We start from the raw sequence: 323220 nt of genomic DNA, 5'->3' as shown, positions 1-323220 counted from the left end.
GTTCAGTAACAGTAGCCTATGCAGATGGAGAAGCTGCTACAGATGCAGTTGGTACGTATACAGATGCGATTCAATTATCAGCAGCAACCGGAGGAACCTTTACAGCAAGTAACTATACGATTAGTTATGTAGATGGTGACTTAACAGTTACAGCGAAGGCGTTAACAATTACCGCTACAGATCAGAATAAAGAATACGGAAGTAGCTTAACAGGGGGTACAGGTTATACTACCTTTACTTCAGTAGGATTAGCCAACAGCGAAACGATTGGTTCAGTGACAGTAGCCTATGCAGATGGAGAAGCTGCTACAGATGCAGTTGGTACTTATACAGATGCGATTCAATTATCAGCAGCGACCGGAGGAACCTTTACAGCAAGTAACTATACGATTAGTTATGTAGATGGTGACTTAACAGTTACGGCTAAAGCATTAACAATTACCGCTACAGATCAGAACAAAGAATACGGAAGTAGCTTAACAGGCGGTACAGGTTATACTACTTTTACTTCAGTAGGATTAGCCAATAGCGAAACGATTGGTTCAGTAACAGTAGCCTATGCAGATGGAGATGCTGCTACAGATGCAGTTGGTACTTATACAGATGCGATTCAATTATCAGCAGCGACAGGAGGAACCTTTACAGCAAGTAACTATACGATTAGTTATGTAGATGGAGACTTAACAGTTACTCAAAAAGTTTTAACAGTAACAGCAGATGATAAATCTCGAGCTGAGGGAGTTGCTAATCCAGTTCTTACAATTACTTATTCAGGTTTTATACTAGGAGATAGTGTTGCAGATTTAGATACGGCTCCAGTAGCGAGTACTACAGCGACAGTTACATCTCCAGTCGGAATGTATCCTATTACAGTATCAGGAGGAGTAGATAATAATTATTCTTTTAACTATGTTTCTGGTACTTTAAATGTTTTAACAGATACAGACGGCGATGGTGATCCAGATGTAACAGATCCAGATGATGATAATGATGGGAATCCAGATGGAACCGATCCAAATCCATTAGTACAAACAGGAGCAGATGATGTATTAACAGTTGTAGAAGGTCAAAGTGCTATGGTTAATGTTTTAACGAATGATGACTTTGGACCAGGAGTAAATACAAGTATCACTCAAACAGGAGGAACTGCTGCAGGAGCCGTAAGTATTGATCCATTAACAGGAGAAGTTACTTATACACCAGCCGCAGGCGAAGAAGGAGGAACTGTAACTATAGAATTACAAGTATGTAATACAGCAGTTACCCCACAAGTTTGTGTAACGGAAACTGTTACTGTAACTGTTCAAGTAGATACAGATGGCGATGGTGATCCAGATGTTACAGATCCAGATGATGATAATGATGGAAATCCAGATGGAACCGATCCAAACCCATCAGTACCAACAGGAGCAGATGATGTATTAACAGTTGTAGAAGGTCAAAGTGCTATGGTTAATGTTTTAACGAATGATGACTTTGGACCAGGAGCAAATACAAGTATCACTCAAACAGGAGGAACTGCTGCAGGAACCGTAAGTATTGATCCATTAACAGGAGAAGTTACTTATACACCAGCCGCAGGTGAAGAAGGAGGAACTGTAACTATAGAGTTACAAGTATGTAATACAGCAGTTACCCCACAAGTATGTGTAACGGAAACAATAACTGTAACAGTTCAAGTAGATACAGACGGTGATGGTGATCCAGATGTTACGGATCCAGATGATGATAATGATGGAAATCCAGATGGAACCGATCCAAACCCATTAGTGCCAACAGGAGCAGATGATGTATTAACAGTTGTAGAAGGTCAAAGCGCTATGGTTAATGTTTTAACGAATGATGACTTTGGACCAGGAGCAAATACAAGTATCACTCAAACAGGAGGAACCGCAGCAGGAACCGTAAGTATTGATCCATTAACAGGAGAAGTTACTTATACACCAGCCGCAGGTGAAGAAGGAGGAACAGTTGCAATTGAATTACAAGTATGTAATATAGCAGTTACCCCACAAGTTTGTGTAACGGAAACAATAACTGTAACAGTTCAAGTAGATACAGACGGCGATGGTGATCCAGATGTAACAGATTCAGATGATGATAATGATGGAAATCCAGATGGAACCGATCCAAATTCATTAGTGCCAACAGGAGCAGATGATGTATTAACAGTTGTAGAAGGTCAAAGCGCTATGGTTAATGTTTTAACGAATGATGATTTTGGACCAGGAGCAAATACAAGTATCACCCAAACAGGAGGAACCGCAGCAGGAACCGTAAGTATTGATCCATTAACAGGGGAAGTTGCTTATACACCAGCCGCAGGCGAAGAAGGAGGTACAGTTACAATTGAATTACAAGTATGTAATACAGCAGTTACCCCACAAGTTTGTGTGACAGAAACAATAACAGTAACAGTTCAAGTAGATACAGATGGCGATGGTGATCCAGATGTTACGGATCCAGATGATGATAATGACGGAAATCCAGATGGAACCGATCCAAATTCATTAGTGCCAACAGGAGCAGATGATGTTTTAGTTGTAGGAGAGGGACAAACAGCTTCAGTTAATGTTTTAGCTAATGATGATTTTGAACCAGGAGCAAATACAAGTATTACTCAAACAGGAGGAACAGCAGCAGGAACCATAAGTATTGATCCGTTAACAGGGGAAGTAACTTATACTCCAGCTCCAGGGGAGCAAGGAGGCACAGTTACAATTGAATTACAAGTATGTAATACAGGAGTAACACCTCAGGTTTGTGTTAGTGAAAGAGTTACAGTAACAGTTCAAACAGATACAGACGGCGATGGCGATCCAGATGTTACGGATCCTGATGATGATAATGATGGAAATCCAGATGGAACCGATCCAAATTCATTAGTGCCAACAGGAGCAGATGATGTATTAACAGTTGTAGAAGGTCAAAGTGCTATGGTTAATGTTTTAGCTAATGATGACTTTGGACCAGGAGCAAATACAAGTATCACTCAAACAGGAGGAACCGCAGCAGGAACCGTAAGTATTGATCCATTAACAGGAGAAGTTACTTATACACCAGCCGCAGGCGAAGAAGGAGGGACTGTAACTATAGAATTACAAGTATGTAATACAGCAGTTACCCCACAAGTTTGTGTAACAGAAACAATAACTGTAACAGTTCAAGTAGATACTGACGGTGATGGTGATCCAGATGTTACCGATCCAGATGATGATGGAGATGGAATTTCTGATACTACTGAAGGTAATGGTGATAGTGATGGTGATGGTACGCCTGATAGCTTAGATACTGATAGTGATAACGATGGTATTCCTGATGCAACAGAAGGAGCAGGTGATACTGATGGAGATGGTACACCTGATTATTTAGATTTGGATTCAGATGGAGATGGAATTTCAGATAATACTGAAGGTACTGGAGATAGTGATGGTGATGGAGTTTCTGATTATCAAGATACAGATGATGATGGTGATGGAGTATTGACTGTTGATGAAGATATTAATAATGATGGTGATCCAACGAATGATGATACCGATGGAGATGGTACACCAGATTATTTAGATACTGATGATGATAATGATGGAATATTAACTATCGATGAGTACATGAACGATTGTGATAATGATAAAGTACCAGATCATATTGATTTAACCGACTGTACAATTATACCAGAAGGTTTCTCACCAAACGGAGATGGAGTAAATGATCTTTTCGTAATTCCATTTTTATCAAACTATAGAAACTTTAGTATGGGAGTTTATAATAGATACGGTAGAAAAGTTTACATATATGATAATAATGGAAGTAGTAATCCACAATGGTGGAATGGTTATTCGAATGCTAGTTTAACATTTGATAGTAGTAAACCGGTTCCAGTGGGCACATATTATTATGTTATTGAATTGAATGATGGAAGTGGTAAGCAATTTACAGGTTGGGTTTACATTAATAGATAATAGAAAAGAAATGAAAAAAGTTATATTAATAATAATAGTAATATTTAGTACCTTTTCTGTTAAAGGTCAACAGGATCCACATTATACACAGTATATGTATAATATGAATATTGTAAATCCAGCTTATGCGGGATCTAAAGATGGTTTGGTTTTAAGTGTTTTAGGTAGGTCGCAATGGGTTGGTATCAAAGATGCACCAAGAACATTTACATTTAATGCACAAGCACCTTTAGGTAAGAATGTAGGAATGGGCCTTTCTGTAATAGCAGATAAAATAGGTCCTTTATCTGAACAAAATGTATATGCAGATTTTTCTTACACAGTGCAGGTGAATGAAACAGCAAAATTGGCTTTCGGTTTAAAGGCTGGTGTTACACTTTTATCTGCACCATTATCATTTTTAAATACCGTTAATTCAGGTGATATTGCTTTTCAAAATAATTTAAATGAAACGAATCCTAATTTTGGGGTAGGGCTTTATTATTATACAGATAGATATTATCTAGGATTGTCAGCTCCGAATTTGTTAAAAACAATTCATTTTGAAAGAGGAAACGGTATCGTTTCTAGGGCATTAGAAGAAACACACTATTTCTTTACAGGAGGATATGTTTTTCAGATGAGTGATGATATAAAATTTAAGCCATCATTTTTAGCGAAAGCAGCAGTAGGAGCTCCAGTTTCTGTAGAATATTCTGCGAATGTATTGTTTTACGATAATATTGAGTTTGGATTGTCGTATAGGTATGACGATTCGTTTTCAGCTATTTTTAGTTTAAATGTTACTGAGAAATTGAGAATGGGATATGCATACGATCATACTTTTACAAATTTAGGAGATTTTAACTCAGGAAGTCACGAGGTGTTAATGACCTTTAGTTTTGGCAAAGAGAAGTCTAAATTTCTAAGGTTTTTTTAAAAGTATTTCAGAAAATAGATTGATTTATAAAAGAGCAGGTAATTTTAAATTACTTGCTCTTTTTTTTATTGAAAGAAAAGTTTGGAGCTATGTATGTGTTTTTATAGAAGAAAATAACAGTTAACTCTAATTAACATTAGTTAACTTAATAAGGTTTAAACTAACTATAAACTTGCATCGAAATTATAATATAACATTATGAAAAAAATAATAAAAATTAGCCTACTGTTTATTGTAGTATTCCTATGTGCATGTAAACCTAGTTCTAAAAAAGAAGAATCAGTAGAGAGCCAGAAGTTTAATTTAGAATCTTATTTGATTAAAGATGAATATGTAAAATTAGAATTAAAAAAAATGTCTTCTGGACATTTACATATTTATGGATTACTTAATGGAGTTAAAGGGAACTTTATTTTAGATACAGGAGCAGGAGCTACTGTTATTGATAAAAAAAATAAAGAAAAGTTTCATATGAAAGCTGTAAAGTCAGAAGATGAAGGTACTGGTGCTGGAGGAACAGGATTACAGATGTTAGCTTCAGAGAAAAATAACTTTAGAATAGGAGGGTTAGAAATGGATGAGTTAGGTTTAACTTTAATGAGTTTAGATCATGTAAATAAAGCATTTGAAAGTATGGGGTTGGAAGAAATTGATGGGGTAATTGGAGCGGATATATTGACAAATAAAAAGGCAATAATAGATTATTCTAATCTTATACTATATTTAAAAAAATAAAAAGAGAGGTTAAAAACCTCTCTTTATAAAATGGTCACCCCATATTTAATATTATTTTTTAATTATTTCCTAAGTTAGCGTATTCTTTTTCAGAGATTTTCCCTGTATGAATGTCAACTAATTCTTCTATTTTAGTTAACATAAACTTGTGTAGTTCTTCATCAATTTTTTCTGGTTTTTTAAGATCACTAGATTTTAATTTACCAGGAATAACATAAGTGTTATAGTAGTAAAAAAAGTTATAATCTAGGCTTGCATTAGATAAATTACCATTATTTCCTAATAACCATCCTAATCTTACAGCAGAACGTCTTTGTGAAGCAGAACCATGAGAAGAACCACTAGCTCCAGCAATAGATTGAGAAAAGTTATATGCAGGAATAACATCAGACCAAGTAGAAGTATAACTTCTTCTTAAGAAATATCCAGCAAAACCATCAGCTTCTAATTCAGTATTAGAAGGTCCAGTTACTGAAGGGTATCCTTGTCTAAATTGTATTTGATGAGCTACCTCATGTGCTGCAATATAAGCTACAGCTGATCTACCGTAGTTTAAAGCTCCTCTTAACATTTCTTCACCCCAAATAATATAATTTGCAGGAGGTCCATAAGATAAAGCATTGAAAGTACCACTTCCAGCTGCAAAATAAAGAGGTACATTAGCTATACCAAAAAGACTTGAAGCGTTGTTGTTTTGTTGTTTTAAAAAATTTGTTTCACTTGTATTAATAAGTGTATTTGACCAATAAGAATTTGGTCCAAATTGAGAAACTGTAGCACAGTTGTGTGCTGTGTTGTGATTACCAAATTCACTTGGTAAAACACCAGTTTCTGGAGAATTAGCACTTAATGCTATGTCTTTAGCTATTTCTTGATTGTCACAACTTTGCAACGAAACTAAAATAGCCAACGTTGTTAATTTAATAAATTTTTTCATTATATTTTGAAGGGTTTGGGGGTTGACCAAGTTGTAAACGAATGTAATCGTGTATTATTGTATTTTTAAAAAAAATATTTAAATAATGTATTTAATTTATTGAATTGGTTAAATTTTTGAATTATCTGTATTTTAAAGCCACTTTGTTGCAGTAAGTTATAAAGTTCAGTATTTGTGCATGTTTGAGGATGGTTTATAATATGAAGAGTGTATTTATTTATAAATAATTTGTTGAGTATGGCTTAAAAAAGAATTTAAAAAAAATAATAAAAAAGTGTAATAAAATTTAAGTTAGCTAATCTAAAGAGTAAATTATAAAAATATTTACAATGAAAAAATTAGCAACTCTACTCTTAGTTGTATTTATTCAGAATAGTCTACTATCACAAAGTACTGAAAAGACATACCCTTTTAGTGTAGACATTATAGGGAAAGGAAAACCAATTATTCTTATACCAGGAATTTCTTGTTCAGGTAAGATTTGGAGACAAACAACAGAATTTCTTCAGAAAAAGTATGAGTGTCATGTTATAACATTGGCGGGCTTTAATAATCAAAAAAGTATAGATTTAAAAAATGGCTTCATACCAGCTGTTAAAAAAGGAGTTATAGCGTATATTAATAATGAGCTATCTGAAAAACCAATTATTATTGGGCATAGTTTAGGAGGATTTATAACATTGTCAATAGCTTCTTCTCAATCAAAAATACTTTCACAAGTTATAATAGTTGATTCCTATCCTTTTACTCCTTCAGTATTTAATTCTAGTATCACAAAAGAAACTATTTTATCGCAAGCAAAACAAATAAAAGAAACAATTCTAAATACTTCAGATAGTTTGTTTTATCAGCAGGAAGTAATGAAGTTAAAGACAATGATTACTGATGATAAAAATATAAAACGAGTATCAGGATGGATAATGAAATCTGATAGGGAAACTATTTCGCAATCAATATTTGAATTAATGACAACAGATTTAAGAAATGAACTTGAAAATATCGAAATACCCATGTTGGTTCTTGGAAGTTGGTATGGTTTAAAAAATTATGGTGTAACAAAAGATTTTGTTAAACAAAGTTTCATAAAACAATATTCTAGAGCAAAGAAATGTGAAATTGTGCTAGCAAATAAAGCGAAACATTTTATTATGTTGGATGAACCCAAATGGTTTCATGATAGAATTAAATCTTTCATTTCTTATGAATAAAACAGATGATGAATTCAAACAGATATATAAAGAATCAAAAGATAAAATTTATCGATTATGTTTAAGTTTTGTTGGAAATAAAGCAGATGCAGATGATTTGTTTCAAGATATTTATATTAAAGTTTGGTATAACTTAAAGAATTTTAGAAAAGAGAGTAATATAAATACTTGGATATATAGAATAGCAATGAACACAGCACTTCTTCAATTGAATAAGAAGACTAAGTCAAATAAAAGATATAGCACTGTTGAATCTGAAAATTTAAAGAAAGAGGTAGAGGAAAATGAAACTAATCATTATAGTGAAGAAGAGTTAAACAAATTACATCAAGCAATTTCTTCATTAAAAAAAGTTGATAGAATAATTACTCACCTTTTATTAGAGGATAATAGTTATAATGAGATAGCAAAAATTACAGGTCTAAGTATTTCTAATGTTGGAGTAAGAATAAATAGAATAAAAACAGCATTAGCTAAAAAAATGAAATAATTATGGAAGAATTAAATAAGTGGAAAGATATGTATCAAAAGTCAGCGTCAAATACTTTGAATGTAGATGAGTTAATTGAGCGTTTAAATGCTGTAGAAAAGGATATAAGAAAAAAAAGAATCTTATTAATAGTATGTTTTTTAGTTTTAATAATTACTTCACTTTTAAGATTGTCAGAATTTGAAAATATTTATTATGTTTTTTCGTACGTTCTTATTGTAATAGGAATGTCAATGAAGTTATTTGTTCTTTATAAAGGAAAATATAATTTAATTAGTGATAAAACTAAATTCAATAATCAAAGTTTTATCAAAAATCATATCAGTAAATTAAAAGAAAAGATAAATTTTGAAAAAAAATATCTTATGGTTTTTCTAATTTTAATGATTGCTGGGGTAAATTTTGCATTGATAGGTATGTATGATAAAGGAACTATTTTTAATTTTGAATTTAATCAAATCAATAGGGTTTTTATTCATTTATCTACAATACTATTATTTTTTGTAGGGTTTTACTTAAATTCAAATAAAATCGATCGTTATAAAAATGATGTTTTAGAATTAATAACTGAATTGGAAGATGCTACTGAAAAATAGAGCTTATGTTTGTGTCACTCTAATTATAACACAGTGAAGTCGGGATGAAAGGATTCGAACCTTCGATCTCACGGCCCCCAGCCGTGCACTTTAACCGGACTAAGCTACATCCCGAGTTGAAAGCAAATATATTATTAAAAAATAAAAAGTTCTAGGGAAGGCCTAGAACTTTTATCAAGAATAAATATTATAAAGAATAATAGTTGATTAAAAAGTATTATTCTATCTATTTTTATAAACGATGTAAATTGTCGTTTATTGTTTCTATTCAATATTACGCAGTTAAGGGTTTACCTTTTAAACGTTTTTCAATTCGCTGTTTTACAACAGTTAATCTTTTCATTGCGTCCATTAAGGCAGTGTCCTTAGTTTGTTTATATACCTCGTTTATTTCTAATATCAAAGCTTTAGCTTCTCTAGAAGCTAATATTCGATCACTAGTAGTGATAAATTTGAACTTTCTGTTTTCAAATTCATCTGCTTTACTTATTAATTCTGAGTTCATAAAATATCTACTAATTTTAATTAAATTATCTTTTTTTAGAATAAGTCTGGTAATTGATTCCGAATAAAAAAGATTTATTTTCTCTATAAATAAATTGGGCGACAAATATATACTAATCTTTCATTTAACCTATAATAAATTCATCAAAATATTTTATTTTTTTATAAATTTTCTTTATAACGTAATTTAGACCAAAATTTCCTAGTTTTTGTTAATCATAGATGTAATCTATTGAGTTAAATATAATAATTTTTATTTGTTATGTCAAGTCTATTTACAGAAAATTAACATAAATACAGGGCTTTTTTGATGATTATTCATTTGTTCATGGTAGATTATTGAGAATAAAGTATTTTTGAAGTCTTAAGATTTTATGCTAAAAATCTTTAATATTTAAACATAACAGGTTCAATGAAAAAAGTAATATTAATAATTTTAGTGGTTGTATTTCAGTCATGTAGTAGTCAGAAGAAGAGAAAAATTACTGGAAAATCTCCTTTTCAGATAGAAATGAATACTGAATTTAAGGATGCTTCTAAATCACCATTAACTAAAAAAGGATTGAGAAACTTTAAGGGGTTGGATTTTTTTCCAATTTCAGAAGAGTATATCGTAAGAGCTAAATTAACTAAGACACCTGATGCTCCAACATTTAATTTTCCTACAACTACTGATAGAGTTGCGGTGTATAAAAAGTATGGTATAGTTTCTTTTAAAATTAATGGAAAAGATTTTAAATTGGCTATATACCGAGATGAACACCCAGAACCAAAATATAAGGATAACTTGTTTTTACCATTTTTAGATAATACCAATGGAAAAACTTCTTATGAAGGTGGGCGTTTTATTGATGTTTTAGTCACGGACGAAAATGAGGATGGTACAATAACTATTGATTTTAATAAGGCATATAATCCTTATTGTGCGTATAGTGATCGATATTCTTGTCCAATTACACCTAGAGATAATTATTTAGATACTGAGGTAAAGGCTGGAGTAATGGCCTATAAAAAACCATAAAAAAAAGCCTGCTTAGCAGGCTTTTTTATTTAATAGGAGGATTTAATCCTTCTATACGATCTTGTTCTATTGCTTGTTGTAATGAATTTAAATAGTTTTTTCTAACCTTTAATTTTGTTTCAGCATGTGCTTTTTTGTTTAAGTTAGAAAACATTTCAGCAATCTTTATAGCTGTCGGCATCAAATGATCTTCAGGTACAATTCTATCCAGGAAACCAGCTGTAACAGCATTTGCAGGAGTGTATATTTCAGAATTACTAATGCTTCTTTCAAAATAGATAGGAGCTAAGCGCGCTTTGGCTATTTCAATACCTGCATGGTGCATTGTCATTCCAATCATAACTTCGTTTAATCCAATTTTAAAATCACCTTCGGTACCTATTCTATAATCAGCAGAAAGAAGTAAAAAAGCTCCTTTTGCAATTGCGTGTCCACTACAAGCGATGATAACTGGAAAAGGAAAAGATAACATTCTAAGTGATAACTTAGAACCTTTAGTTACTAATTCTAAAGCAGTTTCAGGAGAAGCTGTCATGCTTTTTAAGTCATATCCAGCAGAAAAAATACCAGGTTGTCCCGTTAAAATAACAACTTTCTTTTCTTGTTCTGCTTGATTGAATGCAATGTTTAAAGCATCTATAACTTCGTGTGAAATAGCATTCGCTTTTCCGTTTGTAATAGTAATAATTACATAAGCATCTTTCGATGTATACTGAACAGGGGTACTCATATGTTTATATAAATTTAATTAAATAGATTCCAGCAAAAACAGCTGAAAAACCAAGGATGAAACTTGCAATTGTATAAAAAGCAAAAGAGGTAAAATCTCCCGACTTTAAGAAAATATGATTTTCATAAGCAAAGGTTGAAAAAGTAGTGAAACCTCCACAAAAACCAGTAGCTAATAATAAGGTGTGATTTTGAGTTAAAGCTTCATTTTTTGCGGCTAAACCTAAGATGATACCAATAAATAAGCTACCTAAAACGTTTGCTGCAAATGTGCCATAAGGAATACCTGTTGCAGGGCTATTTAAAAGTTTGCCTATAAGGTATCTCAAAACACTCCCAGTTCCGCCACCAATAAAAACTAATAATAGTTGTTTCATATATGTGCGAAAATAATAAAACCTCACAAATTTTGTGAGGTTTTATGAAGATATAGTTTTTGTATTATTCAATTGGATAATAAATATCAGTTTGAATTTCTGTAGGTTTTACAGTACTTGGGTCATTAACATACAGTTCCCAAATTGGCCATTTTTGAGTAAGATTATTCTCTTTTAAATAATTGCCTATTTTGGTATGTGCATCATAATCACCTTCTCCATAATTACCAAATTTAGATATTACTAGGCTATTACCTGCAGGTAACTTTACAACTTTCATTCCTGTAGCTGGTGCTAAGTCTTTGTTTAAAAGTAATCCAATATAAAATTCAGTTTCTCCAGATTTTTCGTCGTATTTACTAAATACAGCCCCAGGAGTGTAATCACCTAATTTTAATCCGCTTTTAGCGGCATGTATTCCTGCTTTAGGTAAATCTTGCATGAATAAACGTGTCATTTCTTCATGGTTAATTTTAATCTTATGAGGAAATCCGATAAAGATTTTTTCAGATACCTCTTTTGTAGAAATTTCACCAATGGTAAACTTAGGAGTTGCTGGAATTGTTTCTAAAAGAACTTTTTCTAAATTATCTAACCCTTTTTCTTCCATAGGTCCAAGCATGTTGTCCCAACCTCCTGTCAATGCAGCAAACATTTTGAAAACAAAAGGAGATTTTTCAGCTTTCATACCCCATGTTACTTTTGTACCCTCCGCTACTTCTTCAAAATTCCAATAAATATCTCCTGGTTCATTATCCATAAAAGATATTTTTTGATCAATAGATTTATTTTCAACTAAAGCAACAGTTTCCATTTTTCCAGGTCCATCTTTACTTGTCCAGCTATCAGAAGCACCAACACCTACTGTTTTTTCACCATAAGTTACTACAATAGTACTGTCTTCATCATGCCAAGGACCCCATTTTTCCCATGTTTTTAAATCGTTTACAGTATTAAAAGCATGTGCAATCGGAGCTTTTATTACTTTGCTTCTACTTACGTCATAACTTCCAGAATAAGTGCTAACGTAAATTAAACCAATAGCAATTACTGCCACTATAAGTAGCAGTATGTATTTTAAGATTTTCATAATTATTATAGTTTGATTTATTGTAAAGTTACTGATTTTTAAATTGTTATTTTAAAACAATGTCGTCAGCATCAGTCCAATTCCACTTTCCTACAATAACTCCATTTTCTACAGTAATAACTCCTGGGTTGGCTCTAATTGCAGTTTTTAAAGCAGTTTCATCACAAAAACCAAAAGTATATGGTAAACCAAATTCTTTTTGTGTAGCTGCTAAGTCTTCAATATAAGAAGCTGTTAAAACATAAATTTCATATCCTTTAGCTTTTGCATCAGCTGCTACTTTTGAAATAGCTGGTAATCCTTCTTTTTCAGTTTTCTCGAAGTTGTAAAGTATAATTAACATTGCTTTATCTTTACCAAGCATTTCTTCTAATTTATCACCTTCATCAGTTTCAATCATAAAATCATGAATAGGAGGAACTTCATCGCTTCCATCTTTATATGCCATTCCTTCAGCAATATTAGTTCCTATTGAGTAAGCTCTAAAATCTATAATTGGTAAGTGTTGTAAAACGTGATATACAATTACTAGTGAAAAGAAAACTGAAGCGTATGTAGCTAAAGCACCTACTTTTTTAGAAATTAAAGGTGTAATGTATCTTAATCCTAAAATTAAAATCACGATAAAAATCATGAATACGACATTTTTATAAAATGTTTCTTTAGGTGTAAGTTTTAAAGCATCTCCAAAACAACCACAGTCAGTTACTTTGTTATAAGTATATGAATACCAGGTTAAGAATAAGAATACTAAGTTAAGGCTAAACAAACTCCAAACCGTAAATTTAGGTTTAAAACCTACTAAAAGCATTATTCCTAAAACTAACTCAGTTACAATTAAAAGAATTGAAAAAGGTAAAGTATAAGGAATTAAAAATTCCATGTTTAATACTCCTTCACTAAAATATTCCTGAAATTTATATTGAGAACCTATAGGATCTACTAGTTTTACAAATCCTGAATAAATAAATAAAAGTCCTACAAGTACTCTTGAAATATGTGTTGAAATCTTTAAAATCATTTTTTAAGGGGTTTAGGTTAACTGTCTAATTCTGAATGGTGAATCAAAGCAAAAATAGCATAATTAATCATATCTTGATAATTTGCGTCTATTCCCTCTGAAACTATAGTTTTTCCTTGGTTATCTTCAATTTGTTTTACACGAAGAAGTTTTTGAAGAATTAAATCTGTTAAGGAAGAAATTCTCATATCTCTCCATGCTTCACCATAGTCATGGTTTTTATTTTCCATTAACTCTTTGGTAATTTTTACATGTTTGTCGTACAAATCAGTAGCTTCTTCAGTATTCATATCAGGTTGTTCAACAACTCCTTTTTCTAGCTGAATTAAAGCCATTATTGAATAATTAATAATTCCAATAAATTCTGATTTTTCACCTTCATCTACTTTACGTTCAGTGTTTTCTTGTAGTTGTCGGATACGTTGAGCTTTGATAAAAATTTGATCGGTTAATGATGGCAGTCTTAATATTCTCCATGCACTACCATAGTCACTCATTTTTTTAATAAACAAACTTCTACATTCTTCAACTACTGAATCGTATTGTTGGGATGTGTTTTGCATCTTTTTTATTTAAAAGTAATCGACCAAAAATAGTAAATATTACAAGCTTTTCGTTTATTTTTACTTGGAAATTTATTATGATGACAATTAATTGTAAAGGAAGTTTAATAGACCTTTCTTCTCCTAAAGTAATGGGGATTTTAAATATTACCCCCGATTCTTTTTTTGATGGTGGTAAATATAAAAATGAGAAAGAGATACTTGTACAGACAGAAAAAATGTTAAATGATGGAGCTACATTTATTGATGTGGGAGCTTATTCATCAAGACCAGGAGCTAAGCATGTTTCTGAAGAAGAAGAGTTACAGAGAATTGTACCAGTTATTGAACTATTAGTAAAAAAGTTTCCAGAAATTATAATTTCTGTAGATTCATTTAGGAGTAGGGTAGTAGAGGAAACTATTAATACTGGAGCAGCAATAATTAATGATATCTCTGGGGGAGTAATGGATGTTAAAATGTTTGAAACGGTAGCGAAATTACAAGTGCCTTATATTATGATGCATATGCAAGGAACTCCTAAAAATATGCAGCAAAACCCTACTTATACTGATATAATTAAAGAAATAACTTCATTTTTTGCAGCTCAAATTTTTAAGCTTCGCGAACTAAAAATAAATGATGTTATAATTGATGTAGGTTTTGGTTTTGGAAAAACACTAGGACATAACTACGAATTGTTACAAAAATTAAGCTTGTTTAAACATTTGAATGTTCCTGTTTTAACAGGAGTTTCTAGAAAGTCGATGTTGTATAAATTATTAGATATAACTCCACAAGAAGCTTTGAATGCGACAACAGTAGCTAATACGATTGCTTTGCTAAATGGTACTAATATTTTAAGGGTTCATGATGTAAAAGAAGCGGTAGAAGCTGTTAAAATAGTGGAGCAATTATCATAAAATGATTACATTTACTAAAACTTCTATAAAATAAATGAGTTTAGATTTTATTGATTTTTCGTTTCTGGATGTACTTGATATTATTTTAGTCGCTGTACTTTTATATTATATATACAAGTTATTAAAAGGAACGGTAGCCATTAATATAGTTATTGGAATTGCTTTAATTTTTTTGATTTGGAAAATTACTCAAGCACTTCATATGGAAATGCTTAGTGGAATATTAGGTTATTTACTTTCAGGAGGAGTTATTGCGCTGATTATAGTGTTTCAACAAGAAATTAGAAAGTTCTTGTTAATGATAGGTACTACTAATTTTTCTACGAAACGTGGGTTTTTAAATCAATTAAAATTTTTACAATCGGAAATCAATTCAGAAATTGATATTGAAACAATTTTAAAAGCGTGTTTTAATTTATCGAAAACTAAAACTGGAGCTTTAATAGTAATTGAAAAAACGAATAATTTAGATTTTCTAATTAATACTGGAGATAAAATGAATGCTCTGGTAAATGAGGCAATACTAGAAAGTATTTTTTATAAAAATAGCCCTTTACATGATGGTGCTACAGTTATTAGAGATAACTACATTATTGCTACTCGTGTTATTTTACCGGTTTCAGATAGTACCAAAATTCCTTCTAGGTTTGGATTAAGACATAGAGCAGCGATAGGTGTTACTGAAAAAACTGATGCAATTTGTTTATTAGTGTCAGAAGAAACAGGTGAAATATCGTATATAAATAATGGAGAGTTTGTATTGTATAAAACTCCAGAAGAATTATTTAAGAAATTACAAAAAGATTTAACTGCATAAAAAAAGCTCGCTTTAGCGAGCTTTTTAGTTTTTATAAAAATCTAAAATTATTTAGCTGGTGCCATTTTAGATTGGATAGCTGTCATTACGCTATTAAATTTCTTAGCAGTTTCAGCATCTAAAGAGCTTACAATTTCTTTTCCTTTAGCAGCTAATTCTACACCTTTTTTAGCTAATTCAGTATTCTTAAGAACATCTCCTTTTGCATCGATATAATCTTTTGCGTAAGCAGCATAACTTTTTACGTATGCATCTACTTTTTCGTTGTCAAAACTAGGGATAGTAACTCCTTCTAAAGCAGACTCAACAGCTTCAGTAGCTTTTTCTACAGCAGCTTCTGCTTCTTCAACAACTTTAGTAGCAGCCTCAGTAGTAGCTTCAGCAGCTTTTTCAGTTGCTTCAACAGCAGCATCTGTAGCAGCTTTAGTTTCTTCTTTTGAGTTTTTACATGAAGTTGCTAATAAAGCTCCAACAACAAATACAGATAAAATTACTTTTTTCATGATTAATTGATTTTTAGTTTAAATTGATTGAGTAACAAATTTATTGTTTTGAGTCTCTTAAACAAATTATTTATGAAATAATTTCTGTGCTAAATTGTTTGTCGTAAAGATTTTTATAGTAACCATTATCCTTTTTAAGCAGTTCTGTATGGCTTCCTTGCTCTACAATTTCACCCTTGTCCATTACAATAATTGTATCCGATTTTTTAATCGTTGCAAGCCTGTGAGCAATCACAATAGAAGTTCTATTTTTAGTTATTTTATCTGTAGCATATTGAATCATTTGTTCAGAATGAGTGTCTACAGAAGAAGTTGCTTCATCTAAAATTAAAATACTAGGCTTACTAACATATGCACGTAAAAAAGCAATTAATTGTCGTTGACCAGAAGAAAGCATTGCTCCTCTTTCTTTAACATTGTATTGATAATTGTTAGGTAAGCTCATTATAAATTCATGAATACCTATTTGTTTGGCTGCTTCTTTAACTTCTTCAAGAGAAATATGTTCATTTTTTAAAGTAATATTATTGTAGATGGTATCTGAAAACAGAAAAACATCTTGTAAAACTACTGCTACTTTTTTACGCAAAGAATTAATCTCGTAATTTTCAACTGGAATAGTATCAATACAAATAGTACCGCTATCAATTTCGTAAAAACGGTTGATAAGGTTTATAATTGTTGATTTTCCTGCTCCAGTAGCTCCTACAATGGCAACAGTATCTCCTTTTTTAACATTAAAGCTAATACCTTTTAATATTTCTTCTCCTTTAATGTAGCTAAAACGAACATCTTTAAAATTAATATTTCCTTCTAAAGAGTCTGCTGTAATATTTCCATCTTTATTAATTGAGCTTTCTGTGTCAATTACTTTAAAAACACGTTCACCTGCTACAATTCCCATTTGTAATTGGTTAAATTTATCGGCAATTTGACGAAGTGGTCTAAATAACATTTGAGCCATTTTGATAAACCCAATAATAGCTCCCACAGATATGGCGCTATTGTCTATTACTTGTAACCCTCCATACCATACAATTAATCCAATAGCAATTGACGATAAAATTTCAGCAATAGGGAAGAAGATAGAGTAGTACCAAACTGTTTTTATATGTGCTTTTTTGTGTTTGTTGTTAATCTCTACGAAGTTTTGGTATTCAATTTTCTCACGATTAAAAAGCTGAACAATTTTCATCCCTGTAACTCTTTCTTGTACAAATCCATTTAGGTTTGCTACTTGATTTCTTACATCTTGAAATGTTGATTTTATTGCTATTTGGAAAAGTTTGGTAGCGTAAATTAAAACAGGTAATGTTACCAATGCTATTATAGTTAGTTTCCAGTTGGTAAATGCCATAACGATAATTACCACTATCATTTTAAGAATATCACTAACAATCATAAAAACTCCTTGAGTAAAGAAGTTTGCGATGGTTTCAATATCAGAAACTACTCTTGTAACTAGTTTACCCACTGATGAATTATCAAAATACCCCATTTTAAAATCGAGTATTTTTCTAAATGTTTTTGTTCTAATATCTTTTATAATATGCTGTCCTACCCAATTTGCATAATAAATAAAACTAAATTGAAATAATACTTGAATAAGTAATACTGCAAACATTGCTATTGTGTAATATAGTAGGGTTGTTTGATTTTTGTTTGCAACAAAATCATCAATAGCAGTCATTAATATAACTGGACTTAATACAGCAAAACCAGCAAGTAATATTGTAGAAGTTGCTGCTATAATAAATCGGGTGCGGTATTTTTTTGCAAAACTCATTAGTCTTACAAAAATTTTAATGTCAAATGCTTTTCCTGTTGATGTACTCACTATATATAATCGTATGCTACTTTTGTTAAAAATAATCCTTTTGCTGGAACAGATGTTCCTGCATTGCTTCTATTTTTACTTTCTATGATTTTTCTAAAATCGTCAATTGTAATTTTTCCTTGTCCTACATCCATTAAAGTTCCAACAATTGCTCTCACCATATTACGTAAAAACCTGTTAGCACTAATATGAAATGTTAATTCATTTCCATTTAAAACCCATTCTGCATTGGTTACATTGCAATTAAAAGTGTAAACTTCTGTTTTTACTTTAGAAAAACACTCAAAGTCTTCATACTCATATAAAATTGCAGCTGCTTGATTCATTAAATCAAGATTCAATTTTTGATTGTATAATTGCCATGAACTATCTAATAAAAAAGGATTTCTACCAAGCCAAATTTTATATTCATAACTTCTGCTACTAGCATCAAAACGTGCATGGGCTTCGTTGTGAACTAATTTAGTATTAAATATAACAATATCATCTGGTAAAATAGAATTTAACCTGAAGGCAAAATTGTCGTCTAGTTTTTTATCAGTGTCAAAATGCGCATACATTTGAGAAGCATGTACGCCAGCATCTGTTCTACCAGCACCAACAATACTTATTTCTTCTCTAAGTACTGTGCTAATAGCCTTGTTTATTTTTTCTTGAACTGTTATTGCGTCTGGTTGTACCTGCCAACCATGATAGCTTTTTCCGTTGTAAGCTAACTCGATAAAATACCTCAAATAAAATGAAATTTTAAAAAGCTAAATTATGAAATTATAAACTTAGTTTTATGGCTTAAAAAAATAAAATGCTCTGATGTTATTTTATATAGTAATTAAGTGTTTTTTTGAAGTTTGTATGTGCTAATATTAGAGATTTGTTAGTTTTGTTGTAATGAAAAAAATCTTATTACTTTCCGACACCCACAGTTTTATTGATGATCAAATTTTGAAGTTTGTAAAACAAGCAGATGAAGTTTGGCATGCAGGTGATATTGGTGATTTAAAAGTTACTGATACTCTAAAGAAATACAAAACTTTAAGAGCGGTGTATGGTAATATTGATGATAAAGATGCAAGAGCTGAATTTCCTTTGGATAATAAATTTGTTGTTGAAGGTGTTTCTGTGTGGATTACTCATATTGGTGGATATCCTAATAAGTATAACATAAGAGTTAGAGAAGAGTTAAAAAGAGAACGTCCAAAGCTTTTTATTTGTGGACATTCTCATATTTTAAAAGTTCAATTTGATGAAAAACTTAAGCTATTACATTTAAACCCAGGAGCTGCGGGGAATCATGGTTTCCATAAAGTAAGAACTATGTTACGTTTTGAAATAGATAAAGGAGCTATTACGAATATGGAAGTAATTGAATTAGCTCACAGAGGATAAACTACCGTATTCTTTTTGTTGCTGTATTGGAACTAGTATAAAAACTTCAGTTCCTTTATCAGGTTCTGAATCAATGGCAAGTTTACCGCTCATCATTTTAATGCGAGCTTCTATTTGATTTAGTCCAATACCATCATTAATAGAAGAAGATGAGGTAGCAAAACCTACCCCATCATCTTTGACAAGAATAGTTAGTTGATTATTCTCTGCTTTTAATATGATTTCTGCACTACTTGCATTACTATGTTTTATAATGTTATTTATTAATTCTTGAATAACATTAAATATTTTGATTTCAAATTCCTGATTATATCTGCTAATGTTATTTGCTTTAACTTCAAATTTTAATTCACTATTTGAATATTTTTTTACAACATCTTTTAAAGCGTACTCTAAACCAAATTTTAATAGAATGGAAGAGATTAGGTTATGTGATAAATCTCTTACCTTCTGAGAGGCTTCTAAAATAATTTCTCGAGTTTTTTCAATTTCTTGAGGAGCATCTCCATTAAATTGTTTTTTAGTAGCACTTAAATGCATGTTTGCAGACGATAGTAATGCACTTACGTTATCATGTAAGGTTTCTGCTATTTGTTTTCGTTCAGTTTCTTTACCGTCTATGGTAGCATTTAATATTTTTATTTGTGCATCTGACTTTAATTTTTCTATACTTTGCTGTTGCAGTAAATCAGATTCAGAAAGTTTTAATTGTAAGTTGCTTTGTCGTAACTTGTAATTATATATCACTACTCCAGAAATAACGATAACTAACAAGCTTAAAGCACCAAAAAGTAAAGTGGTTTTGGCTTGTTGTGCTTCTTCTAATTTTCTTTGCTCTTTAACTAAATTGATTTTTTGTTGTTCTAAATTTTCATTATGATTAGCTTCGATTTTTTTTACAATTTGTCTTATGTCTTTTTCCCTTAAAACATCTTCTATTTCATATGATAACTCTTGAAAATCATAAGCTTTGTAGTCTTTTAGTTTTCTCATAGCCCAAGCTAAATTATAGTATAAATTGGCTTTTAGTTTAGTGGCTTTTTCAGAATTGTCTTTTTTTATTACTTCAATGGCTTCAGTATACGTATTTTTTGCTTTATTAAATTCTTCAGTTAATAATAATATATTTCCTAAATTATTTTGAGATCTAGCTAACTTAATTTTATCATTTCTGTCTTTATGTATTTTAATTGCTTTTAAAGCAAATTTTTTAGCCTTTACATACATAGAATCTATTTGATAAATAGCAGATAAGTTGATGTGAGAGCTAGCTTTATATCTCAGTACTTCGTCATTAATTGGAGGAAGTGATTCAATTTTTGAAAAAAAGTGTAAAGCACTATCTTTAAGAGCTGAAATTTTTTCGTAAGATTCAACTTTATGTTCGTTTTTTTGAGATACTCCAATATCAATTAGCTTTTGATAAGTGGCGTTATTATTTTTATGCTTTAAGTCTTTATAAATTTTTAAATATGTAGCGCCAATTTTTAAATAACTTTTAGCTAGTAAGTTGATGGAAGACTTGTTGTTAAAGTTATCGTTAATACCTTTGTTTTTTTCTATAAGATATTCTAACGAAATTTTAAAATACTTCAAAGATAAATTATAATTAAAAGACTTTCTATATATTTCACCTAATAACTCAGAACTTTTATGCATGAGAGTTAAGTTATTTTCTTCTTTAGCTTTATTATATAATATAAGAGTTTCTTTTAATGCTTCTGGGTATTTTTTTTCTATATATAAATTATTTACATATTGAAATGACGTATCTTTTTTAATAATTTTTTTGTCTTGGTAAAAAAAATTGAAAGTTACATTTATAGCACTTGCTTTTAATGATGATGATATAAGAATAAAAAGAATTATTATTTTATTGGAATACGTCATTTAAAAATAAATTTTGTGTAAGGTATATTAAATATCCCACTCTATTTCAACTTTTGGTTTCTCTGAAACTTGTGCAAAATCAGCAGTTTTTTCAAAGTATTTATGGTTTACAAAATTAACTTTTAGTATGCCTGTACGTGGAATGTTTAATTGTCTAGAAAAATCCTTTTCTTTTGTAGTTCCTTTTGATAAATGAATTTCATAAGTTTCAGAATCGTTATTGTAAATAAACTCTGTAACTACATTGTCATTCACTTTAAAATCAAGCAAAAAAGTATCATCTTCATTTTTAGTAATACTATAAGAGTTTAAAAACTCTGTAACACCACCTTTAGCAAAGGTAATATTTTCATCTTCAATAGAAATTTTTGTTCGATTCCCTTTATTAGATTCTAAAAAACCTATTTTTAGCTGATCATTTTCGATGGTAAAATCATTGCTGTGTTTTTTAGCTGTATTATGATTTGCTTTAGATAGTATGATTTCATTAGATGAGTCTACATTCTTAACTGTAGTCACATCTGTATTGTTAGTGGTATTAAAATCAATAGAGTAAGCACCATTGGCATCTCTTTTTAGGGTGTATGATTTTAATAAATTTTCTTGTGTGTTGATAAGACCTTCATTTTCATTAGAAGAACAAGATCCAAAAATGATACTTAATGCTAGGATAAATGGAGTGAATTTGTTCATGATGTAATGTTTTAAATTGTTATGTTATTTAAGGGGTGAAAAGAAAAAGCGGTGTACTAAATATAGATAGTGTCGGGGGACGCTCTATTTTAGGGGGTATAAAGAAAACAAAATGAAGGGTTTTTCTAATTTGTGTTATTGCAAACACGTACACCGCTATATTTTAATATTTTATATAAAGTAGATAGTTATTAGCGACGCACACCATAAAGTGTATTGTATAGATTGCGGGGGACATTTTCTTTTATTTGGGGGATTAAAGAAAAATAATTGAAGGGTTTCTATACCTATACTATGTTGTTTTTTACAGCGTACATCGCCAAACCTACTACATTTTTAACTTTTAATTTTTTGTATAGATTTCTACGATATGTTTCTACCGTTTTAATACTTACTTTTAAATGTTCAGCTATTTCACTTGAACTTTTTTCTAAAGCTATTTGCTTCAATACCTCAACTTCTCTCTCCGTCAAATCATTATGAGGTGCTTCTTGCTCTTCAGCTTTAGATTCAGACATATATAATTCTAGTAATTTACTTTTAATATCATCACTAAAATATTGAACACCATTATAAACAGTCTTAATTGCATCTATAATATGATCGCTAGCACAGCTTTTGTCTACAAATCCGTTAGCGCCTAGTAGTACCATTTCCTGTACTAGTTTCGGATCGCTTAGGCTTGAAAGTATTATCGTTTTAATTTTTGTATTACGTTGTTTAAACGTTTTTAAAACTTCAATACCATCCATTTCTGGCATATTAATATCTAAAACCAAAACATCTGCATGGTTGTTAGCCGACCAATTGACTACTTGTCTTCCCGTTAAGGAATAGCCTTCAATTTCAATATTGTCTTCGGTATTTAATAAAGCGATAACTCCATCAATTAAGATTTTATGGTCATCAGCTATGTGAACTTTTATCTTGTAATCCATCGTTGTTACATTTACAAATCTATAGTATATAAGCGGTGTGTACAATACTCAATACCCCTAAACGTATCTCAGGGTTTTCCCTATCTGATTAGGGTTAACCCTATTTTCTTTAACATTTCTTTAACGTTTAAGTTTCTAAGGCTCAATGATTGAGTATATAACAAAAATAAAAAACCGAGATTAAGAATCTCGGTTTTTTCGCACTAAATATACTAAGATGTTAGGTTTATCGTAATCTATCTACAGATTTTACAAGATCTTCATCCTTCTTAATGGCTTTATTTGCTAAAACTAACAGCAAAATAACAATGACAGGAAAGAACATCCCAATACCTTTCTCAGAAACTAAAGCTTCTCCAGATAATGTTTGTGATAGATATATCAATATCCCTAATAAAAAAAGGTTTATCAATATGTTTAAGCGCCCTAATACAAATTGTAACTGACGGTTCTTAAATAAGAACAAAGTTACAATAGCTAATATGGCTGAAGTAAAAAATAATACAGGAGTCACATTTTCTATTATAGAAGCTCCAGAAAATAAATCCATTATATATATAGGAGTATTATTCTTTGCATTAGTCCATAAACTAAAAACAGAAGTTAAACCGCCAGAAATAATTGCGGCTACTAATAAATATATAGATTGTATTCTTTGTATCATGTTTTTTATTGGGGTAGCAAATGTAATATTTCTTTTTTTAAAAAGAAATATTACAAGTTAAAATATTTGTATATATTTGTCGTATAAGTAACCGCGCATTAAACTATTATATAGCCCCTATATAATATAGCAATCATTAAAAAACTTAATAAAATTCAATTCTTTTCTATAAATAAAAGAATTATATAACTTAATTATTTTTACGAATGTTCGAAATTTCGGAATTAAAAACTAAAAAATTAACAGACTTACAAGCCATAGCTAAAACTATTGGTTTAACTAAAGTAAGTCAGTTAAAAAAATTAGATTTAGTTTATAGGATTTTAGACGCACAAGCCGAGGCCGGTGCTAATGAAGCAAAGCCAAAAGCTGAAAAGACTAAGAGAAAAAGAATAGCTAAGACTGAAACTGAAACTGCTGATAAAAAGCAGGTTGAGAAGAAAGTTGTAGAAAAAACAGAAGCTAAAACTAAAAAAGAAAAAGTAGAGGTTCCTGCAAAAGCTGTTGAAAAGAAAACTGAAACTAAAAAAGAAAATGTTGCAAAAAAGAGACCTGTTGAAGCTAAAAAACCAGTAGCTGCACAAAAAAAGCAATCTTCTGAAGCTAAACAGCAACCTGTTGAAGACAAAAAACAGCACCAGCATTCAAATGCTAACAGGCAGCAACAAAGAAATAATAGAGGGAATAAGCATAAGAACCAGAACTCTAATAAACCACATCATAAGAGTGGGAATAAATATAGAGACCCTGATTTTGAGTTTGATGGAATTATTGAAAGTGAAGGTGTATTAGAAATGATGCCTGATGGATATGGTTTCTTACGTTCTTCAGATTATAATTACTTATCGTCTCCTGATGATATTTATGTATCTCAATCTCAAATTAAATTATTTGGATTGAAAACTGGAGATACTGTTCTTGGAAATGTACGTCCACCAAAAGAAGGAGAGAAGTACTTTCCTTTAATTAGAGTGTCAAAAATAAACGGATTAAGTCCAAATATAGTTAGAGATCGTGTTTCGTTTGAACACTTAACACCTTTATTCTCTGAAGATAAATTTAATTTAGCAGAAAAAGGTAGTTCTTTATCTACAAGAATAATCGATTTATTTTCTCCTATAGGAAAAGGGCAACGTGGTATGATTGTAGCACAGCCTAAAACTGGTAAAACAATGTTATTAAAGGATGTTGCTAATGCTATCGCGGCAAATCATCCAGAAGTATATCAAATTGTTTTATTAATTGATGAAAGGCCAGAGGAGGTTACTGACATGAAGCGTAATGTTCGTGGAGAGGTAGTGGCTTCTACATTTGATGAGCCTGCAGATAAACATGTACGTGTAGCAAATATAGTTTTAGAAAAGGCGAAGCGTTTAGTGGAATGTGGTCATGATGTTGTTATCTTATTAGACTCGATAACTCGTTTAGCAAGAGCATATAATACTGTTGCTCCTGCATCTGGAAAGATATTATCGGGAGGTATTGATGCTAATGCATTACACAAGCCAAAACGTTTCTTTGGAGCGGCTCGTAATATTGAAAATGGAGGTTCATTAACTATAATAGCTACAGCACTTACTGAAACTGGTTCTAAAATGGATGAGGTAATCTTTGAAGAATTCAAAGGTACTGGTAATATGGAACTACAATTAGATCGTAATATTTCTAACCGTAGAATTTACCCAGCTATTGACTTAATTAAGTCTAGTACACGTCGTGATGATTTATTATTAGATGATAAAACTGTACAGCGTATGTGGGTATTACGTAAATATTTAGCAGATATGAACCCAGTAGAAGCGATGTCGTTTATTAACGAAAGAATTAAATTCTCTAAAAATAACGAAGAGTTCTTAATTTCTATGAACGGATAATTTTTAGATGAAATAGATATTAAAAAAACCTGCTTTTATAGCAGGTTTTTTTATTTTGGATATATGATTTTATTTAATGGAAAGTCGAATTTATTAAGATCTTCAATTTTATCAATTGGTTTGAAAAAGTTAAGCCCAATAGTAAAAATATCTTTTTTACAATCTGATAAAAAGCGATCATAAAACCCTTTACCATAACCAACTCTGAAATTTTGCTTGTCAGAAATTAATAACGGAACAAATACGAGGTCTATTTTTTTAACATCAAATTCAATAGCGTTGATAGGCTCTGGAATTCCATATTTATTAATTTCTAATGTGGTTGAGTTGTTAAAAATATAATGTTGTAAAGTGTTGGTTTTAAAATCACTTTTACTAATAATAATTGTTTTTTTTTGTTTTCTTAAAAATTCAATAATAGGGTAGGAGTTAACTTCTTTTTGTTTTTCTATAGGAAGAAAAATATGGATGTTTTTATAGGTAGAAAAGTCAATTTCGAAAAGTTGAGTGTAAATGTTTTGTTCAAAATTTTCTATTTCTGTTTTAGATAAACTTTTTCTTTTTTGTTTGTAAATCTCTCGAAGTTCTTTCTTTTTCATCTCATTATGAATTATGAAGTTCTTCGCGTAATTTTTTTGTCAAACTTTTTACAACTAAGTCATAAGAATGATCTATAAGTTCAAAAGCAAGTTGATCTGAAACATCGTTGTTTAAATGAACTGTATTCCAATGTTTTTTGTTCATATGCCAACCAGGATTTACACTATCGTATTCTCCTCTAAGTTCTAACGACCATTCTGGGTCGCATTTTAAATTCATTTTAGTGTCTCCTTTTTCCCAACTATCTAAGCCTACTAAAGCAAACATTTTATTCATTACTTTAAATACTAAAGTAACCTCATCAAAAGGAAAATGTTCTGTAACACCTTTTTTATTAATGCAATAATCTCTTAGTTGTTCTATATCCATAATTTATTTCAAAATACGTTCGAGTACTGTTTCAGGTTGTTTCAATTCGGTAAAACCATATTGTGTATATAAACCATGAGCATCTTTAGTTTTTAACATCCAAGTACCACACGATTCTAGCTCTTTTGCTTGCGTTATAGTAGCAATTAATTTTTTTGAATATCCATTACCTCGATGTTCTGGTAAAATGAAAACATCCATCAGATAGGCAAAAACAGTATAATCCGTAGCCACTCTTGCAAAACCAATTTGTTCTCCATTTTTATACACTCCAAAGCAGAGACAGTTTTCAATTGTTTTTTCTACTTGAGCCAAAGTTCTTCCTTTTCCCCAATACGAATTGGTTAAAAAAGAATGAATTACATCAATTTGAAGTAGGTTTTTATCTGTAGAAATAGTTATCATTTTTTGTCCCTTTTATATTAGCAATACTATTTAAGTATACTCCTTTTTAGAAGTAAAGATTTTGTAAGGTATGAAGATAATTGAAACTAATCCAAATAATAGAGAAAAGTACTTAATAATATTTATAAAAATAAAAAACAGTAAGCCATCACTAACGTCACTATTATCCATCATAATTTGATATTCTTTTATAAAACTAGCATTACTAATAAAATAGTAAACCCAAAGAGAAAGGGAAGATAGTATTATGAGTTTAAAATATTTATATAGTTTGTTTAGTGTCAATGTGATACTTATTCTATAAGCTTTTGATTATCTGAAGGTAATTCTAAAGCACTGTAATCTAACTTCCATCCAATAGTTTCAACTAGATTTTCCATAAGAGTAATTGCATCTAAAGCCTCTTTGTTAGCAGTTTGCATTAAGTTACTTTCTGGAATTTTTTGAAGTATATGTTCTTTAGCTTCCTTATTAACTTCTGTTAAATCTTCTGAGCTAAACTTATTTAATAATCCATTTTGAATATCATAAAAACGAAGATTGGGCTCTATAGAAAAAACTTCAGGTTTAGGAAATTCCGATAAAATTAATGTCTTTTTTTTAGTATCTGTTTGTACAACAATTTTTCTAAAGTCAAAACCGATATGAACTTTAGCATTAATTAATATAATTGCTTTTTTCTTACTAGTAAATAAACCAAGGAATTTTTCTTTGGTGTTTTCATGATGATAAATTTCAGCAAATTCTCCTTCAACTGTAATTAGTTTTGATACCTTCTTAATTTTATCTAATAGCACAACAGATTGTTTTTCTGTTAGGTTTCTTTTACTAACCGAAGAAAATTTTTGAAAAATAAAGTATGAGGCTACAGCACCGCCTATCAAGCCTAAAAAAAGTAATTCCATAGCCACGAATTTACAGAAAATCTCTTAATATTCTGTTTTGCTAAAACAAACATTGCTAAGAGGCTTTCTAGGAAAATATAGTTGTTTAATTTTAACTAAACATTTTTTTTATTACCCAAGCTGGACCAATTAATAAAAACTGTAAATCTTTAATAAATGAAGGTTTAGCTCCTTCAACTTTATGTCCGTAAAACTGGCCAATCCAAGCTATTACGAATATAGCTATTGAGGTATATAGTAACGGAACGTATTTTCCTAAGTAGAAATTTCCTACAATACATAGAATAGAAAAAACTAACATTTTTAGAAACATTGAAAAAGATAATCTCAAGTAAAAAATTAATACGAATATCAAAGCTACAGTAGCCCAGTTTTCAACAAGTGGATTGTTTAATTGGAATAAATTACTTAAAAATTGAGAAGGAATACTCATGAATATTCCTACAATGCTAAAAAATATTGCAGGAACACAAATAAAATGTATCGTAATGTTTGTTTCGTTTTGATGGCTAACTGCGTAATCATCAAACCATTGTTGAAGTGTTTTCATATTATCTACGTTTAGTTGAAACAATTAGGGAGTCTCATAACTACGAATTTACACAAAAAAATATATTTTCAGTAAAAGCAAAAAACTCATGCGTATTGTTAAATACGACATGAGCTTTAGAACAACTATTACCCTATCATCTAACTAATTATAGTTGTTTACAAACTAAAAATGAGTTTTTCTAATATTATTACTAATGAAATAGTCTTAAAATGAAGACTACCATTTTTTATGATTGTTTGTATATCTAACTAGTCTTCCTTCTTTTAGCTCTTGTAAAAAATCACAGCTTGTAAGTCTCAACATTAGAGTGTTGTCTTCTAGAGTATAAGTATCATGAATATCTCCTGGTAGATATACATTACATTCTCCAGCGTTTAAAATGTAGTCGTCTTTTTGGACAATATCCATGGTGCCATCGGGATGAAAAACACGATTAAAAAGTCCCATTTTGGATTGACCAATTACCGTTGAGTAAATTACCCAACCACTTCCATGATCATGTGGAGGGCTAAACTCTCCTTTTTTTTCTACATGTCCCATTAATATAAATCCGTGTTCTTCACTTCTATATATTTCTTTAAAAGGAAGTTGTTCTTTTAGTAGTTGATCTACCCAACTTTCTCCAATACAATTTTGAGTTAGTTCTTCTACTAGTTCTTTACTTTTTTTAGTTAAGTCTGAAGTTAGAGGTCCCCATACTTTTGATAATTCTTTTATAAAATGATTTAAAGATTCTTGCTTCATAATTCGATGTTATTTTTCTTGTTAAGTTTTATTGTAGATGCTGTTTTTAAATCAAAAACTTAGCGAATAAACCGTAGTTTTCTTTTTTGATTTTGAATGGTCCAAAGGCATCTAGGTTTGAACCTATTCCTATAGAAATATTATTAAAACTTAGCCCAAGTCTTAAGTTAAGATAGCTTCTGTTATGAGTATCTTGTCTTATGTTATGATTATATAAGAATTGAATTCTGGTATATAAGCTGGTTTTTTTAGATAAACGAGGTTTGTATTCATATAAAAAAAGTGCCTCAAGACTTTTGTCGTCTATTAAATCAATAGATGGAGCTAGGATTAGTAACATTTCTTTACTTACATAAGCATAATTTATACCTAAAATTGGATGAATTCCATCAATAGAATTTGTAGCTATTCCTCCTGAAATACTAAGGTTCTTAGCCACTTCATAGTTTAGTGTGGTAGAACCAACAAACACAACATTTTTATCTTCATAAAACTGTGAATATGTAAGCATATTAAAAACGCTAAACTTTTCCATTTTTTTTAATGGTCTCATAAAGACATTTTGAATACTTAAAATTTCTTTAGAAGCAAATACTTCAAAATCTATTGGAGGATTTATAGGTAAAAACTCTTCTTGTGAAGGCGACTGAGCAGAAATAGTAATTGAGAATCCTATTAAGATGATACTAAAAGTTAACTTGACTTGCTTTAAGTTAATTTTCATTTAATTATAATTTTTAATTGAGATTATTCTTGTGAATGGCTTGGTAAATTTGATGAAGGTTTATAAAGCTCTATTAGCTTTCCATATTTTAACTTTATTCACGTACATAAATAATACAGGAACAATAACAAGTGTTAGGAATGTAGCTACTATTAATCCATAAATAACTGTTTTAGCTAATGGTCCCCAAAAGACAACATTATCTCCACCAACATAAATATTGGCGTCAAATTCAGAAAATAGTGTAAAGAAATTGATGTTGATACCATAAGCTAATGGCATTAGTCCTAATACCGTGGTAATAGCAGTTAATAGCACAGGACGTAATCTTGATTTTCCTCCTTTGACAATCATTTTAATAGTTTCGGTTAAGTCAAGAGTATTCTTATTAGAAATATTAAGTTGCTCCTTTTTTCGATCTATCAAAAGCTGCGTATAGTCTAAGAGAATTACACCATTATTTACCACAATACCTGCCAATGAAATTATACCTAGCATGGTCATTAATATTACAAACGAAGCTCCAGAAATTAGAATTCCACCAAAAACCCCTATAAAGCTTAAGAAAACGGCAATCATGATAATTCCTGGCTTTGTTACTGAATTAAATTGATAGATAAGAATTAAGAAGATAAGTGCCAACCCAGTAAAGAAAGCTCCCATTAAAAAGGCCATTTCTTTTGCTTCTTCTTCAATTTGTCCAGTGTAGTCTATAGAAACACCTTTTGGAAGGTTTATAGACTCCATTTCTTCTCTTATTTTTGTTACTACTTGACCAGCATCTGTAAAACCAGGAGCTAATGATGAGTACATAGTAACAACTCGTTTTGAGTTTTTATGTTTAATAGCACTAAAACCTGAGGTATTTATTTGTGATGCAATGGTAGAGACAGGAACTTCTTTTATTGCTCCAGAGTTTTCATCTCTAAATGTTATATTCTGATTAAATAAAGCTGAGGTATTATATCTGTTGTCTTTATTGAAACGAACATATATATCGTAATCATCTCCGTCTTTCTTGTAAATACCTGCTTTAGCACCAAAGATTGAAGACCTTAATTGCATTCCTAAATTGTCGGCATTAATCCCTAAATCTCCTGCTTTTTTACGATTGATAATAACCTCTTTTATAGGTTTCCCTTTATTAACATCAATTTTTAATTCAGCTATACCAGGAATGCTTTTGGTGTTAATAAAATCCCTCATAGTTTCAGCAGTTTCAATTAATGTTTCGTAATCTTTACCTGAAAGCTCAAGGTTTATAGGGTAACCAGCTGCAGGACCATCAATGTTTTTTTCAACAGAAATGGCAACACCCGGATAAACACCAACAATGGCTTCTTGAATTTCTTTTCGCAAATTTCTTGAGTCTAACCCATTTCTATATTTAAACTCTCTCATTGTTAAGGTAATTTTTCCTTTATGAGGAAGTTCTGTATCTGAAAAACCGTCTACTTGATGATTTCCTGCACCTCGACCTACCTGAGAAACTACAGATTCAACAAGTTGGTTTCTAGATTTATCATTAGGGTCTAAATATTTATCTTGATTTATTATTTGATAAATACGGTTTTCAATTTTTTTAGTAATGGTATTTGTTTTTGTAATGTCTGTTCCTTGAGGATATTCTATGTAAGTTATAATCTGAAAAGGAATATTATCTGGAAAGAATTCAATTTTAGTTTTGCCTTCATCTACTGATGCTCCAAACATCATAAAAATTATGATTAATAAAGCGAATGTTCCAGAGAGCGTAATTGCTGGCATTTTTTTACTTAATACTTTAATAAGCATACGTTCATACCAAGTTTCTATCGTAGTTAAAATTTTAGTTTGAAAGTATATAATCATTTTAGAGAATAAGAAACGATATCCCCATAACATTGCTGTAGAAAAAAGTAGTATTACACCTAAACTTCTTACTTCTTTACCTACAATAAGAATTAGAATCCCTAGAATAACTAATATAATTGAGGTTTTAACCAATTGTTTTAAAGGAATCTTTTTTTCTGTAGTTTTCATAAACTGAGAAACTAACATTGAATTGATAAAAATGGCAACAAAAAGAGACGAACCTAAAACAATAGATAGAGTTACAGGGAAGTAAATCATAAATTCTCCCATTTCTCCAGGCCACATACCTAATGGAACAAAAGCAGCTACTGTTGTTGCTGTAGATATAATAATTGGAAAAGCTATTTCTCCAATACCTTGTTTTGCAGCTTTAAAGCGAGACATTCCTTCTTCTTCCATTAAACGGTATACGTTTTCTACTACTACAATTCCATTATCTACTAGCATACCAAGTCCCATTACCAGTCCAAACAAAATCATAGTATTTAAGGTATAGCCTAATAAGTCTATAATTATAAAAGATAAGAACATAGACATAGGAATAGCTAACCCAACAAATAGCGCGTTTCTAATTCCTAAAAAGAACATTAATACCCCAACAACCAGCATAATACCAAATATGATATTGTTTACTAAATCATCTACTTCAGTCATTGTTTTTTGAGACTGATCATTTGCTAATGTTATTTTAATGTCTTTAGGAAGTACATTTTCTTGAGCATTTTTTACCAGAACTTTGATTTTATCTACAGCAGCAACCATGTTTTGTCCAGAACGCTTTTTTACTTCTAGCATTACTACTTGGCTACCGAATTCTCTGGCAAAAGTTGTTTTGTCTTTATCTTTAAAAGTAACTGTAGCTATATCTTGTAAATAAACGGACCCATTATCTGATTTAACTACAAAATCATTAAGGTCTTTTGGAGATTTTACTTCTCCTATCATTCTAATAGTACGTCTTTGTCCGCTATTAATTAAATTTCCAGCTGAGATTGTTATGTTTCCTCCTTTGATACTATTAATTACATTGTTGAAGCTAATCTTAGCTGCCATCATTTTGTAAATATCTACGGCGACTTCTATTTCTTGGTCTTCAGCACCTCTGATATCTACTTGTTTAATTTCAGGTAAGTTCTCTATTTCATCTTCTAAGTATTCTCCAAAATCTTGTAATTCATTAACAGGATAATCTCCAGCAATATTTATATTTAAAATAGAAGCTTCTTCTGCAATATTTATATTAAAAATATTAGGTTCTACCTTAGCTCCGTTAAAAGTAGGCCAATCTTCACTAGCTGTTTTTCTATCTACTTCGTCTTTTACTTTTTGTTTAGCTCCTTCTATAGTAAGTTTATCGTCAAACTCTACAATGAGCATCCCAAAATCTTCTTGCGCTGTAGATTTTATTTCTATTACATTACTAACGTTTTTAAGTTTTTCTTCTAAAGGGTCAATAATTAACTTTTCAATATCTTCAGCTGTATTTCCTGGGTAAATAGCACTAACGTAAATTTTAGTTTCTTTAATTTCAGGGAAATTTTCACGAGGCATGCTTGAATAGGCAATCAAACCTAAACCTAATATTAGAGCGATAATAACCCAAACAGTGGTTTTGTTTTCTATAGCCCAAGAGGATAACCCAAATTCTTTATATAGTTTATTGTTTTTTTCCATCTTATGAATTAATTTTTTAAGATTTTCACTTCTTGTCCAGCTTTAAGTTTTCTAGCTCCATCAAGTACTACTTGGTCGTTATTTTCTAAACCTTCTATAACTTCTATTAAGTTTTCTTTACTATTTCCAGTAACAATTTGCCTTTTCTCAACAAACTCTTTTCCTGCTTTGTTTTTTACAATAAATACGTTTGGTATATTATTACGGTCTTCAGAAATAATATTCTTAGGAATTAATAAGGCAGATGAGTTATTGTAATCGTTAATCTTTAATTGTGCAGTTAGATTGGGCTTGATTAATCCTTTTTTATTTGCAATAGGAACTTCAATAGAAAATGTTCTGCTTTCAGGATGTATATAATTACTTACTTGACGAATTTTAGAAGTAATGGTTTTTCCTAATGTCGGAATATTAATTTCAACAGGTTTTCCAATAGTTATTTTTTGAATATAACTTTCTGGGATATCAGCCTCTATATACATGTTTTGAAGATTGACAATTCTGAAAACTTCCGAGCTAGCTCCTGGACTAACAATAGTACCTTGCTCTTTTATAATGTCGTCAATTATACCAGAAAAAGGGGCTTTAATTTGAGTTTTAGAGTACCTCTCTTTTAATTGTTGTAAGGCTTTTTCTTTCGACTCATAATTTGTTTTGGCTTGTAAATATTGAATTTCTGATCCAATCTTTTTTTTCCATAAGTTGGTTTGACGTTCAAATGTAGTTTTTGCTAAATCTCTTTGTACTTCAAACTGACTAATTTGCTGTGAAAAACCCCCATCGTTTATGCTAGCTAATAGCTGCCCATTCTTTACATGTTGCCCTTTTTTTACATAAACGTGTTCAAGTAATCCAGCTACTTCAGGATATATTAATACATTTTTTTTTGTTTCTATATTTCCTTGAATTTCTAAATAATGATTGAAATTTTCAGGAGTTATCTTTTTTACTGAAACCAAATCGATTTTTCTAGAAGTGTCTAACTTATTTATTTGAGACTCTATTAATTTTAGCTGTTTGATAATTTCAGATTTTTGCTTCGAAAGTTCAGCTTTTGACTTTTGAAGTTGAGCTAAGTTTTGTGTATTATGATTGGATTTTTTTTCACCTCCACAGGATATTAAAAATGCTGTTACCAATGTTATATATATGTATCGTTGCATAATTTTATTTGTTTACTAATGATTCTAATTCTACTTTTTTACTAATAAGGTTTTGGATAGCTTGTATGTATGCCTGTTGTGTTGCGTATAATTGTGTTTGAGCTTGTCTTAATTCAAAACTTGAAGCAATTCCATTGTTGAATTTTGTTTGATTTTTATCGGCTATTCGTTCAGATAAGTCTAAATTTTGTTTTGTTGTACTTAACTTTTTAATAGCTAAATCAAAAGCCTTTTTTGCTTGAGTAAGTTTTAGAGATAGTTGTTGTTGTGTTTCTTTTAAAGCTGTTTTAGCCTGAAAGACTTCTATTTTTTTTCTTTTAGTACTAGCACTACGTTTAAAAGAGCTAAAAATGGGTATGTTTAAGTTTACCAAAAATAAATTAGAGGTTAACATATCTGTGGTACGAAGTGTAGCATTTAAATTATTACCATATCCAGCAATAGCTGTTTGAAAGGATACATCTAAAGAGGGGAGAGCTTTTGATTTTTCAAGTTTCAATTGTAGTTCTTTTGCTTTTACCTTGTTTTGTGCAATACGAAAGTCAATATTGTTGTTTAAACCAATTTCCGAATTATTCAAAGTGTTAGAGGTATACTCAGACAGTAGGTATTCTAAATTGTCAGTTAACTGAATAGAAGTATTAATGTCTTTGCCTATTAAAACTTTAAGCAAGTCTTTGGCTACTTCTTTTTGATATTCAATACTTATTAAATTATTTTGAAGTTCTCCGAGAGTTATTTCAAGTTGTTCTACATTTTCTTCCTCTACTAAACCATTTAGTAGCATTTCTTTTGTTTCGTATAAGTTTTTTTTCAGATTGTTTATGTTCTGATTAGTAATAGCGATTGCCTTTTTAGCAACTAAAACATTAACAAAGGCTAGTGTTACTTGTTCTTTAATTTTTGTGAGTGACTTTTCTTTTTGGTTTTTAGAAATTTCTAAGAACACTTTAGCCGATTGAAGTGCTACTAAATAAGAACCATCAAATACTTTTTGTTTAATGGTTATGGTACCATTTGCATTGTGTTTAGTGCCAAAGGCAATTGGAACAAAATCTTTATCTGGTTGTTGTGCTACTACTCCTGGAATTAAACTTAATTGTTGTTTTAACCAATAATTATAAGTAGCATTTGCATTTATTTGAGGAAGTCCTTCAGCTGTTGTTTCCCACTTTCTTTTTAATGCTATTTCTATATCTTTTTGAGAAATAATGATATTTCTATTATGCTCTTTTGCATAGTTTATAGCTTCTTTTAAACTAAATTTATCTTGTGCCTTTATTGTGACAGAAAATAAAATAAGAACTATTAGTACTGTTATTATCTTATAAACCTTCATATTTGCTTGTTTCTAATTGTTGGTACAAAATTAGAGAGCATGGAGAGGTTAATTAGTTCACAAAAGTTGGTTCTTTATGTACTTTTTTACAAATGAGACTTGTTGAAGTTTTGTTAATGAAAAAAGCTCATGGGTATAGTTAAATACCACATGAACTTTCAAAAAGGGGCTATCAATAATTAAACCTATTTTTTTCTACCTACAAATCTTAATACTGAGCCTTTAAATTCACTTTTATTACCTTCTAATAAAATATCTGTTTCAACTTTTAATTCGATAATTTCATAATTAGGGAAATCTCTTAAAATACTTTCCTTATCATATAGATAAGGAATCTCTTGTGGTCCTTCTTTGCTAATTTTTGGGTGATCTGTACTAAAAGTTTCAATAATTAAAAGACCTCCTTTTTTAAGATGCTTATCCATTTTTTTATTTATGTCAATGCGCTCTTGTCCAGCAAAATGAATAAATAAGAAAGCTATAGCATCAAAAGATTCTTTAGGATACGAAGCATTTACAATATCTTGTACAGTATATTTAATATTTACATTATTTGCCTTTGCTAATTTTAATGCTTTTTTCTTAGCTTCAGTACTATAATCGTATGCCGTAACATCCCATCCTAGTTTGGCAGCAAAAACTGCATTTCTACCTTCTCCTTCACCAGGAAATAATATTTTACCAGGTTTATGTTGAGGTAATATTTTTGCTAAATATTTGTCAGGTTTTTTACCATATAAGTATTCATCTTTGGCGTATTCTTTATTAAAATATGCTTTTAAAAACTCAGCTTCAGATACTTTTTTTTGTGGAATTAAAAAAGCCTCTATTATGTATTGTTTAGAAAGTAAATTACTGTTGATTTTAAAATCGACAAAACCAGCTTTTTTTAATTCTTGAATAACATCAGATTCTTTAATTCTCATCTCATATGATGGACCATCGGTAATTGATTTATCTTTTTTATAATCAACTATAACTAGTTTGCCATTTGGTTGCATTCCAAACTTCACCTTTTTAAAATAATCAACCCTATTTTCTATATGATGATAAGTGTCTACAATTAATACGATGTCTACTTCTTCCTTTTTTAAATCAGGTGTGTTAAAAGGAATTTTTCTAATTTCCATTGCTTTAGAAGAAACCTTTTTCTCTTTCCTTTTATGGTTTAATATTTCTATAAAATCATTATCAACATCTGCAGCAATTACATTAGCCCCAGCATCTACCATTTTAAAAGAAAAATAGCCAGTACCAGCACCAATATCTAATACTTTTTTATTTTTTAAGTCACCTATTAGCGCTAGAACGTCTTTAGGCTTTTGCCAGCTATCTCTATCTTTTGCATCTAGATGTTTAGCAAGTTCTTTAGCTGGTAAATGTTTGTGTTGTCCATGTTTACCATGTTTTTGAGCATTACAGTTTACACCAGTAAATGTTATTAATACAAGACAAAGAAGATTGGGGATTGTTAATTTACTCTTTGTTTTTTTCATGTTATATTGTTCTTATGTTTTGAGATACAAAGTTTTGTTTTTTGTAAAGTTCTCTTTGTTTCAAAAAGTAAGTTTATTATGTACTTTTTTACAGTTTTAACCTATAGTAAATTCCCGAATTTAATACCTAGGTATATAGTTCTAGGAGCTGAAGGTCCATAGATATATTTTGGCCAACGATTAAGCCCTTCATCAAAGTCATTTTGATAACTATTAAATATGTTTTTTACACCAGTGTATATTTGTAAAGTTGTTTGTTTTAAAGCAATATTTCGACGTAATTTTATACCTAAATCCAAAAATTGTTTAGAGGTTCTAAGCTCTTGTTTTGGAAAGTGTGGAACTAACATTTTTCCTGTATAGTTACCATTAGTTGAAATGGTCCATTTTTGAGATAAGTTCCAATCAAGCATAAAATATCCATAGTGATTTGGGGTTCTGAAAAAACGTTTTTCATTGAATGCTTGAGGTTGTTCATATTTGCTGTTCTGAATTGTAAAACCAGCTTGAAAACTAATAGCTTCAGAAGGCACTATTTGCATTTCAATATTTATTCCTTTTACTTTTGCTTCTTGATTTGAGTTAAATCTAGTTGCGGTAATAACACCATTGTTGTCAGGAGTAGAGTAACTAGTAGCAAAAGGATTGTTTATTTGGGTGTAAAAACCTTCTAAAAGAAAACTAAGGTAGGTGTTGTTTATCTTTTTATTAAAATCTAAAGAAGCTGTATAACTATTACTCGTTTCTTTGTCTAAGTCTGCTCTTACCTTATTTACAATACTGTTAGATCCTGATATTTCTATGTGTAAATCTTCATCACGTAATTCAGGGGAGCGATAGCCTTTTGAGTAGCTTAACCTAGCTTGCAAATATTTTTTTAAATCATATTTTAATGTAAATCTAGGACTAAATACACTTCCTGATTTATTAAAACTATTATGTTCTCTATCTTTTACTTTATAAGAGTCAAAACGAGCGCCAAATGATGCCTTAAACTTGTGCCAGTTGAAGTCGTATTGAGAAAATATAGATATTGTATTAGTTCCTTGGTTTGCTACTACTATATTTGTGTTATTTCCTATTAAGTTAGGGTTTGTTTCTGAATGTAATATTTGATTATCTGTAAGTATAGCTCCATTATTTTCTAGTCCAAATAAGATGCTATTTTTTTCAAAATTTAATTTATACTGTGTACCAAATACATAAGATCGCTCTCTTATATTTTCATAAATTCCATAAGCTGTTCTTAAACCTCTAAAAGCATCAGCTTTTAAAGATTGTCCTAAAAGATAAACTGATAATAAGTTTTTCTCTTTAATATATTGTTCATAATTTATTGAAACAGTAGAAATATTATGGGTTACAGCCGCAGCCATATTAGCTTTATTTACAGGGGTGTTAAAATCTCCACCTCCTCGACGGTCTTCTTTTAGGTTAAAAAAATCAATAGTTAATTTTCCTTGTTCGTTTAATTTATGAAATAGACGAGCTCCTAGAGTAGTACTGTTTAGCATAGGGATTTCTGAAAAACCATCATTGTTAGCATCAAAAGCTTTTCGGTCTCTATGAAACCCAAATAAAGTAATTCCGGTTTTGTAATCATCGGTAACTAAAGAACCGTTAAAATTGGTAGAGTATTCTTCTGAAACTCCTCCAGTATTTTTTACACCTGCTCCTATAAAAGAAGTATTTACACCAATTTCAAAAGAATTAAAATGAGGGTCTTTTAGCATAAGGTTAACGGTTCCTGCTACAGCACCAGTTCCATATATTGTAGAGCCTCCACGTCTTATATCTACTCGGTCTAAAATACTAGTAGGAATCATTTCTAAGCCAAAAACACTAGCAAAACCTTTAAAAATTGGGCGGTTGTTTACTAATATTTGAGAATATTCACCACCTAAGCCATTCATTCTTAATTGAGGCCAACCACTGTTAGCACAATTAGTTTCCATTCTAAGTCCTGGCGAACAGTTTAAGCTTTCACTTATAGTAACCGATTGGGTGGCAGTGAAAAGCTTTGAATCTAAGGTATTCACAATAGTTGAAGTTTTTATCCTTTTAGAAACTTTATTGTTTCCCTCAATGATTACTTCATTTAATTCTTGTTTGCTTTCTTCAAATTCGAAGTTTAAAATATAGGTTTCCCCCGATTTTATTTCTATTGTTTTTTCTTGGGTTTTATAACCCATAGATTGAGCAACTATAGTTTGTTTTCCACTTGGAACATTTATAAGTTGATAATGTCCTGAATTATTTGTGATATCTCCTATAGTGGTGTTTTTTACGCTTACTGTTACATACGGTAAGTGTTTTCCTTTGTTAATTATATGTCCAGAAATTATTGTTTCTGATTGATTAATTTGACCATAGTTTATCTGATAAAATGTGAGTAAAATAAATAAAAAGATTAATGAAAGTTTATTCATTTGTTCTAGAATTAAAAATTGTTCGTTGAATGATGAGAAAGAGAAAGTATCACTATTTGTGAGTTTTTGATTCTCTTATTAAGCTAATGGTATATAAAGTGATAGTTACCAAAATGATTGTACCACCAATTAAACTATCTCGATTAGGAATTTCATTAAAGAATATAAAAGCTAAAACTGGAGCTAAGACATTTTGAAGTTTTAATGTTAAAGATGCTTCTGAAGCTTTAATAAATCTTACAGACTTCATTCCTAATACTCTTCCTAAAGGAGCTGTTAATAACCCCATAGCCGCCATAACTAACCAGGTGTTTGTAGAGAAATTAGATGGTTCGGAAAAAAAGAACATTACTAAAGCCATAAAGAATCCACCTAGACCAACGAGAGCTAATCTATTTACACTTGGATATTTACGTAGAATAGTAAAGATAAGTCCCACACAGAATACAGAAACCAATGCAAGTAAATCTCCTTTCCAGTTTCCTGTACCAAAAGAACCATTAACAACAATGATAACTCCTAAAACAACAAAAAATATTGCTAACCATGTTTTACGATTGGTTTTTTCCTTTAAAATAATCCAACTTAATAAAGAAACTACAGCAGGAGTTGCTCCTTGAATTATGAAAGTATTAGCTACGGAAGTGTTTTTTATACTTAAAACAAATGAAGAGGCACTTCCTAACATTAATAAACTTGAAATTATAAGTGGCCAGCCATCAGATTTGATAACTTGAATAATACTACGTTTTTCTGAAGTTTGGACAACAATAGACATTGAAATAGCTGTAAATAAACCAAATAAGAATATGGTGTTAAAACCACTCACGCCAGAAAATCGAATATAAATAGGGTCGAAGCTCATTAAAATAGCTCCTAAAATAGCAAGTGTAACCCCTTTAGTTTTTGAATTTAATTTTTGAATGTTTGTAGTAGGTATATTTTTCATTTTATTTTTAAGTTTTTATTTTTTTAGATTCTATTGCTTTATTGAAAAGAAAGCTCAATGCTCCTAGAAGTAAAATTCCAATACCTATAAGTGATTCTATAGGTTGTTCTACTAGCAAGTAGATTAAAATCCATAAGCTGATTAGGAGGAATATAATTTGAGGTAAAGGGAATAAAGGACTTTTATAGCCTGATAAATCATTATTTTTTCTAATAAAGAAGAGACTTAGAACTGTTAATGAAACGAATAATTGCAAAATGAAAGCACTGTAGGTTAAAATTTGATCAAAAGACCCTGTAAAAACCATTGTAAGAGAAATAATAGCTTGAAGTATTATTGCTTTATTTGGAATTCCATTTTTATTTGTCTTACTTAAAAATTTCCATAATTGATAATCTTCAGCCATTGCTTTGGTTACTCTAGGCCCAACCCATACCATAGCGCTAATACTAGATACAAGCATAAAAGCAATGAGACCACTCATAACTTTTCCTCCAATACTACCAAAAATATTATCCGCAACAATTTGCCCAATTTCTACCTGTCCAATAAGTAGAGACATAGGAGCTTGTTTTAGAAAAACAATTTGAAGAAGTATATAAAAAATACTTACCAAAAGTGTTCCTCCAATAAGTGCTATGGGGAGATTACGGTTTACATTTTTTATTTCATCTACAATGTAAGCTGCAGCGTTCCATCCAGAAAACGAATAGGAAACGTATACTAAAGAAACAGCAAAAGAAGGAAGTAAGATTTCATTTTGCCATTGATTACTCCAGTCAAATGAAGTAGCCTCTGAGGGAGTGAAAAGCCCAATAGCAATAAATATAAAAATTACCAGAATTTTTATAAAGGTGGTAGTGTTTTGAAATTGACTACTTCTTTTTAAATTGAACATATGAAATAAAGAGACAACTACTATTAGAATAGAAGCAATTAACTTGTCGTTTATACCAAAGTATTTTTCTGTATATGCACCAGCTGCCATAGCAGCGAGTGCAATAGGGGCAGCAAAACCAACAGTTAATGAAGCCCATCCAGAGAGGTAGCCAGCAAATTTATTATATACAACTGATAAAAAATGGTATTCACCGCCTGAGCGAGTTAATTTTGTGCCTAATTCAGCATAAGAGAGTGCTCCACTTATAGCCATAATTGCTCCCAATGACCAAAGAAGTATAATACTCCACGTGTTTTTTGTTGAAACTAATTGGAATCCTAAGCTTGTAAAAACACCTGTTCCAATCATATTAGCTATCACAACTGCCATAGCAGCTCGACTTGATATTTTACTTTTCACAAATTTTGTTTTTAGTGATAAGCAAAATTATTACTAGCTATAAGTGCAGACGATGGACTTTTAGGAGGTAATTAAGTACAAAAGGGTTAAAAAACTATACTATGTTGTTTTGGTTGCGATAAGTATCGGCAGTTAAAGATGTATGTTTTTTAAAAAATCGCATAAAGTAAGAAGTGTCTGTAAACCCAAGTTCATATGCAATTTCCGAAATAGAATTGTTTGTAAATAATAAGAGTCTTTTAGCTTCTGTTAAAGTACGCTCATGTATAAGGTTCATTACTGTTTTATTTAACCCTTTTTTACATAAATTATTAAGATGTCTTGGAGAAATATGCATTAAATCGGCATAATCATTTAATAATCGAAGTTCTTTAAAATGCCTGTCTATTAATGTTTCTAACTTTCTTAATTGATAGGTTAAATAAGCTGGTTTTTCAGATTCTGTAGGAGAATCGTATATTCTAGAAGATCTAATAAGTAATATTTCAAAAAGAGCTCTTAAAATATTGTTTTTATCGTTTGTACTAGCATTATATTCTTCATATAGTTCATCCCAAGCGGCTTGAATTTTAGTGTTTTCTTTATCTATATTTATAATAGGAGAATTGCTTATAGAATGAAAGAAAGGAAAGTCTAAAAGTTTTTGAAAGCTGTCTCCTAAATGATAAAAACCAGAATCAAATGAAATTACATAACCTTCGGTGTCTATACTTGTTTCTATAGAATGTACTTGACCAGGAGAAACAAAAAACATCATATTGGGTTTTATATCATAAGTTTTAAAATCGATAGAATGTTTGCCTATCCCTTTTTTTATAAACATGATATGATAATAATCGTGTCGATGAGGTTCAACAATGATTTGGTTACCATTATTCTCTCCAGTCATTCTATCTATTTCAAATTTAGAAACCTGCTTCGGTGTAAAAGCATTGTCTTCAAAACTTCTAATAGGTAAATCTGTAAATTCCTTTTTTCTCACGGTTACAATGTTTAAACTTCTATAAAATACAATTATTTAATTGAATACTTACTTCTTTTTCCCAATAAATCGAATAACAGCACTATTTCCTATATGATACAGTCCTTCTTGAAGATAGGTGTTTTTATTTTTTAATTCAATGATTTCATAATTGGAAAAATCACGTTTAATTTCTTCAAGAGAATACATTTCCTCTTCACTTGATGGTCCTCCAACTTTTGGGTTTTTTTTATTAATTTCTCGATGTTCTTTACTAAATGCTTCTAGTATAATATAGCCTCCTTTTTTCAAGTAGCTATCGAGTCTTTTATGCATTTCAGCTTTAATTTTAGGTTCAAAATGAACAGAAGTGAGGCAAATCATATCAAATTCATCTTGCTTATATTTTTCTTCAAGAAATGCTTGAACTTTATAATCGATGGAAACATTATTAAGTTGTGCCAACTTATCTGCTTTCTCTTTGCCTTTTAAACTATAGTCAAAAGCAGAAACATTCCATCCTAGAGTAGCTGCATACACTGCATTTCTACCTTCTCCTTCGGCAGGAAACAGTACTTTTCCTGCATTAAATAATGGCAGTTTTTCTTTGATGTAGGCATTAGGTTCTTTACCATATGCCCATTCATTGTGATTATATCTTTCGTTCCAAAAATCTTTCATACGATATTATAATAGATGATTATTTGTTATTCCAATTTTCTTGTGAAATTTGAACAGTTATTGATGCTCCTAGTTCGTAACCTTCAGCAACAGAAGGTGCTATTCCGCTCCAACCTGTTCTTGCATCTCCAATAATATAAAGTCCTTTTACGTCAGATTCTCTATTTTCATCAACAATATAATTTGTTAATCCAAAATGCCCAGGTTCACTAGGAATATTAAATTGTAGAGCGAAATTGGTGCTTTCTACAACTTTCATATCTCTATAAAAACCACCTTCTCTTTCTATAAGTTTTCCATTTTCTAGTTCAACTTTTTGAAGTTTACCTTCGGTTGAATGCAATGTTTTTATTTTGTCTTGAAACACTTGTATTCCTTTTCGTTCTAACTCAAAAGCAAATTCTTTATCAGGGATTATATCTCCATTTGTAAAAAGTGCTACATCATTAGACCAATGTGTAACTACTGTTGAAAAGAAAGGAGCAATTTCAGCACCTCCAAATACTGCTAATTTCTTATCTGCTAATTCATATCCGTCGCAGAAAGGGCAGGGGTATACCGATTTTCCATAAACATCAGAAAGTCCTTTTATTCCAGAGCCTTCTACATCATCTCTGTAGCCTGAAGCAATAACTACTCTTTTGGAATTATAAGTGCCATTTTCTGTTTCTACAATAAAACCATTTGATGAACTTTTAACATCAATAGCCTTTTCTTTCTTGTATGTTAAAGAAGGGTATTTGTCTATGTCTTTTTTGGCAGCTTTAAAAATTTCTGTTGGATGTTTGCCATCTTGTGTTAAAAAAGTATGAGAAAGCGTAGTTGCAAAGTTTCTAGGTTTTTCGGTGTTTAAAATAAGTGTATTTACTCTACTTCTTCCTAGTACTAATGCTGCACTTAGTCCAGCAGGACCGCCTCCAATTATGATAACTTCAAATTTAATATTTTCCATAAGTCTTGTATTTATATTGCAAAACTACAAGCGCTGGATATTTTTATAGGTGTACAAAAAGAAGGTATTTATGGACATTTTACCATTTAGTGTAAAAAATGAGTTTCATAATAAGTTTGAGCTTATGTTGTTTCTTGAATTTCTTTTACAGTTTGTCTGGCAGTTTTTCCTACTCCATAAATAGTAGCAGAAGCAAATCCTGTCCAGTTACCATAACCTATTAACCAGAGGTTGGGTTCTTTTATAGACCTAGTATGTGTGGTTTTAATACGATTGTTTTCAATAATATTAAGAGAGGTTAAATGATTTAGGTTAGCTTTAAATCCAGTACACCATATAATGATATCAAATTTTTCTTTGCTTCCATCTTTCCAAATCACCCCTTCCTCATAAAAAGATTCAAATGGAGCTACAGCATTTAACACATTTCTAGTTCTGGCTTCTTTTACACTTTCAACCATTACAATACTAGACAGTGATGCCTTTTTCTTTTTAGTACTGTCTGATTTATTGAAAAAGGTTTGGGTTGCTTCATTAAACAAATAACGTCCATCTATATCGTCTGGTAAAAAATGTGGTGGATGTAAAGTAACCCATTTAGTGTTTGCTACGTTTGAAACTTCTGCTAAAATTTGAGCGCCCGAATTACCACCACCAACAATTAAAACGTTTTTATTATTAAAGTTTGAAGTGTTTCTATATTCCAAAGAATGAAGTTGAATTCCTGTATACTTTTCTTGATTTGGATAAGAAGGTGTGAAAGGAAATTGAGCAGTACCAGTAGCACTAACTAATTTTTTTGAATAGAAGATTCCTTGGTTCGTTTCTATTTGAAATAGATCGTTTTCTTTTGTAACGTTATGAACTATTGTATTCCTTTGAATAGGGAAATTATAACGTAACTCGTATTTCTCTAAATAGCTTATGAATTCTTTTTTAGTAGGATATTCATTTTCGCTTTTTGGCATTGCCCAACCAGAAAGTGAGCTGTATTCTGTAGGAGAAAATAACTTTAAATTATCCCATGTTTGGAGCCATGAGCCTCCTGGTTTATCATTCCTATCTAGAATTAGATATTCTAAATTGGTGCGTCTTAAAAAATATGCAACAGACAATCCAGCTTGTCCACCGCCAATTATTATTACATCATATATTTTCATGTCTATTGCATATTTTAAATATTCATTACTCTATAGTGAGTTTACTATTTTGTAAGGGGTTTTATTAATTGCTTTTTTGATAGCTCGTTCATCACATTTTTTGTTATCAAACCAGACAGTTAACTGTTGATTTTTAACATTGGCTTCCGATTTTATATATCCGTTCACTTCTTTTAAAGAATAGTTTACAATACCTGTACAACATGATTGTTTAAATCCTTCTAAAGTATAGGTTTTAGTAATAATTCCAGACTTTGCAATTTCTTTAACTTTAGCATCTTTATTTGTTTTATTCTGTGATTGGCAAGAAGCTAAAAATATTAAAGATACTGCGATTATTAATAATAGGTTTTGAATTTTCATAATGGTTTATTTAGTTAATTAGATAAATAAGGTAGAATTAGAATAATAATTGTGATGATGGCTACAGCCCATAAAAACTTTTTAGATTGAAAGAAAGACACTGCTTTTTTCTCATTTTCATTTAATTTAGATAAGGCTTCGTATTGATTCATATCACAACACTCTTGCTGTGCTTTTGGGTAATAGGCCCTGTAAAGATTATAGCTAATAGCTATTAAGCTAAAAGTAATTAGATAATTTTTTATACTAGATAGCCAAATTAATTGCGATGCGCTCACACCCAATACTCCAGCCAAAGCCATTAAAGGTCCAACACAGCATGTACAAGCAGCTATGGCAACAAAAATTGCGCTTATTGATGATACAATTGATTTCATAAGTTGATTTTAAAAAATGAGGTTAAAGAAAAATCCAGAGATGATCATTCCAATTCCAATGGTGGAAAAAAACGCAATGATTAGTTTTTTTTGCATTACTTTCTTTAGTAACAAAGCTTCTGGAAATGAGAGTCCTATAGATGCCATCATGAAAGCTATAGCCGTACCTAATGGCACCCCTTTTTCTATTAACGATTCTATGATAGGCAAAACACCAACAGCATCTATATATAGAGGAATTGCTAGTAAAACTGCTATAGGAACTGCAAATGGATTTGTTTTTGAAATATAAGTTTCAAAAAAGGATTGAGGAACATATCCATGAATAAAAGAACCAATGGCTAAACCTAGAAAAATATAAGGAACTAACTTTTTTAATGTAGTCAATGCTTCATTATTAATTTCAGGTAATCGTTGCATAAAAGTTCTAGTATCTTTAGTAGCTTCCGCCTTACTTTCACCTAATTCTTTCACCCAATTAGCTACATATTTTGCCATTCCGAGTTTTTCTAATAAAATTCCTCCAACTACACCTAATATAATACCTGTAAGTACGTATATAACGGTAACTTTCCATCCATATGTAACCCAAAATATTGCAATCGCAATTTCATTTACCAACGGAGAAGTTATTAAAAAAGACAGTGCAATGCCTAAAGGAATTCTTGCTTGCATCATTCCCACAAATAGTGGAATAGATGAGCAAGAACAAAATGGAGTAATAGCACCAAGTAATGAAGCCATTATGTTTCCTAAGCCAGATTTCTTATTCTTTTCTAGGTATACACGAATTTTGTCCATTGGTAAATAACTTGTTATAATTCCCATTAAATAGGTAACAAGAATTACAAGAATTACTATTTCTGTAAAACCAATTAAAAAATAGTGAAGAGCATTACCAAATACACTATTTTGAGTTATACCAAACAAATCGTAAACAAGATAATCAGCAATTGTAGAAAGAAACTGTGTTAGTTTTTCCATACTCAAATTAATTTAATAGAGATAATAGTTTATCGTTAGTATTGTATTTTTTGTAATCGTATACTTTTCCGTTGATTACTAATGAAGGAAAAATCATTGTACCATAAACCATTGTGTCTTCTAATTTTGAAAGTTCTTCAATAGAAATGTTTAGGTTGTTTTCTTTAGCGATTCCTTCAAGTTGCTCTTTTATAGGAGATCCCTTAGCGCAACATGACGAGTGTAAAATTTTGATTTCAGTATTCATAAATTATTGTTTTAAATATTAAACTTTATTATGAAGTCTGAAGTAGTATGTAAAAAGACACAAGTTTTTGAAAAATATTTCAAATAAAAATTAAAAAGCCTTGTAATCATTAGGTTACAAGGCTTTTCTATATGGTGTAAATTTATGCTTTATGAAGAAGATTTACTCTCTAAGTTCTTTGTTATTTGATGTAAAGGTTCGCAATGTTTTTTAATAACACAACCTGCAAAAGCTCCATTTTTATCGTATTCAATATCGCAACATTCTATAAAAAGTTCCTTCAATTTAATTCGTGCTCTTTGAATACGCATTTTAGTAGCAGAAAGTCCTAAACCTAGTTTAGTAGCGATATTTTTTTGAGGAATGTTGTCAATATCGCTCATTTTCAAAGCGACTGCATATGTTGATGGTAACATCTCAATCATAGGAATGATATAATCAGCAACAATAACTTTTGAGTTTTCATTTGAGTCGTCGCTTTCTATTTTCCAATCATTATCAAAATTAGCTTCAATGTTGTGTTTTTTGAAATAATCAAATATTGTATTTCTACTAACTTGAAATAGCCAAGCTTTAATATTGTCTACTTGTGGCGATTTATGATGTGCTTCAACTAATTTGATCATTACCTCTTGTACAATGTCTTCTGCAACTTGCTTATTTTTAACCTTACCTAAAACATAGGCTTTTAGAAAATTGTAAAATTCCTGAATAACCTCATTTAAATTGCAGCATTCTTTTTTCATCGATAAAGTATAATGATTGAATGCAAATTTACTAAAAAGACTTTCATGAGTGTTAGTTTAATAGTTTCTTAGCTGTTTTGTTTTTATAAGGTTAAGAATTCTCGTAAATAAATTTATATATTGTACCGAAAAGTAATAGATAGAAACTTCCCTTAAACTATTACTAAATTTATTAATCTTAGCAAATATTCTAGCTAAATCTCCACTCAAAAAAATATTTGTTTAATACAAATTATAAAAACAGTTAAAGTTTTAATTATGAGAAGAGATGTTTTGTCGCTAGTGTTTTTTCTATTTCATTCAATAGTTAATGCGAATAGAATATATAAAGACTCTATTGTTAAAAAAGTGGTATTTGTTATTGTTGATGGAATTTCAACAGATCAACTTAAATCATCAAAAACTCCATATTTAGATAGTATTAGCTTACAAGGGAGTTATACTGATGCTTATGTTGGCGGAGGTAAAGGAACTTATTCAGAAACACCTACTATTTCAGCTGTTGGTTATAATAGCCTTCTCACAGGAACTTGGGCTAATAAACATAATGTATGGGGAAACAGCATTAAATTACCTAATTATAATTACCCAACTATTTTTAAACTTTTTAAAGATAAAAGACCAAAAGGAACAATAGGAGTGTTTTCTTCTTGGTTGGATAATAGAACTAAGTTAGTAGGAGATGGTTTAAAAGCTACAAATTTTATAAAAGTAGATTATGCTTTTGACGGTTTGGAAAATGACACTATAAATTTTCCACATGATAAGAGAAGAAACTTTATGAAACTCATCGACTATACTGTGGCTGATTATACTGCAAAGACAATTGTAGAAAAAGGACCAGATATTTCATGGGTGTATCTTGAGTTTTCTGATGATATAGGACATCGTTATGGAGATAGTAAGCGATTTGAAGCAGCTGTGAGTTTTGAAGATAAGTTAGTTGGAAAAATATGGAATGCTATAAAAAAACGAGAGAAATTGAATAATGAAGAGTGGTTATTAATTGTAACAACCGATCATGGAAGAAATAAAAAAGAAGGTAAAGATCATGGAGGACAAAGCCGTAGAGAAAGAAGCACATGGATTGTAACGAATACTAAAAAAACAAATTTTTATTTTAAAAATTATATACCAGCTATAGTGGATATTTTTCCTACGATAACTGATTTTTTGAATTTAGAAATACCAGATAATATTAGAAGAGAGCTTGATGGAGTGTCGTTGATAAATCTTGTAGATGTAATTAATTTAGAAGCTAAAAAAGAAAAAGATAGTTTTCTTATAACATGGAAAAGTCTAGTTAAGAAAGGAAAAGCTAAATTATATTTTAGTACATATAACGAAGCAAAATATGGGGGAATAGATAAATACGAATATATAACATCGGTTTCGTTGGAAGAAGAACAGGTTAGGATTCCTATAAAAAGAATTCCAAATGGTTTTGGTAAAATCGTTTTAGAAACCTCTAATACGATTTTAAATACTTGGTTAGTAAAACTAAAAAAACCTTGAAAATCATAAAATTAACAAGGTTTTTGATAAAAAAGGTAGGATTACTTCCTATATATTTACAATGTTTAAAATCAGTTATTTACAACTTCTTAGTTTTTCAAGGAATCCAAATGGGAACTATTCTTTTGCTCATTACGGAAAACTGAATGGTGATTTAATGGCTGACCCCGAAATGTGTTTCTTACTTATTCAAAATAAATCGGATAATGTAATTTTCCCTTATAGTTATAAAAATGATTATATGGGATTTAATACAGTTATATCACCCTTTGAAAATGGAAGTATTAAAGAATGTAATAAAAGAATGTTGCACAGTCATATATCGTTTGCTAACATGTGGCTTAGAAATATAAAAGAAGCAAAAAAGAATTCCTTTCGTACGCTAAAATTCTTTAAATAACTATATTATTAATTAAGAGTAATTAGGCAAAATGATTTACTCATATCTTAAAATTGATGAGTTAAATTAAGCTCTATATTAATCTAAAAAGTTAATGTCTCTTTATAAATTATGTTTCCGTAAAACCGCAAGAAACGGGTTTTTCAATGATTAAAGATTTCAGAGTTTTGTTAAAATAATAAACGATACAGAAAATGAATTTTGATTTTGACTATAAAGAGCGAAAAGAAATATTACATACTGTTTTAGATAAAGTAGAGCATTTTTACGCTAACACCAAAGATTACAATACTACGCCTGAATTAAATGTACAAGAAATACGGAATTTAGTAGAAACTCCAAATTTAGTTTCAGGAAATAATCCAAAAAATGCTATAGAACATATCATTAATGGTCTTGAAAATTATTCGGTTCATACACCACATCCAAACTATTTTGGTTTATTCAATCCTCGTGCGAATTTTGCTGGAATTATCGCAGACTTTATAACTGCTTCATATAATCCTCAATTAGCAGCTTGGAGTCATGCTCCTTTTGCTGTTGAAGTAGAAGCACACGTAATAAGAGAATTTATTGAAAAATTCGGGTTCGATAAAAATAATGCTGATGGTGTTTTTACTACAGGTGGAGCCGAAGCAAATTTAACTGCTGTTTTATGTGCGTTAAACAATAAGTATCCAGATTTTGCTAAAAATGGTATGTTTGGTTTAGATAAAAAACCAATTATTTTTTGTTCTCAAGAAGCACACCATTCTGTACAAAAGGCAGCAAAAATTGTAGGATTAGGATATGATTTTGTGAAAACTATTCCTACTAATAAAGATTTAAAAATCGACACTCAATTATTAGAGAAAGAAATCATAAATCTTAATACCTCAATACATAGTCCATTAATGGTTATTGGTACAGCAGGAACAACTGGGACGGGAACAATTGATGATTTAGAAAGTATATCTAAAATTTGCAAAACACATAACATATGGTTTCACGTTGATGCAGCCTATGGTGGAGCTGCGGTTTTAAGTTCAAAACTAAAACACAACTTAAATGGTATTTCTGTTTCAGATTCTATAACTTTTGATGCACATAAATGGATGTCTGTACCTATGGGGACAAGTATATTTTTGACTTCTACCTCAGAAATCCTTAATAAAACATTTAGAATAACAACAGAATATATGCCTAAAGAAGCTAGTGAATTGGAAATTATTGAACCTTTCTCACATTCTATTCAATGGTCAAGACGGTTTATTGGGTTAAAAGTGTATTTATCTTTATTATTTTATGGTTGGAATGGTTATGAAAAAACAATCGATCATCAAGCTAATATAGGTGAGTATCTGAGGAGAAAACTGATAGAAAACAACTGGATTATTAAGAATAATACCGAATTACCAGTAGTATGTTTTACAGATGAACAATTGGAATCGGATTTGAATTTCACCAAAACCATTTTAGATAATATCTTAGCTAGAGGAAAATCTTGGTTATCGGTTTATCCCATAAAAAACATTCCAACATTTAGAGCTTGTATTACAAATTACAATACAACTAAAACTGAAATTGATGAGTTAATTGAAGAATTAAATAAAGAACGAGAAGCATATCAACAGTAACCATGTCAGATAATAAAAACACATATCATTATAATAAAATAGCAGAAGCTATTGAATATTTAGATGAGCATTTTAAAAAACAACCTTCTTTAGATGATATTGCCGAACATATACATTTAAGTCCTCATCATTTTCAACGGTTATTTAAAGATTGGGTAGGTGTTTCACCCAAAAAGTATATTCAATATTTAAGTTTAAATTATGCCAAAAACAAGCTTAAAAAAGATGGAAACACATTATTTGATACTGCATTAGACACAGGACTTTCAGGTACCAGTCGTTTACACGATTTATTTATAAACATAGAAGGAATGACACCAGGAGAATATAAAAATGGAGGGAAAACTTTAAATATAAACTATAGTTATGCAGAAACTCAGTTTGGTGATATTTTGGTTGCCACTACTAAAAAAGGCATATGTCATATTGCTTTTGTAGATAATAAAGAAGAAGCTCTACAAATTTTAATAAACAACTTTCCAAATGCAAATTACGAACAAAAGGTAGACAAAATTCAACAGGAGATATTGAAGGTTTTCTTAAATAATTGGGAAGAACTTAGTGAAATAAAATTACATCTAAAAGGTACAGATTTTCAATTAAAAGTTTGGGAAGCTCTATTAACTATTCCGAAAGGGAAATTAGCAACCTATGGAGAAATTGCAAAAAAAATTGCCAAACCAAATGCACAACGGGCGGTAGGCACAGCAATTGGAAGTAATCCTATTGCTTATTTAATTCCTTGTCATAGAGTCATTCAATCTTCTGGTAAAACAGGTGGTTATCGTTGGAATCCAATCAGAAAGAAAGCTATTTTAGGTTGGGAAGCTGCAAAAACATCTGTATGATTAAACACTCAGACATCAATAAAAAAGAGCTGTTTCTCAAAATTAAAAATAAAGAAATTACTCTTGGAGGAAATAGACGATTGAAAATATACGGTACACTTCAATGTAAATCAGGCAAACGTATGAAAATTCAAAACCGAATGTTTTTTAAAACCGAAAAAGAAGCTAAAGAAAATGATTTTAGACCCTGTGGTCATTGTATGACTGATAAATATAAATTATGGAAAGCACAACAGAATTAAAAAGGTGCAAATGGTGTAGTAACGATCTTGTTTATCAAGATTATCACGATAACGAATGGGGAGTTCCAAAATATGATGATAGAACCTTATTCGAAATGTTAATTTTGGAAGGTGCTCAAGCAGGTTTATCGTGGATTACTATTTTAAAAAGAAGAGAAAATTACAGGAAAGCATTCGATAATTTTGATGTTCAAAAAGTAGCCAAATATTCTGAAAAAGATATTGACAGACTAGTAAATGATAAAGGAATTATACGCAATAAATTAAAAATAAACTCTGCTATTAAAAATGCAAAAGTGTTTATTGAAATTCAAAAAGAATTTGGTTCTTTTAGTAAATATATTTGGAGTAAAATAAATAATACACCCATAATTAATCATTACAAAGATGCAACAGTATTGCCGGTTACGTCTTCTTTAGCAGAACAGATTTCTAAAGAATTAAAAAAGAAAGGAATGAGTTTCGTTGGACCAATAATTGTATATTCCTATATGCAATCTATTGGAATGATTAACGACCACACTTTAGATTGTTTTTTAAGAAAATAAAAGATGGAATTATTTCAAGAACAAATAGATTCAACAAAAAACTGGTTACCTTATGATGGCACTGTACATTACTGGGGTAAAATATTTAATCAAAATAGAATATTAAAGGAGTTTAAGATTATCATAATTTTCCCATTATTAGTTAATACTTGTATAGGGGAATTAAATCGAAAAGGTAACCGAATAGGTCACTTTTGTTATGATGTTATATAGTTTCATTTAAAAATAAAAAATACTTAATCGTTTTAGAAACCTCTAATACGATTTTAAATACTTGGCTAGTAAAACTAAAAAAAACCTTGAAAATCATAAGATTAACAAGGTTTTTGTCGGGGCGGCAGGATTCGAACCTGCGACCTCCGCGTCCCAAACGCGGCGCGATAACCGGGCTACGCTACGCCCCGAATGATTATCGGGTTGCAAATGTATAAAAAATTCTTTGTTTACAAACAAAAAAAGTAAAAAAAAATAAATCTTTGTAAGATAGGCGTAATCTATCGTCTAATAGCGAAAATATATTTTAAAAAAACTTGATATATTTTAAAAAAAATTACTTTTGTAATCATAAAATTTTTTAGAAGATGGCAGAAAAAATAAAATGTTTAATCATTGGGTCTGGGCCAGCAGGATATACTGCAGCAATATATGCAGCAAGAGCTGATATGAAACCAGTTATGTATACAGGAATGCAAATGGGAGGACAGTTAACTACAACTACTGAAGTTGATAACTTTCCTGGATATCCAAATGGAACTGATGGTACTGCAATGATGAATGATTTAAAAAATCAAGCAGAGCGTTTTGGAACTGACGTACGTTTTGGATTAGCTACTAAAGTGGAGTTTTCTAAAGAAGAAGGAGGAATTCATAAAGTAACTGTAGATGATTCTACAGATTTAGAAGCAGAAACAGTTATTATCTCTACTGGAGCTACTGCAAAATATTTAGGACTAGAAAGTGAACAACGTTTAATTGGTGGTGGAGTTTCTGCTTGTGCTACTTGTGACGGTTTCTTTTATAAAGGACAAGATGTTGTAGTTGTTGGAGCTGGAGATACAGCTGCAGAAGAGGCTACATACTTAGCTAACATATGTAATAAAGTAACAATGTTAGTACGTAAAGATTATATGCGTGCTTCTAAAGCAATGCAACACCGTGTAAATAAAACAGAAAACATTACTGTAATGTATAATACTGAAATTGATGAGGTATTAGGAGATAATGTTGTTGAAGGTGTACGTGTAGTAAACAACCAAACTGGTGATAAAGTTGATATTCCAGTAACTGGAGTATTCATTGCAATTGGACATAAGCCTAATACAGAATTATTTAAAGATGTATTAGATATGGACGAAACAGGATATTTAATTACCAAAGGTAAATCTACTAAAACAAATTTACCAGGAGTATTTGCAGCAGGAGATGTACAAGATAAAGAATATCGTCAAGCGGTAACAGCAGCAGGTACAGGATGTATGGCGGCTTTAGATGCTGAGCGTTATTTAGGAGCTTTAGAATAAAGTTCGGTTTTATATGAAATAAAAAGCTTCCCAATTTGGGAAGCTTTTTTTATGGTTTTAATTGTTCAATCATTTTTTTTGCTTCTGGATTATCTGAATTTAATTTCAATGATTCTTCAAAAGCTTTCAGAGCTTCTTCATTCCTCTTTAATTTTACCAAACTATTACCATAGTAATTATAAATTCGATGCGTATAATATCCATGGTTTGGATATAATTTTAAATTGAGTTCAAAAAACTTTATAGCATCAGAATAGTTTCCTTTGTCAGCTAATGATTGTCCATATTCATTAATCAAACGTTCAGAAATTGCATACTCTGAGTCTGTATTATATTCGCTTTTTATAAATTCGATAATTTCATCAGCAGATTTTTCTGGAGAGAGTTCAACAATCATTTTTCTATTCAACATAAGTTTTCTTATAATCCACCAATAACGCCAAGAAGGGGTTTTAGTTCTCTCTGAAAGTTTAGTGTGTGTTAGGTAATCTAGTTTCGTTTTATGAGCGATTACCACATTTCTCTTAGGTATAACCGTAATAAATTGACCTGATTCATCCCAAGAAGTATAAGCATTTTCAAAATCTGGATTGTCATAAAAGCGTTCAAAAAGCCACCAAGAATATCCATAAGATTGTTGCATTGGACTTGAAATATCTCTCCGAATTCTACTTGTTACTGAATCTCTTGAAATAAATGTTGATGTAATTTTAGTAACCCAATTTTTAGAAAAAATTTGTTTTCCATCCCATTTACCTTTTTGAAGTAAAAGTTGTCCTATTTTGGCCATATCACGTGTAGAAATATGAACTTCATAAGATGTAAACATCGATTTTTTTAAGTCTCTAGTTTGATTTTGGTTTTTGATATGCCAATCCTCAAAACCTAGAGGAATTGCTAATTGATTTTCAACTTCTCTGTGAAAGTGGTTTCTAGATTTATTTTCAAGAATATAGCTGGCAACGTTGTAATCCCAATTGTTTACCATAAAATAATCACCAGGTTTTACCATACCTCTTTTTCTAACTTTGGGAAAAGTATAAAGGTATCGTTGATTTTTAGGATATATAACTCCCGATGAAGAGGTAAGTAAGTTTTCAATACTTGCTTGCTTTTCAATAGATAATAATCCGTTATATTCAGTAACATTATTAGCTCCAATGGTTTCTTGTAAATTGATTGTGTTATTCTCTACATATTTTCCAAAAAGTAAGCTTACAATACCGTTTCTAGAGTCTTTAATATCACTAATTTCAGAAACATCTCCGTATTCATATACTACCTTACCGTTTTCGAGCACCATCATACTCGTTGTTTCAGATTCTTCTTTTAAATAGTTATCTATTTCATTAAATTTTTCTGTAGTAAAATACGAGTATTGATCAATAGTTTTCTTTTCTAAAGCAATTCCTTTAAAAGAAGGTTTGTTATAAAACCAAGTTTGGATACTAGTGTATGATAATATTACCATAATAACAGCAATTGCAGCGCTTCCTTTTAAAATAGTTTCAATTTTATATTTTTTGTAGTAATAGAGCACAGTATCTTTTTTATGGACAATCAAATAAGCAACAAAAATATTAGGTATCCAACTTAACCATACAGAAATTCCATAAGCAAGGTCAAAGTTTCTAGTAGTTGAAATTAACAATGGTAACCAGAATCGTAAAGTAACAGCAGCAAATGTTCCTGCATAGCTATAGGTCATATATTCTTTATGAGCTTCAATATTTCCTTTTCTTATAGTTTTATACCCCATGTAGGTAGCAACTATCCATATAAGAGCACCAAATGTGAATCCTATTTCTGTAGGTAATCCACCTCTGGCAAAAAAGCCAATGTAAAATCCAACAGGTCCAGCAATGAAAATTGAGCCCACATAAATTTTACCAATTATTCTATGAAGCTTTATATATTTTTTTCTAATTTTTTCAGAAAATTGTATCCATCCAATCAGTAAAGCAATTCCTCCAAAAGTAATATGAACAAAAAATGAAATTTTATAAATTAGACTGTTTAGTACTTCTTGAGGTTTCATTGCTAGTAAGTCTATAGGACCATCAGCTAAAAAATATTTTAAGGGTCTTGTAATACCAATAAATAAACAAAGGCATATAAAAATAAGCCACAATAATCTCTTCATTTTGATTGAATTTTAAGTTTTGATATTCCCAAAATAGAATCAAAAAATGTGTATTTAGTTATAAAAATTGGATAAGGTATAAAACCTGTTTTTTTTGGTTAAAATAAAGGCGCATGGTACGAAAATGTACTTTTTAGGTACGAATTTTATAGACTTAAAAGATTGTTTTTATAGCTTTTTGAAACAGGTAGTTCTATTTGTGTTACAAAAATAGCATTGGCGTCTTTCCAAGATTTGAAGTGTGTTGGATTGATTAAATGAGAACGATGAATTTGAATTAAGAAGTCAAAATCTGTTTGAATTTTTTTCAATGTACTTCTAATTAATTTCGTTTTTAATTCTTCATTTTCTAGATAAAAAATTTCTACATAATTCTGAGAGTTTGAAACACAAACTAATTCTGATTCTTTAATTTTTAGAAAATCTAACTTATTAGTTCCTTTAATAACGATTTCCTTTGTTCCCTCTTTAGGAATTAACTTTAATACATACTTTCTTGCGATAATAATAATCGGCGTAATAATTAGAATAATATTGATGCTTATTTTGAAAAAAAAGTCGGGAAAGTAGTAAATCCCTTTAATTATAGGGCTTCTATAAAATGTGTATGTAATTATAGTATACAAAGTATACATGATAAGGTACATGTAAACTTCATAAGATAAGGACCACTTTTGTTCTTTACTAAATAGTTTTTTTTGAAGGATACTTATTATAAAATAACTTATAAATAGGGCTAGACTAAATCCTGTACTTACTTTTAGCCATATTTTTAAATCCATATAACCATGCTCAAAGGGTCTAGCAAAAATGCTAAACAAAAAGCCCCAAATAGTTAAAACAATGGCTATAATAGTATGATGTTCTACAGATGGATTTAATTTCATCAGATTGTTTTGGTAAAATTCAAAAATACATTTTCTCAGGAATTTAAAAACTGTAATGAGCTATTTTGTTGTAACGTTTTTATGAAAGTAAAGTATATCTGTTTAATCAATTAAAAATCTAACTATGATTAAATTACGATTTCAAAGAATAAAACAAGCATTGACATTTAGCTTTTGCTTATTGGCAATATTCACAGTTTATAGTCAAAGCAATCATTTAGCTCAAAAAAGAGAAATAGCCATAGATAATTATATAAATGAGGTAACTAAAAAGTATGGAATTACAGGAACAGCAATTGCGATACTCAAAGATGGAAAAGTTATTTATAAAAAGTACCAAGGAAAGTCTAATTTAGAGTATAACATTCCTATTTCTGAACAATCGTTGTTTAGAATGCATTCACTCTCTAAAATTTTTGTTTCAGTAGGTATATTTCAATTAATAGAGAAGAATAAAATCTCCTTAGAAGATAAGATTTCAAAATATTTAGAAGACTTACCACAAAGTTGGAAGCATATAAAAATTAAACATCTTTTATCGCATTCATCAGGTTTTCCAGATGTGATTGAATTAGAGGATGATAGCGATGAAAAAGCTATTACAGAAGATATTTATAAAAAAGAAAAAAGATTCAAACCTGGAGATAAAGCGGATTATAACCAAACAAACTTTTGGTTGTTAAATAGAATCATAAGAAAGATTTCTAAAAGAGATTTTAAGGAATTTATTTTAAAAGACCAATTTGATAGCAATGATAAAGAAGCTAGATTTTCAAATATTCAAGAAATTATTCCACATCGAATATCAGAATATAAGCCTAATAAGAAAGGACAACTTAAAAATTTTTATTTCAAAGTTCCCGAGTATTTGTATGGAGCAGCTGGTTTACACATAACATTAAATAAGTTTATTGAATGGGACAAAAAGTTAAATGATGAAAGTTTATTAAAGATTAGTAGTAAGAAGAAAATGTTAGCACCTTTTACATATAAAAAAGGCAAAGGTTTTACTGAAGGAGGTTGGGATTTACAAAACTTGAATGGTTTTTCAACTTACGGATTCAACGGAGGAGGCTTGGTAAATTATAGAAGAATTCCAAGCAAAAACTTATCCATAATTTGGTTAACTAACGGTTATAGTACTCCCTATCCAATAGAACGAGTGACTAATGCTATTGCTGGATTGATAGATGAAAATTTAAAAGATGTAACTCCATTAGTTTTCAAATCGCTTAAAAAGAGTTTTTTATTAAAAAAAGAACAGTTAGCCTTAAGTGATTTTAGCAAAGTTAAAAAGCAGTATCCTTTTATTAATTATGAAAGTGTATTAAATAGTTTGGGATATCAATTCATGAAGGAGAAGAAAATAAATAAAGCGATTTATGTTTTTAAGTTAAATACGAAAGAATATTCTAATTCAGCTAATACATTTGATAGTCTAGCGGAGGCTTATTTCATAAATAAAGAAAATAATAAAGCAAAAAAGAATTATGAAAAAGCTATTGTTTTGGGGGGAACAAGAGGAAATGCTAAAAAGATGTTAGCTAAAATTAAAAATCAAAAAAATAAATGAAGAAAAAGCAAAACTTAGTGTTGAAAATAAGTGGTTTATTATTTTCAATGTTATTGATGGGCTGTTCGCTACAAACGAAAAAAGAGTCTTTAAATACAACGGAAAATGAAGCTATAGAAAACTATGTAACACATATTCAGAAGCGACATGATATACCAGGAATTTCATTAGCTATTTTAAAAGGAGATTCAATCCTTTACAGAAAAAATTTTGGAAGGGCTAATATAGAGCACAATGTTCCTATAAAAAACGAATCTATTTTTAGGGTATATTCATTAACCAAACCTATTATTGCTGTTGCTATTTTTCAACTAATAGAAAAAGGTAAACTGTCATTGGAAGATAAGGTAGGGAAATATATAGAAGGTATTCCTGAAAGCTGGAAAAGTATAGAACTTGAATACTTATTAACGCATTCATCAGGATTACCAGATATGAGTAGTTTTCCCGAAATAGAGAAGCTTACAGAAGGGGAAGTAAAAGAGGCTGTTTTTAAAAGAGAAATTGAGTTTGATAAAGGAGAAAAATATGCTTATAATCAATCTAATTTTTGGCTTTTACAGCAAATTATAGAAAAAGTTTCTGGAGAAAAATTAGAAGATTTTATTCTTAAAAACCAATTCGAAAACGAACGTGAAAATGTATTCTTTTCTTCTAATTCAAAAGATATTGTTTTTAATAGAGTAACTCCTTATTTTCCATTTAGAACCGGTAAAATACAAATAGATCATTCAAGTTTGAAAGGGCGTTATATGCTGGCAGCAAATGGATTAAATATTACTATAGATGAGTTTATAAAATGGAATAATCGATTGAAAAAAAATCAACTTCTTAAAAAAGAAACAAAAGAAGAAATGTGGAAAGAGTTTTCATATAAAAAATCTACAAAAAAGTTTGCTTATAGTTGGGATAAACGAGTATTAAACAATCATAAGTCTTATGGGTTTTCAGGCTCCTTAGTAACAGCTTACAGAGTTTTTCCTGATGATAATTTAAGTATTCTGTTTTTTGCCAATGGCTTAGGAAATTATTTCAATATTGATAATATTATAAATCATATTGTAAGTCTGCTAGAGGAAGATATTGTAGATATAAATAATTTGATATATGAAGAATGGATGCAATCTATTTTAACTGATGAAGAAGTTGATATCAAAAAGAAGCTTGAAATTACTGAAAAAAATTATCCTGCTATAAATTTAGAAGGAATCATTAATAGTGTTGGTTATCAGTTAATAAATCAAAATAAATTAGAAAAAGCGATTTATGTTTTTAAGTTAAATACGAAAGAATATTCTAATTCTGCTAATACATTTGATAGTCTAGCGGAGGCTTACTTTGTAAATAAAGAAAATAACAAAGCAAAAAAGAATTATGAAAAAGCTATTGCTTTGGGGGGAACAAGAGGAAATGCTAAAAAGATGTTGCAAAAAATTAATGAAATAAAAAGAAGTAATTTGTAACGTTTTTAAAAAACAACAGTATATCTGTTTATAAAAATCAACTAATACACAAAAACTTGAATACACTATCAGATAACGCATTAATGCTGAAAGTAAAAAACGGAGAGCATCATAAGCTAGGGTTATTGTACGAGCGGTATAAGAAACGATTGTTTGGTTACTTCTATCATATGAATAAAGATGCCGGATTAAGTGAAGATTTAGTACAAAATGTGTTTGTAAGAGTTTTAAAATACAAGCATACGTACACGGAAGAAAGCAAATTTATCACTTGGATTTTTCAAATAGCTCGAAATGAAGGTTATGATTATTACAGAAAGCAAAAAAAACATCAACATCAAGATATTGATGAAGTAGGGTATAACTTAAATCATTCGGATGATTTTCAGCAAAAAATGGAAGTTTTAGAAAAGAAAACAATTCTTAAAAGAGCTATGGAACAATTATCATCAGAGAAAAGAGAAGTTTTAACACTAAGTAAGTTTAAAGAATTAAAATATAAAGAGGTAGGAGAAATTATTGGATGTACAGAAGGAGCAGCAAGAACCAAAGTTCATAGAGCATTGTTTGAATTAAAAGAAATATACCTAACCTTAGAAAAAAGATAATACGATGAATTATAAAGAGTTTCAAGAAATGATGATGGATTATATTTCAGATAATTTATCAATAGAGAATAGAAAAGTTTTTGAGGAATATTTAAAGAACAATCCACAATATCAAGAAGAGTTTGAACAAATGCAAGTTTTTTGGAGTGGAAGTGAAGAAGAAATTCCAGAACCAAGCACAGTCATGGATGTGAAGTTTTATACCATGTTAAATGCCTCAGAAAAAGCTTTAAAAAAAGTATCTGTGTTTAGCAAAATTACTAGCCTTTTTGAAAGTAGTTTTCCTAAACAATTAGCCTATACCTTGGCAATTTTAACAGTAGGTTTTTTTATAGGAAAGGAGTTAAATACAGAAAAAAAGCCTTTGATTGAAGAAGTTAAATATGCTCAAAAAGAAACAGAAAATGTACGTTCACAATTAGTATTAGCATTATTAGAACAGCCTTCGGCCAATAAAAGGTTACAAGCGGTAAACGAAGCAAACAAATTAAGTTCGGCTACTGAAACCGTTATTAAAGCATTGTTTACAACTTTAAATAAAGACGCAAATGTAAATGTACGATTATCGGCAGTTGAAGCATTAGCAAATTATACAGATTTGTCAATGGTTAGAGAAGGTTTGATTGCTTCTATAGTACACCAAAAATCACCATTAGTACAAATAGCATTAGCCGATTTAATGGTAGTGTTACAAGAAAAGAAAGCAGTAAAATCATTTGAAAAATTAATAGATGAAGAAGATGTTAATGAAGCTGCAAAAGAAAAAATGAAAGAAAGTATTCAACAAATAATTTAAATATGTATTTGATGTAAATGGCAAATCCTAGGCATGCTTTTTACTGAAATCAACCAAGTCATTCATCAAAAAATAAGTATTTATGAAATTTTTAAAACCAATAATAGCAGGAGTTGTATTATGTGGAATAACAACAATATCGGCACAGAGATATCAAAAAGACAAAAAGCTTAAAAGTACTGAAAGAATTACCAAAGAATTAGAATTTTCTAGAGTGTCATCAGATAATATTTTGGTAGTAGATAATGTATACGGATCAATAGATGTAGAAGGATATAATGGACATACCATTAAGTTGGAAGTTACGAAGATTATTTCAGCAGATACAAAAGAAGAATTAGCAAAAGGGAAAGAAGAAATAGGTGTAAAATCTGCCAAAAAAGATGATGCTTTATATGTTTATTTAGATTCACCATATTCAAACTTCGATTTAAAAACGGGTAGTTTTGATCATAGAGAATTTAGCTTTAATTATAGAAGGAATTATAAGCATCGTAAGAAACGTATGTATAAATACACATTAAACTATAAGATTAAAGTGCCTAAAAATGCGAGCATTGATATAAAGGCAGTAAATAATGGAAATATTAAAGTAGCCAATGTGCATGGTAAATTATTAATAGTAAAAAATATTAATGGAGCAATTGATATGACAAACGTATCAGGGAAAACCGATGTTAATGCTTTAAATGAAGATATTAATATTACTTATAGTAAAAACCCAACAGAGGAGAGCTGGTATCGTTCATTGAATGGTGATATTAATATAAAATTTAAAGATAATTTAAATGCAACAATTAGTTATAAAACAATGAATGGAGGTTTTTACACCAATTTTGATTTAGAAAAAACAACACCAAGGTTTAAAAAGGTAAAAGAGAGTAGAAAAAAAGGAACAAAATATAAGATAGCATCCAATAAGCATTTTAAAATAGGGAACGGAAATGTACATTTACATTTTGATCAGTTAAATGGAGATGCAATAGTTAAAAATTAAAAAAAATGAGTATTAAAAATATAAAAATAGGAGTGTTTAATGTGTTGTTTTTATTTGCATTCAATTTAACAGCACAAGAAACAGTAAATATTCCATTAAGTAATTCTAAGCAAGCAGGAATTTTAAAAATGGGAATTGTTAGAGGATCTATAAAAGTAGTAGGGTATGATGGTAATGAAGTTGTGGTTACAGGCAATAGGAGGAAAGATAGACATAGCAGTAGTAGAAGAGGAAAATCAGGATTAAAGAAGATTTCAAATCAATCAATGGAATTTGAAGTAGAAGAATTAGATAATACAGTTCGTATTCAAAGTTCTCCAGTAGCAACTATTGATTTTGAGATTAAAGTGCCTAAAAAGTTTTCTTTAAAAATATCTACTGTAAATCAAGGTTCTATTTATGTAGAAAATGTAGAAGGAGCAATGGATATTAGTAATACAAATGGTGGAATTGTTTTAAAAGATATTAGTGGTTCTGTGAGTGCTGATGCTTTAAATAAAGATATTGTAGTAAACTTTAAAAAAGTAACACCCAATACAGCAATGGCCTTTAGTAGTTTAAATGGGGATATCGATGTAACTTTTCCAAAGAATTTAAAAGCTGATGTAAAAATTAAATCAGATAGAGGAGAAATTTATACTGACTTTGATTTAAAAGCTAAGCCATCAAAAGCTAAAGTGACTAAAGGAAATTCTAAAAAAGGAAATGCATACAGAGTAAAAGTAGAAAACTGGATTACTGGAGCAATTAATGGAGGAGGACCAGAATTACTTTTCAAGAATTTTAATGGAGATGTAATTATAAGAAGCAATTAAAAGTTTGAATTTATATTATAAAAAAGAGCCTACTCATTGTAGGCTCTTTTTATTTTAGTATTTCTGATCATCAAGAGACTTTGTAATTGAAGATTTCACAGTACCTGTATGTAATGTTGTTTTACTTTCAATAAGCATAATAAAACATTCTTTTTCTGAAGAAACACGATGATTAACACCTTTAGGAACTACATATAAATCACCTTTATTCATTGTAAAACTAGGTTCGTTTTCAATTTCCATTAATAAAGAACCTTCTATGATATAGAATAACTCATCTTCATTTTCATGATTGTGCCAAGGAATATCTTCTCCTTTAATTTTAGCAAGTTTAACAAATTGATCGTTTACCTCAGAAATTATTTTGGGAGAAAAGTAATTTTGGATGCTTTCAAAAGCATTATTTATGTTTATCATCAGAGTTTCATTTAAGTTTCAAAGGGTGTTTAAAGTTATTTTATATTAAAAAGACCACCAAATTTTATTTGATGATCTTTTTTTAGTCTTCTTTTTTCATAGTTGTTTCCCCACTAAGCTTTTTCCATAGCTTGTTGTTTTGCCTTTTTGAGTTTTTTCCAATACAAGTACCCAAATATTAAAATTAAGTCTAGACATATAAAGTTGCTAAGCATTGCAAAAGAAAATTCATCTTTTAATTCAGTAACAGAAATTGCAATAGCATTAAAATGATTGTTAGCTCCGTGTGCTAAAATTGCAATAAAGATTGAATATCTATTATAGCCTAAGTAAGCTATAATTAAAGAGAAAGCAATACATACTAAAGGGTAAGTAACAAAAGCCTCTAAATAAGGATAGTTTGGGAAATTGTATCCTTTTAAAGCAACTGGTAAATGCCAAAAAGCCCAAATTAGTCCTAGAATAACAACCCCTTTTATTTCGCCAAAAGCATTAAATAACTTTTCTTGTAGGTAACCTCTCCATCCAATCTCTTCTCCCATTACTAAAATACTGGTAGCTAAATAACCTAACCCAATTAATAAAATTATTTCTGTTGTACCTCCAAGAATAGACCAATCAGGAGTTAATCGATATCCTAATTCTACTTGACAATAAAATCCGATTGTAACATAGCTTAAGGGGATTAGTACAGCTAATAAACTTCCTTTTAATGATGGTTTAAAAAATTGTAGAGATTTCCAATTGCCGCCTTCTTTTTTATTAATTATGATAGCAACTATTGCCGGTAAAAAACCATAGACCAATGAAAATATTGTTCTAAAAATAAGATTAGAAAAATCAAGGATATTTAAAAATAAGAATCCGATTCCCCAAGAAATTCCTAACAACCAAAGAGTATATTTTTTTGCTTTTTTAAGGTTCGTTTCTCGATACGTGTTAGTGTCAATTGTTGTGTTCATAATAATTGTTTACTCATTTAAATTTTGAGCAAAACAACTGATAAACAAGACGCAAATCGACTCATTAGATGCTATGAGACTTTTTTTTCTAAACTTTTTTTGAATTGTAAAGGAGTTATTCCTTCTTGCTGTTTAAAAACTCTATTAAAAGTAGCTTTAGAGTTAAAACCAGAATCAAAAGCAATAGCCAGTAAGGTTAAATTTTTTGAAGTACCATTGCTAATACTTTTCTTGAAATGTTGAATTCGATAAGAATTTACATATTCGTAAAAAGTAGTATTCAGTTCGGTGTTTAAATAATTGGAAAGTTTTTTGTCGGTAGTTTCCAATAGTGAAGCCGTTTCCCTCAAAGAAAGGTTTTGTTTCTTAAAAACTTGGTCTGTTTCAAAAAGCTTTTCTAGTTTTTCTTTCAATTCAGGAAAATTATAAATTTTGCTTTTTTCTTCTACTGGTGTCTTAAGAACTTTCTCTTCTTTATTAAATTCTCTTTGCAATAAAAAGACCTGTGTTTGATTCAAACCATAATATCCAATATACCATATTAAGGTAGTTAAGAATAGGAGATTAAAAGCTAATACAAATTTTAAAGATGAATAAACAAGTAACAATCCACCAGAGATTCCATCAATAAGAACAAAAATAATCAGTCCATATAACCAAATTGACAGCCATTTTAAATCGATGTTTTTTATGTAAGAATAGTTTTCTTTTACCTTTTTTCTATTTGCTTTTAAAAGCTTAAAGCTTAGGAATAAATAATATATAAAGTATCCATAACCCAAAAAAGGAATGATAAAGCTTAGTAGAATAATATTGTTTTGATAATTACTGCTGAGGTTTGGTAAAAAATACCTTGGAATACTAAATAATAAAAAGCCAATAAAAAAAGGAATCAAATCCTTAACAGTCTTTTTGGTATCAATTGTAGAATTGTATATAGATTTTATATAGTTAAATAGGAGAGGGCCTAATGCTAATGGAGCTATAGTTCCAATTGGTGTTATAAAAAAAGAGAGGTTTGTATATTCTAAATAATATGACGAGTAGGTTAGAAATAAAATTAATAAGCAAAAAAATATTCCAATTAGAATTTTGTTAGAAAAATGCTGATGTAAACGTTTTAAAATTAAAATAATTAATAAAACACATAAACTAAAACCAGAATAAAAAAGGAAATTAAATAGCTCTTTCAAAAGTCAAGAATTTTATTTGCAAAGATAAAGTCTGTCTCTATTTAATAACAGAAAAGCCTATATGAATATTACCAGTTTCTTTATCTACAAACAATTCTCTTTGTTTTACTGTACCGTGACAAGTTGTTTTTGAGCAAAATAAAGAGCCACCAGCAAGTCTAACTAAATCACCTCTTTTAGTTTCGGTTATATCCCATACATTTCCTAAAATATTAACTTCGTTTACAGGAGATATTGGGAGTTCATTTTCAGAAACAACTACTCTTTTATCTGTTTTAATTAATTCCCAATATTCATCATAATTAGGCAGTCGAGTACCAGACCATTTACAGTAGGCTATGGCATCGTTATAACTTACTTGAGTTACAGGTAAGTCTTTAGAATTTATGGTGTTTATACCATCAGGTTTTTTCCAGTTGGCACCATCAACTTTTTTAAAATCATAAACATTTACTTGTACTATAGACCATCCATATTTTTCAGCATCAGTTTTATAACCAGTTTGCTTTACAAATGTTTCAAATTGAGCATAATTTACAGGGGATAAGTTATGGTGATTTTTCTTACAAGAAAAAACTATGGATAAAGCTATAAAAGCTATGAGTTTGGTAAGGCTATTAAATTGTTTTATAAAGTACATTTTATGAATTAAGAGTCTTGGAAAATAAATATAAATAAAAAAGACCGCTAAAAACTAATTTAACGATCTTTAAACAAACAACTAAATTCTAAAACCTATAAAGTTATAGAAGCTTTTTAATAATAGTTTATCATATAATAATTACATAATGAGATAAACTATTTTATTCTTTTTAGAAGCAATATTTATTTTCTGCTTTTAACTTTTCTGCAATTGTATTACGTAGCTCAACAACGTTAGGATAGTTCGCATATTTTGTAAAACGCTTTAATCCCATTAACATCATACGTTGCTCATCACCTTCAGCAAAAGAGATAATTCCTTCTCTTCCGTTTTTAGTAATAATTTCTACAGCATTGTATAAGTATAATTTCGCCATTGCAATCTGTTCTTTTTGAGCTTCTTCACCAAAACGTTTTGCGTTTTTCTCAGTTCTCAAAATTCCAGACTCTGCCATGTAAATTTCAATTAAGATATTAGAAGCAGCAGTTAATAATTGTTGGTGTTGTTCTAACTCAGTTCCAAATTTTTGGATAGCAGCACCAGCAACCATTAAAAATACCTTCTTTAATTTTGCTATAATTTCTTTCTCTTCTGCAAACAACTCAGAATAATCTGGTGTGTCAAAAGATGGAATACCCATTAACTCTTCACCAACAGCCATAGCAGGATTTAATAAATCTACATGACCTTTCATGGCTTTCTTAACTAACATTCCTACAGATAATAATCTGTTAATTTCGTTAGTTCCTTCATAAATACGAGCAATACGAGCATCTCTCCAAGCAGATTCCATTGGAGTCTCTTCAGAGAATCCCATACCTCCGTAAACTTGGATTCCTTCATCAGAACAGTTTTGAACATCTTCAGAAACAGCTACTTTTAAGATTGAACATTCAATAGCGTATTCCTCAACACCTTTTAATTCTGCTTCTTGATGTGTGTTTCCTTCTGATTCACGGATAGCGATTCTATCTTCAATGTTTTTAGCAGCTCTATACGATGCAGACTCTCCAACATAAGCATTGGTAGCCATTTCTGCTAATTTCATTTTAATAGCTCCAAATTCAGAGATAGGAGTTTTAAATTGTTTACGTTCGTTAGCGTAATTTACAGCGTGATCAATAATTCTTCTTTGAGAATCTAAACAAGCAGCTGCTAATTTAATACGTCCAACGTTTAATGCGTTCATAGCGATTTTGAATCCACCACCACGAACTGATAACATATTTTCTACTGGTACTAATGTATCGTTAAAGAATACCTGACGAGTAGAAGAAGCACGGATACCTAATTTATGCTCTTCCTCTCCTAAAGTAACCCCGTTAGGATTGTTTTTATCATATTCTAAGATAAAACCAGTAATGTTTTTATCATCTTCTATACGAGCAAAAACGATAAAGATTTCAGCAAAACCTGCATTAGAAATCCACATCTTTTGTCCGTTAATTTTATAATGTTTACCGTCTTCAGTTAATTCGGCAGTAGTTTTACCAGAATTAGCATCCGATCCAGCTCCTGGTTCAGTTAAACAGTAAGCTCCAAAACGCTCACCCATTGCTAAAGCAGGAACAAATTTTTGCTTTTGCTCTTCTGTACCATATAAAGTAATTGGCATTGTTCCAATACCTGTGTGTGCACCAAAAGCAGTACTAAAAGAACCAGTTCCACTTGAAATATAATCACAAGTTAACATCGTAGAAACAAATCCCATTCCTAATCCACCGTAAGCTTCAGGAACAGAAACACCTAAGAAACCTAATTCACCAGCTTTACGCATAGTTTCTTCAGTTAAGGCATAATCTTTCTTTTCAAAACGCTCTTTATGAGGAATGATTTCACGGTCGTTAAATTCTTTAACCGCTTCTTTCATCATATTTTGCTCTTCAGAAAAATCTTCTGGAGTGAATACATCTTCACAGTTTGTTTCCTTTACAAGAAACTGCCCACCACGTAAAATATCTTTCTTTAATTCTGACATAATATTTTTAGATTTTAGTAATCAGTAGTGAGTATTGAGTTACTAACTACTTTTTTGATTTTAAATTTATTTTTTTAGGAGTAGAGAAAAACCTCAATACTCATTACTTATATCTTATTCCTAGTTTAAAAATTCGAAAATACCAGCAGCACCTTGTCCAGTACCTACACACATAGTTACCATACCGTACTTTCCTTGCATGTTACGCTTACGCATTTCATCAAATAATTGAACTGATAATTTAGCTCCAGTACAACCTAATGGGTGTCCTAAAGCGATTGCTCCACCATTTACATTAATGATGTCTGCATCTAGTCCTAATTCGCGAATTACTGCTAATGATTGAGAAGCAAATGCTTCGTTCAATTCTATTAAGCTAATGTCTTCCTGCTTTAATCCAGCTTGTTTTAACGCCTTTGGAATAGCAGCAACTGGTCCAATTCCCATAATTCTTGGTGGAACACCAGCAGCAGCATAACTTACCATACGTGCTATTGGTTTTAGGTTTAATTCCTTAACCATATCTTCGCTCATAACCATAACAAAAGCAGCTCCATCACTTGTTTGTGAAGAGTTACCCGCTGTAACACTACCACCAGCAGCAAATACTGGTTTTAAGCGCTCTAATCCAGCTATGTTTGATCCTTTACGTGGACCTTCGTCTTTTGTTACTGTAAATTTTCTTGTAGCTCTTTTACCATTAGCATCTACATAAGTTTCTTCAACTTCAATAGGAACTATTTGGTCTTGGAAACGATTTTCTTCTTGAGCTTTTAATGCTTTTAAGTGAGAGTTTAAAGCAAACTCATCTTGATCTTTACGAGAAATGTTATATTTCTGAGCAACCTCTTCGGCTGTATTTCCCATTCCCCAGTAATAATCAGCATGACCATCAGCTACGATATCGTAGTTTAATTCTGGTTTAAATCCTGTCATAGGTACAGAACTCATACTTTCAGCACCTCCAGCAATAATACAATCTGCCATTCCAGATTGAATCTTTGCTACTGCCATACCTATAGTTTCTAATCCAGAAGAACAGAAACGGTTTACAGTTACTCCAGGAACATCTTCAGTTTTTAATCCCATTAAAGAAATTAAACGAGCCATGTTTAATCCTTGAGAACCTTCTGGCATTGCGTTACCAACGATAACATCGTCAATTCGTTTTTTATCGAACTCAGGTAACTGCTTCATCATATAATCGATTGTTTCAGCAGCTAACTCATCAGCTCTTTTAAATCTGAACGCACCTTTTTTAGATTTACCTACGGCGGTTCTATATCCTTTTACTATATATGCTGTTTTCATCTTTTAGTTTCTTAATGGTTTACCAGTTTTTAACATGTGTTGAATACGCTCTAACGTTTTACGTTCTGTAGCTAAGCTTAAGAATGCTTCACGTTCAAGGTTTAATAAATACTGTTCAGAAACTTTTGTTGGTTCTGATAAATCTCCACCAGCCATTACATAGGCTAATTTGTTTGCAATCTTTTGATCGTGTTCTGATATAAATCTACTTGCTTGCATAGAATCTGTAGCTACTAAGAATGCACCTAATGCTTGTTTTCCAAGTACTAATACATCATCTTTACGAGCAGCAGGTTGTGTATATCCAGCTTCAGCTAGTAACAATGCATGTTTCTTAGCTTCTGCAATTTGACGATCTCTATTTACTACAACTACATCTTTACCTTTTTCTAATAAACCTAAATCGAAAGCTTCATATGCTGAAGTTCCTACTTTAGCCATACCTATAGTTAAGAAATACTCTTGTAATACATTTAATTGTACATCTCCTTTACGGAAAGTGTCAGAGGCACGTAATGCCATTTCTTTAGAACCACCTCCACCAGGGATAACTCCAACTCCAAATTCTACTAATCCCATATAAGTTTCAGCAGCAGCAACAACTTTATCAGCGTGTAATGATAATTCACATCCACCACCTAAAGCCATACCATGTGGAGCAGCAATTGTAGGAATTGCAGAATAACGCATACGCATCATTGTATCTTGGAAATACTTGATAGCCATATTTAATTCGTCATACTCTTGCTCTACAGCCATCATAAAAATCATTCCAATATTAGCACCAACAGAGAAGTTTGCTCCTTGGTTACCAATTACTAATCCTTGGAAGTCTTTTTCAGCTAAATCAACTGCTTTGTTTAATCCCGCTAAAACATCTCCACCAATAGTGTTCATTTTAGATTGGAATTCACAGTTTAAGATACCATCTCCTAAATCTTCAATAACAACCCCTGAGTTTTTAAATACCTCATTTGTTTTACGAATATTATCTAAGATGATGAACGAATCCTGACCTGGTTTTTTAGTTTGAGCTTTTGCTGTTACATCATAGTAATAAGTAGCTCCATCTTTAACTGTATAGAAAGATTTAGATCCTTTTGCTAGCATTTCAGTAACCCAAGCAGCTGGCTCTTTTCCTTCAGCTTTCATTAATTCGATACCTTTTTCTACACCTACAGCATCCCAAATTTCGAAAGGTCCATTTTCCCATCCGAAACCAGCTTTCATGGCATCGTCAATTTTATATAAATCGTCAGAGATTTCTGGAATTCTATTTTGAACGTATGCAAACATTGCTGCAAAGTTCTTACGGTAGAATTCACCCGCTTTATCTTTTCCTCCAACTAATACTTTAAAACGATCAATTGGTTTATCTATAGTTTTTGTTAATTCTAACGTAGCAAACTTCGCACGTTTTTTAGCACGATATTCCATCGTATCTAAATCTAACGATAAGATCTCTTTCTTTCCTTCTGCGTTAACAGTTTTCTTGTAGAAACCTTGCTTAGTTTTACTTCCTAACCATTTATTTTCCATCATTGTATTGATGAAATCTGGTAACTTGAATAATTCGTGCGCTTCGTCGTTAGGACAGTTGTCGTAAATACCATTAGCAACATGTACTAAAGTATCTAAACCAACAACATCAACAGTACGGAAAGTAGCAGACTTAGGACGTCCAATAACTGGTCCTGTTAATTTATCTACTTCTTCAATAGTTAATCCTAATTCTTTTACTTGGTGGAATAACGATTGGATTCCGAAAATACCAATTCTATTACCAATAAAAGCAGGAGTATCTTTAGCTAATACAGAAGTTTTTCCTAAGAATTTAGAACCGTAATCCATTAAGAAGTCAGTAACCTCTTGCTTACAGTTAGGTCCAGGAACAACTTCAAATAATTTTAAATAACGAGGAGGGTTAAAAAAGTGAGTTACAGCAAAGTGCTTTTGGAAATCTTCACTTCTTCCTTCATTCATAAATTTGATAGGAATCCCCGAAGTATTTGATGAAATAATAGTACCAGGCTTACGGTACTTTTCTAATTTTTCAAAAACGATTTTTTTAATATCTAATCGCTCTACAACAACTTCCATAATCCAATCTACATCAGCAACCTTAGCGATATCATCTTCTAAGTTACCAGTAGTAATTCTACTAGCAAACTCTTTTTTGTAAATAGGAGATGGCTTCGATTTTAACGAAGCAGCTAAAGCATCATTAACCAAACGATTACGAACAGCTTTGTCTTCTAACGTTAATCCTTTTGCTTTTTCTTTGTCGTTAAGTTCTCTAGGAACAATGTCTAATAATAAGACTTCAACGCCAATGTTGGCAAAATGACATGCAATACCACTTCCCATAATACCAGAACCGATAATTGCTACTTTTTTAATTCTTCTTGTCATTTGTTTGTTGGTTTGTTTTATACAGCTTTTTTGTCAATATCATTATCGTATATTAACTTGTCTGTAATAAGTTTGTTTATTGTAGTTGTTACTTTAAAGAAGTTTTCCAATTCTTCTTCAGTAATATGTTCTCTTACTTTATTGTTAAATTGATATACATGGCCTTTAGAAACTTCTCGCATTTCTTTACCATAATCGGTTAACTTAATAATAACACTTCTACCATCATTAGGATTTTTCTCTCTGTATATAACCCCTTTATCTTCCATTGTTTTTAATAAACGAGAAAGACTAGTAGGTTCCATTCCCATTAAAGGGCCTAAGGCTGTAGAAGGCGTACCGTTTTCATAATCTATGTTCAATAAAACAAAAGCAGTTGCCATTGTACTATCGTGCTTTGCAGCTTGTTCGTTATACAATTTTGCAACAGCTTGCCAAGTAGCTCTTAATTGGTGATCTATTGATTTACTTTTATCCATCGTTGTCAAAGATATAAAAATTTATTATGCATGCATAGTATTTTGCAAAAAAGTTATGCGTGCATAATAAAATTAACATACAGATAACGTAACGAAAGGCACTAAGGGCTTACTAATTAGTAGTTTTAAATTGTATATGATGAAACGTATAATTGGTATTGATGTGGCAAGAGCATTGGCTGTAATAGGAATGATTATAGTTAATTTTAAAGTTGCGTTTGGAAATAATGGAAATCAGACATTAAAATACTTTACAAGCTTATTTGAAGGAAAAGCTGCTGCTACTTTTGTGGTATTAGCAGGAGTAGGGTTGGCATTTATGTCTAACTCAAGTATTCAAAATAGAGATCAACAAAAGCTTCATATTGTTAGAAACAAAATTATAAAAAGAGCCGTTTTTCTATTTATAATAGGTGTAGTGTATTTGCCTATTTGGATTGCTGATATTCTACATTTCTATGGAATCTATATGCTTCTAACTGTATTGTTTTTAACAGTTGATAAATCAAAAATATTACTTGTTGCTGGAGCGATTATACTTTTGTATCCAGTTCTTATGCTATTCTTCGATTATGATATTGGCTGGGATTATAAAACATTTGAATATCATAATTTTTGGACACTATCCGGATTTACGAGGAATCTATTTTACAATGGTTTTCATCCAGTTATTCCTTGGGTATCTTTTATGTTAATTGGTCTTTGGTTTGGAAAACAGAATTTAGCAAACCAAAGATTTGTTAAGAAATCAATGATTGTCAGTATGAGCGTTTTTGTAATTACGGTGATTGTCTCTAAAACTCTACTTTATATATTTTCTGAAGGAAATACTGAAACCTTTAATGAGTTAAGTCAGGTTTTAGGAACGAGTCCTATGCCTCCTTTACCTTTTTATATGATTGCAGGAAGTAGCTTCGCTATAGGAGTAATCTCAATATGTATTTTAATTTCAAATAAATACAAAGAGCATTTTATTGTTCAGGTATTAAAAAGCACAGGTCAATTAGCCCTGACATTTTATGTAGCACATGTTGTTATAGGAATGGGAATAGTTGCTGTTTTAAATCCAGAAAATATGGGGAGTTACTCAATTACGTTCTCCTTTACCTATGCTTTATTGTTTAGTTTTTTATGTATAGTGTTTGCTTATTTGTGGACACAAAAAAAGGAACAAGGACCTTTGGAGTGGGTAATTAGAAAACTAACTAATTAAGGTTCTTTATAATAAAAAAGAAATGTTCAGTGTAACAAAATGGAAAAGAAATATACTAATCTATATAAAATATGTAAGTTTGTCATTAGCTGTTCTTTGACAAACAGCAACCAATTAATCAACTTTAAAATCTATGGATAATTTATTAGAAATTAATAATGTAGTAAAACGCTATGGGGAGTATACTGCATTAAACAATGTATCTATGCACATTCCTAAGGGAAGTGTTTTTGGTCTTTTGGGACCTAATGGTGCAGGAAAAACATCTTTGATTAGAATTATTAATCAAATAACAATGCCCGACAGTGGAGGTGTTATTTTAGATGGTGAAAAATTAGCTCCAAACCACATAGAGCACATTGGATACCTACCAGAAGAAAGAGGTTTGTACAAAAGTATGAAAGTTGGAGAGCAAGCTTTGTACTTAGCACAGCTTAAAGGATTGAGTAAATCGGAAGCTAAAAAACGCTTAAAATATTGGTTTGATAAGTTTGATATAGGTGCTTGGTGGGGTAAAAAAATTGAAGAGTTATCTAAAGGAATGGCTCAAAAAGTACAGTTTATTGTAACTGTTTTACACCAACCTAAATTATTAATTTTTGATGAGCCTTTCTCAGGGTTTGATCCTATCAATGCACAATTAATAGCAAAAGAAATTTTACAATTAAGAGACGAAGGAGCTACGATTATTTTTTCAACGCACAGAATGGAAAGTGTTGAGGAAATGTGCGATTATATTGCTTTAATTAACAAGTCTAACAAAATATTAGACGGTAAATTAGATGATATAAAGAAAGAGTTTAGAACTAATACTTTTCAAGTTGGTTTAAATACTTCAAACGGAAAAGAGGTAGAAGCGAAACTAAAAGAGAACTTTAAAGTGTTACCTGCTGATTTCAGATTATTAAACGATGGTTTAAAGTTAAACGTAAAATTAACAGAAGGAAATACAGCAAACGATTTATTATCGTATTTAACAACACAAGGACAAGTACAACATTTTGTAGAATTAATACCAAGTGCCAACGATATCTTTATTGAGGCAGTAAATAAAAACAGTTAAGCTATGAGTAGATTAAAGTTAATTATAGAACGCGAGTTTATTGCTAAGGTTAGAAATAAATCATTCATAGTAATGACTTTCTTAAGTCCTTTACTAATGATTGGTATGGGAGCATTGGTGTTTTTCTTAATGAAGAAAAACGATGAGAAAGTTAAAAAAATCGTTTTTGTAGACGAGTCAGGATTGTTTGCAAAAGATGTATTTAAAGATTCAAAAACTGTAAAATATGAAGACTTTACAGCTTTAGGTCTCGACGATTCTAAAAAGAAAGTTGAAGAAGGAGATTACTACGGAGCTTTATACATTCCTAAAAAAGATAGTTTAGAAATATTAGCAAACTCAATTGAGTTTTTCTCAAAAGATTCGCCTAGTATGACTATCATGGCAAGCTTAGAGAATAAAATTGAAAAGAAACTTAGAAACGAGAAGTTAAATAAGTTTGGAATAGATTTAGAACATATAAAAGCATCTAAAATTTCATCAGACATTAAGATGTTTAATTTCTCAGGAGAGAAGTCGTCTAAATTAATCAATGGATTAAAAATTGGAGTAGGAGCCATAGCTGGATATTTATTAATGATGTTTGTAATGATTTATGGAACATCTGTAATGCGAAGTGTTATTGAAGAGAAAACAAGTAGAATTATAGAAGTAATTGTTTCTTCAGTAAAACCTTTCCAGTTAATGCTAGGTAAAATTATAGGTAATGCTTCGGCAGGATTGTTACAATTCTTTATTTGGGGTATTTTATTCTTTGTGTTTAGTTTAATAGCATCTTCGTTCTTAGGAATAGATATGATGGAAATGCAAACAGCAAAAGTATCGCCAGAACAAATGGAGGCTATGCAACAAGCAGCTGGAAGCAAAGGAGAAATGATTATTCAGGAAATATTTAGGTTACCATTATTAAAAATGTTCTTACTATTTATTTTCTATTTCTTAGGAGGTTATATGTTATATAGTTCATTATTTGCTGCTGTAGGAGCTGCTGTTGATAATGAAACAGACACACAACAATTTATGATGCCAATTATGTTGCCATTAATATTAGGAGTATATGTTGGTTTCGCAACTGTAATAAACGATCCTCATGGACCAGTTTCTGTGGTATTCTCATATATACCATTTACCTCGCCAATAGTAATGCTAATGCGTATTCCATTTGGAGTTGCTTGGTGGGAAATCGCAATTTCGATGTTGTTATTAGTTGTTACGTTTGTCTTAATTGTATGGGTAGCAGCTAAGATTTATAGAGTAGGTATTTTAATGTATGGTAAGAAACCAAGCTATAAAGATTTATGGAAATGGATTAAATACAACGGATAAAAACAAAATAGTAAAAAGCAGTTATCAGAAAAAGATAGCTGCTTTTTTTAACTAAAATTATATATTTACTACAAATATATTTTCGTGAAAGAACTTAATAAAATACTTAACTATACTTTTCAATTTAATAAAGAAATAGGTATAAGCGTAAAATCGATTTTAGTACTTATAGTTGTATTAATTTTAGCATCGTCTTTATTAAAGTATTTTAAGAGGTTTGTAAAAAGAAGGTTGCAAACAGAGGATAAGAATAAGTTTGATACTGTTTTTTCTTTTGCAAGTTGGTTTATCTACATTATTATATTTCTAACTACTTTAAACACTTCTGGAGTTGATGTAACAGCCATATTTGCAGCATCGGCAGCATTATTGATTGGTGTTGGTTTGGCGTTACAAACCTTGTTCCAGGACATCATTTCTGGTATTTTCATTATTGTTGATCAAAGTGTACATGTAGGTGATATTATTGAGATTGATGGAAAAGTAGGTAGAGTAGAGGAAATAAAACTAAGAACTACTAGAGCAGTAACCATAGATAACAAAGTACTGGTAATACCTAATCATAAATATTTATCGAATAGTTTATATAATTGGACTCAAAACGGAACTACTACTCGTGAAAGTGTATCGGTAGGTGTGGCCTATGGTAGTGGTGTTCAATTGGTAAAAGAACTGTTGTTAAAAGCTGCTAACGAACATCCAAAAGTGTTAGAATATCCAGCGCCATTAGTTGTATTTGAAAACTTTGGAGAGAGTGCATTAGAGTTTAAGTTGATTTTTACTTTAAACGATAGTTTTCAAGCATTAATTCCGCAAAGTGAAATTCGATTTAAAATAGATCAGTTGTTTAGAGAACATAATATTTCTATACCATTTCCGCAAAGAGATGTTCATATTATAAAAGAGTAAGACAGATGACAGATTAGGAGACAAAAGACGTAAGAGAAAAGAGAAGAAAGAGGTAGATTGATAAATAAAAAGATTTAATGAAAAGAAGAAGTATATTAAAAATCTCGTTTTATTTAATTTTAGTTTTATTCTTTATTTTTAGTACTTGGGAAGTAAAAAAATCTATAGAAATATTTACAGTTCTATTTGCACTTATAGTAGTATCGAAAGTATATGAGTTAATAAAATTTTATAGAAATAAAGAAAGTTTTTTAAAATTAGGAAAAAGAGAACTTTTCTATAACCGATACATAACTTCTTTCATATTTTTGATACTTACTGTAGTTTATATAGGATATTTATCAAAAATTAATTTTAAATTAAATACAAAGTTTGCTCATTTTTTTCTGATCGAAAATACGAGTTCTGCTTTATTTTACGGATTATTTACATCTCTAATAATAAGTGAGTTATTTGGGGTAGAAAATGTATTTTACATAACGGATAAAGGTATTTCTAAAAAGTGGAATTATTTTGAGAATTATAAATGGGAAGATTTTTTAGATTTCAAAATAATAAAGGAACAGTCTTTGATTCGCTTTAAAAAGAAAAACAATAAATTCATTTTTATAAAGTATGAGGAAGAGACTTTTATAAATAATGAAGATATAATTATAAGTAAGTTGAATAAAAATCTAACTGAAGATGTCAAAAATATTAATAATTGAAGACGAAGCGGCAATCCGTAGAGTTTTAAAAAAAATCATTACAGAAGAGAATGATGCTTATGAAGTGGAGGAGGCTGAAGATGGTTTGGCTGGAATTGAAATGATTAAGAATAAAGATTACGATTTGGTATTGTGCGATATTAAAATGCCAAAAATGGATGGTGTTGAGGTATTAGAAAAAGCAAAAAAGCTAAAACCTGAAACTGCAATGGTTATGATTTCTGGTCACGGTGATTTAGATACTGCTGTTAATACTATGCGTTTAGGTGCTTTTGATTATATATCGAAACCGCCAGATTTAAACAGGTTATTAAATACAGTTCGTAATGCTTTAGATCGTACAGAGTTAGTTGTAGAGAACAAACGCCTTAAAAAGAAGGTGAGTAAGAGCTACGAAATGATTGGTGAGAGTGATGAAATTACTCATATTAAAGATATTATTGAAAAAGTAGCCGCTACCGATGCACGTGTTTTAATTACTGGACCTAATGGAACCGGAAAAGAATTAGTAGCACACTGGTTGCACGAAAAATCAGACCGTTCAAAAGCACCAATGATTGAGGTAAACTGTGCTGCAATTCCATCGGAATTAATAGAAAGTGAATTATTTGGTCATGTAAAAGGATCGTTTACAGGAGCTAATAAAGATAGAGCAGGTAAGTTTGAAGCAGCTAACGGAGGAACTATTTTCTTAGATGAGATAGGTGATATGAGTTTGTCTGCACAAGCAAAAGTATTACGTGCTTTACAAGAAAATAGAATTTCGAGAGTAGGTTCGGATAAAGATATTAAAGTAAATGTTAGAGTTGTAGCTGCAACCAACAAAGACTTAAAAAAGGAAATAGCTGAAGGACGTTTCCGTGAAGATTTATATCACCGTTTAGCAGTAATCTTAATCAAAGTTCCTGCTTTAAATGATAGAAGAGGTGATATTCCTTTATTGGTAAACTTCTTTGCTGATAAGATTTCTAACGAACAAGGGATGCCAAAAAAAGAGTTTTCTAAAGAAGCAATAACATTATTGCAAGAATACGATTGGACTGGAAATATCCGTGAACTAAGGAATGTAGTGGAACGGTTAATTATTTTAGGAGAAAAAACAGTTTCCAAAAACGATGTAAAATTGTTTGCTAGTAAATAAAATAAAAGGAGGTTAAAGCCTCCTTTTTTTATTAGTATACCTATGAAATATTTAAAGAAATTAATCAATATTTAAAGTTGTAAGTTGAGTTTAAATATTTTTATAAAAAGGTTGTGTTTTTTGTTTTTTTTGTAAAATGCAGGTTTGTTGTGTAACTATTTGATGTTTAAGAGTTAAAAGGTTTGGGGTTTTCGTAATTAGAATTATAACATAATTTTATCAAAATAAATTTTGTTTTTTACAGTTTTTTGGCGTAAAATTGAATCGAAAATTGAGCCATATGAGAAAGAATGCTATGAATTTATACTAAAAGCTTCTTTTTTATTTTTTTAATTATAACATGACTGTTTTGTAACGAAACAGTGTTGTGTTTGCGGTTATTTCTATGGCATTAATTAAGGTTAATATAGGTTGATTTTTAATGAAGCCTTTTATGATATAAGAAAATATTTTTCGCGAAAATAGACACAAATCTTGAGTGTCTTAAAATGATCAAGAATTGATAATTTTTTAAATATTTATTATGAAAAAAGAATTTTTAAGTTTAGGAAAAGTTTTAAGTAGAGAAATGCAACAAAAAATTTCTGGAGGAGATGTTCACTGTGTAACTGAAGATCCAAGAACTAAAACTTCAACTATTAAAGAAGGACCATGTGATCCTAACGATTTATTAAGTCACGAAATAGACTATTAATAAAAAGTTAAGAGGCTAGTTAAATAAGATTTAACTAGCCTTTTTCTTTAAGAGTAATCTTTCCCTGTAATTAACAAGGAAAAATAATATTTGAACTTCTGATTAATCCAAATCAAAGCGATCAAGGTTCATTACCTTGGTCCAAGCTGCAATAAAATCGCTTACAAATTTTTCTTTTGCGTCATCGGCAGCATATACTTCAGTAATGGCTCTTAGTTCTGTATTAGAACCAAAAATTAGATCGGCTCTAGTGGCTGAAAATTTCATAGCTCCAGTTCTTCTATCTCTACCAATAAATTCTTTGTCGCTAGAAGAAGCTGCTTTCCAAGTGTAGGTAAAGTCAAGAATGTTGGTGAAGAAATCGTTAGACAATGTTCCTACAGCATCCGTAAATACACCAAAGTCTGAACCATCGTAATTCGTTCCTAAAACACGTAATCCACCAACCAACACGGTCATTTCAGGAATGGTTAGTGTTAATAGGTTTGCTTTATCAACTAATAGTTCTTCAGCAGCAACATTTAAATCACTTTTTATAAAGTTTCTAAAACCATCGGCTCTAGGCTCTAAATATCCAAAAGAAACTACATCGGTTTGTTCTTGAGAAGCATCACCTCTTCCTGAAGTAAATGGTACAGTTATGGTATGTCCGCCATTTTTAGCAGCTAATTCAATACCAACAGAACCACCAAGCACAATTAAATCGGCAATAGAAACAGTTCCACTAAAGTCTTTTTGAATTCCTTCATAAACTGCTAAAACTTTAGCCAATTCAGCAGGATTGTTTACTTCCCAATCTTTTTGAGGAGTTAATCGAATACGTCCACCGTTGGCACCACCACGTTTGTCCGAACCTCTAAAAGTAGAAGCAGATGCCCATGCTGTAGTTACCATTTGTGAAATTGATAATCCAGAAGCTTCAATGCTAGCTTTTAAAGTAGCAACTTCAGCATCAGATAAGATATTTCCAGCTGGAATAGGGTCTTGCCAAATTAATTCTTCAGTAGGAACTTCAGGTCCTAAGTATAAGGCTACAGGTCCCATATCACGATGCGTTAATTTATACCAAGCTCTTGCAAAAGCATCTTCAAAAGCCTTGTGGTCTTTATGGAAACGCTTTGAAATTTCTAAATAAGCTGGATCCATTTTCAAAGCCATGTCGGCAGTAGTCATCATTAAGGCTTGCTTTCCGTTAGGATCACCAGCTTTTGGAGCCATTCGAGCATTTGAAGCAGCAGTTGGTGTCCATTGATGTGCTCCGGCTGGACTTTTAGTCAATTCCCAATCGTAATTTAATAATACATCAAAATAATCGTGATCCCACTGTGTAGGATTTGGCGTCCAAGCTCCTTCAATACCACTAGTAATTGCATCATCTAAAACTCCTGTTCCAAAGCTGTTTTTCCAACCTGTACTCATTTCTTCTATAGCAGCTCCAGCTGGTTCTGCACCTACATAAGTATCTGGATTTGCAGCTCCGTGCGCTTTACCAAAGGTATGACCACCTGCTACCAAAGCAACCGTTTCTTCATCATCCATTGCCATACGTCCAAATGTTTCTCTGATATCAACTCCAGAGGCAACCGGATCAGGTCTTCCGTTTGGACCTTCAGGATTTACATAAATAAGTCCCATATGTACAGCTCCTAAATCGCTTTCCAAATTACCGTCAGCGTAACGATCTTCATTTCCTAACCATTCTGTTTCACTTCCCCAGTAAATATCTTGTTCTGGTTCCCATACATCTTCTCGACCACCAGCAAAACCATATGTTTTAAAGCCCATAGATTCTAAAGCACAGTTTCCTGCAAGAATCATTAAATCTGCCCAAGAAATTTTATTTCCATACTTTTTCTTTACAGGCCATAGTAATAAACGTGCTTTATCTAAATTTCCATTATCTGGCCAACTATTTAAAGGAGCAAAACGTTGTGTTCCTGAACCAGCTCCTCCGCGACCGTCTCCAACTCGATAAGTCCCCGCACTATGCCAAGCCATACGAATCATAAATCCACCATAATGACCATAGTCGGCAGGCCACCAATCTTGCGAATCAGTCATTAAATCAATCAAATCTTTTTTAAGTTCATTATAGTCTATACTATTAAAGGCAGCAGCGTAATCAAAATCGGGATCCATAGGGTTCGATTTTGCAGCATTTTGCCTTAAAATATTTAACTTTAATTCGTTGGGCCACCAATCTCTATTTCGAGTTCCTCCTCCAGCAGTTTCTTTTTGAGTTCCTCCCATAAATGGACATTTTGTTATGTCTCCAGAAGCCCCGTGTGCGTGTTTATCTTCCATAATATATTGTTTTGTAAGTTGTTGCACTCAAATTTACGATAAATCATTGAATAATTTTTATCTATATTTTTTATTTAATTATAAGTTAATGTTATTATTGCGATTGTTTGTTTTTATGGTTGACACCCTAAGTGATTGGTTTTATTTATGTAACGAAGCGCAGATTTGCGATTTTTTGGAGGCCTTTTTTGACTGTTTTTTACCACATCGAAAAAACCTATAGTGGAATAAAAAAATAAAGTTGTTTTTAAGCTTTTAAAGCTTGAAGAATAAAATATCTTTGCCGCTGTAAAAAAATTTTTAATCATTAAAATAATATAAAATGGCTACATTAGTTGGTAAGAAATTCCCAAATTTAAGCGTTGATGCAATGAACGAAATGGGAGATACTTTTAAGTTAAATGTTTTAGAAGAAGCAGCAAATAACAAAAAGAAAGTATTATTATTCTGGTACCCAAAAGATTTTACTTTTGTTTGTCCTACTGAATTACACGCTTTCCAAGCAGCTTTAGGTGAGTTTGAGAAAAGAAACACTATGGTAATTGGAGCTTCTTGTGATACTCCTGAAGTACACTTTGCTTGGTTAAACCAATCTAAAGATAACGGAGGAATTGAAGGTGTTACTTATCCTTTATTAGCAGATAGTAACCGTAACTTATCTTCAATCTTAGGTATTTTAGATATTACTAATGAAGTATTTGACGAAGCTACTCAAACTGTACAAGTTGAAGGTGATAACGTTACTTATAGAGCTACTTATTTAATTGACGAAGAAGGAACTGTATTTCACGAAGGTGTAAACCACATGCCAGTTGGTCGTAACGTAAACGAATTTTTACGTTTAATTGATGCTTACACTCACGTACAAGAAAAAGGTGAGGTTTGTCCAGCAAACTGGGAAGAAGGTAAAGAAGCAATGCAACCTAACGCCAAAGCTACTGCAGAATATTTAGCTGTAAACTAATATAATAATAAAAGAAAGGAATCAAGTTCGTGTGAGATAAGTGAAGGGGTCGAGCACGAGCTCCTTTCGGAAACAATATAAACTATGGTACAAGAATTAAGTCAAGATAATTTAACAGAAATCGTTTCAAGCAACTCAAAAGTAGTAGTACAATTTTCGGCTACTTGGTGTGGTAACTGCCGTATTATGAAGCCAAAATTTAAAAAGTTATCTTCTGAAAATGAAGATACTGCTTTTGTAATTGTTGATGCTGAAAAGTTTCCTGAAAGTAGAAAGTTAGCAGATGTAAGTAACTTACCAACGTTTGCAACTTTTGTAGATGGTAAATTTGTAAACCAAGTTCAAACGAACAAGTTTGATGTTTTAAAAGACTTGGTAAACGAAGTAGTAGCATAATAAAACGTCATTACGAACGTAGTGAAGTAATCTTTTTTAAACTAACAGATTGCCACAGCAAATTCTATTTGCTTCGCAATGACAAAATAATAATATGAAATTACCAGTTATTAAACACTTAACTTCTTTTATTGAAGAAAACGACCAAGATTACGTACTAGAAACGATTGAAACTTTAGAAGCTTTAACTGAAGTTCCTTCTTTAAAAGATGAGGAGTTAGACGTTATAGGTGAGTTAATATCGAATATGTACGGTGCTATTGAGGTTGATAAAATGGTAAAAGATGGTACCCCTAAAAAAGAAGCGTTGAATAATTTTATGAAACGTGTTTTAGGATCAATTGATAAATAGTTTAAACCTATACTATATAAAAATCCCGAGTATCATACTCGGGATTTTTTGTTTACGGTTGTTGTATATGAATTATTAGTATTGTTTTAATACTTGAAATTCATCATAAGTTAACAACCATTCCCCACTTACCTTTTCCCACTTTTCTAGGTAAATTTTTCCTTCTCCAATATTCATGCTCCATTGTGATGATAAAGTAACACTGTTGGCCGTTTTTGCTGTAAATATTGGATTGTTATAGATTAAGTTCTTTGCACCTTTGGCTATTAATTGTGTCCAAAATCCTTGAATGCCTTTTTTAGCGTTTAATGATGCAAATGGTACTGCATTCATGGTTGCTTTTTCTGAATATCCATTACCGCATACTGCTCCTTTTCCTGCATTAAATCCTTGAATCCATTCTATCGATGCTTTAATTACTTCTTCTAATGCTATATGACTTGCTATTGGATTTGTTTTATTTTCTTGTGGTGTTTTAAATTTCTCTAAAACCTCAAAGTTATCGTAGCTTAGTAACCATTTACCTTCTTTTTTTACCCATTTTTCTTGATAAATAATTCCTCTACCTACATTCATACTCCAGTTTGCCGATAAGAAAGCTGTTGTTTTATTAGCTACTTCTATTTGTACATTGGTATAAATTAAATTGGTTGCTCCCGATTGTATAAAAGGCGTCCAAAATTCTGATACTTCTTTTTTCCCTTTCTTGACTCCAAACGGTTGGGCATTCATTACCGCATTTTGTATATAGCCATTTACACATGCTTTTGCATTTCCTTTGTTAAAGTTGGCAATCCATTCTTTGCTTGCCTCTAATACTTCTAAGGCTACTTTATGTTGTGCTGTTGGTTTGTATGCTGAAAATGCTTGGGTGTTTTGTCCAAAAGTTAAGGCGCTTACTCCTAATAATACCGTAAGTATTCTTGCTCTTAAATTTCTCATATCTATTGTGTTTTATATCCGATACAAAGAAAAATAGATTGTAGACGGCATACCTGTGCCTTTTGTCACAAGCTTAGGAATTATTTAGTAAAACAATTTCTTTTTGTCCTAAATGAAGTTGATTATTTTTTTCTAATTTCTTTAATAAGCGGGAAATAACTTCTCTTGTAGTTCCTAATTCTCTGGCTAATTCTTGGTGTGATTTTTTTACAATATTGTTATCTGCCTTAGCAAGGAGATAATCGAACAAACGATCTTTTAAGGGTTGGAAGGCTAGATTGGCATACTGATTTATTAAGTGATTATAGCTTTCTCTAAATGTTTTGGTAGTAAATGTGTTCCAGGATTTGTATTTAAAGTTCCAATCTCTTACAAATCGTACTGGAATGTTTATCAGGGTACATTCTTCTTCTACAATGGCATTTACGGTACTTTTACAATCTTCAAAGCAAGCAGAAAGCGATAGGGTACAGGCTTCCATAGCATTTAAATAGTAGATAAGAATTTCTCTGTCTTCATTTTCTTGGTATACTCGTACTTTTCCTTTCAATACAATTTTTAACACTTTTATGTATTGATTGTTTTTAATGATGAATTCTCCTTTTTGGTGCGTACTTATACTAGCAATTTCTCGAAGTTCATTTTGTAATGCCTCCTCAGTTATTCCTAATTGATTTATAAAATTCTCTATCATCTATTTTTATCTACCTAAGTGCAAAATTAGATAAAATTGCTTTCAGTTTTTTATTTTATTGTTTTCTTATTGTAAGTGTCATAGTATTGTCATGTTACTGTCAGCTTAGAGTCTTATTGGTATAAAGGCTAAAGTGTGATTGATGTTTATCTTTGCAGAAAACAATTTAATACATGTCTGAGAAAGGAATGACTAGTGATACGAATACCATAAGAGATCTTAAAAAAATGCGATTAGCACGTCATTGGTCGCAAGAACAATTAGCGACTATGAGTGGACTAAGTGTAAGAACCATTCAGCGAATTGAGAATGGTGAAAATGCGGGATTAGAGTCTTTAAAATCTTTAGCTGCTGTCTTTGAAACTACCATAACCGATGTGAAGAAGGAAATTGATGTTGCTCAATTAAAAAAAGAGACTGCTTATCTTGAAAAAGTTAAGGGGTTGTACAAGCTTGTTGCTATTGCATTGTTAAGTATGTTACTGCCTATAATACTTGTTTTTATAGATGGTTCTAACTGGCTTTTATTAGTATGGACTTTGTTTTCTTGGCTTCTTGTAATTGGAATATATTCTATTAAGGTTTTCAATTTTTTTGATAAGGATTGGGAACGTAAACTATTAGAGAAAAAGTTTGGGAAGGAGTAATGGTCTCTCATAACCGTCGGTTAAGGGCTTCAATTTGCTAATATTCTAATAAATAATTACTTATAGCCATTGTTGTACGTTCAGTTTTTGTTATTCAAATTTCGATATTACTTTGTTTTTATCCTTTAGAAATATGCTTAATTCGTTTCTGTTTCTAAATGGATGAAACAAAACTTTATTTCCGAAATCTATTGTTATTAATGGCGCATAGCTTTTATTGTCCATTTTTATCAACTCTTTTTTCTTATCATTAGTTCCGTCTAAATAGTAAAAAGAGTTTTTGTCTAAGAAAATTAAAATATCATTTGCATTAAGATACTTATGATAAAAATAGTCTTTTAATTCAAACACAAATTCTTGTTTATCACTATAAATATGATTGTATTCGAAAATATATTTATCGTTCATCCAATAAATTTCAATTCCATAATTGTCTTGCTCTTTAATTAAAAACCTTTTGTTAATCAATTCTTTAATTAATTTAGATTTTGAAGAGTAAATCTTATCAATTATTTTGTCATCAGTTGCAATAGCACTCAAATGTTGTTCTTTATACCTATTAAAACCAATTTCTTTTTTAGTCAGATAAGAGTTTGTTTTTTCCTTATTAGTTATAGTAAATTCTACAAGTTTTAAAACTTCAACAATATTAATTCGGTCTGCGTAAATTCTAACAGACAATCCAGAATTGTTTGATTTAATTGTATATTCAGATTTTATTCCATCAATTATTTTATAATTAGAATTATTGAATTCCAATAGATACAAATCATTATCATATTCGTTTGTGTAGTCCTGGATATATTCGATAAATATTGTGTCCTTATAATGCAAACGTTCAGATAACTTTTCTGATAATTGACCAATAATTTGAATTTTATCGATGTCAGAATATTCAAATCCTGTTTTCATATAGATTTTCACATTACCATATGTTTTTCTGATTACTCTGTCTCTATGAGCAAAGCAATTAAAAGAAAATAATAAAGCTAAAATTCCAATTTTAAATTTCATTCTCTGTTTTTGGTAGCTGACACGCAGCAGTATTGGCTATGAGTAGTTGCGTAGGGGAGCGCCTAACTTAGTAAGTAAGCAAGAACAAGTAATTACTTGTAGCCATTGTTAGAGCAAGTTTTTTTTAAATTCTTCTTCTGCTTCAACTTTAAATTTTTCATCTTTTCTCAAATCTTCAAAGAGAGGCCATTCCAAGAAATCGTCTAATATTAAATCATCAACAATAATGGCTTGTTTAATTAATGGAATTGTTTGCTCATGTTCATTTTTCAACAAATGTTTTGCAATTTTGAAAATAGGTGATAGCGAGCTTGTTCTAAAAACTTTGAGTTTCTTAGCTAAATCATCATTTTTCTTAAGTCTTTTTAACGCAATACAATCATTGACTTTTGCTCGTAAAATATAGGATTCTTCATTGTCATTCCTTGGTTTGATATTTTTGTTTATATACTCACATACTTTTAGAACAAGTTCATTTTGATTACTTTTTAAAAGTTCGAAGGTTAAATCCATTAATTCACCAATAGCATTAGTGATGTTATCTTTATCCCACTTACCCCAACAATTCATAGTTAATACAATTCCTGCTAACTTTATTTCTGAAATAGCTTTGCGTAAGTACTTAGTTTCTATTTTAAGTTGACTTCCTAACGCATGGTTAAATAAATTGTTAGTACGATTTATATATTTTTTATTGACTATTGAATTATTGTGTACAATTAAATGCCTTCTCTCACGTACCTCGTTAATTAGTTCCCAATTGATAAGTTCTTCTGAAAGACTAACATCCAATTTTTTGAAATAATTTTTGATTTCATCAAACGATAAGTCTAATAATATTTTCTCGACTTCTTTGAAAAGAATGTCATTATAGGCTTCCTCTACTGAAGAATAATTTTTTAATTCATTTAGTGATATCGAAATATTTTTTTCCTCTAATACAGCCTTGTTTGAAGTGAAATGAAAAGTCAGTAAATCTGCAAATAAATATTCAAAATGATTGTTAAGAATTAGGAATGTACCGTTTGAAAGTATTTCGAAATTTTTTTCATGTAGTTTCGGGGTTTTCGACATTTCATAAATTAAATCATCTAACTTTTCTTCAGGAATTTCATCGCTAGTGTCATCTTTTGATTCTATTTCCTTCATAGATGTTTTGTCTTCAATATCTTCTTTTTCAATTTCCTTAATGAAATCGTCAAGACCTTTTTCTCCGAATGTTTTTAGAATAACACTTTCTAAATGATTTTTTCTAGATTCTAATATGAATTTGTCATGCTCTAGTGCTTTAATAGCAAAAGTATTATAGAATGCTTCAACGCTTTCTATGTTTTGAATAAATTGTTCATAAATATGATTGACTGTTTTATTTGGAGTTTCTTTTTCTTTGATTTCTTCGCTCATTTATTTAGTTTATTCGGATTTGTTCTAACTTATTTGTATGTGGGTGTTTATTCCTTTTATTTGTCTATTTTGGTCGGCTATGCGGAACTTTTAGTTCTTAATAGTCTGCTTATTTAACAGCTATTTAATGCTAAAGTAAGTATAGCCTATAGCATTCTTTTACGGGTATCCGTTAAGAATGTATAACTTCGTATTGTATTTAAAAATAAAAGGAATAGGGGACTATTGCTTTCACAATTTTTACGAGTTCAATGTACTAATTCTATGTTAGTATTACAAATAAGTTAAGTATGAGAGCTTGTATTTTTATTTTAGTGTTATTCACTCGTACGAGTGAGCAAGACTCACAAGCTCGAGTGAGTATCTTTCACAGGTACGGGTGAGTAAAGCTCACTCGCTCGAGTGAGCATTGCTCACGAGATTGATGCTGAAAATATTTGGTTTTTCAACCTGTGTCTTTTAGTTGATGTTACGGGTATAATTTTCGATTTGTTTTTCAAATTTGTCACTATCCTTAAATGCACACAAATTACCATCAGGGTCAAAAAACTTAGCTACCGTTCCCCATGTATGCTCTTGATAGTCTACAGGTGTATTATTATTCTTCAGTCTGTCTGCTAATTCTTTTACATTTTTAACATTCATTCTAAGACAAGTTTTTATTCTTTCAGTTTTGTCTAACTTGTCAGTTTGTTCACTATCAAGTTCTACCATAAGGTATGCTTCTCCAAATTTGAAACAAGTAAGATATTCGGTTTCAAACATTTTAGAAAGCCCAATAACGTTTTGGTAAAAGTCAACACATTTTAGATACTCTTTAGTGTATAGTATTATTCCTGTTCGGTCGAATGTCATTTTTACTTTTTAAATATTTATAACCATTGTTAGCAACTGGAATTAATTTAATAATTCACTCAGTTTTTCATTTAATTTTTCTCCACGTAAATTGCGTCCAACTATTATTCCATTTTGGTCAATCAAAAAATTATCAGGAATTCCATTAATACCATAGATTAAAGAAGCTGAATTATTACTGCCTTTTAAATCGCTAACTTGTAACCAAGGTAATTTGTCTTTTTCAATTGCTTTTAACCAGTCTTCCTTTTCTATGTCTTTAGATACAGAAAAAATTTCGAATCCCTTTGGGTTAAATGTTTCATAAGTCTTTACCAAGTTTGGGTTTTCCTGTCTACAAGGCCAGCAATTAGAGGCCCAAAATTCTAATAAGACCAATTTACCATTGAAATCAGATAGCTTTCTTATTTTTCCATTGGTGTCTTCCATTTCAAAATCGACATACTTTTCTCCGATTTTTGGATTTTTATTTAGTTCAATGTATTTAGCAATGCTTTTTCCGTATTCAGAATTTTTGTTCTCTGTTGAAAATTGGTCAAATAGTTTTTTTGTTTGTTCTTTTCCCCAAGTTGTTGAAAAAACTGAGAGTATATATGCACTATTGATGCTATTAGGGTTTTTATCAACAAACTCAAAGTTCTTTATTAAACTCTCTTCTCTAGAAAGTGAATCTGTTTCTTTTTTTAAGGTTTGACTTAAGTTCTCTTCGTTAGAACCAGTTACAATTGCATTGCTAAAATCTGTTTGAGTTGCGTTAAAAGTCATGGGGTTGTTTTCTAACCACAGAAATCTATAATGGGAAAAATTTTTTGTTCGTAAAACTACTTGAAAAGGGGCTTTAGGTAGCTTGGTATTAAAAGTAAAGGAATTGTTTTGAATTTTTGTTGAATCTATTAGATCGTTATTGTTTTCCATGTAAAGGATTGTTCCTTCTTCCATTCCATTGGTTGTTCCTTTTAAAGAAAATTCCTTTTTTGGTTTTTCAACGCAAGAAATAGCAATTAAGGTTACTATTCCAAATATTAGTTTTCTCATAGAGTTTGTTTTTTGTTTGCTGTTAACTTTTGTTTTTTCTTTTTGTAATTAGTGCTAATGCGTTTTTATAATTAGTTTCTAGCATTTTTTCTTGTCCAATTAACTCATTCATTAATATTTTAAAAACAATCACGTTTTCACTTACCAACTCTATTTTATGGACTTCACGTGAGGTTAATAAATTGATGATATCTTTTATTGTTCCTTTAATAAGGTTTTGTTGTTCATAAACAGCAAAAAGTACTTGAGATTCCTCCAAAGAGATTCGATTGGTAATTTTGTCTTCCTTAGCTACTGCCCAGGCAATATCATGAAAATGCTCTTGTATAATTCCTTTCGGAGCTATTTCTCCTATTGAAAAGTAAGCATTTTTGAAAAACTTTTGTTCGAGTATTTGTTTATTGTCAGGTTGACTAATGTTGTTCATTATCTTTTCGTGGTATCCAATGATGTTTTGTATAATTTTTCTATTGTTTTGGATTTCACTTTTGATATTTTGAACTATCAATTCAGTCCTTTTAGCCTCATTTTTTTCATTTTTCCATTCGTTAATGAATAAAGCAATAAATACACTAAATATTATCATTGCTGACTCTAATATAATGCTGTACCAGAATGATTTTCTTTTTGACATAAGGTTTTGTTTTAAAATAGTAAAGTTGTTAAAAAAGGGAGCATTAGTGTTGATAAGGTGAAGATTAAGTCACCTATATGTAAACCTCTGTAAGCAGCTTCAGCTGAATATGTTTCCATGTAACTTACCATTAGTGGTTCACTTTTAAATATTTTTAAAAATAATTGACGGAAAATCCAATAATAAATCATGAAAAGTAAAGGAAAAAGAGTCCACTGGGCAGCATTTCCATTTGTCATTTGTAATGATTCCCTATCAATATTTAAATAACCAAATAAAGCTATCAAAATCGTTAGGAACAAAAGACTAAAATATATTTTCTGTTTTTTAAGAATCTTGTACGATAACCACAATATCAATTGTCCAATTGCCCCAAGTAATATGTAAGTTAGTTGATTATCTATCATAAACTTAATAGAATGTTTAAACTATTGTTTACCAAATTTCAATAACTTCTGTAAACTCAGAGTCGCCTGTAACACTAATTTTTAAAGCAGAAGGGATAAAGCTTTTTCCTTTATATTCTGGATTGGCTGAATAACTTAACTCTTTTCCTTCAATTAACAAATCTTCAATCATTTGATCGAATCGCATTTTTAAAACACTAACAAATTCAGGAACATAAAGAATGTTAATATTACTGTCTTCACCTCCAAATTCTACAGGTATTAGATGAATTTTAGTTAATTCTCCTTTTTTAAATAAGTTGAAAGCCTTGTCGTTGCTATCTATATCATTAAAATCAGGTCCATTGCTGCTTTTAGATTCTGTGCTTTTTTTCTTTTTAAACCATTTAAACATTTTCAATTTGTTTTATATTATTATAGTTTGATTAACAAGTTTTATTCATCACAATGTAAATAACTTTTTAAAGCTAGCTTCCATGATTCGCCACTTTTAAAATTCTCAGATAATCCGTTGCCATCTTTTTTTATAAATGCTTGAATCCCATGTTGAATCATATACTTTGGATGGTATTTGGGAGCTCCAACTTTTCGAATCTCTTGACAAACTTTATTCAGTTCTTCAGAGCCTTTTTTAAGTATTTTGTTAAGGCTTGCAATTACATTGTTCTTTTCATCTTCATTCACATTTAAGAGAACTTTTTGTTGAAGAACCAATAATGCTTGATGAGCACTCTTGTCTTTTACTCGATATGAGTCGTATTTTCCATATACACCGGCTATTGCAAAAAGTTTAGCAGCCTTATCAAACTCTTTTTTCTTAATACACTTTTCCATCCCGTTAAGTATATCGGCAGGATTGTGCTTATTGGTAATTTCAGATATTTCCACGCAATCACAAGGATTTGGTGACTCTAAGCTTCCTTTTGCTTGTATTGATACGGTTTTTTGAGCTTGGATATTATTAATTACTAAGGCTATAATAATTATTGATAAGATTCTTTTCATACTATTTGCAATTTTTGAGTCCAATGTACTTATTCTATTTTAGTTCTAAAAACAATTTTGCTTCTAATGAAAATAAAATTTCCATTAGAAGCAAAAATTTATTTTCACTAGAGTGAAACGTTTACTTTACTTTAGTGAAAATAAAACTTTCACTAGAGTCAAAATTATATTTTGTCTAGAGTGAAAATAATTAATAGTAAAAAACATCTTTTAATTAGTGAGAGTCTTTGTTGTTTTTTAAGAATTCATCAAAAGCAACTTTACTTTCTCCTGTTAAATACTTTTCGGCTAATAGAACAATAGCATCAGGACCTTTGTTTACCCATTTTATAAGGTTTTTATCATTTCCTTTAGCTTCAGCTGCTAACCATACTGCTACTGGTAATGCTCCCCATTTTCTTTTCATAGGCCCTCTCGATAGGTTTGCATGTATCTCGTTTTCTTCTTCTTCAGTAAGATTGGGTTGACCTAATACTTTTATAATTTTTTCTGCAAATATTGGATATAAATTATCAAACGTTTTTTTAGAGGTAGCTGATAAAGAATCTCCTTTTGGAAACCATTTACTAGACATTGAACGATACATACCAAAGCCTTCTAAGGTACATTCCCATAATATTTGATCTTTAAATGTATTAATACTTAGATTGTTTTTAGTAGCCCATTCTTTGTGTAATAAATGAGTAAACTCATGTGCAAATATTCGGTCAATTCTATTGTCATTTACAGGTTTTTTCGCCGATCCATATTCTCTTTGTAAAGTGTTTACATCGAGACAAATGGTTTTTACATTAGGGGTAAAAGCATCATCTCCTCCTTGATATCCTAAAAGAACTGTAACTGTATCGTTCAATTTGATATTCTCAAAAGGTACTTTTATAGAGTCCCTAATTGTATTCCATTTACTTGCTTTAGATTCGATTAAAGTTATCCACTCTTGTTCTTCATTAGTAAGCTCTTTTTCTACTTTCGAAAGTGAATCGAGTACTTTGCTACTCTTTCTATTACGTAATGCCTCTTTCCATTCTTTAGACATTTTATTACCCGTAATTCCTAGTTTAATTTGAACAGTTCTTGAATCTGTAGCTTCTTCTTTTATTGAGTTTTTTTCTTTTTTTGGAGTTGAGTTGCAACTCATCAATACAATAGTACTAAGCGTAAGTAGGGAGATGCTTAAGTTTTTCATTGGGGATAATTTTTAGTGTTTTGTAAGCTGTAAAATACACCGAATTAATTAGCAAGAAACTTAACAAAATTTTAAAGTATTCTTAAAATTTTAACTGAATCACATTCCCAATGATTCGACTTATCTTTTACGTATAAATGTGCTTTGTAGCACTTTGTTTGAAAAAACTTTTGCCTCTGTACATTCAAAATCTAACATCTTAGAAAGTTCACCAAATAAAGAAAATCCACCGCCCAATAGCTTAGGAATCGTAGTAATAATCATACTATCAATTAAATCTTCTTTTAAAAAACTTTGTATTGTTTTCCCTCCATCAATATATAAGTTATGATGTCCGTTTTTATGAATTTGAGCGAGTATTTCAGTTAATGCCCCCTTAACCAAAAATACCTTGTCTTTTAAATCTTCTGGAACTTCTTTTAGGGTATTGCTTAATACATATACAGGTTTAGTATAAGGCCAATCGATATCAAAGCCACAAACTGTTTCAAAGGTTGTTCTTCCCATAACTAAGGCATCTATTTGCGATGTAAAATCTGCATAACCCATATCTGAATTATCTGGATTTGGTATTGAGTGTAACCAATCTATTCCTCCATTTTTATCTGCTATATATCCGTCTAAACTTGTTGCTATAAATACCTGATTGCTTGTTTTCATATTAGAAAGTTTTATTATTTGATTGCAAAACTAGTTGATAGCTGTTGCAAATAATTGTACAGAATTTACCCTTGAATTGTATTTGTAAATTCTTTTGGTGTGCTCCCATAAAACTTTTTAAAGAGTTTTATAAAATGCGATTGATCGTAAAAACCAGCTGCTAAAGCAATTTCTGTTAGTTTTTCTGAAGTTCTGTTTTTTAGTAAGTGAATAGCAGTATTTACTTTTTTTAACTTTATATATTCACTTGGAGTCAATAAATAATGTTTTTTAAACTTTTGAATGAAGCTTTTTTGTGAAAGAGGGATTGAATGATTGAAGTTTTTCAGTGTTCCTTTTTCTAGTATTTCTGAAGAAAGATATTCTTCAAACTTTAGTAAGTTCGTATCTAATTGTGATTGTTCAAACAGCTTTAATAAATAGTTTTCTGCTAAGTCTAAATTAGGTGTTTCTGTATTAAAAACATGTTCATACAATATTTCTGAAATAGTATTCATTAAGGAGCTATCGAATTTACGAAGGAGCATTCCATAACAAAATGGTTTTAGGAGTAGTCCAACCGAACCATAGGTTCCCGATACAGTTGTTTGAAAAGGTGTTGTTTTTAATCCAGAAATAATTTGATGATGTCCTTTGTTTGATGTAGTCTCGGTATTCTGACCTTCTACTTTAAACGTATCACCATAATTAAAAATGAGTTCGGTAAACATGGGAGCATGATGACTAGACTTTAGGTTTAAATTAGAAGCTTTTCCTATCCATATCATATCCACAAAATAATTCAATGGTGCATTTGGGCGATATGTTTTTTCTAGAATCAATGATGTTGTTTATGTTGTATTATGAATAAAGCTAAACTTTCTCTTCAAATTCAGGGCAATCCAATCGTATTTCTGATTTTAATAATTTCTTTTTCAGTAAATTACAATAATGCGAATCTTGTTTTTTCTCATAGAACTTGCAGCCATAACAAGTTCGTTGTACACTTAGAATACCATTTTTATTTAACTTATATATCAGTGTACTTAATGTATCAAATAAACTTTCCTGTTCTTCTTGATTAAAAAGATTTATTTGCTGTTGTAAAGGATTTGAAAAATCGTGTACTTGTTGTACTATTTCTTTTCCTTTATCTGATAGCATAATAGCATAGCTTCTACTATCAGCAGAAGAATAATCTTTAATAATCATTCCTTTTTTGTCTAAGGCTCTTATGGCATCGCTAATGGTTGGTTTTGTTACATTAAACTCTTTAGCTAAATGACTTACATTGCACAAGTGTTGTTTGTGAAACGTAATAAATATAAGTATCTGAATTTGAATAGGACTTAATCCAACCAACTTGGCTTTTTCCCACAATAAGATTTTAAATACTTCAGAAACTCGTTCTAAACCTGCAACGATTTTACTTGAAATATTATTTTCTTGCTCTTCTGGATTGAAATTACTGTTATTCATTGAAATAGCCTGCCGAAGTTTGTTCGACAGGCAAAGTTAGTAATCCTAATTAAATTAATTACAATTTTCCATTTCTATAATTGTATAGTTGTCTTTTTCTATTGCAATAATCATGGCTTCTGTGGCCTGCTCTATATGACAAAGACGACATTCATTTGTAGTTAATTGATCCGTTTTAAAAGGTTTTGTTTTCAAATATTTCATACCATAATTGAATATGGTTTGTTCTTCGGTTATATAATCTGGTACTAGAATGTCAAAATGCATTGTTTTACCATCTTCTCTTTGTACATAGGTGTCCCAAACTGCTACTTTCATCATTTTACTTTTTAACTTTATAAGGAAGAGATAAATTACCACTTGCTACACTAAAAACTTCATAAACTCCTAACATAGGTAAGTTTTTATTACTTGTATTTACTTTCATAAAAGCAGTTACGCCATCGTAATTGAAATCTGTTTGATTGTTCATACGGTAATTTGGAACTACTACTTTTATAGTATTGCCTTTTGTGGTAACTGGATAACCTGGGGAATCCATATACATAGGCATTCCAGGATTTGTTGGTGGTAAAACCACCGTTTTATCTGCTTTTTTAAATTGTTTAACCGATAAGCCTCCCACAACTCTTTTGTCTTGGTGTAATATTACCCAATGAGGATGCCAGATAACACCATCGTTATTATAAATTTGATCATTGTTTTCGTCCCAAAGAGGTGTATCATCAAAATCGGGATGTGAAGTCAAAGCTAATGCTACTATTCCATCTGTTTGATTAAAACCTACATCTGTTGGTTTTAAACTCGTTGGGAATACGTAACCTAGTACTGGAGCACCATCGAGTTGACCATTTTTGATAGGAACTGTTTTTCCTGCCGTTCCATTTACACTTATTTCCCAAACTGTGATTCCTAAGTCGGAGTGCTGTGTTACATTGACATTTTTAATTGCAAAATCGTTGTTGTTGTAATTACTCTTTTGAGCGCAAGAAATACTGGTACTTAAAAATAGTATTGCTGTTAGTATTGATAGTATTGTTTTCATTTGATTTGTTTTAATAGTTAGGACTCTAATTAAATTAGGAATCCTAACTATGTGATTTAAAAAAATTAGCCTTTTACATCTGCCATGGAAGCTCCAAAGTTAATATGTAAAGTATTTCCTGTTGGTGTTACTAATGCTGGTACCGATTTAACTCCTGCTTTTTCTGCTTCAGGAATTCTACCTCGGTCTTCACCAATATTAACTATTTCTACATTTTGCTCTCCAACTAGATTAATAATGTCGTGCTCTGCACTGATGCATACAGGACATCCTGCGTGATAAAAAATTGATTTACTCATACTGTTCTATTTTTTAATGTTTTATTGCTTTACAAATATAGTAAGGAATCCTAACTTAAAAAGATGTTTCTGTATTTTTTTAAATTATGTACTTATAAGATTTAGTTATTTAGATTTTTTAACGCTTTAAAATCAGTGTTTTATTAGATGTTGATAGTTATAATTGATTCAACTCTTTCATGGTTCCATTAAAATAATCATGATCAACTGTACCAGGAATACCAATTATTTGGGCGTCATCGCTATTTTGCCAAAAAGTCCAACTAACTTTTTGCCAAGCTGATGGTATCTCTGGAATTTCAGTATCGTAATTCGCAACCCATAAATGATATGAACTAAAGAAAGGATTGTTTAAATATTGATTTGCAAAATTTGTAGAAGCATAAATTATTGGTTTTCTACCAAATCTTTCTTCTACTATTTTTAGCCATGTTTTTACTCCTTCTTGATATTCTTCAACAGATATTGTTGAGTTTACTCCACGAGTTTCTAAATCTAAAGTAGGAGGAAGGTCTTTATTATCCGATAATTTTAAAACGGTTTGAGAGAAAAATTCAGCTTGTGCTTCAGGGCTGTCTGTTGTATAGTAGAAATGATAAGCGCCTCTTTTTAATTTTTGTTGTTTTGCATTTTTCCAATGATCGAAAAATTTCGGGTCGATATAATCTTTTCCTCCAGTAGCTTTTACAAAAACAAATTTTACTTCAAACTCTTTAATATCTTCCCATTTGATGTTTGATTGAAAGTCGGAAATATCTATTCCTCGTATATAATTAGCTGTTGATGCTTTATGTAAATTAACAGTAGAAAGTTCTGGTGGTACAGCTTTTTTGGTTGTTACTGTTTCTTTTTGAGGCTTACTATTACAGGATATTAATAGTCCTATGAATACTGTAAGAAGGGTTAGTTGTTTCATGGTTTTTGTTGATTTTTAGTTAGTTATGGTTTGTTTGCTATAAGCGTATGTATTGTTTTTATTTAAAATTAAATGAAAAGAAGTAAAAGGATATGTAAAAAACCATACTAAAAGTAAGGGAAAACCTTACTTTTTTGTTGTAAAGAAATGAAGAGTTTATAAAGAAATAAGCACGTTTGTATACAATTAACAAACGTGCTTATTTTATTATTTTAACTAAGATGTTATAGTACTTTTTTTAAGAGATTTTTTCCTGTTACAGCTGTGGCTGATAATACTCCAGAAAATAATGCGCCTCCTATACCAGCTGTGACAATGTCTTGTCCTGTTAAATAGAAATTTTTAATAGGTGTTTTTGGTTTTAAGAAAGGTTGTCTAAAACGAGAAGGGCTGTGGTCTAATCCGTAAATTTCACCTTTTTGATAGTTGACAAAATGCTCAGTTGTAAGCGGACTAGATAATTCATAATGTTTTATTTTTCCTTCTACTTGTGGTAGTTGCTTATACAATTCTTTTAAAAGACGTTGGGCTATTTGTTCTTTAATTTCTTCATAATCGTCACCTCTCTTTTTCCATGAGGTTTCTTTCCATTTTTCAAACATTTCATAAGGAACAAGGGTAATAATATCAATAGCACTCTTACCAGGATATCTATTTTTCCAATCTGGATCTTTAGCAGCAGGGAAAGACATATATACTACTGGAAATGGTTTTGATAAATCTTCTAAGTAATTATGTACACAAGTATCGTGATCTCCTTTGGCTGGATATACCCAATAATTTGTTTTTGGTATTTGAAGTTCCTCAGGAGTACCTTCTAGTCCTATATATAAACTTACATGCGCTACGGATGGATTAACCGTTTGTAAATGCTTTTTTAATTGATATTTCTTAACAATACTAGTAGGTAATAGTTTATTGTAAGTAGTGATGAGTCCGGCATTACTAATAATATTTTTCGCTAAAATTTGTTTACCATCTTTCATTTGTACACCTATAGCTTTGCCTTTATTTATAAGAACTTCATCTACTTCAGCACTTACTAATATAGTTCCACCACCAGCTTCAATAACAGGATCTATTGTTTTTACAATTTGTGAGGAACCTCCAATAGGATAACTTCCTCCATCAAAATAATGACGTGCTACGGACGCATGCATAGAAAAACTACTTTGTTTAGGAGGTAATCCATAATCGCCATATTGTCCTGTTAGCACTTTTATTAGCTCTTCATTATCGGTTATTTCTCGAAGGACTTCATAGGTGGTCTTGTCAGAATACTTATAAAATGGTTTTCTCAAGAACCCACCTGCAATTGCATTGGGTATTGTAGAAAGTGTTTTACTTATATAATAGTTTTTACTCGCTTTTACGGCTTCAAAAACAGTGTCAACATATTTATTAATTGCTTGCTCTTCCTCTGGGAAATAAGTAATCATTTGTTTTTTAAAGTTCCTTACACCTTTTACAAAATCATACTGTTTATTACCAATAATAATTTTATCGTAAACATCTCCCATGTCTTCCCATTTTAGGTCGCCATTACTTACATAGTCGAATAGTTTTTTTAAAATGCTTTTGTCTCGTTGTACATCTCCTATATAATGTATACCTACATCCCATTCATAACCTTTTCGTTTAAAAATATGAGTAAAACCACCAGCTGTATAATGCCTTTCTAAGACTAATACTTTTTGACCTTCTTTAGCAAGAATAGCAGCAGTAGCAAGTCCGCCCATTCCAGAGCCAATAATTATAGTATCGTATTTTTCTTGTAGTGTTGGTTTTTTCTTGTAGGATTGAATCATAGGGGCAGAATAGTTAAAGTTTTGTTAGTTATGGAACTAAATATACATCAATTATTCTTCCTATACCATTTCCTAGTTTAATCTATAAGTTTTTCTATTTATGATTTTGCAATTTTTTTTCTTTACAATTATATTTTCTAAGCTGATAAATAGAAAATAAACCAAGTAATAGTTCTGCTGTAATTCCAAAAATATAACCATTTGTAGGGATTCCATCTGTAATCATACTCAATCCTCGTCCTATTGCTAGAGTTAACATAAATAAGATGTTTAATTTAGTAGCTCTTTTCCAATATTGTGTTTTCCAAATACCTAAAATCCATACCAATGAAATTCCAATATATAAACCCATAATAGCTTTTAGCATATTTGAAAGGTCTATTGTATTAACTTGGATATCTAATTGTTGAGGTAGAATGGATGGTGAACCATATATAATTGCAGTTGGCACAACAATACCTAATGAAATGAGAAGATGTAAGTTTTTAATAATCCAATAGTATATTTTCATGGCCTATTTTTTAGTTCCTTAAGTGTTTTTGAAACCAATCTAATACTTCTCTGTTTACCTCTTTTTTATTTTTTGTTAAGCCATGGTTACCTTCTTTATATATTTTTAAGCGATATGGGATATTATATTTATCCAACTCTTTTGAAAGTTTAATTGGACTTGATACATTCACCCTTTTATCAGCATCACCATGTAGTATGAGGAGGGGAATATTTTTAGGAAATTTGTTTGCAAAATATAAAGCTGACCTCTTTTTTAATTCTTCCTGTTTGTTTTTCCAATAATTAGGAATAAGTGGCGCATATACATTTACTTCCATGTCAGCTCTATCAATAATTGTTAAATCTGTGGGAGCTCCACCTATTATTGCAGTTTTAATTTTACTAGTTTTGGTTAATGACAAATAGGTCATCATACCTCCGCGACTCCAACCATACATTCCAATTCTAGTCGTGTCGGCTTTAGGAAACTCTTTAACAACTTTGAGTAAGTTGAGTACATCATTAACGTCTTTTCCTCCAAATTCATCTTTTCCTTCACTTTTTCCACTTTCTCTATAATTACAACCAATGACAATGTAGTCGTTATTTGTTATTTTAGAGAACATAGGAGGGAAGAAAAGTTTATGTTTTTCTTTGGTTAATGATAAAGCGCCAAAATCTCTATTTCCTCCTCTATTAAATATAATTACTGGATATTTTCCTTCTTTTTTGGGAAATGTTGCAAACGATTGAATTTCTAAACTATCACTTAGGTAAGTAATTTCATATAATTTTACATTTTGTAAAAATTTAAATTGAGCTTTGAATTGTGTTTGTTCAGCATCTTGAAACAAACCCTTATAGTTTTTCCAATCAATTTTTTCTTTTTTTACAATTATTGATTCTTGTGAGCTACATGAAATACTAACTATAATTAGTAAATGTAGGATGAACTTTTTCATTTTATAGCAATTTTTTAATGATGATTAAGTTGGCCTAATTAAAATAGTTTTGTTTTAATGATGAGTAAGCTTTGTAATTATTGCTTCATGTTGAGGGAATAATTGTATTAATTCATCCCTTTTAGGTAAAACAAAATCGTTAAAATCAAACCCAGGGGCTACTGTACAACCTGTAAATGCGTAAGAATTTTCTTTAATAACTTCAGCAGCAAACCAATAGGTTGCTGGTACAACAAACTGTGGTTGTTCGTTATTTTCTAAATCATTTCCTATCAACACAAAAGAATAATCTCCTTTAGGAGAAATCATATGAAGTTTTAAGGTAGTGCCTTTGTAAAAGTGCCAAATTTCATCCTGATTTATTTTATGAAAAGCGGAAAATTTATCAGAAGTTAATAAGAAATAAATAGAAGTACTGTAATTTCTATCACCAACAAATTCTGAGCTTAAATTTTCATTTTTAATAATTCCGTTACTTCTATAAGTTTCATTAAAGTAACCGCCTTCTGGATGTTCTGTTAAATTGAATTTATGTATTATCTGTTGTGCTGTCATTTTTTTTCTGTTCGTTTATTTTTTTAATCAATGCTTTTAAACGTTCCTTATTACGTTGCTTTTCAAGTTTTACCTTGTTTTCTTTCTGTTTCATTAAGCGTGTATGTTTCGCTTTATTAACAGTATTTTTAGCTTTTCCTTTCCCTTTTTTAGGCATTACGAGTTTGTTTAATAGCTAATAAGCCTAAGAAAGTTATTAGTCCGTTTAAGATTAAAACAAAGAAACCAAAATCAAAATTTAATTCTGATTTACTATAGATACTTATTAGATAAGTAAGTACAGGAGAAAGTAAACAGATATAGGGAACCAATTTGTCTTTTACGTTTAGTTTGGTAAATAAACCAAAAGCATAAAGCCCTAATAATGGACCATAAGTATATCCTGCAAATTGAAATATTTTAGCAATTACACTAGCATCAGCAATAAAATATTTAAAAACTAAAATGGTTGCGATTAAAATAAATGAGAATAATACGTGTATTTTTTTACGTATTTTTTCTTTTTCTTGTCCGTCTTCTTTTTTATCAATTTCTAAAATATCAATACTAAAAGAAGTAGTTAATGAGGTTAAGGCGCTGTCGGCACTTGAGTAAGCTGCTGCTATTAATCCTAATAAGAAAAATAGGGAAGTAGCTATACCTAATTCACCGCTCATAGCTATACTTGGGAATAAATTATCTTTATGAGCATCAATACCATTTGAAGCAGCATAGTCGGTTAATAAAACTCCTAGAGCTAAAAAGAAGAAGTTAACGATAACCAATACTATGGTAAACCAAAACATATTTTTTTGTGCATCTTTTAAGTTACGACAGGTTAAGTTTTTTTGCATCATGTCTTGATCTAATCCAGTCATAACAATTGCTATAAAAGCACCAGAAAAGAATCGATTCCAAAAATAATTTCCTGCTTTAGGGTCGTCAAAAAAGAACATTTTTGATAGTTTATTTTCTGAAATATAAGAGAATAAACTTTCTATTTGCATTGCATCTTTAATCATTACAATACAAACACCTACGGCAATTAGCATGAATAAAGTTTGTAGAGTGTCTGTCCAAACAATGGTTTTGATTCCTCCTTTAAATGTATATAACCAAATTAATAAAATAGTAATAGTTACAGTTACCCAAAATGGTATTCCGTAAGCATCGAACAAAATTAATTGTAAAACATTGGCTACTAGAAATAAACGAAAAGCCGCTCCAACTGTTCTTGATAATAAAAAGAATGAAGCTCCTGTTTTGTATGAATATCTACCAAAACGATCTTCTAAATAAGTATAAATAGAAGTTAGATTTAGTTTGTAGTAGAGTGGAAGTAATACCAGTCCAATAACGGCATATCCTAATACGTAGCCGAATACCATTTGCATATAACTCATTTGTTGTCCTTCTACCCAACCAGGAACGGAGATAAATGTAACTCCAGAGAGTGACGCTCCAATCATACCAAAGGCTACTAAATACCATGGAGAAGAGTTATCTGCTTTAAAAAATGTATTGTTATTTGCCGACTTTCCTGTGATGTATGAGATAAGAATTAATACACCAAAATAGGCTAGAATAAGGAGTAATATATGTAGTGGTTGCATACCGTTAAATTATGAATTACGAATGTACTAAATTTATCATTCGCAATTCATAACTTAAATTATATAGATTATAGTTCTATAACAACTTCTGCTGTTTTTCTACGAACTTTTTTCAGGTCTTTCATATAATCATCTTCAGCTCTAAATCCAACTGGTAATACTAAAACCGATGTTAAGTTGTGTTTGTCTAAACCTAAGATTTCATCATACTTCTCTGGAATAAAACCTTCCATTGGACAAGAATCTATTTGCTCATTAGCTGCTACGGTCATTAAATTTCCTAAAGCAATATAAGCTTGATTTTTATTCCAACTTCTCAATTCTTCTGAAGTTTTATTTGCTATTGAAGAACTAAGCATTTCCTTAAATGGATTTAAAATTTCATCAGGTGTATTTCTTACTTCTTTTACCAAAGTAAAATAACTTTCAACATCTTTCACTGTGTATTCTTTAGGGATGCATAAAACCAATACATGTGATGCTTGTGCAACCTGACCTTGGTTCCAAGAGTGTTCTACTAATTGCTGTTGAAGTTTTTTATTTTGAATTACGACCATTTTAATTGGTTGTAATCCATATGAAGTAGCTGTTAAATTAAAAGCTTCTTTTAAGGTGTTTATTTGAGTTTCGGTAAGTGATTTATTTTCGTCAAATTTTTTAACAGCATAACGCCATTCTAAACTTTCTATACTATTCATTTTTTCGAATTTATTTGAGAACAAAATTACAATTGCTATTAAGAAAAATAATGATTTGTTTATTACAATAATTGATAGTTTAATCAATTTAATCTTTTATAACGATCTATAATTTTAATAAAAGTCTCTGGTTCTGGTCTTACTCTATAATTATCAGTTAAGTCTGCAAAGATAATTTTATTGTCTTCATCAGTAATAATTACAGTAGGCAACACTACATCCGAGTCGTAACCAAAAACTTGAAAGCCTGCTGGTAATCCATTTTCATGTAAAATACCTAGCTGTTTAGCTACTTTATTTTTTACATCTACTAAAAACTTAAAAGGAACGCTATGTTTTTTTGCTAAACTCTTAGTGAATTTATGAGGTTGTGAACTTACCAAAACCATAGTTGTATTTCTTTTTTCTAGTTCTTTATATTGAGCAACGACTTCTTTAATTTGTGCCATACATAATGGACACCAATTTCCTCTGTAGAATAAAAAGATTTTAAAATCACCTTTTAAATCTTTTAGCGTAATTTCTTCTGAGTTTTCGTTTTCTAATACAAAGTCAGGAAGTGTTTTACCTTCTTGCAAAATGCTTGTATCTCTTGAATTAAAGGAAGAATACCAAGTTAAATAAGCTAACCATCCTAAGGCCAAACCAACAGAAATAACCAATGTTTTTTGCTCAAAATTGAAAAGATTCAGAGCAAACCCAATAACAATAAATGTTGAGTAGAAACTTAAGTTTTTGGTTGTTCTTGCTACTGGTTTTATAAATAACATAGCAAAGAAAATAACTACTGTAATTGAAGAAATTAGTAAGCCTATATTGCTACTATTAAAGTTTGCATTAGCGATTGTTTTTATAAAAATAATCAAAGCGAAAACTGGAAATGCGCTGATAAAAAGCGATTTAGTGAAATTTTTCATATCTTAATAGTCGTAAAAGAATTGCTAATTTACGGTTATGAAAGAGGAATTTCTACATTTTTTGTGGCAATACAAATTATTTAATATAACTAATTTGAAATCAGTTCACAATGAAAGTATTCAGATTGTTAAATCGGGTATGCATAATAAAAACTCTGGACCAGATTTTTTAAATGCTCAGTTAAAAATAAACCATCAATTATGGATTGGTAATGTTGAAATTCATATCAATTCCTCCGATTGGTATGCGCATAAACATGAAGAAGATGAAAATTACGATGCAGTAATTTTACATATTGTTTGGAATCATGATGCTGAAGTGTTTATGAAAAATAACTTACCGCTTCCTACTTTAGAACTTAAAGAATTAGTTCATGAAAATGTGATGAAAAATTATGAACAGCTATTTTCAAAACAACTACAATGGATTTCTTGTGAAAATCAAATTGTAGATGTTGATGCATTTTTAATTAAAAATTGGTTAGAACGATTATACTTTGAGCGATTAGAGAATAAATCGATTTTAATAAAAGAATTGTTAGCGAATTCTAAAAATGATTTTGAAGCAGTTTTGTTTCAGTTGTTAGCTAAAAACTTTGGATTAAAAGTGAATGGAGATGCCTTTTTACAATTGGCGAAATCATTTGATTTTTCGATTCTACAGAAGGTTAGATTTAATGAATTTCAGTTATCTGCTTTGTTGTTTGGTCAAGCAGGTTTTTTTGAAGAAACTGTTGAGAATGAATATTTCTTTAGTTTAAAGAATGAGTATGATTATTTAAAACATAAATATCAATTAACCTCCATTCATAATAAACAGTTTCAATTCTTTAGAATGCGTCCCAATAATTTTCCTACAATACGGATAGCACAACTGGTTGCATTATTTCATAAATACCAAAATTTATTTTCTAAACTTTTAGAGTTAAATAGGAAAGAAGATTTTTACGATTTATTATCTGTTGAGGTTAATGCTTTTTGGCAAGCACATTATACATTTGAAACAACTTCAAAAAAGCTAACAAAAAGGTTGACAAAGTCATTTATTGATTTACTTCTAATCAATACAATTATCCCCTTAAAATTTGTGTATGAACAATACAAGGGAATATTGAATGAAGAAGAGATTTTAAAACTAATACAGCAGATAAAACCAGAGAAGAATTCAATAATATCTAAGTTCTCTGACTTGAAATTGATCGCTAAAAATGCATTTGAAAGTCAAGCTTTATTAGAACTTAGAAATAATTTTTGTGTAAAGAAACGTTGTATAAATTGTGCTATTGGAAATAATTTACTTAAAAAACATATTTAGTTAGTAATTAAAAAAGGAGCTTTGTACATATACATTTCATTATCATCAATCATAACTTTTTCAAAAACATCAGTATTGTTTTTAGTATGAAAATCAATTAACTCATTAATTTCTAATACCGATGAAATACAAATATCTTCGTCTTCAAAAAAGTCTACCCATTCGTCTCTGGTTTTGTTTGAGAATAAATTTTCCAGTAATGTTTTATCAAATGCACCAGTAATTAAATCAAACTGATTATTTGTTTTCCAAGAAGGTTCATCTATTTTATCACAGAAAGAATTCCAAAATTTAGTTTCCAAGGCTCCAAGCGCAATCCATTTTTTATCGGCACATTCATAAACATTATAGTTTACCATCATACCACTTAGAATTGGAGTTTTTTTATAAGATGCTCCTTGATATTCCATACCTTGTGCTATTGCATTTAAAGGCATGGTGGCTTTTGATAAATTTACATCTACATACTGTGCTTTTTGTTGTTTATGTTTGGCTAACAATGCCGTAGTACAAGCGGCAACTAACATATACGATCCACCAGCAATGTCTGCTACTTGATAGCCTGGTATAATTGGTTTTCCTTTTTCGTCTTTATTCAAATCTAATAAGCCAGCTTGTGCTATATAGTTTAAATCATGCCCCGCTTTGTTTTTAAATTTTGAGTTTTGCCCATAACCAGTTACTGAAATATAAACAATGGTTGGGTTTATTTTTTTTACAGTATCAAAATCTAAGCGAAACCCTTTCATCACTTCAGGTCTAAATTGTTCTATAAAAACATCACTTTCTTTAATTAACTCAATAATTTTTGAATAACCTTTTTCTTCTTCATAATCTATAACCAATGCTTCTTTACCATAATTTAGTGTATAAAACATCGTAGAAGTTTGCTCGATTTTTGGTTCATAATATCGAGTATAGTCCATACGTTTGGGACTTTCAATCTTAGTAACTTCAGCACCTAATTGTTTTAATATTTGTGTGCCTAATGGACCTGGTAATAATCGTGAAAAGTCTATAATTTTTATTCCTTCTAATGGTAGCATAATGAACTATTCTTCAATTTTTTTAATTAACTCTTTTAAGGTGTTAGGCACTGGGATTTTTTGGTGGTTTTTATAATCAAAAACTATGATTTCATGAGTTTGTATGGCAACCAATTTATTTTGTGTGTCACTAAAAAAATATGATTTCATTATAAACCGATCTTCTTTTATTTCTTCTGTAATAGTCCCAATTTTTATAATATCAGGATATACTACTGGTGCTATGTATTTTACAGATTGAAAACCTAAAATGGGAGCAAATTCCATTTCTTCAGGAGCAGAATTGAAAAAATCGATACTTTTAAAATATTCAATACGAGCAGTTTCTCCCCATTTAACATAGGTTACATTGTTCACATGTCTAAAAGCATCCATATCGCCCCATTGGACTGTTATATAAGTTTGAATAGGAAAATCGTTAATAGTCATCATATTGGTTATTTTTTAGAGAAAATTATTTGTGATTTTTTTTCATAGCTTTTAACTTTTGAAATAGTTCTTTATATAATCCTCTAGCTATTAATAATTTCATAATTTCATTAGTCCCTGCATAAATTCTAGCTACTCTATTATCGGCATACATACGTGCTATAGGATATTCCCACATGTAACCATAACCTCCAAATAATTGTAAACATTCATCAACAACTTTACCATGCATATCGGTTGCTGAATATTTTGCCATTGAAGCACTTTCAGCAGATAATTTATGCTGTGCTAAATCTTCAATACATCTATCTACAAAAGCTTGGTGTAACTGTAATTCAGTAGCACATTCAGCCATTTTAAATTGAGTGTTTTGAAAACCAGCAATTGGTTGTTTAAAAGCAGTACGAGTTGAGGTATATGAAAGAGTGTCTTCTATAGCTCCTTGTGCGCCACCAATAGCAGAAATAGCAACAGACATACGCTCTCTAGCCAATTCAGTCATCATAATTTTAAAACCCTGTCCTTCTTTTCCAAGTAAGTTTTCTTTAGGTACTTTTACATTATCGAAAAATAATTCGCAGGTATCTTGGGCTTTCATTCCTATCTTTTTAAATGGTATTCCTTTTTCAAAACCTTCCCATTTACTTTCCATAATTAATAAAGATACTCCTTCTTCAGCTGTACCAGGATTTGTTTTTACTGCTACAACGGCCATATCGCACATATATCCATTGGTAATAAAGGTTTTTTGTCCATTAACTAAATAATGATCTCCTTTATCTACTGCAGTAGTTCTGATGGCTTGCAAATCTGATCCACAGTTAGGTTCTGTCATACCTATGGCTGTTATGATTTTACCCGTAGCCATAATAGGTAAATACTTTTTCTTTTGTGCTTCATTTCCCCATTTTAAAATATAAGGGGCAATGATATCAGAATGTAAAGAAAAGCCAGGTCCTGAAATATTTTTTCTAGCAAATTCTTCAATCATTAATGCATTAAAAGTAAAGTCTAGTCCAGCACCTCCATATTCTTCTGGCATATCCATACACAGTAATCCTAATTCACCAGCACGTTGCCAAATTTCTCTACTTACCATGCCATCTTTTTCCCATTGTTCTATTTGAGACTCTACTTCATTCGTTATAAAATCTTGTATCATGCTACGCATCATACTATGTTCTTCTGATGCGTATATTTTTCTTTCTAATAATATATTTTGTAACATTTGGATACTTTTTAGGTTAAAAAATTAATTTTTGTAAAAGATTCTATTGTTTTCAGCTTTTGAAATTTTTTCTTTTAAACTTTCTGGTAGCTTAAATCTTTCACCGTGTTTTCGAGCTAACTTTTCTGAATATGCTAAGAATTCATTAGCTCCTATATAATCTATATAAGACATAACCCCACCGGTATAAATAGGAAAACCTAGGCCTAATATTGAACCAATATCAGCATCTTTAGGTTCTTTTAAAACTCCAGATTCTAAACATTTATAAGAGTCTATTACCATGGCAAATAATAAACGTTTACCTATTTCTTCTTCATCATATTCCTCTTTTACAGGGAATATAGTTTTCCAGTTTTCCCAAATATATTTTCTCCCTTCTTTCGGGTACTCATAAAAACCAGCTCCTTCTTTTTTTCCTGTTCGTTTATGAATGGTTGTAATATCGTAAATGGTTTTTTCTAGCTTTTTTTCAAAGTCAGATAGGGTAGGGTCTTCTCCCATGATATCTAGCATTAATTTTAGATTTACCTCGTCGGAAACAGCTAATGGACCAACAGGCATTCCAATTTTTTTAGCAACATTTTCAATTACAGCAGGAGGAAGGCCTTGAGAAAGCATTGCGATTCCTTCATTAACAAATTTTCCAAAAACTCTAGAAGTAAAAAAGCCTCTACCGTCATTAACAACAATTGGAACTTTCTTAATTTTAGTAACATAATCTATCGCAGCAGCTAAGGTTTCATCTGAGGTTTCTTTCCCCACAATAACTTCTACTAGAGGCATTTTGTCCACTGGTGAAAAGAAATGTAATCCAATGTATTTATCTGGTTTAACAGAAGCTTTGGCTAAGGTTGTTATTGGAATTGTAGAAGTATTAGAAGCATAAATTACTTCTGGTTTTATAATAGCTTCAGTTTCTTTAGTAACTGAATTTTTAAGTTTTTCGTTTTCAAAAACAGCTTCTATTATTAAATCACAATCGGCTAAATCTTCTACTTTATCTGTAGGTTTAATTTTTTCTAAAAGAGCATTCATTTTTATTTCGGTAGTACGTCCTTTAGCCAATTTTTTTTGCTCTATTTTTTCTGAATATGATTTTCCTCTTTCACTACTTTCTATCGATACATCTTTTAAAGCTACTTCTATACCTGCTTTAGCGGTTACATAAGCTATTCCTGCTCCCATCATTCCTGCTCCTAAAACACCTACTTTTTTATAAGAAGCTCTTTCAAAACCTTTGGGTTTAGCTTTTCCTTTAGCAGCATCACCAATAAAAATAAACGATGAACGGATAATATTTTTAGTTTCTTTAGAAAATAAAGTATCAACAAAATAACGAGCTTCTATTTCTAAAGCATTGTCTATACTTGTTGAACCTCCATGATAAATAGCACTTAATACATTTTTTATATGTGGCATATTTCCATGGGTAGTTTTGTATGCCATGGCATTTGAAACGGAATAGAATTCTGTAATTCCCGACATTTGTCCAACACCATTTGGAGTTCCCGGAACTACAAAATGTTTGTCGTCCCATGGTTGACAAGCATTTGGATTATCTAAAATCCATTGTTTAGCCAGCTTATTAATATCATCAGTTGGTTCACAAATTTGGTTTACTAATTTGTTATGTAATGCTTGTTCAGCTGTTAATTTTTTAGATTGCGTTATGAACTCAATAGTTTTTTGTGCACCTAGCATACGTAAATAACGTTGTGTACCACCAGCTCCTGGAAATAAACCTACAGAACACTCTACTAAGCCCATTTTATTTTTAGGGTGGTTTACCATAATTCTATGATGACAAGCCAAAGCTATTTCTACACCACCACCTAAAGCTAGTCCATTCATAGCTGCAACTACCGGCTTTCCTGAGGTTTCTAACAAACGCATTGCTTTGTGAGTTTCCATAAGCATATCAAAACATTCTTCACGAGACTTGTCATAATTTAAAAACCATTTAAGATCTCCACCAGCTATAAAGTCTTGCTTAGCAGAATTAATTACAATTCCTTTAACAGCAGAATCATTTACAGAACGTGTAACGGTAGTAAAGAATTCGTTCATGGTTTCTTGATTCATTATGTTTACTGGGCTGTTGGCTACATCCCATGTAATAAATGCAATTCCATCTGAGTCTATTGTATATTTTATATGTTGCATGTTTTTCTTTTAAATACGTTCAATAATAGTTGCAATTCCCATACCTCCACCAACACAAAGAGTAGCTAGTGCAGTTTGTTTATTTTGACGTTCTAATTCGTCTAAAGCAGTTCCTAAGATCATACATCCAGTTGCTCCAAGAGGATGCCCCATTGCTATGGCACCTCCATTTATATTTACAATTGAATGATCAATTTTCATGTTTTCCATTAAACGTAATGGAACCACAGCAAACGCTTCATTAATTTCCCATAAGTCAATATCGGAAGCTTCCATATTTGCCTTTTGTAAAGCTTTTTTGGTAGCTGGAGTAGGGCCTTCTAACATAATTAAAGGTTCTGAACCAATAATGCTTCCCATTTTTATTTTAGCTCTTGGTTTTAAACCTAATTTTTCGCCTACTTCTTTAGAACCAATAAGCATTAAAGCAGCCCCATCAACAATACCTGATGAGTTTCCTGCATGATGTACGTGATTAATTTGCTCTATTTCAGTATAGGTATCTAAAGCAGTTTGATTGAAAAGCATTTCACCCATTTTTTGAAAAGCAGGTCTTAAGTTAGCCAGACCTTCTAGAGTAGTCTTTTCTCGTATATATTCATCATGGTCTAGATGTGTAAAACCATTAATGTCAGTTACAGGAATGATTGATTTTTTAAAGTTTCCAGCGCTTCGTGCTGCTGTTGCGCGTTGTTGTGAAATCAATGCAAAAGCATCTAAATCTTTTCTTGAATAACCATACTTAGTAGCAATTAAATCGGCAGAAATTCCTTGAGGAACAAACTTTCCAAAGGCAGCATCTGGTTCCATTACCCATGCAGAACCGTCAATTCCCATAGGTACACGTGACATAGATTCTACACCTCCGGCAATTATTAAATCAGACCAACCTGAACGAATACGAGCAGCCGCTTGATTTACTGCTTCTAAACCAGAAGCACAATATCTATTTAAGGATACCGCTGCTAAATGATTTCCGTAATTTGCAACCTGAGCAGCTACTTTAGCTATATTACCACCTTGTTCACCAGCTTGAGTAACACAGCCTAAAATAACATCTTCTACTAAACTAGTGTCTAAATTGTTTCTTGTTTTAAGTGCATTTAATAAAGTTACTGTTAATTGAACTGGGCTAACTTGCGATAAGCTTCCTGTTTTTTTTCCAATTCCTCTTGGAGTACGGACTGAATCGTAAATGTATGCTTCCATTTTTTTTAATTTTAAAGTTACCTTGTGGTAACATTATGTATAAAAAAATATTTCTTTTAATTTTTTTATTGTGACTAAGTGGTTACAAATTTAAAATTATTTTTTACTTTTGAAAATAACTTTACATTAATTTATAGTTTAAATAGTGAATAATTTAATTTTTAGCTATTTATTTTGTTGAATTATTTGTTTTGTGGTGTTGTTTTTAAAATAATATAAATGAAGGAGTATACTACAGAAAATTTCAATTTTGATTTTTTGCATGAAAATCTACAAAATCTTTTGATAGAGGTAGATGATAATTTTAAGGAGTTAACTAAAAAAGATTTTGCAATTAAAGCTTACTATTATGTAAGAGATAAATGGCCATATAACCCTTACAGATTTAGTTTAATAGAAGAGGATTGGAAATCATCATTAATTAGCACCCAAAAAACGGGGCATTGTTTAGATAAAGCAATTATTTATATAAGTCTTTTAAGGTCGCAAGATATTCCTGCTCGTTTGGGGTTAGCTAAAGTGAAAAATCATATTGCAGTTGAAGATATAGTTGAAAAGTTTGGAAACGATGTGTTAGTTCCTCATGGTTATGTAGAGCTTTTTTTAAATGATAATTGGGTCAAGGCTACTCCTGCATTTAATCAAAGTTTGTGTGAGAAGTTAGGTGTAAAAGCGTTAGATTTTGACGGAGAACACGATTCTTTATTTCAAGAATATGATTTAAGCGGTAATGTCAATTTTATGGAATATTTGGAAGATTATGGTACGTTTAAAAATGTGCCTTTGCCTTATATGTTTCAACTTATGCAAGAAACGTATCCTCCATTGCAAAAAAGTGGTGTTAATTTAGGTATAGTTTTAAATCTTGCAGCTCTTTAATCTTTACTTATATTTGGTATCTCTAATAAATTAATTAAGATGAAGAGAGATAGAGCCGCAACTGAAAAAAAAATATACGATGCTTTTATTAGTTTATTGGAAAAAAAAGGTCCGCAAGGAGTAGGGATTAATGCTATAGCTAAAAAAGCTGGTGTTTCTAAAGAACTTATTTATAGATACTACGGAGGTTTAAAAGGTTTGCTTTTAAACTATGCTAAAAGTGGCGACTTTTTTAAACCTTTACATCTTGTTGATGATAAAGAAAAAAGTAGTGTTGAAGATTTAAAGCGATTTACAAAAGAAGGAACTAAGGAGTTAAGAAATAATAAAATTACTCAAGAAATTCTTAGATGGCAGCTTATTGAAAATAAGGAAGAAACAAAAGATTTATTTAAGTATACAAATAAGCAAATGGAAAAAATATTTGCTATTAATGATAGAGATTCTTCACTACAACACGCTTTTCATTTAATGATTGGTGGCTATATTTATTTTACGTTGAGTTCAAAGTTTAATAAGAAGTTTATTAATGCCGATTTATCCTCTGATGAAATGTGGGATAAATTTGATAAAGCTATTGAGAAAACTTTAGATTTATTTAACGAAGAGTAAGAGCCTCAATTAGATTGTATAAAAATAAATAGAAAAGCGATTTAGAATTTAAATTCCAAATCGCTTTTTTTGATTTATAAACTTTAAAACCTTAGTAAAGATTTTTAAATTTTTGAGGATTAGCTTCGTGCATAATCTCATAAACTTTCTCAAAAATATCTTCTGCAGATGGTTTAGAGAAATAATCTCCATCTGTTCCATAAGCAGGTCTGTGTGCTTTTGCAGTTAAAGTTTCTGGTTTGCTATCTAAATGTTTGTAACCATTTTGGTTTTCTACAATTTCTTGTAATAGATATGCAGAAGCTCCACCTGGTACATCTTCATCTACTACTAATAAACGATTTGTTTTAGCAAGAGATTTTACAGAATCATGATTTAAATCAAAAGGCAATAAACTTTGAGCATCAATAATTTCAACATCAATACCAACCTGCGCTAAATCTTTAGCAGCTTCTTCTACAATTCTTAAAGTAGAACCATAAGATACAATAGTAATATCTGTTCCTTCTTTTATAGTTTCAACAACTCCAATAGGTGTTTTAAATTCCCCTAGGTTTGTTGGTAATTCTTCTTTTAAACGATATCCATTTAAACATTCTACTACTAAAGCCGGATCGTCTCCTTCTAATAAAGTATTGTAAAAACCTGCAGCTTTGGTCATGTTTCTTGGAACTAATACATGAATTCCTCTAACATTATTAATAATTCCTCCCATTGGAGATCCAGAGTGCCAAATTCCTTCTAAACGGTGACCACGTGTTCTAATAATTAATGGCGCTTTTTGCTTTCCAAAAGTACGGTAACGAAGTGTTGCTAAATCGTCACTCATAATTTGTAAAGCATATAATAAGTAGTCTAAATATTGAATTTCAGCAATAGGACGTAAACCTCTCATTGCCATTCCAATACCTTGTCCTAAAATAGTTGCTTCACGAATTCCTGTATCAGAAACTCTTAATTCTCCATATTTTTCTTGAAGCCCTTCTAATCCTTGGTTTACATCACCAATATAACCAGCATCTTCTCCAAAAATTAAAGTTTCTGGGTACTTCTTTAAAATAGCATCAAAATTATCACGCATTATAATACGTGCATCTACTAACTTTTTTTCTTTTCCATAAGTAGGAGCTTCAGAGCTAATATTTTGTGTAGCTAGTTCTGTTTCACTTAATAGGTGAGCAGAATACTTTACTGCTGCATTATCAATAGCTGCTTTAATAAAGTTTTGTAACTCTATTTTTTCAGCAAAATTTTCATCTTTTAAATAACGTAAACTTTTACGAGTAGCAACTAAAATATCTTTTCTAATTGGTTCAGCAATTCCAGCTAAGTCATTTTTATATTTAGTAATAAATGAACTATTGTTACTTTTATTGGCAACTCTTTCAAGTAACTCTACAGCTGCAGCTACTTCAGCTTTTATTTCATTAGTATAAGCACTCCATGCATCACGTTTTGCTTTACTAACTTCTTTTTTAGCTTCTTTATCTATCTTAATTAATTCTTCTTCTGATTCTATGAATTTTAAGGTACCACCTTTTTCATCTTGTAATTCAAATTCTAAAATCCATTTACGCATTTGAGCTATACAATCAAACTCTTGCTCCCATTGTAAACGCTCAGGTGATTTATATCTTTCGTGAGATCCAGAAGTAGAATGTCCTTGTGGTTGTGTTAATTCTTTTACGTGAATTAATACAGGAATATGTTGTTCTCTCGCAATTTTTGATGCTTTATTATAAGTATCAATTAATTGTACATAGTCCCAACCGTTTACCACAAAGATTTCATAACCGTTTGTATCGTTTTCTTTCTGGAACCCTTTTAAAATTTCAGAAATACTTTCTTTAGTTGTTTGGTGTTTAGCGTGTACCGAAATTCCATATTCATCGTCCCAAACATTCATTACCATTGGTACTTGTAAAACTCCAGCAGCATTTATTGTTTCGAAGAATAGCCCTTCTGATGTACTTGCGTTACCAATTGTACCCCAAGCAACTTCATTTCCTTTATTTGAAAAATTCGTCTGATTTTCTAAACCTTTTACATTACGGTAAATTTTAGAAGCTTGAGCTAAACCTAATAAACGAGGCATTTGACCTGCTGTAGGTGAAATATCTGATGATGAATTTTTTTGAGCAGTTAAGTTTTTCCAATTACCATTTTCATCAATAGAATGTGTAGCAAAATGACCTCCCATTTGACGTCCAGCAGACATTGGTTCTACGTTTATATCAGTATGTGCATATAAACCTGCGAAAAATTGTTGTGGAGTTAATTGATCAATAGCCATCATGAAAGTTTGATCACGGTAATAACCAGATCGAAAATCTCCATTTTTAAAAGCTTTTGCCATTGCTAATTGTGGCACTTCTTTACCGTCACCAAAAATTCCGAATTTTGCTTTTCCTGTTAAAACTTCTCTACGTCCTAATAAACTACATTCTCTACTAATACGAGCAATTCTATAGTCGTTTAAAACTTCGTTTTTAAAATCTTGAAAAGAAAGTTGTTGAGTGTTAGCTACTTCGGTCTTTTGCGTCATAATCATCTAGTTTTGGTATCGACACAAAGATAGTTTTTTTAGTTGAAATTTAAAAATTTCAATTTTTATTGAATATTCTTCAAAAAAAAAGATAAAAAAGAGATTTTGTTGAAGTATTTATAATAATCCTCTTCTTAAAAAGTTATAAATTCTGTCAATATTTGTAGTAACTATAAATCTAATTTTGGTTGGATATGCTTTTTTATTCACTTCAAATCCCTCATTTGTGTAAATAGGGAAGTAGAATTCGAAGATATTTGGCACTAAGTTTAAACGAATTCCATTTTCGTAAAAGAATTTTGGTGAAGTGTTTTTGTTTTTTAGCATGGCAAAATCGTTATAGATTTCTGCCCATCTCCATACACTTACACTAGTATTTATTGAAGTTATTAATTGATTAGCAAATTGCGGTTCACTAAATTTAGATTTAAAACCTCCTTGACCAATAATAAATTGTTGACTGAATATTCCTTCGTTTTCTGAACGTCCAAATAAGTTTTGTTCAAATAAATAATCTGATCCTCGATTTAAGCCAAAACTGAAATAATCTCCATCTGATGTATTAGATATAAAATAACCTCCAAAAAAACGAATATCAAAACTTTGATTTTCAGAGAAAAATCTTCGATAACGTATGTCAGTTGAAATTTTAGTAAAGCTAGAATTAAATTCAGTATTCAAAGCATATAAAGTTCTATTAACTGCATCAAAATTGGAATGGATATATCTAAAATTAATAACGTTGTATTTGTCGCGATCAGTTTTAGGTTCATTAGGCAGTACTTCTTTATTAACTCTAACCATACGAGCAATTAAAAGTCTCAAGCCATTTTCACGAAGTGAATTTCTTCTAAATTGAAAACTTACAAAAGGAGAGAAGGTGTTGTATTCTAATTCTGGAGCATAATGAAAATTACTACCTCTTACACCGTAACGTATTTTATATATTTTTGATTCTTTTAAGAAATGATTGTAGGAAAAAGAAAAAGAGCCTGTAAAATTTCTACTTCTTGTGCTAAAGTTTGGAGTTAGTCGAAATTCAAAATTATGATTTATTACAGATTGATTGTTAATATCAACTCCAAGTATAAGTCCATCATATAAATTGTATTTAAAATCTGGAAAATAAAACAACTGATTATAATAGGGGTTTTCTACATCTTTAAAGAAACGAAATTGTAGAGGCTTATTGATAAGGCTATTGTTGGTTTTTCTAAAATTATCCAAAGAATTATATTCAGGATAAATGTTTTCATAATTTAAAGCTAGTTTATTAAAATCACCTTTTTTTATTTTAATAGTCTTAGTTGAATCGATACCATCAAACCATTTTTTATATTTTATCTTTTTTTGATTAATTCCATAAAGAGCAACTGGTGCCGAAAAGCTTCTTTTATTTTTTATGGTTACCTCTAGAGAATCTTTGTGACTAGCTTCTTTAATTTTGTCTATTTTGTAGTCTATCTTTTTATTTGTTTTGATATAGTCATTAAAAAACCAATCTAAATTTTTAGAAGTGTTTTTTTGAAGAACTTGAGCAAAAAGTTTACTGTTACTTAGTTTTAATTGTTGTTTGAAATAATATTCCTTTAATGAGTTTTTTAAAGTATCGCCACCAATATAATCTTTAAGGTAAAGTAATCCCAAACCTGCTTTATATTTACTAACAATTTTTCTGTTAAAATTAGAGAGAGAATCGGCAGGTATATCTAATGCTTGATCGTAAAATTTTCGTGCACTGAATTGATAAACAAAAGAGTATTTATCATTTTGTTTAAGTTTAGCGATGTTATACGTTTTTATTGGCCAATATTTTGAGTACTTTCCTAATACGGTAATTTTTGGATAATTTTTTTTGATATACTCCATCATCAAAAAAGTTTGTATACCATCAGTAAGCCAATAATCATTTCGTTGATTTAAAATTAATACATCATCAATATATTTTTTTGTAAGAGCTTTAAAAAAGTTTATTTCCCATCTAAAATTCTTTGGAAAAGGTTTTAACCATCTTGGGAGTCCATAAATTTCATGTAATGAGTTTTTATTAGTAGTATTTGCGTCAACAAAAATTTCTGTGTGTGGGTGTTTTCCTAAATAACTTTCAATAAATTTAATCTGCTGATTGATTATTTTAGTGGTAGTTTCACTTGGAATGCTTTTTATAAAAGCATCTGTTTTAATTTCCTTATCCTTTGTTTTAAAAGATTTAAATCTACTTATAGAATCGATATTTATGATGATATCTTTTTTTCTTTTTCCTATTAAATAATATTCTGTATAATTTTCTTTTGGGGTTTTATACTGATATAAATTACTCTCAACTGTATATTTTTGAGGGACATCAATACTTATTTTATAGTCGCTAAGGTCTTGATATAAATCGTCAATATTTAGGTTACTCATTAACTGCCATTTTTTATTATAAATAGCAGGTATTATATGCCAAAAACGTAGATGGTATCCAGATTTTGTTTTTCCGTAACCAGTATACTTTGAGTTGGGAATTTTAATTGTATAAGTAGTTGATAAAACAATACTGTCTTTTGGGTTCAGCGTATTATTTAAAAGAACTTCGATGATATCTGGATGAGCTGTTTTTTCTTTAAAGGAAACTTGTTGATAGTTTACCGTTAAGTTTTGAATTTTAGTAAACCCTCTATCTTTTTTTTTAGAAAAGTAGAATTCTTTTTTATAATCCTCAACAAATCTTTTACCTAATGGAGTTTCGTTATTTCTAAAGCTATTAGCCCAATTATGTAAGAAAATAGAGTTTAATTTTTTTGAAGACTTATTGTAAAAAATAGTTTTTTGTTGAATTTTGAGTAAGTCTTTTTCAACATCTATTTTTGCATTAATTTCTATTGAATTTGTTTGTGCTGTTAAAGAATTACAGAACAAATAAAAGAAAGGCAAAAAGAGTAGCAGTTTCTGTTTCAAATTGAAAATAAAAAAAACTCGTTGAACATTCAACGAGCTTTAAATATAAATATTTTTTTTAGAAGTTTGGCTTTAAATCATACTTAGCGTAGAATTTATTAAAATGTTCAACAGCTTCATCAGCAGTATCTACAACTCTAAATAAGTTTAAGTCTTTCTCACTAATATTTCCTTCTTCTAATAATGTATTTTTGATCCAGTCTAATAATCCACTCCAGAATTTCTTACCTACTAAAACAATCGGGAAACGTCCAATTTTATTAGTTTGAATTAAAGTAATAGCTTCAAAAAGTTCATCCATTGTACCAAATCCACCAGGCATAACTACAAAACCTTGTGAATATTTTACAAACATTACTTTACGAACAAAGAAGTAATCAAAGTTTAAGTTTTTATCATGGTCAATCCAAGGATTGTCATGTTGTTCGAAAGGAAGTTCAATATTTAAACCTACCGAAGTACCATTTCCTCTATCTGCTCCTTTATTACCAGCTTCCATAATTCCTGGTCCACCTCCAGTAATTACACCAAATCCATTTTGAGTTAATTTAAAAGCTACTTCTTCTGCTAATTTATAATAAGGATGATCTGTTTTTGTTCTAGCAGATCCAAAGATAGACACACAAGGACCTATTTTACTTAACTTCTCATATCCTTCAACAAACTCAGACATTATTTTAAAAATAGCCCAAGAATCATTTGTTTTTATTTCGTTCCAAGTTTTTTGTTGTAATTTCTCTCTAATTTTTCTGTCATCGTTCGGACTCATACTCATTATCTTTTATATTAATGTAACAATTTACGTTGCTTAAAAATTACTTTTTTAGCAAGCTTGCTAATTTAGTTATTTTCTATAATTAAAGACCTCTTTATTTAATAATATTTCTAAGTTGGTAGAAAAAGCGTTCTATCAAACGTAAATCTTCAGTTACAATATTTGCAGTTCCTTTCATTTCTTGTCTGAAAGCTATTTTTTTATCATAAGTTGTTTTTAAGTCCTGAGGTAAGTTTACATCTATTAAATAGTTTCCTTGTTCGTCAGGTATTGGAGATATTGAATTGATAGTTCCATTTAATTCTCCAAACTCATCCGATGGATAGTTTAATAGTTTGATTTGAACCCTTTGACCTTTTTTTATTTTTCCTGAATTGGCAGCAGGAGCTTTTATCTTTCCTATAAACGAGTTGTCTTCTGTAGGAATTACAATAAAAATTAATTCTCCTGTTTTTACTGTTTGATTTTTATTCCAAAATGATAAAAAAGATACTTTTCCATTGATAGAAGAAGTTAATGCATATTGTTTCTCCCAATCTCTTATAGCCTTTTTTAAATGTAAAAATGATTGAATTGCCTTGTTTTTTAAACGGACATCGTTTTGTGTTTTCTTTATAGAGGTTCCTTGTAAGTTTTTTGCCGAATTACTAATCAATTCTCTAATTTGTGATATGGAAGTCTCTAAACCTTTATAAGCTTTTTCTGAAAGTAGATAATCCACATCTTTTTGTTCTTTTTCTTTAGCAGAAATTACTCCTTCTTCATATAAACCTTTACTTCTTTCAAGGTCTTTTTTTTGGATTTCTAATTTCTTTTGATCTATTTTCTTTTGAGATATTAAAGTTGCTAATCTACCTTTTGCTTCTATTAATGAAGTTGTATTGGCAAAACTTTCAGATTTGAAAGGTGTTAGTTTTTCATTTAAAAGATATTCTGTATAATCGTTTTGAAATTGAGAAAAGCTACTTGTAATGTCACCTAATAATAAAGGAGGAAACTCTTCAATAGGAAAAGAAAACTTGTCCTTGTCTCTGTTAATAGTATCTAGAGTGTTTTTTAATAATAAAACATCTTTATAAGAAGCGCTATTTTCGATTACAGCTAGCACTTCATTTTTAGAAACATTTTTCCCTTCATTAGCTAAAAATACTTCAAACTGTCCTGTTGATTTAGCATATATTTTTTCAGGAGGAAATGATGTAGTAACCATAACCTCTGAGGTAATTACATCAGGGTATTTTACAAACCATGAGATGAATAAAAGCATAAGAATTAATGCTAAAAACAAAGTGTTTCCCCAACGTATCATCCAATTGGGTACTTGGCTTAATATTTCTTGTACTTCCTCACTACGAATTTCTATGTCTTCTATTTCTCTTGGCATATTTTATTGTTTATTTTTTAAAGAGGTGTTTAAAAAAACACCTCTCATAAATTTATTCAATTAATGGAGTTTAAAACTTTACGAGTTTTTTCTCCTAAGATTTCGGGGAAACAAACATAACTAAAAGATAAACGATATTGAAATTAACAATAACTACTATTTTATTATGTTTTTGAATTTTAAAATCTCCATTTTACGAGCTTTTGCTCAGTAAAGGACAAAAGAAGTGATTATTTGAAAACTACGTTTCCACCACCAATGCCTCCACCGCTAACAGTACAGTGTTGACCATAAACATCATCACCATAACCACTGCAATCTTCGCTTGATCCAGTTACACATGCTCCACAGCCCCAAGCATTACAACATTGATACCCTCCATGAGCTAAAGATAATCCTCCATTAATTGCTTTTTGATCTGCTTTATTTAAAGCTTTTCCTAAGTTTAAAATTGATTTTTTCATTTTTAAATAATTAAAAAATTGATTAAACCCTTGATCATTTAAAGACACTCAAGGTTTGTGTCTATTCCTCGCGAGAGAATATCTTTATATAATGTTATTTACCTAAATCTAGTTGGTTTTTAACTAAGTGGTAATAACTTCCTTTTAATTTTATAAGTTCTTCATGTGAACCTTTTTCTATAATATTTCCTTTGTCTAATACAACTATTTGATGGGCATTCTTTACTGTACTTAATCTGTGAGCAATTACTACAGCTGTTTTGTTAGCAAAAAATGTATTTAACTTCTCCATAATCACCTTCTCATTGTTAGCGTCTAAAGCTGAAGTTGCTTCATCAAAAAATAAAAACTTCGGATTTTTGTATACAGATCGTGCAATTAATAAACGTTGCTTTTGCCCTGTACTTAATCCATTTCCTTCACTACCTATTTTGGTATTGTATCCTAAAGGAAGTCCTTCTATATAATCTGAAATATTGGCTACATCAATGGCGTGAGCTAACTTTTCTTTATCTACATAATCTTCTCCTACAGCAATGTTTTTGGCAATAGAATCATTAAAAATGTATCCTTCTTGCATAACCACTCCTGAATTTCTTCTCCATTCCTTTTGTGAGATGTTCTTTAGATTGAAGTTATTAATCATAATATCTCCTTTGTCTACTTGATAAAACCCAAGTAATAATTTCATTAGTGTTGTTTTTCCACTTCCACTAACTCCAACAATAGCAGTGGTTTTATTCGCTGGTATTTCTAGTGATAAATCTTTAAGTACTGGTTCTAATCCACCTGTGTATCTGAAAGAGATATTTTTTAATGTGATAGCTGCATTGTTTGGAATATTAGTTACTTTCTCATCATTTGGATTTTCTTCATCTTCCATGTTGTGAATTTCTCCTAATCGATCAACAGATATTTGTGCATCTTGTACATCCCTCATAAAGTTAATTAGTTGAGTAATTGGTCCATTTAATTGTCCTACGATATAACTAATGGCCATCATCATACCCAAACTTATTTGACCGTCTATAACCAACTTTGCTGATAAAACTGTAATGAACATATTTTTAAGTTCGTTGATAAAGTTAGATCCCACACTTTGTGTTTGCTCTAAGGCTAAACTCTTGGTAGCTACTTTAAATAAACGAGCTTGTACATATTCCCAATTCCAACGCATACGTCTTTCAGCATTGTGAAGTTTAATCTCCTGCATTCCATTGATAAGTTCAATCACTTTACTTTGTTCTTGACTTACTTGTGAAAAACGTTTGTAGTCTAATTCTTTTCGTTTTTTGAAAAAGAAAAGTACCCATCCAAAATATAAAACACTTCCTAGTACAAAAACTCCAAATATTTGCAAGCTATAATATCCAAGTACTAAACTGAATATAATTAGGTTGAAAAAAGAGAATAATACAGTTAATGACGATGTAGTTAAGATTCTCTCAATACGTTTATGATCGTTGATTCTTTGTAATAAATCCCCAGTCATTCTTACATCAAAATAAGAAATAGGTAATTTCATTAATTTGATAAAGAAATCGGATATTAAAGAAATATTGATTCTGGTACTTAAATGTAATAAAATCCAACTTCGAATAATTTCTAAAGAGGCCTTTCCAATAAATAGAAATAGTTGAGCAAATAGAATAAGGTAAACAAAATTTAAATCTTGATTTTCAATACCAACATCAACAATACTTTGTGTTAAAAACGGTAGGATTAATTGTAATAAACTTCCAGCTAACAATCCTATAATTAGCTGTACAATAAATTTTTTGTATTTGAACAAGTATTTGAATATGAAAGAGAATCCAAATTTTTCGTCTTCTTCAAATTCTTCGCTATAAAACTTAGGAGTAGGTTCTACTAGTAGAACAATTCCTTCTTCAGTGTTTTCATCAGCATTATTACCTATCCAATGTTGTATGAACTCTTCTTTAGTAAAAGTAATGAGTCCATGGGCAGGATCGGATATATAAACGGTATCTTTTTTTATTTTATAAAGTACTACATAATGGTTTTTATTCCAATGTACAATACAAGGTAATGGCGCTTCTAATAATTTATTATAAGCAAGTTTTACCCCTAAAGATTTAAAACCTATAGATTCAACAGCTTCACTTAAACCTAATAAACTACTACCTTCTCTAGTGGTTTCACTTAAGCTTCTTAACTGTTGTGTGTTAATTGTTTTACCATAGTGTTTGGCTATGATTTTGATACATGTTGGCCCACAATCCTTGGCCTCGGTTTGTTTATAGTTTGGAAATTTTTTCATACGATTTCAAATATCGAGAAGATATTTTTAAAATCTATTTTCTTAGAGTATAAATTTTAAATGTTTTTATAAAAATTCATCCCTTTTTTGAGTAAATAAAAAAAGAAGTTGAATTAAGTTGTCAATGTCTTATTTTTAGAAGTACTTTTATTCAATAAGAAGAATATGAGTGTGGATAATAACAATTTTAAAAGTCGAGTTTTATTATCTGTTCATAATCAATATATTGAATAAAAGTTACTTGTTTAATAAAATCTTTTAAAAGGATAAGCTTCCGTCGCATAAAAGACCTCCAGGCCCAGGAACTCCAAAGATTTGACAAAAACGAGAGGTGTTACAACAACCTGTACCACAATCTTCATGTGATTCACAAAATTTTCTACCTCCATTAATTTGTTTTTGCTCTAATTTATTTAAAGTTTTTCCTAGATTTAAAATTAATTTTTTCATGATTAGTATTTTAGAGATGTTATTTTATAGCAACACTAGGACATGCATTCCAACACTCTTCAATAGAAGAAACTTGCCCCACATATCTTCCGTTACAATAACAAGGAAAACTAGGGCCAATTGTACCTCCATTAATTTCAGTTTGTTCTACTTTGTTTAAAGTTTTACCTAGCTTTAAGATTGATTTTTTCATAATTAATATTTAAAGAATTACTTTTGCGGCGAACATTTAAAGACACTCACCTTTGTGTCTATTCTTCGCGAGAGAATTTTGTTCTAATTCAAAGCCCTTTTTTAGGGCTTTGCTTTTTTAAGTTATTTCTATGATACCGTTTTCAATGGTATAACAACTTGACTATTTTCTTCTAAGTCTTCTATAAAGAAGATTAAATCTGTTCTGTTGTATTCTTTTGGAAACGATTTTCCATTGATTAAAATTTCTGGAGTAAAATTGATTGCATTCTCCTTACACCAAACATTTTCTTTTTCTAATTCAGCAATATAGGTTGTAGCATCTGTACATGCTCCCCATTTTTGAATCCATACAGAAGGCTTTTCTCCACTATAAATCTCATCCATTGCTTGTAAACACTGCGGTGCTCCTTGTATATTATAAATTTCAAGTAAACGACTTGTGATTTTTACCACATCACTAGTACTGTCTTTAGTACTGATATTGAAACGGATGATTATTTTTACATTGTTTTGATACCTGTTTAAAATAGCATCTACATGTTCATGCACAGGCTTACAATGTCCACAAAATGGATTGGTAACAATTACGATTTCTAATCTTGAATTTGGGTTTCCAAAAACAATTTCTTTGCTATCGTTTAGTTGGGTGTTTAATTGTGGGGCTTTTTGTAATAAACTCTCAAATAAGGTATAGTTTCTTTTGAACTTTACATTTTCAATCTTTTCCTTTTTTAATTGATTCACATCTGTGATTAATGGCTTTATGTAGAACCAAGTTAACCAAGTAGCTACCGCTACAAAACCAAATAGCACAAGATCTGTAAGTATGAAATTACTGATATAAGTATTAGTTAACACAGGAACCAAAGCTTGTAACCATAGCACTCCAACTATAGTTAAACATAATAAACACCATTTTTTTACTACTGCATATTGATAGTATATTGAATATAGTGTAACTGGAATAGCTATTAAACTTATAGTATATGAAATAACAGGGTTTGTTATTTGAAGGAATGTTAAACTCGTTAACCCAATAAAATATAGAATACTAAAATCACTTAATTTATATCCTTTAATAATCTCAGCTCCTTTAGAGGTTAAAACAGCATCACAGTCCTTTTTGTCATCAGCTCCAGAACAAAAAGCATCACCAATAGAGGTTTTTAAACCTAACTCTTGTTTTACAATAGCAATACTAGTTACCAATCCTACAACAGAAAGTAATAAATAAGCAACTGTATATAAAGAAGGTGTACTTTGATAAACCATAAACAGTGCTAACAATGATAACGCTCCTAGTGCAAGAACGCTTGTTATATTTGAAGATGTTTTAGCAGAAGTACTTTCTTCTGTTTTTTCAACAGCAACAATAATTCCTGTAAACTTTTGAAGAAAATCACTTTCTGAAAGTTTTTCTTTTTTATTATCTGAATCATACAATGTATAATCCAGTTTTTTTCTTTCAACAACAATTAAGTCTTTAACTTTTTCTGTAGTTACTTGTGCTATAAAACAATCTGGTAATTGTAATAAGGTTTCTGTATTAACAGGTACATCGGCAGCAACATTTTCTATATTGAAGTGATCTAAAACACCAGTTATGGCATGTAAACTTGGATAAGAAGGATGACTTTGGATTTGAAATGATAATTCTTCTTTATCAAATGATATGCGATTTTTTTGTAATAATCTCTGTACTAAATTGATTAATGTGTCTTTCAAGGATTTTAAGGTCTTGTTGGTTATTTAAATAAAATGAGTTGTTAACGAAAGTAATTGAGAATGAAGTGTATTTTAAGATTAATTCATATTTGATTGTAATTGTTTCATAACCGAAGAATTTAAATAATTATTTGCATTATGTTGTGTATGAATTCAATAGATTCTAAGAGTTGTAACTAAATATTAATAATATGGTCTTTATTAATATAATCTTAAAATGAAAAAGTGAATAGAGGAATTGGAGAGAAAATAATTAGCTTTGTTGTCTTGTACCCCGAACAATATGAAAAGAAAAATAATAATAATATGTTGCTTAATAGTTATTTCATGTAAGAAAACTCAAGAAAAAGTTTTACCAAAATCACCTAGTTTTTTTAATAATAAAATAAAAAGAAGTATTCCTAAAGATTCGTTAGAACTTTATTTAAATCTATTGAAGAGTATTCCTAAAGGTAATTTATCCGATTCATTAAAAGCTGAGTTTTATTATACTTCTGGAAAATATGATATTCGTTTAAAAGAGTACGATTCAGCGATAAGTAATTTTAATAAAGCAACCTCTTTCTCAGAAAGTAAAATAAAATCCAATAGAGAAGTTTTATATTTTAGAGCTTTAAGACAAACGTATTTTACGTACAAAAATGATTATTTAAATGGAGAAGGAGTAAATGAAAAGCTACTATCTCTATTAGATAACAAAGATTATAAGAATAAAGCCTATGTGTATTATTTTAAACAAATTGTTAAAGCAAAATTAAAACAATTTAAAGAGGCGTTAATAGCAAGTGATTCAGCTACGACAATGCTTTTAAAAGTAGGAGACACAACTAATTATGTAATGGCGAAGATAGGAAGATCTACCATTCTTAGCAGTTTAAATGAACAGAATAAAGCCATTGAGGAATTAAAAAAGACCCTTAAGTATGAGGATAATTTGAAAACAGCAGCAAGGTATGAACTATATGGAGCATTAGGTTTTTATTATTATAATAATGATTTATTTCATAAAGGGATTTCTGCATTTGAAAAGGCGTTAGCTTTTTCGAAAAATTTACCATCTTATTTAACTAAAACTAGACAAGCTAACAGTTATTTAAATTTATCTAAATCGTTTATAAGATTAAAAAAACTTGATTTAGCTCAAAAATATATTGACTCTATTTATGATTTAGGTATAGAGGACATTGGTTTTACAAATCAAAGAAGTGTTTTGAAAACTAACTTGGAAATTTTATCAAAAAGAGGAAAAGGTATAGATGAAGTTTTAGCACAATTAGATTCAATAAATGATTTTCAAGAGAAAAGCTATGCAAATAGGATGAATAGTGAGTTAGAAGCTTTAAAAAAATCTCATCAAAAAGAAATAATCTCTGAAAAGGCTAGGGAAGAGGCAGAAATTAAAAGCCTTAAACTAGAAAGAAATCAATATATATTGACCTTGTTATTATTAATAGCTATTGTAACAGGAGTATTAATTTTGAACTTGTACAGGCAAAGAAGATTTAAAATAGAGCAACAGAATTTTTTATTACAACAGCGATTATTACGTTCTCAAATGAATCCCCATTTTACGTTTAACAGTTTAAGTCTAATAAAAAATACGATAGAAGAAGATAGCGAGAAGTCAATAAGATATATTCAAAAGTTTTCTAAGCTATTAAGATCTATATTTCAAAATTCAACAAAAAATTATGTGCCTATTGAAGATGAATTAGAGTCATTGCAGAATTATATAGAATTACAACAGTTTAGATTTCCAGAGAGATTTGATTATAGAATTGAAAATAAGATTGACACTGAAGATGAAATTTTAATTCCACCGATGCTGTTACAACCCTTTGTAGAAAATGCAATCATTCATGGATTTAGAAAGAGTGACTCAATAGGAAGTCTTTTAATTCAGCTTCAACTTTCTAAAAAGTATATTAATTGTGTTATTGACGATGATGGAGTTGGTATAGATGAAAATAATATTGACAATAGATCATCAGTTAAATTAATAGATGAGTTTTTAAGAAAAATGACAGGTAAAGGAATTGTTATTTTGAATAAAAATACAGTGGCGAAAAAAAATAAAGAAACAGGTACTAGAGTAGAATTAAAAATCCCATATAATATATTTTAAGCATGTTAAAAGCACTAATTGTAGAAGATGAAAGGCACGTAAGAGAAAATTTGAAAAAAAGGGTATTCCAAGATTTTCAAAATGAAATATCTATTGTTGATGAAGCTATTTCAGTAAAAGAAGGAATAGAAAAAATAAAAAGGTACAAACCTCAATTAGTTTTTATGGATATTGATCTTGGAGATGGTACAAGCTTTGATATTTTATCCTCTTTAGATGAAATTAAGTTTAAAATAATTTTTATTACTGGTTTTGACTCGCATGCTATAAAGGCTATTAGATTAGGAGCTTTAGATTATTTATTAAAGCCTATAGATGAAGATGAATTTAAAGAAGCAGTAAGTAAGGCAATAGATACTGTAGAAAAAGAAAGCACTAATGGGAGTTCTATAAATATTGCCAACCATTATTATAGAGAAGGAGAGCATCGTAAGATTGTTTTAAAGACTTTAGATACTCAACATTTAGTTTCTTTTGAAGATATTCTCTTTTGTAAGTCAGAAGGGAATTATACAACATTTTATCTTTTTGAAGAGAAAATAGTTATTTCTAAACCAATGAAAAAAGTTGAAGAGTTACTTGATAAACAACGATTTATTAAGTGTCATCAATCATTTGTCGTAAATAAAGCATATATAACAAAATATACAAATGATGGATTTTTAATAACTAAAACAGGTGAACAAATTCCAGTTGCTACGAGAAGAAAAGATATGGTTTTAAAAACATTGTTTTAAGAAAATAAAAACGAATTTGAATTTATTGCAAGCGAATTTGAACTGTTTGGTTTAACTTAATATATCGAATGTATTTTTGAGGAAATAATCAAAAAAAAAAGAATATGAAGTTTTTAAAACTGCTTTTTTTTGTATTAGTTGTTTGTATTTCTTGTAACGTAAATAATGAAGAAATAGAAATAATTGAAAAAGAACAAAATAGGGCAAACAGAAGTAATTTAAAGCCTTTTCAAGCTTTCAATAATCAGGAAGTAGAACAATTAATGTTTATGACATCTTTTTTAATAGGTAAAACGCTTATTGAAAATGAGGCTGCAAGGGATTATTTTTATAATCTTATTGCAGATTCTAGTATAACAGAAATAAGGTTGTCTGATATTATGGATGATAATGTTATTGATTCAAATCCATTTGAAATAGAGTTTCATAAACAGTTTAATAAATATAATTACCATAGGAATCCACAATCTGGTGATACAGACCCTCCAACGTCCACAAGTTTAGATCCAGACCCTTTAAAGTGGGGAGGAATATTAGGAGAAAGAGTACTTTATCAATCATACCTTAATAAAATTATTAATTTAAATAATTGGGAGTTATACTTGCCTAATAAAAACACTGTATTAAGTAACGGACATACACTTACAGATTATTTCTTGAGGAATGATAAAGTTATTTGTTTGTGGAGACTTAATGAGAATATAAAAAAGATGTATAGTGATGGTCTTGTATTGTACACAGACGGTAGAGGAAGTTATTTGCCATTAAACTTTACATTATTGAATAATTTATCTTTTACGTTTATTTTGAGAGAAATTTAGACTAATAATAAATTTAATATTAAAGGGGTTAGTCAATTTTTAATTTATTGACTAAAAATTAAGAGCAACTTTTTTAAGTTGCTCTTTTAGATTATGAAGAGAGCTCTTTATTTAATAATATTTCTAAGTTGATAGAAAAAGCGCTCTATCAAACGTAAATCTTCGGTTACAATATTTGCAGTTCCTTTCATTTCTTGTCTGAAAGCTATTTTTTTATCATAAGTTGTTTTTAAGTCCTGAGGTAAGTTTACATCTATTAAATAGTTTCCTTGTTCGTTAGGTATTGGAGATATTGAATTGATAGTTCCATTTAATTCTCCAAATTCATCCGATGGATAGTTTAATAGTTTGATTTGAACCTTTTGACCTTTTTTTATTTTTCCTGAATTGGCAGCAGGAGCTTTTATCTTTCCTATAAACGAGTTGTCTTCTGTAGGAATTACAATAAAAATTAATTCTCCTGTTTTTACTGTTTGATTTTTATTCCAAAATGATAAAAAAGATACTTTTCCATTGATAGAAGAAGTTAATGCATATTGTTTCTCCCAATCTCTTATAGCCTTTTTTAAATGTAAGAATGATTGAATTGCCTTGTTTTTTAAACGGACATCGTTTTGTGTTTTCTTTATAGAGGTTCCTTGTAAGTTTTTTGCCGAATTACTAATCAATTCTCTAATTTGTGATATGGAAGTCTCTAAACCTTTATAAGCTTTTTCTGAAAGTAGATAATCTACTTCTTTTTGTTCTTTTTCTTTAGCAGAAATTACTCCTTCTTCATATAAACCTTTACTTCTTTCAAGGTCTTTTTTTTGGATTTCTAATTTTTTTTGATCTATTTTCTTTTGAGATATTAAAGTTACTAATCTCCCTTTTGCTTCTATTAATGAAGTTGTATTGGCAAAACTTTCAGATTTGAAAGGTGTTAGTTTTTCATTTAAAAGATATTCTGTATAGTCGTTTTGAAATTGCGAAAAACTACTTGTAATGTCACCTAAAAGTAGAGGAGGAAGTTTTTCAATAGGAAAAGAAAATTTATCTTTATCTCTATTAATAGTATCTACAGTGTTTTTTAATAATAAAACATCTTTATAAGAAGCGCTATTTTCGATTACAGCTAGCACTTCATTTTTAGAAACATTTTTCCCTTCATTAGCTAAAAACACTTCAAATTGTCCTGTTGATTTAGCATATATTTTTTCAGGAGGAAATGATGTAGTAACCATAACCTCTGAGGTAATTACATCAGGGTATTTTACAAACCATGAGATGAATAAAAGCATAAGAATTAATGCTAAAAACAAAGTGTTTCCCCAACGTATCATCCAATTGGGTACTTGGCTTAATATCTCTTGTACTTCTTCACTACGAATTTCTATGTCTTCTATTTCTCTTGGCATATTTTTAGTTTTAAAAGAAGAGGAATACTAGTATTCCTCTTCATAAAAATTAGACTCCGATACCGTTTATATTACATGCTTCAATTGTAACTGTACATCCACCGTTTGTTGTTGGTACACAGCAATGACCTTCACAGGTAAATATTTTGTCTCCATTCATATCAATAGTGAATTCTGGTTTACATACTCCAGATACTTCTCCTCCACCATTAATTGCTTTTTGATCCGCTTTGTTTAAAATTTTTCCTAAGTTTAAAATTGATTTTTTCATAACTATATGATTTAATATTTATTTAAATCCTTGATCATTTAAAGACACTCAAGGTTTGTGTCTATTCCTCGCGAGAGAATATCTTTATATAATGTTATTTACCTAAGTCTAGTTGGTTTTTAACTAGGTGGTAATAGCTTCCTTTTAATTTTATAAGTTCTTCATGTGAACCTTTTTCTATAATATTTCCTTTGTCTAATACAACTATTTGATGTGCATTCTTTACTGTACTTAATCTGTGAGCAATTACTACAGCTGTTTTGTTAGCAAAAAATGTATTTAACTTCTCCATAATCACCTTCTCATTGTTAGCGTCTAAAGCTGAAGTTGCTTCATCAAAAAATAAAAACTTCGGATTTTTGTATACAGATCGTGCAATTAATAAACGTTGCTTTTGCCCTGTACTTAATCCATTTCCTTCACTACCTATTTTGGTATTGTATCCTAAAGGAAGTCCTTCTATATAATCTGAAATATTGGCTACATCAATGGCGTGAGCTAACTTTTCTTTATCTACATAATCTTCTCCTACAGCAATGTTTTTGGCAATAGAATCATTAAAAATGTATCCTTCTTGCATAACCACTCCTGAATTTCTTCTCCATTCCTTTTGTGAGATGTTCTTTAGATTGAAGTTATTAATCATAATATCTCCTTTGTCTACTTGATAAAAACCCAGTAATAATTTCATTAGTGTTGTTTTACCACTTCCACTAACTCCAACAATAGCGGTGGTTTTATTCGCTGGTATTTCTAGTGATAAATCTTTAAGTACTGGTTCTAATCCACCTGTGTATCTGAAAGAGATATTTTTTAATGTGATAGCAGCATTGTTTGGAATATTAGTTACTTTCTCATCGTTTGGATTTTCTTCATCTTCCATGTTGTGAATTTCTCCTAATCGATCAACTGATATTTGTGCATCTTGTACATCCCTCATAAAGTTAATTAGTTGAGTAATTGGTCCATTTAATTGTCCAACGATATAACTAATAGCCATCATCATACCTAAACTTATTTGACCGTCTATAACCAACTTTGCTGATAAAACTGTGATGAACATATTTTTAAGTTCATTAATAAAGTTAGAACCTACACTTTGTGTTTGCTCTAAGGCTAAACTCTTGGTAGCTACTTTAAATAAACGAGCTTGTACATATTCCCAATTCCAACGCATACGTCTTTCAGCATTGTGAAGTTTAATCTCCTGCATTCCATTGATAAGCTCAATCACTTTACTTTGCTCTTGACTTACTTGTGAAAAACGTTTGTAGTCTAATTCTTTTCGTTTTTTGAAAAAGAAAAGTACCCATCCAAAATATAAAACACTTCCTAGTACAAACACTCCAAATATTTGTAAGCTATAATATCCAAGTACTAAACTGAATATAATTAGGTTGAAAAAAGAGAATAATACGGTTAATGATGATGTAGTTAAGATTCTCTCAATACGTTTATGATCGTTGATTCTTTGTAATAAATCCCCAGTCATTCTTACATCAAAATAAGAAATAGGTAATTTCATTAGTTTGATAAAGAAATCGGATATCAAAGAAATATTGATTCTGGTACTTAAGTGTAATAAAATCCAACTTCGAATAATTTCTAAAGAAGCCTTTCCTATGAATAGGAATAGTTGAGCAAATAGAATAAGGTAAACAAAATTTAAATCTTGATTTTCAATACCAACATCAACAATACTTTGTGTTAAAAACGGTAGGATTAATTGTAATAAACTTCCAGCTAACAATCCTATAATTAGCTGTACAATAAATTTTTTGTATTTGAACAAGTATTTGAATATGAAAGAGAATCCAAATTTTTCGTCTTCTTCAAATTCTTCGCTATAAAACTTAGGAGTAGGTTCTACTAGTAGAACAATTCCTTCTTCAGTGTTTTCATCAGCATTATTACCTATCCAATGTTGTATGAACTCTTCTTTAGTAAAAGTAATGAGTCCATGAGCAGGATCGGATATATAAACGGTATCTTTTTTTATTTTATAAAGTACTACATAATGGTTTTTATTCCAATGTACAATACAAGGTAATGGTGCTTCTAATAATTTATTATAAGCAAGTTTTACCCCTAAAGATTTAAAACCTATAGATTCAACAGCTTCACTTAAACCTAATAAACTACTACCTTCTCTAGTGGTTTCACTTAAGCTTCTTAACTGTTGTGTGTTAATTGTTTTACCATAGTGTTTAGCTATGATTTTGATACATGTTGGCCCACAATCCTTGGCCTCAGTTTGTTTATAGTTTGGAAATTTTTTCAAAGAATATTTATAGTTGTTTGATTCCCTTAAGATAAAGTGTAATTACCTTAAGGGAATTTATTTTTATCTTTTAGTTACACTACACAAGTTCCAGATTGGCATGTTCCTGATCTTAAAACATGGGTTTTGATCCCAAATTCATCTATATAAAACGTTGGCATGTTGCTACAATTAGTGTCTGTCCAACAAGGACACCCAGGCATATGCTGAGTCTCATTTAAGCCATCACATATTGGATCATAATGTCTTCTTTGACTTCCTCCTTGAATTTGAGTTTGCTCCGCTTTTTTTAATACTTTTCCTAGTTTTAAGATTGTTTTTTTCATAATCAATATTTAAAAAATTATTTTGCGGCGAACATTTAAAGACACTCACCTTTGTGTCTATTCTTCGCGAGAGAATTTTGTTCTAATTCAAAGCCCTTTTTTAGGGCTTTGCTTTTTTAAGTTATTTCTATGATACCGTTTTCAATGGTATAACAACTTGACTATTTTCTTCTAAGTCTTCTATAAAGAAGATTAAATCTGTTCTGTTGTATTCTTTTGGAAACGATTTTCCATTGATTAAAATTTCTGGAGTAAAATTGATTGCATTCTCCTTACACCAAACATTTTCTTTTTCTAATTCAGTAATATAGGTTGTAGCATCTGTACACGCTCCCCATTTTTGAATCCATACAGAAGGCTTTTCTCCACTGTAAATCTCATCCATTGCTTGTAAACACTGTGGTGCTCCTTGTATATTATAAATTTCAAGTAAACGACTTGTGATTTTTACCACATCACTAGCACTGTCTTTAGTACTGATATTGAAACGGATGATTATTTTTACATTGTTTTGATACCTGTTTAAAATAGCATCTACATGTTCATGTACAGGCTTACAATGTCCACAAAAAGGATTGGTAACAATTACAATTTCTAATCTTGAATTTGGGTTTCCAAAAACAATTTCTTTGCTATCGTTTAATCGGGTGTTTAATTGTGGTGCTTTTTGTAATAAACTCTCAAATAAGGTATAGTTTCTTTTGAACTTTACATTTTCAATCTTCTCCTTTTTTAATTGATTCACATCAGTGATTAAAGGCTTTATGTAGAACCAAGTTAACCAAGTAGCTACTGCTACAAAACCAAATAGTACAAGATCTGTAAGTATAAAATTACTGATGTAAGTATTAGTTAACACAGGAGTCAAAGCTTGTAACCATAACACTCCAACTATAGTTAAACATAATAAACACCATTTTTTTACTACTGCATATTGATAGTATATTGAATATAATGTAACTGGAATAGCTATTAAACTTATAGTATATGAAATAACAGGATTTGTTATTTGAAGGAATGTTAAACTCGTTAACCCAATAAAATATAGAATACTAAAATCACTTAATTTATATCCTTTAATAATTTCAGCTCCTTTAGAGGTTAAAACAGCATCACAGTCCTTTTTATCATCAGCTCCAGAACAAAAAGCATCACCAATAGAGGTTTTTAAACCTAACTCTTGTTTTACAATAGCAATACTAGTTACCAATCCTACAACAGAAAGTAATAAATAAGCAACTGTATATAAAGAAGGAGTACTTTGATAAACCATAAACAGCGCTAACAATGATAAAGCTCCTAGTGCAAGAACGCTTGTTATATTTGAAGATGTTTTAGCAGAAGTACTTTCTTCTGTTTTTTCAACAGCAACAATAATTCCTGTAAACTTTTGAAGAAAATCACTTTCTGAAAGTTTTTCTTTTTTATTATCTGAATCATACAAGGTATAATCCAGTTTTTTTCTTTCAACTACAATTAAGTCTTTACCTTTTTCTGTAGTTACTTGTGCTATAAAGCAATCGGGTAATTGTAATAAGGTTTCTGTATTAACAGGTACATCGGCAGCAACATTTTCTATATTGAAGTGATCTAAAACACCAGTTATAGCATGTAAACTTGGATAAGAAGGATGACTTTGGATTTGAAATGATAGTTCTTCTTTATCAAATGATATGCGATTTTTTTGTAATAATCTCTGTACTAAATTGATTAATGTGTCTTTCAAAAGTTAAATTTTTTAATGTGGTATATAGCAATATTAAAAACAAAAGATTTGTTTTTGGAAATATATTAATTTTAATTAAAAAATATATGGTTGAGCGTAATTTGGATTTGTTTTTTTCATAGCAATTTTTTTAATCTAAACTTCTTCAATTTTATTTCATAACAAGATTCCCTTTATGACGATTTTTTCTTTTTTAGTGTTTTTTTAATACTGTTCCATACTTGATTGTTTGTTACCCATTTTTTTAAAATAAAATTAATTATTCTCTAGGAGCATTTCTCTTATCGCTAATTGTTGAGCAGCTAGTAGGAGGAGAAAAAGAAACAATATTAGTACAGTTCAATGCTAAAGCAATATCACTTTCAGTTATAATATTAGCATATGCACTAAGGTTTATACCACTTGTGCTATCAAGCTCATCGTCATCATCATCGCTACCTGCTTCTAAGCCAGCAGTTGGTATTGAATCAAAACCAGTGTCTTGAAAACGTAAAAGTTCAGCATAAGGATTTGAGGGACATGGGTCAATTTCTATAACCGGACTTCCAAAAATACCTGCAATACATGCTCTAGCATTATCTCTTTCACTGGCAGTAATTCCTGAGCTGTAAGTAACGGTAATTCTACTGTAAAGTTGTGTTTTTTTTACATTTACAGAATTTGTTTTTTTACTAGAGTAGTTGTCTTTATAGGTGAAATTAAAAGTAAACAGTGCTAATAAGACAAGTAATAAACTAAATTTAAAATTTTGTTTTTTCATAATGTAAAATATTTTGTTTTCTTACTCTTTTGTTCTTGATATTTAAAATTGTTACCCAGATTAAAGTAGGAAATCACAAAAATGATTAATGATTGATAAAAATGAAATTTAAAATTTAGTTTTTCTGTTTGTTTTTGAAAAAAAGAAGTACCAGTAAAATGCCTAATGAGCTATACAATAAATAATAAAAATATTTTGTTGTAAAAGTATTGTTAGTATCGCCAATCAAAATAAAGGAAGCCCAATAATATGGCGACTTTTCAGATAGCGAATGAGATTCTAAATAAGTTCTTTTGGCATTATTTAAAGCATCTATTTTAGATTGTTTGTTTTTTAAATTTTCGTAAAACTTCTTCATTAAAAAGGAAGTAGATGTGTCATTTACATTCCATAGAGAAGAAACAACTGTATTAGCCCCAGAATAAAAGAACCCTCTAGCTAAGCTTAATACACCTTCACCTTTTTTAATTTCACCTAAATTGGTTTCACAAGCACTTAAAACTACTAAGTCAGCATTGTTCTTGTAGGTGTATAGTTCGTGTAATTCAAGTTTTTGGTCATAAAAATCAATAGACGGATTGCCCTCAGAATTAGCATGTGTGGCTAGATGAATAATTTTTGATTGAGAACTTTGTTTTAAAAAGTTTTCTTTATTAGCATTTGAATTTGTGAAAACATCACCATTAATCAACTCATTGATATTTAGTACTTCTTGTTTCGAATGTTTTAAAGGAGCTTTTTTTGAGTTTTTAAATTCAATAGGGGCAAAGCCTACAAAATCATTTGTGTTTTTTCTTTGAATGGTAGAATTAAATTTTGAGAAAGAAATAGAATATACATAGCTAATATTACATGTTTCAATTAAATAATTTAATCCATTTTTATTCGTGTTTAAAGCTTCAAAAGGAACGTTTTCAAGATTGGTGTCTGGAATAATAGTAATGTTTTTATTTTGAAGATGCTCTCTAATTTCTTTTGAAGGAAATAGAAGTTCATATAGAGAATAAGCAACTTTATTAAAAGAGTCTAATTCGTTTTTTGTAGTAAGTGGCTTAGAAATAAGTGTTTTATAATTTTTTAATAAGTTTAAAACTTGTGGAGCTTTTTTAATTTTAAAAGAAATATTTTTCTTCTTAGATATTAATAGACCAAATAAAGTAGTTTTTTCTTTTCCATAATTCAAACTATTTAAGGCATAAGAGATTATAACTTCGTTGTCGGATAATTGCTCAGTAACTTGGTTTAAAGAAAGTATTTCTCGGTTTTTAGAATTTTTATACTGAGGGTATAATCTACTAACAGAATCTTTAAAGAAAGTATATTTCTCTTTTAAATTAAATAAGGAGTCTTTTATTTGATTATTAGTTTTATTACTTTCTAGTTTTAGAATGTTTTTTTTGAAAGTAAGATCTCTAGAAGTTATTTCTAATGGAAGTTTAAGATTTTTAAGATTTCTGTTAATTTCAGTGGTTAATAAAAAAGCTTTGTTTTTTTCTATAAACTCAAACATGATGGAAGGTTTATTGAGTAGAAAAGCGGCATTAATTCCTAGATCAAATATTTTTGAAACTTCTAATCTCCATAAAAATTTAGTTTCACTTTCTGTATTATAATTAATTAAAATTGTTGTTATTTTGTTAGCTAACCTGACTGTTTGTATAGTTTTATTTAAGAATGTTTTCTTTTTGGTTGTATTATAAAGTAGTACTAATATTTCTATTTTTGACTTCAGAGCTTGGATTATAGATCTTTTATCTTTTGTATTAATATACTTTTGAGTAGATAAAGTGTATATGTCTTCAATTTTTTCAATATTAAAATTATATTTTATAGAATTATTAATATTTTTTAGAGCTTTTTTAAATAACTTCTTTTTTTTATAAAAATTAGCTATGTTTCGATAAGTTTCAGAATAATCCAGTTTTAAAAAAGCATCATATATTAAACTTTTTTTTAAAAAATATAAACTACTGTCTTTATTTTTATTTAAATATAATTCTCCGATATTTAAATAGGTATTAGCTATGGTTATACTATCGTTTTCTATTAATGCATTTTTTAAATTATATAAATAATAATATTTAGCTTTTTTAAAGTTGTATTTATGCTTAAGAGAGTATAGGTTTGCAAAAGAGTTATATAAAGGATATTTTATATTGGATGGAACTGTATAGTTAGGAGTGTTTTTAATTATGCTGTCAGCTTTTTTAAGATAATGAATACCAATATCTGTACCTTCTTTTGAATCCATTTTGTTACAGTTATTTGATAGCCTAATACATTGGATTAGCATTGATCTATTTGTTCCATATTTTTCAATTAAAGGTAAGCCTTTTAAATAATAATCAACAGATTTATAAAAATCTCCTTTTCTAAAAAAGCATTCTCCTAATTTACAGTAGGATTGAGCAACTTTTAGAGGGTAAGCATTAGAGATTATAGCTTTTTTGTAAAACTCTATAGCTTTATTATATTGCTTTTTTTTATGATTAAGTAGACCTAAATTATATAAAGCATTGGTGTGATTTTTATTGATAAGATTTAAACTATCCAATGTTTTAACTTCTATTGTTCCGTATTTTATACCTAAATCATAGTTTTTCTTTTTTTTATAGAAAAAATAGGAAATATCATGTGCTATTTTAGCATAGTTTGTATCCTTTATTGGGGTATTATTTAATATGCTATCCGCTTCTTTTTCTGTATAAGTTTGCCCATTTACAAAAAAAGAGAGGAATAGAATAAAAAAGGAAAATGTAATTTTTTTGATATTAATATTTTTTTTTAAGATAAATTAAAAGTATGACCAAGCTTAAAAAAGCACATAATAAGAAATAAAAATAGTTTGTTGTAAAAGTATTGTTAGTATCGCCAATCAAAACAAAGGAAGCCCAATAATATGGCGACTTTTCAGATAGCGAATGAGATTCTAAATAAGTTCTTTTGGCATTATTTAAAGCATCTATTTTAGATTGTTTGTTTTTTAAATTTTCGTAAAACTTCTTCATTAAAAAGGAAGTAGATGTGTCATTTACATTCCATAGAGAAGAAACAACTGTATTAGCCCCAGAATAAAAGAACCCTCTAGCTAAGCTTAATACACCTTCACCTTTTTTAATTTCACCTAAATTGGTTTCACAAGCACTTAAAACTACTAAGTCAGCATTGTTCTTGTAGGTGTATAGTTCGTGTAATTCAAGTTTTTGGTCATAAAAATCAATAGACGGATTGCCTTCAGAATTAGCATGCGTAGCAAGATGAATAATTTTTGATTGAGAACTTTGTTTTAAAAAGTTTTCTTTACTTGCATTTGAATTTGTGAAAACGTCTCCACTAATCAACTCATTGATATTTAGTATTTCTTGTTTCGAATGTTTTAAAGGAGTTTTTTTTGAACCCTTAAATTCAATAGGGGCAAATCCTACAAAATCATTTGTGTTTTTTCTTTGAATGTTAGAATTAAATTTGGAAAAAGAAATAGAATATACATAGCTAATATTACATGTTTCAATTAAATAATTTAATCCATTTTTATTCGTGTTTAAAGCTTCAAAAGGAACGTTTTCAAGATTGGTGTCTGGAATAATAGTAATGTTTTTATTTTGAAGATGCTCTCTAATTTCTTTTGAAGGAAATAGAAGTTCATATAGAGAATAAGCAACTTTATTAAAAGAATCTAACTCAATTTTTGTAGTAAGTGGCTTAGAAATAAGTGTTTTGTAATTTTTTAATAAGTTTAAAACTTGTGGAGCTTTTTTAATTTTAAAAGAAATATTTTTCTTCTTAGATATTAATAGACCAAATAAAGTAGTTTTTTCTTTTCCATAATTCAAACTATTTAAGGCATAAGAGATTATAACTTCGTTGTCGGATAATTGCTCAGTAACTTGGTTTAAAGAAAGTATTTCTCGGTTTTTAGAATTTTTATACTGAGGGTATAATCTACTAACAGAATCTTTAAAGAAAGTATATTTCTCTTTTAAATTAAATAAGGAGTCTTTTATTTGATTATTAGTTTTATTACTTTCTAGTTTTAGAATGTTTTTTTTGAAAGTAAGATCTCTAGAAGTTATTTCTAATGGAAGTTTAAGATTTTTAAGATTACTACTAATTTCAGTAGCTAATAAAAAAGCTTTATTTTTTTCTATAAAACTAAACATTAAAGAGTTGCTGTTTAGTAAATACGATACTCGAACCCCGAGTGTATAAATGTCAGAAACTACTTGCCTCCATAAAAAAAGAGTGTTGTTTTCAGTACTAAAGTTTATGGTTGTTGTGATTAAATTATCAGCAATATTAACTGTTTCAATAGCCTCTTCTAAATAATTAGAGTCTTTAGTCTCTTTATACAAATGAATTAAAATCTCTACCTTACTCTTTAAAGCTCTTGACACATTTCTTTTTTCTAAAACTTTTAATAAAGATTCATCAGATAACTGGGGGATTATATTATTGTTTTTAGTGTTAAAACTAATGTTAAGGGATTCATTTATGTTTTTTAAAGCTAGATCATAATTTTCTTTTGAAGTATAATAATTGGCTAAATTTCTATAGCCTTCAGAAGTGATACTTTTTTGTTTAACTTTAAATTGAGTACTCTTTTTTAATAAATATAAACAACTGTCATTTTCCTTATTTAAATATAGCTCTCCTAAATTAAGGTAGGAGTTAGCCATAATTAATTTATTATTTTCTAACGTTGCTTTATTTAAGTTTTTTAGATAATAGTATTTGGCTTTATTATAATTGTAAGATTTTTTAGAAGCATACAGATTAGCTAAATTAACATTGAGAGAGTAATATTTAATAGGGGTTTTTAGTTCAGGCTTAAGTTTTAAAATACTATCTATTTTGTTTAAAAAAACAATTCCAATGTTATTACTTTTCTTAGAATCAATTTCTTTACAAACAAGAGAAAAGGCAATGGAAAGAGAAACAAAATTTTTTAATGGGGCATACTTTTTCATCAAAGGAATTCCCTTTAAATAATAGTCGAAAGATTTATAGAGATCTCCGGTGATTCGATAACATTTTCCTAAGGCACAATAGGCTTGCGCTTTTCTTAAAGGGAAGTCTTTAGTTTTAAGAACTTTTGAGTAATATGTGATAGCATTTTGATAATCTTTTAATTTATAATGAAATTTTCCTACATTGTATAAAGCATTAGCATAAACACTATCGTTTTTGATTTCATTTTGTTCGAGGGTATTAATTTCTATCTTACCATATTTAATACCTAAATGGTAATCCTTTTTTTCCTTATAAAAATAAAAAGAAATGTCATGGGCTATTTTAGCATAATTGGTATCCTTTATTGGGATACTATTTAATATACTGTCCGCCTTTTTTTCCGTGTAGGTTTGTCCATTCACATGAAAAAAAACGAATAGGATAAAAAAAGCGGATAGTATATTTTTCATATTCTTACATTCCTATATTAGTAGGGTCTATTGGTAATGGTCCAGAACAATCTGAAACACCAATACCATAAGCAATGATATTAGAACAGCGACCTATTCTATTATTTAATTCTGATGCTGAAATAATTTGAGGGCCATTTTCGGTATTAAAATATCCATTAGCTAGTTCATCATCATCGTCATCATCACCACCACTTAATCCAGAAGTTCCTATTGGTATTTGTACCCAAGTAAAAGTTATAATTTCTACATTAGGGTTGTTAGGACATTGAGTTACCATACTAATAGCTCCAACATTGCTAGCAATACAATTTCTTGTTTGAAGTTTATCAGAAGCAGTTGAACCAGCAGGATGCATAATAAGTACTTTGTTAGTGTACTGTACAGTCGTTTCTTTTGAAGTTGTTGTTTTTTCTGTTGTTAAATTAATGTCGTTTTTTGCAATAAAACTACATGTTAAAAAAGCTATAAACAATAGCGTAACCTTGAATGTTAAATTCAATTTCTTCATAAAATAAAATGTTTTGTTTTCTTACCTCTCTGTTCCTAAGAACAAAAAAAGTTACCCGAGTTCAAATATAAAAGTTTATTTTAGCCTATCAATAATTATTTAAAATAATGGGAGACGTTTTTTTAAAAGCACTTGTTGATGGGGACTCTAAAAAAATAATTGTTATTTATCAAGAGAATTTTACGACTGTAAAAAAATTTGTGCTTCAAAATAAAGGAAGTATTGCTGATGCTGAAGATATTTTTCAGAAAGCATTACTTCAAATTGCTGTTAGATATAAGAAAGAGAAGTTTGAAATAAAATCTAGCTTTAATGCGTATTTGTATACCGTATGTAAAAATTTATGGCGTAGAGAATTAAATAAACATAAAAGGAAGGTAACAAATGATGAAGTTATTGAACTAGTAAGTGAAGAACGAGATAATTCATTAGCATACTTAGAGTTGAAAAGACAAGAGCTATTTATAGAAAAGTTAGACATGATTTCGGAAAATTGTAGGAAAATATTATCATATTTTTTTGCAAAAGTACCTTATGCAGAAATAGTAGAGAGTACAGATTATAGTTCTGAAACTGTTGTAAGACAGCGAGTTTTTAAATGTAAAAAAAAGCTTACAGAGTTAATTAAAAATGATATTAGATATACTTCATTAATAGAGTTATGAGTTTAGAAGAGGATATTTTAATAGAAAAATATTTAAAAGATCAACTTTCAGATGATGAAAGAAAAGATTTTTTAGAGAAAATGGCTAATGATGTTACTTTAAGAGAAAAAGTAGCTTTTGAAAAGCAGCTTTTTGAAACATTAGATGAAAATGATTGGAGTTTTTCTGAAAATGTAAATTTTGATGAGCTTGAAGAACTTGAGAGTGTTTTTAGAAGTGATGAGATAAAAAATATTAAAGAGTCTATAGCTCTAGCAAGTAATGAGTATAAGAAACCTAAGAGAAATATAATAAAGTTAGTTTCTTTTGCAGCTGCCAGTATAGCATTACTTTTTGTAGGGTATAGCTTATTTTTTACGGTGAAATCTACACCAAATGAGTTGTATGCGGAGTATATTCAACAAAATGAAATATATTCAACTGTAACTAGAGGAGAAGGAGAAGCTGTTAAAGGGTTAGTAGAAGCTGAAACTTATTTTAAAGAAAAAAAGTATACTGAAGCTTTACCTATTTTTATAAAGGAGTTAGCTAGTAACAAAAACATGACTTCTCTTTATTTATATACAGCTGTATGCCAAATAGAGCTTCAGAAATTTCAAGAAGCAGAAGAAACTTTAAATAGTTTAATAAACAGTGACTTGTTAGATGCTCAAAAAGGATATTGGTATAAAAGCTTGTTATTTATAAAAGCGAACCAATTAGATAAAGCTAAAAAAGAGTTGAATTTCATTATAGAAAACAACTACTTTAAACATAAAGAAGCTAAAGAGTTATTAACTAAACTAGATTAAGAATCTAGTTTAGTTCTTTCTTTAAAAACTTGGCAGTATAACTAGTTTTATGTTTAGCTACTTTCTCTGGAGAACCTGTAGTTAAAATTTGCCCACCACCTTTACCCCCTTCCATACCAACATCAATAATATGATCGGCAAGTTTGATAACATCAAGGTTATGCTCAATAATTAAAACAGTATTTCCTTTGTCGGTTAATCGGTTTAATACATCCATTAAAACACGAATATCTTCAAAATGTAAACCAGTGGTAGGTTCATCTAAGATGTAGAAAGTATTACCCGTATCTCTTTTAGATAATTCAGTAGCTAGTTTTATACGTTGTGCTTCTCCACCAGAAAGAGTAGTAGATTGTTGACCTAGTGTAATATAGCCTAAACCAACATCTTTAATGGTTTTTAATTTTCTGAATATTTTAGGAATGTGTTCGAAAAACTCAGTAGCTTCATTAATGGTCATCTCTAAAACATCAGAAATAGATTTTCCTTTATACCTAATTTCTAAAGTTTCTCTATTAAAACGTTTTCCTTGACAAGTTTCACATTCTACATGAACATCAGGTAAAAAGTTCATTTCAATAACACGTACTCCACCACCTTGACAAGTTTCACAACGACCACCCTTTACATTAAAACTAAAGCGACCAGGTTTATAACCACGAATTGAAGCTTCAGGGGTTTTTGCAAACAAACTTCTAATTTCACCAAAAGTACCTGTATAAGTAGCAGGATTAGATCTTGGAGTTCTTCCAATTGGTGATTGATCAATATCAATTACTTTATCAATATGCTCTAAACCTTCAATCTTTTTATAAGGCATAGGTTTTTTTACACCACGATAAATATGAGCATTTAAAATAGGATAAAGTGTTTCGTTAATTAAAGTAGACTTTCCACTACCAGAAACACCAGTAACACAAATCATTTGTCCAAGAGGAAAAGTAACACTAACATTTTTTAAGTTATTACCTGTAGCTCCTGTAAGCTTGATAAAGTTCCCGTTTCCTTTTCTTCTTTCTTTAGGAACAGCGATTTCTTTTCTTTCAGTCAAATAATCAGCAGTTAAAGTACTATGAGATTTTAAATCGTCAAAAGTTCCTTCACTAACAATTTCACCTCCATGGCGTCCAGCACCAGGCCCTATGTCTAATACAAAGTCGGCTTGTTCAATCATGTCTTTGTCGTGTTCTACAACTAAAACAGAATTTCCAACATCTCTTAGTTTTATAAGTGATTGAATTAACTTTTCATTATCTCGTTGATGTAAACCAATACTAGGTTCATCTAAAATATATAAAACACCAACAAGTTGAGAACCAATTTGCGTAGCCAAACGAATACGTTGAGCTTCACCACCAGATAATGATTTAGATGTTCTGTCAATGGTTAAATAATCAAGACCTACATCTAATAAAAATTGGACTCTGGTTCTAATTTCTTTTAAAATTTCAGAAGCAATAGTTAGTTGTTTTTCAGTTAATTTATCTTCTATGGTAGAAAACCAATTCGCTAATTCAACAACATCCATTTGCGCTAAATCACTAATGCTTTTATCAGTAATTTTAAAGTGAAGCGCTTCTTTTTTTAGTCGTTTTCCTTCACAAGTTGAACATTTAACTTCATCCATAAAGCCTTTAGCCCATCTTTTTATAGTTGAACTTTCAGCGTTTTTATATTGATTTTGAATAAAAGAAATAATTCCTTCAAAGTCAATTTCATATTTTCTAGTAACCCCAGCAGCTTTAGATTTTATTTCAAATTTTTCCTTACCACCATTTAAAATAATTTCCATGGCCTCTTTAGGAATTTTATTAATAGGGTCGCTTAATTTAAACTTGTATCGTTCAGCAATACTTTGTAGTTGTTTAAAAATCCAACTATTTTTTTGCTCTCCTAAAGGAACAATTCCTCCATTTTTTATAGAAATACTAGCGTCTGGAATTATTTTTAATTGATTAATTTCATTAGTAATTCCGAGACCATTACAATGAGAACAAGCTCCTTTTGGTGAGTTAAAAGAAAAAGTATTTGGTTCTGGGTTTGGATAAGCAATCCCAGATGTAGGACACATTAACTCTCTACTAAAATAACGAGGTTTTTCATCATCAACATCAATAACCATTAAAATATTATTACCAGTATATAATGCTGTTTTTATAGTTTCTTCCAATCTTTTGTCGGAAGAAGGATTAACAACTAATCGATCAATAACTACTTCAATATCGTGAGTTTTGTATCGATCTAGTTTCATTCCTTTTTCAATTTCTCTAATCTCACCATCAACACGAACACGAACAAAACCTTGTTTAGAAATTTGTTCAAACAACTCACGATAATGTCCTTTTCTCGATTTGATTAAAGGGGCAAGAATAGCAATACGTTTATCGGCAAAATCTTTAAGAATCAGATCTTTTATTTGTTGGTCAGAATAACTCACCATTTTTTCTCCAGTATTGTAAGAATAGGCATCGGCGGCACGAGAGAAAAGTAAACGTAAAAAATCGTAAATTTCTGTAATAGTACCTACGGTAGAACGAGGACTTTTATTGGTAGTTTTCTGTTCAATCGAAATAACAGGAGAAAGTCCATCTATTTTATCTACGTCAGGTCTTTCTAACCCGCCCAAGAATTGACGAGCATAAGCAGAAAAAGTTTCAATATATCTACGTTGACCTTCAGCATAAATAGTATCAAATGCTAAGGAAGATTTACCACTACCACTTAAACCAGTAATAACAACTAGTTTTTCACGTGGTATTTTTACGTCGATGTTTTTTAAGTTGTGAGCCCTAGCTCCGTATACCTCAATGTATTCTTGTTCTTTCAAAGTGCCTATTTTTCAGAAAAAAGCAAAGTTACCAAAACCAAACTTATTTTAATACCGATGTTATTAACAAATCGCTGTAAATTGGTATCTTGCCATAAAAAACGGATTAATATGAAATTAATTGACTCGGTACGTCATTTTTTTGAACGACATGGTTTTGCAGTATCTTCAAGGTTTGCAGATCGTTTAGGGATTAGAACGAGTAATGTACGTTTGTTTTTTATTTATATGTCTTTTGTAACAATAGGACTGTCTTTTGGAGTATACCTTATTCTAGCATTTTTATTGAAATTGAAAGATATGATCTATACAAAAAGAACTTCGGTATTTGATTTATGATAAAAAGGGTATTTCGATCAAGGTTATATAAAGCCATCTTTTTCTCAATACTAATTTTAACAATTGGTGTAGCTGGCTATGCTTTGTTATTTGATTACTCTTTTATTGATGCTTTGTATATGACTGTAATAACCATAACTACCATTGGTTTTGGTGAAGTACATCCATTTGGAACAGGAGAGAAGGTTTTTACAATAGGATTAATATTATCGAGCCTTTTTATTTTCGGATATGCGGTATCGTCATTTTCAGAATACTTAATAAGTGGGCAATTTTTTCACCGTTTAAAAATAAAAAAAGTGCAAAAAAAAATAGAAAAATTACAAGGGCATACAATAGTTTGTGGTTTTGGAAGAAATGGGAAACAAGCAATTTCAAAACTAAATAGTTATAAGAAAGATTTTGTAGTAGTAGAGAAGGATGAGAGTATAATTAAATTACTTGATGAAAAAGGAATCCTGAATATTGAAGGAGATGCAACTACAGATGAAACATTAATACGAGCAGGGATTTTAAATGCTAGTAATTTAATAACGGCTTTGCCTTCGGATGCAGATAACTTATTTGTTGTGTTAACAGCAAATCAGTTAAATAAAAATTGTAAAATAATAAGTAGGGCTTCTAAAGAAACTTCTTATAATAAACTTAAAATAGCTGGTGCAGATAATGTAATTATGCCAGATAAGTTAGGAGGAGCACATATGGCTTCTTTGGTAGTTACTCCAGATGTTATTGAGTTTGTAGATAGGTTAACAATAGAAGGAGATACTACAGCGAATTTAGAAGAAATAGCTATTGATAATTTACCTCACGAATATTTAGATAAGACTATTTTAGATTTAGATTTACGAAAAAAAACAGGTTGTACTGTGATAGGGTACAGGACTTTAGAAAAAGAATATATTATTAACCCAGAAGCTTCTGTAAGACTAACAGCAGGAGCTAATTTGATTGTATTAGGTCGTCCAGAACAAATTATAAAACTTAGAGAATTGTTCTAGTAAATTAATATGAGTTTTCTTAAAAATAAATAAATAAAAACCGTTAAAATTTTAAATAAATCTCAAGTAAAAATTACATTTAACGATTAAAACTTGTTGAAAGTACATTTTTTTAAGATATTGCGGGCTACTAATTCAAAAAAACCAACACAAAAATCATGAATAAAAAACTTCTCACGTTACTACTAATGATAGTACCGATGTTAACATTTGCACAAGAAAAAGGTTTAGACCAACGTATAGATGAAGCGTTTCAACCAATTGCTGATACTTTTTTTAACGCTATTTTCTTTCAAGTTTTTGGAATTCCTTTTGTATTAATATTACTAGTAGGAAGTGCGTTATTTTTTACAATATATTTTAAATTTCCAAATATTCTTCACTTTAAAACAGCTATTAATGTTGTTAGAGGAAAGTATGATGAAGTAGATCATGCAGTAGTAGAACCAGCTTATGGAGATGTTACTCCAGGTGGAGATTCAATTGAAACAATTAGAGATGAGAGTGAAGAAGGAGAGGTTTCGCATTTCCAAGCATTAGCAACAGCAGTTTCAGGTACAGTAGGAAATGGAAATATAGCAGGGGTTGCTTTAGCAATTGCTTTGGGAGGACCAGGTGCTACATTTTGGATGATTGTTTGTGGATTATTAGGAATGTCTACAAAATTTGTAGAATGTACTTTAGGAGTTCAATATAGAGATGTAGGTAGTGATGGTACTGTATATGGAGGACCAATGTACTATATAAGCAAAGGTTTAAAAGAGAGAGGTTTCGAAATGTTAGGAAAGGTAGCAGCTATATTTTTTGCTATTTTCTGTATTGGAGGTTCTTTTGGTGGTGGTAATGCAGCACAGTCGAATCAAGCTACAATAGTTTTAAAAGAATTATTAGGATTAGAGAGTACAAGTGCCGGAGCTATCATTGGAGTAGTTTTAGCTGTTTTAGTAGGTATTATTATTATTGGAGGAATTAAAAGAATTGCTTCTGTAACAGAGAAGGTTGTACCCTTTATGGCAGTAATGTACTTATTAGCATGTTTGTATATTATATTTAGTAACTTTAGTTTTATTGATGATGCTTTCGGATTAATCTTTAAAGAAGCGTTTAGCCCTACTGCAATGGGAGTAGGTACCATAATGGGAGTGTTATTAGTAGGGTTCCAAAGAGCCGCATTTTCGAATGAGGCAGGAGCAGGTTCGGCTTCAATTGCACACTCAGCTGTAAAAACTAAATATTCAGCATCTGAAGGATTAGTAGCATTATTAGAACCATTTATTGATACCGTGGTTATTTGTACTATGACAGCTTTAGTAATTATTATCTTTAACTTTGGTGGTGGAGATGGTGCTGTATTCCAATATGGAGGAAACGGTTCTGGAGCAGTATTAATTGATGGAGTAGCATATGAAGGAGCTGGAATTACATCGAAAGCTTTTGCTCAATATATACCTTATTCTAATGTGTTCTTAACAATAGCGGTAGTATTATTTGCGGTTTCAACAATGATTTCTTGGTCTTACTATGGATTACAATCTTGGAAATTCTTATTTGGTAGAGGTAAGGCTGCAGATTTAACATATAAAGTATTGTTCTTAATTTTTGTAATTATTGGAGCAGCAGCAAGTATGGGATCTATCTGGAAATTCTCAGATGCAATGATTTTTGCGATGATTTTCCCTAATATGGTAGGATTATATTTCTTATTCCCAATTGTGAAAAAGCAATTAAAACGTTATCTTGATGCGATAAAAAGCTAAAAAAGAAAAACGATGAAAAATATTAAATCCCATTTCTGGTATAACAAACGCCAAAGAAATGGGATTTTCTTTTTAATAATACTAATAGTTACATTGCAAAGTGTTTATTTGTTCGTAGACTTTTCTTCAAACGACATAATTAACAATGATACAGAAGAGTTATTAGTCTTTAAAAATAAGATTGACAGCTTAAAAAGAATAGCTATAGAAAAAAGAAAGTTTAAGTTATATCCTTTCAATCCAAATTACATTACGGATTACAAAGGATATCAGTTAGGGATGTCTGTAGAAGAAATAGATAGATTACATGCTTATAGAAACCTAAATAAATATGTGAATTCTAAAAAAGAGTTCCAAAAAGTAACCGAGGTGTCCGATAGTCTTTTGAATAAAATTGCTCCATATTTTAAATTTCCAGATTGGGTTGTTAATAGAAATAAGCGGGAAAAAGAAAAGAGAGCTTTGCTTGTTAATAGAAATAAGATAGAATCTAATACTATTGAAAATAAAGTAAAATTAGTTTCAACTAATGATATAAATAAAGCAACAAAAAAAGATTTTGAAACAATAAATGGAGTTGGCGAGGTTATTGCTGCACGTATTTTAAAATATAGAAAGAAGATACAAGGATTTACTTATAAAGAGCAATTGAATGAAGTTTGGGAGTTGGATAAAGAAATAATCAATGATATTTTATCAAAGTTTAAAATAGATAGAAAACCTAAGATTGAAAAAATAAATGTAAATACGGCTACGTTTAAAGAAGTGCTTAAAAATCCATATATAGATTATGATTTATGTAAAAAGATTTTTGAATACAGAGATGAAGTGGCAGAATTACAAGATATATCAGAATTAAAAAATATAGATGGATTCCCAGTAGATAAATACGAGAGAATAGTTTTATATTTGGAAGCAAAATAAACAAACAACAACAAAATATATACAGTATGTATTTTACTGAAGAACACGAGGCATTTCGTCAAAGCTTTAAGGAGTTTTTACAAAAGGAGGTTTCTCCTTATATAGATAAATGGGAAAAAGAAGGAACAGTTGAACGTTTTATTTGGAAGAAATTCGGAGAAATGGGATACTTTGGTTTAAATCAACCAGAAGAATATGGAGGATTAAACCTTGATCTCTTTTATACCGTAATCTTTTTAGAAGAGCTGCAAAAAATAAACTCAGGAGGTTTTGCAGCAAATATGTGGGCGCATGCATATTTAGCAATGACACACTTAAATAAAGAAGGAGATGATAGAATTAAGAGAGAATATTTAACTCCAAGTATAGATGGAGAAAAAATAGGATGCTTATGTATATCAGAACCATTTGGAGGAAGTGATGTGGCAGGAATGAGAACTACAGCCATAAAAGATGGAGATACTTATGTGATAAATGGATCAAAAACCTTTATTACAAATGGAGTGTATTCGGATTACTTAGTTGTAGCCGCAAAAACAAATCCAGAAGATAAGCATAAAGGGATGAGTATTTTTGTTGTAGATAGAGAAACTCCAGGAATATCATCTACAAAATTAGATAAATTAGGATGGAGAGCATCAGATACTGCAGAAATAGCTTTTGATAATGTAGTGATACCAGCTGAAAATTTAATGGGAGAAGAAGGAAAAGGTTTCCCCTACATTATGCAGCACTTTGCTTTAGAACGTCTAGTGATGGGAGTTAATGCTCATGCAAGAGCTGAATATGCTTTAGATTATGTTGTGCAGTACATGAGCGAAAGAGAAGCTTTTGGAAAAACATTAGATAAGTTCCAAGCATTACGTCATAAAGTTGCTGAGATGGCAAGTAGAGTAGATATGTGTAAAGAATATAACTATTCAATTACAAAGAGACTTAATGATGGTAATTATGTGGTTAAGGAAGCTAGTATGAGTAAATTATTATCGACTAAAATGGCTGATGAAGTAATTTATGATGCATTACAGTTATTAGGAGGTTATGGTTATATGGAAGAGTATCCTTTAGCACGTTTATTAAGAGATAGCCGATTAGGTCCAATAGGAGGTGGTACCTCTGAAATCTTAAAAGAGATTATCGCAAAAATGGTAATCGATAAGAAGGAATATAAGCCAGCGACTTAATACTGTTTTTAGATTAACTTTTTAGCTAAAATACATTCAGTATCGCAAAAATGGTAATCGATAAGAAAGAATATAAGCCAGTGACTTAATTGTTTTTTAAAAGAGTCAGTTTATTTTTTTAAAATATTGACTTTAAAACCAAAATGATAAGAAAATAATAACCACTCATTTATTGAGTGGTTTTTTTGTGGAATTAACTTTTTGAGAGGTGAAAAAATTAAAAGTCAATAAGTTTTCAACACGAAAACGATTTCGGAGCTATAACGATTTCGCGGTCTGAAATTCAATGTATAACTTGAAACCAAATTTAAAAATATATTAAATGAAAACTCTTCAAAAAAAGCATTGGTTCCTTGTACCAATCATAACAGTTTTCTTAGGATGTTCAGCAGAATTATCAGAAGAATTAGATGTAAAATCACAAGAAAAAGAAATAATACAAACATCAGCAAGACCAGGGTTAAAGCCAATAGGAACTGGAGTAATGATGCAGGCATTTTACTGGGATGTGCCAGCAGGAGGAAATTGGTGGAACACAGTTAAAGGTAAAGTGCAAGATTGGAGTAATGCTGGAATGGATGCTATTTGGTTGCCGCCAGCAACAAAAGCACAGAACGGACCTTTCTCGATGGGTTATGATCCTTTCGATTATTTTGATTTCGGAAAGTATAATCAAATGGGAAGTGTTGAAACAAGGTTTGGTTCAGAAGATGAATTAAAGAGTTTGATTTCAACAGCACATGGAGCAAAATTAAGTGTTATAGCAGATATTGTTATAAATCATAACAGTGGAGGACAAAGTGAAGTTAACCCAGTTAATGGTCAGCCAAATTGGACTAAGTTTACACCAATGTCAGGAAGATTTATAAGAGACTATAACGATTTTCATCCGAATCATAACTTTAATAATGATACAGGGGTATTTGGAGGTTTTCCAGATTTATCACATCACCAAGTAAGAGTACAAAATGAATTATGGAAAAATCCAGAATCGGTTGCAAAGTATTATAAAAATGTAATGGGATTTGATGGTTGGCGTTTTGATTATGTAAAAGGTTTTGAACCATGGGTTGTAAAAGATTGGAAAAATGAAGTAGGAGGATTTACAGTTGGAGAGTACTGGGATGGAAATGCAGGTACTTTAGATTGGTGGTCAGGACAAGCAGAAGCAAGTGCATTTGATTTTGCATGTTATTATAGAATGAAAGACGCATTTGATGGTAATAACTTAAATAAGTTAAACGAAGATATGTTATGGAAGAGAAATGCGAGTAGAGCGGTAACGTTTGTAACTAATCACGATACTAATGAAATCTATGGAGGTAAAATGTTAGCCTATGCATATATATTAACACATGAAGGGTATCCAACAATGTTTTATAGAGATTATGAAGAATGGTTAAATAAAGAAAGGTTAAATAATTTAATTTGGATACATAATAACTTAGCAGGTGGAAGTACTACAAACTTATATACTGACAATGATGAATACATTGCAAGAAGAAATGGACACAATAATGCAGGTTTAGTAGTGTATATTAACAATGCAAATCATTGGCAAGAGCGTTGGATAGAAACCAATTGGTCAAATACTAGAATTAAAGATTATACTGGACATTCTTCATGGGAACCTGTAACACAAGGAGGAAAGTGGGTTAAAATACAAGTGCCGCCAAAGAGTTACTCAGTTTGGGCTCCAAAATAAAATAATTTTTTGCAGGTTAATTAAAAAATACTCAGTACCTTTGCAGTCCTAAAATAATAAATTTAGAGACTACAATGAAAGGAGGTGCTAACAAATGTTAATTATTCCAGTAAAAGAAGGAGAGAATATCGATAGAGCGTTAAAACGTTATAAGCGTAAATTTAGTAACACTAAAACGTTAAAACAATTACGTGACAGAAAGCAGTTTAATAAGCCATCTGTTGTAAAGCGTGCTCAGAAGATAAAAGCATCTTACGTTCAGAGCTTAAGAACAAAAGAAGAAATAGGTTAGTAATAAGCTATTTTAAAGATATAAAAACCTGTATTGATTTCGATACAGGTTTTTTTGTACATTTATTTTAAATAAACTTTCAGATGTTATTAGAAGCTTTTCTAGAATACTTAACTCATGAGAAAAAGTATTCAAAACATACAATTCAAGCATACAAAACTGATTTAATTGCTTTTAGAGATTTTTGTGTAGTTGAATATGAAGATGAAAAACTAACGGAAATTCATTATAATCAAATTAGACCTTGGATGGTGAGTTTGATAAATGAAGGTATTTCAAATAGGAGTGTGAATAGAAAAATGAGCTCTTTAAAAACGTTCTATACTTTTTTACAAAAAATAGGAGAGGTTAAAATAAATCCTTTGGCAAAGCATAAAGCATTAAAAGTTCAAAAAAAAATACAAGTACCTTTTGATCAAAATGAGGTGGGAGAAGTTTTGAATATTATGAAGGAAGGTGCCGATTTTGAATCGATAAGAGATCGTTTAATAGTGGAGTTATTGTATTCAACAGGGGTAAGAAGAACTGAGTTAATAAATATAAAAGAGAAAGATGTTGATTTTGTTAAGAAAGTTATAAAGGTTTTAGGGAAAAGAAATAAAGAAAGATATATAATGTTGTTGCCAACGGTGTTAGATACTTTGAATCAGTATATTGATTTAAAAAAAGACTATGAGTTGGAAAATGTAGCTGAACTTTTGATAACCAAAAAGGGAGTTAAAATTTATGAAACTCTTGTTTACCGAATAATAAATGCGTACTTTAGTAGGGTGTCAACTAAAGCAAAAAAAAGCCCGCATATCTTGAGGCATGCTTTTGCTACACATTTACTTAATAATGGTGCGTCATTAGATTCGGTTAAAGAATTACTAGGGCATTCAAGTTTAGCCTCCACTCAAGTTTATACGCACAATAACTTGGAGCAAATAAAGAAAGTATATAACAGTGCTCACCCTAGGGAGCCTAATTAAAGATTGAAAATTATGAAAGTATTCACGCAGTCAGTAAACTTTACAGCAGATAAGAAGTTGATAAGTTACATAGAAAAGAAAGTAGGAGGTTTAGAAAGGTTTCATGATAAAATAGTAGACGTAGAAGTTTTTTTAAAAGTTCAAAATACTAGTGAAAAGGAAAATAAAATATCAGAAATTAAAATAAACATTCCCGGGAATGAGTTGATGGTAAAAAAACAAACAAAAACCTTTGAAGAGGGTGTCAGCATTGCGATTGAATCATTAAAAAGAAGCCTGAAAAAATCAAAAGAAAAACATAGAGATTCATTGGTTTCATAAAAAGATAAAAAATATTTCAAAAAAGTTTTAAAAATTAAAAATTACTTTATACATTTGCAGTCCGTTAGAAATAGCGGATTGTTTTTTTATAACAATTGCCGATGTAGCTCAGCTGGCTAGAGCAGCTGATTTGTAATCAGCAGGTCGGGGGTTCGAGTCCCTTCATCGGCTCAAGTTCTTAAACAAAACGGATAAGATTTTATTGAAAATCTTGGGGAGATTCCAGAGCGGCCAAATGGGACGGACTGTAACTCCGTTGTCTTACGACTTCGCAGGTTCGAATCCTGCTCTCCCCACTTTTTTAAAACTGAAAAAATGATTTTTAAATCTAGGTTTAATTATTAAATTAGCGGTTTTAAATAGGCGAGAGTAGCTCAGTTGGTAGAGCGTCAGCCTTCCAAGCTGAATGTCGCCGGTTCGAACCCGGTCTCTCGCTCTAAAATTCCAAGCCGGTGTAGCTCAGTTGGTAGAGCGCATCCTTGGTAGGGATGAGGTCACCGGTTCAAATCCGGTCATTGGCTCTTTTTTAGTGAAAAGAGTTTAAAAGAGTTTTAAAATAACACTAAATATATTTAACTAAGAATTAAAATTAATAATCATGGCAAAAGGAACTTATGATCGTTCGAAACCGCATTTAAATGTTGGTACTATTGGTCACGTAGATCACGGTAAAACTACTTTAACTGCTGCAATTACTAAAGTATTAGCTGATGCAGGATTTTCTGAACAAAGAGCTTTTGATCAAATCGATAACGCTCCAGAAGAAAAAGAAAGAGGTATAACAATTAACTCTTCTCACGTAGAGTATGCAACTGCAAACCGTCACTACGCGCACGTAGATTGTCCAGGTCACGCCGATTATGTAAAGAACATGGTAACTGGTGCTGCTCAAATGGATGGAGCTATCTTAGTAGTAGCTGCAACAGATGGTCCAATGCCGCAAACTCGTGAGCACATCTTATTAGGACGTCAGGTAGGTATTCCACGTATCGTTGTTTTCTTAAACAAAGTTGATATGGTTGATGATGAGGAGTTATTAGAGTTAGTAGAGATGGAAGTTAGAGACTTATTATCTTTCTATGAGTACGATGGAGATAACGGTCCTGTTGTTGCTGGTTCTGCTTTAGGAGCTTTAAATGGAGAGCAAAAGTGGGTTGATACAGTTTTAGAATTAATGGAAGCTGTTGATACTTGGATTGAAGAGCCACCAAGAGATACTGAAAAAGATTTCTTAATGCCAATCGAGGATGTATTCTCAATTACAGGTCGTGGTACTGTTGCTACTGGTCGTATTGAAACAGGAATCATCAATTCTGGAGATCCAGTAGAGATTATCGGTATGGGTTCTGAGAAGTTAACTTCTACAGTAACTGGTATTGAAATGTTCCGTCAAATCTTAGATAGAGGTGAGGCTGGAGATAACGCAGGTATCTTATTAAGAGGTATTGCTAAGGAAGATATCAAGAGAGGTATGGTAATCTGTAAGCCAGGTTCAGTAACTCCACACGCTAAATTTAAAGCTGAGGTATACGTTTTAAAGAAAGAAGAAGGTGGACGTCACACTCCATTCCATAATAACTACCGTCCACAATTCTACGTACGTACAACTGACGTAACTGGTAACATTAACTTACCTGATGGAGTAGAGATGGTAATGCCAGGAGATAACTTAACTATTACAGTTGATTTAATCCAACCAATTGCATTAAACATTGGTTTACAGTTCGCAATCCGTGAAGGAGGTAGAACAGTAGGTGCAGGTCAGGTAACTGAAATTTTAGACTAATTAATAGTTAGTTTACAGCATAAAAAAAAGGAGTCTCTTTAAATAGAGAGGCTCCTTTCAAAATGAAATACGGGTTTAGCTCAGTTGGTAGAGCACTGGTCTCCAAAACCAGGTGTCGGGGGTTCGAGTCCCTCAATCCGTGCAAAAATCAAAGCGAGTTACGGTTTAAATACTGTAGCTCGTTAAAAGGATAAAAACATGAATAAATTTATACAATACATCAAGGATTCTTTTGAAGAATTAAATACAAATATGACTTGGTCATCTCGTGAAGAAGCTCAAAAGTCAACTGTAGTGGTTGCTGCATTTACAATTGTTTTTGCTTTAGCAGTAGCAGGTATTGATAAATTTTTTCACACTGGATTAGACTGGTTCTTTAACCAATTTAACTAGATATAATTTTTAGATTATGGCGGCAGATAATTCAGTAATGAAGTGGTATGTTGTAAGAGCTGTTGGAGGTCAAGAAAATAAGGTTAAAACTTATATTGAGACTGAAATTGCTCGTTTTGGATTATCGGATTATGTTAATCAAGTAATAGTCCCAACAGAGAAAGTTATTCAAGTAAGAAACGGAAAGAAAATAAATAGAGAAAGAGTTTATTTTCCAGGATATGTAATGGTTGAAGCTAACTTAGCAGGGGAGGTTCCTCACGTAATTAAATCAGTAACTGGAGTTATTGGTTTTTTAGGTGAAACAAAAGGAGGAGAGCCTGTGCCAATGCGTAAATCGGAAGTAAACAGAATGTTAGGTAAAGTTGATGAACTTTCTGTTAGAGATGAAAATGTCGCAATTCCTTATTCAGTTGGAGAAACTGTAAAAGTAATCGACGGTCCTTTTAATGGATTTGACGGAACAGTTGAAAAAGTTAATGAGGAAAAACGTAAATTAGAAGTAATGGTGAAGATTTTCGGAAGAAAAACACCATTAGAGCTAAATTACATGCAAGTAGAGAAAATATAATTGTTACACCTATATTTAGAGGTATTTAAAGCTTCCAATTTAAATATCTTGATTAAATCTTAAACAATGGCAAAAGAAGTAAGTAAATTAGTTAAACTACAAGTTAGGGGAGGTGCTGCGAATCCGTCGCCACCAGTTGGACCCGCTTTAGGTGCTGCCGGGGTTAATATCATGGAGTTCTGTAAGCAGTTTAATGCTCGTACACAGGACAAGCAAGGTAAAGTATTACCTGTAGTGATTACAGTTTATACAGACAAATCTTTCGAGTTTGTTGTAAAAACACCACCAGCTGCAGTACAATTATTAGAAGCGGCCAAAATTAAGAAAGGTTCAGGAGAACCTAATAGGAAAAAAGTAGCAAGCGTTTCTTGGGATCAGATTCGTGGAATTGCAGAAGACAAAATGCCTGATTTAAATGCATTTGAAGTTGAGTCTGCAATGAGAATGATTGCTGGAACTGCTCGTTCTATGGGATTAACAGTAACAGGTGATGCACCTGCTTAAACTTTAAAAGATATTTAGAAATGGCAATTACTAAAAAGCAAAAGGAAGCTCGTGCTAAGATAGATAGATCTAAAGTTTATAGCTTAGGAGATGCATCAGCTTTAGTTAAAGAAATTACAAATGTAAAATTTGACGCATCTGTAGATTTAGCAGTACGTTTAGGAGTAGATCCTCGTAAAGCTAATCAAATGGTACGTGGAGTTGTTACATTACCACACGGAACAGGAAAAGACGTAAAAGTATTAGCATTAGTTACTCCAGATAAGGAAGCAGAAGCAAAAGAAGCTGGTGCTGATTATGTTGGATTAGATGAGTACCTTCAAAAAATTAAAGGAGGTTGGACTGATGTTGACGTTATTATTACAATGCCTAGCGTTATGGGTAAATTAGGTCCTTTAGGTCGTATTTTAGGACCAAGAGGTTTAATGCCAAACCCAAAGACAGGAACAGTAACTATGGATGTTGCAAAAGCAGTACAAGAAGTAAAAGCTGGTAAAATTGACTTTAAAGTTGATAAAACTGGTATTGTACATGCTGCAATTGGAAAAGTATCTTTTGATGCTAAGAAGATTGAAGAAAATGCAAATGAGTTAATACAAACATTAATTAAATTAAAGCCAACAGCTGCTAAAGGTGCTTATATTAAGAGTATTTTTATGTCTTCTACTATGAGTCCTAGTGTTGCTGTAGATGAAAAATCTGTATCATAAGGCAGTTAAAACTTTTTAATTATGACTAGAGAAGACAAATTACAAGTAATAGAAGATTTAACAGCACAATTAGGAGATACTGGTACTATCTATTTAGCAGATATTTCTGGATTAGATGCAGTAACTACATCTAACTTACGTAGAGCTTGTTTTAAAGCTAACGTTAAATTGGCTGTTGTAAAGAACACAATGCTTGCTAAAGCAATGGAAGCTTCAGATAAAGATTTTGGAGACTTACAAAGTGTTTTAAAAGGTAATACTTCTATAATGATTGCTGAAGCTGCAAATGCACCAGCAAAAGTTATAAAAGAGTTCAGAAAAAAATCAGATAAGCCTTTATTAAAAGGAGCTTTTGTTGAAGAGGCAGTTTACATTGGAGATGACCAATTAGATGCTCTTGTTAACATCAAATCTAGAGAAGAGCTTATTGGAGATATCATTGGATTATTACAATCTCCAGCTAAAAATGTTGTTTCAGCTTTACAATCAGGTGGAAACAAACTTTCAGGTATTCTTACAACGTTATCTGAAAAATAATTACGCGCACTAATAAACTAAAATAAATAAAATTTCAAAAAACAATTAAAATGGCAGATTTAAAAGATTTCGCAGAACAATTAGTTAACTTAACAGTAAAAGAAGTTAATGATTTAGCTACTATCTTAAAAGAAGAGTATGGTATTGAGCCAGCAGCAGCAGCAGTAGCAGTAGCAGGTCCAGCAGCAGGAGGTGATGCAGCAGAGGAAAAAACTGAATTCGATGTGATCTTAAAAGCAGCAGGAGGTTCTAAATTAGCAGTTGTAAAGTTAGTTAAAGAATTAACTGGATTAGGATTAAAAGATGCTAAAGCAATCGTTGATAGCGCTCCAGCACCAATCAAAGAAGCAGTATCTAAAGATGAGGCAGAAGGTCTTAAGAAGTCTTTAGAAGAAGCAGGAGCTGAGGTAGAGCTTAAGTAAGCTATACTCCCGAATTAAAACGGGAAAAAACAATTAAGGTTTAGGTACTAGAAACGTATGTTTTTAGTCCTAAACCATTTTGTGTATATATTCGTTCTTTATTTATCACAATTTAAAATTGTGATTTTACGACTATAAAGTGTTGGTTTTTAACCATCAAAAGCAATTAAAATTGCATTATTGAAACAGATAAGTTTCAAAAAATAATATTTTTAATTTAAAAATAGCATCTCTTTTGGCAACGATAAACACTACTGAAAGAATTAACTTTGCATCATCGCAGTTAGGAACTGATTATCCAGATTTTCTAGATATTCAGGTGAAGTCTTTCCAAGACTTTTTCCAATTGCAAACCAAAGCCGATGAGCGAGGTGAAGAAGGTTTATACAAAACCTTTATGGATAACTTTCCGATTACAGACACTCGTAATCAATTTGTATTAGAATTTTTAGACTACTTTGTAGATCCTCCAAGATATAGCATCCAAGAATGTATTGAAAGAGGTTTAACACATAGTGTACCTTTAAAAGCAAGGTTAAAGCTTTATTGTACCGATCCTGAACACGAAGATTTCGAAACGATAGTTCAAGATGTATATTTAGGTACTATTCCTTATATGACTAATTCTGGAACTTTCATTATTAATGGAGCAGAAAGAGTTGTAGTGTCTCAATTACACCGTTCACCAGGGGTGTTCTTTGGACAGTCTTTCCACGCAAACGGAACCAAGTTATACTCAGCAAGAGTTATTCCTTTTAAAGGATCTTGGATAGAATTTGCAACAGATATCAATCAAGTAATGTATGCTTATATTGATAGAAAGAAAAAATTACCAGTAACAACGTTATTCAGAGCCATAGGTTTTGAAAGAGATAAAGATATATTAGAGATCTTTGATTTAGCGGAAGAAGTAAAAGTTTCTAAAGCAGGATTAAAGAAAGTATTAGGGCGTAAATTAGCAGCAAGAGTATTAAAAACTTGGCATGAGGATTTCGTAGATGAAGATACAGGAGAAGTAGTATCTATTGAACGTAACGAAATTGTTTTCGACCGTGATACAATTATAGAGAAAGAACACATTGATGAAATAATCGATGCAGGTGCAAAAACTATCTTATTACATAAGGTAGATAATGACATGGCAGATTATGCAATCATTCATAATACATTACAAAAAGATCCTACAAACTCAGAGAAAGAGGCAGTAGAGCATGTATATAGACAATTACGTAATGCTGAACCGCCAGATGAGGAAACAGCAAGAGGAATTATTGAAAAATTATTCTTCTCAGAGCAACGTTATAGTTTAGGAGAAGTAGGACGTTTTAGAATGAATACCAAATTAGGTCTTAATGAAGATATAGATCAAAAGGTATTAACTAAAAACGATATTATTACAATTATCAAATACTTAATTGAGTTAATTAATTCAAAAGCAGAAGTAGATGATATTGATCACTTATCAAACCGTCGTGTAAGAACTGTAGGAGAGCAATTAGCTGGACAGTTCGGTGTTGGTTTAGCTCGTATGGCTCGTACAATTCGTGAAAGAATGAACGTACGTGATAACGAGGTATTTACTCCAATTGATTTAATTAATGCGAAGACATTATCTTCAGTAATTAATTCATTCTTTGGTACGAACCAATTATCTCAGTTTATGGATCAAACAAATCCATTAGCAGAGATTACTCACAAACGTCGTTTATCAGCTTTAGGACCTGGAGGTTTATCTAGAGAAAGAGCAGGATTCGAGGTTCGTGATGTTCACTATACACACTATGGTCGTTTATGTCCAATTGAAACTCCAGAGGGACCGAATATTGGATTAATTTCATCTTTAGCAGTATTTGCAAAAGTTAATAATCTTGGTTTTATCGAAACACCTTATAAAAAGGTAGTTGATGGAAACATTGATTTAAAGCAAGAGCATGTTTACTTAAGTGCTGAAGAAGAAGAAGGAATGAAGTTTGCTCAATCTAACTTAAAAATTGATGAGCAAGGAGATTTTGTTGAAGATAAAGTAATTTCACGTGAAGGTGGAGATTTCCCAGTAGTTACTCCAAACGAAGTAGACTACATGGATGTTGCACCAAATCAAATTGCTTCTATATCAGCATCGTTAATTCCTTTCTTAGAGCATGATGATGCCAACCGTGCGTTAATGGGATCGAACATGATGCGTCAAGCAGTTCCATTATTACGTCCAGAATCTCCAATTGTAGGTACAGGATTAGAGCGTAGAGTAGCAAAAGATTCTCGTATCTTAATCAATGCAGAAGGAGCTGGAGTTGTTGAGTATGTTGATGCAAATAAAATAACTATTAAGTATGATAGAACTGAAGAAGAGCAAATGGTAAGCTTCGATTCAGATGAAATCACTTATAACTTAATTAAGTTTAGAAAAACTAACCAAGGTACTAACATTAACTTAAAGCCAATTGTAAAAGTTGGAGATAGAGTTGAAGAAGGACAAGTACTTTGTGAAGGTTATGCAACACAAAAAGGAGAATTAGCTTTAGGAAGAAACATGAAAGTAGCCTTCATGCCTTGGAAAGGGTATAACTTTGAGGATGCGATTGTGATTTCAGAAAAAGTTGTTCGTGAAGATATCTTTACTTCTATCCATATCGATGAATATTCATTAGATGTTCGTGATACTAAATTAGGAGCAGAAGAATTAACAAACGATATTCCAAATGTTTCAGAAGAGGCTACTAAAGACTTAGATGAAAATGGAATGATTCGTATTGGAGCAGAAGTAAATCCAGGTGATATTTTAATTGGTAAGATTACACCAAAAGGAGAATCTGATCCAACACCAGAAGAAAAGTTATTACGTGCTATTTTTGGAGATAAAGCAGGAGATGTAAAAGATGCATCATTAAAAGCTTCACCTTCATTAAGAGGAGTAGTAATTAATAAAAAATTATTCAAACGTGCAGTAAAAGATAAGAATAAGCGTGCTAGAGATAAAGAAGCTATTGCAACTTTAGAAGCATCTTACGTATCTAAGTTTGAAGGATTAAAAGATAGATTAGTAGAGAAGTTATTTGCTTTAATTACTGGTAAAACTTCACAAGGTGTATTTAACGATTTAGGAGAAGAAGTATTACCAAAAGGTAAGAAGTTTACTCAAAAAATGTTAAATTCAGTAGAAGATTTTACACATTTACACGGTACTTGGACTACAGATAAAGACTTAAACAAGTTAGTTGTAGAATTAGTACACAACTATAAGATTAAAGTAAACGATTTACAAGGAGTTTTACGTCGTGAGAAATTTACAATTTCAGTAGGAGACGAGTTACCAGCAGGAATCTTAAAGCTTGCAAAAATTTACGTAGCTAAAAAACGTAAGTTAAAAGTAGGAGATAAGATGGCAGGACGTCACGGAAATAAAGGTATTGTAGCACGTATTGTACGTCAAGAAGATATGCCTTTCTTAGAAGACGGAACACCAGTAGATATAGTATTAAATCCATTAGGGGTACCATCTCGTATGAATATTGGTCAGATTTATGAAACAGTTCTTGGTTGGGCTGGAGAAAAATTAGGTCAAAAATATGCAACACCAATTTTTGATGGTGCAAATATTAACGAGATTAATGATTTAACAGATCAAGCAGGTATTCCTCGTTACGGACATACATACTTATATGATGGAGGTACAGGAAAACGTTTCGATCAGCCAGCAACAGTGGGTATAATTTATATGATTAAGTTAGGTCACATGATTGAAGATAAGATGCACGCGCGTTCTATTGGACCTTACTCATTAATTACACAACAACCATTAGGAGGTAAGGCACAATTTGGAGGTCAACGTTTCGGAGAGATGGAGGTTTGGGCACTTGAAGCATATGGTGCATCAAGTATCTTAAGAGAAATCTTAACTGTAAAATCGGATGACGTATTAGGTAGAGCTAAAACATACGAAAGTATTGTTAAGGGTGAATCTATGCCAGAACCAGGATTACCAGAATCATTTAATGTATTAATGCACGAACTGAAAGGTTTAGGATTAGACGTTAAATTAGAGGAATAATAAACAGTGAAATATCATTAGGTAGGATGTTTTCTACCTAATGATAAATCATTTTAAATATACGTCTTAAAGAGGCAAATTTTTAATTCGAATCCATTAGTTATTATGGCAAGAAAGAACGAAAAATACACTGTTAAAAAGTTTAACAAAATTTCAATTGGTTTAGCATCACCTGAATCTATTTTAGAGGCATCAAGAGGTGAGGTTTTAAAGCCAGAAACTATTAACTACCGTACACACAAACCAGAAAGAGATGGTTTATTTTGTGAACGTATTTTTGGTCCTGTAAAGGATTATGAGTGTGCGTGTGGAAAATATAAGCGAATCCGATATAAAGGAATCGTTTGTGATCGTTGTGGTGTTGAAGTTACTGAGAAAAAAGTACGTAGAGATAGAGTAGGTCACATTAATTTAGTAGTACCAGTTGCTCATATTTGGTACTTTAGATCATTACCTAACAAAATGGGATACCTTTTAGGGTTACCATCTAAAAAGTTAGATATGATTATTTACTACGAGCGTTACGTAGTAATTCAACCAGGAGAAGCTAAAAATGCTGAAGGAGAACCATTACAAAAAATGGACTTCTTAACAGAAGAAGAGTATTTAGATATTTTAGATACACTTCCACAAGAGAATATGTATTTAGATGATTCAGACCCAAACAAGTTTATCGCTAAAATGGGAGCTGAATGTTTAATTGATTTATTAGAAAGAATCGATTTAGATACGTTATCATTTGAATTACGTCATAAAGCAAATACTGAAACTTCTAAGCAACGTAAAAACGAAGCATTAAAGCGTTTAAATGTTGTTGAAGCATTTAGAGATTCTCAAAAGAATAGAGAAAACAACCCAGAATGGATGATTATGAAAGCGGTTCCAGTTATACCGCCAGAGTTACGTCCATTAGTACCATTAGATGGAGGTCGTTTCGCTACTTCAGATTTAAATGATTTATACCGTCGTGTTATTATCCGTAATAACCGTTTAAAGCGTTTAATGGAGATTAAAGCTCCTGAAGTTATTTTACGTAACGAGAAACGTATGTTACAAGAATCGGTAGATTCATTATTTGATAACACACGTAAATCATCTGCAGTAAAAACAGAATCTAACCGTCCATTAAAATCATTATCTGATAGTTTAAAAGGTAAGCAAGGACGTTTCCGTCAAAACTTATTAGGTAAGCGTGTTGATTATTCTGCACGTTCTGTAATTGTTGTTGGACCAGAGTTAAGATTATTTGAATGTGGATTGCCAAAAGATATGGCAGCAGAATTATACAAGCCTTTCGTTATTCGTAAGTTAATCGAAAGAGGTATTGTAAAAACTGTAAAATCTGCAAAGAAAATTATAGATAGAAAAGAACCAGTTGTTTGGGATATCTTAGAAAACGTAATTAAAGGACACCCAGTTTTATTAAACCGTGCACCAACGTTACACCGTTTAGGTATTCAAGCGTTCCAACCAAAATTAATTGAAGGAAAAGCAATACGTTTACACCCACTTGCTTGTTCTGCCTTCAATGCCGATTTTGATGGAGATCAGATGGCGGTTCACTTACCATTAGGACCAGAGGCTATCTTAGAAGCTCAGTTATTAATGTTAGGATCTCATAATATCTTAAACCCTGCAAATGGTGCACCTATTACTGTACCATCTCAGGATATGGTATTAGGACTATACTATATGACTAAAGAAAGAAAGTCAACTCCAGAAGTACCTATTAAAGGAGAAGGGTTAACTTTCTATTCACCAGAAGAGGTAATTATTGCCTTAAATGAAGAAAGAGTAGACTTAAATGCTGGAATCAAAGTTCGTACTAACGATGTAGAGGACGGAGAACCAGTTGTTAAGATCATACAAACAACTGTTGGTAGAGTTTTATTTAATGAAGTTGTACCAGAAGCAGCAGGATATATTAATGAAGTCTTAACTAAGAAATCATTAAGAGGAGTAATTAGTGGTATTTTAAAAGTTACTGATATTCCTGCAGTTGGAAAATTCTTAGATGAGATTAAAAACATGGGATATAAATACGCCTTCGAAGGTGGTTTATCATTCTCATTAGGAGATATCATTATACCAGAAGAAAAGCACTCTATGATTGCTGAAGCAAACAAAGAGGTAGATGGTATAATCATGAACTATAACATGGGTATGTTAACGCAGAAAGAGCGTTATAACCAGGTAATTGATGTTTGGGGATCTACAAACAACAGATTAACTGAATTATCGATGAAGCGTTTACGTGAAGACCAACAAGGATTTAACTCAGTATTTATGATGTTAGATTCTGGAGCACGTGGATCGAAAGAGCAGATTCGTCAGTTAACAGGTATGCGTGGATTAATGGCAAAACCTAAGAAATCTACAGCAAGTGGTGGAGAAATTATTGAAAACCCGATTTTATCTAACTTTAAGGAAGGATTATCGATTTTAGAATACTTTATCTCAACGCACGGTGCTCGTAAAGGACTTGCCGATACCGCATTAAAAACAGCCGATGCAGGATACTTAACACGTCGTTTAGTAGATGTATCTCAGGATGTTATTGTAAATGAAGTAGATTGTGGTACATTAAGAGGATTAGAAATTACTCCATTAAAGAAAAACGATGAAATCGTTGAGCCTTTAAGTGAAAGAATTTCTGGTCGTACATCATTACACAATGTATATGCTCCAAAAACTGATGAATTATTAATTGAATCAGGAGAGTTAATTACACCAATTATAGCTGAAAAAATTGAAGCTGCTGGAGTAGACAAAGTAGAAGTACGTTCTGCATTAACTTGTGAATCTGAAAGAGGTATTTGCGAAAAATGTTACGGACAATCTTTATCTACAGGAAAGAAAGTACAAAGAGGAGAAGCAGTAGGTGTAATTGCAGCACAATCGATTGGAGAGCCAGGTACGCAGTTAACGTTACGTACATTCCACGTAGGAGGGGTAGCAGGAAACATTTCAGAAGAGAACAAGTTAATAGCTAAGTTTGATGGAAATGTTAAGATAGAAGATTTACGTACTGTTAAAGGTAAAGATAACGAAGGTAAAGAAGTAGATATCGTAATCTCTCGTACAGCTGAAATTAAAATCATTGATAAGAAAACTGACATAGTATTAAGTACTAATATCATTCCTTATGGTTCGATCATATTTGATAAAGATCTTAAATCAATCAAAAAAGGAGATGCAGTTTGTCAATGGGATCCATTTAATGGAGTTATTGTTTCAGAATTCAATGGAAAAGTTAAGTTTGACAATTTAGAACAAGGTATTAACTATACTGTTGAAATTGATGAGCAAACAGGTTTCCAAGAAAAAGTAATGATTGATTCTAAAAATAAGAAAATTATTGCTTCATTAATTATTGAAGATGCAGATGGTAATGCTTTACGTTCGTACAGTTTACCAGTAGGTGCACACTTAATGGTAAATGATGGTGATAAAGTAGAATCAGGTCATACATTAGTTAAGATTCCACGTAAGTCTGGTAAAGCAGGGGATATTACAGGAGGTTTACCACGTGTAACAGAGTTATTCGAAGCACGTAATCCATCTAACCCAGCAGTAGTTGCTCAAATTGATGGGGTTGTATCTTTCGGTAAAATTAAGCGTGGTAATCGTGAGATTATTATTGAATCTAAAACAGGAGAGATTACTAAATATTTAGTGAAGTTATCAAACCAAATTTTAGTTCAAGAGAACGATTTCATTAAAGCAGGTATGCCTTTATCTGATGGAGCTATTACTCCAATAGATATCTTAAATATCAAAGGACCTTCTGCTGTACAAGAATACTTAGTAAACGAAATTCAAGAAGTATATCGTTTACAAGGGGTAAAAATTAACGACAAGCACTTCGAGGTAGTAGTACGTCAAATGATGCGTAAAGTTAGAGTTATTGATTCAGGAGATACTTTATTCTTAGAAAATCAATTAATTCACAAAAACGACTTTATCAAAGAAAACGATGCTATTTACGGAATGAAAGTTGTTGAGGATGCAGGAGATTCTGAGAACTTAAAACCAGGACAAATAGTTTCAGCTCGTCAATTAAGAGATGAAAATTCATTATTGCGTAGAGCAGATAAAGAATTAGTAGTAGCAAGAGAAGCACAGCCAGCAACTGCAGAGCAAGTATTGCAAGGTATTACAAGAGCTTCGTTACAAACTAAGTCATTTATTTCAGCTGCGTCGTTCCAGGAGACTACTAAAGTATTAAACGAAGCTGCAGTAAACGGTAAAGTTGATACATTAGAAGGATTAAAAGAAAATGTAATTGTTGGTAAGAGAATTCCAGCAGGTACAGGAATGAGATCTTACGATAGTCAAATCGTAGGGCCTAAAGATGAAATTGAAAAAAGTTTATAAATTTCAATACAAAGACCTCTAAAAATTTAGAGGTCTTTTTTTTAAATTTTAATATGGAAGATCATAAAGAACCACAATTAAATATAGAATTAGATCAAGATATTGCAGAAGGAACTTATAGTAATTTAGCTATAATTAACCATTCAGTATCTGAATTTATAGTTGATTTTATTAATATAATGCCAGGTGTACCTAAGGCTAAAGTAAAATCAAGAATAATCTTAACACCACAACATGCTAAAAGATTATCTAAAGCATTAGCAGAAAATGTTCGAAAGTTTGAACAAGCACATGGTGAAATAAAAGATTATGAGCAAGTTCCTATTCCAATGAATTTTGGAGGTACAACAGGAGAAGCATAAAACAAAAAATCGTCTTAATTAAGACGATTTTTTTGTTTTTATTATATATCTGTTATTTAAAAACCTTGAGAAATTTGTTGAAGCCCAGGAATATTTAAAACAAAGATTTGTTTACCTTTTAAATTAATTAGCTTTTTCTTTTTAAAGTCAGAAAGTAAACGAATGGCGCTTTCTGTAGCTGTACCTATAATATTAGCAATATCTTCTCTAGTTAAAAGTATACCTATAGAACCATCTTCATTTTTTTCAAATTCACTATCTAAAAAAATAAGAGTATCTGCTAAACGTTGTTTTACGGTTTTTTGAGCCATGTCAACAATAACGTTATCTGCATTTTTAAGAGAAGAAGCCATTTTTTTAAGCATATCCATAGAGAAGTTAGAATTATTCTGTAAATCCTTTATTATTTCTTCTTTAGGGATAAAACAAACTTCCATATCATTAACGGCTACTGCTTTTAGATTTGAAACTTCATCATTAATTAAACTACGTTCACCTATAATATCTCCTTTTCTGATTAAGTGAATGATTTGATCTCTACCATTATCACTCATTTTAGAAACCTTACAGAGACCGTCTTTAATACAAAAAATACCGTTTATATGCTCGCCTTCTTGAAAAAGAGGTTCACCTTTTTTGATTGTTTTAGACGTTTTACACCCAGAAATCCTAATCAATTCACTTTTTGTTAAGGACTTTAATGAGTTGAATTGCCTAATAATACACTGTTCACATTTAGTGTGAGTTTCTGAGTTTTGTAGCATACTTCAAAGATAACGAAAACTGATAAATATCATGTTTATTACTTGCATAAAAAACGACCTTTGTATCAGGCAAATGAGTAAATATGGAAAGCAAGATATGTTTTCATTGTGGTAACGAGTGCGATACTGATAAAATTAGAGTAGAAGAAAAGTTCTTTTGCTGTAATGGATGTAAGACAGTATTTGAAATTTTTTCAGAAAATGATTTAACTTGTTATTACGATTTTCAGAACAATCCAGGAGCAATTCCTGAAGAGATTCAAGGGAAATATGATTTTCTTGAAAATGAATCTATTGTAAATAAATTATTAGAGTTTAACGATGGAAATACTCAAGTCGTTAATTTATATATTCCGCATATACATTGTAGTTCATGTATTTGGGTATTAGAAAACTTACATAAACTTCAAAAGAGTATAATAAACTCACAAGTTAACTTTCCAAAGAAAACGGTACGAATTACATATAATTTAGACGAGATTTCATTACAAGAAGTTGTTTTATTATTGAGCTCCATAGGGTATGAACCATATATTTCTTTGGAAGATTACGAAGTAGGAAAGAAAAAGGTTGATAGAAGCTTAATTTATAAATTAGGAATAGCTGGGTTTGCCTTTGGAAATGTAATGTTTCTTTCATTTCCAGAGTATTTTGAAGTATCAGAATTTTGGTTAGAACAATACAAAGGAGTTTTCCGTTGGTTAATGTTTTTCTTTTCATTACCAATAGTTTTTTATGCTGCACAAGATTATTTTATTTCAGCATATAAAGGATTACGTTCTAAAATCCTGAATATAGATGTTCCTATTGCTTTGGGAGTTTCTATTTTATTTATTAGAAGTTCTATTGAAATTATTTTTGATTTAGGAACTGGTTTTTTTGATTCTCTAACTGGTTTGGTGTTTTTCCTATTGTTAGGAAAGTTTTTTCAGCAAAAAACATATAACTTTCTATCATTTGAACGCGATTATAAGTCCTATTTTCCAATTGCTGTTACTAGGCTTACTTCAGAAGGAAAAGAGGAAAATGCACAGATATATGATGTAAAAAAAGGAGATAGATTATTAATAAGAAATCAAGAGCTAATACCAGTTGATGGAATCTTAATAAATGGTGAAGCAGAGATAGATTATAGTTTTGTTACAGGAGAAGCAATTCCAGTTTCAAAAAAGTCAGGAGATAAATTATTTGCAGGAGGAAAACAGTTGTCAGGTATTATTGAAATGGAGGTTTTAGCATCAGTTTCACAAAGTTATTTAACACAATTGTGGAGCAATGATGTATTTCAAAAAGATAAAAACTCATCATTTAAAACACTAACAGATAAGATAAGTCAACATTTTACCATTACAATTTTAATTATAGCTATTATAGCAACTAGTTTCTGGTGGTTTTATGATGCATCTAAGGCATTAAATGTATTTACTGCAGTATTAATTATAGCTTGTCCTTGTGCTATAGCATTAGCAGCTCCATTTACCTTAGGAAATATGTTACGTATTTTAGGTAAGAAAAAGTTTTACATAAAAAATGCTACTGTATTGGAGCAATTAGCTGCAACCGATTCAGTAATTTTTGATAAAACTGGTACTCTTACTACAAATAAAGAAAATAAAATTGAGTATCAAGGAACAGATTTAGAGGAGCTAGAAAAAACAGTATTGAAAAGTACACTTAGAGCTTCAAATCATCCTTTAAGTAGAATGTTATATAATTCATTAATAGAAGAAACAATAACGATAGAAAATTTTAAAGAACATACTGGAAAGGGGATAGAAGCTAATTATAAACAAATAAAAATAAAAGTAGGTTCATCATCTTTTGTAAATAATATAGAAGAGCAGATAAATTTAGATACTTCAGTGCATATTAGTATAAACGATGCTTATAAAGGAAAGTATGTTTTTAAGAATGCATATAGAAAAGGAGTGAATAATTTATTCTCAGAATTAAAATCGAATTATGAATTAGCGGTTGTTTCTGGAGATAATGAAGGAGAAAAAAAGTATTTACAAACTATTTTACCAGAGAATACTAGATTTTTATTCAATCAGAAGCCAGAAGATAAATTGTCTTATGTAGAAAAATTACAACAAAAAGATAAAAGTGTAATTATGATTGGTGATGGATTAAATGATGCTGGAGCATTGGCACAAAGTAATGTTGGTATAGCATTGTCAGAAAATATAAATGTATTTTCTCCTGCTTGTGATGCAATTTTAGATGCTTCAAAATTTAATCAAATAGCAAATTATATCAAGGTATCTAAAAAAGCAATTCAAATCATAAAATATAGTTTTTTATTGTCTTTATTATATAACGTTATAGGATTGTATTTTGCAACTACAGGGCAATTAAAACCAGTAATAGCTGCAATTTTAATGCCTTTAAGTTCTATTAGTATTGTAGTGTTTACAACAGTGGCAACAAATTTAATAGGAAAGAAAATTAAATAAGGCTTTTGAGAAGTTTTAAAATTCAAAAAAAGAAAAAAGAGTACAGTTATCTTTGTATGTTTTAAGGAAGATAACTAGAATAAAAATAAAATATTATGCAAATAAATAAATATATAGATCACACATTATTAAAAGCAGTAGCAACAAAAGAAGATATTGTAAAGCTATGTGAAGAAGCCAAAGAATATGATTTTTGTGCAGTTTGTGTAAATGGTTCATATGTAACCTTAGTAAAAGAAGAATTGAAAGGTTCTGCTATAAAAATAGCAGCAGTAATAGGTTTTCCATTAGGAGCTATGGATACAGAATCTAAAATTTTTGAAGCAAAAAAATGTATTGAAAAAGGAGCTTCAGAAATAGATATGGTTATCAATGTAGGAAAATTAATAGATGGAGAAAATGAATATGTAGAGAATGAAATTAGATTGATAAAAGAAGCAATAGGAGAAAATATATTGAAGGTAATATTTGAAAATTGCTACCTAACAAAAGAACAAATAAAAATAGCCTCGCAATTAGCGGTAAATGCAGGGGCAGATTTTGTTAAAACATCAACAGGTTTTGGAACAGGAGGAGCAACCTTTGAAGATGTTAAAATAATGAAAGAAGTAGTTGGAGATAAGGCTCAAATAAAAGCAGCAGGTGGAGTAAGAGATACTGCTACTGCAGTTGAGTATATTGAAATGGGGGTAACTCGTTTAGGAACATCATCAGGAGTTTCTTTAGTAACAAAAGGAATTTCAGACAAAAACAAATATTAAGATGAGTGTACATATAGCGGCCGTAAAGGGAGAAGTAGCAGAAACGGTATTATTACCAGGAGATCCAATGAGAGCTAAATGGATTGCTGAAACTTTTTTAGAAGACCCTGTTTGTTATAATGATGTAAGAGGAATGCTAGGATACACCGGAGAGTATAAAGGAAAGAGAGTTTCGGTACAAGGAACAGGAATGGGAATACCAAGTACATTAATCTATGCTCATGAATTGATTACCGAATATGGTGTAAAGAATTTAATCCGCGTAGGTTCGGCAGGTTCATATCAAAAAGAAGTAGGTATTAGGGATATTGTAATAGCAATGGCAGCATCAACCAATTCTGGATTAAATACTATTCGATTTAATGGTGCTGATTATGCCCCGACTGCTAGTTTTGAATTATTTCAAAAAGCATTAAATACAGCCAATGAAAAAGGAATTGCTATAAAAGCAGGAAATATTTTAAGTTCAGATGAGTTTTATGCAGATGAATTTGAAAGCTATAAAAAGTGGGCAGATTATGGTGTTTTATGTGTAGAAATGGAAACAAATGGTTTGTATACAGTGGCAGCTAAACACAAAGTCAATGCATTGTCAATATTAACCATATCTGATAGTCTGGTTACAGGAGAAAGAACCACAGCTGATGAAAGAGAGCAAACGTTTAAAGAAATGATAGAAATCGCATTAGGAACTTTATAATGAAAAACTCACTAATTCAAAAATATAATATACCAGGTCCAAGATATACAAGTTATCCAACTGTACCTTATTGGGATGAAAATACTTTTTCAAAAGAAAAATGGATCGAAACTTTTAAGAAATCGTTTATAGAAAGTAATTCAACAGAAGGAATTAGTTTATACATTCATTTACCATTCTGTGAAAGTTTGTGTACGTTTTGTGCATGTCATAAACATATAACAAAACGTCATGAAGTTGAAGAACCATACATAGAAACCGTATTAAAAGAATGGAATTTATATGTTGATTTAGTTGATGAAGTACCATTAGTAAAAGAAATCCATTTAGGAGGAGGTACACCAACGTTTTTTTCGAAAGAACAATTAAAAAAGTTAATTGATGGAATCTTTTTAAAAGCAAAAAAACATCCTAATCACGAGTTTAGTTTTGAAGGACACCCGAACAATACAACCAAAGAGCAATTACAAACTTTATATGATGTAGGTTTTACTAGAGTAAGTTTTGGAGTACAGGATTATAATTTAAAAGTACAAGAAGCAATTCATAGAGTTCAACCTTTTGAAAATGTAGAAAGAGCACATCGATTAGCAAAAGAAATAGGATATACATCAATTAGCCACGATTTAGTTTTTGGACTTCCATTTCAAACAAAAGAAAATGTAATTCACACTATTAATAAAACAAAAGAATTACAACCAGATAGAATCTCATTTTATAGTTATGCACATGTACCTTGGGTAAAAGGAGTGGGGCAAAGAGGTTTTAATGAACAAGATTTACCAAAGAATGAGGAAAAGCGAGAGTTATATGAAATAGGGAAGGAGTTATTTGCAGAGATGGGCTATATAGAGATAGGAATGGATCATTTTGCATTACCGACCGATAGTTTGTATAAAGCAACAGAAGAGAAAACATTGCATAGAAACTTTATGGGATATACCGCTAACAAAACTCAATTAATGATTGGTTTAGGAATGTCGGCAATATCAGATTCATGGTATGGTTTTGCTCAAAATGTAAAAACTGTAAAAGAATATCAAAAAGTTGTAAATGAAGGTGAAATTCCAGTTTTTCGAGGACACATTTTATCTAAAGAAGATTTAGTAATAAGAAAGCATATTTTAAATATTATGTGCCATTTTTCTACTTCATGGGAAGAAGAAAATTTACAAATAGAAAATGTAAATGAGCATTTAAATAAACTAGAAGAAATGATTGAGGATAAGCTAGTTTTTATAGAGGATAAAAAGCTAACAGTTCCTGAAGAAGCAAGACCGTATGTGCGAAACATTTGTATGGCGTTTGATAAAAAATTACACGAAAAACAACCAGAAGCGAAACTATTTTCTATGACTATTTAACTTAGATAACCTAGTGTAACAATAATCCCCATCATTATAATAATAAATAAGAAGATGGTGAAAAATGATAAAATGGCTGTTTCCACTTTATCATTTTTATTTTTAAAGACAATATAAATATATAGTATTAATGCTATATAAATAACCGGGTCTATAATAATAGGTTTTCTAAAAATCAAATGACTTAATATCCCTATCAATGTTATTTGACCTAAAATAAAAGAGTTGATAGCTAGATGTTCAGAATAATTATATTTCCTAAAAAGAATTCTAGTTAGAAAACTCAAGGGAATTAAAGTAAAAACCCAAAAATATTTAAAATATACTCTAATAAATCTTCCTCCAAAATAAGCTATTTTTTCAAGGCCTTCCCTGTCAACATTTGTAATGGTACTTTTTTTAGCAGGTACTTTCAGCAAAGTTTCAATGATTAAATATATAGTTATAGAAAAAATTAAAAAAGAAATTGGATTTAAAATATCTTTTCTTTTACCAAGAATATAATTTGTGATTATTTTTTTGGGGTTTGTAAAGAGAGATTTTACGTTAAATAAAAAGCCTTTATCCATATCTATGATAGAAGATATAGCATATTGAAACATAGAAGGGAAAGTAATCCTTTTTACATTTTTCTTTTCTCCACAATGAGGGCAATAATTTTCCTCATGCACATTATTACATGAAATACATTTCATTTATAATAAATATTTAATCCATAGCTTATTTTAATTAAGCACTTCCAAAAATAAATAAAATTGAAATAGTTGCAAGTTTTAAAAAAAAGAAGAGCTATTTATTTGAAAAAAAAGTAAATAAATCTCTAATAAAAGTTTGAAATATGACAAATATCATGTTTTAAGAAAAGCTTCAAATCTACCTTTGTACTATAATTATCAGGCAAGATATGAGCGTTATTTACTTACTACTTACACTAAGCATCTTAGTGGCAATTGTTTTTTTTATTGCATTTATCGTTTCGGTAAAAAAAGGGCAGTACGATGATTCGTATACGCCTTCTGTTCGTATGCTTTTCGATGATGAATTGGTAAAAGAAAACAAAAATTAACAACTAACAATAGATATTAAATTTAGATAAATTATGGAGATGCAACAATTTTATTACGATAATAAAATCGTAAAAAAGTTCATTTACGCCACACTACTCTGGGGGATTGTAGGTTTCTCGGTAGGATTGTTGCTGGCTTTTATGTTTTTATTCCCAAATATTACTGATGGGATTTCATGGTTAAGTTTTGGTCGTTTACGTCCATTACATACCAATGCAGTAATTTTTGCCTTTGTAGGTAATGCAATATTTGCGGGAGTTTATTACTCATTACAGCGATTGTTGAAAGCACGTATGGCAAGTAACTTCCTGAGTAATTTTAACTTCTGGGGATGGCAATTAATTATTGTTGCAGCAGCTATAACATTACCTTTAGGGTATACAACATCAAAAGAATATGCAGAATTAGAATGGCCTATAGATATTGCCATTGCTTTAGTATGGGTAGCTTTTGGTGCTAACATGATTTGGACAATTTTACAAAGAAGACAACGTCACTTATATGTTGCTATTTGGTTCTATTTAGGAACATTTGTAACTGTAGCTGTATTACACATTTTTAACAGTTTAGAGTTACCAGTTAGCTTCTTAAAATCATATTCAGTTTATGCAGGAGTTCAAGATGCGTTAGTACAGTGGTGGTACGGACATAATGCCGTAGCATTTTTCTTAACAACACCTTTCTTAGGATTAATGTATTATTTTGTGCCTAAAGCTGCAAATCGACCAGTATATTCATATAGATTATCGATAGTACACTTTTGGTCTTTAATATTCATTTATATCTGGGCTGGACCTCACCACTTATTATATACTTCGTTACCAGATTGGGCTCAAAATTTAGGAGTTGCGTTTTCAGTAATGTTAATAGCACCATCTTGGGGAGGTATGATCAATGGATTATTAACATTACGTGGAGCATGGGATAAGGTACGTACAGATCCAGTTTTAAAGTTTATGGTAGTAGCTATTACAGGATATGGTATGGCAACTTTTGAAGGACCAATGTTATCGCTTAAAAACGTAAATGCAATTGCTCACTTCTCAGACTGGATTATTGCACACGTACACGTAGGAGCATTAGCATGGAATGGTTTCTTAACGTTTGGTATGTTATATTGGTTAATACCAAGAATGTTTAAAACAAAATTATATTCTACAGCATTAGCAAACTTCCATTTCTGGATTGGTACTTTAGGTATTATTATGTATGCTTTACCAATGTATGTAGCAGGATTTGTTCAAGCATCAATGTGGAAACAGTTTAATCCTGATGGAACTTTAACTTATGGTAACTTCTTAGAAACTGTAAATGAAATTATACCTATGTACTGGATGCGTGCTATTGGAGGAAGTATGTTTATTCTTGGTGCCATAGTAATGTTATACAATGTTGTAAAAACTGTAAAATCTGGAAGTAATGTAACAGATGAATTAGCAGAAGCACCAGCATTAACAAAAGTATCTAAGTATAGAACTAAAGGAGAAACATGGCATACTTGGTTAGAAAGAAAACCAATCAAATTAACAATTTATGCTACGATAGCAATTTTAATAGGAGGTATTGTACAAATAGTACCAACGTTATTAGTAAAATCTAATATTCCAACAATTACTAGCGTAAAACCATATTCGCCGTTAGAATTAGAAGGACGAGACATCTATATCCGTGAAGGATGTGTAGGATGCCACTCACAAATGATTCGTCCATTCAGATCAGAAGTTGAGCGTTATGGAGAGTATGCAAAAGCAGGAGAATTTGTATATGATCATCCATTCCTATGGGGATCAAAACGTACAGGACCAGATTTATTAAGAGTAGGAGGTAAATATTCTGATAGTTGGCACTTAAATCATATGTATGATCCACAAAGTACTTCACCAGGTTCTATCATGCCAGCTTATAAATGGCTAGTAAGAAATAAACTAGATAAGAGTAGTACTGAAGGAAAAATGAAAGCGATGGTTAGTTTAGGAGTTCCATATACTGAAGAAGATATTGCGAATGCACAAGCAAGTATGGAAGCACAAGGAGCTAAGATTCAAGAGAACTTACACCAAGATCCTGATTTTGCAAAGAATTATGCAGCAGATAAAAAATATGCGGCAGATAATGGACAAACTTTCATAGAGATGAAAGATAGGGAAATTGTAGCCTTAATAGCTTATTTACAGCGTTTAGGTACAGATATAAAGGTAAAAGATGTAGAAGATCAATTAAGTGCTAAAAACTAGAAATTATGTTGAAGTTCGTAAAAAATCACATGGAGACTATTGCAGGTATTGAAATATATCCAATTATCTCGTTAACTATATTCTTTACATTTTTTGTAGTACTGTTTTGGTGGGTATATACAGCCAAGAAAGATTACATAAGTAAAGTGAGCAATTTACCGTTAAACGATTAAAATAAAAGAAGATGAAAAAATATTTTCAATCAGCAGCATATATCACTTTTATAGGATTCACACTTTTTGCATTGATGACAGCAATAAAGTCGTACGAAAATCCATTTAGCTTGTATGAAAATCCATTAGTATGGATAGCTATTGTAGCGTTGATTTTAGTAATTCTAATGAAAGAATTAGTAAACATAGTTGCACAACAAAAGGCTGAACAGCTCCAAATGGAAAAGGATGGAGTGAATCCAGAAGAAGTAGATCATTGGGCTTGGGCTAAGAAGTTAATTAATAAATGGACAGAAGCCAAAGCAGTAGAAGAGGAAGAAGAAATAATTCTAGATCATAATTATGATGGAATTAAAGAGCTGGATAATAACTTACCGCCATGGTGGTTGTATATGTTCTATGCAACAATCATTTTCGGATGTGTGTATTTAGTAAGATACCATATGTTAGGAGCAGATAATCAAGAGATGGAATATGTACAATCTGTTGAGCAAGCTAAAAGAGAGTTAGCTGCTTTTAGATCAACTTCTAAAGAAGCAGTAATTGATGCAGAAACTGTAACAGTATTAACATCAGAAAGCGATTTAAATAGAGGTAAGGCTGTTTATAATTTAAACTGTGCTGCTTGTCACATTGCTGATGGTGGAGGTGGTATAGGACCTAACCTAACAGATGAATATTGGATTTTAGGTGGTGGAATTAAGAATGTTTTCAACACTATTACCAATGGAGGTAGAGATGGTAAAGGAATGGTTGCTTGGGGTAAAACATTAAAACCAAAAGACATTCAAAAGGTTGCTAGTTATATTTTGAAATTTCAAGGAACAACACCAGCAAAACCTAAAGCTCCTCAAGGAGAAAAATATGTAGAAGAAGGAACTACTGCTGAAGTAAAAGTAGAAGAACAAGCAAAAGACAGTATACAGTAAAATAATACTCTTAATAACAAATTTGGTTTTTAATTGGAGAAAATGGAGACACCCAAGAACGAACAATTTAGAGATAGTATTGGTACCATCAACGAAGAAGGTAAGCGTTCTTGGGTATATCCTAAGAAACCAAGTGGTAGGTTTTATAAATACAGAACCTATGTGAGTTATTTTTTACTAGCATTTTTATTGCTTGCTCCATTTATAAAAATTAAAGGGAATCAATTTTTACTATTTAATGTATTAGAGCGTAGGTTTAATATTTTCGGATTTCCATTTTGGCCACAAGACTTTCATTTGTTGGTGGTTTCAATGATAATTGGAGTTGTATTTATAATACTTTTTACAGTAGTTTTTGGACGTATTTTTTGTGGATGGATTTGTCCACAGACCATTTTCTTAGAAATGGTTTTTAGAAAAATAGAATATTGGATTGAAGGAGATAGAGGAAAACAAATACGTTTAGAAAAACAAGCATGGAATGCTGAGAAAATTAAAAAGAGAGTTTTAAAATGGTTCATCTTTTTTATTATCTCATTTATAATAGCAAATGTTTTTTTAGCTTATCTGATAGGAGGAGATACTGTTATAGATTATGTAACAGGCAATCCATTTGATAACATTAGAACGCTTATTTCGCTATTAATTTTTACAGGAGTATTTTACTTCATCTTTGCTTGGTTCAGAGAACAAGTGTGTATTATCGCTTGTCCATATGGTAGGTTACAAGGAGTTTTATTAGATAACAAAACTATTAATGTAGCGTATGATCATGTTCGAGGAGAAGGTGAGAAAGGAAGAGGAAAATTTAAGAAAAAAGAAGATAGAGCAGCATTAGGAAAAGGAGACTGTATTGATTGTTTCCAATGTGTAAATGTATGTCCAACAGGAATTGATATCCGAAATGGAACACAGTTAGAGTGTGTAAACTGTACAGCTTGTATAGATGAATGTGATCACATGATGGAAAAGGTGGGGTTACCAAAAGGACTTATTCGTTATGCAAGTGAAGAGAATATAGTAAAGAAAGCTCCTTTTAAGTTTTCAGCAAGAATGAAAGGATATTCTGCAGTATTGGGAATTTTAATAGCGGTTTTAATAGGAATGTTGTTTTTAAGAAATGATGTTGAAGCTACTATTTTAAGATTACCAGGACAGTTATATCAGCACAAAGAAAATGGAGTTATTAGTAATATTTACACATACAAAGTAATTAATAAAACAACAAAACAGATTGATGATGTTAGTTATAAGTTACTATCTCATAAAGGGAAAATAGAAACAGTAACACATCAAAATTTTGAAGTTCCAAAGCAAGGATTAGCAGAGGGAACATTATTTATAGAGTTGCATCAATCTGAAATGAAAAAAGAAAAGGTAACACTAAAAATAGGAGTGTTTAGTGGAGATAAATTAATAGAAACCACTAAAACAAATTTTTTAGGACCAAGAAGTTATAGATAATAATAACGTCATTAGGAACAATGACACTAAAAACAATAAAAATGAAACTAAACTGGGGCACGGGCATAGTAATCGCAATTATTGGATTTATAGGTTTTATAATGTATTTCGTAATAACCATGAGTACAGGAAAAAGTTATAATCACGATTTGGTATCTGATAAATATTATCAAAAAGAATTAGCATATCAAAACAGTATAAATGCGACAAAGAATGCGAAAGCATTAAAAGAAAATGTAAGAGTTGAAAAGAAAAAAGAAGGATTAAAAATCTATTTTCCAACAGAATTTAATCCTAAGGATATAAAAGGAAAAGTGTTCCTATATAGACCATCTAATAAGCAACTGGATTTTGAAATGCCTATTTCACTTTCCAATACATATTTGCTCGTGCCTGAGAAACGTTTGTTAGGTGGTCGCTGGAACATAACTGTTTCCTGGAACTACAAAAATAAAGATTATTTATATCAGAAAGAACTAATTTACTAATGCATATTTCTGCAATCATATTAGGTTTATTGGGAAGCTTTCACTGCATAGGTATGTGTGGTCCAATTGCTTTTATGTTACCCGTAGATAGAACTAATAAAGTAAAACAGTTTTTTCAAATTACAAGTTATCATTTTGGAAGACTATTTACCTATAGCCTAATAGGTTTGTTGTTTGGTTTTTTGGGAAAAGGATTTTATTTCTTCGGCTTTCAACAACAGCTTTCTATTGTGGTTGGTGTTGTAATGATTTTGATAATTTTACTTCCCAAAACCTTCCAAAAATATAATTTTTCAAAACCAATAAGTAGATTGGTTATGAAAGTAAAATCGGCTTTAGGAAAAGAACTTAAAAAGAAAGGAAATGATACTTTTTTTACCATAGGTTTTTTAAATGGATTTCTTCCATGTGGATTGGTTTATATGGCTGTTTTTGGAGCTTTAACTACAACAAATTCACTTTCTGGAAGCTTATACATGTTTCTTTTCGGGTTAGGAACTATACCTTTAATGACTACAATGGTATATATAGGAAATTTTGCCAACGTACTTGTTCGCAAAAGAATTCAACAAGCTATTCCTTATGTGGTTGTTTTTATAGGAGTATTATTTGTTTTAAGAGGTTTAGGGCTTGGAATACCTTATGTTTCTCCATTGCCAGTCAATGAAATAGCGTCATCTGTAAAAGGTTGTCATTAAAAGCTTCACATGATAAAAATCATAATTTTCTTGGTGTATGTTTAGTAATTTAGATATGAAGTTAAACCTTAAATATCTTACTTATGAAAAAAATAATTGTACCAGTTGATTTTTCAAATCATTCAGAATATGCCTTAGAAACAGCTTCTTTTTTAGCAAAACAAGCAAATGCAGAAATTATAGTTGTACACATGTTAGAATTATCTAATGCTATCGTTAGTAAGTCGGAAAGTTATGCTCAAAACGAAACCTTCTTTTATTTAAAATTGGCAGAAAAAAAGTTTCACAATTTTTTACAAAAAGATTATTTAAAAGGCATAAAAGTAACACCAATAATAAAGCATTTTAAAATTTTTAGCGAGTTAGATCAATTAGCGAGAGAAGAAGATGTAGATTTAATTGTAATGGGTTCTAGAGGAGCAAGTGGATTAAAAGAAATATTCATTGGTTCTAATACAGAAAAAGTAATACGTTATGCACATGTACCGGTATTAGTAATTAAAGAAAAACCAATAGTAGAGAATATTAAAAAAGTAGTTTTTGCTTGCGATTTCTCTGACGATGATATAACTCCATTACTAAGAGCAAAGTTGTTTTTTGAAGATTTAGATACTAAAATAGATTTAGTATATGTACAAACTCCTTCAACTAAGTTTAAAAGTACTTCAGAATTAAAAGAAAAAATTCAAAGATTTTTAGATAAACTAGGAGAAGTAAGTTTTAGTAAAGAGCAAATTCATATTGTATCAGATTATACTGTAGAAGATGGCTTACGTTACTATGTGAATGCAAATGATGTAGAAATGTTAGTTATTGCTACAAAAGGAAGAAAAGGAATGGCTCGTTTCTTTGAAGGAAGTATAACAGAAGATGTAGCTAATCATAGTAGTTTTCCGTTACTAACCTTTAAAATATAAAAGAAGAAAAGTTAGCCTATTAAAGGCTAACTTTTTTATTTAAAGTATTTAAAATCTTTTCTGACCAGAAAATTCCATAGCTTCTCCTTTACCAAAACCGAAGCTAATTCCTAAGGTAACAAAACGTCCTCTTTGACTAAAGGCAGTTCTATTAAAGTTATTTTGAACAGTTACTTCTTCGTAGTTTCTTGAAGCAAATACATCACGAACACTTAAACTAGCATTTAGTCGACCTTTTAGCATTTTTTTACGAATACCTAAATCCATAAAAAGATTATCAGATATGGTACTTTGAGCAGTTTTAAATTTAGAACGGTAATTTCCTGTAGTCTCTAAAGTAAATCCAGCAGGAAACTTAATTTTACCAGTTCCTCTCAAGCTCCATCTATTTCCTGTGAAATCAAAATTATTGTTTAATAACTGCCCTTTCCTTACAAAAGTATTGTAGTTAAAATCAGACGTAAAGCTAAACCAAGAAATAGGAGAATATTTAGTGTTTATTTCTATACCTGTAGCACGATTAGTACCGATGTTTTGAGGTTGAGAAGTTGTAACATTGTTATTAATTGTGGTAATGTCTTCAATTACATCTGTTGTTGCTCTATGGTATATTCCTGCATTAATAGATGCTTTTGATAATTTATAAATAGTGGTTATTTCAAAAGAATCGGTAAATTCAGGAGTTAAATTAGGGTTTCCAACATTAAGGTTAAAATTATCTCTAAAAGAAACAAAAGGGTTTAAATCCCATAAACTAGGTCTAAAAATACGTTTAGAATATCCAGCTTGTAATGATAAATCATCATTTATTTTGTAGGAACTATGAAAGCTAGGGAATAGGTTGCTATAGTTTTGTTTATTGTTCTGATTTGTGGTAATTAACTTTGTAGTAAGGTTCGTTGTCTCTAAACGTAAACCTCCTTTTAATCCCCAAGTATCATTTTCATAGGCAAAAGTAGCATAAGTACCTAAAACTCCTTGATTATAATCAAATACGTTGCTAAATCCAGTGTTGGTAACCCAGTTATTATTGATAAAATCACGTACGGTATAAGTGTTGGTTACTTTGTCTAATAAATATTGAGCTCCGATTTCTAAGATATAGTTATCGCGAATAGGACGTGTATAATCTAATTTGAAAGTATATTCATTTTGAGCAAAGTTAGTTTTTGCTTCCTGAATAGCATTAGTCATACTACCTATAAGCACATTATTATTAAAGTTTGAGGTTTTATCTTTAGAGAAAGAAGTACCTAAAGCACTAAATAATAAATTATGTTTTTTATGATCTGTGAAATCCTTTTTATATTGTAATTCATATTCCCATTTAGGATTCGTAGCTCTAGTGTCTTCTAATCGATTCCAAGAATCGGTAGTAGTTAAAGAAGCATCTTGTAAATTGTAAAGTTGACTAGCACTTTCTTTTTCATTTTCGAAAGCATAATGACCAGATAAGGTAAGGATATTATGCTCATTGATATGATAATCAGTACCTAAAATTAGATTAAAGAAGTTTTCGTTTTTATCACTATCACTAGTGGTACTTAATCGAGTATTGCTTGTAGTGTTGGTACTAGAACTATTTCCTTCTCTAGGGAAAGTACGTCTACCATAAGCTATTTGGCTAAATAAGTTGAATTTTTCAGTACGTCTATTTAAACTTAAACCTAAACTGTGATTATTAGGAATACCTGTGTTTAAAGAGATGGAACCATTTAACCCTTTCTTTTCTGATTTTTTTAAAATGATATTTAAAATTCCACTAGTTCCAGAAGCGTCATATTTTGCAGAAGGATTGGTAATTACCTCAATACTTTCGATCATGTCAGCAGTAATACTTCCTAAAGCATTTCCTTCTTCACTAGCTAAAACAGATGGCTTTCCATTTATAAGTATTTGTACACCTTGACTACCTCGTAAGCTAATTTGTCCTTCGATGTTAACTGTTACAGAAGGAACATTGTTTAATACTTCTAAAGCACTAGCTCCTGTACTACTTAAATCTTTACCAACATTAAAAACACGTTTGTCTAATTTAAAAACAGTTTGAGATTTTTCAGCACGAACAATAACTTCGTCTAGTTTATCAGAGTCTTCTTCCAAGGTAATAGTTGGTAGTTTAATAATTGAAGCATTACGATTAAATTGAGTTATTTTTTTTGTCTTGAACCCAATAAAACGAGCTTCTATATAAAAATTAGAAGCGGTTGTTTTTAAACTAAAAGCTCCAGTTTCATCAGTAGTAGTACCAGAAATAGGAGTGTTCTTTGTAGAATCCATTACAATTACAGTAACAAACTCAAGAGGTAATTGGTTATTACTTTCTATAACTTTTCCATTAATTGTTTTGGTATCTGTTTGCCCATATGTTTTAGGAAAAGCTAAAACCAATAAGCATAGGAGTATTCCAAATTGTTTCATGATTTGTATTTTAAACTTTAGAACAACAAATTTTCAAAGAAAGAAGTAGTGTGAAAAATAAAATCGGTAAACAACCAATACTAACCTCTAAACAACTTAGGTATTGATATTTTTTATATTTTGTTGTTTATCGGTAATATTTAACCGTTTATAGGAAACTTGTGTGTAACTATATAAGATTCATTTATTTTTGAGTTATGAAACATCTATTTAGTAAGATTGAACGTAAAGAATGGCTTTTTCAAATATCATTATTGATAGTTATTTTTTTCCTATTTTCATTTGATAAGCATAGTCCAGATATTAGTTTAGATAGATTAGTGTTTTTTACACATTATGCACTAGTATCGTTTATTATAAGTTATATTTTTATTCCTACATTATTTTATAAAAAAAGATATAAGGAATTTGGAATAGCTATTGTATTAACATTAGTATATTTATACATATCAGAAGAATTTGTATTAGAAAAAATATTTTATGCAGGAGAACGAGGTAAATATATTTCAAATGTATTCTTTACGCTTCTCGATATTTTACCAATTATAGTAATACTAGTAAGTTTTAAATTGGGATGGGATGCACATAAAAAACAAGGCTTGGTAGATAAATTAGAATCTACAGTAAAAGAGAGTGAATTACGTTTTTTAAAGTCTCAAATAAATCCACATTTTCTATTTAATAATTTAAATAATTTATATGCTTACGCTATAGAGCAATCACCAAAAACACCATCAATTATTTTAGAGCTTTCATCAGTATTGCGTTATATGTTATATGATTGTAAGGAAGATTTTGTGTTACTTCAATCGGAAATAGAACATTTAAAACATTTTACAGCTTTAAATGAATTACAGATAGAAAATAGAGGAGAAGTTCGTTTTAATACATCAAAGATTCCTGCTAATTATGTAATAGCACCCTTAATTTTATTAATGTTTATAGAAAATGCATTTAAGCATAGTACAGCTAGTCAAAGTACAGATATTCGCATTAATGTAGATATACAAGTAAATTCAGAAGGAGTATTAGATTTTGTTTGTGAGAATAGTTTTTTGTCTAGTTCAAATAATCAAAACTTATCCCAAGGAATTGGTTTAGCAAATGTAAAGAAGCGACTAGAAATTTTGTATCCTGATAAGTATTCACTAAAAATTGATGACAGTAATCAAACATATAAAGTGAACTTACAATTACAACTTTCAAAAAAAGAATAGTCTATGAGAACATGTATTATAGTAGAAGATCAACCACCTGCTCAACGTATTTTACAAAAGTATATTAACGATGTAGGCTCTTTAAAATTATTAGAAACTTTTTCTGATGGTATAGAGGCATTATCTTTTTTACAAAAAGAAGAAGTAGATTTAATCTTTTTAGATATTCACTTGCCTAAAATATCGGGTATCGATTTTTTAAAAACACTAAAAAATAATTCGCAAGTAATTTTAACAACAGCGTTTTCAGATTATGCTTTAGAAAGCTATGAATACAATGTTGTAGATTATTTATTAAAACCTTTTTCATTTCAACGTTTTGTTCAGGCTATTCATAAAAGTACCTCAATGTTATCAACAAAATCAGAAGGAAAAGAAAGTAAAATAGTAGAAGTAGCTGATACTTTTTTATTGAAATCTGGCTACGATTTTGTAAAAGTTAGTAGCAATGATATCATATTTATAAAATCAGATGCAGATTACACGGAGATTGTTACTACTGAAAAAACATATTTAAGTTCAGAGTCAATGAAAAATTGGTTAACCAAATTACCTGTGTCTTTCGTACAAATACATAAATCGTATATAGTTAATACTAGTTATTTAGAAAAAGTTTCTGGGAATCAGGTCTATATTTCAAATGAAGAAGTTTTACCTCTGGGAAGAGCTTACAAAGAAGACTTTTTACAGAAGTTTGTAAAATACAAATAGCCAATTTTTATGAGATAGTTATTTTGTATCTTCCGCATATTAAACTATCAATCATGAAAATAAAAACATATTCAGTCTTAGCATTATTTGTAGGAATAATGTTAGTGTCCTGCAAAAAAGAAAAAAAAGCTGAGGTTCTTAGTAAAGAGGATATTGCTGCTGAATCTAAAAAAGTAAATGCTTTTTTTGATAAACAATTTAAAGGAAATTTAGATAGGCATCCAATGTACCAAACTTATTTAGGGATAAAAAAAGATGCCGATAAATGGAATGATATTTCTGACGATTTTGCAAAAAAAGAATTAGAACATGCAAAGGAAGCTTTACAGTGGATGAACGATTCTGTTAATGTAAAAGCTTTAGATAAAGGAGCTAAATTAAGTTATGATTTATTTAAACAACAATTAGAAAATCAAATAGCTGATTTTAAATACCGTTTTCATACGTATCCAGTAAACCAAATGCATGGTATGCAAGCAGAAATACCTGCATTTTTAATCAATATGCATCAAGTATCTGATGTTAAAGATGCAGAGAATTATATAGCTCGATTACATAATTTAAAACCTTTATTTGCTGAATTAGTAAAAGGTTTAAAAGAAAGAGAGGCTAAAGGAATAATGCCTCCGAAGTTTGTATTTGCAAAAGTGCTGGATGATTCTAGAAATCTAATAAAAGGAACTCCTTTTGATAATTCAGGTAAACCAAGTACGTTATTTAATGATTTTACTAATAAAGTTAATGCATTAGATATAGATGCTGAACAAAAAAAGGAGCTTATTGAGAAAGGAACAGCTGCTTTAAAGGAAAGTGTTTTACCAGCTTACGAAAACTTAATAGCTACATTAGAAGCGCAAGAGAAAGTTGCGAGTACAGATGACGGAGCATGGAAATTACCAGAAGGATCAGCATTTTTCAATAATGCATTAAAAAGAACTACTACTACTAATTTAACTGCTGAAGAAATTCATGAAATAGGATTAAAAGAAGTAGCTAGAATCCATGAAGAAATGCGTGCTATTATGAAAAAAGTAGGTTTTAAAGGTACTTTAAAAGAGTTTTTCGAATTCATGAAAAAGGATCAACAGTTTTATTACGAAGATTCTCAAAAGGGTAGAAAAGAGTACATGGATGAAGCAACTTTTATTATTGATAGTATGAAAACTCGTTTAGATGAATTGTTTATTACAAAGCCAAAAGCAGCTTTAATAGTAAAAGCAGTAGAGCCTTTTAGAGAAAAATCGGCAGGAAAAGCATTTTATCAACAACCAGCAATAGATGGTTCTAGACCAGGGACATATTACGCAAATATGTATGATATGGAAAGTATGCCATCATATCAAATGGAAGCTTTAGCTTATCATGAAGGGATACCAGGACATCATATGCAAATTGCTATTGCACAGGAGTTAAAAGAAGTACCAATGTTTAGAAAATTTGGACGCTATACAGCTTATGTTGAAGGATGGGGACTGTATTCTGAGTTTATACCAAAAGAAATGGGCTTCTATGCAAACCCTTATTCAGATTTTGGACGTTTAGCAATGGAATTATGGAGAGCATGTCGTTTAGTAGTAGATACAGGAATTCATGCTAAAAAGTGGACTCGTGAAGAAGGAATAAAATATTATACAGATAATACTCCTAATGCAGAGTTAGATGCTATTAAAATGGTAGAGCGTCATATTGTAATGCCAAGTCAAGCTACTGCATATAAAATAGGAATGCTTAAAATATTAGAATTACGTAAAAAAGCAAAAGATGCTTTAGGTGATAAGTTTGATATTAGAAAGTTTCATGATGTAGTTTTAACTAATGGACCATTACCATTAAATGTATTAGAAACTATGGTAGATGAATATATAGCTTCTGAAAAGTAATACAAGGTTATTTAGATAAACAAAAAACTCGATACAATTTGTATCGAGTTTTTTTATAATTATATTTTATTGAAACTATTTAGCTTCTTTCTCTTTAATATCGTTAACAAATTTTTGTAAACGTTTTCCATAATCAGAGTTCTTAACTTTATCACTTAAGCTTTTATTAATGGTATCTAATAATTGAATGTTAGCATCGTATAATTCAGTTAAAGCTATATATGGAGCAGCTTCGCTATCAGCATTGGTAACAGCAAAGTTTGTTGAAAATAAAAAACGACGACGAATCATTTTTTTATAATCAGCTTCTACTTGCTTGATTAAATCTTCATCTTCAGATTTACGAGCTTCGAAATTTTTCTGTATAAACTCTAAATTCTTTTCTTTAAATCTCTTATCTATTTCATGGAATTTATCCATTACTTCTTGATTCTTTGAACCTTTTATTTCTGGCTTAAAACCAAAGTCTTCAATATTATCATTAATAGTAATATTACCTTTTTCTCCAAAAAACATGATGTGCTCATCTTTAGCATTACCATTGAAAGTTAAATAATACATTACAGGAGAATCAATATTGTCGGTTAACATAAATTTATCGTCACCTAACAAGGTCATTGAGTCAACTGCAACTAGTACAGTATCCTTCATTTTTTGAAGATATAACGTACCCTTTTTCAACCCTTTAATTTGACCTTTCACAACCATGTTACCTTCTTTTTTTGAAGAACAAGCAAAAGCCATTATTGAGAACGCACAAATAGCGATAAGTTTTTTCATTGGTTTATTTTGTTTTATTTGTTAGGTTAAATGTAATTAGAATAAAACCTGAAATAGATTATAATCTATTATAATAGGTTTAAATTTTAGATTGCAAATATGCAGAATTCTCTTATAATGTAGCTGATAATTCCATTAAAATTGTACATAATATAGCGCCAACTGTACCAATAGCATAACCAAATACGGCTAATAATACACCAACTGTTGCTAGAGAAGGGTGGAAAGCAGATGCAACAATAGGAGCAGAAGCAGCCCCACCAACATTTGCTTGACTACCTACTGCTAAAAAGAAATAAGGAGCTTTAATTAGTTTAGCAACCAATATTAAAAGTCCAGCATGAATACTCATCCAAACCAAACCAATTGCAATTAAACCTAAATTGTCAAAAATCATGGTTAAATCCATTTTCATACCAATGGTAGCAACTAAAATATAAATGAAAATACTTCCTAGTTTACTTGCACCAGCACCTTCATAGTTTTTAGCTTTGGTAAATGATAAGATAATTGCTACAATAGTAGAAATACTAATTAGCCAAAAGAATCCTGAACCTAAGAAAGAGAATACATTTCTCCATGTTTGAGATTCAATAGAAGCTACTAAGTCACTAAAAAGAGTACTTAAAAATTTAGAAGCAAAATGACCAAAACCTACTGTGCCAAAAGCAATAGCAAGCATAATCATAAAATCAGTAAGAGTAGGGTTTCTTTTAACTCCCTGAGTAAATGTAGAAACCTTTTCTTTTAGTTCCTCAATAGCTGAAGTATCAGCTTTTAACCATTTGTCTATTTTATCTTTTTTACCAATTCCAATTAATAAAATAGCCATCCAAATATTAGCAACTACGATATCAACAAAAACCATCCCTCCATATTTAGCAGGATTATATTTATAAATTTCTAACATAGCTGTTTGGTTGGCTCCACCACCAATCCAACTACCAGCTAGGGTAGATAAACCTCTCCATACAGCATCAAAACCAGCCCCACCAACTGTTTCTGGAGAAAATATTGAGATTAGTAAAATAGCTAAAGGTCCTCCAATAACAATACCTATAGTTCCTGTAAAAAACATAATTAAAGCTTTAGAACCTAGGTTGAAAATAGCTTTTAAATCAATACTTAAAGTCATTAATACTAAAGCAGCTGGAAGTAAAAAACGACTTGCAACATAATATAATTGAGATTTTCCTTTAATAACTTCTCCGGCAGCATTTGAACTTTCCCATTCTGGGGAAATAACACCTAAAGTAGTAAAAATAGCAGGTATAAAGTAAGCCATGAAAAGGCCAGGAACAATTTTGTAAAATTTAGGCCAAAATCCTGATGTTTTAGATTCAGTATAAAATACAAAACCTAAAGAAATCATTAGGATACCAAATACAATTGCATCATTTGTAAAAAGAGGAGTGTTCATTTTAAATCAGTTTTTTGCTAAAGTATGAAAATAAGCTTATTTCTTTTTGAAGTGACTTGTATTGATAGCTACTCCTAGTTGAATTCGATCAAAACTTTGACTTACATCATTTGAAATATTCATATAGCCTACCTGAAGTTTTACAGCATCTGAAAGTTTGTATTTAACTCCAAACCCTAACCAATTCTGATTGTAAGCTTCTCCATCAAAGTCAAAAAAGATTTCATCATAGATATAAGTAGACCATTTTGATGATAATGGGTAACTTAACCCTAATTGATAACGGATAAAATGTCCTGTTTGTGAATTGAAAAAACGTTGTTCAGCTCTAAATCTGTGAGCGAAACCTAACTTAGATATTTTATGCTTTACATTAAAATCTTCATAAATACGGTGCTCGTTAAAGTCTCCTCCATCTAGGTTAAAGGTTGTATCCGTATTTAAAAAAGCGTAACCAATTGTAGCGCTTAAATTTTTATTTATTTTATAGTTTCCACCTAATCGTCCAATAAATTGTTGCATATCATCACCAATTTCGAAAAAACGAAAATGTGCCATTGTTTTTAAGCTAAATTTTTCTGATAATTGATGAGAACCATTGTACATATACCAAGCACCTAGTTCTTTTTCAGGGTTAGATTGAGCAACATTTTTTAGAGTAAATAGAATAATAAATAAAAAAGCGATTTTTTTCATGGTACTTAATTAATTGTTTTGTTTTCAGTTAGCGAAACTACAATTTTTCTTGGTTATTTTTTATAATCTAAATAGGAAGCTTAATTCTCTTAACAGATTAAGAGTGTAGATTCTATAAAAAAAGCTACCGTTTTAAGGTAGCTTTTTTAGATTATTCTATCTTGAGAGTTTCTACTTTTTTAAATGGAGAAATTACAATTTTTTCTGTATTTTCTTTATATGTTTTCCAATCATTACTAAAGAACTTATTAGTACTGTTTAAAGCATCCTGTAGAGCTTCTTTTGCTTGATTAATTAAAGTTCTTTCTGTACTAGTAATTTTAGGTTTACTCCCCACATACCACTGTGCAGTACCAATTCGTTGATTAACATTTACCTCAGGACTTCTAACAATTCCTTGACGTTTGTCTACTTTTCCTAGATATACATTTAAAAGCGTGTCTATCTTTTTTATAATATCTGTAGAAGCCTTAATTTCCTTTTTGTACAGCTTTTTGTCTTTTTTAGTTAATTTACTTTTAAAACTCTTTGCTGTATTTTTACTTTCTACCAGTTGTTTTACTGCTTGAGCAATAGATTTTTGGTATCCTTCAAGCTTTTTACTTAATCTATATTTTTCGTCAATATTTTCTTTTAGTACAGGGTATCTAGGATCGCTTTTAACGATAATATTTTGCTCTGATGTTTGGTTGCCAAAAGTTGTTTTTATTCTATAAGTTCCTGGTTTTACACGAACACCACTAGGTTCTCTCTTAGACTTACGAATGCGTCTAGATGGTCTAGCTACACCTTTTTCATCCATATACCAAGTTCCTTTTTGTAAACCATTTTCTTTAGGAGCTTTTCTTTTTATAGTTCTAATAAGACGTGCACCATCAAATATTTCAAACTTAATAGAATCCCATTTAATGGTTGGTTTTTTGCCTTTTAACTCTTTTGTTTTTTTATCCTTTTTGCTTTCGCTTTTCTGTTGCTTTGGTTTGTTAACATAATAAGCTATTAAAGCTCCACGAGATCTGTTTTCTCCATTGTAAATAGCATCTGCACCAAATCTACTTCCCGTAGGTTGCTGGTAACTAGCTTGGTAAGCAAAAGGAGGTTCAAATAATACAATGTTTTTTTGTAAGACATTGGTATTCATAGCCATTTCTCTTAAAGGTCTGATATCATCTAAAACCCAAGCAGCTCTACCAAAAGTTCCAATGATTAAATCGTGTTCTCTAGGGTGTATTACTAGGTCTTTTACAGAAACTGTAGGAAATCCGTTTGTCCACTTAGTCCATTTTTTACCCGCATTTAAAGATATGTATAAACCATCGTCAGTTCCTAAGAATAAAAGATTTGGAGTTATTGGATCTTCAACAATAGAAAGCGTATAACTAACCACATCATCTTTGTCTACAATTCGTTCCCAAGTTTTTCCATAATCTTTTGTTCTATACACATAAGGTGTATAGTTAAAACGTCTATAATCATTTGCTACAAGTAAAGCTTCTCCTTTGTTTTTGTTAGAAGCTTTTATTTGAGCTATCCAGCTACCAGCAGGTAATCCTTTGATGTTTTTAGTAACATTAGTCCAAGTTTGACCTCCATTTTGTGTTATTTGAACATTACCATCATCAGTACCAACCCATAACATGTTTTTTTCTAGTGGAGATGGTTCAATAACTAAAATAGTACAATGATTTTCAGCTCCAGTTGCATCTAGTGTTAATCCACCACTTTCGCTTTGTTTTTGTTTGCTTTTATCGTTAGTTGTTAAATCTGGAGAAATAACTTCCCATGATAAACCTTTATCAGTTGATTTATGTACAAATTGACTTCCAAAGTATAATGTTGAATTATTAAATGGGTCTAAGTTAATAGCAGCATTCCAGTTAAAACGTAATTTTACTTTTGGATCAGAATGTGTTGGTCGTACTGTGTGATTATTTCCAGTTTTGTAATCATAACGAGATACAAAACCTTGCTGACTCATAGACCAACCGTATTGAGAATCATCTTTATCTGGAATTACATCAAAACCATCACCAAAACTAATTTCTTGCCAATAAGAGTTTCTTATTCCTTGTGCTTTCCATACATAGGCAGGACCTCTCCAAGAACCATTGTCTTGCATTCCTCCATAAACGTTATAAGGAAATTCATTGTCTACATTAATATGATAAAATTGAGCAACAGGAAGATTTCCAATGAAACGCCATGTTTTACCTCCATCTCTAGTAATGTTTAAACCCCCATCGTTTCCATCAATCATGAAAGAGCCATCTTCTGGGTGAATCCACCAAGCATGATGATCTGGGTGAACTCCATTAGAAACACCATAAGCAGGCATTAATTGTTTAAAGTTTTTACCTCCATCAATAGAGCTATTTACATAAGTAAAAACAGTATATAATTGATTTTCATTTATAGGATCTACATAAATTTCTGAATAATAAAAAGGACGGTTACCAATACCTCTTTTATCGTTTATTTTTTTCCATTTAAAACCACCGTCTTCACTTTTGTATAGAGCATTTTTCTTTGCTTCTACTAGTGCATAAATGGTATTTGGATTGCTTCTTGAAATAGCAACTCCAATTCTTCCTAAATCTCCTTTAGGAAAGCCTTCTTTATCTGTTATTTTTTTCCAGTTGTCTCCACCATCATGTGTAATATATAAACCACTTCCTTTTCCTCCTGATTTAAAAAACCAAGGATCGCGTTTGTGTTCCCACATAGCAGCAATTAATTTATTAGGATTTGATGGATCCATTACTAAATCGGCAGCTCCAGTTTTAGTATTGTTATATAAAATTTGTTCCCAAGTTTTTCCACCATCAGTAGTTTTATAAACACCACGTTCTTTATGTTCTCCCCAAGGAGAACCAATTGCAGCTACATAAACAGTGTTTGGATTAGTAGGATCAATAATAACACGATGTATATGACGTGTTTTTTCTAATCCCATAGCTTTCCAAGTTTTTCCTGCGTCTAACGATTTGTAAATACCATAACCACCATTTAAACTATTACGAGGATTTCCCTCTCCAGTACCAGCCCAAATAACACTTGGGTTTGATTGTTGAATTGCTATTGCTCCAATTGAAGCAGTTAGCTCTTTTTCGAAAATAGGTTGCCATTTAATACCTCCTGAAGTAGATTTCCAAATACCACCAGAGGCAGTACCAACGTACATAATATCTGGGTTGCTTAAAACTACATCAATAGAAGTTACACGTCCGCTCATACCACCAGGTCCAATGCTTCTTGGTTTCATGTTTTTTACCAAATCCATTGAGAATTCTTGAGAGAATAGGGTAGAGACTAAAAATAAAAATAGAAAAGAAAATGCTTTTTTCATTGCTTGGTTTAGTTAAAAACACAAAAGGTACAAAATAGAAAACTACCCAATATTATTGAGTAGTTTTTTAACTTTTTATTAAGAAATAATCTAGTTCTCTTCTTTCTTTTTTGGCTCTCGTTTAGCTTCTTTAAGAGCTTGCATAAGCATCCATTCGATTTGTCCGTTCGTTGAACGAAATTCGTCTGAAGCCCACTTTTCAATTGCTTTTAGCATGTCTTCATTAATACGGAGTGCAAATGCTTTCTTTTTAGCCATAATTATTATTTCGCAAATGTAACTATAGATTTTATTAATTCAGGAGAAATTATAAAATCTGATGATGTATATGATTTTAAATTGTCGCTATCATTTTCTATGTGTTTTAAAACATGATTCATACCATTAATGATAGTTAGTTTAGAATTAGTATTAGCCTTGTGTAATGCTTGGGCATCTTTTACTAAAACTTGAGAATCTTTGGTACCGTTAATTATTAGTATTGGAATACTTACTTTTTTAATTTCTTCAGTAGGGTCATACTTCATGTAGGATAATAGAAAGGGATGATTTCGTTTTGCAAATAAAGAAACTAAAAAAGGATTTACTTTTTTTATTGTTCCTGTGTTTTTTAACTCATCTAAATGCTGTGTAGCTATTTTTCCTAAATCGGTACTTTGGGAAGTAATTTGTCTAATTATAGTTTTGTCCATGCTTTCACCTAAGCCAGCTAAAGAAATATATTTACTAACATTTTTATCAGCTGCTAACATGGCAACAAGTGAGCCTTGACTGTGTCCTATTAAAATAATTTCAGAAAAACGATTATCATCTTTAAAGTGATTGATAATTGTGGAAACATCAGAAACTAAATCCGAAAAAACGTATTTTTTTAATATATGTTGAATGTTTTCTTTAGGAACATTTCGTTTATCATATCTAAAAAAGGCAATACCATTTTTAGTTAACTCATTTGATAATTGTTTAATGTAATTAGGTTTTATATTATAAACAGGTTGATTTCCATTTCTATCTGGGTTTCCAGACCCTGGAACAAAAATAATTAAAGGTTGCTTGATGTTTTCATTATAGGTCAAGGTTCCTGGAAGTATAATGCTATCATTTTTAACAATAATATCTTCAGATTTTGTTTGTGAGTAGGAAAAAACAATTCCTAAGGTGTAAATAACGATGAAAGCTAGAACTCGTATCATGATTGTTAGTTTTTTTCTGTATAAGTATGCAATACCCTTTTAGCATCTTCTTCTTTAAGAGTGCCAATAAGTAATTTTTTACCATTAGTTAATTCTAATTGAATCCCTATATTTCCCGAAACATTAACAGCAGTACCGTTTTTTCTCCAAAAAATATTTTTTATTCCCCAGCCTCCATATTCAGAAATAGCATCGTATTTTCTAACATACGCTTTGTTAATTTCATTCCATTTAATGAGTTTGAATTTTAAGTGAAAAGGGAAAAATTGATAATGTATCCCTTGCTCATCAATTCTTGTTTTAAGTTTAAAGAAGAAGATAAATCCAGAAGCAAAAACAACTAAAGCTAATGTGCCTAGAAAATTGTATAAGCTCATTTTATTATTTAGATATTCTTGTGTAATAATAACTAAAGGTACAATTGTACTTACAGCTAAAAGTACAATTAGCCATAACTGAATAAATCGTTGCTCTTCTTTAAATATTTTCATTTTTATCTGTTTTTATCTTTCTCTAAAAGTGCTTCAACATAACCATCGCTAATAGAATAAATATTTACAACACGCCATCCTTGTTTTGCATGATTATTTATTTCGTCTTGAAATTTTTCTCTTCCATTTCTCCAACTAAATTTTCGGTGTATAATTTTGTATTCCTTCATTTTTACTCCTATCTATTTTTATCTCTTTCGAAAATAATCATAGGTGAATTTTGTCCTATGTGCTTCACAATCCATCCTTCTCTAGCATGTTGATTTAGCAAGTCTTCGTATTTCTTAACTCTATTTTTAAAACCTAATTTAGGTATGGTTACTTTGTATTCTTTCATATTTTAATGACTTAATGTTCCGGTGTTTAATACTGGTGAAGCTTCTTTATCTCCACATAAAATAACTAATAAGTTGCTTACCATTGCAGCTTTACGCTCTTCGTCTAATTCAACGATTTCTTTTTTATTCAATTCTTCTAAAGCCATATCAACCATATCTACAGCTCCTTGAACAATCTTATGACGAGCAGCAATAATAGCAGTAGCTTGTTGTCTTTTTAACATGGCGCTAGCAATTTCTTGAGCATAAGCTAAGTAACCTATACGTGCTTCTAAAACTTCAATCCCAGCAATAGATAAACGTTCTTCTAATTCTTTTTCTAGAGCTTCACTTACCTCATTTACACTAGAACGTAACGTAATATCTTCTTCATGACCCTCGTCAGCGAAATTATCATATGGATACATGCTAGCTAGTTTACGTACTGCAGCATCAGTTTGTACGCGAACAAAATTCTCATAATTATCTACATCAAAAGCTGCTTTGTAGGTTTCGGTTACTCTCCAAACTAAAATGGTAGATATCATTACAGGGTTTCCTAGTTTGTCATTAACCTTTAAACGTTCACTATCAAAATTGCTAGCTCTTAAAGAAATAGTTTTCTTCTTATATAAAGGATTTGCCCAAAACAATCCATTCTGTTTTACAGTACCAACGTATTTACCAAAGAATAATAGCACTTTTGATGAGTTCGGATTTACTAAGATGAATCCTAAGGCTAAAATAAACCCTATAATTGTCATTAAAATGTATGCAGGATTTTCGCTTTCGATAGTTAAAATGATCCCGCCTATAAAAAGAGCAAGAACAATAAAAAACATTAAATATCCATTGGCTGGTTTTATAATTTTCTCTTCTTTCATTTTGTTTTGATTTAAAAGTGATATTAAATTGATATCATAAATATATAGATATTTTTTTGTTAAATCCAAATTTTAGAGTAAATATTTTTATATTTTAGCGGAAAATCAATAGAAAATTATTTATGAAAGTCAAGGTATTACTGCTATTTAGCACATTTTTTATAAGTGTTTCAGCTATAGCTAATAATGAAGATGTTTGGGGACCAACAGGTCATAGAGCGACAGGAAAGATTGCAGAAAATCATTTAACAAAAAGAGCTAAAAGAAATATTGATAAACTATTACAAGGAGAAAGTTTAGCTTTTGTATCAACCTATGCAGATGAAATAAAATCTGATAGAAAAAAATACGGTAAGTTTTATACTTGGCATTATGTAAACATGCCATTAGATGCTAATTATGAAGATGTAGAGAAAAACCCAAAAGGAGATTTAATTACAGGTATTAAAGAGTGTATCAAAACTTTAAGAGATGAAAATAGTTCTGTTGAAGACAAACGTTTTTACTTAAAAATGTTGGTACATTTAATGGGAGATTTACACCAACCAATGCATATTGGGCAAAAAGAAGACAAAGGAGGAAATACTATACAAGTACAATGGCATGGTAGAGGTTCTAATTTGCACAGAGTATGGGACGAGAACTTAATTAACAAATGGGATATGAGTTATGTTGAGTTGGCTGATAATGCAAAACGTTTGTCAAATGAGCAAATTAAAGTAATTCAAAAAGGTGGTGTTTTAGATTGGATGAAAGATACACATAAGCTTACTAAAAAAGTTTATGGTTCTGCAAAGTCTGGTGATAAATTACGTTACCGTTATTCTTATGATTACTTTCCAATAGTTAGAGAGCAATTACAAAAAGGAGGGTTACGTTTAGCTAAAGTATTGAATGATATTTTTGGATAATAGTAACTTAAAATATATATAAACTCGAAAGATTTTCTTTCGGGTTTTTTGTTGTTAATGTTTCGTTAATTCACAAAATTGAATAGTTTAATCATTTAATTTTGAGACAAATAAAATAACATATGCGTAAAATAGGATTTTTATTGCTCCTTGTTTTTGTGTTTTTCTCTTGTAAAAAAACGCAAAAAACAGCTGAAAATCAGCAAGAAAAAATTAAAATTGCTACATTAAATTATGAGCAGTTAAAACCATTATTGCATAAAAATGATGGAAAAACTTATGTAGTTAATTTTTGGGCAACTTGGTGTATACCTTGCGTGAAGGAATTACCCGCATTTGAAAAATTAAATCAAGAATTTAAAGATAAAAATGTTGAAGTGGTTTTAGTAAGTCTTGATTTTTCAAGGCAGTTGGAAACTAATCTAATACCATTTATAAAAGAGAAAAAATTACAATCGAAAATTATTCATTTTGAAGATAGTAATGAACAATTTTGGATTAAAGATATTGCTGAAAATTGGACAGGTTCTATACCTGCAACATTAATTTATAATGCTAAGAAAAGAAAGTTTTACGAACAACCGTTTCATTATGAAACTCTAAAAAATGAATTACAAACCTTTTTAAACTAATTAATTATGAAAACTTTTAAAATAGTATTACTATTCGTTGTAATGGCTGCAATCTCAGCATTTACAGTAAACGAATCTAAAGGATATAAAGTAGGAGATGTTGCTTCTGACTTTAAACTTAAAAATGTAGATGGGAAAATGGTTTCTTTATCTGATTTTAAAGATGCTAAAGGATTTATAGTAGTATTTACATGTAATATGTGTCCTTATTCTGTAGCAAATGAAGATCGTATAATTGCTTTAGATAAGAAATACAAAGCTAAAGGATATCCAGTAATTGCTATCAATCCAAACGATCCAAAAATTTCTAAGGGAGATAGTTTTGAAGGAATGAAAGTTAGAGCTAAAGAAAAAGGTTTTACATTCCCGTATTTATTTGATGTGGCTCAAAGAGTATATCCAGCATTTGGAGCTACTAAAACTCCTCATGTATATATTTTAAATAAAAACAAAGGTAAGTTAATAGTAGAGTACATTGGTGCCATTGACGATAGCTCTCGTGATGAAGCTAAAGTTTCTGAGCGTTTTGTAGAAAATGCAGTTGATGCTTTGTTAAAAGGAGAGAAGCCATCAAAAACTAACACTCGTGCTATAGGATGCTCTATTAAAGATAGAAAAAACTGGCAGTAAGAAATTTATTACTGTAAACAAAAAAAATCCCAAGTTAAACAACTTGGGATTTTTGTTTTAAATTATTTTATCTGTCTATAAAGTCTTGATAAGCTTCTTGGCTAATTGCTCTTCCTAACGAATCTAATGCTTGATAGTTTCCTTTTTGAATAACAGGTTTGTTACTTACATAATCGTAAATAAAAGTTCCGTTTTTAGAAACGGTTCCGAATCCTTTGTTAAATACATAATGTACGTATTGGTTATCAGAAGAATTAAAAATGTGTTTACCAAATTGAAATTGTTTTGGATTTCCTCCTAATAAATCAGTTAAGGTATAAGCAAAATCACTTTGACCACTAAAATTATCAATTGTAATTCCTGTCTTAGCTAAAGCACCACCAATCCAAACCATAGGAATTTTAAAACGTATAGAAGAATTGAAATATCCTTTGTGTACAGGTAAAGGATGTCCGTGGTCAGACATAATAACAACTAGTGTATTATCCCACCAAGGTTGTTTTTTAGCAGCATCAATAAAATTACCAATGGCTTTATCGGTATATGCTTGAGCACTTCTGTATAAATTAGCTTCAGAATCTTTTCCAAATTTATAAGTATCAGGAAATTCATATGGCTCGTGACTTGTTAATGTTAAAGCAACTTGGAAAAATGGTTGTTTTAATTTTGGGTCCGATAAATCTTTTAGAAAACGCTCTAAAAATATATGATCATGAGCTCCCCATTTAGAATTCCAGTTTTCTTTATCAAACTCAGTACCATCAACAATTTTATCAATCTCTCCGTTTCTCAAATAGGTAATCATATTACCAAAGTTACTATCGCCTCCATAATAAAACCCAGTATTATATCCTAAGTTTTTCATTTCTTTAGTTAGCATTGGTAACGATTGAGACTTACGAGGCATTTTCATAATACTCGTAGTTGGTTGTGGATAATAACCGCTTAAAATAGCAGGTATACCTTTATCAGTTCTATCTCCATTTCCATAAAAATTAGTAAATAAAACTCCCTCTTTAGCAAATCGATTTAGATTAGAGGTTACATCAGGTTCGCCACCAAGAGCACCTACAGCTTTGGCTGATAAACTTTCCCAAATAATTAAAATTACATTCGGTTTTTTTGTTTTTAAGATAGAATCTGAACCTGTTAATAATTCATTTTGAGTTTTTTGAATGATGTTTTTAGCAACATCAGTTTTATAATGGACATAAGGATTTTTATTATCTATTTTATGAGTAAGGGTATTAGCAAAATTCCACATAAAGTTTACAGCAGCATGATTTGCAAACATTTTAGTGGAAAAATACACATTACTTTGATTAATTGGAATATTAGCAAAACCACCTCTAATAGGAATAATTAAAGTTCCTATTAATAAGAGAAGCGCAGGGGCTTCCAAAAAAAAACCTTTTGTTAAACGGTTCATTGCTTTGTCTAATACTTTATTAAAAACATAAACAATAGCTAAAGAAATAAGAATCCATATAAGTAAACCTCCAACTAGTTGAAAAGTAGAAACAGAGGCCATCATTATTTTAGGAGTATTGATATAATTTAATAACGTAGAATCTATTCGAACTCCCCAAGATTTATAAAGAATAATATCAATTAACATAAATAAGTTAATAATAAAAACAAGGGGGAATGTAAATCCTTTGATAAGATATTTAATATACTTAATAGGTGCCCAAATTGAAAAAATGATAATCAAAAAAGGAACGGAAGCTATATAAGCCGCAAAAGAAAAATCTAATTGAATTCCGTATACAAAAGTTTTAAATGCTGTGGAAAAGCCAAGATCAGATGTCTTATCAAAGTAATAGGATAAAAATAAAAATCTAGCAAATAAAAAATAAGCTACCCATAATAGGTAATAAGTGATATTAAATAGGAATCTATTTTTAAGGCTTTTCATTAAGGGAGATTTTTGGGATTCTAGTAAGGTTTTTTTAGAGTGTTAAAAGTGTTATTCTGTAACTTTTAAACGAGCTTGAGCTGTAACAGAAATGTCTGAATAATTGCCGTTTAAATATTTTAAATACCCTGCGATAGCAATCATGGCAGCATTATCGGTAGTGTATTCAAATTTAGGAATGTAAGTGGTCCATTTCCAGTGCTTTTCAGCTAAAGTTAATCGTTTACGAATTTCTGAATTAGCAGATACACCTCCAGCAATAGCAATATGTTTAATATCAGTTTGCTTTACAGTGTTTTTTAATTTATCCATTAAAATTTCAATAATGGTGTGTTGAATAGAGGCACAAATATCATATAAGTTTTCTTTAATGAAATTTGGGTTCTCTTTTTCTTGTTTTCTAATAAAATAAAGAATACCAGTTTTTAAACCACTAAAACTAAATTCTAAATCACCTACTTTAGGCTTGGTAAATTTAAATGCTTTTGGATTTCCTAGCTGTGCGTATTTATCAACAAAAGGCCCCCCAGGATAAGGTAGGCCTAATATTTTAGCAGATTTATCAAAAGCTTCACCAACAGCATCATCAATAGTTTCACCTAGAATTTCCATTTCAAAATGATTGGTAATTTTTACAAGCTGTGTATGACCACCACTAATGGTTAAACAAATAAAAGGGAATGGAGGTATTTTACTGCCTTCTTCATCAATAAAATGAGCTAAAATATGCGCTTGCATATGGTTTACATCAATTAATGGGATGTTTAAACCTAAAGCTAAAGATTTAGCGAAAGAAGTTCCAACTAATAACGATCCCATTAACCCTGGGCCACGTGTAAAAGCAATTGCATTTAAATCATGTTTGGTAATATTGGCTTGTTCTAAAGCTTGTTGTACAACTGGAACAATATTTTGTTGATGCGCTCTTGAAGCTAATTCAGGAACAACACCACCATATTTTGCGTGTACTTCTTGGTTTGCAATAACATTGCTTAAAACTTTTCCGTTACAAATTACTGAAGCGCTTGTATCGTCGCAAGAGCTCTCAATACCTAAAATGTAAATGTTTTTTGTATTCAATTTAGTTCAAATTAGATTGCAAAAATATCGATATTACGTTAGATTTTCGTTAAAATTGATATTTCTTTAAAATAAGGCAACATTTTTGCAGTTAGCTGATTACATTTGTTAGTTAGTTTATAAAGGGTTTAATTATTAGAAAAGCGGGTAAAATATTAAGGAGAATACTAAAGTACGTGTTACTTTTTTTAATCTTGCTTATAATTTTGTTGTCACTTCCATTTGTACAAAGCAAATTGGCAAAGCATGCAACAGATTGGCTTAATAAGGAGTACAATACAGATATTGTAGTAAAAAGAGTAGATTTATCTTGGTTGGGAAGTGTGCAATTAAAGGGGATAGAAATTAGAGATCATCATAAAGATACTTTAATTTTTGTTCAGAACTTAAGTACTTCACTTTTAAACGCAAAACGTATTATAGAAAATAATGTAAACCTAGGAGAAGCTTCTTTAAGTGGTGCTTATTTTAATATGCGAACTTATAAAGGTGAAAAAAATGATAACCTATCTATTTTTATTGACAGTTTTGAAGACGGAAAACCCAGAGATAGTCTATCAAAACCTTTTGTTTTAAATAGTGATAAAATTGCATTAAGAAATTTAACTTTTAAGTTATACGATGATAATAAAAAAGATCCTTTAGAGTTTGCTGCATACAATGCTGGAGGTGATTTATTAAACTTCTCAATTGTGGGACCTGATGTTTCTCTAAATATTAGAGAAATGAATTTTACTGAAAATAGAGGAGTTAATATATCTAATTTATCTACCGACTTTGTTTATACTAAAAAGTATATGCAGTTTGATAATACTGTATTAGAAACTGATAACAAATCGAAAATAGAAGGAGATATAAAATTAACATATAATCGTAAAGATTTTGCAAACTTTAATGATAAGGTCAATGTCAAAGCAAAGTTTTCAAAGAGTGCACTAGCCGTAAAAGATTTAAGTAAGTTATACAAAGAATTAAGTGGTAATGATATTGTTTATTTCACAGGAGATATTGATGGTACGTTAAATAATTTTAGTGCAAACAATGTAAGACTTCATTCTAAAAAAGGAATGAGAATTGTTGGTAATATGGGCTTTGTAAACGCTATAAAAACTAGTAGGGGTTTTGTTTTTGATGCCGATTTAGATAATGTTACTTCTAATTATTATCAATTAAAAAGTGTGCTTCCAAATTTATTAGGAAGAACTTTACCAACAGAATTTCAAAGGCTAGGGAACTTTACATTGAAGGGGATTCTAAGTGTAACTCCTGAACAAATGGATGCTACACTTACTGTCAATTCAGAAATTGGAACAACAATATCAGATCTCTTACTAACCAATATAGATAACATTGATGAAGCCACTTATGTAGGTGAAGTTGAATTTCAAGATTTTGATTTAGGAATATTTGCCAATGACCCTGTTTTGGGTAAAATATCGTTAAAGGCTGATGTAAGTGGTAGTGGCTTTAATGTTGATAATATTAATACTACCTTAATAGGTAAGGTGAGTAGCCTAGTTTTCAATGAGTATGAATATAAAGACCTAATAGTAAACGGTCAGTTTCAAAATAAAAAGTTTGACGGTTTATTAAAAGCTGAAGACGATAATTTTAAATTGAAATTTGAAGGGCTTGCAGATTTCTCTTCAGCAATAAATAAATTTGATTTCGTAGCAAGTATTGATAAAATAGATTTAAAAAAGACAAATCTATTTACAAGAGATAGTATTGCTACGTTAACTGGAAATGTAGGTTTAAATATTTCAGGAAATACTTTTGATGATATTATAGGGAAAGCTACATTTAGAAATTTGATATATACAAATCAAAAACAGAGCTATTCTTTTAAACGTTTTGAAATAAATTCTTCAGTAAAAGATAGTATCAAAACTATTGAAGTAGATTCAGAAGATATTGTAAAAGGAAAATTGAAAGGAAAGTTTTCATTCGGAGAATTAATACCAATTACCCAAAACGCACTTGGTAGTGTTTATACAAACTATCGTCCACATGAAGTAACTCCAAATCAATTCTTAGATTTCGATTTTACAATCTATAATAAAATTATTGATGTGTTTTTACCTCAAATTTCAATAGGTACAAATACAAGGTTAAAAGGAAAAATTAATTCTGATAAAAATGCATTAAAGCTAACGTTTAGTTCTCCTGAAATTGAAGCATATAAAAATGTTATTGAAAATATAGTTTTAAGACTTGATAATAAAAATCCATTATATAATACACACTTAACAGCAGGTAAAATAAATACCCAATATTATAATATAGAAAAACTGAATTTACTGAATAGAACACAGAATGATACCTTGTTCTTTAAGTCGGTTTTTAAAGGAGGAAAAGAATACAAAGAAAGCTTTAATCTAGATTTTTATTATACGATTGATGAATTACAAAAATCTGTTGTAGGAATTCAGAAATCAACTTTTAATTATAAAGGGTTTGATTGGATTATAAACCCAAAGAATAACCAAGAGAATAAAGTCGCGTTTGATTTAAAAGAAAATAATTTTAATATAAGTCCATTTGTTTTTAGCTCAGGAGGACAAAAAATAGAGTTCAAAGGAATTGTTAGAGACAGTACATATAAAGACTTACAAGTAAATTTTGAAAAGGTAAAATTAGCTAGCTTTTTACCTCCAGTTGATAGTTTAAAATTGAATGGAGATTTAAATGGAATCATAAATTATAAACAAGAGAATAATTTATTAGCTCCTAAAGGAAATTTATTAATAGAGAATTTCCATATTAATGATTACTCTCAGGGAGATTTAGCTTTAAATGTTACTGGAGATAATTCATATAAGAAATACGATGTAAATCTTTCATTAATAAGTGAAAAAGCTAAGAATATCTCAGCAGTTGGAGGTGTAGATTTTTCAAAAGAAAAGCCTATTATAGATTTGAGTGTATTCTTAAAGGAATATGAAATAGCTGCATTTAGCCCTTTGGGAGAAGATGTGTTGAATAAACTTAGAGGAAAAGTTACTGGAGATTTTACAGCGAAGGGGCCTTTGAGAAATCCAGATCTTCAAGGGGTTTTGAACTTTGAAGAAGCAGGTTTAAAGTTTCCTTATTTAAATGTAGATTTTGATTTAAAAGGAAATACAAGTGTTGTTTTGGATAAAAATCAGTTTAAGCTAAATAATATTGTACTGGAAGATACAAAACATCAGACACAAGGAACTTTGTCTGGAAGTATAGCACACCAAAATTTTAAAGACTGGTTTTTAGATCTTAAAATTGATACTGATAATTTATTAGTACTAGATACAGAAGAGGAAGAAGAGGTTCAATATTATGGAACAGGCTTTTTGGATGGAGATGCTAGTATAAGTGGATTAACGAGTAATCTTTTTATACAAGTAAATGGAAAAACAAATAAAGGAACCAAGTTTGTTATTCCGTTAAGTGATGTAAAAACAATAGATAATTACAAATTAATACGATTTAAAACAGGGAAACCTGAAGATGAAGAGGAGAACAAGAAAATTAAAGACATTAAAGGTTTAGAGTTAAAAATTGATTTAACAGTAACAAAAGAAGCAGTAGCTCAAGTAGTAATAGATAAAGTGTCTGGAAGTGAATTAAGAGGAAGTGGAGAAGGGAACTTGGAAATAGAGATTAATACATTAGGAAAGTTTAATATGTTTGGAAATTTTACAGTTGATAATGGATTGTATAATTTCAAATATGCTGGAATTTCAAAACCCTTTACTGTTCAAAAAGGAGGAACTATTTCTTGGGAAGGAGATCCGTATAATGCAGAATTAGATTTAACAGCCATTTATAGAACCAAAGCAAATCCAGCACAATTACTAGACAATATTAATTCAAACCGAAAAATCCCTATAGATTTATATACAAAGATTACAGGAGGTTTATTTAACTCTAAACAAGAGTTTGATATTAAAATTCCTAATGCAAATTCAACAGTGGCCTCTGAGTTAGAATTTGTTTTAAATGGAAATGATTTGAATACTAAAATGCAGCATTTTTCATTTTTATTGGCATTCGGAACCTTCTATAATCAAGATGCTATTGGCGATAGTGCAGCTTCAGGTTTAACAGGAACAGCATCAGAAATTGCTACTAATATTTTAACGAATATGTTAAATAGTAAAGGAAGTAAATTTCAATTAGGTTTAGGATATACACAAGGAGATAGAGGTAATGTAGATAATTTAAGGTCAGATGATCAAGTAGATGTTTCTATTTCGACTCAATTAAGTGATAGAGTACTTGTAAATGGTAAAGTAGGAGTTCCAGTAGGAGCAAATACACAAACAAGTGTTGTAGGAGAAGTAAAAGTTGAGGTACTCTTGAATGAAGAAGGGAATTTGAGAGGTAATGTTTTTAATAGACAAAACGAAGTACAATATTCAACAGAAGAAGAAGGTTATACACAAGGAGTTGGTATTTCATATCAAGTAAACTTTAATAATTTATCAGAACTTGGAGAAAAACTAGGGCTTAAAAAGAAGAAAAAGAAAAAAGAAGTTAAAAAAGATACTATACTTGCACCAAAGAAGAATAAATTAATTAGATTTAAGTCTAAAAAGAAAAAAGAAGAATAACCAAACTAACAAATGAATAGATCAACTAAAGATTACATGGTAATTACTTTAAAAGGAATTGCTATGGGTGCAGCTGATGTAGTACCAGGAGTTTCAGGAGGAACCATTGCCTTTATTTCAGGAATTTACGAAGAGCTTTTAGGTTCAATTAGTAATGTTAATTTAAGTCTCTTAAAAACTTTAAAAGACAAAGGTTTTAAAGAAGCATGGAAACAATTAAATGGTAATTTTTTAGCATCACTTTTTATAGGGATTTTTATAAGTATAGTTTCTTTAGCTAAAGTAATTTCATGGTTATTAGTAAATCATCCTATTTTATTATGGTCGTTTTTCTTTGGGTTGGTTTTAGCTAGTGTAATTTATATTGCAAAACAAATAACTAAATGGAATGCTGTATCTATTGTCTTACTTGTCTTAGGAGCAGTTTTGGCATATTATATAACTACATTAAATCCAATGGTGTCTGAAAATTCATCAACACTGTTTATGTTTTTTGCTGGAGCAATTGCAATTTGTGCAATGATTTTACCAGGAATTTCAGGCTCATTTATTTTAGTTCTTTTAGGAGCTTATAAACCAGTTTTAGCAGCAATAAATAATCGAGATTTTACAACAATAGTAGCTGTAGGTTTAGGAGCAATTATAGGGTTGTTATCTTTTTCTAGAGTGTTAAAGTATTTGTTTGCGAATTATAAAAATTATACGTTGGCAGCTTTAACAGGTTTTATAATTGGTTCTCTAAACAAAATATGGCCATGGAAAAAAGTACTAACTTACCGTACAAATTCTCATGGAGAACAAGTTCCTTTTAATGAGTTATCAATATCTCCATTTAATTTTGACGGAGATCCTCAAGTATTATATGCAACTATTCTAGCAGTTGTAGGTTTTTCATTAATTTTATTGTTAGAAAAATTAGCTGTAGAAAAACAATAATATTAAGGTGTATTAGAACTTATATAAAATAAAGATGTATAACGAACGTACATTAATACAAAAGGTAAACCTTTTTCTAAAAGGGCTAGCTATGGGAGGGGCTAACAAAGTTCCAGGTGTCTCAGGAGGTATGGTAGCTTTTGTAATGGGGTTTTATGAAGAACTTATATTTACTTTTCAAAGAATAAATGCAAAAGCGTTTAAACTACTTTTAAATGGACGATTAAAAAGCTTTGCTCAATATACCAATTTACAATTTTTAGCATTAGTAATGTTAGGAAGTATGTTTAGTTATTTTAGTGTTTCTCTAATACTAGATTATTTTTTAAAGCATTATGAACTTTATGTTTGGGCTTGGTTTTTTGGGATGATTATTGGTTCGATATTTTATATATCAAAAGACTTTAATGACTGGAGATTAAAGAATGTAATAAGTTTAATTCTTGGGGCTTCAATAGGAATAGCAATTAGTTTTATGACTCCAGCAAAAGAAAACGATAATCTTTGGTTTGTTTTTGTTTGTGGTATTATAGGAGTTTCAGGAATGACATTACCTGGTTTATCAGGTTCATTTATTCTAATTTTATTAGGAAATTATGTGCTTCTTTTAGTAGATAGTGTAAATGCTTTAGGAAGTGTAATAACAAGTCTCTTATCAGGCGATTTTGAAGTATTGGAAGATGAAGTAAAGATTAGATACTTGAAAGTTATTTCAGTATTTACAGCTGGTTCAGCTTTTGGATTGGTATCTATTTCACATGTTTTAGGCTATGTTTTAAAAAGGTGGCATCAAATAGTAACTGCTGTTATTATTGGATTTATTACAGGTTCACTTGGTATAGTATGGCCGTGGAAAAAAACAATTTATAAAGTAGACGATGATGGATCGTTTTTACTGGATAGAAACAGTAATAAAATCATAGAAAACTACGAAAGATTTTTACCTGATTTCACAACTCAAGAAACCTGGATTTCAATAGCTTATATTGTGTTTGGAATCGCCTTAATTTTAATTATAGAATTTTATGGAAGGAAAAGAAAATAAAAAACTTTTCGCTTTAGTAGGAAGAAATATATCATATTCATTTTCAAAAGGATATTTTACAAAAAAGTTTGAAGATTTAAAATTAGAAAAAAATGAATATGTGAATTTTGATATTCAAACAATAAAAGAATTACCTCAAAAAATAAAAGAAAACAAAAATAATTTAAAAGGAATGAATGTAACTATTCCTTATAAATTAGAAGTGTTTAATTATTTAGATAAAATAGATAAGAAAGCTTTAAGGGTAGGGGCGGTTAATACAATACGTATCTCAAAAAAAGGAAAATTAAAAGGTTTTAATACCGATGTTTATGGTTTTAAAAAATCATTGAAACCATTGTTGGCAAAGCATCATAAAAAGGCCTTAATTCTAGGTACAGGAGGAGCGTCTAAAGCAGTAGCTTATGTATTGGAAGAGTTAGGAATCAAATATAAATTTGTATCGAGAAGCCCTGAAGGAAAAAAAGAAATATCTTATAATGAGTTATCTAAGGAAATAATAGAAGCTTATCAAGTTATTGTTAATTGTACTCCTTTAGGGACTTATCCAAATATAGACGATTGTCCAAATATTCCTTATGATAGTATTACTTCAAAACATTTATTATACGATTTAATATACAATCCATCAGAAACAGCATTTTTGAAAAAAGGAAAAGAAAAAGGAGCTATTGTAAAAAATGGATTAGAGATGTTAGAACAACAAGCAGAGAAAGCTTGGAGAATATGGAATAAGTAGAACTTTGAATTAGCTGAAAATAAAGTTTGCTATTTTATAAGAATGCGTATCTTTATAATCTAAATAAAAGGAACTTAAACATTGTAGATATGTTAGAAAATAACGAAGAGAAAATAGAGCAGCCAATTGTTGAAGATAGTACTAAGGTAAATAAAGAGACTGAAAGTGCAGTAAGTGAAGTGGAAAATGAAGTTGCTAATGAAGCTGAAAAAGCTGATGAAAAACACGAAATACCAATGCCAGACTATGCTTCTATGGAGCTAGAGAAATTGGTAGAAGAGTTAACTAAATTATTAAAAACTTACCAAGTTCAACAGTTAAAGTCAAATGTAGATGCATTAAAAAATGCTTTCAATACAAAGTTTGGAGCATTATTGGCTAAGAAAAAAGAGGCTTTTTTAGCTGAAGGAGGTAACTCTATAGATTTTCAATTTTCTAGCCCAGTAAAAACTGAATACAATAAATTGTTAGGAGAATACAAGTCAAAAAGAGACGCTTATTATTCTCAATTAGAAAAGCAATTAAAAGAAAATTTAGAAAAAAGAAATGTTTTAATTGAAGAATTAAAAGCATTAATTGTAAATGCTGATCCTAAAACCATGTATAATGATTTTCAAGGAATTCAAAATAGATGGAAGGCAATAGGAGCGGTATCGAAAACGAAATACAATGATACTTGGAAAACATATCATCATCATGTAGAGCGTTTTTACGATTTATTACACTTAAATAAAGACTTTAGAGAACTTGACTTTAAGCATAATTTAGAAGAGAAGTTAAAGTTAATTGCTAGAGCAGAAGCTTTAAACGAAGTAGCAGATGTAAATGTAGCATTTAAAGAGTTGCAAGAGTTACATCGTTTATGGAAAGAAGAAATAGGTCCAGTAGGAAAGGAGCATAGGGAAGAAGTTTGGACTAAGTTTAGCGAAGCAACTAAGAAGATTCACGATAAACGTCACCAGTATTTTAAAGAGTTAAAATCGAAGTATCAAGAAATGATTGATGCGAAATTAGAAGTTATTGCCGAGATTAACGCATATGATACATCTAATAACAAATCGCACAATGATTGGCAAAAAAGTATTGTTGAGATTGAAGCTCTACGAAAAAAATATTTTGATATAGGGAAATTACCTTATAATAAAAGTGAGGCTGTATGGCAAGAGTTTAAAGCAGCTACCAAGAAATTTAATAGCGCAAAGAATATATTCTACAAAGGAGAAAAGAGTGCTCAAAATGAGAACTTAAAAAGAAAAATGGAACTTGTAGAGTTAGCAGAAAGTATTAAGGATAGTGAAGATTGGAATGAAACTACGAATACAATGAAGCGTATTCAGGCTGATTGGAAAAAGATTGGTCATGTTCCAAGAAAGTTCTCTGACGATATTTGGAAGCGTTTTAAAAATGCTTGTAATTATTACTTTGATAGATTACATGCTCAGAAAAACGAACAGAATAAAGAACAATTAGCTATTGTAGAAGCTAAAAAGGAGTATATAGAGCAAATTAAAGCTTCTGAAAGCTTAACTTTAGAAGGGGTTCAAGAAAGTATTGCAAAATGGAGAGAATTAGGTTCTTTGCCAAGAAATGCACGTCATTTAGATGAAAAATTCAATAAAGCTATTGATGCTCATTTAGGAAATCTAAATATGAGTAGAAGCGATATTGAAATGATGAAGTTTAAAAATACTGTTGATACTTATTTAGCTCAAGAAGATTATAGAAAGTTAGATGGTGAGCAATATTTTATTCGTAAGAAAATTGATGAAACAGTTCGCGATATGCAGCAGCTAGAAAATAATTTAAGCTTTATTTCGAATGCAACAGAAGATAATCCTTTAGTACAAAATGTAAGAAAAGGAATCCAGAAGTTTAAAGATCAATTAGATGCTTGGCAAGCAAAATTAGATTACTTGAAAAAATTAGATTACTAATTTTGAAGAATAAATTAAAAGAAAACTCGAATCGTATGATTCGAGTTTTTTTGTGTTTATAGTTATGAATGTTTTTTATGTAAAATAAAAAAAGCTCTCGATATCGAGAGCTTTTAAAAATATGTTTTAAAAGATAAAAATTAAGCAAATAAGTTGTCAATTTTTTCTTTTTCTTCTTGAGCTAAAGCAGCATCAACTAAAATACGTCCACTGTGCTCATCAATTGTAATTTTCTTACGATTAGCAATCTCTAACTGTACTTGTGGTGGAATTGTAAAGAAAGAACCTCCAGCAGCACCGCGCTCAATAGCAACAACAGCTAATCCGTTTCTTACTTTATTTCTAATTCTTTTATAAGCAGTTAATAAGTGAGCATCGATAGACTGAGAATATTCTTCAGACTTTTCTTTTAATAATTGCTCTTCTTTTTCTGTTTCTTTTAAGATGGCATCAAGCTCCCCTTTCTTATGAGATAAGTGGTTTTCTTGTAGCTTTAATTTATCTTTAGTACCAGAAATAACCTCATTCTTTTGAGTTATTTTTGCTTTGTATTCTTTAATTCTTTTTTCAGATAATTGAATTTCTAATTCTTGATATTCAATTTCTTTTGATAAAGAATCGAACTCACGATTATTACGAACGTTCTTTTGTTGTTCTTCGTACTTAGCAATTAATGATTTAGACTCGTCAATAGCTAATTTCTTGTTGCTAATTTCAGTTTCTAAATTCTTAACATCTTCAGCTAAATTAGTAAGTCTAGTATTCAATCCGGCAACTTCATCTTCTAAATCTTCAACTTCTAAAGGTAATTCACCACGAACGTTTCTGATTTCGTCAATTCTAGAATCGATTAACTGTAAATCGTATAAGGCTCTTAACTTTTCTTCTACCGTTACTTCTTTTTTTGCCATCTGTTATATATAGTGTATTGGATTTGTACTTTTTTCGCTTAAAATAATTGCAAAAGTACTAAATTTTTTGCTAAGATAATCAATCAAAAGGTTTTTTGTAAACTGCTCACTTTCATAATGTCCAACATCGGCAAGTAATATTTTATTTTCTGCTTTAAAAAACTCATGATATTTAAAATCAGCACTAATATAAGCATCTGCTTTTGCTTTAATCGCATTTTTTATAGCAAAGCTACCTGAACCTCCTAAAACAGCTACTTTTTTAATAGACTTGTTCAATATAGATGAATGTCTAACACACCCAGTTTTGAACCTATCTTTAACAAAAAGTAAAAAATCTTTTTCATTCATTTCAGTTGGTAAATCACCAACCATTCCCATACCAATATTTTGATTTACATTATTTAAAGTGATTACTTCGTATGAAACTTCTTCATAAGGATGAGATTTAAAAAGAGCTTGTATAATTTGAGATTCTAAAAAGCTATTAAAAGTTACAGAGATACAAGTTTCTTCTTCAAAAATTTCTTCACCTCTTTGCCCTACAGTTGGATTTGAGTTTTCATTACCTCTATAACTCCCTTGTCCTTGAAAGTTAAATGAACATTTATCATAATTACCAATATTTCCTGCTCCTGCTTTGAATAATTCTTCTCTTACTTGATCAGCATTGCTAAGAGGAACATAGGTAGTCAACTTTTTAATTAATCCTTTTTTAGGAATTAAAGTTTTACAATTTTCTAAACCTAAAACTTCGCACATTTTAGCAGAAACCCCATTGTTTACATTATCTAAAGCAGTATGGGTAGCATATATGGCAATATTATTTTGAATAGCTTTTAAAACTACTCTTTCTACATAATTATTGCCATTAATTTTTTTCAATCCGCTAAAAACAATTGGATGAAAACTTACAATTAAATTGCAGTTTTTAGCAATCGCTTCATCTACAGTTTCTTCTAAAGTATCTAAAGTAACTAATACACCTGTAACTTCAGTGGAATAGTCACCTATTAATAAACCTACATTATCAAAATCTTCGGCATAAGCCAAAGGAGCTAATTCTTCAATGTAGTTTGTAATGTCTTTTATTTGCATAATATAAAATATCTTGAATCAAAGTTAAGATTTTTATTACTTTTGATACAATGAAGTTACTTCGATTTTTATTATTTCCGTTTGCAATTTTATACGATATAATTACCTCAATACGTAATTGGTTTTTTGATATTGGGATTTTAAAATCTACCTCATTTAACATACCTGTTATAGCAGTGGGAAACTTAAGTGTTGGAGGAACTGGGAAATCTCCTCAGATTGAATATTTAATAAGGTTGTTAAAAAACGATTTTAAGATAGCTACTTTAAGTAGAGGTTATAAAAGAAAAACTAAAGGCTTTCAAATTTTAAAAACTAATCATACAGCAACTGATGTTGGAGATGAACCATTACAGTTTTTTAAAAAGTTTGGAAAAGAAATTATAGTAGCTGTAGATGCAGATAGAACTAATGGAATTCAACAATTATTAAAAAATGATACTCCGCCAGAAATAGTTTTATTGGATGATGCTTACCAACATAGAAAAGTAAAGGCGAGTACTTATGTGTTATTAACTAAATATAGCGATTTATTTGTTGATGATTTTATATTACCAACGGGAAATTTGAGAGAAAGTAGAAGAGGTAGTAAAAGAGCACAAGCAATTGTAGTAACAAAATGTCCTGAAAATTTGTCAAAAGATGGACAAAATAAAATTAAACAAAGAATTAAGTTAAGGGAGAACCAGCAACTGTTTTTTACAAGTATTTCTTATGATGAAGAATTAAAAGGGAAAGGAATAGAACTTACAATTTCTGATTTAAAAAGTAAGGAAGTTTTGTTAGTAACTGGGATAGCAAATCCTACTTCTTTATTAAGTTATCTTTCAGCAGAAGGAATAAACTATAAACATTTGAAATATCCAGATCATTATGAATTTACAGAGAATGATATTTTAAAAATAGAAAAAGAGTTTAAAGGAGTAAATTCTAATGATAAAGTTCTTTTAACTACAGAAAAGGACTATATGCGATTAGAGAATAAGCTGGAAGACGTATCTTATATTTCTATAAAAAGTGGATTCATACCAAGAAATGAAGAATTCAATAAGTTTATTCTTAATGAAATAAAAAAAACGAAGCTTTAACAGCTTCGTTTTTATTTTGCTTAAAGTTTACTTTTAACTTCTGCGCTAATTTGTTTAATATCTTGTTCGTCTTTTCGGGGGCAAATTAAAATAACATCATCTTTTTCTACTATGATAAAATCGTTCAGTCCTTGAATAACCACTTTTTTACCATTTTGAGTTCTAACCATATTTCCATTAGCATCTCTAAAAATAGTTTTTGAGCCTACAATAGCATTTTGTTGTGAGTCTTTCCCTAGTTTGTTATAAAGAGATCCCCAAGTACCTAAATCATTCCATCCAAAATCAACAGGTAATACATGAACGTTTTTAGCTCTTTCCATTACACCAAAATCAATTGAAATGTTTTCACATTTCTCATAATTACTTTTAATGAAGTCGTCTTCAAAATCTGTGTTATATACATTATTACCGTCATCTAAAGTAGTAACCATATTAGGAAGGTGTTCTTTAAAAGCATTTAAAATACTTTTTGCAGACCAAACAAAAATTCCAGCATTCCATAGATAATCACCACTAGCTAAAAATTCCTTAGCTTTTTCTAAATTTGGTTTCTCAGTAAAGTTTTTTACTTTTTTTATAGTGTTAGAACTCTCTTCGAAATTAATGTACCCATAACCAGTATTTGGAGAATCTGGTTGGATGCCTAAAGTCATTAAAATATCACTTTTTGCAGAAGCTTCAAATGATGTTTCAATATTATTTAAAAACTCAGCTTCGTTTTCAATCCAGTGATCAGAAGGGGCAACCAACATAAGAGCATCTGGATTTTGATTGTAAATTTTTAAAGCTGCGTATAAAATACAAGGAGCTGTATTTCGCATTGCAGGTTCTAACAATAATTGTTTTTTAGAAGTTTTAGGTAATTGTTCAAGTACTAAAGCTTCGTAACGTTCATTGGTTGCAATTAATATGTTTTCTGAAGGGATTAATTGATTAATTCTATTGTAAGTACGTTGAATTAAAGATTCTCCAGTACCTAACATATCATGAAATTGTTTAGGGTACTCTTGTGTGCTTACTGGCCAAAATCGAGAGCCAATACCGCCAGCCATGACTACTGCGTAATAATTGTTATTCATGTTTAAAGCTATTTTTTTATAATTAGTACTTCTGCATTCTGATTAAATAAATACACTCGTTTGTTTGTTAAATTTAAGCATTCATATCGAGTTCTCCGCTTATTTCCTCTTTTATATAATGTATTTTTAAATTGAAAGATACTATCGAAAGGTATTTCAAAAATAAAACTCTTACCAGTTTGGGCTTTTCCTCCTCGTAAAGCTAATGATAATTGAGGGTCGGTATCAGTACTTGCTTTTGGATTTTTAAAGTAATTAGCTAAAAAAGGAAGCATTTCTTTAGGATAAATCTCAGGTTGTAAAAAAGGAAGCATTAAATGTTGAAAAATCATCTTCCATTCTTTACCATGAGCTTGAACTCTGCCAAATTTTTTATGAACAACATGATGCGCAATTTCATGAACTAAGGTTAACAAAAACTGATATTTGTTTAGATTATTGTTTACAGTTATTTGAGTTTGACCATTAGGAAAAGTTCTAAAATCACCATGCTTAGTTTGTCGTTGATTAACAATCTTGAGATTAATTTTATGTTCGTTAATTAGATATATAACTAACGGAACCGCTTTTTCTGGAATATATTTTATAAGGGTGTTATGCAAAGATAAATGTCTTTTTTATGGAGTAGAACTAGAAACTTGTAATACTTTACCGTTATAAAATTTATTACCGGTTAAAGAAAAATCAAAGATATAATTAGCCATTTCTTTTGCAGATAATGGAGCTATATATCCAGGGAAAGCTTCTTCTAACATTTCTGTTTGAACTGCTCCTAAGGCTAATACATTAAAAGCGATTTGTTCTTCTTTATATTCTTCGGCTAATAATTCAGATAAAGTTATTACTGCACCTTTTGCAGAACTGTATGCAGCAAGTCCAGGGAACTTCATACTTCCTTGAATTCCTCCCATAGAACTTACAGTAATTATATGACTTCCTTTTTCCATAAATGGAAGAACATTCTTTGTTAATTCAGCAACAGCAAAAACATTTACCTTGTATACTTCTTCAAAATCGGAAGTAGTTAATTCGCTAAAAGGTTTATTGATTAATTTTCCTGCATTATTGATTAAGATATCTACTTTTTTCCAGTCAGACTTTACAAAGTCTATAGCCATTTTTATGTCGTCAGAATTTGATAAATCAACAGAAAGGGTAGTTATATTTTGATGGTTTATAGTATCTAGTGGGGTAGTATTTCTTGATAAAGCTAATACTTTATGTCCTTTATTAGCAAATTGTTGAGCTAGTTCAAAGCCAATTCCTCTACTAGTTCCAGTAATTATAATATGTTTCATTCAGTAAATAGAAAAAATTAAAAGGCAAGCTACATAAAAAAACGTTACATTTATTGTCGAATCTTAATATTTTATCATGAAAAAAATCAGTTTATTTATTTTTCTAATTTGTATTATAACATCTGTGAAAGCACAAAACACATACATTTTATGTGGAAAAATTATTGATACAGAAAAAGGAGTTATAAAAGAAAAGCAAACTTTGGTTGTAAACGGAAATAAAATAACAAATGTTTTTAATGGATATATTTTACCTCGTGATAAAACTTCGAAAACAATTGATTTAAAAGATAAAGTAGTACTTCCGGGATTAATAGATATGCATGTACATATAGAAAGTGAGCATAGCCCGAAAACAAGATTGAATAGATATATTAAAAATGAAGCAGATGTTGCCTTTAATTCAGTTGGTTTTGCTAAAACTACATTATTGAAAGGTTTTACTACTGTTCGCGATTTGGGAGGTACTGGAGTAAATATAGCTATAAGAAAAGCAATTAATGCCGGTAAAATACCAGGACCAAGAGTATTTACAGCAGGAAAAGCGTTGGCAACTACAGGAGGACATGCCGATCCTACCAATGGAAGTAGTAGGAGGTTAATTGGAAACCCTGGACCAAAAGAAGGAGTGGTAAATAGTGTTGAAGATGCAAAAAAAGCAGTGCGCCAACGTTATAAAAATGGTGCCGATTGTATTAAGATTACAGCTACAGGAGGGGTTCTTAGTGTAGCTAAAAGTGGTGATAATCCACAATTTACAGTAGAAGAAATAAAAGCTATCTGTGATATGGCAAAAGATTACGGAATGCATGTAGCTGCACATGCTCATGGAGATGAAGGAATGCAAAGAGCAATTATAGGAGGGGTTAAAACTATTGAGCATGGTACTTATATGAGTGATAAAACCATGGAGTTAATGAAAAAGCATAACGCTTATTTAGTTCCTACTATTACTGCAGGTAAAGAAGTAGAGGAAAAAGCTAAGGTAAAAGATTTCTATCCAGCAATAGTTGTACCTAAAGCCTTGGCAGTAGGACCACAAATACAAGGAACTTTTGCAAAAGCTTATAAGAAAGGTGTAGGTATTGCTTTTGGTACCGATGCAGGTGTTTTTAAGCATGGAAATAATGCAAAAGAATTTGGTTACATGGTAGAGGCAGGAATGCCAGCAATGGAAGCTATTCAGTCAGCAACAATTACCAATGCCAAAATTTTAGAAATGGAGAATGAAATAGGGCAATTAAGAAAAGGTTTTTTGGCCGATATAGTTGCTGTAAATGAAGATCCTACAAAGAATATTAATACAATGGAGAATGTTGTTTTTGTTATGAAGAATGGAAAAGTATACAAGAAAAAATAATTAAAATAAAGAGTAACAAAAGACATGAATAAGCTACTAATAAGTAAAGATTAACTTAAAAGAGCTAAGTATGTTTACCAAACTTAATATCCAGAATAATTTAATAGTTTTTGGAATACCTTTATTGATGATTTTATCACTAGTAGCTGTGGTAAAATCATCTTTTTTTATACCAAGAATTTCACCTTTTGTTATTGTTGACTTTTTAATTACAATACCTCTAGTTTATTTCTTTTTAATAAGGAAAAAAGAAATATCAAATAAAACAACGATTACTGTTGCTTTTTTAGGTTTAGCTATAGCAAGTATAATTTTACCTAAAGAAAATCAAGAAATAATTGGGCAAATAAGAATGATTTTATTGCCCTTAGTAGAGGTTTTTTTAATAGGGTTTGTCATTGTAAAAGCAAGGAAGGTTATAAAAAAAGTAAAAACTACTAATAATAATTCTCTTGACTTTTTCGATTCAATGCAGTTGGCATGTAGTGAGATTTTACCCTATGGTTTAGGAAGTGTTTTTGCAGCTGAAATTTCAGTAGTGTACTATAGTTTGTTTAATTGGAGAAAGAAACAACTTAAAGAAAATGAATATAGTTATCATAAAAATAGTACAGCTGTAAGTGTCATATTAGGTTTTTTATTGGTAGTGGTGGTTGAAATGTTTGTAACTCATGCTATGATGGAACAAGGAAATGTAAAAGGTTCTTTTGTGTTAGGTGTTTTAAGTATATATACAGCATTACAAGTAATAGCAGTTTTACGTTCTTTAGCTAAAAGACCTATTTATATTGATACAGAAAAACAACAATTAGTGCTAAGATTTGGTATTATTGCCAATGCAGTTATTCCTTTTAATGAGATAAAAGAAATAGAAGTGAGTACTAAAGATATTCCAGAAAAAAGTTTAATCAAATACTTTTCGCCATTGGGAAGTTCAGGAGGGCATAATGTAGTGATACATTTTAAAGAAAAAATAAAATTTAATAGTTTTTACGGTATCTCTAAAAGTGCAGTTTCTTTAGCCTTGTTTGTAGATAAGCAAAATGATTTTAAACAAAAAATAGGACAACATATTACTTTTTAAAAAGTTATATGTTGGTAAGCGCCTATATCAGGATTTGTAGTTCTGTTAACTCCTAAAATATCTTCAGAAATAGAAGAGGCTTTAGCCTTGTTAATAGCGTCACTTTTTTCGCCAATAATAAAATCGTTCATGGAAGTATCTCTAAAGTAAGGATCACCATTTAAAATATTATTTTGGTAATGACTAACGTCGTTAAAATTTAACTCATTATTGTTGGTGAAAGAATTATTGAAATCATTAAAATCAATCATTGAATTTTCAAAATTATAATTGAAAGTAGTTCCATTTATTCTGTCTAGTATTAGTTCGATATTATTATTACCACTAATAATGCAATTAGTAAAATTAGCAGCTACTAAGTCTCTAGTTAATGTAACCTCGTCATTACTACTATCGGTAATTGTAATATGATTATTAATTAATACAGTTGGTAACTGGCGTATACTATTTCTCCAATAATTAGCAAAAGTAGAGTGTGTAAAGTTATAAGTTCCACCAAATGTACAAGCTAATGATGATTGTCCAGAAGAACCAATTACAAGGTTTTCACCGAGTATATTGGTGTCTCTTCCTAAAATACCATAGTTAGAGTTGTTATAAATCTCAGAGTTTTTAATAGATAAAGTAGGAGAGGTGTTTGAACCAATACTGTCTACAAGTATACCAACCACACCATTTTTGATTAAAGCATGATTGATTTCATTTTCTTTACTACCAGCACGCATCCATATGGTTCCCCATTGTCCTGGAATGTTACTGAAAGCATGTTCTAGTCTATCTCCTTCAAAAGAAACTTTTTTGTTTAGAGTTCCATTAACTTTTAAACTTCCTTTTTTATCAATAATTAATCCAGAGTTTTTATGGAAGTGAATTTTAGCTCCAGCGTCAATTGTAAGTGTCTTATCAGCAGCAACTGCAGCATATCCATAAATAACATAAGGCTTTTCATCAGTAAAAGTCAATTCTGAATCTTTTAGAAAACGACCTTGTATTTTTGAATCTTTTCCATCAATAGTTAAGGTTTCAATTCCCATGCTATTTTTTGAAGGGAATATAAAGTTAGCATCTTGGACTAGAGTAACTAAATCAACATCTTGTTGATTGTTTCCATTATCAAATAATATTTTATCGGTGTATAACGGATCAGAAACTGTACTAAAATCTATAGTAGTTTCTACAAATACATAGATACTGTCGTTTGCTAAAATATCGATATCACTGAAGTTTTTTCCTGCTATTCCATCAACATTTAAACGATAATTTGAAGAAGCTCCATTTTCTAACTTAATTTCAGGAATGGTAATAGCTTTGTTACTTCTGTTATAAACTTTTAAGTTGTAGGTTGCAGAACCTATATTAGTAAAAATTGTGTCAAGAAAAACGGTGTCTTTAGAAAATTGAAGTTTACCAAAGTTAGGAACAGTGTCAAAATCTTTTCTACATGAACTAACTACAATTAAAATAATGATAGATAAAATTTGAAGGGTATATCTCATATGTAAAATGTGCTCAGGATTTTTTCAAAAAACTAAAGGTAAATATTTTATTGTTTAATTAACTCAATTTCAAATAATTTCCCCCAATGTTTTCCTGTAACATATAGCTTATTGTTTTCTTTGTCGTAAGCAATACCGTTCAAAACTTCATCATTAGGCTCTAAAGTTTGGTCTTTAGCAACAATATCTCTTAACCCATTTAAATCAGCAACACCTTCAACAACACCAGTCTCTGGATTGATGATTACAATAGAATTTTGTTGCCATTTGTTTGCGTAAATTTTATTATTAATTAATTCAATCTCATTTAAATTATCAACAGGATATTTGTTTGTGTATACTTGAATACTTCTTTTTTCATTTTGGTTTTCAGGATTTAAAAACCAAATTTTATTAGTACCGTCAGATTTTATTAATTCATTATTGTTATGAGTTAATCCCCATCCTTCATTACTATTATTATAATCAAACTCTCCAACTTGTTTAAAACTTTCTAAATCGTAAATAAAACCTTTACGAGCTTGCCATGTTAACCAATAAATTTTGTTATCGTAAATGGTCATTCCTTCTCCAAAGTACTTGTCGTTTAAATCTATTTTTTGAAGAACTTCACCGGTTTTTAAGTCTATTTTTCTTAAAGATGATTGACCTCTACGCCCTGTAGTTTCATATAGAAAACCATCTTTATATTCTAAACCTTGAGTATATGCGTTTTTGTCGTGAGGAAAAGTATTTACAATTTTATAAGTATAAATAGCAGGAGCATCCTTTGCTAAAACTTCTATAGAACCTGTAACTTTTTTAGATTTTCCAGGGTAAAAAGCTAATGCAGTTACAGCATGCTTTCCAACACCAAAGTCGTTCGTGTTAATGGCTATGCTAGTTTCGTTTTTATTCACACGTTTTTGATCAACAAATAAATGAACAGAATCAATTTTTGCTCCTTTAGTTTGTTCAAATTTTATTGCTGCTTTTTTACCTAAAGTAGTTTTTTTAGAGGTATTTAGCTTAAATTTGTATCCAGTATCGCTACAAGAAGTCATTGTTATTACTGATAAAGCTAAAGCAAAGTATGTATAAATACGCATATTTTATAGTTTGATTTCTAATTTATTCGTTTTCACTACAAATTAAAACAATTTATTTGTTTGAAAATTAAAAAATATGGTTAAATTTGCAGCCTCAAACAGCTAAAAATATTTTTTAGTGTAAAACCTTACCAATTTTACAGTGTTTGACAAATAATTAAAACAATATTTAAAAGTCATTTAAGATGCAAAAAGGAATACATCCAGAAAATTATAGAATGGTAGCTTTTAAAGATATGTCGAATGGAGATGTATTTTTAACTCGTTCAACAGCTAACACTAAAGAAACTTTAGAAGTTGACGGAGTTGAGTATCCATTAATCAAATTAGAAATTTCAAGAACTTCTCACCCTTTCTATACAGGTAAGTCTAAGTTAGTTGATACTGCAGGACGTATTGACAAGTTCAAAAACAAATACGCGAAATTCAAAAAATAATTTCAAGTATATAAGATATACAAGAGCTCTAACAACTGTTAGAGCTTTTTTTATGTCAAAATTCTTGTATTTTAGCTACAAAACTAACAAAAATGAGAGATACTATTTTAACTGTGGTTATAGTAGTAAATGTGTTATGTGGAGTATTAGTATACTTTATGCCTGATATGGGAAATTACATATTACTTACTATAGCTTCGGCAATTACCTTGCTAGCTATATATGATGCTTTTATTCAAAAAAAACACTCTTTAATGAGAGCATTTCCTGTAGTAGCACGTTTGCGTTGGGTATTTGAAGAAGAACGTGAAAAAATTCAACAATATTTCATAGAAGATGATTTGAATGGAACACCTATTAATCGTGAAAAAAGAAGTATTGTATATCAGCGAGCAAAAAAAGAAATAGAAACGGTACCTTTTGGAACACAGCACAATGTATATGAGAAAGGATATGAGTTTGTAAAACACTCGTTATTCCCAAAAAATCATCATCATGTTAAAGGGGATAGAGTAATTATTGGTTCTAATAAGTGTACTCAAAAATATAGTGCTTCGATTATAAATATTTCAGCAATGTCCTTTGGTTCTCTAAGTAAAAATGCAATTATGGCTTTAAATCAAGGGGCTAAAATGGGAAACTTTGCTCATAACACTGGTGAAGGAGGAATTTCTCCGTATCATTTACAAGGTGGAGATTTAATTTTTCAAGTTGGGACAGGGTATTTTGGAGCAGGAAAGAGTGTAGATGGAAAACGTGTTTTTGACGATGAGGTTTTTAAAAAGAATGCTATTAGACCAGAGGTAAAAATGATTGAGATTAAATTTTCTCAAGGAGCAAAACCAGGTCATGGAGGAATTTTGCCAGCCAAAAAGAATACTGAAGAAATAGCAAAGATTCGTTCGGTTGAACCATTTACTCGTGTAGATTCTCCTCCAAACCATGATGCATTTTCTAATTTTGAAGAAATGATTACGTTTATTCAAAGAGTAAGAGACTTAGCTGAAGGAAAACCAATTGGTATTAAGTTTTGTGTAGGAGATAATGAGGAAATTGAAGAAATGATTAAAGTATTTGCTGAAGCTAACAATTATCCTGATTTTATAGCTGTTGATGGAGGAGAAGGAGGAACAGGGTCAGCTCCTTTAGAGTTTTCTAATTATGTTGGTACACCCTTGTTGGAAGGATTAGCGTTTGTGAATAAAATGCTGAAAAAGTATAAATTAAAAGAAGAGATAAAAATTATTGCTAGTGGTAAAGCAATTGATGCTTTTGATATTGTAAAGTACAAGAGTTTAGGTGCTGATGTTATTGGTATGGCTCGTAGTTTTATGCTAAGTTTGGGGTGTATACAAGCTAGAGAATGTAATTTAGATACTTGCCCTGTAGGTGTGGCAACACAAGATGAGGATTTAGTAGAGGCATTGGTTGTGGGAGATAAAAATATTAGAGTTAAAAATTATCATTCAAAAACAATAGATGCTGTAAAAGAAGTAGTAGCCGCTATGGGGAAAGAAACAATTTCGGAAGTAGAAGCAAAACATATTTTTAGAAGAAATAAAGCAGGAGATATTACTTCGTTAGATAAAATATATTTCTCTTAAAAAGGATAATTAAAAAAGAAATTTATTGGAGTCAATAGTAGAGGTTAATTTAGTAAAATATGAATTAATACGGTACCCAAAAACATTTGATAAATCGTTAAGAGCTTGGAGTAATGCTGAGCTTTTAGTGTTAGATTATATTACTGAAAAAGAATATGAAAATGTTCATTTATTTAATGATCGATTTGGGATTTGGAATTGTACATTAAGTGATAAAAATGTAACAACAGTTTGGACTTATGCTAGTCAGCAAAAAGCAATCGAACAGAATTTAAAGCTTAATAAGTTATCTAAAAAGGGAGCTTATAAAACACCTTTAGATTCTTTAGAAAAAGTTGATTTAGCAATTATAAAAGTCCCAAAATCTATAGAGTTGCTTGAGTTGTTCTTACAACAAATTCACAAAGCTTCAAAAGAAAATGTTGAGGTGGTATGTGGATTTATGACCAAGTACTTCTCAGCTTCTATTTTAAAAATAGCAGAGAAATATTTCGATTCTATTGAGCAAACTAAAGCATGGAAAAAAGCTAGATTGTTGATTTTAAAGAATCCTAAAAGAAACATTAGGTACAAGGAATTAATCAATGAAATTGATTGGAAAGAAGATGTGTTAAAACAATATTATGGAGTGTTTTCTTCAAAAAGTATTGATATTGGAACACAGTTTTTTTTAGAGAATTTAAATTTAAAAGCTGATGAATCAAAGGTGTTAGATGTTGCTTCTGGTAATGGAATTATAGCTTATGAAGTGGCTAAACAAAATCCTGATGTTGAAGTAACATTAATGGATGATTTTAACTTAGCAATAGAATCATCAAAGCTAAATTTAAAAGACAAAAAAACACATTTTATTTGTTCTGATACATTAAATGTTTTAGAAATAGAATCGTTTGATTTAGTATTGTCGAATCCACCTTTTCATTTTGAGTATGAAAACAATATAGAAGTAGCTTTAAATCTTTTTAGAGGAGTACATAGTTGTTTAAAAAGCAATGGGAGATTTGTATTAGTAGCAAATTCACATTTAAATTATAGTACGCATTTAAACAAGCTTTTTGAAAAGGTAACTATCTTGAAACAAAATAAGAAGTTTGATATTATAGAATGTATAAAAAAACGCTAAGAAAAATTCTTAGCGTTTTTTATATAATTTTACCAGTAGTAAGATAATCCAAAGTTTAAATTAGAAGAATTTAGGTTAAAGTTAAAGTTGTCTATTGTATGAGTAAAAGTGTTTAAAGGAGATTTGTGGATAGTTCTGGTATATCCTAATGCTCCAATATTAGCTTCTAATGCAATTTTGTTATTTAAGAAATAAGTTACACCAGGTCTTATTCCTACAAAATAATCATTGGATTTATTGAAACTTACGTTATTAAGACTAGTGTGATTTTCATACTTAGAATGAGTATAACGAAACTCACCATGTAAAGAAAAGGCTAGTTTTTTTCCGAGAGAAAAATATTTTTTTATGTATGGAAATATACTATAGGATTTATTTTTTATTATACTATTAGAACTAGCAGGATTGTTTTCGTGTTTATTATAACCATAACCTATACCAAGTCCAATAATTAAATTGTTAGTAATAGAATAACCAATTTTAGGGCTAATATTAAAATTTAATGATTCAGATTTATTTACATTCGAACTAAAATCATTAGTTGAATTATTAGTATATATAGAGAAACCTCCATTCACATACCAAGTTCCTTTTTTAATGATTAATTTTTCTTTTTCATCAGATTCTTGTCCATAGGCAAAAGACAATGCGAAAAGCATTGTACATAATAATAGTTTTTTCATGCGTAAAATTTTTAAATAATTAGTTAAAAATCAACACAAGAATTATACCAGTTTACCCTATTTTGAAAAATTAACTTAATGAAAAATCGTAAGAAAATTCATCTTCAATTATAGGCTCTTTACAGTTTTTGATGTCGTAAATAAATTCATCTATTTGCGCTTTCGTCACATTAGGCATACATATTACATGAGAAATATCCCCTTCAGTAGCTAATTGCCATTTATCTTTCACTCTTTTAGATGTTTTAGGAAGTACAACTGTTATAGCATTTGGATTTCTCCAGGCGTTAATACCAATCTTTTTTAATTCTTTCTCGCAGTATTCTGCAACTTCTAAGCTATGTTGATAACGTTCTTGTAATCCTTTTACACCGAGTTTTTTTAAAGCGTACCATAGAAATAAAGGAGAGTGTCCATTTCGAGATCCGGTAATAGTTGTATCTGATGAACCAATATAGGAAATACCTTTAGCTATTCGATCTCTGTTAGATCTTTTAGCTAATAATACTCCAGTTGGAATTGGAGAACCAATAAATTTATGACCACTTATAGAAATACTATCAGCACCATCAATAAAATCAAAAGGTAATCGAGGTTGCATAAAAGGTCCGAAAGATCCAGCTAATGCTGCATCACAATGTATGTAGTTGTCTTGAATAGCTAAATTACCTAATATATTTTTAATTCTAGAAACATCATCTTTAGCTTCTTTCATGGTAGTTCCAAAAGTTGCTAAAACAATAACTGGTTTATGACGATTCATACGAACAGTATTTTCAAAATCTTCATAATCAATTTCTCCATTTTCTTGTGATTTAATCACGATACTTGGAATGTTTAATAAATGAATGTTTTTACGAACACTATAGTGAGTAGATTCAGAATAATAAACAATGGCTTTAGGAAATAATTCACGAGCAAGATATAAACCATATAAATTACTTTCAGAACCACCATTGGTAACATACCCCCAAAAGTCTTTTGGATTTGCTCTAAATAATTTGGCGAAGAAAGCAATAACTTCACGTTCCATTTCATGTGTTTGTACACGATAAGTTCCTTGTTCAAAAGGATCACCAAGATTATTAATAGGATATTTGAAAAACTTATTTAATTCAGAATAATCAAAATCTTTAGATACAGGGTATCCTAAAAAGGTGTCGCGAGCAGTAGTTAATTCGGTATGTAAATTATCTAGTTTTTGCTGACTTTCTATAGGTAGTTTGTTGTTGTTTGTCATAATCTGAAAAATTTAGCGGGCAAAAGTAATATGTATAATAATATGAGTCAGTTTTAATTTTAATAAATAGATTATTTTTCTGTTTATTTAATTTTGTTAGATTTTTTATCTATTTTGAATATCTAGGTTAAAGCTGTATAATTCTTTTTTCACTTAAAAAATAGTCAAGGAGACGATTTGCGAAGAATTCTAACATAAAATTTTTAAGAAACCTTTAATTAACTAGTTCTTTTGTATCTATCTTTGACAGAAATTAAGTAACAAAGTTAGAGGTTGAGTATCCATAAAATTTCATAAGAATGAAGCAAACAACTAATACTATTTTAATGGTTCGTCCAGCAAGTTTTAGGATGAACGAGCAAACAGCTGTTAACAATTATTATCAACAAGAGTTAGTAGGAATGCTACCAGCATCTATTAATGCAAAAGCAGAGGCAGAGTTTGATGCTTTAGTAGATAAATTAAGAGAAAAAGGGATAAAAGTAATTGTAGTCCAGGATACTAAAGAGCCCGATACGCCAGATGCTTTGTTTCCAAATAATTGGATTTCATTTCATGAAAATGGGGATGTTGCTATTTATCCTATGTTTGCTAAAAACCGTCGTTTAGAAAAACGGGAAGATGTTTTAGATGTACTGGAAGAAAACGGATTTGAAATTAAAAACGTAATAGATTATTCGGAAGCGGAGGAAGAAGGAATATTTCTTGAAGGTACAGGTAGTATGATTTTAGATAGGCAAAATAGAAAAGCCTATTGTGCTTTATCTCCAAGAGCAGATGAAGAGTTGTTTATTGAATTTTGTGAAGATTTTGAATATACTCCAGTAGTTTTTATAGCTAATCAAACAGTAAAAGAAAGAAGAGAAGCTATTTATCATACCAATGTTATGATGTGTGTTGGGGAAACTTTTGCAATAATTTGCTTAGATGCAATTGATGATAAAAAAGAAAAGAAAAATGTGTTGAAACATTTAAAGTCAGATGGTAAAGAAGTAATAGCTATATCAGAAGAACAAGTAACTCAATTTGCAGGAAATATGCTACAAGTTAGAGGTGAAAATGATAAGCGCTTTTTAATAATGAGTAGTTCTGCTTATAAATCTTTAACAAAAGAGCAGTTACAGAAAATAGAAAAGCATAATGAGGTAATTCATTCATCGTTAGAAACTATAGAAACTTGTGGTGGAGGTAGTGCTCGTTGCATGATGGCAGAGGTTTTTTAATATTTAGTGTTAGGTTTTATACTAAAGAAGTAAAAAGTAAGTTTATTAGGTAAATAACCTAATACAAATCAAAAATGAAAAATTTTTCCCTTTTATTAATGGTTGCTGTAATGGCAGCATCTTGTGTTTCTAAGAAGAAATATGTAGAGTTAGAAAACAAGTATAAAGACACGAGAGGAGCTCTTCAAAAAACAGCTTTTGAAAAAGAGCAACTAGAAGCAAAGTTCTCAAAAATAGAAAAGAGAATTGATAACTATAACAAGAAATTAAACTCTTTAAATAATTTAAATTCTGATCTACAAAAAGAGAATGATATAAAATTAGATATGGTTCAAGGAACTGTAATATCTAATTCTATGAAAGAAAAGATGCGTAAAACATTAAAAAACGTTGATCCAGCTGAATTAGCAAATGCTAAAACGTTAAAGGATTCTATGAATGTTGCGGTGTCTTATAAATTGAAAAAATCAATAAATAAAAACTCTTTAGAAAATTCTGAAGATGTGAATGTAAATATTGATAAAACTGTAGTGATGATCTCTATTTCAGATAAAATGTTATTCAGGTCAGGAAGCTACAGAATAAGTAGTAAAGCTTATAAAGTACTTAAAAAATTATCTGAAATTATAAAATCTGAACCAAGCATGGATGTTATGATTGAAGGACATACAGATTCACAGCAAATTCATAATGAAGTATTACAAGATAACTGGGATTTAAGTGTGAAAAGAGCAACATCTATTGTTCGTGTTTTAGAAAAAAAATATGGAATAGAGCCGAGTAGATTAATCGCTTCAGGTAGAGGATCATCATTACCATTGGTAGATAATAATACAAGAAAAAATAGAGCCAAAAACAGAAGAACAAAAATTATTATTTTACCTAATTTAGATAAGTTTTTTGGTTTGTTAGCTCAAGAAGAAACAATAGAACCTTAAAACATAGGTAAGGACTAACATAAAAAAACTCGAAGTTAAATTTAGCTTCGAGTTTTTTTATGTATTAATTTAATTTTTTTAGAAAGAATTATATTTTGTTTACAAACAAAAACAATTTAGGCAATGGTAACATCAACTTTATAGTTCTTATAATATTGCATTAGTATAAACGAACAAATTACAGAAGAAGCGATTCCTTCAATAGCTAAGGCAAAAACTACTAAACCTAAACTTAAATTTTGTCCCCAGAAAGAAGTTTTTTCTAGTACAATTAATAAACTAGGGTCAATAAAATCTACATAAATAATTAAACCTATAATGGTAAGTGCTACAGCAACTGCAGAAGTTGCTATACCTATAGAGAAATTATTAAAATATAAAGATTCTTTGTTTCTAAGAATATTTGTTTTGATAGCTCTGTTTATTCCCCAAAGAACAAATCCAAAGTTTAAAACTCGTAGTTCAGAGACATTTTCTAAGCCTAAAATTTTCATTAAAAAGAAGAACACTACAATGCCTGAAAAAATTAACAAAGCATTGTTAATTATTATTTTAGTACTTGTCATAATAGTATATTTAAAATTTATATATCGTTTAAATATACGTAATAAAGTGTTGATAATCAATTTAAAAAGTTGTTTTGGCGTTTTCTGAAGTTTAAAGGTGAGGTATTTATCGAGGAATTAACATCTAATAATAATTGTGTTTTTTAAGTTAGCATAGCTAAGAAAAAGTTGAGATAATAAAATAATCAAGCTATATTTTTATTACTTTAGTTCTATATTTTAGATCAAAAAATTTTTCCCTTTTTACTCTAAATTAAAAACACCTATATATAGGTAGTTTTTATAGATTGATTATTTTATAACTTTATGGAAAGTAAAAAGATATGCTTAGTTTTTTTGATAAAATTGTAAAGAAAATCCCACTTAAAATTCATGGTTTAGTATTGTTTGGTTTAACAGCTATTATGGTTTTGTTGAATCATTATTTTCATAATGCAATGCTTCAAGAAGATATGCACGTTTTGTATAGTAATGTGCAGTTTAATACAGAGATTCTTTTATTTGAAGAATATAAAACTAATATTCAAAATTGGAGTTATTACCTGTTTTTTTGTGTAGATTTTGTTTGGGCTGCATTGTTGTTTTTAATGCTGTATAGAATTTTATGTAAAATTGTTACACCATATATTTTACAGCTAATTACAGCTCTTTTTATCTTGGCGTATACAGCTGATGTTATAGAAAATGTTTTGTATTTGTTATATGAAATTGAAAGTGTAATATATGTACAGAGGGTAAAAATATTATTGTATTCATTAAGCTTTGTTACCTTTTTATTTAGTGTTATTATCGATCATAAAAAAATAGTTTGGAGATTTATTAAACACGCTAGAATTAGTTTAGTCTTTATTTTTATTGTTAGTGTACTTATTGGTTTTGTAGATCAAGGTGGTGATATTATGATTAGACTTTTTGAAAGTCGTTTTAATTTAATTATTACGTTGTTATTGGTGTATTTTGTTTCCATTCCTACAGCACATTACCCAATCTATTTTAAAGGTTCAAAGTACTCAGATACCAATCTCTATGAATATATAATGAGTAGTAATTTTACCATTAAATCTTATATAGGAATTATTTATTTTGTTAAAAGAAAAGGTGTTTATGTAGTTAAGAATGAAAATGATTCCGATGATAAAGAAGAATTTAAGATGCAGATATTTAGAAGGTGTTTAGGAGTGTTATTTTATGTAGCTTTTATTTATATGATATTAACTGCAGTAGATGAAGCTCATTCTTTACGACTAGCAACTTCGGTTACATTTTTAATTGCTGTGTTTTTATTCTGGTTTGTTTGGTATTTGTCAAAACTAAAATTAGATGCTGATAAATATTTTGAAAAAGAAGGTGAAGAACAATCGGGAGTTGAAAGTGTAAAAAAGTTTACTAGAATCATAGGTCTTTTCCCTTATTTACTAATGTTAGATATTTTAATGTTGGTTATTGTTGCTTTTACTGCTTCAGCATGGAATAAGCAATTGGTTTTTCTTACAATAGTTGTTACAGTTTTAGCGGCTTTAACTTATGTTTTGTTAACTGTGGGAAGGTCATATCTAAAATATATTTTTACCAATAAATGGACTACTTTTTTGTTAGAAAGACCTCAAGAATACTTTGAAGAAAAAAGAGCGAAATATTATGAGAAACACAAAGGAAGCTATATTAATTTTTTATCTATTTTCAGTAATAATTCATGGTATCTTTTTTTCATAGCAGTTTTTGGAATTGTTTGTGTTTCAGGAATCTTGGTATTAAATTTTAATTGGAAACTTATCCATAATTTTAATCCAATCCCTCTTTTTTTAATGCTATATCTGTTTTTTTATGGAGCAATCATTATCTATATAAAACATTTTAAATACTATACACAAATGTATAGGAGGACCGTAGGAGGTGGAGTTAAAGAGGAAGAGTTTATAAGAAATGAAAATTTAGATAAAGAAGGAGGTAGGTTAAGATGGAGATTATGGATATATCATATTCCATTTACGTTGTTAGTTTTAACTTTAATAGGTGGGTATACATCATATAAAGGAAATGATTTACATGAGTTGCAAACTATTAAGCAAGATTCTATTAAAGGCATCGAAATTAGCGCTTTTGTAAGTGATATAAAGGAAAAAAAAGAACATTATTTTGTGTCTTCTTATGGCGGAGGTTTAAAATCTAATTTATGGACCATGCTTTTATTGAATAAATTAGATAATACTAATAAGAAGTTCCTGAGTAATACAAGATGTTTATCTGGGGTTTCAGGAGGTTCAGTGGGAATAGCGAATTATACATATATAAAAGCTTTTAATAAAAATATAGAGGAAGCAATTAATCGGTTAGCGAATTTAAATGGACTTTCCCTTGATGTTTTATATTTAGCAACTTGTGATTTAATACGAGAGTTTATTCCTAAAAATTTTAAAGGAAAAGATCGTTCTCATTTTGGAATGCGTCAACACATTTTAGCTTTAGAGGAATTTAAAGGGAAAGCAAATGATTCATTTACTTTTTATGACCTTTATGGAAAAGTTTATAAAGAAGGTTATTATCCTCCTTTAATAATAAATACAACAGGTACGAGTAATAAATACGGGAATGCACTTTCATTGAAGATTAAGGGGGGTAGCAAAATTGATGTAGAAAACTATGAAGATATATTTCCTGGAGCTATAAATATTCTTAATTCTGAAGAAGGTAGAGAATTACCTTTTTATACAACCGTATCAACCAGTAATAGGTTTCCTTTTGTAAGTCCAGCAGCAAAAATTAAACAAAAAGGATATTTTTTAGATGGAGGAGCATTTGAAAACTCAGGACTTTTAAGTGCTTATAGTTTTAAAGAGTATCTGGAAAAAGTTAAGGCGATAAATGATTCAGCTACAGTGAAGTTTGTTAATTTTATTAATGCTAAGTCAAATTATATTAGACACTTTGCAAAAGAGAATAATATTAAGGTAGAAAAACTGAATTCTTCTCCAGAGCTTATTGCTGTTTTAAAAATAGGAGTAGCAATAGAACATACTCCTAATTATATCAAAGATGTTGTAAATAATAAAGAAGAGACAGTTGACCTTTATTTACCACATTATTTTACATTCAAAGATTTAGAAAACGTACTTGGAGGTAAGCTTCAAAGAGATAAGGATGAATTAATAGGTATAGTTAGGCAGATTAATGATAGTAATAAGAGAATTAAAGAAGCGCTAAGAAAGCAAGGTTATAATATAGATGAAAGAGGAATTGTACAACCAGCTACTGGGAGGTTATTAAGTACTTCTTCTATCTTGTATCAAAAAGCGATGGTGAATCATCATGTTGAAGTGAAAGAAAATATAGCGAAGATTTTCAAAAAAATAAATAAAGAAGAGAAGCGAGATTCATTAAATTAAAAATAGTTTTTAAACTCTTAGTTTTTCCTATAAATAGTTTTTCTGAATAAAATACTGGCAGCCAAACCTATAATCGGTATTATAGCAAAGTAGCTAAATAAATTTTGGTATTCGGTAATTGATGGATTTTCACCAAGCATATATCCAATAAATAACGACATAAAAATATCAGGAGTAAAACCAACTACGGATATAATTCCTACAAGAGTTCCAGTAAATTGGATAGGAGTTTTGGTTTCTTCTATGATAGCAAAATATAATCCCCTAAGTGCATAGGTACTTAATGCCATAAAAACAAAAAACGAAAAAGAAATAAATAAGGATTGTTCTTTAAATGTACCTAAACCTAAAAAGGTTGAAATAATAATTAAAATAGTAAAACAAGGAAGTATTAGTTTAGAAGGTACAAACTTATCAGCTATCCATCCAATAGTTATGGCTGCTATAGGTCTTAAGTATTGAATAAAAACGGCAAAATAAGTTGCTTTTTCTAAAGAATACCCCCAAACATCTCTTGCATACGTACCATAAACACCGGTTAGTTTATAAGCACAATAAGCGCAAAAAATAATAAGAGAATGGTAGATAACTTTAGATTTGGTCATTAAAGACAAAGCTTCTTTAATGTTAAATTGAAATTCTTTAGAACTAGTTGCTTTTTGCTGGTCTTTAGGTAAAGTTTTCCAAACAAAAAACGCTACTAAAAAAACAATAAATGTTATGGTTCCAATTATATATTGAAGAGTAATTACTTTATTCTCAAAAGTTATTATTCCATTCTCAGGAAAGAAGAAACTTAAGATTCCAGCGCCAGATAAGGCTATCGTCGCAGCAAAAAAACCTCTACCACCATCTAGTAAACCAAAAGATAAACCTTGGTTGTTTTTGGTCCCCCATTGTCTTGTTGCTTTTATTAAAGCAGCCCAAAAAAGGAAAATAGTTGATATTCCCCAAAATGCATATAGTATTTTTAGAGTGAAAACTGATGGAGTCATAATCATTATAAAACCACCAAAAGCAGTTAAGATTAATGACAGCGATAATAATTTACGAGCTTCCCATTTATCAGCAACAAAACCACCAAAGAAATAAGAGATAACAGCAGTTATCCCATATAAAGCTTGAGCTTCTCCAATTTCTGCATCTGAAATAAGAAAGGCTTCTCTAATGATGGGTTTAAAAACACGCATTAAAATAAAAGGTAATAAAAAAATAGCTTCCCCTGCAATAATCAGGGAAAGCATAGAAGTAATTTTATTTTTGTTTTGCATTTGCCTAAGATAAGGCTTCTTTTAATATGGTAATAGGATGTTTTGCAATTCGTTTTGTTCCGTCGTAAATTTGATGACGACAACTAGTACCTGCAGCTACAATTTCTGTTTCAGAAGAACAATTTCTTATTTTAGGAAATAAAGTATCTTCTCCTACTTGCATACTAACTTTATAGTGTTCTTTCTCATAACCAAAAGAACCAGCCATACCACAACAACCTGTATTCATAATGGTTACTTTGTAGTTTTTTGGTATGTTTAAAATAGAAAAAGAGGCATGTGTACTTGATAATGCTTTTTGATGGCAATGACCATGAATTTTGAGTTCTTTTTCATCATTAGTAAAAACTGAAGTATCAATATTTCCTTTTTTCAATTCAGAAGCTAAAAATTCTTCAAAAGTAAATGTGTTTTTAGAAATATTTTTAGCAGCATCTTTATCATTGGCTAATCGAATATATTCATCTCTAAAAGTTAAAATAGCAGAAGGTTCAATACCAATTAAAGGAGTTTCTTCGGTAATTAATTCTTTGAAAGCAGTAATATTTTTATTTGCAATGTTTTTAGCTTCCTTTAAAAAACCTTTCGAGATGTAGCTTCTACCGCTTTCCTCATGTTGAATGTATTTAATTTCGTAACCTAGTTTTTCTAAAACTAAAACTGCGTCTTTTCCTATTTCAGCATCATAGTAGTTGGTAAACTCATCATTAAATAAGTATACTACTTTGTTTGATGTTTTTATTTGATGTTTATTTAACCAAGCTTCTAAAGGTTGTTTAGCCAATTTAGGTACTGAACGTTCTGTTGCAACTCCCATTACTTTTTTGGCTATAGTTGTATTTGTAAAAAAGTTTGTAATGGTTGGAAACTTACTACCTAGCTTATTATACTTAGCATTATTAGCAAATAGTTTGCTACGGAAAGAATATCCGTTAGTTTCTTGGTATTGATATAGAAACTCTGCTTTCATAGAGGCTATGTCAACATTACTAGGGCATTCTGTTGCACAAGCTTTACAACTTAAACAAAGATCTAAAATTTGTTTTAATTCTTTAGAATCGAATTTGTTTTTAGCGGTGTTGTTGGTTAAAACTTCACGTAGCGTATTGGCTCTAGCTCGTGTAGTTTCTTTTTCATTTCTAGTTGCTCTATAACTAGGGCATAAGGTTCCTCCAGCTTCAGGAGATTTTCTACAATCACCAGAACCATTACATTTTTCAGCTAGCTTTAAAATTCCTTCACTGTCAGAAAAATCTTGAATAGTTTTAATTTCTGGTTCTTTTCTATCTACTTCGTAGCGTAAACTTTTATCCATAGGAAAGGCATCGGTTATCTTTCCTTTGTTAAATACATTATTAGGGTCAAAAGCTTTCTTAACTCTACGTAATAATTGATAGTTTTTATCACCAATCATTAGCGGTATAAATTCAGCTCGAACAATTCCATCTCCATGTTCACCACTAAACGATCCTTTATACTTTTTTACTAGTTCGGCAGTTTCAGTAGTTATTTTTCTAAATAAAACTACATCTTCCTGTTTCTTTAAATTTAAAATAGGGCGTAAGTGTAATTCACCAGCACCAGCATGAGCGTAATAAACAGCATCCTGCTCATATTTATCCATAATTTGAGTAAACTCCTCAATGTATTCTGGTAAATCTTCTAAGGCAACTGCTGTATCTTCAATACAGGCAACTGCTTTCATATCTCCTACAATATTTCCTAGTAATCCTAAACCAGCTTTACGTAGGTAATGAACTTTGGCTATATCGTCTCCATATACTTTAGGATAGTGGTAACCAAAATTACGAGCTTTTAAATCTTCAATAAGTTTATCGGCTAGTATTTCTGTTTCTTCAATAGTACTTGCGGAAACTTCTAACATTAAAACAGCTTCAGGATCACCTTGCAAGAAAAAACGATTTTTTGCTTGCTCTCTATTGTTTTTAGTACAGTCTAAAATTACTTTATCCATCAATTCACAAGCGTACAATTTGTGATTCATGGCGGTAACTGTTGCTTTTAAACTCTCATTAACACTTGTGAAATGCGGACATACCATAATGCTTTTAGTAGGTGGGAGGTCGTCCAATTGAATTGTTATAGCAGTAGAGAAAACTAAGGTTCCTTCACTTCCTGATAAGAATTTAGCAGGATTTAAAGTAGATTCATTTCCTCCAAATAAATCGGAAGTTAAAAACTCGTCAACAGCATACCCTGTATTTCTTCGGTGAATACTTTCCTTTGGAAATTCTTTTTTTATTTCTTGTTGATTCTCCTTAGAAGTTAATTCGTTGTATATAGCTTTATAAATGCTTCCTTCTAATGATTTTTCAAAACGTTTTTGTTTGAATTCATCAGAAGTTATTTCTGAAAAAGTTACTTCACTACCGTCGCTTAATAAACCTTCAATTGCTATTACTTTATCACGAGTAACTCCATATCTAATTGAAGTACTTCCAGAAGAATTATTTCCAACCATACCACCAATCATGCATCGGTTTGAAGTTGAGGTATTTGGTCCGAAAAACAATCCAAAAGGTTTTAGAAAACGATTTAAATCGTCTCTAATTATACCGGGTTCAACAGTAATGGTTTTATTCTGTTCATCAAAAGCCAATACATTGGTAAAGTGTTTAGAAACATCAACTACAATTCCATCACCAACACATTGTCCAGCTAGAGAGGTACCTGCTGTACGTGGTATTAATGTGATATTACTTTTAGTAGCAAAATCAATTAATTGTTGTATATCTTTTTTGTTTTTAGGATATGCAACAGCTAATGGGATTTTACGATACACTGATGCATCTGTAGCATATATGTTTTTATGTAAATCGTCGAAAAATAACTCTCCTTCTAGTTTTTTCTCTAAATTTTGTAGCTGTGTATTCTGTATCATGGTTAAACACCTTATGATGTTGTTATTTATTTGTGTAAATAACTATAATGTTCATTTTCAGTAACTGTATATGAACCTATATTTATTTGACTTTTAAAAAAAGGAGCATTGATTACCATTGTATGGTATTCTCCATTTTCACCACAAATATCAATATTTAATTTCTTTAATTCTTCAATAATTGTTGAATCTATTAGTTTTCCTACCCATTTTTGATTAAAAAAAGGTTTTTTGACCAAAGAAAAAATAACTTCGAATTTATGATCTAATAAGGTAGAAAGTAATTCTGTTCTATTTTTTTTCCATAGTGGGTTGTAAACTTTCATTCCTGATTTTTGACTGCACTTTTCAATCCAATTATCATGGTTTTCAATTTCATCAATGTCGCCAGTAATTAAAGTCTCTATATGATATTTAGTTTTTAATAAACTTATAGCGTCTTCATAGCTGTCTTGCATTGGAGGTTTTACAGTAAGTATTACATGTGGAATTCCAACTGATGTTACCTGTTGTTTAATCAGGGATAAATTATGAGCTTTAAAATCAGGATTCTCTGGAGCAAAAGTTACTAAATGAGTAATAGAATATTCTTCTTGTTGAGCTTTAAAAAAGGCTAAAGCGCAATCTTTTCCACCGGTCCATAAAACAGCTGCGTTTTTTTTCATAAACTATTCAATTGGAATATTTCTTTTAAAACAAGTGTCAAAACAAATAAAAGTATCGGTACCTGCAACTCCGTTTATTAAGTGAACTTTGTCGTATAATATTTTTTGCAGATGTTCATTGTCTTTAGCATATATTAAAATGAAAATCGCATAATTACCAGAGACGAAATTACATTCTACAATTTCATCAATTTTTTCTAACTCTTTCATTACATCTTTAGCAAAACGGGCTTCACGTAAACGAATTCCAGTATAGGATTTAGTTTTATATCCTAGTTTCTTTTCGTCTAGAATAAATTCCGCATTTTGAATAACGCCTTCAGAAGTTAACTTCTTTATACGTTGATGAATTAAAGAGTTAGAAACATTGAGTTCTTCAGCTATTTGAGAATATGCTTTACGCGCATCTTTTCGTAGCTTTAGAAGTATTTGTTGGTCTATATAATCAAATTGATTTTTCAAAAGAATAACTTTATTGTGTTTTGATAAAACAAACTTAGTTTAAGTTGTAAAATAGACAATCTCTTTTATGAAAAAAAATATAATTGAAAATATAGAAATGAGACTAAATCTTATTTAAGCGTTTATTTGTGTTAAACATTTCTGAATAGTTTCATCTTGCATGTCTTCATACCACTTCATTAACTTGTACACTGGTTCACCTAAATCTTTTTCAAATAATGATTGGTTTGATGTTCCTTCGTATTCACGTTTTGCATCATCAGTACCTAAGTTTGAAGCAAAAATTCCAGCAGCACTTACAGGTAAGAAGTCTTCATAAACCATAGGCTCGATAGTTAAATAACCATCTTCTAACAATTGATTCACGTCTGCTTTTGTATATGATTTATCTTTAGAGATATCTTTTACTTTATCAGTGGTAAAATAATGGAAATAAGCTAATTCTTTAGCTTGTAATTCGTTATAAGTATCAGGAAAAACTTTAAAGTTTTCTAATAATAGTTGGTTGTACTCATTAGCATTTTCGGCAGTTGGAGAACCACCAATAGCTTTACGTGTTTTACCTAACAACTCATTATATAAATCTAATCCTTTTTGAGTAACTGCTACACCACGTTGTTCAATTTCACCGAAACGAGCTTTGTGTTCTCCCATTTTTTCATTTCCAACATTCCCTTTAAAAGTTACTTTTTCAGTTAATGCTTTGAAACTTGTTTGACGTAATAAAATTGGGCATTTTCTAGCAGGTGGTCCTTCAATATTGTCTTTTGGAGGGATATTACGAGCTTCCATGCTTGTTTGTACTTTGTCAATATCTAATGATCTAGGTGTTAGGTGATTGATGTGAGGCCCTTTAAAAGCAACTACATCAGCAATTAACCTGTGTTGATTTAATAATGCTTCGTACATTTCATAATCTACCGTAGCAGTATCATGCCATCTAAAAGTTTCTAATGCTTCTTGAACAAAAGTTTCAGCATCTTCTTTATTTAACCCACCTTCTTTTTCAGATTTGTCAATTAACTCTAAAGCTTTTTCTGTAAAAATTTGACGTTTTTCTAAAATAGTCTCAACATTCTGACGAAGTTGCTCGTCATCAATTAAATCTAAACGTAATAAAGATGTAAAAACTCTAAAAGGAGCTTGATTAAGAGCTGTGTTTTCAATAGCTCTAAAGGCTGTTGAGTGAACAGGAACACCAGCTGGAGCTAAATCATAGTATCCAACAGGAAACATTCCCATAACTTTAAATAAACGTCTCATGGTAAATAACTCATATGGCTTACCTAAACGAATGGCACCATGACGTTCCATGTTTAAGCGAGTTATTTCTCCTGTATTTGCTAACTGTTCTTCAATATCTTTAGATTCTGAAAGAACATTATCATTAATATCATGAACCAAATCAAGTAATTCACCATAAAGTGGTACTTCGTTTTTATACATATCAGACATGATCGTAGAGAAGCGATTACGAATGTATTCTGGCGAGACAAATGTCTTGGTAGTAGTATTAGAATTTTCTAATATGTTTTTTGATGACATAATTTATTAAATTTTGTTACAAATTAAATAAATTTAATCTTTTTGTGGTTTGTTAAAAATAAAATTTACTCTAAAACGAAGTGTTTTGTGTTTATTTGGTTTTGTAAATGGCTTTTTTCATGAAAAAAAACTATTTTGATTGAAAAAGAACTTCTTAAAAAATCAATTTGACATTATTGGTAAACGAAAATTATTTTGATTATCTCTTTGTTTTGATTTTTAGAGGTTTATAAGTGTAGTTAATCAATTTTTAAATTCATTTCAAATTGATCAATAATGTTTTCAAGCCCAATATTATTGAGGGCAATAATTTTAGAGGAAAGCCTTGTGTCAACGTTGTTTATTTTAATAGTTTCTGATAACTTTTTAATACCAGAGAAAAGCCTTTCCCAACCTATATTTGAATTGTTTAATAAATCAAATTGAGCCAGATAATTTTGTTCTGCATTGATAATAAAGAAGGATTCAGGTATATCATTATACATTATTTGAAAAAATTGGTAGTTTCCTCTTGTTATAGACTCTTTTTGATTATCCCAAGAATAGTACGATTGATTAGGAAGTTGACTCCAGTTTACATTCTTTAAGTCTATTTCTTTTAATTCATATTCAAGTGAACTATCTGTTTTTATTTGACCTCTAAAGCATTTGTAGGTTTTAGAAGTTTTGAATCCAATATTTTTATATAAATGAATAGCTTTTTTATTTTCTGTAATAACTTCTAAAGAATTTTGTTGAATGTTGTTGGTTTTAAATTCATTGAGAGCGTGTTTGTATATGGATTGAATTATTTTTTTTCCTCGATATTCAGGAATTACACCAGTGCCAGTGTTAAAGGCTATTAATGTTCCATTTCTTTCATCAATAGCATGAATTATAAATCCAACTAACTTTTCTTCATCAAACATGCCATAAGAAAATTCAAAGTCAACCTTAGCTGCTTTCTATCTCTCCTGATAATATATTTGCTCTTTAGGCATGGGAACAAAATAGTTTTCAAAAGCTAACAAGAAGCATTCAATAATTTTTTCAAATGAGGTAGTAGATAAATTTTTTACAGTCATTATAGGGTCTTTTATAAAACAATGTCATTATTCCATTTGTAAGGTTCTGGAACATCAGTATCGTCTATTAATTGTCGGATATCTATCTCTATACCTCTACTCATGTTTGTAATAGGGACATCATTCGGACCTCCCTCAAAAGGATTTTCAGAATTTTCACCAATAGCTTCCATAGAATAAAATACCCATGCAATTAGTGTACTAAAAGGAACAGAAAGCCATTCGAAATGACGGGCAATAAATACTTGAACTTTATGCATAATTGCTGTTCTAGATTGATGATTAGCTAAGGTTTCCGTAATTCTATCACCTAAAGCTTCAAATTCTTGCATCATACCATAAGGTAAAAGAATAATAAATACCCAAACAAACATAAAGTTTAAAGTAGCAAATTGACGAGGGTATGGAAAGTTCTTAATACGTTCCGATTTTCCTTGTAAAGTATATAATTCAACAATTATTTTTTCAAGCTCCATATGTCGAAAATTATCTATGAATCTCTCATCGTGAAGTTCTTTGATTCGTCTAGATTGAATTCCTAATAATTGAGAAGCTTGATTTCCTTTAGCAAAAATCTCATTGTATTCGGTTTCAGAGATATAAGGTGAAATAGCTTCTTTGATTGGAACGTTATCTTCAAATACATAAACATTTTTTTCTCTAAACTCTCTATTAGATTTGCTAAGTTTAATATGATTTTCCCAAGGCTTGTCTTTACGCATTTGGTAGCGTAATGCGGTTAGCCAAGCAACATGTCTATGAACCAATTCTCTGTGAATATTTTTTAATTCACTAGTAGTTATTTGATCATTTTTAATAAAGTCTTTTACCATAACAGTAAAAGATCTAGAAGTGTTTACAATACCACCCCAAATTTTACGAGCTTCCCATAATCTATCATAAGAAGCGTTATTTTTAAAACTTACAATAAAAGAAACAGCGGTACCCAAAACACCTAAAGGAAGCCATGGTACATATAACCATTTCCATCCCATAACGTCAAATAAAAATACGGGGATAAGACTAAGTAGTATAAAAACATAAATATACCTTCTAGTCCATCTTAGCATCCCTTTAATTGGGTAAGTTTTTTTAGTGTACATAGAAACCAGTTAGTTAGTAATCAAAAATAACGTTTTTGATTTAATATATTTGTGAGTCCATCAAACAACAAATTCATGAAAAAAGTTTTTCTATACTTAGTATTATCTCTATCAGTTTCAGTGCTAGCTCAGCAAAAAGTAGATTTATCATATTATTTGCCAAGTGATGTGAGTTATGATAAAAATATACCAACTCCAAAATCTATTATAGGGCATGAGGTAGGAGAATGGCATATTACTCACGATAAATTAGTGTCGTATATGAAAGCTTTAGCAAAGGCTTCAAATAGAGTAACTATTGAAAATAGAGGAGAAACTTATGAAGGGAGACCTTTACTGTTACTGACAATTACAGCGCCTAAGAATCATCAAAACTTGGAGGAGATAAGGGAAAAGCATATCGAAATAACAGATAATGCCTCGATAAATGTGTCTAATCAACCAATTGTTGTGTATCAAGGATTTTCAATTCATGGAAATGAACCAAGTGGTTCTAATGCAGCATTAGCAGCAGCATATTATTTAGCAGCAGCTCAAGGTCCAAAAATAAATGAGTTATTGAACAATACAGTGATTTTATTTGACCCATCATTAAACCCAGATGGATTACAACGTTTTGCTTATTGGGCAAATACAAATAAAGCAAGTAATATAAATCCAGATACAAATGATAGAGAGTATCATGAAGTTTGGCCAGGAGGAAGAACAAATCACTATTGGTTTGATATGAATAGAGATTGGTTGCCAGTACAGTTACCAGAAAGTACAGCTAGAATTAAAACATTTCATAAATGGTTACCTAATATTTTAACTGATCATCATGAGATGGGGACAAATTCTACTTTCTTTTTTCAACCAGGAATTCCAAGTAGAACAAATCCATTAACGCCTCAAATGAATCAAGATTTAACAAGGGAGATTGCAACTTATCATGCGAAAGCTTTTGATAAAATAGGATCTACATATTATTCTGAAGAAAGCTTTGACGATTTTTATTACGGAAAGGGTTCAACATTTCCAGATATCAATGGAAGTATAGGGATTTTGTTTGAACAAGGAAGTTCACGTGGACATGCACAGGAAAGTGATAATGGGATATTAACTTTCCCATTTACAATTAGAAATCAGTTTACAGCAACATTATCAACATTGGAAGCTGCTAAAAATATGCGAGAAAAAATCTTGAAATATCAACAAGGTTTTTATGAGGAATCAAGGAAGTTATCAGAAAATAAGGCATTTGTATTTGGAGATGAAAAAGATGCAATCAAAAGTTATCATTTAGCTGAGGTATTAAAAAAGCATAAAGTAAAACTTCATGAGTTAAAATCTGATTTAACAGTTAATGGAAAATATTTTAAAAAAGGATATAGTTATGCAGTACCAATGAATCAGAAAAATAACCGATTGGTAAAGGCAATGTTTGATGTGAGAACTACCTTTAAAGATAGTCTGTTTTATGATGTTTCTGCTTGGACATTTAATCATGCATTTGGAGTAGATTTTGCTAAAAATGTTTCGTTGTCTAAAGTGGGTAATGAGATACTTGATTTAAAAAAGAAATCGGGAAGTATTCAAAATAAAAGCACAGTAGGATATTTATTTGCTTGGAATGAATATGAAGCACCTAAGGCTTTAAATGAAATTTTAGAAAAGGGACTAAGAGCTAAAGTTGCAATGAAGCAGTTTAAAAACAATAACAAACCATACGATTATGGAACTATTTTTATTCCTGCACAAAATCAAAAATTAAATAATGCTGAATTGTTTGCTTATTTGGAAAAAGTTGCAATGAAAAATCATATTGAAATAACAGGTGTTTCAACAGGTTTGAATGATGGTATAGATTTAGGAAGTAGAAACTTTAGGGTTGTAAAAGAACCAAAAGTAGCGATGTTAGTAGGAAAAGGAATAACAAGTTATGATGCAGGTGAAATCTGGCATTTGTTAGATCAACGTTTTGATATGAAACTTACTAAACTAGATATGTCTTATGCATCAAGAGTAAATTTAAGTAAGTACACTACTATTATAATACCTAATAGTTATTCAATAGATAAGAATTTAGAAGGAAAGTTGAGAGATTGGGTTCGCAAAGGAGGTGTATTAATAGGATATAGAAATGCGGTTAACTGGATGTCTAAGAAAGGATTTATTTCATTACAATTTAATAAACCTAAAATGGATACAGTGAAAAATGTATCATTTGAGAATCGTTCTTTACAATCGGGAGCACAAGTTATAGGAGGTGCAATTTTTGAAGCTTTATTAGATCGTTCACATCCAATAAGTTTTGGTTATAAAAATAACAAGATAGCATTGTTTAGAAATACAAGACAATTCATTCAACCTGATAAAAAAAGTTATAATAATCCGATTCAATATACAAATGCCCCATTATTGAGTGGATATATTTCAAAAGAAAATTTAAAGGAATTAAAGAATACGGTTCCCTTTAAATCTCAGCGTTTGGGAGCAGGAAAAGTAATTGTATTTACCGATAATACAAATTTCAGAGGATTTTGGTTCGGAACAAATAAATTATTAATGAATGCTATATTTTTCGGGCGCTTGATGTAGATTGGGTGTTTTTAAAGTTCTGTTTTTTAGCTTGTTACTTTTTTTTGTGAAGTTTTTTTATATCTTTAACGAAATAAATTTTAAGTCCCCCAGATTATGAAAAACAAGCTATTTTTAGCCATGTCCTTGGCTACGTCTGTTTTATTTTCTCAAAACAGCGAATTATGGAAAAAACAAGCAAATGAAAAAGTAAGAGCTAGTGTTTCTGCACTAGAAAAAAGATTGCCTGATAAAGAGATTTATCAACTAGATTTAGATGCGTTTAAACAAGCTTTAGTAAATGCACCTCAGAGAAAGTCAGGTAAACAATCTAGTGTAATTATAGCTTTTCCAAATGCTGATGGAAAGCTAGAAAAGTACCGAGTTTCAGAAGCTTCGGTTTTGCATCCAGCCTTATCACAAAAGTATCCAGACATTAAATCTTACATGGGTGTAGGTGTTGATGATCCTTCAGATAGGATTCGTTTTAGTCTTTCAAACGCAAAAGGTTTACAAAGTATGCGTTTAGGAATTGATAAACCTACAGTATTTATTGAGCCTTATTCGGCAGATTTAAAAAGATATACTATCTATAAAAAATCTGATAAGCCTAGAGATGTAAATGGATTCAAATGTGATGTAGACCCAAATAACAGAAACAAAAGCACAGGGAGTTCTTTTCAGCATAAAAACGCAGATGATGGAACCTTAAGAACGTATCGTATTGCTATTTCTGCAACAGGTGAGTATACAGCGCATCATGGTGGTACCAAAGCTCAAGCATTGGCAGCAATGAATACAACAATGACTAGGGTTAATGGAATCTATGAAACGGATTTTAATGTAACTATGATTATTATTGCGAATAATGAAGATGTAATTTATACGAATGCATCAACAGACCCTTATTCAAATGGAAGCTTTAATTCACAAGTGCAATCAACTTTAACTAGTGTTATTGGTGAAGCGAATTATGATATAGGGCATTTATTTGCAAAAGCATCAAATAATGGAAACGCAGGTTGTATTGGATGTGTTTGTGTAGATGGAAGTAAAGGTAGTGCATTTACTTCACGTACTACTCCAGAAGGAGATCCTTTTGATGTAGATTTCGTAGCTCATGAAATTGGACATCAATTTGGAGGTAATCATACCTTTACAATAAGAAATGAAGGAACCAATGTACATATGGAACCGGGAAGTGGTACTACCATAATGGGATATGCAGGTATAACTGGAGCAACAGATGTGCAACCTAATAGTGATCCATATTTTCATGCAATAAATATTCAGCAAATTACTAATTATATTAAATCAACTTCATGTCAAACAAATACTTCAACAGGAAATAATGTACCAACAGTAAATGCTGGTAGTGATTATACAATCCCAAAAGGAACAGCATTTGTATTAACAGGATCTGCTACCGATGCAGACGCGTCTGATGTGCTTTCATATTGTTGGGAACAAATGGATGAAAACAATGCAGCTACAACGTACCCTAGTGCAACAGCTACAGCAGGAGTTGCTTTTAGGTCTTATTCTCCAACTACAAATGCGTCAAGGTATTTCCCAAGATTAGAAACAGTAAAAGCAGGAAATACTTCTTGGCAATGGGAAGCAGTTCCAAATGTTGCTAGAAGTTTAAACTTTAGGTTAACAGTAAGAGATAACAGAGCAGGAGGAGGAACCAATAATAGTGATGATATGGTGGTTACTGTAAATGGAACAGCAGGGCCTTTTGTAGTAAATTCACCAAATACAGCAGTTACTTTAACAGCAGGAGCAACTGAAACTGTTACTTGGAATGTGGCAGGTACAACAAGTAATGGAGTAAATGCTGCAAATGTTGATATTTTAATGTCTACAGATGGTGGAGATACTTACCCAGTAGTATTAGCTAGTGGAGTTCCTAATGATGGATCTCATGATATTACGGTGCCAAACTCAGTAGGAAATCAAAATAGAATAATGGTTAGAGGAACTAATCATATCTTCTTCGATATTTCAAATACAAACTTTACTATTTCAAATCCGTTACCATGTACAGCATCAGTTCCAACTGGAGTTAGTGTAAGTGGAGTTACAGATTCAGCAGCTACAGTTTCTTGGAATACAGTATCAGGAGCAACTTATACTGTTGAGTATAAAAAAGCATCAGATGCTTCTTGGACTTCAAATAATACATCAGGAACCACTACTACGTTATCTGGTTTAGATGCAAATACAGCTTATGAAGTTAGAGTTAAGAGTGTTTGTACAGATGGTACTTCATCTAGTTTTAGTGCAACAGCTAATTTTACAACAACAGATGTTCAATTAACATATTGTACAGCTAAAAGTACAAATGTAAATGATGAATATATTTCTAATGTAAAACTAAATACAATAGATAATACTTCAACAGGTCAATTCTATTCAGATTTTACAAATATTTCAACTACTATAACTAAAGGAGCTTCAGAAACAATTACCATTACTCCAACTTGGACAGGAACAACTTATAGTGAAGGTTATGGAGTTTGGATTGATTATAATAAAAATGGAGTGTTCACAGATGCTGGAGAGTTGGTTTGGAGTAAATCTCCTTCAACAGATACACCGGTATCAGGAAGTTTCACAGTACCTGCATCAGCAGTTACAGGAGACACTAGGATGAGAGTAATTTTACGTTATAATGCAGTACCTAGTCCATGTGGTGAATTTACTTATGGAGAGGTAGAAGATTATACAGTTACAATAGTAGGTGCTGGAGCAGATACAGTAGCGCCAGTAATAACCCTGTTAGGAAATAGTGTTGAAAATATAAATGTTGGAGATTCGTATACAGATGCTGGAGCAACTGCAAGTGATAATGTCGATGGAAATATTACTGCTAATATTGTAGTAACTGGTTCTGTAGATGCAAATACACAAGGAACTTATACATTAACTTATAATGTGTCTGATGCAGCAGGTAATGCAGCAACAGCAGTAACTAGAACTGTTAACGTAAATGCAGTTACAGCTGGTTGTACAGGAGGAATAGATAGTTATCCATATGCACAATCTTTTGATTCATCTTTTGGTTCATGGACACAATCTAGTGCCGATGATATCAATTGGACAAGAAGAACTGGAAGTACACCATCAAGTGGAACAGGTCCTTCATCAGCAAATAATGGTTCACACTATATTTATGTAGAAGCATCTGTGAGGAATACAGGATATCCAAATAAAAGAGCAATTATAAATTCACCATGTTATGATTTATCAGGATTAAGTTCTGCTTCAATTTCGTTCAAATATCACATGTATGGAGCTACCAATATGGGAACTATCGACTTAGAAGTTAGTGAGGATGATGGAGCTAATTGGACTTCAATCTGGAATCAATCAGGAAATAAAGGAAACTCTTGGTTAACAGCTACAGTAAGCTTAAATGATTATGTAGGAAAAGGTATTAAATTACGTTTTAACCGTGTAACAGGAAATACATGGCAAGCAGATATTGCTATTGATAACTTTCAGGTTACTGGTTCAAACTCAGCAATTACTACAAGAGGAGATATTCTTGAGTTTGCAATCTATCCGAATCCAGTTGGAAACCAAATAAATTTAGTGAAGCCAATTGGTTATGAAAAAGTAAATTATACTATTTATAACACATTAGGTCAAAGAATTAAGAAAGGTGTTACTACTAATAATATTGATGTTAGTGGTTTAAAATCGGCTATTTATACAATTGTAATTGAAAAGGATACAGATGTAAAGAGTATCCGATTTATAAAGAAATAGCTTATAAAATAAACTGTTTAGAAGTAACTTTCTAAACAGTTTTCATTTTTGCATTGCATTAATTGAATTGTTTTTAAAATCGAAAAGCATTGATTATCGTTATATAATCAATGCTTTTTTCTTTTCAAAATGGCCTTTTGTTGCTGTAAACTGTAACAAAATAAAGGAATATTCGTCTTTATAGTATATTAATCAAAAAAATACTATGAGTTTATTAAGAGTTTTACTAGCAATTTTTTTTCCACCATTATCCGTTTTAGGTAAAGGATGTGGATCTGTAGTAATTGTTTTTTTATTAACCCTTTGTGGTTGGGTACCAGGAGTTATTGGTGCTTTGGTTATATTAAATAATCCAAAATAAAAAATGTGACTTTTTTAAAATTGATGTGTCTAAATAGTTAGAAACCAAAAATATAAAAATATGATTTACATTTTTTTTACACTACTTACAGCTTTTATAATGAAGAGTTATATTTCAAATGCATATAAATATAAAACGTGTAAAGTATATTGTAAAAGAAAATAGAATATTCTGTACATTATTTGAAAAGAAAAAAGCGCTCATTGAGCGCTTTTTTTTATTCTAATACTTCTTCTATAATCTTTCCAGTGGTTCCATTAGGGAATTCAATTTGTAATAAATTAGAGATTGTAGGTGCAATATCAATTATTTCATATTTTTTCTTTGATGAACCTTGATTAATACCATTTCCGTAGAAAATCATAGGGATGTGAGTATCATAAGAATATCCAGAACCATGTGAGGTACCTCCATTTTTATAATAAGCACTAAGTGTAGATGGATTTGGAATTAATAGAATATCACCAGAAAATTTCTGATTGTAACCGTTCTGTAATGAGTTTAAAATACCATTGGTAAAAGTAGTAGTTTGTAATGTTTTTGCGGTTACAGATTTATAGATGTTTTTATAATTGATTGCTTCGTCAGCTATTTTTTGAGCAACAGTATGTACATCTAATTTTAACTCTTCAATTTTCTCTTTATTTAAGAAGATTTGAAAATTAGAAATACTCTCAACTAATGCATCTGAATTAAAATACTTTTTAGTAATATCATTTACATAAGTTTTAAATTCTGTATAACTAAAATAATCAGCAGGGATTTTAACAGATTTAAGATAAGCTGGAACTTGAACAGCAGCATGATCAGCTGTTAAGAATAAAGTGTAATTGTCCTCACCGATTTCTGTATCTAAAAACTGGAATAAATCAGCTAAATCTTTGTCTAATCGTAAATAAGTGTCTTCAACTTCTTTGGAAGCAACTCCAAATTGATGTCCAACATAATCAGTAGAAGAATAGCTGATAGCTAAAAAGTCAATAAATTCAGATTTACCTAAGTTTTCTCCAATAATAGCAGCTTTAGCAAAATCGGTAGTCAAAGTATTACCAGCTGGTGTTGCTTTTATGATACTATAGTTTTTGTTTTCACTTTTTAAATTAGGTATGTCATGAGGGAAAATAGGTTTTTCTTCTCCTTTAAAAGGTTTTTCAAAATTATTATCATCAGTAATACTTTCAGTATAAGTGTTGATATCATATAAGGTTTCCCATGGTTGTTTCAAGTATTCATCTACTATCTTAGAATTGTTAAATTCTTGTACCCAATTAGGAAGGTTGTTCATGTAATAAGATGAGGTAATCCATTTACCTATATCACGACCATAAAACCAATAAGCACCGTCAGCAGCATGACCAGCGGGTAAAATTGCTGAACGATCCTTGATAGCAACTCCAATAGTCTTACCATTCATATTTTGTGCTAACTTTAATTGATCTGTTATTGTAGTCGTTAGCATTCTATTAGGAGATTTCTTTCCTCCATCACCATCATAACCTACAGTATTATAATTACTATCATCTACACAATACACCATCTCTTTACTGTATTTGTCGTACCAAGTGTTACTAATTATAGCATGGTTCGTAGGAGTTGTTCCTGTATAAATTGAAGCATGACCAACAGCAGTATAGGTTGGTATATAATTATAGTGAGCATTTTCCAGAGAAAACCCATCTTCTAATAAACGTTTAAATCCATCTTCTCCATATTTTGAAGCAAAACGAGTTAAATAATCATAACGCATTTGGTCAATTACTACACCAACAACTAGTTTAGGTTTATGAGTGCTTTTTTTAGGGGCTATGACACAACCAATTAAACAAGTTGCGGCTAAAGCAGCTAAACATATTATTTTTTTCATGATTAATTTTAAAAATTTAGAATCAAAGGTAAGTAAAAAGAGTGCTAAAACTCATAAATAACGTGAAGAGTTAATGGTTTTTTAATACTTTAGCAGTAAAGAAAAATAGAATAGTTTAATGAATTATATTGAGCATATTGGGAAGTATTTTCTAATGCTAAAACAAGTTTTTACAAAACCACAAAGAGCTAGGGTTTTTCGAGAAGCTTTATTTAGAGAAATTGAAGAACTGGGACATAAGTCGTTAGGGATTATAGCTTTTATATCTTTTTTTATTGGAGGAGTTATTGCTTTACAAACAGCATTAAACTTGGAGAGTCCATTTATTCCAAAATCATTAATTGGTTTTGCAGCAAAACGTTCCGTAATTTTAGAATTTGCTCCTACATTTTGTTCAATTATTTTAGCAGGAAAAGTAGGGTCTTATATTACTTCAAGTATAGGAACAATGCGTGTAACTGAACAAATAGATGCTTTAGAAGTAATGGGGATAAATTCGTTAAACTATTTAGTGTTACCTAAAATTATAGCTACTATATTCTTCTATCCATTCTTAATTGTATTAGCCATGTTCTTAGGGATTTTTGGTGGATGGGTAGCTGGAGTGCTTTCAGGATTGTTTTCAGGAGTAGATTATATTACTGGGGTTCAAATGGAGTTTAACCCTTTTTTACTTACTTATGCAATTATTAAAACTTTAGTTTTTGCATTTTTGATAGCTACAGTACCTTCTTATCATGGTTATTATGTAAAAGGAGGTTCTTTAGAAGTTGGTAAAGCAAGTACACAATCGGTAGTTTGGACGACTGTAATAATCGTTATCGCTAATTATTTCTTAACCCAAATGTTATTAACCTAATGATAGAAGTAAATAAATTACATAAAGGATTTAATGGAGTTGAGATTTTAAAAGGAATTACAACTTCGTTTAAACCAGGAGAAACAAGTTTAATCATAGGGCAAAGTGGTTCAGGAAAAACCGTTTTTTTAAAATCATTAATAGGTTTACATACACCAGAAAAAGGAACTATAATCTATGATGGTCGTGTAAATACTGAAATGACTATAGAAGATAAAAGAAGCTTCAGAAAAGAGCTAGGAATGGTTTTTCAAGGAAGTGCTTTATTCGATTCTCAAACAGTTGAAGAGAATGTGATGTTTCCCTTGAAAATGTTTACAAAGCAGCCTGAGAGTGAAATGTTGGATAGAGTAAACTTTGTTTTAAAGAGAGTGAACTTAGAGAACTCAAATAAAAAATTTCCAGCAGAATTATCAGGAGGGATGCAAAAGCGTGTAGCAATTGCAAGAGCAATTGTAATGAATCCAAGATACCTGTTTTGTGATGAACCAAATTCAGGACTAGATCCACAAACATCTATTGTTATTGATAATTTAATTCAAGAAATTACTGATGAGTATAAAATAACAACTGTTATTAATACACACGACATGAATTCTGTTATGGAAATAGGAGATAAGATAGTATTTCTTAAAAATGGAGTAAAAGCATGGGAAGGTTCGCACAAAGAAATCTTTAAAACAGACAATGAAGCAATCGTTAATTTTGTATATTCATCTAATTTATTTAAAAAAGTTAGAAAAGCATATTTAAATGATGTTTAGGTAACTTTCTGTGTATTAAGAGGTAAAAAAATAAGTGCATTTTTTTTGAAAATAAAGTCAAAAAAAAGTTTGTAGAATTAAAAATACCTTCTATATTTGCACCCGCTAACGCGAAAAAAACAATGACCGGGTAGCTCAGTTGGTAGAGCATCTCCCTTTTAAGGAGAGGGTCCTGGGTTCGAGCCCCAGCCCGGTCACAAGTTTTTAAGAGTTTATCAGATTAGATAAATTTGAAAAGCTCTGGGGAGATTCCAGAGCGGCCAAATGGGACGGACTGTAACTCCGTTGTCTTACGACTTCGCAGGTTCGAATCCTGCTCTCCCCACTAACCTCAGTTAAAGCTGAGGTTTTTTTGTGTTTTAAAATAGTTTGTTTAACTTTTTTGATTATTTGTTGAACAAATTGTATTTTAGCGTAGCTTTAAATTTCTGATATATGAAACGTATACTTGTGTTGTGGTTGATATTTCAAACATTTTTAACCGTAGGTCAAAATCTAGGAGAAATTTCAGGAAAAATAATTGATTCTAAAACAAGAGAAACAATTCCTTATGTAAATGTATTGGTTTATGGTACATCAATAGGTGCTGTTTCTGATGATGAAGGTAATTTTAGAATAACTAATGTTCCTTTAGGTTACAACAAGCTACAAGTTTCATTTGTAGGTTACCAATCGTTAATTACAGATGAATATTTAGTTACTAAAGACAATTCACCTTATATAACAGTAGTACTGAAAGAAAACTTAACAACATTAAAAGAAGTTGAGATTAAAGCAAACTTATTTAAAAAATCAATAGAGAGCCCTTTGTCATTACAAACATTAGGTGTTGCAGAAATAGAGAAAAACCCTGGAGGAAATAGAGATGTTTTAAAAGTAATTCAATCTTTTCCAGGGGTGGCTTCAAATCCAGGTTTTAGAAACGATATTATTATTAGAGGAGGAGCAACATCTGAAAATAAATTTTATTTAGATGGTATTGAAGTACCTGTAATAAATCACTTTCAAACACAAGGAGCTACAGGAGGTCCTGTTGGGATAATGAATGCAGATTTAATTAGGAAAGTAGATTTTTATTCTAGTGCTTTTCCTGCAAATAGAGGTAATACATTAAGTTCGGTTATAGAGTTTACCCAGAAAGTAGGGAATAACAAATCGTTGAATACAAGAGCTACCTTAGGAACTTCAGATGCAGGTATTACATTAGATGGTCCTATTGGTGATAAAACCACTTTTATGCTATCTGTGCGTCAATCATATCTTCAGTTTTTATTCAAACTGATAAAACTACCTTTTTTACCAACGTATAATGACTTTCAGTTAAATGTAAAATCTGAATTATCTAAAAATAGCGAGTTGTCAATTATAGCATTAGGAGCTATAGATGATTTTGAGTTAAATGAAACGGTAAATGATGGAGAAACTGATGAGGAAACGATAAAACGAAATAAAGTAATATTAAATACAGTACCAGTAAATAGTCAATGGAATTATACTGTTGGGGCTAGTTATAAATATTTTGCTGAAGAAACTACACATTTAGTGGTTTTAAGTAGAAATGAACTTAAGAATAAGGCTATAAAATATTTTATGAATGAAGAGATAGCTCCAAATTTATTATTGAATTATAGCTCAAAAGAAACAGAAACAAAGTTTAGGTATGAGTTGAATTTAGATACTAAAAACAACTATAAAATAAATATAGGTTCAAATCTTGAAACAGCAACGTATTTGAATGATACATATAGGAAAGTAGCAAATAGTCAAGGAGTTTTTGAAGATGTTTTTAATTCAGAAATAGACTTTATTAGATATGGTATTTTCGGTCAGATTTCAAAGGAATATTTAAATAATAAATTAGGGATTTCTTTTGGTTTTAGATTGGATGGTGTTGATTATAATAGTGAAATGAGGAATGTATTTAACCAATTTTCACCTAGACTATCTTTGAATTATTTGTTAACAGATAAATGGTCAGTAAATGGATCTATCGGACGATATTATCAATTGCCATCTTATACAGTTTTAGGGTTTAAGAATAATGCAGGTGAGTTTGTAAATAAAAAAGGGTTAAAATATATACAATCAGATCATATAGTAGCAGGTTTGTTGTATAGACCAAATACGAGTTCTAAAGTTACTTTTGAAGCGTTTCATAAGTCTTATGATAATTATCCATTTTCGGTAAGGGATCAAATAAGTTTAGCAAATTTAGGAGATGATTTTGGTGTTGTTGGGAATGAAGAGGTGGTTTCTAATTCGCAAGGAAGATCTTATGGTTTTGAATTTTTAGCTCAGAAAAAATCGTATGATGGTTTGTATGGAATTGCATCTTATACATTTGTAAGGAGTGAATTTAAAAATGCGTTAGGACAATACATACCATCTACTTGGGATAATAGACATCTTATTACTATTACAGCAGGAAAAAAGCTGAAGAAAAACTGGGAGATTGGTACTAAGTTTAGATTGGTAGGAGGAAAGCCTTTTACACCTTATGATTTAAATGCATCGTCGTTAATATCAAATTATGATGTTAGAAATGGAGGTGTTTTAGATTATACTAAATTAAATGAAGAGCGTTTGGATACATATACGCAATTAGATTTTAGAGTAGATAAGACTTGGTATTTAAAAAGAGCGGCTATAAATTTATATTTAGATATACAGAATGTTTATGCTAGTAGTTCTAAACAACGTCCTTTTTTATTGCCAATAGAAGATCAAAACGGAAGAGTTATAGATCCTAATGATAGTTCAAGATATCTTTTAGAAGAAGTAGAAAGTAATACTGGTAGAGCTTTGCCGAGAATTGGAGTTATTGTAGATTTTTAAGAGTGTGAAATTTTTAATGATAGTTAAAAAATGTAAATTGCTCAGAAATTAAAAATAACCTCATGAAAAAAATCTTAGTAGCTGGAGCTTTTGCAGTTCTTAGTATTGGTTCAATTAAAGCACAGAAATATCAATTTAAAGAAATAAAAGATATAGAGAATACTCAAGTAAAGAGTCAAGGTAGAACTGGTACTTGTTGGAGTTTTTCTACAACGTCTTTTTTAGAATCAGAAATTATACGTTTAACAGGTAAGGATATTGATTTATCAGAAATGTATACAGTACGTAATACGTATTCGGATAAGGCAAATAATTATTTATATCGCCAAGGAAAAGCACAATTTAGTGAAGGAGGTTTAGGGCATGATGTTATCAATTCTGTAGCAAAGTACGGATTGGTTCCAGAAACTGTTTTTACAGGATTAGAAGTAGGGCAAGACAGACATAATCATGCAGAACTAGTAGCGGTTTTAAAAGCAATGTTAGATGCTTATATTAAAAACCCTGCAAGAGAGTTAAGTCCAAGATGGCGTAAAGCTACAGAGGGAGTTTTAGATGTGTATTTAGGAAAGAATAAAAAAGAGTTTACTTTTGAAGGAAAAACATATACACCAAAAAGTTTTGCTGAGTATGTGAAAATAGATCCATCAAACTATGTAACCTTAACATCTTTTGAACATGCAAGAAAGTATGACAAATTTGTATTAAATATTCCAGATAATTTTTCAAACGGAATGTTTTATAATGTGTCTTTAGATGAATTGGTGAAAGTTACTGAAGATGCTGTAGAAAAAGGATATACTATTGAATTAGATTGTGATGTCTCTGAAAAAACATTTTCATCAAAAAATGGGGTAGCAATCATACCAGCAAGCAGTGCTGATGCAAAGAAAGGATTGACAGAAATTGTAAAAGAAAAGAAAATAACTCCAAGTTTACGTCAGGCTGAATTTGAAAACTTTAATACAACTGATGATCATTTAATGCATATTGTAGGTTTAGTTAAAGATCAAAAAGGAAATAAGTATTTTAAAGTAAAAAACTCTTGGGGAACTAATCAAGGAAATAACGGATATGTTTACATGTCAATTCCTTATTTTAAATTAAAAACAATATCAGTTTTATTACATAAAGATGGGATTTCAAAAGATTTAAAAAATAAATTGAAAATCTAAAAAAGAGATATAAACTTTTAGTAAAAATAAAACCTCGAACAATAAGCTTCGAGGTTTTGTTTTTATTGAGTAATGCTGGAATTTTGTATCTTCCCCGAGTTAACAAAAATCAATTTATATGGAAGAAAAGAAGAAGCAGGATGAAAATGTAGAACAATCGAAGCAAGCTGTTGAAAAGAACGCGAAAGGCTTGTGGGAAAATTCAATAATATTTTTAAAAGAGTTACTAGATTTTCGTCATGATACTGATCAAGAAGCTACTATAGAAGCAATAAAAAGTGATATTCCTTTAAAAGGAGCAACCGCATGGATTTTAATTTGTTCAATATTTATAGCTTCGATAGGTTTAAATGCAAATTCAACAGCAGTAGTTATTGGAGCCATGTTAATATCTCCTCTAATGGGACCTATTTTAGGTGTAGGAATGTCTATTGCTATAAATGATATTGATACACTTAAGAAATCGTTAATCAATTTAGCAACAATGATTGTGTTAAGTTTGTTAACGGCTTTTTTATTCTTTGCTATTTTTCCTTTAAAAGAAGAAACTTCCGAGCTTTTAGGAAGGGTAAAGCCAGATATACGAGATGTACTGATAGCCTTTTTTGGAGGATTGGCTTTAATTATAGCACGTACTAAAAAAGGAACTATTGCATCAGTAATATTTGGAGTGGCAATTGCTACAGCATTAATGCCTCCTTTGTGTACTGCAGGTTATGGATTAGCAATAGGTAATTACGATTACTTTTTAGGGGCAATGTATTTGTTTACAATCAATACTATTTTTATTGCTTTGGCAACCTTTGTAGTATTAAAATTGTTACGTTTTACAATGATCCGTTATGTGAATTCTGTAGAAAGAAAAAGAATTGCACGTTTAGCTTCATTTGTTGCAGTGTTAGTAATGGTACCAGCAGTTTTTACTTTTATTAATGTGTATAATGAAAGTATTATAAATGCAAATTATAAGAAGTTTTTAAAAGAAGAAATTGATTCTAATAAAGATTTATGGTTACAACGTGAAAAGTTAGATAGAGGAGAGAAAAAAATTAGTTTATTTTTCAATGGAGATGTTAACGATGCAACTAAAACATTTTTAAGGAATGAATTGAAATCATACCCAAGAATTGATACTTATGAATTACTTATTAATGAAAATAAAGCGCGTAGTGTAGATAGGGTAGTAGATGCATATGATAGAGCTATTGTTGAATTGGATCAAAAGGATAATGTAATAAAAGGATTGCACAAGGAAATAGAGGAGCTAAAATCAACTATTACTGGGTTAAATCAACGAATAGAAAAAGATGCTTTAAATAGAGATAAAAACTCTGTGCCGTTTAGTACAATAGCAAAAGATGCTAAGATTAGATATAGTGATATTAAAGGTATCAGTTTTGCAAAAATATTAAGTTCTAAAGATTTTATTAAAATAGATACTATCCCAGAGTTGTCAATTACTTGGGATAAAAAAATAAAAGATTCGGTTGTTAATGCAAAAGAAAAAGAGTTGAGAGCATGGCTTCAAAAAGAACTTAAATTAGATACGTTAATAATTAAGAAAAAATAATTTGATTTGTATGTAGTCAATAAAAAAACCGAGCAATGCTCGGTTTTTTATTTTCTCCCCCTTTTTCTTTTATACTTTTTGAATAGGCTACGATGAAAATCGTGTTCTGCCATTTCTAAAGCTAAAATCTTTTTATAAGGAAGTATTTTTGAAATCTTATTATGAAACTTAGCTTTGATTTCATAACGTTGTCTATTAATCGTTCTAATGTTTTTTAGAATTTCTTTAGATTCTTTCTCAGAAAGATTTTCAATACCACCATTTTCCTTGATTCTTTTTCTAATACTTACTCTTTCTTCACGATGAAGCTCCATCATGTTCTTGTCGTATTTGTTATAAATAGGCCAAAATTTTTCTGCTTCACTAGCTGTTAAATCTAGTTTTTCAGTAAGAAAAGAAACTTTGTAAAGTCTAATTTTTTCACTGCTTTTTTTAAACTGAGCGTTTGCTGTTGTAGCAAAGAAGCTAAAAGCTATAAGTGTTAAGATTAATTTTTTCATATTATTCTAATTCGTTTAAGTAGGTTGAACTGTCTATACCGTTCAAATATTCTTCTAAATTATCATCGCTAATGTCATTAAAAGTATCACTCTCTAAATCGGTGGTGTTTAATGCTAAAGCTAATTCGTCATCATTAGTATCACCATATCCATTTTCATACCAAGCTGATAAATCTGCATCAGAAATGTCGTCTATCGTATAAATTACACCTTTTCCATTAGTGCTAAAGTAATTTAAACCTATGAATAGTAATACGGAAGCGGCTGCGGCAATAGGGACTAATTGTAACACTCTTTTATGTAAAGAAATAACTTTTGTTTCCTTAGGTTCTAGGTTGTCAATTTTAGTAAATATATCATCTTCAACTTTATCAAAATAATTCCTTGGAACTTCAAAGCTATTCTTTTTAGAGAAGCTTTCTGTCTTTATTGAATTCAATACATCTTCTTCTATACCATCAAAATAATTTTTAGGTGTAGAGAAACCAGTTTGCTTACCAACTTTTTGGTTTATAAAATCTATTTTATTTTTTATCTCTTTATCCATCTCACTTCTAAGACCTTATTTTTTGTAAAAGGTTTAATTGTAGTTTTTTATAAACTGTTCTATTTTTTTTACAGCAATATGGTATGATGCTTTTAGGGCTCCTACAGACGTTTCTAAAACTTCAGAAATTTGATCGTATTTCATTTCGTCAAAATACTTCATGTTAAAAACAAGTTGTTGTTTTTGAGGAAGTGTAGCAATGGCTTTCTGGAGAACTAACTGAATTTCGTCTCCAGAAAACCAATTGTCACTGTCTAGATTAGAAACTAACTGATGCTGGTAATCTGTGATGTCAATATTTCTTTCCTTGGCTTTTTTGTTGATAAATGTGATAGCTTCATTGGTTGCTATTCTATACATCCAAGAATACAGTTTACTGTTTCCTTTAAAATTATTAATGCTTTTAAAAATTTTAATGAAAGTATTCTGTAAAACATCATCTGCATCATCATGACTAATTACAATTTTTCTTATATGCCAATACAATCGCTCTTTATATTGCGATATCAAATGTTTAAAAGCTACTTCTCTTGTTTTTTGATCTTGTAGCTGCTCTATAAGTGTAATTTCGTCAGTCAACTAAATTTATGTTTAGCTGTTAGACTTTAAAGATAATAAAAGGTTTAAAAAGAATCTATAATTTTTTTATTTGCGCTTTCTTGAGCAACCAAATAAACGTTTTTCTTTAATAGTTTCTGATACTCCTTCTGGAAGCATTTCTTCCCATCCATCTTCGTCTTCTTTAATCATTTGCAATACTTTTCTAGAAAAAATATGCAAGATTTCAGGATCAAAGTTTTGGATGTCTTTTAACTTACCATTGTTTTTAAAGAACTTGTATAACTCTTTCATTCTAGGATGAACTTTCAAGTTATCACTAGTAATAAACTCACCAGATTCTTCATCTTTATAAGGGTACATGTATACCTTTAAATCTCGGTAAAATAACTTACCGAAAGCTTCTAAAATACCACCACTTAAATCACGATAATATTTCTCATCAAATATTTGAATAAGGTTATAAACTCCCATGGCTAGTCCCATTCTTTCTTTAGTAAATTCACTAAAGTACTCTACCAGTTTAAAGTATTCTTGGTAGTTGGTAATCATTACATTTTGACCTAAAGCACAAAGTAATTCAGCTCTATCTAAGAAATCACGTTCATTAATTTCTCCTTCAGCACGAAGGTTACTTAATGTTATTTCGAAAATTATTTGTGTTTTCTCAGGATTTACTTTTTTCTCAGCTAAGAATAATTGTTTTGATCTTTCGAACATGTCCATGTTTACTTTAGTAACAGGACGATAACTACCACGTAAAGCTAAAATGTTCTTTTTATAAAGTACTTGAGCAGGTAATAAGTTGTTTCCATCAGGACCAAACATTACTGCGTTGGTCATTCCGTTTTTAACTAATTGTAAACTCATTAAACGGTTATCAACGTACATAAAACGAGGTCCAGAGAAATTAATCATATCAATCTCTAAACGGTCGCTATCTATATTGTCATAAAAAGATTTTAATAAATCTTTTGGATTATCATTTAAGTAGTAAGCTCCGTAAACTAAGTTTACACCTAAGACTCCTAAGGTTTCTTGTTGTTGCCTAGCGTCAGTTTCTTTAAAACGAAGGTGTAAAATAATTTCGTTATAATCTTCTAATGGGTCTAATTGAAAACGAATACCTACCCAACCATGACCTTTAAACTTTTTAGTAAAGTTTATAGTTGCTACGGTATTAGCATAACTAAAAAATAATTTATCTGGATGCTTTTGACGATCAAGACGATCTTCAATCAAATCCATTTCATGCTTTAACATTTTCTTTAATCGAGGCTCAGTTACGTATCTATTGTCTTCCTCAATCCCATAAATTGCATCTGAAAAATCTTTATCATATGCACTCATTGCTTTTGCAATAGTTCCCGAAGCACCTCCGGCTCTAAAAAAATTACGAACAGTTTCTTGACCAGCTCCAATTTCTGCAAATGTTCCATAAATGTGAGCATTTAAGTTGATTTTTAGAGCTTTACTTTTAGTAGTAGGTACTGTATTTATCTTCTGATCTCCTTTTAGCGTAATTGCCATTTTTCTATTTTTAGTTACGTAAAACAAATGTACAGAAAATCGGAATTATCAGACAATATTTGTCGTATTTTTGTGATAATAATGGAGAAAAAAAAGCAATTAAAAGTAACTTTTTTAGGTACAGGAACTTCAACTGGAGTTCCTATGCTTACAAGTAAGCATCCGGTAGCTTTATCAAAAGACCCTAGAGACAGGCGTTTAAGGTCTTCAGTGCTAATTTCATGGGATGATAATATTAATTATGTAATTGATTGTGGACCTGACTTCCGTCAACAGATGATGAGAGAAGAAGTTATGTCTATTAACGGGATTTTATTTACACATGAACATGCAGATCATATTGCTGGTTTAGATGAAATTAGACCCTATTGTTTTCAAATGGGAGAAGTACCTTTGTATGCATCGGAAAGAGTTTTCAATGTGTTAAGGAAGAGGTACGATTATATTTTCGCTACAGAAAACCGTTATCCAAGTGCACCAAAAGTGTTAACTACTACAATTTCTCATCATGAAAGTTTCTTTTTAGAAGGGGTAAAAGTTACTCCTATTGAAGTAATGCATGGTCGCTTACCAATTTTAGGATATCGATTTAATGATCTTGCTTATGTAACTGATATTAAAACAATTTCAGAGGAAGAGAAAGAAAAATTAAAAGATTTAGATGTTTTAATTGTTACTGGGTTAAGAAGAGAATTGCATGCAACTCATTTTAATTTAGAAGAAGCTCTTAATTTTATAGAGGAAATAAAACCTAAAAAAACATATTTAACACATATTAGTGAATTATTAGGTTTGCATGCCGAAGTAGAAAAAGAATTACCAGATAATGTGTTTTTATCTTATGATGGACTTGTTATTTAATAAGTATCATCTTTTTCAATAGTATTATTAATATAAATTAGTGAAAGTAATTGAGGTTTCTAAAATTGCTTTTTATTTTTACAAAAACATTCTGTTACATGAAAATTATTATATCTCCAGCTAAGTCGTTAGATTTTGAAAATAAAGCTAACACTACTTTATATACTGAACCAAGGTTTTTAGAGCAATCAGCAAAATTAAACAAGAAGTTAAAAACATTATCAAGAAAGAAATTGTCTGAATTGATGAAGATTTCTGATGATTTGGCTAGTTTAAATTATGATAGAAATCAAGAGTGGTTACCACCATTTACTATAGATAACGCTAAGCAGGCCGTATACGCTTTTACAGGTGAAGTTTTTAGAGGAATAGATGTTAATTCTTTATCAGAAGACAAGGTGCCTAGCTTACAAGAAAAATTAAGAATATTGTCAGGACTTTATGGTTTATTAAAACCATTAGATTTAATTCAACCTTATCGCTTAGAGATGGGAACAAAATTAAAGGTAGGAAGAGCTGATAACTTATATAAGTTTTGGGGAGATACATTAGCAAATTCTCTAAATGAAGAGCTAGAAGAAGGAGAGTTGTTGATTAATTTAGCAAGTTCAGAGTATTTTAAAGCTTTACCAAAGAAAACATTAAAAGTACCGATGATTACTCCGGTTTTTAAAGATTTTAAAAACGGGCAGTATAAGACAATTATGACATTTGCTAAAAAAGCCAGAGGTTTAATGGTGCGTTATATTATTGAAAATGATATAAAGAACTTGGAAGAACTTAAAGGTTTTAATGTAGAGGGATATGGTTTTTCAGAAGAAATGTCAACTGAAACAGAATTAGTTTTTACAAGGTAACAACTAATTAGCATCAAAATATACCCAATGGTTATTTTCTTTGTAGAATTTAGAGTTTTCATGGATAAATTCTAAGTTTCCATTTTCAATAAAAAAGGCTTTAAATTCTACAGTACCATTGGAGTCAGATGGTTTACCTTCAGTACTTGCTAAAACATCTAATTTTACCCAAGTAACAGATTTAGCCCATGCTAAAATTTCTTTTTTCTCACGTTTAGAAGGACGTTTTTTACTATGATGACTTTTCTGTAAATAATCAATATTGGCTAATGCGAAAGCACTATATCTCGATCGCATTAATTCTTCTGCGGTATTAGCCATATGAATATCGTTGTGTATTCTTCCGCAACATAATTTATACTCAATATTAGGACTACAAGGACATTTCATACTTTTTAATTTACAGGTTCATTAGAGTTTTTTATTCTAAAACAGCGTTCTCCTCCTAAATAAAGAGGGTTTCCATGTTTTTCAGACCAAAAGCCATCTAGTATATCTTTAGAAAGGCATTTATATACAACAACACCTTTGTATTTGTTTTTATCAAAACCTAGGTAATTAAAATTAATAACTAAAATGTTGTCTTTAAAAAAGCCAGTTCCATATTGTTCTTGATCTTTATTGATAACCCATTTAGCTACAATTCTTTTATTGATATCTAATGTCAAAGAAAGAATTCCTTTATATGTATTGGCTTCAGAATCTTGGTTGCTGCCTATGATATTATAATCTCCAATTAAATCTTCAATAGTCATTTGGTGTGAATATGGAGCAAAAATACTTATAGTATAAGGATAAAAAAAACCTCGATATAATCGAGGTCTTTTTTATGTAAATATGTTTTTAAGCTTCCGCTTCCATATAATCTTCAATAGGATTACAAGAACAAATTAAGTTTCTATCTCCAAAAGCATCATCAACACGACGAACTGAAGGCCAGAATTTATTGTCTGCAATATAATCTAATGGGAATGCAGCTTGCTTACGAGAATATGGTAAATCCCATTCATCGGCAGTTAGCATTTCCTGAGTATGTGGAGCGTTTTTCAAAATGTTGTTATTGTCATCTTTTGTAGCTTCACTTATTTCTTTACGAATAGCGATTAAAGCATCGCAAAAACGATCTAACTCAGCAACACTTTCACTTTCTGTAGGCTCAACCATAATAGTTCCAGCAACAGGGAAAGATACAGTAGGAGCATGGAAACCATAGTCCATTAAACGCTTAGCGATGTCTACAACTTCAATTCCATTTTGTTTAAACTCACGACAGTCTAAAATCATTTCGTGAGCAGCACGATTTAATTCACCAGTATATAAAGTACTAAAGTGACCGCTTAAACGCTCTTTCATGTAGTTGGCGTTTAAAATAGCATTTTTAGTAGAGTTAGTTAAGCCATCAGCACCTAGCATTGTAATGTATCCATAAGAAATTAAACAAGCTAAGGCAGATCCCCAAGGAGCAGCTGATATAGCTGTAATAGGGTTTTCTCCTCCTGTTGAAATAACAGGGTTTGTAGGTAAAAATGGAACTAATTGAGGAGCTACACAAATTGGCCCAACACCAGGTCCACCACCACCATGAGGAATAGCAAAAGTTTTATGTAAGTTTAAGTGACAAACATCAGCTCCAATAGTAGCAGGGTTAGTTAGTCCAACTTGAGCATTCATATTGGCACCGTCCATATAAACTTGTCCACCGTTGTCATGGATAATTTGAGTAATTTCTTTAATAGCTTTTTCATATACTCCATGAGTAGATGGATAAGTAACCATTAAAGCAGCAAGATTATCTTTGTGTTTTTCAGCTTTAGCGCGTAAGTCTTCTACATCAATATTACCTCTTTCATCTGTCTTGGTAACAACCACTTTCATACCAGCCATAACAGCAGATGCAGGGTTGGTTCCGTGTGCAGAAGCAGGAATTAAACAGATATTTCTGTTAGTATCTCCATTAGCTTCATGATATGCACGAATAACCATTAATCCAGCAAATTCACCTTGAGCTCCAGAATTTGGTTGTAATGAAGTACCAGCAAAACCAGTAATTACATTTAATTGGTTTTCTAAGTTAGTTAAAACTTCTTGATATCCCTGAGCTTGTTCTAGAGGTACAAAAGGGTGAATATTACCCCATTGTGGATTGCTCAAAGGTAGCATTTCAGAAGCTGCATTTAACTTCATCGTACAAGAACCTAAAGAAATCATTGAATGATTTAAAGCTAAATCTTTACGTTCTAATTTTTTAATATAACGCATCATTTCAGTTTCTGATTGATACGTGTTGAATATTTCGTTGTCTAAGAAAGAAGTGCTTCTTTGAACGTTTTCAGGAATAACATCTAATGAAGTGAATTCTGAAATGGTGATATCCTGAACATTGAAAGCTTGTTCGAAGCAATCAATAATAGCATTAATTTCTTTTAAGCTAACAGTTTCGTTTACAGAAATAGAAACGTGGTTGTTATCTACATAGTTAAAGTTAATAGCATTCTTTTCAGCAACAGAACGTAATTTCTCAGCTTCTACTTCTACTAAAATTGTATCGAAATAAGAAGTGTTTTTTTGTTTGAAACCTAAACGTTCTAAGGCAGATGCTAGTGTATTAGTTGCTGAATGAACTTTATCAGCAATATATTGCAAACCATCTTTACCATGGTAAACAGCATACATTCCTGCCATAACAGCTAATAAAACCTGTGCAGTACAAATGTTAGATGTTGCTTTTTCACGTTTAATATGTTGTTCACGAGTTTGTAAAGCCATACGTAAAGCACGTCCACCGTTAACATCTTTGGTAACACCAATTATACGTCCAGGGATACTTCTTTTATAAGCTTCTTTAGTTGCAAAATAACCAGCGTGAGGACCTCCATAACCTAATGGAATACCAAAACGTTGTGTTGTTCCTACCACTACATCTGCACCAAACTCAGCAGGAGCTTTTAACTTTACTAAAGATAAAATATCAGCAGCTACTGCTACTTTTATGTTTTTGTCGTTACAGTTAGCAACAAAAGATGTATAGTCGTAAACTTGTCCATGTTTTCCAGGGTATTGAACTATTGCACCGAAGAATTCTTCTGAAAAATCAAACTCTTCATGGTTTCCAATTACAAGTTCAATTCCAATTGGGATGGCACGTGTTTGTAATACAGATAATGTTTGTGGTAAAATTTCTTCTGAAATAAAGAACTTATTAACCCCAGCTTTTTTCTGAGCACGTTCACGAACATCAAATAATAAGGCCATGGCTTCAGCAGCAGCAGTTCCTTCGTCTAATAAAGAAGCATTTGCTAATTCCATACCTGTTAAATCACAAACCATAGTTTGGTAATTTAATAAAGCTTCTAAACGTCCTTGAGCAATCTCGGCTTGATAAGGAGTATAGGCAGTATACCAACCTGGGTTTTCTAAAATGTTTCTTTGAATAACACTAGGAACAATAGCTTCATGATATCCTAAACCAATATAACTTTTAAACACTTTATTTTTAGCGCCTAATTCATTAATGTGATTTAAATATTCATATTCACTCATTGCAGGTGCTAAATCCAATTCGTTTTTTAAACGAATATCGTCAGGAATAGTTTCATAAATTAATTGATCTAAACTCTCTACACCAATAGATGAAAGCATTTGTTTATGGTCTTTTTTACGAGGACCAATATGTCTTAATTGAAATGAATTCGTGTTCATTTGTGTTGTTGTTTTTTAAGTGGCTCAAAAATAGTGAAATTGTACGATTACTGGATGTATATTTTATGTTAAAAACGATATTTTATTAACCAAATGTTAAGGGTGTAAACATAAAAGTTATTTTTGTGTAATGAAGCTTTTAAAAATTATATTAGATTTCTATATAAACTCTAGTATTCATGTTGCATTAGCAGTATTTGCTTTTGTTAGAATTACCCAATTGTATTTTAATTTATCATACAATGAATCACTAGATTATTTTATCTTTTATGGAACAATTACGGGGTATAATTTTGTGAAATATGCAGGAGTAGCAAAATTACATCATAGAAGTTTAACAACTCATTTAAAAATTATTCAAATTTTTTCATTGATTTGCTTCTTATTGTTATGCTATTATACCTGGCAACTTTCAATAAAAACATTGTTGTTAATTATGCCTTTTGGCTTTTTAACTTTGTTATATGCAGTTCCTTTTCTAAGTGGCTTTCAAAAGAATTTAAGGAGTATAGGATATTTGAAAATTATAATTGTTGCTTTAGTATGGACGGGAACAACAGTTGTTCTTCCGATTTATGATACTGACTTAGGATTTTCGTATAATGTTGTTTTGATTTCAATACAGCGTTTTTTGTTGGTAGTGACCTTAATATTGCCTTTTGATATAAGAGATGTAAAATATGATGCCATTTCACTACAAACTATTCCTAAAAAGATAGGAGTTCAAAATACAAAGAAGTTGGGTTACGTATTGTTAACGATGTGTTTAGTGTTAGAGTTTTTTATAAGTTCTAGTATTGAATTTAGGATTTCGTTTTTGGTAATTTATTCACTTTTATTGATTTTATTGTTTAAATCTTCGGAAAATCAATCGAAATATTACAGTTCTTTTATAGTGGAAGCTATTCCGATTTTTTGGTTTCTTTTTCTTTCTGTTTTTTAGTTTTTTAACGGATAAACTTCATTTCTAAAAGGAATAATAGGTGAATATGAAAATGTTATCATTTTGTGATACTTTTTTTGCCTATCATTTGTACTTTAGTGGAGTCAAAAACATACAACACAACAACAAAAAAAAGAGTAAAAATTTGTAACATGAACTTAGTAAAACGAAATTTCGTTTTCGATTTCGATAGTACTCTAACAAGAGTAGAAGCATTAGATGTTTTAGCAGAAATCACTTTGGTAGGAAATCCAAAGAAGGAAGAAATTATTCAGGAGATTACAGAAATAACCAATCAAGGAATTGATGGAGAAATTTCATTTCCTCAATCTTTAGAAAAGCGTATTCAATTATTGAATGCTAAAAAATCTGATTTATCCTTGTTAATAGGTGAATTAAAAAAACATGTTTCCTCATCTATTGAAAGAAATAAAGAGTTTTTTGAGAGTTTTTCTGATGATATTTATGTGATATCTGCTGGTTTTAAGGAGTTTATAGACCCAATAGTTGCAGAGTATAATATTCCATCAGAGAGGGTCTTTGCAAATACCTTTCAGTTTGATGAAAATGAGAATATTATAGGTTTTGATAAGGAGAATTCTTTGTCAAAACATAATGGGAAAATAGAATGTCTTCAAAAATTGAACTTAGATGGAGAGGTTCAAGTTATTGGAGATGGTTATAGTGATGCAGTAACAAAAGAAGCGGGGGTTGCAGATAAGTTTTTTGCTTATACAGAAAATGTGTTAAGAGATAAAACAGTAGCCAATGCTGATCATGTTACGCCAAATTTAGATGAATTTTTATACGTGAACAAGTTGCCTAGAAATATATCATATCCAAAGAATAGAATAAAGATTTTATTATTAGAAAATGTGCATCCAGATGCTTTTACTAAGTTATCGAGTGATGGATTTACAGTTGAAACAGTGTCAAGAAGTTTGTCGGAAGATGAATTGATTGAAAAGTTACAGGATGTCCATGTTTTAGGAATCCGTTCAAAAACACAAGTAACAAAACGTGTAATTGAAGCTGCTGAAAAATTAATGGTTGTTTCTGCATTTTGTATTGGAACCAAACAGATAGATTTAGAAGCGTGTAAGGAAAATGGGATTGTAGTTTTTAATGCACCCTATAGTAATACACGTTCGGTAGTTGAGTTGGCTATTGGGGAAATTATTATGCTAATGCGTAGTGTATTTAAACGAAGTACAGAACTACACAATGGGCAATGGAATAAAACAGCGCAAGGTTCAAGAGAGGTACGTGGTAAAAAACTAGGAATTGTTGGTTATGGAAACATAGGGAAACAATTATCAGTTTTAGCAGAGGCTTTGGGTATGGATGTGTACTATTATGATGTTGAAGATAAATTGGCTTTAGGAAATGCAACAAGAATAAATAGTTTAAAAGAATTGTTGAGTATTTCAGATGTAGTTACTTTACATATAGATGATAATGCGGCAAATAAAAACTTTATAGGAGAAGAAGAGATTAACTATATGAAAGATGGAGCGCATTTAGTGAATCTTTCAAGAGGTTTTGTGGTAGATATAGAAGCGTTAGTAAAAGCATTGAAGTCAGGTAAATTGGCAGGTGCAGCAGTTGATGTATATCCAGAAGAACCAAGAAAAAACGGTGATTTTTATACCCAATTAAAAGGATTAGATAATGTGATTTTAACACCGCATGTTGGAGGAAGTACTGAAGAGGCTCAAAAAGATATTGCTGATTTTGTTCCTGGTAAAATCATGGCTTATATCAATTCAGGAAATACAGTAGATGCTGTTAATTTTCCTAATATAAGGTTACCTCGTCAAACAAATGCTCATCGATTTTTACATATTCATAAAAATGTGCCAGGAGTGATGGCGAAAATAAACAAAGTGTTGGCAAAATATGAGTTAAACATTACTGGTCAATATTTATCAACAGATTCTAAAGTAGGGTATGTAATTACTGATGTTGATAAAGAATATAATGAAGAAGTAATTGAAAAACTTCGTAAAGTAGAAGGAACTCTAAGATTTAGAGTACTTTATTAAAAAAAATATAATTTTAAAGAAAGCGCCTTGTAATATTTACAAGGCGTTTTTTTATAATGAATCAAAATCTTGTAAAGAGTTTTCGATAATAGAAGCCCCCTTCTGTAATATAGTAATATAGTTTTGGACGTTATCAATTCTAAATCGACTAGAAGGCCCTGAAGCACTAAGACTAGCTATAATATTTCCTTTTTTATTAAAAATAGGTATAGCTATGCAAATAAGTCCTAGTTCAAATTCTTCTAAATCTAGTGCGTATTTTTGATTTTGTATCGTTTGTAAACTGTTTTTTAGTTCAGTTTTTTTGGTAATTGTATTTTGAGTAAAAGAATTTAAAGTGTTGTTTTTGAAATAATCATCTTGCTTTTCTGAAGAAGAAAAAGCTAGTAGTAATTTACCAGAAGCAGTAGCATGAATAGGTTGATAAGATCCAATAGAAGTGCTAATTTTTAATCCTTGCAAACTATCGGCTTTATTAATGTAAAAAACTTGATGGTCTTTTAGTGTGCCTAATAAAACGGTTTCTTGAATTTCTAAGGCAACATTTTTAATAGGTTGGTTGGTAATGGTAATCAAAGATTGATACAAAGAAACACGATTACCAAGTTCAAAAAGTTTACTTCCTAAACGATATTTTTCATTTTCATTTTGATGTATAACATTTAATGAAACTAATGTGCTTAAGAGTCTGTGTACTGTACTCTTGTTATAACCTGTTTTGTAGGCTAGTTCTCGAACACCCCATTCTTTTTTATCATTTGTAAAAGCATCTAAAAGAATAAAAGCTTTAATAATAGATTGGTTTAAGTTCTTGTTATCCATCATATTTTAAAAAATCATTTTTGCTAATGTAAGAAAAAAGTGTAAATTTATAAAACACCGTTTCAAATAATGAAACACTTTAGTTTTTCAATTTGCTTGTAAATGAATTATCTTTAGTGTTTCTAAGAAAAGGTTTTTTGAAAAAAAAGAAACATGTATAAAGCAACACTTGATTACGCGCAAGAGCAGGATAAAAAAGATAAATTAGCTTATTTAAGAGAGCAATTTCATATACCAAAAGATAAAGAAGGAAACGATTGGTTATATTTTACGGGGAATTCTTTAGGGTTGCAACCAAAGTCAACTCAAAAGTATATTCAACAAGAATTAGATGATTGGGCAAAATATGGGGTAGAAGGACATTTTGAAGCAAAAAATCCATGGTTACCATATCATGAGTTCTTAACAGATAGTATGTCTAAAATTGTAGGAGCTAAGCCGTTGGAAGTTGTGGTGATGAATACGTTAACTACAAACCTTCACTTGCTAATGGTCTCTTTTTATCAGCCAACAAAAAAGAAATACAAGATAGTAATAGAAAGTGATGCATTTCCATCTGACAGGTATGCAGTTCAATCACAATTAAAGTTTCATGGGTTTGATGTAGAAGATGGTTTAGTTGAATGGAAGCCAAGAGAAGGAGAAGAGCTGTTAAGGATTGAAGATCTAGAACAGATTGTTTCTGAGCAAGGAGATGAAATAGCGTTATTGTTAATAGGTGGAGTAAATTATTATACAGGACAATATTTAGATTTAAAACGTATAGCAGAAATAGGTCATGCTAAAAACTGTTTTGTAGGAATAGATTTAGCACATGGTGCAGGAAATATTTCACCAGAATTACACAATTCGGGAGTAGATTTTGCAGCTTGGTGTACTTATAAATATTTAAATTCTGGTCCAGGAAGTTTAGCAGGGTTGTTTGTGCATGAAAAGCATGCAAAAAATAAAGAGTTGCCTCGTTTTGCAGGTTGGTGGAATCATAATAAAGAAACGCGATTCAATATGCGTCAACCATTTGATGTAATGGACGGAGCAGAAGGGTGGCAATTATCGAATCCACCAATATTATCTATGGCAGCAATTAGGGCATCTTTAGATATGTTTAACGATGTTGGAATGGAAGCTTTACGTGAAAAGTCGGAAAGGCTGACAGGATATTTTGAGTTCTTGATTAATCAAATAGATACAGATAGAATTAAAGTTATTACCCCATCAAATCCAAAAGAGAGAGGGTGTCAGTTGTCAATTCAGGTACAAAATGCTGATAAAAGTTTACATAAAAAGTTGACAGAGAATAATATAATTACTGATTGGAGAGAGCCAGATGTTATACGATGTGCACCAGTACCAATGTATAATAGTTTTGAAGATGTATTTAAAATGGTAGAAATCTTAAAAAGTTTATTATGAGTTTAGAAGTTCATGTAAAAGATGTTGTAAGAAGAAATCTAGAAGATGTTTTCAATGCTATAGTTGATAAAGAAAGGATTTCGAAATATTTTGTTTCTGAAGCAAGTGCGAACTTAGTTGAAGGAACTGAAGTGAAATGGGAGTGGAAAGATTTTGGTGCAGAATGTATGGTAAGTGTATTATCCGTAACAGAAAATAAAGAAATTGTTTTTAGTTGGGCAGGTAATCAAATTGTAACTGAGGTAGAAATGAAATTTACCAGTAATGATGCTACTACTACAGAGGTTAATATAACTGAAAAAAGTTATGAGAATACTGCAGAAGGAATAAAGAAAACAATGCAACAAACACAGGGTTGGACAGATTTTTTATGTTCACTAAAAGCATATTTGTATACAGGTATCAACCTGAGAAACGGAAAAATGAATTAATTCAGTTTTATGAATAAAAAAGATAATATAGTAGTAATAGGAGCTGGTTTATGTGGTTCGTTATTGGCTTTACGTTTAGCGCAAAGAGGATATAAAGTAGCAATGTATGAGAGTCGACCAGATTTACGTACAACAGATATATCAGCAGGGCGTTCGATTAATTTGGCATTGTCAGATAGAGGTTTTAAAGCTTTACGTTTGGCAGGAGTAGAAGAAAAAGCAAGAGAGATTTGCATTCCAATGTATGGACGTTTAATACATGATACAGAGGGAAATACATTTGCTTCAAATTATTCAGGTAGAAATGGTGAATATATCAATTCAATTTCTAGAGGAGATTTAAATGGGATCCTATTAACAGAAGCAGAAAATCATGAAAATGTAACGATACATTTTAATAAAAAATGTACTTCAGTAGATGTAGAAAATACAATAATTCATTTTAAAGATTACGAAACTAAAGAAGAGTTTTCAGTAAATGCAGATGTTGTTTTTGGAACAGACGGTGCCGGTTCTATACTGCGAAAAAGCTATTATTTAGAAAGAAAGTTTTTATTTAGTTATTCGCAAAACTATTTAACACATGGATATAAGGAGTTAGAGATTCCGGCAGATGCTTTAGGGAAACATCAAATAAGTAAAGATCATTTACATATTTGGCCTAGAGGGAAGTATATGTTAATAGCATTGCCAAACTTAGATGGGAGTTTTACAGTTACCTTGTTTTTAAGTTATGACGAAGGAGAATACAATTTTAATAACTTAACAACAGAAGAAAAAATTACAGAGTTTTTTGAAAAAGAGTTTCCAGATGCATTAAAGCTGATACCAAGCATAAAAGATGAATTTTTTAACAATCCTACAGGAGCGCTAGGAACAGTTAAGTGTTCACCGTGGTCTTATAAGGGTAATACCTTGCTTATGGGAGATGCAGCTCATGCAATAGTACCTTTTTATGGACAAGGAATGAATGCTTCTTTCGAGGATGTAACAGTTTTTGATGAAATATTAGATACATGTGAAGGTAGTTGGGAAGAGGTATTTAAGGAATATCAAAAGCAAAGAAAGGAAGATACTGATGCAATTGCAGATTTAGCAATAGATAATTATTATGAAATGCGAGATCATGTAGCAAATCCATTGTTTAAACAAAAACGAAAAATAGAAATGGATTTGGAAAGTAATTTTCCTACAGAGTATTTCTCAAAATATTCAATGGTTACTTTTAATGATGAAATTTCATATTCAAAAGCAATGAAAAAAGGAAGAGCTCAGGATAAAGCTCTATTGAATCTTATTGCAGATAATGAAGTAACTACTTCTTTAGATATGACAAAAGAAGAGTTGGTTGTAGTATTAAAAAAGGTACAGGAAGAAACAAACGAAATTCTAGAAGAAGATAAAGTAGCAGGTTTAAAATAATTGTCACCTCGAGCGCAGTCGAGAGGTTATGTTAGATAGGCTAAAAATGAAAGGGTATTATGTGTATATTTTAAAATGTTCTGATGAATTCCTCTATACAGGAATGACCAATAATATGGAAAGAAGGCTTAAAGAACATAATGAAGGATTGAATAAAAATTGTTTTACTTTCAAAAGAAGACCTTTGCAGTTAATGTTTCATCAAAAATTTGAAGATGTAAATGAGGCAATATATTTTGAAAAGAAAATAAAAAAATGGAGTAGACAGAAAAAAATGTCTTTGATTAATGGGGATTACAATATGTTAGAAATTTTATCAGAATGTAGAAATGCTACACATTATAAATATAAAACTCTAAAAAACTAGTTCTAGACTGCGCTCGAACTGACAAAATAAGAAATATGAAAACATACATTGTTTTATTACGTGGAATAAATGTCTCGGGAAAAAATAAAATTCCAATGGCAGAATTACGAGAGTTGTTAAACAGCCTCGATTTTAAAAATGTTCAAACCTATATTCAAAGTGGTAATATTATTTTAGAGTCGGGAGAAACAAAAGAAACTATTAGCAAGAAGATTAAACAAGGTATACATGAAAAGTACGAGTATGATGTTCCGGTAATAGTTAGAACCGTAAGCGAATGGGAAAAAGCAATTAAAGCATATCCTTTTTCTATAGAGAATGAAAAAATAGTGGCTTTTTCATTTTTAAATATAATGTCTAGCCAAACAGAAATTGAAGTTAAAGGAATAAAAGAAGATCAGTATAAAATAGATAAAGATGTAGTTTATCTGCACTGCCCATCAGGTTTTGGGAAAACAAAATTGACTAATAATATTCTTGAGAAGAAGTTAGATGTAATAGCCACAACAAGAAATTATAAAACAACAGTAAAGTTGCTCGAAATGGCAACAAACGAATAAAGGAAATGGATAGTAAAGTAATCAAAGGGAAAGCAATACCAAGAGGAAAATTTCCACATGTAAAACAAGTAGGAGATTTTATATATGTATCAGGTACAAGTTCAAGAAGACCAGACAATTCTTTTGAAGGAGTAGAAGTAGATGAATTTGGAACTACAAACTTAGATATAAGAAAACAAACAAGAGCAGTTATAGAAAATATAAGAGATATTTTACAGGAAGTAGGAGCTGATTTATCTGATATTGTAGATGTAACTTCATTTCTGGTAAATATGAATGATTTTGGAGGTTATAATGAAGTATATGCAGAGTATTTCGATTATAACGGACCAACTAGAACAACAGTTGCTGTGCATCAATTACCGCATCCACATTTATTGATAGAAATTAAAGTGGTGGCTTATAAAAAACAATAAATCTTTTGGAGGTGTTCATTCAAAATAAAGAAGAGTTAGCCTATAAAGGGTATTCAATTACTAAACAAGTCTTTAGTAAAAAGGAATTATTAGCCTTAATTAGTTTGATTGAAGAATCAGAAAAGAGTTATGCAATTAGACAGCTGATTAACAAAGTACCTAAAGTGCAAGAGTTAGTTTTTAAAAATGAAAAATTTAAAAACTTATATAAATCAATTTGTGGTGAAGATTACTTTTTGTCGAAAGCAATATTTTTTAATAAACCTGCAAAGTCAAATTGGTTTGTAAGTCATCATCAGGATTTGAGTATAAGTGTTGAAAACAAAGTTGAAACAGAAAAATATTCAAACTGGACAAATAAGAATGGGCAACTAGGAGTGATTCCACCAAAAGAAATTTTAGAAAATACGGTTACATTTAGAATACATTTGGATGAGACTAATGAAACTAATGGAGCATTAAGAGTGATAGCTAAATCTCATAAAAAAGGAATTATTAGAGTAGATGAAAAGTTTGATAAAAATGCTTTAGGGGAAGAGAAAGTGTGTCGGGTAATTGAAGGAGGAGTTATGCTGATGAAGCCTTTATTATTACATGCGTCTTCAAAATCAACATCTTTAAAGGATAGAAGAGTTATTCATTTAGAATTTTGTAATCAAGAAATTCCAATGGGATGGCTTGAAAGAAAATGTGTTATATAACATGAGAAAACTATTGATAAGACCTCACGTGTTTTTTTGGGGAGTAATTCCAATAATATTATTGGCTGGAATGTATAGGGTTAATGATAGTATAGAAGGTTTTTTAGATATAAATGTTCATGATACATATTTTGTTGTAGATAGATTGCATTTGTTAGGTTTTATGGTGTTTTTATTTGTTTTACTAGGCTTAGGTTATTGGGGAGCATATGTGAATAAACGAAAATTAATTAACGGAATAACATTTTTACATATTTTGTTGACTTTTATAAGTTTGATAAGTTTTTTAATTATTTTATTCTTTCCAACAAAGAATGAAATAATTAGTAACAATGCAATGTTTGATTCATTGGAAATAGCAAATATAGTTTTGACTTTCAGTTTTTTGCTTTTTTTAATAGGGCAATTATTTTACCCCATAAACATTTTATCAGCTTTAATAAGGAAAAAGAATGATTAATATAAAGAATTATATAAACGGAGAATTTCAATCGCCAATTAAGGGAGAATATATAGATAATTATAATCCGTCAGTTGGAGAGGTTTATGGACAGATACCAAATTCAACAAAAGAAGATGTAGAATTAGCTTATAAATCAGCAGAGTCTGCTTTTAAAGAGTGGTCAAATACTACTTTAGAAGAAAGAAGTAATATTTTGTCTAGAATAGCCCAGCTAATTCAAGAAAAATTACCTGAATTAGCTAAAGCAGAAGCAAAAGATAATGGAAAACCTTTAAGTTTAGCAACAGCGATAGATATACCAAGAGCTTCATCTAATTTTCAGTTTTTTGCTAATGCAATAACTCAATTTTCTTCTGAAGCACATGAAAGTATTGGGTTAGGAGCAATGAACTTTACATTGCGTCAACCAATAGGAGTAGTTGGTTGTATATCGCCATGGAATTTACCGTTGTATTTATTTACTTGGAAAATAGCTCCAGCTATTGCGGCAGGAAACTGTGTAGTAGCAAAACCAAGTGAAGTAACTCCGATGACTGCTTATTTGTTAGGAGAAATATGTAACGAAGCAGGTTTACCAAAAGGAGTATTAAATATAGTACATGGGTTAGGAGGAACAACAGGGCAAGCAATTGTAGAGCATCCAAATATTAAAGCGATATCATTTACAGGAGGAACAGCCACAGGAGCACATATAGCTCGAGTAGCAGCTCCAATGTTTAAAAAGCTTTCTTTAGAATTAGGAGGAAAGAACCCTAATATCATATTTGCAGATTGTGATTATGATAAAATGTTAGCAACTACAGTACGTTCATCATTTGCGAATCAAGGACAAATTTGTTTATGTGGAAGTAGAATTCTTGTGGAAGAAAATATCTACGAACAGTTTAAAAAAGATTTTGTTCAGAAAGTAGCTGAGTTAAAAGTTGGAAATCCATTTGATGAGGATACTAATGTAGGAGCCTTAGTGTCAAAACAGCATTTAGAGAAAGTGAAATCCTATATAGAAATAGCGGAAGAAGAAGGTGGAAAAATGCTTTTTGGAGGAGAAACAGTTACAATTAAAGGAAGTGAGGAGGGATATTATTTACAACCAACAATTATAGAAGTTCAAAGTAATGATTGTAAACTCAATCAAGAAGAAATTTTTGGACCAGTTGTAACAATAATGTCTTTTAAAACTGAGGAAGAAGCACTTTCGCTAGCCAATAATGTAAAATACGGATTGTCATCAACTTTATGGACTAACAATTTAAATAGGACCATGCAATTTAGTAAGCAATTACATGCAGGTATTGTTTGGGTGAATACATGGTTGTTACGAGATTTAAGAACACCGTTTGGAGGACAAAAAGATAGTGGGGTTGGAAGAGAAGGAGGATTCGAAGCTTTACGATTCTTTACCGAGCCTAAAAATGTTTGTATTAAATATGAATAAAGAAATAAGGCAAAAAATTGTAAGAATTTGCGATGAAAAGATAGCTAAGAAAGGAGAGAATGTTGGAGTGTCTTTTTATGCATTTTTCAAAAATAAAAATGACAATCCAGAATTGTTAATGGAAGTAGTAACCTGGTGGATACAAAAACATAGGTTAGATCACTTTGAAAAAGCAATTAAAATAAAAACAATGATTTGTAATAACGATTAGAAATGAATTTAAATATAGATAATAAAAACGCATTAGTTTGCGGTAGTACTCAAGGGATAGGAAAAGCATCGGCAATACAGTTGGCAGAAGAAGGAGTAAATGTAACGTTAATAGCTCGTAATGAAGAAAAGTTAAAAGCAGTATTGGCAGAATTACCAAATAAAAACCAGAATCATAATTATATCGTAGCTGATTTTTCTAATCCATTAAAGCTAAAAGAAAAAATTGAAGCTTCTGATTTAAATTTTCATATTCTAGTAAATAATACAGGAGGGCCAGCAGGAGGGCCAGTATTTAATGCGCAATTAGACGAATTTGAAAGAGCGTTTACGCAACATTTAAAATGTAATCATGTATTGGTTCAAGCTTTAGTTCCGTTTATGAAAGAAGCAGAATATGGTAGAATTATTAATGTAATATCAACTTCTGTGAAACAACCGTTAGATGGATTAGGAGTTTCGAATACAATCCGAGGAGCGGTAGCAAATTGGTCAAAAACGTTAGCAAATGAGTTAGGGCAGTTTAATATTACAGTAAACAATGTTTTACCAGGTGCTACAGGTACAGAGCGTTTAAATGAAATAATTAATAACAAGGCTAAAAAGACAGGTAAATCTGTAGAAGAAGTTGCTGAAACAATGAAAAATGCATCGCCAGCAAAACGTTTTGCAAAACCAGAAGAAATTGCAAATGCAGTGGTTTTCTTAGCGAGTGAGCGAGCTAGTTTTATTAACGGGATTAATGTTCCTGTAGATGGAGGAAGAACAAAATCATTATAAAATCTAAATAGTCATGAGTAAGTTAGTACAACCTTTGAATTTTAAAAAGTGGATAGATGAACATCGTCATTTGTTAAAGCCACCAGTGGGGAATAAACAAGTATGGAAAGATGGTGAATATATAGTAATGGTGGTAGGAGGTCCTAACAACCGTAAAGATTATCACTATAATGAAACACCAGAGTTTTTTTACCAAGTAGAAGGAGATATGGTATTGAAAATTATTGATGATAAAGGTGAAATGGTTGATGTAGAAATTAATGAAGGAGATATTTATTTATTACCAGGAAAAGTACCACACTCTCCACAAAGAAAAGAAAACACTGTAGGTTTGGTAATAGAGTATCCTAGAGCTGAAGGAATGATGGATGCTTTAGAATGGTACTGTGAAAATTGTGGGTCGCAATTATATAGAGAAGAATTTGCTTTAGATAATATTGAAACAGATATGCCTATAATTTTTGATAAATATTATTCAGACAAAGAAAAATGTACTTGTTCTAATTGTGGAACAGTAATGGAGGCTCCAAACAAAGTAAAATAATGATTGAGGCTGCAAAAGAGAGTTTTTTAAAACAAGGTTTTATGAAAACCTTAGGAGCGGAAATTATTCATATTGAAAAAGGACTGCTCAAAATCCGATGTAAAAAGCAAGAAGGCTTAACACAACAACATGGATTTTTTCATGCTGGAGTATTAACAAGTATAATGGATGTAGCTTGTGGGTATGCAGCCTTAACAACTATGCAAGAAGGTTCAGATGTTTTATCAGTAGAGTTTAAAACTAATTTACTGCGACCAGCAAAATCCGATGTTATCATTGCTACAGGACGTGTAGTGAAAAGCGGAAGAACCTTGGTGTTTTGCGAAGCAAAAGTTACTGATGAAAAAGAAGAAATACTATACACAACAATGCAAGGAACAATGATTTCCTTAAAACCAAACAACTAAAATGAAACGTAAATTAAGAATAAACGGACATTCACATTTATTGCCTTATCCGGAAGAGATTCCACAGTTTATGAAAGACAAAGGGATTTTTTGGGTAGACAAGGATAAAAAATATATGCTTCAAAAAAACTGGAAGCGACCAGTTACTGACTCTTCATTTTTCTTGGAAGAAAAGTTGGCTTGGATGGAGCACTTTAAAATAGATCATGCAGTAGTTTTGAATTTATCTCAGCTATATGGAAATGGTTTGCGTTTAGAGGAAATGAAGCAAGCTTTGCGTTTTCAGAACGATTTCAATGCAAGAGTACAGCACGATCATCCAAATAAATTTACTTGTGGATTTGTGGTACACCCAGGTTTTGTTAGAGGAGCTTTATGGGAAATAGAACGTTGTGTTGAGGTTTTGGGTATGAGATTGTTGTGTTTACCAACGCATTATATGGATACTATAGGTACATGGCGTTGTATTTTTGATGAAGAAAACGAACCTATTTTTGAATTAGCTAATAAGTATAATTTAGCTATTGAAATTCATCCATATGATGGGGAAAAATTTATTAAACTAGAAAATACTTCTTGGCGTTTTCATTTAATTTGGATGTTAGCACAATGTGCAGATGCTTATCATTTCTTAACGCTTAATGGATATTATGAAAAATATCCTAATATGCGTATATGTTTTGCTCATGGAGGACAATTAGCGCAAATGAATATAGGTCGTCGTATTCAAGGTTTTGATGGGCGTTCAGATTTGTTCGAGGGTAAACAACACCCAAGAAAAGCAGTAGGGCATAAGAATATCTTTTTTGATACTTTAGTACACGATACAGGTTCTTTAGAATTATTAATAAAAAACCAAGGGTCGAAGCAAGTATTAATAGGGTTAGATGATCCTTATCCATTAGGGGAAATGGAAAGTGATAAACAATCGTCATATCCAGGGAAAATATTAGATTTAGCCATCGATAGAGGTATTATTAGCGAACAAGAGAAAGATGAGATATGGGAGGATAATGTACTTCAGTGGTTGTATGGGGACGATGAAAAAGCAAAACAAAATTTAATCAATAAAATTATTCAATAAATGAATCAAGTAACACAGTTTCATAACCTATCGCATATTTGTATATCGTTCATTGGAGCTGTGTTACTATTAGCAATTTATTATAATATTAGAAAACGATTTAGAGCAGTTTTAGAAGAAGGAAATTCTATAAAAAGGGTTGATAGAGGTTTGCTTTATTTTAGTTTTGGAATGTTGGTTTGGGTGGTTTCAGGCATTTGGGCTTTTGTAGCAAATTACTTTTTATTTGAAACCACAACAAAGTATCAGATAGGAGTCAATATTTTATCTACAATAAATAACTTGTTTTGGTTGTTGGCTTTGTATTATGTATATGATGCGCCAAAGTTTATTTATAGAAATGAAAAAAATGTAAAGATTATTGCTGTAATAATTTTGGCAGTTGCGAGTATAACTTTGTTATTGTCATCAATGGTGGGTAATGAAGTGTTTTATGGAATAAAATTAGCTTCAGTACCAGATGTCCTACTTACTACCTTTTTGTGTTTTTTAATGGGAGTTTCTTTTTATAGAACTTTTATGCATCGCGATTTAAAACTAGTAGCTTTTATTTCTATTATAGCAATAACATTGTTGTTTGTTTCGCAATTATCGGATGTATTTGTGAATTTGGATGATGATTTTATGAATCAATTAATACGAATCATTGCTAAAACATCTTTGGTTTCAGTGTTTTTAGTTTTAGGAACAAGTTGGGTAATACAGTTGGCTAGTATGCCTAAACCTAATGAAATGAAAATTAGTTTTCTAGATTGGTCGTTAGTGCAGTTAAGTATTCCATCAAAAGGAATTATTAATGAAAAAATTGATTTTGGATCAAAAACAACTCAGTATAAAAACCTTATGAATTTTGCTTATAAGAGAAAGTATTTAGAGCCAGAAAAGCAATCGATAGTAGTAAATTCAGGAGGAGAAATTAAAAGTCAAACATATTTAACACGAATAATAGATAATATTAATGGGATACTATCTTTAGAGGAGGAAAATAAGTTAGAGCGCAAAGATTTAATTACTTTTATTGGAGAAAGTAAATATCGTTTGCGCATATTACCTGAATATATATCGTTTGATAAAGCTCTCTTAAAAGAATTTGAAAGAGAATTATAACGTGTTTAATTTTCCAAGTAGTTTGAAAAATTTACTTTGTGTTTTAGCAAATTTATAATTGTTTTCAATTGCCTTTAATTGAGTTTCAATTAGTTTTACTTCTCTATAATTAATTAAAAAAACAGAACTTTCTCCTAGGGTAAATTTTCTTTCTTCACTTTTTACAATAGTATTGTAATCGTTTACAAGATTTTTTAGAATATTATTTTGAGTTTCTAAAGAGGCTATTTCTTGTTCGGTAGCCTTAATTTTGTTAAGTAAACTTGTTTTTGTTGAAGCGATTTCAAAGTCTATGTCTTGTAGTTTTATTTTGGCTAACTTTAAATCACCTCTAGACTTTCTTAAAAATAAAGGGATGCTTACTTGAAGTGATTTTTTATAGTTAGCAACTTTAAAAGAATCGAAATTATTGATATCTGAGCTTAAAAGGTTGTACTGGAAATCTACTTTAGGTAACAAATTATTGATTTTTAGATTTTTGTTAATTTGTAGGTTTCTCCTCTTTAACTCTAATAATTTTAATTTAGGGTGTCCATCAATACTAGTTGAGGTATTGATAGAATTGTTTAAAAGAATTTCAATTTTTGAAAAAGTATCAGGTGTAGGAGTTATATTTTCTCTTAATACCATAGGAGTGTTGTCTCCAATCCATAAATAGTTAGATAACTCTAAAGTCGATTTAATATATTTAATTCTGGCTTTTTCTAAATCTAGTTTTCTGTTATCAAAATTTATTCGAGCCTCTAAGGTGTCAATAGCAGGTTTGTCTCCAGCATTATAACTTTTTATAACATTGTCTAATCTAAACTTAGCATTGTTTTTATAGTTTTTAAAAACATCAAAACTTTGATAGTGTTTAGCCCAATTTAAATAAGCACTAATAGAGTTGAAAAGAATATCGTTTACAACAAGTTGTTGTTCTAGTTTTCCTTGTTTTACGTATAGTTTAGCTTGTTTTAAAGCAGCCATTCTTTTATTTATAAAAAGATTTTTAGCAAGAGAAACAGAAATACCTACGTTATATAATCCATCTTCAGGAACATTTAGCTCTGGATTTAAATATTGACCTGAGTTGTTCTCATAACTACCTTTTAGTTCAATTCCATACCAAGTTGGAATTTTAAAAACTGAGTTTAATTTCTCAAAATATTCGGTGTTTTTAAATTCTTTCTTTTCAAAATCTACTTCAATTTTAGGGTCAAAAGCTCCTCTTGCTTTTAGTAATTTAGCTTCATTTGTACTTGTAATTAAATTTGCTTGTTTAATTACAGGGTGAAACTTCTTTACATATCCTAAATATTCTTCTAAGCTTAATTGATTTAAACTAGTGCTGTTTTGAGAATATGTGCAAAAACCTATAAATAAAAATATAAAAAGTAAACTCTTAAACTTCATTATTTCTTCTTCTTGTCTTTTTGATTATTATCTTTTTTTGGTTGATAGAAGTTAGGAGGGAAGCTGTTTATTTGTCTCCATAGTTCAAACCAAATAGGTACATTTTCTAATAAGGCAATGGTTTTAGCTCCAGAACCTACTCTAATAGCTTTTGGCCATGGTTGAGAATCATTGTTAGGAACAATTAACACGCGGTATTTACCATTGTCGCTAATAAAATTTTCTATTGCAATCACTTTAGCACTATAAGTACCATAAGATGCGTTAGGCCATCCACTAAAAACAATAGCAGGCCATCCATCAAATTGTACACGTACTTCTTCGTCAATATGAATAAGAGGTAAATCTATTGGTTCTATGAACATTTCTACTGCTAAATCGTAATTTGCAGGCATTATTTTAACTAAGGCTTCCCCTTCTTTAAAAGTCTCACCAATACCAGATTTTATAGCTTTATTAATGTATCCATCTTGAGGAGCGGTAACATATAATAAAGAATTTCTTTTGCTATAATTAGATAAGCTTGTTTCTAATTTAGATACTTGAACTTCTGCATCTAAAGCATTTGATTCAGCTGTGTATAAATTGCTTTCAGCCTTTGAAATTTTATCAGTATAAGATGCCTGAATACTATTTATTGCGATTTGTGCATTTAATACGTTGTTTTTAGAATTAAGCAGCTTATTTTCTTGAGAAACCAATTTAGCTGATTGTTCTTGAAGCTTTGTTCTTTTTTCTTCTACATCCTTTACAGCTTTTAAACCCTCTTTTTCAAGCATCACTGTTCTGTCAAATTGAGTTTTTGCAATTTGTAGCTTTATTTTTACAGCCGTTAAATCTATGCTATCAGTTTTAACTTTTAAATGAGATTGCTCTAATTTATTTTTAGCTTGCTGTAGTTTTAAAACACGCTCGCTTTTTAAGGCACTAATTTGTGTTTTTAAAGCAGTTACTTTGTTGTTATATGCTTTTACAGAAAGACTTTTAGAGTTTAATTGTTGTCCAGTTCTTTCGGTTAGTTTGCTGTCAAAATAATCGCTTTTTATTTCTGAGATTCTTAAAATTGTATCACCTTTTTTTACAAAAGTACCTTCTTGAACAAACCATTGCTCAATTCGCCCAGGAATTTGAGATTGTAAAGTTTGTGGACGTTGATTAGGCTTCAAAGTAGTTACTCTACCAGTACTAGAAACATTTTGTGTCCATGGCAAAAACAATATAATTGCTAGAGCAAATAAAAATCCTAGTAAAAACTTTCTAAAAAGTCTATGGTGTACTTTAGTAAAGATGACTTTACCAGATTTCAATTTGGTTACATCAATATGGTTTGAGATACTATTCGTAGATATGTTTAACATATGTATGTTCTTTTTAGTTTACAATAACTCCTTTTACAAGTGTTATTTGTTTGTTGCATTTCTTTTTCCAAGCATCATTACTGCTTACTATAATTAATCCCCAAGGTTTTGATTTGTCTGTGATGTAATCAATTATTTTTTGAGCTTCCTCTTTTTCTAATTGATCAAGAGGGTCTTCTAGTATTAGTAATTTTGGTTTGCTAATTATAGCTCTAGCTAAAATTAATTTTTTAGCTACTGTATAACCAATTAACTTACCTTCTGGTTGAATAAAAGTGTCTAAGCCGTTAGGTTGATGTTTTAGAAAATAACACAAGCCAATGGCATCAAATAATTCATAAATTTCTTCATCAGTAATTTTCTCATCACCAAAAGTTATATTTTCACGAATTGTACCTTCAAATGGAGTTTCTTCTGAAAGTGATAACCCTAAATTTGATCTATAACTATTTAATAAAAGGCTTTTTATCGATAAATTATTGATAAAGATATTTCCAGAAGTTGGTTCAATAACTCCAGCAATCATTTGCAATAAGCTAGATTTTCCTGAGCTACTTTTTCCTTGAACTAAAACTCTATCTTTTGGATTAATCGTAAAAGAAATGTCATTAAGTATAGGTGTTTCCTTTGCTGATGTTACATAGCTTGCATTTTGAATCTCTATTTTGAATTCGTCAAAATTCTCAACATTTGTTCCCTTTTGAGATTCAATAGGTTTATCTACTACTTGACCTAGTTTTTCAATTGAAGTTAATACATCGTAAAAAGATTCAAGTCCAACAATAAGTTTTTCAACAGAGTTAATAACCAATAAAATGATGATTTCTGCTGCAACGAATTGACCAATATTCATTTGTTGATTCAATACAAGGAATCCACCAATTAATAATAGTCCAGCAGTTACTATAACTTTAAAACTAATCATTTGGATATACTGAGTAACTAATACTCTAAAGTGACTTTCTCTTGACTGTAAGTATTCACTTACTAGATCATCACTTTTTTGAAGTGCTAAAGTTGTCTTACCTGATAATTTAAAGCTAATAATGGTACGAGCAATTTCTTGTAGCCAGTGTGCAACTTTATATTTGTTTTTAGATTCTTTTAAACTGGTTTCTAACCCTTTTTCTGCAGTAAATTTAAATACTACATAAATTAATAAAAGTAAAAGAATTCCAAATACAATAAAAAATGGATGATAAAAAGAAAGTAATATTAAGGCAAAAATAATTTGTAAGAATGCCGAAGGCACATCAATAAGAACTTTAGAAAGTCCTTTTTGAATAGTTAGTGTATCAAAAAATCTATTAGCCAATTCAGGGGGATAATAGTTTTCTAATTCTTTCATTTTTATTTTAGGAAATCGATAACTTAACTCAATAGAAGCTCTTGTAAATATTCGTTGTTGAATAGTTTCTATAATTCTAATTTGCATCAATTTCAAAACACCACTAAAACCTACACCACAGGTAACTAATATTACCAAAACAATCCAAGAAGCTGATACCTGAGCAGCTTGAAGTAAATTAATAATAGCTTGTATTCCTAAAGGAAGAGATAGGGCAACAATTCCTTCAAATATGGCGTAGTATCCAATTTGGAATGTGTCTTTTTTTTCAAGGTTTAATAAGCCAACAAAACGTTTCCAAGGGGTTAATGTTTTATTATCGTTCATTAGCAAGAGTGTTAAGAGTTAAGTCAATAAAAAATGATGTTGGTGTTATTTGGTCATCGCAATTCGTTAATGTTTTAAAGTGTTGTTTAATGAATTGTTGATGTAAAGCTCCTTCAATAATAGTACTAGCTAATGTTAAAGGATGTTTGTATGAAGGTGTATATTGGCTAATAATGCTAGCTAACCGTCTAACTACTTCTTTGTATAATCTAAAAAAGCCTTCTTTGTTTTCTGAATCTACTTTTTTTGTAGAATAAGATTTAGAATTTTCATCTATTACAATTCGGTTTAATAAAATCTCATTAATGTGAGAGAAATTACTATCCTGTTTAGTAGTTTTAGTAACTACTTCAATGGCTTTACTTAGCTTATCTTTTGAATCTTGAATACTATAAGTTTCAATAACTAATTGATATTGTATCCAGCCCCAGTACCATGAAGTTAGGTAGATTAATAGCTTGTGCTTACTTTCAAAATATCTATAAATAGAACTTTCGTTTGAACCTATTTTTTGACCTAGTTTTTTAAAGTTAAATTTTTCAAAACCAATTTCTTCAATAAGTACAATACTATGCTCAATAATTCTTTTTCCTAAATCGGATGTCTCAGGGTCTTTAATATAAATTCCACAAGGAATTTCAATTTTAAGATTTGAAAGTAGATTTTTCATAAATAATTATTATATCTGCAAATTTAATAGTATTACTATTAACTTAGTGAGTTAAAATGTTAAATCTTTATTAATGCTAGGTTTTTTAAGGGTTACAAAAACTCACAAAACTTATTTTTTATAACAATTTACTACAGTGTTTTAAAAAGTTTTAGTCAAAAAATAGTTTAGCTAAAACTTTTATTTATATGAAAACTTATACGTCAACAACAGATGTTTTTGGTCACCCAAGAGGACTATTGTACTTATTTTTTGCAGAATTATGGGAGCGTTTTTCCTTTTATGGTATGAGAGCTTTGTTGGTGCTTTACATGACAAAACATTTACTTTTTTCAGATGAAATGTCTTTCGGAATTTATGCAGCTTATATGTCTTTAGTGTATGTAACTCCTATGATTGGAGGAGTACTTGCTGATAAAATTTTAGGCTTTAGAAAGGCTATTATATTAGGAGGTGTTTTAATGGCTTTAGGTCACTTTTTTTTAACTTTTGAACATCCAGTGTTTTTCTATAGTTCATTATCGCTAATAATAGTAGGAAATGGTTTTTTTAAACCGAATATATCTTCTTTTGTAGGTAAGTTGTATAAGAAAGAAGATACAAGACGAGATGCAGGGTTTACAATATTTTATATGGGGGTTAATATAGGTGGAGCAGTAGCTCCATTATTATGTGCATGGTTAGCAGAATCATATGGTTGGCATTATGGATTTGTTTTAGCTGGTATAGGGATGTTAATAGGTTTATTGGTTTTTAATAATGGGCTTAAAAGAGAAGTCTTTGAAGATCACGGTTTAATTCCTAACGAAGCATTGTATAATAGAAAAAGCTTAGGGATAAAGTCAGGTAATTTAGTAACAATTGGAGCTTTTTTGTCAGTACCTATTTTTGCATTAATAGTACGTTTTCATCAATTTGAGCATTATTTGGTTTGGGTAGTTTCGCTTTTTTTAATTGTTTACTTAAGCTATATTCTAAAACAGGTTACTTTGTCAGAGCGTAAACAGTTATTAGTGGCAGTATATTTTACAGTTTTGTATACATTATTTTCGGCCATTTTTGAACAAGCAGGGAGTTCGTTGACATTATTTGTTGATAGAAATGTTAATTTAGTTTTAATGAATGCAGCTCAAACGAACAGTATAAATTCAGGTTTTATAATACTGTTGGCAATACCATTTTCAATGCTTTGGATCTTTTTAAACAAGATAAAAAGAAACCCTAACTCGGTAGTTAAATTTGGTTTAGGATTGTTCTTTTTAGGTTTAGGATTTGTTGTATTTGGTTTATCAGCTCAACAGGTAGATGAGTTTGCTAAAACGCCAATGTTTTATTTGGTGTTAGGGACTTTTGTATATACAGTAGGAGAGTTGTTTTTGTCGCCAATAGGTTTATCAAAAATGACAGAATTATCACCGTTAAAATATGTAGCTTTTATAATGGGAGTTTGGTTCTCTGCTAATTTTTACGGACATTTTTTTGCTGGAAAAATAGCTAAACTAACAGCTGTTTCTAATGGTGAGCTAGGAGTGTTTTCAAAAGGTGTCTTTGGAGAGGTTACAGAGTCTGTAACTGGTTTGTCGAGTGATGTTATAATGCAAAAAACAGAAGTGTTTAAACAGTTGTATACTTATGTGTCAGTGTATGCAAATTTTGGAATTATAGCTTCGTTAATAGGGGTATTAGTTATAATCTTTTCTTTGCCTATAAAACGAATGATGAAAGGTGTTCATTAAATAAAATATTAATCAAAAAGAAAAGCCTAAGATTTATTCTTAGGCTTTTGTATATATGTAATAAGTTTTATTTAAAAGTAGAAGTGATATTGATAGCAACTTCGTCCCAAGTTTTTGAAACACCATCTTCACCTTTGTGTAAATCTTTACAAGCTTCGTTTAAAGAAGCTAAAGCCTTTTCGGCTTTCCAATCGGTAATCTTCATTACTCCGCTTAGACTAAAGCTTTTTCCATTAATTGAATACTTAAAAGGAAGCTTTTTGGTAACTCCATTCATAGTTAAATCAGAATATCCAATAGAATCGTTTTCTAGAATTAATTTTCCAGAAAGTAATTCAGTTTTATCCATTACAGCAAAAAAGAATTTTTTGATTTTAAAATCTCTACTAGAATCTTTAGTGAAAATACTGCTAACAGGAATAGAGAATTCAGCATTATTAATAGCTTCTTTTGCTGTGTTTCCTTCTCCGTTTGAAGTAATAGTTACTTTTTTAAACTGACCGTTAACAGGAGTTTTACCAGTAGTTTTATATGCTGTCCAGTTGATAAGGTTGTCTGCATCTTGTAAAACAAAAGCAGCCTTTTTTTCTACTTTAACTTCTGGTTTAGCAGGGGCTTCTTTTTTTGCTTCCGATTTACATGATACTAAGCTACCTATAGTAGCACATATTAATAATGAAGAAATAATTTTTTTCATAAGGATTGTTTATTTTATAATTGAGTTGACTAAGTTGATATATTCTCTTTTTGCATCATCTTCACTCATTCCTTTTAATTGCATCCAAGCATTAAACTTAAAAGCATTTCTCAAGTTATCGTCGGTGTTAAAAGAAAATTGGTCTCCTTTAACAGCTTGTTTGTAATATGCATACAATTTAAGCATTATATCAGGAGGGAGTTTTTCTTTAATCCGAGAAGCTTTTTCGTAAGCTTTATTAAACTCTATATCTAGATCGTTAATCATGAAGAATGATAAGGTGTATAATTACATTATGTAATGTACATACAAATATACGAAGGGAGCAAGAAAAAACAAGCTATCTAGCCTATCTAATAGTCCACCGTGTCCTGGCATAATTGTACCACTGTCTTTTACTTTTGCTTGTCTTTTAAATTTCGATTCAACCAAATCGCCTAAAGAACCCAATATAGAAACAATAATTGCGATAACAATCCAATTTATAGTTGAGAAAACATTGGAGAATTTTGCAATTAAAATACCAGCAAGAATAGAAAAAGCCAAGCCTCCAATAAAACCTTCAATTGTTTTTTTAGGAGAAACAGATTCAAATAATTTATGCTTTCCAAAATTTTTACCAACTAAATAGGCGAAACTATCGTTAGTCCATATGATTATAATGATGTAAATAATCATATTAGGAACATAGTTATTATCTATAAAAGGTAGTTTTATTAAAAAATAAAAAGGAAGTATTAGGTATATAATATGTAATCCTAACTTCTGAATAAAACTATTGTATTTAATCGGTTTAGTGCTAATAAGTAAATAAAGTAATCCTGTTAGTCCAACTAAAGAGATTGCAATTAATGGTTCTGTCAACGAAAAAGCTGGTTGCTTTATTGATAAGAATATTATTGCAATTAAAAATACATAAGGGATAATGTTTTTAAGATTTATGATTTTTGAAAATTCATAAATACAAACTGTTGCAAAAATAGCAAGTAATCCTATATATGTTTCTGCTGAAAATAGAATAGCAGAAATAAAAATTATAGCATAAACAAGTGCAGAAATACTTCTTGTTATAAGATTGGACATATTTATATCTTAAAGGTCTTCAAAGAGCAGCAAATATAAGTTTTTTGAGTTACTATTTCCATAACTTAAAAAACTATCATCTTCAATATCTATTTTGTAATTTGTAGTAGAGCTAATATTTGTAGGAATGTTACCACTAAAGTGAGTTTTAATTCCAGTTAAGCCTTCTCCCATATTTTTAACGAGTTGACTTGTAGTAGCATAAACAATAAAGTGCTTAGAGTGAGATGATAATTTGTTGCTTCCTAGTTGGTTAGAGGAGAATAAGATGTCTCCTTTGTTAGCTATTAAATGTTCACAAGAAGTGAAAAAAGGAATAGATTCAGAAGAGTGTTTTTGGATACTAACATCTACATTTTCAACAATTTTTAATAGGTCAAAATCGGTACAAGTAACTTTTTTCCAGTTGTTTTCTTGTAGAATATGTTTTAAGTTATTGGTAACTTCTTTAATAGATGTACAGTATAAAAATTTTCCTCCTTTATTGATAAAGTTGTGTACGAAAGAATCATCTAGAGAAAGATTGACCTCTTGTTCGTTAATCTTTTTTTCTCTAGATGATTCTGTATATGATTTAAATAATTTTTTAAAAAAACTCATTAAATAATAAAACTATTCTTCAGTTAATGTGTCTGTTTTCTCGTTATCTTCTTTTTTTTCAAATGGTCTTTCACCAAATACTTTTACTAAATCAGCTTTAAAGATAACTTCTTTTTCAAGTAATAATTCTGCAAGTAAAGTAAGTTTATCTTTATGTTCTTCTAAAATATCAATAGCTCTTTGATATTGCCCTTCAATTATTTTAGAAATTTCTTCGTCAATTGTTTTGGCTGTATCATCACTATATGGCTTTACAAATGAATCGTTTCCTGATGAATCATAATAAGTGATGTTTCCTACTTTTTCATTTAAACCATAAACGGTAACCATGGCACGAGCTTGTTTTGTGACTTTTTCCAAGTCGCTTAAAGCTCCTGTAGATATTTTATCAAATATTAATTTTTCTGCAGCTCTACCTCCCATAGTAGCACACATTTCATCTAACATTTGTTCTGTTTGAACAATTTTTCTTTCTTCTGGTAAATACCAAGCAGCACCTAATGATTGTCCTCTAGGTACAATAGTTACTTTTACTAATGGAGCTGCGTGTTCAAGCATCCAGCTAACTGTAGCATGACCAGCTTCATGAAAAGCAATAACTTCTTTTTCTTTAGGAGTAATTACTTTGTTTTTCTTTTCTAAACCACCAACAATTCTATCAACAGCATCTAAGAAATCTTGATGTTCAATAGCAGGTTTGTTGTTTCTAGCAGCAATTAAGGCAGCTTCGTTACATAAGTTTGCTATATCCGCACCAGAGAAACCTGGAGTTTGTTGTGCTAAGAATTCTAAATTAGCATTGTCAGCTAATCTTAATGGTTTAATATGTACTTCAAAAATCTCTCTTCGTTCGTGTAAATCTGGTAAATCTACGTATATCTGACGATCAAAACGACCAGCACGCATTAAGGCTTTATCTAATACATCTGCACGGTTAGTAGCTGCTAATACAATAACATTCGTATCAGTACCAAAACCATCCATTTCAGTTAATAACTGGTTTAAAGTGTTTTCACGTTCATCATTACCACCAGTCATACTGTTTTTACCTCTAGCTCTACCAATAGCATCAATCTCATCAATAAATATGATTGAAGGTGATTTTTGTTGTGCTTGTTTAAATAAATCTCTTACACGAGAAGCACCAACACCAACAAACATTTCAACAAAATCAGAACCAGATAAAGAGAAGAAAGGAACTCCAGCTTCTCCAGCTACTGCTTTAGCTAATAATGTTTTTCCTGTACCAGGAGGTCCTACTAATAAAGCACCTTTAGGAATTTTACCTCCTAATTTTGTGTATTTTTCAGGAGTTTTTAAGAAGTCAACAATTTCTTGAACCTCTTCTTTAGCTCCTTCTAAACCAGCAACATTTTTAAAAGTTGTCTTTACCTTTGTGTCTTGATCGAAAAGTTTTGCTTTAGATTTTCCAATATTGAAAATTTGGCCACCACCAGCACCACCGCCAGCTCCACCAGACATTCTTCTCATAAAGAATAACCAGATAGCAATTAGTAGTATAAAAGGTAAAAAACTAATAATGGTGTCAAACATACTTGTTCTTTCGATGTTAGCTTTATCGAAGTCAAGATTGTTTTCTTTTTTAGCCTTGTCGATTTCGTTTTCAAAATTCTGTAAATCACCAAAATTATAACTATATAAAGGTGCTCCTTTTCTGTAAAAAGGAGAATCAGTTAATTTCTTGTGATCCTCTTTTTTCTCAGCTTCAGGCTTTAAGAATATTTGAGCTACGTTATTATTCTCAACAACAATCTTTTCAATATCGTTTGCCTTCAAGATTTTTGTGAACTCATTTTTAGAAATATTTCTAGAGCCTAAATCTCCAGAATTAAAATAGCTTATTCCTAAAAGAATAACTAAGATTGGTATGTACAGCCAAAACGAATTAAAAGTAAATTTTGGCGTATTTTTTTTCTTTTCACTCATAAAATAAGGTGTCTAAATTTGTTAGCAATTAAGCTGGGTTAATTTCAGTGATTTTTGCATCTCCCCAAAGACTTTCAATATCATAGTATTCACGTACTTGTTTTTGAAATATATGTACAACAACATTTACGTAATCCATAAGAACCCATTCAGCATTTCCTTGCCCTTCAACATGCCAAGGTTTATCTTTAAGTTCTTTACTTACTAATTTTTGTATAGAGCCAGAAATGGCGTTAATTTGCGTGTTAGAATTACCAGAACATACTATAAAATAATCGCAAACAGTATTCTCTATTTCTCTTAAATCTAGTAGTTGGATGTCTTCTCCTTTTACCTCATCAATCCCCTTTATAATCACAGCTATTAAATCGTCCGCGCTTGCTTGTTCTTTTGTCATCAAAAAAATTTAAGTTTTAGCAAAGTTATTATTTTTTTGCGAGTAATTTATGTAATATTGATACTTGTTTTACTTGCAAAACTTATATGAAAATAATCAAACTTGATGCCATCGATTCTACCAATTCTTTTTTGAAGGAAATGGCAGAAAATTCTATTGTTGAAGACTTTACTGTTGTAGTAGCAAAAAGTCAAACTTCTGGTAGAGGTCAGATGAATGCTAAATGGGAAGTAATGTCTGGTAAAAACCTGACTTTTAGTGTGTTTTGTAAATTTAGAGACTTACAGATTATTAATCAAAAAAGTTTAAGTTATAGTGTTGCTTTGAGTGTTTTTGAAGTGCTAAATCGTTTAAAATTACCTAAGTTATCTGTAAAATGGCCTAACGACATTATGTCAGGAAATAAAAAAATAGCAGGGGTTTTAATTGAAAATGTTTTAAAAGGGAAACAAATTAGTTCATCAATAATAGGAATTGGAATTAATGTAAATCAGGATAGTTTTCCTATTAATTTACCCAATGCATCATCTTTAAAAAAAATTCTAAATAAAGAGTTTGATTTAGACTTATTATTAAATGAAGTGATTTTAAGTCTTGAAAAAAAAATAGAAATTCTAAAGAGAAAAGAATATTCATTTTTAGAAAAAGAATATTTAAAGGTTTTGTATAAAAAAAATGTTCCGTCTATGTTTAAAGACAAACAGAACATTTTGTTTATGGGTAAAATAATTGGAGTTTCAAGTATTGGAAAACTCCAAATAGAATTAGAAGATGAAACTGTTAAGGAATTTGACCTTAAGGAAGTTTCATTTGCTTAATTTATATTTTTGAAATATTATCTGTTAATGTTTCAATAAATTTAGTTAATGGCTTTTTTACCATCATTGCCATCATAGGATTAAAATCTCCATTGAATTTTAATACAACTTCACATTCGTTTTCAGAAACTTCACTAATATCTGAAGATAAAGTAAATGGTAATTTACTACTAGCAGCTCCTAAAGTAATGTTTGAGTACTCAGTTTTCTCTTTCATCACTAATCTTATTTCTGGCATTCCTTTTAAACCAAAAATAAAACTGTCACCATCAACTTCAAATTTTTGAGTGTTTTCTGGCATTAATTGTTCAAAGTTTTCAAGTTTAGAAAAAAAATCAAAAATATCTTTTGCCGATTTTTTTACTGTTACTTTATTTCCTTCAATATTCATGTGTTTATTTTTTTATGATTCTTGTTTCCATTCACTAGGACCAACTCTCCAATCTTCTAAAAGTCTTAATTCTTCGCTGGTAATATATTTACTATCTAACGCTTGCTCTAGTAAATATTCATAATTACTTAAAGTAGTAAGTTCAACATTTGCAGCTTCGAAGTTTTCAGTAGCTACAGCAAAACCGTAAGAAAAGATAGCAATCATTCCTTTAACGTTTGCATGAGCTTCTTTTAAAGCTTTAACAGCATTTAAACTACTTTTACCAGTGCTAATTAAATCTTCAATTACAACAACATTTTGACCACTTTCTAAATGTCCTTCAATTTGATTTTTTCTACCGTGTTTTTTTGGTTCAGGGCGAACATAAATAAAAGGAACACCTAATTCCTGAGCCACTAATATACCAATAGCAATAGCTCCAGTAGCTACTCCTGCAATTACATCAGGTTTACCATGTTTTTCCTCAACTAGCTTTGCTATTTTTTCTTTTAAGAAATTTCTAACTGGTGGGTAAGATAAAGTAACTCTATTGTCACAGTAAATTGGTGATTTCCAGCCTGAAGCCCAAGTAAAAGGCTCGTTAGGGCTTAATTTTATTGCTTTTATCTGCAAAAGAAGTTCAGCTGTTTTTTTTGCCGTATCTTTGTTAAAATCCATAACGCAAATGTATAAAGTTTTTGTTAATGATAAGCCAATAATTTTTACAACTTCAATAAAAAATGAAGAAAATTATCCTGCTTTTATATACAAAAACACAACTTTAGATGAAGTTATTTATAAGTTGAAGTTGGGTAAGTTACAAGGTGTTTATTTATTTTCAACAAACTTGCCTAAAGATTGGGAAGACTTTAGAATGAAGTTTAAAGTGATGATTGCTGCAGGTGGTTTGGTTTTAAACGATAATGAAGAAGTCTTATTTATTTATAGGGGGAATAAATGGGATTTACCTAAAGGACGTATTGAGAAAGGCGAAGGCATAGAAGAAACTGCAATTAGAGAGGTTGAAGAAGAATGTGGGGTTTCAAACTTAGAAATTATAAGGAAGTTAACAAATACCTATCACTTATTCCTTCAAAAAGGAGAGCATCGATTAAAAGAAACACACTGGTATTTGATGCATTCCACACATCAAGGGGTATTGACACCTCAAATAGAAGAAGGGATAACCAAAGTTGTTTTTAAAAATTCAGAAGAAACAATTGTTGCACTACAAAATACTTATTGTAATATTAAATTGGTATACAGTCACTATAAAGAAATGATTGATTAGTGACACTATGTCATTTATTGTACATGTTTTTAAAACTTTTTCTGCCAAAACAAAAGCAAAAAGTTATTGGCATACACTTTGACTATAACTACTCGTAAAATTGAATTAAAATTTAAAAAAGATAAATAACAATTATGAGTAAAATTATAGGTATAGATTTAGGTACTACCAACTCATGTGTTTCTGTAATGGAAGGAAATGAGCCAGTAGTAATTCCTAACGCTGAAGGAAGAAGAACTACGCCATCTATTGTGGCTTTTGTTGAAGGAGGAGAAAGAAAAGTAGGAGATCCAGCAAAGAGACAAGCTGTTACGAATCCAACAAAAACTGTTTATTCTATCAAGCGTTTTATGGGGAATAAATTTTCTGAGTCTGAAAAAGAAGCAGGAAGAGTTCCTTATAAAGTTGTAAAAGGAGATAATGATACACCACGTGTAGATATCGATGGTCGTTTATATACACCACAAGAAATTTCTGCAATGGTATTACAGAAAATGAAAAAAACTGCTGAAGACTACTTAGGTCAGGATGTAGCAGAAGCTGTAATTACTGTTCCAGCATATTTTAATGATGCACAAAGACAAGCTACTAAAGAAGCTGGTGAGATCGCAGGATTAAAAGTTCGCCGTATCATAAACGAGCCAACTGCAGCAGCATTAGCTTATGGATTAGATAAAGCAAACGATGATAAGAAAATTGTAGTATTTGATTTTGGTGGAGGTACACATGATGTTTCTATCTTAGAATTAGGAGATGGAGTATTTGAAGTATTAGCTACTGATGGAGATACTCACTTAGGAGGAGATGATGTTGATGAGAAAATAATCAACTGGTTAGCTGATGAGTTCATGGCAGAAGAAAATATGGACTTACGTAAAGACCCAATGGCTTTACAACGTTTAAAAGAAGCTGCAGAAAAAGCTAAGATTGAATTATCTAGTACAACTTCTACTGAAATAAACTTACCATATATTACTGCTACTGCTTCTGGACCAAAACACTTAGTTAGAACAATGACTAGAGCTAAGTTTGAAGCTTTAATTGATGATTTAGTAAAGAGAACTATTGAGCCATGTCAAGCAGCGTTAAGAAATGCTGATTTAAGTACTTCTGATATTGATGAAGTAATTTTAGTAGGAGGTTCAACTCGTATTCCTGCAATTCAAGAAGCAGTTGAGAAGTTCTTTGGAAAAGCACCTAGTAAAGGAGTTAATCCAGACGAGGTTGTTTCTTTAGGAGCAGCAATTCAAGGTGGAGTTTTAACTGGTGATGTAAAAGATGTATTATTATTAGATGTTACACCTTTATCATTAGGAATTGAAACTATGGGGAATGTATTTACTAAGTTAATCGAAGCAAATACTACTATTCCAACTAAGAAATCTCAAGTATTCTCTACAGCAGTAGATAACCAACCATCGGTAGATATTCACGTATTACAAGGTGAAAGAGCGATGGCAGCAGATAACAAAACAATTGGTCGTTTCCAATTAACAGATATTCCACCAGCTCAAAGAGGAGTTCCTCAAATTGAAGTAACTTTCGATATTGATGCAAACGGAATCATTAATGTGTCTGCAGCAGATAAAGCAACAGGGAAGTCTCAAGATATTCGTATTGAAGCTTCTTCTGGATTATCTGATGAAGAAATCGAGAAAATGAAAGCAGAAGCTGAAGCAAATGCAGATGCAGATGCAAAAGCTAAAGAAACAGCTGAGAAAATTAATGGAGCAGATTCTATGATTTTCCAAACTGAGAAGCAATTAAAAGAATTTGGAGATAAATTATCAGATGATAAAAAAGGTCCAATTGAAGCTGCTTTAACAGAATTAAAAGCTGCTCACGAATCTAAAGACCTTGCACAAATTGATGCTGCAATGGAAAAGATTAATGAAGCTTGGAAAGTTGCCTCTGAAGAAATGTATGCTGCACAGCAACAAGCTGGAGGAAATGCAGGAGCTCAGCAAGGTCAACCTGAAGGAAATAATGCTCAGGGAGATAATGTTGAAGACGTAGATTTCGAAGAAGTGAAGTAAGATTTAACTTACATACATATTATTTAAAAGAGATTGTTCTATTTAGAACAGTCTCTTTTTGTTTTTAAGGAAGTTTAAAACTTCCATTCGGAAACAATATGTTGTCGTTCGGAAAGAATATCGTTTATTCTGTAGAAAAAAATATTGATTAGCGATTTGTTTAAATACAATTGTAATCCCCTTAAAACAATTATGTTAATTAGAAATTAAAATATTTTATTTTTAAGTTTAAACTATTACTTAAAAATGTAGCTTTGAATTATGGTAAAAAAAAATACGCTATTTCTTTATTTAATCTTGTTGTTTTCTAGTGGGGTATTGTTCTCACAACATCCCGTTTTTGAGCATTTAACGGAAAAAGACGGATTGCCAGATATTGAATTTTATGATGTCTTAGAAGATGAAAAAGGTTATATCTGGTTGGCAGCTGATAAAGGGCTTTTTAGGTATGATGGAAAAGAGTTTAAAAACTATTCACATCCTAAAAAAAGAGCATTGTCTGTTTTTGGTTTAAAATTAGATAGTCAAGGAAGGGTTTGGTGTAATAATATTACGGGGCAATTTTTTTATGTAGAAAATGATGAGCTAAAGCTTTTTATTGATATAGAAGAGCAAGCTAATGGTCAATTAGCAGAGTTCCGATTTTTTAAAGAGTATTTAATTATTTCTAATTTCTGGTACGTTTTAAATGTAAACTTAAAAACTAAAGAGACTGCATTGATAAATAATAACAACTCTATAGCTTCTGTTTTTAAGAAGAGAGATACTTTATTTTACTTGAGTGATACCAAAATGAACTATTCAACAGATGGAAAAACATTTAAGAGAATTCAAAGTTTAAAAAATACGATTAAATATTCTGGTGTAAACTGGAGGAGCTTTAAGTTTCAAAATAAACAGTTTCATTATAGTTATGATTTTAATGGAGATGTAGTTAAAAATCAAAAAGGAATGTTGGTTGTAGAGGAGAATAATGAATTGATTAAAGTAAAACTACCAGAAGATTTAAAAAAGCATTTTACAATTAGGATTTTTATTAGAAATGATGAATTGTGGTTTTGTACAGAAAAAGGAGTTTATGTATGTGAATATGAAAATAGAGAGATAAAACATGTAAAAACTTATTTTAAGGATAAACAAATAACTCAAGTAATTAAAGATTCTAATAACAATTATTGGTGTTCTACTTTGAGAGATGGGATATTCATAATACCTAATATTTATTTAAATAAATATAAAAGTAAAGATGTAAATCAGAATATAAGCGCGATGAGTAAGGTTGGAAAAGACAAAGTATTGTTTGGATCAACTAATGGGTACTTAACGCTTTTAAATGTGGTAACGGGTGAGAAAAGGGATGTAGATGTAGGGTCTAAAGAAAAAGTATTTTCAATTATTGGATTGGATAAGGATAAAGCTTTAATAAGTTTTGCATCAAATTCAGCAATATTAAATGTGAATACGTTAAAGTATCAGAAGCTTAAATCGTATGGGAATGCTAAAGATTTTTCATTGTATAAAGATGGGAAAATAATATTTGCAGCATTTGCATATGCTTCTATTAATCATGTAAAGGATAATGAAGAACGAGTTAGAATAGGGGTGAAAAGATCTTATTCAGCACACTATAGTAAACGAAGTAAGAAAATATATGTAGGATACGTAAATGGTGTAAAAGTGTATGATGAAAAATTAAATCCTACTCCAGTTTTATATAAAAATAAACCAATTTTTGCACTCGATATAGAGGAAACAGCTGATGGAACTATATGGATGTCTACTTTTAAAGATGGATTGATAGGGGTTAAAAATGGAAAGGCATATGTAAATTATACAAAAGAAAATGGATTGATATCTAATTTGACAAGTGTAATTAAAGCAAATGAAAATTCACTTTGGATTTCTACCAATAGAGGAATTCAGGTATTAGATGTGAAGAGTGGAACGTTTAAAAATTTAACAAAGAGAGACGGGGTTAACTCTTATAATATATCAGATATAGTTGTGTTTGATAAATCTGTGTTTTTTAGTTCGAATAAAGGGGTGTTTGAAGTAGATAAAGACAAGGTTTTTAAAGAGATGGAGGTGCAAGATTTTTACTTTTCAGATGTTTTGGTAAATGACGAACATCTTAAAATAAAAGATACCTACAGCTTAAAACATAATGAAAATAAAATACAATTTAAATTTCATGCAAATGGTTTTTTGACTGAGGAAAGTTTGCAGTATAAATATCGCTTAATAAAAAATAAGAAGAATGATAAATGGGATGTTTTATATAAAGGAGTAGATCAGATTACATTTAATGATTTGTCAGCAGGAAAGTATAGGTTTGAATTAAAAACGGTTGATTTCAACGGTGATAAAGAAAGTAATATTAAAAAGATTGATATTGAGATCCAGTTACCATTTTATAAAGAATGGTGGTTTATATTAAGTATAATTACATCTTTGTTTTTAGTAATTTGGTATAGATTTAATGCTCGATTAAAAGCATTAAAAAGAAAGCAAGAGGCAATACTAGAAAGAGAAAGAATACAGAAACAATTAGTGTCATCTAAGTTAGAGAGTTTGCAATCTCAAATGAACCCTCATTTTACCTTCAATGCTTTAAATTCAATTCAAAACTTAGTTTTAAGGGGAGATAAATATAAAGCCTATGATTATTTAACAAAATTCTCTCTACTAATAAGAGAAAACTTAAATATGAGTAAGAAGAGTTTTGTTCATTTTGATGAGGAATTACAATTATTAAAAAAATACTTGGAATTAGAAAAGTTACGTTTTAGAGAAGAGTTTTCATATGAAATAATAGGAAATGAAAATGTAGGTGATATAAAAATACCAACTATGATTATTCAACCTTATATAGAAAACGCATTGAAACATGGACTTTTGCATAAAAAAGGAAATGATAAGAAGGTGCTTATAGAATTTAAGCAAGAAGATGCTTTAATATGTATAATAACAGATAATGGTATAGGGATAAAAGCAGCTAAAGAGCTGAAAATTCAAAATAAAGTTACTAGAGAATCATTTTCAACCAAGGCAATAGATGACAAATTGGCTTTCTTAAAAGAATACTACAAGATAGATATCGGTGTGTGTTTTGAAGATGTAGAAGAGGGTACTAGGGTTGTGGTGAGACTTCCCTATACAATCGGATTATAATTTTATTAGGAAGTTAATTTTTGAGTTTAGGAAGAAGTTTTTAATAAAAACAAACTAAAAAAATAAATTTAACTAAGCCTTAAAAAGGCGGGGGACAAAAACAAAATGAAATCTTTTATACATAAAATATTTGATATAGGTATATTACCATCTAATGATGCAAAAGAAAATAAAAAGGTAAAATTGTTAAATATCTTTTGTTTTACATGGTCAATATTGATAGTGGTTATAACTATTTTCGATATTATTTTTGAAAGAGAGTTAGAGGGAAGTTTGATAATGCATGGAATTTCTTATGTCCTCATATTTATTATTTTTCTTTTTCAGTATAAGCACTTTTACATATTGGCAAGAGTACTTTTTATATGTTCTATAATAGGAATTACTTTTGTTTTTGCAAATTATACCACGCCATTAAGTTTAATAGAAAACTTTTATTTCATTTATCCATTGATAGGTTTGATTTTAATAGAAAAAAAATGGATTAATATAAGTATTCTTGTGCTTTGCTTCATATTGTATTTTGTTCCAAATTTAATTTACAAGCATTATCCCGATAATACAATTTTACCAGTATTAGTATTTTCTGTATTTGTTGCAGCTTACGTAATTTTAAATTATTCAGATAATTTAAATAAAAAGCACGAAAAAGAATTATTGTTAAGTAAAGAGAAATTAGAGCAAGCTTATTTAGAGTTGGAAGAACGAAAGAGAAGTGAATTGGCAAGTCTTCAATTGAAAGCACTCAAATCTCAAATGAATCCACATTTTTTATTCAATACTATTAATTCAATACAGAGCTTAATATTAGCAGGAAATAAAGAGGAAGCTTATAAGTATTTAACAAAATTCTCTTTGTTAATGAGAGAGAGTATAAAAACAAGTGAAAAAAGTTTTGTAGATTTTAGTGTAGAATTATCAATGTTAAAAAAGTATTTAGAGTTAGAGAAGTTACGTTTTAAACAAGATTTTGAATACGAAATAAGAGGAGAGAAAAATATAGAAGAAATAAAAATACCATCAGCTGTAATACAGCCATTTGTGGAAAATGCAATTCGTTATGGTTTGCTTCATAAAATCGAAGGAGAGAAGAAAATAGAAATCGAGTTTTATCAAGAAGAAGTATTTATATGTTCGGTGATTGATAATGGAATTGGAATTGAGGCATCTAAGCAAATAAATACGTTAAACAGAAAGCTAGAATCGAAAGATTCTTCAATAAAAGCTATTGAAAATAGATTAAAGTTGCTTAAAGAGTTTTATAAAACAGATATAGGAGTTGTTTATGAAAAAGTAGAAAAAGGAACAAAAGTAGTTGTAAAAATACCTTATGTAAATTAAGATGGCAAAGATACAAGCGGTAATAGTTGATGATGAGTTAAATGCAAGAGAGAATTTAAAATATTTATTAAATGCTTTTTGCAAAGAGATTGAAGTGGTTTCGGAAGCTTCTAATGTAGATGAGGCGGTTGAAGAAATTAAAAAAACAAAACCACAATTGGTTTTTTTAGATATAGAAATGCCAAGAAAAAATGGATTTCAACTTTTAGAAGAGTTTGAAAGTGTCGATTTTCAAATTGTTTTTATTACAGCTTATGATATGTATGCAATCAAAGCATTTGAGGTTGCGGCAATAGATTATTTGTTAAAACCAATTGATATAGAAAGATTAAAAGAGGCGGTAAAAAAGGTAATAAAGAACCTAGGAAGTTCCAATTCTAATCTAGAGGTTTTAAAGAGTAATAAAAAAGAACTTCAAAGGATAGCTATTCCTTATAAAACAGACTATGCTATTGTAAATCTAAGTGATATCTTATGTATAGAGGCAGATAGAATGTACTCTATAATTTACACGAATAGCGATAAAAAGTATGTGGTGGCCAAAAAGCTAAGTTATTATCAAAAATTATTATGTACAGATAATGATTTTGCTCGAGTGCATAGATCGTGGATTATCAATGTTAATCAAATAGAAACATATTCTAAAAAAGAGAAAGAAGTAAAGCTAAAAACAGATTTAAAAATACCAATTAGCAAGAGTTATAAAGAACATTTTGAAGAGCTTTTCTGTTCTTAGTAGTTGTAAAAATATAATAAGAAACCATCTATAATAAAATAGGTGGTTTTTCTTTTGGAAGTTAAAAAAGGTGGTTGGGAAATGATAAAGAGAAAGTAAGTTAAATATCACGTTAATTTATATACATGTAAATTGTTAATATGAATAGATAAAATTGTTTTTATGTTGAATAAAAAAACTTTAAGAATAACAGGGATCCCAAAAGGAGAAACAAAAGTGTTTGTTTTTGATTCTTTAGGAAAAGAAATTATAAAGGCGAGAACTAAATTTAAAGGAAAAGGATTTAATACAATTAAATTACCAGTTTTAGAAAGAGGAGAGTATATAGTTCGATTGAAAACTGAGGATGGTGCATTTATTAAAAGAAGTATAGTTCTAGAATAAGGTTTAAAAAAAAGAGAATTTAAGTTTGATAAAACTTTTTACCTTAAGAGTAAAGTGGTTTTTATGTTGTAAGGTCTTCACAATTAGTTATGTGGAGACCTTTTTTTGTTTGTGAGTATTTCTTTTCGGAAAAGAAAATTATTCGTTCGGAAGTAATTTATGACTAAATATTGAAAACTGAATTTTATTTGTCTTAAAAATAATCTAAGACAAAAATGGGGTTTAAAATGAGGAAAAATATTTCAATAATATTTATGCTTTTGGCAGTTCTATGTCAGTCGCAAGAAAATCAAAATAAAATATTAGAAGCATTTCAGTCAGGTAAGTATACTGTTTTTAAAGTTGAAAAAGTTTCGTACAAAAAATACAAAATGGTCAAAGTAAAAAAGCAATGGCCAATAACATTTACAAAAGAAGGAAACAATGTTTCAAATGTTTTAGTAAAGAGGGCTGGGATTTTGGATGAGAATTTCAAACCAGATGTACCAGGACATCCGGCGTATTTTAGTTTTTCTACCTACCGATTAACGTTTGTAAATGGAATCGGGGTGTATTATAGTTGGAATGGGAAAGAAGAAGCAACTACAAAGTATGTATTTACAAAAGGAGGTAGCCTTTCGAAAAAATATAATGAACTAAATAAATTAGTAGAAGAATATTCGAAATCTGTATTTAAAAACCAAACTACAGCTAGAGCTGAAGTAAAAGAACAAAAAGCTGCATTAGTAGAAGTAGAAAGAAAGAAAAACTCATTAGAAGCAAAGGAGGTTAAAAGTATAGAAATTAAGTTGGTAAACACACCAAAAAAAGTAGCACATTTTTCAGAAGCTATAAAGTATGGGGTAATTGCAATACTTAAAGATGGAAGTAAATTATCAACAAAAAATTTAGGTGGGAAAATTCCTTGGAGTGATTTCAAATTAACACACAAAGGATGTAGCAATACTATTGATGAAGTAAGGGTAGATGAAGATGCAAAATCATTAAAGAATGATAGAGTAACATTGGAAATAACTTCTAAATATCATCCGCAACTAAAAGCAAAAAAACATATAAATACAACTAATAATGTTTCTATTCAGGTTAATCAACAGGGATTTTGGGGGCACGAACGTCATAAATATGTAACTGTTTTTCAAGGTAAAGATGGGCAGCATGCAGGAAGAGGTGATAATCTTACCATAAAAGTAAAAACAGTAAATCATAAACAAACTGGGGTTAAACTGAATAAAATAGACATTTACAATACTACCAAAAATAAGCACGTAGCTAGATATAAGCTGACTACAGACACAAAGTTAATTATCAATAACCAAGGGGGAAGAGGAATGAATGGAGATGAAGGTCGTAAAAGTTCACCAAACGGAGGAAATGGTGGTTATGGAGGAGCAGGAGGAAATATCTTATTAATAAAAGATCCATCTGTAACAAAACTAAATATCGAGCTTAATAACCAAGGGGGAGACGGTGGAAATGGAGGAGCTCCTAAGTATTCACATTCAAGCAGAGGAAGGAATGGTAAAAGAGGGGATAATGGAAGAATAACAAAACAAGTAAAATCAATAAAACTAAATTTTTAACTAAACTAAAAATTAAATTAAAATGAGAAAACAAGTAATACTAACATGCGCGTTGAGTGCTATGATGTTTCTAGGAGGGGTAAATGAAACAAATGCACAATTTAAAGGCTTAATAAAAAAGGTAACCTCTAAAAAGAAATCTAAAAGAGGATCGAAATCATCAGGAGCCTCATCTGGAACATTTGGATATTTAAATAGTGTAAATGATGAGCTTGGAATGAGTGGGGAATATCATGGTTTAAAAGATAAAAAAGCTTTCGGATTTAAATTTGTTAAAGAAGATCAAGGAAAGGTTGTGAACCAGTTGCATTATTGGGAGAAAAAACAAGAGAATCCACAGTTAAAAATGAACTTTAAAGAAAGTTATTTTAGAAAAAAACAAGTAAAAATGTTTTTTGTGTGGATGTCATCATCAGCAAAATCATATATAGAGGTTTTTGAAGTTGCTCCAGGGGTAATTGCACAAACACAACAAACTGATAGAAGTATAAATAGCTACGATGAATCAGTACCATTAGATTCAAAAAGAACGGTAATTGAGGTAATGGCAAAGAATAAAGCAGATTTAGATACTTGGGATATTGAAACTGCACAAGCAAAAGTAGATATGATTATAAGTGATTTAAATTCACTTAAAATGGCTAAGACGAAAAAGAAATTAATGCGTTTTGATTCATATAAAAATTATCATGGGAAAGTTGCTTTTGCTAAAGGAACTAACTATTTAAGAAGTTCAAGATCGAATCAGCCAGTAGAAAAAGTAGCTAATTTTATAACGAAACAAGAGTTAGGTTCAACAGTGGCATTTAAGCCTTATTTTGATCAGCCTTTATCAGTTTCTCATCCAGGTTCTTGGTTTAATATTACCTATGAAATGGCAGGTAAAAAAACAGGAAGAGAAGAATTGAGAAAAACTAGTACAAAGTTTGCTAAAAATATTCCACAGTTAGATAAGTATAAAAACGATTTCTATTTCTTTTATCCAAAAGTAACAGTAAATCGCTCAAATAATGTTGCTGATTATGCATTCTTAGAGTTGTTAAGGCAAACTCAAGATGATTTAAAAGAAGGGCAAACTTATGATTTAAAAGTTACTGTTTGGGCATATAAAGATGGACAAAATATAGATCCAGTGGCAACGGGAACTATTCAGTTAGAGTATACAGCAAATACAGAAAAACTATTACTGGATCCAGTTAAGGGGTGGATTACAGTTTTAGAGGATTATTTAGATGAATAAAATCCTATTTTTTGATTATTTTAAACCGAATTGTTTATTGCAATTCGGTTTTCTTAATTCTGAATTAACGAATGTATAAGAAAATAATTATAGCAGTATTCTCCTTAATGGTTTTCAGTATAACTGCGCAGAATAAAAAAACAGAACCAAATTATTCATTTATCAAACTGGTAATAACAAATAGTTCCAATGAAGTGTTGCTAGTGAAGTGGAGAAATGATTGGGAAATACAAGGGAGAAAATTTGCTGGAGATTTTGCTATGAAAGAGTTTGTGAAAAGTATGGCAAAAAGTATTGGGGTAGTGGTGAAGGATATCAGGTTAAGAGGTTTGTTTACTTTTCATTTTGAAGGGTATCATAAACCAACATTGATGCACTATTACCAAGCAAATTATGTTTCAGGAACTATAAAGCCTCCACCATCTTGTAGCGATGTGGCTTGGGTACCTATAGATCAATCTTTAGAAAAAATGACCTATAAAGATATGAAGGCAATTATGAAAAGAATATTTAAAGATAAAAGTGTTTGGGGAGGAGCTCTAGTAATAAGGGAAAAAAGCAAGGATAATCCTAGAGATTTTAAATTAAGAACTAACTTTTATAGATTTTGATTAAGTTGTTTGTTTTAAAAGTCATTGATATTACATCAATGACTTTTTTTATTTTTGCAGAAAAAATAATTTATATGAAAAAAATAAGTATTTTCTTACTAGCTCTTTTGTTAGTAAATTGTAGTGGTAATAATGAAGATTTATCTCCATCTGGTGGTGATAAATTATATGTTTTTCAAAAGAATACTGATGTAAAAACTCCTGAGAATTATACTAATTTATATGAAGCTGATGTAAATACAGGAGAACTAGTTAGAAAGATTGGAGGTTATGAAAAACTCCAGGGGAGAATAGATTATGATTTATCGTATTTAAAAAATAAGCAAGAATTTTTAACAAGACAAAGTGTATATCAAAGTGGTAGAGGAGAAGAGTTGGTAAAAATGGGGCAAAACACTAAAAAAAGAACTACTATTAGTTTAAATAATAGTGTAGAGGATTTAACATCTTTAGATGATAGATTATTTGGTTTTGTTTTAAACTCAGATTCGGCAGATTTAGTTGAAGTTGATATTAATGGAAATGTATTGTCTATTATTGAACGTTTTAATGATTTGCCTAATGGTCCAAATGGAAATGAAAAAGGGTTGGAAGGATTAACTTTTAGTCGAGATAAAAAACTTTTAATTGTACATAAAAGAGAGACCTTTTATTTAGGGGATCCTAATAAAATGTTTGTATATAATATAGTAACAAAAGAGAAAAAAACGATTACGATAGGAGATTATGATTCTGTCATATGTGGAAATAATGGAAGGATGTTTGGATTAAAAACTATCTACGATACAATTAAAAAAGTTTATTATAGTAAGCTAATAGAGTTTGATATTAATACAGGTAAGGAGTTGAAAGATGTGTATACTTTTGATGAAAGCTTAGGTAATTCTGATTCAAAAGAATTGATTTTTTTATTACAATCAAATCAAGTTGTTCTTAAGCGTTTTGGGTTAGGTTGTGGTATGGTTAATGTAGATTCAGGAGAAATGAAATCGATAACAATTAACTATGACTATAGAGATATAACAGGTTTAAATGCTATGAGAATTATAAGTTATTAAAACTATACTAAAAGTAATAATAAAGTCGTCTTAATTGTAAGACGGCTTTTTTTATTTTTACAAAATGAAGTTTTATCAAAAAGAAATCCAATTACCAGAATTTAGAAGAGGATATCATATTATTACTGATATTTTAGAAAGTGCTATTCCAGAAATACAAACTATTATGAGAGGGCAATTTCAAGCTTTTATAAAGCATACTTCTGCAAGTTTAACAATTAACGAAAATGCAGATCCTACTGTTAGAGAAGATTTCGAGTCGCATATTAATAAAATGATTCCGGAAAATATGCCTTATTATAAACACGATTATGAGGGAGCAGATGATATGCCTGCGCATATTAAGAGTTCTATGCTAGGTTGTCAGGTACAAATACCAATAACTAACGGAAGATTAAACCTAGGAACTTGGCAAGGAATTTATTTAGGTGAACATCGTAATTATGGAGGTAGGAGAAAAATTGTAATTACTGTTTTTGGGAATTAATATTAGAAGAAAAAAATTCAAAAAAGAAACCACTGTTTATTTGTAAACAGTGGTTTCTTTTTATTAATCTCCTCCACAAGAGGAACAACTAGAGCAGCTTGAGCATGATGAACAACTTGAGCATGAGCTAGAATCAGTGTCGAACCAGCTAGAGTCTGAATCGCTTCCCCATGAGCTTGAATCAAACCAACTAGTAGATTCTGTAACCTCAGGTTCATTAATACTTAAAGGATCTTCATCAAAAGTGCTAGAGTTTAAGGTTTCGCTATTAGATTCGCTATCAAAAATATCATTTGAAGTTTCTACTTCTTTAGCATACCCTAAATCTTCACCTTTGTCATTTTCATAATAAGAATTTTGGATGGTAATATTGTTATTATGATGCATAATGTCAGACCAAATTAAACTATAAAAAAGAAAGTCGTCAAAGCCGTGATATCCACCATATATTCCTCCTCCTTGAGTATTAGGTTGAATATCTTTTTTATTATTTATTTTTTGTTTTGGTAAAATAAATTTGTTCTTAGTATAGGTCTGTATATCATCAGTTTCAATTTGTTTTTTTAAGGATAGTTTTATTCTGTTTAAAAAATAGTCAAACCATTTATTTTTATCGTTTTTAAACTTGTCAAAACTTTCTTGATTACTAACAGTTTTGCTTATTTTATTATTGATGTCTCCTGAGCTAAATTCTTTAAATAATCCAGAAACTTTTATGACAATTGGATAAACACCTATTTTATGATCTCTATTGATTTCGGTTTCTATTAAATATTTGAAATCATTGTCTTCGTGTTCCAAAACAAGTTTTAATTGTTTGAAATGAATAGACATAGCGTCGTTTACTTCAATTTCATACTTGTCTAGAGCGTATTTTAAATCATTTTCTTTTCCGTCTTGATCATGATAAAAATTGATGTCATCATGAGCAATTTTAATAATATTAGTAATATTTAAACTTCTAAAAGTAGCGTTTAGTTGCTGTAAAATAGCAACAGCCGTAAAAGTTTCACGTTCTTCTTTGTCGGAAACAATACCTAAAGTTAAGTGATGAAAAAACTTTTTAAAAGCTTTAGTTGGTTTTACTTTTTTAATCTCTGTAAGTTGAGATGGGTCAATGGTAATAATACCTTCTAAATACATAAGTTGGGTTTTAATTGTGGCAAGCTCCGCAATTGCTAGCTTCCCATTCTTTTATAGCATACGAACCCCAAATGGATTCTGGTGGTTTGTTATAGTGTTTTATATAAAGTTCTATTGTTTTTTGAAATGTTTTTGGTTCGCTATTTTCACTAGGAGTGTGGTGTATAAACCTTGAATAGTGAGTTAAACAAAATTCATTATAGTATCGGGTAAATAAAATAAATTCATGCCAAGCTAAATCAACTAATACAGATGGACTTAGTTTTTCATCAGTAATATGAATTAGGTTTAGAAACTTTACCATTTCTATTAATAGTTCATCACTATCAACTTGGTTTTTGAAACTTATTTCAGCTATTTTTTTCTTTAATAAAGGAATGTTTGATAAAATATCGTTTAATTGAAGCTTCATAAACTAGTTTAAATAGAGTTTGTTTTCTCCGTTAGCAATATAAACCAAGACATCATTCTCTTTAAGTATTAGATTGTTTTCTGGGTTTTTAATCAGCTGTTCATCTCTACTTAGAGCAACTAAAGTAATTCCTGATTTTTCTTTTAAATCAATATAAGTATCTAAAAAACGTGTGTTTGTATAGTTGTGATTTGCTGTTAGTTTAGTTTCGCAAATATCTAAATTACTCTTGTCGTTTGAGGTAGATATTAAATCTTCGGTAAGTAATGCAACATTAGGTTCGAATATATAGCTTGCTATAAACTTAGAAACTATTTCTTTTTTAGGAATAATAAATTGTACTCCTAAATAGTTAAAAGACGATTTTAATTCTATGTTTTCTATAGCAACAACACAATTCACTTTTTCAAATCGCTTTTTTAAGCTAATGGTATAAACTAAGGAATCTGTGTCGTTTTCAAAACTAATGTAAACTCTTCTTGAATTTGTAATGTTTATTTTTTCTAAAGCCTTAAAATCGTTTAAATCAGCTAATAAAACAAAACAGTTTTTATCTGAGTAAATTTGTTTAATTGTTTTTAAGTCTGATTCTTGATTGACAACTATGGCTAAATCTTCTCCAGCATTTATTATTTGTTCGGCAACTTGTTTTGAAAAAGTATTCCAGCCAATAATTATACAGTGGTTGTTCATATCTGTTCCAAAGTATCCCATTTCTCTTTTTTTTAAGTATTCTGATATTTTTAAGCTTAATTCTGTAACGATGTATCCTAGCATACCAAGGCTTCCCAATACGAAAAGTATTCCAATTAATCTTCCCCAAAAAGTAATAGGGTAGAAGTCACCATAACCAACAGTTGTTAGGGTTACTAAAGAATACCAATAAGCATCGGCAAGGTTATGAATGTTAGTGTTTTCAAAGTTTGATTCAAAATAATACAAACCATATACTAGTAGGTTGTATATGGCTGCAATTATAACGAAGAGTATTAGTTTTTGTTTAGTACTCATGCGTTCATTAAAACTTTAAAAGTGTTTAATTTTTCCTGATTACAACTACTTAGTTCAATGTAAGTTTTTTTGCTTTCAGGAAATGTATGAATCGCTAAATGGCTTTCTCCGAGTAACCAAAAGCAAGTATACCCTTGTTGTTCAAAATAATGTTCGTTAAAAGCTAAAATGGTAAACTCACTTTGTTGTAGCAATTTTTCAAATTTGGTTTTTAAAATCTCAGGACTGGTTTCTATAATCCACTCCTGAAGATTGTATATTTTGGCTTGTATATGTTTGTAGCTAGTGTTCATTTTTTTATTAGTATAAATCCCAATTTCCTTTTAAATAATATTGATACAATACCGGATTTTGAATCTTATTCACTTCAATTTTTTTAGCATCGATATTAAAGAAATCTTTTTTTCCAAAAGAAGTTAATAATAACATTGCTTCGTTGTTAATCCATTTAGTAGTAATGGAATCAAACTGAAAGCTTTGTAATTGTTTTTTAAATGTTTCTTTTGAAATATTCTTGTTTTTAGTTCCTATAATCCAACCCCATTCTCCCATAGATATTATTTGATTGTGCATTGGAATTGTTGTAAATCCAGCTGATTGCATTGTTAAATCTATACACTGAAATGCCTTTGTAGCAAAATATGGGCTTCCAGATTGTGTTATAAGTAATCCGTTAGGTCTTAGTTTACGTCTGCATAAAGTGTAAAATTCATGAGAGTATAGTCTGCCTAGTTCAACACTTCTTGGGTCTGGTAAATCAATAATGATAACATCGTAAAAAGATTTAGTATCTTGTTCTAGGTGAACATAGGCATCTTTATTATAGATAGTTAGTTTATTACTATTCATTGATCCTTCGTTGATGTCTATAAGGATTGGGTTGTTTTTGCCTAAATCGGTCATGTTAGGGTCTAAATCTACCATGTCAATTTTATCAACAGAAGGGTACTTTAATAGTTCTCTTACTGCGCAACCATCTCCACCGCCAAGAATTAATATTTTTTGTGGATTTGGATGTGCTTGCATAATAGGATGTACTAAAGGTTCATGGTACATTTCTTCATCAATAGAGCAAAACTGTAAGTTTCCATTTAGGTATAACCAATGCTCATCCTTCCATTCGGTTAAAACAATTTTCTGGTATTTACTTTGATTTGCATAAACAACTTTGTCTTTGTATTTCTTTTGCTCTCCCCAAGTAATAACATCGTTTGTAAAACTCATTCCGGCAATAAGAATAGTCAAAACAATACCAATACTTCCTAGCATAGGTTTGAATTGTTTTTTTACCATTTTTCCTTTAAAGCGATAGAAAACAATACAAGCAACAAAAAAGTTGATGAATCCTAGGATAAATGGAGTGTAAGTAAGTCCTAAAATAGGTAAGCCGATGAAAGCAAAAAATACACCGCCTAATAAACTTCCATAATAATCTTTTTCAAGAATTGATGAGATGTTGGTTTTTAAATCTTCGTACTCTTTATTTATTCTTACTACCAAAGGAATTTCTAGACCAATAAGTAAGCCTACAAGCATACTTAAAAGATAAATTACTAAATCGTAATAAGAGGAAACTGCAGCTAGTGTATATACTAATACCGAAGAGAAAGCTACGATTAAAGATAATGCTAGCTCTAGTAGTAAAAAATTTCTCACTAGGTTTTTGGTGAAATACTGGCTAAGTCTACTACCCAGCCCCATGCAAAATAGCATTAATGAAACAATCATAGTCCATTGAAAAACTGAGTTTCCAATGAAATAGGTAGCAAGTGTAGATAAAACGTACTCTGCAACAATTCCAGCAAAACCAGTAGCAAAAATTGCCGATTTAAGTACGAATGAATTACTTTTTAAATACTCCATGTAATTAATATTGCTGAGCCAACATAAGCAAATGCTTCTAGTAAACCAGCTCCAATATTTGGTTTTTCTTGGTTAATTATTTCGTCTGTTAGTGTTCTTCCTGGAAGTAAAATTTTGTCAGTTAAAAAGCGCATTATTGGTAATAAGATAATTCCTAAAACGGTTTGTAAACTAACATCAATTAAAGTAGTGGTCCAATCAATAAAAGGATCTAATAAGGCGTTCATAATTACAATTCCTATAGCTAAGATTGCACCTCCAAAGCTTATTCCAACAGCAACATTGTCTTTTTCAATATGATGATGTACATCAAAACGAATCCATAAAGTGAAGATTTTTGAAGCAATAATTAACATAATATTTCCAATAACCCAGTAACTAATAAAGGTGAGTATTCCTTCTTGAAAACTTTCAGATTCTCCAATAAGAGCTCCATGTAATATTAAAGCGTTTGCAATGTAGATACAAGCTTCTATAACTCCTGTACCTTCGTTTTTGTCTTCAACAATTTCCTTTTTAATATCAAATTTTGGTAAAATTAGCTTGTTGCTAATTAGAATTGAAATATGCAGTAAAACAATACCAATAAGGCTATAGGTACCAATGTGAAATAAGTCTGTATAAAAATCAACGCTTTCTCCAATAATTGCACCTCCTAGAATTATAACTAATCCTACAAAATAACCTGTATAGGATAGAATAAAAGCAAAATTGTCTTTTTCAACAAGTTCATGTGCAATATTGATTTTCTTATTTATTAAGCTATAAATTAACTTTCCCAAATAAAAGATGATAAAAGCAGAAAGTACATAGCCTAAAGAGTGTCCTAGGCTAATAATGTCTATATATTCGGTTAGGTTTTCCATTTGTATTTTAATCTTTTTAAGTTAGTTGTTATTTACCAAAGCCTCCGCTTCTTGAACGAGAAGATGATCTGCTGTATCTAGAGCTACTTCTGCTCCTTTTGCTTCTTTTGCTATAACTTTTACTTGAAGTATAACCTCTAGAACGCATATTGGAAGCGCTTCTGCTAACTTTTGAATTTACCTTGCTTTTAAATGTTTGGGGCTTTTTAGCCCAAGAAGTATTCTTATTTCCTGTAGAATTTGTTCCGTACTTGCTAGAGCTACCATAGTATGATTTTCTATTACGATAGTTTCTATTATAGTCGTCCCAGTCTCTTCTAGGGTAGCCATAACCATATCCATATCTTGGTCCGAAGAATAAATCAGAAAATAATCGATAACGTCCATAAAAAGCCCAGAAAGAACTTCCATCGCTATGGGTTCTCCATTCTCCATATTTAGGATTTCCTACATAATTGTTTACTCCAGCTGGAGCTGAGTTTTTATCTAATTTTCCATTTTTCTTACTTAGAATAGTCATTCCTAAATCGTTTTGATGCTCTTCAAAAGTTATAGGAGAAACTTCCTTCCAGTCAGTGTCTATAATTTTAATATCGGTAGGTTCTGCTAAGCTATCTTTTAATTGTTCAATAGATAGGTTTGGTTGTTTTTCTTCAATTAAAATTCGATACTTATGAAAATATTTATCGGTATTTTCTTTGTAATCCATATCAGCTAAGATGACACTGTAATTATTTTTATCAATGTATTTAGTGATGATATTATCGATAGGTGATTTTACAAATTTTGGTTTTCTTTCAGTGCTGCAAGAACTTATTAAAAAACTAATAGTTAATAAAAATAAATAGTTGATAAGTCGCATAGTTTATTCGTTGTATGATGGTAAAATATTACTAATTTCAAATGGTTTAAGTATTTTTCCAATACTTACTTCAAAGTCATTTTCATCCCATTGTTCAATGGTTAAACATTTTTCTTCGTCTTCATCTAAGTAGTAAAAAGAAATAAGTTCTTCCCAGTTTTCGTTTTCTACATTTCTATAGTATCCTGGAGATTCTTCGTCCAAGTAATAAGTAATATTTTGATGTGTAATTTTTTTTGGAGGTTTTCCATTAGTGTCAATATATTCGGTAACAGTTTCTCCTAATTTTCTGTATTTTAATTCTTCTGAAAGAGAAATGATAAGTTCATCATCTTCTTCTATATGAAGAAATCGTTTCTTTCCTTTAGATTCAATTACAAATTCTCTTGAGAAATGATTGTTTCCCCAATCGTATTCAGACATTTTAGTAACTGTCCAAGTTTCTAAGTCGTAATCTAATAGGTAACCGTTTTCTAAGTCGGTTACTTTGATGTTAATTGGATCGTAATGTTTTTCTTCTTCGTTTTTATTGCTTTTGAATAAATCAAAAAATCCCATAGTAGTAGGTTGTAGTTAATTTTTATTTTCTAATCCTTTCTGTAAAACAGATTTTATTCCTTCCAAATTCTCAGTAAATGCCATCATTTGACTTAGAATTTGTGTCATCTCATTTTTGTTTCCTAAACCATTTAGTTTGTTGTTTTTAAGAAAAATCTTCTTAATATCTTCCCAACGTTCTTTTTCTTCATTTGTTAGAGCACTAATTAGTTCTTTGTACTTTAAAAGATTGGCTTCAGCTGCTGAGGTTAGGGTTTGTGATTCACTTTCGTAATGAGATAATAACAAACGACCTAATTCATCTTGATTCATGATAGGAACAATTTTAGCAACTAATTTGTTCATATCACGATAAGAACCTTGCAATTTAAATGAAGGCTCGGTTCTGTAGCTGTCTTCCATTGCTGCTGATTGAATATAGGTTTGATTCACTTTTAAAATAGTATCTCTAATTGTAATCACTTTTTCAAGAACCGCAATGTAATCTTGTACTTCTTGTTTGGTGTGATTTCCTTTTAAGTTAACCTCCTGTGTGTTGTTTTCCACTTTATCAATTAATGTATAAACATCATCAAAATACTTACTGCTTAGTTGATGTAAAACAGGGTTAGAGGTTAAAGAATTTTCTATTAAACTTAATTTAAATAAATGTGCTGTATCGCCTATAATATCTCCTAAATTGTATATGTCAGCTCTGTTAGCAAGCATGTCTGGTATCTGGAATCTGTCACCGCTTTCGGTATATGGATTTCCTGCCATAATAACACAAAACTTTTTTCCTCTTAAATCGTAGGTTTTAGATTTTCCGTTATAAATACCTTCTATTTTTCTTGTTCCGTCAGAAAGAGAAATAAACTTTTGTAAAAACTCTGGATTACAGTGTTGGATGTCATCTAGGTATAACATTACATTGTCTCCCATTTCAAAAGCTAAGTTTAATTTTTTTAACTCTTCTCTTGATGCTGAGTTGTTGGCAGACATTGGGTCTACAGAGGTTACTTCATGACCAATTGCAGGGCCATTAATTTTCATAAATACCAATCCTAATCGGTTCGATATGTATTCCATCAAGGTGGTTTTACCATATCCAGGAGGAGAAATTAATAATAGCATTCCCATTCTATCGGTACGCTTATTATCTCCAATAGTTCCTAATTGTTTGGCAAGGTTATCACCAATTAAAGGGAAGTAAACTTGATCTATCAATTTGTTTCTAACAAAAGAAGATAGTACTCTTGGTTTGAATTCTTCTAATTTTAATTCTTCTTTTAACTCTTCAGTTACTTGATGTTTTGCTTCTCTATATTGTATAAAGTTAGGTACTTCATTTTGATTAAATTGAGTAAGCTCTTCAATGAAATTATGGTAGTCAAACTCAATAGTGTTTTCGTTAATTGTAGTATGATTACCTTTTAATCCTTGCAATGTTTGTTTTGGATGAACATTGATAGGGTTTAAAGCTGATAGGTTTTCAAACAATAGTAAAACAACAACTTCATTTATATAGTTTGTTTCGGTAGGGGCTTTTTCGTTAATGAAAGAGCTTACCCATTGTTTGGCTAATTGAATCTTATCAGTATACTCTTCGAGCTTTTCAACACCTGCTTTAAATTTATGAAGAGCATTTTGCCTGTCTAAAGTTTTAATAAATGTTTCTTTTAAAACTAACGCTTCTGGACTTGTATGAAAAGTATTATTACTCTTTAATTCATTGAATAAATACCTAGCAATGGTTTTAGATTGCTCATTTGAAAAAAGCTGTGTTTTTTCTGAAAAACTATTTAAATAATCAGTTAAGTCATCAATAATAAAATCGTAAGCAGTGCTATTTGGAAACACGGCTAAAACTTCACCAGAAGCCTTAATTGAAGTATTGTAGTTTGTTTTTTGTTCTTCGGTTAATGAGTTCCAGAAATATTGAGCAAAGGCTCTTACGTCTGGAGTAAAAGTTAGTAATCCAAGTTCGTGATGTTTGTGTACTAATGTGTGTAATATTTTTGCAGCATCAACATCATGAACACCTTTTATGTAGCCTTCAGCATAAGAGTTGCTACTTTCTTTTCTAATCAAATTCAGTAGCTCTTCTTCGGTAAGGTTGATTAATTCTTCTTCTTTAAACTTATTAAATAATTTAAAAGCTAGGAATGAAGATCTATAAACAGTATTGTTTTCTGAAACTAATTCTTGGTCCCAATATTTTTTTGAATTAAGTAAGATTTCATTTGAAACTTCCTCGTAAAAATCAGTTCCAGTTAAGTGGTAGTACAACTCTTCGTTTTTGTAAACAATAGTAAGATCGAGTAATTGTTTGTTTACCCCAAATTTGTGCTTTCCTAATTTGATTACATTTTCACCGTCTTCGTACAGTTCTTGCTTGTCTTTTAGCTTTCTAAGTGCATCTTCTTTTGTAACTTTTAATTGCGTTTCTATAGCTTCTGCTTTACCGATATCGTCCAATTCTTTTAGTTGACTAATAATGTCTCTAACTTTATTAATCATTAAATCAGCGGCAAAATATCCATTGATATCTTCAGTTGAATTGAAAGTAAGTGCTTTTTTGCTTACACCTTTTAAAATTCTTTCTGAAGCTGTTTGTAGCGCTACAGTTTTCTTGTTTCTTTTTTCAATTAAGCTGTTCTTTCTGTTATCGAAAGCAGCATGAACTTCTTCTCTTTTTTCAATAATCAGAGTAATAAACTCTTCAAAATCGGCAAATTTCCCTTCTAACTCTTCAAGTTGAATAGCTGTTTTGGTTAAGAATTCATCACATTTTTCAGGTGTATTAGCAATGTCTATGTAATTGATAATACTTTGGTCAATTAGCTTTAACTGCGCATTAAAATCGGCCTTAGCTTCTTTGCTTCCTAAGCTTTTGATGCTATTTTTAATTCCAGACTTTAATTGATTTAATGTGGCAAATATCAATGAGATGTTATCAATAATCTTAGTAGATTGTGAAGTATCTTCGATTTCTAAATTTGAAACAATATCAATTAGCATTTCTAAATCGGAAGTAATCTGATTAACTTCTTTTTCTAGAGCTTTGGCGTCTATTACCTTTTTAATATTTGGTAAAGCTTCTTCTTTTTCTGAAACTCTCTTATGGTAAGGTTCTAATGCTTTATCGTTTAAAAGAAACTGAACACAACGTTTAGAAATAAGATTGTTTTGTTCGGCAACTTGCTCTTCTATTTCTTTTAAGAGATTGGCATTTATATATCGAATATCATGTAAACTGATTACTTCTCCTCGTAAGGTTCGTAATTGATTCAACAGAACAACGAAGTCGTCAATAGATTTAAAAGAAGTACTTTTTATTTTGCTGAATAACTCATCAGATTTCTGATTGATGTTTTTGGTTTCCTTTTCAGCTTGTTTTTTTAGTTGAACTACCTTCTCAAACTCTTCAATAGCAGCATTTGCAGCTTCATTTATTTGAGCAATAGGAATGTTTAATTGTGAGGTTTCTTTTTCAGGTAACCAGTAATAAGTGTCGTTTATATCTTTTGATATTTTGGCAATATCGTTGTATAAACCTGTATAATTATCTTCTTTATTTAATAGGTTGATTAATTCATGACATTCTGCCATGGCACGAACAATATCTTTGTTTCCTATTTTATATAATAAAGTGTTTTCATGTTGTGAAGGCATGAAATCTCCTTTCAAATACGGAGTTTGCCAAATTTGAACTACATGATGTTTAGTTTGTTCGTTTTCTGTTTTAAAATAACAAAGTTCTCCATTTTGTAATACTGTAAAACCATTACAAATTATGGGTGTTTTAACTTCCTGTTCTATGATGTTGTACGACATTAAAATGTACAAACCACGGATGGTTGCATAAAATACATATAAGAAGTCTTCTCCGTTAGGAGATACTATTTTTTCTTGGAATTTTACTTCCTTAGCATCGTTTTCAAAAAGTTTGTATTCCCCAGTTTGTAGGTAATACCCGTTGGGAAATATAATACCATGGTCATCTGGTAGTTGAACAGCAGTGTCTTTAATACTGTCTATTTTTTGAACTTCCTGAAGTTTATGGTTGTAAACAAAATAACGAGATGGTTCTTGAAATGGTTTTACTTCTAGGGTAATTAGATTTCCCAAATTACCATATCTGAATTGACCATCGTCTAATGTTTGATCTATATGTTCAACAGGTTCAGAAAGAATTCCTCTTCCTTCATCTGTGTTGTCTTCAATTTTAATAGTTAAATCTCCTCCAATGGTTTCTACAAAAACCTTATCTAAAATAGATACATGAGAGTAGGTTCCATATCGGTGCATATCACGAGTTACTTCCTGCCATTTAAACTCGTGTTGTGTAGGGAATTTATATTCGTGTTCACTTCTGTTATCAATATACTGAAGACTATTCTCGTTGATAAGCCATTTAAAAGCTTTAATATCACTTTTGTTTTCGCTTAACTGAAAAACCATGTATAAATAGTTTCCAATTACAGCAAATTTCGAGAAAATAGTATTTCTATAATATTTATAAAGATTGGTAAAGTCATCAATAAAAACAGGATCGTTTAGTAGATCTAAAGACTGAATGTGGAAACGTTGGTCTTTAAATTCATAAATACTAAACACATCCGATAGTTTGATGTCGGTTCTTAATCCGAAGTGAACATTGTATCCGAAAATAGAGATGTTACCCAAAGAAACGATATCTCTGGCAATACAATTGTTTTCGGTGTTAATTCTATCATTAGCAATTAATTTGGTTTCTATAGCTCCAAAAACATGTTTTCTATCCTCATTTAGGGTATGTAATCTTTCTTGTAGATCTTGCTTTTGTTTTTGTAATCTACTTTGAATGATTTCATAGGTGCCGCCATCTAATTGCTGTGCATTGTTTTGGTTTTCCATGTACTTTTAAAAGTGTGGTTTTAAATAAATAGAAACAATAAAATATTAGGTGTATGTGAGACACCTTAATTTTCTTGTTATAAAATAACTAAGAAAACAAAGAGTTTATCGATATGATAAACTCTTTGTAAAAGTTGTTTATGATAACTTTTGGTTAGATAAACCTAATCCTTTTGCTAAAT

Annotated in this window: 294 protein-coding genes, 9 tRNA genes and 4 pseudogenes (1 of these 307 cut by a window edge); 142 read left to right on the top strand and 165 right to left on the bottom strand. The window is 30.4% G+C overall.

Annotation, left to right across the window (positions count from 1 at the left end):
- From MHN29_RS12475 to MHN29_RS12465, 3 genes are all read left to right on the top strand, one after another.
- On the top strand, nucleotides 1–3959 hold a 3959-nt coding region (locus MHN29_RS12475; RefSeq protein WP_239176080.1), incomplete at its 5' end, for an MBG domain-containing protein.
- A gap of 10 nt (nucleotides 3960–3969) precedes the next feature.
- Nucleotides 3970–4878, top strand: a complete 909-nt coding sequence (locus MHN29_RS12470; protein ID WP_235276054.1) for a type IX secretion system membrane protein PorP/SprF — start codon at nucleotides 3970–3972, stop codon at nucleotides 4876–4878.
- A gap of 198 nt (nucleotides 4879–5076) precedes the next feature.
- Nucleotides 5077–5613: a retropepsin-like aspartic protease gene (locus tag MHN29_RS12465; protein WP_235276053.1), complete on the top strand. Its 537-nt coding sequence runs from the start codon at nucleotides 5077–5079 to the stop codon at nucleotides 5611–5613.
- A 58-nt stretch (nucleotides 5614–5671) separates the two neighbouring features.
- On the opposite strand, the gene MHN29_RS12460 is transcribed toward MHN29_RS12465, so the two are convergent.
- Complete coding sequence (locus MHN29_RS12460; protein ID WP_235276052.1) at nucleotides 5672–6550, bottom strand: hypothetical protein; 879 nt, start codon at nucleotides 6548–6550, stop codon at nucleotides 5672–5674.
- 329 nt (nucleotides 6551–6879) lie between these two features.
- On the opposite strand from MHN29_RS12460, the gene MHN29_RS12455 reads away from it, so the two are divergent.
- The 3 genes from MHN29_RS12455 to MHN29_RS12445 are packed head-to-tail and all read left to right on the top strand — an operon-like array spanning nucleotide 6880 to nucleotide 8844.
- Entirely contained in the window at nucleotides 6880–7758 is an 879-nt protein-coding gene (locus tag MHN29_RS12455; RefSeq protein ID WP_235276051.1) for an alpha/beta fold hydrolase, read from the top strand.
- Nucleotides 7751–8248 (top strand): RNA polymerase sigma factor, encoded by a 498-nt coding sequence (locus tag MHN29_RS12450; RefSeq protein WP_235276050.1) that lies wholly within the window; start codon nucleotides 7751–7753, stop codon nucleotides 8246–8248. Before MHN29_RS12455 ends, MHN29_RS12450 begins: the two co-directional genes overlap by 8 nt.
- Before the next feature lie 2 nt (nucleotides 8249–8250).
- The gene (locus MHN29_RS12445) at nucleotides 8251–8844 is read left to right on the top strand and encodes a hypothetical protein (protein ID WP_235276049.1); all 594 of its coding nucleotides are present in this window, start codon (nucleotides 8251–8253) and stop codon (nucleotides 8842–8844) included.
- A gap of 39 nt (nucleotides 8845–8883) precedes the next feature.
- On the opposite strand, the gene MHN29_RS12440 is transcribed toward MHN29_RS12445, so the two are convergent.
- A tRNA-Pro gene (locus tag MHN29_RS12440) sits at nucleotides 8884–8958 on the bottom strand.
- Nucleotides 8959–9118: 160 nt separating this feature from the next.
- The gene (locus MHN29_RS12435) at nucleotides 9119–9349 is read right to left on the bottom strand and encodes a hypothetical protein (protein ID WP_150900796.1); all 231 of its coding nucleotides are present in this window, start codon (nucleotides 9347–9349) and stop codon (nucleotides 9119–9121) included.
- Nucleotides 9350–9760: 411 nt separating this feature from the next.
- Here MHN29_RS12435 and MHN29_RS12430 point away from each other — a divergent pair, with 411 nt between their 5' ends.
- Nucleotides 9761–10369 (top strand): DUF1684 domain-containing protein, encoded by a 609-nt coding sequence (locus MHN29_RS12430; protein ID WP_235276048.1) that lies wholly within the window; start codon nucleotides 9761–9763, stop codon nucleotides 10367–10369.
- 25 nt (nucleotides 10370–10394) lie between these two features.
- On the opposite strand, the gene MHN29_RS12425 is transcribed toward MHN29_RS12430, so the two are convergent.
- The 5 genes from MHN29_RS12425 to MHN29_RS12405 all read right to left on the bottom strand — a co-directional run bounded on the left by MHN29_RS12425 (nucleotide 10395) and on the right by MHN29_RS12405 (nucleotide 14149).
- A complete protein-coding gene (locus MHN29_RS12425) occupies nucleotides 10395–11099 on the bottom strand; it encodes a crotonase/enoyl-CoA hydratase family protein (RefSeq protein ID WP_235276047.1) in 705 nt (234 codons plus the stop codon).
- 4 nt (nucleotides 11100–11103) lie between these two features.
- Nucleotides 11104–11475, bottom strand: a complete 372-nt coding sequence (gene crcB, locus MHN29_RS12420) for a fluoride efflux transporter CrcB (protein ID WP_235276046.1) — start codon at nucleotides 11473–11475, stop codon at nucleotides 11104–11106.
- 64 nt (nucleotides 11476–11539) lie between these two features.
- Nucleotides 11540–12565, bottom strand: a complete 1026-nt coding sequence (locus MHN29_RS12415; RefSeq protein WP_235276045.1) for a GyrI-like domain-containing protein — start codon at nucleotides 12563–12565, stop codon at nucleotides 11540–11542.
- Nucleotides 12566–12611: 46 nt separating this feature from the next.
- Nucleotides 12612–13586: a DoxX family protein gene (locus MHN29_RS12410; RefSeq protein WP_235276044.1), complete on the bottom strand. Its 975-nt coding sequence runs from the start codon at nucleotides 13584–13586 to the stop codon at nucleotides 12612–12614.
- 17 nt (nucleotides 13587–13603) lie between these two features.
- Nucleotides 13604–14149 (bottom strand): DUF1599 domain-containing protein, encoded by a 546-nt coding sequence (locus MHN29_RS12405; protein WP_150900802.1) that lies wholly within the window; start codon nucleotides 14147–14149, stop codon nucleotides 13604–13606.
- A gap of 80 nt (nucleotides 14150–14229) precedes the next feature.
- Between MHN29_RS12405 and folP the strand changes: the two genes are divergently transcribed.
- Nucleotides 14230–15051 carry a dihydropteroate synthase gene (gene folP, locus MHN29_RS12400; protein ID WP_235276056.1) on the top strand — a complete coding sequence of 274 codons (822 nt, stop codon included), beginning with the start codon at nucleotides 14230–14232 and terminating at the stop codon, nucleotides 15049–15051.
- Between the two features lie 34 nt (nucleotides 15052–15085).
- Complete coding sequence (cdaA, locus tag MHN29_RS12395) at nucleotides 15086–15868, top strand: diadenylate cyclase CdaA (protein WP_235276043.1); 783 nt, start codon at nucleotides 15086–15088, stop codon at nucleotides 15866–15868.
- A gap of 47 nt (nucleotides 15869–15915) precedes the next feature.
- On the opposite strand, the gene MHN29_RS12390 is transcribed toward cdaA, so the two are convergent.
- The 3 genes from MHN29_RS12390 to truA all read right to left on the bottom strand — a co-directional run bounded on the left by MHN29_RS12390 (nucleotide 15916) and on the right by truA (nucleotide 18942).
- The gene (locus tag MHN29_RS12390) at nucleotides 15916–16371 is read right to left on the bottom strand and encodes a hypothetical protein (protein ID WP_235276042.1); all 456 of its coding nucleotides are present in this window, start codon (nucleotides 16369–16371) and stop codon (nucleotides 15916–15918) included.
- Between the two features lie 70 nt (nucleotides 16372–16441).
- Nucleotides 16442–18208 carry an ABC transporter ATP-binding protein gene (locus tag MHN29_RS12385; RefSeq protein ID WP_235276041.1) on the bottom strand — a complete coding sequence of 589 codons (1767 nt, stop codon included), beginning with the start codon at nucleotides 18206–18208 and terminating at the stop codon, nucleotides 16442–16444.
- Complete coding sequence (gene truA, locus MHN29_RS12380) at nucleotides 18208–18942, bottom strand: tRNA pseudouridine(38-40) synthase TruA (protein WP_150900806.1); 735 nt, start codon at nucleotides 18940–18942, stop codon at nucleotides 18208–18210. Before truA ends, MHN29_RS12385 begins: the two co-directional genes overlap by 1 nt.
- 154 nt (nucleotides 18943–19096) lie before the next feature.
- Between truA and MHN29_RS12375 the strand changes: the two genes are divergently transcribed.
- Nucleotides 19097–19594, top strand: coding sequence for a metallophosphoesterase (locus MHN29_RS12375; protein WP_235276040.1), 498 nt, complete (start codon nucleotides 19097–19099; stop codon nucleotides 19592–19594).
- Here MHN29_RS12375 and MHN29_RS12370 read toward each other — a convergent pair.
- The 4 genes from MHN29_RS12370 to MHN29_RS12355 all read right to left on the bottom strand — a co-directional run bounded on the left by MHN29_RS12370 (nucleotide 19577) and on the right by MHN29_RS12355 (nucleotide 23779).
- Entirely contained in the window at nucleotides 19577–21484 is a 1908-nt protein-coding gene (locus MHN29_RS12370; RefSeq protein WP_235276039.1) for a tetratricopeptide repeat-containing sensor histidine kinase, read from the bottom strand. The genes MHN29_RS12375 and MHN29_RS12370 overlap by 18 nt on opposite strands.
- A gap of 27 nt (nucleotides 21485–21511) precedes the next feature.
- Nucleotides 21512–22177 (bottom strand): hypothetical protein, encoded by a 666-nt coding sequence (locus tag MHN29_RS12365; RefSeq protein WP_235276038.1) that lies wholly within the window; start codon nucleotides 22175–22177, stop codon nucleotides 21512–21514.
- A gap of 287 nt (nucleotides 22178–22464) precedes the next feature.
- A complete protein-coding gene (locus tag MHN29_RS12360) occupies nucleotides 22465–23115 on the bottom strand; it encodes a response regulator transcription factor (protein ID WP_150900810.1) in 651 nt (216 codons plus the stop codon).
- Nucleotides 23116–23341: 226 nt separating this feature from the next.
- Complete coding sequence (locus MHN29_RS12355; RefSeq protein ID WP_150900811.1) at nucleotides 23342–23779, bottom strand: DUF4293 domain-containing protein; 438 nt, start codon at nucleotides 23777–23779, stop codon at nucleotides 23342–23344.
- A 206-nt stretch (nucleotides 23780–23985) separates the two neighbouring features.
- Between MHN29_RS12355 and rho the strand changes: the two genes are divergently transcribed.
- Nucleotides 23986–25653, top strand: a complete 1668-nt coding sequence (rho, locus tag MHN29_RS12350; RefSeq protein WP_150900812.1) for a transcription termination factor Rho — start codon at nucleotides 23986–23988, stop codon at nucleotides 25651–25653.
- 50 nt (nucleotides 25654–25703) lie between these two features.
- Here the strand turns inward: rho and MHN29_RS12345 are convergent, their stop codons facing one another.
- The 23 genes and pseudogenes from MHN29_RS12345 to MHN29_RS12235 all read right to left on the bottom strand — a co-directional run bounded on the left by MHN29_RS12345 (nucleotide 25704) and on the right by MHN29_RS12235 (nucleotide 48628).
- The gene (locus MHN29_RS12345) at nucleotides 25704–26252 is read right to left on the bottom strand and encodes a 5-formyltetrahydrofolate cyclo-ligase (protein WP_235276037.1); all 549 of its coding nucleotides are present in this window, start codon (nucleotides 26250–26252) and stop codon (nucleotides 25704–25706) included.
- A 4-nt stretch (nucleotides 26253–26256) separates the two neighbouring features.
- Nucleotides 26257–26622, bottom strand: a complete 366-nt coding sequence (locus MHN29_RS12340) for an MmcQ/YjbR family DNA-binding protein (RefSeq protein ID WP_150900814.1) — start codon at nucleotides 26620–26622, stop codon at nucleotides 26257–26259.
- A gap of 3 nt (nucleotides 26623–26625) precedes the next feature.
- Nucleotides 26626–27027 carry a GNAT family N-acetyltransferase gene (locus tag MHN29_RS12335; RefSeq protein ID WP_150900815.1) on the bottom strand — a complete coding sequence of 134 codons (402 nt, stop codon included), beginning with the start codon at nucleotides 27025–27027 and terminating at the stop codon, nucleotides 26626–26628.
- A gap of 293 nt (nucleotides 27028–27320) precedes the next feature.
- Nucleotides 27321–27932, bottom strand: coding sequence for a DUF4230 domain-containing protein (locus tag MHN29_RS12330; protein ID WP_150900816.1), 612 nt, complete (start codon nucleotides 27930–27932; stop codon nucleotides 27321–27323).
- Nucleotides 27933–28023: 91 nt separating this feature from the next.
- Complete coding sequence (locus tag MHN29_RS12325; protein ID WP_150900817.1) at nucleotides 28024–28482, bottom strand: DUF962 domain-containing protein; 459 nt, start codon at nucleotides 28480–28482, stop codon at nucleotides 28024–28026.
- 219 nt (nucleotides 28483–28701) lie between these two features.
- The gene (locus tag MHN29_RS12320; RefSeq protein WP_150900818.1) at nucleotides 28702–29229 is read right to left on the bottom strand and encodes a hypothetical protein; all 528 of its coding nucleotides are present in this window, start codon (nucleotides 29227–29229) and stop codon (nucleotides 28702–28704) included.
- Between the two features lie 46 nt (nucleotides 29230–29275).
- Nucleotides 29276–29953: a hypothetical protein gene (locus tag MHN29_RS12315; protein WP_235276036.1), complete on the bottom strand. Its 678-nt coding sequence runs from the start codon at nucleotides 29951–29953 to the stop codon at nucleotides 29276–29278.
- Between the two features lie 60 nt (nucleotides 29954–30013).
- Nucleotides 30014–33481 (bottom strand): efflux RND transporter permease subunit, encoded by a 3468-nt coding sequence (locus MHN29_RS12310; protein WP_235276035.1) that lies wholly within the window; start codon nucleotides 33479–33481, stop codon nucleotides 30014–30016.
- An 8-nt stretch (nucleotides 33482–33489) separates the two neighbouring features.
- On the bottom strand, nucleotides 33490–34644 hold the full coding sequence (locus tag MHN29_RS12305; protein WP_235276034.1) for an efflux RND transporter periplasmic adaptor subunit: 1155 nt from the start codon (nucleotides 34642–34644) through the stop codon (nucleotides 33490–33492).
- Nucleotides 34645–34648: 4 nt separating this feature from the next.
- Nucleotides 34649–35983, bottom strand: a complete 1335-nt coding sequence (locus tag MHN29_RS12300; RefSeq protein WP_235276033.1) for a TolC family protein — start codon at nucleotides 35981–35983, stop codon at nucleotides 34649–34651.
- Between the two features lie 185 nt (nucleotides 35984–36168).
- Nucleotides 36169–37479, bottom strand: coding sequence for a methyltransferase domain-containing protein (locus MHN29_RS12295; RefSeq protein WP_235276032.1), 1311 nt, complete (start codon nucleotides 37477–37479; stop codon nucleotides 36169–36171).
- A 101-nt stretch (nucleotides 37480–37580) separates the two neighbouring features.
- On the bottom strand, nucleotides 37581–39908 hold the full coding sequence (locus MHN29_RS12290) for a TonB-dependent receptor (protein WP_235276031.1): 2328 nt from the start codon (nucleotides 39906–39908) through the stop codon (nucleotides 37581–37583).
- Nucleotides 39909–39960: 52 nt separating this feature from the next.
- Nucleotides 39961–40857 (bottom strand): DMT family transporter, encoded by an 897-nt coding sequence (locus MHN29_RS12285; RefSeq protein ID WP_235276030.1) that lies wholly within the window; start codon nucleotides 40855–40857, stop codon nucleotides 39961–39963.
- Nucleotides 40858–40864: 7 nt separating this feature from the next.
- Nucleotides 40865–42157 carry an amino acid permease gene (locus tag MHN29_RS12280; RefSeq protein ID WP_235276029.1) on the bottom strand — a complete coding sequence of 431 codons (1293 nt, stop codon included), beginning with the start codon at nucleotides 42155–42157 and terminating at the stop codon, nucleotides 40865–40867.
- A 94-nt stretch (nucleotides 42158–42251) separates the two neighbouring features.
- Nucleotides 42252–43139 (bottom strand): AraC family transcriptional regulator, encoded by an 888-nt coding sequence (locus MHN29_RS12275; protein WP_150900823.1) that lies wholly within the window; start codon nucleotides 43137–43139, stop codon nucleotides 42252–42254.
- A gap of 48 nt (nucleotides 43140–43187) precedes the next feature.
- Nucleotides 43188–43799, bottom strand: a complete 612-nt coding sequence (locus tag MHN29_RS12270; protein WP_235276028.1) for a bifunctional 2-polyprenyl-6-hydroxyphenol methylase/3-demethylubiquinol 3-O-methyltransferase UbiG — start codon at nucleotides 43797–43799, stop codon at nucleotides 43188–43190.
- A gap of 19 nt (nucleotides 43800–43818) precedes the next feature.
- Nucleotides 43819–44751, bottom strand: a complete 933-nt coding sequence (locus MHN29_RS12265) for an NAD(P)/FAD-dependent oxidoreductase (protein WP_235276027.1) — start codon at nucleotides 44749–44751, stop codon at nucleotides 43819–43821.
- Between the two features lie 122 nt (nucleotides 44752–44873).
- Nucleotides 44874–45923: pseudogene (locus MHN29_RS12260) on the bottom strand (ArsO family NAD(P)H-dependent flavin-containing monooxygenase); the annotation flags it as partial.
- Nucleotides 45924–45941: 18 nt separating this feature from the next.
- Complete coding sequence (locus MHN29_RS12255; protein WP_235276025.1) at nucleotides 45942–46274, bottom strand: heavy-metal-associated domain-containing protein; 333 nt, start codon at nucleotides 46272–46274, stop codon at nucleotides 45942–45944.
- A 14-nt stretch (nucleotides 46275–46288) separates the two neighbouring features.
- A complete protein-coding gene (locus MHN29_RS12250) occupies nucleotides 46289–46651 on the bottom strand; it encodes a hypothetical protein (RefSeq protein ID WP_235276024.1) in 363 nt (120 codons plus the stop codon).
- 9 nt (nucleotides 46652–46660) lie between these two features.
- Nucleotides 46661–47635 carry a permease gene (locus MHN29_RS12245; protein WP_235276023.1) on the bottom strand — a complete coding sequence of 325 codons (975 nt, stop codon included), beginning with the start codon at nucleotides 47633–47635 and terminating at the stop codon, nucleotides 46661–46663.
- Between the two features lie 7 nt (nucleotides 47636–47642).
- Nucleotides 47643–47882, bottom strand: a complete 240-nt coding sequence (locus MHN29_RS12240) for a thioredoxin family protein (RefSeq protein WP_150900830.1) — start codon at nucleotides 47880–47882, stop codon at nucleotides 47643–47645.
- A 149-nt stretch (nucleotides 47883–48031) separates the two neighbouring features.
- Nucleotides 48032–48628, bottom strand: coding sequence for a sigma-70 family RNA polymerase sigma factor (locus MHN29_RS12235; protein ID WP_235276022.1), 597 nt, complete (start codon nucleotides 48626–48628; stop codon nucleotides 48032–48034).
- Nucleotides 48629–48886: 258 nt separating this feature from the next.
- Between MHN29_RS12235 and MHN29_RS12230 the strand changes: the two genes are divergently transcribed.
- The 7 genes from MHN29_RS12230 (at nucleotide 48887) to MHN29_RS12200 (ending at nucleotide 54010) form a co-directional block, all read left to right on the top strand.
- Nucleotides 48887–50143, top strand: coding sequence for an alkaline phosphatase family protein (locus tag MHN29_RS12230; protein WP_235276021.1), 1257 nt, complete (start codon nucleotides 48887–48889; stop codon nucleotides 50141–50143).
- Nucleotides 50144–50204: 61 nt separating this feature from the next.
- Nucleotides 50205–50543: a hypothetical protein gene (locus MHN29_RS12225; protein WP_235276020.1), complete on the top strand. Its 339-nt coding sequence runs from the start codon at nucleotides 50205–50207 to the stop codon at nucleotides 50541–50543.
- 194 nt (nucleotides 50544–50737) lie between these two features.
- A complete protein-coding gene (locus MHN29_RS12220; protein ID WP_235276019.1) occupies nucleotides 50738–52159 on the top strand; it encodes an aminotransferase class V-fold PLP-dependent enzyme in 1422 nt (473 codons plus the stop codon).
- Nucleotides 52160–52161: 2 nt separating this feature from the next.
- Nucleotides 52162–53007 carry a methylated-DNA--[protein]-cysteine S-methyltransferase gene (locus tag MHN29_RS12215; protein WP_235276018.1) on the top strand — a complete coding sequence of 282 codons (846 nt, stop codon included), beginning with the start codon at nucleotides 52162–52164 and terminating at the stop codon, nucleotides 53005–53007.
- Nucleotides 53004–53249 (top strand): Ada metal-binding domain-containing protein, encoded by a 246-nt coding sequence (locus MHN29_RS12210; RefSeq protein ID WP_235276017.1) that lies wholly within the window; start codon nucleotides 53004–53006, stop codon nucleotides 53247–53249. The genes MHN29_RS12215 and MHN29_RS12210 overlap by 4 nt, the downstream gene beginning before the upstream one ends.
- Nucleotides 53228–53797 (top strand): DNA-3-methyladenine glycosylase I, encoded by a 570-nt coding sequence (locus MHN29_RS12205; RefSeq protein ID WP_235276016.1) that lies wholly within the window; start codon nucleotides 53228–53230, stop codon nucleotides 53795–53797. Before MHN29_RS12210 ends, MHN29_RS12205 begins: the two co-directional genes overlap by 22 nt.
- A gap of 3 nt (nucleotides 53798–53800) precedes the next feature.
- Nucleotides 53801–54010: a hypothetical protein gene (locus tag MHN29_RS12200; protein WP_235276015.1), complete on the top strand. Its 210-nt coding sequence runs from the start codon at nucleotides 53801–53803 to the stop codon at nucleotides 54008–54010.
- A 116-nt stretch (nucleotides 54011–54126) separates the two neighbouring features.
- On the opposite strand, the gene MHN29_RS12195 is transcribed toward MHN29_RS12200, so the two are convergent.
- Nucleotides 54127–54201, bottom strand: a tRNA-Pro gene (locus MHN29_RS12195).
- A gap of 177 nt (nucleotides 54202–54378) precedes the next feature.
- Between MHN29_RS12195 and trxB the strand changes: the two genes are divergently transcribed.
- Entirely contained in the window at nucleotides 54379–55317 is a 939-nt protein-coding gene (gene trxB, locus MHN29_RS12190; protein WP_235276014.1) for a thioredoxin-disulfide reductase, read from the top strand.
- A gap of 49 nt (nucleotides 55318–55366) precedes the next feature.
- Here the strand turns inward: trxB and MHN29_RS12185 are convergent, their stop codons facing one another.
- Both MHN29_RS12185 and MHN29_RS12180 read right to left on the bottom strand, forming a co-directional pair.
- Nucleotides 55367–57460, bottom strand: a complete 2094-nt coding sequence (locus MHN29_RS12185) for a DUF2306 domain-containing protein (RefSeq protein WP_235276013.1) — start codon at nucleotides 57458–57460, stop codon at nucleotides 55367–55369.
- A 146-nt stretch (nucleotides 57461–57606) separates the two neighbouring features.
- Nucleotides 57607–58347 (bottom strand): LytTR family DNA-binding domain-containing protein, encoded by a 741-nt coding sequence (locus MHN29_RS12180; protein WP_235276012.1) that lies wholly within the window; start codon nucleotides 58345–58347, stop codon nucleotides 57607–57609.
- A 124-nt stretch (nucleotides 58348–58471) separates the two neighbouring features.
- Here MHN29_RS12180 and MHN29_RS12175 point away from each other — a divergent pair, with 124 nt between their 5' ends.
- From MHN29_RS12175 to MHN29_RS12150, 6 genes are all read left to right on the top strand, one after another.
- Entirely contained in the window at nucleotides 58472–59920 is a 1449-nt protein-coding gene (locus MHN29_RS12175) for a serine hydrolase (protein WP_235276011.1), read from the top strand.
- Nucleotides 59917–61383 carry a serine hydrolase gene (locus tag MHN29_RS12170; RefSeq protein ID WP_235276010.1) on the top strand — a complete coding sequence of 489 codons (1467 nt, stop codon included), beginning with the start codon at nucleotides 59917–59919 and terminating at the stop codon, nucleotides 61381–61383. Before MHN29_RS12175 ends, MHN29_RS12170 begins: the two co-directional genes overlap by 4 nt.
- A 56-nt stretch (nucleotides 61384–61439) precedes the next feature.
- Nucleotides 61440–61991, top strand: coding sequence for an RNA polymerase sigma factor (locus MHN29_RS12165; protein ID WP_217701387.1), 552 nt, complete (start codon nucleotides 61440–61442; stop codon nucleotides 61989–61991).
- A 4-nt stretch (nucleotides 61992–61995) separates the two neighbouring features.
- Nucleotides 61996–62787 carry a HEAT repeat domain-containing protein gene (locus MHN29_RS12160; protein WP_235276009.1) on the top strand — a complete coding sequence of 264 codons (792 nt, stop codon included), beginning with the start codon at nucleotides 61996–61998 and terminating at the stop codon, nucleotides 62785–62787.
- An 82-nt stretch (nucleotides 62788–62869) separates the two neighbouring features.
- Entirely contained in the window at nucleotides 62870–63784 is a 915-nt protein-coding gene (locus MHN29_RS12155; RefSeq protein WP_235276008.1) for a DUF4097 family beta strand repeat-containing protein, read from the top strand.
- A gap of 5 nt (nucleotides 63785–63789) precedes the next feature.
- Nucleotides 63790–64599, top strand: coding sequence for a DUF4097 family beta strand repeat-containing protein (locus MHN29_RS12150; RefSeq protein WP_235276007.1), 810 nt, complete (start codon nucleotides 63790–63792; stop codon nucleotides 64597–64599).
- Between the two features lie 54 nt (nucleotides 64600–64653).
- On the opposite strand, the gene MHN29_RS12145 is transcribed toward MHN29_RS12150, so the two are convergent.
- The 10 genes and pseudogenes from MHN29_RS12145 to MHN29_RS12110 all read right to left on the bottom strand — a co-directional run bounded on the left by MHN29_RS12145 (nucleotide 64654) and on the right by MHN29_RS12110 (nucleotide 73994).
- Nucleotides 64654–65016, bottom strand: a complete 363-nt coding sequence (locus tag MHN29_RS12145; protein ID WP_175578748.1) for a cupin domain-containing protein — start codon at nucleotides 65014–65016, stop codon at nucleotides 64654–64656.
- A gap of 113 nt (nucleotides 65017–65129) precedes the next feature.
- Nucleotides 65130–65978: a CPBP family intramembrane glutamic endopeptidase gene (locus tag MHN29_RS12140; protein WP_235276006.1), complete on the bottom strand. Its 849-nt coding sequence runs from the start codon at nucleotides 65976–65978 to the stop codon at nucleotides 65130–65132.
- A gap of 71 nt (nucleotides 65979–66049) precedes the next feature.
- The gene (locus MHN29_RS12135) at nucleotides 66050–67171 is read right to left on the bottom strand and encodes an AraC family transcriptional regulator (protein ID WP_235276005.1); all 1122 of its coding nucleotides are present in this window, start codon (nucleotides 67169–67171) and stop codon (nucleotides 66050–66052) included.
- 37 nt (nucleotides 67172–67208) lie between these two features.
- Nucleotides 67209–67811 (bottom strand): SUMF1/EgtB/PvdO family nonheme iron enzyme, encoded by a 603-nt coding sequence (locus MHN29_RS12130; protein ID WP_235276004.1) that lies wholly within the window; start codon nucleotides 67809–67811, stop codon nucleotides 67209–67211.
- Nucleotides 67812–67983: 172 nt separating this feature from the next.
- Nucleotides 67984–69792: an acyl-CoA dehydrogenase family protein gene (locus tag MHN29_RS12125; RefSeq protein WP_150900857.1), complete on the bottom strand. Its 1809-nt coding sequence runs from the start codon at nucleotides 69790–69792 to the stop codon at nucleotides 67984–67986.
- A gap of 120 nt (nucleotides 69793–69912) precedes the next feature.
- A complete protein-coding gene (locus MHN29_RS12120) occupies nucleotides 69913–71103 on the bottom strand; it encodes an acetyl-CoA C-acyltransferase (RefSeq protein ID WP_150900858.1) in 1191 nt (396 codons plus the stop codon).
- Nucleotides 71104–71106: 3 nt separating this feature from the next.
- Nucleotides 71107–72015, bottom strand: a pseudogene (locus MHN29_RS18370) (enoyl-CoA hydratase/isomerase family protein); the annotation flags it as partial.
- A gap of 314 nt (nucleotides 72016–72329) precedes the next feature.
- On the bottom strand, nucleotides 72330–72428 hold the full coding sequence (locus MHN29_RS18365; RefSeq protein ID WP_370630577.1) for a helix-turn-helix domain-containing protein: 99 nt from the start codon (nucleotides 72426–72428) through the stop codon (nucleotides 72330–72332).
- 178 nt (nucleotides 72429–72606) lie between these two features.
- Nucleotides 72607–73515: pseudogene (locus MHN29_RS18360) on the bottom strand (3-hydroxyacyl-CoA dehydrogenase family protein); the annotation flags it as partial.
- A gap of 17 nt (nucleotides 73516–73532) precedes the next feature.
- Nucleotides 73533–73994, bottom strand: coding sequence for a MarR family winged helix-turn-helix transcriptional regulator (locus MHN29_RS12110; RefSeq protein WP_235276002.1), 462 nt, complete (start codon nucleotides 73992–73994; stop codon nucleotides 73533–73535).
- A 139-nt stretch (nucleotides 73995–74133) separates the two neighbouring features.
- On the opposite strand from MHN29_RS12110, the gene MHN29_RS12105 reads away from it, so the two are divergent.
- The 7 genes from MHN29_RS12105 (at nucleotide 74134) to MHN29_RS12075 (ending at nucleotide 81047) form a co-directional block, all read left to right on the top strand.
- Nucleotides 74134–75207 carry a DUF418 domain-containing protein gene (locus MHN29_RS12105; protein WP_235276001.1) on the top strand — a complete coding sequence of 358 codons (1074 nt, stop codon included), beginning with the start codon at nucleotides 74134–74136 and terminating at the stop codon, nucleotides 75205–75207.
- 133 nt (nucleotides 75208–75340) lie between these two features.
- Nucleotides 75341–76270 carry an ABC transporter ATP-binding protein gene (locus MHN29_RS12100; protein ID WP_235276000.1) on the top strand — a complete coding sequence of 310 codons (930 nt, stop codon included), beginning with the start codon at nucleotides 75341–75343 and terminating at the stop codon, nucleotides 76268–76270.
- Nucleotides 76271–76273: 3 nt separating this feature from the next.
- Complete coding sequence (locus MHN29_RS12095) at nucleotides 76274–77596, top strand: ABC transporter permease (protein ID WP_235275999.1); 1323 nt, start codon at nucleotides 76274–76276, stop codon at nucleotides 77594–77596.
- A gap of 84 nt (nucleotides 77597–77680) precedes the next feature.
- Entirely contained in the window at nucleotides 77681–78505 is an 825-nt protein-coding gene (locus tag MHN29_RS12090) for a mechanosensitive ion channel family protein (RefSeq protein WP_235275998.1), read from the top strand.
- Between the two features lie 77 nt (nucleotides 78506–78582).
- Nucleotides 78583–79212 carry a hypothetical protein gene (locus MHN29_RS12085; RefSeq protein ID WP_235275997.1) on the top strand — a complete coding sequence of 210 codons (630 nt, stop codon included), beginning with the start codon at nucleotides 78583–78585 and terminating at the stop codon, nucleotides 79210–79212.
- On the top strand, nucleotides 79190–80353 hold the full coding sequence (locus MHN29_RS12080) for a sigma-54 dependent transcriptional regulator (protein ID WP_235275996.1): 1164 nt from the start codon (nucleotides 79190–79192) through the stop codon (nucleotides 80351–80353). Before MHN29_RS12085 ends, MHN29_RS12080 begins: the two co-directional genes overlap by 23 nt.
- A gap of 523 nt (nucleotides 80354–80876) precedes the next feature.
- Nucleotides 80877–81047, top strand: a complete 171-nt coding sequence (locus MHN29_RS12075; RefSeq protein ID WP_235275995.1) for a hypothetical protein — start codon at nucleotides 80877–80879, stop codon at nucleotides 81045–81047.
- 102 nt (nucleotides 81048–81149) lie between these two features.
- Here the strand turns inward: MHN29_RS12075 and katG are convergent, their stop codons facing one another.
- A complete protein-coding gene (gene katG, locus MHN29_RS12070) occupies nucleotides 81150–83351 on the bottom strand; it encodes a catalase/peroxidase HPI (protein ID WP_235275994.1) in 2202 nt (733 codons plus the stop codon).
- Between the two features lie 322 nt (nucleotides 83352–83673).
- Between katG and MHN29_RS12065 the strand changes: the two genes are divergently transcribed.
- From MHN29_RS12065 to MHN29_RS12055, 3 genes are all read left to right on the top strand, one after another.
- Complete coding sequence (locus MHN29_RS12065) at nucleotides 83674–84315, top strand: peroxiredoxin (protein WP_150900870.1); 642 nt, start codon at nucleotides 83674–83676, stop codon at nucleotides 84313–84315.
- An 84-nt stretch (nucleotides 84316–84399) separates the two neighbouring features.
- Entirely contained in the window at nucleotides 84400–84711 is a 312-nt protein-coding gene (locus MHN29_RS12060) for a co-chaperone YbbN (RefSeq protein ID WP_150900871.1), read from the top strand.
- 94 nt (nucleotides 84712–84805) lie between these two features.
- Nucleotides 84806–85063: a hypothetical protein gene (locus tag MHN29_RS12055; RefSeq protein WP_150900872.1), complete on the top strand. Its 258-nt coding sequence runs from the start codon at nucleotides 84806–84808 to the stop codon at nucleotides 85061–85063.
- Between the two features lie 75 nt (nucleotides 85064–85138).
- Here MHN29_RS12055 and MHN29_RS12050 read toward each other — a convergent pair whose 3' ends face one another.
- Both MHN29_RS12050 and MHN29_RS12045 read right to left on the bottom strand, forming a co-directional pair.
- On the bottom strand, nucleotides 85139–86005 hold the full coding sequence (locus MHN29_RS12050) for a hypothetical protein (RefSeq protein WP_235275993.1): 867 nt from the start codon (nucleotides 86003–86005) through the stop codon (nucleotides 85139–85141).
- A gap of 73 nt (nucleotides 86006–86078) precedes the next feature.
- Nucleotides 86079–86699, bottom strand: a complete 621-nt coding sequence (locus MHN29_RS12045) for a Crp/Fnr family transcriptional regulator (protein ID WP_235275992.1) — start codon at nucleotides 86697–86699, stop codon at nucleotides 86079–86081.
- A 173-nt stretch (nucleotides 86700–86872) separates the two neighbouring features.
- On the opposite strand from MHN29_RS12045, the gene MHN29_RS12040 reads away from it, so the two are divergent.
- Nucleotides 86873–87346, top strand: a complete 474-nt coding sequence (locus MHN29_RS12040) for a helix-turn-helix domain-containing protein (RefSeq protein WP_235275991.1) — start codon at nucleotides 86873–86875, stop codon at nucleotides 87344–87346.
- A gap of 90 nt (nucleotides 87347–87436) precedes the next feature.
- Here MHN29_RS12040 and MHN29_RS12035 read toward each other — a convergent pair whose 3' ends face one another.
- From MHN29_RS12035 to MHN29_RS11920, 24 genes are all read right to left on the bottom strand, one after another.
- A complete protein-coding gene (locus MHN29_RS12035; protein ID WP_235275990.1) occupies nucleotides 87437–88360 on the bottom strand; it encodes a hypothetical protein in 924 nt (307 codons plus the stop codon).
- Between the two features lie 108 nt (nucleotides 88361–88468).
- Nucleotides 88469–89764 (bottom strand): hypothetical protein, encoded by a 1296-nt coding sequence (locus MHN29_RS12030; RefSeq protein WP_235275989.1) that lies wholly within the window; start codon nucleotides 89762–89764, stop codon nucleotides 88469–88471.
- 459 nt (nucleotides 89765–90223) lie between these two features.
- On the bottom strand, nucleotides 90224–90619 hold the full coding sequence (locus MHN29_RS12025) for a VOC family protein (protein WP_235275988.1): 396 nt from the start codon (nucleotides 90617–90619) through the stop codon (nucleotides 90224–90226).
- A 42-nt stretch (nucleotides 90620–90661) separates the two neighbouring features.
- Nucleotides 90662–91654, bottom strand: coding sequence for an AhpC/TSA family protein (locus MHN29_RS12020; RefSeq protein ID WP_235275987.1), 993 nt, complete (start codon nucleotides 91652–91654; stop codon nucleotides 90662–90664).
- Between the two features lie 22 nt (nucleotides 91655–91676).
- Entirely contained in the window at nucleotides 91677–92288 is a 612-nt protein-coding gene (locus MHN29_RS12015) for a hypothetical protein (RefSeq protein ID WP_235275986.1), read from the bottom strand.
- Nucleotides 92289–92299: 11 nt separating this feature from the next.
- The gene (locus MHN29_RS12010; protein ID WP_235275985.1) at nucleotides 92300–92695 is read right to left on the bottom strand and encodes a hypothetical protein; all 396 of its coding nucleotides are present in this window, start codon (nucleotides 92693–92695) and stop codon (nucleotides 92300–92302) included.
- 28 nt (nucleotides 92696–92723) lie between these two features.
- Nucleotides 92724–93089 (bottom strand): hypothetical protein, encoded by a 366-nt coding sequence (locus tag MHN29_RS12005; RefSeq protein ID WP_235275984.1) that lies wholly within the window; start codon nucleotides 93087–93089, stop codon nucleotides 92724–92726.
- A gap of 41 nt (nucleotides 93090–93130) precedes the next feature.
- Nucleotides 93131–93700 carry a hypothetical protein gene (locus MHN29_RS12000; protein WP_235275983.1) on the bottom strand — a complete coding sequence of 190 codons (570 nt, stop codon included), beginning with the start codon at nucleotides 93698–93700 and terminating at the stop codon, nucleotides 93131–93133.
- 214 nt (nucleotides 93701–93914) lie between these two features.
- Nucleotides 93915–94886, bottom strand: coding sequence for a hypothetical protein (locus MHN29_RS11995; RefSeq protein WP_235275982.1), 972 nt, complete (start codon nucleotides 94884–94886; stop codon nucleotides 93915–93917).
- Nucleotides 94887–95006: 120 nt separating this feature from the next.
- Nucleotides 95007–95546 carry a dihydrofolate reductase family protein gene (locus MHN29_RS11990; RefSeq protein ID WP_235275981.1) on the bottom strand — a complete coding sequence of 180 codons (540 nt, stop codon included), beginning with the start codon at nucleotides 95544–95546 and terminating at the stop codon, nucleotides 95007–95009.
- Between the two features lie 65 nt (nucleotides 95547–95611).
- Complete coding sequence (locus MHN29_RS11985) at nucleotides 95612–96367, bottom strand: AraC family transcriptional regulator (protein WP_235275980.1); 756 nt, start codon at nucleotides 96365–96367, stop codon at nucleotides 95612–95614.
- Nucleotides 96368–96398: 31 nt separating this feature from the next.
- Nucleotides 96399–97004, bottom strand: a complete 606-nt coding sequence (locus MHN29_RS11980; protein WP_235275979.1) for a MarR family winged helix-turn-helix transcriptional regulator — start codon at nucleotides 97002–97004, stop codon at nucleotides 96399–96401.
- 54 nt (nucleotides 97005–97058) lie between these two features.
- Nucleotides 97059–97325: a DUF2024 family protein gene (locus tag MHN29_RS11975; RefSeq protein WP_370642808.1), complete on the bottom strand. Its 267-nt coding sequence runs from the start codon at nucleotides 97323–97325 to the stop codon at nucleotides 97059–97061.
- A 1-nt stretch (nucleotide 97326) separates the two neighbouring features.
- A complete protein-coding gene (locus MHN29_RS11970; RefSeq protein ID WP_235275977.1) occupies nucleotides 97327–98049 on the bottom strand; it encodes a hypothetical protein in 723 nt (240 codons plus the stop codon).
- 65 nt (nucleotides 98050–98114) lie between these two features.
- On the bottom strand, nucleotides 98115–98348 hold the full coding sequence (locus MHN29_RS11965; RefSeq protein ID WP_235275976.1) for a conjugal transfer protein TraF: 234 nt from the start codon (nucleotides 98346–98348) through the stop codon (nucleotides 98115–98117).
- Between the two features lie 157 nt (nucleotides 98349–98505).
- On the bottom strand, nucleotides 98506–99264 hold the full coding sequence (locus MHN29_RS11960; RefSeq protein WP_235275975.1) for a glycoside hydrolase family 25 protein: 759 nt from the start codon (nucleotides 99262–99264) through the stop codon (nucleotides 98506–98508).
- A gap of 224 nt (nucleotides 99265–99488) precedes the next feature.
- The gene (locus MHN29_RS11955; RefSeq protein ID WP_235275974.1) at nucleotides 99489–101072 is read right to left on the bottom strand and encodes an NAD(P)/FAD-dependent oxidoreductase; all 1584 of its coding nucleotides are present in this window, start codon (nucleotides 101070–101072) and stop codon (nucleotides 99489–99491) included.
- Nucleotides 101073–101166: 94 nt separating this feature from the next.
- Nucleotides 101167–101583 (bottom strand): DUF4345 domain-containing protein, encoded by a 417-nt coding sequence (locus tag MHN29_RS11950; RefSeq protein ID WP_235275973.1) that lies wholly within the window; start codon nucleotides 101581–101583, stop codon nucleotides 101167–101169.
- A 10-nt stretch (nucleotides 101584–101593) separates the two neighbouring features.
- Nucleotides 101594–102526 carry a S9 family peptidase gene (locus MHN29_RS11945; protein WP_235275972.1) on the bottom strand — a complete coding sequence of 311 codons (933 nt, stop codon included), beginning with the start codon at nucleotides 102524–102526 and terminating at the stop codon, nucleotides 101594–101596.
- A 54-nt stretch (nucleotides 102527–102580) separates the two neighbouring features.
- The gene (locus MHN29_RS11940; protein WP_235275971.1) at nucleotides 102581–103081 is read right to left on the bottom strand and encodes a cupin domain-containing protein; all 501 of its coding nucleotides are present in this window, start codon (nucleotides 103079–103081) and stop codon (nucleotides 102581–102583) included.
- Nucleotides 103056–103238, bottom strand: coding sequence for a hypothetical protein (locus tag MHN29_RS11935; RefSeq protein ID WP_150900904.1), 183 nt, complete (start codon nucleotides 103236–103238; stop codon nucleotides 103056–103058). Before MHN29_RS11935 ends, MHN29_RS11940 begins: the two co-directional genes overlap by 26 nt.
- Entirely contained in the window at nucleotides 103231–104673 is a 1443-nt protein-coding gene (locus tag MHN29_RS11930) for a sodium:solute symporter (RefSeq protein ID WP_235275970.1), read from the bottom strand. The genes MHN29_RS11935 and MHN29_RS11930 overlap by 8 nt, the downstream gene beginning before the upstream one ends.
- A gap of 68 nt (nucleotides 104674–104741) precedes the next feature.
- Entirely contained in the window at nucleotides 104742–105371 is a 630-nt protein-coding gene (locus tag MHN29_RS11925; RefSeq protein ID WP_235275969.1) for an NAD(P)H-dependent oxidoreductase, read from the bottom strand.
- Between the two features lie 83 nt (nucleotides 105372–105454).
- Nucleotides 105455–106288, bottom strand: a complete 834-nt coding sequence (locus tag MHN29_RS11920; protein WP_235275968.1) for a peroxiredoxin family protein — start codon at nucleotides 106286–106288, stop codon at nucleotides 105455–105457.
- Nucleotides 106289–106325: 37 nt separating this feature from the next.
- Between MHN29_RS11920 and MHN29_RS11915 the strand changes: the two genes are divergently transcribed.
- Nucleotides 106326–107603, top strand: coding sequence for a DUF2851 family protein (locus MHN29_RS11915; RefSeq protein WP_235275967.1), 1278 nt, complete (start codon nucleotides 106326–106328; stop codon nucleotides 107601–107603).
- Here the strand turns inward: MHN29_RS11915 and MHN29_RS11910 are convergent.
- From MHN29_RS11910 to MHN29_RS11890, 5 genes are read right to left on the bottom strand one after another with little or no spacing between them, the layout of a single operon-like run.
- A complete protein-coding gene (locus tag MHN29_RS11910; RefSeq protein WP_235275966.1) occupies nucleotides 107600–108649 on the bottom strand; it encodes a CaiB/BaiF CoA-transferase family protein in 1050 nt (349 codons plus the stop codon). The two genes, MHN29_RS11915 and MHN29_RS11910, sit on opposite strands and share 4 nt — an antisense overlap.
- A 6-nt stretch (nucleotides 108650–108655) precedes the next feature.
- Nucleotides 108656–109081, bottom strand: coding sequence for a thioesterase family protein (locus MHN29_RS11905; RefSeq protein WP_150900910.1), 426 nt, complete (start codon nucleotides 109079–109081; stop codon nucleotides 108656–108658).
- 22 nt (nucleotides 109082–109103) lie between these two features.
- Complete coding sequence (locus MHN29_RS11900; protein WP_235275965.1) at nucleotides 109104–110306, bottom strand: acyl-CoA dehydrogenase family protein; 1203 nt, start codon at nucleotides 110304–110306, stop codon at nucleotides 109104–109106.
- Nucleotides 110307–110330: 24 nt separating this feature from the next.
- The gene (locus MHN29_RS11895) at nucleotides 110331–112472 is read right to left on the bottom strand and encodes a 3-hydroxyacyl-CoA dehydrogenase NAD-binding domain-containing protein (protein WP_235275964.1); all 2142 of its coding nucleotides are present in this window, start codon (nucleotides 112470–112472) and stop codon (nucleotides 110331–110333) included.
- A 9-nt stretch (nucleotides 112473–112481) separates the two neighbouring features.
- Nucleotides 112482–113681 (bottom strand): acetyl-CoA C-acetyltransferase, encoded by a 1200-nt coding sequence (locus MHN29_RS11890; protein ID WP_235275963.1) that lies wholly within the window; start codon nucleotides 113679–113681, stop codon nucleotides 112482–112484.
- A 219-nt stretch (nucleotides 113682–113900) separates the two neighbouring features.
- Between MHN29_RS11890 and MHN29_RS11885 the strand changes: the two genes are divergently transcribed.
- Together MHN29_RS11885 and MHN29_RS11880 are read left to right on the top strand one after the other, a co-directional pair.
- Nucleotides 113901–114560 carry a transglutaminase family protein gene (locus MHN29_RS11885; RefSeq protein ID WP_235275962.1) on the top strand — a complete coding sequence of 220 codons (660 nt, stop codon included), beginning with the start codon at nucleotides 113901–113903 and terminating at the stop codon, nucleotides 114558–114560.
- 39 nt (nucleotides 114561–114599) lie between these two features.
- Nucleotides 114600–115172, top strand: coding sequence for a TetR/AcrR family transcriptional regulator (locus MHN29_RS11880; RefSeq protein WP_150900915.1), 573 nt, complete (start codon nucleotides 114600–114602; stop codon nucleotides 115170–115172).
- 91 nt (nucleotides 115173–115263) lie between these two features.
- Here MHN29_RS11880 and MHN29_RS11875 read toward each other — a convergent pair whose 3' ends face one another.
- From MHN29_RS11875 to MHN29_RS11835, 9 genes are all read right to left on the bottom strand, one after another.
- A complete protein-coding gene (locus MHN29_RS11875) occupies nucleotides 115264–117717 on the bottom strand; it encodes a thiamine pyrophosphate-dependent enzyme (protein ID WP_235275961.1) in 2454 nt (817 codons plus the stop codon).
- 117 nt (nucleotides 117718–117834) lie between these two features.
- Nucleotides 117835–120618 (bottom strand): aminopeptidase, encoded by a 2784-nt coding sequence (locus MHN29_RS11870; protein WP_239176079.1) that lies wholly within the window; start codon nucleotides 120616–120618, stop codon nucleotides 117835–117837.
- Between the two features lie 97 nt (nucleotides 120619–120715).
- A complete protein-coding gene (locus MHN29_RS11865) occupies nucleotides 120716–121426 on the bottom strand; it encodes a TIGR00730 family Rossman fold protein (protein WP_150900919.1) in 711 nt (236 codons plus the stop codon).
- 100 nt (nucleotides 121427–121526) lie between these two features.
- Nucleotides 121527–122816: an HlyD family secretion protein gene (locus MHN29_RS11860; RefSeq protein ID WP_235275959.1), complete on the bottom strand. Its 1290-nt coding sequence runs from the start codon at nucleotides 122814–122816 to the stop codon at nucleotides 121527–121529.
- A 230-nt stretch (nucleotides 122817–123046) separates the two neighbouring features.
- Nucleotides 123047–123280 carry a hypothetical protein gene (locus tag MHN29_RS11855; RefSeq protein ID WP_235275958.1) on the bottom strand — a complete coding sequence of 78 codons (234 nt, stop codon included), beginning with the start codon at nucleotides 123278–123280 and terminating at the stop codon, nucleotides 123047–123049.
- 94 nt (nucleotides 123281–123374) lie between these two features.
- A complete protein-coding gene (locus MHN29_RS11850) occupies nucleotides 123375–125561 on the bottom strand; it encodes a peptidase domain-containing ABC transporter (RefSeq protein ID WP_235275149.1) in 2187 nt (728 codons plus the stop codon).
- A gap of 258 nt (nucleotides 125562–125819) precedes the next feature.
- On the bottom strand, nucleotides 125820–126011 hold the full coding sequence (locus MHN29_RS11845; protein ID WP_235276122.1) for a hypothetical protein: 192 nt from the start codon (nucleotides 126009–126011) through the stop codon (nucleotides 125820–125822).
- 19 nt (nucleotides 126012–126030) lie between these two features.
- Nucleotides 126031–126204 carry a hypothetical protein gene (locus MHN29_RS11840; protein ID WP_235276121.1) on the bottom strand — a complete coding sequence of 58 codons (174 nt, stop codon included), beginning with the start codon at nucleotides 126202–126204 and terminating at the stop codon, nucleotides 126031–126033.
- Between the two features lie 128 nt (nucleotides 126205–126332).
- Nucleotides 126333–127931, bottom strand: a complete 1599-nt coding sequence (locus MHN29_RS11835) for a vitamin K epoxide reductase family protein (protein WP_235276120.1) — start codon at nucleotides 127929–127931, stop codon at nucleotides 126333–126335.
- Nucleotides 127932–128214: 283 nt separating this feature from the next.
- On the opposite strand from MHN29_RS11835, the gene MHN29_RS11830 reads away from it, so the two are divergent.
- The 3 genes from MHN29_RS11830 to MHN29_RS11820 all read left to right on the top strand — a co-directional run bounded on the left by MHN29_RS11830 (nucleotide 128215) and on the right by MHN29_RS11820 (nucleotide 131614).
- Nucleotides 128215–130056, top strand: coding sequence for a histidine kinase (locus MHN29_RS11830; RefSeq protein ID WP_235276119.1), 1842 nt, complete (start codon nucleotides 128215–128217; stop codon nucleotides 130054–130056).
- A gap of 2 nt (nucleotides 130057–130058) precedes the next feature.
- Nucleotides 130059–130793, top strand: coding sequence for a LytTR family DNA-binding domain-containing protein (locus tag MHN29_RS11825; RefSeq protein WP_235276118.1), 735 nt, complete (start codon nucleotides 130059–130061; stop codon nucleotides 130791–130793).
- A gap of 104 nt (nucleotides 130794–130897) precedes the next feature.
- Nucleotides 130898–131614: a hypothetical protein gene (locus tag MHN29_RS11820; RefSeq protein ID WP_235276117.1), complete on the top strand. Its 717-nt coding sequence runs from the start codon at nucleotides 130898–130900 to the stop codon at nucleotides 131612–131614.
- A 107-nt stretch (nucleotides 131615–131721) separates the two neighbouring features.
- Here the strand turns inward: MHN29_RS11820 and MHN29_RS11815 are convergent, their stop codons facing one another.
- The 9 genes from MHN29_RS11815 to MHN29_RS11775 form a co-directional block, all read right to left on the bottom strand.
- The gene (locus MHN29_RS11815; RefSeq protein WP_235276116.1) at nucleotides 131722–133011 is read right to left on the bottom strand and encodes an HlyD family secretion protein; all 1290 of its coding nucleotides are present in this window, start codon (nucleotides 133009–133011) and stop codon (nucleotides 131722–131724) included.
- Nucleotides 133012–133060: 49 nt separating this feature from the next.
- Nucleotides 133061–133282 carry a hypothetical protein gene (locus MHN29_RS11810; RefSeq protein WP_235276115.1) on the bottom strand — a complete coding sequence of 74 codons (222 nt, stop codon included), beginning with the start codon at nucleotides 133280–133282 and terminating at the stop codon, nucleotides 133061–133063.
- Between the two features lie 94 nt (nucleotides 133283–133376).
- Nucleotides 133377–135563, bottom strand: a complete 2187-nt coding sequence (locus MHN29_RS11805; RefSeq protein WP_235275149.1) for a peptidase domain-containing ABC transporter — start codon at nucleotides 135561–135563, stop codon at nucleotides 133377–133379.
- 74 nt (nucleotides 135564–135637) lie between these two features.
- Nucleotides 135638–135889, bottom strand: coding sequence for a hypothetical protein (locus MHN29_RS11800; protein WP_235275849.1), 252 nt, complete (start codon nucleotides 135887–135889; stop codon nucleotides 135638–135640).
- 127 nt (nucleotides 135890–136016) lie between these two features.
- On the bottom strand, nucleotides 136017–137615 hold the full coding sequence (locus MHN29_RS11795) for a vitamin K epoxide reductase family protein (RefSeq protein ID WP_235275848.1): 1599 nt from the start codon (nucleotides 137613–137615) through the stop codon (nucleotides 136017–136019).
- A gap of 259 nt (nucleotides 137616–137874) precedes the next feature.
- Complete coding sequence (locus tag MHN29_RS11790) at nucleotides 137875–138375, bottom strand: hypothetical protein (protein ID WP_235275847.1); 501 nt, start codon at nucleotides 138373–138375, stop codon at nucleotides 137875–137877.
- A 115-nt stretch (nucleotides 138376–138490) separates the two neighbouring features.
- The gene (locus MHN29_RS11785; RefSeq protein WP_235275846.1) at nucleotides 138491–140929 is read right to left on the bottom strand and encodes a CHAT domain-containing protein; all 2439 of its coding nucleotides are present in this window, start codon (nucleotides 140927–140929) and stop codon (nucleotides 138491–138493) included.
- A gap of 217 nt (nucleotides 140930–141146) precedes the next feature.
- Nucleotides 141147–143795 carry a CHAT domain-containing protein gene (locus MHN29_RS11780; RefSeq protein ID WP_235275845.1) on the bottom strand — a complete coding sequence of 883 codons (2649 nt, stop codon included), beginning with the start codon at nucleotides 143793–143795 and terminating at the stop codon, nucleotides 141147–141149.
- A gap of 4 nt (nucleotides 143796–143799) precedes the next feature.
- Nucleotides 143800–144306, bottom strand: coding sequence for a hypothetical protein (locus MHN29_RS11775; protein WP_235275844.1), 507 nt, complete (start codon nucleotides 144304–144306; stop codon nucleotides 143800–143802).
- 107 nt (nucleotides 144307–144413) lie between these two features.
- On the opposite strand from MHN29_RS11775, the gene MHN29_RS11770 reads away from it, so the two are divergent.
- A complete protein-coding gene (locus tag MHN29_RS11770) occupies nucleotides 144414–144971 on the top strand; it encodes an RNA polymerase sigma factor (protein ID WP_235275843.1) in 558 nt (185 codons plus the stop codon).
- Nucleotides 144968–145762, top strand: coding sequence for a CDC27 family protein (locus MHN29_RS11765; RefSeq protein ID WP_235275842.1), 795 nt, complete (start codon nucleotides 144968–144970; stop codon nucleotides 145760–145762). Before MHN29_RS11770 ends, MHN29_RS11765 begins: the two co-directional genes overlap by 4 nt.
- Nucleotides 145763–145766: 4 nt before the next feature.
- Here MHN29_RS11765 and uvrA read toward each other — a convergent pair whose 3' ends face one another.
- Nucleotides 145767–148589, bottom strand: coding sequence for an excinuclease ABC subunit UvrA (uvrA, locus tag MHN29_RS11760; protein WP_235275841.1), 2823 nt, complete (start codon nucleotides 148587–148589; stop codon nucleotides 145767–145769).
- Between the two features lie 111 nt (nucleotides 148590–148700).
- Between uvrA and MHN29_RS11755 the strand changes: the two genes are divergently transcribed.
- The 24 genes from MHN29_RS11755 to MHN29_RS11640 all read left to right on the top strand — a co-directional run bounded on the left by MHN29_RS11755 (nucleotide 148701) and on the right by MHN29_RS11640 (nucleotide 170793).
- On the top strand, nucleotides 148701–148928 hold the full coding sequence (locus MHN29_RS11755; RefSeq protein ID WP_235275840.1) for a PspC domain-containing protein: 228 nt from the start codon (nucleotides 148701–148703) through the stop codon (nucleotides 148926–148928).
- Entirely contained in the window at nucleotides 148925–149929 is a 1005-nt protein-coding gene (locus tag MHN29_RS11750) for a TrkA family potassium uptake protein (protein ID WP_235275839.1), read from the top strand. Before MHN29_RS11755 ends, MHN29_RS11750 begins: the two co-directional genes overlap by 4 nt.
- A 158-nt stretch (nucleotides 149930–150087) precedes the next feature.
- The gene (locus tag MHN29_RS11745) at nucleotides 150088–151686 is read left to right on the top strand and encodes a sodium:alanine symporter family protein (RefSeq protein ID WP_235275838.1); all 1599 of its coding nucleotides are present in this window, start codon (nucleotides 150088–150090) and stop codon (nucleotides 151684–151686) included.
- 12 nt (nucleotides 151687–151698) lie between these two features.
- Complete coding sequence (locus MHN29_RS11740) at nucleotides 151699–152610, top strand: helix-hairpin-helix domain-containing protein (protein WP_235275837.1); 912 nt, start codon at nucleotides 151699–151701, stop codon at nucleotides 152608–152610.
- 17 nt (nucleotides 152611–152627) lie between these two features.
- A complete protein-coding gene (locus MHN29_RS11735) occupies nucleotides 152628–153794 on the top strand; it encodes an acyl-CoA dehydrogenase family protein (RefSeq protein WP_235275854.1) in 1167 nt (388 codons plus the stop codon).
- Between the two features lie 322 nt (nucleotides 153795–154116).
- Entirely contained in the window at nucleotides 154117–155499 is a 1383-nt protein-coding gene (locus tag MHN29_RS11730) for an alpha-amylase (protein WP_235275836.1), read from the top strand.
- Between the two features lie 94 nt (nucleotides 155500–155593).
- Nucleotides 155594–155791: a 30S ribosomal protein S21 gene (gene rpsU / locus MHN29_RS11725; RefSeq protein ID WP_150900580.1), complete on the top strand. Its 198-nt coding sequence runs from the start codon at nucleotides 155594–155596 to the stop codon at nucleotides 155789–155791.
- Nucleotides 155792–155874: 83 nt separating this feature from the next.
- Complete coding sequence (locus MHN29_RS11720; protein WP_235275835.1) at nucleotides 155875–156762, top strand: tyrosine-type recombinase/integrase; 888 nt, start codon at nucleotides 155875–155877, stop codon at nucleotides 156760–156762.
- A gap of 12 nt (nucleotides 156763–156774) precedes the next feature.
- On the top strand, nucleotides 156775–157083 hold the full coding sequence (locus tag MHN29_RS11715; protein WP_235275834.1) for an HPF/RaiA family ribosome-associated protein: 309 nt from the start codon (nucleotides 156775–156777) through the stop codon (nucleotides 157081–157083).
- A gap of 97 nt (nucleotides 157084–157180) precedes the next feature.
- Nucleotides 157181–157254: transfer RNA gene (locus MHN29_RS11710), tRNA-Thr, on the top strand.
- A 42-nt stretch (nucleotides 157255–157296) separates the two neighbouring features.
- Nucleotides 157297–157379, top strand: a tRNA-Tyr gene (locus MHN29_RS11705).
- A gap of 67 nt (nucleotides 157380–157446) precedes the next feature.
- A tRNA-Gly gene (locus tag MHN29_RS11700) sits at nucleotides 157447–157519 on the top strand.
- 12 nt (nucleotides 157520–157531) lie between these two features.
- A tRNA-Thr gene (locus MHN29_RS11695) sits at nucleotides 157532–157604 on the top strand.
- Nucleotides 157605–157681: 77 nt separating this feature from the next.
- Nucleotides 157682–158869 carry an elongation factor Tu gene (tuf, locus tag MHN29_RS11690; protein ID WP_150900585.1) on the top strand — a complete coding sequence of 396 codons (1188 nt, stop codon included), beginning with the start codon at nucleotides 157682–157684 and terminating at the stop codon, nucleotides 158867–158869.
- Between the two features lie 69 nt (nucleotides 158870–158938).
- Nucleotides 158939–159011, top strand: a tRNA-Trp gene (locus tag MHN29_RS11685).
- Between the two features lie 56 nt (nucleotides 159012–159067).
- Complete coding sequence (gene secE / locus MHN29_RS11680) at nucleotides 159068–159262, top strand: preprotein translocase subunit SecE (RefSeq protein WP_235275833.1); 195 nt, start codon at nucleotides 159068–159070, stop codon at nucleotides 159260–159262.
- 16 nt (nucleotides 159263–159278) lie between these two features.
- A complete protein-coding gene (gene nusG / locus MHN29_RS11675) occupies nucleotides 159279–159833 on the top strand; it encodes a transcription termination/antitermination protein NusG (protein ID WP_150900588.1) in 555 nt (184 codons plus the stop codon).
- Between the two features lie 66 nt (nucleotides 159834–159899).
- A complete protein-coding gene (gene rplK, locus MHN29_RS11670; RefSeq protein ID WP_150900589.1) occupies nucleotides 159900–160337 on the top strand; it encodes a 50S ribosomal protein L11 in 438 nt (145 codons plus the stop codon).
- A 20-nt stretch (nucleotides 160338–160357) separates the two neighbouring features.
- Nucleotides 160358–161047, top strand: a complete 690-nt coding sequence (rplA, locus tag MHN29_RS11665; RefSeq protein WP_150900591.1) for a 50S ribosomal protein L1 — start codon at nucleotides 160358–160360, stop codon at nucleotides 161045–161047.
- A gap of 21 nt (nucleotides 161048–161068) precedes the next feature.
- The gene (rplJ, locus tag MHN29_RS11660; protein WP_150900593.1) at nucleotides 161069–161584 is read left to right on the top strand and encodes a 50S ribosomal protein L10; all 516 of its coding nucleotides are present in this window, start codon (nucleotides 161069–161071) and stop codon (nucleotides 161582–161584) included.
- 50 nt (nucleotides 161585–161634) lie between these two features.
- Entirely contained in the window at nucleotides 161635–162006 is a 372-nt protein-coding gene (gene rplL / locus MHN29_RS11655; RefSeq protein ID WP_150900595.1) for a 50S ribosomal protein L7/L12, read from the top strand.
- A gap of 235 nt (nucleotides 162007–162241) precedes the next feature.
- Nucleotides 162242–166054 (top strand): DNA-directed RNA polymerase subunit beta, encoded by a 3813-nt coding sequence (rpoB, locus tag MHN29_RS11650; protein WP_150900596.1) that lies wholly within the window; start codon nucleotides 162242–162244, stop codon nucleotides 166052–166054.
- A gap of 105 nt (nucleotides 166055–166159) precedes the next feature.
- Nucleotides 166160–170431 carry a DNA-directed RNA polymerase subunit beta' gene (gene rpoC / locus MHN29_RS11645; protein WP_235275832.1) on the top strand — a complete coding sequence of 1424 codons (4272 nt, stop codon included), beginning with the start codon at nucleotides 166160–166162 and terminating at the stop codon, nucleotides 170429–170431.
- 53 nt (nucleotides 170432–170484) lie between these two features.
- Nucleotides 170485–170793, top strand: coding sequence for a DUF3467 domain-containing protein (locus tag MHN29_RS11640; RefSeq protein ID WP_150900598.1), 309 nt, complete (start codon nucleotides 170485–170487; stop codon nucleotides 170791–170793).
- A 56-nt stretch (nucleotides 170794–170849) separates the two neighbouring features.
- Here MHN29_RS11640 and MHN29_RS11635 read toward each other — a convergent pair whose 3' ends face one another.
- A complete protein-coding gene (locus MHN29_RS11635) occupies nucleotides 170850–171470 on the bottom strand; it encodes a Crp/Fnr family transcriptional regulator (RefSeq protein WP_317132390.1) in 621 nt (206 codons plus the stop codon).
- 170 nt (nucleotides 171471–171640) lie between these two features.
- Here MHN29_RS11635 and MHN29_RS11630 point away from each other — a divergent pair, with 170 nt between their 5' ends.
- The 4 genes from MHN29_RS11630 (at nucleotide 171641) to hemN (ending at nucleotide 176838) form a co-directional block, all read left to right on the top strand.
- Entirely contained in the window at nucleotides 171641–174013 is a 2373-nt protein-coding gene (locus MHN29_RS11630) for a heavy metal translocating P-type ATPase metal-binding domain-containing protein (protein ID WP_235275831.1), read from the top strand.
- Nucleotides 174014–174108: 95 nt separating this feature from the next.
- Nucleotides 174109–174774, top strand: a complete 666-nt coding sequence (gene deoC / locus MHN29_RS11625; RefSeq protein ID WP_235275830.1) for a deoxyribose-phosphate aldolase — start codon at nucleotides 174109–174111, stop codon at nucleotides 174772–174774.
- A gap of 1 nt (nucleotide 174775) precedes the next feature.
- A complete protein-coding gene (gene deoD / locus MHN29_RS11620; protein ID WP_235275829.1) occupies nucleotides 174776–175474 on the top strand; it encodes a purine-nucleoside phosphorylase in 699 nt (232 codons plus the stop codon).
- Complete coding sequence (gene hemN / locus MHN29_RS11615; RefSeq protein ID WP_235275828.1) at nucleotides 175474–176838, top strand: oxygen-independent coproporphyrinogen III oxidase; 1365 nt, start codon at nucleotides 175474–175476, stop codon at nucleotides 176836–176838. The genes deoD and hemN overlap by 1 nt, the downstream gene beginning before the upstream one ends.
- Here the strand turns inward: hemN and MHN29_RS11610 are convergent.
- Nucleotides 176835–177533, bottom strand: a complete 699-nt coding sequence (locus MHN29_RS11610) for a DUF3667 domain-containing protein (RefSeq protein WP_235275827.1) — start codon at nucleotides 177531–177533, stop codon at nucleotides 176835–176837. The two genes, hemN and MHN29_RS11610, sit on opposite strands and share 4 nt — an antisense overlap.
- 209 nt (nucleotides 177534–177742) lie before the next feature.
- Here MHN29_RS11610 and ccoS point away from each other — a divergent pair, with 209 nt between their 5' ends.
- The 8 genes from ccoS to MHN29_RS11570 all read left to right on the top strand — a co-directional run bounded on the left by ccoS (nucleotide 177743) and on the right by MHN29_RS11570 (nucleotide 184808).
- Nucleotides 177743–177904 carry a cbb3-type cytochrome oxidase assembly protein CcoS gene (gene ccoS / locus MHN29_RS11605; RefSeq protein ID WP_150900605.1) on the top strand — a complete coding sequence of 54 codons (162 nt, stop codon included), beginning with the start codon at nucleotides 177743–177745 and terminating at the stop codon, nucleotides 177902–177904.
- Between the two features lie 33 nt (nucleotides 177905–177937).
- Nucleotides 177938–180139 carry a cytochrome-c oxidase, cbb3-type subunit I gene (ccoN, locus tag MHN29_RS11600; protein ID WP_150900606.1) on the top strand — a complete coding sequence of 734 codons (2202 nt, stop codon included), beginning with the start codon at nucleotides 177938–177940 and terminating at the stop codon, nucleotides 180137–180139.
- Between the two features lie 5 nt (nucleotides 180140–180144).
- Nucleotides 180145–180312, top strand: a complete 168-nt coding sequence (locus MHN29_RS11595; protein WP_150900607.1) for a CcoQ/FixQ family Cbb3-type cytochrome c oxidase assembly chaperone — start codon at nucleotides 180145–180147, stop codon at nucleotides 180310–180312.
- Nucleotides 180313–180323: 11 nt separating this feature from the next.
- Nucleotides 180324–181241 (top strand): cbb3-type cytochrome c oxidase N-terminal domain-containing protein, encoded by a 918-nt coding sequence (locus MHN29_RS11590; protein ID WP_235275826.1) that lies wholly within the window; start codon nucleotides 180324–180326, stop codon nucleotides 181239–181241.
- 42 nt (nucleotides 181242–181283) lie between these two features.
- Nucleotides 181284–182705: a cytochrome c oxidase accessory protein CcoG gene (gene ccoG, locus MHN29_RS11585; protein WP_235275825.1), complete on the top strand. Its 1422-nt coding sequence runs from the start codon at nucleotides 181284–181286 to the stop codon at nucleotides 182703–182705.
- Between the two features lie 41 nt (nucleotides 182706–182746).
- On the top strand, nucleotides 182747–183193 hold the full coding sequence (locus MHN29_RS11580; protein WP_235275824.1) for a FixH family protein: 447 nt from the start codon (nucleotides 182747–182749) through the stop codon (nucleotides 183191–183193).
- Nucleotides 183193–183891 (top strand): sulfite exporter TauE/SafE family protein, encoded by a 699-nt coding sequence (locus MHN29_RS11575; protein WP_235275823.1) that lies wholly within the window; start codon nucleotides 183193–183195, stop codon nucleotides 183889–183891. Before MHN29_RS11580 ends, MHN29_RS11575 begins: the two co-directional genes overlap by 1 nt.
- 83 nt (nucleotides 183892–183974) lie before the next feature.
- On the top strand, nucleotides 183975–184808 hold the full coding sequence (locus MHN29_RS11570; RefSeq protein WP_235275822.1) for a universal stress protein: 834 nt from the start codon (nucleotides 183975–183977) through the stop codon (nucleotides 184806–184808).
- A 48-nt stretch (nucleotides 184809–184856) separates the two neighbouring features.
- Here the strand turns inward: MHN29_RS11570 and MHN29_RS11565 are convergent, their stop codons facing one another.
- On the bottom strand, nucleotides 184857–187229 hold the full coding sequence (locus MHN29_RS11565; RefSeq protein ID WP_235275821.1) for an outer membrane beta-barrel family protein: 2373 nt from the start codon (nucleotides 187227–187229) through the stop codon (nucleotides 184857–184859).
- 197 nt (nucleotides 187230–187426) lie between these two features.
- On the opposite strand from MHN29_RS11565, the gene MHN29_RS11560 reads away from it, so the two are divergent.
- Genes MHN29_RS11560 through MHN29_RS11550 form a run of 3 tightly spaced genes read left to right on the top strand, consistent with a single transcriptional unit; the run spans nucleotide 187427 to nucleotide 191037 of the window.
- Nucleotides 187427–188446: a sensor histidine kinase gene (locus MHN29_RS11560; protein WP_235275820.1), complete on the top strand. Its 1020-nt coding sequence runs from the start codon at nucleotides 187427–187429 to the stop codon at nucleotides 188444–188446.
- A gap of 3 nt (nucleotides 188447–188449) precedes the next feature.
- A complete protein-coding gene (locus MHN29_RS11555; protein ID WP_235275819.1) occupies nucleotides 188450–189157 on the top strand; it encodes a LytTR family DNA-binding domain-containing protein in 708 nt (235 codons plus the stop codon).
- Between the two features lie 53 nt (nucleotides 189158–189210).
- Nucleotides 189211–191037 carry a DUF885 family protein gene (locus MHN29_RS11550; protein ID WP_235275818.1) on the top strand — a complete coding sequence of 609 codons (1827 nt, stop codon included), beginning with the start codon at nucleotides 189211–189213 and terminating at the stop codon, nucleotides 191035–191037.
- Nucleotides 191038–191112: 75 nt separating this feature from the next.
- Here the strand turns inward: MHN29_RS11550 and MHN29_RS11545 are convergent, their stop codons facing one another.
- The 10 genes from MHN29_RS11545 to MHN29_RS11500 form a co-directional block, all read right to left on the bottom strand.
- On the bottom strand, nucleotides 191113–191817 hold the full coding sequence (locus tag MHN29_RS11545; RefSeq protein WP_235275817.1) for a DUF4369 domain-containing protein: 705 nt from the start codon (nucleotides 191815–191817) through the stop codon (nucleotides 191113–191115).
- Nucleotides 191818–191929: 112 nt separating this feature from the next.
- Complete coding sequence (locus MHN29_RS11540) at nucleotides 191930–193237, bottom strand: DUF819 domain-containing protein (RefSeq protein ID WP_235275816.1); 1308 nt, start codon at nucleotides 193235–193237, stop codon at nucleotides 191930–191932.
- 36 nt (nucleotides 193238–193273) lie between these two features.
- Nucleotides 193274–193933, bottom strand: a complete 660-nt coding sequence (locus MHN29_RS11535; protein ID WP_235275815.1) for a DUF2490 domain-containing protein — start codon at nucleotides 193931–193933, stop codon at nucleotides 193274–193276.
- 151 nt (nucleotides 193934–194084) lie between these two features.
- Nucleotides 194085–197279, bottom strand: a complete 3195-nt coding sequence (locus MHN29_RS11530; protein ID WP_235275814.1) for a hypothetical protein — start codon at nucleotides 197277–197279, stop codon at nucleotides 194085–194087.
- Nucleotides 197280–197369: 90 nt separating this feature from the next.
- Nucleotides 197370–197537, bottom strand: coding sequence for an Arc family DNA-binding protein (locus MHN29_RS11525; RefSeq protein WP_235275813.1), 168 nt, complete (start codon nucleotides 197535–197537; stop codon nucleotides 197370–197372).
- Between the two features lie 5 nt (nucleotides 197538–197542).
- Nucleotides 197543–198472, bottom strand: coding sequence for a S9 family peptidase (locus tag MHN29_RS11520; protein ID WP_235275812.1), 930 nt, complete (start codon nucleotides 198470–198472; stop codon nucleotides 197543–197545).
- Nucleotides 198473–198477: 5 nt separating this feature from the next.
- Entirely contained in the window at nucleotides 198478–198963 is a 486-nt protein-coding gene (locus MHN29_RS11515; RefSeq protein ID WP_235275811.1) for a hypothetical protein, read from the bottom strand.
- Between the two features lie 2 nt (nucleotides 198964–198965).
- Nucleotides 198966–199133 carry a DUF4177 domain-containing protein gene (locus MHN29_RS11510; RefSeq protein ID WP_235275810.1) on the bottom strand — a complete coding sequence of 56 codons (168 nt, stop codon included), beginning with the start codon at nucleotides 199131–199133 and terminating at the stop codon, nucleotides 198966–198968.
- A gap of 8 nt (nucleotides 199134–199141) precedes the next feature.
- Nucleotides 199142–199300, bottom strand: coding sequence for a DUF4177 domain-containing protein (locus MHN29_RS11505; protein WP_150900623.1), 159 nt, complete (start codon nucleotides 199298–199300; stop codon nucleotides 199142–199144).
- A 3-nt stretch (nucleotides 199301–199303) separates the two neighbouring features.
- Nucleotides 199304–200164 carry an SPFH domain-containing protein gene (locus tag MHN29_RS11500; RefSeq protein ID WP_235275809.1) on the bottom strand — a complete coding sequence of 287 codons (861 nt, stop codon included), beginning with the start codon at nucleotides 200162–200164 and terminating at the stop codon, nucleotides 199304–199306.
- A 122-nt stretch (nucleotides 200165–200286) separates the two neighbouring features.
- On the opposite strand from MHN29_RS11500, the gene MHN29_RS11495 reads away from it, so the two are divergent.
- The 3 genes from MHN29_RS11495 (at nucleotide 200287) to MHN29_RS11485 (ending at nucleotide 202337) form a co-directional block, all read left to right on the top strand.
- On the top strand, nucleotides 200287–201075 hold the full coding sequence (locus MHN29_RS11495; protein ID WP_235275808.1) for a S1/P1 nuclease: 789 nt from the start codon (nucleotides 200287–200289) through the stop codon (nucleotides 201073–201075).
- A 122-nt stretch (nucleotides 201076–201197) separates the two neighbouring features.
- Nucleotides 201198–201707: a TlpA disulfide reductase family protein gene (locus tag MHN29_RS11490; protein WP_235275807.1), complete on the top strand. Its 510-nt coding sequence runs from the start codon at nucleotides 201198–201200 to the stop codon at nucleotides 201705–201707.
- A gap of 6 nt (nucleotides 201708–201713) precedes the next feature.
- Complete coding sequence (locus MHN29_RS11485) at nucleotides 201714–202337, top strand: thioredoxin family protein (protein ID WP_235275806.1); 624 nt, start codon at nucleotides 201714–201716, stop codon at nucleotides 202335–202337.
- Nucleotides 202338–202404: 67 nt separating this feature from the next.
- On the opposite strand, the gene MHN29_RS11480 is transcribed toward MHN29_RS11485, so the two are convergent.
- Entirely contained in the window at nucleotides 202405–204255 is a 1851-nt protein-coding gene (locus MHN29_RS11480; protein ID WP_235275805.1) for an LTA synthase family protein, read from the bottom strand.
- A 51-nt stretch (nucleotides 204256–204306) separates the two neighbouring features.
- Nucleotides 204307–205335 (bottom strand): tRNA (adenosine(37)-N6)-threonylcarbamoyltransferase complex transferase subunit TsaD, encoded by a 1029-nt coding sequence (gene tsaD, locus MHN29_RS11475; RefSeq protein ID WP_235275804.1) that lies wholly within the window; start codon nucleotides 205333–205335, stop codon nucleotides 204307–204309.
- A 236-nt stretch (nucleotides 205336–205571) separates the two neighbouring features.
- Between tsaD and MHN29_RS11470 the strand changes: the two genes are divergently transcribed.
- From MHN29_RS11470 to MHN29_RS11450, 5 genes are all read left to right on the top strand, one after another.
- On the top strand, nucleotides 205572–209927 hold the full coding sequence (locus MHN29_RS11470; RefSeq protein ID WP_235275803.1) for a translocation/assembly module TamB domain-containing protein: 4356 nt from the start codon (nucleotides 205572–205574) through the stop codon (nucleotides 209925–209927).
- 12 nt (nucleotides 209928–209939) lie between these two features.
- Nucleotides 209940–210863 (top strand): DUF368 domain-containing protein, encoded by a 924-nt coding sequence (locus tag MHN29_RS11465; RefSeq protein WP_235275802.1) that lies wholly within the window; start codon nucleotides 209940–209942, stop codon nucleotides 210861–210863.
- A gap of 34 nt (nucleotides 210864–210897) precedes the next feature.
- On the top strand, nucleotides 210898–211908 hold the full coding sequence (locus tag MHN29_RS11460) for a DUF368 domain-containing protein (RefSeq protein WP_235275801.1): 1011 nt from the start codon (nucleotides 210898–210900) through the stop codon (nucleotides 211906–211908).
- A complete protein-coding gene (locus MHN29_RS11455) occupies nucleotides 211889–212647 on the top strand; it encodes a shikimate dehydrogenase (protein WP_235275800.1) in 759 nt (252 codons plus the stop codon). Before MHN29_RS11460 ends, MHN29_RS11455 begins: the two co-directional genes overlap by 20 nt.
- Nucleotides 212648–212736: 89 nt before the next feature.
- Complete coding sequence (locus tag MHN29_RS11450; RefSeq protein WP_235275799.1) at nucleotides 212737–214581, top strand: DUF349 domain-containing protein; 1845 nt, start codon at nucleotides 212737–212739, stop codon at nucleotides 214579–214581.
- A 140-nt stretch (nucleotides 214582–214721) separates the two neighbouring features.
- Here MHN29_RS11450 and MHN29_RS11445 read toward each other — a convergent pair whose 3' ends face one another.
- Both MHN29_RS11445 and MHN29_RS11440 read right to left on the bottom strand, forming a co-directional pair.
- Nucleotides 214722–215492 carry a zinc ribbon domain-containing protein gene (locus tag MHN29_RS11445; protein ID WP_235275798.1) on the bottom strand — a complete coding sequence of 257 codons (771 nt, stop codon included), beginning with the start codon at nucleotides 215490–215492 and terminating at the stop codon, nucleotides 214722–214724.
- Between the two features lie 3 nt (nucleotides 215493–215495).
- The gene (locus MHN29_RS11440) at nucleotides 215496–216590 is read right to left on the bottom strand and encodes a Nif3-like dinuclear metal center hexameric protein (RefSeq protein WP_235275797.1); all 1095 of its coding nucleotides are present in this window, start codon (nucleotides 216588–216590) and stop codon (nucleotides 215496–215498) included.
- Nucleotides 216591–216640: 50 nt separating this feature from the next.
- Between MHN29_RS11440 and lpxK the strand changes: the two genes are divergently transcribed.
- Nucleotides 216641–217678: a tetraacyldisaccharide 4'-kinase gene (lpxK, locus tag MHN29_RS11435; protein ID WP_235275796.1), complete on the top strand. Its 1038-nt coding sequence runs from the start codon at nucleotides 216641–216643 to the stop codon at nucleotides 217676–217678.
- A 20-nt stretch (nucleotides 217679–217698) separates the two neighbouring features.
- Here lpxK and MHN29_RS11430 read toward each other — a convergent pair whose 3' ends face one another.
- From MHN29_RS11430 to MHN29_RS11420, 3 genes are read right to left on the bottom strand one after another with little or no spacing between them, the layout of a single operon-like run.
- Complete coding sequence (locus MHN29_RS11430) at nucleotides 217699–218760, bottom strand: mannose-1-phosphate guanylyltransferase (RefSeq protein WP_235275795.1); 1062 nt, start codon at nucleotides 218758–218760, stop codon at nucleotides 217699–217701.
- Nucleotides 218761–218768: 8 nt separating this feature from the next.
- Nucleotides 218769–219362 (bottom strand): SprT-like domain-containing protein, encoded by a 594-nt coding sequence (locus MHN29_RS11425; protein ID WP_235275794.1) that lies wholly within the window; start codon nucleotides 219360–219362, stop codon nucleotides 218769–218771.
- Between the two features lie 15 nt (nucleotides 219363–219377).
- Entirely contained in the window at nucleotides 219378–220058 is a 681-nt protein-coding gene (locus tag MHN29_RS11420; protein ID WP_235275793.1) for an SDR family oxidoreductase, read from the bottom strand.
- Between the two features lie 76 nt (nucleotides 220059–220134).
- Here MHN29_RS11420 and MHN29_RS11415 point away from each other — a divergent pair, with 76 nt between their 5' ends.
- Both MHN29_RS11415 and MHN29_RS11410 read left to right on the top strand, forming a co-directional pair.
- Nucleotides 220135–221418, top strand: coding sequence for an amidohydrolase family protein (locus MHN29_RS11415; RefSeq protein WP_235275792.1), 1284 nt, complete (start codon nucleotides 220135–220137; stop codon nucleotides 221416–221418).
- 70 nt (nucleotides 221419–221488) lie between these two features.
- The gene (locus MHN29_RS11410) at nucleotides 221489–222502 is read left to right on the top strand and encodes a hypothetical protein (protein WP_235275791.1); all 1014 of its coding nucleotides are present in this window, start codon (nucleotides 221489–221491) and stop codon (nucleotides 222500–222502) included.
- Here MHN29_RS11410 and MHN29_RS11405 read toward each other — a convergent pair.
- Entirely contained in the window at nucleotides 222499–223998 is a 1500-nt protein-coding gene (locus tag MHN29_RS11405; RefSeq protein WP_235275790.1) for a hypothetical protein, read from the bottom strand. The genes MHN29_RS11410 and MHN29_RS11405 overlap by 4 nt on opposite strands.
- Nucleotides 223999–224045: 47 nt before the next feature.
- Nucleotides 224046–225086: a glutaminyl-peptide cyclotransferase gene (locus MHN29_RS11400; protein WP_235275789.1), complete on the bottom strand. Its 1041-nt coding sequence runs from the start codon at nucleotides 225084–225086 to the stop codon at nucleotides 224046–224048.
- Between the two features lie 185 nt (nucleotides 225087–225271).
- On the opposite strand from MHN29_RS11400, the gene MHN29_RS11395 reads away from it, so the two are divergent.
- From MHN29_RS11395 to MHN29_RS11385, 3 genes are all read left to right on the top strand, one after another.
- Complete coding sequence (locus MHN29_RS11395; protein ID WP_150900646.1) at nucleotides 225272–225523, top strand: type B 50S ribosomal protein L31; 252 nt, start codon at nucleotides 225272–225274, stop codon at nucleotides 225521–225523.
- Nucleotides 225524–225615: 92 nt separating this feature from the next.
- Entirely contained in the window at nucleotides 225616–227127 is a 1512-nt protein-coding gene (locus MHN29_RS11390) for an FMN-binding glutamate synthase family protein (RefSeq protein WP_235275788.1), read from the top strand.
- 25 nt (nucleotides 227128–227152) lie between these two features.
- Nucleotides 227153–228250, top strand: coding sequence for a class I SAM-dependent methyltransferase (locus MHN29_RS11385; RefSeq protein ID WP_235275787.1), 1098 nt, complete (start codon nucleotides 227153–227155; stop codon nucleotides 228248–228250).
- 29 nt (nucleotides 228251–228279) lie between these two features.
- On the opposite strand, the gene MHN29_RS11380 is transcribed toward MHN29_RS11385, so the two are convergent.
- Both MHN29_RS11380 and MHN29_RS11375 read right to left on the bottom strand, forming a co-directional pair.
- On the bottom strand, nucleotides 228280–228933 hold the full coding sequence (locus MHN29_RS11380; protein ID WP_235275786.1) for an outer membrane beta-barrel protein: 654 nt from the start codon (nucleotides 228931–228933) through the stop codon (nucleotides 228280–228282).
- A gap of 70 nt (nucleotides 228934–229003) precedes the next feature.
- Complete coding sequence (locus tag MHN29_RS11375; RefSeq protein WP_235275785.1) at nucleotides 229004–230173, bottom strand: histidine decarboxylase; 1170 nt, start codon at nucleotides 230171–230173, stop codon at nucleotides 229004–229006.
- Between the two features lie 299 nt (nucleotides 230174–230472).
- On the opposite strand from MHN29_RS11375, the gene ctlX reads away from it, so the two are divergent.
- On the top strand, nucleotides 230473–231396 hold the full coding sequence (gene ctlX / locus MHN29_RS11370; protein WP_235275784.1) for a citrulline utilization hydrolase CtlX: 924 nt from the start codon (nucleotides 230473–230475) through the stop codon (nucleotides 231394–231396).
- 74 nt (nucleotides 231397–231470) lie between these two features.
- Nucleotides 231471–232334 (top strand): OmpA family protein, encoded by an 864-nt coding sequence (locus MHN29_RS11365; RefSeq protein ID WP_235275783.1) that lies wholly within the window; start codon nucleotides 231471–231473, stop codon nucleotides 232332–232334.
- A gap of 116 nt (nucleotides 232335–232450) precedes the next feature.
- Here MHN29_RS11365 and MHN29_RS11360 read toward each other — a convergent pair whose 3' ends face one another.
- Nucleotides 232451–232900 (bottom strand): hypothetical protein, encoded by a 450-nt coding sequence (locus MHN29_RS11360; protein ID WP_235275782.1) that lies wholly within the window; start codon nucleotides 232898–232900, stop codon nucleotides 232451–232453.
- A 323-nt stretch (nucleotides 232901–233223) separates the two neighbouring features.
- Between MHN29_RS11360 and MHN29_RS11355 the strand changes: the two genes are divergently transcribed.
- Nucleotides 233224–236283, top strand: coding sequence for a hypothetical protein (locus MHN29_RS11355; RefSeq protein ID WP_235275781.1), 3060 nt, complete (start codon nucleotides 233224–233226; stop codon nucleotides 236281–236283).
- Between the two features lie 17 nt (nucleotides 236284–236300).
- Here MHN29_RS11355 and MHN29_RS11350 read toward each other — a convergent pair whose 3' ends face one another.
- The 7 genes and pseudogenes from MHN29_RS11350 to MHN29_RS11320 all read right to left on the bottom strand — a co-directional run bounded on the left by MHN29_RS11350 (nucleotide 236301) and on the right by MHN29_RS11320 (nucleotide 245295).
- Nucleotides 236301–237527 (bottom strand): nitrate/nitrite transporter, encoded by a 1227-nt coding sequence (locus MHN29_RS11350; RefSeq protein ID WP_235275780.1) that lies wholly within the window; start codon nucleotides 237525–237527, stop codon nucleotides 236301–236303.
- Between the two features lie 31 nt (nucleotides 237528–237558).
- Nucleotides 237559–240456, bottom strand: coding sequence for an FAD-binding and (Fe-S)-binding domain-containing protein (locus MHN29_RS11345; RefSeq protein WP_235275779.1), 2898 nt, complete (start codon nucleotides 240454–240456; stop codon nucleotides 237559–237561).
- A 26-nt stretch (nucleotides 240457–240482) separates the two neighbouring features.
- The gene (locus MHN29_RS11340; RefSeq protein ID WP_235275778.1) at nucleotides 240483–241121 is read right to left on the bottom strand and encodes a diphthine--ammonia ligase; all 639 of its coding nucleotides are present in this window, start codon (nucleotides 241119–241121) and stop codon (nucleotides 240483–240485) included.
- A gap of 3 nt (nucleotides 241122–241124) precedes the next feature.
- Entirely contained in the window at nucleotides 241125–241583 is a 459-nt protein-coding gene (locus MHN29_RS11335; RefSeq protein WP_235275777.1) for an Lrp/AsnC family transcriptional regulator, read from the bottom strand.
- A gap of 114 nt (nucleotides 241584–241697) precedes the next feature.
- Entirely contained in the window at nucleotides 241698–243128 is a 1431-nt protein-coding gene (locus MHN29_RS11330) for a VOC family protein (RefSeq protein WP_235275776.1), read from the bottom strand.
- Between the two features lie 239 nt (nucleotides 243129–243367).
- Nucleotides 243368–244039, bottom strand: a pseudogene (locus MHN29_RS11325) (GNAT family N-acetyltransferase); the annotation flags it as partial.
- Nucleotides 244040–244203: 164 nt separating this feature from the next.
- A complete protein-coding gene (locus MHN29_RS11320; protein ID WP_235275774.1) occupies nucleotides 244204–245295 on the bottom strand; it encodes a bestrophin family protein in 1092 nt (363 codons plus the stop codon).
- A 75-nt stretch (nucleotides 245296–245370) separates the two neighbouring features.
- Between MHN29_RS11320 and MHN29_RS11315 the strand changes: the two genes are divergently transcribed.
- The 3 genes from MHN29_RS11315 to MHN29_RS11305 all read left to right on the top strand — a co-directional run bounded on the left by MHN29_RS11315 (nucleotide 245371) and on the right by MHN29_RS11305 (nucleotide 251992).
- On the top strand, nucleotides 245371–247875 hold the full coding sequence (locus MHN29_RS11315) for a M14 family metallopeptidase (protein ID WP_235275773.1): 2505 nt from the start codon (nucleotides 245371–245373) through the stop codon (nucleotides 247873–247875).
- Between the two features lie 96 nt (nucleotides 247876–247971).
- Entirely contained in the window at nucleotides 247972–251631 is a 3660-nt protein-coding gene (locus tag MHN29_RS11310; RefSeq protein ID WP_235275772.1) for a reprolysin-like metallopeptidase, read from the top strand.
- 205 nt (nucleotides 251632–251836) lie between these two features.
- Nucleotides 251837–251992 carry a YqaE/Pmp3 family membrane protein gene (locus tag MHN29_RS11305; protein WP_150900668.1) on the top strand — a complete coding sequence of 52 codons (156 nt, stop codon included), beginning with the start codon at nucleotides 251837–251839 and terminating at the stop codon, nucleotides 251990–251992.
- A gap of 217 nt (nucleotides 251993–252209) precedes the next feature.
- On the opposite strand, the gene pafA is transcribed toward MHN29_RS11305, so the two are convergent.
- Nucleotides 252210–253856, bottom strand: coding sequence for an alkaline phosphatase PafA (gene pafA, locus MHN29_RS11300; RefSeq protein ID WP_235275771.1), 1647 nt, complete (start codon nucleotides 253854–253856; stop codon nucleotides 252210–252212).
- 118 nt (nucleotides 253857–253974) lie between these two features.
- On the opposite strand from pafA, the gene MHN29_RS11295 reads away from it, so the two are divergent.
- The 7 genes from MHN29_RS11295 to MHN29_RS11265 all read left to right on the top strand — a co-directional run bounded on the left by MHN29_RS11295 (nucleotide 253975) and on the right by MHN29_RS11265 (nucleotide 261059).
- Nucleotides 253975–254715 (top strand): ABC transporter permease, encoded by a 741-nt coding sequence (locus MHN29_RS11295; protein ID WP_235275770.1) that lies wholly within the window; start codon nucleotides 253975–253977, stop codon nucleotides 254713–254715.
- Nucleotides 254715–255479, top strand: a complete 765-nt coding sequence (locus tag MHN29_RS11290; RefSeq protein ID WP_235275769.1) for an ABC transporter ATP-binding protein — start codon at nucleotides 254715–254717, stop codon at nucleotides 255477–255479. The genes MHN29_RS11295 and MHN29_RS11290 overlap by 1 nt, the downstream gene beginning before the upstream one ends.
- Before the next feature lie 124 nt (nucleotides 255480–255603).
- A tRNA-Lys gene (locus MHN29_RS11285) sits at nucleotides 255604–255676 on the top strand.
- A gap of 45 nt (nucleotides 255677–255721) precedes the next feature.
- A tRNA-Tyr gene (locus tag MHN29_RS11280) sits at nucleotides 255722–255804 on the top strand.
- 110 nt (nucleotides 255805–255914) lie between these two features.
- Nucleotides 255915–258314 carry a TonB-dependent receptor gene (locus MHN29_RS11275; RefSeq protein ID WP_235275768.1) on the top strand — a complete coding sequence of 800 codons (2400 nt, stop codon included), beginning with the start codon at nucleotides 255915–255917 and terminating at the stop codon, nucleotides 258312–258314.
- A gap of 62 nt (nucleotides 258315–258376) precedes the next feature.
- Nucleotides 258377–259489: an aminopeptidase C gene (locus tag MHN29_RS11270; RefSeq protein ID WP_235275767.1), complete on the top strand. Its 1113-nt coding sequence runs from the start codon at nucleotides 258377–258379 to the stop codon at nucleotides 259487–259489.
- A gap of 118 nt (nucleotides 259490–259607) precedes the next feature.
- Nucleotides 259608–261059, top strand: coding sequence for a DUF389 domain-containing protein (locus MHN29_RS11265; RefSeq protein ID WP_235275766.1), 1452 nt, complete (start codon nucleotides 259608–259610; stop codon nucleotides 261057–261059).
- Between the two features lie 47 nt (nucleotides 261060–261106).
- Here MHN29_RS11265 and MHN29_RS11260 read toward each other — a convergent pair whose 3' ends face one another.
- The 4 genes from MHN29_RS11260 to MHN29_RS11245 form a co-directional block, all read right to left on the bottom strand.
- Nucleotides 261107–261559 (bottom strand): Spy/CpxP family protein refolding chaperone, encoded by a 453-nt coding sequence (locus MHN29_RS11260; protein ID WP_235275765.1) that lies wholly within the window; start codon nucleotides 261557–261559, stop codon nucleotides 261107–261109.
- Nucleotide 261560: 1 nt separating this feature from the next.
- Nucleotides 261561–262106, bottom strand: coding sequence for a hypothetical protein (locus MHN29_RS11255; RefSeq protein WP_235275764.1), 546 nt, complete (start codon nucleotides 262104–262106; stop codon nucleotides 261561–261563).
- A 33-nt stretch (nucleotides 262107–262139) separates the two neighbouring features.
- Nucleotides 262140–262685 carry an RNA polymerase sigma factor gene (locus MHN29_RS11250; protein ID WP_235275763.1) on the bottom strand — a complete coding sequence of 182 codons (546 nt, stop codon included), beginning with the start codon at nucleotides 262683–262685 and terminating at the stop codon, nucleotides 262140–262142.
- 66 nt (nucleotides 262686–262751) lie between these two features.
- Nucleotides 262752–264194: a TonB-dependent receptor gene (locus MHN29_RS11245; RefSeq protein WP_150900678.1), complete on the bottom strand. Its 1443-nt coding sequence runs from the start codon at nucleotides 264192–264194 to the stop codon at nucleotides 262752–262754.
- A 27-nt stretch (nucleotides 264195–264221) separates the two neighbouring features.
- Here MHN29_RS11245 and MHN29_RS11240 point away from each other — a divergent pair, with 27 nt between their 5' ends.
- Complete coding sequence (locus MHN29_RS11240) at nucleotides 264222–265055, top strand: MBL fold metallo-hydrolase (protein WP_235275762.1); 834 nt, start codon at nucleotides 264222–264224, stop codon at nucleotides 265053–265055.
- A 98-nt stretch (nucleotides 265056–265153) separates the two neighbouring features.
- Nucleotides 265154–265912 carry a peroxide stress protein YaaA gene (gene yaaA, locus MHN29_RS11235; protein ID WP_150900679.1) on the top strand — a complete coding sequence of 253 codons (759 nt, stop codon included), beginning with the start codon at nucleotides 265154–265156 and terminating at the stop codon, nucleotides 265910–265912.
- Between the two features lie 3 nt (nucleotides 265913–265915).
- Here yaaA and MHN29_RS11230 read toward each other — a convergent pair whose 3' ends face one another.
- The 3 genes from MHN29_RS11230 to gcvP all read right to left on the bottom strand — a co-directional run bounded on the left by MHN29_RS11230 (nucleotide 265916) and on the right by gcvP (nucleotide 269611).
- A complete protein-coding gene (locus MHN29_RS11230) occupies nucleotides 265916–266302 on the bottom strand; it encodes a YchJ family protein (protein WP_235275761.1) in 387 nt (128 codons plus the stop codon).
- Between the two features lie 5 nt (nucleotides 266303–266307).
- A complete protein-coding gene (locus MHN29_RS11225) occupies nucleotides 266308–266667 on the bottom strand; it encodes a hypothetical protein (RefSeq protein ID WP_235275760.1) in 360 nt (119 codons plus the stop codon).
- A gap of 88 nt (nucleotides 266668–266755) precedes the next feature.
- Nucleotides 266756–269611, bottom strand: coding sequence for an aminomethyl-transferring glycine dehydrogenase (gene gcvP, locus MHN29_RS11220; protein ID WP_235275759.1), 2856 nt, complete (start codon nucleotides 269609–269611; stop codon nucleotides 266756–266758).
- A gap of 130 nt (nucleotides 269612–269741) precedes the next feature.
- Between gcvP and MHN29_RS11215 the strand changes: the two genes are divergently transcribed.
- Nucleotides 269742–270554, top strand: coding sequence for a hypothetical protein (locus tag MHN29_RS11215; protein ID WP_235275758.1), 813 nt, complete (start codon nucleotides 269742–269744; stop codon nucleotides 270552–270554).
- A gap of 152 nt (nucleotides 270555–270706) precedes the next feature.
- The gene (gene serA / locus MHN29_RS11210) at nucleotides 270707–272599 is read left to right on the top strand and encodes a phosphoglycerate dehydrogenase (protein ID WP_235275757.1); all 1893 of its coding nucleotides are present in this window, start codon (nucleotides 270707–270709) and stop codon (nucleotides 272597–272599) included.
- Nucleotides 272600–272650: 51 nt separating this feature from the next.
- On the opposite strand, the gene MHN29_RS11205 is transcribed toward serA, so the two are convergent.
- Nucleotides 272651–273424 carry an IclR family transcriptional regulator gene (locus MHN29_RS11205; protein WP_235275756.1) on the bottom strand — a complete coding sequence of 258 codons (774 nt, stop codon included), beginning with the start codon at nucleotides 273422–273424 and terminating at the stop codon, nucleotides 272651–272653.
- Nucleotides 273425–273574: 150 nt separating this feature from the next.
- On the opposite strand from MHN29_RS11205, the gene kynU reads away from it, so the two are divergent.
- The 15 genes from kynU to MHN29_RS11130 are packed head-to-tail and all read left to right on the top strand — an operon-like array spanning nucleotide 273575 to nucleotide 284761.
- Nucleotides 273575–274834 (top strand): kynureninase, encoded by a 1260-nt coding sequence (gene kynU, locus MHN29_RS11200; RefSeq protein ID WP_235275755.1) that lies wholly within the window; start codon nucleotides 273575–273577, stop codon nucleotides 274832–274834.
- Entirely contained in the window at nucleotides 274831–275265 is a 435-nt protein-coding gene (locus MHN29_RS11195; protein ID WP_235275754.1) for an SRPBCC domain-containing protein, read from the top strand. The genes kynU and MHN29_RS11195 overlap by 4 nt, the downstream gene beginning before the upstream one ends.
- A gap of 9 nt (nucleotides 275266–275274) precedes the next feature.
- Nucleotides 275275–276687 carry an NAD(P)/FAD-dependent oxidoreductase gene (locus tag MHN29_RS11190; protein ID WP_235275753.1) on the top strand — a complete coding sequence of 471 codons (1413 nt, stop codon included), beginning with the start codon at nucleotides 275275–275277 and terminating at the stop codon, nucleotides 276685–276687.
- 46 nt (nucleotides 276688–276733) lie between these two features.
- The gene (locus MHN29_RS11185) at nucleotides 276734–277054 is read left to right on the top strand and encodes a GIY-YIG nuclease family protein (protein WP_235275752.1); all 321 of its coding nucleotides are present in this window, start codon (nucleotides 276734–276736) and stop codon (nucleotides 277052–277054) included.
- A 35-nt stretch (nucleotides 277055–277089) separates the two neighbouring features.
- Entirely contained in the window at nucleotides 277090–277614 is a 525-nt protein-coding gene (locus MHN29_RS11180) for a DUF1697 domain-containing protein (RefSeq protein WP_235275751.1), read from the top strand.
- Between the two features lie 5 nt (nucleotides 277615–277619).
- Nucleotides 277620–278030, top strand: coding sequence for a RidA family protein (locus MHN29_RS11175; RefSeq protein ID WP_150900691.1), 411 nt, complete (start codon nucleotides 277620–277622; stop codon nucleotides 278028–278030).
- Nucleotides 278031–278041: 11 nt separating this feature from the next.
- The gene (locus MHN29_RS11170; protein WP_235275853.1) at nucleotides 278042–278731 is read left to right on the top strand and encodes a phytanoyl-CoA dioxygenase family protein; all 690 of its coding nucleotides are present in this window, start codon (nucleotides 278042–278044) and stop codon (nucleotides 278729–278731) included.
- Nucleotide 278732: 1 nt separating this feature from the next.
- Nucleotides 278733–279191 carry a hypothetical protein gene (locus MHN29_RS11165; protein WP_235275750.1) on the top strand — a complete coding sequence of 153 codons (459 nt, stop codon included), beginning with the start codon at nucleotides 278733–278735 and terminating at the stop codon, nucleotides 279189–279191.
- Nucleotides 279184–280629 carry an aldehyde dehydrogenase gene (locus MHN29_RS11160; protein ID WP_235275749.1) on the top strand — a complete coding sequence of 482 codons (1446 nt, stop codon included), beginning with the start codon at nucleotides 279184–279186 and terminating at the stop codon, nucleotides 280627–280629. The genes MHN29_RS11165 and MHN29_RS11160 overlap by 8 nt, the downstream gene beginning before the upstream one ends.
- The gene (locus tag MHN29_RS11155; RefSeq protein ID WP_235275748.1) at nucleotides 280622–280840 is read left to right on the top strand and encodes a DUF6500 family protein; all 219 of its coding nucleotides are present in this window, start codon (nucleotides 280622–280624) and stop codon (nucleotides 280838–280840) included. The genes MHN29_RS11160 and MHN29_RS11155 overlap by 8 nt, the downstream gene beginning before the upstream one ends.
- A gap of 2 nt (nucleotides 280841–280842) precedes the next feature.
- On the top strand, nucleotides 280843–281619 hold the full coding sequence (locus tag MHN29_RS11150; RefSeq protein WP_235275747.1) for an SDR family oxidoreductase: 777 nt from the start codon (nucleotides 280843–280845) through the stop codon (nucleotides 281617–281619).
- 13 nt (nucleotides 281620–281632) lie between these two features.
- A complete protein-coding gene (locus MHN29_RS11145; protein ID WP_150900696.1) occupies nucleotides 281633–282163 on the top strand; it encodes a 3-hydroxyanthranilate 3,4-dioxygenase in 531 nt (176 codons plus the stop codon).
- 41 nt (nucleotides 282164–282204) lie between these two features.
- A complete protein-coding gene (locus tag MHN29_RS11140) occupies nucleotides 282205–282570 on the top strand; it encodes a PaaI family thioesterase (RefSeq protein ID WP_235275746.1) in 366 nt (121 codons plus the stop codon).
- Nucleotide 282571: 1 nt separating this feature from the next.
- Nucleotides 282572–283654, top strand: coding sequence for an amidohydrolase family protein (locus tag MHN29_RS11135; protein ID WP_235275745.1), 1083 nt, complete (start codon nucleotides 282572–282574; stop codon nucleotides 283652–283654).
- Entirely contained in the window at nucleotides 283655–284761 is a 1107-nt protein-coding gene (locus tag MHN29_RS11130) for a hypothetical protein (protein ID WP_235275744.1), read from the top strand. It abuts the gene before it with no gap.
- Here the strand turns inward: MHN29_RS11130 and MHN29_RS11125 are convergent.
- The 4 genes from MHN29_RS11125 to MHN29_RS11110 are packed head-to-tail and all read right to left on the bottom strand — an operon-like array spanning nucleotide 284756 to nucleotide 289859.
- Nucleotides 284756–286156 carry a TolC family protein gene (locus tag MHN29_RS11125; protein ID WP_235275743.1) on the bottom strand — a complete coding sequence of 467 codons (1401 nt, stop codon included), beginning with the start codon at nucleotides 286154–286156 and terminating at the stop codon, nucleotides 284756–284758. The two genes, MHN29_RS11130 and MHN29_RS11125, sit on opposite strands and share 6 nt — an antisense overlap.
- The gene (locus MHN29_RS11120) at nucleotides 286156–287514 is read right to left on the bottom strand and encodes an HlyD family secretion protein (protein WP_235275742.1); all 1359 of its coding nucleotides are present in this window, start codon (nucleotides 287512–287514) and stop codon (nucleotides 286156–286158) included. Before MHN29_RS11120 ends, MHN29_RS11125 begins: the two co-directional genes overlap by 1 nt.
- 13 nt (nucleotides 287515–287527) lie before the next feature.
- Nucleotides 287528–289189 (bottom strand): peptidase domain-containing ABC transporter, encoded by a 1662-nt coding sequence (locus MHN29_RS11115; RefSeq protein ID WP_235275741.1) that lies wholly within the window; start codon nucleotides 289187–289189, stop codon nucleotides 287528–287530.
- Complete coding sequence (locus MHN29_RS11110) at nucleotides 289179–289859, bottom strand: TetR/AcrR family transcriptional regulator (RefSeq protein ID WP_235275740.1); 681 nt, start codon at nucleotides 289857–289859, stop codon at nucleotides 289179–289181. Before MHN29_RS11110 ends, MHN29_RS11115 begins: the two co-directional genes overlap by 11 nt.
- Nucleotides 289860–290047: 188 nt before the next feature.
- On the opposite strand from MHN29_RS11110, the gene MHN29_RS11105 reads away from it, so the two are divergent.
- Nucleotides 290048–291595, top strand: coding sequence for a peptide MFS transporter (locus MHN29_RS11105; protein ID WP_235275739.1), 1548 nt, complete (start codon nucleotides 290048–290050; stop codon nucleotides 291593–291595).
- A gap of 67 nt (nucleotides 291596–291662) precedes the next feature.
- Here the strand turns inward: MHN29_RS11105 and MHN29_RS11100 are convergent, their stop codons facing one another.
- From MHN29_RS11100 to rsfS, 6 genes are read right to left on the bottom strand one after another with little or no spacing between them, the layout of a single operon-like run.
- On the bottom strand, nucleotides 291663–292292 hold the full coding sequence (locus MHN29_RS11100) for a YceI family protein (protein WP_235275738.1): 630 nt from the start codon (nucleotides 292290–292292) through the stop codon (nucleotides 291663–291665).
- Nucleotides 292293–292301: 9 nt separating this feature from the next.
- Nucleotides 292302–292559, bottom strand: coding sequence for an acyl-CoA-binding protein (locus MHN29_RS11095; RefSeq protein ID WP_150900706.1), 258 nt, complete (start codon nucleotides 292557–292559; stop codon nucleotides 292302–292304).
- Nucleotides 292560–292580: 21 nt separating this feature from the next.
- On the bottom strand, nucleotides 292581–293375 hold the full coding sequence (locus MHN29_RS11090) for a phosphatidate cytidylyltransferase (RefSeq protein WP_235275737.1): 795 nt from the start codon (nucleotides 293373–293375) through the stop codon (nucleotides 292581–292583).
- Nucleotides 293376–293384: 9 nt separating this feature from the next.
- A complete protein-coding gene (locus MHN29_RS11085; RefSeq protein ID WP_150900708.1) occupies nucleotides 293385–293975 on the bottom strand; it encodes a hypothetical protein in 591 nt (196 codons plus the stop codon).
- A gap of 12 nt (nucleotides 293976–293987) precedes the next feature.
- On the bottom strand, nucleotides 293988–295922 hold the full coding sequence (ftsH, locus tag MHN29_RS11080) for an ATP-dependent zinc metalloprotease FtsH (RefSeq protein WP_235275736.1): 1935 nt from the start codon (nucleotides 295920–295922) through the stop codon (nucleotides 293988–293990).
- Between the two features lie 28 nt (nucleotides 295923–295950).
- Nucleotides 295951–296319 (bottom strand): ribosome silencing factor, encoded by a 369-nt coding sequence (gene rsfS, locus MHN29_RS11075; protein ID WP_150900710.1) that lies wholly within the window; start codon nucleotides 296317–296319, stop codon nucleotides 295951–295953.
- 86 nt (nucleotides 296320–296405) lie between these two features.
- On the opposite strand from rsfS, the gene MHN29_RS11070 reads away from it, so the two are divergent.
- Nucleotides 296406–297137: a biotin--[acetyl-CoA-carboxylase] ligase gene (locus MHN29_RS11070; protein WP_235275735.1), complete on the top strand. Its 732-nt coding sequence runs from the start codon at nucleotides 296406–296408 to the stop codon at nucleotides 297135–297137.
- Nucleotide 297138: 1 nt separating this feature from the next.
- Here the strand turns inward: MHN29_RS11070 and MHN29_RS11065 are convergent, their stop codons facing one another.
- Both MHN29_RS11065 and pyrE read right to left on the bottom strand, forming a co-directional pair.
- Nucleotides 297139–297528, bottom strand: a complete 390-nt coding sequence (locus MHN29_RS11065; protein ID WP_235275734.1) for an SRPBCC family protein — start codon at nucleotides 297526–297528, stop codon at nucleotides 297139–297141.
- A 12-nt stretch (nucleotides 297529–297540) separates the two neighbouring features.
- Nucleotides 297541–298188, bottom strand: coding sequence for an orotate phosphoribosyltransferase (gene pyrE, locus MHN29_RS11060; protein WP_150900713.1), 648 nt, complete (start codon nucleotides 298186–298188; stop codon nucleotides 297541–297543).
- A gap of 7 nt (nucleotides 298189–298195) precedes the next feature.
- Between pyrE and MHN29_RS11055 the strand changes: the two genes are divergently transcribed.
- The 11 genes from MHN29_RS11055 (at nucleotide 298196) to MHN29_RS11005 (ending at nucleotide 311445) form a co-directional block, all read left to right on the top strand.
- Nucleotides 298196–298801, top strand: a complete 606-nt coding sequence (locus tag MHN29_RS11055; protein WP_235275733.1) for an NUDIX hydrolase — start codon at nucleotides 298196–298198, stop codon at nucleotides 298799–298801.
- Nucleotides 298802–298935: 134 nt separating this feature from the next.
- Entirely contained in the window at nucleotides 298936–300837 is a 1902-nt protein-coding gene (gene dnaK, locus MHN29_RS11050; protein WP_235275732.1) for a molecular chaperone DnaK, read from the top strand.
- Between the two features lie 261 nt (nucleotides 300838–301098).
- Nucleotides 301099–304008: a sensor histidine kinase gene (locus MHN29_RS11045; protein ID WP_235275731.1), complete on the top strand. Its 2910-nt coding sequence runs from the start codon at nucleotides 301099–301101 to the stop codon at nucleotides 304006–304008.
- 105 nt (nucleotides 304009–304113) lie between these two features.
- Nucleotides 304114–305349, top strand: a complete 1236-nt coding sequence (locus MHN29_RS11040; protein ID WP_235275730.1) for a sensor histidine kinase — start codon at nucleotides 304114–304116, stop codon at nucleotides 305347–305349.
- Between the two features lies 1 nt (nucleotide 305350).
- On the top strand, nucleotides 305351–306085 hold the full coding sequence (locus MHN29_RS11035) for a LytTR family DNA-binding domain-containing protein (protein WP_235275729.1): 735 nt from the start codon (nucleotides 305351–305353) through the stop codon (nucleotides 306083–306085).
- A gap of 162 nt (nucleotides 306086–306247) precedes the next feature.
- Nucleotides 306248–306469 (top strand): T9SS type A sorting domain-containing protein, encoded by a 222-nt coding sequence (locus tag MHN29_RS11030; RefSeq protein WP_235275728.1) that lies wholly within the window; start codon nucleotides 306248–306250, stop codon nucleotides 306467–306469.
- Nucleotides 306470–306696: 227 nt separating this feature from the next.
- Complete coding sequence (locus MHN29_RS11025) at nucleotides 306697–308049, top strand: hypothetical protein (RefSeq protein ID WP_235275727.1); 1353 nt, start codon at nucleotides 306697–306699, stop codon at nucleotides 308047–308049.
- Nucleotides 308050–308071: 22 nt separating this feature from the next.
- Complete coding sequence (locus MHN29_RS11020; protein WP_235275726.1) at nucleotides 308072–309289, top strand: hypothetical protein; 1218 nt, start codon at nucleotides 308072–308074, stop codon at nucleotides 309287–309289.
- A 71-nt stretch (nucleotides 309290–309360) separates the two neighbouring features.
- Entirely contained in the window at nucleotides 309361–309900 is a 540-nt protein-coding gene (locus MHN29_RS11015; protein WP_235275725.1) for a hypothetical protein, read from the top strand.
- Between the two features lie 74 nt (nucleotides 309901–309974).
- A complete protein-coding gene (locus tag MHN29_RS11010) occupies nucleotides 309975–310958 on the top strand; it encodes a hypothetical protein (protein WP_235275724.1) in 984 nt (327 codons plus the stop codon).
- A 64-nt stretch (nucleotides 310959–311022) separates the two neighbouring features.
- Entirely contained in the window at nucleotides 311023–311445 is a 423-nt protein-coding gene (locus tag MHN29_RS11005) for a secondary thiamine-phosphate synthase enzyme YjbQ (protein WP_235275723.1), read from the top strand.
- 63 nt (nucleotides 311446–311508) lie between these two features.
- Here MHN29_RS11005 and MHN29_RS11000 read toward each other — a convergent pair whose 3' ends face one another.
- From MHN29_RS11000 to MHN29_RS10955, 10 genes are all read right to left on the bottom strand, one after another.
- Entirely contained in the window at nucleotides 311509–312588 is a 1080-nt protein-coding gene (locus MHN29_RS11000; protein ID WP_235275722.1) for a hypothetical protein, read from the bottom strand.
- A gap of 10 nt (nucleotides 312589–312598) precedes the next feature.
- Nucleotides 312599–313000: a hypothetical protein gene (locus tag MHN29_RS10995; protein WP_235275721.1), complete on the bottom strand. Its 402-nt coding sequence runs from the start codon at nucleotides 312998–313000 to the stop codon at nucleotides 312599–312601.
- A gap of 3 nt (nucleotides 313001–313003) precedes the next feature.
- Entirely contained in the window at nucleotides 313004–314011 is a 1008-nt protein-coding gene (locus tag MHN29_RS10990) for a TrkA family potassium uptake protein (RefSeq protein WP_235275720.1), read from the bottom strand.
- A complete protein-coding gene (locus MHN29_RS10985; RefSeq protein ID WP_235275719.1) occupies nucleotides 314008–314304 on the bottom strand; it encodes an S-adenosylmethionine decarboxylase family protein in 297 nt (98 codons plus the stop codon). Before MHN29_RS10985 ends, MHN29_RS10990 begins: the two co-directional genes overlap by 4 nt.
- 7 nt (nucleotides 314305–314311) lie before the next feature.
- Nucleotides 314312–315874 (bottom strand): polyamine aminopropyltransferase, encoded by a 1563-nt coding sequence (locus MHN29_RS10980; RefSeq protein WP_235275718.1) that lies wholly within the window; start codon nucleotides 315872–315874, stop codon nucleotides 314312–314314.
- Nucleotides 315862–316740 (bottom strand): DUF350 domain-containing protein, encoded by an 879-nt coding sequence (locus MHN29_RS10975; protein ID WP_235275717.1) that lies wholly within the window; start codon nucleotides 316738–316740, stop codon nucleotides 315862–315864. The genes MHN29_RS10980 and MHN29_RS10975 overlap by 13 nt, the downstream gene beginning before the upstream one ends.
- A gap of 28 nt (nucleotides 316741–316768) precedes the next feature.
- A complete protein-coding gene (locus MHN29_RS10970) occupies nucleotides 316769–317602 on the bottom strand; it encodes a hypothetical protein (protein WP_235275716.1) in 834 nt (277 codons plus the stop codon).
- 3 nt (nucleotides 317603–317605) lie between these two features.
- Nucleotides 317606–318160, bottom strand: coding sequence for a DUF4178 domain-containing protein (locus MHN29_RS10965; protein WP_235275715.1), 555 nt, complete (start codon nucleotides 318158–318160; stop codon nucleotides 317606–317608).
- Nucleotides 318161–318175: 15 nt separating this feature from the next.
- Nucleotides 318176–323038: a DNA repair ATPase gene (locus tag MHN29_RS10960; RefSeq protein WP_235275714.1), complete on the bottom strand. Its 4863-nt coding sequence runs from the start codon at nucleotides 323036–323038 to the stop codon at nucleotides 318176–318178.
- Between the two features lie 138 nt (nucleotides 323039–323176).
- Nucleotides 323177–323220: the 3' end of a flotillin family protein gene (locus MHN29_RS10955; RefSeq protein WP_235275852.1), read on the bottom strand. Its footprint extends 2029 nt past the window's final position; the window shows 44 of its 2073 coding nt (coding positions 2030–2073); its start codon lies beyond the right edge, outside the window — the gene reads right to left on this strand; its stop codon occupies nucleotides 323177–323179.

Origin of the sequence: Tenacibaculum sp. Cn5-46, from assembly GCF_022347705.1 — a bacterium.
Lineage (GTDB): Bacteria > Bacteroidota > Bacteroidia > Flavobacteriales > Flavobacteriaceae > Polaribacter > Polaribacter aiptasiae.
The sequence above is the reverse complement of the archived record's forward strand: the minus strand, read 5'-3'. Positions and strand labels throughout refer to the sequence as shown.

Excerpts from the sequence above, each read along its gene's own strand:
- MHN29_RS11505 (WP_150900623.1), bottom strand. The coding sequence starts at position 199,300 with ATGAAAGAATACAAAGTAACCATACCTAAATTAGGTTTTAAAAATAGA.
- MHN29_RS11125 (WP_235275743.1), bottom strand. The coding sequence starts at position 286,156 with ATGAAGTTTAAGAGTTTACTTTTTATATTTTTATTTATAGGTTTTTGC.
- MHN29_RS11755 (WP_235275840.1), top strand. The coding sequence starts at position 148,701 with ATGAAATTAATTGACTCGGTACGTCATTTTTTTGAACGACATGGTTTT.
- MHN29_RS11990 (WP_235275981.1), bottom strand. The coding sequence starts at position 95,546 with ATGAAAACAAGCAATCAGGTATTTATAGCAACAAGTTTAGACGGATAT.
- MHN29_RS12205 (WP_235276016.1), top strand. The coding sequence starts at position 53,228 with ATGGAAAGCACAACAGAATTAAAAAGGTGCAAATGGTGTAGTAACGAT.
- MHN29_RS11020 (WP_235275726.1), top strand. The coding sequence starts at position 308,072 with ATGAGAAAACAAGTAATACTAACATGCGCGTTGAGTGCTATGATGTTT.
- MHN29_RS11255 (WP_235275764.1), bottom strand. The coding sequence starts at position 262,106 with ATGGATAAAGAGATAAAAAATAAAATAGATTTTATAAACCAAAAAGTT.
- MHN29_RS11195 (WP_235275754.1), top strand. The coding sequence starts at position 274,831 with ATGAGTTTAGAAGTTCATGTAAAAGATGTTGTAAGAAGAAATCTAGAA.
- MHN29_RS12035 (WP_235275990.1), bottom strand. The coding sequence starts at position 88,360 with ATGAAATTTAAAATTGGAATTTTAGCTTTATTATTTTCTTTTAATTGC.
- hemN (WP_235275828.1), top strand. The coding sequence starts at position 175,474 with ATGAAAAACTCACTAATTCAAAAATATAATATACCAGGTCCAAGATAT.
- MHN29_RS11265 (WP_235275766.1), top strand. The coding sequence starts at position 259,608 with ATGGAAGAAAAGAAGAAGCAGGATGAAAATGTAGAACAATCGAAGCAA.
- MHN29_RS11315 (WP_235275773.1), top strand. The coding sequence starts at position 245,371 with ATGAAAAAAGTTTTTCTATACTTAGTATTATCTCTATCAGTTTCAGTG.
- MHN29_RS11575 (WP_235275823.1), top strand. The coding sequence starts at position 183,193 with ATGCATATTTCTGCAATCATATTAGGTTTATTGGGAAGCTTTCACTGC.
- kynU (WP_235275755.1), top strand. The coding sequence starts at position 273,575 with ATGTATAAAGCAACACTTGATTACGCGCAAGAGCAGGATAAAAAAGAT.
- MHN29_RS12100 (WP_235276000.1), top strand. The coding sequence starts at position 75,341 with ATGGATAATTTATTAGAAATTAATAATGTAGTAAAACGCTATGGGGAG.
- crcB (WP_235276046.1), bottom strand. The coding sequence starts at position 11,475 with ATGAAACAACTATTATTAGTTTTTATTGGTGGCGGAACTGGGAGTGTT.
- MHN29_RS10965 (WP_235275715.1), bottom strand. The coding sequence starts at position 318,160 with ATGGGATTTTTTGATTTATTCAAAAGCAATAAAAACGAAGAAGAAAAA.
- MHN29_RS12255 (WP_235276025.1), bottom strand. The coding sequence starts at position 46,274 with ATGAAAATTCAAAACCTATTATTAATAATCGCAGTATCTTTAATATTT.
- MHN29_RS11880 (WP_150900915.1), top strand. The coding sequence starts at position 114,600 with ATGAAGAGAGATAGAGCCGCAACTGAAAAAAAAATATACGATGCTTTT.
- MHN29_RS11525 (WP_235275813.1), bottom strand. The coding sequence starts at position 197,537 with ATGGCTAAAAAGAAAGCATTTGCACTCCGTATTAATGAAGACATGCTA.
- MHN29_RS11500 (WP_235275809.1), bottom strand. The coding sequence starts at position 200,164 with ATGAAAGAAGAGAAAATTATAAAACCAGCCAATGGATATTTAATGTTT.
- MHN29_RS11185 (WP_235275752.1), top strand. The coding sequence starts at position 276,734 with ATGAAAGGGTATTATGTGTATATTTTAAAATGTTCTGATGAATTCCTC.
- MHN29_RS10975 (WP_235275717.1), bottom strand. The coding sequence starts at position 316,740 with ATGGAAAACCTAACCGAATATATAGACATTATTAGCCTAGGACACTCT.
- MHN29_RS12000 (WP_235275983.1), bottom strand. The coding sequence starts at position 93,700 with ATGAAAAGAATCTTATCAATAATTATTATAGCCTTAGTAATTAATAAT.
- rplL (WP_150900595.1), top strand. The coding sequence starts at position 161,635 with ATGGCAGATTTAAAAGATTTCGCAGAACAATTAGTTAACTTAACAGTA.
- MHN29_RS12290 (WP_235276031.1), bottom strand. The coding sequence starts at position 39,908 with ATGAATAAACTTTCATTAATCTTTTTATTTATTTTACTCACATTTTAT.
- MHN29_RS12020 (WP_235275987.1), bottom strand. The coding sequence starts at position 91,654 with ATGAGAAAACTAATATTTGGAATAGTAACCTTAATTGCTATTTCTTGC.
- MHN29_RS12225 (WP_235276020.1), top strand. The coding sequence starts at position 50,205 with ATGTTTAAAATCAGTTATTTACAACTTCTTAGTTTTTCAAGGAATCCA.
- MHN29_RS11610 (WP_235275827.1), bottom strand. The coding sequence starts at position 177,533 with ATGAAATGTATTTCATGTAATAATGTGCATGAGGAAAATTATTGCCCT.
- MHN29_RS11110 (WP_235275740.1), bottom strand. The coding sequence starts at position 289,859 with ATGAAAAATCTACTTTCAAATCTTAAAATTGAAATTCCTTGTGGAATT.
- MHN29_RS12005 (WP_235275984.1), bottom strand. The coding sequence starts at position 93,089 with ATGTTTAAATGGTTTAAAAAGAAAAAAAGCACAGAATCTAAAAGCAGC.
- MHN29_RS11030 (WP_235275728.1), top strand. The coding sequence starts at position 306,248 with ATGTTGAATAAAAAAACTTTAAGAATAACAGGGATCCCAAAAGGAGAA.
- MHN29_RS12450 (WP_235276050.1), top strand. The coding sequence starts at position 7,751 with ATGAATAAAACAGATGATGAATTCAAACAGATATATAAAGAATCAAAA.
- MHN29_RS12080 (WP_235275996.1), top strand. The coding sequence starts at position 79,190 with ATGTCAAAAATATTAATAATTGAAGACGAAGCGGCAATCCGTAGAGTT.
- MHN29_RS11485 (WP_235275806.1), top strand. The coding sequence starts at position 201,714 with ATGAAAACTTTTAAAATAGTATTACTATTCGTTGTAATGGCTGCAATC.
- folP (WP_235276056.1), top strand. The coding sequence starts at position 14,230 with ATGACAATTAATTGTAAAGGAAGTTTAATAGACCTTTCTTCTCCTAAA.
- MHN29_RS12075 (WP_235275995.1), top strand. The coding sequence starts at position 80,877 with ATGAAAAAAGAATTTTTAAGTTTAGGAAAAGTTTTAAGTAGAGAAATG.
- MHN29_RS11245 (WP_150900678.1), bottom strand. The coding sequence starts at position 264,194 with ATGGCAATTACGCTAAAAGGAGATCAGAAGATAAATACAGTACCTACT.
- MHN29_RS12145 (WP_175578748.1), bottom strand. The coding sequence starts at position 65,016 with ATGATAAACATAAATAATGCTTTTGAAAGCATCCAAAATTACTTTTCT.
- MHN29_RS11135 (WP_235275745.1), top strand. The coding sequence starts at position 282,572 with ATGAAACGTAAATTAAGAATAAACGGACATTCACATTTATTGCCTTAT.
- MHN29_RS11205 (WP_235275756.1), bottom strand. The coding sequence starts at position 273,424 with ATGATGGATAACAAGAACTTAAACCAATCTATTATTAAAGCTTTTATT.
- MHN29_RS12345 (WP_235276037.1), bottom strand. The coding sequence starts at position 26,252 with ATGAAAAAGAAAGAACTTCGAGAGATTTACAAACAAAAAAGAAAAAGT.
- MHN29_RS11855 (WP_235275958.1), bottom strand. The coding sequence starts at position 123,280 with ATGAAAAAATCAATTTTAAACTTAGGAAAAGCTTTAAATAAAGCAGAT.
- dnaK (WP_235275732.1), top strand. The coding sequence starts at position 298,936 with ATGAGTAAAATTATAGGTATAGATTTAGGTACTACCAACTCATGTGTT.
- MHN29_RS11890 (WP_235275963.1), bottom strand. The coding sequence starts at position 113,681 with ATGGAAGCATACATTTACGATTCAGTCCGTACTCCAAGAGGAATTGGA.
- MHN29_RS11295 (WP_235275770.1), top strand. The coding sequence starts at position 253,975 with ATGAATTATATTGAGCATATTGGGAAGTATTTTCTAATGCTAAAACAA.
- MHN29_RS10980 (WP_235275718.1), bottom strand. The coding sequence starts at position 315,874 with ATGGAGTATTTAAAAAGTAATTCATTCGTACTTAAATCGGCAATTTTT.
- MHN29_RS11750 (WP_235275839.1), top strand. The coding sequence starts at position 148,925 with ATGATAAAAAGGGTATTTCGATCAAGGTTATATAAAGCCATCTTTTTC.
- MHN29_RS11920 (WP_235275968.1), bottom strand. The coding sequence starts at position 106,288 with ATGAAAAATTTCACTAAATCGCTTTTTATCAGCGCATTTCCAGTTTTC.
- MHN29_RS12185 (WP_235276013.1), bottom strand. The coding sequence starts at position 57,460 with ATGAAGAGATTATTGTGGCTTATTTTTATATGCCTTTGTTTATTTATT.
- MHN29_RS12445 (WP_235276049.1), top strand. The coding sequence starts at position 8,251 with ATGGAAGAATTAAATAAGTGGAAAGATATGTATCAAAAGTCAGCGTCA.
- MHN29_RS11895 (WP_235275964.1), bottom strand. The coding sequence starts at position 112,472 with ATGCAACATATAAAATATACAATAGACTCAGATGGAATTGCATTTATT.
- MHN29_RS11840 (WP_235276121.1), bottom strand. The coding sequence starts at position 126,204 with ATGAAAAAATCAATCTTAAAGCTAGGTAAAACTTTAAACAAAGTAGAA.
- MHN29_RS11975 (WP_370642808.1), bottom strand. The coding sequence starts at position 97,325 with ATGATGAAAGTAGCAGTTTGGGACACCTATGTACAAAGAGAAGATGGT.
- MHN29_RS11310 (WP_235275772.1), top strand. The coding sequence starts at position 247,972 with ATGAAAAACAAGCTATTTTTAGCCATGTCCTTGGCTACGTCTGTTTTA.
- MHN29_RS11850 (WP_235275149.1), bottom strand. The coding sequence starts at position 125,561 with ATGAAAAAATTTCCAAACTATAAACAAACCGAGGCCAAGGATTGTGGG.
- gcvP (WP_235275759.1), bottom strand. The coding sequence starts at position 269,611 with ATGAACACGAATTCATTTCAATTAAGACATATTGGTCCTCGTAAAAAA.
- lpxK (WP_235275796.1), top strand. The coding sequence starts at position 216,641 with ATGAAGTTACTTCGATTTTTATTATTTCCGTTTGCAATTTTATACGAT.
- MHN29_RS11150 (WP_235275747.1), top strand. The coding sequence starts at position 280,843 with ATGAATTTAAATATAGATAATAAAAACGCATTAGTTTGCGGTAGTACT.
- pyrE (WP_150900713.1), bottom strand. The coding sequence starts at position 298,188 with ATGGATTTTAACAAAGATACGGCAAAAAAAACAGCTGAACTTCTTTTG.
- MHN29_RS12410 (WP_235276044.1), bottom strand. The coding sequence starts at position 13,586 with ATGATTTTAAAGATTTCAACACATATTTCAAGAGTACTTGTAGGACTT.
- MHN29_RS11395 (WP_150900646.1), top strand. The coding sequence starts at position 225,272 with ATGCAAAAAGGAATACATCCAGAAAATTATAGAATGGTAGCTTTTAAA.
- MHN29_RS12180 (WP_235276012.1), bottom strand. The coding sequence starts at position 58,347 with ATGAAATTAAATCCATCTGTAGAACATCATACTATTATAGCCATTGTT.
- MHN29_RS12150 (WP_235276007.1), top strand. The coding sequence starts at position 63,790 with ATGAGTATTAAAAATATAAAAATAGGAGTGTTTAATGTGTTGTTTTTA.
- MHN29_RS11640 (WP_150900598.1), top strand. The coding sequence starts at position 170,485 with ATGGAAGATCATAAAGAACCACAATTAAATATAGAATTAGATCAAGAT.
- MHN29_RS12045 (WP_235275992.1), bottom strand. The coding sequence starts at position 86,699 with ATGATAGAGAATTTTATAAATCAATTAGGAATAACTGAGGAGGCATTA.
- MHN29_RS11780 (WP_235275845.1), bottom strand. The coding sequence starts at position 143,795 with ATGAAAAATATACTATCCGCTTTTTTTATCCTATTCGTTTTTTTTCAT.
- MHN29_RS11090 (WP_235275737.1), bottom strand. The coding sequence starts at position 293,375 with ATGTCCAATCTTATAACAAGAAGTATTTCTGCACTTGTTTATGCTATA.
- MHN29_RS12265 (WP_235276027.1), bottom strand. The coding sequence starts at position 44,751 with ATGGAAAATATTAAATTTGAAGTTATCATAATTGGAGGCGGTCCTGCT.
- MHN29_RS11450 (WP_235275799.1), top strand. The coding sequence starts at position 212,737 with ATGTTAGAAAATAACGAAGAGAAAATAGAGCAGCCAATTGTTGAAGAT.
- MHN29_RS11040 (WP_235275730.1), top strand. The coding sequence starts at position 304,114 with ATGAAATCTTTTATACATAAAATATTTGATATAGGTATATTACCATCT.
- MHN29_RS12365 (WP_235276038.1), bottom strand. The coding sequence starts at position 22,177 with ATGAACAAATTCACTCCATTTATCCTAGCATTAAGTATCATTTTTGGA.
- MHN29_RS11430 (WP_235275795.1), bottom strand. The coding sequence starts at position 218,760 with ATGAATAACAATTATTACGCAGTAGTCATGGCTGGCGGTATTGGCTCT.
- MHN29_RS12175 (WP_235276011.1), top strand. The coding sequence starts at position 58,472 with ATGATTAAATTACGATTTCAAAGAATAAAACAAGCATTGACATTTAGC.
- MHN29_RS11545 (WP_235275817.1), bottom strand. The coding sequence starts at position 191,817 with ATGAAAAAACTTATCGCTATTTGTGCGTTCTCAATAATGGCTTTTGCT.
- MHN29_RS11875 (WP_235275961.1), bottom strand. The coding sequence starts at position 117,717 with ATGACGCAAAAGACCGAAGTAGCTAACACTCAACAACTTTCTTTTCAA.
- ftsH (WP_235275736.1), bottom strand. The coding sequence starts at position 295,922 with ATGAGTGAAAAGAAAAAAAATACGCCAAAATTTACTTTTAATTCGTTT.
- MHN29_RS12325 (WP_150900817.1), bottom strand. The coding sequence starts at position 28,482 with ATGAAAACACTTCAACAATGGTTTGATGATTACGCAGTTAGCCATCAA.
- MHN29_RS11860 (WP_235275959.1), bottom strand. The coding sequence starts at position 122,816 with ATGCCAAGAGAAATAGAAGACATAGAAATTCGTAGTGAGGAAGTACAA.
- MHN29_RS11490 (WP_235275807.1), top strand. The coding sequence starts at position 201,198 with ATGCGTAAAATAGGATTTTTATTGCTCCTTGTTTTTGTGTTTTTCTCT.
- MHN29_RS11025 (WP_235275727.1), top strand. The coding sequence starts at position 306,697 with ATGAGGAAAAATATTTCAATAATATTTATGCTTTTGGCAGTTCTATGT.
- MHN29_RS11390 (WP_235275788.1), top strand. The coding sequence starts at position 225,616 with ATGAGAGATACTATTTTAACTGTGGTTATAGTAGTAAATGTGTTATGT.
- nusG (WP_150900588.1), top strand. The coding sequence starts at position 159,279 with ATGGCGGCAGATAATTCAGTAATGAAGTGGTATGTTGTAAGAGCTGTT.
- ctlX (WP_235275784.1), top strand. The coding sequence starts at position 230,473 with ATGAAGCAAACAACTAATACTATTTTAATGGTTCGTCCAGCAAGTTTT.
- MHN29_RS10995 (WP_235275721.1), bottom strand. The coding sequence starts at position 313,000 with ATGAAGCTTCAATTAAACGATATTTTATCAAACATTCCTTTATTAAAG.
- MHN29_RS12160 (WP_235276009.1), top strand. The coding sequence starts at position 61,996 with ATGAATTATAAAGAGTTTCAAGAAATGATGATGGATTATATTTCAGAT.
- secE (WP_235275833.1), top strand. The coding sequence starts at position 159,068 with ATGAATAAATTTATACAATACATCAAGGATTCTTTTGAAGAATTAAAT.
- MHN29_RS11320 (WP_235275774.1), bottom strand. The coding sequence starts at position 245,295 with ATGTACACTAAAAAAACTTACCCAATTAAAGGGATGCTAAGATGGACT.
- MHN29_RS11345 (WP_235275779.1), bottom strand. The coding sequence starts at position 240,456 with ATGATACAGAATACACAGCTACAAAATTTAGAGAAAAAACTAGAAGGA.
- MHN29_RS12130 (WP_235276004.1), bottom strand. The coding sequence starts at position 67,811 with ATGTACTTTATAAAACAATTTAATAGCCTTACCAAACTCATAGCTTTT.
- MHN29_RS12315 (WP_235276036.1), bottom strand. The coding sequence starts at position 29,953 with ATGAAAATTAACTTAAAGCAAGTCAAGTTAACTTTTAGTATCATCTTA.
- rsfS (WP_150900710.1), bottom strand. The coding sequence starts at position 296,319 with ATGACAAAAGAACAAGCAAGCGCGGACGATTTAATAGCTGTGATTATA.
- MHN29_RS11790 (WP_235275847.1), bottom strand. The coding sequence starts at position 138,375 with ATGAAAAAACAAAATTTTAAATTTAGTTTATTACTTGTCTTATTAGCA.
- MHN29_RS12415 (WP_235276045.1), bottom strand. The coding sequence starts at position 12,565 with ATGAAAATCTTAAAATACATACTGCTACTTATAGTGGCAGTAATTGCT.
- MHN29_RS11380 (WP_235275786.1), bottom strand. The coding sequence starts at position 228,933 with ATGAAAAAACTATTATTATGTACAATGCTTTTCGCATTGTCTTTTGCC.
- MHN29_RS12055 (WP_150900872.1), top strand. The coding sequence starts at position 84,806 with ATGAAATTACCAGTTATTAAACACTTAACTTCTTTTATTGAAGAAAAC.
- MHN29_RS12460 (WP_235276052.1), bottom strand. The coding sequence starts at position 6,550 with ATGAAAAAATTTATTAAATTAACAACGTTGGCTATTTTAGTTTCGTTG.
- cdaA (WP_235276043.1), top strand. The coding sequence starts at position 15,086 with ATGAGTTTAGATTTTATTGATTTTTCGTTTCTGGATGTACTTGATATT.
- MHN29_RS11095 (WP_150900706.1), bottom strand. The coding sequence starts at position 292,559 with ATGATTAACGATCTAGATATAGAGTTTAATAAAGCTTACGAAAAAGCT.
- MHN29_RS12245 (WP_235276023.1), bottom strand. The coding sequence starts at position 47,635 with ATGGAAAAACTAACACAGTTTCTTTCTACAATTGCTGATTATCTTGTT.
- MHN29_RS11055 (WP_235275733.1), top strand. The coding sequence starts at position 298,196 with ATGTATAAAGTTTTTGTTAATGATAAGCCAATAATTTTTACAACTTCA.
- MHN29_RS12455 (WP_235276051.1), top strand. The coding sequence starts at position 6,880 with ATGAAAAAATTAGCAACTCTACTCTTAGTTGTATTTATTCAGAATAGT.
- MHN29_RS11550 (WP_235275818.1), top strand. The coding sequence starts at position 189,211 with ATGAAAATAAAAACATATTCAGTCTTAGCATTATTTGTAGGAATAATG.
- MHN29_RS12200 (WP_235276015.1), top strand. The coding sequence starts at position 53,801 with ATGGAATTATTTCAAGAACAAATAGATTCAACAAAAAACTGGTTACCT.
- deoC (WP_235275830.1), top strand. The coding sequence starts at position 174,109 with ATGCAAATAAATAAATATATAGATCACACATTATTAAAAGCAGTAGCA.
- MHN29_RS12270 (WP_235276028.1), bottom strand. The coding sequence starts at position 43,799 with ATGAAAGATTTTTGGAACGAAAGATATAATCACAATGAATGGGCATAT.
- rplA (WP_150900591.1), top strand. The coding sequence starts at position 160,358 with ATGGCAATTACTAAAAAGCAAAAGGAAGCTCGTGCTAAGATAGATAGA.
- MHN29_RS12250 (WP_235276024.1), bottom strand. The coding sequence starts at position 46,651 with ATGAAATCAATTGTATCATCAATAAGCGCAATTTTTGTTGCCATAGCT.
- MHN29_RS11950 (WP_235275973.1), bottom strand. The coding sequence starts at position 101,583 with ATGAAAATATACTATTGGATTATTAAAAACTTACATCTTCTCATTTCA.
- MHN29_RS11240 (WP_235275762.1), top strand. The coding sequence starts at position 264,222 with ATGTACAGAAAATCGGAATTATCAGACAATATTTGTCGTATTTTTGTG.
- MHN29_RS11865 (WP_150900919.1), bottom strand. The coding sequence starts at position 121,426 with ATGAGTCCGAACGATGACAGAAAAATTAGAGAGAAATTACAACAAAAA.
- trxB (WP_235276014.1), top strand. The coding sequence starts at position 54,379 with ATGGCAGAAAAAATAAAATGTTTAATCATTGGGTCTGGGCCAGCAGGA.
- MHN29_RS11355 (WP_235275781.1), top strand. The coding sequence starts at position 233,224 with ATGCTTAGTTTTTTTGATAAAATTGTAAAGAAAATCCCACTTAAAATT.
- MHN29_RS11175 (WP_150900691.1), top strand. The coding sequence starts at position 277,620 with ATGGATAGTAAAGTAATCAAAGGGAAAGCAATACCAAGAGGAAAATTT.
- MHN29_RS11400 (WP_235275789.1), bottom strand. The coding sequence starts at position 225,086 with ATGCGTATTTATACATACTTTGCTTTAGCTTTATCAGTAATAACAATG.
- yaaA (WP_150900679.1), top strand. The coding sequence starts at position 265,154 with ATGAAAATTATTATATCTCCAGCTAAGTCGTTAGATTTTGAAAATAAA.
- MHN29_RS11105 (WP_235275739.1), top strand. The coding sequence starts at position 290,048 with ATGAAAACTTATACGTCAACAACAGATGTTTTTGGTCACCCAAGAGGA.
- MHN29_RS11630 (WP_235275831.1), top strand. The coding sequence starts at position 171,641 with ATGGAAAGCAAGATATGTTTTCATTGTGGTAACGAGTGCGATACTGAT.
- MHN29_RS12465 (WP_235276053.1), top strand. The coding sequence starts at position 5,077 with ATGAAAAAAATAATAAAAATTAGCCTACTGTTTATTGTAGTATTCCTA.
- MHN29_RS10960 (WP_235275714.1), bottom strand. The coding sequence starts at position 323,038 with ATGGAAAACCAAAACAATGCACAGCAATTAGATGGCGGCACCTATGAA.
- MHN29_RS11510 (WP_235275810.1), bottom strand. The coding sequence starts at position 199,133 with ATGAAGGAATACAAAATTATACACCGAAAATTTAGTTGGAGAAATGGA.
- MHN29_RS11715 (WP_235275834.1), top strand. The coding sequence starts at position 156,775 with ATGAAAGTATTCACGCAGTCAGTAAACTTTACAGCAGATAAGAAGTTG.
- MHN29_RS12095 (WP_235275999.1), top strand. The coding sequence starts at position 76,274 with ATGAGTAGATTAAAGTTAATTATAGAACGCGAGTTTATTGCTAAGGTT.
- MHN29_RS12405 (WP_150900802.1), bottom strand. The coding sequence starts at position 14,149 with ATGCAAAACACATCCCAACAATACGATTCAGTAGTTGAAGAATGTAGA.
- MHN29_RS11140 (WP_235275746.1), top strand. The coding sequence starts at position 282,205 with ATGAAAACCTTAGGAGCGGAAATTATTCATATTGAAAAAGGACTGCTC.
- MHN29_RS11045 (WP_235275731.1), top strand. The coding sequence starts at position 301,099 with ATGGTAAAAAAAAATACGCTATTTCTTTATTTAATCTTGTTGTTTTCT.
- MHN29_RS12025 (WP_235275988.1), bottom strand. The coding sequence starts at position 90,619 with ATGACATTCGACCGAACAGGAATAATACTATACACTAAAGAGTATCTA.
- MHN29_RS11115 (WP_235275741.1), bottom strand. The coding sequence starts at position 289,189 with ATGAACGATAATAAAACATTAACCCCTTGGAAACGTTTTGTTGGCTTA.
- MHN29_RS11275 (WP_235275768.1), top strand. The coding sequence starts at position 255,915 with ATGAAACGTATACTTGTGTTGTGGTTGATATTTCAAACATTTTTAACC.
- MHN29_RS12015 (WP_235275986.1), bottom strand. The coding sequence starts at position 92,288 with ATGTCAAAAAGAAAATCATTCTGGTACAGCATTATATTAGAGTCAGCA.
- MHN29_RS11580 (WP_235275824.1), top strand. The coding sequence starts at position 182,747 with ATGAAACTAAACTGGGGCACGGGCATAGTAATCGCAATTATTGGATTT.
- MHN29_RS11765 (WP_235275842.1), top strand. The coding sequence starts at position 144,968 with ATGAGTTTAGAAGAGGATATTTTAATAGAAAAATATTTAAAAGATCAA.
- MHN29_RS12320 (WP_150900818.1), bottom strand. The coding sequence starts at position 29,229 with ATGAAGCAAGAATCTTTAAATCATTTTATAAAAGAATTATCAAAAGTA.
- MHN29_RS12285 (WP_235276030.1), bottom strand. The coding sequence starts at position 40,857 with ATGAAAAATATACCTACTACAAACATTCAAAAATTAAATTCAAAAACT.
- MHN29_RS11160 (WP_235275749.1), top strand. The coding sequence starts at position 279,184 with ATGATTAATATAAAGAATTATATAAACGGAGAATTTCAATCGCCAATT.
- MHN29_RS12435 (WP_150900796.1), bottom strand. The coding sequence starts at position 9,349 with ATGAACTCAGAATTAATAAGTAAAGCAGATGAATTTGAAAACAGAAAG.
- MHN29_RS11480 (WP_235275805.1), bottom strand. The coding sequence starts at position 204,255 with ATGAAAAGCCTTAAAAATAGATTCCTATTTAATATCACTTATTACCTA.
- MHN29_RS12125 (WP_150900857.1), bottom strand. The coding sequence starts at position 69,792 with ATGTCAGAATTAAAGAAAGATATTTTACGTGGTGGGCAGTTTCTTGTA.
- MHN29_RS11440 (WP_235275797.1), bottom strand. The coding sequence starts at position 216,590 with ATGCAAATAAAAGACATTACAAACTACATTGAAGAATTAGCTCCTTTG.
- MHN29_RS12235 (WP_235276022.1), bottom strand. The coding sequence starts at position 48,628 with ATGAAAAAAGAATGCTGCAATTTAAATGAGGTTATTCAGGAATTTTAC.
- MHN29_RS11455 (WP_235275800.1), top strand. The coding sequence starts at position 211,889 with ATGGAAGGAAAAGAAAATAAAAAACTTTTCGCTTTAGTAGGAAGAAAT.
- MHN29_RS12230 (WP_235276021.1), top strand. The coding sequence starts at position 48,887 with ATGAGAAGAGATGTTTTGTCGCTAGTGTTTTTTCTATTTCATTCAATA.
- MHN29_RS11155 (WP_235275748.1), top strand. The coding sequence starts at position 280,622 with ATGAATAAAGAAATAAGGCAAAAAATTGTAAGAATTTGCGATGAAAAG.
- MHN29_RS12170 (WP_235276010.1), top strand. The coding sequence starts at position 59,917 with ATGAAGAAAAAGCAAAACTTAGTGTTGAAAATAAGTGGTTTATTATTT.
- MHN29_RS11130 (WP_235275744.1), top strand. The coding sequence starts at position 283,655 with ATGAATCAAGTAACACAGTTTCATAACCTATCGCATATTTGTATATCG.
- MHN29_RS11085 (WP_150900708.1), bottom strand. The coding sequence starts at position 293,975 with ATGAGTTTTTTTAAAAAATTATTTAAATCATATACAGAATCATCTAGA.
- MHN29_RS11945 (WP_235275972.1), bottom strand. The coding sequence starts at position 102,526 with ATGAAAAAGTTCATCCTACATTTACTAATTATAGTTAGTATTTCATGT.
- MHN29_RS11070 (WP_235275735.1), top strand. The coding sequence starts at position 296,406 with ATGAAAATAATCAAACTTGATGCCATCGATTCTACCAATTCTTTTTTG.
- MHN29_RS11560 (WP_235275820.1), top strand. The coding sequence starts at position 187,427 with ATGAAACATCTATTTAGTAAGATTGAACGTAAAGAATGGCTTTTTCAA.
- rpsU (WP_150900580.1), top strand. The coding sequence starts at position 155,594 with ATGTTAATTATTCCAGTAAAAGAAGGAGAGAATATCGATAGAGCGTTA.
- MHN29_RS11445 (WP_235275798.1), bottom strand. The coding sequence starts at position 215,492 with ATGGCAAAAAAAGAAGTAACGGTAGAAGAAAAGTTAAGAGCCTTATAC.
- MHN29_RS11910 (WP_235275966.1), bottom strand. The coding sequence starts at position 108,649 with ATGCTACCATTAGAAGGAATAAAAATTATAGACTTTTCACGATTATTA.
- MHN29_RS11290 (WP_235275769.1), top strand. The coding sequence starts at position 254,715 with ATGATAGAAGTAAATAAATTACATAAAGGATTTAATGGAGTTGAGATT.
- MHN29_RS11530 (WP_235275814.1), bottom strand. The coding sequence starts at position 197,279 with ATGAAAAAAGCATTTTCTTTTCTATTTTTATTTTTAGTCTCTACCCTA.
- MHN29_RS12215 (WP_235276018.1), top strand. The coding sequence starts at position 52,162 with ATGTCAGATAATAAAAACACATATCATTATAATAAAATAGCAGAAGCT.
- MHN29_RS11900 (WP_235275965.1), bottom strand. The coding sequence starts at position 110,306 with ATGTTACAAAATATATTATTAGAAAGAAAAATATACGCATCAGAAGAA.
- MHN29_RS11410 (WP_235275791.1), top strand. The coding sequence starts at position 221,489 with ATGTTTACCAAACTTAATATCCAGAATAATTTAATAGTTTTTGGAATA.
- MHN29_RS11415 (WP_235275792.1), top strand. The coding sequence starts at position 220,135 with ATGAAAAAAATCAGTTTATTTATTTTTCTAATTTGTATTATAACATCT.
- MHN29_RS11740 (WP_235275837.1), top strand. The coding sequence starts at position 151,699 with ATGAAAAATATTAAATCCCATTTCTGGTATAACAAACGCCAAAGAAAT.
- MHN29_RS11065 (WP_235275734.1), bottom strand. The coding sequence starts at position 297,528 with ATGAATATTGAAGGAAATAAAGTAACAGTAAAAAAATCGGCAAAAGAT.
- MHN29_RS11995 (WP_235275982.1), bottom strand. The coding sequence starts at position 94,886 with ATGAAAAACTTAAGCATCTCCCTACTTACGCTTAGTACTATTGTATTG.
- MHN29_RS11570 (WP_235275822.1), top strand. The coding sequence starts at position 183,975 with ATGAAAAAAATAATTGTACCAGTTGATTTTTCAAATCATTCAGAATAT.
- MHN29_RS11820 (WP_235276117.1), top strand. The coding sequence starts at position 130,898 with ATGAAGTTTTTAAAACTGCTTTTTTTTGTATTAGTTGTTTGTATTTCT.
- MHN29_RS12030 (WP_235275989.1), bottom strand. The coding sequence starts at position 89,764 with ATGAGCGAAGAAATCAAAGAAAAAGAAACTCCAAATAAAACAGTCAAT.
- MHN29_RS11375 (WP_235275785.1), bottom strand. The coding sequence starts at position 230,173 with ATGACAAACAACAACAAACTACCTATAGAAAGTCAGCAAAAACTAGAT.
- MHN29_RS11005 (WP_235275723.1), top strand. The coding sequence starts at position 311,023 with ATGAAGTTTTATCAAAAAGAAATCCAATTACCAGAATTTAGAAGAGGA.
- MHN29_RS11305 (WP_150900668.1), top strand. The coding sequence starts at position 251,837 with ATGAGTTTATTAAGAGTTTTACTAGCAATTTTTTTTCCACCATTATCC.
- ccoG (WP_235275825.1), top strand. The coding sequence starts at position 181,284 with ATGGAGACACCCAAGAACGAACAATTTAGAGATAGTATTGGTACCATC.
- MHN29_RS10970 (WP_235275716.1), bottom strand. The coding sequence starts at position 317,602 with ATGCGACTTATCAACTATTTATTTTTATTAACTATTAGTTTTTTAATA.
- MHN29_RS12220 (WP_235276019.1), top strand. The coding sequence starts at position 50,738 with ATGAATTTTGATTTTGACTATAAAGAGCGAAAAGAAATATTACATACT.
- MHN29_RS11190 (WP_235275753.1), top strand. The coding sequence starts at position 275,275 with ATGAATAAAAAAGATAATATAGTAGTAATAGGAGCTGGTTTATGTGGT.
- katG (WP_235275994.1), bottom strand. The coding sequence starts at position 83,351 with ATGGAAGATAAACACGCACACGGGGCTTCTGGAGACATAACAAAATGT.
- MHN29_RS11360 (WP_235275782.1), bottom strand. The coding sequence starts at position 232,900 with ATGACAAGTACTAAAATAATAATTAACAATGCTTTGTTAATTTTTTCA.
- MHN29_RS12065 (WP_150900870.1), top strand. The coding sequence starts at position 83,674 with ATGGCTACATTAGTTGGTAAGAAATTCCCAAATTTAAGCGTTGATGCA.
- MHN29_RS12425 (WP_235276047.1), bottom strand. The coding sequence starts at position 11,099 with ATGAGTACCCCTGTTCAGTATACATCGAAAGATGCTTATGTAATTATT.
- MHN29_RS11260 (WP_235275765.1), bottom strand. The coding sequence starts at position 261,559 with ATGAAAAAATTAATCTTAACACTTATAGCTTTTAGCTTCTTTGCTACA.
- MHN29_RS12085 (WP_235275997.1), top strand. The coding sequence starts at position 78,583 with ATGAAAAGAAGAAGTATATTAAAAATCTCGTTTTATTTAATTTTAGTT.
- MHN29_RS11980 (WP_235275979.1), bottom strand. The coding sequence starts at position 97,004 with ATGAATAACAGTAATTTCAATCCAGAAGAGCAAGAAAATAATATTTCA.
- MHN29_RS12060 (WP_150900871.1), top strand. The coding sequence starts at position 84,400 with ATGGTACAAGAATTAAGTCAAGATAATTTAACAGAAATCGTTTCAAGC.
- pafA (WP_235275771.1), bottom strand. The coding sequence starts at position 253,856 with ATGAAAAAAATAATATGTTTAGCTGCTTTAGCCGCAACTTGTTTAATT.
- MHN29_RS11465 (WP_235275802.1), top strand. The coding sequence starts at position 209,940 with ATGAATAGATCAACTAAAGATTACATGGTAATTACTTTAAAAGGAATT.
- MHN29_RS11330 (WP_235275776.1), bottom strand. The coding sequence starts at position 243,128 with ATGTCATCAAAAAACATATTAGAAAATTCTAATACTACTACCAAGACA.
- MHN29_RS12050 (WP_235275993.1), bottom strand. The coding sequence starts at position 86,005 with ATGAGAAATTTAAGAGCAAGAATACTTACGGTATTATTAGGAGTAAGC.
- ccoN (WP_150900606.1), top strand. The coding sequence starts at position 177,938 with ATGGAGATGCAACAATTTTATTACGATAATAAAATCGTAAAAAAGTTC.
- MHN29_RS11230 (WP_235275761.1), bottom strand. The coding sequence starts at position 266,302 with ATGAAATGTCCTTGTAGTCCTAATATTGAGTATAAATTATGTTGCGGA.
- MHN29_RS11515 (WP_235275811.1), bottom strand. The coding sequence starts at position 198,963 with ATGAAAATATTTAAAGAAGAGCAACGATTTATTCAGTTATGGCTAATT.
- MHN29_RS11145 (WP_150900696.1), top strand. The coding sequence starts at position 281,633 with ATGAGTAAGTTAGTACAACCTTTGAATTTTAAAAAGTGGATAGATGAA.
- ccoS (WP_150900605.1), top strand. The coding sequence starts at position 177,743 with ATGAGCGTTATTTACTTACTACTTACACTAAGCATCTTAGTGGCAATT.
- rplJ (WP_150900593.1), top strand. The coding sequence starts at position 161,069 with ATGACTAGAGAAGACAAATTACAAGTAATAGAAGATTTAACAGCACAA.
- MHN29_RS12140 (WP_235276006.1), bottom strand. The coding sequence starts at position 65,978 with ATGAACACAACAATTGACACTAACACGTATCGAGAAACGAACCTTAAA.
- rho (WP_150900812.1), top strand. The coding sequence starts at position 23,986 with ATGTTCGAAATTTCGGAATTAAAAACTAAAAAATTAACAGACTTACAA.
- MHN29_RS11420 (WP_235275793.1), bottom strand. The coding sequence starts at position 220,058 with ATGAAACATATTATAATTACTGGAACTAGTAGAGGAATTGGCTTTGAA.
- MHN29_RS12105 (WP_235276001.1), top strand. The coding sequence starts at position 74,134 with ATGAAACGTATAATTGGTATTGATGTGGCAAGAGCATTGGCTGTAATA.
- MHN29_RS11365 (WP_235275783.1), top strand. The coding sequence starts at position 231,471 with ATGAAAAATTTTTCCCTTTTATTAATGGTTGCTGTAATGGCAGCATCT.
- MHN29_RS12155 (WP_235276008.1), top strand. The coding sequence starts at position 62,870 with ATGAAATTTTTAAAACCAATAATAGCAGGAGTTGTATTATGTGGAATA.
- MHN29_RS11595 (WP_150900607.1), top strand. The coding sequence starts at position 180,145 with ATGTTGAAGTTCGTAAAAAATCACATGGAGACTATTGCAGGTATTGAA.
- MHN29_RS12340 (WP_150900814.1), bottom strand. The coding sequence starts at position 26,622 with ATGGATATAGAACAACTAAGAGATTATTGCATTAATAAAAAAGGTGTT.
- MHN29_RS11215 (WP_235275758.1), top strand. The coding sequence starts at position 269,742 with ATGAAGCTTTTAAAAATTATATTAGATTTCTATATAAACTCTAGTATT.
- MHN29_RS11120 (WP_235275742.1), bottom strand. The coding sequence starts at position 287,514 with ATGTTAAACATATCTACGAATAGTATCTCAAACCATATTGATGTAACC.
- MHN29_RS11180 (WP_235275751.1), top strand. The coding sequence starts at position 277,090 with ATGAAAACATACATTGTTTTATTACGTGGAATAAATGTCTCGGGAAAA.
- MHN29_RS11730 (WP_235275836.1), top strand. The coding sequence starts at position 154,117 with ATGAAAACTCTTCAAAAAAAGCATTGGTTCCTTGTACCAATCATAACA.
- MHN29_RS10985 (WP_235275719.1), bottom strand. The coding sequence starts at position 314,304 with ATGAACACTAGCTACAAACATATACAAGCCAAAATATACAATCTTCAG.
- MHN29_RS12335 (WP_150900815.1), bottom strand. The coding sequence starts at position 27,027 with ATGATAACTATTTCTACAGATAAAAACCTACTTCAAATTGATGTAATT.
- MHN29_RS11905 (WP_150900910.1), bottom strand. The coding sequence starts at position 109,081 with ATGATGACTATTAACGATTTTCCTATTCAAACTTATATAACAGTCCAA.
- MHN29_RS11970 (WP_235275977.1), bottom strand. The coding sequence starts at position 98,049 with ATGAAAACAATACTATCAATACTAACAGCAATACTATTTTTAAGTACC.
- MHN29_RS12295 (WP_235276032.1), bottom strand. The coding sequence starts at position 37,479 with ATGAAAAAAACAAAGAGTAAATTAACAATCCCCAATCTTCTTTGTCTT.
- MHN29_RS12430 (WP_235276048.1), top strand. The coding sequence starts at position 9,761 with ATGAAAAAAGTAATATTAATAATTTTAGTGGTTGTATTTCAGTCATGT.
- MHN29_RS11915 (WP_235275967.1), top strand. The coding sequence starts at position 106,326 with ATGAAAGAGGAATTTCTACATTTTTTGTGGCAATACAAATTATTTAAT.
- MHN29_RS12375 (WP_235276040.1), top strand. The coding sequence starts at position 19,097 with ATGAAAAAAATCTTATTACTTTCCGACACCCACAGTTTTATTGATGAT.
- MHN29_RS10990 (WP_235275720.1), bottom strand. The coding sequence starts at position 314,011 with ATGAGTACTAAACAAAAACTAATACTCTTCGTTATAATTGCAGCCATA.
- MHN29_RS11940 (WP_235275971.1), bottom strand. The coding sequence starts at position 103,081 with ATGACAGCACAACAGATAATACATAAATTCAATTTAACAGAACATCCA.
- MHN29_RS11405 (WP_235275790.1), bottom strand. The coding sequence starts at position 223,998 with ATGAGATATACCCTTCAAATTTTATCTATCATTATTTTAATTGTAGTT.
- MHN29_RS11035 (WP_235275729.1), top strand. The coding sequence starts at position 305,351 with ATGGCAAAGATACAAGCGGTAATAGTTGATGATGAGTTAAATGCAAGA.
- deoD (WP_235275829.1), top strand. The coding sequence starts at position 174,776 with ATGAGTGTACATATAGCGGCCGTAAAGGGAGAAGTAGCAGAAACGGTA.
- MHN29_RS11270 (WP_235275767.1), top strand. The coding sequence starts at position 258,377 with ATGAAAAAAATCTTAGTAGCTGGAGCTTTTGCAGTTCTTAGTATTGGT.
- MHN29_RS11845 (WP_235276122.1), bottom strand. The coding sequence starts at position 126,011 with ATGAAAAAATTAATTTTAAATCTAGGAAAAACTTTAAATAAATTAGAG.
- MHN29_RS12355 (WP_150900811.1), bottom strand. The coding sequence starts at position 23,779 with ATGATACAAAGAATACAATCTATATATTTATTAGTAGCCGCAATTATT.
- MHN29_RS11100 (WP_235275738.1), bottom strand. The coding sequence starts at position 292,292 with ATGAAAAAAATTATTTCTTCATTATTAATATGTGCTACTATAGGTAGC.
- serA (WP_235275757.1), top strand. The coding sequence starts at position 270,707 with ATGAACTTAGTAAAACGAAATTTCGTTTTCGATTTCGATAGTACTCTA.
- MHN29_RS12040 (WP_235275991.1), top strand. The coding sequence starts at position 86,873 with ATGTCTGAGAAAGGAATGACTAGTGATACGAATACCATAAGAGATCTT.
- MHN29_RS11965 (WP_235275976.1), bottom strand. The coding sequence starts at position 98,348 with ATGAGTAAATCAATTTTTTATCACGCAGGATGTCCTGTATGCATCAGT.
- MHN29_RS11830 (WP_235276119.1), top strand. The coding sequence starts at position 128,215 with ATGAAAAGAAAAATAATAATAATATGTTGCTTAATAGTTATTTCATGT.
- rpoC (WP_235275832.1), top strand. The coding sequence starts at position 166,160 with ATGGCAAGAAAGAACGAAAAATACACTGTTAAAAAGTTTAACAAAATT.
- MHN29_RS11770 (WP_235275843.1), top strand. The coding sequence starts at position 144,414 with ATGGGAGACGTTTTTTTAAAAGCACTTGTTGATGGGGACTCTAAAAAA.
- MHN29_RS11535 (WP_235275815.1), bottom strand. The coding sequence starts at position 193,933 with ATGAAAAAAATCGCTTTTTTATTTATTATTCTATTTACTCTAAAAAAT.
- MHN29_RS11815 (WP_235276116.1), bottom strand. The coding sequence starts at position 133,011 with ATGCCAAGAGAAATAGAAGACATAGAAATTCGTAGTGAAGAAGTACAA.
- MHN29_RS11925 (WP_235275969.1), bottom strand. The coding sequence starts at position 105,371 with ATGAATAGTATAGAAAGTTTAGAATGGCGTTATGCTGTTAAAAAATTT.
- MHN29_RS11720 (WP_235275835.1), top strand. The coding sequence starts at position 155,875 with ATGTTATTAGAAGCTTTTCTAGAATACTTAACTCATGAGAAAAAGTAT.
- MHN29_RS11800 (WP_235275849.1), bottom strand. The coding sequence starts at position 135,889 with ATGAAAAAAACAATCTTAAAACTAGGAAAAGTATTAAAAAAAGCGGAG.
- MHN29_RS11000 (WP_235275722.1), bottom strand. The coding sequence starts at position 312,588 with ATGTATTTAGAAGGTATTATTACCATTGACCCATCTCAACTTACAGAG.
- MHN29_RS11930 (WP_235275970.1), bottom strand. The coding sequence starts at position 104,673 with ATGCAACCACTACATATATTACTCCTTATTCTAGCCTATTTTGGTGTA.
- MHN29_RS11565 (WP_235275821.1), bottom strand. The coding sequence starts at position 187,229 with ATGAAACAATTTGGAATACTCCTATGCTTATTGGTTTTAGCTTTTCCT.
- MHN29_RS12370 (WP_235276039.1), bottom strand. The coding sequence starts at position 21,484 with ATGACGTATTCCAATAAAATAATAATTCTTTTTATTCTTATATCATCA.
- rplK (WP_150900589.1), top strand. The coding sequence starts at position 159,900 with ATGGCAAAAGAAGTAAGTAAATTAGTTAAACTACAAGTTAGGGGAGGT.
- MHN29_RS11885 (WP_235275962.1), top strand. The coding sequence starts at position 113,901 with ATGAAGGAGTATACTACAGAAAATTTCAATTTTGATTTTTTGCATGAA.
- MHN29_RS11590 (WP_235275826.1), top strand. The coding sequence starts at position 180,324 with ATGAAAAAATATTTTCAATCAGCAGCATATATCACTTTTATAGGATTC.
- MHN29_RS11460 (WP_235275801.1), top strand. The coding sequence starts at position 210,898 with ATGTATAACGAACGTACATTAATACAAAAGGTAAACCTTTTTCTAAAA.
- MHN29_RS11935 (WP_150900904.1), bottom strand. The coding sequence starts at position 103,238 with ATGCCTAAAAAAGGGAAAGGAAAAGCTAAAAATACTGTTAATAAAGCG.
- MHN29_RS12110 (WP_235276002.1), bottom strand. The coding sequence starts at position 73,994 with ATGGATAAAAGTAAATCAATAGATCACCAATTAAGAGCTACTTGGCAA.
- MHN29_RS11350 (WP_235275780.1), bottom strand. The coding sequence starts at position 237,527 with ATGCTTTCCCTGATTATTGCAGGGGAAGCTATTTTTTTATTACCTTTT.
- MHN29_RS11225 (WP_235275760.1), bottom strand. The coding sequence starts at position 266,667 with ATGACTATTGAAGATTTAATTGGAGATTATAATATCATAGGCAGCAAC.
- MHN29_RS11540 (WP_235275816.1), bottom strand. The coding sequence starts at position 193,237 with ATGAACACTCCTCTTTTTACAAATGATGCAATTGTATTTGGTATCCTA.
- MHN29_RS11010 (WP_235275724.1), top strand. The coding sequence starts at position 309,975 with ATGAAAAAAATAAGTATTTTCTTACTAGCTCTTTTGTTAGTAAATTGT.
- MHN29_RS12300 (WP_235276033.1), bottom strand. The coding sequence starts at position 35,983 with ATGAAGGTTTATAAGATAATAACAGTACTAATAGTTCTTATTTTATTT.
- MHN29_RS12210 (WP_235276017.1), top strand. The coding sequence starts at position 53,004 with ATGATTAAACACTCAGACATCAATAAAAAAGAGCTGTTTCTCAAAATT.
- MHN29_RS11555 (WP_235275819.1), top strand. The coding sequence starts at position 188,450 with ATGAGAACATGTATTATAGTAGAAGATCAACCACCTGCTCAACGTATT.
- MHN29_RS11340 (WP_235275778.1), bottom strand. The coding sequence starts at position 241,121 with ATGAAAAAAAACGCAGCTGTTTTATGGACCGGTGGAAAAGATTGCGCT.
- MHN29_RS11960 (WP_235275975.1), bottom strand. The coding sequence starts at position 99,264 with ATGAAACAACTAACCCTTCTTACAGTATTCATAGGACTATTAATATCC.
- MHN29_RS12305 (WP_235276034.1), bottom strand. The coding sequence starts at position 34,644 with ATGCAACGATACATATATATAACATTGGTAACAGCATTTTTAATATCC.
- MHN29_RS12360 (WP_150900810.1), bottom strand. The coding sequence starts at position 23,115 with ATGGATTACAAGATAAAAGTTCACATAGCTGATGACCATAAAATCTTA.
- MHN29_RS12390 (WP_235276042.1), bottom strand. The coding sequence starts at position 16,371 with ATGAAAAAAGTAATTTTATCTGTATTTGTTGTTGGAGCTTTATTAGCA.
- MHN29_RS11955 (WP_235275974.1), bottom strand. The coding sequence starts at position 101,072 with ATGATTCAATCCTACAAGAAAAAACCAACACTACAAGAAAAATACGAT.
- MHN29_RS11775 (WP_235275844.1), bottom strand. The coding sequence starts at position 144,306 with ATGAAGAAATTGAATTTAACATTCAAGGTTACGCTATTGTTTATAGCT.
- tuf (WP_150900585.1), top strand. The coding sequence starts at position 157,682 with ATGGCAAAAGGAACTTATGATCGTTCGAAACCGCATTTAAATGTTGGT.
- MHN29_RS11015 (WP_235275725.1), top strand. The coding sequence starts at position 309,361 with ATGTATAAGAAAATAATTATAGCAGTATTCTCCTTAATGGTTTTCAGT.
- MHN29_RS12330 (WP_150900816.1), bottom strand. The coding sequence starts at position 27,932 with ATGGAATTACTTTTTTTAGGCTTGATAGGCGGTGCTGTAGCCTCATAC.
- MHN29_RS12010 (WP_235275985.1), bottom strand. The coding sequence starts at position 92,695 with ATGATAGATAATCAACTAACTTACATATTACTTGGGGCAATTGGACAA.
- MHN29_RS12310 (WP_235276035.1), bottom strand. The coding sequence starts at position 33,481 with ATGGAAAAAAACAATAAACTATATAAAGAATTTGGGTTATCCTCTTGG.
- MHN29_RS11520 (WP_235275812.1), bottom strand. The coding sequence starts at position 198,472 with ATGATACGAGTTCTAGCTTTCATCGTTATTTACACCTTAGGAATTGTT.
- MHN29_RS12240 (WP_150900830.1), bottom strand. The coding sequence starts at position 47,882 with ATGAATACTGAAATCAAAATTTTACACTCGTCATGTTGCGCTAAGGGA.
- MHN29_RS11825 (WP_235276118.1), top strand. The coding sequence starts at position 130,059 with ATGTTAAAAGCACTAATTGTAGAAGATGAAAGGCACGTAAGAGAAAAT.
- MHN29_RS11495 (WP_235275808.1), top strand. The coding sequence starts at position 200,287 with ATGAAAGTCAAGGTATTACTGCTATTTAGCACATTTTTTATAAGTGTT.
- MHN29_RS11810 (WP_235276115.1), bottom strand. The coding sequence starts at position 133,282 with ATGAAAAAATCAATTTTAAACTTAGGAAAAATTTTAAACAAAGCGGAT.
- MHN29_RS11745 (WP_235275838.1), top strand. The coding sequence starts at position 150,088 with ATGAATAAAAAACTTCTCACGTTACTACTAATGATAGTACCGATGTTA.
- MHN29_RS12120 (WP_150900858.1), bottom strand. The coding sequence starts at position 71,103 with ATGAAAACAGCATATATAGTAAAAGGATATAGAACCGCCGTAGGTAAA.
- MHN29_RS12470 (WP_235276054.1), top strand. The coding sequence starts at position 3,970 with ATGAAAAAAGTTATATTAATAATAATAGTAATATTTAGTACCTTTTCT.
- MHN29_RS11165 (WP_235275750.1), top strand. The coding sequence starts at position 278,733 with ATGAGAAAACTATTGATAAGACCTCACGTGTTTTTTTGGGGAGTAATT.